The organism is Stenotrophomonas sp. ZAC14D2_NAIMI4_6, assembly GCF_003086875.1.
GTDB lineage: Bacteria > Pseudomonadota > Gammaproteobacteria > Xanthomonadales > Xanthomonadaceae > Stenotrophomonas.
On record NZ_CP025996.1, the window covers coordinates 3706451 to 4167823 of the forward strand.

Here is a 461373-nt window from a genome sequence, read left to right on the forward strand (position 1 = left end):
AGCAAGCTCGACTCTACAAGGGCAAAAGCGTAGTCGAGCACCGTCGTCGGTATGCGACGAAGGCAAAAGCGTAGTCGAGCACCTTCGTCGGCATGCGACGAAGGCAAAAGCGCAGTCGAGCACCATCGACGGTACGCGACGAGGGCCAAAGCGCGGTCGAGCACCGGCATCGGTATGCGGCGAAGGCAAAAGCGCAGTCGAGCACCGGCGTCGGCACGCGACGAAGGCCAAAGCGTAGCCGAGCACCATCGTCGGCACGCGACGAGGGCCAAAGCGTAGTCGAGCACCATTGACGCTACGCGACGAGGGCCAAAGCGCAGTCGTGCGCCGGCATCATGCATCGGGGTCAGATCCCGTTCCCCGGAGAGAGCGATCCGCCCCCAAAGGTGTCAGCCGTAGCCGCCGTGCACGGGGTTGTGGCTGCGCACGGCCATCACCAGGCCGAAGCCGGCCAGCAGCGATACGGCGGACGTGCCGCCGTAGCTGATCAGCGGCATCGGTACGCCCACCACCGGCAGCAGGCCGGAAATCATGCCGCCGTTCACCAGCACATAGACGAAGAAGGCCAGGCCGGTGGCCCCGGCCAGCAGGCGCGAATAGGAATCGCGCGACTGGCTGGCGATCCACAGGCAGCGCCCGATCACCACCAGGTACAGCGCCAGCACGGTGGCCACGCCGATCCAGCCGAATTCTTCGCTCAGCACCGAGAACGCGAAGTCGGTGGTCTGTTCGGGAATGAAGTTCAGGTGCGACTGCGAGCCCTCGCCCCAGCCCTTGCCGTCGAAGCCGCCGGAACCGATCGCGATCTTCGACTGGATGATGTTCCAGCCGGCGCCCAGGGCGTCCATCTCCGGGTCCAGGAACATCATGATGCGGTCCTTCTGGTACGGCCGCAGCAGCCAGAACCAGGCCACCGGCGCCACCGCGGCCACGCCGCCCACGCCCAGCCCCACCCACCACCACGGCAGGCCGGCCAGCAGCAGCACGAACACGCCACTGGCCGCGATCAGCACGCCGGTGCCGAAGTCGGGCTGCAGCATCACCAGGCCGGTAGGCACGCCGATGATCACCAGCGCCATCAGCACGGTGTTGAAGCGTGGCGGCAACGGCATCTTGTGCAGGTACCAGGCCACCATCATCGGCAGGCTGACCTTCAGCAGTTCGGCCGGCTGCAGGTAGAAGAACTTCAGGTCCAGCCACTGCCGCCCGTACTTGCCGGTGCCCAGTACGAACACCGCCAGCAGCGGAATCATCGAGATCGCATAGATCATCGGCGTGGCCGAGCGGATACGCAGGATCGGCACGCGCGAAATGGCCCACAGCGCGGCCAGGCCGACAATGAAGCGGGCGCCCTGCGCCATCACCAGGGTGTCGCCACCGGCGCTCTTCAAGGTGGCCAGGCCAATGGCCATCAAGGCGCCCAGGGCCAGGCACAGCACCCAGTCCAGGGTGCTGAAGAAGCGGCGCAGCATGTCGCCGGCCCAGCGCAGGAACACTCTCATCGCGAAGCCTCGGCGGCAGGGGGGCGCGGCGCGCTGGGGGCGGCGGCCGCCGCTGCAGGCGGCACCGGCGTGGGCTCGGGGGCAGGCGCAGGTGCAGGCACGCCCACCAGCACCGGCCGTTCGGCCAGCAGCGCGGCGGCGGCATCGCCGGCCGGGCGCGCGTTCACGTCTTCGTTGTCGAACGCGGTGGTGCCGATGGCGGTGGTGCCACGCTCGCTGTCCAGCGGCTGCATGCCTTCGGGCATCTTGCCCAGCAGCCAGGCATCGAAGATCTTGCGCGCGATCGGCGCCGCGGCCGAACCACCGTAGCCGCCGCCTTCCACGGCAATGGCCAGGGCGATCACCGGCTGTTCGGCCGGCGCGAAACCCACGAACAGCGCGCGGTGGCGCAGGTGCATGGGCAGGCTCTTGGGGTTTACCGCCGCGGTGCCCTTGCGGCTGATCACCTGCGCGGTACCGGTCTTGCCGGCCATGCTGTACGGCGCGCCGACGGCCATGCGCGCGGCGCTGCCGCCGGGCTGCATGGTGGCCATCATGCCTTCGCGCACGGCCTGCACGTTGTTCGGATTGGGGCTGACCGGTTTGCTCGGCCCGGCTTCGGTGGTCACCCAATCATGGTCGAAGCCGGCGCGCTGCTGCATGACCAGGTGCGGGGTGCGCAGCTGGCCGTCGGCCAACGCGCTGACGCCGCGCGCCAGCTGCAGCGGGGTGACCTTCCAGTCGCCCTGGCCGATGCTGATGTTGACCGTATCACCGGGGTACCAGCGCTCCTTGCGGCTCTTGGCCTTGTAGGCCGGCGACGGCAGGATGCCGCCGATCTCGCCGGTCAGGTCGATGCCGGTCGGCGCGCCGAAGCCGTAGTACTCCATGTAATGGTCGAAGCGCTCGATGCCCAGGTCCAGGGCCAGCTTGTAGTAGTAGGTGTTCACCGACTGCGCGATCGACTTGCGCAGATCGGTCCAGCCATGGCCGCCGCGGTGCGAATCGCCCCAGCCGCGGCTGGTGCCCGGCAGGTAGAACATGCCGGTGGACAGCACCTTGTCTTCCGGCCGGCGCACGCCCGAATCCAGGCCGGCCAGGCCGATCAACGGCTTCAGGGTGGAACCGGGGGCCACGCCGCCCAGCACCAGGCGGTTGAACTGCGGCCGCGACGGGTTCTCGTTCAACGCCTTGAAGTCGGCATGGGAAATGCCGTTGACGAACAGATTCGGGTCGTACGACGGCAGGCTGACCATCGCCAGCACTTCACCGGTGCGCGGGTCCATCGCCACGGCCGAGCCTTCCTGCTCGCCGAAGGCGGCGACCATGGCGCGCTGCAGGTCGGCATCGATGGACAGGCGCAGATCGGCACCGGACTGCGCGGCCACCCGGCCGATGGTGCGGATGGCCCGCCCCTGCACGTTGGTTTCCACCTGCTCGTAGCCGACCTTGCCGCGCAGCTCGTGCTCGTAATAGCGCTCCAGGCCGGACTTGCCGATATGGGTCAGGGCCGCATTGCCCTCGCCCAGCATTTCCAGATCCTTGTCGTCCACCCGGCCGACGTAGCCGATGATGTGCGCGAACAGGTCGCCGTAGGGGTAGCGACGGGTCAGGTAGGGTTCCAGCTCCACGCCGGGGAAACGCCAGCGGTCCACTGCGAACCGCGCCATTTCCTCGTCGGTCATGCGCAGCTTCAGGGTGACCGGCAGGAACTTGCGGCGCGCCTTGCGCGATTTGTTGAACGCTTCCAGCTCTTCCGGGCTGATGCTGATGATCTTCGCCAGCCCTTCCAGGGTGGCGTCCATGTCCTTCACCTTGTCCGGGGTCACGTCCAGGCGGAAGGCCGGCACGTTCTCGGCCAGCAGGCGGCCATTGCGGTCGTAGATCATGCCGCGCCCGGGCACCACCGGCCGCGGTTTGATGCGGTTGGCTTCCGAACGCGTGGCGTAGATGTCGTGGTCCAGCACCTGCAGCTTGAAGTACCAGCCACCCAGGCCGAGCAGACAGACCAGCACGCCCAGGAAGCCCAGCGCCGCGCGGCGGCGGAACTGCTCGGCTTCAGCGTGCGGGTTCTTCACCTGCCGGCGCGGAATCATGGCTCAGCGCCCACGCTTGCCGAAGCGCACCGCGTCCAGCAGCACGAACACCAGCGGCCACAGGCCCATGCCCAGCAGCGGTGCCCACCAGTACGACCACGGCAGGGTCGGTTCGTCCACCACGATGTGGACCAGCGCGCTGACGATGCGGTCGTTGAACAGCAGGCCGCCGATGGCCAGCATCTGCTGCGACATCGGGAAGAAGCGGATGCGGGCGCGGAAGCGCTGCAGGATGAAGGCCAGCATGACCAGGCGCAGGGCCTGTTCGCCCAGCACCCCGCCGTACAGCAGGTCGGCCACCACGCCGCTGGCGAAGGCGATGCCCAGGCCCACGCGTTCGGGGGCTTCGATCACCCAGTAGGCCAGCACCAGCGCCAGCCAGTACGGGCGCAGCGGCTGCAGCAGCGCCGGCAACGGCAGCAGGCCCAGCAGCAGCGCCACCACCAGGCTGGCCGGCAGCACCCACGGGTTGTCGCGCAGGCGGCTCATCGTGCGGGCTCCTGCGTGGTGGGCGCGGTGGGCGTTGCTGCAGTCGGAGCCGTCGGCGGCGGTGCAGACGGAGCCGAAGACGGAGCAGGTGCCGGAGCGGAGGCGCCCGGGGCGGCCGATGTGGCCGCGGCCGGCGCGCTGCCTGCCGGCTGCGGTTCGCTGCCGGCGGGAGCGTCGGCAGCCCCCATCTGAAGGCTCTGCCGCAGCGCCTGCGGAATCCGGATCGCCGCACCCGGGCGCAGGAGCAGTACGTCGCGACCGCGATCCAGCTGCGCTGCCGGCTTCAGTTCGCCCACCAGGAAGGCGTGGGTATCGTCCGGGCGCAGGCCGGTGATGGTGCCGACCGGGAAGCCGGCCGGGAAACGCCCGCCCAGGCCGGAGGTAACGATCTCATCGCCCACTTCCACGCCCGCGCTGAGCGGAATGTCACGCAGTTCCAGGGTATCGCCACGGCCATAGACGATCAGCCGCACGCCGTTGCGGGCCACGGTGACCGGCACGGCATGGTCGGGGTCGGTCAGCAGCAGCACGGTGGAGGTGCCACCGGTGGTGCTGATCACCTGCCCCATCAGGCCACCGGCGTCGATCACCGCCTGGCCCACATGCACGCCTTCGCGGCTGCCGGCATCGAGCACCAGGCGCTGCTTCACCGGGTCCAGGTCGATATCCAGGATCGGCGCCAGCTGCACGTCCAGCCCGCTGCGCTCGGCCACGTTCAGCAGTTCGCGCAGCTGGGCGTTGTCCAGTGCGGCGGTCTGCAGGCGGGTCAGGCGCGCATTGGCCAGCAGCAGCTGGTTGCGCAGTTCGCGGTTCTCGGCCACCAGCTGGCCATGGCTGGCCGCGCTGTCCTTCACCTGGCTGCCCAGCTTGCCGGGCAGGCCGGCCAGCGACCACACCGGCTGCACCAGGCTGTTGGCCTGTTCGCGCAGGCGCGCCAGCCAGCCGGCCTGGTCATCCAGCACGATCAGGGTGATGGCCAGCGCCAGATAGGCCAGCAGCCGCAGCGGGCTGGCGGCATCACCGGAACGGGAGGCGACGGGGGGTCCGGCGTAGGGCGGCACGTCAACGATTCAACTGGCAGAAGGCGGAAGGGAAACATGCGGGCGCCCCGCCGGTGCGGGCCGGCCCATGCGGGCAGGCCGCACCCCGGAGGGGCGCTGCGGGCGGGAGCAGCCGGGACGGCTTATTCCGGCGCAAAGAACTCGTTGCCGTGCATGTCCACCAGCTCCAGCGCACGACCGCCACCGCGGGCCACGCAGGTCAGCGGATCGTCGGCCACCTGCACGTGCAGGCCGGTTTCCTCGGAAATCAGGCGGTCCAGGTCGCGCAGCAGGGCGCCACCACCGGTCAGCACGATGCCGCGCTCGGCCACGTCGGCGCACAGTTCCGGCGGGGTCTGTTCCAGCGCCAGCTTGACCGCGCTGACGATGCCCGACAGCGGCTCGTGCAGGGCTTCCAGCACCTCGTTGGAGCTGATCTTGATCATCTTCGGCACGCCCTCGGCCAGGTTGCGACCGGAGATTTCCATCTCGATCACTTCCGCCTGCGGGTAGGCGCAGCCCAGCTCCACCTTGATGCGTTCGGCGGTGGCTTCACCGATCAGCATGCCGTGGTTGCGGCGCACGTAGTTGGTGATCGACTCGTCGAAGCGGTCGCCGCCGATGCGCACCGAGGCCGAATAGACGATGCCGTTCAGCGAGATCACCGCCACTTCGGTGGTGCCGCCGCCGATATCGATGACCATCGAACCGCGGGCTTCGGTGACCGGCATGCCGGCGCCGATCGCGGCGGCCATCGGCTCTTCGATCAGGAACACATCACGGGCACCGGCTTCCTCGGCCGATTCCTTGATGGCGCGGCGCTCGACCTGGGTGGAACCGGCCGGCACGCAGACCAGCACGCGCGGGCTGGGGCGCAGCACGCGGGACTTGTGCACCTTCTTGATGAAGTGCTTGAGCATCGCCTCGGTGTAGGTGAAGTCGGCGATGACGCCGTCCTTCATCGGGCGGATGGTGGTGATGTGGCCCGGGGTACGGCCCAGCATCTGCTTGGCTTCGGCGCCTACGGCTGCCACCGAGCGGGTGCCACCAATGGCGCGGTCCTGGCGCACGGCCACGACCGACGGCTCGTTCAGCACGATCCCCTGCCCGCGCACGTAGATGAGGGTGTTGGCCGTGCCCAGGTCGATGGACAGGTCGTTGGAGAACATGCCACGGAGTTTCTTGAACATCTGAGGAAGGAGTCCTGAGGGGTGTCGTGCCCGCCGCGGGATGGCGAAAAAATGGGCAGAAATCGAGGCCGACAAGCCTAGCAACCCGCCTGCCGCCGAGCAAGGAAAAAACTAGCTGAACCCGCGTCTTCACAGGCTTTCGGCCTGATCGGGCATCACCCGGTTCTGGCCCTGAGCGGCACCAGCGGGTAACCTTTGCGCCGTCGGGCGCCCATGGGCGCCGTTTGCTTGCCCGCCGAAGCGGGCCGGCCCACCCCAAAATTCACCGCATAGGCTTACATCGATGTCCGCTCTGATCTGTGGTTCTCTTGCCTTCGACACCATCATGGTGTTCCCGGACCAGTTCAAGAATCACATCCTGCCGGACAAGGTGCACATCCTGAACGTGTCCTTCCTGGTCCCGCGCATGCGCCGCGAGTTCGGCGGCTGCGCCGGCAACATCGCCTACAACCTGCACCTGCTGGGCGGCGAGCCGATCCCGATGGGCACCGTGGGTTCGGATTTCGGCCCCTACCGCGAATACTTCGAAGGCCTGGGCATCGACCTGTCGCGCGTGCGCGTGATCGATGAGCTGTTCACCCCGCAGGCGTTCATCACCACCGACCACGACAACAACCAGATCACCGCCTTCCACCCGGGCGCGATGATGCGTTCGTACGAAAACCACGTGCGCGGCGTGCCGGGCGTGACCCTGGGCCTGGTCGGCCCGGACGGCCGCGAGGGCATGATCCAGAACGCGCAGGAATTCCACGAAGACGGCATCCCGTTCATCTTCGACCCGGGCCAGGCCATGCCGCTGTTCAACGGCCCGGAGCTGCGCGCGTTCATCGAGCAGGCCGACTACGTGGTGGTGAACGACTACGAGTCGAACCTGCTGCAGGAACGCACCGGCTGGGACGAGAAGGAGATCGTCAGCCGGGTGAAGGCCTACATCACCACCCGCGGCCCGAAGGGCGCGGTGATCCACACCCCGGAAAAGAGCTACGACATCCCGCCGGCGCACGAGCGCCGCGTGGTCGACCCGACCGGCTGCGGCGACGCCTTCCGCGCCGGCCTGATCTACGGCATCCAGAAGGGCTACGACTGGCTGACCATCGGCCGCATGGGCAACCTGATGGGCGCGCTGAAGGTCGAGCACCCGGGCACCCAGAACCAGCGCTTCACCTTTGACGAGTTCAACGAGCAGTTCAAGCAGCAATTTGGCTACGCGCTGAACGCCTAACCGAACGGCAATGCGCTGGGTCGGTGTCGACCTTGGTCGACACGCGCTTGGTAGGTGTCGACCTTGGTCGACACGCCGGGCATGGCCCGGCACGGTGGAATGATCAGCCCTGCCACGCCGCGTGCAACGCGCGGCAATCGGCGAAATGCCAATCCGCGCGGCCCGGCCACGGGTTGTCCGGCAGGTTGACCAGCACGGTGCGCGCACCGGCGGCGCGGCCACAGTCCAGATCGTAGGCGTGGTCGCCCACCATCACCGCCCCGCCTGCGCTGGCACCCCAGCGCCGCAGATGCTGCTGCACGCCATCGGGCGAGGGCTTGGGCACCGCTTCATCGCGGCCGATGATGGCGCCATCGTCGAACAGATCCCCTACCCCGATCGAATCCAGCGTCAGCTTGGCCAGCGCATGGTCGTTGCGGGTCAGGATGCCAAGCTGGCAGCCGGCCGCGGCCAGCGCACGCAGCAGCGCCACCGCCCCCGGCGCCGGCAGTGCGCCTGCGGCCAGCGCCCGCTCATGGTCCAGCAGCCAGGCGTGCTTCTGCGCCGCCTCCGCCGCCGGCAGGCCGGCCAGGTGCGCCAGGATGTCCGCACTGGGCGGGATGCCCAGCGCGCGCTTGATGCCGTCGAAATCGTGCATGGCCACGGTCAGCGTGCCATCCATGTCGAACACCCAGTGGCGCACGGCCGACAGGGGTGGTGCCGCCGTCGCGCGGGCCGTTACTTCCACCACGACGGCATGCGGCTGCTGTCCACGCCGCCGGTTTCGAACACCGCGGTGCGGGTGCCGCCGGCCTTCACCGGGAACTCGATGCGGATCGACTGGCCCTTCTGCGCCAGCTTCCACAGCGCCTTCTGGTCGGTGATGAACATCGCGATGGCCTCGTCGGTCTTCGGCCGCCACGCAGCCATCGATACTGGCTTGCCGCCGTCCACGGTCACCTTCACCGTGCACTGCGGGCAGCGGAAATCGCCGGCCTGCAGCACCAGGTAGGCGTGCCGTTTCCATTCGGGGTGGTCGCGGAACACCAGCTGCACCGGCTTGGCGCCGCTGCCGTCCACGTCCACGCGTTCCTTGCTGTAGATCGACGCCGAACGCTGCACGCCATTGCTGCCTACCGGAATCTCGTTGTACTGCCACAGCGCCTGCATGCGGCGCAGGTTGCGCGCGGCATCGGCCTTGGCCTTCACCTCATCGAAGCCGGCGGCAATGCGCTCGGCGGCGGCGGTGTCCTTGTACTGGTCCAGCAGCGAGCCGCCGTGGATGCGCGCGCGTTCCCAGTCCTGTGCGGCCACGGCGGTGTCGTACTGCTTGGCCACGTCGTCGGCCTTGGCTTCCTTCTGCGCCTGCGCGGCCGCGGCCGCCGCTTCCTGCGCCTTGCGCTCTTCTTCGGGGTTGCTGCAGGCGGCCAGCGCCAGGGTGCAGGCGGCGATCAGGAACAGACGTTTCATGTGGATGTCCTTCGTGTGTGCGCAGATATGTAGCGTCGAGCCATGCTCGACTTGCTCTTCAAGAGCAGTCGAGCAAGCTCGACTCTACCGAAGCAACGGCAGTCGAGCATGGCTCGACTCTACCGAAGCAACGGCAGTCGAGCATGGCTCGACTCTACGAAAAAGCGCCGGGCGGTGCCCGGCGCTTCTGCTTACTTGGCTTCGGCCTTGGCCAGCATGTCCTGCACCGAGGCGGTGGTGATCGGGTGGTAACCCGGCTTGGCCTTCTCGAAGGCCTGCTTGGCGAACGCCAGGCCCTCGGGCGTCTTCACCAGTTCGGCGTAGATCGGCATGATCAGCTTGCGACGGCCCACGCGCTCGATGAACGCACCGGCCGCTTCGTTGGCCTGGGTGTAGCCGCTGCGGATGGTCAGCGGGTACCAGCGCATGGCGATTTCACCGTTCGCGGTGCCGGTGAAGTGGTAGGCCTTGTCCAGCGCGGCCAGCTTGTCCAGCGGCAGGGTGGTGCCCAGGCCGTCGATGAAGCGCACCCATTCCTGGGTACCCCATTCGGCGGTGACCTGGCTGCCCGGCAGGCTGCCGGCGCCGGAGAAGGCGATGCGCGCGGCATCGACGCTGCTGAAGTTGCGCGACTGCGCCTTGGCGGCGAACGCCGGGATGCCCGGCTCGTCCAGCCATGCCTTCAGTTCGGCTTCGCTCACCGCGGTCGGGTTCTTCGGCAGCAGGTTCTTCTTCAGGTACTCGACGAACTGGTCGGTGTTGGCGCTCTGGAAGGCATGGTCATCGAACCAGCCACGCAGGAACGGATCGAAGGTTTCGCGGCCGAAGCGCTGTTCCAGGAACTCCAGGAACCAGGAACCCTTCACGTAGGCCACCTGGCTCAGGGCTTCGTCGGGGTCACGCTCGTTCAGCGGCGGCAGCGCCAGGGCCTGGTCGGCCGGGCTCATGTCCTTCACTTCGGCCAGCAGGTCGGTCTGGTCGATCTGCTTTTCCATTTCGGCCATTTCCTTGCCGTACAGGGCTTCGGTAATGCGCCCCTGCACGTAGGTGGTGAAGCCTTCGTTCAACCAGATGTCCTTCCAGCTGGCATTGGTGACCAGGTTGCCCGACCAGCTGTGCGCCAGTTCGTGGGCCACCAGCGAAACCAGCGACTTGTCGCCGACGATCACGGTGGGCGTGGCGAAGGTCAGGCGCGGGTTTTCCATGCCGCCGAACGGGAACGACGGCGGCAGCACCAGCATGTCGTAGCGGCCCCAGCGGTATTCGCCGTACAGCTTCTCGGCGGCACCGATCATCTTCTCGGTGTCTTCGAATTCCTTGGCGGCCTTGTTCACCATGGTCGGCTCGGCCCAGACACCGGAGCGGCCGGAAATCGGTTCGAACACCAGGTCACCGGCGGCGATGGCCAGCAGGTAGGACGGAATCGGCTGCGGCATCTTGAAGGTGTAGTCACCGTCACGCGCGGCCTTGGGATCGTTGTCGGCGCTCATCAGCACCATCACGTCCGGGCGCGAGACCACGTGCGCGCTGTAGGTGAAGCGCACGCTGGGGGTGTCCTGCAGCGGCACCCAGGAACGGGCGTGGATGGCCTGCGACTGGCTGAACATGAAGGGCAGCTTCTTGCCCTCGGTCATCGACGGCTCCAGCCACTGCAGGCCCGAGGCGGTCGGGGCGGTGTGGTAGCTCACTTCCACCTTGGCCGGCTGGGCCGGGGCTTCGATGGTCAGCTTGCTGCCGAACACCTTGTCGACCGGGGCCAGCTCGAACTTCAGCGGGCTGCGCGCGCCGTCGGCGGCAATGGCCTCGACCTTGGAAACACTCAGCTCACGGGTATCCAGCACCAGCTGCTGGGCGTCCTTCTGCTTCCATTCCAGGGTGTAGGTAGCGGTGCCGCCAATCTGCTTCTGGTCGAAGTCCAGCTTCAGATCCAGCGCGATGTCCTTGATGACGACCTTGTCCGGCTCGGCATAGGAGCTTTCGTCGTGGCTGCGGTTTTCGGCGTTCACGGGGGCGGCGGGGGCCTTTTCGGCAGTCGGGGCGGCGGCGGGCGCGGCCGCCTCCTGGGAGCAGCCGGCGGCCAGGGCCACGGCCAGCGGAAGGAGCATCAGCGGATTACGCATGAATCGGGACCGTTACGGGGATCAAACCCCAATGGTACCTCCCTCCGGCCCCGCAGGCGTTGCGCGATGCGGGGTAAGGCCGACCGGGGGGCCCGCCCTGCGGCGTTGCTAGGTGCCAACCTTGGTTGGCACGGTGTGTCAGCGCCCGGCGTGGACCCAGTGCCGACCAAGGTCGGCACCTACCAGGGCAGGGCTTACAGCTTGTAACCGGAATGGATCGAAACGATGCCGCCGGTCAGGTTCTTGTAGTGGCAGCGCTCGAAACCGGCCTGCCCCATCATCGCCTTCAGCTCTTCCTGCGGCGGGTGCTTGCGGATGCTCTCGGCCAGGTACTGGTAGCTGTCCGAATCGTTGGCGAACAGCTTGCCCAGCTTCGGCAGGATCCTGAACGAGTGGAAGTCGTAGATCGGCTTGAACCAGTCGGCGGTGACTTCGGAGAACTCCAGCACGCGGGCCTGGCCGCCCACCTTCAGCACGCGGTACATCTCGCGCAGGCCGGCATCCTTGTCGGTCACGTTGCGCAGACCGAAGGCGATGGTGACCAGATCGAAGCTGTTGTCCGGGAACGGCAGGGCTTCGGCGTTGCACTGCACGTAGTCCAGGCCCAGCACCAGGCCGCGGTTGGTCAGGCGGTCACGGCCGACCGACAGCATGCCGGCGTTGATGTCGCCCAGCACCACCGAGCCCTCGGCGCCCACGCGCTCCTTCAGCAGGGCGGCGATATCGCCGGTGCCGCCGGCCAGGTCGAGCACGCGGTCGCCCGGCTTCACCTGCGCGGTGGCTACGTAGTAGCGCTTCCAGGCCCGGTGCACGCCCAGGCTCATCAGGTCGTTCATCAGGTCGTAGTTGCGCGCGACCGAAGTGAACACCTGCCCGACCAGCTTCTGCTTGTCCTTGGCGTCGACGTCGCGGAACCCGAAGTGGGTGGTACCGGATTTGTAGGGGGATTCGCTCATGCCCCCGATTATCGCACCGCTGGGGCCGCTGCGGGGCAACGGCACCGTATCATGGCCGGCCATGACCCACCGGAGCCCCGCATGATCACCACGCCCGACTACCAGGCCCTGCTGCAGACCGCCATTGCCGAAGCCCGCCAGGGCCTGGCCGAAGGCGGCGTGCCGATCGGCGCGGCGCTGTACCACAACGATGGCCGCCTGCTGGGCTGCGGCCACAACCGCCGCGTGCAGGAAGGCGACCCGTCGGTGCACGGCGAAACCGATGCCTTCCGCAAGGCCGGCCGCCAGCGCCGCTACCAGGACACCATCATGGTGACCACCCTGGCTCCGTGCTGGTACTGCTCCGGGCTGGTGCGCCAGTTCAACATCGGCACCGTGGTGGTGGGCGAATCGCGCACCTTCCAGGGCGGCATCGACTGGCTGCGCGAGAACGGCGTGAACGTGATCGACCTGGACAGCCAGGAATGCGTGGATCTGCTGGGCGGTTTCATTGCGCAGCATCCGGACATCTGGAACGAAGACATCGGCGAATAAGCCGCCGCGCAGTGAAGGCGCTGCACGCTTTATGAATTCTTCAGCGCCGGCACCGCCTTGTGCCGGTTGCGTCTGCGGCGTTGTGTGCGCACTGGCGCACAGTCAGCCACGTCAGTTGCACACACGCCACTAACATCGCGTGCACACAAGGGGCCTACGGTGGAATGCACCGGGGCCCGTTGCTCCGGCGGAGCCAGCCGATGAGCGCGCACGCCGCACCTTCCCTGCCCGACCACCCGGCCCTTGCCGGTATTCGTGAACGCCTGCGCCAGCAATTCGCGCTGCACCGCCGTGGCGCGCCGTTCTGGGCTGCCTATCAAGGCCTGCAGCTGGAAGTGATGCGCGAGCACCCACGCGACCAGTTGCAGTTGTGCAATGCCATGGCTGACATGGCCGAAGCACTGGGCGCGGTGGAGCATGCGCAGCTGCTGGATGCGCACACCGGATGCACGCCGCACTGACACTGCATGCACCGGCAACCCACGACACTCGGCATCAGCCCCCACTCCCTTTCACCTTCTGCCCATTGGATCGTCATGCACGCTGAAGTCCCCACCATTCCCCCGGTCATCAATGTCGACGCCGAGCTGGACCACTGGCGCCGCCAGCATGCCGATGGCGCGCTTGCGCACAACTCGTTCGGTTCGTACGTGCCGTGGGTCAAGTTCGCCTGCGATTCGCTGATCACCCAGCCGCGTGCCAGCGATGCGCAGCGCGACGAGATGTTCCAGACCCAGTACGCCCTGCAGATCATGCCGCGCCTGACCGAGGCGCAGGCCCGCGAGTTCGTCGAACGCTGCTGGCAGCACGTCTACCAGAGCAGCCCGGTACGCAGCCAGCAGGCGCCGCGCCTGCGCGCCTGAGCCGCGCTGCTGCACGGCCCGTGCACGGGCCGCTGCCGATCATCCGCGTCATTCCCCTGGAACGACCCCGATGAGCGCACGCAACCTGTTCAACACCCTGGCCAAGAAGGCCTCCGCCGCGGCCGGCTCGCCGTGGACCTTCCTGACGGCGATCAGCATCGTGGTGCTGTGGGGCATCAGCGGCCCGGTGTTCGGTTTCAACGACACCTGGCAGCTGGTCATCAACACCGGCACCACCATCATCACCTTCCTGATGGTGTTCCTGATCCAGCACACGCAGAACTCGGATACCGCGGCGATGCAGATCAAGCTGGACGAGCTGATCCGCGCCACGGCCGATGCCAACAACGAGTTGCTGGATCTGGAAGAGATGGACGAGGAACGGCTGGAGGAGATCCGCGCCGAGTACGAGCGCATGGCCCGCGAGGCGGGTGACGCACTGGCGCGGGTACGCGCATGCCGCGTTCCCCCGCGCGATGATGAAGCCGTGTAACGCCCGCGCCTGCAATCCCGTTTTGGTAGATGCCAACCTTGGTTGGCATGCTTTTCAACGCACGTGCCTGGAACCCCGCTTTGGTAGATGCCAACCTTGGTTGGCATGCTTTTCAAAGCACGTGTCTGGAACCCCGCTTCGGTAGATGCCAACCTTGGTTGGCATGCTTTTCAACGCGCGTGCCTGCAACCCCGCGTTGGTAGATGCCAACCTTGGTTGGCATGCTTTTCAACGCGCGTGCCAACGTTGTGCCAACCAAGGTTGGCACCTACCAGAGCCAAGGCAACCTCGCGCGGCCTGCGCTGGGCCGTGCCGGGGCGCGGCTCAGCTGCGCTCGCGCCAGCCGCCGCCCAGTACCTTGTACAGGGTGATGCGGTTGGCCTGCTGCGCCAGCTGCGCCTGCAGCTGGGTCTGCTGTGCGCTGTAGGCAGTACGGCGCGCATCGAGCAGGGTGACGAAGCTGTCCAGGCCGGCGTCATAGCGTGCCTGCGACAGGCGGTTGGCCAGCTCGGCCGCTTCCACCAGACGCTGCTGCGAGGCCACCTGCTCGTCCAGGCTGACGTTCAGCGCCAGCGCATCGGCGGTTTCGCGGAAGCCGGTCTGGATCGACTTTTCATACTCGGCCAGTGCGATATCGCGCTCGGCATTGGCTACGTCCAGGTTCGCGCGCAGCTTGCCGCCCTGGAAGATCGGCAAGGTGATGGTCGGCAGGAAGCTCCACACCCGGGTGCCACTGTCGAACAATCCAGACAGTTCGCCCGAGCTGCTGCCTACGCTGCCGGTCAGCTGGATGCTGGGGAAGAACGCGGCGCGCGCGGCACCGATGTTGGCATTGGCGGCCAGCAGCTGGTGTTCGGCGGCCATGATGTCCGGACGCTGCAGCAGCACGTCGCTGGGCAGGCCCGCCGGCGGCGGCGCCAGCGCCAGTACCTGCGGTGCGATGCTGTCCGGCAGCAGTGCCGGATCGACCTGGCCGCCGGCCAACAGCGCCAGTGCATTGCGGTCCTGCGCCAGCTGGCCGCGCAGACGCGCCGCGTCGGTGCGTGCTGTTTCCACCAGCGTGCGGGTCTGGCTCAGTTCCAGGCCCGAACTGCCACCGCGCTCGTGGCGTGCTTCGGCCAGGCGCAGCGAATCCTCGTAGGTCTTCAGGGTCGCTTCGGCAATCTTCAGCTGCTGCTGGTCGGCGCCGTAGGTCAGCCATGCGGTGGCGGTCTCGGCCACCAGGCTCAGCTGCGCGTTGCGGCGGTTGGCCGCCACGGCGAAGTACTGCTGCAGCGCCGCTTCGCTCAGGTTGCGCACGCGGCCGAACAGGTCCAGCTCGAACTCGGCCACGCCCAGGTTGGCAGTGAACTGTTCGCTGACCGGCACATCACCGCCGCTGCGCTGCATCTGCCCCTGCGCGGCCAGCGCAGGCACGCGGTCGGCGCGCTGCACGCGGTACTGGCCGCGTGCCTTTTCCACGTTCAGCACGGCCACGCGCAGGTCACGGTTGTTGGCCAGGGCCTGGCCGATCACCTCCTGCAGGCGCGCATCGGTGAAGAAGTCGCGCCAGCCGACAGCGGCCGCATCGGCCACTTCGCCTTCGGTGGCTTCCGCCGGCCACTGCGCGGGAATGCCCGGGGCGACGGCGGTGTTCTTCGGCACCAGGGTGGAACAGCCGCCCAGCACAAGGGCCACGGCGGCAGAAAGAACAAGGGTATGGAATTTCATGGCGACACCTTGGGGTCACGATGGCGGCGCCGGACAGGGCCCGGCGCCGCCGGCAGGGTTACGCCGCGGTCTTGCGCTTGAACACGCGCTGCACGACCACGAAGAACAACGGAATGAAGAACACGCCCAGCACGGTGCCGACCAGCATGCCGCCCAGCACGCCGGTGCCGATGGCACGCTGCGCACCGGAACCGGCGCCGGAGGCGATGGCCAGCGGCAGCACGCCCAGGCCGAACGCCAGCGAGGTCATGATGATCGGGCGCAGACGGTCACGCACGGCGTGCATGGTCGCTTCGATCAGGCCAACGCCCTTCTCCAGGTTCTCCTTGGCGAACTCCACGATCAGGATCGCGTTCTTGCTGGTCAGGCCCACCGTGGTCAGCATCGCCACCTGGAAGTAGATGTCGCGTTCCATGCCACGGAAGGTGTTGGCCAACACGGCACCCAGGATGCCCAGCGGCGCCACCAGCAGCACCGAGGTCGGCACGCTCCAGCTTTCATACAGCGCGGCCAGGCACAGGAACACGATCAACAGCGACAGCGTGTACAGCAGCGGGGTCTGCGAACCGGCCTGGCGTTCCTGGTAGGACAGCGCGGTCCATTCGATCTCGAAGCCCGGCGGCAGGTCCTTGGCGATGCGCTCGATCTCGGCCATGGCATCACCCGAGGCAACGCCGGTGGCCGGCTCACCCTGGATTTCCATCGCCGACACGCCGTTGTAGCGTTCCAGGCGCGGCGAACCGTAATCCCAGCGCTTGGTGGCGAAGGCACTGAACGGCACCATTTCGCCCTGCCCGTTCTTCACCGACCAGACGTTGAAATCGTCCGGGTTCATGCGGAACGGTGCATCGGCCATCACGTACACGCGCTTGACCCGGCCACGATCGATGAAGTCATCGATGTAGCTGCTGCCCCAGGCCGCGGCCAGGGTGTTGTTGATCGAGCTGATCGACAGACCCAGTGCATTGGCCTTTTCCACGTCCACGTCGATGCGCAGCTGCGGCGTATCTTCCTGGCCGTTGGGGCGCACGTTGGCCAGCAGCTTGCTCTGCCCTGCCGCACCCAGCAGCTGGTTGCGCGCGGCCAGCAGGGCGTCGTGGCCCTTGCCGCTGGTGTCCTTCAGGAAGAACGTATAGCCCGAACCAATGCCCAGCTCCGGCATGGCCGGCGGCGGGAAGGCGAAGATGAAGGCGTCCTTGATCTGGCCCAGCGCGCCCATCGCACGCCCGGTGATCGCACCCACGCTCTGGTCGGCATCACGCTCGCTCCAGTCCTTCAGCTTCACGAACGCCATGCCCGCGTTCTGGCCCATGCCGGCGAAGCTGAAGCCCTGCACCGCAAAGATCGACTCGACGGCGTCGGCTTCGTTCTTCAGGAAGTGGTCTTCCAGCTTGGCCATCGCTTCCAGCGTGCGTTCCTGGGTGGCGCCGACCGGGGTCTGCACCAGCGCCATCATGATGCCCTGGTCTTCGTTGGGCAGGAACGAGCTGGGCAGGCGCGCGAACAGCACGCCCATCACCACGGCCAGCGCCAGGAAGATGCCCATGAAGCGCCACGGGCGGTGGATGATGCCCTTCACGCCGCGCTGGTAGGTTTCGCTGGAACGGTCGAAGCCGCGGTTGAAGCCGTTGAAGAACCGGCCGACCAGGCCACGGTGGGCCACATGGTGCTCGCCCTTCTTCAGCGGCTTGAGCATGGTGGCGCACAGCGCCGGGGTCAGCACGATCGCCACCAGCACCGACAGCGCCATGGCCGAAACAATGGTGGCCGAGAACTGGCGATAGATGATGCCGGTGGAGCCACTCATGAAGGCCATCGGCACGAACACCGCCGACAGCACCAGGCCGATGCCCACCAGCGCGCCGGTGATCTGGCTCATCGACTTACGGGTGGCTTCCAGCGGCGACAGGCCCTCTTCGGACATGATGCGTTCGACGTTCTCCACGACCACGATGGCATCGTCCACCAGCAGGCCGATGGCCAGCACCATGGCGAACATGGTCAGCATGTTCACCGAGAAGCCCAGCGCGGCCAGCACGCCGAAGGTACCCAGCAGCACCACCGGCACCGCGATGGTGGGGATGAGGGTGGCGCGGAAGTTCTGCAGGAACAGGTACATCACCACGAACACCAGCACGATCGCTTCGATCAGGGTCTTGATGACGCCCTTGATCGAGACCTTCACGAACGGGGTGGTGTCGTACGGAATGACCGTTTCCAGGCCGGCCGGGAAGCTGGCCTTCATGTCATCCAGTGCCGCGCGCACGCCTTCGGCGGTATCCAGCGCGTTGGCGCCGGTGGCCAGGGTGATGGCGATACCGGTGGACGGGTTGCCGTTGTAGCGGGTGACGAAGTCGTAGCTTTCCGCACCCAGTTCCACGCGGGCGACGTCGCCCAGGCGCAGTTCGCTGCCATCGGTGCCACCGCGCACCAGGATGTTGCGGAACTGTTCCGGGGTCTGCAGGCGGTCCTGCGCGTTGATGGTGGCGTTGAGCTGCTGGCCCTTCACCGACGGTGCACCACCCAGCTGGCCGATGGCCACCTGTGCGTTCTGCGCGGTGATCGCCGCGGTCACTTCATCGACCGACAGCTTGTAGGTGTGCAGCTTGTTCGGGTCCAGCCAGATGCGCATGGCGTACTTGCCGCCGAACACCTGGATGTTGCCCACGCCCGGCACGCGGCTGAGCGTGTCGACGATGTTGGAGCCCACGTAGTCGGCGATGTCGTTGGCATCCATGCTGCCATCGTTGGACACAAAGCCCAGCACCTGCAGGAAGCCGCTGCTGGACTTGGCCACGTTGATGCCCTGCCGCTGTACTTCCTGCGGCAGCAGCGGCATGGCCAGCTGCAGCTTGTTCTGCACCTGCACCTGGGCGATGTCCGGGTTGGTGCCGGCTTCAAAGGTGAGGGTGATGGTGGCCTGGCCGTTGGCCGAGCTGTTGGACGAGAAGTAGATCAGGCCATCCAGGCCCTTCATGTTCTGCTCGATGATCTGCGTGACCGAGTCCTCGACCACCTTGGCCGATGCACCCGGGTAGGTGGCGCTGATCTCGACGGCCGGCGGGGCCACTTCGGGATACATCGACACCGGCAGCTTCATCACCGCCAGCGCACCGGCCAGCATGATGATGATGGCGATCACCCACGCGAAGATGGGTCGATCAATAAAGAAACGTGCCATGGAGTTCTCCGCTTACTTCGCGTCGCCGGCCGGCTGCGCGGCAGGCTGCGGGGCGGCGTCCGGCGTGGCCGGAGCAGCGCCCTTCTCGGTGGCCTGCACGGGCATGCCGGGGCCGATCTTCTGCAGGCCTTCAACAATGACCTTGTCACCCGGCTGCAGGCCGTCCTCGACCAGCCACTTGTCGGCGATCGCGCGGCTGACCTTCACCGGACGCACTTCCACCTTGTTGTCCTTGCCCACCACCATGGCGCTGGTATCGCCCTTGGCGTCGCGGGCGATGCCCTGCATCGGCACCAGTACGGCATCGGCGCGCACGCCGCCGCCGATCACCGCGCGCACGTACATGCCCGGCATCAGCAGGCCATCGGGGTTGTCCACCTTCACCCGCAGCGCGTAGCTGCCGGTGGTCGGGTCCACGCTGACTTCGGAGAACTCCAGCGCGCCCTTGTGCGGGAACTCGCTGCCGTCTTCCAGCAGGATGGTGACCGGCAGGGTCTGGTTGTCCTGCAGGCGGCCGGCGGCCAGTTCGCGGCGCAGCTGCAGCAGCTCGGCCGAGGACTGGGTCAGATCGACGTAGATCGGGCTGAGCTGCTGCACGGTGGCCAGCGCGTCGGCCTGGCCGGCGCTGACCAGCGCGCCCTGGGTGACGCTGGACTTGCCGATGCGGCCGCTGATGGGCGCGGTGATGCGGGCATAGCCCAGGGTGACGTTGGCCGCATCCAGCGAGGCCTTGGCGGCACCGACATCGGCCTCGGCCTGCTTCTGCGCGGCCACGGCGTTTTCCAGGTCCTGCTGGCTGACCGCATCGACCTTGGCCAGTTCGGTAATGCGCTTGGCGCTCAGGCGTGCGGCGTTGGCGGTGGCTTCGGCGCGGGCCAACTGGGCGCGGGCGCTGTTGGCCTGGGCGCGGTAGCTGGCGTCTTCAATCTGGTACAGCGGCTGCCCTTCCTTCACCAGGCCGCCTTCAGCGAACAGGCGCTTGGCGACGATGCCGCTGACCTGCGGGCGCACTTCGGCCACCAGGAAGGCATTGGTACGGCCGGGCAGCTCGCGGGTCAGGCCCACGCTTTCAGACTTCAGGGTTACCACGGTCACCTGGCCGGGGCCTTGCTGGGGCTGTTCGGGTTGGCCACCGCAGGCGGCCACGGTCGCGGCGATGGCCAGCGACAGCAGGAAAGGACGGATTCGGGTCAGGTGCATGGGGCTGGGGGCTCGCGGGTAGAGGGAATTCTCAGGGCGCCCTGATACGACTGCCGGGCACCAGAAACGGGCTGGGTGGTCGCGAGGGGGCTGCCCTCCCCGGGGCATGGGCAGGCGCACATACACGGCGGGGAGCGTGGATGCGAAATATACATACATGCTTGTTTGTTTGTAAAGCGGTACAATTCAGCCAGGTTTCACCGGCATTCGTACCCACTCACCGACCCATGGCGCGCAAGACCAAAGAGGACACCCAGGCCACCCGCGAAGGCATCCTTGATGCGGCCGAGGCCTGTTTCCATGAACACGGGGTGGCCCGCACCACGCTGGAGATGATCGGCGCGCGCGCCGGCTATACCCGCGGCGCGGTGTACTGGCACTTCAAGAACAAGACCGAGGTGCTGGCCGCGATCATCCAGCGGGTGCACCTGCCCTTCATGCAGGAGCTGGAACGCACGTCCAGCGATGAGCGGCAGACGCCGATCCACGACCTGCGCGCGGTGATGATCTACTCGTTCATCGAACTGTCCGAGGACGAGCGCCTGCGCAAGACCATGGAGATCATGCTGCGCAGCGATGCCTCGTCGGAAAGCCGGGCGCTGGCCGAACTGCAGCAGTCCGGTTTCCGCGATGCGCTGGACCGGATGGAACGTGCGCTGCGCCGGGCGCAGGACCTGGGCCAACTGCGCGCCGGTGCCGACCCGAAGATTGCCGCGCGCATGCTGCACGCCACCGTGCTGGGCGTGCTGCACGGGGCGATGGTGGAACCGGAGCTGATGGACCTCAAGCGCGACGGCATGCTGGCGCTGGACATGACCCTGGCCGCCTACGTGAAGGACGGCGTGTTCGTGCCGGGATCGATTCCCGAGCCGCTGCCGTAGGGTCAGACCCCTCTCCGCAGGAGAGGGCTCTGACCCTGCGCAGATATCCGGGGGTCGGAGCCCTCGCGATGCGAGGGATCCGACCCCACGAAAAAGGCCGCCTTTCGGCGGCCTCATGCGTTATGGGTCGGGGGGGCAGAGCCCTCGCTGGCGCGAGGGATCCGACCCCGCCTGGCATTACAGGATGTAGCGGCTCAGGTCCGGGTCCTGCACCAGTTCACCCAGGTGGGCATCGACGTAGGCGCTGTCGATGGCCAGGGTTTCACCGTCGCGGTCCGGCGCTTCGTAGCTGAGCGAATCCAGCAGGCGTTCCAGCACGGTGTGCAGACGCCGCGCACCGATGTTCTCCTGGCGCTCGTTCACCTGGAAGGCGATCTCGGCCAGGCGGTCGATGGCATCGGCGGTGAAGCTGACCTTGACGCCTTCGGTGGCCAGCAGCGCTTCGTACTGCTTGGTCAGCGCGGCCTTGGGCTCGGTCAGGATGCGCACGAAATCGTTCTTGCTGAGCGCGCCCAGTTCCACGCGGATCGGGAAACGACCCTGCAGCTCCGGAATCAGGTCGCTGGGCTTGGCCAGGTGGAACGCACCGGAGGCGATGAACAGGATGTGGTCGGTCTTGATCGTGCCGTACTTGGTGGACACGTTGGAACCTTCCACCAGCGGCAGCAGGTCGCGCTGTACGCCTTCGCGCGACACATCGCCACCACCCACGTTATCGCCACGCTTGGCGACCTTGTCGATCTCGTCGATGAAGACGATGCCGTGCTGTTCGCAGGCTTCGATCGCCGCGGTGCGGATATCGTCTTCGTTGACCAGCTTGCCGGCCTCTTCTTCCACCAGCAGCGGGCGCGCGGCCTTGATGGTCAGCGTGCGCTTGTGTGCCTTGGCGCCACCGCCCAGATTGGCGAACATCGACTTCAACTGCTGGCCCATTTCTTCCATGCCCGGCGGGGTCATGATGTCCATGCTGACGTTGGCAGCCAGATCCAGTTCGATCTCGCGCTCGTCCAGCTCGCCGCTGCGCAGCATCTTGCGGAACTTGATGCGGGTTTCGTTGTCCTGCGCCGACGGTTCGTTGCGTGCGGCTTCCGGATCGAAACCGATACCGCCACTGCGACGCGGCAGCAGCGCATCCAGGATGCGGTCTTCGGCGCGCTCTTCGGCCTGCGTGCGCACGCGCACCTTGGCCTGCTCGCGGTAGAGCTTGACCGCGGTGTCGGCCAGGTCACGGATGATCTGCTCCACGTCCTTGCCGACGTAGCCCACTTCGGTGAAGCGGGTCGCTTCGACCTTCACGAACGGTGCGTTGGCCAGGGTGGCCAGGCGGCGTGCGATCTCGGTCTTGCCCACGCCGGTGGGGCCGATCATCAGGATGTTCTTCGGCATCACTTCGTTGCGCAGCTCGGCAGGCAGCTGCATGCGGCGCCAGCGGTTGCGCAGGGCGATGGCCACCGCGCGCTTGGCGTCGTGCTGGCCCACGATATGCCGGTCCAGTTCCTGCACGATCTCGCGCGGGGTCATGGTGGCAGAGGAAACTTCGATCTTCGACATGGATGTGCTCACGAATGCGTTGTCGATGACGCCGGAACCGAACGGCTCCGGCCGGTAGCGCCGGGCCCTGCCCGGCGGATCGGGGAGCCTTACAGCTCCTCGACCACCACGTTGCGGTTGGTGTAGATGCAGATGTCGCCGGCAATGCCGATGGCTTCGCTGGCAATCGTGCGTGCATCCAGTTCGGTGTGCGCCATCAGCGCGCGGGCGGCCGACAGGGCATAGGAACCGCCGGAACCGATGGCGATGATGCCGTCCTCCGGCTCAATCACATCGCCGGTGCCGCTGATGATCAGCGAGGTTTCCTTGTCGGCCACGGCCAGCAGGGCCTCCAGCTTGCCCAGGCGGCGCTCGGTGCGCCAATCCTTGGCCAGCTCGACGGCGGCACGCTGCAGCTGGCCATGCTTTTCCAGCTTGGCTTCGAACAGTTCGAACAGGGTGAAGGCATCGGCGGCGGCGCCGGCGAAACCGGCCAGCACCTGGCCGTCGCGGCCGAGCCGGCGGACCTTGCGTGCATTGCCCTTCATCACCGTGTGGCCCAGCGTGACCTGGCCATCACCGGCAATGGCCACGTGCTCGCCGCGGCGGACGCAGACGATGGTGGTGGCGTGGAAAACGTTGGGATTCTGACTGGGGTCCATGCGGCCTCCGATAGCTGTTCACCGGACATGGGGACAGCAGCGGGGGTGATCAAGCCTGCGTGGATGGCTGCCGTTCAGCGGCAGCAATGCGCTCACCGGGCATGGCCCGGCGCTACCCCGTCGGTTTGCGCTTGGCGCGCGGGTGGGACGCGTCGTAGACCTTGGCCAGATGCTGGAAATCCAGATGGGTGTAGATCTGGGTGGTGGCGATGTCGGCATGGCCCAGCAGCTCCTGCACGCCGCGCAGATCGCCCGACGATTCCAGGATGTGGCTGGCGAAGCTGTGCCGCAGCATGTGGGGGTGCACATGCTTGAACAGGCCCTGGCGCTGCGCCAGCTGGCGGATGCGTACCTGCACCGCGCGCTGGCTGATCGGCCCGTTGCGGCCGGGAAACACCGGCAAGGCCGGCAGTCCGCCACTTTCACTGCGCCAGGCCAGCAACGCCTCGCGTGCCGGCCGCCCGAACGGCACCCGGCGCTGGCGGTTGCCCTTGCCCATCACGTTCACCAGGCCGCTGGCGAAATCCAGGTCGCGCCAGGTCAGCGCGCAGACTTCGCTCAGGCGCAGGCCCGACGAATAGAACAGTTCCAGCAGCGCGCGGTCGCGGCGGCCCAGCTCGCCTTCCGGTTCCAGCTCGACCAGCTGCACCGCTTCATCGGCATCCAGCACCTGCGGCAAGCGCCGCGGCGCGCGCGGTGCCTTCAGGGTGGCCGCCGGGCTGGCCTCGATGCGGCCATGGCGCAGCAGCCAGGCATAGAAACTGCGGCAGGCCGACAGGCGGCGCTGCAGGCTCTTGGCCGACAGCCCGCGGCGGTGCTCGTCGGCCACGAACTGGCGCACGGCGTCCACGTCCAGCGCCTCTACCGCCACACCGCGCGGTTCGGCCCAGACCGACAGCGCATCCAGGTCGCGGCGGTAGGCGTCGAGCGTGTGCGCCGACATCCGCCGTTCCACCTGCAGGTGCTGCAGGAACTGCTGTACCGCGCTCATCGAGGCAGCGCTCCGTTCAGTCGTGGAATCGCTTCAGGCCCGTGGCCAGTGCATCGCCCATCATGCGCAGGAACAGCGTGCCCATGCCAGGGTAGAAACGATTCGGGTCGTGGCTGCCCACGGCAATCAGGCCGACACCCGGCAGCGGCAGCAGGGCGGTGGTCTGCACTTCCTCGCTGCGCACGCCGTACAGCACGGCGTTCTTGTCGGCCTGCAGGCGGCCGCAGATCGGCTCGCCATCCTTCAGGCAGTCGCGGAACGGGCCCAGCTGCGGGTCATCGGCGGCGATCACCTGCAGCCAGTCGGCCTGTTCCAGCCCGGCCACCGGTGCATGCACCACCAGCCGCACCAGATCGCCGGCGAAGTCTTCCTGCAGCGAGGCGGCCATCGCGCGCAGGGTATCGGCGGCGTTGTCCTGCTTCATCAGGGCCAGGGTCAGCTGGTGGGTACGCACCGCCAGCCGCTCGTTCACCTGGGCGGTGGCACCCAGGTCGGCCAGCCGCCGCGCCAGCTCGCGGTTCTTCTCGCGCAGCACTTCCAGCTGGTAGCTGGCCAGCGACGCGGTGGGGCCGTCGTCGCGTGGCACCACCAGGGTCAGGGCCAGGTCGGGAAACTGCTTGAGGAAGCCGGGATGCCGCCGCAGCCAACTGGCGACTTCGTGGGCCCCGAGCTTGTCGGCGGTCTCAGTCATGCACTCCACTCCCCTTCGAAGACGAATGCGGTCGGGCCGGCCATCACCACCGGCTGGCCTTCACCGGGCCACTGGATGCGCAGTTCACCGCCGGGCAGGCTGATGCGGGCATCGCGCTGCAGGCGGCCGCGCTGCATCAGGGTGACCGCTGCGGCACAGGCACCGCTGCCGCAGGCCAGGGTCTCGCCCACGCCGCGTTCGAACACGCGCAGGCGCGCATGGTCCGGCGCCATCACCTGGGCAAAGCCCACGTTCACCGAATTGGGGAACGAGGCGTGCTGCTGCAGCAGGCCGCCCACGCGCTCCACCGGCGCGGCATCGACCAGGCCCACTTCGATCACCGCATGCGGGTTGCCCATCGACACGGCGGCGAAGCGCACGCTCTCGCCCTGCAGCGGCAGCAGGTATTCCTCACGCGGGTGGGCAAAGCCCACCAGCGGCACCTGCGCCGGTTCGAACGCCGGCACGCCCATGGCCACCGAGAACCGGCCATCGCCCAGCACCTGCACGGCATGGCTGGCCAGCGGGCTGTCGATGACGAACTGCGCGCCCTGCGCACTGCCCTCGCGCACCAGCCAAGCGGCGATGCAGCGCGCGCCATTGCCACACTGCTCGGAATTGGAACCGTCGGCGTTCCAGATGCGGTACGAGGCCACCGAGCCTTCCGCACGCGGCGGCTCGATGGTCAGGATCTGGTCGCAGCCCACGCCGGTATGGCGGTCGGCCAGGCGCGCGGCCAGTTCCGGCGACGGCGGCGGGGTGCCGTCGCGCAGGTCGATCACCACGAAATCGTTGCCTGCGCCGTGCATCTTGCTGAAGCGCAGCGCGTTGTTGCCAGCCTTACTCATTCCCGTCGTCCACCGGCTTGATCGGGTCGGGGGTGGTGGACGGACTGCCGTCGCTGGTCGGCTGGGTGGCCGGCGGCGTGGCCTCGGCATCGGCGGCCGGCTCAACCACTTCTTCCACCGGCACCGGCTTCTGCGGCAGTACCAGCGGGCCCTTGTTGCCGCAGGCGGACAGGAACAGCAGCGAGGCCGCTGCCAACGGAATCAGAATGGCATTGCGATGGGGGATCTTCATGGCCCCGAGTATAGCCATTGGTGGCTGAGCGGTAGGTAGAGTCGACCGTTGGTCGACTATCGCGCGCAGCGCGGGATTTTCACGGCCGTTGCAAGAGCAGTCGACTAACAGTCGACTCTACCCGTGACCACCCGCCACGGGCCGCCCACAGCAGGCCATGTTCAGCCTTCCGGCGGCGGCAGCGGCCGCGTCCACAACCAGATCGCCACCACGGTCATGCTGCCGATGGAAAACCACTTCACCCAGGCAATGGGCACGCACCACAGCATGATGCCGGCGCACACGGCCATGGTGATCGTGGCCATCCACTTGCCGTAGCGGCTGACCGCGCCGTGGGCCTGCCAGTTGGCGATGGCCGGGCCGAAGCGCGGATGCTGCAGCAGCCAGGTGTGCAGGCGCTCGGAACCACGCGAGGCGGCCCAGGCGGAAATCAGGATGAATACGGTGGTGGGCAGGCCCGGCACGAAGATGCCGACGATGCCGGTGCCCAGGCTGACATAGGCCAGCAGCCACCAGGCCCAGCGGAAACGCACCACGCGCGGGGGCGGAGCGGGATCGCGGGCCGGGGGCGGTTCGGGCAGGGTCATGGCGGCAAGAATACCGGCTCAGGGTGCCAGGCAGTGCCCGGCACCCCACCCCGCTTACGGCTGGGCGATGCCCAGCTGCTGCAGCACGAACGCGTACGACTCGGACAGTTCGCGGTAGCGCTGGAAGCGCCCGGACTTGCCGCCGTGGCCGGCTTCCATGTTGGTGCGGAACAGGATCGGCAACGACCCGGTGTTGTCATCGCGCAGCTTGGCCACCCACTTGGCCGGTTCCCAGTACTGCACCTGCGAATCCCACAGGCCGGTACCCACGAACAGCGCCGGGTAGGCCTGCTTCTTTACGTTGTCGTAGGGCGAGTAGGACAGCATGTAGTCGTAGTACGGCTTCTGTTCCGGGTTGCCCCACTCGTCGTACTCGTTGGTGGTCAGCGGAATGGTCGGGTCGAGCATGGTGGTGACCACGTCCACGAACGGCACCTGCGCCACCATCACCCGGTAATCCTGCGGCGCCTGGTTGGCCACTGCGCCCATCAGCAGGCCACCGGCACTGCCACCGGAAGCGGCCACGCGGTCCTTCGCCGCCCAGCCCTGCGCCACCAGCGCGCGGGTCACGTCGATGAAGTCGTTGAAGGTGTTCTGCTTGTGCAGCAGCTTGCCGTTCTCGTACCAGTCGCGGCCCATTTCCTGGCCACCGCGGATGTGCGCGATGGCATACACCACGCCCCGGTCGAGCAGGCTGACTGCCGTCTGGTTGAAGTACGGGTCCATCGACATGCCGTAGCTGCCGTAGGCGTACTGGAACAGCGCGCCCTTGCCATCCTTCTGGTAGCCCTTGCGATACACCAGCGACACCGGCACCTTCACGCCGTCGCGCGCGGTCACCCACACACGGTCGGTTTCATACTTGCTGGCGTCGTAGCCGATCACCGGCTGCACCTTCAGCTGGCGGCGCTCACCGGTGGCGGTATTCAGTTCGAACACCGTGGTCGGGGTCGTCATCGAGGTATAGACGTAGCGCAGCCACGGCGTATCGGCCTCGGTGTTGTCGCCCAGGCCCATCGAGTACGCCGGCTCGTCGGCCTTCACGTAATCGGTGCGACCGTCCTTGAACAGCAGGCGCACGCGCTCCAGGCCTTCGGAACGCTCGGCAATGGCGGTGTAGCTGTCGAACAGCTCGAAGCCTTCGATGAACACCGCTTCGTCGTGGGCGATCCAGTCCTTCCACTGCGCGCGCGAGGTGGCATCGGTGGGCGCGGTGACCAGCTTGAAGTTCTTCGCGCCATCGTTGGTGCGGATCACCCAGCGGCCATCGTAGTGGTCGGCGTCGTATTCCACGTCGCGCTGGCGCGGGGCCAGCACGGTGAAGGTGGTCGGGTCGCTGGCCGGGGCGTAGCGCTCTTCCGAAGACACGGTGCTGTGCACGCCGATGGTGATGAAGCGATCGTCGCGGGTGCGGCCGATGCCCATGTAGAAGCTGTCATCCTCTTCTTCGTAGACCACGGTATCGGCGCTGGCCGGGGTGCCCAGCACGTGCTTCTTCACCCGCACGGTCAGAAGGGTTTCCGGGTCGTTTTCCACGTACAGCACGGTGCGGTTGTCATCGGCCCAGACCAGATCGCCGGAACTGCCGGTGATCACATCGGGCAGCACCTTGCCGGTGCGCAGGTCCTTGAAGCGGATGGTGTACTGGCGGCGGCCCACGTCATCGTCGGCCCAGGCCAGCAGCTGGTTGTCCTGGCTTACGTCCATCGAACCGACGTTGAAGTAGCCCTTGCCGGCGGCCATCGTGTTCACGTCCAGCAGCACTTCTTCCGGCGCTTCCATGCTGCCCTTGCGGCGCGCATGGATGGGATAGTCCTGGCCGGTCTCGAAGCGGCTGTAGTACCAGTAGCCGCGCTCGCGCGCCGGCACGCTGGCATCGTCCTGCTTGATGCGGCCGACGATTTCCTTGTAGAGGGTGTCTTCCAGCGGCTTCAGCGGCGCCAGCAGCTGGTCGGCGTAGGCATTCTCGGCCTGCAGGTAGGCCAGCATGTCCTTGTTTTCGCGCGTGTCGTCGCGCAGCCAGTAATAGTCATCGTTGCGGGTCGCGCCGAACGGCGCCTTGACCTCGTGCGGACGCTTCTGGGCATCCGGCGGAACGGGCGGGGTGGCGGCGGTAGCGGTGCTGGTCATCAGGCTGGCAAGCAACAGGCAGAGGGTGGGTTTCATGAAATAAGGGTCCTGGTGCGGTTACGCAATGGCGTCCGTGGCGTAGGTCGGGTCGGGCTTGCTCGGCTGACCGCAACAGCAGTCGAGCAAACTCGACTCTACCACCGCCGCAGCGTCCCCCCGGCCTGCGGCGTACCATGGGCGCATGAGCACCCTGCCCCACACGCCGGGCTACAGCCGGCGCAGCCATGAAATCGCCCCGTTCCACGTGATGTCCCTGCTGGCCCGCGCACAGGCGCTGGAACAGGCCGGCCACGATGTGATCCACCTGGAGATCGGCGAGCCGGACTTCACCACCGCCGAACCCATCGTGCGCGCCGGCCAGGCCGCACTGGCCGCCGGCCATACCCGCTACACCGCTGCGCGCGGGCTGCCGGCGCTGCGCCAGGCGATCAGCGGTTTCTATGCCCGCCATTACGGGCTGGACATTGATCCCGAGCGCATCCTGGTCACCCCGGGCGGTTCGGGCGCGCTGCTGCTGGCCAGCAGCCTGCTGGTCGATCCGGGCCGGCACTGGCTGCTGGCCGATCCGGGCTATCCGTGCAACCGCCACTTCCTGCGCCTGGTGGAAGGCGGCGCGCAGCTGGTGCCGGTCGGCCCGGACACCGCCTACCAGTTGACTCCGTCGCTGGTGGAACAGCACTGGAACAGCGGCAGCGTCGGCGCGCTGGTGGCCTCGCCGGCCAACCCGACCGGCACCGTGCTGTCGGCCGATGAACTGGCCGCCCTGTCGACGTCGCTGCATGCGCGCGGCGGCCACCTGGTGGTGGACGAGATCTACCACGGCCTCACCTATGGCCTGGATGCGCCCAGCGTGCTGCAGGTGGATGACAGCGCGTTCGTGCTGAACAGCTTCTCCAAGTACTTCGGCATGACCGGCTGGCGCCTGGGTTGGCTGGTGGCGCCGCCGGCCGCGGTACCCGAGCTGGAGAAGCTGGCACAGAACCTGTACATCAGCGCCTCGAGCATCGCCCAGCATGCCGCGCTGGCGTGCTTCAGCGAGGAAGCGATGGCGATCTTCGAGCAGCGCCGGCAGGCGTTCCAGCAGCGCCGTGATTTCCTGCTGCCGGCGCTGCGCGAACTGGGTTTCCGTATCGAGGTGGAACCGCAGGGCGCGTTCTACCTGTACGCCGATGTCAGCGCGTTCACCGACGACGCGCAGGCGTTCTGCGCGCACTTCCTGGAAACCGAGCACGTGGCGTTTACGCCCGGCCTGGACTTCGGCTTCCACCGCGCCAACCAGCACGTGCGGTTGGCGTACACGCAGGAAGTGCCGCGGTTGCAGGAAGCGGTGGCGCGCATCGCGCGCGGGTTGCAGCGGTTCCGGTAGCGCCGGGCCATGCCCGGCGAGCGCACCGCGCACCGGTAGATCCACGCCATGCGTGGATACGTGGCCCCCAACGAAAAACGCCGCCGAGGGCGGCGTTTTTCATTCCATCACTTGCCGCCCAAGCGCTCCCACAGGAAGCTGTAGGCCAGCGCAGACATATGCGCGGCCTGCGCATTGTTGGCTGCACCGCCGTGACCGCCTTCGATGTTCTCGTAGTAGGTCACATCCTTGCCGGCGTCGATCATCTTGGCCGCCATCTTGCGGGCGTGGCCCGGATGCACGCGATCATCGCGGGTGGAGGTGGTGAACAGCACCGGCGGGTAGTTCTTCTTCGCGTCGAACAGGTGGTACGGCGAGAAGGTCTTGATGAACTCCCAGTCGCTGGTGTCCGGGTTGCCGTACTCGGCCATCCACGAGGCACCGGCCAGCAGGTGGCTGTAGCGCTTCATGTCCAGCAGCGGCACCTGCACCACCACCGCACCGAACAGTTCCGGGTACTGGGTGAGCATGTTGCCGGTCAGCAGGCCACCGTTGCTGCCGCCCTGCACACCCAGGTGCTTGGCGCTGGTGATCTTGCGGGTGACCAGGTCCTGGGCAACGGCGGCCATGTCTTCATAGGCCTTGTGACGGTTCTGCTTCAGCGCCGCCTGGTGCCAGCGCGGGCCGTACTCGCCACCGCCGCGGATGTTGGCGACCACGTACACGCCGCCCTTCTCCAGCCACGCGCGGCCCATGCCGCCGGAATAGTTCGGGGTGAGCGAGATCTCGAAACCGCCGTAGCCGTACAGCAGGGTCGGGTTGGAGCCGTCCAGCTTCATCGCCTTGTCGTGCACCACGAAGTACGGCACGCGGGTGCCGTCCTTGCTGGTGGCGAAGTGCTGTTCGATCACCTTGCCGTCGGCATCGAAGAAGGCCGGCATGGTCTTCAGCGTCTCCGGTGCCTTGCCGATCTCGGCCAGGGCCAGGGTGGTCGGGGTCAGGTAATCGGTGGCGGTCAGCCAGACCGCGTCGCTGTCATTGCTGTCGACCGCGCCCACGGCCAGCGTGCCGAACGACGGCGCACCGACGAACTCGCTCTTCTGCCAGCCCTTGGCGCCCGGGGTGAGCACCGACAGACGATTCTTCACGTCATCCAGTACGTTCAGCACCAGATGGTTGCGGGTCCAGGCGGTGCCGGCCAGCGAGGTGGTGGCGGTGGGCGTGAACAGCACTTCGAAATCGCGCTTGCCGGCCTGGAAATCGTCCAGCTTGGTCGCCAGCAGTGAACCGGAGGCGTAGGTCTTGCCACCCACGGTCCAGGCATCGCGCAGTTCCAGGGTCAGCCACTGCTTGTGCAGGCCCTTTTCTGCCGAATTGGGCGCATCGATCTTGCTCAGCGTGCCGTCGTCGGCGCGCAGGTACAGTTCGTTGTTGTAGAAGGCCAGCGTGCGGCTGACCAGGTTGCGCTCGAAGCCGGGGGTGTCATCGTGCATGGCCGCGATGTACATGTCCTCCGGCTTGCCTTCGTAGACCACGCTGGCCGAGGCCATCGGCGTGCCACGCTTCCACAGCTTGGCAATGCGCGGGTAACCGGAGGTGGTCATCGAACCGGCACCGAAATCGGTGTAGACGAACACCGTGTCGCGGTCGATCCAGTTCAGCCCGCCCTTCGATTCGGGGCGGAAGAAGCCGTCCTTGATCCAGGTCTTGCTGGCCAGGTCGAATTCGCGGGTGACATCGGCGTCGGCGCCGCCGCGCGACAGCGCGATCAGGCAGCGGCTGTAATCCGGGCGCAGGCAGTCGGCGCCGTGCCAGACCCAGTTCTCACCTTCGGCCTTGTTCAGCGCGTCCAGGTCCAGCACGGTTTCCCACTGCGGCGAGGCCTTGCGGTACTCGGCCAGGGTGGTGCGGCGCCACAGGCCGCGTTCGTGCTGCTTGTCCTTCCAGAAGTTGTAGTAGTACTCGCCGATCTTCTGCACGCCGGGAATCTTGGCGTCCGAATCGAGCACCTCGCGGATGCTCGTTTCCATCTGCTTGAACGCCGGCGTCTGCGCCAGGCGCGCCTCGGACTTGGCGTTCTGTTCCTTCACCCAGGACAGCGGCTTGTCGCCGGTCACGTCCTCCAGCCAGGCGTAACGGTCGGTGTCTTCAGCGGCCACGGCGGTCCCCACCGAGGCGCCGGTCATCATGCCGGCCAACAGGCAGGCGGAAGCGAATCGCGACATTGCAGCTCCAGGCAGTCATTAGCCGTGGAACGCTAGCACGGTTCGGACGGGCCGCCCCCGTGTCGAAGGTCAGGCTGTGGCCGCCTGCCCCCGCGCGCGCCGCGGCCTGCGGGCCGGACGCCGACGCGCCTGCTGCTGCGGCCCGCGCAGCCGCCGCAGGGCCGCCCGCAGCGGCAACGGACAGCCCAGCAGGGCCCACCACGCCACCAGCGGCATGCCCACCAGCCACAGCGGCGCCCAGCCCAGCCAGGCGTGGTGGCCACGCGCGGCCGGCCACACCAGCACCAGCGCCACGCCCGCCAGGGCCAGCTGCTGCACCAGGCGCAGCACGCGCGGATCGGGGCGCTGCCTGAGGCGTTCAGCTGAGGGGCGATGTGCGGTGCGTGCGTTCATGGTCGGTCTCCCGTGGTCGATGGTGCACAGCGTGGCGGCAACGCTTCTCACTGGCTGCGACACCATTGACGGATCGGCTGCACCCAGTGACCATGCGCGGGCAAGCCTTTTGGAGCCCGCTCCCGCATGTCCCCGATCCGCCCGTTCTGCGCCATGGTGTTGGCCCTGTCACTGGGAGGCGCCGCGCTGGCTGCCGAAGATCCGCCGGCATCGCGCAGCGCGCTGCCTGACCGTACGGCCATTGATCCGGATGCCCCGGTCGACCTGCAGCGCTTCATGGGCACCTGGTATGTGATCGGCCGCGTGCCGAACTTCATCGAACGTGGCCACGTGGCCAGCGTCAACCAGTACGAACTGCGCGACGACCACAAGGTCGCCATCACCTACCGTTACCGCGATGGCTTCGGCCAGCCGCTGCAGGAAGTGCGGGCGCGCGCCAGCGTCGATGCGGACAGTGGCAACCACGCGTGGCGCACCTGGTTCTACCGGGTGGTACCGACCCATTCGCGCGTGCTGGAAGTGGCGCCGGACTATTCGTGGGCGCTGATCGGCTATCCCGGCCGTGAAATGGCCTGGATCTTCGCCCGCCAGCCGGACATGGACAAAGCGCTGTACAAGGAACTGGCCGAGCGCCTGCGTGACGAGTACGGCGTGAACACCGACAAGCTCAAGCGCGTGCCGCAGCACCCCGAACAGGTGGGCAAGCTGGGTTACGAAGTACCGAACGTGCGCTGAGATAGCGTTCGCCGGGCATGGCCCGGCGCTACCGCGATGATCGCGCGGCTACGGTAGCGCCGGGCCATGCCCGGCGGCGTCAGCATGACGCGATCCGTCCATCGAAACCTTGAATCGCCGAAGCGGGACTGGCCTCACATCCAGTCCCTTGGTATATTCCGTTTTACGTAATACGTTTTGCGGAATGATTCGATCCTTCCGTTGCAAACACACCCGTGCCCTGTTCGAAGGTCAGTGCCATCGTCCCTGGCAGTCAATCCGCCGGGTGGCCGAGCGGAAGCTGCAGATGCTGGACTCGGCACAGACGCTGTCGTTTCTGCGCAGTCCGCCTGGCAACCGGCTGGAGGCGCTCACGGGTGACCGCAAAGGGCAGCACAGCCTGCGCATCAACGATCAGTGGCGGCTGTGTTTCATCTGGACCGAAACCGGTCCGGAGGCCGTGGAAATCGTTGACTACCACTGAGGTTCTGGCCATGAAGCCATCCACCAACCGCATGCGGGCCATCCATCCCGGTGAGATCCTTCGCGAAGAGTTCCTCGCGCCGCTGGCCCTGAGCGTGAATGCGCTGGCGAGGGCATTGGATGTTCCCGCCACGCGCCTGCATGCCATCGTGCATGGTGAACGCGCGATCACGGCCGATACGGCGGCCCGCTTGGCACGGCATTTCGGGGGCGATGCGGCATCGTGGCTTGCAATGCAGGCAACCTACGATCTGAAGACGTTGCCGACCCTGGGCGAGATCGAGCGCCGCGTGCAGCCAAGGGCTGCGTAGCAGCGCGGGACATCCGCCGGGCATGGCCCGGCGCTACCCGAACGATGCCGGGCGATGCCCGGCATCGTGCTATTTGCGGGTGTAATGCGCGACCAGGCGGTCGCCGAGCATCTGCAGCAGCTGCACCAGGATCAGCAGCACCACCACGGTGACCAGGGCCACGTCGGTGCGGTTGCGCTGGTAGCCTTCGCGCAGCGCCAGGTCGCCCAGGCCACCGGAACCGATCGCACCGCCCATGGCGGTGAAGCCGACCAGGGCCACCGTGGTGACGGTAGCGGCCGCGATCAGGCCCGGCCGGGCTTCAGGCAGCAGCACCCGGGTGACCAGCTGCCAGGTGGTGGCGCCCATCGACTGCGCCGCCTCGACCACGCCACGGTCCACTTCGCGCAGGGCGGTTTCGACCAGGCGCGCATAGAACGGCGCCGCGCCGATCACCAGCGCCGGCAGCGTGCCGAGCACGCCGATCGACTGGCCCATCAGCCACAGCGACACCGGAATCAGCACCACCATCAGGATGATGAAGGGCACCGAGCGCAGCAGGTTCACCACGATCGCCAGCACGCCGTAAGCCAGCGGCCGGCGCTTCATCTGCGGCGCACCGAACACATACAGCAGCACGCCCATCGGCAGACCGATGGCCAGGGTGAGCGGCAGCGAGCCGGCCATCATCAGCAACGTCTCGATGGTGGCCTTGCCGATATCCACCCATTTGTTGGCATCCAGGTGGCGGAAGAAACCTTCAGCAGTGGCGACGATCATCGGCGCAGTTCCTCAACGTGCACGCCGGCAGCCACGAACGCGGCCTGCGCGGCGGACTGGTCGCCGCCCACCAGGGCGACCACCAGCTGGCCATACGGGGTGTCCTTGATCCGGTCGATGCGGCCGGACAGGATGTTGTAGTCGATGCCGGTTTCGCGGGCCACGCGGCCCAGCAACGGCTCATAGGTGTCACCGCCGAGGAAGGTCAGGCGCACGATGCGCCCGCCCACCACGTCGAAATCGCGGTGCAGCACGCCTTCGTCCACATGTTCGGATTCGCTGACGAAGCGCCGCGTGGTGGCATGCTGCGGGTGCAGGAAGACCTGGGTGACCGGACCGGTTTCCACCAGGTGGCCGCCGTCGAGCACGGCCACGCGATCACAGACGCGACGGATCACATCCATTTCGTGGGTGATCAGCACGATGGTCAGGCCCAGCTCGCGGTTGATCTTCGACAGCAGCGCCAGCACCGACGCGGTGGTCTGCGGATCCAGCGCGCTGGTGGCTTCGTCGCACAGCAGGATCTGCGGGCGGGTGGCCAGCGCGCGGGCAATACCCACGCGCTGCTTCTGCCCACCGGACAACTGCGCCGGGTACTTCGTCGCGTGGTCCTGCAGGCCAACGGTCTGCAACAGCTCGGCCACGCGCGCGTCGATCTCCGCCTTCGGCGTGCCGGCCAGTTCCAGCGGGAAGGCCACGTTGCCGGCCACCGTGCGCGAAGACAGCAGGTTGAAGTGCTGGAAGATCATGCCGATGCGACGGCGCAGCGCGCGCAGGCCATCGGCATCCAGCGCCGTGATGTCTTCACCACCGATCAGCAGCTTGCCACCGCTGGGTTCTTCCAGGCGGTTGATCATGCGGATGAGGGTGGACTTGCCCGCGCCGGAATGGCCGATGATGCCGAACACTTCGCCGGCCTCGATGGTCAGGTCCAGCGGTTGCAGCGCGCTCACTTGGCGGCCGGCAACGGCATAGGATTTGTGCAGGCGCTGGAACTCGATCACGGGCGTGGCTCACCGGCGGGGCGGAAGAAGGGGCGTGCAGCCTACCAGCGCCGGCGGTTCCGCGCCTGCGCCTTGGGCCAGAATGTTATTCCTTTTGGTTCTAAGCCGCGTGTACCGGGGATGACGGCGGGGGTCAGAGCCCCTGCGGGGGTCTGACCCCGGGGTCGGATCCCCGCAGGGGCTCCGACCCCCAACCCGCCACGATTACGGGTGGTCCAGCGGCTTCGGCGGCTGCACCCGGTTCAGGCGTTCCCGGTGCAGCAGGTACAGGCCCGAGGCGACGATGATGGCCGCGCCCACCCAAGTGTAGGCGTCCGGCAGCTGGCCCCAGAACGCCAGGTCCCAGCCGATCACCCAGACCAGGCCGCTGTACTCCAGCGGCGCGATCATCGAGGCCTCGCCCAGCTGGAAGGCCCGGGTCAGGGCAATCTGGCCCAGTGCGCCGGCCAGGCCCATGCCGGCGATCAACGGCGCGTGGGCCAACTGCAGCGGCACCCAGTCGGGCAGCGCCAGCAGGCCGGCGCCGATGGCCATGATGACCAGGAACCAGACCACCATCGACTGCGAGGTATCGGTGCGGGTGAGCAGGCTGACGGTGATGGCGGCGATGGCGTAGGCCGTGGCCGCAGCCAGCACCATCAGGCCGGGGATGGAAATGAAGCCGTCCACGCCCGGCCGCAGCACCACGATCACCCCCAGCAGGCCGACGCCGATGGCCACCCAGCGGCGCGGCCCCACCCGCTCGCCCAGCAACGGCACCGACAGCGCGGCAATCAGCAGCGGGGCGACGAAATAGATGCTGTAGGCGGTGGACAGCGGCAGGTCACGCAGGGCGAACACGAAGCAGCCGATCATTGCCATGCCCAGCCCACCGCGCAACAGATGCAGGCCCCAGCGACGTGGAATGAGCGAGCGCGGGCCGGCGCTGGCCAGCACCCAGACCAGCACGAAGGGCAGCGAGGCCGCACCGCGCAGGAAGGTGACTTCCAGCGAGGGATAACTGGCCGACAGCTGCTTCATGCCGGCGTCCATCAGCGAGAAACAGGCCACCGCCGCGACCATCCAGGCCACCGCGCGCGAAGGGGAGCGTTGCAGGTTCATGGCCCATTATCGCCCGGCAACCGCCGTCTGTAGAGTCGAGCTTGCTCGACTGGCATCCCCGGTAGAGTCAAGCTTGCTCGACTGGCACCCCCGGTAGAGTCGAGCCATGCTCGACTGGCTTTCACGCGGCAGTCGAGCAAGCTCGACTCTACAAACACCGCGGGGCCCACGCGATAGAATGGCCGCCACTGAATTCCGCGGAGCCAAGCCCATGCCTTCCTTCGACGTCGTGTCTGAAGTCGACACCCACGAACTGACCAACGCCATCGACCAGGCCAACCGCGAACTTGCCACCCGCTTCGATTTCAAGGGCGTGGACGCGAAGTTCGAGCGCGATGGCGATGTGATCAACCAGACCGCACCGACCGAATTCCAGCTCAAGCAGATGAACGACATCCTGCGCGCGCGCCTGGCCGCCCGCGGCATCGACGTGCTGAGCCTGGAATTTGGCGATATCGAAACCAACCTGGCCCAGGCCCGGCAGAAGATCACCGTCAAGCAGGGCATCGAGCAGAAGATCGCCAAGAAGATCGCCGCAGCGCTGAAGGAAGCCAAGCTGAAGGTGGAAAGCCAGATCAACGGCGACAAGCTGCGCGTGCAGGGCAAGAAGCGCGACGACCTGCAGGATGCGATTGCGGTGCTGAAGGCCGGCAAGTTCGAACTGCCGCTGCAGTTCAACAACTTCCGCGATTGATTCTTTCGCCGGGCATGGCCCGGCGCTACCCGCGCCTCAGCGGTAGCGCCGGGCCATGCCCGGCGGACTGCGCGACTAATCGCGCAGCAGCTTGTACAGCGTGGTGCGCGAGACGCCCAGCTGACGTGCGGCCAGGCTCAGGTTGCCATCGGCGGCATGTGCCGCACGACGCGCCGCTTCGCGCTGCTGCTCGCGCAGTGGCGCAGCAGCCACCGCTGCAGGCGCCGCCGTACGTGTACGCGGTGCCCGTGGGGCCCGCAGGTGCTGCAGATAGACCGCAGTGCCCTCGCCCAGCCGCACCCGGTGCGCAGGGCCAGGCTGCAGCAGATGGCGCCGCTGCGCCGCGCTGGCGCCAGCAAACACGGTTTCCATCGACAGCAGCGGTAAAGGCCCCCGCCGCGGCAGCCCCAGCAGGCGCCGCGCCACGCGGTTGGCTGCGCGCAGTTGCCCGTCCTCCTGCACCGCCAGCAGCCCCTGCAACGGCGTTGCCAGCCAGCGCGGATCATGCTGCACGGCGAGCAGGTGCACATCGGCCAAGGTCTGGAACAGGCGGTTCTCACTGGCCAGCGCGGCCTGCCGGAAATAGCCCTGCAGCAGCGCCGGATCACGCTCGCCCAGCCCGGTGATGTCGATCGCCCCACAGACCTGGCCGTCCAGATCGTGCAGCGGCTCACTCAGGCAGAACACCGGCGCGAAGCGCTGCAGGTAATGCTCGTTGCCGCGCACCAGGGCGGGCATGTCGTCGGCCAGGCTGACCGCCGGCGCGGTGGTGCCGATCTCCGCTTCACCCAGCTGCCGCCCGACCTGGATCGGCCGCAGCAAGGCGGCATCTTCCAGGCCGTGGGCCTGCTGCGCGATCACCATGCCGTGGCGGTTGGCACAGAACATCGTCCAGCCACGCCCACCGAAGGCCGCCCACAGCTGTTCCAGTTCCGGCTGCACGCAGCGCGCCAGGCGACGGTCGTCGGCATCGCGCAGGCGCCGGCCATCGCCCTGCAGCGGCGGGTAGTACGGTTCCTGCCCGGGCAGCACCCCGGCCGCCCGCGAGCGCTGCCAGGACTGCTGCAGGGGCAACGGCAGCCCGGCCAGCGACGCCATATCGCCCTCGACGAACGCATCGCGCGCCGCCACCAACTGTTGTTGCCCGACTGTCGTGGCCATCATCGCAACAGCGTACACCCACCCGTGCCATGCCCGCGTTATGTGGTCGTTTGCGGGGTCAGAGCCGTTTTCCTCTGGAAAACGGATCCGACCCGACGCTCGTCCCCCGCAACCGGACCCACCCCGCCATCCCACGGATAGCCCGCATTTGACGTTGACGTTGATTCGGCAGGTGCAGGGCGCAGCCCTGCAAACCACCCCACCCTTACGCCGCAATACGCAGGATCGGCTTCAACGTAATGCCCTTGGTGCTGTCCTCGGCCGCCTGGTTGATCTGCTCAAGCGGATAGAACTTCACCAGCTTGTCGAACGGGAACCGGCCCTGCTGGTACAGCGTCACCAGCTGCGGAATGAACACCTGCGGCACGCTGTCACCTTCCACGATGCCGCGGATGCTGCGCCCGCCCAGCAGCAGGTTGTTCACATCGAAACTGGCCGTGGTGCCCAGCTTCGGCGCGCCCACCACGCCCATCATGCCCAGCCCGCCCAGCGCCTCGATGCCGGCCGACAGCACTTCCGGGCGACCGGTGGATTCCAGCGCGTAATCCGCACCACCGCCGGTGATCGCACGCACCGCCTCGATCACATCGGTCTCGCGACTGTTCACCACGTGGGTGGCGCCCAGTTCCAGCGCCAGTTCCAACCGCGACGGCACCACATCAATGGCGATGATGGTGGTCGCGCCGGCCACCTTGGCCGCCATTACCGCACTCAGGCCCACCGCACCGGCGCCATAGCTGGCGAAGCTGCTGCCCGAACGCACCTGCAGCGAATTGAGCACCGCACCGGCACCGGTCTGGATGCCGCACCCCAGCGGGCCCAGCAGTTCCAGCGGCGCATCGTCGGGCACCTTGATGGCATTGATCTCGCGCGCGATGGCAAAGGTGGCGAACGAGGACTGCGCAAAGAAGTGATCGTGCAGCGGCTGCCCCTGCGCATCGGTGATGGCGGTATGGCCGTGGCCATCGTCGCCACCGAAGTTGAGCCCGAAGAAATCCCTGCAGTAGGCGCCATGGCCGCCGCGGCACGGGTTGCAGTGGCCGCAGGCGCCGTAGGTCAGCACCACGTGGTCGCCCACCTTCAGGTCACGCACGTTCGGGCCCACGGCTTCGACGATGCCCGCGCCTTCATGGCCCAGCACCGCCGGCAACGGCACCGGGTAGTACTGGTCGCGCACGATCAGGTCGGTGTGGCACAGACCGGTGGCCACCACCTTCACCAGCACTTCGTCGTCCTGCGGACCGCGCAGGTGCGCCTGCTCGATCACGAACGGTTGTTCTTTGCCGCGCACGACGGCCGCGGTGATGTCACGGCCTGCAGTAGTGTTGCTCATCGCGATGTTCCTCCTGGATCAGATCGGGTAGGCGGGCGCTTCGCCCTTGACGGTCATCCACTGCCACTGGGTGAATTCTTCCCAGTTGGCCGGGCCGCCGATGCTGGTGCCGTTGCCGGACGCACCCACGCCGCCGAAGGGATTGATCACTTCGTCATTCACCGTCTGGTCGTTGATGTGCAGCAGGCCGGTGCGCAGGCGCTCGCCCAGCTTCAGCGCGCGGCCCACGTTGCTGGACACGATGGCCATCGACAGGCCGTACTCGCTGTCGTTGGCCAGCTGCACTGCATGGTCGTCATCGTCGAACGGCACCACCACCGCCACCGGCGCGAAGATTTCTTCGTTGAACGCGGGGTTGTCGGCAGCCACGTTGCCCAGCACGGTGGGGGCGAAGAACAGGTCCTGGTGGGTACCACCGGCTTCCAACGTGGCACCGGCCTGCACCGCATCGGCCACTACGCGCGCGGCATGGTCGCGCTGGGTGGCGTTGATCAGCGGCCCGATGGCCACGTCTTCGCGTGCCGGGTCACCCACCTTCAGCGACTTCGCCTTGGCCACCAGTTTTTCCAGGAAGGCAGCGTGGATTTTCCGATGTACCAGCACGCGGCCGGTGGCCATGCAGATCTGGCCCTGGTGCAGGTACACGCCCCAGGCGGTGTTGGCCACGGCCAGATCCAGATCGGCATCGTCCAGGATGATCAGCGAATTCTTGCCGCCCAGTTCCAGCGACACCTTCTTCAGGTGCTTGCCGGCCGCTTCGCCCACCTTGCGGCCGGCCGCGGTGGAACCGGTGAACTGGATCATCGCCACGTGCGGGTCGCTGGTCAGCGCGGCACCGGCGGCGCCATCACCGGGCAACATGTGCAGCACGCCGGCGGGCAGCCCGGCCTGTTCGAACAGGCGGGCGATGACCGCGCCACCGCAGACCGCCGTGCGCGGATCGGGCTTGAGCACCACCGCATTGCCCAGCGCGATGGCCGGTGCCACCGCGCGCATGGCCAGGTACAGCGGGAAGTTGAACGGCGAAATGACCCCGACCACGCCCAGCGGGCGGCGCCGCGCCAGGTTCAGCCGGCCCGGTTCGGAGGGCAGGATTTCGCCGGTGCTGCGCGAGGGCAGCGCCGCCGCTTCGTGCAGCGCCTTGATGGTCACCTTGGCCTCGAAACCGGCCTTCAGGCGGGTCGAGCCGCTTTCGCGCACCAGCCAGTCCACCAGCGTGTCGATGTTGTCTTCGGCCAAGCGTGCGGCCTGGCGCAGCACCTGCGCGCGCTGTTCGTAGGGCGCGGCGGCCCAGGCGCGCTGTGCCTGCGCGGCCGCCGCGGCCGAACGTGCCACCTGCGCGGCATCGGCCAGGCCCACCTGGCCCAGCGTCTGGCCGGTGGCCGGTTCAAGCACCGGCTGCTGCTGCGCGGCGGCGCGCCACTGGCCATCGAAAAAAGCACCGGACCAGAGATCGGCCGGCAGCCACGGGGAAGATGCAGTCATGTTGGGTCCTCCAGTTACGTAGGGCCATTGCACGCCTTTCACTGCCGGGGCGGCAATCGGCCATTGGCTGTGCGCGGCCAGGTGATTGAATGCACAAGGCTTTCCAGCATCGCCGCTGTCCAGTTCGTGGACAGTGAACAGCGCGGCGGTGACCGCGCGCCTACAATGGCGGCCCCGCCAGCCGATGTGCCCGCCATGACCGATACCGCCCTGCCCACCGACGATCCGATTGCCGCCACCCGCCTGTGGCTGGAGCGCATCGTGATCGGCCTGAACCTGTGCCCCTTCGCCAAGGCCGTGTACGTGAAGGACCAGGTGCGTTTCGTGCTGAGCGATGCCACCACGCCGGAAGCGCTGGTGGAGCAGTTGGCCGAAGAACTGGTGCTGCTGCGCGACACCCCGGCCGAACAGATCGACACCACGCTGATCGTGCATCCGCAGGTGCTGGTGGATTTCCTGGACTACAACGATTTCCTGGACAACGCCGACGCGGCGATCGAGGCACTGGACCTGCAGGGCATCCTGCAGGTGGCCAGCTTCCACCCGGATTACCAGTTCGACGGCGTGGCCGCTGACGATGCCAGCAACTACACCAACCGTGCCCCCTTCCCCACCCTGCACCTGCTGCGCGAAGACAGCGTGGCGCGCGCGGTGGACGCCTTTCCGGACCCGGACGTGATCGTGGAGCGCAACATCCAGACCCTGGACCGCATTGGCGTGGATGGCTGGTACCGCCGCCTGCGCGGGGAAGACCTGTCGTGAGCGCGGCACCGCCGATCGCCACGTGGCCTGCGGTGCCCCTGCAGGGCAAGGTGGTGCTGGTCACCGGCGGTGCCAATGGCATTGGCCGCGGCATCGCCCAGGCGGTGCTGGGCGCCGGCGGCCGCGTGCTGATCGGCGATCTGGACACCGAGGCGGGCCAGGCCTGCCTGGACGAATGGCAGCGCGGCGATGATGCCGCGTTCCAGCGCCTGGACATTGCCGACGAAGGCAGCGTGCGCGACTTCATCGCCGTGGCGCAGCAGCGCTTCGGCCGCATCGATGGCCTGGTGAACAACGCCGGCATTGCCGGCCCGCATGGCACCACCCTGGAAAACATGGCGTGGGACGAATGGCAGCGGCGGCTGTCGTCGCTGCATGGCGCGTTCCTGTGCTGCAAGCACGCGCTGCCGGCACTGACCGCCAGTGGCGCAGGCGCGGTGATCAACATCGCCTCCACCCGCGCCTGGCAGTCCGAAGCGCACAGCGAGGCCTACGCCGCCGCCAAGGGTGGGCTGGTGGCCTTCACGCATGCACTGGCCATCAGCGCCGGCCCGGCGGTGCGGGTGAACAGCATCAGCCCGGGCTGGATCGGCACCAGTGCCTGGCAGGCGCCGTCGCGCCGCCACGCGCCGGACTATTCGGCCAGCGACCACGCCCAACACCCGGTGGGCCGCGTGGGCCAGCCCGAAGATATCGGCGCCCTGGCGGTGTACCTGCTGTCCTCGCTGTCCGGCTTCAGCACCGGCCAGGATTTCATCGTGGACGGCGGCATGACCCGAAAGATGATCTACGCCGAGTAGAGCACCGCTGCCGGTAGGTGCGGACCTTGGTCCGCACGATTGCCAGGCGGCACCGCGGCTCGGTAGGTGCGGACCTTGGTCCGCACAAATGCCAGGCGGCACCGCGGCTCGGTAGGTGCGGACCTTGGTCCGCACAAATGCCAGAAAGTGCCAACCAAGGTTGGCACCTACCACAGCACCACCGCTTCAAGGTTGGCACCTACCGCAACGGCACCGCGTTACGCCATGCCCGAATGCCGCAGCAGCGCGTCGATCTGCGGTGCGCGGCCGCGGAAGGCCTTGAAGTTATCCGCTGCGGCACGGCTGCCGCCGCGCGAAAGAATCTCGTCGCGGAAACGCGCACCGGTTTCAGCCAGCGCTTGCGGCGCTTCTTCGAAGGCCGCATACGCATCGGCACTCAACACTTCGGCCCACTTGTAGCTGTAATAGCCCGCCGCATAGCCACCGGCGAAGATATGGCTGAACTGGTGCGGGAAGCGATTCCACACCGGCGGATGGTTCACCGCCACTTCCGCGCGCACGCGATCCAGCAACGCCAGCACGCTGTCCTGCGCCGGTTCGAACTGGCTGTGCAGCAGCATGTCGAACAGCCCGAATTCAAGCTGGCGCACGGTCGCCATGCCGCTATGGAAGTTACGCGCGGCCAGCATGCGCTCGTACAGCGCGCGCGGCAGCGGCTCGCCACTGTCCACGTGCGCGGTCATCGCCTGCAGGTGGTCCCATTCCCAGCAGAAGTTCTCCATGAACTGGCTGGGCAGCTCGACCGCGTCCCATTCAACGCCGTTGATGCCGGCCACGCCCAGTTCGCCGATGCGGGTCAGCAGCTGGTGCAGGCCATGGCCCATTTCATGGAACAGGGTGGTGACTTCGTTGTGGCTGAAGGTGGCCGGCTTGCCGTCGGCACCGCGGCCGAAGTTGCACACCAGGTAGACCAGCGGCGTCTGCACGCTGCCATCGGCGCGTACGCGGCGGTTGCGGCAGTCGTCCATCCACGCGCCACCGCGCTTGCCTTCGCGCGCGTACAGGTCCAGGTAGAACTGGCCCACCAGCGCGCCCTGCGCATCCACCAGCCGGAAGAAGCGCACGTCGTCATGCCAGACCGGTGCGCTGTCGGGCTGCACGCGCAGGCCGTACAGCTGCTCGATCACCGCGAACAGGCCGGCCAGCACCTTCGGTTCGGTGAAGTACTGCTTCACCTGCTGCTCGGAATAGCTGTAGCGCGCCTGCTTCAGGCGGTCGGCGGCGAAGGCCAGGTCCCAGGCCTGCAGCGGTGCGATGCCCAGCTGTTCGCTGGCGAACTGTTCCAGTTCAGCGCGATCCTGTGCGGCGAACGGCTTGGCACGCACGGCCAGGTCACGCAGGAAGCCCAGCACTTCGGCCGGGTCCTGCGCCATCTTGGTGGCCACCGAGTAGTCGCCGTAGGAGGCGAAGCCCAGCAGCGCCGCCAGCTCGCCACGCAGGGCCAGGATGCGGTCGATGTTGCCGCTGTTGTCCAGCGCGTCGTCGCCGAATTCCGAGGCGCGCTGCGCGCTGGCGCGGTACAGGATCTCGCGCAGGTCGCGGTCTTCGCCCCAGGTCTGCACCGGCAGGTAGCACGGCATCTGCAGGGTCAGCTTCCAGCCCTCGTGGCCGTCCTTCTGCGCGGCCACACGCGCGGCGGCCTTCACGTCGTCGGGCACACCGGCCAGGCGCGCTTCGTCGTCCACCACCAGCGACCAGGCGTCGGTGGCATCGAGCACGTTCTGTGAGAACTTCGCCGACAGTGCCGACAGCTCCTCCTTGATCGCGGCGAAGCGCTGCTGCGCGGCCGGCTCCAGTTCGGCACCGCCCAGGCGGAAATCACGCAGGGTGTTGTCCAGCACCTTGCGTTGGGCCGCATCGAAGTGCGCCGCTTCGGCGCTGGCGGCCAGGGCCTGGTACTGGCGGAACAGCGCCAGGTTCTGGCCCAGCGCACTGGCGAAGCGGGTCACCCGCGGCAGGTTGCTGTTGTAGGCCTCGCGCAGCTCAGGGGTGTTCACCACGCCCTGCAGATGGCTGACCAGGCCCCAGGCGCGCCACAGGCGCTCGGTGGCGTCGTCCAGCGGGGTTACGAAGGTCTGCCAGGTGACCGGCTGCACCTGCTCGGCCGCGCTGACCGCCGCCTCGGCCTGGGCCAGCAGCGCATCCAGCGCCGGTGCCACGTGCTCGGGGCGGATCGCCTCGAAGCGCGGCAGGCCGGAAAAATCGAGCAGGGGGTTGGCTTCGGTCACGGCAGATCTCCAGGGGGACAGGCCCGGCGCGCGGGCATCACCGTCGATATGGCGCTGGCAGCGGCAGCAGACAAGGGGGCGGCGCACCGGGCATTCACACCGGCCTTACGGCACCGCGCCGAAGCTGGCGACGCGGGGGAGACCGCAGCGGTACGTACCGACGAGGCCCCACATGGAAGGTCTGGCTCCAGCCCCAACCGCAGCACCGGGCCGGTCGATGGCCCTGACGGCCAGTGCAAACGAACTGGCCTGGATCGCCGGGTTGTGCGACGCCGGCGACGATGCTCCGCGCCATCTTGCCCAGTTGCAGGCCGTGCAGCAGCAGGGCGGTCGATTGAATGAGACCCAGGAGTGGTATCCGTTCGAGGTGATCGAACGCGGCGCCAGCCATCTGCATCCCGGGCATGAGCGCGAGTTCGTGATCTGCGTGCTGCTATGGCTGCAGGCACTGGCCCAGGGCCGGGCCAGCAGCCTGGACCCGCATCTGCACCTGGATGACCGCGCGATGGATATCGAGGCGCTGCCCGATGCACTGCGCGATGCGGTGCTGGATGCGTTCATGGCGGCGGGGTATTGACCGCCAGAAGCAGTCGAGCATGGCTCGACTCTACAACGGCGTGCCCAGCACGATGTCGGCCCGTTTACAGCGCTTCCAGGCTGCAGCACGCCAGCTCGGGCAGCCCCTGCCCGGCCACGGCGGCGGCCAGCTGTGCATCGGCGCCGTCCACGTCGATGCCCTGCTTCAGGTACCACTCGGGGTTGTAATAGCTGTGCGCGTAGCGCTCGCCGGCATCGCACAGGATGCTGACGATGCTGCCGCTGCGCCCGGCCGCGCGCATCCACTGCGCGGCCTGCAGCACGCCGATGAAATTGGTGCCGGTGGAACCGCCCACGCGACGCCCCAGCTGGCGGCTGACATGGCGCATGGCGGCCAGGCTCAGCGCGTCGGGCACCTTCACCATCGCATCCACGCTGGTGGGAATGAAGCTCGGTTCCACCCGCGGCCGGCCAATGCCTTCCACCCGCGAACCGCCGCTGCAGGTCAGCCCACGCCAGTCCTGTTCACCGGCCACGGCCGCCTGGTAGCCGGCGTAGAACACCGAGACTTCCGGGTCGGCGCACAGGATGCGCGTGTCGTGGCGGCGGTAGCTGACATAACGGCCCAGGGTGGCGGCGGTGCCGCCGGTGCCCGGGCTGCACACGATCCAGTCCGGCACCGGGCTGGGCTCTTCGGCCATCTGCTTGAAGATGGATTCGGCGATGTTGTTGTTCGCACGCCAGTCGGTGGCGCGCTCGGCGTAGGTGAACTGGTCCATGAAGTGGCCGCCGGTTTCGCGGGCCAGGCGTTCGGATTCGCAGTTCAGGTCGCAGGCACGTTCCACCAGGTGGCAGCGCCCGCCATGGAATTCGATGGCCGCGATCTTTTCCGGCGAGGTGCTGGCCGGAATGACCGCCACGAACGGCAGCCCCAGCAGGCGTGCGAAATACGCTTCGGACACCGCGGTGGAGCCACTGGAGGCCTCGATCACCGGCCGCCCTTCACGCAGCCAGCCGTTGGCCAGCGCATACAGGAACAGCGAGCGCGCCAGCCGGTGTTTCAGGCTGCCGGTGGGGTGGCTCGACTCGTCCTTCAGATAGACATCGATCCCCGCAAACCCGGGCAGCGCCAGCGGGATCAGATGGGTATCGGCGGAGCGATTGAAATCGGCTTCGATCTTGCGGATGGCGGCAGCCACCCATTCACGCTGCGACATGGCGGAGAGTCGTTGTCAGGACGGAACGGTGCGATCCGTCCATTGTATGTCGCAATCAGCACGGTGGGCGCCCGTTAGAATGGTCCATCCGGCCGTTCCCGGCCCTGTCTGAAGGACTTCCCCCATGACCCTTGCCGCCCTGCGCGACGTTCCCGGCGTGGCTGCCCAGGCCCCGGCCGAAACCCACGGCTTCGTGTTCAACCACACCATGCTGCGGGTGAAGGACATCACCGCCTCGCTGGACTTCTACACCCGCGTGCTGGGTTACCAGCTGATCGACAAGCGCGATTTCGCCGAAGCCCAGTTCAGCCTGTACTTCCTGGCCTACGTGCCGGCCGGCGTGACCGTGCCGGAAGACGATGCCACCCGCCGGGTGTGGATGGCCGGCCTGCCGGGCGTGCTGGAACTGACCCACAACCACGGCACGGAAAGCCAGGACGGCCCGGTCTACCACGATGGCAACAGCGACCCGCGCGGCTTCGGCCACCTGTGCGTGTCGGTGCCGGCCCTGGAAGCGGCCTGCCAGCGCTTCGAGGATCTGGGCGTACCGTTCCAGAAGCGCCTGACCGACGGTCGCATGAAGAACATCGCATTCATCAAGGACCCGGACGGCTACTGGGTCGAGATCATCGCCAATACCTGATCGACAACCCGATCACGGAAGCGGAGGGGGCGGTCTGGCACTATCGGACCGCAAGCGTCTTGATCCCCTCCGTTCCCCCGTGATGAGGTGCGTATGGAAACGATGGAGCTGCACCGCGGCCGCCTGATCGACCACCTGCAGCTGGTGGTGCGCGACCTGGCCGCCAGCCGCCGCTTCTACCAGGCGGTGTTCGACACGATCGGCATTCCGGTGGCCGGCGAAGGCCCGGACTATTTCTGGGCCGACGAACTGTTCATTTCCACCGCCAGCAGCGGGGCCGCCGCCGGCCAACTGACCGGCCGCCACCATCTGGCGTTCCAGGCCCGTGATGCGGCCACCGTCGATGCCTTCCACCGCGCCGCCCTGGCCGCTGGCGGCACCGACAACGGCGCCCCCGGCGAGCGCCCCTACCACCCCGGCTACTACGGCGCCTTCGTACTCGACCCCGATGGCAACAACATCGAAGTGGTCTACCACGGCCCTGCCCGCTACAGCGCCGACTCGGTGAAAGTCACCTTCTGAACCCAGCGACGAAGGGGATCGCGTCGCTCTACCTCAGTGGGACGGAAGCGAGTTGATCCCCGCCGTCCCTGTCTGCAAGGAGCGTGCAATGAGGATGTGGTTGTCGTGCCTGTTGCTGTGGGCCCTGCTGGGCCAGAACGCCGCTGCGCAATCGCGCTGCACCGAAACGCCACGCGGTCTGCTGACTCCGGCGCGGGTGACCTGCACGCACCAGACCGCGTGGATCGATTCGGGCGTGGTCGGTCAGCGCCGGGTGACCTACCAGTTGCCGCTGGGCACACCGCCGGCACATGGCTGGCCGGTGGTACTGGTCTACCAGGGCTCGTTCTTCCCGCTGCAGAATTTCGATTACCGCAGCAACCAGCCGTTTGGCGGCTATTACGAAGGCAAGCTGATCCAGACCCTGCTCGACCACGGTTATGCGGTGGTGGCACCGGCCGCGCCGGCCGATCTGTTCTGGCAGACCAATGTGCCGGGCCTGAGTGCGGCCTACGAGCTGGGCACCGATTACGATTTCCTCAGCAACGTCTTCGATGCGATTGCCGCTGGCCAGTTCGGACCGCTCGACCCGCTGCGGCGCTATGCCACCGGTATTTCCAGCGGCGGCTACAACACCAGCCGCATGGCGGTTTCATTCCCGGGTGAATTCCGTGCGCTGGCCATCCAGTCCGGCTCGTACGCCACCTGCAGCGGGCCGCTGTGCGATGTACCGGCGGTGCTGCCGTCCGACCATCCGCCCACCTTGTTCCTGCAGGGATTCGTCGACACGGTGGTGCCGTGGTGGACCACCAACCGCTACTTCAACCGCCTGCAGGACCAGGGCCTGGAAACGGCGCTGTACACCGAACCACTGGGCGGGCATGAATGGTTCGCCAGTTCACCGGCGCGCGTACTGGCCTGGTTCGACGCACATCCGTAAGGCGCAGATCGCAGGCTAGACGCCCGTTGCACTTGTCATCGTGCGTACCGGTAGCGCCGGGCCATGCCCGGCGCACCGGAAAATCACAACGTCTGCGTTGTTGCAGCTTTTCCGCTGTACGAATACCTGCTGCGCGCCGGGGCCGACCCCGGCGCGCACACGGCACTCAGTGTGCCGCCATGTAGATGTCCTGCAGCACGGCCTTTTCCAGCTCCAGCTCGCCCAGCAGGTTCTTCACGATATCGCCCAGGCTGAGGATGCCGACCAGCGTGTTGCCCTCGGTCACCATCAGGTGGCGGCGGCGCGAGTACGTCATCAGCGACATGGCCTGCTTCAGCGTGGCGTCCGGCGCAATGCCTTCCAGGCCGGTGGAAGGCAGCGTGGAAATGACCCGGCGGCCGGCCTGCGGGCCGTCATCGGCCAGCACGCGCACGATGTCCTTTTCGGAAATGATGCCCACCGGGGCACCGTCCTTGACCACGACCAACGCGGCGATACGGTTCGCGCTCATCTTGTGCGCGGCGGCACCGATCGTGTCTTCGGCGTCGATGGTGATGACAGCTTCTTTCTTCGATTGCAGGAGTTCGCGGACGTTCATTCTTGTTTCCTGGTGCAGGTCACTGAAGTCAAAAAAGTGTGCTCTTCCGAATCGCCCCCTCCCCGGGAACAGACCTTTCAGCGCACGTCTGGCGCATGCTCCCTGCCGGTGAAAACAATGGGCAGGTGGCGTGCTGCAACGCGATCGAAACCCAATGCTGCAGCAGCAGCGAAGGCCCCGGTCGATTCGATTCTACGACTGCCCTGTGCGGCCACTACCGGCACCGGTGGGACAGTTCGTCGTGGAACCTGTCGACGATTCCGAGAATCGCACCCGCGCTGAAACCGGCGCTGAATACAGCCGCCCGCCAGCACTAAAGTTCGCGCCGCGCCGGCCGACGCACGTGCAGCCGCCCGACCCTGCAAAGTCAGGGGAACGGGCGCCAGCTGCCCAGCACCGCCTCGGTGCTGTACTGCGCCGCCTCATCGCCCGACAGATGGTGCGACCACGGCACGCGTTCCTCCGGCGAGGCACCGGGCCCGGTGCTGCCGAATTCGCCGTAGTAAGTGGTACGTTCGGCATCGGGCTTGTCCCAGTTATGCCAGCCGGCCTGCACGATGTGCGGGCCCAGGTTGGACTGCAGGAACACCGTGCGCGCGAACGGCCGCCACGGCCGGCCCAGGTAGGTGGTGCCGGCGCCTTCGCCACGCAGCAGCGCACGCCGGAACACATAACCGAAGCGCTGGCCTTCCGGCGTGGACGCGGCAGTCACCCAGCCCAGCCGGCCCTTGGACACGATCGTGCAGTCATCGAACAACGCGGTGGCCGCGCCGAAGATGAAGTCCACCGTGCCTTCGATATAGCAGTCCTTGAAGTGCAGCACGCTGCCTTCGTGGGTGTACAGCGTGTCCTGGTTGCCAAGCAGGCGCACGTTGCGGAAGCCACCCCGTGGCGGCGCCGCGTACAGCGCCAGCGCCTGGCCGACATTGCCGGCCGTATTCTCGATGGTCAGGTCTTCGGCGATGAACTCATCGCCATACACATAGACCGTGGCCGAGCCACTGGTGCGCATCGCCTTGCCGGTGGCCGGGTCAACCAGGTCGGCGTAATTGTTCCAGCTGATGATCGAGGCGCCCGCACCCGCGCCGCGCAGTGTCACCCGGCTCTTTTCCTTGGGCACTTTCACTACCCCGCGGTACAGGCCTTCGCGCAGCACGATCACCTGGCGCGTGCGGTTACCATCGGGCACGGCATCGATGGCGGCCTGCACGCTGCGGTAGTCGCCACTGCCATCGGCGGCCACCACCCAGTCACGGGCAGTGGCCGGCACGCTGGCACACAGCAGCAGTACCGCCAAGGGAAGGAAACGACGGCATGGAATACGCATGTTGGCTCCAGCTGGACGTGGCAACGGTCAGAACTTGTAGCGCAGGCCGACCAGGTATTCGCGCCCGGTCTGGGTGTAGGTCAGCGGCAGCTTCCACGCCGTCGTGCCCACCCATTCGTTGCTGGTTTCGTTGGTCAGGTTGATCGCTTCCAGGCTGATTTCCAGCTGGTCGTCGATCTTCCAGCTGATCGAGGCATCCACCGTGTCCACCGCATCCATGCCGTGGAAGCTGAAGCCCTGCACGCTGGCCGGCACCTGCGTGTAGTAGCCGTCGCGATGGGTGTAGGACACGCGCGCGCCCAGCTTCTCGCCTTCGTAGAACAGCGTGCTGTTGTACGCATTCTTCGACAGCCCGGTCAGATCGGTCTTCAGCGATGCCGCACCGGTGGAAGTGAGGTACTGGATCTGCGAATCCACCCAGGTGTAGTTCAACTGCAGGCCCAGGTTGCTCCAGCGCCCGGGCAGGAAGCTGAAAGGCTGCACATAGTTGAACTCGGCGCCCTTCAGGTCACCGCCCGGGGTGTTCAGCGGGCGGGTGAAGGTGAAGTCCTCGTTGGGCGATACGCCGGTGCCGTCGAGCAGACTGGTCGGCAGGCCGCTGGCGGTGAACGGCATCACCGTGCTGGTACCCTGCACGAAGCTTTCGATGTCCTTGTGGAACAGCGCCAGCCCCAGCAGGCCGCCTTCCTGGAAGTACCATTCCACACCCAGGTCCAGCGTGCGTGCGCGGATCGGGTCCAGGTTGGGGTTGCCGCCGTTCACGTAGCGGTGGCCGCTGGACAGGCTGAGGGTGGTGCCCGGCGTGAGCGATGACAGCCCCGGCCGTGCCATCACCTTGGCCGCACCGAAGCGCAGCATCACGTCGGGGCCCAGCTCGGCCACCAGGTTCAGCGAGGGCAGCGTGTCGGTGTAGTCGCGCGAGACATGGGTCAGCACCATCGCACCATCCACGGTGGAATAGCCGGTGGACGACTGGGTGGTCTTCACCCGGCGCACGCCCACGTTGCCCGACACCGGCACGCTGCCGATATCGAAGCCGAACTCACCCATCAGCCAGGCACCGCGGTCGCGCTCTTCCACGCTGCGCCGCGTGGCGTTGCGTTCGTACAGCTGGTAGATGCCCTGCCCGCTGTAGATGCCCAGCAGCTGCGACAGCGCGGCCAGATCCGGCACCGCCCAGGCATCAGGCGCACCGGCCACGCCACCCAGGCGCGCGATGTCCACCATCGCTGCCGGCACGGTGTAGCTGCCATCGGCGAAGGCCGGCACCACCGTCTCGCTCCTTCGGCGGTATTCGCTGGTGTCGAACTGGTAGTCCTTGGCCAGCAGACCGCCCTTCAGGGTGAACGACGGCCCGAAGTTCCAGCTGAAATCCAGCGCGGCGGTGTCGAAGGTATTGGTGGCGTACTGCGGGCGCAGGCGCACTTCGGCCAGGGTCCAGCCCGTGGCGTCGGTGGGATCGATGCCGTAGTTGAAGGTCGGGTGGGTGACGCTGTCGCGGAAATCGTAGCTGTAGCCGGCCACGTTGGCCTTGTCCATGATCAACGTGGTCTGCACCGGGTTGGCGTGCTTGGAACTGGAATGCCCGGCCAGCAGGTTGATCTTGAACGCATCGCTGAAGCGGTGTTCACCGCTCAGCGAGACCTGCTTGAACTCGGTGCTCCATTCGTCGCGGCGCTGTTCCGAGCGCACGCCGGCGCCATCGAACACGCCGTACAGCAGCGCGCCGGAGGTCGGATCGATGTAGCCATCGCGCAGCAGCATGTTCTGCTTCTGCGCCGAATAGGCGAACGAGATCGCCTCGATGTACTTCTCGCTGCGCACGGTGTCGATCTTCGAATACAGCGCGTCCAGCGCGAATTCGGTGTTGTCGGTCGGCTTCCACTGCAGCGCGGCGGTCACGCCCAGGCGCTTCTGGTCGTGTTCCAACAGCGTGTAGCGCGGGAAATACGGGTGCCACACGCCATCGGCCAGGCCGGCGGTGAACGGCGATGCCGGATTGAAGCCGCCATTGCTGCTGGCGCTGTACCAGCGCCCGGTGTTGCTGCCTTCTTCGCGCACCTGGCGCTCGGAATAGGCCACCGACAGCAGGCCACCGAAGCGGCCATCGGCCCAGGTATCGGCAATCAGCGCGGCCGCGCGCGGGCTGGCCTTGTTCGACAGATCGTTGAAGCTGCCCTGCCCGCTGGCAGCGAAGGTAAAGCCGTCGTAGTCGAACGGACGTGCGGTGCGCAGGTCCACCGTGGCGCCCAGCGAACCCTCTTCCACGTCGGCCGAGGCGGTCTTGCGCACGATCAGCTGCGAGAACAGGTCCGAGGCGAACACGTTGAAGTCGAAGCCGCGGCTGCGGTTGGTGCCGCCGGACTGGTCCGAGCCACCCACGGTGGTCAGCGCTTCCAGGCCATTGATACGCACGCGGGTGAAATCCGGGCCCAGCCCGCGCACGGAAATATTGCGGCCTTCGCCGGCGTCGCGGGTGATGGTCACCCCGGGAATGCGCTGCAGCGATTCGGCCAGGTTCAGATCGGGGAAGTTGGCGATGTCCTCGGCGACGATCGCATCGACCATGCCCTTTTCAGAGCGCTTGATGTCCAGCGCCTTTTCCACGCTGGCGCGGTAGCCGGTCACGGTCACCGCATCCAGGTCGGTGGGGTTGGCGCCGCTGTCCTGCGCGGCGGCCGGGCCAGCCAGGGCCAGCAGCACGGCGCTGGCCAGCGCGCTGGCGACGAAGGTAACCGGTGTCTTTTTGCGATTCAGCCTGTGCGTCATGAAAATCCCTTGCAATCACTGCTACTGGCGGTCGTAGGTGCGCATCAGTTGATGACACCGGGGGACAGGCAACGTAACAGTGTCATCCGGCTGAAACATCGTGCGGCGCAACACGGCGCCACACGCAGCCAGGGGATATCAGGCGGTATGTGCGGCCGGCGGCGCCGGCGGTGGCAGCGCGCGCGGCGGGCGGGTGGCCCACCAGCACAGCAGGGAACCGGCGGTCACGCAGGCCACCCCACGCACGAAGCCCATGCCCGGCTGCAGCGACAGCCACAGGCTGCTCCACAGCACCGACAGCACCGGCGCGAAGTAGGAAAAGATCGCCATCAAGGTGACGTTGCCGTGCTGCAGGCCGTGGTTCCAGCAGCCATAGGCGGTGGCGGTCAGCAGGCCGAACACCGCCACCTGGGCCAGCCCACCCCAGTGCAGGTGCAGCGGCGGCGCATCGCCCAGCAGGTACTTCAGCCACAGCACCACCGCGGTGGCGGCCATGAACAGCGGTACCGCATTGCGGGTGCCGCCGATGCGCTTGGTCACCAGCGAATAGGTAGCCCACATGCAGGCCGCGCCCAGTGCCAGCGCATAGGCCAGCGGGTTGCTGCGCAGGTTGCCCCACAGCACCGCCGGCGACCACGCGCCCTCGCCGGTCACCACCATCACCACGCCCAGCAGGCACAGCACCGTGGCCGGCAGCAGCAGCCAGTTGCCGCGCTGCATGCGGGTCAGCACCGTCAGCAGCACGGTCAGGCACGGCCACAGGTAATTGATCATCACCAGTTCCAGCGCCTGCCCACGGTGGTGGGCCAGACCGATGGACAGCGACAACGACGCCTCGGTACCGATGAACAACGCACCGCCCAGCAGCAGGTAGCGGCGCGGCAGCTGCGAAGGCCGCGGCATGCCCAGCATCAACGCGGAAAAGAACGCGGCAGCGGTAAAGATCAGTGCGGCGCCACCGGTGGCACCGAAGATCTCGCTGATCGTGCGCAGCATGCCCAGCGTGGGGCTCCACAGCAGCACGGCACTGGCGCCGATCAGGGTAGGAAGATGGGGGGACGCAGAAGCGCGCAGCGCGCGGAAGCCGTACATGGGGGCGACGACAACAAGGGCAGTTCGGTTGAAAGGCACGCGCCCGCCTGCGCCCGGCCCCGACAACGGGGCAGGCAGGACAGAGGGACAGGTGAGTCCTGGGAAGTACGCTGGTCCGTAGCGACGTCCCCGGAATGCCCCGGCACTGTGCGTTGCAGGGGAAAACGGCGGGAGGCGGGTTACAGCAGCCGACTGGCCGAAGCGGATTGTACGCCTTCGATGTTGCGCCGCAATAGAACCCTGTTCAGGCGCTACGTGGCGCGGTCGCGGCGGAAGCGCGGCAGCCCGCGCAGGCGCTCCACCAGCCACTGCGCCGCGCCCGACAACGGCCACTCCGCACGGTGGATCAGCCACAGCGTATCGCGCACCGGATCGCCACATTCCACCGTGTCGATCAACGCCGGCTGTGCGAACGATTCGCGTGCGTGGCGCGGAATGACAGTGAAGCCCAGGCCGCGCGACACCGGCTCCAGGATCAGCGCGACCTGGTTGGTGAAGCCGTGCACCGGCAGCGTGCCCACCCCGGGGTTGCCCGGGAAGCGCCGCGACAACAGGCGGGTAGCCATCGCTCGTCCATCGGGGTGGTCGATGAAGCCCAGCCGCTGCAGATCCGCCCAGTCTTCGGCCTGCGCACCGGCAGGCACCACCAGTTCCAGCACTTCCTCGGTGAAGGCCGAGGCGGCCACGCGCGGGTCGTCCGGCTTCAGCGTCACCAGGCCCAGTTCGTACTGTTTGTTCACCACCGCCTGCAGCGCTTCCGGGTCGGGCGCGAAGCGGTGGCGGATCACCAGCCCCGGGTGATTGCGCTGGTAGTCCAGCAGGATGGGATACAGCGCCAGGCCCACGCTGCCGGGGCTGATCAGGCTGACCTCACCCTGGTCTGAAACCGTCTGCGACAGGCTCGCCCGCAAGCGCCCCTGCGCGCGCTCCATGTCCTGGATGAAGGCCAGCAAGGCGGTGCCCGCCGGGGTCAGCTCGACCTGCCGCGGCCGGCGGATCAACAGCGGCCCCAGTTCGTCTTCCAGGTGGCGTACGTGCTGGCTCACCGCGGCCTGGGTCAGGCCGAGCTGCTGCGCCGCACGGGTGAAGCCGCCGTGGGCGACCACGGCCGCGAACGAGCGCAGCCACTGCGGATTATGCATAAGCAGGTTTTATCCACGGGATAAGTCGCCATTAGACCACCTATGGGCAGGGGCCACCTACGCTTGTAAGGCCCTCTTTCCCTGCCCTGTTCCGCTCCCCCATGAAAATGAACGCCATCCACTGGCCCGACGGCTACCTGCCGGGCCTGACCGACAACTTTGTCTCCAACGAAGTGATCGTTGCCGGCCTGACCGCGGCAGACATCTGGCCGCTGCTGGCCACCCCGGCGCATTGGCCGACCTACTACGCCAACTCGGCCAACGTGCGCTTCCACGATGACAGCGGGCCGGTGCTGGCAGCCGGCGACCGCTTCCAGTTCGAAACCTTCGGCTTCCCGGTCGAAGCGCGCTGCACCGAATACGTTGCGCCCACCGCCGGCACGCCGGGCCGGGTGGCGTGGCACGGCTGGGCCGGCGACGAAGGCGCCGCCGATCGGCTGGATGTCCACCATGCCTGGCTGGTGGAAGACCTGGACGGTGGCCGCGTGCGCATCCTCACCCAGGAAACCCAGAACGGCGCACCGGCCAAGGCCCTGCAGGCGGCCAAGCCCAACCCGATGATCAACGGCCACCAGGACTGGCTGGACGGTCTGGTCGGCGCTGCCCGCGCCCTTCCGCGGCGCTGATCCATCCCTGCCCGCCCGTTCGCTGCTCCCCCCGCTACCGAGATCTTCATGACCGCTCTGTTCAGTCCCTTCACCCTGAAGGGCATCACGCTCCGCAACCGCATCGCCATTCCGCCCATGTGCCAGTACTCGGCGCACGAGGGCTATCTCAGCCCGTGGCACACCACCCATTACGCCGGCATGGCGCGGGGTGGCGCCGGTCTGGTCATCGTTGAAGCCACCGCCGTTTCCGCTGAAGGCCGCATCACCCCCGGCTGTGCCGGGCTGTGGGAAGACGGCCAGATCGAAGGCATGGCGCAGGTTGCCGCGGCAATCAAGGCCGCTGGCGCCGTGCCGGGCATCCAGATCGGCCACGCCGGGCGCAAGGCCAGCGCCAACCTGCCGTGGGAAGGCGACGACCACATTGCCGAGGGCGACCGCCGCGGCTGGCCGACGCTGGCGCCGTCCGCGCTGGCCTTCGGCGGCGGGCTGGGCAAGGTGCCGCAGGCGATGACGCTGGATGACATTGCGCGCGTGCAGGCCGATTTCGTGGCCGCCGCCCAACGCGCGCTTGCCGCCGGCTTCCAGTGGCTGGAACTGCACTTCGCCCATGGCTATCTGGCGCAGAGCTTCTTCTCGCCGGTGGCCAACCAGCGTACCGATGCCTACGGCGGCAGCGCTGAAAACCGCGGCCGCTTCCTGCGCGAAACCCTGGCCGCCGTGCGCCGCGTGTGGCCCGAACACCTGCCGCTGACCGCGCGCTTCGGCGTCGTGGAATACGACGGCAACGACGAAAGCTTCTACGACGAAGCCGCGCAGCTGGTGCGGAATATGCGCGATGGCGGGCTGGACCTGATCGACGCCAGCATCGGCTTTTCCACCGCCGCCAGTCGCGCACCGTGGGGCCCGGGCTTCTTCGTTCCGGTGGCCGCACGCCTGAAGCGCGATGTGCAGATGCCGGTGGCCGCGAGCTGGTGCATCGACGATCCGCACATGGCCGAAAAGGCCGTGGGTGAGGGCAGCATGGATCTGGTGCTGATCGCCCGTGCGCACCTGGCCAACCCGCACTACCCGTACCAGCTGGCGCTGGCACTGGGCGAACAGAACCCGGCCGGCGTGCTGCCGCCGCCCTACGCCTACTGGCTGTCGCGCTACCGCGGCCCCGGCAAGGGCGCCGCGCAGTAACGGCGCAGCACCGGCGCCGTTGTCAGCCGCTGCCGTGGAACTGCAGCCCCACCCCGGGCAGCGTCTGGATGTAACGCGGTGCGGCGGCGCTGTCGCCGATCTTCGGCCGCAGGCGTGCCAGCAGGATGCGGATGTAGTGCGCATCGCGGTTGTGGGTGGGGCCCCATATGCCGGTCAGGATGACCGGCTGGGTCACCACCCGCCCGGCGTTGCGGGCCAGCAGCAGAAGCAGCGCGTACTCCTTGCGCGACAGCGCAAGGGGGCTGCCCTGGAAGGTGACCACGTGGGTCTGGTCGTCGATGCACAGGCAACCGTCGTCGAAGCGGAACGGCTCATCGCCGCTGCGGCTGGCCGAGCGCAGCAGCACCCGGATTCGCGCCATCAGTTCATCGATGCCGAACGGCTTGGTGACGTAGTCATGTGCACCGCCATCGAGCGCGGCCACTTTCTCGCGCTCACCGGCGCGGGCCGTCAGCATGATCACCGGCGCCGGCGAAAACGCCCGCAACTGGGCCAGCACCGCGTGCCCGTCCATGTCGGGCAGGCCGACATCCAGCACCACGATATCCACGCTGCAGCTGCGGGCCACGTCCAGCCCGCCCTGCCCGTTCTCGGCCAGCAGCACCGTATAGCCCTGCGCACGCAGGCTGATCTGCAGGAAGCGACGGATATGCGGCTCATCATCGATGACCAGCACGTTGATGCCCGATTCCACGGCGGCAATCTGCGTCACATCGGGTTCCTCATGCCGCCGTGGGCCGCAGCATCGGCAGGGTGATGCGGATGACCGTGCCCACGCCATCCGGCCCGGCAAACGCTTCAACCGATCCGCCATGCGCGCCGATCATGCCCTGCGCGATCGTCAGGCCCAGCCCGGTGCCCTTGCGGTTCCTGTCGCCACGCTCGACGCTGTAGAACATGTCGAAGATGCGCTTGCGCTCGTCTTCGGGAATGCCGGGGCCACGATCGCGCACGTCGATCTGCAGGTTGCCGCCAAGCAGGCGAGCGGACACATCCACCGCCGCGCCCGGTGGTGAGAACTTCGCGGCGTTCTCCAGCACATTGAACAGCCCCTGTTCGACCAGCGCCGGATGCACCCAGATGGGCGGCACGTCCGCGGCGATGGCCACATCCAGCGTGACCCCCGGCTGGTACCGGCGCAGACGCCCGGCGGCCGATCCGATCAGCTCATCCACGCCCACCCAGTCCCGGTTCAACGTCAGCCCATCGTGGCCCAGCCGGGTCATGTCCAGCAGGTTCTGGATGTAGCGGTCCAGCCGATCGCCCTCCTCCAGGATGGTGTCCAGCAGGTTCGCCTTGTCCTCGGCCGACAGCGCATCGGGATAGCTCACCAGGCTGCTGGCCGAACCAATCATCGACGCCAGCGGCGAGCGCAGGTCATGCGACACCGACGACAGCAGCGCCGAGCGCAGGCGCTCGGTTTCATTGCTCACCCGCGCGCCCTCCAGATCGGCCACCAGCCGGGTGCGCATGATGGCCTGGGTCACATCGTCGATCATCGCTTCGGCAAGGCGGCGCTGCTCGGGCGCCAGGCGCGCGGTGTCCTCGCCCCAGCGCAGCCCCATCACCCCCACCACGGTGCGGTTGGCCAGCAGCGGAACGAACCACCACGGCGAGGCGGCCAGCGTATCGGTGAAGCGCCCGGCCTGCTGGCGGTGCGCCAATGACCAGTCCGCCGCCGCCCGATCGGTGCCCTGCAGCAGCGTACCGGGCGACTGCTCGGTGCGATCGGCGGACTGGATCCACACCGCAACCCCCAGGCTGCGTTCCATCGCAATGCGCCCCACATGCAGCACCTGGCCCAGGTCGGCCGCGCTGCTCAGGCCGCGCCCCAGCCGTTCCATCATCGTGGCCTGCGCATTGACCGCACGCAGCGCCAGGATCTGCGCGCGCAGCCGGGTGGCCAGGCTGCCACAGACCAGTGCGGCCACCAGGAAGATGACCACCGTGGCCACGCCGCGGTTGGCGCTGATGCTGAAGGTGAAGGTGGGTTCGATGAAGAAGAAGTTGTAGCTGAAGAAGCACAGCGCCGCGGTGCCAACCACGCCCAGCATGCTGGTGCGGGTGGCCACCAGGATCACCGCCACGATGAAGACCATCGACATGTCGTCGATTCCGAGCCACCGCTGCGCCATCCACGCAGCCACGATCGCCCCCAACGTGGCCAGCACGGCGGCGGTCAGATCGTGCCGCAGCAGCGAACGGTCGGGAATGCGCAGGCGGCGGCGCGCACGCGCACGTGCTTCGGGCGAGCTGATGATGACCAGTTCGTAATGCGCACCGCGCTGCAGCAGTTGCTGGGTCAGCGTGCGGTTGATCATGCGGGCCAGCGGCCGCTCGCGGGTGCGGCCCACGATCAGCGTGGATGCACCGCAGCGTTCGGCGTGGTCCAGCAACGCATCGGCCACGTGGGTGCCATGCACCACTTCGGCGTCCGCACCCAGGCTGCGTGCCAGTGCAAAGGCCCGGTCCAGCTCGGCCTGGCGCGTGGCCTCCACCGGCTTGCCCGACTGCACCGTCACCACCGTCCAGGGCGCATCACGGCGCTGGGCGATCCTGCGCCCCGCGCGCACCATGTATTCCGATGCGCCCATGCCATCGATGGCGATCAGCACCCGGTTGCGCAGCGCAATGCCGGGCAGGCCGCGTGCGATCTGCGATTCGCGCAGGTCTTCTTCCACGTGGTCGGCCGCCGTCTGCATGGCCAGTTCGCGCAGCGCCGCCAGGTTGGACGGCGAAAAGAACGCCTGCAAGGCGTGGGTCGCCTGCTCGGGCAGGTAGACCTTGCCCTGGTTCAGGCGTTCAATCAGTTCGCGCGCGGGAAGGTCGACCAGGCGGATGTCGCGCAGGCGGTCGAACACCGCATCGGGCACGGTTTCGCTGACGCGGATGCCGGTGATGCGATGGACGACGTCGTTCAGGCTTTCCAGGTGCTGGATGTTGATCGTGGTGTAGACATCGATGCCCGCATCCAGCAGATCGATCACATCCTGCCAGCGCCGTTCATGGCGGCTGCCCGGTACGTTGCGATGGGCCAGCTCATCGATCAACGCCACCTGCGGGCGGCGCGCCAGGATCGCATCGACATCCAGTTCCTGCAGCTTGCGCCCCTGGTATTCAATGCGCCTGCGCGGAATCAGCTCCAACCCGTCCACCAGCGCGGCGGTTTCGGAGCGGCCGTGGGTTTCGACGATCCCCACCACCAGGTCGATGCCCTGGCGGCGCAGCTCGCGTGCGCGCGACAACATGGCGTAGGTCTTGCCCACGCCCGGTGCGGCGCCCAGGAAGACGGTCAGGTGGCCGCTGTTCTGACGGCGCAGTTCGCCCGCCAGCGCATCGGCCTTGGCATTGCGGTCATCGTTCATGGGCAGGTTCCATCAGGTGTGCGCAGGCCCTTGTGCGTACACAGGGGCGGCTCGATCCGAGCGTGCCGCGCTCAGTTCCGGGTCGGGGCCGGTGCCACCTGGTCCAGCGCCAGGTTCAGCTCCAGCACGTTCACGTGCGGCGCACCATAGAGGCCAAAGCGCATGCCTTCGGTGTGCCTGGCCAGCAAGGCCTGCACATCGGCAGCCTGCATGCCGCGTGCCTTGGCCACGCGCTGCACCTGGATCTGCGCGGCCTGCGGCGAGATATGCGGATCGATGCCGCCACCAGACTGGGTCACCAGATCGCTGGGCACCGCTTCCGGGGCCACGCCGTCGCGCGCCGCCACGGCCGCGCGGGCCTCGTCCACCCGCTTGCGCAGGTCCGGGTTGGTGCGGGCCTGGTTGCTGCCGGCCAGCGCCATCACGTCGTACGACGCGGCCGACGGGCGCGACTGGAAGTAGCGGTCATCGGCAAACGGCTGTGCCACCAGCGCCGAGCCGACCACCTTGCCGTCGCGCTCGATCAGGCTGCCACTGGCGGCCGCGGGGAACATCAGTTTCCCCAGGTTCGTGGCCGCCAGCGAGTAGACGAAACCAAAGCCCAGCAGCGAGGTGATCGCCAGGCCGATGGATGCGCGCCAGACGCCACTGCGGGTGGGAGCGGAGTGCGACGAAGCGTGTTCAATGATGTTGTTCATGGCAGGTCCTCAGGCACCGAACACGGCGGCCAGCGCCATGTCGATCAATTTGATGGCCGGGAACGGCAGCAGCACGCCGCCCAGGCCGTACACCAGTACATTGCGGCGCAGCAGCGCGGTGGCGCTGGCGGCACGGAAGCGCACACCGCGCAGGGCCAGCGGAATCAGGATCGGAATGATGATCGCGTTGAAGATCAGCGCGGCCACCACCGCATTGGTCGGGCTGGACAGGTGCATCACGTTCAGCGCGGCCATCGAGGGAACGGCGGCGAACATCGCCGGCAGGATGGCGAAGTACTTGGACACGTCATTGGCCAGCGAGAACGTGGTCAGCGCGCCGCGGGTGATCAACTGCTGCTTGCCCACTTCCACCACCTGCAGCAGCTTGGCCGGATCCGAATCCAGGTCGACCATGTTGCCGGCTTCCTTGGCTGCCTGCGTGCCCGAATTCATCGCCAGGCCGACGTCGGCCTGCGCCAGCGCCGGCGCATCGTTGGTGCCGTCGCCCACCATCGCCACCAGGCGCCCCGAGGCCTGTTCCTGGCGGATACGGGCCAGCTTGTCTTCCGGGCGTGCCTCGGCGATGTAGTCATCCACGCCCGCTTCGGCAGCGATGGCCGCGGCGGTCAGCGGGTTGTCGCCGGTGATCATCACCGTCTTGATGCCCATCGCACGCAGCTGCGCGAACTTTTCCTTGATGCCGTGCTTGACCACGTCGGACAGTTCGATCACCCCCAGCAGGTGGCGACCATCGGCCACCACCAGTGGCGTCGCACCATTGCGGGCTACCTGCTCCACGCGCGCCGACAGTTCCGGCGACGGTTCCGAGCCCAGCGACTGCGCGTACTTCACCATGGCGTCGATGGCGCCCTTGCGGATGGCACGCACCTGGCCATCGGCCAGATTCAGATCGACACCGGACATGCGGGTGTGCGCACTGAACGGCACGAAGTGCGCGTTGGTCGGCTCTTCGATGGGCGTGTTCGGCTGGCGGGCCAGCTTGACGATCGACTTGCCTTCCGGGGTCGGGTCGGCCAGCGAGGACAGCAGCGCTGCTTCGCGCAGGCGCTGCATGTCCACGCCCGCCAGCGGATGGAACGCCGTGGCCTGGCGATCGCCGTGGGTGATGGTGCCGGTCTTGTCCAGCAGCAGCACGTCCACGTCACCGGCCACTTCCACCGCCTTGCCCGACTTGGCCAGCACGTTGGACGACAGCGCGCGGTTCATGCCGGCGATGCCAATGGCCGGCAGCAGGCCACCGATGGTGGTCGGGATCAGGCAGACCAGCAACGCGACCAGCAGCAGCGGGTCCAGCGAAATGCCCACGAAACCGGCGATGGACGGCAGGGTCAGCACCACGATCAGGAAGGTCAGCGTCATGGTGACCAGCAGCAGGCCCAGCGCGATCTCGTTGGGGGTCTTCTGCCGGTTGGCGCCTTCCACCAGCGAAATCATGCGGTCCAGGAAACTGTTGCCCGGTTCGGCGGTCACCCGCACCACGATCTCGTCGGACAGCACCTTGGTGCCACCGATCACGCCGGAGCGGTCGGTACCGGCCTCACGCAGCACCGGTGCCGATTCGCCGGTCACCGCCGATTCGTTGATGGTGGCCAAACCACGGATGATCTCGCCGTCGGCGGGCACGATCTCGCCCGCCGACACCACCACCAGATCGTCCGGGCGCAGCTCGGCGGCCGGCACCGAGACCGCGCTGGCCGGCATGGCCGCGTCGCTGATCCTGCGTGCTACCAGATCCTTGCGTGCACGGCGCAGCGAGGCGGCCTGGCCGCGACCGCGCGCTTCGGCCACGGCCTCGGCGAAGTTGGCGAACAGCACGGTGACCAGCAGCAGTGCGGTAACCGCCCAGCCGGTACCGGTGGCGGCCTTGCCGGCGATGGTCAGGCCCGCCGTGAGCAGGGTGCCCAGCCACACCACGGCCATCACCGGGTTGCGGAAGGCATGGCCAGGCGACAGCTTGGCGAAGGACGCAATGACAGCGGCCTTGAACCCGGCGGCATCCAGCAGCGCCGGGCGACCGGGGCGATGCCCGGTGTGCATGGAAGTATCAGTCATTGGGAAATCCTCAGAAGGCCTTGAGCGCCAGGTGATCGGCGATGGGGCCCAGTACCAGAACCGGCATGAATTGAAGCAGCGTCAGGATGACGACCACCGCGATCAGGGTGAGTGCGAAGGTGGGCGTTTCCACGTGCAGCGTGCCCGGGCTTTCCGGAACGGCACGCTTGCGCGCCAACATCGCCGAAATGACCAGCGGGATGATCAGTGCCGGGTAGCGACCCAGCGCCAAAACCACCGCACAGGTCAGGTTCCACCAGTAGGTGGCATCGCCCAGACCTTCGAAGCCGGAGCCGTTGTTGGCAAAGGCCGAAGTGAATTCATAGAACACCTGGCTGATGCCGTGGAAGGACGGGTTGGAATTGCCGGTCAGGCTGGGCACGGCCAGGGTGATGGCGGTGAGGGACAGCAGAACCAGCGGCTGCAGCAGCACCAGCACGGCCAGCAGTTTCACTTCCGGCGCTTCGATCTTGCGGCCGAACAGTTCCGGGGTGCGGCCGGTCATCAGGCCGGCCAGGAACACGCTCAGCAACAGATAGACCAGGAACTGCTGCAGGCCGCAGCCGATGCCACCCCAGATGGAGTTGACCAGCATGTTGCCGATCGTGACCAGGCCGGTCAGCGGCGCCAGCGAATCGTGCATGGCGTTGACCGAGCCGTTGGAGGTCTGCGTGGTCAACGCCGCCCACAGCGCCGATGCGTCGGCGCCGAAGCGCACTTCCTTGCCCTCCATCAGTGCAATGTCCGTACTGGTGGACGACAGCGATTCAGACCACAGGGCCACACCGGTGGAAACCAGCGACATGGCCAGCATGGTGCCGACCACCAGCGCGGTGAAGCGGCGGCGCCCGGTGAAGGCGCTGACCATGAAGGCGATGCTGACCGGAATCAGGATAAGGGCCAGGGTTTCCAGCAGGTTGGAAAGCGCGGTCGGGTTTTCCAGCGGCACGGCACTGTTGGGGCCATACCAGCCACCGCCATTGGTACCCAGCTGCTTGGCCGCCACCATCGAGGCCACCGGCCCCAACGGAATCTTCTGCTCGGCCATGCCCGCAGACGCGTCGATGGGCGTGGCCACCGGGCCGCCGTTCAACGTGGACGGCACGCCCTGCCAGGTCAGCAGCAGCGACCACAGCAGGCACAGCGGCAGCATCAGGCGCACGGCCGGGCGGATGACATCGGCCCAGTAGTTGCCCAGGTCGGGTTCGCCATCGCTTGCAACGACCGACGGCGCGCGATCCTTGCCCGTAGCGGCCAGCACATCGCGCCTGCGCCCGCCGAACAGGCCGCGCAGGGTTGCCACCACCAGGGCCAGGCCCATCATCGGGGTGATCACCTGCAGGCCAACGATGCCGGTCATCTGCGCGAAGTAGGACAACTGCGCCTGGCCGGAATAATGCTGCTGGTTGGTGTTGGTCAGGAACGAGACCATGGTGTGCAGCGCCAGGTCCCAGCGCATGTTCGGCGCGTTGTTGGGGTTCAGCGGCAACCAGGCCTGGGTCATGAAGATGGCCAGGGTCAGCACGGCCAGTACCAGGTTGCTGACCAGGAACGCCGTAACGTACTGCTTCCAGCCCATACCCTGGCCAGGCGCAACGCCCAGGATGCGATAGAGCGGCCGTTCGATCAGGCCAAACACGCGGTCACCCCACATGGGGTTGCCACGCATCACCGCCGCCAGATAGCGGCCAATGGGCCAGCCCAGCAACAGGGCCAGCGCAATTACGGAAAGGAACTCGAACATGGGATGTCCCACCTTGTTGTGGTTGGATCGCCGTGCGCGCGGGGGCGCCTGCCAGCGATGCCGGACTCAGTTCAGAACGACGCCTGCAGCGCGGCTTCGACGCGCGAACCCGCCAGATCGGGGAAGATGCGCTTGGCCGCCGAATCGGTGGCGTGCGCGGTCACGCGCAGTTCGAACGGCGCCTTGAAGGCCCAGATGCCGCTCAGTTGGCCGTGCGTGTAGCTGTCGTTGTAGGCGTCTTCCAGCCAGTAATGGCCCACGGCGGCCTCGAAGCGCACGCTGTCGCTGACCGGCAGTCGCGCGCCCAGCTGCGCGTACACGCCGCGCTCGTCGGTGGCCAGTGCATCGGGCGAGTACGCCACCTGCAGCCAGTAGTTCTGCTTCCAGGTCACGGTGCTGTTCAACTCGGTCCAGTTCAGATCCACCGTGGTGGACGGGTACCGGTAGTGGGTCAGGTTGACGTCCAGCGCCCAATCGTCGGACAGGCCACCGGACCAGCCGGCAATGAAATCCAGCTCGCTGCTGGCATGGGTCTCCGGCGCGAATTCGACATTGGAACCCCAGACCGACGCGTACCAGCCCGATTCGGCGCTGGCCTTGAAGCCGGCCTGCGCGGCCGCATCGCCCTGGGTCTGGCTGGAACCGCGCCACACATAATCATTGGCAATGGCGGCCGAGCCGGACACGGTGGCCGCATGGCTGCTGAGCGCGGTGCCGGCGAACAGGACAAGGCCGGCCAGGCTACGGATGGCAATGACCTGGGCGCTGACGCGCTGGCCCGGGAAGAGGTGCAGAGACATGGAATGACAACTCACAGGATGGCTGTTCAGCCGATGCGAAAATTGTCGAATCGATGCCTGTAAAAAGCCCATTCCCGCGTTGATACGCCGCGTAAAATCTTCATAAAATTTCACGCCCCGCTGGCGACGATGCAGCGCGCCGCGCCGGCCGTTACGTTGATTTTATGCAGGGGAGGCAGAACACGGCTGGCGATTTTACGTAGCCCACCGCGACCATGGCATCACCGCACCGCAGGGTGTGAAACCAGAACCGCCATGACCGTGATCGTGATTCGCCACGCAACCCCCAGCAGTGTGCCGCCGAGCCTGCCTGCGCACGTGGGCAACCATCCCGTGGTCTGCAAAGACTGCAGTGGCGTGGAAGAGATTCGCCAGTGTCTGTGCCAGATCGACGCCCAGCCCCGCGACTGGGTGGTGCTGGAACTGGGTGCCGTGGACGAGCAGCAATGGTGCGAACAGGCCGCCGCGCTGGGCCACGCGCTGGACCAGTTGCCGGCGCAGTACATTGAAGTCCAGGCCACCTGCGAACTGGATCTGCAGTCGCGGCTGCGCCTGCAGCATGCACCGGCCGCCGTGGTGGTCGACCATCGCAACGCGCAGGGCGGCTACCCGCTCTCGCTGGGCATCATCCGCCACCGTCTGGCCATGGAGGCCTGAGCCATGTCGATCTTCATCATACGTGGTCCGGAAGCCAGTGGCCGTCTGATCCGCACGGCCGCACCGCTGCCCAGCCCGGTATTGAAAGCGCTGGTGGAACGCGCGATCGATGCCGGCACCACCATCGCCATCCGCGCGTGCGGTTCCGAACAGGAACTGCTGGACGCACTGCGCGTGGCTGACCACAGCCGCGGCGAGATCACCCTGCTCGACCCCGGTGCGTGCGCCGACAGCACCCGCCTGCAGCGCCTGCTGCCGCACCTGCATAACGCCTATGTGGAAGTGCACGACGATGGCGCGCAGCGCGAGACCTGCATTCCCGCCGGTGCGGGGCGCCGGCTGGCGGTGGCCAGTGGTTACGGTGCGCAGAGCTATGCGTTGGGGCTGGAGATAGCGCTGGAACACCTGGGGCTGGCCGAAGACAGCAACCGCTTCCACGTGGGGACCTGAGCCGCGTCTGGCGGATCTGTAGCGTCGAGCCATGCTCGACGAACGGTCGGGAATCGGTGTCGCAATCGGCGCGCCGCCGCGTGCGTGTGCCGCGCATCGGCGTATTGCAACATTTTCGATCTTTCCAACTTTCCTCATTGGCGGGCAAGGCGACCCATGCGAAATATGGGTGGCCACCGAAAACGGGTGGCACGGGCTTGCAATCCCGTGGGTAGTTTCTGCTGGTTACGCTTGCCTGTCGGCGTCGCCCATTCCCTGTGGGTGGCGTCGGCAGGCACTCTGTCCGCGCGCCTATGGCGGGCGGTGCGTGGGGGCCTCGTGCCCGCCGGCTTTTGCAGAAGCTCCCCGGTATTGCAACCACGCACCGTCCGCCACCCTTGCTGTTAAGCGGGGTGGCTTCTTTGCCGCATGCAGAAGGAAGCCGCCATGAGCACCTCGCGATACCCGTACCTGTTCGCCACCCTGGGCGAGGCCGCCAACACCCTGCCCGATGAGCTTGCCCAACCGCTGGAAACCACGCTTGCCGCCCAGCAGACCGATGCGGGCATCACCCTGCTGGGCAGCCTGCAGCGCATCCGCCAGGTAGATGCCGCCGATGGCCAGCCGCTGCAGCGCAAGGGGCGCAGCACCGGCCAGTGCATGGCACTGGCGCGCATCAATCGCGCCAACGCCGGGCTGACGCTGCTGCTGGAACTGCTGCACGCCAGCGAGCGCGTACGCGTGGATGGCGACGAAGCGCAGCAGATCGGCAACGATGTGCGCGAAGGCCTGCTGCTGGCGTGCCGTGGCCTGGCTGAGTATGTGGATTTGCAGGTGCACGCGGCCTGAGGCATGCCGCCGGGCATGGCCCGGCGCTACCGATGGTGGCCGCGTAGTGCTGCTTCTTCTACCTGCGAAGCTATGGCGGGCGGTACGGCCTCGTTGTCGCATACCTGTCCGTCAGGGGCACCACAAGGCATGCGTATCCCAGCCAGTGTCGGCCCCGAAGGCCTGCACCCGCGCGTGGCTGCTCAGTCCACCCTTAAGGTGCGCGTCCACCCTATCTCGCCAGCTCGCTTCATCAGCGGCAGTGGCGACGAGCAACTTTCGAAGAATCAGAAGCAGAAAGAACGCCCGCTTCACAGGAAATCGCGCTTCGCGTTCAGACCAGCCGACCGAGCGCGGACGCGTAGCGCTCACACCCAATTCCTTGTTCCAAAGGCGACCGTGGTGGGCAACCACGTTGCGCGCAACGCTGGTCACATGCAGCCAGTTTTGAAGTACGGGTGCTGCGACACCTGCATCATGTGCGATCAACTTCTGCTCGCGTCCTCGCAGCGCTCCGTAGAATCGCGACAGCGAGCCCAAGGACATGATCTCTGTCGCCATCCAGATGGGGACTTTGGGGAATGCAGGGCTGGTGTATTTGCTCTGATAGTGGCGGATGAAGACCTCTTTGGATCGTTGGATCTCTTTGAAGATTCCTTCAATCCAGTCAGCGTGCTGAGACGCGCTGGTCGCAAAGTGCACAGAATCCAAATGCCCGAATGCTCCATAAGCATGCGAGAAATGGTAGGTGACTGAAGTGCGCACTGCGATCTCGATGTGGCCAATGGCCTCCATCACCAGATCCCGCAGAGCGCGGTCAAATTCGTACAGGCTGACGGCATCGTCAAAGATCGCGCCCGCCTGGAAGCTATCGCTATTGGTCTTCCGCTGAGGGTACAGGTAGCCCATCAGGCGGTAGTAGCCCACTCGCTGCAGATAAAAGTGGGCGCGGTGAGGGTCGCCAATTCCCAAGCCTCTCGCAGACAGTTGATCCAGCTGTTCGTCAATCGAAAGAGGCTGCTTTACGTATTGGGTCATCCTGACGCACAAAAGAACGGCCAAAAAAAAACCCGCCAATTTGAGCATGTCGCGACGGTGCGCGTCAGAGGCGTGGCGGGTGTGTTGGGATCAGCTTAGTGCCTGCGTCCAGGTCGAACAAGTGCCACCATCGGTTGAACCCAGCGGGTGCAATGACGTGGGCAGGCCAAGGCACGCAGCGCCGCCTCGCCCTCACAGGGTTTCAGGGGTGAGCCCAACGTTTAATCATTCATGAATCCGCCACACCAGATGACGGGAAGCCCCTAAGCAAAGGCTAGAGTTCAGGCCGAAACCGTCGCGCCGGAATATCGCTCCCCGCCGGGCATGGCCCGGCGCTACCGATGGTCGCCGGGCCGCCGTGCCCGGCGGCCACAGGCCCTTCCGGCTTATTCCACCGTAACGCTCTTGGCCAGGTTGCGCGGCTTGTCCACGTCGGTGCCGCGTGCCAGCGCGGTGTGGTAGGCCAGCAGCTGCACCGGAATGGTGTGCACCACCGGGCTGAGCACGCCGGCATGGCGTGGGGTGCGGATCACGTGCACGCCTTCGGACTCGTTGAAGTTGCTGTCCTGGTCGGCGAACACGAACAGTTCGCCGCCACGCGCGCGCACTTCCTGCATGTTCGATTTCACCTTTTCCAGCAGGCTGTCGTTGGGCGCGATCACCACCACCGGCATGTCTTCGTCCACCAGCGCCAGCGGGCCGTGCTTCAGCTCACCGGCCGGATAGGCCTCGGCGTGGATATAGGTGATTTCCTTCAGTTTGAGCGCGCCTTCCAGTGCAATCGGGTAATGCAGGCCACGGCCCAGGAACAGCGCGCTGCTCTTGCGCGCGAAGCGCTCGGCCCAGGCGGCGATCTGCGGTTCCATGTTCAGGGCGTGCTGCACGCTGCCCGGCAGGAAACGCAGCTGTTCCAGGTACTCCGCTTCCTGCGCTGCATCCACCCGGCCGTGCAGCTTGCCCAGCACCACGGTCAGCTGGAACAGCGCGGCCAGCTGGGTGGTGAAGGCCTTGGTGGAGGCCACGCCGATCTCGGCACCGGCACGGGTGTAGCAGACCAGTTCGCTGGCGCGCGGAATCGCACTTTCCGGCACGTTGCAGATCGACAGCGTGTGGGTGTGGCCCAGCGACTTGGCGTACTTCAACGCTTCCATCGTATCCAGCGTTTCGCCGGACTGGGAAATGGTCACGATCAGATGCTTGGGATTGGCATACGCGGCGCGGTAGCGGTACTCGCTGGCGATTTCCACACTGCACGGCAGGCCGGCGATGGATTCGATCCAGTAACGCGCGGTCAGGCCCGAGTAGTAGCTGGTACCGCAGGCCAGGATCTGCACGCCTTCAATGCCGGCCAGCACGGCTTCGGCATTCTTGCCGAACAGCTCAGCCGGGAAACCACCGGCGTCGATCGCCGCTTCGATGGTGTCACCCAGCGCGCGCGGCTGCTCGTGGATTTCCTTCTGCATGAAGTGGCGGTACGGGCCCAGTTCCAGCGAGGCCAGCGACACATCGGAAAGATGGGTATCGCGCTGCACCGGCTGGTCGTGTTCGTCGAACACCTGCACGCCATCACGGCGGATATCGGCGGTGTCGCCCTCTTCCAGGAAGATGACCTTGCGCGTGGCCGAGATCACGGCCGATACATCGGACGCGACGAAGTTCTCGCCCTCGCCCAGGCCCACCAGCAGCGGGCAGCCCATGCGCGCGCAGACGAAGTGGTCCGGCTCGGCGCGGCTGACCACGGCCAGGGCGTAGGCGCCGGTCAGTTCCTTCACCGTGCGCTGCAGCGCGCCCAGCAGGCTGTCGCCGCCCTTCAGGTGGTGGTGCATCAGGTGCGCGATCACTTCGGTGTCGGTCTGCGACTCGAAGGTGTAGCCCAGCGCGCGCAGCTTCTCGCGCTGCTCTTCGTGGTTTTCGATGATGCCGTTGTGCACCAGCGCCACGCCGTGGCTGATGTGCGGGTGCGCATTGGCCTCGGTCACCCCGCCATGGGTGGCCCAGCGGGTGTGGCCGATGCCCAGGCTGGCGTTGAAGCCCTCGGCCTCGGCGGCGGTGGCCATTTCCGAAACACGGCCGGTGCGGCGCACGCGGCGCACGTCCGGGCGCTCGCCCTGGTCGATCACCGCAATACCGGAAGAATCGTAGCCGCGGTATTCCAGTCGTTTCAGTCCTTCGATCAGTACCGGCACCACATCGCGATCAGCGATCGCACCTACGATTCCACACATGTCGCGTTTCCTTGAAGACGGTGTCGGCATTCTAGCGTGGGTGTCCGCCCTCCCCCGCCTGTCCGCTTAATGAAAGTGTCCGCTGCAGTGTCCGCGGACACCCGGACACCGATCACGGCCCGCTAAACCACTGATTCATAACACCAAAAAGTTGGCACGCGACGTGCTTGGTATGGGCTACCACCGACAGGCACGCACCCGATGATCCGCGACACCTCTGCCCAGGACCAGATCGTTTCCTCCGCCCCGGCCGGCACCTCCCGCTCGGGCGCCGCCCTGCGCCGTTACCGTTGGCCGGTGCTGGGCGGGCTTGCCCTGCTGGCCGCCATCGGCTGGGCGGTGCATGCCTGGTCCAATGCCAGCCGCTCCTTCGACAGCAGCCGGGTGCGCATTGCCGAAGTGCAGCGCGGCGACCTGGTGCGCGACATCGCCGCCGACGGCCGCGTGATCGCCGCCAACAGCCCCACCCTGTACGCCATCTCGGCCGGCACCGTGGACCTGAAGGTGGTGGCCGGTGACGTGGTGAAGAAGGGCCAGGAGCTGGCGATCATCGACAGCCCGGAACTGCGCAGCAAGCTGGCCCAGGAACAGGCCACCCTGGCCGGCCTGGAAGCCGAAGCCAGCCGCGCCGCGCTGGACGCCACCCTGGCCCGCGCCAAGTCGCGCAAGGAAACCGACCAGGCCAGCATCGAAAGGCAGGCCGCCGACCGCGACCTGCAGCGCTACCAGCGCGGCTACGACGGCGGCGCGGTGCCGCAGATCGATCTGGCCAAGGCGCAGGACAGCCTGAAGAAGGCCGACATCACCCTGGCCAACGCCACCACCGACGCCCGCCTGCAGAGCCAGGGCGCCGACCTGGATGCGCGCAACAAGCGCCTGCTGGCCGACCGCCAGAAGGCCGTGGTGGCCGAAGTGCAGCGCCAGGTGGACGCACTGACCCTGCGCGCCCCGTTCGATGGCCAGGTGGGCCAGGTGCAGGCCACCCAGGCCACCAACCTGGCGGCCAACGCGCCGGTGCTGGGCGTGGTGGACCTGTCCAAGTTCGAAGTGGAGATCAAGGTGCCGGAAAGCTTCGCCCGCGACCTGGCCATCGGCATGCCGGCGCAGCTGACTGGCGGCAACGGCAAGCCGTTCGCCGGCGAGATCAGCGCCGTCTCGCCGGAGGTGGTGAACGGTGAAGTGAACGCCCGCGTGCGCTTTGCCGCCGCACAGCCCGAAGGTTTGCGCCAGAGCCAGCGCATGTCGGTGCGCGTGCTGCTGGATACGCGCCGGAACGTAATGAAGGTCGAGCGTGGCCCGTTCGTGGAACAGGGCAACGGCGTGGCCTATGTAATGGACGGCCGCACTGCGGTGCGCCGACCGGTGGAGCTGGGCGTCAGCAGCCTGGGCGAAGTGGAAATCAAGTCGGGTGTGCAGCCGGGCGACCGCATCGTGGTCTCCGGCAGCGACCTGTTCAAGGACGCCGAACGCGTCTCCGTCAACTGACACATCCTGGAGAGAGGACACCCCATGTACATGCTCGAAATGCGTTCGGTCGCCAAGGTCTTCCGCACCGAACAGGTGGAAACCCACGCACTGCGCTCACTGGAACTGCAGGTGAAGGAAGGCGAATTCATGGCCGTCACCGGCCCGTCCGGCTCCGGCAAGACCACCTTCCTCAACATTGCCGGCCTGCTGGAAACCTTCACCAGCGGCACCTATCTGCTGGACGGCCAGGACGTGAGCACGCTGGGCGATGATGCGCGCAGCCGCCTGCGCAACCAGAAGATCGGCTTCATCTTCCAGGGCTTCAACCTGATTCCCGACCTGAACCTGTTCGACAACGTGGATGTGCCGCTGCGCTACCGCAAGATGAGCGCCAACGAGCGCCGCGAGCGCATTGAAAAGGCGCTGACCCAGGTCGGCCTGGGCTCGCGCATGAAGCACTACCCCAACGAACTGTCCGGCGGCCAGCAGCAGCGCGCGGCGATTGCCCGTGCCCTGGCTGGCAGCCCGCGCCTGCTGCTGGCCGACGAACCGACCGGCAACCTGGACACGCAGATGGCACGCGGGGTGATGGAGCTGCTGGAAGAGATCAACGCCGCCGGCACCACCATCGTCATGGTCACCCATGATCCGGAACTGGCCGCGCGCGCGCAGCGCAACGTACACATTGTCGACGGCCAGGTGACCGACCTGGTGCGTGAGCCGGTGCTGGCCACGCCGCGCCGCATCGTTGCCGTGAACGAGTGAGGGCCTGACCATGTTCGCCTACTACGCCCGCCTGGCGGCGCGCAGCTTCCGCCGCAACAAGGTGCTGACCGCGCTGATGGTGGTGGCCATCGCGCTGGGCATCGGTGCCTCGATGACCACCCTGACCGTCTTCCATGTGCTCTCCGGCGATCCGATTCCGGACAAGAGCGATCGCCTGTTCTACGTGCAGCTGGACCCGGGCCCGCGCGGTGGCTACGTGCCCGGCGAAGAGCCCAATTCGCAGATGACCCGCTTCGACGGCGAGGCGCTGCTGCGCGAAGCCAAGGCCGAACGCCAGGCCTTGATGAGCGCCGGCGGCGGTACCATCGAACCGGACAGCAGCACCCTGCAGCCGTTCACGATCGATACGCGCTGGACCTCGGCCGACTTCTTCCCGATGTTCAACGTGCCCATGCAGTACGGCCGCCCCTGGACCCGCCAGGACGATGAGGGCCGCGCGCGCGTGGTGGTCATCTCCAAGGCGCTGAACGACAAGCTGTACCAGGGCGGCAACAGCGTGGGCAAGGACATCCGCATGGATGGCCAGAGCTTCCGCATCGTGGGCGTGATGAAGGAATGGAATCCCGAACCGCAGTTCTTCGACCTGACCACCGGCAGCTACGGCAAGGATGAGGATCTGCTGCTGCCGGTCACCACCTCCTTCGACATGAAGCTGGGCAGCAGCGGCAACATGAACTGCTTCGGCGAGAACCCGGACGGCAACAGCTATTCGTTGAACGCGCCCTGCACCTGGCTCCAGTACTGGGCCGAAGTGCCGCCGGAAAAGGCCGACGACTACCGCCGCTACCTGGAAAACTACTCCAGCCAGCAGCGTGAGGCCGGCCGCTTCGAGCGCCCGCCGAATGTGCGCCTGCGCAACGTGATGGAGTGGCTGGATTTCAACGGCGCGGTGCCCAGCGATGTGCGCCTGCAGCTGTGGCTGGCGCTGGGCTTCCTGGGCGTGTGCCTGGTCAACACGGTGGGCCTGCTGCTGGCCAAGTTCCTGCGCCGCAGCGGTGAAATCGGCGTGCGCCGTGCGCTGGGCGCCAGCCGCGGCCAGATCTTCCTGCAGTGCCTGGTGGAAGCCGGTGCGGTGGGCGTGGTCGGCGGCGTGCTCGGCATCGGCGTGGCCCTGCTCGGTCTGTTCGCGGTGCGCCAGCAGCCGGTGGACTACGCCAAGCTGGCCCACCTGGACGGCAGCATGCTGCTGCTGGCCATCGGCCTGACCCTGTTTGCCAGCCTTGCAGCCGGCTTCCTGCCCGCCTGGCGCGCGATGCAGGTCACCCCGGCCATCCAGCTCAAGTCGCAGTAAGCACCCGAACGAGGACTCCCATGGACATCCGCCCCATCCTCAGCACCCTGCGCCGGCACAAGACCGCTGCCGCCCTGATCGTGCTGGAAGTCGCCCTGACCTGCGCCATCGTCTGCAATGCGCTGTTCCTGGTCAGCCAGCGCGTGGAAAAGATCAGCATGCCCAGCGGCATTGCCGAGAACGAACTGGTGATGGTGCGCGTGAGCGGCATCGGCAAGCAGACCAACGGCCTGGCCCGCACCCGCGAAGACCTGGCCTCGCTGCGCGCCATTCCCGGCGTCACCAGCGCCACCATCATCAACCAGGTCCCCTTCCGCGGCGGTTCTTCAAGCAGCAGCATCCAGCGCCAGCAGGACCAGGAACAGCCGACCACGGAAGCATCGATGTACACGATGTCCGAAGACGGCATCCGCACCATGGGCATCAACGTGATCGCCGGGCGTGACTTCCAGCCCGACGAATACCGGGACTATGAAGTGGTCAGCAAGGCCGGTTCGCAGGACAAGGCGATCCCGGTGATCTTCACCCAGGCCACCGCCGCGAAGATGGAACCCAACGGCAATGCGCTGGGCAAGACCTACTACATGGGCAAGCAGCCGCTGCATGTGATCGGCATCGTCGATACGCTCACCACCCCCACCGGCTGGGCCAACAACTGGTCCGAATCGATGCTGATGCCGCTGCGCCGTGGCTTCGACGAAGGCGGCACCTACATGCTGCGCACCGCACCGGAGCGCCGCGACGAGGTGCTGAAGGCCGCGGTGGCTGCACTGGAACGCAACGATCCCAACCGCCTGATGCGCGAAAAGATGACCTATGAAGAACAGCGCCAGAAGTACTTCAGCAACGACCGCGCCATGGTCGGCCTGCTGGTGACGGTGTGCGTGGCGCTGCTGGTGGTCACGGCCCTGGGCATCGTCGGCCTGGCCAGCTTCTGGGTGCAGCAGCGCAGCAAGCAGATCGGCATCCGCCGTGCGCTGGGTGCCACCCGCGGGCAGATCCTGCGCTACTTCCAGACCGAGAACTTCCTGCTGGCCACCCTGGGCATCGTGCTGGGCATGCTGGCGGCCTACGCCATCAACCTGGCCCTGATGAACATGTACGAGCTGCCGCGCATGCCGCTGCTGTACCTGCCGCTGGGCGCCCTGCTGCTGTGGGTGCTGGGCCAGATCGCGGTGTTCGGCCCGGCCCGGCGCGCCGCCGCGGTACCGCCGGCGGTGGCCACCCGCGGGGCCTGAGACGTACCCCCGGGCCCTGCGCGGCCACGGGTTTGGCTATGCTTGATGGGTGGCGCCGGTCACGGCTCTCTTGGCGCCACCCATCCCTTCTCCAGAATGCGTCCATGCCTGCGATCCTGATCATCGACGACAACGCCAGCGTAGCTACCGCGTTGGACGTGCTGTTTTCCCTGCATGACATCGACACCCTGCAGGCGCAGAGCCCGGCCGATGGGCTGGCCCTGCTGGAATCGCAGCCGGTGGATCTGGTGATCCAGGACATGAACTTCACCGAAGACACCACCTCCGGTGAGGAAGGCGAAGCACTGTTCGCGCAGATCCGCGCGCGCCACCCCGATCTGCCGGTCATCCTGCTGACCGCCTGGACCCACCTGAGCAGTGCGGTGGACCTGGTGAAGGCCGGTGCCGCCGACTACCTGGCCAAGCCGTGGGATGACCGCAAGCTGCTGACCACGGTGAACAACCTGCTGGAGCTGTCCGAGGCGCGCCGCGAGCTGGACCAGCGCCGCGCCCGCGAACAGCGCCAGCGCACGGCGCTGGAAACCAAGTACGAGCTGTGTGATGCGGTGTTCGCCGATCCAGCCAGCGAGCGCATCATCGCCCTGGCCTGCCAGGTGGCACGCTCGGAACTGCCGGTGCTGATCACCGGCCCCAATGGCGCCGGCAAGGAAAAGATCGCGCAGATCATCCAGGCCAATTCACTGGCGGCCAAGGGCCCGTTCGTGGCGGTGAACTGCGGCGCGCTGCCCTCGGAACTGATCGAAGCCGAACTGTTCGGCGCCGAGGCCGGTGCCTATACCGGTGCCAACAAGGCACGCGAGGGCAAGTTCGAAGCGGCCGACGGTGGCACGCTGTTCCTGGATGAGATCGGCAACCTGTCCCTGGGCGGGCAGATGAAACTGCTGCGCGTACTGGAAACCGGCCGCTTCGAGCGCCTGGGCTCCAACCGCGAGCGACAGGTGAAGGTGCGCGTGGTCAGCGCGACCAATGCGGACCTGCCGGCGATGATCCGCGACGGCAGCTTCCGCGAAGATCTGTATTACCGCTTGAACACCGTGGAGCTGGCACTGCCGCCGCTGGCCGAGCGTCCCGGTGACATCCTGCCGCTGGCCGAGCGCTTCCTGGCCGCCGGCAAGCCGCTGTCCAGCGCCGCCGCGGCCGCGCTGCAGCGCCACCCGTGGCCGGGCAACGTGCGCGAACTGCGCAATGTGATCCAGCGCGCCGAACTGCTGGCCAGTGGCCCGCGCATCGAGGTGACCGATCTGAACCTGCCGCGCGCGCCGGCCGCAGCACGCCCGGCGCCCAGTGCCGGCAATGACCCGGACCGCGCGCGTATTGAAGAGGTGCTGGCACGCAACCACGGGGTGATTGCGCAGGCGGCCGCCGAACTGGGGTTGAGCCGGCAGGCGTTGTATCGCCGCATGGATCGCCACGGCATTCCGCGCGAATGAAGCGGCGCTCGTTCACCTTCCGCCTGTTCCTGCGCCTGCTGCCGGTGCTGGCGCTGGCTGCGGCATTGCCGTGGTTGCTGGCCTACTGGCTGGACCACGGCTGGGCGGTCACCCTGGTGTCCACCGTGCTGCTGCTGGCGCTGATGTGGTGGGCGCTGCGCCGTGCCACCGCACCGGTGCGATCGCTGATGCGGGCATTGGCCGGCACCACCAGCAGCTACCGCGACGGCGAATACAACTTCAGCGTGCATTGGCCAGGCAACGACGAGCTGGGTGACCTGGTGCAGGCCCACCGCGAACTGGGCGATGTGCTGCGCGAACAGCGCCAGGGCCTGGTGCAGCGCGAGCTGCTGCTGGACACCATGGTGCAGAACACGCCGGTGGCCATGCTGCTGATCGCCGCCGGTGGCGATGGCATTGCGCGCGTGGTGTTTTCCAACCTGGCTGCACGCAAGCTGCTGCACGGCGGCTGGAAGCTGGAGGGCCAACGGCTGCAGGATGTGCTGGAGCAGATGCCGGTGGAGCTGCGCGATGCCATCGAGCGCGGCGGCGACAGCCTGTTCGCAGTGCGCCCGGACGTGGACGACGGTACCGAAGTGGACGAGGACGACGAACAGGTCTACCACCTGTCGCGGCGCGCGTTCCATCTGAACGGCCGCCCGCACGATCTGCTGCTGGTGCGGCTGCTGACCGCCGAACTGCGGCGGCAGGAAGTGCAGACCTGGAAGAAGGTGATCCGGGTGATCAGCCATGAGTTGAACAACTCGCTGGCGCCGATCGCCTCGCTGGCCCATTCCGGCGGCGAGCTGGTGAAGCGCGAGCGTTTCGACCGCCTGCCCGAGATCTTCAGCACCATCGAAGACCGCGCACGCCACCTGGAAGGCTTCATCCGCGGCTACGCGCGCTTTGCCAAGCTGCCGCAGCCGCAGCTGCAGACCGTGCACTGGGCGCCGTTCCTGGCGAGCCTGGGCCAGCAGATTCCGTTCACCATGGACCACCCGCCCAGCGAAGACCTGAGCAGCCGCATCGACATCGCCCAGTTCGGCCAGGCGCTGTTGAACCTGCTGAAGAACGCGCATGAAGCCTGCGCCGAAGCCGACCCGCCCAACGACGATGTGCAGGTGCAGCTGACCCGTCTGCCGCAGTGGCTGCGGCTGGATGTGCTGGACCGCGGCAAGGGCATGAACGAGCAGGTGCTGCAGAACGCGCTGATGCCGTTCTATTCCACCAAGCGCAACGGCACCGGGCTGGGCCTGGCGCTGACCCGGGAAATCGTGGAAGCGCACGGCGGGCGGGTGTCATTGCAGAACCGCGGCGAGGGCGGGCTGTGCGTGTCGATCCTGTTGCCGGTGGGGTGAACGGGGGGCCGTATCCACGCATGGCGTGGATCTACCGGGGATAGGACCATGGCCGGCGGCAGTAGATCCACGCCATGCGTGGATAGGCCGATCAAGGTCGGCCGCTACAGCACCCGACGCATCGCGACCCGCAGATGCATCGGAAACGCCAACGCAGCCTCTTCGGCCATCACGGCCTGCAGGCCGGCGCCCCATTCCGCTTCCGGCACCGTGACGAATCCTTCGCTGGCGTAGAAGGCCGCGTTCCACGGCACATCGCTCAACGTGGTCAGTACCGCTGCCGGATAGCCGTCTGCCCTGGCCATCGCCAATGCGTGGCGCAACAGCGCACGTCCATGGCCCCGGCGCGCGTGCGCGGGATCTACATCCATCTGCAGCACATGGAACTCACCTGCCAGTTCACCGGCCAGCAGGTAACCGGCGATTCCGCCGTCGGCCGCATCCACCACCCACACCTGCCGGCGCCGCAGACCTTCGTGTAGCGCAGGCAGATCCAGGCCATGCCCGGCAAACACCTGATAGGCATCATGGCCCTTCAGCAGCTCGCCGGCGCGCTGTTCGATGCCTGGCAGCACGCCGAGCTCATCGGCGTGCGGCACACGTGGCTCAGGACTTCTTGATCGGGCGCTTCCAGCCATCGATGGTTTCCTGTCGTGCGCGCGCCAGGGTCAGCTTGCCATCGGGTGCGGTGCGGGTGATGACCGAGCCCGCCGCAATGGTGGCGCCCTCGCCGATCAGCACCGGCGCCACCAGCGCACTGTTGGAACCGATGAAGGCGTTGTCGCCGATGGTCGTGGTCGACTTGTTCACCCCGTCATAGTTGCAGGTGATGGTGCCGGCGCCGATGTTCACCTTGCTGCCGATCACCGCATCGCCCAGGTAGGTCAGGTGGTTGGCCTTGCTGCCCACGCCCAGGGTGACTTTCTTGGTTTCCACGAAGTTGCCCACGTGCACGCCGTCGGCCAGCACCGTGCCCGGGCGCAGCCGCGCGAACGGGCCGATCTGTGCGGCGCCTTCGCTCACCACGCCTTCCAGATCGCAGTGCGCGCGCACTTCGGTGCCCGGCCCAAGCGTCACGTCCTTCAAGCGGGTGAACGGCCCGATGCTTACGCCATCGGCCAGCACCACGGTGCCTTCCAGGATCACGTCCACGTCGATCTGCACGTCGCTGCCCACGGTCACCTGGCCGCGTACATCCACGCGCGCCGGGTCGAGCACGCGCGCGCCCTGGGTGCACAGGGCGCGCACCGCGCGGCGCTGCCACGCACGTTCCAGCTGCGAAAGCTGCCAGGGATCGTTCGCGCCTTCGGCTTCCTGGGCGTCGGCCACCAGGGCCATCTCCGCCGGGGTGAACTCATGGGCGGCGAAGGCGAACACATCGGTCAGGTAGTACTCGCCCTGCGCGTTGCGGTTGGACAGCTGCGACAGCCAGCGCCGCAGCGCGGTCGATTCGGCGGTGATGATGCCGGTGTTGATGATGCGGATGCGGCGCTGCTCGTCATCGGCATCCTTCTGTTCGACGATGGCGCCGACCTTGCCCTCGGCATCGCGCAGGATGCGGCCGTAGCCGGTCGGGTCGTCCATCTCGGCCACCAGCACCGCCAGGCGGCCCGGCTGCGCCAGCAGGTCACGCAGGGTCTGCGCGCGGATCAGCGGCACATCGCCGTACAGCACCAGCACCTGCGCGGCGTCGGGCACTTCGGGCATGGCCTGGGCCACGGCGTGGCCGGTGCCCAGCTGCTGCGCCTGTTCGGCCCACAGCAGGTCCGGCTGGCCGGCGAAGCGCTGGCGGACCGCATCGCCACCATGACCGTAGACCACGTGGATCGCCGCCGGCTGCAGTTCGCGCGCGGTGGCGATCACATGCGCCAGCATCGGCTGCCCGGCGATCGGCTGCAGCACCTTGGGCAGCACCGACTTCATGCGCTTGCCGGCGCCGGCGGCCAGGATGATCACGTGCAGGGGTTGGGTCATGGGCGGCTATCCGTAGGTCGTTGCCGACGATTCTAGAACGCAGGCCGTTAACATGGGCATCCATTGCCATTGCCGTCCGCCATGAGCCTGTTCCGCCAGGGACGTTCCTACCTTGTTGTCGGCCTGGCCCAGCTGCTGCTGGACTGGCTGCTGTTCGTCGCCTGCACGGCGGCGGGCATGCCGGTGGTGCCGGCCAACGTGGCCGGGCGCGTGGGCGGCATGCTGCTGGGGTTCTGGCTCAACGGGCGCTACACCTTCGCCGATGGCCAGGGCCGCCAGCGGCTGGGGTGGCGCCGGTTCGCGCGCTTCCTGCCGCTGTGGACGCTGGTGACGATCGCCAGCACCCTGCTGGTGGCCGCCGCCGACCATGCGCTGGGCCTGCAGTACGCATGGCTGGCCAAGCCGCTGGTGGAAGGCGGCCTGGCGTGCGTGTCGTTCCTGCTGATGCGGTATGTGGTCTACCGCTGAGGCGGTGCGCGCGATAGTCGACCAACGGTCGACTCTACGCGCCTCGGCCCATTATCCGCACAAACAAAAACGCCGGCACTGGGCCGGCGTTTTCGTGGGTGCTGCGGGTGAACCTCAGTGCTTCAGGTTCTTGCGCAGACGTTCCAGGGCCTGCAGCTGGACCACGGCTTCGGCCAGCTTCTGCTGGGCTTCGGCCACTTCCATCGCTTCACCACGGTTGGCCAGGATGCGCTCGGCTTCTTCCTTGGCCTTGCGGACCGAGGCTTCGTCGATGTCCTGGGCGCGGATGGCCGTGTCGGCCAGCACGGTCACTACCTGCGGCTGCACTTCCAGGATGCCGCCGGAAATGGCGAAATCCAGCTGCTCGCCGTTCGGCGTGGTGACCACGACCTTGCCGGGCTTGAGTCGGGTGATCAGCGGGGCGTGCTTGGGCGCAATGCCCAGCTCGCCCAGCTCACCGGTCGCCACGACCAGGGTCGCTTCGCCACGGAAGATTTCCTGTTCAGCGCTGACGATGTCGCAACGAATGGTGCTCATGATCAGGCCTTCTCAGCCATCTTCTTGGCCTTCTCGACCGCTTCTTCAATGCCGCCGACCATGTAGAACGCCTGCTCCGGCAGGTGGTCGTATTCGCCATCGACGATGGCCTTGAAGCCACGGATGGTGTCCTTCAGCGGCACGTACTTGCCCGGCGAACCGGTGAACACTTCGGCCACGTGGAACGGCTGGCTGAAGAAGCGCTCGATCTTGCGGGCGCGCGACACGGCCTGCTTGTCTTCTTCGGACAGTTCGTCCATGCCCAGGATGGCGATGATGTCCTTCAGTTCCTTGTACTTCTGCAGGGTCTGCTGGACGCGCTGGGCGGTGTCGTAGTGCTCGTGGCCGATGACCAGCGGGTCCATCTGGCGGCTGGTGGAATCCAGCGGATCGACGGCCGGGTAGATACCCAGCGAGGCGATCGAACGCGACAGGGTGACGGTCGAGTCCAGGTGGGCGAAGGTGGTCGCCGGCGACGGGTCGGTCAAGTCATCGGCGGGCACGTAGACGGCCTGGATCGAGGTGATCGAACCGTTCTTGGTCGAGGTGATGCGTTCCTGCAGAACGCCCATTTCCTCGGCCAGGGTCGGCTGGTAACCCACGGCGGACGGCATACGACCCAGCAGTGCCGACACTTCGGTACCGGCCAGGGTGTAGCGGTAGATGTTGTCGACGAACAGCAGGACGTCCTTACCCTTGCCGTTTTCGTCCTTCTCGTCGCGGAAGTACTCGGCCATGGTCAGGCCGGTCAGGGCGACGCGCAGACGGTTGCCCGGCGGCTCGTTCATCTGGCCGTACACCATCGCCACCTTGTCCAGGACGTTGGAGTCCTTCATTTCGTGGTAGAAGTCGTTGCCCTCACGGGTACGCTCACCCACGCCGGCGAACACGGACAGACCGCTGTGCGCCTTGGCGATGTTGTTGATCAGTTCCATCATGTTGACGGTCTTGCCGACGCCGGCGCCGCCGAACAGGCCGACCTTGCCGCCCTTGGCGAACGGGCACATCAGGTCGATGACCTTGATGCCGGTTTCCAGCAGTTCGGTGGCCGGGCTCTGGTCTTCGTACGACGGGGCTGCACGGTGGATTTCCCAGCTGTCGCTGGCGGCCACCGGGCCGGCTTCGTCGATCGGACGGCCCAGCACGTCCATGATGCGGCCCAGGGTGCCAGCGCCGACCGGCACGGAGATGCCGCGGTCGGTGTTGGTGGCCACCAGGTTGCGCTTCAGGCCATCGGTGGAACCGAGGGCGATGGTACGCACCACGCCGTCGCCCAGCTGCTGCTGGACTTCGAGGGTGATTTCGGTGTTGTCGACCTTCAGTGCGTCATACACCTTCGGCACCGACTCACGCGGGAATTCGACGTCGACGACCGCGCCGATGATCTGAACGATCTTGCCCTGACTCATTGCTGCATCCTCTAAATGTGTGCTTTGAACGAACGCGGTCAGACTGCTGCCGCGCCGCCGACGATTTCGGAGATTTCCTGGGTGATCGCTGCCTGGCGCGCCTTGTTGTAGACGAGCTGCAGTTCGCCGATCAGCTTGTTGGCGTTGTCGCTCGCCGCCTTCATCGCGACCATGCGTGCGGCATGTTCGGAGGCGACGTTTTCCAGCAGTGCCTGGTACACCAGCGATTCGATGTAACGCGTCATCACGTGCTCCAGCACGGTCGCGGCATCGGGTTCGTACAGGTAGTCCCAGTCGTGGTGAGCGACCTGCTTTTCAGCCGGCGGCAGCGGCAGCAGCTGATCGAAGCTGGCCTTCTGCGTCATGGTGTTCACGAAGCGGTTGTAGACCAGGTACACGCGGTCGACCTTGCCTTCGGTGAAGGCGTCGAGCATGACCTTGATCACACCGATCAGCGATTCCAGCTTCGGCACGTCGCCGATGTGGGTCACGCTGCCGACCATGTTGACCTTCACGCGGCGGAAGAAGGTCGATGCCTTCTGGCCGATGGTCACCAGGTCCACTTCGGCACCCTTGTCCTGCCATGCCTTGGCTTCGCCCAGCATCTTGCGGAACAGGTTGTTGTTCAGGCCGCCAGCCAGGCCGCGATCGGAGGAGATCACGATGAACCCGACCCGCTTGACCTGCTCACGCTCGACCAGGAACGGATGCTGGTAATCGGTGCTGGCCTGGGCCAGGTGGCCGATCACCTGCTTCATCGCCTGCGCGTACGGACGCGAGGTCTTCATCCGATCCTGCGCCTTGCGGATCTTGGAGGCCGAGACCATTTCCAGGGCGCGCGTCACCTTGCGGGTGTTCTGCACGCTCTTGATCTTGGTTTTGATTTCGCGTCCGCTTGCCATCTCTTGTTTCCCGTGGCGCGGGGCTGCTGCCCCGCGTTGTTCAACCGTTTGTCATCTGGTCCAGCGGAGCATGGCTCCGCTCTACAGGACCGCGATTACCAGCTGCCGGTGGTCTTGAACTCGGCGATGCCCTTCTTGAAGGCACCTTCGATGTCGTTGTCCCAGCCGCCGGTGGCGTTGACCTTGCTGACCAGTTCGCCCTGGGTGTTGGCGAAGTGGGCGTGCAGGCCTTCTTCGAACGCCAGCAGCTTGTTGACCGGCACGTCGTCCAGGTAGCCCTCGTTGACGGCGTAGATCGACAGCGCCTGGTTGGCGATGGACATCGGCGCGTACTGCTTCTGCTTCATCAGCTCGGTCACGCGCTGGCCGCGCTCCAGCTGCTTGCGGGTCGCTTCGTCCAGGTCCGAGGCGAACTGCGCGAACGCAGCCAGTTCACGGTACTGGGCCAGCGAGATACGGATGCCGCCCGACAGCTTCTTGATGATCTTGGTCTGGGCCGAGCCACCGACGCGCGACACCGAGATACCGGCGTTCACGGCCGGGCGGATGCCGGCGTTGAACAGGTCGGTTTCCAGGAAGATCTGGCCGTCGGTGATCGAGATCACGTTGGTCGGAACGAAGGCGGACACGTCGCCGGCCTGGGTTTCGATGATCGGCAGCGCGGTCAGCGAACCGGTCTTGCCGGTGACCTTGCCTTCGGTGAACTTCTCGACGTATTCCTCGGACACGCGGGCAGCGCGTTCCAGCAGGCGCGAGTGCAGGTAGAACACGTCACCCGGGTAGGCTTCACGGCCCGGCGGGCGCTTCAGCAGCAGCGAGATCTGGCGGTAGGCCACGGCCTGCTTGGACAGATCGTCGTACACGATCAGCGCGTCTTCGCCGCGGTCCATGAAGTACTCACCCATGGTGCAGCCCGAGTAGGCGCTGATGTACTGCATGGCAGCCGATTCGGAAGCGGTAGCGGCAACCACGATGGTGTGGGCCAGCGCGCCGTTCTCTTCCAGCTTGCGCACGATGTTGGCGATGGTCGAAGCCTTCTGGCCGATCGCAACGTACACGCACTTGATGCCGGTGCCCTTCTGGTTGATCACCGCATCGATGGCCATGGCGGTCTTGCCGGTCTGGCGGTCGCCGATGATCAGCTCGCGCTGGCCACGGCCGATCGGGATCATCGAGTCGACCGACTTGTAACCGGTCTGCACCGGCTGGTCGACCGACTTGCGCCAGATCACGCCCGGAGCAACGCGCTCCACCGGGGCGGTGACGTCGGTGCCCAGCGGGCCCTTGCCGTCGATCGGTTCGCCCAGGGCGTTCACCACGCGGCCCAGCAGTTCCGGACCGACCGGCACTTCCAGGATGCGACCGGTGGTCTTGGCGACGTCGCCTTCGCGCAGGTTCTCGTAGTCACCCAGGACCACGGCGCCGACCGAGTCGCGCTCCAGGTTCAGGGCCAGGGCGAAGGTGTTGTTCGGCAGTTCGATCATTTCGCCCTGCATCACGTCGGCCAGACCGAAGATGCGCACGATGCCGTCGGACACGCTGGTCACGGTGCCTTCGTTGCGCGATTCCGCGGCCAGCTTGACCTTCTCGATGCGGTTCTTGATCAGTTCGCTGATTTCGGAGGGGTTGAGCGTGGTTGCCATCGTCAAGTCCTAGTGCCGGCAGCGGGGCCGGACGTTAAATGAATTCAGTTAGCGAGCGCGGTCTGCAGACGGGCCAGCTTGCCCTTCAGCGAACCATCGATGACCACGTCGCCGGCATCGATCACGGCGCCGCCGATCAGCGAGGCATCCACCGCGGTGGTCACATCGACCTCGCGGTTGAAGCGCTTGCGCAGCGCGACCTTGATCGCGTCCAGCTCGCCGGCCGACAGTTCGGCGGCCGAGGTCACGGTGGCCTTGACCACCTGTTCGGCTTCGGCGCGCAGGGCGTCGTACATGCCGGCGATTTCCGGCAGCAGCGGCAGACGATGCGATTCGGCCAGGATGGCCAGGAAACGCGAGTAGCTTTCGCCGTGGTTCACCGGCGCCAGCAGGGCGACGGCGTCGTCACGACCCAGCTCCGGGTTGGCGAGCAGGGCCGCCACGCGCGGGTCGGCGGCGACGTGGGCGGAGAACGCGAGGGCGTCCGACCACGGCGCGAACGTGCCTTCGTCGCGCGCGGTCGCGAAGGCGGCGCGGGCGTACGGGCGGGCAAGCGTGAGGGCCTGGCTCATCCTTAGATCTCCGAGGCCAGCTCGTCGAGCAGCGCCTTGTGGGCGTTGGCGTCGATTTCGCGCTTGAGCAGCTTTTCGGCACCGGTCACGGCCAGCGCGGACACCTGCTTGCGCAGATCTTCACGGGCACGGTTGGCGGCGGCGTCGATTTCAGCCTGGGCCAGTTCCTTCTGACGGGTGGCTTCGGTGATCGCTTCGGTACGGGCAGCGTCGACGATTTGGTTGGCGCGCGCGTGGGCCTGGTCGATGATCTCGTTGGCCTTGGTGCGTGCGTCCTTCAGTGCTTCGTTGACCTTTTCCTGCGCCTGGGCCAGATCTTTCTGGCTGCGGTCGGCAGCGGCGAGGCCTTCAGCAATCTTCTGCTGGCGCTCTTCGATCGCGTTCATCAGCGGCGGCCAGATCTTGGTCGCGATGATCCAGATCAGACCAGCGAAGGCGAGCGCCTGCGCAAGAAGGGTGAAATTGATATTCATGGTTAGCTCGATCGCTGGTTTCGGGGTGGATGCGCCGCCGGAGCGGCGCACCCGGACCTTCATCCGAAACCGGGTGCATCAGCACCCGGTCGTCTCAAACCGCTGTATCAGCCGGCCAGAGCCTTGGTGACGGCGCCAGCGAAGGCGGCCGACAGCGGGTTGGCGAAGGCCAGCAGCAGGCCGACGGCGACCGAGATGATGAACGCGGCGTCGATCAGGCCGGCGGTGATGAACATGCGGACCTGCAGGACCGGGATCAGTTCCGGCTGGCGGGCGGCCGACTCCAGGAACTTACCAGCCATGATGGCCAGACCCAGACCGGCGCCCAGCGCGGCCAGGCCGATCATGATGCCGACGGCAAGGGCGGTGGAGCTCTGAATCTGCGCGAAGTTGGTCAGGACGGCGAAGTACATGGTTATCTCCAGGAACTAAGTTGCTAAGGGTGATGAAACGGATGAAGGTTGAAACGCGTTGAAGCTTGGAACTTTAGTGAGCGTCTTCCGACAGGCTCAGGTACACGATCGACAGCATCATGAAGATGAAGGCCTGCAGCGGGATCACCAGCAGGTGGAACAGCATCCAGCCAAGGCCGAACGCACCACCGGCAATGGCACCGAAGAAACCGGCACCACCCAGCACCCAGATCAGCAGGAACACGATTTCGCCGCCGAACATGTTGCCGAACAGTCGCATCGCCAGCGAGATCGGCTTGCTCAGCCACTCGACGATGTTGAGGATCAGGTTGAACGGCATCATCCACTTGCCGAACGGCGCCGTCAGGAATTCCTTGATGAAACCGCCCAGGCCCTTCGCACGCAGGGCGAAGAACAGCATCAGGAAGAACACGCTGAAGGCCATGCCCAGGGTGGCGTTGACGTCAGCGGTCGGCACCGGCTTCCAGTAGTGGATACCGGCCATTTCCAGCGGCTTGGCGATGAAATCGGCCGGGATCATCTTCAGCAGATTCATCAGCAGAATCCAGAAGAAGATGGTGATGGCGATCGGCGTGACCAGCTTGCTCTTGCCGTGGTAGGTGTCCTTGGCCTGGCGGTCGACGAACTCCAGGCAGATTTCCACGAAGGCCTGCCACTTGCCCGGCACGCCGGCGGTGGCCTTGCGGGTGCCCAGCCAGAACGCGACCACGATCACCAGGCCCATCAGGACCGCGGTGAGGAACGTATCGACGTGGATGTGCCAGAACATCCCTTCGCCGTTACCGACCGGGGCGGTCAGGTTCTGCAGGTGATGCTGGATGTAGCTGGTAGGGGTTAGAGCCTCGCCCGCCATGTGTCCGGAACCTTCGTTAATTGAATTTTTTGTCAACGCCTGGCCATGGCCAGGACCTGGAACATCAAACCGACGGCGATACCGGCCAGCAGCGCCAATGCAGGCAGCTTGAAGACCAGGAACCCCACCAGCAGGACGCCGAAAACCACGACCCACTTGGCGACAATCGCGACAATCAGCCGCGCCATCGCCGAACCCGCAGCCACCGCCCCACCACTGAGCGCCATCCGTGCCGCGACCCAGCCACCGGCCGAGATCGCCACCCCGGACGCCAGGGCGCCAAGGGCGTACTTCGGCCCTACCAGGAGGAAGGCCAGAGCCAGCACAGCGACTGCAGCCAGCGGGTAGACCGCGGCGCGCAGCATCAGTCGCCGACCCGCTTCAACGGAGTTCAGCACAGGACGTCCCACGTGGTTACAAGTGAATGGCTGAGGCCGCGAAAACAGGGGGTGCCTCATCGAGCCGCCAAATTATAGCAATGGGACAATTTGCGAGACAACCGCTGCCTGTTCATCCCGGAAGCCGCAAGTTGCGGGAACGGCAGGTTTTTTACGGCCCAGCAGGGGGACAATGGCGTCCGCCGCATGCTGCAGCGCAGCGCATTGAACTTTGGTCGCACGGCCGGGAACTTTCCCGCACGCCTGCAGTCTGACCTTTCGACCTGCCTGCTGCACTTCCTCGTCGATGCTCCGCCCAGCAGGTCCCAGGATGGCCCCGAAGCGCGCTCCGGGGCCATCTTCTTTGCAACGTCATGACCGCGCTGAACCGTCCACGCAACGTGGACCATACGTTCACGTAGGGTGGACGCGCGCGTCCGGCACAGTGGCTTTCATCCCGAATGAACCACCGCAAGGACTCTCTGATGCGCTCCGTACCCACCCTGCTCGCCCTCTCGCTGCTCGCCGCTGGCGCTTCCTTCGCTTCGTCCGCCCAAGCTGCGGAAGGCGATGACCGCTTCGCCCTGCGCCTGGGTGCGATGAACATCGATTCGGACAACACGCTGCGTGGCCAGACCAACGTGGCCGGCCAGGACATCGGCTTCTCCGAGGACTTCAAGCTGGGCGGCAAGGAATGGGAACCGCGCATCGACGGCATGTTCCGCATCAGCGACCGCCAGCGCCTGCTGTTCAACTACTTCAAGTACGACAAGGACCGCCGCGAGACGCTGGGCCAGGACATCACCTTCGGTGACGTCAACGTGCCGGCCGACAGCTTCGTCAAGGCCGAACTGAAGTACCAGGTGGCCAGCCTGGTGTACGACTACTCGGTGGTGGACACCGAGAAGTTCGACCTGGGCCTGCAGCTGGGTGCCGAGTACGCCAAGGTCAGCACCAAGGGCTATGCCGATCTGGGCACCGTGTATGAAGGCCAGTTCCTGGACGAGAAGGCCGACGGTGTGGCGCCGGTGGTCGGTGCGCGACTGAGCTTCACCCCGTCGGAAAAGTGGATGATCACCCTGCAGGGCCAGTACCTGAACACCCGCTGGGGCAGCTTCGACGACTACAAGGGCGACCTGAGCCGCGCCAATGCCATCGTTGATTACCGCTTCACCGACAACTTCGGCGTGTTCGCCGGCTACGACTGGTTCAAGCTGGACGTGGACCAGAAGGGCAGCGACGGCACCATCGGCCTGAAGCAGGAATTCAAGGGCCCGGTGGCCGGCATCAGCGTCAGCTTCTAAGCGTTACCGCGCTCTCTCTCTCCAACGCGGCACCCGGGCAACCAGGCGCCGCGTTTTTTTGTGTTCCCGTGTAGAACGCGTGGCTGATGGTGTGTCGGGCGCGGGCTGTGGAGGGCGCGGCTTTCTGTCCGCCGAAAGCCGAGCCGCGTCGCGGGTGGCAGGCATTCGGGCAAGTTCAAGGAGGAGGCTGGCGCCGCCAGGCGGCGGCCGGGGGACATTTGCCGGAATGCCTGCCACCCGCGGCGCGGCCCCGACCCTCGCCACAGCAGCAACCGAAGCCCCACGCATGCTTCAGGCAACAAAAAACCCGGCTTTCGCCGGGTTTTTGTTTACAGCGCGCGAGCGCGTTACTTCTTCTTCGGCATGTACAGATCGGTGATGGTGCCGTCGTAGATTTCCGAGGCCATTGCCACCGATTCGCTCAGCGTCGGGTGCGCGTGGATGGTGTGGCCGATGTCTTCGGCTTCGGCACCCATTTCGATGGCCAGGCCGATTTCGGCCAGCAGGTCACCGGCATGCACGCCGACGATGGCACCACCGATGATGCGGTGGGTCTCTTCGTCGAAGATCAGTTTGGTGAAGCCTTCGGTACGGCCGATGCCGATCGCGCGGCCGCTGGCGGCCCACGGGAACTTGGCCACGCCAACCTTCAGGCCCTTTGCCTTGGCTTCGGTCTCGGTCACGCCCACCCAGGCAATTTCCGGGTTGGTGTAGGCCACCGACGGGATCACCCGGGCAACCCATTCCTTCTTGTGGCCGGCAGCCACTTCGGCGGCCAGCTTGCCCTCGTGCGTGGCCTTGTGGGCCAGCATCGGGTTGCCGACGATATCGCCGATGGCAAAGATGTGCGGCACGTTGGTGCGCATCTGCCGGTCGACCGGAATGAAGCCGCGATCGGTGACCTGCACGCCGGCCTTTTCAGCATCGATCTTCTTGCCGTTCGGCGAGCGGCCCACGGCCACCAGCACGCGGTCGAAGGTGCCCTGCGCCAATGCCGGCGCCTGGCCTTCCTCGGCGGCCTCGAAGGTGACGGTGATGCCCTTGGCATCGGCGGTGACGCCGGACGCCTTGGTCTTCAGGTGCACTTCAATGCCCTGCTTCTTCAGGCGGTCGGCCAGCGGCTTGACCAGGTCCTTGTCGGCGCCCGGCATCAGCTGGTCCATGAACTCGACCACGGTGACCTTGCTGCCCAGCGCGCCATACACGGTGGCCATTTCCAGGCCGATGATGCCGCCGCCGACAACCAGCAGCGAGCCCGGCACTTCGGCCAGCTCCAGCGCGTCGGTGGAATCCATCACGCGCTTGTCGTCCCACGGGAAGTTCGGCAGCTTCACCGCCTGCGAACCGGCGGCGATGATGCACTTCTGGAAGCGCAGCAGCTGGGTGCTGCCGTCAGCGGCGGTGATTTCCAGCTCGTTGGCGGAAACGAACTTACCCACGCCCTGCACGCTGCGGACCTTGCGCTGCTTGGCCATGCCGGCCAGGCCCTTGGTCAGCTGGTTGACGACCTTTTCCTTGTACTGGCGCAGCTTGTCCAGAGTGATGGTCGGCTTGCCGAACTCGACGCCGAAATCACCGGCATGGGCCACTTCGTCGATGACCGCAGCGGCGTGCAGCAGCGCCTTGGACGGAATGCAGCCCACGTTGAGGCAGACGCCGCCGAGGCTGGCGTAACGCTCCACCAGCACCGTGTCCAGGCCGACGTCGGCGGCGCGGAAGGCGGCGGTGTAGCCGCCCGGGCCCGAGCCCAGCACGACCATTTCGCATTCGATGTCGGCCGGCTTGCCGCTGGACAGCGCCGGCTTCGGTGCCGCCGGCTCGGCCGGGGCGCGGTGCGACGGGGTCACCGGCGGCTTGCTGGCCGGGGCGGCCGCAGCCGGGGCCGGCGCGGCGGCCTTGGCCGGGGCTTGGGCGGCGCCTTCAGCGTCCAGCAGCACGACCACGGCGCCTTCGGACAGCGTGTCGCCCAGCTTGACCTTGATTTCCTTGACCACACCGGCGGCCGACGACGGCACTTCCAGGGTGGCCTTGTCCGATTCCAGGGTCACCAGGCCCTGGTCCTTCTTCACCGTGTCGCCGACGGCGACCAACACTTCGATCACCGGCACATCGCTGTAATCGCCGATGTCGGGAACCTTGACTTCAATCGTGGCCATGGTGGTTTTCCTCGTGCCCGGCCGGGCGGGCCGGCGGGCTGTCACTGCATCTGTTCACGCGGCCGCGCCAGGGGCAGCGGCCGCACGGTGGGGGCGAAGCGCGGCCTTACAGCAGCACGCGGCGCATGTCGGCCAGTACCTGCGACAGGTACGTGGTGAAGCGTGCGGCCAGGGCGCCATCGATGACGCGGTGGTCGTAGCTCAGCGACAGCGGCAGCATCAGCTTCGGCGCGAATTCCTTGCCATTCCAGACCGGCTGGATGGAGGACTTGGACACGCCCAGGATGGCCACTTCCGGTGCATTGACGATCGGGGTGAACGCGGTGCCACCGATGCCGCCCAGCGAGCTGATCGAGAAGCAGCCGCCACTCATGTCGGCCGGGCCCAGCTTGCCGTCGCGCGCCTTCTTGGCCAGTTCGCCGGTTTCCTGCGCGATCTGCACCACGCCCTTCTTGTCCACGTCGCGGATGACCGGCACGACCAGGCCGTTCGGCGTATCGGCGGCAAAGCCGATGTGGAAGTACTTCTTCAGGGTCAGGTTTTCACCGCTGGCATCGAGCGAAGCGTTGAATTCCGGGAACTTCTTCAGTGCCGCGGCGCTGGCCTTGATCAGGAAGGCGAGCATGGTCAGCTTGATGCCGGCCTTCTCGTTTTCCTTGTTCAGCGCCACGCGCAGGCCTTCCAGGTCGGTGATGTCGGCCTGTTCGAACTGGGTGACGTGCGGGATCATGGCCCAGTTGCGGGCCAGGTTCGCGCCGGAGATCTTCTTGATGCGCGACAGCGGCTGCACTTCGGTTTCGCCGAACTTGCTGAAGTCGACCTTCGGCCACGGCAGCAGGTTCAGGCCACCACCGGCGGCCACGGCAGCACCGCCGGCAGCCGGCACGCCACCACTGAGCGCGGCCTTGACGAACTTCTGCACGTCACCCTTGGTGATGCGGCCACCCTTTTCGGTGCCGCTGATCTGCAGCAGGTCCACGCCCAGTTCGCGGGCGAACACACGCACGGCCGGGGTGGCATAGGGCACCTTGGCTGGCAGCACGCCATCGGCGTTGAACTGCACCGGCGGGCTGGACGGCGCGCCCGCAGACGGGGCGGCGGCGGCCGGCGCCGGGGCGCTGACCTGGGCCGGGGCCGGGGCGGCGGCCGGCGCGGCAGCCACCGGGGCCGGGGCAGCAGCGGCGGCACCTTCTGCTTCGATGATGGCAACCACGGCACCCTGCGACAGGGTGTCGCCGACCTTGACCTTCAGTTCCTTGACCACGCCCGCCACCGAGGACGGCACTTCCATGGTGGCCTTGTCGCTTTCCAGCGTGACCAGGCCCTGGTCCTTCTTCACCGTGTCGCCCACGGCGACCAGCACTTCAATGACCGGGATGTCGGTGTAATCGCCGATGTCCGGCACCAGGGCTTCCACCGCACCGCCACTGGCGGCCGGGGCAGCCGCGGCCGGGGCCGGCGCGCTCTGGGTGGCGGCAGCCGGGGCAGCGGCCTTGGCCGGAGCCGGCGCAGCAGCGGCGGGCTTGGCGGCTTCGCCTTCGGCCACTTCGATCAGCGCCACGACCTTGCCCTCGGACAGGTTGTCGCCGACCTTGACCTTGATTTCCTTGACCACACCGGCGACCGAGGACGGGACTTCCATCGTGGCCTTGTCGCTTTCCAGCGTGACCAGGCCCTGGTCCTTCTTGACCGTATCGCCGACGGCGACAAGCACCTCGATTACCGGGATATCGCTGTAGTCACCGATATCGGGGACAAGTGCTTCCTTGATTTCGGCCATGGGGATAACTCCGGCAATCTGGTGTAGGGAAACGTCTATTGTGCGGCCAGCGGGGGCCAGCGCCAACCGTTACAGGTGTTTTCAGTACGCACGCCACCGGGACACGCTGTTGCCACGGGCCTGCGCGGCCTTCCAGTGGGTAGCGTATTGTCCCGTCGATGTCCGCTTCATGTCGCCCGTGCGTCGGCCACCGGCTGCCAGGCCTGACGCAGGCGGGGCAAGGACCAGGCGGCATTGGCCGGGCTGGTGGAAGGCAAGGCCAGCACCGGCGGCGGCGCCACCAGCTGCGGCAGCACCCAGCGCCGGAAGGCCTGCGCGGCGGCGGCACCGTTACAGCCGATCAGCACCAGCGACGGCAGGCCGGCAATCAACGCGGGCAGCGCATTGGGCACTTCGCTGCCACGCACGATGTCCGCATCCAGGCTGCCGCGCCGCTGGCATTGGCCGATCACATCCCACAGCCCCACCCGCGCAGCGGCCAGCGCGTGCAGGCGCTGCGCGTAGGGCAGGTCCGCATCGAAACCGCACAGCGCGCCCAACAGCGGCCAGAAGCGATTGCGCGGATGCGCGTAGTACTGCTGTTCCTGCAGCGATGCCACGCCCGGCATCGAACCCAGCAACAACACGCGACAGTCGTCGTTCACCTGCGCAGGAAAGCCGATGCACAGGTGTTCGACACTCACATCATCTACAACAGCATGAACATCACGCTGCATCAAAAACCCCTTTGAAACAGCGCTTTCGCGCTGCTCGCTGAACAAGGACAACCATTTTTTAACGCGCGTCGGATTCGATTCATGTTGGGGCGACTACGGTGTGCTCGCCCCGCAACCGGGGGCCCAAAACAAGAAACATCAGGAGATTCCCCCATGCGCTCCATCCGTATTCTGAGCCTCGCCCTGCTGACTTCCGCCGCCTTTGCGCCGGCCGCTTTCGCCCAGGACAGCAGCAGCACCGACACCGCCTCGGGCAAGCATTTTGCCGTGGTTGGCGGGGTGACGCTGCTGCAGCCGAAGAACGATCCGATCGAAGGCGTGAAGAAGGTCGATGGTGGCCCGGCGCCGACCGTCAGCTTCAGCTACTACGTCAACGACAACTGGGCCGTTGAACTGTGGGGCGCTGCCGACAAGTTCGACCACCGCGTGAAGGGTCCGGGCAATGCCCGCCTGGGCAGCGTCGAGCAGCAGCCGGTCGCACTGAGCGGCCAGTACCACTTCGGCCAGGCTGACAACGTGTTCCGTCCGTTCGTGGGCGTGGGCTACTTCCAGTCGGCATTCAGCAATGAATCGCTGTCCGATGGCAGCACCTCGGACATCCGCCTGAAGGATGCCAAGGGCGTGATCGGTACCGTCGGCGTGGACATGAACATCAATTCCACCTGGTTCGCCCGTGCCGACGCGCGCTACATGCGCTCGCGCCCGGACGTGAAGATCGATGGCGTGAAGGTGGGTGAAGCCAAGATCGACCCGTGGACCGTGGGCTTCGGTATCGGTGCCCGCTTCTAAGCACGTACCCGCTTCACTGCAGTAACGCGACGGGCCCTGCGGGGCCCGTCGTCGTTTCCGTCACCCGCATTCGGTAGAGTCGAGCTTGCTCGACTGCCCTGTTCGGTAGAGTCGAGCTTGCTCGACTGTTTCTCCAGCAGTCGAGCAAGCTCGACTCTACGCGGGAGTCAGTCGAGCAAGCTCGACTCTACCTGGACACACGGGAGCCCCATGCACGAGGTAGACCTGCTGGTAATCGGCGGCGGCATCAACGGTGCCGGCATCGCCCGTGATGCCAGCGGCCGTGGCCTGCGCGTGCTGCTGTGCGAACAGCACGATCTGGCCGCGCACACTTCCAGCGCCAGCAGCAAGCTGATCCACGGTGGCCTGCGCTACCTGGAACAGGGCGAATTCGCGCTGGTGCGCAAGGCCTTGAGCGAACGCGAGATCGTCCGCCGGCAGGCCCCTTTCCTGGTGCAGCCACTGCGCTTCGTGCTGCCGTGGGAACCGCACCTGCGGCCGCGCTGGATGCTGCGGCTGGGCCTGTGGCTGTACGACCATCTGGGCCAGCGCAGCCCGTCCTTTCCCGCCGCCACCGCAGTGGACCTGCAGGCCGACCCGATCGGCGCCCTGCTGCAACCGCATCTGCACCACGGTTTCAGCTACGCCGACGCACAGGTGGATGATGCGCGCCTGGTGCTGCTCAATGCACTCGATGCCGCCGGCCGCGGCGCACGCATCCTGACCGGCACCCGCTGCCTGCAGGTGCAGCAGCACGGCACGCATTGGCAGGCGCAGCTGCAGACCGCCGCCGAACCGCCCTTCGCCGTGCACGCCCGGGCGGTGGTGAACGCCGCCGGCCCGTGGGCGGGCAGCCTGCTGCAGCAGATGCACGGGGACAGTGGCGCCCCAGCGCTGCGCCTGGTGCAGGGCAGCCACATCGTGCTGCGCCGGCCCTGGCCCAGCCACAGCGCCTGCCTGCTGCAGCAGCCCGATGGCCGCGTGGTGTTCCTGCTGCCCTTTGCCAGCGACCATCTGCTGGTCGGCACCACCGATACCGACTATCGCGGCGACCCGGCACGCTGCATGGTGCTGCCTGAAGAAATCGACTACCTGTGCGCTGCAGCCAGCCGCTACCTGCGCGATGCGGTCACGCCATCGCAGGTGGTCTGGCAGTTCGCCGGCGTGCGCCCTCTGCTGGCCGACCCGGACCCGCGCGCAGCACGCCTGAGCCGCGACTACCGGCTGCAGCTGCAGGACGACGGCGCGCCCGCGCTGCACGTGCTGGGCGGCAAGCTGACCACCTACCGCGTGCTGGCCGAACAGACGCTGGAGCTGCTGCGCGGCGCGCTGCCGCAGATGGGCCCGGCCTGGACCGCGCACGGCCCCGCCCTGCCCGGCAGCGACTGGGGTGACGCCGCAGATGCCACGGCGCAGCTGCAGCAGCGCGCCCCATGGCTGCCCGCCGACCTGGCGCACCGTTGGGCCCACGCCTACGGCAGCCGCAGCGCCGAACTGCTGGGCGATGCGCGTGACCTGCCTGCGCTGGGCGAAGACTTCGATGCCGGCCTGCATGCACGCGAAGTGGCGTTCCTGCGCGAACACGAATGGGCACGCACTGCAGAAGATGTGCTGTGGCGCAGGAGCAAGCTCGGCCTGCGCCTGGATGCAGCGCAGGCAGCGCACCTGCAGACCCGGATGCAGGGCCGGTAGAGTCGAGCTTGCTCGACTTCCCGCTTCGTAGAGTCGAGCTTGCTCGACTGCCTGCTTCGTAGAGTCGAGCTTGCTCGACTGCCGTGGAAAGCAGTCGAGCAAGCTCGACTCTACGGCTCCGCGGCAATCCCACGCCACGCCGTCGATTCGATTCTCAGGCAATCCCGCACACCGCCCCTTCCATCGCGATGCCGTAGGATTTCCCCATCGCCACCGGAGACGCCCCATGACGCCCCGCTACGTGCTGGCCATCGACCAGGGAACCACCAGTTCACGCGCCATCCTGTTCGATCACGCCGGCGATATCGTCGGCAGCGCGCAGCGCGAGTTCGCGCAGATCTTTCCGCAGCCCGGCTGGGTCGAACATGACCCACGCGAGATCCTCACCAGCGTCTATGCCACGCTGACCGAACTGCTCAGCCGCGAACAGATCGATCCGCGCCAGATCGCCGCGCTGGGCATCACCAACCAGCGCGAGACCACCGTGGTGTGGGACCGCGCCACCGGCCAGCCGATCCACAACGCCATTGTCTGGCAGTCGCGGCAAAGCCAGGCCATCTGCGAGCGCCTGCGCGCGGACGGCCACGAGGCGCTGGTGCGCGAGCGCACCGGGCTGCTGATCGACGCCTATTTTTCGGCCACCAAGGTGCGCTGGATCCTGGACCATGTGCCCGGTGCGCAGCAGCGCGCCGAGCGCGGCGAACTGCTGTTCGGCACCATCGACAGCTGGCTGGTGTGGAACCTGAGCGGCGGCCAGGCCCACGTGACCGACTACAGCAACGCCGCACGCACGCTGCTGTTCAACATCCACACGCTGGACTGGGACGATGACCTGCTGGCACTGCTGGACATCCCGCGCGCCATGCTGCCGCAGGTGCGCGATTCCAGTGCGGTGTATGCGCATACGCGGCCGCAGTTCTTCTTCGACCACCCCATTCCCATTGCCGGCATCGCCGGCGACCAGCAGGCAGCGCTGTTCGGCCAGGCCTGCTTCAGCCCGGGCCGGGTGAAGAACACCTATGGCACCGGCTGCTTCATGTTGATGCACACCGGTGACCAGGCCGTGCGTTCACGCAACGGCCTGCTGACCACCATCGCCTGGGGCCTGCACGGCAAGGTGGAATACGCCCTGGAGGGCTCGATCTTCGTGGCCGGTTCGGTGGTGCAGTGGCTGCGCGACGGCCTGCGCATGATCGACCATGCCAGCCAGAGCCAGGCGCTGGCTGCGCAGGTGCCCGACAGTGGCGGCGTGTACCTGGTGCCGGCCTTCGTGGGCCTGGGCGCGCCCTATTGGCGCAGTGACGTGCGCGGGGCGATGTTCGGCCTGTCGCGTGGCACCAGCAAGGCGCATTTCGCACGGGCCGCGCTGGAGGCCATGGCCTACCAGACCCGCGACGTGCTGGATGCCATGCAGTCCGACGCCGGCATCGCGCTGAGCGAGCTGCGCGCCGATGGCGGCGCGATCGCCAATGATTTCCTGGCCGGGTTCCAGGCCGACATCCTGGGCGTGCCGTTGCTGCGGCCGCGGTTGACCGAAACCACCGCGCTGGGCGCGGCCTATCTGGCCGGGCTGGCGGTGGGGTTCTGGGAAAGCCGCGAGCAGATTGCCGCGCAGTGGGGCCTGGACCGGCGCTTCGAGCCGCAGATGGAGGCGGCCCGCCGGGAAAAACTGTACGCCGGCTGGCAGCAGGCCGTGGCCGCAACCCTGGCCTTCCACGTCGATTGAGATAGGTAGCGCCGGGCCATGCCCGGCGAATCCCGGATACGCCGGGCATGGCCCGGCGCTACCCCAACATCAGAACGCCGGCAGCACCGAGCCCTTGTACTTGGTTTCAATGAAGGTCTTCACCTGCGGGCTGGTGAGCGCCTTGGCCAGCTTCTGCACGCGCGCATCGTCCTTGTTGTCCGGGCGCGCCACCAGGAAGTTCACGTACGGCGAATCCTTGCTCTCGATCGCCAGTGCATCCTGGGTCGGGTTCAGGCCGGCATCCAGCGCGTAGTTGGTGTTGATCAGGGCCAGGTCCACCTGGTCCAGCACGCGCGGCAGCATGGCCGAATCCAGCTCACGGAACTTCAACTTCTTCGGGTTGGACACGATGTCGCGCTGGGTGGAAAGCGCGTTGGTCGGGTCCTTCAGCTCGATAACCCCGGCCTTGTGCAGCAGGATCAGCGCGCGGCTGTTGTTGCTGGGATCGTTGGGAATGACCACGTCGGCACCTTCGCGCAGCTCGGCCAGCGACTTCACCTTGCGCGAGTACGCACCGAAGGGCTCGATGTGCACGCCGATCACCTTGGTCAGGTCGGTCTTGCGATCACGGTTGTAGGCATCCAGGTACGGCTCGGTCTGGAAGTAATTGGCGTCCACCTGCTTCTGCACCAGCTGGTCGTTGGGCTGCACGTAGTCATTGAACACACGCACGTCCAGTTCCACGCCTTCCTGCTTCAGGATCGGCTTGACCACCTCCAGGATCTCCGCGTGCGGCACCGCCGTGGCGGCCACCACCAGTTTCTGCGAGGGCTCACCGGACTTGCCGCAGGCGGTCAGGGCCAGCGCAGCGGCGAACAGGGGCAGCAACAGGGTCTTCTTCATGGGTGCAGGGGGTCTCTCGGGGGGAGGGTCAGGATTTTTCGTAGTTGCTCAGGGCCAGGTCAAGCAGCGCCTTGGCCTGCTCGCGCAGCATCACCGGTTCGACGATCTCGGCGTCGGAGCCGTAGTGCAGCACGTCCATCAGCAGTTCGCGCGAGACACTGTAGGGCACTTTCAGTTCGTAGCGGCCGTCGGGCAGGAAACGCCCCTGCTGCTTGGAATGCCAGTGCTCATCGGCCACCCAGCGCGCCGCCTTGGCGCTGAACAGGATGGTCGCCCAGCCCTTGGGCGCGCCGGAGAAGATGCCGTAGCTTGCGCCCAGCTGCTCGTCCAGTTCGGTGTCGGCCACGTCCCTGGCGCCCTCGTCCACCACCCGCGCCTTGTACACGCGATCCACGGCGAAACTGCGCAGGGCTTCGCGGTCATGGTCCCAGGCATCCAGGTACCAGTTGTCGCGGTAGTGGGTCAGGCGCTGCGGTGACACCGTGCGCCGGGTCGGCTCGTCGGTGGAGCGGGCGCGGTATTCAAATGCCAGCTGCTTGCGCTCCAGCACCGCCGACGCCACGGTGCGGAAGCTGGCTTCGTCGAACTTGCGGCCGCGGTGCGGAATGACCCGCACCCGGTCCACCGGCCAACTGGACACGCCGGCCTGGGCCGCCAGCAGGCCCTCGATACGCTGCTGCAGCGGCGCCAGCACCGACGACAGCACGCCGCCGCCGGTGCGCGCCAGCAGGTGCTGCGATGCCAGCAGGGCATGCAGTTCTTCCGAGCTGAGCCACAGGCCCGGCAGCTCGAAACGATCGCTTTCATCGGCCTGGTAGCGGAAGCCGGCCTCGCCATCGCCCTCGATCGGCGCCATCAGCGCATCGCGCAGGAAGGCCAGGTCGCGGTAGACGGTGGCGCGGGAACAGGCAAGCTTGTCCTGCAGCGTCGCCACCGTCACCGGGTAGCGAGCGGACTTGAGCAGACGATGCAGGGCGGTGATGCGTTCGTATCGGTCCATACCCCCGATTATGTCCGAGTCGCGGGCGTTGTGTGGGGGCTTTGGGCTATCGTGGGCGCCCCCCGCCCCATGGACATGCCCGATGCGCCGGTTGCCCGCCCTGCCCCTGCTGGCCTGCCTGCTGCTGGCCAGCTGCGATCGCGCGCCCGCGCCAGCCACGGCGGCCACCCCGGTTCCCGCTGCCGATGCGGCCCAGGCGGTGCTGGCGGCCAGCCAGCGCTTTGCCGCCCTGCGCAGCTTCCACGCCGAGCTGGACGTGCGCGGCGGCCCGCGCCCGGTGCGCAGCGCGATGGACTTCGTGGCACCGGACCGCTTCCGGGTGGAAACCCCGGCCGGGGCGCAGATCATCATCGGCGACACGCTGTTCCTGCAGGCCGAAGGCGCGATCCGCCAGGTGCCGCTGCCGGCGGGCGCGCTGGAACAGTGGCGCAGCCCGCTGCCAGCCGACGCCGACCCGGCGGCCCTGCAGGTGGAAGACCTGGGCCAGCAATCGCTGGACGGCGTGGCCACGCGCCACTACCGGCTGCGCAGCGGCCCCGGCGAACACCTGGATTACTGGGTGGACGACCAGGGCCTGCCGCGGCAGATCATGCGCAGCGGCACCGCCCAGGACGGCCCCTACCAGCTGCGGCTACGCTATTCGCGCTTCAACGACCCTGCGCTGCGCGTCGATCTGCCCTGAATGGGGCAGTGGCGGCAACGCCTGCTGAAGCGCGCGCCGCGATGGGTCGGCCTGTCGTCGACCATCCAGTATCATCACCGGTTGTTAACCGCTTCGGAGAAGCCTTGATGTCCCTGCGTTTGTCCCTGCTGGTCCCCCTGCTGCTGTGCGCGCCGCTGGCCTACGCGCAGGACGCATCCGAGCTGGCGGCGATGACCTCGCCATGGAGTGGCAGCGGCGGCGAGCTGGGCTTCGCGTCGGCACGCGGCAACAGCAGCACCGAAAGCTTCAACGGCAGCCTGCGCCTGCGCTACACCGACGATGACTGGGTGCACACCATGGATCTGTTCGGCCTGCGCTCCAGTTCCAAGGTGACCGAAACCAACGATGACGGCACCACCACGCGCCGCACCAACACCACGGCCAACCGTTACACCGGCAGCGCCGGCAGCGCGCTGCAGCTGGGCGAGCACCGCCAGCTGTCGGCCAAGGTGCGTTTCGAGCGCGATGACTTCGCCACCTACGACCGCCGCAGCTCGCTGGGTCTGGGCTACGGTACCCGCCTGTGGAACACCGAGCGCTTCTACTTCGACGCGCTGATCGGCCCCGGTGTCAGCCGCACCCACAGCACCGAAGACGACCGCACCCGTACCGGCCTGATCGGCCAGGGCCAGTTCGAGCTGAAGTATTCGCTGACCGACAACACCGACCTGATCAACAACCTGCTGGTGGAATCGGGCTCGTACAACACCTTCGGCCAGAACGACTTCGGCGTGTCGGTGAGCATGAACGAGCACCTGGCACTGAAGGCAGGCTGGCAGGCGCGTTACAACAGCGACGTGGCCGACGACAAGCGCAAGACCGATACGCTGACCACGATGAACGTGGTCTACAAGTTCAAATAAGAAACGGTTTTGTAGAGTCGAGCCATGCTCGACTGCTTGGCCAACAGCAGTCGAGCATGGCTCGACGCTACAGAAGAAGCAGTCGAGCAAGCTCGACTCTACGGAAATCGCGTTCGGTCAGACGTTCAGCAGTTCGCCGGCGCCGGCATCGAGCAGCATCTTCGCTACCTGCTGGCCCAGCGTGTCCGGATCGCTGCCCGGCCCGACCGCTTCGGCGCGCACCGCGCGGCCATCGCTGGCACTGCCCACCAAGCCCTGCAGGTGCAGATCATCGCCCTGCCATTGCGCGATGGCCGCCACCGGCACATGGCAACTGCCATGCAGCGCGCGGTTCATCGCCCGCTCGGCTTCCACGCAGGCACGCGTGCCCGCATCGTCCAGGCCGGCAAACAGGGCCATCAGGCGCGCATTGCCGCCATCACACTCCACCGCCACCGCGCCCTGCGCCGGTGCGGGCAGCCACTGCGGCGGCTGCAGGCGCGCCACGATGCGGTGGCCCAGCCCCAAACGCTCCAGCCCAGCCACCGCCAGCACGATGGCGTCGTAGCCGCCGTTGTCCAGCTTGGCCAGTCGCGTGTTCACGTTGCCGCGCAGATCCAGCAGTTGCAGGTCGGGGCGCAGTGCGCGCAACTGGGCCTGGCGGCGCAGCGAGGACGTACCCACGCGGGCACCGATCGGCAGCGCATCCAGCGAGGCATAGAGGTTGGACACGAAGCCATCGGCCGGGTCGTGCCGGGTGAGCATGGCCGGCAGCGCAAAGGGCGCATCCAGTTCCATCGGCACGTCCTTCAACGAATGCACCGCGCAATCGGCCTCACCGCGCAGCATGGCCAGCTCCAGTTCCTTCAGGAACAGGCCCTTGCCACCGATGGCGGCCAGCGAGCGGTCCAGTACCTCATCGCCGCGGGTGCTCATCGGTACCAGTTCCACGTGCAGGCCCGGGTGGGCCTGGCGCAGGCGGTCGGCGACGTGTTCGCTCTGCCAGAGGGCGAGCGGGCTCTTGCGGGTGGCGATGCGGACGGTTTCCATCAGCACATTATCGCGCCTCCGGCGCGGATACGGCCAACGGCGGAGCCCCTCGTGGCGTCGGCTGGTTGGATGTATCGCGCGTGGCCGGGGCGGTGGGGTCAGGCGGGGACGCCGTTAACCCATCCATGGGGGCTTGGCCGCGGCATCCATGCCGCGGACACCCCGCCTGACCCCACCGCCCCGGCCTCTGACAGTTTCCGTGCGCCGCCGCCACGGAAGATCAGAAGAAAAGAGCAAAAGCGGGTCGCTTCGCTCTGAGTCGAGCGTGGCTCGACTCTACATTTCTTTCCCCACCCGACAACAACTCGGCTCTTGCCGGGCGCGCAGGATTGCGCGCGCGAGCAAGGCGCCTACGAGCCCCCATGGATGGGTTAACGGCGTGTCCCGCGCCCCCACCCCGGCCCGACCCAGCACGTAGAAACAACGAGCCATGACCCGCTGTTGCTGTTGCTGTTGCTGTTGCTTCAGATGTTGCTCGTAAGCGGTCGCGGCCGCAGGCCGCGCGGCACCCCTACAGATGCCGTACTTCCTGCTTCAGCGTCGCCACGCAGCGGCGGCTGACTTCCAGCGGCTGCTTGCCATGCCGCAGCACCGCCTGCACCTGCCCGCCCGTGCCACGCCGCAGTTCCACCAGCTCGTGGCGCGCCACCAGGCAGTTGCGATGAATGCGTACGAAGCGGCTGGCGAACTCCTCCTCCAGCGACTTCAGCGATTCCTCGATCAGGTCTTCGCCGCGTGCGTGGTGCACCACCACGTACTTCTCTTCGGCCTGCAGGTAGTGGATGTCGTCCAGCGGAATCAAGCGCAGGCTGCCGCGCAGGCGCGCGCACAGCATGCTGCGGGCCTGGCCACCGTTGTGCTGCGGCTGGCCATCACGACCGGCCAGGAACGTCCGCGCGCGGGCGATCGCCGCGGCCAGCCGCTCGGCGCGTACCGGCTTCATCAGGTAGTCGATGGCGGCCGCTTCGAACGCCGACAGCGCATGTGCATCGTAGGCCGTGCAGAACACCACCGCCGGGCGCGGTTCGAAACTGGCCAGGTGGCGGGCCGCTTCCAGGCCATCCAGCCCCGGCATGGCGATGTCCAGCAGCACCAGGTCCGGTTGCAGTTCCGCACAGGCGTGCAGCGCCTGCTCACCGTTGCCGGCTTCGGCCACTACCTCGATGCCCTCCTGCGCGGCCAGCAGGCTGCGCAGGCGTTCACGGGCCAGCGGTTCGTCATCGGCGATGACCACCCTCACGGTCGCTCCTTCATTGGATCGGCACTGTCACCTGGCAGGCATAGTAGCCTTCGCTCCAGCCTGCCGTCATCCGCGCACCGCGGCCAAAGCGCCAGGCCAGGCGATGACCGATGCTGTGCTGGGCATGGCCCGCGCCACGTGCCAGCGCCAGCCCCGGCGCCTGCGGGTCAGGTGCGGGATTGCGCACGGTGATCTGCAGTTCATCGCCCTGCCGAGCGAGGTGCAGTTCAATCGTGCCACCTTCCGGCAACCGCGAAATGCCGTGCAGCACCGCGTTTTCCACCAGCGGCTGCAGCACCAGGCGCGGCATCGGCAGCTCCCACGGCAGCGGTTCGTCGCGTTGCCAGCGCACCTGCAGGCGATCACCCAACCGCAGCGACTCAATGGACAGGTAGCGCTCGGCCAGTTCACATTCTTCGCGCAGGGTGGCATCGCCCTCGCCCGCGCCCAGCGCCGCACGGAACAGATCGGACAGATCCAGCACCGCGCGCTCGGCCACGGCCGGGTCACGGTGCAGCAGGCTGGCGATCAGGTTCATGCTGTTGAACAGGAAGTGCGGGCGGATGCGCGCCTGCAGCGCATCGGCCTGTGCGCGTGCATTGGCCCGCAGCTGCGCGGCCCAGCGATCACTCACATAGAAATAGCGCAGCGCCAGCGCGGTGATCAGCGCGGTGGTGGCGGCACTGCCCAGGGTGAAGCGCAGGAAGCTGATGCCACGCGTGAAGTTGTCACCCAGGACGGCATACAGCGCATGGATGATGGCCGCGCAGGCCACGGCGATCAGCGCCGCCAGGGCCACGGCGGCGACCGCGCCCAGCGATTCGGGCAGGCGTGACAACGGCCGCCGCAGCGCACACAGGCTGATGCTGACGGCCAGCGCCAGCCACAGGGCGAAGCCGCTGGCCGAAGCCAGCTCGCCCAGCGTCCAGTGCCGGCTGCCATCGGGCGCCAGCGCCAGCACCACCACCACCAGCTCGGCCAGGCCCAGCATGGCCGCCAGCCGCGGCAGGCGGCACAGTTCCGGCATCCATGGGGCGGCGCTGGCAGCGGCCATGGCTCAGGCCACGCCCAGCCGTTGCTGCAGCCAATCGCCCAGCGCGTCGATTTCCTCGGCGCAGACCTGGTGGGCCATCGGGTAGCTGTGCCACTGCGGCTGCAGCCCCAGATCGCGCAGCACCTGCGCGCTGTGCTCGGCCACCGGCAGCGGAATGACCGGATCGCCAGTGCCGTGGGCCATGAACACCGGCACATCCACGGCGCCTTCCACACGGGTGGCGCTCTGCGCGTCGGGCAGGTAGGTGGAAAGCGCGATCAGGCCGGCCAGCGGTGCGGTGCGCGCCAGCGCGGCGCTCAGGATCACCGCCCCACCCTGCGAGAAGCCCGCCAGGAAGATGTGGTCGGCGGCGATGCCGCGCTCGATCTCGCGGGCGATCAGCGCGTCCAGCTGCGCCATCGATTCACGCACGCCGGCCATGTCGGCGCGCGAACGGAAGTCCATGCCGACGATGTCGTACCAACCGCGCATCGGCACACCATTGTTGATGGTGATCGGCCGCACCGGCGCATGCGGGAACACGAAGCGCAGCGCTGGCCAGTGCGGGCGTACCAGTTCCGGCACGATGGGTGCGAAGTCGTGGCCGTCGGCGCCCAGGCCGTGCAGCCAGATGACCGACCACTGCGGCGAAGCGCCGGTTTCCTGTTCCACCGTTTGCAGCATGTTGCGGCTCCTGTACGTTCGAGCCGCATTATGCCGGTGCCACGCGGGGATCAGTACAGCGGCGGCTGTTCGGCAGCCTCGCGGCGCAGCTGCGCGGCGCGCACCAGTACCGGCGGCGGCAGATTCTCTTCGGGAATATCCAGCAGGCCCAGGCGATGCAGGAAGGCACCGGGCGCACGCGAAGAGGTCAGCGCCACCACCGGAATGGCCAGCACCATGCCGATCACCACCGGCGCCATCCAGGCCGCCAGTGACGGCGACACGGCCCACGCCAGCAGGCCCATGAACGCGCCGAACAGGCCCAGCCCGCCGTAGCCGCGTACCAGCGCCCACCAGGAAATGCCGCCGTCGTCGCGCTGCTGCGCATCCCAGCCCGAATCGCGCCCGGACAGCACTTCGGCCACGCCGCGCGACTGCACGTACATCACCACCGGCGCCATCAGGGCGGCCAGCACGGTTTCCACCAGCATCGACACGAACGCACGGATCGCACCACCACAGCCGCGGCGATCCACCGGGTCCAGCAGCATGGCCAGGTAGCCCAGCACCTTGGGCATCAGCAGCACGGCCATGGTGGCGCCGAACAGCCGCACCACCTGCACCTCATCCTGCGCACGCCAGTAGACGCTGGGCGACAGATGCAGCACGGCATTGAAATCGATGCCTTCCTGGAACAGCGGGATGGCGATGCCGATCAGCATCAGCATGCCCCACATCGGCGCGGTGAAGTAATGGCCGATGCCGATCAGCATGTGCACCCGGCTGATCCAGTGCAGGCCACGGCTGCCCACTACCTTGCCGTGCTGCAGGTTGCCCTGGCACCAGCGGCGGTCGCGCACCAGCAGATCGGTCAGGGTGGGCGGGCCTTCCTCATAGCTGCCGCCCAGGTACGGCACCATGTGCGCGGCCCAGCCACCGCGGCGCATCAGCGCGGCTTCCACGAAATCGTGGCTGAGCACGTGGCCGCCGAAGGGCTTGCGCCCCGGCAGCGCCGGCAGCCCGGCGTGGTCGGCGAAGGCGCGGGTGCGGATGATTGCGTTGTGGCCCCAGTAATTGCTCTCGGCACCGTGCCACCAGGCCACGCCGCGGGCGATGACCGGGCCGTACACGCGGCCGCCGAACTGCTGCATGCGGGCGAACAACGTACGACCGCCGATCACCGACGGCAGGGTCTGGATCAGGCCGACGTCGGCGTTGTGTTCCATGCCGGCCACCAGGCGCACGATGCTGTCGCCGGTCATCAGGCTGTCGGCGTCCAGGATCAGCATCTGCGGGTAGGCACCGCCGAAGCGGCGCACCCAATCGGCGATGTTGCCGGCCTTGCGGCCGCTGTTGTCGCTGCGGCGGCGGTAGAACAAGCGCACCTGGCCGTCGGGCACCAGCTCGCGCAGTTCGTTGAACACCACCTCTTCGGCGCGGGCGATGTCCTCGCGGCGGGTGTCGCTGAGCACGAAGAAATCGAAGCGCTGCAACTGGCCGGTGGCCGCCACCGATTCATAGATGGCACGCAGGCCGGCCAGCAGGCGGCGCGGATCTTCGTTGTAGGTGGGCATCAGCAGCGCGGTCCGGCTGTGCACCACCGGCAGCGGCTTGTCCGGGTCGATGCCCAGGCGGTAGCCACGGTCGAACACCGCGGTCAGGAAGCCGGCCACGGCACTGGCGAAGGACAGCGCGATCCAGGCGAACAGGCCGACGAACAGCACCAGCAGGCAGGCTTCCAGCACGCTGATGCCATTGCCCGACAGCACCCGCCACATCATGCGGGTGGCGGCGGCGGTCATCACGGCCGTGCCGCCCAGGATGTACAGGCGGCGCAGGCCGATCAGGCGCGGCGAGGTGCGGTGGCGGCGCACCTTCAGCGCGCCCTCGCCCAGGCTCTGCTCGGGCATGACCAGCGGCGATTCGGCAGGCAGCAGGGCCCAGCCGGCATCCAGTTCCGGGTTGCCCGTGCTCGGAATGTGGGTTTGAACTTCCATGCAGGCCTATTCCGCCCAGGCGCCGCGCCCTGCCATCCCGGCCGGGCTGCATGCACCAAGGTTCCCGGCGCGCCTTCCCGGCGCCCGCACTTGTCCACTCTGCGGGGGCTTCACGCCGCGCAGTCGATGTCTGTCACTACCGGAACCCACACGATCTCCAACGGGGCGGAATCGAAAAAATGCGGCCCAGTCTAGGCGGGCAAATGTAAGCCCAGTGCGAAGGTTTGCGCCGGGAAATGTCCCCATTCAGCGATCAGCAGGCGAGCGCCGGGCTGGATCGTGACAAATGAGAACAACTCTCATGAACAGGCGCTGGGGTGGGCCGGTCGCGCTGGTCAGCCAACGCGATCCCGGCCCCGGCGGGTATCACTCGTCGGCCAGTGCCGGTGTGTTGGCGGCACCACTGGCCGCCGCGCGCGCGCGCTCCATCGCCACCGCCAGTTGCTGGCGGGCGAGCAGTTGTTGTGCCTGCACCACTTCAGGTGTCGGCAGAAGCACCGGTCCCGGTGCGTTTTCCGGTGTAGCAGCTGTGGTCATGCAACCTCCATGGACATTCCGCCAACGCCTGGATGAAGCCGGGGCGCCAGCGGAACTGCGCACCCTATCCTAAAAACAAGGCGGGTGGGTGACGGTGCGACCGCCCGACGCGGCGAATTCCTGAGCAAGGCGTCACATTTTTGACGCGACCCTGTACCACCTGAATGCGCCGCCATTTATCATGAAAACGTTTTCTTACAGGGATGTCCCTACTCAATGAATGCCGTAGACCTCTCCCGCTTCAGTCCGAAGTGGCAGTTCCGCTTTGCCTTCTACCAGCAGCACGGCGCCCCCAAGGAGCCTGGCTTCAAGCAGGCCTGGAAGGCCCTGTCCTTCGGCGACCGGCTGAAGATCAACCTGAACTTCTTCGCCTTCTTCTTCGGCGCCATCTACCTGTTCATCCTGGGCATGTGGCGCAAGGCGATCGTGGTGATCGGCATCAACATCGTGCTGATGGCGCTGGCCTTCGTACTGCCGGAAATCGTCGCCCGCGCCCTGTTCATCGCCACCAATTTCCTGGTGGCCTCCAGCACCAACTACGCCTACTACCTGGAACAGGTGAAGGGCAGCACCAGCTGGAACCCGTTTGAAGGAATGTTCTGAGCGAATCAGACCTGCGCACGGACGCGCGGCAAGGATGCAAACGACGCCCGGCCCCCGCCGGGCGTCTTCATTTCCAGCCTTCAGGCGGCGCGCAGCACCTTCGCCGCCGTGGCATCGGCCTGCAGACGGAAGCGCGACACCGCCACCGCCAGCTGTTCGGCCTGCTCTTCCATGGCCCGCGCAGCGGCCGTGGCTTCTTCCACCAGTGCGGCGTTCTGCTGGGTGGTTTCGTCCATCTGCACCACGGTCTGGTTCACCTGCTCGATGCCGGCGGACTGCTCGCGCGAGGCGGCCGAGATCTCGGCCATGATCTCGTTCACCCGGCCCACCTGGCCCACGATGTCCTGCATGGTGCGGCCGGCACCGTGCACCAGCTGCGCACCGGCGCCCACATGGGCCACCGAGGCATCGATCAGTTCCTTGATTTCCTTGGCTGCTCCCGCCGAGCGCTGTGCCAGCGCGCGCACTTCGCTGGCCACCACCGCGAAACCGCGGCCCTGCTCACCGGCACGCGCCGCTTCCACCGCCGCGTTCAACGCCAGGATGTTGGTCTGGAACGCGATGCCGTCGATGACCGAAATGATTTCGGCAATACGCTGCGACGAGCTTTCGATCTGTTCCATGGTCTGCACCACCTGGCCGACCACCTGCCCGCCTTCGCTGGCCACGCCGGCCGCCGACGCCGCCAGGCTGTTGGCCTGCTGGGCGTGTTCGGCGTTCTGGCGCACGGTGGAGGTCAGCTCTTCCATCGACGCGGCGGTTTCTTCCAGGTTGGCCGCCTGCGTTTCGGTACGGCGCGACAGATCGTTGTTGCCCGATGCAATCTCGCCGGCGGCCAGACGGATGCTGGCGGCCGACTGCTGGATCTGGCCGACGATCTGGGTCAGCTGCTGCACGGTGCTGTTGGCATCGTCGCGCATCACCGCGAACACACCGTGGAAATCACCCTGCATGCGCGTGCTGAGGTCGCCGGCGGCGATTGCGCGCAGCAGCGTGGACAGCGCGGCCAGGTTGTGGTCGCTCACCTGCATCATGGTGTTCAGGGTTTCCACCATGCGGCGGAAATCATGCTCGAAGCGCTGGGCATCGCCGCGCACGGCGAAATCACCGGCAGCGGCAGCGGCGGCCAACTGCTGGATCTGATCGTTGATCGCGCCCAGGTTGTTCTTGGTGGTGGCCATGGCCGCGGTGAACACCGCCTTTTCGCCCGGCAGCGCTTCCATGTCCACGCTCAGGTCGCCCACGGCGTAGCGCTGCATCACTTCCACCAGGCGCTGGGTGACCGCATTGCTGGACGCCACCAGCTGGTTGCTGTCGGCCACCATGCGGCCGTACTCGCCCGGGAATGCCGAAGCATCCATGCGGTAGCTGATCTGCCCGGCATCGTGGCGCTGCGCCATCTCGGCCTGGGCGGCCATGACCGCCTGCAGCTGGCCACGCATGCTCTGCATCGCCTCCAGCAACCGGCCCACTTCATCGTTGCTTCGCGCGGGCATGGCCGAATCCAGCTTGCCGGCGGCCACATCGCCAGCGATGCGCACGGCTTCGGCCAGCGGACGGATCGCCAGGCGGCGCAGCAGCACGTACACGCCGGCACTCAGGGTCAGCGCGGCCACCACGCCCACCAGCAGGGTCAGCCACAGCAGCTGGCGCGCTTCGGCCACGATCACTGCATGCGGCACCACCACGCCCAAGGCAAATCGCTGCGGTGCGTTGCCGATCTTCAGCGGCACGTACAGGCGCACGTTGCCGGCATCGTCCGGCTCGAAGGCTTCCACGGTCTTGTCGGCGGCAATCTGCTGCAGCATGGCGCGGGTGCCGGCATCGCTGCGCGGCTTGCCGATCTCGGCCGGGTTGGCCGCGGCCAGCACCACGCCCTTGGGCGACAGCAGCTCGACCCGGCCGGCGCCCATCGGTGCCAGCGTGGCCAGGTGCTTCTGCAGGGCGGCCAGCGAGAAATCAACGGTGAACACACCCAGGAACGTGCCGTTCTCCACGATCGGCGTGCTCAGCGTGCTCATCAGCACCTGCTGGCCGCCGATGTCGTAGGCGTAGGGTTCGCTGACCTTGGGCAGCTTGTCGCGGCTGGGGCCCACGTACCAGTCGGCAGAGCCACTGGCGCTGTCGGTGTAGTCGGTCATGGGCGACTGGGTCGGCTTGCCGTCCTGCCAGGCCCAGTAGCTCATGTAGCGACCGGTGGCGTCGTGCGCCTCGGTGTTCACGAATTCGGCGTCCTTGCCATCGAAGGCATCGGCTTCCCACATGGTGCTCTTGCCCAGCCATTCCGGGTGCGCGTGCAGCTGCTCGCCGATGATGGCGGCCAGGCTGGCGCGGTCGGGCACATCGCCGCGTGCGCGCTGGGCCAGGACGGCCTCGGCCATGGCGTCGTTGCTGGCAAAGGCAGTGCCCAGGTCGGCGGCGACCTTGCGTGCCTCGGCATTGGCTTCGCTGGCCATGGTCTGGCGCGAGGCGTTGATCAGGCTGCTGCTGGCCTGGCGGTAGATCAGGAAGGCGGTCAGGCCGAAGCACAGCAGTGCGATCAGCGCGGTACCCAGCATCAGCTTGTGGGCAATGCTGCCGGGGCGACGGGCAGCCGTAGAACGGGAAGGCGACATGGAAGGATCCGCAGGTGATTCAGGACAACCGGCACCGGTGGGGGCACCGCGCAGATGCGCGATCCCTCGCGCGGGCCACCTTCCAGAAGAAGGCGCGCACCGGGTTAACGGCCGCGCGCCGCACAGGTTGAGCCGAACCGGGCGCCGAAGCTGAACGCGCTCAGTCTCGTGGGCTGGCCAGGTGCCCGGCGCGCGCGGGGCTTCATGTCCGTCGAGCAAGCTCGGCGCTACGGGGAACCCGGGTGCCCGCCGGCTCGCGCCCGTTCGTAGAGTCGAGCTTGCTCGACTGGCGCGGCGCCGCCGGAATTTATGGCCGTCGAGCAAGCTCGACGCTACGGGGAATGCCGGTGCCGCCGGCGCGCGCCCGTTCGTAGAGTCGAGCTTGCTCGACTGGCGCGGTGCCGCCGGCGTTCATGGCCGTCGAGCAAGCTCGACGCTACGGGGGATGCCGGTGCCGCCGGAGCGCGCCCGTTCGTAGAGTCGAGCTTGCTCGACTGGCGCGGTGCCGCCGACCTTCACGGCCGTCGAGCAAGCTCGACGCTACGGGGAATGCCGGTGCCGCCGGCGCGCGCCCGTTCGTAGAGTCGAGCTTGCTCGACTGACGCGGTGCCGCCGGCGTTCATGGCCGTCGAGCAAGCTCGACGCTACGGGGGATGCCGGTGCCGCCGGAGCGCGCCCGTTCGTAGAGTCGAGCTTGCTCGACTGGCGCGGTGCCGCCGGCGTTCATGGCCGTCGAGCAAGCTCGACGCTACGGGCTACGGCCGGGCCATCGCGCGCGGCAACACTTCAATGCTGCCGGCGGCGTACTGCTGCAGCACTTCATCCGGCCCATGGCGCGGCTGCCAGCCCAGCTGCTGCTGCAGCCGGCGGCTGTCGTATACCCGGTCGATCGACGGCGGTAGCGACCAGCCACGGCGGTCGAACTCAGCCAGCAGCTGCGGCGCGCGGCGCGCCAGCACCTGGCGAGTATCAACGGCCAGCTGCAGGCAATCCTCGCGCTGGAATGGACTGGCCCCGCAGGCGATGTAGCGCTGGAACGCGCCACCTTCGTCCAGCAGCAGCGCCGCATGCGCGCTGGCCACATCGCGCGCGTCGATGCCCCGATGCAGGCGGAACAGCGCCATGCGCTCGGGCGGTTCCGGGAAACAACGGCCCATGCGCAGCACCCGCACGCTGAAGCTTGCCGATGCGGCCTGCTCGGCCAGTGCTTCGGCCTGCAGCTTACTGCGGTGGTAGATGGTGCGCGGCTGCGGGTGGGTGTCTTCGTCGATCCAGCGGCAGCCGCCAGGCACCACCGCGTGGCCATACAGCGCCGTCGTGCTGGTCAGTACGAACCGCCGCACACCCGCCTGCCGCGCCAGCTGCAGCAGCTGCGCGGTCGCGTCCACGTTCACCGTCTGGAACACCGCTTCGTCCACCAGGCCCACATGCGGCGCGTGCAGGGCGGCGGTATGGATCACCGCATCCACGCCGTCCAGGGCGCGCTGCAGTGCCGTGCGGTCAGTCACGTCGGCCACGATGCGCGTGGTGGCGAACGGGCTGCGGTCCAGCCCGATCACCTCGTGCTGCGCCGCCAGCGCACCAAAGATCGCGCGGCCGATGCGGCCGGAGCTTCCGGTCAGCAGAATCTTCATGGAATCCATTCACTCGACAGCGCCCGGAACGTACCGGGATGAAGCGATTCTAGGCAGCCCGTGCGACCACGGCGAGAGCAGCGCATTGCAGTTGTGCGCGCACGCACAGAAAGGCCCCGCCATGTGGCGGGGCCCGGGTTGGCTGGTGGGGGTCAGCCAGAAACGATCAGGCGATCAAGCGGCCTTCATTGCGTGCTTGCGGGTGCGCATCACGGCGTGGCATTCCTGCACGTCCGGCAGCCACTGGGTCACTTCCTGGCGCACGGCCGGCGGCAGGTCGTTTTCCTTCAGCACGTCCTTGAACGCCCCCAGCAGGCGGTCTTCCGACTCTTCCAGCTCGGCTACGTAGCCGTAGTTGGTATCGCCGAAGGCGGCGCGCACCTTGCCGTAGAACTGCTGCATGGAGCCGACCAGGGTGCCGTGCTCGGCCGGCTTGCCGCCGGTGGCCGCCACCGCGCCGCTCAGCGAGGTCACGATGCGCGCCTTGACGCCGGCGATGCGGGTGAACAGTGCCGACAGCTCGGCATCCTTCACCTTGGTGGCCGCTTCTTCATAGAAGGATTTGCCGTCGCGAGCGATTTCGATCAGGTCGTTCAGACGGCTTTCGATGGTGGACTGGGTGCTCATGGCGTGGCTCCTTTTCGGATCTTCGGGAAGGGGCAGCGGTGCATCACCGTTGCCGTGCGCAGCCACAGTGATCGAACGCGTGTGCGGTGCAGGTGAGCAGCGATTGATGCGGAAATCACGCTGTAGAACCGGCGCTGACTGCTTCACGCGGCCTTGCAGCTGCTTCACGTGATTGCAGCAATTGGTGACGCTCTTGCCTCTTCCAATGGGTATGGGCCCAAGCCTAGATTCAGCCTACGCACAGTCTCGTGCTGCCATCTGGAAAAGGCGTTTCCACAATGAACACTCTTGTCACTTCGGCATGCCTGCTCTTCCTTCTACTCGGTGCGACCGGTCCAGCACGAGCGGCAGACGGCAGTACAGATGCTCCACGGATGGATGACTTCACCTTGATCGAAGAATCCAGACCCTACGAATCGTCAGCCAGGGCGGCGCCATCGCAGCTGCGACGCGTTTATCGGCTTGGGACGGGTGAAACTATAGAGCTGGTCCATACCGAACAGACCGATGGCCTGCTGGAGCTGGATGCGATCCAGCAGTCACCTTCGACGCTGGATGCACTGGATCGCTATTGTGCCCGCATAGGCGGAACGGTTTCGAGGGACGGCGTGTCCGTGTTTTCACCGCAGACCCAGACGCTGCTGTCCTGTGTGGGAACCGCGCCGCGGCCAGGCAAGCCCGATCAAACAAAGGCCGAGACCATAGCACCGTCTACGAAGCGGAACTCATGTGGGGCAACAAGCAGCATCGTCATGGATGGCCCCGGCTCTGTGTACCGCGGGGATCCTGGCGGATACGCCGTTCACGCCGACGCGGAGTTTGAAACTGTCAGCAGTCAGGTCGTGTCATGGCTGGCCAGTTTCATCCCGGGTTGCAATGTCGGCGAATCGGTGTCCGTTAACAAATGGCTGTGGGTCTCACGCGGGGTGGTCTGCTCTACCGGTGGGCTGTCTCCCGGAATCCACGAAGGAAACGCAACACTGTCGGTGTGCGGCCATTTTGACCAGAGCTCAATTGCAACTGAGATCTGGGCACTTCATGGCCGTTGAATCGCGCTTCCAAGCAACTCTTGCGCACGCGGTGACAACACGCATCCCTGCGCCTGCAATCGCGCAATGGCCCCCCGCGTGCGGCCCAGAACTCCGGTATTGGCAATGAAGGTGAATGCGCTTCCTTCAAACGCCAGCACGATGTTCTGCGTACTGCGCCAGTTCCGGTAGTCCACTTCGGCAATCGCGCTGTAGGGTTGCGCACGGCGGCGCAGCACGCGGTATTCCACACGGTCCGCGTGCAGGATCAGGCGCGGGTTCAGGCTGTTGTGCGCCAGCGCAAACCATGGCAGCGCGCGTAGTCCCAGGAACGCAGCTTCCAGGGTGACGGTGAGGGACGTGGTGTGCATGGCCCATTATCGCAGCCGCGAGCCTGATCACCAGGCAACCATGGCAGGGCGCAGCGTTCATCCCACGCTGACCCGCACCACGTGACTGATGCCGCGATGGAACATCTTGGCGTACGGACACACGCGTTCGGTATTGCGTACCAGTTCCGCCGCCAGCGTGGCGTCCATGCCCGGCAGGCACACCACGATCTCGGCGGACAGCAGATACAGGCCATCCACCGGGTCGCGGGCAAAGGTCACCCCCACCTCGACGCTGGGCTGGTCCAGCACCAGGCCGGCCCGCGCGGCAACCAGCACCATGGCGCCGTGGAAGCAGCCGGCGTAACCGGCCGCCAGCAACTGTTCGGGATTGGTGCCACCGCCGGGGCCGCCCAGTTCAGGGGGCAGGCGCAGATCGACGGCCAGCGCACCATCATCCGAACGCACCACGCCCGAGGCGCGACCGTGCCCGGCCTGGCCGCCCTGAACCCGCACGCGGCCGGTGTAGAGGGGGCGCACCTCATCGCCGTGATAGCGATCGAGCACACTGGACGGCGGCGGCTTCAGGCCATTCATCGGCAGACCTGGATATCCAGCAGCGTGGACGGCCGCGTCATGCCCGCGGCCCCGCTGCCGGCGTGGACTGCTGCAGCCACTGGGCGAAGTCGATGCGGCCCGTCCACGCCTCGCCCTGCGGCACCAGCGTGCCCTGCTGCAGTACCGCGCCAAAATAAGGCGCGTCCGGGTCGGCCACCACCTCGCGCGTATCCCCGTTGGCCTGCAGGAAACGCTGTGCCAGCGCCGCCATCGATTCGCGCTGCGGCCCGGCAATGTCTACCACGCCGTTCACCGGCGGCTGCAGTGCGATGCGCGCCACCGCATCGGCCACATCGTCGGCGGCAATCGGCTGCACATCGGCACTGGGCAGGCGCAGGGTCGGGCCCTGCCCGGCCGACTGCACGATGCCCGGCAGGAATTCGAAGAACTGGGTGGAGTGGATGATGGTGAACGGCAGGCCCGAATCACGGATCAACTGCTCCTGCGCGATCTTGCCGCGGAAGTAGCCGCTAGCGGCCAGCTGATCGGTGCCCACCACCGACAGCGCCACATGGTGGCGTACGCCCGCGCGCGCGGCCGCAGCCAGGATCGTGTGCCCGGCCGTAACGAAGAACGACAGCACGGCGGCGTCTTCGAACGAAGGCGAGTTGGCTAGGTCCAGCACCACCTCGGTGCCGGCCATGGCCGCGTCCAGGCCCTGTCCGGTCAACACATCGATGCCCGTGGACGGTGCTGCAACCACGGCCTCATGCCCGGCGGCCCGCAAACGGTCCACCACCTTGCTGCCGATGCGGCCGGTGCCGCCAATGACGAGAATCTTCATGTGCTGTCTCCAGGAATGCGGAAGGGGAATAGCCGGTTCGCTGCCATGCTAGGAACACCGCTGGGCCGGCAGTAGATCCGGCGGCGGCCCCACGTTGTTGCCTGCCGTGCACCAATCGCTCAGGCCCATGCCGGCGCATCGGCGGTCGCGGCCACGGCGGCCTGCTGGCGTGCTTCCCAGTGCGAAATGGCGTCCAGGTCCAGCGCGCGCACACGCTGGGTGCTGAAGTCGATGAACGCGCGGATACGCTTGGGCAGTTGCCGACGGCTGAGGTAGCACAGGTAGTGGCCGCGGTCGTGCGGCGCATAGCGGTCCAGGCAGGTCACCACGCTGCCGGCGCGCAGCGCATCGCGCACCTGGTAGCTGGGCAGTTGCGCGATGCCCAGGCCATCGACCACGGCCTGCAGCACGAGCTCGGCATCGTTGAACACCAGCGCCGCGGTGGGCTGCGGGTGCATCTCCTGGCCGTCCACCCGGAACTCCCAGCGTTGCATGCGCCCGGCAGGCAGCCGGCGGCCAATGCAGGCATGGGTGGCCAGCGCGTCCACACTCTGCGGCGCACCATGGGCCTGCACATAGGCCGGCGACACGCAGGCCACCAGTTGCATCGGCACCAGTTGCTTGGCGATGACCTGGCTGTCTTCCAGCACGCCTTCACGGAAGGCGATATCGATGCGATCGCCGGCCAGGTCCGGCGCCTGTTCGTCCAGCAGCAGCTCCACGGTCACCTGCGGATGTTCCCTGCGGAAGGCGGCCAGCAACGGCGCGATCACGCGGCGGCCGAAACCGTGCGTGGCGCTGATGCGCAGATGACCGCGCGGCGGTCCTTCGCGCAGGTCCTGCATTTCATCCAGCGCCTGCAGGATGCACTCCACGCCAGGGCTGCAACCCTCAAGGAACAGCTCACCCTCGCGGGTGAGCGAGGTGGATCGCGTGGTGCGCAGGAACAGGCGCACGCCCAGCTGGGTTTCCAGCTTCTGCACGCTGCGGCTGACCGCCGATCTGCCGATGCCCAGGCGGTCACCGGCGCGGGCGAAGCTGCCCTCGCTGGCCACGGCGATGAACGCCAGCACGCCCGCGTAGCTGGTGGAAAACGAGGCATTGAGCGGATCACGCGCGGCCGTGGCGGCGGTCGCAGGGGACGATGCATTCATGGGGTCGGGGGCTCCACAGCGTTGGGGTGCTGGTGCAGGTGGGCACGCGCCTGCAGCAGGCGCTGGTGGCACGCTGCGGCGCTCAGGCCCAGCAGCGGCACGATGTCGTCCACGTCGGCGCCCAGCACGTCATGCAGCAACAGCACGGCGCGGGTATCGGCAGGAAGCTGCGCCAGCGCGGCAAGGAAGGACTGCCAGATACGTTCGCTGGCAGGGCGCAAGGCATGGGCGTTCGGGGTGTCCATGCCCGGCAGACGTGCGGGCGCCTGCCGCTGTGACAGGCCATTGGTGTTTTTCGTGCAACGCGATGCATCCCCGGCGCGGCCTACCGCCACCGCCGCCGCGTTCGTAGCCTGCGCAGCACGTTCCCCTGCCTACAGGCCCCCTGCCATGACCCATCGTCTGGACTACGCCGCACTGTCCCCCGAACTGTTCAAGAAGCTCGGCACGTTCTCGCATGCCGCCCATCACGCCAGCATCGAACCGGCCATCATCGACCTGGTCAACATCCGCGCATCGCAGCTCAATGGCTGTGGGTTCTGCCTGGACATGCATGTGAAGGAAGCCACCATCCGTGGCGAGCGCCCGCTGCGGCTGCATCACGTCGCGGCATGGCGCGAATCGAACCTGTTCAGCCCGCGCGAGCGCGCCTGCCTGGCATGGACCGATGCCCTGACCCATCTACCTGCCCAGGGCGTGGCCGATGCGCTGTACGACCAGGTTCGCGGGCAGCTGTCCGAACAGGAGCTGGTGGACCTGACCTACGCGGTGATGGCGATCAACGCCTGGAACCGCGCCAACGTGGCATTCGGCACCGTGCCGGGTGTCCTGGACCAGGCCTTCGGCCTGTCCCGGGCCGGACTGGCCTGATCCGGCTGCGCCGCGCTCCGGCACGGCGCCACTTCCTTCCCAGGAGACATCCCATGCGAACCCCTATTGTCCTGGCACTGTGCGGCCTGCTGTCGATGGCCTCGGCACAGGCGGCCCCCGCCACGCCCACCGCCCAGAAGGCCGCGCCGGAACCTGTCGTGCGCGAGGTCATGACCCAACCCCTGCCCGACTACCCCGGCAAGGAGGCGCTGATCCTGACCGTGGAATACCCGCCCGGCGGCGCCGACCCGGTGCACCGGCACGATGCCCACGGCTTCGTCTACGTGCTGCAGGGACGCATCGTGATGGGCGTTGCCGGCGGCCGCGAAGTCACCCTCGGCCCCGGCGAGGCCTTCCATGAAGGTCCGCAGGACCTGCACACCGTGGGCCGCAACGCCAGCAAGACCGAGCCAGCCAGGTTCGTGGTCTTCCTGCTGAAGGACATCGGCACCCCGGCGGTACTGCCGCCGCACTGAGCGCGCCCGTCCAACCAGCCCCCTGCACAGCTCCCCGGGTGTCACAATCCGGGGAACTGTCCCGTCTGCGCTGGCATGGACGACTCGACCGCCCTTTTCACCCAGCTTCGCCCGCGCCTGTTCGGCGTGGCCTACCGCATGCTCGGCTCGGCGCATGAAGCCGAGGACGTGGTACAGGATGTCTGGCTGCGCTGGCATGGTGCCGACAGAGCGCAGATCGACAATGCCGAGGCCTGGCTGGTGGCCACTACCACGCGCCGCGCCATCGATGGCCTGCGCCTGGCCCGGCACCGTCGCGAGCACTACGTGGGCATGTGGCTGCCCGAGCCGCTGCTGACCGACGAATCGACCACCCCGGAACACGTGATGGAAACCGCCAGCGATCTGTCCGTGGCCTTCCTGAACGTGCTTGAGCGGCTGGCACCGGACGCGCGCGCCGCGTTCCTGCTGCACGATGTGTTCGAACAGGACTACGCCGTGGTCGCCCGCACCCTGGACAAGACCGAAGCGGCGTGCCGGCAGATCGTGCACCGTGCACGCCTGCAGCTGCGCCAGGCGCGGCCCCGCTACAACGTGCCGCAGCATGTCCACCAGAAGCTGATGCAACGCTTTGCCGATGCAGTTTCCAGCGGCGATTTCGCCAGCATGAAGGCACTGATGGCCGAGTCGGCCGAACTGATCGGCGACGGCGGCGGCATCGTCACCAGTTTCCCCAAGCCGATGGTGGGGGGCGCGCGGATCGCCCAGCTGCTGTACGCACCGCACCTGCGCCGCAAGGACCAGCTGCGCACGGTGCCGACGATGATCAATGGACGGCTGGGCCTGCTGCGCTACTTCGACGGCGTGCTGGAATCGGCCATGGCCTTCGATACCGATGGCGAGCAGATCATCCAGATCCTGGTGCAGCGCAATCCGCACAAACTGCAGCATCTGGACCGCCAGCTGGCCATCCAGTAGCCGCCACGCAGAAGGCCCCGGCATTGCCGGGGCCTTCGTCTTCGCACTTACTTCTGCTGCAGGAAGGCCAGCAGGTCCTGGTTGACCTTGTCCTTGTGGGTGTCGGTCAGGCCGTGCGGCGCACCCGGGTACACGATCAGCTTGGCGCCCTTGATCAGCTTGGCCGACTGGCGACCGGAGATGTCGATCGGCACGATCTGGTCGTCATCACCGTGGATGACCAGGGTCGGCACATCGAACTTCTTCAGGTCGGCGCGGAAGTCGGTGGCCGAGAATGCAGCGATCGAATCGTAGGTGTTCTTGTGACCACCCTGCATGCCCTGCGCCCACCAGGCGTCGATCAGGCCCTGGGAAACCTTCGCGCCCGGGCGGTTGAAGCCGTAGAACGGGCCCGACGGAATGTCCTTGTACAGCTGCGCGCGGTTTTCCATCTGCGCCTTGCGGATACCGTCGAACACTTCGATCGGCAGACCGTTGGGGTTGTCGGCGGTCTTCAGCATGAACGGCGGCACCGAGCTGATCAGCACGGCCTTCTTCACCCGCCCGGTGCCATGGCGGCCGATGTAGCGCGCCACTTCGCCGCCGCCGGTGGAGAAGCCCACCAGGGTCACGTCGTGCAGGTCCAGGGTGTTGATCACCGTGGCCAGGTCATCGGCGTAATGATCCATGTCGTTGCCATCCCAGGGCTGGCTGGAACGGCCGTGGCCACGACGGTCGTGCGCGATCACGCGGTAACCGTGGTTGGCCAGGAAGATCATCTGCGATTCCCAGCTGTCCGAGTTCAGCGGCCAGCCGTGGCTGAAGGTGACGACCGGGCCGTCCTTCGGGCCCCAATCCTTGTAGTACAGCTGCACGCCATCGGCGGTGGTGATGTAGCTGGCGGTGCGGGCAATGCTGGTGACCGCGGCCGGCTTGGCCGGCTCGGCCGCCTGGGCGGACACGCCGGCCTGCACGGACAGGGCCAGCACGGCGGCGGCCAGGGTACGGGTAGCAAATTTCATGGGGGAACCTCGTCTTGGGTGGTTGGACAGGCGCTACTGTGCGCCCGGAACCGGGCGCATCGGTGACGAATGGTCCGTAAAACTTGATCGACCGTATTGGATCGATGTGCTGCCGTGGCCGCTCAGAAATCCCAGAACACCGGCACCCAGCGGTAGGCCTGGCCATCGCGTGAAACCCGGCCCACCGACGGGAACGGCAGGTGGGTGGCCACCAGCATTTCGCCACTGCCGGCCAACTGGTCCAGCAGGGCAATGCGCACGCGCGCCGATTCTTCCGGATCGTGCTCGAAGCCGTTGTGCCAGTTCGGCTGATCGAAGCCCACTGCAAACACTGCATCGCCGGCGAAGGTCAGCGCCTGGCCAGCCGATGCCACGCGCACCACGCAATGCCCGGGCGTGTGCCCGCCGGTGCGGCGCGCCACCACACCCGGCGCGATCTGCTGCTCGTCCTGGAAGGTGTGCACCAGGCCGCTGTACTCGGCCCAGAACTGCTTGGCCGTGGCCCGCAGTGCATCGGGGAAGCCCTGCGGCATGTTGGTGCGGGCAAAGTCCGGCGACTTCCAGAATTCCACTTCGGCCGCTGCAATGTGGATCTTCAGGTCCGGGCGAAGCTGTTCTTTCACTCCGTCCACCAGCAGGCCGCCGATGTGGTCCATGTGCATGTGGGTGATCACCACATCGGTAATCCCGCCCAGATCGATACCCGCCGCAGCCAGGCGGCGGATCAACTGGCCGGCACGCGGCAACTGCAAGTCCGGGTCCATGCCTAGGCCGGCGTCGATCAGGATGGTGCGATCCCCGCTGTGCACCACCATCACGTTCAACGCCCAATCGAAGGCATCGTGCGGCAGGTACATCTCGTCGAACCATTCGTCGCGGTCCGCTGCAGGCGCGTTGTGGCCCAGCATCTGCGTGGGCAGCGGCAGGACGCCATCGCTGATCACCAGCACTTCGACATCGCCCACGTTCAGGGCGTAGCGCGAGGGCACCAGTTCATCGAGTGCGGGAGCGATGGGGGCGGCAGTATTTTCCAGACTGAACATGAGCGGATCTCCACAGAGTTGGCGGGCGGGCAACAGCAGCGAGCTGGCGCGCAACACGGCAGGTAGCCGTGCGAAACCAGCGTAGAAAACCCATGGATGCGCCAGTAGACCCGTCGGCGGGGACGCCATGTTGCCTGCGCGGAAGCAGTTGCTGCCGAAACACATCCAGCCGATGGGGCCGGCCTGTCGAATGTCGGCCCCGTCGTTCGTCGGAACAGGTAACGCAGCCCGTTTCCCTGCAGGAGCAGCAGCATGCAACCGACCATCACCGCCTTTGCCACCTCCCCCGACCGTGGCCAGGGCCTGGCCCGCGACATGCGCGTGCGCTGGGCACTGGAAGAACTAGGCCAGGCCTACGACGTACGCCTGCTGAGCTTCGCTGAAATGAAGGAACCGGCGCATCGCGCGCGCCATCCGTTCGGGCAGATTCCCACCTATGAAGACGGCGACCTGGTGCTGTTCGAATCCGGCGCGATCATCCTGCACCTGGCCGAACTATATCCCGGCCTGCTGCCGCCCGATGGCAACGCACGCATGCGCGCGATCATGTGGATGTTCGCCGCGTTGAATACGGTGGAGCCGCCGATTGTCGAGCGCTCGCTGGCCTGGGTGTTGGAACGCGAACAACCCTGGTATGCGCAGCGGCTGGTGATGCTGGATGAGCGCGTGCGGCGGCGACTGGGCGAGCTGTCGGCACGGCTGGGCGATGGCCCCTGGCTGGAGGGCAGCTTCAGCGCCGCCGATCTGTTGATGGTGTCGGTGCTGCTGCGCCTGAAGCGCAGCGGCATCGTCGATGAATTCCCGTTGCTGGCCGCCTACGTGGCGCGTGCGACGGCACGACCGGCCTACCAGCGCGCGTTCGCCGCGCAGCTGGCAGTGTTCCAGAACGCCTGATGGCCTGCCGCTCGGCCCGCCTCAGCGCAGTGGATCGGCCGCCACGCCCTCATGGGTGATCTTCACCGGCAGGATGTGGCCCTGCGCATCGAATTGCATGCGCTCGATGGCGGTCACCCGGTGGTCGCGGGCGCTGTCACCGTGGGGGCGACGGTGGTAGACGATGTACCAGCGGTCGGTGCCCGGCACCTGGATCACCGAGTTGTGGCCAGCGCTGGTGGCGATGGCTTCATCCTGCTGCAGGATCTTGCCGACGCGCTTGAACGGCCCCGTCGGCGCATCGGCAATGGCATAGGACACCGAATAATCCGGGCTGCCCCAGCCGCCTTCGGACCACATGAAGTAATAGCGGCCGCCGCGCTTGAACATCAGCGGGCCCTCCACGTATTCCGGAGCCGGGGTGATTTCCTTGAACACCGTGCCATCGGCCAGCGGCAGCACGCCGGTGAAATCGTCCTTCAGGCGCACGATATTGGCGTGCTTCCAGCCGCCGTAGATCATGTACCAGGCGCCATCGTCATCCTTGAACACGAACTGGTCGATGGGCTGGGCGCCATTATGGAACGCGCCCACCAGCGGCTTGCCCAGCAGATCCTTGTAGGGACCTTCCGGGCGGTCAGCCACGGCCACGCCAATGCCACCCAGCTCGCTATCGGTCTTGATGTCGTTGGCAGCGAAGAAGAAGTAGTACTTGCCATTGTTTTCCACCACCGACGGCGCCCACATGGCGCGCGTGGCCCACGGCACCGCCTTGGCGTTCAGGACGTCGGCATGCTTGGTCCAGTGCAGCAGATCGGGCGACGAGAACGCATCGAAGGTGGTCTGCGCTTCGTACACGGCCGAGGTGGTCGGAAAGATCCAGTAGCGGCTGCCGAACACGGCCGCTTCCGGGTCGGCATACCAGCCCTGCAGGATCGGATTACCCGAGGTGGCCGGTGGCGCGGCCTGCGCGCCCGACGCCAGTGCCACCGCCATGCAGGCGGCCATCATCCACTTCCCCAACGCCATGCCGTGCGCTCCCGTGCTGGATGGATGGAGCATATTAGATCGATCCAGTTAAGGAATGCGAAGGCGGTCCCACTCCGCATGCGGGAGTGGGACGCCGGCCTCAGGCCTTCTTGATGACGGTGCGCTTGCCGATGGTGCTGGTCTTGCCCGCCGTCGGCTTGGCCAGCCCGGGAATCAGGAAATCGGTGACCTTATGGCCCTTGGACACCTTGGCCGCCAGCCAGCGCGGCATGCGCCCGCGGCCGGTCCAGGTCAGGCGCTTGTATTCGGGATCGCGGTATTTGGGCGCCACCTTGCCGGACTTGCGGCGGGTGGTCTTGCGGGCCGGCGCGGGCGCGGCGTCTGCATCGTCACCGAACAGCTCTTCGATGGTGTAACCGGCTTCGGCAGCAGCGGCCTTCAGCAGGCGGCGCACGGCGGCGGCCGGGCGACGGGAGGTGATCAGGGCCTTGCGCTGTTCAGCCGCAGCCACCAGGGCGCCCAGCTCGCGCAGGCTGAGCGATTCGATATCGATAGTCATGGGGGGGAAAGGTCTACTGTGGCGGGGTGGGTGTCAAGCTGGGTTTACAGGACACCCGACGCCCGGCGCGCCCTATGGGTGAATGGCGTAGACGAAGAAGGCGTCGTCACGCTGCCACCCCAGGCCTTCATACAGCCGCTGCGCAGGCAGGTTGCTGCGGCCGGTCTGCAGTTCCAGGCGCCCCGCGCCACGCCGACGTGCCTCGTCGGTTGCCGCGATCATCAACGCACGGGCCAAACCCTGGCGACGTGCCGACTGCGCGATATACAGGTCGTACAGAATGAAACTGCGCTGCGCGCTTACTGAATCGAACAGCGGGTACAGCTGGGTAAACCCAACGATTCCGTGTTCTTCGGATTCGATTACCAGCACCAGTGAATCGCCGGCCTGCAACCGCTCGCGCATGAAAGTCGTGGCCAGTTCAAGGTCGGCAGGCTGTTCGTAGAACTGCCGGTAGTCGTTGAAGAGCGCAGCGACCTGCGGGAGGTCGGAAGAGGACGCGATGCGGATGGTGGGTGCCACGGGGAGCCTCCTTGCAGAGGCCTGAGCGTGGCGCTGGGGATGTGAGCGTAGTATTGAAGTCTGGCTGGCGATGAAGGCGTTGGTGGGCCCACCAGGAGCCACATTGCGAATCCAAGCCTTTGAATACACACATCAATATGATATCGCCACCATACTGTTACCGCTAAAGCTACCGCCAAAAGATGTTCTTTGGTTGTTCGTAAAGTCCTCGCTGTACTCCAGCGGATGCGCGTCGCCACGAGATTGCCCTCACAGGTCATAGCAAGATGCTGCCGCACGAACCTGGCCTCCCAGATCTGCGCCGATGTGGGCTTTACACTAGAGACAGGAATCCAAATGACTTTGGGCGCAAGGGCACAAGAGCATATGAACGAGATAGAAGTGGAGGATCTGAAGGCCTGGCTTCCAAACTTCCCAGACGAAATCCTGGGCGACTGGCTGATGCCGTACGCAAAGTCGGAGGGTTGGCCGCCCGCTGACCACATCGATAGCGCTCCAGCCGGTCGCTGGCGATACCTGTTGGGACTTCGCACGATAGCTGAGCTGCGCGAGATCAGTTGGCAGGAAGAGCATCGACACATCTCGATCCACGAGCTCCGCCCTGACTATAGGGATATCTCAGTAGAGATGACTCTTGCCGCAGTTGCGAAGCAAACGAATTTGTACAGTGTTTCGATCCCAGATCTGTCTGACCGCTTCAACAGTATCCTGGCTCACCTACGCAGACATGGCAGCCTACCAGCTCCCCCTGTGCTGCTTTCAGGGCACGATGGCCTCCAGGTGCTAGATGGAAATCATCGCCTTGCTGCCTACTTCTATGCCTACGGGTATTTCAAGCTTCCGCTAGACGAAGAGGCACTTAGCAGCACGACAAGTGCTCAACGTCTTTGGGTGGGAACGAGCGCTTAGGCGCACTTCTGTACTGTCAACGAAATATACGATGGTCTAAGTGCTCAGCGGCATTGAGGGACCGAACTTTGTGGCATCGATGACCCGGAGAGCACGCCTTGCAGCGGTGTGTGTACCTCGAACCGTGTCGTCTAGAATCAACGAAGACAGAAAGCTAATGTCGTCGGGCTCGGTCGCTGCCTCTGCGAGCTTTCTGGCTCAGTATTTCCACGCGAAGGCACGGTTGCTTGCGTTGACAATTCCGTCCGGCTCAATTGCCGCCCAAGCTTCCGCACAGGTGCAGAAGCCGAGTGGCACTGAAAGAACTGCCTCTGCTGCAGCTGCCGACAATCTGTCGCGCGGCACGCTATTCGCGCGCTCGACAGCGGCAGTGAGGCCCCAACTGGACTCAATCGCTGGCGAAAGGTGGTTCTGGCACTCGAATGCAAGAGCATTGTTGCCTGGAAGCTGGCTCTGTTTGGACCGGCCAAGGGAATAGGATCTTTGTGGTCAAGTCTCAGCTGTTGCGACATTCGTTAAGAAAACTGCCCGCGCGCTTCGGAGAGCGGCAGGGCTTATGCCAATGGCACGCGACTGAAACGCGTGTACTGCGGCGGCGCCCCGGTGCTGGCAGGCATCGGGGCGTCGCTCTGTTCAATGGTTGGGCTTCTGACCCCCAAGAACCACGAACCGCAGGTCACTGGACCTCCCGAGTCCAGGCCTGCGGCCGTTGAGTGCGGGTTGGTTGGAACCTCGCCCACGGTAGCTACTGTGGCCTAAGTCTGGTTCCCGCTGCAACTGCGGTAAGGTTCCTTACCGCAGTCGGGCGAATGCGGCAAGGTTCGCGGCGACTGCGGTAATCTTGGTTAACGTAGGAACGACGCGCTTTGGGACGCCGCTTGACAACTATATATGTGCATCAGAGATGTGCAGAAGCAAGTAGATCCGGGAATTGCTAAAAAGACTTCTCAAAGGTTAAGCCCGTTCGCTTGAGCGACCCTGCGGACCTCACTGATGGCAATAATCTCAGGTACACCACCAGGGTTGGCCACCCCTTTGAGTATCACTCCTCGAACATCAAAGTTTGAATCGATTGCTGGCCCTCCGCTCATACCGCCTTGGATTGGACCACCCACTCTCGCCTTTAGAATTTCTTGCCCACCAGGTACTTTTATCTTGAAAAGTTTTGTAACTGGCGTTTCAAAAGCGGAGCCATGCTGCCCCCGCGCGTAGTCCGGATAACCAATACTGATGAGGGTCTCCCCCTGGTGAGGATCTTGGCCAAGTCCATAGCGAGAACGTTCTGCACTGACACGATTCTTGTCATCTCGCACGCGGAGAATGGCGATATCTCTGTCCCAATCAACAGCCAGTACATCACAGGCAACCAAAGAGAGCTTCCGCTCGTTCATCACGTACACAAACGGTAGCAACGTCTTCGTGTCCTCATGCTCTAGGACATGTGCAGCTGTTACCAAGAGTCCGGACGGAGTAGTGAAAGCAGTGCCCTGTTCCTCAGTCGGATCGAACACTGGAACAGCAGCAGCATATGCGACCACGATGTGGACGCCACGGACTTGGCGATTCGGATTACTGATCATCTCTACGCTTGGAACTCTCAATCGAACATTTCCATGAAGCGTGTTGAAGCGATGAGCCATTTCAGCAGCAAGCCAATCGCCTTTGCCGCGGATCATCCTGAGATACGAGATTTTTCCATGAAGCTGGCGAAGAAGCCTGGCGGGAGCGACACCAGGCACCTCTTCCTGAGGAAACATCTTCGCCGCAACAGGATTGAGTCCAAACTTCTCGACAGCGTAAATGGCTGATTCAAGCTTCAAATACCACGACCGCTTCACATTCACACGTTCATTGACGACCAGTCCCGTAACAGCCTTACGACTCCCCTTGGCAGCAATACGGAACTTCTCCACATTTATCGCAAATCCCTCGGACGTGACAATCTCTGATACTGACGCCCCTACAGCAGGCTTACCCTCCTCATCGATCATAGCAATACTGCTAAGCTTCGCTAGAGGCCTATCAAACGAGAATGTCAGGTCATCGGCATAGCGGGTATACGTCCCACCGAGCCGAGCCGCCAGGGCTGAGAGCCTCTTATCCAGCTTCGCGCAAATGATATTTGAAAGAACTGGGGAGGTCGGAGCGCCAGCAGGCATCACTCCATCAAGAGAACACATCTGCGCGAGGATGTTAGCAACTGTCCAGTCAAGTCGAAATGGATGCCCCAAAAAGACACCGCGTATGCGCTGAAAACTGATGGATGGAAAAAAATCTTTTAGATCAAAATTGATCACCAAACCCTTGGATTCATGAGGCAGAGCATTAGTTCTAACGCTCCGACCTTTAGCAAAGCCGTGCACAGCGGGGCCCATTTTATAAACATCATCCAAAACGGGCAGCAACTTGCGCTGGAGTTGCTTCCTTAGTCGCCCCGGCGCAGAAATGAGACGAACTCCACCAGACTTTTTAGGAATAGTGAAATCAGTATAGCCACGAGAGCTATACAGATTTTTCTTGAGTGCAGCACCTGGGACACCAAACAAGGTCCCCAACTTGTCGTAATCATAAGCACAACGCAGGCTGCCGATATCCATATATGACGCACCTCACCGTTTTCACCCTTACAACGTGCGACATCGCGAATAACGTAACGTGCGCACAGCGGCATTAGCTAACCTTGAAATTCCGTCTCAATCAGTAGGCGGAAGTTAAACACCTGGTGAGGTGCGCCATGGGTCCGACGTTACCTTGGTCCCTCAGATTAATCAAGGGCGAACGCCGCTTAGACTCAATCTCCAAGTGCAACACCCACTAACGAGTAGGCTGTCAGCATGTGCAGGCATTACAAGCATTTGAGCGCGAAAGAACGCGCTGTTGTCCAGATCGATATCTAGGATGGCTAGAGCATGCGCCCCATCGCCAGGCGCTTGGGGCGGAGCCCTTCGACCCTGAGCCGCGAGTTGGCCGGCAAGAAGCTGGAGCGTACAGCGCCACCGAGGCCGGCAGAGACTATCGTGTCCGTCGACTACGCTCTGTTCGGCGCCGCCGACTGATCGAGGGCAGCGAGCGCTTTCAGTTCGTCCGTGATCACTTGGTGCTGTATCGCTGGTCGCCCCAGCAGATTGCTGCCAAGCTTCGCGCCATGCACCCAGACGATTCCAGCCAGCGCGTAAGCCACGAGACTATTTGCGCCAGCATCCATGCCCAGCCGCGTGGAGGGCTGAAGAAAGAGCTGGTGGAAGCCCTTCGGCAGAGTAAGCCGACGCGAAGGCTACGCCGCACGACGACAGCCAAGCGGACATGGGTTCCTGAGCAGCTGCGCATTGTGCATCGCCCGGAAGAAGTGCAGAGGCGACTGATTCCGGTTCACTGGGAAGGCGACCTGATCAACGGTGCTTTCAACCACTCCTGCGTTCGGACGCTGGTCGAACGAAAGACGCGCTTTGTGATCCTCTGCAAGATGGACGGCTGCACAGCGGAAGCGGCACTGGAGGGCTTCAGTCGGCAGCTGAAAAAGCTGCCTGAATCCATGCGCACGAGTTTGACTTACGATCGATGCACGGAGCTGACGTGCTACCCAGAGCTGATGGACCGCTTGGACATCGGCGTGTGGTTTGCTGACCCACACGCGTCGTGGCAGCGCGGCAGCAATGAGAACACCAACGGACTGCTTCGGCAGTTCCTGCCCAAGGGCATTGATCTGTCGAGGGCGAGCCAGGAGCACCGAATTCACGTTGCGATGCTCATGAACACGCGTCCGCGACAGACGCTGGACTGGAGAACGCCCGCCGAAATGATGGACAAAGAGATCGCCGAGTTCAGATCACGTGTTGCGCTTGTTTCTTGAGAGCGCCAAGCAACGGAGACCAGTCACGGGCGCAGCTGAAAACATCCCCGAAGTCCTGCTGAAACTCGAACAAGTCGAAGCACAGACTGGAATGAAGAAGATCTACATCTATCGCGAGATGGAAAAGGGAGCGTTCTCTTGCAGGTACAAAATCGGCAGTGGATCTCGCTGGCATCAAAGCGATATTCAGAAATGGATAGCATCAAAACGCCACCACAATTGAAGTTCAGAGTTCGAATCAATATCAGATTTCGATCAAAGGACCTTAAAATAGCAACGAATTGCATTATGCTCATAGCCGGCCATCTTACGACCGCCGGCCCTAACGCAATGTCTTGACTGTTTAGATCAAAGGGGCAGGTATCGCGGCGGCGGGCGGGAAGGGAAGCAAATTGCACAAGTCTCGGGCATAGTCCGTAAGCAACTGAGCCCGTCGAACGATGAAATTTGCGTAGTCGTCGTCGAAAAGGCTTGACGGCACCAGAGCCCTTTCCAGAATCGCAGAATGCTCCTTTGGCATCTTAGCCCTATACACCGATGGCGCTGCCCCCCCTAAGTCACGATTGTCAGCCCTAGACAGGAAGGCGTAGTTTGCCAGCACTCCTTCACTGTAAGAATCCTGCTTAGTCGAACGAAGAAATGCCTTCGGCATCAAGTGATGAAATTCAGCACGATTAGCAGCCTTTAGCGTCTTTGATAGATCTACAGATACACCTGATTTAAACGACAGCGGCCTCTTACTTGCAAGCATCAAGATAAATGTTTTTGTATTAACATTACCCATCCCGAACGCATTCTCGAGGAAGAAATCTTTCTTCACATCTGCAGTGAAGTTCCCAAGATTACTTGAACCATTTTCCCTCAGAAGTCGCATCTCTTCGATGTCAGCATTGAGGCTACGTAGAACACCGGAACTGTAGCGCTTTGTAAAAGCAGAACGCCAGAACCATTGATTGATTTGCTTTCGCTGTGCATCAGTAACACTTGCCTCACTATTTCCAGGCACAGCAAAGAACACAGACAAGGGAACGAGGGCTGTGGTGAATGGGAGGTTGGCGATGCTTTCAGCGGAGAAGTTTGACCGCACGTAGTCAACCGCATAGCGGACGCCGTTCATAACCGTCTGGAAATCTTGACGAACTTTATTTCCGTTAAGTTTCATCAAAGCCTCTGGCGAGGCATCTCCAGTCAACACAGCGGAACAGCATCGCAAAAGTAGATTACTGTCTCCACCCACCCCCTCGAAGCCAAATGGCGCAAGTTCCTCAGCTAGATCCTTAAAAGATTCCTGAAGTTGGAAATCCTCGCTCCACGTCCACGCGGACAAAAGTTGCAAAGTGTCTAGCTCGACACCCTGTCTATTCACTCGCTCAAATATGATTGCAACAGTTGCCTTATCTTCCGTCTTTGAAACCTGAACTGGGATCTGTGTCTGCTGGAAAACCGTATAGACAAGATCGATCCTGCTCACCTTGTCATCTGGCAGGGTGCTGGTGGCCTTTCTGAAAGCACCGGGATCGAAAAGGGTACGAATTGGGAAGTATCGAGTGCCCGCGGCTTCTGCAGGTGAGAGTGCAACAAAAAGTGTGTCCTGAGCGCTATCAACGGCCTCGGTGTCGAAGTAGATGTCAGTCCACGTTGGACTGCTGCCTGGCGGCAGGCTGGTCTGAAAGGTCCCAAAGATCGAGGTTATTCTTTGTTGACCATCGAGCACGTAATCAACAGGATAATCTTCTTTCGGCTCTGGCAATTTGAAAGGCCCAAGATCGCGCTCCACTGTCAGCTTTTCTTTGGTTCGCCAGAACAAGAGGGTGCCGAATGGATACTTCTTGTAGATTGAATCCATCAAGTAGGCGACTCTATCTGCCTCCCACACATACCCGCGCTGAAATGCGGGAACGCGAATCTGGCCCCTAGCTACTTGATCAAGGATTTCCGGAATGCTGATGTGTTCCATGCCATGACTCTCCTTAGGAAGCGAGAACATAGCACCGGACAGTGCTACCAGTGCCAGCTTGGCTATCGCTACGGATGTTCGACTTTGGTCGAATCTTGTTCAATCACGGAAGGCGAGCCGGCTGCGGTCAAGCACTCAATCGGTCACCGAGCGGTCACCGGTGGGTGCTGGCTTGACGGCAAAGGCACTGGGGTTGATCCTAAGTGCCTGATTCGATGGTGGGCCCACCAGGATTCGAACCTGGAACCAAGGGATTATGAGTCCCCTGCTCTAACCGTTGAGCTATAGGCCCTGCGCAGCGCCACAGTGTAGTGGAGCCCGCCCTTACCTCGCTACTCAGTCATCAACGGCAAGCACCTTTGCCACCTGCCGCAGCCGATCTTCAGCAGCCTCCGCGTACCTTTGCATCTGCCGTAGATGCTCGCGGAACAGGGCCACGGCGCTTCCAGCGCCGTCCAACCCCGGCCGATTCTCCCCACCAAATCCCTCAATCAATCCCGCCCCAGACTGCGTCAGCAACGCGAACGTCGCCCGCCGGGCAAAGCCCCAGCGATCCTCAAGCTCGTCCCGCATCACATCCTGCCAGTCCAGCAGCGGCGGGAAGTCGCACGCCACCTGACCGATACCCCGCCCAGCCCCTTCAACGGGCGTTTCTTTCTTGGCCATCTCCACTCTCCTACGATTCGTCGAACCTTTTCCGCCTCCTGTTGAGAGAGGCGACCGGGCGCTTCAACACGGTCGTAGGGCCGCCCGCAGCTTTCCCCCTTTCGGGGTCTTCTATGGCTGCGCGCCACCCGGCCAGAAACCTTCCAGCTCACCGGGATGGCGAGTGATGCGATTTGACCTTGGACAGCCTGCTATTGCGGCATGCCATCTGCCTACGAAGGTGTGTTGAGCACCTGCGGAGGACTGTGGGAAATGAAGCGTAGGCGGCTCAATTGCTAATTGCGACAGGCTCGGGCAACGCGACCTACGCCCGAAACAGCCAATGCATTGAGCGGACTGGAGATCCGACGAATCAGGCGCCACTCGCGTCACGCTCCGCGAGCGCAGCTTCAAACAATCCTCAAGGCAGACACGACATTCCGCGCCGCCATCGGCGGCCTGGGCTAGGCCGCACTGCGCGCGATCGGCGCAGACGCGACACCGAAACAATCCGCCGGGCATGGCCCGGCGCTACCGGGCAAGTTCACCCAAACCGCGCGCCCATCGCCCGCACGCGCTCGGCATTCACCGCAGCCAACGCACGCAGCCCGGCCGATCCCACGCGCGCCTCCCCCGCCACGCGCTCCCAGAACTCCGCCGCCAGCGGCACCGCCCAGCGCAGGTGTTCCAGCTCGCCACTGCCACGCGGCGCCACGGCTTCCAGCGGCGCATCCTGCCGCAGCACGCCCAGCCGCGATGGCGCCAGCGACATCGGCAGCATGTCGTACGCCGGCGCCAAGGGCAGCGCGCCACGATCCACGAAGTGGAAGCCCACGTTGCCCTGGTGCATGTCGCTGTTGCCGATCAGGCGACCGAACGCATGCAGCCGCGCCATGGTCTGCACGGTGCGCGCCGACAACCAGCCCATCGCCTGCAGTTGCGCACCGGCAGATGGCCAGTCCAGCGTTGCTTCGCCGGTGAACGCGGCCGACAGCGCCAGCAGCGAGACGAAGCCACGCCGCCCCAGCAGATCGGCTGTGCGGTCGAACCGCTCCAGTTCCAGGAACGTATGCGTGGGCGTCTGCAGCAGCTCGCTGTGGGCGGCAGTCATGCCGGCGCCGCGCAGGGTCTGCAGGGCCAGGTGTTCGCAGACCAGCAGGTCGGCCCAGCGCTGTGCAGCGTCGCCTCCCTCGGGTTGGGCAAACTTCACGATCACCGCGCGTCGGCCGCCCGCGCTTTCCACGGTGGCGGTGAACTTGGGCTGCTCGCCACCCGGTGATGAGCCCACGTCTTCGCCGGCCAGCGCAGCACGCGCGCGCTCGGGGTACTGGCGCGTGCGGTCGGCGGCGTCCACTCGGTCCGGGGGTGCGTCCAGTGCAGCCAGGGCGGCCTGCACGGCGTCGCCGCCCAGCAGCAGGTCGCCGATTTCGGTGCCACCGCCCTGCACCAGCGCGGTCAGCACGTCATCGCGCTGCCATCGGTTGAGGTCGGTCGGCAGGCCAAGCGCGCGGCCGCGGCCATGGGCGAAGCTGCGGCCCAGGAATCCCTGCGGGCGCAGGTCGTCCAGGTACCACGGCAGACCGGGGAAGAACCCGGCCAGGTCGCCCTCGGGCGCACGCAGCAGGTTTGATCGCGCGCGGCTGGCGTCCACATGGAAGGTGTCGCCACTGAGCGCGACCAGCCGGCCCAGCTCTTCCAGCGTGGCGTCTTCGCGCAGCCGGTACAGCGGCCATTCGCTGCCCACGCGCGAGGGTTGCCGCAGCGCGTAGGCGGTCGCACGGGTCTGGCCCAGCCGCACAACCTGGTCGCCACTGGCGGCAACCAGACGGCTCAGGGTCATGCGGTTCACGCCCAGCCGCTCGGCCAGGACCGCTGCCGACATTGGCTGGCCGGGGGGAAGCTGGGCGATCAGGTCCTGAGGCTGAAGCAGTGGCGGGCGGGCCATGGCAGGGGTTGCTGACGGAATAGTGTTACGTATTTAGCGCAAATGATCAGGCGCCGCAAGCAACCAATTATTCACAATTCTTTGTTTTACAAGGAATTACTCGAAGGCCACGGCAGGCAGATGCTCGAATAATGTTACGTAAACAGTACGAAGAGAGATACGAATCCACAAGTAATCGCGCGGCGCCAACCAAAAAAAACCCCGCCGAAGCGGGGTTTTTTCAACACATTAGCGCAACCCGGAAATCAGTCGATATCCAGGAAGCTGCGCAGCTGTTCCGAACGGCTCGGGTGGCGCAGCTTACGCAAGGCCTTCGCTTCGATCTGGCGGATGCGCTCGCGGGTCACGTCGAACTGCTTGCCGACTTCTTCCAGCGTGTGATCGGTGTTCATGTCGATGCCGAAGCGCATGCGCAGCACCTTGGCTTCCCTCGGGGTGAGGCCGGCCAGCACGTCGCGCACGGTTTCAGACAAGTTGATGTTGGTGGTGTTCTCGATCGGGGACTCCACGTTGGTGTCCTCGATGAAGTCGCCCAGATGGGAATCCTCGTCGTCGCCGATCGGGGTTTCCATCGAGATCGGCTCCTTGGCGATCTTCATCACCTTGCGGATCTTGTCTTCCGGCATGTCCATTTCCTTGGCCAGCTCTTCCGGCGTAGCCTCGCGGCCGTACTGCTGGAGCATCTGGCGGGAAATGCGGTTCAACTTGTTGATCGTCTCGATCATGTGCACCGGAATACGGATGGTGCGTGCCTGGTCGGCAATCGAGCGGGTGATCGCCTGGCGGATCCACCAGGTGGCGTAGGTCGAGAACTTGTAACCGCGGCGGTACTCGAACTTGTCCACGGCCTTCATCAGGCCGATGTTGCCTTCCTGGATCAGGTCGAGGAACTGCAGGCCACGGTTGGTGTACTTCTTGGCAATGGAGATGACCAGGCGCAGGTTGGCCTCGACCATTTCCTTCTTGGCCTTGCGTGCCTTGGCTTCGCCGTAGGCCATGGCACGGCTGATTTCCTTCAGCTCTTCCAGGTCCAGCTGGGTCAGCGTCTCGATGTCGATCGTCGCCTGCTGTTCGGCAATGATCTGGTCCTTCACTTCACGCAGGGCCGAGGACCACTTCTGCTTGCGCTTCAGTGCGTCTTCCACCCATTCCAGGTTGGTCTGGTTGCCTTCCCAGGAACGGATGAAGTCCTTGCGCGGCATGCGGGCCGTGACGGTAGCCAGGTTCAGCACGCGGCGCTCGTGGCCCTTGATGCTGGCCATGGTGTCGCGCAGCTGCTTGGTCAGCACGTCGGTCAGCGGCAGCGGCAGCTTCAGGGTGACGAACACGGCCGACATTTCTTCGCGCAGGCGCGGCAGGTTCTTCTTGTCGTTCTTGCCGGCAGCCTTCTTGAAGGCGTTGAAGGCATCGCTCAGCGCCTGCATGCGCGCAGCGACTTCTTCCGGGTCCGGACCGGTCGGTGCGGCTTCTTCATCGCCACCGTCGACATCATCGTCCTCGTCCTCGTCGCCATCGGCGTCAGCGTCGTCGCTGTCATCGGAGGCGGCGGCAGCCGGCGGCGCCGGCTCTTCGTCGGCCAGGTCGTTGAAGCCGACGATCACTTCGGCCAGGCGCTTCTTGCCTTCCTTGTGCGCTTCGTAATCGTTCAACAGCGATTCGACCGACACCGGGAACTGGCCCAGCGCGGCCTGCACCTGCGAAAGGCCTTCCTCGATGCGCTTGGCAATGGCGATTTCGCCTTCGCGGGTCAGCAGCTCGACGGTGCCCATTTCGCGCATGTACATGCGCACCGGGTCGGTGGTGCGGCCACCTTCGGTGTCCAGCGCGCTCAGCGCTGCGGCGGCTTCTTCGGCCGCGGTGTCGTCGACCTCGCGGTTGCCCGTGTTGCCGTCGTTCAGAAGCAGGGTTTCCACATCCGGCGCAACTTCATGGACATCAATGCCCATGCCGTTGATCATGCCGATGATGTCTTCGATCTGTTCCGGGTCGACCATGTCGTCCGGCAGATGGTCATTGACTTCGGCGTAGGTCAGGTAGCCCTGTTCCAGGCCCTTGCTGATCAGTTGCTTGATTTCGGATTGGGCAGGACGTTCGTTGGCCATGTAGTGCTCGCGCCACCGGCTAGGGAGAAATAGGGAACGTAGCATTATACCAGCCCGGGGCCCGGCCTGCCGGGCGGTGGTCCCGGCGGCCTAGGGCCTGAGGAGGAAGGTCACGGGACCGTCGTTGACCAGGCTGACGACCATATGGGCACCAAATCGGCCCGTTTCCACCCCCGGGGCATGATTTTCACGGCAGATATCGACAAATCGATTGAACCCGCGTTCAGCCTCGTCCGGCGGGGCGGCACTGGTGAAGCTGGGCCGCATGCCCGAACGGGTGTCCGCAGCCAGGGTGAACTGGCTGACCAGCAGCAGGCCGCCGCCGGTGTCGCGCAGCGAGCGGTTCATGCGCCCGGCCTCATCTGCGAATACACGGTAACCAAGCAGGCGTTCGGCCATGCGCTGCAGCTGCGCCTCGGTGTCGCCCGGTTCCATGCCCACCAGGGCCAGCAGGCCCGGGCCGATCTGCCCCACCGCGTCGCCCTCTACGTGGACGGCGGCCTGGCTGACGCGCTGGATCAGGACGAGCATGCGGGGGCTTCCTTTGAACACGGCCGGCCACGATAGCAGCGCCCTTGGCTAAACTGGGGGCGATGAATCCGCAACGCAAAGCCCGGCTGGTCTACCGCGCCACCACCCTGTTCGCCCGCCTGCCCTGGCCGCTGCTGCGGGGGTTCGCGCACGCCCTGGCCTGGGCGTGGATCCGCCTGGACGCCCGCGAAAGCCGGGTGACCCGCCGCAACCTGGAACTGGCCTACCCGGAACTGGACGCGACCACGCGCACCGCCCTGCATCGCCAGGTGCTGCGCTCGACCGCGCTGCAGGCCATCGAAACCCTGCGCCTGTGGAGCCAGAGCCCGGCCGACAACCTGCGCCTGCACCTGAAGGAGCGCCACGGCCAGGCCCTGTACGACGCCGCCCTGGCCAGCGGCAAGGGCGTGATCGTGGCCGCCCCGCACTTCGGCAACTGGGAGCTGTTGAACCAGTGGCTGGCCTCGCGCGGGCAGATCGCCATCGTCTACAAGCCACCGGAAGACGAGGCCGGCGATGCCTTCCTGCAGCTGGTGCGCGGCGGCCAGAACGTGCAGCAGGTGCGTGCCGAAGGCCCGGCGGTGCGCCAGCTGTTCAAGGTGCTGAAGGACGGCGGTGCCACCGGCATCCTGCCCGACCAGCAGCCCAAGGCCGGCGACGGCGTGTTCGTGCCGTTCTTCGGCGTGCAGGCGTTGACCATGACCCTGGTCAACCGGCTGGCCGAGCGCACCGGCGCCACCGTGCTGTACGGCTGGTGCGAACGCATCGGTCCTGACATGGAATTCGCCCTGCACATCGAACCGACCGACCCGGCCGTGGCCGACCCGGACCCGCAGGTGGCCGTGGCCGCCCTCAATGCGGGCATCGAACGCATTGCCCGGCGCGACCCTTCGCAGTACCAGTGGACCTACAAGCGCTACACGCTGCGGCCGCCGGGCAGCGGTGAAGACGATCCCTACGCCACCGAAAAGCACCCGCACTGACGGCCGGACGCCGGCGATCGCGCTATGTTGAATACGACGCCGGCGCCCCCATAGAGACTGCGATGTCCGCCTCCCCCGGTCCTGCCATGCCTGCTTCTTCCCTGTTCGGCGACCCTGCCGCGATCCGCTGCGAACGCGCGGTGGCCGAACTGCGTGCCGGTCGCCCGGTCCTGCTGCACGACGGCCAGGGCCAGCGCCTGGCGGTGATCGCGCTGGACAGCGCCACCGCCAGCAGCTTCGCCGCCTTCGCCAACGCCGCGCAGCAACGCCATTACCTGTTCCTGACCGCCACCCGCGCCCGCGTGCTGGGCGTGGAGGCCGCGCACGGCGCGCGCCTGCCGCTGGCCGGCATCGCCTTCGATGCGCTGCCGTCGCTGGGCTACCTGCGCGAACCCGGCCCGATGCCCGATGGCTGGAGCGCAGGCGATGCCTTCGACGCCGGTGCGGTGGAACTGGCCCGCCTGGGCCTGCTGCTGCCGGCCATGGTGGCGGTGCGCCTGGCCGCCGATGACCGTACCTTCGATGGCGCAGCGGAAGTGGCCCTGTGCGATCTGGCCGAAGGCGCCGCCCATGCGGCCCACGATTACGAACTGGTGGCGCGTTCGCCGGTACCGCTGCGCGATGTGGGCATGACCACCTTCGCCGTGTTCCGCGGCGGCGTGGCCCAGCGCGACCAGGTGGCGATCATCGTCGGCGAACCCGATCTGTCGGCCGTGGTGCCGGTGCGCGTGCATTCCTCGTGCCTGACCGGCGACCTGTTCGGTTCGCTCAAGTGCGACTGTGGCGACCAGCTGCGGCGCGGCCTGCGCAAGCTGAAGGAACTGGGCGGCGGAGTGCTGCTGTACCTGGACCAGGAAGGCCGCGGCACCGGCATTGCCGCCAAGATGCGCGCCTATGGCTACCAGCACGACGGCCTGGACACCATCGATGCCGATGCGCAGCTGGGCTTCGGTGCCGACGAGCGCCGCTATGGCAGCGCGGTGGCCATGCTGCACGGCCTGGGCATCACCCGCGTGGCCCTGCTCAGCAACAACCCGACCAAGGCGCAGCGCCTGCGCAATGCCGGCATTGAAGTGCTGGACTGCATTCCGGTCACCGGCGAGATCACTGCCGAAAACGAGCAGTACCTGCGCACCAAGGCCGACCGCGCCGGCCACCTGCTGGATGTGGATGCGTTGATCCAGGCCGCCCAGTAACGCGGCCGATTTGCTACCGTCAGCGCGGTGCGGCTGCGGCCGCCACCGCCCGCCCTGCTGCCCGACGGATGCCTGCGTGACCGACCTGCCGATTGCCGACCCTGCGCCGCCCCTGGACCACTGGCAGCCGCTGCCCGCGCGCGCGGCAGTACTGGCCGCATTGGAAGGCGCGTTTGGCGGCGTGTTCATTCCCGGCGCTCCGCTGGCCGCGGCCTGCTGGTTCTTCGACGCCCCCGGCGGCTTGTGGAGTGCCGGCGCGGCCCTGCTGGCCGGTGTGCTGTTCGGCGCGTGGATCGGCCACCGCCGCACCCGGCGCACGCGCTGGCGCCTGGACGCACAGGGCCTGGGCCTGCGCCGCGACCTGATGTGGCAGCTGGAAACACGCGTGCCGGTGTCGCGCGTGCAGCACCTGGATCTGCGCCGTGGCCCGCTGGAGCGCCGCGCGGGGTTGGCCACGCTGATCGTGCACACCGCCGGCACCCGCATGAGCGCGGTGACCGTGAACGGCCTGGACCAGGCCGACGCCGAACGGCTGCGCGACACCCTGGCCCACCAGCTGGACCAGGACGCCGACGCCCTGTGAGCCAGCCACCGCCCCTGCCCGCAGCGCTGCCCACCGGCGGCCAGGACCAGCGCCTGCACCCCTGGTCGTGGCTGTTCGTGCTGCTGATGCAGCTGCGCCATTACTTCCTGCCGCTGGTGGCGCTGCTGGTGTTCGGCCAGCGCGGCGACCGCGACCCGATGTGGGCGCAGCTGATTCCGCTGGGTGCCATCGTCGCGCTGGTGCTGGTGTCGGTGCTGCAATACCTCAGCTACCGCTACCAGATCGGCGCCGATGCGATCACCGTGCGCAGCGGCCTGCTCGCGCGCAACCGGCGCGAAATTCCCTTCGCCCGCATCCACAACGTGGAAGTGCGGCAGAACCCGCTGCACCGTCTGTTCGGGGTGGCCGAACTGCGCCTGGAATCGGCCGGCGGCGTACGCCCGGAAGCGGAAATGCGCGTGCTGCGGCTGGACCAGGCGCTGGCGCTGGAACAACTGGTGCGCCAGCGCGGCCAGGCGCCACAGGCCGTGGCCGATGATCAACCGCAGGCGGTCGCACCGGACGATGCGCAGGACCACGTGCTGCTGCGCCTGTCCAGCTGGGACGTGCTGCGCATGGGCCTGCTGTCCAACCGCGGCTGGGCGCTGGCGGTGGCCGCCTTCGGCCTGCTGTTCCAGACCGTGCCACGGCCGGTGATGGACGATGCGATCCAGCGCGGTGGCCGCCAGGCCTTCGGCTTCGTCAGCCACCTGCACCCGGGCACCACCGGTGCGTTGCTGCTGGCCGCCAGCGTGTTGCTGCTGGGCTGGCTGGCGGTGCGCGTGCTGTCGGTGGCGCTGACCCTGCTGCGTTACCACGGCTTCACCCTGAGCGAGCGCGAGCGCCGCCTGACCGTGGCCACCGGCCTGCTCAGCCGCACCCGCAGCAGCGTAGCGCGGCGCCGCATCCAGGCCTGGACCCTGCGCGAAAGCACCCTGCACCGCTGGTTCGGGCTGCGCCAACTGCGCATCGACAGCGCAGCGGGCGGGCCCTCGCGCGACGACGACCGCGCCCTGCGCGAACTGGCGCCGCTGGCGCCGGCAGCAACCTGCGACGGCCTGGTACAGCATCTGTTGCCGCAGCTGCAGTGGCCACCGCCACAGTGGCAGCCGGTGCGCCAGCGCGGCTGGTGGCGGCTGGCGCTGGGCAGCCTGCTGCTGGTGCCGCTGCTGGCGGCCGCGGCGTACTGGCGCTGGGGCACGTTCGGGCTGGCCGTGCTGGCCTGGCTGCCGGTGGCCCTGTTGGCCGCGCACCGGCAGATGGCGCGCATCGGCTGGTACCTGGACGACCACTTCGTGGCCGTGCGCGGCGGCTGGTGGAAGCGCTGGTGGCGCTGGGCTGAACTGGACAAGGTGCAGGCCCTGCGCCTGCGCCGCACGCCGTTGGACAAACTGCTGGGTACCGCCAGTCTGCAACTGGATACGGCCGGCGCACACGGCGATGTGGCGCTGACCCTGAACTACCTGCCGCAGGCGCGCGCGCAGCAGTTGATGGAACAACTGGCCCACGCCCTGGCCCGGCGCAAGCTGCGCTGGTGACGCCAGGCTGGGCGGGGTCGTGGAAACTCGACGGTAGAGTCGACCGTTGGTCGACTATCGCGCGCAGCGCGGGGGTTTCGCGCAATTCATGAAGAGCAGTCGACCAACGGTCGACTCTACCCAGCCGACCGGTGCGGAGTATTCGCGGGGTGCCGACAGGTGCCGCCGACCGCCCCCTGTCAGCGCTGCGCCGGGCCCCAGTAGCCCAGGTCCTTGCGGATCTGCAGATCGCGCAGCCAGGTGCCGAGCGGCTTGCGCCGCAGCGCGCCCATCTCGCCGGCCAGGAAATCCTCGGTGGCGGCGATCACCCGCTCGCTGGAACGGCCATCGCGGTACGGGTGGATCGCATCGGCATAGCGCACGATTTCCGCCGTCAGCGCCGCATCGGGATGCAGCGCGCGCTGCAGCATGGCCGGCAGCTGCTCGGGCGCATCGAAGTCGATCATGTGCGGCTTCGGCACCCGGTTGCGGAAGGTCACCACCGGCTTGTGCTGCACGATGAACTCCGAAACGATCGACGAGGTGTCCGACACCAGCACGTCGGCGGCACGCTGCGCGGCCATCACCTGCTCGGGCTCGATGAAGCGCGCATTGGCACCGGCCAGCGCACGGTACTGCTCGAACAGTTCCGGCGGGCACTTGGGGTGCAGGGTCAGCAGCCAGTAGCGATCCCCGGCGGCGATGTCGGCCGCGATCTGCGCATGCAGGTGCGGGGCCGCACTCAGGCGCTCGGTGAAGGTGGAACCAAACAGCACCACCGGGCGTCCGTCCGCCGGCGCCCGCAGCGCCGCGCTTTCACCGCCATCGTCGCGGAACAGCGGGTCCAGCTTCGGCCAGCCGGTCTCGGCCACCGCGAAATGCCCCTGCTGTTCGGCAATCTGCCGGAACGGTGCGGTGGTGGCCGGGCCCTGGGTGCAGTACAGATCGAACATGCCGCGCACCCGGAAGTGGCCGCGCGCACTGTCGCGCTTTTCCACGTTGAAGCCATGGAACAGCTGTACCTTGGCCCCGGACAGGAAGGTCGGCACCCAGTTGGCCGCGCTGAACACCGCGCGCGGGCGCAGCGCCAGGGCCTGCTTCAGGCCGACCGTGGGCACCCCGGGAAGCTGGCTGCCAGCGGCGCCCCCCTCGAACCAGGCACTGACCTGCTGGCCCGAGGCGTGCAACGCCTGCGCCAACGGGGCGAGAATAGGCAGCGCATAGCGCTCCGTCGCAAACAACAGGTACCCGGCCATCATGTCCTCCACGACCGCTCCCATCGAACGGCCTCGCATCTCGGCGTGCATTATCGCGTTCAACGAGGCCGGCCGCATCGGCGACTGCCTGGCCTCGCTGGCCTTCTGCGATGAGATCGTGGTGGTGGACTCGTATTCGACCGATACCACCGTGGCCATCGCCGAGGCCGCCGGCGCCCGCGTGCTGCAGCGGCCGTTCGACGGCTTCCGCAGCCAGAAGGCCTTCTGCGTGGCGCAGGCGCAGCACGACTGGGTGCTGTGCCTGGACGCCGACGAGCGCATCAGCCCGGAACTGCGCACGGCCATCGAAGCGGCCCGCGAGGGCGGCTTCAGTGGCCACGCGGGCTACCGCTTCGCGCGGCTTTCCGAGTATTTCGGGAAGTTCCTGCGCCACGGCAATGCCTACCCGGACCGGGTGCTGCGCCTGTTCGATCGCCGCCACGGTGGCTGGCGCGGCAAGCGCGAGATCCATGAGGCGGCCAGCGTCGATGGTGCCGTCGGCACCCTGCGTGGCGACCTGATCCATTACCCGTACCGGTCCCTGCAGCAGCAGTTGGCCAAGACCGAAAAGTACGCGCGGATGATGGCCGAGCACGAGTTCGCGCGCGGCAAGCGGGCCACCCTGGGCAAGCTGGTGCTGGCGCCGGCCTGGCGGTTCTGGCGGGGCTTCGTGTTCCGCGGCGGCTTCCGCGATGGCTGGCATGGCCTGGTCTACGCCTACGTGCGCGCCAACTATGTGCGGCAGAAGACCATCATGCTGTGGATGCTGGGCAACGGCCAGGCCGTGGCCGACCCGCCGACCGATTGACCCGCCGGGCGTGGCCCGGCGCTACCGTCCGATGGCCGCCCGGTGCCGCGCGCCTTCCACCATGGAAAGGCCGGCCAGCAGGCCGACGATGGTCACGTAGAAGCTGGCCGTCATCTGGTGGGCGAACATCGACTGGGTCAGCCCGCACAGCACGTAGGCGACTACGATCATGATGCCGGCCGCCGCCGGCCCGCGGAACGTGGCGCGGCCACTGCGCCGGTGCAGGCGCACGAACACCCACAGCGGCATGCCGTACACCGCCAGCAGCAGCAACAGGCCCGGCAGCCCCTGGGTCGCGGTCCACTCGGCCAGGTCGTTATGGGCATGGCCCAGGTGGCAGCGCAGTTCGCCCGGATCGGTGCGGCAGACCGGCAGGCGCTGCATGGCGGTATCGAACTGGCCGATGCCTACCCCGGTGAACGGGTGGTCCTTGAAGGTTTCCCAGGCCACCTGCAGCCGTTCCACGCGGGCGCCGGCCGACGAATCGGCATCGCCCTGCTCCAGCCGCTGCACGTCGCTGTGCAGTTCGGTCAGGCGCAACTGATGGCGCAGTTCGGGTACCGACAGCATCAGCGTGGCGCCCAGCGCCAGCATCACCCCCAGCACCGACAAGCGCGCCACACCGGTACGCCAGCGCAGGCTCAGTGCCAGCACCACCAGCAGCGCCAGCAGCGCGGCAAACACCCCGCGGCTCCCGGTCAGCACGATGGTGCCGCAGCCGGCCGCCATGCCCACGATCACCAGCGACCAGCGCCGTGAGGGGCGGCAGAACACCAGCAGCACCATCAGCATGGCCACGATATCGGCCAGCACGATGGCATTGGTGGACAGCTCGGCGCGGGGCGCGCCCTGCAGCACCTGCACCAGGGCCAGCACGAAGGTGCCCAGCAATCCGGCCAGGGCGCCGCGCCACAGCCAGCGCATGTCCGGCCGCAGTGCACACACCCACAGCACCAGCCAGGGAATGACCAGGAAGCGCGAACGGTTGTCGACATCGCGCAGGCCCTGCTGGAACAACAGGATCGAGAACACGCCCAGCGCCACCACCGCCAGCATCAGCGCAGTCATCACCTTCAGCGTGGTCGGTTCGATGCGCCGGGCCCGCCACAGCAGTTCCGGCGCCAGCAGGGTGCTGACCAGCAGCAGCACGCCATAGCCCAGCAGGTTGCTGGGCAGGGTGAGCACCAGCGCCGGCATGCAGAACAGACCGACCTGGGCCAGCCAATGGGCCACGCCATGGCGCCCCCCGGAGGGAGCCGCCAGCACGGTGCCGGCCCGCGCATCCTTGTTGTCTGGTGAAGCTGCCACGTTCAGAGCGATCACTGCGTTCCTGCGGAATTTCCAGAGGCGTGGCCAGGCCACCCCCGCCCTCATCTTTTACTGTGTTTGCAGCCTGCTGGGCAGTCTGGACAAAGCAGACTGCGAACGCCTACTCATCGTCCTGCATCTGCCGTTCACGTTCGCGCTCGGCGGCATTGGACACACAGCGCCCCTGCACGGCCGATGCCGGCACCAACCACCAACGCCGACGGTTGGCGATACCGGCCAATTCAGCCTGGTTGCGGTCGATGCAGGGCAGCAGGGCGTCTTCCAGCACCAGCAGCCAGCGTCGTTCCGGCGCCAGCTGCTGCCAGCGCACGCCGGCCACCAGCTGTTCATCCCAGTGCACCTTGAAGCCGAACGTCGCTGCCGGGCGGTCGGCCATCAGCAGGTTCTGTTCCTTCCACGCCACCAGGCCCAGCTCGGCCTTCGGGCCGATGCGCTGGCCGGCGGCCTGCATCAGGCCCCGCGCCGAACTGGAGTCGTTCAACAGCGGGTAGCCGACCAGGCTGTACAGCACCCAGATCACGGTGAGCGTGGAGACCAGCGCCATGTGCCAGCGGCGGCGGCCGAACAGCAGCAGGCTCGCCACGGCCCAGCCGCCCATGGCCAGTGCGGCCCAGGCCAACTGGTCCATCACCCCCGGCGCCATGCCGCGCGCCTGCTGCAGGCGCACTTCGAAACCGGGCTCGCCCATCAGCGCGGCCAGGCCGCCGCCCAAGGTGGCCACGGCCAGCAGCAGGGTGAAAGCGCCCAGCAGCCACTGCACGTCGCGCCGGCGCAGCAGCCCGGGCAGCAGCGGCGCCAGCGCCAGGCAGAACATCGGCAGCGACGGCAGGATGTAGACATCGCGCTTGCCGTTGGGGATGGAGAAGAACAGCACGATCAGCGCCCACCAGCCCAGCAGCAGCAGGTACCGCGCATCGCGCCGCTGCAGGCGCCGGCGCCACGCCGGAATGGCCCACGGCACCAGCAGGAACGCCGGGATCCACATCGATGGCATGGTGCCCAGGAAGTACCACCAGGGCTGGTGGTGGTCCCAGGACTGCGCGTAACGCTTGGCCGTCTGCCGGAACAGAATGTCGTTCATGTACGCCTGGTACTCGCCCGACTTCGTGGCCAGCGCGGTCAGCACCATCGGCAGCAGCCACAACGCCACCGCAAGCAGGAACGCCAGCGGCGCCAGCCAGAACCGCACATCGCGCACATGCAGGCGCACCCGCGGCCAGTGCAGCGCCGAGGCGATGGCCGCCGGCACGATCATCAGCAGGGCGATCACCCCCACGCCCTTGGTGATCACCCCGATGCCGGCGAAGAACCAGCCCAGCCACCACCAGCGCCAGGCCGGGCCCAGCAGCAGGTGGCGCAGCAGGCCGTAGTTGGCCAGGGTGATGAACAGCACCACCAGCGGATCGATCTGCGCCTTCTTCGACTGGAAGGTGAACTGCAGCGCGAACAGCAGCGCCCAGCCGGCGTACAGGCCCACGCGCCGCGTCCACAGCCGGCGGCCCAGGTCGACCACGCACCACAGCGTGCCCAGCGCGGCGATCAGCGAGGGCAGCAGGAACGCCACCCGCCAGTTGCCGATCACGCTGTACAGGGTGGCCTGCCACCACATCAGCATGGGCGGCTTGTCCGAATACAGCTCCAGGCCCCGGTGCGGGAACAGCCAGTCGCCGCTTTCCACCATCTGCTTGGCCACCAGGGCAAAGCGCGGTTCGTCCGAAGGCCACGGGTCGCGCAGGCCCAGGCCGGCGCCCAGCACCAGCAGGGCCATCACTACGAACAGCCACGTCTCGCGTGATGCGCGGGTTTTCAGCATGGGAACTCGGCGGTTGAAAAGGTCAGGCTGTTTTTAGCAGACGCGCGTAGAAAAATCCGTCAGCATCATCGCTGCCGGGCAGTCGCTGGCGGGCGATGCCCTCACAATCCAGCCCGAAAGCGTCACCCAGCGGCGCGGCCTGCGCGTCCGGATGCCACTTCAGGAAGGCCCGCACCTGGTCCACGTTCTCGGCCCGCAGGATCGAGCAGGTGGCGTACAGCAGCACGCCGCCGGGGCGCAGCATCGACCAGCAGGCTTCCAGCAGACGGGCCTGCACCCCCACCAGCGCCTCGATGTCCTCGGCCCGGCGGTGGAACATCACGTCCGGCTGGCGGCGGATCACACCGGTGGCCGAGCACGGGGCATCCAACAGGATGGCGTCGAACAGCGTGCCATCCCACCAGGCGGCGGTATCGCTGGCGTCGGCCACCTGGGTCTGCGCGCCCTCGCCTACCCCGGTGCGGGCGTAGGTATCGCGCGCGCGCGCCAGGCGCCGGGCATCGATGTCCAGCGCCAGCAGGCGCAGGCTGGGGTCGCGTTCCAGCAGGTGGGCGGACTTGCCACCCGGCGCCGCGCAGGCGTCGAGCACCCGTGCCCCCGGCGGCGGCGCCAGTGCGTCGGCGGCGCATTGCGCCGACAGGTCCTGCACCGACAGCGCACCGTCGGCAAACCCCGGCAGCTGGTTCACCGGCACCGGCGCGGCCAGGCGCAGGGCATCACTGCACAGGGCGCTGGGTTCGGCGGCAATGCCGGCCTCGGCCAGCGCGGCCAGTGCCTTGTCACGCCCGCCCTGCTGGCGGTTGGCGCGCAGCCACAGCGGCGCCGGCTGCAGGCTGGCATCGAAGATGGCGCCGGCCTGTTCCGGCCAGTCGCGCTCGATGGCCTGGGCCAGCCAGTCCGGGAACGCATCGCGGGCCGGCTGCTGCGGGAAGCCCTCGCGCTGGGCACGGCGCAGGATGGCGTTGACCAGCCCGGCCTGGCGCTCGCGGCCCAGTGCGCGCGCGGCGTCCACCGTGGCCGACAGTGCGGCATGGGCCGGCAGTTCCAGCACGTCCAGCTGGGCAAAGCCCACCATCAGCAGCGTGCGCAGGTCGGCATCGCGTGCCGACAGCGGCTTCTGCATCCAGCCCTGCAGCGCGGCATCGTAGGTGCTGCGACGGCGCAGCACGGCAAAGCACAGGGCTTCCAGCAGGGCGCGGTCGCGGGTGTCGGCCAGCTTGGGCAGCGCCCAGGCCAGCTCGGCCTTCAGCGAACGGCCGCGGGTGAACACCTGGGCCAGCACCCGCGCCGCCAGCATGCGGGTGGCCGCGCCCGGGGCGGCCTTGGCCACCGAAAAATCGTTCTGCTTGCCCACCCGTTACACCCCTGCGCGCAGATCGCGGCGCGCGTTGAGGTAATCGGCGGCGGTGATCGCCTTGCCGCCCTCGCGCTGCAGTACGCGCAGGCGCAGCGCGCCCTGGCCGCAGGCGATGTCGATACCTTCACGGCCTGCCGCCAGCACGGTGCCGGGGGCCTGGCCATGGGCCAGGTCCAGCGCCACCGCGCCGTGGATGCGCACGCGCTCACCGGCCAGCGTGGCCTCGGCAATCGGCCACGGGTTGAAGGCCCGCACGGTACGCGCCAGCACGTCGGCCGGCTGCGCCCAGTCCAGCTTGGCCTCGGCCTTGTCCAGCTTGTGCGCGTAGGTCACGCCCTGTTCCGGCTGCGGCCGCGCCACCGGCTTGATGCCGGCACGCAGCAGGCCCAGACCGTCGGACAGCACCTGTGCGCCCAGTTCGGCCAGCTTGTCGTGCAGCTGGCCGCCGGTATCGGTGGCGGTGATCGGCAGTTCCTGGTGCAGCAGCACCGGGCCGGTATCCAGGCCGGCTTCCATCTGCATCAGGCACACGCCGGTGCTGGCATCGCCGGCCTGGATCGCGCGCTGGATCGGCGCGGCGCCGCGCCAGCGCGGCAGCAGCGAGGCATGCACGTTCCAGCAGCCGTGCGTCGGAATGGTCAGCACCGCCTTGGGCAGGATCAGGCCATAGGCCACCACCACCATCAGGTCCGGCTGCAGATCGCGCAGCTGCTGCTGGGCCGCCTCATCCTTCAGGGTTTCCGGCTGGTACACCGGAATGCCACGGGCCACCGCTTCCAGCTTCACCGGCGACGGTGCCAGGCCGCGGCCGCGGCCGGCCGGGCGGTCCGGCTGGGTGTAGACCGCCACGACTTCATGGTGGCGGGCAGCGGCGCGCAGCGACGACACTGCGAATTCCGGCGTACCGGCAAAGACAATCCTCATGGCGACCCCACTTGCAGGATGATTTCATGCAGAAAAAAGAACGGCGCCCATATCCGGCGCCGTGCGGCCCGCGCGCAGTGCGCAGGCGCGGGCCGGCGCAGCGGCCGGCCCGGCGTGGCGATCACGCCACGTGCTTGCGCTGCTTGGCCAGCTTCTTGCGCACCATCTCGCGCTTCAGCGGCGACAGATAGTCGATGAACAGCTTGCCGTCCAGGTGGTCCATCTCGTGCTGCACGCAGACCGCCAGCAGGCCGTCGGTGGTCAGCTCCTGCGGCTGGCCCTGGCGGTCCAGGAACTTCACGGTGATGGAGTCGGCACGGGTGACGTCGGCGAAGATGCCCGGCACCGACAGGCAGCCTTCCTGGTACACCTGGCCCCCGTCCTTGGCGACGATTTCCGGGTTGATGAACACCCGCGGTTCGTTCTTCTCTTCGCTCACGTCGATGACCATGAAGCGCTTGTGCACGTCCACCTGGCTGGCGGCCAGGCCGATGCCGGGGGCTTCGTACATGGTCTGGAACATGTTGTCGATCAGTTCCTGGAAGGCCGGCGTGGTGACCTCGGTGGCCTCGATCAAGGCCGCCTTGGTGCGCAGGCGAGGGTCGGGGAACTCAAGAATGGGGAGCAGAGCCATGGCAGTTTCCGGGTTGGGGGCCGGGGCAACGCCGGCATACGTCGCAGATTCTATCTGCAACGCTTGCCTTGCGCCCCGGTTTCTGGACTATAGTGCGCCAACCTGTTGGGGAATCAGGGCTTCGCACCTATGTTGCTTCGTTTTCGTACGGTCGTCGCCGCGGCGATGCTGACCGTGGCTGCCTATGCTACCGCCGTTGAAGTGAATGGCGGGCACCCGGACACCTATGTGGTCCGCAAAGGGGACACGCTGTGGGACATTGCAGGCAAATTCCTGCAGAAGCCCTGGCTCTGGCCCGAGATCTGGCAAGCCAATCCGCAGATCGCCAACCCGCACCTGATCTATCCGGGTGACGTGCTCAGCCTGGCCTACCTGGACCGCGTGACGGCCAAGCCCGGCCCGCGCCAGGAAGCGCCCGTGACCGGCGTACCGCTGGCCCAGGTCGAGCCGTTCCTGAAGCAGCTCAGCGTGGTGGACAGCATTGAGGGCCTGCCCTACGTGGTCGGCCTGGAAGACAACCGCCTGCGTGCCACCGGCGGCCAGACCGCCTATGTCCGCCTGGCCGACGCCCAGCCGGGCCAGCGCTGGGCCGTGGTCCGCCCGACCGTGCGCTACGCCCAGCCCAAGCCCACCGAGGACCTGACCGCCAACGGCGACGTGACCCCGGGCAGCGGCAACCTGTGGAAGGCCTTCAACGCGCCCAACCACCGCCGCGGCGTGCTGGGTTACGAACTGGCCCAGGTTGGCCTGGGCACCATCACCCAGGTGGCCGGCGAGAAGACCGAAGCCTCCACCCTGGTGCTGGACAGCAACGCCAACGGCCGCGAAGTGCGAGCCGGCGACCGCCTGGTACCGGTGGAAGCGCAGCCGTACGACCTGCAGTTCTTCCCGCACGTGCCGGCGGCCAGCGTGGAAGGCGTGGACGTGCGCGTGCTGGCGGTCACCGACATGTTCGATGCCGGCGGCCCGCGCGATGTCATCGCCATTTCCGCCGGCAAGGCACAGGGCGTGGACAACGGCACGGTGTTCTCGCTGTGGCGCCAGGGCAGCCATGTGGCCCACCGCATGAAGTACCCGAACTCCTCGCGCATGGACGATTCGCGCAGCACCGGCGCTGGCCGGGTCACCCTGCCGGACGAGTACGCCGCCCATGCCATGGTGTTCCGCACCTTCGACAACGTCAGCTATGCGCTGGTGATGCAGGGCGTGAAGCCGGTGAAGGTCGGCTACAGCGCACTGCACCCGGACGCGAAGTAAGGACGTGCCGGGCACGCCCGGCATCCCCTGACACGCACATGCGACGGCGCCCTAGGGCGCCGTTGCTGTATGTGGCCGATAGTCGGCCGATGGATGAAACCCTCGCGTTGTTGACCCTGGTGCTGGCCGAAGGGCCGCTGGCACCGCGCCGCGCGTTGCTGCGCAGCGCCGGAACGGCCCGTGCCGCACTGGCGCTGGGCGTTGCCGGCTGGCGCGCCCATGGCTGCACGCCCGCCCAGTGCGCCTCGCTGCAGGGCCCGGATGCGCGTTCGCTGGCCACCGCCCAGCACTGGCTGCAGGCGCCCGACCACCAACTGCTAGCCTGCACCGACCCGGCCCTGCCGCCGTTGCTGCAGGATCTGCCGAACCCGCCACTGGCGCTGTTCGTGGCCGGTGACCCCAGCCTGGCCTGGCGGCCTTCGGTGGCGGTGGTCGGCAGCCGCTCGCCCACGCCCGGCGGGCGCGCACTGGCCGCGCGGTTCGCCCGCTGTTTCGCCGAAGCCGGGCTGGCCGTCAGCAGCGGCCTGGCGGCGGGCATCGACGCGGCCGCCCACACCGCGGCGCTGGACGCCGGCGGCTGCACCGTGGCGGTGATCGCCACCGGGCCGGACCTGGCCTATCCGCCCGGCAACGCCCGGCTGCAGGCCCGCATTGCCGCCGAAGGCGTGGTCCTGAGCGAATACCCACCCGGCATGTCGGCCCGGCCCGGGCAGTTCCCGGCGCGCAACCGGCTGGTGGCTGGGCTGGCCCTGGCCACGGTGGTGGTCGAGGCGGCGCAACGCTCCGGGGCGCTGATCACCGCGCGGCTGGCGGCCGAGGCCGGGCGGGAGGTCTGCGCGGTGCCCGGTTCGGTGCTGAACCCGCGCGCGACCGGCTGCCACCGGCTGATCCGCGACGGCGCCGCCCTGGTCGAGCGCCCCGAGGAGGTGCTGGAGCTGCTGGCCCCGGCCCTGCGCCAGCAGCTGCCGGACTTGCAAAGCCGGCTGGCGGCCCCCACTGAACAGGCAGTCTCGACAGCCTTGCCGGCGCACTGGGCCGGTGACCGCAACTACCAGACCTTGTGGCGCGCGCTGGACCACGACCCAATCAGTATGGATTCATTGATCACGCGCTGTGGATTGACGGCGCCGGAGGTGTCCTCCATGCTGCTGGCCATGGAACTGGCGGGAATCGTGGTGTGCGTACACGGCCGCTACTGTCGAACTCCCTAGTTTCTTCACCTCCACAGCGTCGCCCGACGCAGGCCGAGGGGCAATGAAAGAGAGCATCCTGGACGTACTGCTGTACCTGTTTGAACACTATTTCAGCGAAGATGCTGACCTGATCCGTGATCGCGACTCGCTGCAGAATGGCCTGATACAGGCCGGTTTCAGCCCTACCGAGATCAACAAGGCGTTCGACTGGCTCGACGCGTTGGCCGCCCAGCGGCCCAGCGTGGCGCAGGCCCGGGTCGATGGCCCCGTGCGCATCTACCACGGCCCCGAGCTGGACAAACTGGACGTGGAATGTCGCGGTTTCCTGCTTTATCTGGAACAGCACGGCATTCTCGATGCCGACCAGCGCGAGCTGGTGCTGGACCGTGCCATGGCCCTGGACCAGGACGAACTGGACCTGGATGACCTGAAATGGGTGGTGCTGATGGTGCTGTTCAACCAGCCCGGCGCCGAGGCGGCCTACGCCTGGATGGAAACCCAGATGTTCGTGGACGAGCCAGAACCGCTGCACTGACCGTACACTTGGGGGCCGTGCGCATTCAGGAGCGTCCCCCGTGAGTGAGTGGTTCCATGCAGAAGGCAATCGCCAGCAAGGCCCGTTGCCTGCGGAACAGTTGATCGCGCTGTTCCGCAGCAACCAGATCAACCTGGACACCCTGGTGTGGCGCGACGGCTTGCCGCAATGGCAGCCGATGCGCAGCGTGGTCGATGAGCTGGGCCTGATCGTGCCGGCGATGGATGCACCGGCATCGATCGAACCGCCGCCGCCGGCACCGCCAGCACCGCCCGAAGTCCCGCTGCCGCCTACCCTGCCACCGGCCACGCCCTACGCAGCCGCCCCGGCCATGGCCGCACCGCCGCCGAAGAAGGGTCTTTCCGGCTGCGCCATCACCGCCATCATCGGCGGCGGCCTGCTGCTGATCCTGGTGCCGATCTGCGCCATCCTGGCCGCGATCGCACTGCCGGCCTACAACGACTACACGATCAAGGCCAAGGTGGCCGGTGCGATCACCGCACTGCAGCCGCTGAAGGACCAGGTACAGCACTTCGCCGATGACGAGGGCCGCTGCCCCGGCGCCAATGATGCCGGCTTCCCGGGCGCAGGCGATTTCGCCGCGCAGGGCCTGTCGGCCGTGCATATCGGCCGCTTCAACAATGGCCACTGCGGCATTGAAGCCACGTTGTCGGTGCCGGGCAAGACCATCGACGGCGATCTGCTGTGGCAGGAATACGACCGCGACAGCGGCCGTTGGGAATGCAGCGGCGAAAGCGACGACAAGTACCTGCCCGTCGCCTGCCGCGGCTGAACGGCACAGGCCTCCACAACCAAGGACGACCCAACAGGGGACATGCAATGACCGAGTGGTACTACGCAGAAGGACAGCAGCGGCAGGGGCCGCTGCCGGTAGCCGAGATCCGCCAGCGCTTCCAGCGCGGCCAGCTGACCCTGGACACCCTGGTCTGGCGCGAGGGCATGGGCCAATGGGCCGCCCTGCGCCAGGTGGTGGATGAGCTGGGCCTGCAGACCCTGGCCGATGCCAGTACGGCCACCGCCAGTGGCGGTTTCGACCTGCGTAGCGACTACGCGGCCATCGACAACGGCACCGCGCCGCTGCCCGGCACCGGCGTGCTCAGCAGCTCGCCCTATGCCGCCCCCGGCGCGGGCGGTGGCGACTACAGCCAGCCGGTACAGGGCGGCGAAATCGTCTATGCCGGCTTCTGGAAGCGCTTTGCCGCCTACCTGATCGACTACTTCGTGCTGCTGATCCCCAGCTGGATTGTCGGCGCGATCCTGGGCGTGGGCATCGGCGCCGGCATGGGCGCGGCCGGCAGCGGCGGCACGGCGGCCGAAGTGACCGCGCAGCTGGTCAGCGGCCTGGCCGGCCTGGTCATTTCCCTGGCCTACTACGGCTGGTTCCACGCTTCGCGCGGCGGCGCCACCCTGGGCAAGATGGCCATCGGCATCAAGGTGGTACGCGGCAACGGCGAACGCCTGACCCTGGGCCGCAGTATCGGCCGCTACTTCGCCACCATCCTCAGCAGCCTGACCCTGATGATCGGCTACCTGATGGCCGCCTTCACCGACCGCAAGCAGGCCCTGCACGACCTGATCTGCGACACCGTGGTGGTGGACCGCTGGGCCTTCAGCGACCAGCCGCACCTGCAGCGCCACGAGCTGGGCACGGTGACCGTGGTGGTGCTGGTGATCGGCGGCCTGCTGATGCTGGCCGGCTTTGCGGTGATGATCTTCGCCATTGGCATGATCGCCAAGATGGCTGGCTGACCGGCCCTGCCCGGGCGGCCTGCAGGCAACGGTCATCACGCCGTGCTGCTTGACACCGGCGGCCCGGACATGATTCCTCTAATAAGGAAACCTGAACGCCCGGCACACTACCGGGCGTTCAGTTTATGGAATTTCCCGTGGCCGCTTCACTAATGCGGCCGTTTGCTCCACCCTAGCGGCCCCTTCCCCCGGTCCGCCCACAGACCTATCCCGACATGCCCAAGCACCTGCTCATCGTCGAATCGCCGGCCAAGGCCAAGACGATCAACAAATACCTCGGCAAGGATTACACCGTCCTGGCCTCGTATGGGCATGTGCGCGACCTGATTCCGAAGGAAGGCGCGGTCGACCCGGACAACGGGTTCGCCATGCACTACGACGTGATCGACAAGAACGAAAAGCACGTCGATGCCATCGCCAAGGCTGCCAAGGGCGCCGATGACATCCTGCTGGCGACCGACCCGGATCGCGAAGGTGAGGCGATCAGCTGGCATATTGCCGAGATCCTGAAGGAACGCGGGCTGGTCAAGGACAAGCCGATGCAGCGCGTGGTGTTCACCGAGATCACGCCGCGCGCCATCAAGGAAGCGATCAACCAGCCGCGCGCCATCGCCAGTGACCTGGTGGATGCGCAGCAGGCGCGCCGCGCGCTGGATTACCTGGTCGGTTTCAACCTGTCGCCGGTGCTGTGGCGCAAGGTGCAGCGCGGCCTGTCCGCCGGCCGCGTGCAGAGCCCGGCGCTGCGCATGATCGTCGAGCGCGAAGAAGAAATCGAAGCGTTCATCGCCCGCGAATACTGGTCCATCGGCGCCGAGTGCGCGCACCCGTCGCAGCACTTCAACGCCAAGCTGATCAAGCTGGACGGGCAGAAGTTTGAACAGTTCACCGTGACCGACGGCGACACCGCCGAGGCCGCGCGCCTGCGCATCCAGCAGGCCGCGCAGGGTGCGCTGCACGTGACCGACGTGGCCAGCAAGGAGCGCAAGCGCCGCCCGGCCCCGCCGTTCACCACCTCCACCCTGCAGCAGGAAGCCTCGCGCAAGCTCGGCTTCACCACCCGCAAGACCATGCAGGTGGCGCAGAAGCTGTATGAAGGCGTGGCCATTGGCGACGAAGGCACCGTCGGCCTGATTTCCTACATGCGTACCGACTCGGTGAACCTGTCGCAGGATGCGCTGGCCGAGATCCGCGACGTGATCGCCCGGGATTACGGCATCGCCTCGCTGCCCGACCAGCCCAACACCTACCAGACCAAGTCGAAGAACGCCCAGGAAGCGCACGAAGCGGTGCGCCCGACCTCGGCCCTGCGCACGCCGGCCCAGGTGTCGCGTTTCCTGACCGACGACGAGCGCAAGCTGTACGAGCTGATCTGGAAGCGTGCGGTGGCCTGCCAGATGATTCCGGCCACGCTCAACACCGTCAGCGTGGACCTGTCCGCCGGCAGCGAGCACGTGTTCCGCGCCAGCGGCACCACCGTGGTGGTGCCCGGCTTCCTGGCCGTGTACGAGGAAGGCAAGGACAACAAGAGCGCCGAGGACGAGGACGAAGGCCGCAAGCTGCCGGCGATGAAGCCCGGCGACCGTATCCCGCTGGAACGCATCCTGGCCGAACAGCATTTCACCCAGCCGCCGCCGCGCTACACCGAAGCGGCGCTGGTGAAGGCGCTGGAAGAGTACGGCATCGGCCGTCCCTCGACCTACGCCTCGATCATCCAGACCCTGCTGTTCCGCAAGTACGTGGAAATGGAAGGCCGCAGCTTCCGCCCGTCCGACGTCGGCCGTGCGGTGTCAAAGTTCCTGTCCAGCCACTTCACCCAGTACGTGGACTACGACTTCACCGCCAAGCTTGAGGACGAGCTCGACGCCGTCTCGCGCGGCGAGGAAGAATGGATTCCGCTGATGGCCCGCTTCTGGGAGCCCTTCAAGGAACTGGTGGAAGACAAGAAGGAATCGGTCGACCGCGCCGAGGCCAGTGGCGCGCGCGAGCTCGGCACCGACCCCAAGACCGGCAAGCCGGTGAGCGTGCGCCTGGGCCGTTTCGGGCCGTATGCGGCCATCGGCAGCACCGCCGAGGACGCCGAGGAGAAGCCCAAGTTCGCCTCGCTGCGCCCCGGCCAGTCGATGCACACCATTTCCCTGGAAGACGCGCTGGAACTGTTCCTGATGCCGCGCGCGCTGGGTGAGGACAAGGGCGAACCGGTCAGCGTCGGCATCGGCCGCTTCGGGCCGTTCGCCAAGCGCGGCAGCACCTATGCCTCGCTGAAGAAGGAAGACGACCCGTACACCATCGACCTGGCCCGCGCCGTGTTCCTGGTGGAAGAAAAGGAAGAGATCGCGCGCAACCGGATCATCAAGGAATTCGAGGGCAGCGACATCCAGGTGCTGAACGGCCGCTTCGGCCCGTATATCAGCGACGGCAAGATGAACGGCAAGATCCCCAAGGATCGCGAGCCGGCATCGCTGACCCTGGCCGAAGTACAGCAGCTGATGGAAGAAACCGGCAAGCCGGTGCGCAAGGGCTTCGGCGCCAAGAAGGCGGCGGCCAAGAAAGCCCCGGCCAAGAAGGCGGCGGTGAAGAAGCAAGCCGCACCGAAGAAGGCCGCTGCGAAGAAGGCCCCGGCCAAGAAGGCGGCCAAGAAGGCCACCAAGAAAGCAGTGAAAAAAGCCGCAAAGTAGATCCACGCCATGCGTGGATGATGTGCAGAGGGGTGGCAGGTTCCACCCCATCTGCACGCAGCGGGGGGATAATGAACCCCCACGCCGGCCCGGTTGCCGCCATGAAAGAACTCACTCTGGACTCCGCTGTCGCCACCCTGCGTGCCGGCGGCGTGATTGCCTACCCCACCGAAGCGGTCTGGGGGCTGGGCTGCGACCCGGCGCACGAGGCCGCCGTACACATGGTGCTGCGCCTGAAGCAGCGCCCGATCGAGAAAGGCATGATCCTGGTCGCCGCCGATCTGGCCCAGCTGCAGGGCTGGGTACGGCTGGACGCCCTGCCCGACGCACGGCAGCGCGCGGTGCTGGCCAGCTGGCCCGGCGCCAACACGTGGATCCTGCCGGCCGGGGCGCGTGCCCAGCCGTGGATTACCGGTGAACACAGTGGCATTGCCGTGCGCATCAGTGCGCACCCGCTGGTGGCCGCGCTGTGCCAGGCGTGGGGTGGCCCGCTGGTGTCCACCAGCGCCAACCTGGCCGGCGAACCGCCCGCGCGTACCCGCCAGGAGCTGGACCCGCGCCTGTTGCGCCTGCTGGACGGCGTGCTGGACGGCGAAACCGGCGGGCTGGCCCAGCCCACCCCGATCCGGGACGCACTCAGTGGCAACGTGCTGCGCTCCTGAGCCGATGATTGCAGCGGCGCCCGGCTTGGCGCACGCTGCGCACATGCACCTGCTGCGATCCACCCTGTGCCTGGCCCTGCTGCTGCCGCTGAGCGCGCTGGCAGCCGATGACGTGCGCATCTATCGCTGCGTGGGCAGTAACGGCGCTGTCGCTCTGCAGGACAAGCCGTGCAGCAGTGGCCGCCAGGAAGTGCGCGACATGCAGCGCCCCAAGGACCCGCCCGCGCGCGTGGTCAGCACCGACGCCGCGCCGCTGGAGCGCACCGATACCCCCGCGCTGCGTGAGCGCGAAGTACGCCATGTGTACGTGCAGCCGCCGCAGCCGATGTACGAATGCGTGGCCGAGGATGGCAGCCGCTATACCAGCGACAGCAACGAGGGCAACCCGCGCTGGGTGACGGTGTGGGGCAACGTCTGGTATCCGCGCGGCCGGCCCGGCCCCGGCTACAGCCCGCACCCTGGCCCGCGCCCGGCCGCCGGCAACAGCATCGGCCCACCGATCGGCGGCACCGTGCCCGACCGGCGCCCGCCACCAGTCGGCTTCAGCCTGCCGGCCGGCAACGTGCTGGTGCGCGATACCTGCACGCCGTTGCCCGCGCAGGAAGTCTGTTCGCGCCTGCGCGATCGGCGCTGGGAGCTGGACCGCCGCTACAACAGCGCGCTGCAGAGCGAACGCACGGCGATCACCACCGAACAGCGCGGCATTGATGCGCGCCTGGGCCGCGACTGCGGCGGCTGAAACGCCCCGCGCCGGCGCCATGCGGCCAACCAAGGTTGGCCACTACCGGGGGCGCTGCTGCGACAACGACATGCCATGCGGCCAACCAAGGTTGGCCACTACCGGGGGCGCTGCTGCGACAACGACATGCCCTGCGGCCAACCAAGGTTGGCCACTACCGGGGCCCTGCTCTGGTAGGTGCCCACCTTGGTGGGCAGTCGCTGTACGCTGCTCGCATGAAGAAACTGTTCTGGCTGGCCCTGTGCCTGCTGCCCACCGCAGCCGCGGCCGAGGCACAGGTGATCTATCGCTGCACCGGCAGCAGCGACGTTCCAACCGTGCAGCGCGTGCCCTGCGCGGACGGTCTGCGGCAGGAAATCGTGCGTCTTCCCGGCTCCACGCCGGCGGCGCCCACACCGCCAGCCGAGCCACCACCCTCGCCGACGCTGCCCAGCGCACCGCCTGCGGCCGAGCCTGCCACCACAGCCACACCCGCGGCGGAACCGGCGCAGGCCGGCGAAGAACGCATCATCAGCGAAGCGCGCATGGTCGAGCGCCCCGATGACAACCTGATCCTGGACAGCGCGCAGCTGCGCCAGGCAAACGCGCAGGCGCAAGCCGACGGCAATGCGCCGCCGAAGCCGCCGCTGCCGCCCATCTTCCAGTGCACCGATGCCCAGGGCGGCGGTTACCTGCACGAGTACGAGGCCGCACCGGGCCGTTGCGAACTACTGCAGGTGCAGGGGCTGGGCGGGGTCACCCCGGCCAATGCGGCCAGCTGTGAAGTGGTGACCGACCGCTGCAGCGAAGTCAGTGAAGCGCAGCGCTGCGGCAGTTGGCAGCAGCGCTTCCGCAACGCACGCGGTCGCGAGCGCTTCGCCACGCCGGACAACCGCGATTCCGCACGCGGCGAACGCGAGCGGCTGCAGGCCGTGCTGGCGGCGAGTGATTGCGCCGTGCCTGAGTGAGCCGCTGATGGGGTCAGAGCCCTTTCCGTTGGAAAGGGATCCGACCCCGGCGAATCCATCAGAACCCGTAGCGCAGGAAGCCGCCATCCACGGCGATGCATTCGCCGGTGACATAGCTCGATGCCGGCAGGCACAGGAAGCCCACTGCGGCGGCCACTTCCTCCGGTTCGCCAATGCGGCCCATGGGCGTGCGCGCGATCACTTCGTCGTAGTAATCGGGGTCGGACAGCGGCCCGGACGTGCGGCGCGTGCGGATGTACCACGGCGCCACCGCGTTCACCCGGATGCCGTCTTCGGCCCACTCCACCGCCAGGTTGCGGGTCATCTGGTGCATGGCCGCCTTGGTCATGCCATAGACCACGCCACTGCGCACATGGGTAAGGCCGGAAACGCTGCCCACGTTGACGATGGACGACGCCGCATGCCGCGCCAGCAGCGGATGTGCATAGCGCGACAGTTCGAAGGCGGAAAACAGGTTGGTTTCGAAGATGCCGCGCCACTCGTCTTCGGAATACTCGGTGGCCGCCTTGGTGATGTTGCCGCCGGCGTTGTTCACCAGGATGTGCAGGCCATCGCTGTGGTCTTCCACCCAGTCCAGGATCTGCCGGCGGTCTTCGTCGTCGGACACATCGGCCGCCAGCGCATGCACCTGCATCTGCGGGTGCACATCCAGCAGTTCGTCGCGGGCGGTTTCCAGCATGTCGATGTCGCGGCCCACGATCATCAGGTCGGCGCCGAAACCGGCCAGTTCATGGGCGATTGCCAGGCCGATACCGGCGCTGGCGCCGGTGATGAGCGCGGTCTGCCCGTCCAGGCGCCATCGTTGCTGGGTCATGTGTCCTCCGGGCCGCAGCCGCTGTATTTCGATGCGCAAAGGATACGCGTCACAGCACGCGCCTGCCGACGGTGCGACACTGCGCCATCGCCTACCCTGGAGAGCCGCGATGCGTCTGCTGATTCCACTGTGCCTGTCGGCTGCGCTGCTGGCCGGTTGCCAGCGCCCTGCCCCACCCAACCCTGAAAAACCGCCGGAGCCGCAGGCGCTGGCCAAGGCGATCAACCAGCCGCTGGACCGCGCCAAGGGCGTGCAGCAGACGGTAGACGAGGGCGCCGAACGCGAGCGCCAGGCCGAGGCTGACGCGACGCGGTAATGGGTGGGGTCAGAGCCCTTTGCTGCGCAAAGGGATCTGACCCCGGTCTGCTTAGAATCCGCAGAAGCAGTACGCCAGTGCCTTCACCGGGGCGCCGTTGCCCTTCTCGCGGGCGGCGTTTTCGACGAAGCGCAGCTGCGTGTCCACTTCCGGCATCGTGCGTGCCAGCATCATGCGCGCCATGCCCGAATCGGACAGCATCCAGGCGCCAGCGCGGCTGCCAGCGAAACCGCTGACGAACTGCGCGAACGGCGTGGCGGCCTTTTCGATGTAGCGCACGCGATACTTGTCGGCGTTGCCAAGCTTGGCGCGGCCGGCGGCATCGGCCACCGCATCCTTCAGGCCGCCGAACGCATCGACCAGACCGCGTTCCTTGGCCTGGGCACCGCTCCACACGCGGCCACGGGCCACTTCATCGATAGCTTCCACCGGCTTCTTGCGCGCTTCGGCCACACGGCCGGTGAATTCGGCATAGTCCTTGTTGATGACCGACTGGATGACCTGGCCCACGGCCGGGTCCATTTCGCGGGTGACATCGAACGCGCCGGCGAAGCGGGTGGTGCCCACGCCGTCGGTGTGCACGCCGATCTTGTCCAGCGCGCGGCTGAAGTTCGGGATCATGCCGAAGATGCCGATCGACCCGGTGATGGTGGACGGGTCGGCATAGATGCGGTCGGCATTCATGCTGATCCAGTAACCACCCGACGCCGCCAGGTCGCCCATCGACACCACCACCGGCTTGCCGGCGGCCTGCAGGGCCACCACTTCGCGGCGGATCTGCTCGGAGGCGAACACTTCACCGCCGGGCGAATCCACGCGCAGCACCACGGCCTTCACGTGCTCGTCGTCGCGCGCGGCGCGCAGCAGCGCCGAGGTCGATTCGCCACCGATGCGGCCGGCCGGCAGGTCGCCGCCACTGATCTCGCCCGAGGCCACCACCACGGCCACCTGCGGACGGCTGTCCACCGGGTTGCGGCGCGCATCGAGCTGGGTCAGGTAACCGCCGAAGTCGATGCTGCGGAAGCCACCGTCGGCATCTTCATCGGCCACGCCGCGGTCGATCATCAGATCCTCGAATTCTTCGCGGGTCTTCAGCGCGGTCACCAGCTTCTGCTGCAGGGCGAACTTGGCCAGGTCGCCACCGGCGGCGGCCACGCCTTCAGGCAGGGTATCGATGCCGGCCGCCAGCTGCGCCGGGTCCAGGCGGCGTGCCTTGGCGATGTCGCCCAGGTAGCGCTGCCAGACATCGTTCATCCAGAACAGGTCGGCTTCCTTGGACGCCGGCGATGCGGCATCCAGCACGTAGGGTTCGGCGGCCGACTTGTATTCGCCCACCTTGAACAGGTGCACGTCCACGCCCAGCTTGTCCTGCAGGCCGGTGCGGAAATACTGGCGGTAGCGGCCCAGGCCTTCCAGCACGACCGAACCCATCGGGTCCAGGTAGACCTCGTCGGCCTGCGCGGCCAGCAGGTACTGCGACTGCCCCATGCTCTGGCTGAAGGCCACCACCTGCTTGCCCGACGCGCGCAGGTCCTGCAGCGCGGCGGCCACTTCACGCAGCGAGGCGAAGCCGGACGGCTGCAGCTTGTCCAGTTCCAGCACCACGCGTTCGATCTTCTTGTCGTCCTTGGCCGCTTCAATGGCCCGGATCAGGTCGCGCAGCTGCACTTCCTCGGCGCTGTTGTCGCCCACGGCCTTGGCCAGCGCGCGGCTGACCGGATCGGCGCTGAACTGCTCGACCAGCCGGCCTTCCGGCGCGATCACCAGGGTGGTGCGGTCCTGCAGCGATTTGCTGGCACCGGCGCCCATGCCGGCGGCGACGATGAACATCACCACGAACAGCAGCAACAGGCCGAAGAACAGCAGGTTCAGGATCAGCCGGCGGGTGAAATTCATCACGTCCCACAGCCCGATGAAGAAACTGGCGACGGGGTTGCGACGTGCCGGGGGCAGCGGGGGCACGGTTTGGTTCATGGAGCGCTCCGGATGGCTTCTTGCCGTGGTAACAGCATAGCCGGTGCCGTGTGAGGCGGCATCGGACACAAGTCAGGGGATCGCCCGTCACGGTCTGCGGTGACGGGCGCGGGGATCATTCCAGGGCCGACTGGCCAATGCGCAGGCTGCTGCGGCGCAGCCGCCAGCCCATCAGGATGGCCGCAGCGGTCAGGCCGACGATCAGGCCGATCCACATGCCCTGCGGGCCCATGCCCAGGCCCAGGCCGAGCCCGGCGCCGAGCGGCATGCCCAGGCCCCAGTACGCGAACATGGCGATGAACATCGGCACGCGGGTGTCCTTCAGGCCGCGCAGCGCGCCGGCCGACAGCACCTGGATGCCATCGGGGAACTGGAAGGTGGCCGCGTACAACAGCAGCGTGGACGCCAGCCCGGCCACCGCCAGATCGTTGGTATAGACCCCCACGATGGCATCGTGGCCGAACAGCAGCACCGCCGCCGACAGGGTCTGGGTACCCATGATGATGGCGTAGCCGGCCCAGGCCGCGCGGCGCACGCCGAAGCCATCGCCGCGGCCGACCGCATGGCCGACACGCACGGTGGTCGCTTCGGCCACGCCCATCGGGATCATGAAGCACAGCTGCGCCACGTTGATCGCGATCTGGTGCGCGGCTGCCTCATTGGCGCCCAGGCGACCGATCAGCAGGGCGGTGACGATGAACAGACCGCCTTCCATCAGCACGGTGATGCCGATCGGCAGGCCGGTGCGCAGCAGGTCCCAGATCGCCGCCAGGCGCGGGCCTTCGAAGTGCGAGAACAGCTGCAGGTGGGCAAAGCGCTTGGTGAACCACAGGTAGGTGGCGAAGGCGATGGCCTGCAGCCACATCATCACCGCCGAGGCGATGCCCAGCCCTTCGGCGCCCATTTCCGGAAAGCCCAGCTTGCCGTTGGCCAGCACGTAGCCCATCGGCGCCAGCACCAGCAGGCCGCCGAAGCCGAGCAGCATGGTCGGCAGGGTCCAGTGCATGCCTTCGCTGAGATAGCGCATGCAGAAGTACAGGGTGAGCGCGGGCCCGCCCCAGCGCACCGCGTGCAGGAAGGCGGTGGCCCCCGGCACGATGTCCGGCGCGATGCCGAAGGCCGGCAGCAGCGGCGGCACCAGCGTCAGGAAGGCGAACATGATCAGCCCCAGGCCCAGCGCCAGCCACAGGGCCTGGCGGAACAGCGGGCCGATCTCGCGCTCGCGGCCGGCGCCATGCAGCTGCGACACCGAGGCGGTGAGTGAGATCAGGGTGCCGATCGGAATCAGCATGGGCAGCCACAGCAGCGCGGTGCCGATGGTGACCGCCGCCAGCGTGGCGGTGGCGTGGTGGCCGGCAATGACGTTGTCGACGAAGGAGATCAGGCCGGTGGAGACATGGCCCAGCACCAACGGCAGGGCAAGCAGACCGGTCGCGCCGACTTCCTTGCTGAAGCGCGGCGTGGAGGTTGCGGTAGACATGGAAGTACAGAACGCCAACTACGGTTGCGCGCGAAGGGCACAGGCACCGGGTTGCGGGCCGCCATCTTACGGCCAAACGACCCTGCATGGGCGCGAACGTCGGCGGGGTACGGGCGAATGGGTGCGGGCGACGGGGTAGAGTCGACCGTTGGTCGACTGCTCTTGATTCGGGCCGCGCGCCCCCCGCCCATTCCCCATCAGATCCCCGCCGATTCCGAGGCGAATCCCCCGACGCTACTGCCCGGCCTGGCGCTTCAGCCAGCTGTCACGCTCGGCCGCCGGCAGGGCCAGGAACGCGCTGCGCACCGCATCGCGTTCCTGCGGCGGCGTGCGCTGCGCCACCAAGGTCAATTGCGACAATTGTGCAGGGCTGAGCTGGCGCAGCACCGCCAACGCGGCCTCGCGCTGGTCCGGCGGCACGAAGCCGAACAGGCCGTGCAGCTTGGGGAACTGCTGGCCGAGCTGCGGGCCCAGCCGCCAGCCCTCGCGGAAGGCCTGGTCCTGCGCCTGGAACTGTTCGCGCAGCTGCTGTTGCTGGGCGGCCGGCAAGGCGGCAAAGCGCGAGGCGGCCACGCGGATGCGCTCACGCTCACCTTCCGGCAGCGCGCGCCAGGCCGCGTAATCGGCCCGGCGTTGGCGCTGGGCGGCCACATCCAGATGGGCGAAGCCGGCCGGCGATGCAGCATCGACCGCGCTGGCCGGCACCGCCGTGGGTGGTGGCAGGTCCAGGGCATTCGGCGCGGCGGCGGCGCACAGCGGCAGGGCCAGCAGCAGGCCGGCCAGCAGGAACTTATTCATCGGCAGCAGAGGTTTCCAGCGCGGCACCCACCGGCTCGGGGTGGGTCGGTTTGGGTTCGGATTCATCCACCGGCAGCGGACCACCGGCGGCACTCCAGGCATACAGATCGGCGTCGGCCACCAGCGGGTAGTCACGGTCGGCCAGCATCGCGGCATCTTCGGCGGCGTGGCTGTCGACCGCAGCCGATGCCTGCACGTCGGACGGCGGCAGCGATTCCACCGTTACCGGGCCCGCCTCGCCCACCACGCCTTCCGGCAGCGGGGCATCGCTGGCCGTGCGCAGGCCCTGCCAGTGCCTCCAGCCCAACGCGGCCGCCAACAGCATGGCAACGGTGGCCAGCAGGATCAGCGGGCCGCGCCAGCGCGGGCGCGCATTCGGGCGGCGGCGCTTGCCGGCCGCCGGCGTGCGGTCGTCGCGTTCGGGCGCGCGCCAGCCGGGGGTAGGGGGCTGCGTGCTGCTGCCCGGTGCGGCCGGCTGCTGCAACTGCTGCAGGCGCTTGGCCGGCAGGTCGCGGATGCGCAGCTGCACCTGCTCGGCCAGGCCGCGCCAGGCGGCGGCATCGGGCTGGCCGTTGGCATCGCGGGGGCAGGCCGCGGCCAGCAGTTGCTGGTAGCCGTTCTCGTCGGTGTCCAGCACCCGCGTAGCAATGCCTTCGTCCAGGCTGCCGCCCACCCGCAGCAGCAGGGCCAGGCGCGGCACGGGGGCCATGTCGCCCAGTGCGGCCAGCGACGGCGGCCACTGCCCGGCGGACGGCTCACGCAGGGCCTGGCGCTGGCCCAGCAGGGTCCAGAATCGGGTGGGCCACTGCGCCATGGGCAGGTCGCTGGCCACGGCGGCGAAGGCACGCATGACCGCCACCAGGGTCTGCTCGGCACGGGCGGGGTCGCCGCACTGCAGCTCGGCAACCACCAGCGCGCGGCGCTCGACGCCACGCAGGAACGCCGACAGCGCGCCGGCCGCGGTCGAGGAAACAGGGGCGGGCACAGCCGTCATCGGTCACTCCAAAGGTCTGCCAGCATGATAGCGGCAGGCCCTTGGCCGCCGGCAGGGCTTGCGCCCGTGGGCACTTCGTGCTGCAGGTTGTGCACAGCATCAAGACCTGACTTGGGACGACCGGCATGGAGGCGTGAATTCAGCGTGTTTCAGCAATGTTTCACATCGATGTTGTTGATATTCAAGAACTTTTTTATGTGGCTATTTTTTGACCAACGCAACCGTGAGGCCGTCGCCATCGGCTTCCCGGGTCATCGCCGACGGGTAACGCACAAACTTATCCACAGAAGATGTGGATAAGACTGAATCTCTAATAGCCGCCTGTATTTAGGTGACATTTATGAATGCCACGACGCGTCGCGGCAGCGCGGCAACCTGCCATGCGGGCGCGCATGGGCCGTTAAACTGCGTCCATGCCCGTACTGATTCCGACCCTGCAGGTCGCGCTGCCCGTTCCCCTGCCCCGCCTGTTCGACTACCTGGCCCCTGACGGCCAGGCGCCGGCCGATGCGCTGGGCTGCCGGTTGAAGGTGCCCTTCGGCAACCGTGAACTGGTGGGCATGGTGGCTGGCCTGGGCCAGACAGAGGACACGCAGGGGCTGCGCCAGGCGCTGGCCTGGGTGGACCCGCAACCCCTGCTGCAGGGCGAGCTGTGGCACAGCCTGCAATGGCTGGCCCGCTACACCCACGCCCCCTTGGGCGAAGTGGTCAGCACCGCCCTGCCCGGCCCGCTGCGGCACGGCGAGCCGCTGCCCGACACCCATCACTGGGGCTGGCAGCTGACCGACGACGGCCGCACCCAGCGCGACAAACTTCGCGCCGGCAGCCGGCCGCGGCAACTGGCCGAACACCTGGCCGAGGCCGTGGTGGACGAAGACGTGCTGGGCGCCCGCATGCCCGATTGGCGCACGGCGGCCCGCAGCCTGGCCAAGCGCGGCCTGGCCGAGCGGGTGGCGCTGGCCGTGGCCCCGCGCCACGCGCACCCGCTGCCAGGCCCGACATTGAACCCCGACCAGGCCGAGGCCGTGGCTGCGATCACCGCAGCCGATGGCTTCCAGCCGTTCCTGCTGGATGGGGTGACCGGCAGCGGCAAGACCGAGGTCTACCTGCAGGCCATCATCCATTGCCTGGCGCAGGGCCGGCAGGCGCTGGTACTGGTGCCGGAAATCGGCCTGACCCCGCAGACCCTGGCGCGCTTCCGTGGCCGCCTGGGCATTCCGGTGCACGCGCTGCATTCGGGGCTGAACGACAACGAACGCGCACGCGTGTGGGCGGCTGCATCGCGCGGCGAAGCACGGGTGATCGTCGGCACCCGTTCGGCTGTGTTCACGCCGCTGCCGCAGGCCGGTCTGTTGATCGTGGACGAGGAGCACGACGGCAGCTACAAGCAGCAGGACGGCATCCGCTACCACGCGCGCGACTTCGCCCTGGTGCGGGCCAAGGCCCTGGGCATTCCAGTGCTGCTGGGCAGCGCCACGCCGTCACTGGAAACCCTGCACAACACCTACGCCGGCCGCTACGCGCACCTGCGCCTGAAGCAGCGCGCCGGCGATGCACGGCCACCGCGGGTGCGCATCCTGGATGTGCGCAAGCGGCCGCTGCGCGATGGCTTGAGCGACGAAGTGCTGGCCGGCATCGGCGAACACCTGCAGCGCGGCCAGCAGGTGCTGGTGTTCAAGAACCGCCGCGGCTACGCGCCGGTGCTGCTGTGCCACGACTGCGGCTGGACCGCACCGTGCCAACGCTGCGATGCGCCGATGACCGTGCATGGCGGCGGGCGCCGCCTGCAGTGCCATCACTGCGGTGCGCGTCAGCCGGCGCCGCTGGCCTGCCCGGCCTGTGCCAGCCTGGCCCTGCAGCCGCAGGGCATCGGTACCGAGCGACTGGAAGAACATCTGGTCAGCGCCTTCGCCGACTACCCCGTGGTGCGCATCGACCGCGGCACCACCTCACGCCGCGATGCGCTGGAACAGCAGTTGGCGAAACTGGGGGACCAGCCCGGCATCCTGGTCGGCACGCAGATCCTGGCCAAGGGCCACGACCTGCCCAAGCTGACCCTGGTGGTGGTGGTGGGCATCGACGAAGGGCTGTTCTCCGCCGATTTCCGCGCCAGCGAGAAGCTGGCCCAGCAGTTGATCCAGGTGGCTGGGCGCGCCGGCCGCGCGCGCGATCCCGGCGAGGTCTGGCTGCAGACCCATCACCCGGGCCACCCGCTGCTGGAAACCCTGGTGAACGGTGGCTACCACCCCTTCGCGCAGGCCGAACTGAACCAGCGCCAGGCCGCCGGCTTCCCGCCCTTCGCGCACCTGGCACTGATGCGTGCCGAAGCGCAGCAGGTCGAGCATGCCAACGCCTTCCTGCTGGCCGCGCGGCACCTGCTGGGCGAACAGAACGTGGTGGAAGCCTATGGGCCGATGCCGGCGCCGATGCCGCGCCGTGCCGGTTACCAGCGCACGCAGCTGCTGCTGTCGGCGCCGCAGCGGCCGCCCCTGCATGGGGTGCTGGCGCAGCTGGTGCCGCAGCTGTACGCGCTGCCGGAAGCACGTAAGGTGCGCTGGTCGCTGGATGTGGACCCGACGGATCTTTATTGAGGGTTGCGGGGTGCCTCCGCCGGGCATGGCCCGGCGCTACCGCGGTGCCCGCCGGTGTAGGGTCGGAGCCCAATCATCGCGCGCTTACCGCCGTTGGTAGAGTCGAGCTTGCTCGACTGCTGTTGGTCCAGCGCCAAGCGCAGTCGAGCAAGCTCGACTCTACCCCCGCGCGCAGCGGGGGTCGGATCCCACCCGTCGGGTGGGATCCGACCCCGGGCAACGCGCGCTCAGGTCAGCGGCGACATCACGCCGCGCTGGTACGCCGGGCGCTCGCGCAGTCGCGCGTACCACTGCGCCACGTGCGGCAGGTCCGGGCGCTGGATCGGCAGTTCGAACCAGGCGTAGACCAGCGATCCCAGCGGGATGTCGCCCATCGCGAAGCGGTCGCCGGACAGCCACGGCTGCTTGGCCAGGGTGGCATCGGCCATGGCCAGGTATTCGCCGGCACGCACGATGGCCGCGTTGATGCGCGCTTCGTCGCGGTCGGCCGGGGCGGTGCGCATGATGCCCCAGATCAGTTCGGAGTACAGCGGCGCCATGCGCGAGGTGCTCCAGTCCATCCACTTCTCGGCCTGGGCACGTTCCATCGCATCTTCGGCATACAGCGTGCCCAGCGCGTAGCGCGCGCTCAGGTAACGCACGATGGTGTTCGATTCCCACAGCGGCAGGCCGTGGTCTTCGATCACCGGCACCAGGCTGTTGGGGTTCATTGCCAGGTACTCGGCCGACTGCGTGCCGCCGTGGCTGCCGCCCACTTCAATGGATTCATACGGCAGCCCGATTTCCTCGGCACACCACAGCACCTTGCGGACGTTGCTGGAATTGCGGCGGCCCCAGATCTTCAACATGCGTTTGTTCCTTGCCTGCAGCGGTGCGCCACGCTGGCGCGGAGCCGCTACGATACGCCGATCAAACGCACCCTGCTGCGCTACCGGTTCTTCTTCGGCAACGCGCGCACATAGGACGATTTTCCGTCTTTCTTCAGCTCGAACAGACCGATCGCCGCCAGCAGATCGCTGAGCTTTCCGTAACCATAGTTGCGCGGGTCGAACGAAGCCTGGTTGCCGATCTGGCTGCCTACTGGGCCCAGGTGGGACCAACCGTCTTCGCCTTCGGCCGACGACACCGCGCGGCGCAGCATCTTCACCAGGCGGGTATCACTGCGCATTTCGGCGCCGCTCTTGCGCGGGCGGGCTTCATCGCTGGCGATCTGTTCGCTGGCGGCCCGCTCCACGTCGGGCGCGTCGGCATCGGGCACGCTGGCATGGGCTTGGCCCAGGGCTTCCAGATAGGTGAACTTGGAACAGGCGTTGACGAACGGCTCGGGCGTCTTCTTTTCGCCGAAGCCATACACCTTCACCCCGTCGGTCAGCAGGCGCATGACCATGGGCGTGAAGTCGGCATCGCTGGACACGATGGCGAAGCCATCCAGGTTGCGTGCGTACAGCAGGTCCATGGCATCGATCACCATGGCCATGTCCGATGCGTTCTTGCCCTTGCTGTAGGCGAACTGCTGGATGGGGCGGATGGCGTACTCGTGCAGCACGGCCTCCCAGCCCTTCAAGCGCGGGCTCTTCCAGTTGCCGTAGGCGCGGCGCACGTTGGCCACGCCATGGCGGGCCACTTCGGCCAGCACTTCATCAATCTTCGATGCTGGCGCGTTGTCGGCGTCGATCAGCAGGGCAATGCGCTTTTCCGGTTCGGACATGGGTTCCTCGGCGAAGGGGCTGCGGCCTGAACCGAGTATCGCCGATCCCGTTGCGCAGGCATGTGACGTGCGATGATGCCGGGCGACATCCATCCCCTCCGGAGTACGTCGATGAGCCGCGAACCAGTCCCCCACCTGGTCATCATCGGCGGCGGTTTCGCGGGCCTCTGGGCCACCCGTGCCCTGGCGCGCGAACGGATCAGGATCACCCTGGTCGACCGCCGCAACCACCACCTGTTCCAACCCCTGCTGTACCAGGTCGCCACCGCGGGCCTGTCCGCACCCGATATCGCCGCGCCGCTGCGGCATATCCTGGGCCACCAGCGCAACGTGGAAGTGCGCCTGGGCGAAGTGGTGGGCATCGAAAAACAGGCCCGCCAGATCACCCTGGCCGATGGCAGCACGCTGGGCTATGACAGCCTGTTGCTGGCCACCGGCGCCACCCATGCCTACTTCGGCAATGACCAGTGGGCCGCCGATGCGCCGGGCCTGAAGACGCTGGACGATGCGATCGCCCTGCGCCGCAAGCTGCTGCTGGCCTTCGAGCGTGCCGAAGCCGAGCCAGACCCGGAGAAAAAAGCCGCCTGGCTGAGCTTCGCCGTGGTGGGTGGTGGCCCCACCGGTGTGGAACTGGCCGGTACGCTGGCCGAGATCGCCCGCCACACCCTGCGAAACGAGTTCCGCCATATCGATCCGGCCAGCGCCAAGGTGCGGCTGGTGGAAGCCGGCCCGCGCGTGCTGTCCTCGTTCCCGGAAGTGCTTTCGCTGAAGGCACGCCGGCAGCTGGAAAAGCTGGGCGTGGAAGTGCTGACCGGCACCCCGGTCAGTGATATCGACAGCCAGGGGTTCAAGCTGGGCGACCAGTTCGTGCCCGCGCGCACGGTGGTGTGGGCCGCTGGCGTGGCCGCCTCACCGCTGGCAAAGACCCTGGACGTACCGCTGGATCGCGCCGGCCGGGTGCAGGTGCAGCCGGACCTGACCCTGCCCGGCCACCCCGAACTGTTCGTGGCCGGCGATCTGGCCGCCGTCAGCCAGGCCGATGGCCGCCCCGTGCCCGGCGTGGCACCGGCCGCCAAGCAGATGGGCAAGCACGTGGCCGAAACCATCCGCGCGCGCCTGCACGGCAAGACCGAGCCGGGAGCGTTCAAGTACGCCGACTACGGCAACCTGGCCACCATCGGCCGCATGGCCGCGATCGTGCACCTGGGCAAGCTGCAGCTGTCAGGCATCCTGGCCTGGTGGTTCTGGCTGGCCGCGCACGTGTTCTTCCTGATTGGCTTCCGCAACCGCATCGTGGTGCTGTTGAACTGGGCCGTGGCGTATTGGAGCTACCAGCGCAGCGCGCGCATCATCTTCGGTGATGATCAGGACGACCGGCGCCCGAAATAACGTGCAAGAAAGCGGGGTCGGATCCCTTTCCGCAGGAAAGGGCTCTGACCCCATCCACGCATGGCGTGGCTCTACTCTGCCTTCGGCTTGGGATACCACAGCGCGTTGACGATGACCCAGCGCTGGTCGAAACGGCCCATGTGGAAGTAGTCGACGAACCACGGGGTTTCCAACCGCACCGCGGCCGCATTGCCGGTCACATCGAGCACCGTGCAGCGGCGGTCCCACTGCTCCTTCGGCGTCTTCAGTGCGCCCTGCCGAGTCAGCGAAACCAGTTCTTCCTTCGACATCCGGCGCAGGCCCAGGCGTTCGTCGGGCGTATCGCCCAGCACGGCGCGCTTGGCCAGGTCCGGATGCAGCGCGCGGGCGACACGCTGCGGGTCGCCCTCCAGTTGCCCGTCCACGTAGTCATGGCAGGTCGCTTCGATGGCCGCGAGGGTGGCGGGGTCGGCGGTAGGGCTGGTGGCTGCAGCGACAGCGAACAACAGGGCAACGGTGGACATGGGTGTCTCCAGCGCTGGGCGTGTGGCGATGGTGGCATGGTTGGGACGCCCCATCCACGCATGGCGTGGATCTACAGGATCGCGGCCTGCAGCCACGCCAGCTTGCGTTCGCGCGGCTGCTGCTTGAGCTGCCATTCGGCGCGCGAGGCGGCCGCGCGGTCGGGGTACTCGCGCACGGCCAGGATCTGCAGCGGCGGACGCGCCCGGGTATAGCGCGCCCCCTTCCCGGCCTGGTGGGCGGCGAACCGGGCCGCCACGTCGGTGCTGATGCCGGCGTAGTAACTGCCGTCGCGGCATTCAAGCAGGTACAGGAACCACGGGCGGGGGGACGGGGCCATGGGCTCGATTATGCCGTGCTGCACTGCAGCGGATATACTGGCGCCCGAATGCAGGAGAGAGGCGCCGCGCTGGCGCCCGCCGAAGGCGCAGGCTCCCATGATCGCTCAGGCCGGTGGGCTGGAATCCCACCAACCATGCATTCGACACGCCGAGCTGGAGAGAGGTCGCCGGGCACGCCCGCCGCGATCCGCCGAAGGGGCACGCGGTTCATCCCGCTGAACTCTCAGGCAAAAGGACAGCGGGAGCGGCACCGGTCATCGTCATTCCGTCATTGCGCAGGCAGTGGCGGTATACGCGCATGGCCGGCCCCACCGCGCCCGGAGCCTGACCCATGCTGCTGTCCATCATCTACCTGATCGCCATTTCCGCCGAAGCCATGACCGGCGCCCTGTCTGCAGGCCGCCGCCGCATGGATCTGTTCGGCGTGGTCATGATTGCCTGTGTAACCGCCCTCGGCGGTGGTTCGCTGCGCGACATCCTGCTGGGGCATTACCCGCTGGGCTGGGTGAAGCATCCGGAGTACCTGGCCTTCACCGTGTGTGCGGCGCTGATCGCCACCTGGGTGGCGCGCTGGATGCACCACTTCCGCCGCACCTTCCTGGTGCTTGATGGCCTGGGTCTGATCGCGTTCACGCTGATCGGCTGCTCGATCGCGCGCGAGGCCGGCCACGCGATGCCGATCGTGCTGATCGCCGGCATGCTGACCGGCGCCTTCGGTGGCGTGCTGCGCGACATCCTCTGCAACGAAGTGCCGCTGATCTTCCAGAAGGAGCTGTACGCGATCATTTCGCTGCTGACCGGTGCGGTGTATCTGCTGTTGCTGCACTGGGGCGTGGCCGACGCCACCGCGATCCTGTGCTGCCTGGGCGGTGGCTTCGCGCTGCGCCTGCTGGCGATCCATTACCGGTGGGAAATGCCCAAGTTCGTGTACCACGACGAAGTGCATTGAGCAGTTCGTAGAGTCGAGCCATGCTCGACTGCCGTGCTTCGTAGAGTCGAGCTTGCTCGACTGCTGTGCTTCGTAGAGTCGAGCTTGCTCGACTGCTCCCGGCAAAAGCAGTCGAGCAAGCTCGACTCTACGAATCCAGGCCACATCAAGCATCCCCGCACACCCCACGCATCCAAGCCCCGCCAAGCAGCCCCGCACACCCCACACATCCAGGCCCCGCCAGGCATCACCGCACACCGCACACATCCAGGCCCCGCCAGGCATCACCGCATGCGGCGCACACCCGCACGCCCACGCCATGACCTTGGTCATGCGGCAATCGGCAGGCTGATTGGCTACCATGGGCGCCCCGTCGCACGCGCGACGGCATCCAGCCACGCCGCGCTGCGGCCCCGCCAGACAACTCCCCTCCCCCGCTGCCCGCGGCGCACGATGCGCGAGCGGGCGTACATGTCCCTGCGCGTGCGCAGGGCGCAGGATGCCCCATGTCCGCTGTCGAGTCGCCCCGTAGCACCCCGCCCCGTTTCCGTCGCGCGTGGCTGATCGCCGCCTTGCTCGTGGCCGCCGCCGCGCTGGCCTGGTGGGCCTGGCCGCGGACCGATGCGAGCACAGCCGCCAGCAGCCCGGGCAAGACGGTACCGGTGCGCGTGGCGCGGGCCAGCGCCGAGCCGCTGGTACTGCGCCTGAAAGCGGTGGGCACGGTCACTCCGCTGCACAGCGTGGTGGTGCGCAGCCGCGTGGACGGCGAGCTGATGCGCCTGCACTTCCAGGAAGGCCAGCAGGTGAAGGCCGGCGATCTGCTGGCGCAGATCGACCCGCGCCCGTACGAAGTGAAGCTGGCGCAGGCACAGGGCACCCAGCAGCAGAACCTGGCGGAACTGGAAAACGCCGAACGCCAGTTGCAGCGCTATCGCGAACTGCAGCGCCAGCACTTCGTCTCGGCACAGGAACTGAGCGACCAGCAGAGCAAGGTGCGCCAGCTGCAGGGCCGACGCATCAGCGACCAGGCCTCCGTGGACGAAGCGCGCCTGCAGCTGCAGTACACCCGCATCATCGCCCCGGTAAGCGGCCGCGTGGGCCTGCGCCGTCTGGACGTGGGCAACCTGGTGCAGGCCAGCGATGCCGAAGGCCTGGTCACCCTGGCCCAGACCGCGCCGATCAGCGTGCTGTTCACCGTGCCCGAACCGGAACTGCCGGCGCTGCTGGATGCGGTACAGGCACAGCCGGCGCTGGCCGTGGAAGCCTGGAACCGCGAAGAACGCACGCAGCTGGCGCACGGCGCGCTGTCCAGCGTGGACAACCGCATCGACACCGCCACCGGCACGTTGAAGCTGCGCGCGCAGTTCGACAACGCAGACCAGGCCCTGTTCCCGAACCAGTTCGTCAACGTGCGCCTGCAGCTGGGCGAACACCCGGCGCTGCTGATTCCCGATGCCGCCGTGCAGTTCGGCAGCCAGGGCAACTACGTGCACATCGTCGACAAGGACAACAAGGCGCAACGCCGCACCGTGGTGCTGGGCCCGGCCGATGATGGCCGCGTGGCCGTGCGCTCGGGGCTGCAGGCCGGCGACCAGGTGGTGATCGAAGGCATCGACGGCCTGGAAGATGGCACCGCGGTGGAGATCGTGGCCGAACCCGCCGCGCAGGCGAAGGCGGCCAAGGCTGGCGCATGAACCTGTCGCGCCCCTTCATCCTGCGCCCGGTCGCCACCACGCTGCTGATGGTGGCGCTGCTGCTGTCCGGCGTGCTGGCCTACCGGCTGCTGCCGGTGGCCGCGTTGCCGCAGGTGGACTACCCGATCATCCAGATCACCACGCTGTATCCGGGCGCCAGCCCGGAACTGACCACGCGCACCATCACCGCGCCGCTGGAGCGCCAGCTCGGGCAGATTCCCGGCCTGAAACAGCTGTCGTCCACCAGCTCCGGCGGGGCCTCGGTCATCACCCTGCAGTTCGGCCTGGACGTGTCGCTGGGGGTGGCCGAGCAGGACGTGCAGGCGGCCATCAACGCCGCCGGCAGCTTCCTGCCGGACGATCTGCCGGTGCCGCCGGTGTACCGCAAGGTGAACCCGGCCGACACGCCCATCATCACCCTGGCGGTGACCTCGCAGGGCCTGTCGCTGCCGCAGGTGCATGACCTGGTCGACACCCGCATCGCCCAGCGCCTGGCGCAGCTGCCCGGCGTCGGCCTGGTCAGCCTGGCCGGTGGCCAGCGGCCTGCGGTGCGCATCCAGGTGAACCCGGCTGCGCTGGCCGCCAACAACCTGGGCATGGACCACATCCGCACCGCGATCGCCGCAGCCAACGTCAACCTGCCCAAGGGCAGTTTCGATGGCCCGATCCGCGCGGTGATGCTCGATGCCAACGACCAGATGCGCAGCGTCGATGAGTACCGCGCGCTGGTGCTGGCCTGGCGCGAGGGCGCGCCGCTGCGCCTGGGCGACGTGGCGACCATCACCGATGGCGCCGAGAACCGCCAGCTGGCCGCCTGGAGCGGCACCACGCCGGCGGTGCTGGTGAACATCCAGCGCCAGCCCGGTGCGAACGTGATTGCCGTGGTCGAGCAGGTGCGCACGCTGCTGCCGCAGCTGCAGGCCACGCTGCCGGCCGGCGTGCAGATGAACGTGCTGAGCGACCGCACCGAATCGATCCGCGCCTCCGTGCGCGGCGTGCAGAAGGAACTGGTGCTGGCCATCGGTCTGGTGGTGCTGGTCACCTGGGTGTTCCTGCGCAACCTGCCGGCCACGCTCATTCCCAGCGTGGCGGTGCCGCTGTCGCTGATCGGCACCTTCGCGGTGATGCTGCTGGCCGGCTACTCGCTCAACAACCTCACGCTGATGGCGCTGACCATCGCCACCGGCTTCGTGGTGGACGATGCCATCGTGATGCTGGAGAACATCGCCCGCCACCTGGAAGAAGGCGAAAGCCCGCAGGAAGCGGCGCTGAAGGGCGCCGCCGAGATCGGCTTCACCCTGGTGTCGCTGACCGTGTCGCTGATCGCAGTACTGATCCCACTGCTGTTCATGGCCGACCTGGTGGGCGCGCTGTTCCATGAGTTCGCGGTGACGCTGGCGGTGGCGATCGGCATTTCGCTGCTGGTGTCGCTGACGCTGACACCGATGCTGTGTGCGCGGTTCCTGAGGCCGCATGCGAAGGGGTCAGAGTCCCAGGGGGATCTGACCCCGGTGGCTGAGGGGTCGGATCCCCGTGGGGCTCCGACCCCATCCCCGCCGAAGCGCGATGTGTTCGACCGCATCATCGCCATCTACGACCGCCAGCTGCATTGGGTGCTGCAGCGCCAGCCGCTGATGCTGCTGGCCACCGTGGCCACGCTGGCGCTGACCGTGGCGCTGTACTTCGCCGTGCCCAAGGGTTTCTTCCCGGTGCAGGACGCCGGCCTGGTGCAGGGCATCAGCGAAGCGCCTCAGGCGATCTCGTTCCAGGCCATGCGCGAGCGGCAACTGGCACTGGCCGAGGCCATCGAGGCCGATCCAGCGGTGGCCAGCCTGTCTTCGTACATCGGCGTGGACGGCAACAATGCCACGCTCAACACCGGCCGCCTGCTGATCGAACTGAAGCCACACGGCGACCGCGATGCCGCCGACGTGGTGATGGCGCGCCTGCAGCAGCGCGTGGCGAAGATTCCCGGCATCACCCTGTACCTGCAACCGGTGCAGGAACTGGGCATCGAAGACCGCATCAGCCGCACCCAGTACCAGTTCACCCTGACCACGCCGGAACAGCAGACGCTGGAAATCTGGACGCCGCGGCTGCTGCAGGCCCTGCGCCAGCAGCCGGCGCTGCGCGATGTGGCCAGCGACCTGCAGATGCAGGGCCGGCAGGCGCGGGTGAACATCGACCGCGATGCCGCCGCACGCCTGGGCGTAAGCGTGGAAGCGGTGGCCGATGCGCTGTACGACGCCTACGGGCAGCGGCAGATTTCCACCATCTTCACCCAGGCCAGCCAGTACCGCGTGGTGCTGGAGGCCGATCCGGCACGACAGCCCGGCCCCGAGGCGATCAGCGGCCTGCGCGTGCGCAACAGCGCCGGCCAGACCGTACCGCTGGGCGCGGTGGCGCGGGTGGAACTGGGGCCCGCCGCCCTGCTGCGCAACCACGTGGGCCAGTTCCCGGCGGCCACGCTGTCGTTCAACCTGGCGCCGGGCGCCTCGCTGGGCGAAGGCGTTGCCGCGGTGCAGGCCGCACGTGCGGCCATCGCGCTGCCGGCCAGCATCGAACTGCGCCTGCAGGGCGCCGCGGCGGCGTTCAGCAGTTCACTGTCGTCCACGCTGTGGCTGATCCTGGCTGCGGTGGTGGTGATGTACATCGTGCTGGGCGTGCTCTACGAGAGCTTCGTGCACCCGATCACCATCCTGTCCACCCTGCCCTCGGCCACGGTCGGTGCATTGGCCGCGCTGTGGGTGAGCGGCCGCAGCCTGGACCTGATCGCCGTCATCGGCATCGTGCTGCTGATCGGCCTGGTGAAGAAGAACGCGATCATGATGATCGACTTCGCACTGGACGCGCAGCGCACGCGTGGCATGACCCCGCGCGAGGCGATCCACCAGGCCGCGCTGCTGCGTTTCCGTCCGATCCTGATGACCACCTTGGCGGCACTGTTCGGTGCGGTACCGCTGATGCTGGCCACCGGTTCGGGCGCAGAACTGCGGCAGCCGCTGGGGTGGGTGATGGTGGGCGGCCTGCTGGTCAGCCAGGTGCTGACCCTGTTCACCACGCCGGTGATCTACCTGGCCTTCGACCGCCTGCAACGCGGTCGCTCGGCGGCCGCCACCGGCGCTGCCGAGGCGCGCGCATGAGCCCCATCGCGCGCCTGGCCCAGGCCTGCGTGCAACGACCGGTGGCCACGATCCTGCTGGCCGTGGCGCTGGTGCTGGCCGGTCTGCTGGCGCTGCGCTTGCTGCCGGTAGCACCGCTGCCGCAGGTGGATTACCCGGCCATTGAAGTGAGCGCCAGCCTGCCCGGCGCCTCGCCCGAATCGATGGCCGCCACCGTGGCCACGCCACTGGAACGTGCGCTGGGCAGCCTGCCCGGCATCTCGCGCATCGATTCGGCCAGCACCCAGGGGCAGACCTCGGTGGAGCTGAAGTTCGTGCTCGGCCGCGATATCGACGAAGCCGCGCGCGAAGTGCAGGCGGCGATCAACCTGGCGCGCGGGCAGTTGCCCAGTGGCATGCCGGGCATGCCGCAGTACCGCAAGGTGAATCCCTCGCAGGCGCCGATCCTGGCGCTGGCGCTGACCTCGGACACGCTGCCGCCGGGCCAGCTCTACGACCTGGCCTCCACCGTGCTGGCGCAGAAACTGTCCCAGGTACCGGGCGTGGGCGAAGTGCAGGTGGGCGGCAGCGCATTGCCCGCGGTGCGCGTATCGCTGGACCCGAACGCACTGAACCATGCCGGCCTGGCGCTGGAGGACGTGGCCCAGGCCATCGCACGTGCCAATGCCGTGCGCCCGCTGGGCGCGGTGGGCGATGACCGCCAGCAGTGGCAGCTGGAAGCGCCGCTGCAGCTGCGCCAGGCCGCGCAGTACCAGCAACTGGCGCTGAAGGTCAGCGATGACCGCACGCTGCGGCTGGGCGATGTGGCGGTGGTTGCCGATGGGGTGGAAGACCGCTACGCCAGCGGTTTCCACAATGAACGCCCGGCCGTGCTGCTGATCGTCAGCCGCCAGCCCGGCGCCAACATCATCGCCACCGTCGATGCCATCCAGGCGCAGCTGCCGCAACTGCATGCACTGCTGCCCACCAGTGTGGACATGCGCCTGGTGATGGACCGCTCGCCGGTGATCCGCGCCACCCTGCACGAAGCCGAGCTGACCCTGGTGCTGGCCATCGTGCTGGTGGTGCTGGTGGTGCTGGCCTTCCTGGGCCACTGGCGTGCCGCGCTGGTGCCCAGCGTGGCCATTCCGGTGGTGCTGTTCGGTACCCTGGCGCTGATTGCGCTGATGGGGTTCTCGCTCAACACGCTTTCGCTGATGGCGCTGATCGTGGCCGCGGTGCTGGTGGTGGACGATGCCATCGTGGTGCTGGAAAACATCGCCCGCCACCGCGAGCTGGGCGCCGACCGCTGGCAGGCCGCCGTGCGCGGCGCCTCGGAAGTGGGTGCCACCCTGCTGTCGATGAACCTGGCGCTGGCCGTGGTATTCGTCTCCATCCTGTTCCTGGATGACTTCGTGGAACGGCTGTTCCGCGAATTCTCGCTCACCCTGGTGGCGGCAATGGGCGTGTCGGTAGTGGTGGCCCTGAGCCTGGTGCCGATGCTGTGCGCGCGCCTGTTCGTGGACGATGCGCAGCACACCTCGCGCTGGCAGCACGGCAGCAATGCGCTGTTTGAACGCGTGCGCACGGCCTACCTGCGCACCCTGCAGGCCAGCCTGCGGCAGCTGCGCTGGCCCCTGCTGGCGTTCGTGGTGGTCATCGCGCTCAATGCGTGGCTGTTCCAGCAGGTGCCCAAGGGCGTTGTGCCCAAGCAGGACACCGCACAGCTGCGCGGCTTCGCGCGCGGCGATGACGGCCTTTCGTTCCAGGCCATGCAGCCGAAGATCGATGCCTACCGCGCGCTGCTGCTGTCCGACCCGGCCATCGAGGACATCATCGGCTATATCGGTGGCAGCAACGGGGTCAACAACGCCTTCATCATGATCAAGATGAAGCCGCTGGCCGAGCGCAAGGTGTCCAGCCAGGACGTGATCGACCGCCTGCGTGCGCGCCTGCCGCAGCTTCCCGGCGGCAACCTGTACCTGTGGGTAGACCAGGACATCCGCCTGGAAGGCGGTGGCAGCAGCGGCCAGTACGAATTCCAGCTGCTGTCGGCCGACATGGCGCCGCTGCGCGAGTGGGCACCGAAGGTAGCCGCAGTACTGCGCGCCCTGCCCGAGCTGGTGGACGTGGAAGCGCAGGGCGAAGCCGGCATGCGCCAGGTGGTGCTGGATATCGACCGGGAAGCGGCCGCACGCCACGGCGTGGACCTTCGCACCGTGGCCAACATGCTCAACAACTCCTTCAGCCAGCGCCAGGTCGCCACCCTGTATGACAGCCTGAACCAGTACCGGGTGGTGATGGAACTGGATCCGAAGCACACCCAGGACCCGGGCACGCTGGCGCGCCTGCAGGTGATCGACGGCAACGGCCAGCGCATTCCACTTTCCAGCATCGCCAGCTGGCGTTACGGCATGGCACCGGACCGCATCTACCACAGCGAACAGTTCGCCTCGATCTGGATCGAATTCGCGCTGGCACCGGGGGTTGGACTGGAACAGGCCACGCAGGCCATCAACACGGCCATGGCGCAGTTGATGCTGCCGCGTTCGGTGCAGGCCAAGCTGTCCGGCGAAGCGGGCGGCCTGGACAGCCTGCGTTCGCGCCAGTTGTGGCTGGTGCTGGGCGCCACGCTGGCGGTCTACCTGGTGCTGGGCGTGCTGTACGAGAGTTTCCTGCAACCGCTGGTGATCCTGTCCACGCTGCCATCGGCCGGCATCGGTGCGCTGCTGGCGCTGTGGCTGTTCGGCAACGAACTGAACCTGATCGCCTTGCTCGGGCTGTTCCTGCTGGTGGGCGTGGTGATGAAGAACACGATCCTGCTGGTGGACTTCGCGCTTGCGGGCGAGCGGCGCGGTCTGAGCGCGCAGGATGCGGTGATGGAGGCGGCACGACTGCGCCTGCGGCCGATCCTGATGACCTCGCTGGCGGCACTGCTGGGCACGCTGCCGCTGATGCTGACCAATGGCGAGGGCTGGGAACTGCGGCAGCCGCTGGGCATCGCGATCGTGGGCGGGTTGCTGGTCAGCCAGTGGCTGACGCTGTACACGACGCCGGCGATGTATCTGGCGTTGGCGAGGATTCGCGGCGGGCGGTGAACGCGGTCGGGCAAATCATCCACGCATGGCGTGGATCTACCGCGGCCCGCCCGGCTGCGTAGCGTCGAGCTTGCTCGACTGCCTTTCGCGATGGATCAACAACAGTCGAGCATGGCTCGACGCTACAGAAGAGCGATATCACCACCCCGGCGATGTACCTGGCGCTGTCGCACTTACGCAGCGCCAGGCGCATCGCCGGTGCGGACGGGTCGGTCTCCAACTCCGACCGACCCTGATCGCGGCCGCACCCCCGCAGGCGCTGGCCGCCATCCACACACGTGCCGCACTCAAGCGGCTTCGGACACCTTCACTTCACGGCGGGCGCGCACGGCAGCGGCCAAGCGCTCCAGCACCTGCACGGTGGTGTCCCAATCAATACAGCCATCGGTGATGCTCTGGCCGTAGACCAGCGGCTGGCCTTCCACCAGTTCCTGGCGGCCGCCGACCAGGTGGCTTTCCACCATCACGCCGACAATGCGCTGCTCGCCGTCTTCCAACTGGGTGGCGATGTCCTCGATCACCTTCGGCTGGTTGTCCGGATTCTTCAGGCTGTTGGCGTGGCTGGCATCGATCATCAGACGGGTCGGCAGCTTGGCCTTGGCCAGCGCCTGGCAGGCCTCGCCCACGCTGGCCGCATCGTAGTTCGGCTGCTTGCCGCCACGCAGGATCACATGGCAATCCGGGTTGCCGGTGGTGGACACAATGGCCGTGCCGCCCTGCTTGGTGACCGACAGGAAGTGATGCGGATTCGAAGCCGCGCCCACCGCATCGGCGGCAATCTTCACGTTGCCGTCGGTACCGTTCTTGAAGCCCACCGGGCACGACAGCCCCGAGGCCAGTTCGCGGTGCACCTGGCTTTCGGTGGTGCGTGCGCCGATGGCGCCCCAGGCGACCAGATCGGCAATGTACTGCGGCGAGATCACATCGAGGAACTCGACGCCGGCCGGCAGGCCCAGCTTGTTGATGTCGCGCAGCAGGCCGCGGGCGATGCGCAGGCCCTTGTCGATCTTGAAGCTGCCATCCAGGTCCGGGTCGTTGATCAGGCCCTTCCAGCCCACGGTGGTGCGCGGCTTCTCGAAGTACACGCGCATGACGATTTCCAGTTCGCCGGCCAGCGCATCGCGCAGGGGCTTCAGGCGCTGGGCGTACTCGATGGCTGCGTGCGGATCGTGGATCGAGCACGGGCCAACCACCACGGCCAGGCGGTCGTCACGGCCGTGCAGGATCTGGTGCAGGGCCGCGCGCGAGGCGCTGACGGTGTCGGACGCTTCATCGTCGCAGGGCAGCATGGCCAGCAGCTGGGCAGGCGGTGTGAGCGGTTCGATGGTGCGGATACGCAGGTCGTCGGTGTGCGGGGGCATGGCGGGGGGTCTCTACGGAAGGTGGGGGTCCGCAGCGTGGCGACAAGAAAAAAGCCGCCAGGTTCGCTGGCGGCTTTCGGGAATGCGTCTGAAGGTTTCTTCAGGGTGAGCGCAGTCCTTCCTCCGCCGGGGGCTTCGGAAAGTAATACCAATAAAAGTTGGCGTGGGCTGCGTTCATGGGATGTATTGATAACACAGGGTTTTGGCGGGTGCCAACTGTTTCATTCGCAACTGGGGCTGCGGTTCAGCCGCGCTGGCACTATCGCTTGCCGTGTACCTCCAGGTCCAGCAGCAGGCCTTCGTGGATATCCACCCAGCGCTCCACCACGCGGTCCAGCTCCAACCGGGCTTCGTCCAGTTGTTCGGGGTTGAGCAGGGAGCGTGCGGTGTAGAGATCGGACACCAGCCGGCGCAGGGTCGATTCCAGGATGGCCACCGACGGACCCTCCACGCCCGGCAACTGCAATGCCGGGCTGTCGCCAAGGGTTCCGTACAGCGTGACCTGGAGCTTGCTCTGCATGATCGACTTCCCTGCGGGTGGACATGGGCAGTCGCCATGTTTACCCCGAATTGATGACATGCGCATGTGCCGCGATGGTCCGGGCGGGTTGGGGCTGGGTAGAGTCGAGCTTGCTCGACTGACACAGACAGCAGTCGAGCAAGCTCGACTCTACGAAAAGCAGAAGCGGACAGCAGTCGAGCAAGCTCGACTCTACAACTTCGTGAGCGAGCGTTGGGCGCGGGTGCGGATGTACGCATTGGCGCTGCTGGCGTGCTCGCGCTGCCAGCGGTCGCACAGTTCGCGCAGCCAGTGCGGCTGGGTCTTGCCGGCATCGTTCAGCCAGTTGCCTACCGAGTCCTGCACGTAGCGTTCGGGGTCGTTGGCCAGTGCTTCCAGCAACGGCAGCGCGTGCTCTGGCTGTTGCTTGAACACGGCGATGTGCGTGGCCCACACCCCGCGTGGGCGCAGTGCTTCGCAGGCATAGCGGCGCAGGCAGGGCGAGGCCTCCCGGGTCCAGGGCAGCAACAGCTGCAGCGCCTGCAGCGGGGCCGCGACCAGATCGGCACGCACCGCCAGCCATGCCCATTCGCGCACCCCAAAATGCGCGTCGTCGGCCAGCGGGCGCATGGCCTGCAGCTTGTCGGGCAAGGTGAGCGTGTGATCACTGCCAATCAGGTAGCAGGCCCAGCCACGCACGGTGTCCGAGGGATGCGACTGCCATTGCGCGGCTGCGCCCTGCCCGGCTTCGCGCAGCAGCACTGCGGCCAGCGCCATGCGCTGGGTGATGCCCTTGCTGGCGGCATCGTGCATGCGCTGCAGCGCGTATTCGGGAACATCCGCAACGGCACGCAGCAGTGCTGCGAAATCCACCGCAAGGCATTCGGCCAGGTGCGTACTGGCCCTGGCGCCGCTATCCAGCTCACGTTGCCGCGTGGGGCTGATCACCGTGCTCATGGCTGGGACGAACGGCCGCTGTCGGTGTGCTGCCAGGCCTTGGCCAGCAACCGCGAAAGCTGCACCTGCTCCGCGCCATCCAGGCCATCGAACAGACCGCCTATCCATTGCGTGTGCTGGTTGAACAGATCGTCGGCCAGGCGCTTGCCGCGCTCGGTCAGCACGATCTGCAGGCGGCGCCCGTCTTCGGCGTCGCTGCGTCGCTGCAGCAGCCCCTCGCGCTGCAACCCGTCCAACAGACCACTGATGGTGGCGCGGCTGACCCCGGCGCGTTCGGCCAGTTCATGCGGCGGCAACGTGCCGCCGGCGCCGTGCAGCAGAAACAGCACGATGAAACGTCCTTCGCTGAGCCCATGCGGGGCCAGCCGCGTGGCGCAGTCGCGGTCGATCGCGGCCGATACGGAGAGCAGCTGGAAGCACAGGCGCAGCTGGGCCAGGTTGGCGTGGCCGCGGCGGGTGGCTTCTTCTATCAGCGCGATGTGTTTGGCTTCCAGCACTCTGCTCGCCCATGTGATTAGGCGGCTAATTATATTGATGAAAGAGCGGGTGATGCAAGACCTGGCGGTAGAGTCGAGCTTGCTCGACTGAAGCAAACAGCAGTCGAGCAAGCTCGACTCTACGAACAGCGGGAGCAAACAGCAGTCGAGCAAGCTCGACTCTACGAACGGCAGGAGCAGAAGCAGTCGACGCTACCGGGGCAGGTGCAGGCGGGCAATCAGGCCGCCGCCTTCGCGGTCCAGCAGCTGCAGGGAACCGCCGTGGTGGCGGGCGGCATTGGCGGCCACGGCCAGGCCCAGGCCGGTGCCTCCGGTGGCGCGGCTGCGCGAGGTTTCGCTGCGCTGGAAGGGCTGCAGCAGGCGCTGACGATCTGCGGTGGGAATGCCGGGGCCGCGATCCATCACGTCCAGTTGCAGCGTTTGGTCGCACGGCACGGCACGCAGTTCCACCGCGCCCGCGTAGCGGCTGGCATTGTCGATCAGGTTGTCCAGCGCGCGCCGCAGCAGCAGGGCGTCGGCACGGCACGGCAGGATCGCGGGCAGCACTGCCGTCAGGTCGACACCGCGCAGCCGCGCCGCCTGCACGCAGTCGTCCAGCAGCGGCGCGATGTCCATCAGCTGCAGCTGCGATGGCTGCAACTCGCCGCGGGCGTAGTCCAGTACCTGCTCGATCATGGCGTTCATGCGCTCGATGTCGGCCACCATGCGTTCGGCCTGTGCGGGCGGTGCGAAGTCCGCGCGCAGGCGCAGGCCGGTCAGCGGCGTGCGCAGGTCGTGTGCCACGGCGGCCAGCATGCGGGTCATCTGCTGCGCCTGCTCACGCAGGCGGGTGCGCCCTGCATCCAGCGCGATGGCCAGCATCTGCACTTCGCGCGGCCCATCGTCGGGCAGCGGCGTCTGCGCGTGCAGGTCCAGCGTGGCGCTGGCCTCGGCCAGCCGACGCAGCGGACGGCCCAGCCGCACCGCCGCCCAGGCGGCCAGCGGTGCCAGCAGCACGGTGCCGCCGAGCAGGGCCAGCAGTACCTGCCTGCGCCACGCAGCCAGATCGCTGTAGGCGCTGCTGACCACGCGCCAGCGCCCATCGGCCTGCTGCACGGCCAGTTCGAACGGCGGCCAGGGCAGACTGGCCAGCACCTGCTGCGCGGCCCGCAGCACGGCGGCATCGCCATCGCGCCCCTGCTCGCCGCCGGCGGCCACCACATGGACATCCGGCGGCCGGTTGTTGCCCGCCCAGACCAGGCGCACCTGCTGCGCGGGCTGCTGCAGGCCGTCCATTGCCAGCGCCTGCAGGCGCGCATGGCCGGTACCGGATGGGGCCTGCGCGCGCACGTCCACGCGCAGGCCTACGCTGTCGGCCGCACGCTCGCCGCGCAGCACCTGCATGGCTTGGTCCAGCCGCATCTGTGGCGCCGCCGGGCGCGGCAACCAGCCGACCACCGCCATGCTGACTGCAGTGGCCAGCAGCAGGCTGCTGAGCGCCAGCAGGGCGATCCAGCGCGCGGTGCTCCATCGCGGCCTCACAGCCGTTGCACCGTCGCACCGAAGCGATAGCCCTCACCGCGCAGGGTCTGCACCAATCCTTCGGCATCGCCGGCGGCCTGGGCCAGTTTGCGGCGCAGGCGGCTGATGGCCAGATCGACGGCGCGGTCAACGCTGTCGCTGTCATCACCACGGGTCAGCTGCATCAGTTGCTCGCGGTCCAGCACCCGGCCGGGCCGCTCGGCCAGCGCCTGCAGCAAGGAAAATTCGCCGCGGCTGAGCACGACCTCGGCGCCGTCTGGTGCCAGCAGGCGGCGCTGCTCGGGCAGCAGGCGCCAGCCAGCAAAGCGCAGCTCGATGGGGGTCTGTGCGTGCAGTTTTTCCTGCCGGCGCAGCAGTGCGCGCACCCGCGCCAGCAGTTCGCGTGGGTCGAACGGTTTGCCCAGGTAATCATCGGCGCCCATTTCCAGCCCGATCACGCGGTCGGGCGCACTGCCCATGGCCGACAGCATCAGGATCGGAATGGCCCGCGACTGCAGCCGGCGGCACACCGACAGGCCGTCTTCGCCGGGCATCATCCAGTCCAGGATGATGGCGTCGGGGCGCTCGACCTGCAGCATCACGTCCATGGCCGCGGCATCGGCCGCCACGCGCACGCGGTAACCGTGCAGCAGCAGATGGTCGGCGATGGCATCGCGGATGCTGGCATCGTCATCCACGACGAAAAGGGTGGCGGTAGCATTCATGCAGCCAGTATGACGGCGCTGTGTATCGGCCCGGTATCAGCAGCGACATACCGGCAACACGCGCCTGCGGCGAAATGGCCACTCGTTCCCGAGGAATACACCGATGCGCCTGGCCCTGCTCCCACTACTGCTCACCGCCCTGCCTGCCCTGGCCGAGCCCCCTGCCCTGCACAGCCTGCCGATGACGATGCAGGCCAGCCACCCCACCGTGCTGGGCACGCTGGACGGCCGCGACGAGCCGCTGCACCTGGTGGTGGACAGCGCCGCCAGCGCGACCTTGCTGGATGCCGCCGTGGTGCAGCGCTTCGGGCTGCAGGACGCGAACGCGCGCGAACATGATGCGCAGGGCGCCAGTGCCGGCGGCCTGGCCCTGCGCAGCACGCGCCGCGTGGCGATGGCGCTGGGCAGCCTGCAGCTGCAGGTGACCGCACTGCAGGCCGAGCTAGCCGGTCTGTCGCCTACCGGCGGCGCGCCGCTGCACGGCATCATCGGCCAGGACATAACTGCAGCCTTCGATACGCGTTGGGATTTCGCCCAGTCGCGCCTGCTGCTGTGGCCGGCCCGGTCGCTGCCGACTCCCGATGCGTTCTGCCAGGACAACGCCCTGCCCGACCGCAGCGGCGTGCTGAAGGGCTTCGGCTTCGTCACCCTGCGCCTGGGCGATGATGGCGTGGAGGCCATCGGCGTGGTCGACACCGGTGCCGCGCAGACCATCCTCAACAACGCGGCGGCCAGCGCCCTGGGCCTGCACACCGATGGCCGCGATACGCGCGTGCGGGCGCGCAGCAAGGGCAGCGAAGGGCTGGGCGGCAAGCCCACGCCCACGTGGCTGTACACCCTGCCTGCGCTGGCCAGTGCAGGCTGGCAGCACCCCGCGGTGGAGGTGCGCATCAGCGAACTGCCCGTGTTCCGCGCCATCGGCCTGGACCAGCGCCCGGCGGTGATCCTGGGCGCGGACGTGATGCAGGGCGGCCAGGTGGATATCAGCGCAGGTGCCGAGCGGATCTGCCTGCGGCGGCCGCCGCAGGGATGACCGTTGGCGATGACGTCGGCGCCGGGCGGGGGTAGGATCGCCCGGTCCCATCAGGAGTTCCGCGCATGTGCCGTGTTTTCCTGCTGTTGCTGACGCTGCTGCCACTGGCCGGACTGGCCGCGCCCGCTCTGCCGGTTCCAACGCCGGAGCGCATCGACGCCGAAGCCCAGCGCCTGATGCGGGCCGCGCATGCACGCGGCATGGCCGTGGCGGTCATTGATGGCGGCAAGGTGGTGCACGTGGCCGCCTATGGCGAACGCAACGCCGCCGGAGAGCCGCTGCGCACCGACACCGTGATGTATGCGGCATCGCTGACCAAGATGGCCTTCGGCCATCTGGTGGCTCAGTTGGCGCAACAGAAGGTGATCGATCTGGATGCCAGCATTGCCACGGCATTGGACAAGCCGCTGCCGGACTACCCTGCCGAACCACGGAAGTACGCCGACTACACCGTGTTGGCCGACGACCCCCGCTGGCGCCAGCTGACACCGCGTCTGCTGCTGAACCATGCCAGCGGATTTGCCAACTTCGCTTTCCTTGAACCTGACGGCCGCTTGAAGTTCCACTTCGATCCCGGCAGCCGCTATGGCTATTCCGGCGAGGGGTTGATCCTGCTGCAGTTCGCGCTCGAGCGCGGGCGCCCGGGCCTGGACGTGGGCACGCTGATGCAGCAGCGCGTGTTCGATCGCTTCGGCATGCCACGCACCAGCATGATGTGGCGCAATGATTTTGCCGGCAACCTGGCCGATGGCTGGACCCAGCAGGGCAGCGCCGAACCGCACGATGAGCGCAGCCGCGTGCGTGCGGCCGGGTCGATGGACACCACCATCAACGACATGGCCCATTTCGCAGCCGGCTACGTGCGCGGCGAGGGTCTGTCGACGGCGATGCGCAGGGAGCTGGTGCGCCCGCAGCTGCCGATCACCACCGCCAGCCAGTTCCCCACTCTGCAGCCGGAGCTGCCCGCAGCGCAGCAGCGCAGCGATCTGGCGGCCGGCCTGGGCGTGGTGACCTTCCGGGGCCCGCAGGGGCCGGGCTTCTACAAGGGCGGCCACGATGATGCCGTCGGCAATACGCTGGTCTGCCTCGAACAGCGCCAGCGCTGCGTGGTGATCCTGGGCAACGATGTACGTGCCGAAGCCACCTTCCCTGCATTGGTGGCATTCGTACTGGGCGACACCGGCGTGCCCTGGCAGTGGGAGTACGGTGCGTCGAAGGCGTTCGTGAAGTAGATCGGCGCCCGCTGCCTCAACCGGCCTGTTCGAAGAACATCAGGTAGACCAGACGCCCGTTCTCCGCGCAGTCGCCGAAGGCAGGCCCAGCCGTGTGCCAGAACCACGGGCGCAGCAGCACCAGACGGTTGAAACGCATGGGAATAGTCATGGTCGGTTCCCAGGCGCTTTCGTCGTTGCTGTCGCGTTCGATGATGTCGCGGTGCATGGCCGCGCCATCGGCGTAGCCCAGTGCGGCCAGCTCGGCCGGGTTCAGTGCCAGGCGGTCGGTGTTGGTGCGGCGGTGGCGGAAGAATTCAGTGCCCCCCTGGCAATGTTCGGGCGCGCTCAGGTAGAGGATGCCCGACCAGTGCGAATGGTCGGTATGCACCCGCGCCCGACCCACGTCGTTGGCCAGGGTCAGGCGGAATTTCCCATGCGACTGCAGTGGCTGCACCGGCCGCAGCGGCTCGTTCAACAGGCGCGAGGCGGCACCGGCCAGCCCCTGCATTTCCAGGCGCTGCAGCGAATTGCGGCCCGGGAATGCGCCATCCTGCTCGGGGTAATCCAGGCCCAGGCCGGCACGGCGCAGGCCCTGCGCATCGGCCGGGGAAAGAAAGTCGTCGACGACGAGGAACGAAGTAGGCATGCGCGGAGGCTAGTGACGGCAGATTGCGGCGGCAAGGCAGCCTGCAGCATGAAACCGGCCGGCGCGAACCTGCTTGCGCGCGCGCATCCACGCAGGCCGTGGACCCACAAAAAAACCCCGCCTTGCGGCGGGGTTTTTCATTGCATCGGGAAGGCGTGGACTTAGAAGTCCATGCCGCCCATGCCACCCATGCCGCCCATGCCACCGGCGCCGCCCATGGCCGGCTCGTCCTTCTTCGGAGCTTCGGCAACCATGGCTTCGGTGGTGATCATCAGGCCAGCGATCGAAGCAGCGTTCTGCAGCGCCGAACGGGTCACCTTGGTCGGGTCCAGGATGCCGAACTGCAGCATGTCGCCGAACTCGCCGGTGGCGGCGTTGTAGCCGAAGCTGCCGCTGCCTTCCTTCACCTTGTTGATGATGACCGACGGCTCTTCACCGGCGTTGGAGACGATTTCGCGCAGCGGGGCTTCCATCGCGCGCAGGGCGATCTGGATGCCGTGGTTCTGGTCTTCGTTGGCACCCTTCAGGCCAGCCAGCGCGGTGACCGCACGGACCAGGGCCACGCCGCCGCCCGGAACCACGCCTTCTTCAACGGCTGCACGGGTAGCGTGCAGGGCGTCGTCGACGCGATCCTTCTTTTCCTTCATTTCGATTTCGGTCGAAGCACCGACCTTGATCACGGCAACGCCGCCGGCCAGCTTGGCCACGCGTTCCTGCAGCTTCTCGCGATCGTAATCGGAGGAGGTGTCCTGGATCTGGGTCTTGATCTGGCCCACGCGTGCATCAACGTTGGCCTTGTCGCCCACGCCGTCGATGATGGTGGTGTTTTCCTTGGAAACCTGCACCTTCTTGGCGCGACCCAGGTCCTTGATGGTGGCCTTTTCCAGCGACAGGCCCACTTCTTCGGAAATCACGGTGCCGCCGGTCAGCACGGCCATGTCTTCCAGCATCGCCTTGCGACGGTCGCCGAAGCCCGGGGCCTTCACGGCCACGACCTTGACGATGCCACGGATGGTGTTGACCACCAGGGTGGCCAGCGCTTCGCCTTCGACTTCTTCGGCCACGATCAGCAGCGGCTTGCCGGCCTTGGCGACGCCTTCCAGCACCGGCAGCAGGTCACGGACGTTGGAGATCTTCTTGTCGTGCAGCAGGATGAACGGGTCATCCAGGTCAGCGGTCTGCGACTGCTGGTTGTTGATGAAGTACGGGGACAGGTAGCCGCGGTCGAACTGCATGCCCTTGACCACGTCCAGCTCGTTGTCCAGGCCCGAGCCTTCTTCAACGGTGATCACGCCTTCCTTGCCGACTTCCTTCATCGCATCAGCGATGATCTGGCCGATCGACTCGTCCGAGTTGGCCGAGATGGTGCCGACCTGGGCGATGGCCTTGTCGTCAGCGGTGGGCTTGGAGATGTTCTTCAGCTCGGCAACGGCGGCCACGACGGCCTTGTCGATACCACGCTTCAGGTCCATCGGGTTCATGCCGGCGGCAACAGCCTTGGCGCCTTCGCGGATCAGGGCCTGGGCCAGCACGGTGGCGGTGGTGGTGCCGTCGCCGGCGTCGTCGTTGGTGCGCGAAGCGACTTCCTTCACCATCTGCGCGCCCATGTTCTCGAACTTGTCAGCCAGTTCGATTTCCTTGGCGACGGAGACGCCGTCCTTGGTGATGGTCGGGGCGCCGAAGCTCTTTTCCAGCACGACGTTGCGGCCCTTCGGGCCCAGGGTGGCCTTGACGGCATTGGCGAGAACGTTGACGCCGCGCACCATGCGCGAACGGGCGTCTTCACCGAAACGAATATCCTTGGCAGCCATTGCAGTTACCTCATTGGTAGCGCCGGGCCATGCCCGGCGGCTGGGTGTTTGGAATCAGGGGATGCAGCAGGTCGCGGCGGGGCTCAGCCGATGACGGCGAGCACGTCGTCTTCGCGCAGGACCTTGTACTCGACGCCTTCGCTCTTGTACGAGCTGCCGGCGTACTGGCCGTAGATGACCTTGTCGCCGACCTTCAGCGACGGCGCGCGCACGCTGCCGTTGTCCAGCGGCTTGCCCGGGCCGACGGCCACGACTTCACCCTTGGTGGACTTTTCCTTGGCCGAATCCGGAATGACGATGCCACCGGCGGAGATTTCGTCGGCTTCGATCGGCTTGACCACAACGCGGTCGTGCAGCGGCTTGATGCTCATGAGAGACCTCTTAAGTTATTGATTGGTCTGAAAAAGTCTGGCGATGTTAGCACTCACCCAGGGTGACTGCCAGCATTGCGCGTGAAAAAGCCCGACAGGTCGGGAGCAGGACAGAGATGGAGCCCGCCGGGGGCCTTTCAAGGCCATCGCGGCAAAATTTTTCGACGGTGCGCTGCGGCGCAGATCCGGCGAAGTTCCCGGTTTTTTGGTGACGGGCGTCGCAGTGTCAGATATCTGGCGTTCAGTTACGGCAAAGTGTCACGTGATCGGCCTTAGTCTCGCCCGGCATTCCCAATCACAAGGAGTAGTCGATGCGATTGCTGTCCCCGCTCGCCGCCGCCTGCCTGCTGGCGCTGGCCGCCGCGCCGGCCCAGGCCGAGGTCTTCATCAACGAACTGCACTATGACGACAGCACCGCTGCCGGCGACGTGGGCGAGGCCATCGAAGTGGTCGCCACCGCCGGTGAGGACCTGTCCGGCTACCGCCTGTACCTGTACAACGGCAGCAACCCGTCGGCCGCGGCGGTCTACGCCAACAACCCGGTGCCGGCCGGCACCGCGGCCAGCTGCGGCAGCGCCACCATCGCGGTGGTCAGTTACCCGACCAATGGCCTGCAGAACGGGCCGAACGACGGCATCGCCCTGGTCGACGCCAGCGGCAAGGTCGTGCAGTTCCTGAGCTATGAGGGCGCGATCACCGCGGCCGGTGGCCCGGCGGCCGGCATGACCAGCCAGAACATTCCGGTGGCCGAAACCAACAGCACCGCACCGGGCACCTCGCTGCAGCTGACCGGCAGCGGCAGCCAGTACGCGCACTTCACCTGGGCCGAATCGGCCGGCCAGACCTTCGGCCGCTGCAACACCAGCCAGACCTTCACCGGCGGTGGCGGCACCCCGGGCCCGAACACCCCGCCGTCGGTCAGCACCACCACCCCGGCGCAGGGCAGCAGCACCTTCCCGGCCGCGGCCGATCTGGAAGTGGTGTTCAGCGAAACGGTGACCCTGGCCAGCGGCGCCTTCAGCCTGAGCTGCGGCAGTTCGGGCAGCGTGCCGCTGACCTGGCCAACCAGCGGCCGCACCGTGAAGCTGTCCACCAACACCGCCCTGGTGGCCGGCGAAGCCTGCCGCTTCGACATCCGCGCCGCGCGCATCACCGACAGCCAGGGCGCACACCCGGCCGCCGACAGCCGCATCGCCTTCACCGTGGCCAGCACCACCGGCAACCCGGACCCGGGCAACCCCGGCAACCCCGGCAACCCCGGCACCCCGGAGGGCTACTACTCCAAGGTGAACACCAGCAGCCCCAGCCAGCTGCGCTGCTCGCTGCATGAAACCATCAAGGGCCACACCGCCTACCCGTACAGCGGCTCGGGCACCAGCACCTGGACCATCCTGGAAATCGCCGACGAAGATCCGAACAACAGCGGCAAGATCCTGGATGCCTACCGCAACCGCAGCTACACCAAGGTGACCGAACGTGCCGGCAGTGGCAGCGGCCTGAAGTACAACCGCGAACACACCTGGCCGAACTCGCTGGGCTTTGCCAGCACCACCGGCGACAAGGGCCTGCCGTACGCCCCGTACACCGATACCCACATGCTGTACCTGACCGACGCACAGTGGAATGCCGACCGCGGCAACAAGCCCTTCGGCAAGTGCGACAGCAACTGCGGCGAACGCGCCACCGAGGCCAACAACGGCCAGGGCGGCGGCAGCGGCGGCTACCCGGGCAATTCCAACTGGGTGCGCACCCCGGACGGCAACACCGGCACCTTCGAGGTCTGGGGCCAGCGCAAGGGCGACATGGCGCGTGCGGTGATGTACATGGCGATCCGCTATGAGGGCGGCAAGGATGCGGCCACCGGCCAGTCCGAGCCGGACCTGGAACTGACCGACGACCGCAGCAAGATCGTCAAGACCAGCAGCTCGCCGGCCTACATGGGCCTGCTGTCCACCCTGATCGACTGGCACCTGGCCGATCCGCCGAGCGACGCCGAGCGCGCCCGCAATGACGTGATCTACAGCTTCCAGGGCAACCGCAACCCGTTCATCGACCACCCCGAGTGGGCCACCCCGGCCCTGTTCACCTCGGCCAAGCCGGCCACCTGCCAGCTGGCCAACTGATCTGCGTTGAAGAAAGTTGCAAATCCCCTGTCCGGCCCTGACCCGGCCGGACAGGGGCCCTATACTCGGCGGTCATGTCGATCGCCGATCCCGTCCTGCTGCTGTTCACCACCTGTCCCGACGCGGACAGTGCCGAACGCATCGCCCACGCACTGGTGGGCGAACAGCTGGCCGCCTGCGTGACCCGCCTGGACGGCGCGCGTTCGACCTACCGCTGGCAAGGCCAGGTGACCACCGATACCGAACTGCAGCTGCTGGTGAAGACCACGGCCAGCCGGGTCGATGCCGCCATCGCCCGGATCGTCGCCCTGCATCCGTATGAACTCCCGGAGTGCATTGCGGTCGAAAGCCGGGCCGGCTTGCCGGCGTATCTGGACTGGATCCGGGCGCAGACCCGGGAGGACACCGTTTGAAGACTCTGTTTGCGCGTGGCGCCGCCCTGTGCGCCCTGTTGTGGCTTTCCCTGCCGGCCTTCGCCCTGGACGAGAAGGACCTGCTGCCGGTGGACCAGGCGTTCGCGCTGACCGCCACCGCGCCCGAACGGGGGCAGATCCAACTGCAGTTCAAGATCGCCCCCGGCTACTACCTGTACCGCCACCGCACCAGCGTGAAGGCCGACACCGCCTTCAATGCCGGCGCGCTGCAGATGCCGGCCGGTGACAAGCACCACGACGATTTCTTCGGTGAGGTGGAAACCTACCGCCAGCGCCTGGTGGCGACCCTGCCCGGCGCGCCTACCGATGGCGCCGGCACGATCAGCCTGGAAGTGCGCTACCAGGGCTGCGCCGATGCCGGCGTGTGTTATCCGCCGCAGAAGCGCGTGGTGCAGGTCACCCTGCCCGGTGGCGATGCGGCGGCAGCGCCGGCCGCGCGCAGCGGCACCACGCCTGCCTTCAACAACCCGCTGGCCGGGGCCGGCACCGCGCGCGGCCTGCAGCTGCCCGGCGCCAGCACGGCCCAGGCCCTGCCGCTGCCGTCGGAACAGGCGTTCGCCTTCGATGCCATCGCCAGCGACGGCAACACCCTGCTGCTGCGCTTCAGCCCGGCGCCGGGCTATTACCTGTACCGCGACCGCACGTCGCTGAAGCTGGAAGGCAGCAGCGGTGTGCTGGCCGATACCCCGCGCTGGCCGAAGGCGCAGTCGCACCGCGATGAGCACTTCGGCGATGTCTCGGTGTACTTCAACCAGGTGGAAGTGCCGCTGCCGCTGCGCCGCAGTCGCGCCGATGCGGTGGACGGCACCCTGGTAGTCACCTTCCAGGGCTGCCAGACCGACGGCATCTGCTACCCGCCGATGACCCGCCGGGTGAAGCTGGCGATTCCTGCCGGCAAGGTCAACGCCAGTGCGTCGGCCACTGCTGCACGCAGCGAAGTGATCCAGCCGCTGCCCGGCTCTGCGGCCGATGCCGCACGCGAAGGCGGCGACGGCGCGCTGCGCCGCCTGCTGCCGACCGTGCCGAACGATCCGGCGCCGAGCGCGGCAGACACCGCGCCCGGCACGACCGCGTTCGCCGCCGATGCGCGCCCGGACAACGCGCTGCGCACCAAGCCGCCAGGCACCGTGCCGAAGACCGACAGTTCGCTGTTGTGGGTGCTGCTGCTGGCGCTGGGCGGCGGCCTGGTGCTGAACCTGATGCCGTGCGTGCTGCCGATCCTGTCGCTGAAGGTCCTGAGCCTGGCGCAGAGCGGTGAAAGCGCCGAGCGCGCCCGCAGCCATGCCATGTGGTACACGCTGGGCGTGCTGGTGGCCTTCGCGGTGATCGGCGCCTCGATGGTGGGCCTGCGCATGCTGGGCAACGCGGTGGGCATCGGCTTCCAGCTGCAGCACCCGGCCGTGGTGGCCGCGCTGGCCTACGTGATGTTCGCCGTCGGCCTGAGCCTGTCCGGGGTGTTCACCATGGGCGGTGGCGTGGGCAACTTCGGCCAGTCGCTGGCCAGCCGCAGTGGCCCGGCCGGCGACTTCTTCACCGGCGTGCTGGCCTGCGTGGTCGGCAGTGCCTGCGTGGGTCCGTTCTTCGGCCCGGCCGTGGCCTACGCCTTCGTGGCACCGCCGGTGGCGGCCATGCTGGTGTTCCTGTTCCTGGGCCTGGGCCTGGCCCTGCCGTTCCTGCTGATCGGCTTCGTGCCGGCGCTGGCACGGCGCCTGCCCAAGCCCGGCCCGTGGATGGAAACCCTGAAGCACGTGCTGGCCTTCCCGATGTATGCCGCCGCGTTGTGGCTGCTGTGGGTGCTGGGCAAGCAGCGCGGCGTGGATGGCATGGCGTTGGCGCTGGGTGGCCTGCTGCTGCTGACCGGCGGCCTGTGGCTGTTCGAAACCAGCCGCTGGCGCAGCAAGCGCGGTGGCATCCTGCTGGGCGTGCTGCTGGTGCTGACCGCGCTGGTGCCGGTCTGGGGCGTGACCCAGCTGGCACTGCCGGCGCGCGCCGCCCAAGCCAGCACCGACAACGTGGTGGAGTATTCGCCGCAGTTGCTGGACCGCCTGCGCGCCGACAACCGCGTGGTGTTCGTGAACATGACCGCCGACTGGTGCGTGAGCTGCAAGGCCAACGAACGTGCGGTGCTGTCCCGTCCGGAGTTCAAGGACCTGCTCCGCCGCACCAATGCGGTGTACATGCGCGGTGACTACACCAACGTCGATCCGCGGATCACCGATTTCCTGGAAGAGCACAAGGCCGTGGGCGTGCCGCTGTACGTGGTGTACGGCCCCGGCGCGCCGCCCACCGTGCTGCCCACCCTGCTGACCCAGGCAGTGGTGGAAGAAGCCCTGCTGCGCACCGCGCGGTGAAGTGGCAGCGGCCCGCACTGCTGTGGACAGCGGTGCTGGCCGCCGGCCTGGGCCTGTGGGCCGGGCACCGGCTGACACCGGCACCGACGGCGCCGCGCGCGCCTTCCGATGCTGCTGTGGCAAGCGCTCCCACGTTGCGACCCGGTGATGCCCTGCCCGCACTGGTACTGCCCGACCCATCGGGCCAGCCGCTGGACATCCGCCAGCGCTTCGCCGGTCGCCCATTGCTGGTGAATGTCTGGGCCAGCTGGTGCGGCCCCTGCGTGGAAGAAATGCCCGAACTGCAGCGTTTCGCCCAGGCACAGGGGAGCGCCGGTGTGCAGGTGCTGGGGCTGGCGCTGGATACCCCCGAGGGCGTGGCCGATTTCCTGCAGCGGGTGCCGGTGCACTACCCCATCGTGCTGGACACGCCGGGCCCACGCGATGCCAGCGTGCAGTTGGGCAACGCGCAGGGCCTGCTGCCCTACAGCGTGCTGTTCGATGCGGACGGGCGCATGGTCAAGGCCAAGCTGGGCCCGTTCGCGCACGGCGAGATTGCCGGCTGGGTGAAATAGGGGTTTTGCAGGGCTGCGCCCTGCACCTGCCGAAGCAACGTCCACGTCAAAAGCTGGGTATCCGTGGGATGGCGGGGCGGTGTGGGTGCGCAGGACACGCCGCAAGTACGTCCCTGTAGGCTCGTAGGCGCCATCCATGGCGCCTGCGGTCCTGCCCACCCACACCGCTCCGCCTCTGACAGTTGGCCGCGGCTGTGGGTAACGGCGACTGTTCGAACGCTCGGCTGTTGGTAGGTGTCGACCTTGGTCGACACATCTGTCAGATATCCAGAACGATCTGGGGTCGGAGCCCGTTGCGCAGCAACGGGATCCGACCCCGTGCCGTTCCAACAGCGCGCGGAAAACTGTCGAAGGCGGGGTGGGTCCGGTCGAGGGGGCGTGAGCCGCATGGATGCGGCGACCGAGCTTACATGGACGTACTTGCAGCGTCCCCCTCGACCGGACCCACCCCGCCATCCCACGGAATGCCCGCTTTGGCCTTTGACGTGGACGTTGACGTTGCTTCGGCGGGTGCAGGGCGCAGCCCTGCCGGAACACCCTCCTTGACCAGGGCCGGTCGTGACCGGGAGAATTCCGAGATTAATTCTCATTTACTGTTGCGCAGGGATGCCGCGGCAGACCTACGGCCCCCTTCCCGATGTTCAAGAACGTCCTGTTCCAGCTGCACTGGTTCCTCGGCATCACCGCCGGCACCATCCTGGCCATCATGGGCCTGAGTGGCGCGGCGCTGTCGTTCGAGGACGAGCTGCTGCGCGCCGCCAACCCCGGCCTGGCCGGGATTGCCGAACATCACGCCGACGGCCAGCCGCCGCTGAGCCTGGACGAACTGGTGCCGATGCTGCAGGCCGGCAGCGACCGGCCCCTGCAACGCCTGCGCGTGGATGCCACCGGCCAGCGTCCTTCGGTGGCGCGCTTCGAAGGCGGCAAGGAACACTGGGTCTACTTCGACCCGTACAGCGGTGAGCGCTTCAGCACGCTGCGCGGCCAGGCCTTCTTCGACTTCGTCGAAGACCTGCACCGGCACCTGGCCGCGGGCGAGCGCGGCAAGCTGCTGACCGGCAGCTGCGCGATCATCCTGTTGTTCTTCGTGCTTTCCGGTCTCTACCTGCGCTGGCCACGACAGTGGTGGCGCCCTCGCACCTGGCTGGCCGTGGAATGGAAGCGCAGTGGCCGCAGCTTCCTGTGGAGCCTGCACTCGGTGGTCGGCACCTGGGTGCTGCTGGTCTACCTGGTCATCGTGCTGACTGGCCTGTGGTGGTCGTTCGACTGGTACCGCGATGGCGTGACCCGCCTGCTGGGCGATGGCCGCAGTGCCACCCGTGCCCACGTGCAGCCCGGCCCGCTGGACATGACGCGGGTGCAGGAAAGCCTGTACGCCCTGCCCGGCGTGCGCAGCGGCTACATCGACCTGCGCCTGCCCGGCAAACCGGGCCAGCCGATCACCGCCCGGGTGATGGCCGGTGATCCCGCCCTGCGCGGTGGCGGCCATGACCGTGCCCAGGACAGCCTGCAGATCGACCCGGGCACCGGCGCCGTGCTGGAACACCGCCCTTACGGCCAGCTGGATGCGGGCGGCAAGGTCATGACCAGCATGTTCGCGCTGCACTCGGGCAGCTTCTTCGGCCTGCCCGGTCGCGTGATCGTCATGCTGTCCAGCCTGTGCATGACCCTGTTCTTCATCACCGGTTGGATGCTGTACCTGGACCGTCGCCGCAGCCAACGCGCCGCGCGCGCGTTGCGCAAGTCGCTGCCGGACAGCGGCACCAGCCTCGCCCAGGAAGGCACGCCGTGGCGGGTGGTACACGCCAGCCAGAGCGGCCTGGCCGAACAGCTGGCCTGGCGCGCAGCGGCCCAACTGCAGGCGGCCGGGCACCCGGTGCAGGTGCTGCCGCTTGCGCGGCTCAGCCTGCAACAGCTGCAGGACACGCCACAGGTGCTGTTCGTGCTCAGCACCTTCGGCGATGGCGAGCCCCCGGACAACACGCGCCGCGCGGCCCGCCAGCTGCTCGCGCAGTCGGCCGATCTTTCCGGTCTGCGCTATGGCCTGCTGGCACTGGGCGATCGCCAGTACCCGCACTACTGCGCCTTCGGCGTGCAGGTGGATGACTGGTTGGCACGCAACGGCGCGCAGCCGTTGTTCGACCGCATCGACGTGGATGCGGCCGCGGTGGCGTCGCTGCGCCAATGGCAGCTGCAGCTGGGTGCGTTGACCGGCATCCACACGGATGACAGCGTGCTGCCGCCGACCACCGTGCTGCATGACTGGCAGCTGCTGGAGCGTACGCTGTTGAATCCCGGCAGCATGGGCGGGCAGATCTGGCGCATCCGCCTGGCCCCGCCGGCGAACCAGCACTGGAAGGCCGGCGACATCCTGCACATCGCACCGCGCAACGCCGCCGCGCACGCGCGCGCCGTGCTGCAGGCGCACGGGCTGGACCCGCTGCAGCCGACCCGCGTGGATGGACAGACCCGCACCCTGCTGCAACTGGCCAGCGAACGCGTGCTGCCCGATGGCCGGCCGGCCGTGCCGGTGCAGGACGGCTGCCTGTGGCTGTCCGGGCTGCCGCTGCTGCCTGGTCGTGAGTACTCGATCGCCTCCTGTGCCGCCGATGGCGCGGTGGAACTGGTGGTACGCCTGACCCACGACAGCGCCGGCCGTCCCGGTCTGGGCTCCGGCTGGCTGGCCGTGCATGCGGCGCCCGGCGAAAGCATTGCCGCGCGCGTACACCACAACCCCGGTTTCCAGCGCGTGGCCGGAACCCCGATGGTGCTGATCGGCAACGGTACCGGCATCGCCGGCCTGCGCAGCCTGCTGCGCGAAGCCGCTGCCGACGGCGAGCACGGGCACTGGCTGCTGTTCGGCGAGCGCCAGTGTGCGCACGACCTGCTGTTCGCCGACGAGCTTGCGCACTGGCAGGCCGACGGCCATCTTGCACGGGTAGACTTGGCATTCTCGCGCGATGCCGACGGTGGCGGCTACGTGCAGCACCGGCTGCAGGCGGCAACCGGCGAACTGCAAGCGTGGCTGGCACGCGGTGCGGTGATCCACGTCTGCGGTTCGCTGCAGGGCATGGCCGAAGGCGTGGACCAGGTGCTGCGTGCCGCGCTGGGCGACGATGCCGTGGAAACGCTGCTGGAGAACGGGCGCTACCGCCGCGACGTGTACTGAGTCGATCGGCCGGGCATGGCCCGGCGCTTCCCGGTAACGCCGGGCCTTGCCCGGCGAAGGCGATCAAGCGGCCGCGCGTGGGCGCCGCTGCGGCTGCAGGCGGAACGCCGATACCGCTTCGGCCAGGGCCTGTACCTGTGCCTGCATCTGCGCCGTGGAGGCGCCCGCCTCTTCCACCAGAGTGGCATTACGCTGCGTACTCGATTCCATCTGCACGATGGTCTGGTTCACCTGCGCGATGCCGGCGTGCTGTTCCTGCGATGCGCTGCGGATGGCGGCGAGCAGTTCAGCCAGCTGCTGCACGCTGCCGACGATATCGCCCATCGTGGTGCCGGCCTGCTCAGCCAACGCATTGCCCCGGCCAACGCGGGTGACCGAATCTTCGATCAGCGCTTTGATCTGCTTGGCCGCCTCTGCACTGCGCTGGGCCAGCAGGCGCACCTCCGAGGCCACCACTGCGAAGCTGCGGCCCTGCTCGCCAGCACGCGCGGCTTCAACTGCGGCGTTCAGTGCCAGGATGTTGGTCTGGAAGGCGATGCCGTCGATCAACTGGGTGATGTCGCCGATACGGCGCGAGGCTGCGCTGATGCCGTGCATGGTTGCCACCACCTGACCGACTGCCTGGCCGCCGCGCGCCGCCACGGCTGCCGCGCTCTGCACCAGCGCGTCGGCGCGGCCGGCGGCATCGGCGTTGCGGCCAACGGTGTCTGTCAGCTCATGCAGGGAGGCGGCGGTCTCTTCCAGGTTGGCCGCCTGCTGTTCAGTCCGTTGCGATAGATCGTGGTGGCCGGAGACGATTTCGCCAACGCCCAGATCCAGCTGTGCGGTGGCCTGCTGGATGCGGGTGACGATGCGCCCAAGCTGGCCAACGGTGGCATTGGCATCGTCGCGCATGCGTGCGAAAACGCCTTGCAGTTCGCCTTCCATGCGCACGCTCAGGTCGCCGCGCGCCAATGCCGCCAGCAGCGCCTGCAGGTCGGCAAGGTTGGTCTCAAAGGTGGCCAGAAGATGGTTGATGCTGGTGGACAGGGTCCGTACGAAACCCTGCTTGCCTTCCAGTGCAATGCGGCCGTGCAGGTCGCCGTGCGCAGCGGCATCGACCAGTGCCGCCACCTCGGTTTCCAGCAGAGTTTCCAGCGCACGGCTGCGCCATTCCACCGCCACCCCAAGGAAGTGCCCGTCGTCGACAATGGCGTTGGCGATCAGCTGATAGCGCACGCCCGCATGCGCGATCTCGTGCTCCTCGCGGCGGCGTGCGCGGGCCAGGCCGACCATCGCCGGATGCAGGCGCGCGGCATCACTGCCCACCAGGGTGTCGATCTGCAGCGCCAGCAGCTGCAGCAGCGCCGGGTTGGCGTAGGCCACGCGGCCCTCGGCGTCGATCACCATCAAACCGGTCTGTGCACTGTCCAGCGCCTGGCGCACCCGGGTATTGCCACGCGCGACCGAACGCTCGTCTTCGATCCGTGCGCGCAGCCGCTGCTGCATGTGGATCAGCCGCTGTGCCAGCTGGCCGATCTCATCGCTGTCGTTGTGCACGCGCAGCGTGGTATCCAGGCGGTCGTCGGCGATGTCGCTGGCGAAGCGCAGCGTGTCCTGGATCGGGCGGCGTACGGCGCGCAGGACCAGCACCAGGCTGGTGATCAGCACGCCCGCAACCAGCACGAGGGTGAACGCGAACAACGCGCCCATGGTGCGTGCGCCCCGTTGCTGGCGGGACTGTACCTGCGCCAGTGCGGCCCGCTGTGCTTCCTGGAACGTGGCCACTGCCGGCGCCACGGCGGCGGCGGTATCCAGCAGGGACTGCGCTTCCACGTCCAGGCCGACCCGCGCGGCGGTATAGCCCAGCAACGTGGCCTGATAGGCATCCATGGCGCTGCGCAGACGTTCCTGGGCATCGGCCGGCAACCCGACCAAGGCGAGGTCGAAAGGTAGTTTCTCTTCGCTTGCGCGGTCTGCATGGGTGGAGTCGCCATCGAGCAGCAGCAGCGCTTCCTGCCGGCGCATCTTCTGGACATGCAGCTCCAGCGCGGGACGCTGCTGCGCCGCCACCGCCGCCTGCAGCGTATCGGCAGCCTGCTGCAGCTGCGCGGCCAAGCCCGCCTCGCCCCGTCCCATCTCGTCAACACGCGCGAACAGCGCCGTGATGCCGTCGGAGAAGCCGTCCACGGCCTCCGCCAGAGACTGCAGTGCCTTGCGCCGGCCAGCGTCCATGGGTTGCGCACGCAGCGCCTGCAGGTCGCGTTGCAGCGACTGCTGCGTGACCAGCAATTGGCTGCGGTCGGCATCGTCGAAACTGCGTGCATACTGTGTCTGCAGGCGACGCGCCTCGGCCACACGGGTGGCCAGCGCTGCGGCCAGGTCGCTGCCACGCTGGTAGCTGGCCTGCGTGCGTGCGGCCTGTGCGCTGGCGTGGCCGGTCCAGGCATACACCCCAGCGATGGCCACCAGGCCCAGGCCGCAGACCCACAGGGTGGCTTTCAGCTTGTTGGCGACGCTGAGCCGATGCGGCTGCAGCCAGCGCAGCACGCCAGGAAACGCCGAGCGCAGACCATCCAGGCGGGTGCGCAGGGATCGGAGGCGGGGCACCGCGATCAACATGACAGACTCCAGGCAGAAGGACGCACCTGTATCGGCCCGGATCGTCGGGACTTTAGCCCTTGTTTCGGCGGCCATCGCGGCACCGGCGGTCGCGGTCTTTGTACCGGCCACAGACGACGGGGGAATGACACGGCCCTGCCGCTTGACCTCAACCCCGGTTGCGGTTGCACAGTAGGGTTCTGTGCCCCACCCGGTGCCGTGATGACCACGCTCGATGTCCCCCACTACCTGCAACGCCTGCAGCTGCAGGCCACGCCGTCGGCCACCCTTGCTGGGCTGGCCGAGCTGCAGCAGCGCCACAACGCCCACGTACCCTTCGAGACGCTGACCTGCCTGCTGCGCGATGCGGTGCCGATCGATCTGGACAGCGTGCAGCGCAAGCTGCTGCACGCCCAGCGCGGCGGTTACTGCTTCGAGCTCAACGGCGCCTTCCTGGCGCTGCTGCAAGCGCTGGGTTTCGATGCCCACCCGCTGAGCGCGCGCGTGCTGCTGTCGGCCGGCGACGGCGAACTGACCCCGCGTACCCATTTGTTGATCCGGGTACGCCTGGATGACGAGGACTGGCTGGTGGATACCGGCTTTGGCAGCCTGACCCCGACCGTACCGCTGCGCCTGCGCGAGACCGCCGTGCAGGACACGCCGCACGAGCGCTATCGGCTGCAGCGGCTGGACAATGGCGATTTCCTGCTGGCCGCCAGCAGCGGCGATGACTGGCGTTCGCTGTATCGCTTCGACCTGGCCTCACCGGCGGCGGCCGACAACGAAGTGGGCAACTGGTACGTGTGCACGCACCCGCACTCCAGTTTCCCGGGCGAGCTGCGTGCTTCGCTGACCGGCCCGAACTGGCGCCGCACCATCGGCAGCGGCAACTACACCGAGTACCGCCACGGCCAGACGCCGCAGAAGCGGGCGCTGCGCGATGTGGCCGATGTGCGGCAGGTCCTGCAGGATCGCTTCGGGGTGCGGCTTCCCGACGATGCGCGACTGGACCCCGCCATTGCAGGGTGGTTGCAGCGATGGCAGTCCGCTGCCTCGTAACCGGGCGTCAGGCTGCCGGGGCCTGCACGGCAATACGGTTGCCTTCGCTGTCGGCGATCTCCGCCACGTGCCACCCACCGGCCTGGGCGGGGCCGAACCGTAGCGTGGCGCCCGCCTGCAGCGCACGGGCCAGGCTGGCGTCCAGGTCATCGGCACCGATGTAGATGCGCGCCCCCTGCTCCGCGGGCCGATAGTCCGCTCCCTGCACCAGGGCCAGGCTGGCGCCGCCGGCGTCATCGTCGAACGGCAGGTAGGCCATCATGCAGTCATGCACCGGCACCGGGGCATCGATCACCACCTGCAGCCAGCGCTGGTAGAACGCGATGGCACGGGCCAGGTCGGCCACCGGAATCTCGACATGCATGACAGGGTTCATCGCTACGTCAGTTCGCTTCAGATGATGCGCAGGGTAATCGCCTTCAGCACCGCGCGGGTACGGTCGCGGGTCCCCAGCTTGTCCAGGATGGTGGACACGTAATTCTTCACCGTGCCTTCGGCCAGGAACAGGCTGCGCGCGATTTCCTTGTTGCTGTAGCCACCGGCCAGCAGGCGCAGGATCGCGACCTCGCGCTCGCCGAACGTATCGTTGGGCGGTGCCTGGTCATGGAACCGGTAGCGCGCCCGCACCGGCTCGGTACTGACCGGCAGCAGCAGGGTCTCACCTGCGGCGACGCGCTCGATGGCATCGCGCAGATCGGCCGGAGCGGCATCCTTCAACAGAAAGCCCTGCGCACCCGCCTCGCTGGCACGCAGCAGCAGATCGCTTTCATCGAAGGTGGTCAGCAGCAGGCAGGGGGTTGCGTCGCCACGCGCGCGCAGTTGCCGCAAGGCTTCAATCCCGTCCAGGCCCGGCATGCGGATATCGCTCAGCACCACATCGACCGGCTGCACGGCCAAGGCATCCAGCAGCGCCTGGCCGTCTTCTGCTTCCAGCACCACCTGCACCCCCAAGCCCTGCAGCAGCGCCCGCAGACCTGCACGTACCAGCGCCTGATCGTCGGCCAGCGCCACCCGCACCGCCAGAGCCGTCATGCCGGCAACCGCGCGAGCAGGTGCATGCCGCCGCTCTCGGTACGTGCCAGCTGCAGGCGCCCACCAACTTCGGCCAGGCGCTCGCGCATGCCGGCAATGCCGTTGCCTTCGCGGATGCGTTCGGCACGCTGGCCATCATCACGGATATCGATCTGCAACTGCGCATCCTCCTCACTCACCTGCAACCAGACAGTGGCTGCATCGCCATGGCGCGCGGCATTGGTCAGTGCTTCCTGCACCAGCCGCAGCACCGCTTCGGCCACCTGCGGATCGGTCACGCGCAGGCCTTCGGCGATCTGCACCTGCAGGCGCGGACGCGGGAACGGTGCGGCCAGCGCATGCAACGCCGTGGCCAGGTCCAGCCCGCGATCATCACGCATGGACTGCACCACTTGGCGGATGTCAGCCAGCAGCTCGCCGGACAACTGCTCGGCCATGCGCAGCCCCTCCAGCCCCGCCACCCGCTCGTCGGCGGCAAGCGCGCGCAGGTTCAGGCGCATGGCCGTCAGCTTGTGCCCCGCCACGTCGTGCAGTTCCCGGGCCAGGCGCAGCCGTTCGGCATCGCGCGCACTGTCGGCCAACAGCGCGCGCGTGGCCAACAGGTCTGCGTTGACCCGGGCCAGCGCGTCGCGCGCCAGCGCACTGCTGCGCGCGTAGTGGGCGGTAAGTGCGGCGAAGGCCTGGAAGCCGCTGTACAGCAGCACCACCATGAACGGCTGCGAGAACCCGGCGTGCTTCAACACCAGATACATGGCCAGGTTGGCCGGCAGGGCCAGGGCAAGCACCACGCGCGGCGGCCAGTGTTCGCCTAGTTGCGCCACCAGCGCCACCAGCAGAATGGGCGCGGTGCCGGTACGCGGCTCCAGCGCCACCATGGCCACGGCCAGCCCGGTCTGCAGCACCGCCGCCAGCAGGCGCACGCCATGCCGGGTGGGCAGCTGCGAATGCAGCGCGAACAGCAGCAGGAACAGGCCCAGCGCGCACCAGCGCGCGCCGGCACCGGCACCGTGGATGTCCAGGGTCAGACCGACCACGACGATGGTCAGCAGACCCGCCAGGCTGAGGGGACGCAACAGGTGGCGGAAGAATGCAGGCATGGCCGCATGCTGCCGGTCGGCAGGGTATGCCGGCAATGGGGTAGGCGCAGAAAGTGACTTCTGGCACGTCGAATCGATGACCACTGGCCCTGAACCCTGGCCCGGCCCGCGCCCAGACTGCAGACCTACCGCCCCTGGAGCCTACCGCCATGATCCGCACCGCACTGCTCGGCACCACCCTCGCCTGCCTGACCCTGGCCGCCAGCGCATCGGCTGCCGACCTGACCTTGAACGTGCAGGGCATCCGCGCCCAGACCGGCACCGTGCGGGCAGCCCTGGTGAACAGTGCCGACGGTTGGGACGGCAAGGCGGCCCCGCTGAAAGCGGCGCAGGCCAGGCCGAGCGGCGACCACCTGCAGTTCACCTTCAAGGACCTGCCGGCGGGCAGCTACGCCGTGTTGCTGACCCACGACGAGAACGACAACGGCAAGCTGGACACCAACCTGGTCGGCATGCCGGTGGAAGGCTACGGCTTCAGCAACAACCCCAACGTGATGCGCAAGCCGACCTTCGACGAGGCCCGCTTCACGGTGCCGGCCACCGGCACTGCGATCGACATCACCCTGCGCTGACCCCCGCCCGAGAATCGCCATGGACCGTCGTCGCTTCCTCCGTACCCTGCTCAGCAGTGCTGCCGGCCTGGCCGTGGGTGCCACTGCCCTGCGCAGCGCACCGGCCTTCGCCAACGACCCGGCGCAGTTCGCGCAGGGACTGCATGACCACCCCTGGCTGCTTGGATGGCGGGGGGTCAGCAGCGAAACCCTGGGCCCGGCCACGGTCGACCTGCAGGGCCGCCTGCCGGCAGGCCTGGCAGGCACGCTGTACCGCAATGGTCCGGCATGGACCGAGCGCAATGGCCTGCGCTACGACCATTGGTTCGACGGCGACGGCATGGTGCACGGTTGGCGCTTCAATGGCGATGGCAGCCTGACCCATCACGCGCGGATGGTGGCCACGCCCAAGTTCACCCGTGAACAGAAGGCCGGTCGCTTCCTGTACCCGGCCGCAGGCACCAGCGTTCCGGACACCCAGCCGGTACGCAACAACGATGACGCCAACACCGCCAACACCTCGGTGGTGACATTGAACGGGCGGCTGTTCGCGCTGTGCGAGGCCGGTTCGGCCTTCGAAGTACACCCGGACACCCTGGACACGATCGGACCGGTCACCTGGCGCCCCGATCTGGCAGCCATGCCTTTTTCGGCCCACCCCCTGCACGACCGCGACGGCAGTCTGTGGAACTTCGGCTCGATCAGTCTGGTAGGCGGTTCTGCACTGCTGGTGTGGCACCTGGGCAAGGACGGCCAGCTGTGCAGCGCCAACGTGATCCAGACGCCCGAATACGGCTACCTGCACGCGTTCACCATGACCGACCAGCACCTGGTGTTCGTACTGGCCCCGTTCGACTTCAAGCAGAGCGGCGGCAGCTTCTTCGAGCGCATGGCCTTCGCCCCGCAGCGTGCAGCGCGCATTGCCGTGGTGGACAAGAACAGCCCTGACAAGGCGCAGTGGTTCGAGGCGCCGTTCGCAGCCATCTACCACTTCGGTGATGCCTACGCCCGTGACGGCGGCATCGTGGTGCGCGCCGTGCGCCGCGACGACATCAACGAGGCGCGTTCACCCATGAAGGAAGCCATGGCCGGCGATGGCGCGCACGCAGTGAATGGCCATACCACCCTGGTCGAGCTGCACCTGGACCTGCGCCGCACGCAGGCGCGCTGGCAGGACACCGGCATCAGCACGGTAGAGTTCCCGCTGTTCGATGCGCGTACGCCCAGCACCCGCGGCGCCCGTCTGTATGCACCCACCATTGCCGGTGAAGCCACCGCGCCGTACTTCAATGCGGTGGCCGCGTTCGACGTGGACCGTGGCCGGCGCCAACTGTGGCGCTACGGCACCGATATCCTGGCCGAAGAACACGTCTTCGTGCCGCGCCCGGGCAGCCGCAGTGCCGATGATGGCTGGCTGGTCGGCACCCTGCTGGACCCGGTACAGCAGCGCAGCGGCATTGCCGTACTGGATGCGCGCCACGTTGGCGATGGGCCACTGGCGCAGGCCTGGCTGCCATACGCGGTGCCGTTGGGCTTCCACGGGACCTTTGCTGCACGTGGTTGAGCACACCGGACGCACGGCCTTGCTGTCATGCTGGCACTCCGATTCACTGCGGAACTGCCCATGCCCCTGATCGACTACCGTGAAGCGTTGGCACCGCGTGGCCATCTGCGAGTCGCCATCAACCTGGGCAACCCGGTGCTGGCCCAAGGCGACGCATCGGCGCCGCGTGGCCCCTCGGTGGAACTGGCCACGGCGCTGGCGCAACGGCTGGCGGTCGCGCCGCATTTCACTTGCCATGACGCCGCCGCGTCGGTCGTGGCGGCCGCTGCTGCTGATGACTGGGACCTGGCCTTCCTGGCGGTCGATCCAGCGCGCGCCGATCGCATCGCCTTCAGCGCGCCCTATGTGGAAATTGAAGGCACCTACCTGGTGCGGGATGACAGCCCCGCGCAGCAGGTGGCCGATCTTGATCGCCATGGCATGCGCGTCGCGGTGGGCCGCGGCGCCGCCTACGATCTGTTTCTCAGCCGTGCGTTGCAGCATGCACGCATCGAGCGTGCCGACACATCCGCCGCCGCCATTGCCTTGTTCGCCCAGCAGCGCCTGGACGCGGCTGCAGGCGTGCGCCAGCCATTGCAGGCCTGGGCAGCGCAGCATCCCGGCCACCGCGTGCTGGCTGACCGGTTCACTTCCATCGCCCAGGCCGTGGCGGCACCGACCGCGCGCCCGGTAGCGGCGCTGCAGGCGTTGTTTGCCGAAGTGGATGCGATCCGCCAGACATCGCTGCTGGTCGAAGCATTCGACCGCGCCGGGCAGCAAGTCACCCTGCTGCGGTAGGGACCAGTAGAGTCGAGCTTGCTCGACTGCCGTGAGTTGTAGAGTCGAGCCATGCTCGACTGCTTCTGGCGGTCCAGTCGAGCATGGCTCGACTCTACATAGAGCGAAGAGCAGTCGAGCATGGCTCGACTCTACAGACAGCGAAGCTCGACGCTACGTGGCGGTGATGCACGCCAGCAGACGCGCCAATGCAGGATTGCGGTTGCCATCACGCCAGAACAGGACCTGCTGCACCTGCGGGGCATCCTTCAGCCCCACGAATGCAACGCCAGGCACCCCCAGCCGGCGCAGCGACGCCGGCACCAGCGCGATGCCCAACCCTTCCGCCACCAGGCTGACGATGCTCTGCTGCAACTGCACTTCCAGACGTATCCGCGGTTCCAGCCCTGCGGCGCGGAAGCACGCGTCGATCGCTTCGCGCAGCGTCGGCACCACCTCGGCGGGCGCGGTGATCAGGCCTTCATCGGCCAGCGCAGCCACGGCCACCTGACGCCGCCGCGCCAAGCGGTGGTCCTGCGGCACCACCACGCACAACGGCTCCTGCAGCAATGGCTGCATCTGCAGACCGCGCATTGCTGCGGGCGCGAACCCGATGCCTGCATCCAGCTCGCCACTGAGCACCCCGTCCAGCAGCGGGAACGGCAGTGCCTCGCGCAGGCGTAGCTGAACCTGCGGGCAGGCTGCCATGAACCGGCGCGCCAAGGGCGGCACCGAACTGTGGGCGGCGTGCATCATGAAACCGACCTGCAGTTCGCCCTGTTCACCGGCGTCGATCTGCCGCGCCGTGTGGCAGGCCTGCTGCAGTGACGCCAGCACGGCACGCGCATCATCGCGGAAGCGCTGGCCGGCCGGGGTCAGCCGCACATGGCGCGAATCGCGCTCGAACAGTGCCACGCCCAGCGAGCGTTCCAGCGCCGCGATCTGCCGGCTGAGCGGGGGCTGTGTGACGTGCAGGCGCTCGGCCGCACGGCCAAAGTGCAGGGTATCGGCCACGGCCAGGAAATAGCGCAACGGGCGGATGTCGATCATGCACAAAGGGTATCGCCGAATGCCAAAGAAAGCATTGGAAGGTATGGATGGCGCTGCGTAGCCTTGTAGCCCCTCCCCTCTTTCAAGCCGCCATGTGGTCTGTCCTGGCGATCGTGCTTCCCATCTTCGCCCTGGTGTTCGCGGGTTGGGTGGCGCGCCGCAGCGGCGCCCTGGGCCCGCATTCCACCAGTGAACTGAACCGGTTCGTCGTCTACCTTGCCCTGCCTGCGCTGCTGTTCGACGTGGTGGCCCACGCGCACTGGCGCGACCTCTGGCACCCCGGCTTCCTACTCAGCTTCGGCATCGGCACGGCGCTGGTGTTCGCGGCCACGGTGCTGCTGCGCCGACGCGGCGGCCATGCCCTGGCCGATGCCAGCATCGATGGCCTGAATGCCGCTTACGCCAACACCGGTTTCATGGGCTTTCCACTGGCGTCAGCGGTGCTGGGACCGGACGCATTGGCACCAACCCTGGTCGCCACCCTGCTGACGGTCTGCGTACTGTTCGCCGTGGCCATCATCCTGATCGAAGCGGGCCTGCAGCGGGAACAGCGCCTGCACCATCTGTTGTGGAAGGTCAGTCGATCGCTGGCGCGCAACCCGCTGCTGCTGGCACCGGCGCTGGGTATCGTGCCGATGGCAACTGGTCTGGCCGTGCCCGGGCCAGTGGACGCCTTCCTGAAGCTGCTGGGCAGCGCCGCAGCGCCCTGCGCCTTGATCGCACTGGGCCTGTTCCTGGGAGAGCGCCGCAATGTTGCCGCCGGGGCCGCACACAGCGCACTGGGCCTGGGGGCTGCCAAGTTGCTGCTGCAGCCGCTGCTGGTGTGGCTGCTGGCCACCCAGGTGTTTGCGCTGCCCACACCGCTGGTACATGCAGCGGTGTTGCTGGCCGCGCTGCCCACCGGCACCGGGCCATTCATGCTGGCCGAGTTCCATCGGCGCGAGGCCGCGACGACCGCGGCGACGGTGCTGGGGACGACCGTGCTGTCACTGCTGAGCGTGACTGCGTACTTGGCGCTGATCCGGTAGCGCCGCACCTGCTGGGCGCAGGACTTCCGTAGAGTCGAGCTTGCTCGACTGCCGTGCTTTGTAGAGTCGAGCCATGCTCGACTGCTTTTGGCAGTCCAGTCGAGCAAGCTCGACTCTACAAAGCGCGAAGAGCAGTCGAGCAAGCTCGACTCTACAAGAAGCGAAAAGCAGTCGAGCAAGCTCGACTCTACGAAGAGCGAAGTCAGCGGCTCAGGGCTTCCTGCACGGCCAACGCTACGTCGGTGTTGTCGATGTAGCTGCCGTCATTCCAGCCCACGTGCTGGCGGTAGCCGGCATCGACGCCGCGCACGCGCCGGGCCAGGCCTTCGGCGCCGTTGCCCTTGGCCCACAGCGGCACCAGCCCATTGGAATGGTTGCCGGTGGGGCGGAAACTCATGCCCGGCAGCTGCCCGCGGCCGTTGTTGCGTACTGGCTGGAACGCCACCTGCTGCGCATCCGGGCCCATCGGCATGCTGTTGTCGTGGTCGGTGGTGATGATCAGCAGGTTGCGCTCCCAACCGCCATTGCGTTCAATCCAGTCGACCACGGCGGCGACCGCATCGTTGAACTCCACCGTTTCCTCGATCAGGCGGCCAAACTGCGGCTGGTCGGTGCAGGCGCCGTAATGCCATTCGGTGCCGCAGGCGCTGGTATGGGCAGCCCAGTCGGTGGCCCCACCTTCCACCATCAGGAATAGGCCCTTCGGCGAGCGCTGCTGCAGGAACTGCAACGCACCCCGGGTCATGGTGGCCAGGTCGGGCACGCTGTCGATCTTCTTCACCCCGGAAGGTGTAGCCGCATCGCGCCCGACCACGGCCAGCTGCCGCGCCTGCTGCAGCGTGTTGGCGACCTGCGGCACGCCGATCAGCGGGCGATCACTGGGCAGGCGGCCGGCGGCCAAGGCGGCGAATTCATCCTTGCTGCGGATCAGTCGCCACGCACCCGCCGGATTGCCGGCAATCGGCGTGCCCGCTTGCAGCTGCTGCCAATCCTGCTGCGACACCCATTCCCAGGGGTTCTGGCAGCCCTCGGCGGCGACCGCATCCAGGCCGTCCACGCAGGGCCTGCCGTCCACGCTGTAGCCGGGGCCGCCGGTGCCCATCACCAGATCCATGTGGCCCTGCGCAAGCATCTGGTGGGCAATGGCGTGGTAGCTGTTGCGCGATTCGTTCTGCGCCGCGAACGCCGCGGGCGTGGCATGCGCGAACGGCACCGAAGTGACCACGCCGGTGGCCATGCCCAGGCGCTTGGCGCGCAGCGTGTTGAAGTCCACCGGCATGCCGTCGTTGCTGAAGTTGATCGCGCTGTTGTACGTCTTCACCCCGGAAGACAATGCGGTGCCTGCCGCTGCACTGTCGGTGGCCACGGCGGCCAGGTACTGGTATCCCTCGAACGGCAGGTCGGTGGCGGGTACGGCGGTGGCACTCCAGGCGCGCGATGCGTCGTAGCCGATGGTCTGCGCGGCATCGCGGGTGGGCTGGCTGCTGGCATTCAACGGGAACGTGGTCACGCCCAGGCGCTGCGGGAACTGCGCGTAGGGCGCGCCCTCGCGACTGCCGTACTGCCAGTAAGCGGCAGCATCCCAGGTGCCCCAGCCGGCGCCATCGTTGATCATCACGATCACGTTGTGCGGCCGGGTGGTCCCGGCCAGCGGCGCGTCGCCGCGCGCGACGGGCTGGCATGCGGCCAGAGCGGCCACCATGGCCAGCAGCGACGGGCGCAGCCAACGTCGCGAGGGAGATTGGGTCATGAGGGTTCCTGCAGTGCGAGCGGCGGCGATGCCGCCAACAGCAGGTCGTTATACCCGTGCAATGTTGCAGATTGGGTAGCGTCGAGCGTGCTCGACGGCAAGCCAGGTAGAGTCGAGCTTGCTCGACTGCGGGTGAAGGAGAGCAGTCGAGCAAGCTCGACTCTACGAAGAGCGAGGCGCAGGCGCGGCGCTACGATGCGCGCGTGACGATGTCCACGATCAGCCGTTGCAGTTCGGATTCTGCGTCCGCTTGCGGCAGTGCGGCGCCGGCCACGGCCTCGGACAGCGCCTCGGCAGCACCCAGGATCGCCCAGCGCCCAGCCACGGGCACCTTGCCATTGACTACAAACGGACCCAACCACTGCGCGCACTGGTCGACGAAGTCCTGCTGGTAACGATGGCGAACGTCGCGCAGTTCGGGCGAGCCAGCCAACGCGGCAAGAATCGCCTGGATATCGCTGCCCTGCGAGAGCACACAGTCGATGTAGCCCGATGCAATGGCCCGCGCCCGCTCGGCCAGCCGCGCGGGCGCCGCGCCGATGCGCGCCTCGAACACCGCCGTCTGCCGCTGATCGTAGTCGGCATACAGTGCAGCCAGCAGGCCATTGCGGGTGATGAAATGATCGTACGCGACCGGCTTGGTCACGCCCGCCGCTTCGGCCAGCCGCCCCAGGCTGAGTGCATCGGTGCCCTCGCTGCCCACCAATGCCCAGGCCACATCCAGCAACTGGCGGCCGCGCTGTTCACGTGACATCCGGCGGCGGGTGGGTGTGGCGGCGGTGGACATGCAGCGGCTCTGCATCACGGCGTGGGTGTGCCTATGGTACGGCCGATGGCCGCAGCGGTCTGCAGATGTGCCTGGCCCTGGCCGCTGTCTGCATCGAGCAGCAGGTTGGAAGAACGCACCGTGGCACCGCAGTAGTCGAAGATGCCCATATCAATCTGTGTCTTCATGGCCGCCCCATAGCCGCGGCGTTCGATCATCTCCGCGCCGGCGCCCCCCAGGCCGACCAGATGCACCTGCAGGCGCTGCAGTTTCTTTTCCACCTTGCCATCGGCACCGTCGGCATACGCCCAGCGTTGGGTGAACACACGGTCGATCCAACCCTTCAGCAGGGCCGGGAACGACCACCAGTACAGCGGGTAGACCAGCACCAGCGTATCGGCGGCATCCAGTCGTGCGTGCTCGGCAGCGACGTCAGCGGGCACTGCCCCACTCTGCCGGAACAGGGCCATGTCATCGGCGTTGAAACGGGGATCAAATCCCTCGCTGGCAAGATCAGCCACGGTCACGCTGTTGCGGGCGTCAGTGCTCGCAATCGCATCGCTGATGCGTGCGGCCACCGCGTGGGTAAGCGAGTGGGGCTCAGGGTGAGCAACGACGATAAGGCTGTGCATGAAAGACACTCGAACACGGAATAAGTTACCGATAGTAACTAATGCCCATGTTTCCACCAGTGCTCATGGCAGGACGCTGATTTCAGCTGGATTGACACCCCACAGGGCCGATCGTGGCCTTGCGTATCGCCCCGCATCAAATGCGAATGATTCGTGATACGATTGTTAAGGAATACTGAAACCCTCACACACGGACGTCCCAGCCATCGCCAGTGGACCCTCTTACAGGAGCACCTGCGCGATGTCGCACGCCTCACCGAACTGCCGCCGTTCCATTGCCACCCTGACCGCCGCGATCGGTCTGGCGCTGGCCGCCCATGCCCATGCTGATGCCAGCGCCGATGCCTCCTCGGCGCGCCAGCTGGACACCGTGGTGGTCACCGCCACCGGTGCCCAGCAGTGGATCAAGGATGCCCCTGCAAGCATCAGCGTGATCACCCGCGAGGAGATCGAGCGCAAGCCGGTCAGCAGCATCGGCCAGCTGCTGAGCACCGTGCCCGGCGTGACCGGCGGCTATGCGCTGTCCGGTGCGCAGTCGAAGATCCGCCTGCGCGGCCTGCCCGAGCAGTACACGCTGATCCTGATCGACGGCCGCCGCCAGGGCAGCTCGGCCGGCGTGAACTACCGCGATGACCTGGGCCCGCAGGATCTGAACTGGCTGTCGCCGGACATGATCGAACGCATTGAAGTGGTGCGCGGACCGATGTCCTCGCTGTATGGTTCGGACGCGATGGGCGGTGTGATCAACATCATCACCCGCAAGATCGCCGACCACTGGGGCGGCTCGGCCACCTTCAACTACAGCAAGCCCGATTCGGATACGCGCGGCAACACCACGCAGATGGGCGCGCTGTTCAGTGGCCCGCTCACCCAGAACCTGGGCGTGCGCGTGGGTGCCAACGTGACCGACCGCGAATCGGACCGCGGCGCGCGGCAGACGCCCGGCAACAAGGCGGAAAATGCCAACGTGCAGTTCGATTGGCGGGTGAACGACAGCCACAGCGTGGGCGTGGAAGCCTCGCGCGGCACGCAGCGCAACAGCGGCGCCGGTGCGGTCAGCAGCTGGGGCCTGTCCAAGCTGGTGCAGACCGGCTACGTGCTCAGCCATGACGGCAAGTACGGCGATGCCAGCACGTCCAAGACCACGCTGGTGCAGAACGATTACGAAGACAAGGGCAGCACGGTGGGCAACCATTCGAAGGAAACCGTCTTCGATACTGCCTTCACCACCGGCTTCCACTGGGGCTTCGAGCACAGCCTGAACGTGGGCGGGCAATGGAAGCGCGAGGAGCTGGAAAACAGCGACACGATCGGCACCGTGCCGGTGACCTGGACCGGCAGCGGCCGCATCAGCCCCACCAGCGAGGCCGATTCGTGGGCGCTGTTCGCCGAAGACCACATCACGCTGCACGAGCGCTTCGTGCTGACCCTGGGCCTGCGCTGGGACAACACTGAAAACTACGACGACAACCTGAGCCCGCGCATCTACGGCGTGTGGCACCCGGCCGATGCGTGGACTGTGCGTGGTGGCATTTCCAAGGGCTTCCGCGCGCCCAACCTGAAGCAGGGCACCGCCGGCGCGGCCACCCAGTCCGGTGGCAACGGCTGCCGCGCGTTGACCGTGGAAGGCTGGAGCAGCACCTCGGTGAATGCCGATGGCACGCGCGGCTGCTACATGGCCGGCAATCCGAACCTGGAACCGGAAACCAGCACCAACCACGAGCTGGGCCTGGGCTACGACCAGGGCGGCTGGTCGGCGTCGGCCACCTACTTCCTGACCAACTTCGACGACAAGATCGAGCAGGTGCCGCTGAGCCAGATTCCCGGCCAGACCACCAGCTTCGTCAACGGCTACTGGTGGACGGTGGCGCAGAACATCCAGAAGGCGCGCACCCGCGGCGTGGAAGCCAGCGTGACCGTGCCGCTGCATGAGCGCCTGAGCTGGACCACCAATGCCACGCGCATGCTCGAATCGAAGAACCGCACCACCGGCGCCACCCTGCTGGTGGTACCGGAACTGACCGCCAACACCTCGCTGGAGTGGCAGGTGACCGATGCCTGGTCGCTCAATGCCAGTGCGCAGCACATCGGCAAGCAGCTGGTGTCGGCCACCAGCGCAACCTTCGCCAAGGCCTACACCACGTGGGACCTGGTCACCGGCTTCGACGTGAACGAGAACCTGACCCTGCGTGCCGGCGTGCTGAACGTGGGTGATGTGTCCACCATCGACGAAGGCAACAACTACGACGGCGGCGCACGCACCTTCTTCGTCGGCGCCACCGCGCGGTTCTGATCAAACCGTGGGGTCAGAGCCCGTTGCGGGGCAACGGGATCTGACCCTGGGGTCGGATTCCTTCGCGCAGCGAAGGGCTCCGACCCCAGCGCGCGCCCCCATCGACGCATGGCGTGGATCTACCGCGTCCCTCGCATAGACCGCTACGACCGGAACAGGTCGTTCAGAGCGGCGCCGGCAGCGGCCTGCTGCAGCCCATCGAAGCGGCCCTCGCGCACGAGTGAGTCGGTGGCCTGCATCAATCCTCCCCACGCCGCGCGGGCCAGCGCGCCGCCCAGGCTGACCCGGCGCACGCCCAGCGCCGCGATGTCCCGCAACGTAAGCGCCGTCGGCCCACCCACCAGCAGGTTCACCGGCGTGCCGTCCGCGGCGGCCACCACTGCCTGGATCTGTTCGACCGTGGTGATGCCCGGTGCGTACAGCACGTCGGCACCGGCGGCCGCGTAGGCACGCAGGCGCCGCAGCGTATCGTCCAGATCCGGCACGCCCACGAAGAAGTTCTCTGCGCGCCCCACCAGCAGCACATCGGCGGCGGCGCGATCAATGGCCGCACGTGCGGCGCGCAGGCGTTGCACGGCCTCATCCAGCGGGCGCAACGGTGCATCGGCCAGACCGCTGGCGTCTTCGATCGACAGTGCGGCAATGCCGGTGTCCAGCGCTGCGGTCACCGCCTGGCCCACGTCATCGGGGGTTGCGCCGAAACCATCGCCGAAGTCGGCGTTCAAGGGCAGATCAGTGGCCGCAGCCATCAAGCGCAGATGGTCCAGTGTGGCCTGCAGCGAGACCGCGCCGTCGGGCCGGCCTTCGCTCCACGCACAGCCGGCACTGGTGCTGGCCAGGGCCTGGAACCCCTGCCGCTGCAGATAGCGCGCACTGCCCACGTCCCACGGGTTGGGCAGCACGAAGCAACCCTGCGCATGCAGCTGGCGGAAGGCGGCACGCTTGCGCTGGGTCTGGGCGTCTGTAGCGGTCATGGCAGACAGGCGGAGTGGCGACAGCGCCACCCTAGCCCGCTGGCCCACGCAACTCAACGCCACATGGCGTGGCTCTCATGAGGTGATGCTGCCTGCTTATTGGACCGGCGCCAGGCGCTGCGCAACCGTGGCAGCCCCCCTTCAGGAGTCCGGACATGCCCATCGATGCTGGCACGCAGCTGCCCACTGGCGATGATCACGATGCGCAGCGGGCTGACCTGGGCTCACCGGTGCGCCGGCGCCTGCTGGCGTCCGCCGGAGTGGCGGTGGGCGGGCTGGCCAGCGCCAGTGCCGGCGGCGCTGCCAGCGCCGCGCCCAACACCACCGAGCCGGGCCGCCCCGGCTTCCGCCCGATCGTGCCGCCGCCCGCGCAGGGGCACAGCCCCTGGGGCCAGGACACGGTGAGCGAAGCCACACCGCGACCGGCCAGCGTCCGCCCGGGCGAAACGCCACTGCCCGACCGGCCACGCGCCTATACCGAGATCAAGAGCTACCACGCGCATATCTATTTCGACGAAGACAGCTACCAGAAGGCGGCACTGCTGCGGCGCTGGGTGGTCGAGCGCTTTCCGGTGGAACTGGGCAACTGGAACCTGCAGCCGCGCGGCCCGCACGTAACGCCCTCGTTCTACTTCGGTTTCCGCAACGACCTGCTGCCGGTGCTGGTGCCGTGGCTGCAGCTGAACAGCCTGGGCCTGACCATCCTCATCCACCCCAACACCGGCGATGGCCGTGCCGACCATCTGCACTACGCGCTGTGGGTCAACCGGGCGCAGCCGGTGAACGCCTACAACTGGCCCGCGCCACCACCGGGCGGAACCGAAGCGCTGGAAGAAGTCTTTCCCAACGTGGTGCCCACGGTGCCGCTGGAGACCTGAGCGCGGTACATTCATCCCCGCATGGCGCGGATCTACCCCTCCGGGGCCATTGTCGGCGTACGTGCTGCCATCGCCGCCGATGACAACGTTCAGCCAGCCTTGATCCGCCCTGCCACATACGGCCGCAAGGGCCTTGGCGAATTTCAAACAAACGATTGAAACGCCGCAAACTTCGCCGAACTGGACACCATCCTCAGGTTCCGCCAGACTGCCGCCCTTTCCCGTTGATCGGATTCCATGGCGAAGCTGCTGGTCCTGCACGGCCCCAACCTCAACCTGCTCGGCACGCGCGAGCCGGAGGTCTACGGGCACACCACGCTGGCCGACATCGACCAGGCCCTGGCTGCCCAGGCGGGCGCCGCCGGCCACGCCGTGGACAGCCTGCAATCCAACGCCGAGCACGTGCTGGTGGACCGCGTACAGTCCGCACGCGCCGACGGAACCGCTTTCATCCTGATCAACCCGGCCGCCTTCACCCACACCTCGGTCGCCCTGCGCGATGCGCTGGCGGCGGTGGCGGTGCCGTTCATCGAAATCCACCTGTCCAACCCGCATACCCGCGAACCGTTCCGCCAGCACAGCTATTTCAGCGACAAGGCGGTGGGCGTGGTGTGCGGCTTCGGCGCCGACAGCTACCGCTACGCGATGGACGCGGCCCTGCTGCGGCTGTCGGCCACCTGATTGTCGAACCGGGCGCCCATGGCGCCCTCCTCACCTAGATAGAAACCAAAGAGGCCCTCATGGATCTGCGCAAAATCAAGAAGCTGATCGACCTGCTGGAAGAGTCGAACCTGGCTGAAATCGAAATCAAGGAAGGCGAAGAATCCGTGCGCCTGTCGCGCGCCCCGGTGGCCGGCTACGCCGCGCCGGTCGCGGCCCCGGTGTACGCCGCGCCGGCCGCCCCGGCGGCCCCGGCCATGCCGATGCAGTCGCCCACCGAAGCCTCCACCGGCGGCACCGCCAAGCCGGGCCCGGCCCTGCCGGAAGGCCACGTGCTGCGCTCGCCGATGGTCGGCACCTTCTATGCTTCGGCCGCTCCGGACAAGCCGGCCTTCGTCACCGTTGGCCAGCAGGTCAAGGAAGGCGAAACCCTGGCCATCATCGAAGCGATGAAGATGTTCAACCCGATTGAAGCCGACAAGTCCGGCACCATCGTCGCCATCCTGGGCGAGAACGGCCAGCCGGTGGAATTCGACCAGCCGCTGTTCGTGATCGGCTGAGGGGCACGCCATGCTCGACAAAGTCGTCATTGCCAACCGAGGGGAGATCGCGCTGCGCATCCTGCGCGCGTGCCACACCCTGGGCATCCGCACGGTGGCCGTGCATTCCACGGTCGACCGCAACCTCAAGCACGTGGCCATGGCCGACGAGTCGGTCTGCATCGGCCCGGCGCCGTCGCCGCAGAGCTACCTCAACATTCCGGCACTGATCGCCGCCGCTGAAGTCACCGATGCCCAGGCCATCCATCCGGGCTACGGCTTCCTGTCGGAGAATGCCGACTTCGCCGAGCGCGTGGAGGAGTCCGGCTTCATCTTCATCGGCCCCAAGGCCGACACCATCCGCATGATGGGCGACAAGGTCGAAGCCATCCGCGCGATGAAGTCCGCCGGCGTGCCGTGCGTGCCCGGTTCGGGCGGCCCGCTTGGCGAAGACATCGTGGCCAACACCAAGATCGCCCGCGAGATCGGCTACCCGGTCATCATCAAGGCGGCCGGTGGCGGCGGTGGCCGCGGCATGCGCGTGGTGCACGCCGAAGCCTCGCTGAAGACTTCGATCGAAACCACCAAGAGCGAGGCCAAGGCCGCGTTCGGCAATGGCGAGGTCTACATGGAGAAGTTCCTGGAGAATCCGCGCCACGTGGAAATCCAGGTACTGGCCGACGGCCAGGGCAACGCCATCCACCTGGGTGAGCGCGACTGCTCGATGCAGCGCCGCCACCAGAAGGTGGTGGAAGAAGCCCCGGCACCGGGCATCACCGCCGAGCAGCGCGAGCAGATCGGCAAGGTGTGCGTGGAAGCCTGCATCCGCATCGGCTACCGCGGCGCCGGCACGTTCGAGTTCCTGTACGAGGACGGCCGCTTCTACTTCATCGAAATGAACACCCGCATCCAGGTGGAACATCCGGTGACCGAAATGGTGACCGGCATCGACCTGGTGGCCGAGCAGCTGAAGATCGCCGCTGGCCAGAAGCTGTCGATCAAGCAGAGCGACGTGGTGCTGACCGGCCACGCCATCGAATGCCGCATCAACGCCGAAGATGCTGAAACCTTCGTGCCGAGCCCGGGCACCATCACCGGCTTCCATCCGCCGGGCGGCCCCGGCGTACGCGTGGACACCCACATCTATAGTGGCTACCGCGTGCCGTCGAACTACGACTCGATGATCGGCAAGCTGATCGTGCACGGCCCGGACCGCGAAACCGCCATCGCCCGCATGCGGGTGGCGCTGAGCGAAATGGTGGTGGACGGTATCAAGACCAACGTGGCGCTGCAGCAGCGCATCATGCGTGACAAGGGCTTCCAGGCCGGTGGGCAGAACATCCACTACCTGGAAAAGCGCCTGGCCGAACGCAAGAACAAGCCGATCGCATTGACCTGATCGCGCAGCCAACGCTGGACACGAAAAGGGCGGGGATTTCCCCGCCCTTTTCTGTTGCGCGCGGCGACGATGCGCAACGCCGCCGGGCATGGCCCGGCGCTACCGGGCGCGGGTCAGCGCTTGTCGGCCACTTCGGCGGGAATCTGCGAATTGGCCAGCGGGCGCACGCCATTGGGCGAGGTCGGATCGACGATCACCATGGTTTCGGTGGAACCATCGGGCCAGACCACCTGGAAGGTGCTGCCGGCCGGCAACGAAGCGAACGGCACCCCACTCTGCGCGCGGTACACCGCAGCGACCTGGCTGGCACCGGCGCGGCGCACTGCTTCCTGCGCCTTCACCGTGGTCAATTCCACCTTCGACAGGTGCCGGTAGCGATCTTCGTAGGTGTCGATCATCAACAAGCCGACCGCACCGGCCGAGTAAGCCACGAACAACACCACCCAGAACCAGAACTTGGCGCCATGTAGTAAACGACGGTAGTTCATCGCCCTGCTCCCGTACCAATCAATCGCTTGATCCACTCTTTCATCTTCCCCGCACCTTGCCGCGAAACCGCGGCGTCATACACGAAATCCCGGAAATCCTGCGTTCCACCCTGCGAACAGATCCCTCCGTTCGCGCAATAACTGTTCACCAGCACGCTGTCGGCGCCGCACGGCAGCCCCAGCTCGCAGGCGGCAACGCGCCAGGCCAGCTCGCTCAACTGTTCGCCGGCAATCATGCCGGTCATCGCCTTGTCGCCGGCCGCACGCAGGCCCATGGCCGGTGCCAGCGCCATGTAGGCCTCTGGATCGCGCGATGCCTGCACGCGCTGCACCAGCTCGCGGCGGTACTGCTCGCTGTCCTGCAGCGGCTCACCTTCGGCCAGCAGCGATGCTTCCGCCGCCAGGTTGCCTTCCTGCGCCGCGCGCCGGCGCTCGCCGATCACCAGCGCCGGCCCCAGCTTGTCGCCCGGCACGAAGCCACCGCAGCGCTGGGCCACGCGTTCGCGCGCCTGCACCATGGCCGGCGCCGCGCTCAGCCCCAACCCGGCCAGCACGTTGTTGTCCAGGCGGTAGCCGCCCGGGTCCACCGCGTACTGCGCGCAGTAGTCGTAGACCCGGCTCAACATCCAGCGCGCTTCATGGTTGCCGTTGTCGGCCTGCACGCGCAGGCGCTGCGCATAGGCGAACAGATCGGTCTCGCCTTCGATATCCGCGCGGATATCCAGCGGCAGGCCGGACGGCAGCGCGGTGCTGCGCTCGACGCCCGACAGACGCCGGGCCAACGCTTCGGGCACCACCGGCACCAACGCATCGCCCACCGACGAGGCGGACACGTCCATCGGTACCGCCACGCCATCCTGCAGCGCGTGGCCATGGCCGCTGGCCCGGTAACCGGCCACGCCAAGCACCGCCACGGCGGGCAGCACGAGCAACCAGGTTTTCAGGGTGGGAGCGAAGGCCATGAGCGACAGAAGTGGACGCGGGACACAGCAAAGCCGGCATTTTAGCAAGCCCCCGAAGCGCTGTCTGAACCGCTGCGGTTCATCTCAGGGCATACGGAGACGGCCGGATGGTCTAGCATGGCCCCCTTTCCCGCAATTGCCCCCACCGCCATGCCGTTCCTGGAACTGACCCTGCGCTGCACCGAAGCCACCCAGCCCCGCTATGAAAACGCGCTGGAGGACGTAGGCGCGCTGGCCGTCACCCTGCTTGATGCCGAAGCCGACACCAGCAACGAGCAGGCCATCCTCGAACCGGGCGTGGGCGAAACCCCGCTGTGGGACACCCTGGTACTGAGCGCCCTGTTCCCGGCCGACAGCAATGCGCTGTTGCTGCTGGCAGCGCTGGAAGCCTTCGACCCGGACTTGGACTGGAGCGGCGGCAGCTTCCGCGCCGTGGAAGACGAAGACTGGGAACGCGCCTGGCTGGACCAGTTCCAGCCGATGGATTTCGGCAGCCGCACCTGGATCGTGCCGTGGAACCACGACCTGCCGCAGGCCGCGCAGGCCGCCGATGCCGCCGTCGTGCGCCTGGACCCGGGCCTGGCCTTCGGCTCGGGCACCCACCCGACCACCGCGCTGTGCCTGCGCTGGCTGGACCAGCTGGCCGTGGACGGCCAGCTGCAGGGCCAGCGCGTGCTCGACTTCGGCTGTGGCTCGGGCATCCTGGCCCTGGCGGCGCTGAAGCTGGGCGCGGCCGAAGCGATCGGCGTGGACAACGACCCGCAGGCGCTGGTGGCCACCGCCGACAACGCCGAGCGCAATGGCGAGCAGGCGCGCATGCACGTCTATCTGCCGCAGGACGAACCGGTGGCCACCTACCCGATCGTGGTCGCCAACATCCTCGCCTCGGCGCTGGATGCGCTGGCCGAACTGCTGGCCGCACGCGTTGCTGCCGGTGGCCGCATCGCCCTGTCGGGCATCCTGCATGGCCAGGAAGGCGAACTGCTGCAGCGCTATGCCGCGTGGTTCGACGAACTGCAGGCCACCCAGGATGGCGATTGGATGCGCATCACCGGCGTACGCCGCGCCTGATCGTGGTTGAATGAGCGCTGGATCCGAGCCGGTGCCCTGACGATGTCCGAGCCGAACCCGCCGCGTCGCCCGCTGGCCACCTTCCTGCGCACTGCGCCGGGAGCCGACGCAGCACCTGCCGACGCCACCGGTCACGCCGCCCCGCAGCTGCTGCAGGAGGGCGAGGCAGCAGACGACGATCAGGACACCGCGGCCCCGCTCGCGCCGCACGAGGAACCCGTCGCACGCGCCGATGCCGATGCCGATGCCGATCGTGCCGAAAGCGACACGGTGGATGCGACTGTAGCCAGCGAGGCGCCCAGCTTCCTGGGCATGCGTCCGCGCGCGCGACCGTCACCGCGCTGGCACTGGGCGCTGGTTGCAGGCCTGGCCCTGCTGCTGGTGCTGCAGAGTGTGCTGGCCGACCGCGCGCGCCTGGCCGCCGATGCCGGCCATCGACCCTGGATCAGCGCACTGTGCGGCGTGCTTCGCTGCAGCCTGCCGGCCTGGCGCGAACCCACGGCGTTCACCATGACCAGCCGCGAGATCCGCCCCCTGCCGGGGCAGGCAGGCGTGCTGCAGGTGCAGGCCAGCATCCGCAACGACGCACGCTGGGCACAGGCCTGGCCGGACCTTCGCCTGTCGTTGTCCGATGCCGATGGCCGCCTGATCGGCAGCGGGGTGTTCACCCCTGCGCAGTACCTGGGCGAGGCCCCGGCGGCCACGCTGGAGCCCGGGCAGAGCGCGCGGGTCGCGTTCCGCGTGCAGGAGCCGGCGGCCTCTACCGTCGCATTCACCTTCGAGTTCCTCTGACCAAGGTCGAGGCGTCAGGCCGTGGCAGCTCGGGCACGCTCGCGCTAGACTGACGGCCAATCACACGTCCGCCTGCGCGCACCGCGCGCACCGGCCTCCAGATCGGGAACCCCCTTGAACGCTGTCCTCACTCGTCCTGACACCAGTCGTGGCGCTGCCCGGCCACCGCTGCGCGAACACGTAGCCCAGTCCGTGCGCCGCTACCTGCGCGACCTTGATGGCTGCGATGCGGACGATGTGTATGAGATCGTGCTGCGCGAGATGGAGATTCCGCTGTTCGTGGAAGTGCTCAACCACTGCGAAGGCAACCAGAGCCGCGCCGCGGCCATGCTGGGCATCCACCGCGCCACCCTTCGCAAGAAGCTGAAGGAATACGGCATCAGCGCGTAAGCGCACCGGTGTGTAGAGTCGAGCCATGCTCGACTGCTCCTGTGCGAGGCAATCCGCGAAGAGCAGTCGAGCATGGCTCGACTCTACCCAGTAGATCCACGCCATGCGTGGATGAACCCCTCAGCCCCCGCCCGCCTTCCAGTAATACCGCACCACATGGAAGAACACCGGCGCGGCGAAGCACACTGAATCCAGCCGATCGAGCATGCCGCCATGGCCTTCGATCATGTGCCCCCAGTCCTTGATGCCGCGGTCGCGCTTGATGGCCGACATCACCAGGCCGCCCCAGAACCCCATCAGGTTGATCAGCAGGGACAGCCCGAACGCCTGCAGCGGCGTGAACGGGGTGATCCACCACAGCGCCGCACCCAGCGCGCTGGCGCTCAGCACCCCGCCCACGAACCCTTCCACCGTCTTCGACGGCGACAGCTTCGGGGCAATCAGGTGCCGGCCCAGCAGCTTGCCCCAGATGTACTGCAGCACATCGGACGACTGCACCACGATCACCAGGAAGGCAAACAGCAGCACGTTGCGCGCCGGGTCATGGCCGGGCACCTGCAGGTTCAACAGCAGCGGCACGTGCGAAATGCAGAACACGCAGATCATCAGCCCCCACTGCACCTTGGCCGTGCGCTCGAGGTAGTGGGTGGTATCGCCGCCGATGGTCGACAGGATCGGCAGGAACAGGAACGCGTAGACCGGAATCAGCAGGGTGTACATGCCGTACCAGTCGATCCACACCAGGTAGTACTGCCACGGCAGCACGATGTAGAACGCCGCCAGCAATGCGTAGTAATCGCCAGACCGGGTAGGCGCCAGGGTGATGAATTCGCGCAGCGCGAACAGCGAAATGGTCGCGAACAGCACGATCACCCCGGCGCGGCCGAACAACAGCGCGCCACCCACCACGATCGCCATCACCCACCACGCGCGGATGCGCGAGACCAGGTTGGCGATGACCGCGCTGGGCTGGCCGCGCTGGCGCCAGCGCAGGGTCTCGGCCACCACCGTGGCCAGCACCAGTACCGCGCCGATGCCGCCGAACAGCAGACCGGTCTGCTGGCCCACGCTCTGCGTGGCCAGATCGCCGGACACATCGATCAAGAAGCTCATGCGCGGCCCCCGTTCGGTGCCAGGTCAAGCAGCGCCTGCCGGCTGCGCGCCAGGAACGCCGCCTTGTCCTCCTCGGCCTGCAGCCGCAGCGGTGCGCCGAAGGTTGCCGTGCACAGCAACGGCAGCGGCAGGAAGCGGCCCTTGGGCATCACCCGCTTCAGGTTGTCGATCCACACCGGTACGAATTCCAGTTCCGGGCGCTGCCGCGCCAGATGGTAGATGCCACTCTTGAACGGCAGCAGCGGCTCCTCGCCGGTGTTGCGCGTGCCTTCCGGGAACAGGATCAGCGAACAGCCTTCATCCACCGCATCGCGCAGCACCTGCAGGGGGTCCTGCTGGCGGCGCGCCGCCTCGCGTTCCACCAGCACGCCGTTGAACACCGCATCGATCAGGTAGCGGCGCAGGCCATCGCGCTGCCAGTACTCGGCTGCGGCCACCGGCCGCACCTGGCGGCGCAATGCCGGCGGCATCGACGACCAGATCAGCACGAAGTCGCCGTGGCTGGCATGGTTGCCGTAGTACACGCGGTGGTCGCTGGAGGGCGCGCAGCCGATCCACAGCGCGCGCGCACCGGTCAGCACATGGATGGCGCCACTGCAGGCGCGGGCAATCACTCTTGCGAACATCACCTTCCCCTCAGGTCTGCGGCCACAACACGGCCAGCAGCACTGCCACGAACTGCAGCGCGGTGAACAGATACTGGCGCAGCAGCAGGCCGCGCATGCCCGCCCAGCGCGCGTCCCAGCCACGCAGCGGCGCATCGGCCGGCAGCCGGCGCAGCCCGGCCACGTGCAGGGCCTGGTCGACCCGGTGTGCTGCCGCCTCGCCCTGCAGACCTTCCTGCAGCAGCAACTGCAGCAGGCTGGCATCCAACTGCACGCGCACCGCGAAGTACGCCTGCACCAGGCCCAGCGCCGCGCTCAGCAGCACCAGGCCGGCGGCGATCATCGCCAGCCCCGGCTCGATACCCAGCAGCAGCAGGCCCACCAGCATCAGTCCCAGCGACAGCACGGCGGGCCAGCGGCCCTGGCGCAGCAGCAGGTGCATCATCGGCAGGTCCGGGGCCTGGCTCATTCCGTAGTCTCCTGTGCGGCAGCGGCCGCGATCGCCAACAGGTGAACGTCGTGCAGCACGATGGACGGCCGTGCCTGGCGCACCCGCGCCACTGCCTGTGCGGCATCGGCCTCGCGGCCGCTGCACAGCAGCCAGGTCGCCACGCTGGCGGCACTGCGCGAATAACCCAGCGCGCAGCACACCAGCAGCGGCCCCTGCGCGTGCAGGCGCTCGATCGCGGCGGCGGCGGCGCGCAGCTGCGCAGCGCTGGGCACCACCAGGTCCAGCATCGGCACGCCGGCATAGACCGCGCCCGGGGCGCGGCAGGACAGCTCGGCACAGGTATCAACCACGCCCTGCAGCGGCGCCGGCAAGCGGCCGCTGGGCAGGCGCCCCAGCCATACACCGTCGGCCACCTGCACCGGCTGCGGCGCACGCCGTGTCCACAGCCGCGAATTGATCCATGCAGCGGCCAGGTACGGCGCCAGCAGCCAGCGTGCGGCCATGGTCAGCCGGCCATCGGCGCGCTTCTGGAACACCGCCGTGCCCAACCCCGCATACGCCAGCGCCACCAGCAGCAGCGACAGCACCGGCCACAGCAGCCACAGCGCCGTGCCGCGCCACTGCAGCACCGGCAGCAACACCACGGCCGCCCCCAGCAGGTACAGCAGCGCCAGGCGCCAGCGCTTCGGGTCGCGCGCGGTGCGCCATGCGCGCAGCGGTGGCACACCCTGGTCGGGCCACAGCCACACGCACAGCCAGCCCACCAGCAGCCCGGTGGGTACATCGATGAAGTGGTGCTGGAAGGTGGTCAGCACCGAAATGCCGATCAGCAGCGCCCACCCATGCAGCACCCAGCGCCACGCGCCGTGCAGGTACTGGGCGAACTTCACCCACAGCACGATCAGCAGCACGATGTGCAGCGATGGCGCCTGGTTGAACGGCTTGTCGAAACCCAGCAGCACATCGAACAGCCAGCCGAAGACGCCGTCGATCTCCGGCCGCTGGAAACTGAAGCGTAATGGCCACAGCAGGAAGCAGCTCACCGCGATCAGCTGCGCACTGAACAAGCGCAGCGCGTGCCGGTCCAGTTCCAGCCGCTGCCGGCACAGGAACAGCGAAATGGCATAGAACAGATCGATGGACCAGTACGGCACGATGGTCCAGGCCACGAACGGAACGTGGGCTTCCCAGGCGAAGGCGAGCACCGGCACGTCGGTCTGGCGACCGGCCATCCAGTTGGCAAAGCCGTAACTGGCGAAGAAGAACGGCCCCAGCAGCACCAGCCACAACAGGGCGCGCCGCCAGGGGCGCGCCGTAGGGGCCACCGGGGCGGCAGTGACGGCAGACATCAACCGACCCGGCGCGCCAGCGACACGGTGAAGATGCCGAACGCATCGATGCGCTGGGCCACCTTCTGGAACCCGGCCAGGCGCACCAGCTCGTCCATCTCCTGCTGGGTGCGGCGGCGCATCACCCACGCCGCGCCACCGCGGTGGCTGGTGAGCGCACGCGCGATGAACTCGAGCTGCGGATGCCACGGCTGGCCGGTATAGGCCAGGTAACCGCCCACCGGTACGGCCGCGGCAATGCCCTGCAGCGAGCGCAGCACCGCATCGTTGTCGGGGAACAGTTCGTACAAGCCCGACACCACCGCCAGCGTCGGCGCCGGGTCCACCTTCGCCAGCTGCGCCGGGTCGAACGCATCGCCCTGTTCGAAGCGCGCGATATCGGCCGCCCCCAGGCGTTCAATCAAGGCCTGGCCCTGGGTCACGTTCAATTCGCTGAAATCGCGCAGCACGATGCGTTCAGCGCGCTGTTCACCCTGCCCCAGCGCTTCCAGCACGTAGCGCCCATGGCCTGCGGCCACGTCCAGCACGCGTACCGGCGTGCCCTGCCCGCGCAGGCGCTGGGCGGCCTCGCGCAGCAGTTCCTGCAGGTGCTGGCCGCGCACGCGGATACCGCGCCAGCCGATCGCATCCAGATAATTGCGGTCGACCATGCGCCCCAGCGGGCCCTTGCCCCGCGCCTGGTCGCGGTAGATGTAATCGAGCGTGCTGCCCGAATCGAAGCCGGTCTGCAGGCCCAGGGCAATGCCCTCGGACAGCGTGCCGCCGAAACGCAGGCCACCACGCACGAAGCGCCAACGCAGGTCGGCCAGGCTGTTGCGTTCGGGCGGCCACGACAGAATCTCCGATTCTTCGAAGGTCGGACCGTGGCGGTGTGCATCGCGGCGCGACAGTTCGCGCAGTGGTTCGGCGAACCGTGCCTGGATGAAGCTGCGGATGCGTGCCAGCGCCGGCGCGCGGTCGCGCTCGCCCAGGGTGTCGTGGAAGAAGCCCGGCAGGTGCACGCGCTCCTTGATCGGGCTGGACAGGCGTTCGTAGAAGCGGTCCTGCGGGCCCCGGTGCACGACGAAATCCGAACCGGAGACCAGCAGCTGCACCGGCACGCTGATCGCCTGCGCGTCGGCCACGATGCGGTCGGCCGCCTCGTACAGGCCCAGCAGCACGCGCACCGAAATCGGCCGGGTGATCAGCGAATCGGTGCGGTAGCTTTCCACCCGCGCCGGGTCGTGGGTCAGCCACTGCGGCTTCACGTAGCTGTTGACGAAGAAGTTGCCGCGCAGCTTCTGCATCAGCGCCAGCCCCGCCCGCGCGAACGGCACGTACAGCTTCACCTTGAACGCCGGCGAGGCCATCACCAGCGCGCGCAGGCGCGGCGCGTAGTCGTGCACCCAGGTGGCGGCCACCACCGCGCCCACGCTCTGCGCGATCACCACGATGTCTTCCACCGCAATGCCGTGCTCGGCGCCGATATGGGCAATGAAGCTGTCCAGGTCGCGGACCAGCGCCGGGAAACCGGGGGCATCGCCGCGCGCACCGGGCGAACGGCCATTGCCACGCGCATCCCACGCGAAGAAGGCGGTATCGGGCAGGTCCAGCTCATCGACCAGGTGGGTGACCCGGCCGGAATGTTCGTGGCCGCGATGCAGCAGCACCACGGCCTTGCTGGGCGTGGTGCCCGTGGTGCTCGCCCAGTACCGGTAAAACAGCGGTACCTGGTCGAAGCTGTGGAATTCCCGTTCCTGCGCCTGACGCATGCAATCTCCGTATTGTCGTGGTGTTTACTGCGGTGTAACCGCCGATTCCTGCAGGCCCCGGCGCACCCGGTTGAACAGCGTCACCGCGCACAGCAGTGCGGCCACGCCCGCCACCCACGTCACCGTGGCGGCCCCCACCCAGCCGAAGGCCAGCAGCAGGCCCAGCACACCGATCACGAAGGCGCGGTCGCTCTTGCCCATGGGCCCATCGTAGCGCCGGCTGGCGCCGACCATCAGGCCCAGTACGCCGGCGTATTCGCTCACTGCCGCCGCCCAGGCCAGCAGCCACAGCGCCACCGGGTTCACGCCCGGCACGCTGAGCAGGCTCAGGTACAGCGCGGCGTCGGCAATCACATCGCACAATTCGTTCAGATAGGCACCCAGCCGCGACTGCTGGCCGAACTCGCGGGCCAGCATGCCGTCCACGGCGTTGAGCGCCATGCGCAGCAGCATCCACAGCGGCAGCAGCAGGTACAGCAGTGGTTGCGCCGGGGCGCAGCACCACACGGCGGCGGCCACCAGCAGCGAGACCACGGCGGCGGCCACGGTCACCGTGTTGGCGGTGATGCCGAGGCGGTACAGACCGCGCACGGCCGGACGCAACAGGTCCTGGAAACGTCCTTTCAATGCATAGATCGACACGATCTGAACCCGCTGATCCCTGGCAGTTCCGGCATAGCCTACCCCATGGCGTGCCCGGCCCAGCATGCCGATACGGGCGTTTGTACGCACCGGGGGCAGGAAACCGCCCCGCGCAGCGCCCGCCACCGGCCCCCACGAACTACAATATCGGCCCCGCTCCGCTGCCGATTGCCCTGTCCCCATGACTGCTGATCTGTTGCCCGTCCGCCGGGCCCTCCTTTCCGTTTCCGACAAGACCGGCCTGGTCGAGCTGGCCACTGCGCTGGCCGCGCGCGGCGTGGAGCTGCTGTCCACCGGCGGTACCGCCAAGGCCATCCGCGATGCCGGCCTGGCCGTGAAGGACGTGGCCGATGTCACCGGCTTCCCGGAAATGATGGACGGCCGGGTCAAGACCCTGCACCCGATGGTGCATGGCGGCCTGCTGGGCCGTTCGGGCCTGGACGATGCGGTGATGGCCGAGCACGGCATCGGCGCCATCGACCTGCTGGTGCTGAACCTGTATCCGTTCGAAGCGGTCACCGCCAAGGCCGACTGCAGCCTGGCCGACGCGGTGGAAAACATCGATATCGGCGGCCCGGCCATGCTGCGCTCGGCGGCCAAGAACTTCGCCCGCGTGGCGGTGGCCACCGACCCGTCGCAGTACGCCGAACTGCTGGCCTCGCTGGATGCCAACGACGGCCAGCTGAGCGCCGCCACCCGCTTCGCGTTCTCGGTGGCCGCGTTCAACCGCGTGGCCCAGTACGATGCGGCCATCAGCAACTACCTGTCGGCGGTCACCGCCACCGACGCCGCCGTGCCGGTGCGTGCCGAATACCCGGCGCAGATGAATTCCACCTTCGTGAAGGTGATGGACCTGCGCTATGGCGAAAACCCGCACCAGAGCGGCGCGTTCTACCGCGACCTGTACCCGGTGCCGGGCACGCTGGCCACCTTCCAGCAGCTGCAGGGCAAGGAACTGAGCTACAACAACCTGGCCGATGCCGATGCGGCGTGGGAATGCGTGCGCCAGTTCGACGCGCCGGCCTGCGTGATCGTCAAGCACGCCAACCCGTGCGGCGTGGCCGTGGGTGCCGGCAACGGCGATGCCTATGAACTGGCCTACGCCACCGACCCGACCAGCGCCTTCGGCGGCATCATCGCCTTCAACAAGCCGCTGGACGCCGCCACCGCCAAGGTGATCCTGGACCGCCAGTTCGTGGAAGTGCTGATCGCCCCCGACTACGAGCCGGCCGCGCTGGAATACGCGCAGAAGAAGGCCAACGTGCGCGTGCTGCGCATCCCGCACGGTGATGGCCTGAACAACTTCGACAGCAAGCGCGTGGGCTCGGGCCTGCTGCTGCAGTCGTCGGACAACCGCGGCATGACCCGCGACGAACTGAAGGTGGTCAGCAAGCTGGCGCCGACCGACAAGCAGTTCACCGATCTGCTGTTCGCCTGGAAGGTGGCCAAGTTCGTGAAGTCCAACGCGATCGTCTACGCCAAGGACAACCGCACCATTGGCGTGGGCGCCGGGCAGATGAGCCGCGTGTACTCGGCACGCATCGCCGGCATCAAGGCCGCCGACGCCAACCTGGTGGTCGAAGGTTCGGTGATGGCATCCGACGCGTTCTTCCCGTTCCGCGACGGTATCGATGCCGCGGCCGCTGCCGGTATCAAGGCGGTGATCCAGCCGGGTGGTTCGATGCGCGATGCGGAAGTGATCGCCGCCGCCGACGAACATGGCCTGGCCATGGTGTTCACCGGCGTTCGCCACTTCCGCCACTGATACAGGGAGCGACACGGATGTCTGCAGTCTCTTTGAAACCGCTCACCGTGCTCGCCTTCGCCGGCACGGCCCTGCTGGCCGGCTGCACGCCGGCCGCCGATCCCGCGCCGGCCGCTGCCCCTGCAGCGCCGGCCGCCACGACGGCGGCCGCCGAACCGGCTTCCACGCTCAGCCGCACCGCCCGCCTGCAGGCCTTCCTGGCCCAGCGTTACGGCCAGGGCGCCGCGCTGTCGGGTGACTGGCGCGGCAGCTGGAGCCAGGACGGCGAAACACGCCCGGTCAGCTGGCAGGTCTGCGCCGAGCAGCCGGTGGTGAGCGGCGATAGCTGGCAGCAGCTGCTGGCCGTCTGCGGCGCGCTGGTCGAAGCCGGCCACCCGGAACCGGGCACCATCGACTTCTACGTGCTGCGGCCCACCGCCAGCGGCTTCGACGTGGCCGCCGAGCTCACCGGTGGCACCTACGGCAGCAGCGGCCAGCCCGGCACGGTACAGATCGTGCGCGCGGGCAGCGATTTCTACGGCTTCCGCGTGCAAGACGGCTGGTTCGGCCAGGGCTATTCGCTGATCTCTCAATCGCTGGTGCTGCCTGGCCCGAAGGGCCTGGTCGACACCGGCAGCATGCGCAGCCATATCGACAATGGCGCCGCCTACGATTGCGACGACGCCGATGCGGCCGAAGACTGCCGCAGCAAGGTATTCAACATCGACTTCAACCAGCGCTTCGACGACAGCGACCGCAGCGCGCGCGTCTGGCCGCTGCTGGTGGAGGAAACCGGCAGCACCTGCGGTGGCACCGCCGTGCGCCAGCAGCACCGCTTCACCCTGGACCCGAAGACGTGGACCTATTCCTTCCCCGCCGCGCTGCTGCGCGAGGGCTGCGAGTGAGGCACCGCGACCGGCCATGAACAGCCCCCTCGGCGAACTGATCCTCTACCGTACCGACGATGGCCGGACGGAGGTGCATCTGCGCGCTGCGGAAGGGACGGTGTGGATGACCCAGGGCGAGATGGCCGAGCTGTTCGACACGACCAAGCAGAACGTCAGCCTTCACATCCGTAACATCCTGCAGGACAACGAGCTGAGGGCCGAGGGAACCGTCAAGGATTACTTGACAGTTCAAACCGAGGGCACGCGCACGGTCAATCGCTCGGTTCAGCTCTATCGATTGGAGATGATTCTGGCGGTCGGGTTCCGCGTCCGCTCCCCCCGGGGAAGCCAGTTCCGTCGATGGGCCAGCGATACCCTGTCAGAGTATCTGGTCAAGGGTTTCCTTCTGGACGACGAGCGACTCAAGGATGCCGAGCGCGCGGATTACTTCAAGGAACTGCTGAGTCGCATCCGCGATATCCGCAGTTCGGAGAAGCGCTTCTACCAGACCCTACGCGATCTGTTCAAAGCCAGCAGCAGCGACTACGACGGTAGCGCAGCGACCGCCAAAACCTTCTTTGCCACCATCCAGAACAAGCTGGTCTACGCTGTCACCGGCCGCACTGCCGCACAGCTGATCGTGGAACGCGCCGACTCCAACGCCCCTCACATGGGCCTGACCAACTGGACCGGCGACAGACCCCGCAAGTGCGACGCAGTGGTTTCCAAGAATTACCTGCTCCAGCAAGAGCTCGAACAGCTCAACCGTCTGGTCTCCATGTTCCTTGATTTCGCTGAAGATCGCGCCGAGCGACGAATCGAAACCCGTATGGTGGACTGGATCAAGCAGACCGATCGCTTCCTTGATTTCAACGAGCGCGCCATTCTCGATGGCCCCGGCCGTGTGTCCAATCAACAGATGGAAGCGATCATCACAGAGCGCTACGCCGAATTTGACGCTGCACGACGCGCTTCCGCAATGATCGCGTCCGAGCGCGACGCCGTGCTTGATCTTGCGGACCTCACGGCTGAGGCAAGACGCCTGGCTTCGATCAAGAAAAACAGCTGATTGATTCCCCCGATCCCTTTCACTTCTGCCCCCAGGATCCCCCCTCAATGAAAATCCTCGTCATCGGCTCTGGCGGCCGCGAACACGCCCTGGCATGGAAGCTGGCCCAATCCCCCCAGGTCAGTGAAGTGCTCGTGGCGCCCGGCAATGCCGGCACCGCCACCGAGGACAAGTGCCGCAACGTGGCGGTGAAGGTGACCGACATCGACGGCCTGCTGGCGCTGGCCCAGGCCGAAGGCGTGGCGCTGACCGTGGTGGGCCCGGAAGTGCCGCTGGTGGCCGGCGTCGTCGACCGCTTCCGCGCCGCCGGCCTGCGCATCTTCGGGCCGACCGCCGCCGCTGCGCAGCTGGAAGGCAGCAAGGCCTACGCCAAGGATTTCCTGGCCCGCCACAACATTCCCACCGCGTTCTACGCCGTGCACACCGAAGTTGACGCGGCGCTGGCTTACATCCGCGACAAGGGCGCCCCGATCGTGGTCAAGGCCGACGGCCTGGCCGCCGGCAAGGGCGTGATCGTGGCGATGACCCTGGCCGAGGCCGAAGACGCCGTGCGCGACATGCTGTCGGGCAATGCCTTCGGCGATGCCGGTGCGCGCGTGGTGATCGAGGAGTTCCTCGATGGCGAAGAAGCCAGCTTCATTTCCATGGTCGATGGCGTGCATGCGCTGCCGATGGCCACCTCGCAGGACCACAAGCGCGTGGGCGACGGCGATACCGGCCCGAACACCGGCGGCATGGGCGCCTATTCGCCGGCCCCGGTGGTCACCGCGGAAGTGCATGCGCGGGTGATGCGCGAGGTGGTGAACCCGACCGTGCAGGGCATGATTGCCGACGGCATTCCGTTCACCGGCTTCCTGTATGCCGGGCTGATGATCGATGCCAGCGGCGCACCGAAGGTGATCGAGTTCAACGTGCGCTTCGGCGATCCGGAAACCCAGCCGGTGATGCTGCGCCTGCAGTCCGACCTGGTCGACCTGGTGGAAGCGGCCATCGACGGTCGCCTGGACCAGGTGGAGGCGCAGTGGGACCCGCGCCCGTCGCTGGGCGTGGTGCTGGCCGCCAGGCCGTACCCGGAATCGCCGATCACCGGTGATGTGATTTCCGGCCTGGCCGATGTGCCGGCCAGCGCCAAGGTATTCCATGCCGGCACCGCGCTGGACGCGCAGGGCCACGTGCTGAGCGCTGGCGGCCGCGTGCTGTGCGTGGCCGCGCTGGGCGACAGCGTGCGCGACGCGCAGGCCAATGCCTACGCCGGCGTGGCCAAGGTGAGCTGGGCCAACGAGTTCCACCGCACCGACATCGGCTGGCGCGCGATCGCACGCGAGGGGTGAGGTGCGGGGTGCAGCCACGCATGGCGTGGCTCTACCCGGGTTGATCGCAGTAGATCCACGCCATGCATGGATGAACCCTGCAGACACGCAAAGGCCCGGCAATGCCGGGCCTTTGCTTTAGAGGACAGCGTCCAGACCCTTGCGGTCGATCAGGTTCAGAAGCTTCAGCGAGGGCCCGCTCGGCTTCTTTTCGCCCTGCTCCCAGCTGCGGATTGTCGAAACGCTGGTATTGAGCACACCGGCGAATACGGGCTGGCTGAGTTGCAGCGACGCGCGCAGTGCGCGGATCTGGGCACTGCTGTATTCGGGTACGGGCTCCAGACACAGGGCCTCGTACATGCCCATTCGTCGCTTGTCGATGAAGCCGCTGGCATACAGGCCTGCAGCGCCTTCATGCACCGCATCAAGGATTGGGCTCTTTGCACGTCTACGTTCAACACGCTTGGTCATGGCATATCTCCTGCAGATCGCCGCACATCACTGCCCTGTCCAACTGTGCAGGGCTCATCTTCAAGAACTCAGACGCATATAACTCAAGCGCATCCCGTTCCGCCCTGGTGAGGTTCGCGCGCTCGTTCTTTTCATAGCAGAAGAGAAAGAACCAGTAGCGCCCCAACTGGGTCGCCACGATGGTGCGGGCGCTACCGCGCTTTCCGCGGCCCTGCAGCGCGACGCGTTTCTTGATGAGACCCCCACCCAGATCGGCATCAATAAGCCCATGACGCATTTCGCTCACCGCGCGGCACAATGCCGAGTCGGACAATGTTGACTTTCGTGTGCTGCGGTTGAAGCTTCGGGTGCGGAAGACACCTGCCATGATCATACCGTGCCACCGAGTGGTACGGCGTGAAAATCAGCGTCAGCCTCCTGCATACGTGGGGATTGTGAGCACCTGATCGTCGGTATGGCGGCAGGAAGGAACAGAAGCGGCCCGGCAACGCCAGGCCTCGGCTTCAGGGACGGGAGTAAGCAGAATGCGACAACATCAGGAGTATCCGGATGGCTTTGATTGCGTTTGGCTGGGCGTGGACCAGACTGGCGCAGTGGCGGCATTCGTTACCGCAGGCGACGGACACATCCCTACCGCGCTTCTGCACCAAGCCGCAGTGGACATCTTCGATATCGAAATGATGTTGATGGAGCTGCCGGTGGTTGGCAGGGCCGTCATGCACATGAAGGTTCCACGTGACGATGACGGTGTGGCCATGGCTTCGCGCGGCATCCATGTGTACGACTGGAACCGGGGCGGCTACGTGCGCTTTGCCACGCCTACATTGGCCATTCAGCGCACGGCACTCAGCGGGGACCTGCAGGTGCTGGCCGGCCTGGCGACCTTCAACACGATCGACTTCCGGCAACACGCATCGATCCCGGTCTGGGCCCTGACGGAGACGACGGGAAAGCCGATGCCATGAGGCGGGATCAGTAGATCCACGCCATGCGTGGATGAGCCCCACCAAACAAAAAAGGCCCGGCATTGCCGGGCCTTTCGTCTTTGCAACGCTGCACCGCGTTACGCGTTGAACAGCGCCTTCATCTTCTTCAGCGCGTTCGCTTCGACCTGGCGGATGCGCTCGGCGGAAACGCCGTACTCATCGGCCAGTTCCTGCAGCGTCACCTTGCTGTCGGCGTCCAGCCAGCGGCGGCGGATGATGTCGCGCGAACGGGCATCCAGCTCGGCCAGGCCTTCGCGCAGCAGCTGCAGCTGGTTGTCTTCGCTGTCGGCACGCTCGTAGGCCATCGACGGGTCTTCGTCGTTGGCAACCAGGAACGCGGCCGGCGACGGCGGGGCGTGTTCGTTGTCCTCATCGCTGGGCGCATCGAAACCGATATCGCGACCGGACAGGCGCGATTCCATTTCCATCACTTCGCGCTCGGACACGTTCAGGTCCTTGGCCACCGCGCTCACTTCGGCCGCGTTCATCCAGCCCAGGCGCGTCTTCGACTTGCGCAGGTTGAAGAACAGCTTGCGCTGCGCCTTGGTGGTGGCGACCTTCACGATGCGCCAGTTCTTCAGGATGAACTCGTGCATCTCGGCACGGATCCAATGCACGGCGAAGGACACCAGGCGCACGCCCATATCCGGGTCGAAGCGCTTGACCGCCTTCATCAGGCCGATGTTGCCTTCCTGGATGAGGTCGCCCAGCGCAAGGCCGTAGCCGTTGTAACCGCGGGCCACGTGCACCACGAAGCGCAGGTGCGAATGCACCAGCTCACGTGCGGCGTCCAGATCGTCACCGTCGCGGAAACGACGGGCCAGGTCCTGTTCGTCATCGACCGACAGCACCGGGATCTGGTGCACGGCACCGATGTAGGCGTCCAGCGAACCGAGCGCACTGGGAATCGGGAGATTGTTTGCCACAAGGGCAGTAGAGGTGTTCTGGCTCATAGGGCTCATCTTAGCAGTCCGGGTTTTGGACTGCTAAAGCGGTAGGAAGTTCCAGTGTTCCGCAGGCGAAACAATGGGCCGTTCAACATCCCTACCCTATCGCGAATTGATGACAATGGCGAGCACGCCCCAGAACGCATCAAACCATTCCAAAACAATCACTTACGTACAAACCGGTGGATGAATTGTGCTTTTGGGCCGCAAAATCCCACCAACCCGCCCCATTCAGCCCGGCAATGTTGCCGGTCATTCAGGCCCAGGCGGCCCCAGCCCGGTAGTGCCGGACCAGGCCCGGCAACCCAGGCCGCGGCCAAAGCGCTCAGTAATAGCCGGACAGGTTCAGGAAGAAGCCCTTGCTCTCGTAGCGCAGCTCGGTCAGGTCGTCGCTGAACTCGGTGAAGTTGTAGCCGGCACCGATCTTGAAGTTCTGCCCGACCTGCCGGTCCACGCCCAGCAGCCAGCCCTTCTTGTCGCCGCCGTCGCGCACATCCAGCCAGCGGTACTCGGCCAGGCCTTCCCACTGCGACCACAGCCGGTAGCGCAACTGCAGGGCCGAGAAGTTCACCCGGCTGTCCAGCCAGGGACCTTCGCCGCGGCCGGTGCGGTAGTCGCCCCAGCGCGCGGCCAGCTTGGCCGCCACTTCCCAGCGCTCGCCGATCTGCCGCACACCCTCCAGCGAGATGATCTGCGACTTCTGGTCGTACACGTTGCCGCCTTCCTGGCCCAGCGACGCCACGTCGTACAGATAGGTGTATTTGCCGAACGCGGCCCAGCGCGTGTTGTCGTGCGGGCGCCAGGCGAAGCCCAGGTTGGATTCCACCAGCTTGGCATCGGCCAGTGCATTGATCCTGTCCTGGGTATCGGCGTAGTTGGCGCGCAGCGCGATGCGCCAGTCCTCGTTGATCTTGTACAGCAGGCGGTTGGTGGTCACCCACTGCTCGCGCTGTTCGGCGCCCTGGTCGCGGCGGTATTCCAGCTTGCTGGTCCACTGCGTGTTGGCGTCGGTACGGCCACCGCTGACACTGTAGGCGCGGCGATCGACGCGGCCGGTGGTGGCGTCCAGCTTGCCGTCCATCACGCTGAAGCCCAGGTTCCAGCCCTGCGCCGGGTAGAAATCCATGCCGAAGGTGTTGACCAGGCCCGCGGTGTCCTCGCGCCGGTCCTTCAGGTACTGGCTTTCGTTGAACACGTTCACCTGGTTGCTCAGGCGCCAACGCTGGCCCAGCGTCCAGCCCGACTGCAGGCCGGTGTCGTACAGCGGGTCGGTGGTGGTGCGGTCGGTGCTGTAGCTGTAGTTGCCGTAGAAGCTGTGTTCGGGGGTCATCCAGTACTCGGCTTCCAGCTTGGCGCCGTCGCCGCGGCTGCCGCTGCTCACTTCGGCGCCCACGCTGGAACGATCACCGAACAGATAGCGCGTGCCCAGGGTCAACAGGTTGTTGTCCTCGTATGCGCCGCCATCATCATCCACGGTCAGCTGGCCGGTGCCGTACAGCTCCCACTTGGCGCCGAAGCGCTGCCGGTAGCTCAATGCGGCCAGGGTGCCATCCACGTCCACGCCTGCATTCTCTTCGCGCACCCGGCGCAGCTCCGCCCCCAGCTGGCCGTTGTTGCCCAGCCGCCAGTCCAGCGTCAGCTGCGACTGTTCCAGCGCCACGTCGCCGCGTTCGGCGCGGCTCTGGCGGCCATACAGGCTCAGGTTGTCGGTGAAGTAGCCGAGGAACTCGGCGCCGTACTCTTCCAGTGCCACCCCGGTATCCATGCGCGATACCGAGAAGCCGGCATCCACGTCGCGCCACCAGGCGCCGAAGCTCCAGTCCTGCGTGGTCCAGCCCAGCTCACGCAGGTTGGCCCGTGCTTCCACCGCGCGCGCATCGCCCTTGCGCGCCGCGTTCACCGGGTTGCGCTGGATGAAGCTCAGGCCGCCGTTGTCCGAATAGAAGATCGGCGCGGCGGTGGCTTCGCTGCGGGTCTGTTCCAGCTTCAGGTAGGTACCGCGCCCAGCCTGCAGGGTCAGGTCGGCACCCATCAGGCTGTAGTCGTCGCCGCTGCGGTTTTCGTCCACGTAGGTGCCGCCCACCGCCACGTGGTCACCGAACCATTGCTTGCCACGCAGGCCGGCACTGACATCGTCGGTGCTGAAGCCCACCGGCACGTACTCGTAATCGACCAGCAGCACCTGGTCGTAGCCGTCCAGCGGCGTGTCGCGGGTGAGCGTGCGCACGTTCTCGCGGGTGATCTGCGATAGCGCACGGGTCAGCAGGATGCGGCCCTGGATCTCGTTCACTTCGTAATCCACGCCGCGCTGCAGGGTGCTGCGCACCTCGGTACGGCCGGTGGTGCGGTCGCGCACTTCCAGCACCACCTGTTCCGAGCCCGGCAGCAGATCGGTGTGGCGCAGGTAGTACAGGCTGCCGCCGGTGCCCAGGAATTCGCTGTGGCCCAGCGCCGACTGCGCCTCCGAGCCGAATGCTTTCAGGTAGGAACGCGGATCGCCCAATGGCGTGGTCGCGCGCGATCGCCAGCTCAGCGCCGCGCCATACAGCGAGCGCACGTACTGGCCGTATTCGGTGCCGGTGAAGCCGGTGGCGAAGTTGCCCCACAGCGCCTGGTTCTGGTCCCAGTCCACGCGCACGTAAAGCTTGCCCTGGGTATCCACATCGCGGTACGTGGTCGAATCATCGCCGTACACCGGGTAGTACTGGTCCGGGTCCAGGCGACGGAACACATCACGCGCATCGGCATCCAGGAAGCCGCTGAACAGACGCTTCAACTCGCGGTCGTAGGTGTCGGCCTGCGCGGTCACCAGGTACTTCCCGCGCAGCTTGCTCTTCAGGTAGAACGCCAGGCGGCCTTCGCTGAGGAAGCTGTCATCACGGTCCTGGTCGGCCACCAGTGGGTCCAGGTTGCCACTGGCGCTGTTCTTGGACAGGGTTACATCCGCCAGCGCCACCAGGAAGCGGTAGCTGCCGGTCACCTCCACGTCCAGCGTGCGCTGCAGGGGCGGCGCGTCCTGCGCTTCCACTTCCACCTGGTAGCGGTGCTGGCCGATCGGCTCCAGGAATTCGGCGGCGAACTTCTGCTCCAGATCCACCGGGAAGCTCTGCCCGTTGATCAGCACGCGCGCGTTGGGTGCCAGGCCGCGGCCGTAGATGCGCACGCGCGAGCCGTAGATGGCGATGTTCTGCTGGCGCAGCGCGTTCTGTCCATAGATGTCATTGGTCAGCTGCTGGTCGCGTGCCTCCTCGCCGTTCAGCACCTTGCCCAGGGTCTTCTGCACGTTGTCGCGCACCTGCTGGGTGCCCCGTTCGTAGTCGGTGGGCAGCACCAGCTGGAAGCGCTGCGCGCTGGTTTCGTCGAACGCGCCATCGTGGCCGTAGGCGCGGGCGATGTACTGCAGTTCGTCGCCCTCGCGCAGGTTCAGCCCGGCCGGCAGCTGCCCATCCCATTCGGTGTTGCCCACGTAGTCCACCGGCATGGGAATGCGCGCCAGCGGCGTGACCAGATCGGTATCGGAACCGCGATACAGCGTGATCTCGATGCGTTCGATGAACGAGGCGTAGTTGTTGTAGCCATGGAAGCGCAGCGGCTTGGTCAGGCGCCCGTTCTCGAACGGCGCCATGGAACCGGTCTGCACGTTCAGCACCGGCGCCGACAGCGACGGATCTTCGGTGGCCCACACCACCGCGCCGTCAGGCAGCTCGGTCACGAACTGCCCACCCGGTGCGACCGCGCGCGCGTCGGCGGGCGTTGGCACGGTCTGCGGGGTCGGGTCGCCATGCACCTGCAGCAGCAGGTCGTTGCCGCGGCGGCAGCCTTCGGTACCGCACAGGGTCTGCGGCACTTCCGGCGCGGGCGCTGCGGTCTGCGCCCAGGCCGAAGGCAGCAGCAGCGCGGTGGCCAGGGTGATGAGTGCGGTCGTCTTGATCATGGCCCTCTCCTCAGCGGTCCGCGCGGTCAACGGTGGCCGGTGCAGGCAGTACCTGCACCTGCACCCGGTCGGCCCACCCGTCTGGCAACCGCGCCAGCACGGCCTGCTGCAGCACGCGGCCGCGGTCTGCCGCCAACGCTTCCTGGCCCGCCTCTGCACGCACCTGCAGCACCCCACCCTGGCGTGCCTGCAACGCGCTGGCCGCCTGTACCAGTACCGCCTCGTTGCCAGGTGCCAGTTCGGCGCGGCCCGGTACGAACAGTGCAGGACCGAACTCCAGCCGCAGGGCCGGACGACCGCTGTCGAACCGTGCATCGGGCAGCTGCACGCCGAAGTCGAAGCGCACCGGCAGCCCCGGGGTGATCCGCCGCAGCAGCGGGTTGCGCGTGGTGAAGCGCGCGTCGGCCGGCAGCGTGGTCGGGTCCACCTTCAGGATGAAGTTGCGCCCACGTGCCTGGCCGCCGTTGATGCCGACCAGGTGATAGCGGCCGAACGCATCGGTTTCCATCACCAGGCCTTCCACCGATGCCACGCGCACGCCGGGAATGCCGCGCTCACCGTCATCCTGGATACCGTTGCCGTTGCGGTCTTCGAACACGCTGCCCAGGATCAGGCTCTCGTCCAGCAATGGATCGCCCACCACCTCTACATCGGCAGATGCCACGTTGCCGATGCTGGCGTTGACCGCATCCACCGCGGTCACCCGGTTGGTGTGGATGCCCTGGCCCACGCCGGCGCCCACGCGCAGGTAGTACACCAGCGTGGCGCGGCCGCCGGCGGCGATATCCACCTGTTCCACCCGCAGCGGCGAACGCGCGCTCACGAACGCGGCGTTGTCCAGGTCGCGGGCCTCGAAGCCCTCCTGCACGAAGGTGAAGCCGGCCGGCAGCGTATCGACCACGTTCACCCCCAGCGCATCCACTTCGCCCAGGTTTTCCACGGTCACCACGTAGCGCACCAGCTCGCCCACCTTCACCGTGCGCTGCGCTGCCTGCTTGGTCAGGCGCAGCACGGCGCCGCTGGCGGTCACGGTGATGCTCACCCGGCCATCGGCGCACACCGGGGTGGGAATGGAGACGTCGCAGATGTTGTAGGTGAAGGCATCCTGGCCGCTGTAGCCGACGAAGGCGGTGTAGATGCAGACGCCGTCGGTGCAGCCCAGGCGGCCGTAGCGCGGCGCGGCCAGCACGCGCAGCGAACGCGGGTTGATCGGCGCGCCGCTGGTGCTGATGTTGTCCAGCAGCGAGATCGTGACCGGTTCACCATCGGGCGTGGTCACGGTCTCATCCACCACTTCAATCGCGTTGGCCTGTACCTGCACGGTCACGCTGGCGGTGCCGCACTGCACCGGCGCGGCCTGCGTGCAGACGGTGTAGGCGAAGGTGTCGCTGCCGCTGAACGTGGCCGCCGGCGTGTAGCGCACGCTGCCATCGGCCAGTACCTCGGCGGTGCCCGAGGTGGGCGCGGTGCTGATGGTCACCGCCACCGACGCCGGCACCACCGGGCTGCCGGCAACCAGGTCGTTGGCCAGCACCGCCACCACCACCGGGCTGTCCTGCGGCGTCGTAGCGGTATCGTCGGCCGGCTGCACGGTGCTGCCCGCCGGCGGGTTGGCCAGGGTCACGGTGACCGTACCGATGTCGCAGACGCTGGGCTGGCTGACCAGGCAGATCTGGTAGGTGGTGGTGTAGGTGGCACCGGCCACACCGGCGGCCACGTCCACGCTGCCATTGGCCTGGATGGTGATGGCCGTGGTGTTGGTGGGGGTCAGCTGCACCGTGGTCGGGTCCAGCGCGGCGCCGTTGAACGTGTCGTTCACCAGCACGTTCAACACTGCGGTGGCGCCGGTGGCCGGCACATCGGCAATCGCATCATCCACCGCGACCAGGGTGCCACCCGCGGCGCTGACCGTGATGGTCAGCGTAGCGGTATCGCACACGCCGGCATACGGCGCGGGCAGGCACAGCTGGTAGATGAAGGAATCGCTGCCGCTGAAGCCCGTGTTGGGCGTGTAGGTGTAGCTGCCGTTCGCGTTGAGCACCACCGTGCCCTGCGCCGGTGCGGTCACCAGCGAGAACACCGAACCGCCGCCGGCATTGTCATTGCCAGCCACGCTGCCGCTCAGCGCCTGCCCGGCCGGTGTGGTGGCCACATCGTTCACCGCATCCGGACGCACCAGCACCAGCGCCGTGGCCTGCGCGCAGTTGCCCGTGTTGCTGGCTTCGCAGATCTGATAGGTCAGGTTGAGCGCACCGGCCGCGGCACTGCCGGCAATGTTGATGATGCCGTTGGCATCGATGCTGACGCCTGCCGGCGGTGCGATCAGCGACACCGTGACCTGCGCCGGCTGCACCGGCACGCCGTTGATCAGGTCATTGCCCAGCACCGATGGCGTGGATCCGCCCGCGCCAGGCAGGGTGGGCGTGCCACTGAAGTTGTCGCTCACTGCCTGCAGGGTCGTGGCGCTCACGGTCACGCTGACCGACCCGGTGTCGCAGACGTTGAGGTTCGGTGCCGGGAGGCAAACCTGGTAGGTGAAGGTATCGGTGCCGGTAAAGCCCGGGTTCGGGGTGTAGCTGATGGTGTTGTCCCCGTTCACCACGGCGGTGCCGTTCAGCGGCGCGACGATCACCGTGAACACCGGGTTCAACGGCAGCGTGTCGTTGGCAGCAACGTTCAGCACGGTGGTGCCGGTGCCGGCCGACAGCGTGTCATCGGCCGCGTTCGGGCGCACCGCCACCAGTGCAGTGGCCTGTGCGCAGTTGGTCGGCACCGCGTTTTCGCAGACCTGGTAGTTCAGCGTGGTGGCGACCGGAACCAGACCCGCAGCGACGGTGATGACGCCGCTCGGGCTCATGCTGTAGCCGGTGGGCGCCGTGATCAGCGTGGCGGTTACCGGCGTGGTACCCGGCACGATCAGGGCACCGTTGAAGCTGTCATTCAGCAGCACGCTGGTGGTGGTGCCGCCTGTGGCCGGCACAATGGGCGTCGCGCTGAAGTCATCGTTCAGCGCGCTCACGCTGGTCGTGCCCACGTTGACGGTGACGGTGGCGGTGGAGCACACCCCTGCTGCCGGCGCGGGCAGGCAGACCTGGTAGGTGAAGGTGTCAGCGCCGGTGAAGCCCGCCGCAGGCGTGTAGCTGATGGTGTTGTCGGCGTTGACGACTGCGGCACCATTGCCCGGTGCCACCAGCACGGTCAGCGTGGGGTTGGACGGCAGGGTGTCGTTGGCGGTGACATTGAGCACCGTGGTGGTGCCGGCCGTTGCCGTCAGCGTGTCGTTGGCCGCAGCAGGACTGACCGCGACCACCGCGGTGGACTGCGCGCAGTTGGTCGGCACCGCGTTTTCGCAGACCTGGTAGGTCAGCGTTGCCGCAGCCGGCGGCGTGCCCGGTGCCACCGTGATCTGCCCGTTGGCAGCCATCGTGTAGCCCGCAGGCGGGGTGATCAGCGTTGCGGTGACCGCCGTGGTGCCCGGCACGATCGCAGCGCCGTTGAAGGTGTCGTTGAGCAGCACGCTGGCCGTGGTACCGCCGCTGGCCGGTGCGATCGGCGCGGCGGTGAAATCATCGGCGGTGGCGACCAGGGTGGTGGCCGCAACGGTGAGGCTGACCGTGGCGGTGTCGCAGACGCCGGCGGCCGGTGCCGGCAGGCACAGCCGGTAGGTGAAGCTGTCGCTGCCGGTGAAGCCTTCCGAGGGCGAATAGCGGATCGTGCCGTCTGCCAGCACCGTGGCCAGGCCGTTGGTCGGCGCAACCGTCACGGTCACCACCGGGTTCGAAGGCGCGGTGTCGTTGGCCAGCACGTTCAGGATGGTGCTGGTACCGGCGGCGGCCAGCAGGGTGTCGGCCACCGCATCCGGGCTGACCGCCACCAGCGCCGTTGCCTGCGCGCAGTTGGTGGGCACGGCGGTTTCGCAGACCTGGTAGTTCAGCGTGACCGCCGCAGGCGTGGTGCCGGCCGCAACGCTGATGACGCCCGTTGCGCTCATGCTGTAGCCGGCCACCGGCGTCACCAGCGAGGCAGCAACCGGGGTGGTACCAGGCACGATGGCCGCACCGTTGAACGTATCGTTCAACAGCACGCTGGCGGTGCTGCCACCGGTGGCGGGTGCGATGGGCGTGCCGCTGAAGTCATCGGCGAGCGCGCTGATGCCATTGGCACCCACCGTCAGGCTGACCGTGGCGGTATCGCAGACCGCACTGCCCGGCGCCGGCAGGCACAACTGGTAGGTGAAGCTGTCCGCGCCGGTGAAGCCGGGCGTCGGGGTGTAGTTGATGCTGCCATCTGGATTGACCGTGGCAGTCCCGTTGGCCGGTGCCGCCGACACGGTCACCACCGGGTTCAGCGGAGCGGTGTCGTTGGCCAGCACGTTGAGCAAGGTGGTGGTCCCCGCCGTTGCGGCCAGGGTGTCCGCCACGGCATCCGGGCTGACCGCCACGATGGCCGAGGCACCGGCGCAGTTGGTCGGCACCGCGTTTTCGCAGACCTGGTAGTTCAACGTCACTGCGGCTGGCGTGGTACCCGGTGCCACCGTGATCACGCCGGCCGGGTTCATGCTGTAGCCGTTCACCGGCGTCACCAGCGAGGCGCTGACCGGCGTGGTGCCCGGCACGATGGCCGCGCCATTGAAGGTGTCGTTCAGCAGCACGCTGGCGGTCGTGCCACCGGCCGCCGGGGCGATCGGCGCCGCAGTGAAGTCATCGCCCAAGGCGCTGAGCGTGGTGTTGCTGACGGTGACCGTCACCGTCGCCGAATCGCAGACCGTGGCGCCGGGGGCCGGCAGGCAGACCTGGTAGGTGAAGCTGTCGGTGCCGGTGAAGCCCGCCGTCGGGGTGTAGCTGATGCTGCCGTCGGCATTCACCGTGGTGCTGCCATTGGTCGGTGCGACCGACACCGTCACCGTCGGGTTGGCCGGTGCGCGATCGTTGGCCAGCACGTTCAGTACGGTGGTGGCGCCAGCGGCAGCGGGCAGCGCGTCGGCCACCGCCTCCGGGCTGACCGCGACCACGACGGTGGCTGCCGCACAGTTGGTCGGCGCCGCGTTCTCGCAGACCTGGTAGTTCAGCGTGGTTGCCGCCGGCGTGGTGCCCGCCGCAACGCTGATCACCCCGTTGGCCGACATGCTGTAGCCGCTGGGCGGCGCCAGCAGCGACGCCGTCACAGCGGTGGTGCCCGGCACGATGGCCGCGCCATTGAACGTATCGTTGAGCAGCACGCTGGTGGTGCTGCCGCCGGTGGCCGGCGCGATCGGCGCCGCGGTGAAGTCATCGTTAGTCGCCACCAGCGACGTGTTGCTGACCGCAAGCGATACGGTTGCAGTGGCGCAGACCGTTGCCGCCGGCGCGGGCAGGCACAGCTGGTAGGTGAAGCTGTCGGCACCGGTGTAGCCGGCCGTCGGCGTGTAGCTGATGCTGCCGTCGGCATTGACCGTGGTGGTGCCGTTGGTCGGCGCCACCGACACGGTCACCACCGGGTCCTGCGGTGCGGTGTCGTTGGCCAGCACGTTCAGCACGGTCGTGGTACCGGCGGTGGCCGGCAGGGTGTCGGCCACCGCCACCGGGCTGACCGCGACCACGGCCGAGGCCGACGCGCAGTTGCCCGGCACCGCGTTTTCGCAGACCTGGTAGTTGAGCGTCGTTGCCGCCGGCGGCGATCCTGCGGCCACGGTGATCACGCCGTCGGCTGCCATGCTGTAGCCCGGCACCGTGGTCAGCAGCGAAGCGGTTACCGCCGTGGTGCCCGGCACGATGGCCACGCCATTGAAGGTGTCGTTCAACAACACGCTGGTGGTGCTGCCGCCGGCCGCAGGGGCGATCGGGCTGCTGCTGAAATCATCGTTGGCCGCGGTCAACGTCGTGGCCGCCACGGTGACGGTGACCGCCGCGGAATCGCAGACCGCCGCCGCTGGCGCCGGCAGGCAGACCTGGTAGCTGAAGGTATCGGTGCCGGTGAAGCCGGCGCTGGGCGTGTAACTGATGGTGCCGTCGCCATTGACGACGGTCGTGCCGTTGCCCGCAGCCACCGATACGGTCACCAGCGGGTTCAACGGCGCGGCATCGTTGGCCAGCACGTTGAGCACGGTGGTGGCGCCGGCGGCCGCCGGCAGTGCATCGGCCACGGCGTCCGGGCTGACCGCCACCAGCGCGGTGGCTGCGGCACAGTTGCCCGGCACCGCGTTCTCGCAGACCTGGTAGTTCAGGGTCGCCGCAGCCGGCGTGGTTCCCGCAGCAACGGTGATCACGCCGCTGGCCGAGATCGTGTAACCGGCCGGCGCGGCAATCAGCGTGGCGGTGACCGGGGTGGTGCCCGGCACGATAGGCGCACCGCTGAAGGTATCGTTCAGCAGCACGCTGCTGGTGCTGCCACCGGTGGCCGGTGCAATCGGGCTGGCGCTGAAATCATCGTTGCTGGCCACCAGCGAGGTGGCACTGACAGTGACCGTCACTGTGGCCGAATCGCAGACCGTGCCGCCCGGTGCGGGCAGGCACAGCTGGTAGGTGAAGGTATCGGTGCCGGTGAAGCCGGCGGTCGGCGTGTAGCTGATGGTGCCATCGCCATTGGCCACGGCCGTGCCCTGGCTCGGGCCGGCACTGACGGTGACCACCGGGTTCAGCGGCGCGGCGTCATTGGCCAGCACGTTCAATACCGTGGTGGTGCCGGCGGTGGCCGGCAGGCTGTCAGCCACTGCTTCGGGGCTGACCGCCACCAGTGCGGTGGCGGCGGCGCAGTTGGTCGGCACCGCGTTCTCGCACACCTGGTAGCTCAGGGTGGTCGCGGCCGGGCGCGTGCCCGCGGCCACGCTCACCACACCGTCGGCCGACAGGCTGTAGCCGGTCACCGGCGTCACCAGCGATGCGGTGACCGGCGTGGTGCCCGGCACGATCGCACTGCCGCTGAAGGTGTCGTTGAGCAGCACGCTGGTAGTGCTGCCGCCAGCAGCCGGATCGATGGGCGTGGCCAGGAAGCTGTCATTCACCGCGACCAGCGAGGTCGTGCTGACCGTCACCGCCACCGTGGCGGTATCACACACGCTGCCATGGGGCGCCGGCAGGCACAGCTGGTAGGTGAAGGAATCCGGCCCGCTGAAACTGCCGGTGGGGGTGTAGCTGATGCTGCCGTCGGCGTTGACCACGGCGCTGCCATTCACCGGCGCCACGCTGACGGTCACCACCGGCGTGGCCGGTGCCACGTCGTTGGCCAGGACATTCAGTACGGTGGTCGCACCGGCCGCGGCCGGCAGTGCATCGTTCACTGCATCCGGGCTCATCACCACCACCGCCGTGGCGGTGGCACAGTTGGTCGGCGCAGCGGTTTCGCAGACCTGGTAACCCAGCGCGACCGAGCCCGGCAAGGTACCGGCCGCGACGCTGATGACACCATTGGCGGCCATGCTGTAGCCGGACACCAGGGTGGTCAGGCTGGTGGTAACCGGGGTGGTACCCGGCACGATGGCCGCACCGTTGAAGGTGTCGTTGAGCAGTACGCTGGCGGTACTGCCACCGCTCGGCGGGACCGCGCTGGCGCTGAAATCATCATTCACCGCCACCAGTGCAGCGGCCGCCAGGGTCAGCGCCACCTGGGCGGTATCGCAGACAGCGCCGTCCGGTGCCGGCAGGCACACCTGGTAGGTCAACGTATCGGCACCGCTGGCGCCCGCGTTGGCGGTGTACTGCAGGCTGCCGCTGGTCGACAGCACCGCGCTGCCCAGGGTGGGCGGGGTAACCACGGTATACGTGGCACCGGCAGGCACGTTGTCGTTGGCGGCCAGGTCGAAGGTGCCCGGCTGGGTGCCGGTCACGCTGCCGCTGTCATCGACGGCATCGGGCGCAACCACTACCTGCACGGCGGCGGTATCGCAGGTGCTGCCGCCCTGCTCGCACAGCGAGTAGGTGAGCGTGGTGGCACCGGCCGGCGCGTAGCTGGCCACGGTGATGATGCCGTTGGCATCAATGCTGAAACCGGTGGGCGCGGCCACCAGATTGGCCGTGACCTGCAGCGGATTCACCGGCGCGCCGTTGAAGCTGTCGTTGGCAAACACCGTGGGCGTGGTGCCGCCGGCACCGGGCGCGAACACGGGGCTGCGGAAGTTGTCATCCACCGCATCAACGGTGTTGGCCACCACCGTGATCGTGACCGTGCCGGTGGCACAGACGGCCGCATCGGGCGCCGGCAGGCAGACCTGATACTGCGCGGTCTGCGGCCCGGCCGCGGCCGGTGCATAGCTGAAGCTGCCGTTGCCCTGCAGGGTGAACGTGCCCGCGGCCGGCGGCGTGACCAGGCTGTAGGTCGCCGCTGCAGGCGCGTTGTCATTCAGGCTGACATCGCCCACCAGGGGCTGCCCGGCCGAGGTGCTGTAGCTGTCGTCGGTGGCAGCGGGCGCCACCACCAGCGCGACCTGGGCGGTGTCGCAGTTGGCGGTACCGGCCTCGCACAGTTCATAGGTCAGGGTCTGCGCGCCGGCGGCGGCGCCGGCCGGCACGTTGATCACCCCGGCGCTGGTGAAGGTGTAGCCCGGCGGCGGTGCGTTGACCAGGCTCACGCTCACCTGCGCGGCGGTCACCGCCGCGCCGTTGAACAGATCGTTGCCCAGCACGCTGGGCGTGCTGCCGCCGGTCACCGGCGAGATGGCCGGCGCGCCGAAGGCATCGTCCACCGCATCGACCGTGTTGGCGGTGATGACAAAGGTGGCCGTCGCCGTCGAGCACACCGCACTGTTCGGCGCGGGCAGGCAGACCTGGTAGCTGGCGCTGTCAGTGCCACTGCTGCCAGCGGCCGAGGTGTAGGTGAAGCCGCCATCGGCGGCCAGTACCAGCGTGCCCTGGGTGGGGGCGACCAGCACGCTGAACTCCGCACCGGTACCGGTGCTGTCATTGCTGGCCACCGAACCGGTCACGGCCTGGCCCGACTGCACGGGCACGTTGTCGGCCACGGCCGTCGGCGCGACCAGCACCTGCACGCTGGCGATATCGCAGTTGGCCGGGGCTGCCACTTCGCACAACTGGTAGGCCAGCGTCGTGGCACCCGGCGTGGTGCCTGCGGCCACGGTGATCACGCCGCTGCTGGCATCCAGGCTGAAGCCCGCCACCGGCGCCTGCAGCGTGGCGGTAACCGCCCCGGCGGCGACCACCACGCCATTGAGGGTGTCATTGCCGAGCACGCTGGGGGTGCTGCCTCCGGCAAGGCCGGGCACCGGGGTGGCGAACAGATCATCGTTGGCCACCAGTGCATTGGCGCCGAGGGTGACGGTGACGGTCGCGGTATCGCACACTGCAGCATTCGGTGCGGGCAGGCAGACCTGATAACCGAAGGTATCGCTGCCGGTGACTCCGGCATTGGGCGTGTAGGTATAGCTGCCGTCGCTGTTCACGGTCACCACGCCCTTGCTGGCGGCGGTACCGAGGCTGAAGGTGGAGCCGGCCGGGGTGTTGTCGTTGCTGCCGACGTTGGCGGACACCGGCTGCCCCGCACCCGGCGTGGCGATCGCATCGTCCACCGCATCGGGAGCGATGACCAGCTGCACGTTGGCGGTGTCGCACAGCGTCGGCGCCGCGGTCAGGCAGATGCGGTAGCCCAGGGTGACCGGGCCGGCCACGGCGTTGGCCGGCACCGTGACCACGCCAGCGGCGTTGATCAGATACCCCGCCGGTGCGGTGATGAGCGTGGTGGTCAGGTTGGCCGGCACCACCACGGCGCCATTGAAGGTGTCATTGCCCAGCACGCTGGCGGTGGTGCCGCCGCTGGCCGCGGCAATCGGCGCGGCGCTGAAATCATCGTTCACCGCATCGATGGTGTTGGCGGTCAGGTTCACGGTGACCGTTGCGGTGTCACACACCGCCGCATTCGGTGCCGGCAGGCACACCTGGTAGCCGAAGGTATCGGTGCCGGTGGCGCCCGCGTTGGCGGTGTAGGTGAACGCGCCGCTGGCCTGCAGCACCACGCTGCCCTGGCTGGGTGCCGCGCCGGTCTGCACGAAAGTGGAACCAGTAAAGAAGTTGTCGTTGCTGGCAACGTTGCCGTTCACCGCCTGCCCGGCCTGCACGGCCACGCTGTCATCCAGCGCATCGGGGCTGACCAGCAGGCTGACCGTGGCGCTGGCGCAGTTGCTGGGCGAAGCCGCTTCGCAGATCTGGTAGGTCAGGCTGACCGGACCTGCGGCAGCGGTGGCCGGCACGCTGATGGTGCCGTTGGCCGCGATGGCATAGCCGGACGGTGCGTTGGTCAGCGTCGCGACCACGGCGGCATCGGCGAACGCCGCGCCACCCAGGGTGTCGTTGGTGAACACGCGCGGCGTGCTGCCGCCGCCGCCCGGCGGGAATGGCGTGGCACTGTAGTCGTCGTTGGTGGCGACGATGGCGGCCGCCTGCACGGCGATGGTGGGCGTGGTGGCGGTGTTGTCGCCCGGCGTCGGATCGGTGGTACCCGGCGGCGGGGTGATGGTGGCCGCGTTGGCGGAAATCGTCGCCGGGGTGACGGTGGGCGCGGTGCCGTTCACCAGCACCACCAGCACGTCGCCCACGCCCACGTTGACGCCGACGTTCAGGCTGCCGGTGCCCGACGCCGCCGAGCAGGAGGTGGCCGCCGACACCGTTGCGCAGGTCCAGGTGACCCCGCTCAGCTGCGCGGGCACCGAATCGGTAAGGGTGGCGCCCACCGCCTGCGACGGGCCGGTGTTGCGCACTTCAATGCGGTACTGCACCGCCCCACCGGCCGCGACCGGCACCGGCGTGGTGATGGTCTTGACGATGCTCAGCTGCGCGCTGGCGGCCAGTGCATTGCTGTCGCTGCTGCTGTTGTTGCCCGGGGTGGGATCGGACACGTCGGCCGGCGCGGTCACCGTGGCGGTGTTCACCAGCGGGTTGCGGTACGCCTGTGCCTGCGCGCCCGCCATGGCCAGCGTGGCCAGCAGCGCGGTGCCCAGTTGCAGCGCGCGCACGCGCAGGCAGGCGTGGTCTGGCAGGCAGTTCAAGCGACGGGCGCGGGCGGTGTGCATGCTGTCATCCTCGAAAGCACCGCGCAGGCTCTGGCGTTCCCCACCTGCGCGTCACAAGAAGCGTCGTTGCTGCCGGGCCGCGCACAGCGCAGCGGCCCGGGTGGATACGGCTAGTACGCGCCCGGATCGGCGCTGAAGCTGACAGGCACGGTGATCGTGGCCTGCCCCCCGTTGATCAGGTTCACCCCCAGGCTGACGCTGGTGCCGCCGGCCGCACCGCCACTGGCGGCGCTGCAGGTGCTGCCGGCCGAGGCACTGCAGGTCCACGGCGCGCTCAAGGTGGCGCCCGCCGGCAGCGTGTCGCTGACCTGCGCGGCGGTCACCGCATCGGGGCCGGCGTTGCTGACCGTCAGCACATAGCTGGCGCTGCCGCCGGGTGTGTAGGTGGTACTGCCATCGCTCTTGCTGATAGACAGATCGGCCTGGCGCGTGCGGTTGGTGATGCGGCAGACCACGGTGAGCGGCTGCGCCGCCAGCGCCGGCGCGGTGAAGTTGAAGCTCTGGCCGGTGCCGCTGCTGAGCGTGGTGCCGCCCTGGTCCTTGCACTCCCAGCTGCTGGCGTAGCGCGCCAGGACCGTGGCGGTGCCTGCGGTTTCGGCCAGCGTGTAGACCGTGCCCGGTGTCGTAACCACTGCCGTGGTGGCACCGTTGTTACCCACGTTGGCCACGCTGGCCAGCACCGTGGCCCCCTGTGCCACGCTCAGGTTGAACACACCGGTATCGGTGGTCGGCGCCAGCGTCTTCACCAGCTGCACCGTGGCAGCGCAGCTCTGCGAAATGCTTTCCACGGTGAACACCGCCTGGCCGATGCGGATGCCCAGCAAGGCCAGCAGGTTGTCGACCACCCCGCCCAGCACCGCCGTCAGCACCGGTCCCACCAGTGCATTCACCACGGTGCGCAGCGGTGGCAGCAGGGTGGATACCAGCGCGTTGACGATGGTGTTCACCGGCAGTGGCAGGGTAACCAGCGCGTTGACCAGACGCACCACCGGCGTACCGCTGGTGATGGTCACGTCCAGCGAATTGATCAGCGAGGTGACCATGGTGCTGGCGCTGACCGTGCCCGCGGTGAGCGTGCGTGTCTGTGGAAATGCGCCGGGTACCACTACCGACTGCAGGCCGGGCGTAGCCGTGGCGACGGCGCGCACCGACACGGTCAACGGCACATCCACGTCGGCCACTTTCACGGCACCGGCCAACAAGCTGACCGCCACGGTCACGTTCAACGTGGTGGCATTGATGGGGGTCACGCTGGCCGGCGTAAGCACGGCGCTGCGGTTGAAGAACACCGCGTCGCTGATCGTGCCCACATACAGGTTCACCAGGCCCGGCCGCGCCTGCAGGGTGACCGCGTTGCTGGCCAGGCTGACCGCGCTGATGGTGCCTTCGGCGCGCGCCACGTCCGCGTAGACCGACAGATGCACCAGCGAGGCATTGATGCTCGTACCCGACAGCGAGACCAGGCCGCCCACGTTGAGGCCATTGACCGCCGAAATCAGCGGCGCCACGTTCAGGCCCTGCACGATGTCGAAATCCAGCTTGAGGCGGATCGCCGCGCTGTGGAAGCTGGTACCGACCGGGCCGCAGTTGAACACCGGCGGTTCGACCACCTGCGCCCACACACGCACGTTGGCGAGCCCGCCCAGTCCCAACGGTGCCAGCTGCGCAGTAGTCAGGGTGATCGGCGTGGGCGTGGTGACCACGTTGCGGAAGTTGTACAGCTGCACCCCGCCGGTGATCAGGTCCAGCACGTCCAGGTTCACCGTGGCCAGCGAGCCGGGCGGCAGGCTGACCTGCAGCAGATCGGCCAGGCGGATGTTGCCGGTCAGCCCGCCGATGGACGGGCTGAGCAGACCCAGCGCGCTGGCCGCGGCGGTCTTGCCGTCGGCCTGCAGCACCGACACCATCGCCGCCTGCAGCTGGGCCAGGGTGATGTTGGCGTTCAACACCTGGCTGGGATCGCTGACCACCACGCCGCCGTTGAGCTGGGTCAGCAGCGCGTTGAGATTGATGTCGGCGCCGGCCAGGTTGTTCCAGTCCAACGCGGTGAGCTGGACGCTGGTGCCGGGCAGCAGCGTGCTGAACAACAGATTCAACACCGGGCTCTGGGTGGAATCGACCGAAACCAGACGCGGTCCAGCCGAGACACAGGCGCCATTGGCGGTACAGGCATCCTGGGCGCGGGCCGTCGGCACGACCATTATTAATGTGCACAGGATCACACTAAATAGCAGGACATTTACTTTGGTGAGTAACACTGACACCCGCTTCACGACTGAAGCCTTATCCATCGCCCATCCCCTGCGCCGCGGCTGCACGCGCCCAGCACCGCCCGGACATTGCCGGTGATGAGGCATGTGACGCACACTGGCTTCGATGTTTCTGATGTTTTCCGGCGCTGCGTGGCCGGTTGAGCGATTAATTACGTTTGCGCGCGCAGGGGTCAAACAAGACGGCGTGAAGACCGTAGTAAGCAGCACTGTCGCCAGGGAGGAGACGATGGGAAACCCAGGTGCGGCAAGGGCAGACAGTCATTCTGTACAGGCACGTAAAAGAATCGCTGCCCGGTAAGTATCGATAACCACCCATCAACTAGGGACAGGGAAAGGGGGAATACCGATGTTGTCCATGGCTGATCGAATCCGCGGTGCACGCGCGGCGGCTGGACTTTCACAGACACAGCTGGCGCAGGAAACCGGGGTGAAGCGCAGTGCGGTGGCGCAATGGGAGCGGCGCGGCGGCACCCATCCCAGCGTGTCGCATCTGGCCCGGATCGCGGTGGTGACCGAGGTCCGCTTTGAATGGCTGGCCACCGGCCGCGGCTGCGGCAAGCCGGACGATGAGGAACTGGGGGCGGCGCCGCCCAGCGCCGATTACGCGCGCAATGACCTGGAGGGCAACATTCTGTCGCTGGTACGGCGGCTGCCGCCGCGCAAGCGCCAGGTGGCGCACGACATCATCGAGATGCTGGGCGTGTGACGCTGCGGCGTGCCTGCCGGGTTACAGGCGGGCGCGCGGCGGCAGCGACCAGTCGATCGGCGCCTGGCCCTGGCGCTGCAGGTAGTCGTTGGCCATCGAGAAATGGCGGCAGCCCAGGAAACCGCGATGTGCCGACAACGGCGAGGGATGCGGCGCCTTCAGCACGCGGTGGCGGCCGGTGTCGATCACCTTGCCCTTCTTCTGCGCGTACGCGCCCCAGAGCATGAACACCAGGCCGTCGCGTTCGCGGTTCAGCACGTCCACCACGTGGTCGGTGAAGCCTTCCCAGCCACGGCCCTGGTGGGCGCCGGCACTGCCTTCCTCCACCGTCAGCACCGCGTTCAACAGCAGCACGCCGCGCTGCGCCCACGGCAGCAGGCAGCCGTGATCGGGCCGGGCAATGCCCAGGTCGCCTTCGATCTCTTTGTAGATGTTCAGCAGCGAGGGCGGCACCGGCACGCCGGGCTGCACCGAGAAGCTCAGCCCATGGGCCTGGCCCTGGCCGTGGTAGGGGTCCTGGCCCAGCACCACCACCTTTACCTGCTCGAACGGGGTGGCGTCGAACGCGGCGAAGATCTGCGGCCCCGGCGGGAACACCGCCGCGCCGCTGTCCTTGCGCTGGCGCAGGAACGCGGACAGCTCGCGCATCTGCGGCTGCAGCAGGTAATCGCCCACGCGCTGTTTCCAGCTCGGCTCCAGCTGGATCGCCGGGGTTCCCACTACTTCGTCGATCATTTCAATACAGGTCCATCGTTCAAGCGGGCCAGGCGCAGCTGGAACAGCACCTTGGTCACCAGCAGGCGTTCTTCGATCGGCTTGAGCACCAGATCGTTGGCACCGGCCTGCAGCAGGCCGGTCTGGTTGTGCGGATTGCCGTCGCCGGTCATCACCAGCACCGGCAGGCGGCGCTTGCCGTAACCGAAATCCACGCGCACGCGCTGCACCACGTCACGCCCGCTCAGTTCCCCCTTCAGGGTCACGTCGGTCAGCACCAGGTCGATGCGGTGGCGGCTGCGGCCCAGCGATTCGGCGGTGAGCAGGGTGAAGGCTTCTTCGGCACTGACCACGTGCAGCACGTTCAACTGCTGCCGTTCCAGCATGCGCTTGGTGGCCTCGGCCACGACCCGGCTGTCTTCCACGTACAGAATGGTGGCGCCCGGAATGGTCTGCGGCTGCACGTAGCCACGGATGAACGTCGCCAGGGCTTCGTGGCCCAGCGCCTTGTCGAAATAGTCGGTGACGAATTCGGTGAAGCGACGCTGTTCCAGGTGCTGCTGCGCATCGCCAGACACCACGATCACCGGCACGTAGGCCTGGCCGGCGGCCTCGCGCACCTTGCGGGCCAGGTCCAGGCCGTCGCCATCGCGCAGGGTGAGCGAGGTGGTGACCAGATCCACCGGCCCCTGCGCCAGCACCTGCTGCGCCTCTTCAATGCTGTCGCAGCCGATCACCTCGACGCCGGGCAGGTCGCGCTGCAGCACGTCGGCAATCAGCTTGCGGACCAGCTTGGACCCATCGACCACCATCACCCGCGTCGCGGGCCCTTCAATATGCTTCAGCGCTTGCGGTTGCATGCAGGTCTCAGGTGTCGGTGGGGCGGGTCTGGCGCAGGAAGTGGCCGGTGACCAGCCAGGCCCCCAGCCAGCCCAGCAGCAGCGTACCCAGCAGCACCAGGCTGCCGTGCAGCAGGTCCAGCCCGTGCAGTACGAACGGGCTGCCGTAGCTACGCGAAAGGTCGGCCAGCGGTGCGCGCAATGCGGCACCGGCCACGCCGATCAGCGCGAGCGCCACGGCACCGGCGCCCAGGCCATACCACGCGCCCAGGTACAGGAACGGGCGGCGGATGAAGCCATCGCTGGCGCCCAGCAGCTGCAGCACGCCGATTTCCTCGCGGCGGGCCTGGATATCCAGGCGCACGGTGTTGCCTACCACCAGCGCGGCGCCCACGCCCAGCAGCACCGACAGCACCTGCACCAGCCGCGCGCCGAACGCCAGCCAGGCATCCAGTCGCTTGCGCCACAACGCATCGTGCTGCACCAGGTCGGCACCGGGCAGGCTTTCCAGCGCGCGCGCCAGACGCGCGTCATCCTGGCCCTGCGCCGGGGTCACCACCAGCAGCGAGGGCAGCGGGTTGTCGTTGAGGGCGTCGATGGCCTCGCCCAGGCCGGCCTGGCGCAGTTCCTCCAGGCCCTGTTCGGGCGTGCGCACGGCCACGTTGGCCACATCCTGGCGGTCGCGCAGTTCGCCGGCCAGGCGCAGTGCGCCGGGACCGTCCACATCGGCCTTCAGGAACACGTTGATATCGCGCGACTGCTGCACGCTGCCAGCGAACTGCTTCAGGTTGTCCAGCGCGATGGACAGCCCCAGCGGCAGCGCCAGGGCCAGCGCCATGACCATCACGGTCAGCAGGGTGGCCCACGGCTTGCGGCAGGCGCGGCCCAGGCTGAACACCACGCTGTGCACGTGGTGCTGGATCCACACGCCCAGGCGCGAGGGTGCGGCGGCTTCGGCGTTTTCGTTCTTGGCCATCGGTTACTCCGCCAGATCCTGCGGCGAGATGTCATCCACCAGCCGGCCGTGGTCCAGGATCAGTACGCGCTTGCGCATGCGGCGCAGCAGCGGCAGGTCGTGGCTGACCACCAGCACGCTGGTGCCGCGCGAAGGCAGTTCGGCGAACAGGGCCATGATTTCGGCGGCCAGGGTCGGGTCGAGGTTGCCGGTCGGCTCGTCGGCCACCAGCAGCTTGGGTTCGCCGACGATGGCGCGGGCAATGCCGACGCGCTGCTGCTCACCGGCCGACAGCTGCGACGGCAGTGCCTTTTCGCGGTGGCCCAGGCCCATGCGTTCCAGCACCGAGCGCACGCGCTTGCCGATATCGGCGCGGCGCGTGCCGCGCAGGATCAGCGGCAGGGCTACGTTCTCGGCGATGGACCGGTCCATCAGCAGGCGATGGTCCTGGTAGACCGCGCCGACCGCGCGACGGTGGCGCGGCACATCGCCGCCGCGCACCTTCAGCAGGTTGCGATCGTCGAACACCACCGCGCCGCGGCTGGGCCGTTCGTCCAGGTGGATAAGCCGCAGCAGGGTGCTCTTGCCCGCCCCGGAATGGCCGGTGACGAACAGCATTTCGCCGGGGGCCACTTCGAAGCTGACATCGATCAGCGCCTCATGGCCACCGGCGTACTGTTTGCTGACATTGTCAAAGCGCAGGACACTCATGCCCCGATTATGCAGGACCGACGCGACGCCTTGGTAGCGCCAGGCCATGCCTGTGGGTGCCGACCGTGGGTGGTGGGTGCCGACCGTGGGTCGGCACGCCGCTAAAGCCACCCGACCAACGGTCGGGTGCTACCGGTCCTGCTGGGTGGGCGCCGATCAGCTGCCCGACAGCATCCGGCGGATCTTGCGGCCGATGCGGGTCAGGAACGAATCACCGGTATCGGCGGCGGTGCGCACCGGCTTGGCCACCACCTGCACCGGGGTGACCGGGTTGGCGCCGTTGCCCGACGAGGTCTGCACGCCTTCGGCGCCTTCCACCGGACGGCCGTGACGACGACGACGGCGCTTGCGCGGCTTGCGCTCGCCCTCAGCGGCGCCTTCCACTGCACCTTCGGCGCGCGGCGGGCGCGGCGGGCGCGGGGCCTGGGCCACGGCGGCCTCGGCACCCTCGACCGGCGCGGCGGCCGTCTGCTCGCCTTCAACGCGCGGCTTGCGCGGGCCACGCGGGCGACGCTCGCCACTGCGTTCACCGTCACGGCGCTCGCCACGGCCACCGCCGGAGCGGCCACCACTGCGGCCACCGCCACGGCGCTCTTCCTCGGCAGCGCGGGCTTCGCGCGCTTCACGGAAGATCTGGCCGACGCTCTCGTTCTCCTCGCCTTCCTCGCCCGCAGCCGGGGCCGGACGTTCCGGGCGCGGCAGCGGGGTCAGCAGTTCCTTGGTAACCGGCTCGGACGGAATCTTCTGCTCGATGTAAGCCTCGATGTCCGGCAGGCCCATCGCGTAGCGCTCGCAGGCGAAGCTGATGGCATCACCCTCTTCGCCCAGGCGCGCGGTACGGCCGATGCGGTGCACGTAGTCTTCGGCATCGAACGGCAGATCGTAGTTGTAGACGTACTTGATGCCGTCGATGTGCAGGCCGCGGGCGGCCACGTCGGTGGCCACCAGGATTTCCAGCTGGCCCTTCTGGAAGCGGTTGAGCAGGCTCTCACGCTTCTTCTGCGGCACGTCGCCGGACAGCACGCCCACGCGGTAGCCGGCCTTTTCCAGCGAACGCGCCACGCGCTCGACGAACACCTTGGTGTTGACGAAGACCATGGTGCGCGCGCCTTCGCTGCGCGACAGCAGGCCCAGCAGCAGCGGGATCTTCTCGTCGTCGGCCGGGAAGTAGATGCGCTGGCGCACGCGCGCAGCGGTGATGGTCTCGGCTTCGACCACCAGCTTCTGCGGCTCGTTCATGTGTTCGTAGGCCAGCTCCAGCACGCGGTGGCTGAGGGTGGCGCTGAACAGCAGGGTCTGCCGGGTGGTGCGCTCGGGCATGCGGCGCAGCAGGAAGCGGATGTCCTTGATGAAGCCCAGGTCGAACATGCGGTCGGCTTCGTCCAGCACGCAGATTTCGCAGGCGTGCAGCGAAACCACCTTGTGCTGCTTCACGTAGTCGATCAGGCGGCCCGGGGTGGCGATGATCACGTCCACGCCCTGCTGCAGCAGCTCGCGCTGCTTGTCGTAATCCACGCCGCCGTAGACCAGGGCGAAACGCAGGCCCAGGTCGGAACCGAACTTCACCGCATCCTTGTGGATCTGGATGGCCAGTTCGCGGGTCGGCGCCAGGATCAGTGCGCGCGGATCTTCCGGCTTGCGATCGGCCAGCGCCGGGCGCGTCAACAGGCGGTTTACGACAGCGACCAGGAAGGCCAGCGTCTTGCCGGTGCCGGTCTGGGCCTGGCCGGCGACATCGCCACCGGGCAGCGCGACCGGCAGGGTCAGCGCCTGGATGGGGGTGCAGCGGGTGAATCCGGCTCCTTCAAGGCCCGCCTGCAGGGCCGGGTGCAGCTCGAAGGAGGAGAAGGTCAAATCGGTCAGCGGTTTGTCGCTCATGAGTCCGTCTTGGTATGGCCGCCGGCCCGTGGGGCGGCTGGCACTTCATCGTCTAGGGGCACCGTCGCAAACTGCGGCCCCTGCGGCGGGTTGGCAGGCTGGGACCACCGGGTCCGCACGCCGCACAATGCCTCAGTTTACCGCAACCGGGCCGGCAATCCCGCGCAGCCGTCTCAACCCGCCTAGAGACGAACCCTGCACCCCGCTCTTCACCCAGCCACACCGCACTTGAACGCCCCCCGCCGACAGGGGCTGGGCCGGCCGCCAGATGCCCCCATATTCCGGGAAGACAGTGAAATCCGACACATACCGTCGTCGGACACGGTCACGATACGCTGGGTTCCAGCCAGCCTCTGTCCCCGCGCTGCGATAGGGGTACACTGCCGGCCGTGAGCGTCCAGGCATCCCGCCGAACGCACCGTGGCATACCGCCACGAGGCAACGACGAGGGTCGCGCCACCGGGCATGGCCCAGTTCACCCACCTCCGGCCTGGCCGGGTGCAATCCAAGACGAGAAACCAAGATGAGCGACAAGGTTGTACACGTCGGCGATGCCGACTTCGATAGCGCAGTGCTGAATTCCAAGGAACCGGTGCTGGTCGATTTCTGGGCCGAGTGGTGTGGCCCGTGCAAGATGATCGCCCCGGCGCTGGACGAACTGGCCGACGCCTACCAGGGCCGCGCCAAGATCGCCAAGGTCAATGTCGACAACAACCGTGCGCTGGCCGCCAAGTACCACGTGCGTTCCATCCCCTACCTGGTCGTCTTCAAGGACGGCGAAAAGGTGGGCGAGCAGATCGGTGCGGTGGGCAAGGCCCAGCTGGCCGGCCTGCTGGACAAGGCCCTGGCCTGATCCTGCTGTTCCACGGCAGCCGCTGACCGCGGCTGCCGCTGGGCGCCCCGCGCCCGCATGAATGCCATTCCCGGTGACCCTTGCAAGGCGCCGCGGGCCGATGATAGTGTCGGCATATCCGGCCGCGTTCGCGTGCCGCACCCTCTGGACGCAGTTTCTTCCAGACCCATTCCCAACGTTCGCCGCCCCAGCCGGGCGCTCGCACCTTCAAGCGAGGAATAACGCTCTTGTCCGATCACACTTCCGAAACCGGCAGCGCCGATGCGCCCGCCGAAAAGCGCGTGCGCAAGCCCCGCGTGAGCAAGGCCGCCGCTCCGGCAGCCGCCGAAACCAGCGCTGCCCCCGCGCAGCCGACCCTGCCGCTGGCAGCCGCGCCCGAAGCGCCGGCACCGGCCGCAGCCGCCCCCGCGCCGAGCGCGCCCGCCGCTGAAGCCCCCGCCTCCGGCGGCGGTGATGCCGGCGAAGGCCGCGAATCCGGCCAGCCGCGCCAGCAGAACCACCAGGGTGGTCAGGGTGGCGGCCAGAACCAGGGCCAGAACAACAACCCGTACAACCAGAACGGCCAGCAGGGCCAGGGCAACCGCCGCGACCGCTTCCGCAACCGTCGCGACCGTGACCGCAACCGCGGTGGCCGCGATGACGGCATGCCGCAGGACGGCGGCGAGCAGCAGCCCTTCGTGCCGCGCCCGCACGCCAACGTGCCGGAAGGTTTCCCGGTCTATTCGCTGAGCGACCTCAAGCGCATGCCGGCGCAGAAGCTGCTGGAAATCGCCGAGCAGCTGCAGATCTCCGAAGGCGTCGCCCGCGCCCGCAAGCAGGACGTGATCTTCGCCCTGCTGAAGGTGCTGACCCGCCACGGTGACGGCGTCGCCGCCGACGGCGTGCTGGAAATCCTGCCGGACGGCTTCGGCTTCCTGCGCGCGGCCGAAGCCAGCTACCTGGCCGGCCCGGACGATACCTATATCTCGCCCAGCCAGATCCGCCGCTTCAACCTGCGCACCGGCGACCACATCTCCGGCCGCATCCGCTTCCCGAAGGACGGCGAGCGCTACTTCGCACTGAACATCGTCGACACCATCAATGGTGAGCCGATCGAAGCGTCGAAGAACAAGGTGCTGTTCGAGAACCTGACCCCGCTGTTCCCGCGTCGCCGCTTCACCCTGGAGCGCGGCAACGGCTCGTCCGAAGACATCACCGGCCGCATCCTCGACCTGATGGCGCCGCAGGGCAAGGGCCAGCGTTCGCTCATCGTTTCCCAGCCGAAGGCCGGTAAGACGATGATGATGCAGCAGGTGGCCACGGCCATCACCACCAACCACCCGGACGTGCACCTGATCGTGCTGCTGATCGACGAGCGCCCGGAAGAAGTGACCGAAATGCAGCGCACCGTGCGCGGCGAAGTCATCAGCTCGACCTTCGACGAACCGGCCGCACGCCACGTGCAGGTGGCCGAAATGGTGATCGAGCGCGCCAAGCGCCTGGTCGAACACAAGAAGGACGTGGTGATCCTGCTGGACTCGATCACCCGCCTGGCCCGCGCCTACAACAACGTGGTGCCGAGCTCGGGCAAGGTGCTGACCGGTGGTGTGGACGCCAACGCCCTGCACCGCCCGAAGCGCTTCTTCGGTGCTGCGCGCAACGTGGAAGAAGGCGGCAGCCTGACCATCATCGCCACCGCGCTGGTCGACACCGGCTCGAAGATGGACGAGGTGATCTACGAAGAGTTCAAGGGCACCGGCAACAGCGAAGTGCACCTGAGCCGTCGCATCGCTGAAAAGCGTGTGTTCCCGGCCATCGACATCAACCGTTCGGGCACCCGCCGCGAAGACCTGCTGATCGAACCGGAACTGCTGCAGAAGATCTGGATCCTGCGCAAGCTGCTGCATCCGATGGATGAAATGGCCGCGATGGAATTCCTGCTGGACAAGATGAAGAACACCAAGTCCAACGACGAGTTCTTCGGTTCCATGAAGCGATAAGAAAGAAGCCCCGCAGTGCGGGGCTTTTTTTGCTTTCGGGACGGCCCCATCCACGCATGGCGTGGATCTACCGGTAGCGCCGGGCCATGCCCGGCGGCATGGGTTTACGCGCAGACCTCGCGCGGGTCCAGGCCGAGGTCACGGCAGATGCGGTCATGGGCCAGGCCGGCGCAGCGCAGGGTGCCGCCCAGCATTTCACTGAGGATGCTGCTGCCGCGGTAGGCCAGATAGCACCACGGCTCCACCGGCACCTTGCCGCCCTGCGCCTGCATCACCACGCGCGCTTCTTCCCACGCACCGCTGAAGTACAGCGCCAATGCGAACTGGCTCAGGTGACGGCGTTCGCGCAGGGACGTACGCCCGGCCAGTGCGTGTGCCAGCCCGGCGGGTTGCACATCCAGCCAGTCCAGCAGCGCCTTGCGCACCAGATCCGCCAGCCCGGACACCCTGCCCGCGCGCACCACGCCGACGATTTCCAGCGGTGCATTGCACTCGTCCACCCACGTCTCGGCCCATTCCACCACGTGCCAGGCGATCACCGCATGCGCATCGCGGCCACGCGGTGCGTGCTCGCTGATCCAGCGCAGGTACGCCCACATCTGCTCATCGCTGCCGTCCCATTTGCCCATGCTGGCCTTGGCCAGCATGTGCACCGACGGCGCGTGGAAGGGGACCATCGCCATTACCTGTGCGAAGCGCTGGCTGCGCGCATCACGTTCGATGTCACACACCACATCGCAATGCAGCAGCCCATAGAACGCCAACGGCGGCGGATTGATGCGCGCGGCCAGTTCCTTGAACCGCGTCTGCGCGGCCTGGAACTTCAGCGGATACGCGCGCCTGCGCGCAGCGGGAATGTCGTCATAGTAGTCCTCGCCGCGTACGCGCCACGCTTCCCCCAGTTCGGCGAAGGCCAGCAGCAACGCAGCATCGGCGGAGTCGGGTTCGGCGGCGAGCCACTGCGCAGCAATCGCCATGGCGTCCTTCAGCTCACCCAGACAGGCATAGAAGTTCACCTGGTCGCCTTCATGTACCCCGGCCATGGTGGCCGAGGCAGACGCGTAGGCGCCCTCGCGCACCTGCTGCAGCAGGGCCTGCGCTTCGCCGACAAGCCTGACATTCACGGTGGAGGCGTACGGCAGCAGCCGCACGCTCTGGAACAAACGCCGCATGATCGTCCTTGTGTGTGAATCCACGCCATGCGCGGATCGTTTCCTGGCGCGCCAGTGTAACGGCGCACCAGGATCAACGGACGGAACAGCATCCCGTTTTGCCGCGCGGACCGGCGTGCGCCCGCACGGGCGCGCGGCTTACGGGCAGGCCACCGCGCCCTCGGCGTTTGCCGTGTTGGCGGTAAGCTTGACCTGGGTGAATGCCGCCGCAAACGGCTTGTCCGCGGTCACCACGAAAGGAGCCTCCACCGCGCCCAGTGCCACACCCTGCTTGGCGAAGCACGCCAGCGGCACGGTCACCGTCTGCTTCTGGCCCGGCGAGAGTCTGCCCAGCAGCGGGGCGATATCCACCCCGCCCTCGCAGCCACTGCCGCACTGCATGGTCACCTTCACCGGCGAGGCCGGGCGCTTCACCAGCTGCACGTCGAACTGCAACGCGCCGTTGCTGCGCGCCAGGGCGCCCAGGTTGCGCCGCGAGGTGCTGCGTGCGATCAGCTGCGCGGGGGCCAACCAGGTCACTTCCTTGGCATCCTGCTGGGTGTTCACCTGCACGGTGCGCACCTGCACCACCGGCGTGGCGGTCGGCCAGCGCAGGGTGGCATTGAGATCATTGCCCAGCGGCTGGGTCGCGCCTGCGGCCGCCACGTGCAGCGCGAACGGCGGCGTGTCGGCGCGGTTGAAGATCGGCAGCACCGTCACTTCGCCGCAGCTGTCCGGGTCGGCTTCGTCGAGCCGGGCAACCCTGCCGCCCTTGGCGTAGGTGAGGCCATAGCCGAGCGCGAACAGCGACGGCTTCTTCGCATCGGGCTGGTCGATCGGTGCCGGGCAGGGCACGCCCGGCCACGGGAAGCTGAGGCGGCCGCGGAAGTCGTGCGCGGGCTTGCCGCCCTTGCCGGCCACCAGCACGTCGGTCACGCCCTTGCCTTCGGTGCCCGGCAGCCAGGCCGCGACGAAGGCGCTGGACAGGTTGAGCAGGTCATTGGTGTACATCGGGCGACCGGACAGGTAGACCGTCACCACCGGCTTGCCGGTTGCAGCCGCGGCCTTCAGCGCGGCCAGGTCCTGCGGGTAGGCACGGCTGTGGCTCACGGTGTCGGAGCCGAGGATGTCGCCGTTGGTTTCCGCATACGGCGTCTCCCCGATCACCGCCAGCACCACGTCGAAGGCCTTCGGGTCGACGCCCTGGCCATCGGCACTGAAGCTGACCTTGTCCGCGCCAAGTTCGGCGCGCAGCGCGCCCAGCACCGAATCGGCGTTGGGGAAATCGGCGTTCTTGTTCTCGGTACCCTGCCAGGTCAGCGACCAGCCACCGGACTGGTCACCGATGTTGTCGGCGCCCTTGCCGACCACCAGCACGCGCGCATCGCGGCGCAACGGCAGCACCTTGTCGTCGTTCTTCAGCAGCACCAGCGATTCGCGCACCGCACGGCGCGCCAGCTCGCGGTGCTGCACGGCGCTGGCATCACCGGCATAGCGGCTGTCGGACGGCTTGTGCTCGAACAGGCCTGCGCGCAGCTTCACCCGCAGGATGCGCGTCACCGCATCGTCGATGCGCGCCATCGGGATCTCGCCCTTCTGCACCTGCGCGGTGGTGTTGTCGATGAAAGCCTTCCAGTCGTCGGGCACCATCACCATGTCGATGCCAGCGTTGATCGCCTGCGCGCAGCTGTCGTTGCGGCAGCCCGGCACCTGGGCGATGCCGTTCCAGTCGGAGACGACGAAGCCGTCGAAGCCCATCTTGTCCTTCAGCGCGTCGGTCAGCAGCGCCTTGCTGCCGTGCATCTTGCCGTAGTCGACGCCGGCGGCACGATCATTCCAGCTGTTGAACGAGGCCATCACCGTCTGCGCGCCTTCGGCCAGCGCGCCGTAGTAGCCCTGCGCATGCACGTTGATCATCGTCGCCTTGTCGACCAGCGCCTCGCCCTGGTCGCGGCCGCTGTCGGTGGCGCCATCGCCAAGGTAGTGCTTGGCGGTGGTGACCACGTTGCCGTCATCCTTGAACGCGCCCTGCGCGCCCTTGACGTAGGCATGGGCGAAACTGCGGATCACCGCCGGGTCGGACGAATAGCTTTCGTAGGTGCGGCCCCAGCGCGGGTCGTGGGCCACCGCCAGGGTGGGCGCGAACACCCAGCCGATGCCGGTGGCGCGCACCGACCGCGCGGTTGCCTCGCCGATACGCTCGATCAGTTCCGGATCGCCGGCCGCGCCCAGGCCGATGTTGTGCGGGAACAGGGTGGCACCCAGCACGTTGTTGTGGCCATGCACTGCGTCGGTGCCCCAGATCACCGGCACCGGCGTCTTCGCATCGGTGGCCAGCGAGGCAGCGTGGTAGGCGTCAGCCAGCTTCAGCCAGTCCTGCACGGTGGCGTGCTTGTCCATGCCCGGCCACGAGCCGCCGCCGTTGAGCACCGAACCGATGTAGTAGCGGCGCACCTGCTCGGGCGTGATCGTCTTGATCTCGGCCTGGGTCATCTGCCCGATCTTCTGCGCCAGCGTCATCTGCGAAAGGATCTGCTGCACGCGGCTTTCGATCTGCGCATCGGCGGCGATCGCGCTGTGCACGCGCGGCCAGTCCTGCAGGCGTTCGCCGCTGGCCGGTGCGGCACCCACGGGCGCGGCAAGGGCGGCCAGCAGGCAGCTGGCAAGAAGGGTCTGGGTGGGGCGATTCACTGGGCTCTACCTCCGTGGATGAAGTTCCTGGCGTGTTCGGCTGCGGCAACACGTCGGCATGGGCGCCTGCGCACCGCTCCTGACAGCGCTGTCATATAAGGCGTCCCCGCTGCTGTCAATCGTTGTTCGTGTGCAACCGGGCGCGTGTCCAGCAACAGCGGGCTCCGGCGCGCCCACTGCGTGCTGCCGGCCGGCGTGGGTGCTGCAACGCGACACGAAATCGGGAGGTGCCAGCGCCCCTCGTGTCGTGGCAACATCCGCCTGCTTCGGCAACATCGACCGGGCCGGCACGCACTACCATCGCCGCGTGCCCGCCGCCTTCCAGGAGGAACCATCGCACCATGCGCAGTCGAATCGAGGATGTCGCCGCCGTTGCCGGAGTGTCGATCAAGACCGTGTCCCGCGTGCTCAACCATGAGCCGAACGTGCGCGAGCAGACCCGTGAACGCGTGCTGGCGGCGGTGGCGCGGCTGGGCTACAAGCCGAACCTGTCGGCGCGCAGCCTGGCCGGCCAGCGCTCGTATGCACTGGCGCTGGTCTACAACAATCCGTCGCGCAACTACCTGATGGAAATCCAGAGCGGCATGCTGGAAGCGTGTCATGCCCAGCACTACAACCTGATCCTGGGCCCGGTCGGCATCGGCCGCCGCACCCTGCCCGACCTGGCCGCGCTGTTCGAGAACTCGCGCCCGGATGGCGTGGTGCTGATCCCGCCCCTGACCGACGATGAGGTGGTGCTGTCCTATCTGGAAGAGCAGGACATCCCCTTCGCCTGCATCGCGCCACGCCACCCGGAAGGCCGCATCGGCGTGCGCATGGATGAAACCACTGCCGTGGTTGAACTGATCGGCCACCTGGTCGCGCAGGGCCATCGCCGCATCGGCCACATCAAGGGCCCGCGCGCGCACGGTGCCTGCCAGTGGCGCCACGCCGGTTACCGCCAAGCGCTGCGCGACGCAGGCATCGCCTACGACCCGGCACTGGTGGTCAGCGGCCAGTTCTCTTTCGAGTCCGGCGTGGACGCGGCCAACCTCCTGCTTGACCTGGATGATCCGCCGACGGCGATCTTCGCCGCCAACGACGACATGGCCGCCGCGGTGTACCGCGTGGCGGGCGAGCGTGGCCTGCGCGTGCCGCGCGACCTGTCGGTGTGCGGCTTCGACGACACCCCCATCGCGGGCCACATCTACCCGGCGTTGACCACGGTGCGCCAGCCGACCGCGCATATGGGCCGGCTGGCCACCGAGCAGCTGATCGAGCACATCCGCACCGAGACGGCCGGACGCATGATCACGGTCGAACACGCGGTGCTGGACCGCGAATCGACCGCCGCACCGCGCCGACGCTGACGCTCCCCGCCGCAGCGGACCTGCGCGTCCGTTGCCGGTTCCCACACACGTGCATGCACGCGAGCGGCGGCGGCTTTGCCGTGCGCGATGACAAGCCTGCACGCGCACACTGAGCTGCAGGCGTTGTCCGTCCGTCGTCGTTGTCGTGTCCAGAACCTGTCCTATCGGTCATTGATTCACGCCATCCAGAGGACATGCACGACATCCTCCGGGCATTGCGTTTGTCCAGCGCTGTCAATCGCACCAACACCCTCGTCCCCAGCTCGCTGCACCTGCATCCGCGCAGTTCCGTTCTGCACCGCACAACACGATTCCACCGATCCATTGGCAGCGCTGTCATGGCTGGAAAACCGCTGCAAATGCTGCAACCAAAGGCAATTCATCAGCATGAGCGCGTTCATGGCAACGGTTACATCGCGGCCTGCGCGCACGTTGCCGAGGCGCACTTGATGGCAGTTTGTTGACAACGCTGTCAACCGTCGCTCCAATCCGGCCACGTGCAGTAACCCGCCATCGAGAAGACGCCGCAACGACACCACCGAATTCCCTGGGGAGGGAGCTTCCATGAAGACGTACAAGGCAGTACCTCGCAAGAAGATGCTCACTTCCGCGCTGCTGGCAGCGCTCGCTGCACCGGCCTGGGCGCAGGACGCACCTGCCGGCGAAGCTCCCGACCCGGCCACGCTCGATACGGTGCAGGTCACCGGTATCCGCGGCAGCCTGCAGTCTTCCATGAACCTCAAGCGGGACAGCCAGGGCGTGGTCGATGGCATCGTTGCCGAGGACATCGGCAAGTTCCCCGATACCAACCTGGCCGAATCACTGCAGCGCATCAGCGGTGTATCGATCGACCGCACGTCCAGTGGCGAAGGCTCGAAGGTGACCGTGCGCGGCATCGGCCCCGACTACAACCTGGTGCTGTTGAACGGCCGGCAGATGCCGGCGTCCAATCTCGGCAACGGCGGTGGTGGCCTGAACGGGTCGCGCTCGTTCGACTTCGCCAATCTCGCCTCGGAATCGATTTCGGCGGTGGAGGTCTACAAGACCAGCCGCGCCGACAATCCGGCCGGCGGCATCGGTGCCACCATCAACATCAAGACACTGCGCCCGCTCGAATCAGAGCCGGTGATCAGCCTCGGCCTGAAGGCGGTCAACGATTCGTCCAACGACAACCTGCCGCGCACGCTGCAGGGTTCCAACGTGACCGGCGAACTGTCGGGCATCTTCAGCCAGCGCTATGCCGACGACCGCTTCGGCGTGTCGCTCAGTGCCAGCCACCAGGAGCGTGATTCCGGCTTCAACCAGGCCACCGTGGCCGAGGGTTGGGCCACGCTCTACGGCAACAACACCACCGACTGGCGTGCCCTGCCGCAGCCGGGCCAGGGCTACTCGGACCGCATCACCAACCGGCCGGGTCCGAACGATGTGTATGGGCGGCCGCAGAACACCGCGTACAACGTCAACGGCGTGCAGCGCCAGCGCACCAACGCGCAGGCCACCTTCCAGTGGAAGCCGGCCGACAATGTCACGACCACGCTGGACTACACCTATGTCGAGAACAAGGTGCAGCAGCAGCGCAGCGAGCTGTCGGTGTGGTTCAACTACGGCCCGGGCGACAGCACCTGGACCAATGGCCCGGTGGCGGCGCCGATCATCTACAGCGAGGACATGACCAACTCGGACGTGTCGATGGGCGGTGCGCGCCTGGCGACCAAGACCGACATGCACTCGCTCGGCTTCAACGTGGACTGGGAAGTGAACGACGCGCTGGACCTGTCGTTCGACGCACAGAGTTCCCAGGCCGAATCGCAGCCGGACAGCCCCTACGGCTCGGCCGGCGTGCTCGGCGTGGCCGCCTTCGTACGCGGCAAGACCACCGTCGACTACAGCGGTGACCTGCCGATCATCAACATCGCCCTGCCGCCGGGGGGCGTACAGGCGTCCGATGCACTGGTCACCGGCTCGGTGTTCCAGAACAGCTACAACAAATCCAAGGTGCAGCAGTACCAGGGCCGCGGCACGTTCCGCTTCGCCGACTACTCGGCACTGGATTTCGGCATCGGCCACACCCAGGTGGAAAACCGCTCGGCCTCGGCCATCATGCAGCGCAATACCTGGGGCGGCCTGGGTTCGCCGTCCGACTATGCCGATGACATCTGGTATGCGGACAACATGGCCAAGTACTTCAAGGCCTTCTCCGGGCACAGCGATCCGCGCCTGACCGGCCAGTTCCTGGTGTTCGATTTCGACCGCCTGATCGACCGCGCCGCGCAGGTCGGCACCGACGCCGATCCGGCCTGCCCGACCTGCTACTACGCGCCCACCGAGTACTCCGAAGACATCCGTACCACCGAAAAGACCCGCAGCGCCTTCCTGCAGTACCGCACCACCATCGACTGGTCGATGCCGCTGCACGTGGCGGCCGGCGTGCGTTACGAGCAGACCGAAGTGGAATCCAGCGCGATGGTGCGCGTGCCCACGGGCATCAGCTGGGGCTCGGCCAATGAACTGAACATCGTGTACGCACCGGAAAGCAGCTTCGTCGGTGGCCGCGGCAAGTACGACTATGTGCTGCCCAATGTCGACCTGAAGCTGGATCTGAGCGAGACGCTGGCACTGCGCGGCAGCTACAGCCGCACGCTGGGCCGGCCGAGCTGGACGCAGATCCAGAGCGGCCAGTCACTGGCCGACATCGTGCGCACCCAGGGCGGCAGCGGCAACCGCGGCAACCCGGGGCTGGAGCCGCTGATCTCGGACAACTTCGATCTGTCGCTGGAGTGGTACTACGGCGAAGGCAGCTACGCCTCGGCCGGTTTCTTCCGCAAGAACATCAAGAACTTCATCAGCGACACCGTGGTGCGCGAGAACGCCGGCAGTCTGCACACGCCGGTCGGTGGTGCGTACTGGAACGAGGCGCTGGCCTCGTGCGGCGGCACCGACATGCCGTGCATCCGCGATTACATCTTCACCAACCACGCCGGCGACCCGGGCGTGAACTTCACCGGGGTCAATTCGGCCGGCCAGCTGACCGGCACCATCGAAGGCGTGCCGACCGACCCGATTGCCGGCTTCGACATCACCGTGCCGGCCAACCAGCATTCGGACCACCTCGATGGCTGGGAAGTGGCGGTGCAGCACCTGTTCGGCCAGTCCGGTTTCGGCGTGGCCGCCAACTACACCAAGGTGAAGTCCGGGCTGACCTTCAACAATCTCAGCCTGGGTGACCAGTACCCGATGATCGGCCTGAGCGACTCGGCGAACGTGGTTGCGTTCTACGACAAGAACGCCTGGCAGATCCGTGCCGCTTACAACTGGCGCGACAAGTTCCTCAACGGCATCGGTGGCCAGGGCCCGAACCCGAACTACACCGCCGCCTACGGCCAGTTGGATCTGAATATCAGCTACGCGGTGAGCGAGCAACTGAGCCTGAGCCTGGAAGCGATCAACCTGACCGACGAGACCATGCGTACCTATTCGCGCCACACCAACATGCTGCGCTACGCCACCCAGACCGGCCCGCGCTACATGTTCGGCGTGCGTTACAAGTTCTGACCGGCTGCAGTAGTGTGGGGCCGAGCCCAGGCCCGGCTCCACACTGCCCCGGATACCCGCGCATGCTTTCACCGCCCCGCCCCATCGAAGAGATCCACGGCCTGGACCCGGCACAGCTGCACGTGCAGCTGCCTACCTGGACGACGCCGAAGGTGATCCGTGGGCTGGTGGCGCACTGGCCACTGGTGGCCGCAGCGCGCCGCTCCGCGGCCGAAGCGGTGGCCCACCTGGCCGGCTTCGACCATGGGCAGATGCCGGTAACGGCGACCACCGCCGCGCCCGAGACCCGCGGCCGGTTGTTCTACAACGAAGACATGAGCGGCTTCAATTTCCGCCGCGAACAGATTCCGCTGAAGGTAGTGCTGGCCACGTTGCTGAAGTACGCCAGTGATCCCGCGCCGCCGTCCATCTATGTGGCGTCGACCACGCTGGACAGCTTCCTGCCCGGTTTCAGCCAAACCAATCCACTGCACCTCGGCGTGGCCGACCCGCTGGCCAGCATCTGGATCGGCAACCGCTCGCGCATCGCCGCCCACCAGGACGTGCCGGACAACCTGGCCTGCGTGGCGGCCGGCCGCCGCCGCGTCACCCTGTTCGCACCGGAGCAGATCGACAACCTGTACGTGGGGCCGCTGGATTTCACCCCGGCCGGGCAGGCAATCAGCCTGGTCGATTTCCATGCCCCGGACCTGCAGCGCTTCCCGCGCTTCGCCCAAGCGTGGGCGCAGGCCCAGATGGCCGAGCTGGCGCCCGGCGATGCGGTGTTCATTCCGTCGCTGTGGTGGCACCACATGGAAGGGCTGGAAGCGTTCAACGTGCTGGTCAACAGCTGGTGGCGACCGGTGCCGGCGTGGATGGATTCACCGATGAACGCGCTGATGCTGGCCATCCTTGCACTGCGCGACCTGCCGCCGGAACAACGCGCACACTGGCGCACGATGCTCGACCACTATGTGTTCGAGGCGGGCGAACATACGGCCGCGCATGTGCCGCAGGACGCGCGTGGCGTGCTTGCACCGCTGGAGGCGGCCGGTGCCGAACGCGTGCGCGATACGCTGCGGCGCCGCCTGCAACGATGACACCGGGGCACCGGAGTTAACCCCGCCGCGCGCGAATGTGCCCATAATGGCGGTTCCCCCACCGTCTGCGCAGGCTGCGATTGTTCGCGCCGCGCTCCGCTGCCGCATGCCACCGATCTCCAACCGCCTGAACCTGGGCAAGCTGATTCTTGCGCTGGCCCTGCTGAGTACGCTCATTGCGTTGGCCAACACCCTGCTGGCCAGCTACCGCGTGCAGCGCGACCAGCTGGTGGGCAACACCCTGGAGGCCAACCGGGTCTACGCCAGCAAACTGGCCGAGACCACGCAGAACTTCCTGTTGTCGGCGCAGCAGCAGCTGGCCTACGCCGCGACCCGGCTGGGTGAAACCGGCCTGGAACCGGAACAGGCGCAGCGCGAGGCCAGCCGCCTGCAGCTGCAGTCCAGCAGCTTCAATTCCTCGCTTGTGGTGAACGTGGATGGCCTGGTCATCGCGACCTCACCGCAGACCCTGCAGCTGCAGGGTGAAGTGCTCAAGAGCGTGGGCAGCCAGCTGGCCCTGGCACGGCGCCAGCCATTGATCAGCGATCCGTACCAGTCGGCCACCGGCAAACTGCTGATCTCGCTGTCGCACCCCATCTTCGACCGCCAGGGCAACTACCTGGGCTACGTCAGCGGCACCCTGTACCTGCGCCAGCGCAGCGCCCTGCATACCCTGCTGGGCAAGCACTATTACCGCGATGGTTCGTACCTGTACGTGGTGGACCACAACGGCCGCATCATCTACCACAACGATGCGAAGGAAGTGGGCACCTACGCGCTGGACAACCCGGCGGTGAAGGCGCTGATGCGCGGCCGTTCCGGCAGCCAGCAGCTGGTCAACAACCATGGCGTGGCCCAGCTGTCCGGCTACGCGCCGGTGCCGGCCACCGGCTGGGGCATCATCGCCCAGCGCCCCACCGAAGCGACCCTGCAGCCGCTGTCGCGCCTGATGAGCTCGGTCATCTGGAATGCCATTCCGCTGGGCGTGCTGTCGCTGCTGATCACCTGGTGGTTCGCACGGCGCATCTCGCTGCCGCTGTGGCAGCTGGCGCGCAACGTGCAGGAAGGCGAAGACACCGGCAACGCCATCAACCACGTGACCGGCATCCGCGCCTGGTATTTCGAAGTGGCGCAGTTGAAGCAGGCAGTGCTGTACAGCTTCAATGCCCTGCAGGACCGCATCGGCTCGCTGAACCGGGCCAGCCGCACCGACCCTCTGACCGGGCTGCTGAACCGCCGTGGCCTGCAGCACGCACTGGAGCTGCTGCAGGCGCAGGGCGTACCGTTCGCGATCGTGGCGCTGGACATCGACCGCTTCAAGTCGATCAACGACACCCATGGCCATGACGTGGGCGATGCCGCCATCGTGCATATTGCCGAGCAGATGCGCCGGCATTCGCGCGAAACCGACGTGCTGTGCCGCGCGGGCGGCGAGGAATTCCTGCTGCTGTTGCCGGGCGTCGGCACCGATGCCGCACGCCAGGCCGCCGAACGGCTGCGCCGGCACATCGCCGACGAAGCCTTCGCCCCGGTCGGCACGATCACCGTGTCGCTGGGCGTGGCCCACTTCCCCAGCTTCCATGCCGACGTGGAGCAGGCGCTGCGGCTGGCCGACAAGGCCCTGTACCTGGCCAAGGAACAGGGCCGCAACCAGGTGGTGGTGTACCCGCACGCCGATTGAGCGTGCGGGCATGGCGGTCCCGCCTCAGCCCAGTGGGGTCAACAGGCGCGGGCCGTCCTGCGTGCCGACCATGTACACGCCACCTGCGGGCAGCAGATCGGTGCCGGTGGCCTGCGCATCCTCACCGGTAATCCACGGCGCCTTCTGGCGCGGGCCCGGAATATAGGCCGACCAGCGGCCGTAGCGTTCCTCGCGGTTGTCGATGTCGTAATGCACGGGCACGCGCACGGTCCAGAACTCGCTGTCCTTGTACTTGCCGGTGGTGGGCGGGGTGAAGGTCCAGCCCTTTGCGGTCCTGACGCTGGCATCGGCCAGGGTCTTGCGCAGCAGGTCCATGGTGCGCGCCGGGCCCACCGACGTCAGGTTGGTCTGCTCGGCCACGACATCGGCCACGGTACCGTCCCGGGCGACCTTCACCAGCAGCAGCACCATGCCCTGCCCGCGCATGGCCCACGCACGCTGCGGGTATTCCGGTCGTGTCAGGCGCAGGCCCTTCACCTCATCGGTACTGGCCCCCTTGCTGGCATTGGCCGGGCCAAAGTTGGCGTCGGCCACCCGCACCTGCATGCTTTCCTCGGACATGTTGTCAGCCAGCAGGCGCAGCCGCACCGCCGTGCGTGCCGGCACGGCAGTGCCGTCCACCTTCACCGGTTCAAAACGCCACTGGCCCACGGTGCTTTCCACCAGTGCGGCAACGCCCTCGCCTACCTTGTCGCGCTTGTCCAGACGGAAGCCTTCCACCTGTCCTTCGCGGCCGATATCGATGACGCCCGTGAGGGTCAGGCTGGCCTCGGCCTGCTTGCGCACTTCCCGCGCGGTCTGCGCCTGCGCGCTGTCGAAGGTCACTGCGCCGGCACCCACTGCCAGGGCCACGGCCAGGAAAAGAGATGTACGCATCACAGCCACTCCTTGTGCATGAAGGCCACAGGCTACCCCATCACGGCCAGGGCATCCAAGGCTCAGGCCAGCCGGTGCGCCCCCGCATAAGGGGGCGTATCGGGGTAGTCGCCGGCCGCGAAACGCGCCTGCAGCCCCTGCCACCACAGCGGATCGAACAGATGGCGATAGTGCTCGCGCACCGCCGCCAGTTCCTGCGCGGGCAGCCCCATGAATGGGCCGAAGTGCTCGGGGAAAACGTCACGCGGGCCGACATGGAACCAGGGTTCGTCGGCCATGGCCTCTTCCGGTGTGCGCGGCTGCGGCCAGGCGCGGAACACGCACTCGCTGACCAGGCACAGTTCGTCATAGTCGTAGAACACCGCGCGCCCGTGCCGCGATACACCGAAGTTCTTCGGCAGCATGTCGCCCGGAAAGATGTTGTTGCGCGCCATGTCGGTGATCGCCTGCGCGTAGTCCAGCACCGCTGCACGCACGGCGTCGCCGCTCTGTTCGCGCAGGTACAGATTCAACGGACGGAATCGGCGCTGCACGTAGCACAGCGCGATCTCGATCTCATCGCCATCTTCGCGCACGCTCTGCGCGCACTGCTGCAGCAGCTCGTCCAGCAGCGCCGGAGCAAACCGCGCACGCGGGAAACGCAGGTGCCGGTACGGCTGCGCGTCCAGCAGGCGCCCCACCCGGTCCAGGTTGAACACCAGCGCGTATTTCTCTTCCACCTGCTGCCGCGACATGGCCTTGGGCCAGGCGAAACGGTCGCGTATCAGCTTGAACACCAGCGGATAGCTGGGCAGGGTAAACACCGCCATGACCATGCCCGGCGTGCCTTCGGCATGCACCAGTTGCTCGTTGGGATGGTCGCCGAAATGGCGGAAGAACGTGCGGTAGCGCTCGGTCTTGCCCTGCTTGGCGCGGCCCAGCACGGTGTACAGCTCATCGATGGGCTTGCCCGGCAGCAGGCTGCGCAGGAACACCACCGCATCGCCCACCGTGGCCAGGTCGGCCTGGAAGTAGCTGCGCGATACTCCGAACAGGTGGGCGACATCGCGACGGCGGGTCAGCACGGCGTCGGCGCGCAGGCCGCCGGCGTCGTTCACCAGGGCAATCACGCAGGGCGAGAAACGGTGTTCGCCAAATACACGCCCCACCAGGTACGCGCGGCGCTCGCGGTAGAACACCGTATCGAGCAGTTCGATGCTGCGCACCGGCGTATCGCCCCAGTGGGCAAGATCGTCCTGCAGGCGCACCGCGATGGCCGCAGCGCAGCGCAACTGGTGGGCATACGGCACATCGAAGCGATAGTCGGCCAGCACCCGCTGCAGGGCGTCCACTGGCCGGGTGGCCGAGACCGAGTAGGTGTGGCGGGCCACCGGGTGGGTGATCGCATCGGAGGGCTCGATGTCGAAGGCGATGAATTCCACCGCCGGATCCACGCCGCGGGTGCCGAACAAACGCCGTGACAGCGTGTTGTAGAAGGTCTTGTACAGCTCGGCGTCGATCAGCCCCTGCAGCAGGATGGTGAAGTGCGCATGCACCTGCAGCCACAGCGCGCGCTCGCCGACGGCCTCGCCGGCCAACCGCCGCAGGGCATCCATGCGTTCGGCAATGCACAGGTCGTACAGGGCGATGCGCTCGACCGCGTCCTGGCGTGCGCCGGCCCAGTCGCGCTGCTCGAAGCGGCCACGCGCGCGCGCCGTGATGGCGGCAAAGCGCGCGTGGTAATCCTCGAAGCCAGCCGCGATGGCCTGGGCAAGGCGCAGGGGCAGTTCCGGCGGAAAGTCGAGGGCGGCCATGGGTAAACCATACGCCGCCGTGGGGTGGCTTGTGTAGAGTCGAGCTTGCTCGACTGCCTTTCCGTAGAGTCGAGCTTGCTCGACTGCCTTTCCGTAGAGTCGAGCTTGCTCGACTGCCTTTCCGTAGAGTCGAGCTTGCTCGACTGCCTTGGGTAGAAGCAGTCGAGCAAGCTCGACTCTACGAAGGGCCGGAGCAAAGCAGTCGAGCAAGCTCGACTCTACGAAAGGCGGTCAGGCGGGCGGTCAGATCGCCAGTTCGGCTTCCACGTCCTGCACCTTGCGCCGGGCCAGGGCCAGGTTGCTCTTGGTCCGGTCCAGCACGATGTAGAAGAACAGGCCCTTCTTGCGCGCCACCGGACGCATGATGTGATACGCCTTGCCCAGCGAAATCAGGATGTCTTCAATGCTGTCGTTGAGGTTCAGCGAGGCGGCGGTCTTCATCTTGGCGCGGATCACCTCGGTGTTGCCGGCGGCCGCCACCTCCATGTCCATGCCCGCGCCGGCCTCGCCCAGCAGCATGCCGCTCTCGTAATCGACCAGGGCCACGGCCTGCGCGCCGTCGATACCCATCAGTGCATTCAGCGATTCAGTCAGTCCAGCCACGTGCGCTCCCCTTCATCTTGTTGGTTCGAGCCCCTGGTTCCCCTGCGGCCGGGCTCACGTTCCGCCGAGTTCGGCCAGGATCTCCCGGCCACATTCCCTGCTCTGCCACAGCACCTGGCCGATCACGCTGCGCTGGTCGCACGCGGCCATCAGCAGCAGCGGTGCGCGCCCTTCGGCGGTAATGGCCAGCATCAGCACCTTGCCGCCGGCGGCCTCCAGCATCAGCGTCTGCAGCTCTCCCAGCACCAGTTCGCGGCCCACCGCGCCGGCCAGCGCCAGCATGGCGCTGGTCATGGCCGCCAGCCGTTCACCGCGCCCTTCGGCACCGGCACTGACCACCGCAAAGCCATCCACGCTGGCCAGCACCACCGCACGCACGCCCTCCACGCGCTGGCGCAGGTCGTGCAACAGCGGTTGCAGGCGCGCGCGTTGTCGTTCGTCCGGCAGCAGGGCCGGCTGTCCGTCAGCCATGCGCGGCCACCAGGGCGTGCGCTTCCATTTCGCTCATCAGTACATCCATCAGCAGCAGTCCCTGCTCACGATCGCGGGCATCCAGTGGCAGCAGCGGCAGCGGTTGTCCGTCCAGCACGGCGCGTGCCGCCCAGTCGTCCAGTACCGCTGCAGGTGCCAGGTCCAGGTGGGTGACCGCCACCACCAGCGCCAGCGAACCGGCGAAGGGCTGCAGGGCCTGCAGGTAGGTGTCCAGTTCGGTGGCCAGGCCACTGCGGCGCGCGTCCAGCAGCAGCACCGCGCCACGCGCGCCCTGCAGCAGGATCGGCCACAGGAAGTCGAAGCGCTGCTGGCCCGGCGTGCCGTACAGGCGCAGGCGCTCGCCGTTGGGCAGGTCGATGTCGGCGTAGTCCAGGGCCACCGTGGTCGAGGCTTTGTCGGCACCGGCGCGATCACTGTTGGCCACATCGGTATCGATCACCGCCCCGGCCGCGATGCTGCGCACCAGCGTCGATTTGCCGCTGCCCATGCCGCCCAGCACCACCACCTTGTGCTCACGCATGGCGTTCGTTCCCGCGCAGGCTGCGCCACAGACGGGCCAGCAGGCCATGGTCGGGCGTGCCGCTGCGCAGCGGCGTGGCCGTGGATGTGACCGAACCCTGCAACTGGGCGTAGCCGCACAGGTAGGCCGCATGCACGAAGTCACGCACGGCCGCGGCGGGAAGCTCCAGCAGCATCGCGCACTCATCCACCGTGCTGGCGCGCTTGAGCAGCAGCGAGCACAGACGGAAGGCATCGTGATCGTGGCCCAGCACGCGGAAATCCGGCCAGCGCAGCAGCTTCACCGTGGCCCCGCGCAGGCGCTCGTCCAGTGCCTGCCAGTGGCGGCTGCGCTGCGCCCATTGCCACAGCAGCGGGCGCAGCGGCTGGCGCGCCCGCGTACCGGCCAGCGCCTGCAGCTGCGCGGCCGTGAGCGCGTCCAGCTGCAGGTGTTCGAATCCGTCGGCCAGGCGCTCCACCAGCAGCGCGGCCGGCTCCTGCAGCAGCACGGCCTGGTCCTGTTCGATATCCATCAGCAGCAGCGGCTGTCCATCCAGGGCCAGCAGCAACTGGCCCTGGCGCAACGGCAAACGCTCGCGCAGCAGGCGGGTGATGGCATGGGCGCCGTCGGCCAGGCGTACCGGTGTGGACGGCGGTGCGGCCTGCATGCCGCGCAATGCATGGCCGATGGCGCCGTCGTCCAGCACATCGTGGCCACCATCGCCGCGGCGCAGCTGCCCGCCGATGTCTTCTATCCAGCACTGCAGGCGGGGCCGCTGCTGGCGCATGCGCAGTGCCGCATTGCGCAGGGCCGGCGTATCGCGGATCACCAGCAGATCGCAGTCATCCAGATCCTGGCTGCGGCGGATCTGCCCGTCGGGCAATGCCGAGGCCACACGCAGGCGCTGCAGCAGTGCCTGCTCGCCCTGGATATCGGTTCCCACCACCAGCACGCGTGCCATCCGAGTTCCCCGGGCAACCGCCTCCCCGGCGGTTTCGCAGGCCAAGGCTAGGACAAGTGAGACACGGCGGGCCGTGACCCACTGCTCAGATTGCAGCGGGTGGTGAAGGGGCACACAGCGGTTCTGAGACGGCCATCGGGGGCAAGTTTCATGCCGTTTTGACGGCATTGGGGCATGGGGTCGGAGCCCTCTGCTTCGCAGCGGGATCCGACCCCGGGCACCGACCCCTGGCTCCAGCAAAAAGAAACCCGCGCCGAAGCGCGGGTTTCTTCTTCACAACCAGGCGGCGGTGGATCAGCCGCGCAGCTGTTCCAGGGCGGCGTTCAGGGTCGCGCTGGCGCGCATGGCCTGGCTGGCCTTGGCCACGTCCGGACGGTAGTAGCCACCGATATCCACGGCCTTACCCTGCACCGCGATCAGCTCGTCAACGATCTTCTGTTCGTTGTCGCTCAGCGCCTTGGCCAGCGGTGCGAAGCGCGCCTTCAGTGCGGCATCGTCGTTCTGCGCAGCCAGCGCCTGCGCCCAGTACAGGGCGATGTAGAAGTGGCTGCCACGGTTGTCGATGCCACCCAGCTTGCGCGACGGCGACTTGTCGTTGTCCAGGAACTGGCCGTTGGCTTCGTCCAGCGCCTTGGCCAGCACACGGGCGGCGGCGTTGTCGTAACGGTTGCCCAGGTGTTCCAGCGACGCGGCCAGGGCCAGGAATTCACCCAGCGAATCCCAGCGCAGGTAGTCCTCTTCCACGAACTGCTGCACGTGCTTGGGGGCCGAACCACCGGCGCCGGTCTCGAACAGACCACCACCGGCCATCAGCGGCACGATCGACAGCATCTTGGCGCTGGTGCCCAGTTCCATGATCGGGAACAGGTCGGTCAGGTAATCGCGCAACACGTTGCCGGTCACCGAAATGGTGTCCTCGCCCTTGCGGATGCGATCCAGCGAGAACGCGGTCGCTTCCACCGGCGGCAGGATGCGGATGTCCAGGCCGTTGGTGTCGTGGTCCTTCAGGTACTGCTCGACCTTGGCGATGACCTGCGCGTCGTGGGCGCGGGCGGCATCGAGCCAGAACACGGCCGGGGTGCTGCTCAGGCGGGCGCGTTCGACGGCCAGCTTCACCCAGTCCTGGATCGGCGCGTCCTTGGTCTGGCACATGCGCCAGATGTCACCGGCTTCCACGGCGTGTTCGAAGACCACGTTGCCGGCATCGTCGGTGACCTTGACCACGCCGTCGGCGGCGATCTGGAAGGTCTTGTCGTGCGAGCCGTATTCTTCGGCCTTCTGCGCCATCAGGCCGACGTTCGGCACCGAACCCATGGTGGCCGGGTTGAACGCACCGTGGGCCTTGCAGTCGTCGATGACCGCCTGGTACACGCCCGCGTAGCAGCGATCGGGGATGATGGCCTTGGTGTCCTGCAGCTTGCCTTCGGCATTCCACATCTTGCCCGAGTCGCGGATCATCGCCGGCATCGAGGCGTCGACGATCACATCGCTCGGCACGTGCAGGTTGGTGATGCCCTTGTCCGAGTTGACCATGGCCACGCCCGGGCGCTGTGCGTATTCGGCAGCCAGGTCGGCTTCGATCGCGGCGCGGGTGGCTTCCGGCAGCGACGGCAGGCGCGCGGCCAGGTCGCCAATGCCGTTGTTGGCATCGAAACCGGCCTGCTTCAGCACGTCGGCGTGCTTGGCCAGCACGTCCTTGTAGAACTCGTTGACCACCACGCCGAACATGATCGGGTCGGAGACCTTCATCATGGTGGCCTTCAGGTGCAGCGAGAACAGCACGCCCTGCGCCTTGGCATCTTCGATCTGCGCGGCGATGAAGCTGGCCAGCGCCTTGCGGCTCATCACCGCGGCATCGACGATCTCGCCGGCCTTGACCGCGGTCTTTTCCTTCAGCACGACGGCGCTGCCGTCCTTGCCGTGGAAGGTGATCTTCAGCGCACCGGCGTTGGCCAGCGTGGCCGACTTTTCGCTGCCGTAGAAATCACCGGCGGCCATGTGCGAAACGTGCGACTTCGAATCCGACGCCCAGGCGCCCATGCGGTGCGGGTGCTTGCGGGCGTAGTTCTTCACCGACAGCGGCGCGCGGCGGTCGGAGTTGCCTTCGCGCAGCACCGGGTTCACCGCACTGCCCTTGACCTTGTCGTAGCGCGCCTTGTAGTCGCGCTGCTGGTCATCGGCCGGGGTTTCCGGGTAATCCGGCAGCGGATAGCCCTGGTCCTGCAGTTCCTTGATGGCCGCCTTCAGCTGCGGCACCGAGGCGGAGATGTTCGGCAGCTTGATGATGTTGGCGTCCGGGGTGGTCGCCAGCTGGCCCAGCTCGGCCAGGTCGTCGCTGACCTTCTGCGCATCGCTCAGCAGTTCGGGGAACTGCGACAGGATGCGGCCGGACAGCGAGATGTCACGGGTTTCCACCACGATGCCAGCGGTGGCGGTATAGGCGTCGATGATCGGCAGCAGCGACTGGGTCGCCAGGAACGGTGCTTCGTCGGTCAGCGTATAGAGGATCTTGGACATGGGGGACTTGGACTCTGTAGCAGTTCTCAGGGGAAGGCCGGCGCCAGCGCCGGGCCACGTGCAACCGTGTCACTTTCCCTCGTCGCCGTCAGGGTGGGCGCGCGGCGGGGAAACCCCTGCATTGTCGCGTTTTCAGCCGCGCGGGGCAAAGCCATGCCATACGCCAAGGTACTGCGCTGCGGCAACGCAGTGATCCATTGCCGTGGTATCGGTTGCAACCATCGCCGCGCGCCCACGCGTGGCGTGGCCTACACCCTGCGCGGCGGCCGTTCGGGTAGATCCACGCCATGCGTGGATGCGGCCCAGCGTGCAACCGCCCAACAAAAAAGACGCAGCCTCGCGGCTGCGTCCATCGTGAGTCCAACCGGGAGAGAGTCGGCGGGACTTACTTGACCTCGAACTCCTGCGGCGTTCCGGCCGCCTTACCATCAACCATGACTTCGGCGCGGTACTTGCCGGCCGGCCAGCCATTGGCATTCTTGAACGTGATGTTGGTGGTCTCGGCGCCGCTGGTGTTCAGCGTGGCGCTCTGTTCACCGGCCACCTGGCCGTCCTGGAAGGTCAGCTTGGCGCCGACGTTGACGTTGCTGGCCGCGCCATCGGTCTTCACCGAAACGACGACATCATCCTTCGGTGCAAACAGGGCGGCCGTGGCGACGGACTTGTCCGCAGCCGCGCTCTTGCCCACGGTGACCGAGGACACGGCCACCGCGCTTGCCGCGGCCATCGGCGGCGGCGCGCCGGTCATCGGCGCCGGTGCCGGCTCGGCCGGGGCAGTGGCGGCCGGGGCGGCATTGGTATCGGTGGATTCTTCCTTCTTCTTGCAGCCCACCAGGGCAACACTGCCCAGCAGGGCGGCCAGCAGGGCATTCTGAAGCGGCGTGGTCTTGATCATTCGTGGTTTCTCCCAGGCATGTTCGGATAGTGATCGTGGGCCGGTTGCGGGTCCGGCTTACTTCGGCGGCAGCTTCAGGGTCTGGCCCGGGAAGATCTTGTCCGGGTCGTCCAGCACATCGCGGTTGGCCTCGAAGATCTTCTTCCAGGCATTGGCATCGCCCAGGTGCTGCTTGGCGATCTTCGACAGCGAATCTCCCTTCTGCACGGTGTAAGTGCCGCCACTGACAACCTCAGCGGTGCTGTCCACCGATGCGCTCACGCCGGAAAAGTCCGCCTTGGGAACCTGTTGCGCGGTACTGTCGGCGCTGGCGCTTACGCCGGAGAAATCGGCCTTCTTCTCGGTACTCATCCACACACTCCCGTCTGCATGACTACGTGGTATGCACGGTGACATGGCGGTTGTTAAATGGGGATGGTGCAGATGTGAAGCCGCCCCCCGGGGCGGCTGAACAATCGGGGTGGCCGATGGCCGCTGCGCTCGCCAGGCGTGGCCCGTCGCTACCCGTAGGCGCCGGCCATCCCCTGCGGTGGTAGCGCCGGGCCATGCCCGGCGGCGCTTATTGGCGCAGCTCGCGGTAGGTCGCAGCGGGGGCTGCGATGCCGGGACTGGCACGCCAGGGATTGATGTCCAGGCCACCGCGGCGGGTGTAGCGCGCTTCCACTTCCAGCCACTGCGGCTGGCAGCGTGCGGACACCTCGCTGAAGATGCGCTCGACGCACTGCTCGTGGAACTCGGCGTGCTCGCGGTAGCTGACCAGATAGCGCAGCAGGCCGGCACGATCGATCTTCGGGCCGCGGTAGCGCAGGCTGACCGTGGCCCAGTCCGGCTGGCCGGTTACCGGGCAGTTGGATTTCAGCAAGGCCGACACCAGGGTCTCTTCCACGACGTTGCCCGCGTCGGCGGCCAGATAATTGGCCTGCGGCGGGCCATAGCAGTCGATCTCCACCTCCAGCCCGTCGATGGACTCACCCAGCGGCGCTTCGCGCAGTTCCGGCAGGCCGAATTCCACCTGCACCGGCGCACCGGCACAGGCCGACAGGTCCGCAACCAGGCGCTCGCGCAGAGCTTCGGCACTGTCGATACGGGTGCTGTTGAGAGAGTTCAGGTACAGCTTGAACGACTTCGATTCGATCAGCCGCGGCGAGGTGCACGGCACCTGCACGGTGGCCACGGCCACCTGCGGCTTGCCACGCGGGTCGAGCCAGCTCAGTTCGAAGGCGTGCCAGCGGTCATGGCCGACGAACGGCAGCGCGGCATCATCGAGGCCGATTTCCGAACGGGCGCCGGTGCGCGGGATGGGAAACAGCAGGCCGGGATCGTACTGCGACGGGTAACTGACCTCGCGACCGAGGCTGGAGTCCTGGGGGGTGTTCATGGGCGTCATTGTATCGCGCGCAGGGCGGGCCTTCGGCCGGATCGGCCAACGGCGGAGCCCCTCCGTGGTGGTTAAGAGCAGGATCTCGGGGTTGGCCGGGAGGGTGGGTTGGCTGGGGGACGCTGCAAGTACGTCCATGTAAGCTCGGTCGCCGCATCCATGCGGCTCACGCCCCCAGCCAACCCACCCTCCCGGCCACGGACAGTTTCCCGCGCCACCACGGGAAAGATCAGGAAAATCAAATTCAAAAGCAGAAGCCGGTCGTTCAGACGTTCATGACGTCCGCCGTGTCGACCAAGGTCGACACCTACCAGAGCAGGAATGGGGTCAGAGCCCGTTGCGAAACAACGGGATCCGACCCCGTGCCGTTCCGACAGATCGCAGGAAACTGTCGGGGGCGGGGTGGTGTGGGCTTGCAGGACCGCAGGCGCCATGGATGGCGCCTACGAGCCCCCATGGGTGAGGGCGCTTTGCTTGCGAAGCACTGCTTCGCAAGCGCCCGAACGCACAGCCGCCAGCGGCTGGGCCGGACTGGGGGTTCACGGCGTGTCCTGCAAACCCACACCGCCCCGCCCAACCCACAGAAAACCAGCCCAGCTTTTGACGTTGACGTTGATGTTGCCTTTGATTGCAGCGGGTGCAGGGCTGCAAGCCCTGCCGGTAACCCTCACCCCGCCGGGGTGCCGGCGCCGTGCAGGTAATCCAGGCTGACCTGCAGCAACGCGCGCAGGCCCACATCCAGCGCCTTCTCATCCAACAGGAACTTCGGCGAATGGTTCGCCGGCGCCGTCGCCGGGTCGATGCCCACGCTGGTGGAACCGACGAAGAAGAACATGCCCGGCACTTCCTTGGCGTACAGCGAGAAATCCTCCGCGCCCATCTGCAGCGGCGGCTCGTAGACATTGTCCTTGCCCACCACCGCCTGCAGGCTCGGCAGCATCTTCGCGGTCAGCGCCGGGTCGTTCACCGTGGCCGGGTTGCCCTCGGCCTCGTAGATCTCGGTCACCGCCTTGGCCCCGTGCGCCGCGGCCGTGTGCTCGGCCACGTTGCGCAGATCAGCGAAGATCTGCTGGCGCATGCCCTCATCGAAGGTGCGGATGGTGCCGACCATCTCCACTTCGTCGGGAATGATGTTGTAGCGGATACCGCCGTTGATCGCCCCGAAGGTCAGTACCGCCGGCTGCTTGGACAGATTGGTGCGGCGGCTGACGATGGTCTGCGCAGTGCCGACCAGATCGGCGGTGGCCACGATCGGGTCCACCCCGTTCCACGGCGCCGAACCATGCGTCTGTCGACCGATCACCTTGATCCCGAAGCGATCGGACGCCGCCATCAGCGGGCCACCACGCACCGCGATCTGCCCGGCCTGCACGCTGGAGAATACGTGCAGACCAAACACGGCCTCAGGCTTGAAGTCGGCGAACAGGCCTTCCTTCAGCATCAGCGCGGCACCGCCCTCTTCCGGCGGCGGCGCACCTTCTTCGGACGGCTGGAAGATCAGCATCACCTGGCCCGGCAGGTCCTTCTTCATCGCCACCAGTGCCTCGGCCACGCCCAGCAGGGTGGCGGTGTGCGCATCATGGCCACAGGCGTGCATCACCCCCACCGTCTGCCCTCGGTACTGCGCCGTAGCCTTGGAGGCGAACGGCAGGCCGGTCTGTTCGGTTACCGGCAACGCGTCCATGTCCGCGCGCAGGGCGATCTTCGGGCCCGGCTTGCCGCCTTCGATGATCGCCACCACGCCGTGGTGGGCAATGCCGGTCTTCGGCTTCAGGCCCATTGCGCGCAGGCGCTTGGCCACTTCGGCCGAGGTGCGTGCTTCGCGGTTGGACAGCTCCGGGTGCTGATGGAAGTCACGACGCCATTCCACCACCTGCGCCTGCAGGCGCTGCGCGGCAGCGGTCACCTCCGGGCGCTCGGCCACGTCGGCATGGGCAAGGGCCGGCACAGCCAGCAACAGGGCGGACAGCAGCAGGGAACGGCGCATCACGGGCTCCAGGGAAGGGGTCTGCACCTGAATGTAGGGCAAGGCCGCCGCTACGGGAACCTCCTTCGCCGCGCCGGGTCTGAGCGCCCGTCCCATCCGTCATGCAGGAAAAGGCATGGGTCACAGGTATGCTTTGTGCATTGCCAATCGGGGCGCTGCCCCATCCAGCCTTCTTGGAGTCCTTGAATGTCACGTGTTTGGAAGATCGTGCTGCTGGTCGTGGTAGTGCTGGTGCTGGCGTTTGTCGGCGTGCGGGTACTGGGCGGCGGCAAGGACAAGGCGGCAGGCCCGGGCGCCGCCGCGCGCCAGGGTGGCGAAGATCCCGATGCCGGCCCGGTGCCGGTCACCGTGGTCGATGCCATCCGCCAGGATGTGCCGGTGTATGCCAGCGCCCTGGGTACGGTCACGGCCATGAACACCGTCACGGTCAGCCCTCAGGTGGGCGGCCAGCTGATGAGCCTCAACTTCCGCGAAGGCCAGGAAGTAAAGCAGGGCGACCTGTTGGCGCAGATCGACCCCCGCAGCGCGCAGGCCAGCTATGACCAGGCCGTGGCCGCCAAGCGCCAGAACGAGGCGCTGCTGGCCACCGCCCGTTCCAACTTCCAGCGCTCCAACGCGCCGGAATACCGCCAGTTCGTCGCCAAGACCGATCTGGATACACAACGAAACCAGGTGTCACAGTACGAAAGCGCGGTGGCCGCCAACGAGGCCAGCGCGCGCGCCGCGCAGGTGCAGCTGCAGTACACCCGCATCACCGCGCCGATTTCCGGCATTGCCGGTATCCGTGCAGTGGATGCAGGCAACGTGGTGAATGCCGGTACCGCGCTGGTCACCCTCACCCAGATCCACCCGATCCACGTGCTGTTCAACCTGCCCGAGCGCCAGCTGGGCGACGTGCGCCAGGCGCAGACGGCCGGCAAGGTGCCGGTGGCGGCGCTGGACCGCGCCGATTCGCACGTGCTGTCCGGTGACGGTTCGCTGGACGTGGTGGACAACCTGATCAGCGCCGACAGCGGCACCTTCAAGGCCCGCGCGATCTTCGAAAACACCGACAACGGCCTGTGGCCGGGCCAGTTCGTGAACGTGCGCATGCAGCTGCGCACCATTGCCGGGGGCGTGGTCATTCCCACCCAGGCCGTGCTGCGCGGGCCCGATGGCGAGTACGTCTATCTGGTGCAGGGCGACAACACGGTCAAGATGCAGACCGTGCGCAGTGGCGTGGAAGTAGGCGACAGCCACGTGCAGATCACCGAAGGCCTGAAGGGTGGCGAGCGGGTGGTCAGCGAAGGCCAGTTCCGCCTGAAGCCGGGCAGCAAGGTGACCGCGCTGAAGCCGGGCGAAACCCCCGCGGCGCCCACCGAGGCCGAACTGAAGGCCGCCGAACAGAAGAGTGGCGGCCGCGGCCGTCCCGGTGGTGGCCCGCGCTGAGCGCAGGCCACCCTTTCCTTCCGCGCCGGCCTCGATGCCGGCGCAACCATTGAAGCACCAGCAAGGATCCGTCCGTGGGCTTTTCGACGATCTTCATCCGCCGTCCCATTGCTACCTCGCTGTTGATGGCGGGTTTGTTGCTGCTGGGCATCCTGGGTTACCGCAAGCTGCCGGTGTCGGCGCTGCCGGAAATCGATGCCCCCAGCCTGGTGGTCACCACCCAGTACCCGGGTGCCAACGCCACCACCATGGCGTCGCTGGTCACCACCCCGCTGGAACGCCAGTTCGGGCAGATTTCCGGGCTGGAACTGATGACCTCCGATTCGTCGGCCGGGTTGTCCACGATCATCCTGCAGTTCTCGATGGACCGCGACATCGATATCGCCGCGCAGGACGTGCAGGCGGCGATCCGCCAAGCCACCCTGCCCTCGTCGCTGCCCTACCAGCCGGTCTACAACCGGGTAAACCCGGCCGACGCGGCCATCGTCACCCTGAAGCTGACCTCTGACACGCGGCCGCTGCGCGAGGTCAACAACTACGCCGATTCGATCCTCGCCCAGCGCCTGTCGCAGGTGCAGGGCGTGGGCCTGGTGTCGATCGCCGGCAACGTGCGCCCGGCCGTGCGCATCCAGGTCAATCCGGCGCAGCTGTCGAACATGGGCCTGACCATGGAAGAGCTGCGCAGCGCACTCACCCAGGCCAACGTCAACGCGCCCAAGGGCTCGTTGAACGGCAAGACCCAGTCCTACAGCATCGGTACCAACGACCAGCTGGCCAGTGCCGCCGAGTACCGCGACACCATCATCAGCTACAAGAACGGCCGCCCGGTGCGGCTGTCCGACGTGGCCCAGGTGGTGGACGGCGTGGAAAACGACCAGCTGGCCGCCTGGGCCGACGGCAAGCCGGCGGTGCTGCTGGAAGTGCGCCGCCAGCCGGGCGCCAACATCGTGCAGACCGTCGAACGCATCCGCGCCATCCTGCCGCAGCTGCAGGGCGTGCTGCCGGCCGACGTGCACCTGGAAGTCTTCAACGACCGCACCGAAACCATCCGTGCGTCGGTGCATGAAGTGCAGTTCACCCTGATCCTCACCATCGGCCTGGTGGTGGCGGTCATCTTCGTGTTCCTGCGCCGGCTGTGGGCCACCATCATTCCCTCGGTGGCGGTGCCGCTGTCGCTGGCCGGCACATTCGCGGTGATGGCCTTCACCGGCATGTCGCTGGACAACCTTTCGCTGATGGCGCTGGTGGTGGCCACCGGCTTCGTGGTGGACGATGCGATCGTGATGATCGAGAACATCGTGCGCTACATCGAACAGGGCAAGAGTGGCCGCGAAGCGGCCGAGATCGGCGCACGCCAGATCGGCTTCACCGTGCTGTCGCTGACCGTCTCGCTGGTGGCCGTGTTCCTGCCGCTGCTGCTGATGCCGGGCGTCACCGGCCGCCTGTTCCACGAATTCGCCTGGGTGCTCAGCATCGCCGTAGTGCTGTCGATGCTGATCTCGCTGACGCTCACCCCGATGATGTGCGCCTACCTGCTCAAGCCCGACGCGCTGCCCGAGGGTGAAGACGCGCATGAGCGCGCAGCCGCCGCCGGCAAGCAGAACCTGTGGACGCGCACCGTGGGCCTGTACGAACGCAGCCTGGACTGGGTGCTGGACCACCAGCGCGCCACCCTGGTCGTGGCCGCCGCCGCGCTGGTGCTGACCGTGCTGCTGTACGTGCTGATTCCCAAGGGCCTGCTGCCCGAACAGGACACCGGCCTGATCACCGGCGTGGTGCAGGCCGACCAGAACATCGCCTTCCCGCAGATGGAGCAGCGCACCAAGCAGGTGGCCGAAGCCCTGCGCCAGGACCCGGATGTGACCGGCGTGTCGGCCTTCATCGGTGCCGGCAGCATGAACCCCACGCTCAACCAGGGCCAACTGTCGATCGTGCTGAAGGAGCGCGGCCAGCGCGATGGCCTGGACGAGATCCTGCCGCGCCTGCAGAAAGCCGTGGCCGGCATTCCCGGCGTGGCGCTGTACCTGAAGCCGGTGCAGGACGTGACCCTGGATACGCGCGTGGCCGCCACCGAGTACCAGTACTCGCTGTCCGATGTTGATTCGGCCACCGTGGCCACCCAGGCCACGCGCCTGACCGAGGCGCTGCGCCAGCGCCCGGAACTGGCGGACGTGGACAACAATCTGTCCAACCAGGGCCGTGCGCTGGAACTGAACATCGACCGCGACAAGGCCAGCGTGCTGGGCGTGCCGATGCAGACCATCGATGACACGCTCTACGATGCCTTCGGCCAGCGCCAGATCTCCACCATCTTCACCGAACTCAACCAGTACCGCGTGGTGCTGGAAGTGGCCCCTGAATTCCGCACCAGCACCGCGCTGATGGAACAGCTGGCCGTGGCATCCAACGGTGCCGGCGCGCTGACCGGCACCAATGCCACCAGTTTCGGCCAGGTCACCTCGTCCAACTCGTCCACCGCCACCGGCATCGGCGCGCAGAACACCGGCATCACCGTGGGCGCGGGCAACATCATTCCGCTGTCGGCGCTGGCCGAGGGCAAGGTGACCAGCGCGCCGCTGGTGGTCAGCCACCAGCAGCAGCTGCCGGCGGTGACCGTCTCGTTCAACGTGGCGCCGGGCTATTCGCTGTCCGATGCGGTCAAGGCCATTGAAGAGACCAAGGCCAGCCTGGACATGCCGGCCCACCTGCATGCCGAGTTCATCGGCAAGGCCGCCGAGTTCACCGGCAGCCAGACCGACGTGGTGTGGCTGCTGCTGGCCTCGCTGGTGGTGATCTACATCGTGCTGGGCGTGCTGTACGAAAGCTACATCCACCCCATCACCATCATTTCCACCCTGCCGCCGGCCGGCGTGGGCGCGCTGCTCGCGCTGATGGTGTGCGGCCTGAGCCTGTCGGTGGATGGCATCGTCGGCATCGTGCTGCTGATCGGCATCGTGAAGAAGAACGGCATCATGATGGTGGACTTCGCCATCGAAGCCCGCCGTGCCGGCGCCAACGCCCACGAAGCGATCCGCCGCGCCTGCCTGCTGCGCTTCCGCCCGATCATGATGACCACCGCCGCGGCGATGCTGGGCGCATTGCCGCTGGCACTGGGCACCGGCATCGGCTCGGAACTGCGCCGCCCGCTGGGCATCGCCATCGTCGGCGGCCTGCTGCTGTCGCAGCTGGTAACGCTGTACACCACGCCGGTGATCTACCTGTACATGGAACGGTTCTCGGAATGGCTGGCCCGCCGCCGCGAGCAGCGCGCGTTGCGCGACGGTTCGCTGCAGGAGCCGCAGGCATGATCCAGGCCCCGCACCTGCGGGGGGCCGCACGATGAACCTGTCCGGTCCCTTCATCCGCCGCCCGATCGGCACCGCGCTGCTGGCCATCGGCCTGTTCATCATCGGCCTGATCTGCTACCTGAAGCTGGGCGTGTCGGCGCTGCCGAACATCCAGATTCCGGTCATCTTCGTGCACGCCAGCCAGTCCGGCGCCGATGCAGCGACCATGGCCTCCACGGTCACCGCGCCGCTGGAACGCCACCTGGGCCAGCTGCCCGGCATCGACCGCATGCGCTCTTCCAGTTCGGAAGGCAGCTCGCTGGTGTTCATGATCTTCCAGACCGACCGCGATATCGATTCGGCGGCGCTGGACGTGCAGACCGCGATCAACTCGGCGCAGGCCGACCTGCCTTCGGGTATGGGCTCGCCGATGTACCAGAAGGCGAACCCGAACGACGACCCTGTGATCGCCATCGCGCTGACCTCACAGACGCAGTCGGCCGACGAGCTGTACAACGTGGCCGACTCGCTGCTGGCCCAGCGCATCCGCCAGATCGGCGGCGTGGCATCGGTGGATATCGCCGGTGCTTCCACGCCGGCCGTGCGCGTGGACGTCAACCTGCGCCTGATGAACGCCCTGGGCCTGACCGCCGATGACCTGCGCAACGCGGTGCGCGCGGCCAACGTCACCTCGCCCACCGGTTTCCTCAGCGACGGCAACACCACCACTGCGATCATCGCCAACGATTCGGTCGCGCGCGCGGCCGACTTCGCCAATCTGGTGGTGAAGACCCAGGGCGATGGCCGGGTGATCCGCCTGAAGGACATCGCCAACGTCTACGACGGCCAGCAGGATGCCTACCAGGCCGCGTGGTTCGACCACAAACCCGCCGTGGTGATGTACGTGTTCACCCGCGCCGGCGCCAACATCGTGGAAACCGTGGACCGGGTGAAGGCGCAGATTCCCGCGCTGCGCGACTACCTGCAGCCCGGCACCACCATGACCCCGTACTTCGACCGGACGCCGACCATCCGCTCGTCGCTGCATGAAGTACAGATCACGTTGCTGATCAGCCTGGCCATGGTGGTGCTGACCATGGCGCTGTTCCTGCGCCGCCTGGCCCCTACCTTGATCGCTGCGGTTACCGTGCCGCTGTCGCTGGCCGGTGCGGCGCTGGTGATGTACGCGCTGGGCTTCACCCTGAACAACCTGAGCCTGCTGGCGCTGGTGATCGCGATCGGCTTCGTGGTGGACGATGCGATCGTGGTCATCGAGAACATCATGCGCCACCTGGACGAAGGCATGCCGCGCCTTCAGGCGGCCTTCACCGGTGCGCGCGAGATCGGCTTCACCATCGTCTCGATCACCGCCTCGCTGGTGGCGGTGTTCATTCCGCTGCTGTTCGCCAGCGGCATGATGGGCGCCTTCTTCCGCGAGTTCACCGTCACCCTGGTGGCGGCCATCGTGGTGTCGATGATCGTCTCGCTGACGCTCACCCCAGCACTGTGCAGCCGCTTCCTGAGCGCGCACGACCACAACGCCGCACCGTCGCGCTTCGGCCGTTGGCTCGATGCCGGGCACGAGCGCATGCTGCGCATCTACACCGTGTTCCTGGATTTCTCGCTGCGCCACGCGCTGCTGCTCTCGCTCACCCCGCTCATCCTGATCGGCGTCACCATCTTCCTGTTCGGTGCAGTGAAGAAGGGTGCGTTCCCGCCGCAGGACACCGGCCTGATCTGGGGCCGCGCCAATTCCAGCGCCACCGTGTCCTTCGAAGACATGGTCAGCCGCCAGCGCCGCATCACCGACATGCTGATGGCCGACCCGGCGGTGAAGACCGTGGGCGTGCGCCTGGGCAGTGGCCGCCAGGGCTCCAGCGCGCAGTTCAACGTGGAACTGAAATCGCGCAAGGAAGGGCGTCGCGAGACCACCGCCCACGCGCTGGCCCGCCTGAGTGCCAAGGCCGACCGCTACCCCGACCTGCAGCTGCGCCTGCGCGCGATCCAGGATCTGCCCAGCAATGATGGCGGCGGCAACAGCCAGGGTGCGCAGTACCGCATTTCCCTGCAGGGCAACGACCTGGCCGCACTGCAGGAATGGCTGCCCAAGCTGCAGGCCGAGCTGAAGAAGAACCCCAAACTGCGTGACGTGGGCACCGACGTGGACAACGCCGGCCTGCGCCAGAACATCGAAATCGATCGCGCCAAGGCCGCGCGCCTGGGTGTCTCGGTCGGTGCCATCGACGGTGCGCTGTACGGTGCGTTCGGCCAGCGGCAGATTTCCACCATCTATTCGGACATCAACCAGTACAGCGTGGTGGTGAACGCCCTGCCCTCGCAGACCGCCACCCCGGCGGCGCTGGACGAGGTGTACGTGAAGGCCAGCAATGGGCAGATGGTGCCGATCACCGCGGTGGCCAGCCAGGTGCCCGGTCTGGCGCCTTCGCAGATCACCCATGAAAACCAGTACACCACGATGGACCTGAGCTACAACCTGGCTCCCGGGGTGAGCATGGGCGAGGCGAAGGCGATCATCGATGCCACCGTGGCCGGCATGCGCATGCCCGGCGACATCCGCCTGGCCGACGACGCCGGCTTCGGTTTCAACTCAGACCCCAGCGACATGCTGATCCTGGTGTTCGCGGCCATCCTGACCGTGTACCTGGTGCTGGGCATGCTGTACGAGAGCCTGATCCACCCGGTCACGATCCTGTCCACCCTGCCGGCGGCGGGCGTGGGCGCGCTGCTGGCGCTGTTCGGCACCAACACCGAACTGTCGGTGATCTCGATGATCGCGCTGGTGCTGCTGATCGGCATAGTGAAGAAGAACGCGATCATGATGATCGACTTCGCCCTGGTGGCGCAGCGCGAGCACGGCCTGGCCCCGCGCGAGGCCGCACGCGAGGCCAGCATCGTGCGCTTCCGCCCGATCATGATGACCACGATGGTGGCGATCCTGGCGGCGGTGCCGCTGGCGATCGGCCTGGGCGAAGGCTCCGAGCTACGGCGCCCGCTGGGCATCGCGATGATCGGCGGCCTGCTGTTCTCGCAGAGCCTGACCCTGCTGAGCACGCCGGCGCTGTACGTGATCTTCTCGTGCCTGGCCGATCGCTGGCGGGCACGCCGCGCGCGCAAGCGCGAAGCGAAGCTGCTCAAGCGCGCGCAGCGCGCGTGAAGGATCCGCCGGGCATGGCCCGGCGCTACCGGGTGGGTGCGGACCGTTGGTCCGCACGCCCCCTTGGGTTTGACGCGCTGTAACGAAAAGAGAACAATTCGCATCCAGCCATGGTCCTGCGCCCCTGCGGCGCCCCGCTCCCGGTTCCCGGTCAGCCTGCGTGATCCCAGCCACTGCCCCTTCCCCCAACCATGGGTGGATGGCCCGTGGCCGTCCGCCGAGGAACCTGATCGATGCCTTCGTTCCGCACCCCGCGCGTGGCCCTGCTGGCCGCCGCCCTGTCCGCCGCCTGCGTGGCCCATGCAGAAGCCCCGGCCGACACCCGCAGCGCCACCGACCTGGACGCCATCAAGGTGGTCGGCGGACGCACCCACACCGAAGCCGGTGCGCTGGGCGACCGTGCCCTGCGTGACACCCCGTTCGCCATCACCGCCGTTTGCCGCGAACAGCTGGAGCAGCGCCAGGTCGTCTCGCTGGGCGAAGCCTTCCTGTTCGACCCCTCGGTCACCACCCAGGTAAGCGCCTACGCCAGTGGCTGGAGCTCGCCCATCCGCAACCGCGGCATCGATCTGAACTACGACAGCTACCGCGTGAACGGCCTGCAGGTGTCTTCGTGGGGCACCGAATGGCCGCTGGAAGTGATGGAACAGGTAGACCTGCTGAAGGGCCCCGGTGGCTTCCTGTACGGCTTCGGCGCACCCGGCGGCATCGTCAACTACATCACCAAGAAGCCGACCGACACCCCGACGTTCTCCGCGCAGCTGGGCTGGCGCGAACAGGGCATCGTCAGCGGCGGTGTCGATGCCGGCGGGCGCTTCGGCAACGAAGAGATGTTCGGCTACCGCTTCAACGCGTACCAGGAGAAGGGCGAAACCTTCAACGGCGGCCATGTCGACCGCAAGGTCGGCGCACTGTCGCTGGACGCGCGCCTGAGCGATGCGCTCACCTGGACCTTCGACGGCGTGTTCCAGTCGCGCGACCTGAGCGAAGAATCGCCGCAGTACTACTTCATCGGCCTGACCTCGCTGCCGCGGCCGATTGCCGGCGACGTCGACAACAGCGTGCCGGGCACCTACTACGACACCCGTTCCAGCCTGCTGTCGACCGCGTTGAACTGGCAGATCAACAGCGACTGGAAGGCCAGCCTGAGCTACGGCGTCACCACCTCGTGGAACGACGTCAACAAGATCTTCGCCTACATCGACGATCCGAACGGCGACTACAACGTGAACGTGTACGAGCTGGGCGGCAAGAGCGAATGGAAGCTCGCGCAGGCGCTGGTGCAGGGCAGCTTCCGCACCGGTCCGCTGCAGCACCAGCTGGTGGCCGGCGTCAGCCACCAGACCGGGCTGGGCTGGGACCGCCCTTACGAGTGGAACACCATCGGTCGCGCCAACCTGTACCAGCGTTCTGCCATCCGCCACGACGCGGTGGGTTCGCGGGTGCTGACCCGTGGCGATGAAACCGTGCAGCAGGCGGTGTTCGCCAGCGATACCGTCGACTTCGGCGGCGGCTGGTCGGTGCTGGCTGGCTGGCGCTACAACGACTTCGAGACCAAGGGCCGTTACCACACCTACCCGGTCACCCCGACCTATGCGGTCATGTTCAAGCCCAGCGAGGCAGTGACCCTGTACGCCAGCTACATCGAATCGCTGGAAGCCGGCAGCCGCGTGGGCAACACCTACATCAACGCCGGCGATGTGCTGGACCCGACCATCAGCAAGCAGTATGAAATCGGCGCCAAGGTGGAAGCCTCGCGCTGGAATGCGAACGTGGCCGCGTTCCGGCTGGAACGTGGCGCCAACATCGACCAGCAGACCGACACCGGCCTGCGCCTGGTGCAGGATGGCATCACCCTGTACGAAGGCGTGGAAGCCAGCGCCGACCTGCACCTGACCGACGCGCTGACCGTGGGTGGCGGCGTGACCTGGCTGGACCCGACCTACGACAAGCTGTCGCCGGACAGCGCCGCGCAGGAAGGCAACCGCACCGTCGGTGCCGCCCGCTGGAGCGGCGTGCTGCATGCCAGCTACCAGCTGCCGTGGGTGGATGGCCTGGAAACCTACGCCGCCGTGCGTTACTACGGCGATGTCTGGTACGACGCCGACAACACCCTGAAGCTGCCCGATTACACCCTGGTCAATGCCGGCGTGGGCTACCGCCTGATGGCCAGCGGGCACCCGGTCACCCTGCGCGCCAGCGTGGAAAACCTGGGCAACCGAAAGTACTGGTCGAACGCCGGCATCGGCCTGCCGCGCACCTTCGCCGTGAGCGTGCGCTGGGAGATGTGATGCGGTTTCGGTGGGTGCGGACCGTTGGTCCGCACTTCCAACACCCTACACACGCGCGCACCGCCATAATGGGGGCACTCCGCCCCCCGAGCCTGCATGTCCGCGCCCCATTCCCGCCTCAGCCGCCTGTGGGCCCATGAAAAAGCCAGCTACGGCCTGCGCGTCTTCATTGCCCTGACCACCGCGCTGGGCGTGTGCTGGCACATGGACGCACTGCCGGCCCTGCCCGGTGTGTTCCTGGGCATCATCGCCAGCGCCATCGCCGAAACCGATGACAACTGGTGGGGCCGCACCAAGGCGGTGCTGCTGTCGCTGCTGTGCTTCTGCATTGCCGCCGCGTCGGTCATCTGGCTGTTCCCGTGGCCGTGGCTGTTCATCGCCGCGCTGGCGCTGTCCACCTTCGGCCTGACCCTGCTGGGCGCGCTGGGCGAACGCTACGCCTCCATCGCCCAGGCCACGGTCACCCTGGCCATCTACACCATGATCGGGCTGGAGCAGCACGGCGGCGCCGGCGATCTGCCACGCGCCCTGCATGCGGTCAGCCACCTGCTGGCCGGTGCGGTCTGGTATGGCCTGTTGTCCATTGTCTGGACCGCCCTGTTCGCCAACCGGCCGGTACGCGAACGCGTGGCCCGCCTCTACCAGGAACTGGGCCGCTACCTGCAGCTGAAGGCCGCGCTGTTCGAGCCGGTGCGTGAAGCGGACCTGCACCGTCGCCAGCTGGACCTGGCCGAGCAGAACCGCAGGGTGGTGGGCGCACTCAATGAAGCCAAGGCCGCGATCATGGCGCGCTTCGGTCGCTCCGGCCGCCCCGGGGTGAATTCCGGCTTGTACCTGCGCCTGTACTACATGGCCCAGGATTTCCATGAGCGTGCCAGCTCCTCGCACTACCCCTACGGCGCCCTGGTCGATGCGTTCTTCCACAGCGACGTGCTGTACCGCTGCCAGCGCCTGCTGGACCTGCAGGGCCAGGCCTGCGCACGGCTCGGCGAGGCGATCCGACTGCGCCGGCCGTTCGTGTATGGGGAAAGCAACCAGCAGGCCGGGCGCGACCTGGCCGATGCCCTGGCCTACCTGCGCGACCAGCAGCGCCCGCAATGGCAGCGCCTGCTGGGTTCGCTGGACCTGCTGGTGCACAACCTGCGCAGCATCGAACGCCGCCTGCTGGACGCCGAACGCTCCGAAGCCAGCCTGGACAACGTCGATACCCGCCTGCGCGACAGCAACCCACACACCCTGCGCGAGATGGGCGTGCGCATCCGCCAGCAGCTCACGCCCGGTTCGGTGCTGTTCCGCCACGGCCTGCGCATGGCGCTGGCGCTGATCGCCGGCTTCCTGGCCATCCGCCTGTTCAATGCACAGAACGGCTCGTGGGTGCTGCTGACCATCGTCTTCGTGTGCCGCCCCAACTTCGGCGCCACCCGCCAGCGCCTGGCCCAGCGCATCGTCGGCACCTTGGCCGGCCTGGTGCTGACCTGGGCGCTGCTGCAGCTGTTCCCGCAGCTGCACGTGCAGTTGCTGATCGCGCTGCTGTCTGCCCTGCTGTTCTTCTTCACCCGCACCGACCGCTACCTGGTGGCCTCGGCGGCGATCACGGTGATGGCGCTGACCTGCTTCAACCTGATCGGCGATGGCTTCGTGCTGATCGTGCCGCGCATGGTCGACACCCTGCTGGGCTGCGCCATCGCCGCCGCGGCGGCCTTCCTGATCCTGCCCGACTGGCAGGGGCGGCAGCTGCACAAGGTGCTGGCGCGGGTGCTGGACACCGCCGCGCGCTATCTGGAATCGGTGCTGGGCCAGTACCGCAGCGGCATGCGTGATGACCTGGCCTACCGCATTGCCCGCCGCGACATGCACAACGCCGACGCGGCGCTGTCCACGGCCTTGTCGAACATGCTGCGCGAACCCGGCCACGTGCGCCGCAACCTGGATGCCGGCTTCCGTTTCCTGGCACTGTCCAACACCCTGCTGGGCCACCTTTCCGCACTGGGCGCGCACCGCGACCAGGTGGACAGCTTCGCCGCCGACCCGCTGGCCCTGGCCGCCGGCGAACGCGTGCGCAAGGCACTGGAACAGCTGGGCAGCGCGCTGGGCGCGAGGCAGCCGGTCAGCGAAGACGACAACGACGCCGACCGCGCCGTGGCCGCCGAACTGGAACAGACCGACGACAGCATGGCGCCGAAGCTGCAGCTGATCCGCACGCAGATGGCACTGGTGCTGCGCATGCTGCCGAAAATGCGCGCGGCGGCCAACGAAGCGGTGCGTGGCCTGACCTGATCCCGCCTGCATGGGTGGAGGTGGTGACGGTGACGGGGCTGGTTCCGTTGCCGTTGCCGTTGCCGTTGCCGGTGGCGGTGGCGGTGACGGTGCCGATGACGGTGCCGATGACGATGACGGTGGCGGCGACGGCGACGGCGACGGCGACGGCGACGGCGACGGCGACGGCGACGGCGACGGTAGAGTCGAGCTTGCTCGACTGCTCTGCCAACAGCAGTCGAGCAAGCTCGACTCTACGACGGACAGCATCGCGACATCGTTCGGCCCGGGCACCGCGCAGCATCGCGGCATCGTTCGGCCCGGGCATCGCGCAGCATCGCGGCATCGTGCGACCCGGGCATCCCGACAGCATCACAACATCATTCGGTCCGCCATCGCGGCAGCATCGCGCCACCGTGCAGCCCGGTGCCCGGCATCGTTCGCATGGAACGCCACCGATGCGTGTCCCGCCGCCCCGCACCCGCCGTGCAGGCAGGAATGCTAGGCTGCGGCGGTCCAAGGAGGTTCCATGTCCGGCCACAACCAGTTTGCCCTGCTGCGCCAGCGCCGCTTCCTGCCGTTCTTCATCGTGCAGGCGCTCGGTGCCTTCAACGACAACGTCTACCGGCAAGCGATCATCGGCCTGCTGTTCTACCTGGGCGTATCGGAAGAGCAGCGTTCGCTCTACACCACGCTGGCGCCGGCCATCTTCATCCTGCCCTACTTCCTGTTTTCAGCCCTTGCCGGCCAGATCGCCGACAAACTGGAGAAATCGCGCCTGATCGTGATCACCACCACCATGGAGATCGTGATCATGTCGATGGCGGCCGTCGGCTTCCTGACCGAAAGCCTGCCGTTCCTGCTGGTGGCGCTGTTCTGCACCGGCATGCAGTCCACCCTGTTCGGCCCGGTGAAGTACTCGGTGCTGCCAGCCGTGCTGAAGCCCGAAGAGCTGACCGGCGGCAACGGCCTGGTGGAGATGGGCACCTCCATCTCGATCCTGTCGGGCATGATCCTGGGCGGCGCGGTGTTCCTGCTGGCCGGCAGCCAGGGTCCGATCGTGGCGGCCACGGCGGTCATCGCGCTGGCGGTATGCGGCAACATCGCCGCACGCATGATCCCCAAGGTCGATGCCGGCGACCCGGACCTGAAGATCAACTGGAACCCGTTGCCGGAATCGCTGGTCGTGCTGCGCATGGCACGGCAGCAGAAGGCGGTGCGCAACGCGATCCTGGGCGTGTCCTGGTTCTGGTTCGTCGGCACCGTGCTGACCTCGCAGCTGCCCAACTACGCACTGGCCAACCTGGGCGGCGAACCGAAGCTGTACCTGTTCGCGCTGGCTCTGTTCTCGGTCGGCACCGGCGTCGGCTCGCTGCTGTGCGAAAAGCTGTCCGCGCGCACCGTTGAAATCGGCCTGGTGCCGCTGGGCGCCTTCGGCATGACCGCCTTCCTGCTCGATCTGTACTTCGCCCGCCCGGGCGAGGCCTCGGTGCACGGCATGGGCATCCTGGCCTTCCTGCAGCAGGCCGGCAGCGTGCGCATCGTCGTCGATCTTGTCGGTATCGGCCTGTTCACCGGCGTGTTCGTGGTGCCGCTGTTCGCGCTCATCCAGAGCCGCACCCCGAAGGCGCAGATGTCGCGCGTGTTCGCCGCACTGAACATCCAGAATTCCGGCTTCATCGTCGGCGCCGCCCTGATTTCGCTTGCCGCGCGCGAGTGGCTGCACTGGACCATCCCGCAGCTGTTCCTGGCACTGGCCATCGCCAATGCCGTGGTGGCGATCTACATCTTCACCATCGTCCCCGAATTCCTGATGCGCTTCCTCAGCTGGGTGATGGTGCGCACGCTGTACCGGCTGCGCCCGCACGGCATTGAAGCCAACGTGCCCGACGAAGGCGCCGCGCTGCTGGTCTGCAACCATGTCAGCTACATGGATGCATTGATCCTGTCGGCGACGATTCCGCGCCCGGTGCGCTTCGTCATGTACTACCGCATCTTCAACATCCCGGTGATGCGTTGGATCTTCCGCACCGCCAAGGCGATTCCGATTGCCGGCGCACGCGAAGACCCGGCCTTGATGCAGCGCGCGTTCGACGAAGTGGATGCGGCGTTGGCCGAGGGCGAACTGGTCTGCATCTTCCCCGAAGGCGCACTGACCCGCGATGGCGAGATGGCGCCGTTCAAATCGGGCGTGGAAAAGATCCTGGAGCGCAGGCCGGTGCCGGTGGTGCCCATGGCCCTGCGCGGCATGTGGTCGAGCATGTGGAGCCGGCGCGATACCCGCCTGGGCCGCATGCGCGTTCCGCGCCGCTTCCGCGCCACCGTGGAAGTGGTCGCCTCACCCGCCGTGGACGGCCAGCGTACCGATGCGGCCGCGCTGGAAACGCAGGTGCGAAGCCTGCGCGGCTACAACGCCTGACGCATCGGACACGGGGCGCGGCGCGCCCCGCTACCCCGCCTGGACACGCGCCGAGCCCCCCTCCGCGGGCATGTAAACGCATACATGAGGCGCGCGTTGCGGTAGATTACGCACCCACAGGGGGGAGGTTCGGCTTGTCCGCGACAGACCGACCGCCAAGGAATGGAGTCTTGCTTTGAATCAACCGCCACCTATCGAGCGTCCGGTGTACATCCCCAACCATCTGGTCTGGGCGATCGTGACCACGCTGTTCTGCTGCCTGCCGCTGGGGGTGGTGTCGATTGTCTATGCGTCCCAGGTGGACGGCCGCCGCGCGGCCGGTGATCTGCCGGGGGCCTTCAGTGCGTCGCGCAAGGCGGGCTGGTGGGCGGTGGCTTCGGCCGTCGCACTGCCGGTCCTGTTGCTGTTGTGGTTCGGGCTGTTCGGCGGCTTGGCCGCGCTGGGCGCTCTTTCCGACCTTTGATTCACACCACCACCCATCGAGGAGCTTGAACCATGAACACCACCACCCCGCAGGTCCCCAACAATCTGGTCTGGGCCATCCTGTCGACCCTGTTCTGCTGCCTGCCGGCCGGCATCGTGTCGATCGTCTACGCCGCCCAGGTCAACGGCAAGCTGGCCGCTGGCGACATCGCCGGTGCCCGTGAGTCGTCGGAAAAGGCCAAGAAGTGGGCCATCTGGTCGGCCATCGCCGCGGTCGTGGTCGGCATCCTGTACGGCATCCTGATCGCCGTGGTCGGCGTGATGGGCGGCGGCAGCAGCTACTGATGCACCCTGCGGGATCCGGCACCGCGCCGGATCCCGTTGTCGCATGTCCGTCCTTCCCGCACGTTCCCGACTGGCCCGCTGGGCCCCACTGCTGGCCGCTTCCGGCCTGGCCGCGGGTGCCGCCGTGGTGCTGCGCCACGTCAATCCCTATGTCTCGGGCAATCCGCTGCCCGGCTGCCCGCTGTACGCACTGACCGGGCTGTACTGCCCCGGCTGCGGCAGCACGCGCTGCCTGTACTCGCTGGTCCACTTCGACCTGCCCGGCGCGATGGCGATGAATCCGCTGCTGGTCATCAGCCTACCGTTCCTGTTGCTGATGCTGCTCAACAGCGCCGGCATCCGCCCGCGCGTGCTCGATCCGCTGATGCGGGTGCTGGCCAACCCGATGTTCTGGCTGTGGCTGCTGCCCGGCTACGCGCTGCTGCGCAACCTGCCCTGGGCCCCCTTCACCGCCCTGGCCCCGGTCTAGGGTTCCAGCCAACGGCGCAGCCCCTCGTGGTGGGGCGTTGCTTCTCGATCATGGGATTGGCCGGTCGCGATGGGCTGCGCAGGGGACGCTGCAAGTACGTCCATGTAAGCTCGGTCGCCGCATCCATGCGGCTCACGCCCCTGCGCAGCCCACCGCGACCGGCCACGGACAGTTTCCGTGCGCGTCCACCACGGAAAAGAAGAGAAGATCAAAAGCCAAAGCGGGTCGCTGCGCTCCGTATCCACGCATGGCGTGGATCTTATCTCTTGCCGATCTGGCACCTTGGGTGCCGAGAGCCCGGCGTGGGCGACCGTGTGGATCCAGGTCTTGCGACCGTGAAGTAGCTTGGGTCCCCACGCCGGATTCTCCCTGAACCGCCCGAACAGTTGGTTGAGTTGGCGCTCGAACTGATAAGACTGGGCAAGCGGGGGGAGCTCTCGACCCTGTCAGCCTAGCGGAGTTCTGCCATGTTTGGGATCGGGATCGATGTCAGCAAAGCCACGCTGGATGTGGCTGTCCATGAAGAGCAATTTCGCCAATTCAGCAACGACAAGCGTGGCTTTGTCAGTCTGATTCGGTGGCTGAAGAAGTGGCCCATCAAGCAGGTTGTTCTTGAGGCCAGCGGGGGTTACGAGCATGCCGTCCTGGATGCTTTGCACGCTGCCGGTCTGCCCATGGTGCGCATCAACCCAGCTCGGGCACGACGGTTTGCCCAAGGCACCGGCCGGGCTGCAAAAACCGATCGGCTCGATGCCACGGTGCTGGCCGAGATGGCCCATTTGTTGAAACTGACTCGCTATGTGCCACCTGCACCTTGGCAACAGCGTTTGGCTGAATTTGCGCAGTGCCGTAGGCATCTTGTGCAGATGAGGGTCAGTGAAACGCAGCGCTTGCGGCGTTTGGTTGATCCTGCTCTGATCGCAATAAAGCAACGCCATATAGCTCAGTTATCTGAAGACCTGAAGCAATTGGATAGAGCTATCGCTGAGCAGCTTGAAGGACAGCCGGGCTGGAGAGAGATCGGCTCACTCAAGGGCGTCGGACCAATTCTTGTCAGTACCCTTGCCTGCGAGTTGCCCGAGCTCGGCAGCTTGGGGGGCAAAGCCATTGCATCACTGGTGGGGGTGGCCCCAATGAACCGTGAAAGCGGCACCTGGCATGGCCAGCGGCGCATCAGTGGCGGGCGCGCGGTAGTACGCGAAGCCCTTTACATGGCGGCCCTGACGGCCATCCGGTACGAGCCGAAACTCCGCGATTTCTATGCGGGGCTGAAAGCCAAGGGTAAGGCGAGCAAGGTGGCCCTCGTTGCGGTCATGCGCAAAATGCTGGTGATCCTCAATGCCCGCAAGCGGGACGCCGAGGTGGCCCTCGGCAGCCCCTGACAAGACAGTTGCTACTGTGATCTCTCTGTACGTTGTTCATCCGGGACATCTCTGGAAAATGGTGGTTACCACACCTCTCCAGATCCCAAAGAGCCCGGATGAACAACCATAAAAATGCCCGTTTAACGCCGTTTAGTCGAGAACTTCTTGTCCGTCGCATCCTCCACGAGGGCCTGCGGCCGGAGGAGGCAGCACAAGCGTGTGGCGTAAGTGTGCGTACGGCCTACAAGTGGCTGGCCCGATTCCGGGAGTTCGGGGCGTCGGGGCTGGAAAACCGCAGCTCTCGCCCGCACCAGACGCCGCATGCCACGCCTGCGTCGGTCGTCGAGCAGATCAAGGAGCGCCGCCGTAAACGGCACACCTACCTGACCATTTCCAAGGCCTTGGGGATCGGCCACAGCACCATTTCCCGGTTGATGCGTGTTCACGGCCTCAACCGGCTGTGCCGGCTGGATCCGCCCAAAGCGGTCATCCGATACGAATACGATCAGCCCGGAGGACTGCTGCACCTGGATATCAAGAAACTGGGCAACTTCCAGAGGCCTGGGCACAGAACCGATGCCAAACGCCGGGGAAACGCTGCCGGCGGCGGCTGGGGGTACGTCCACGTGGCCATCGACGATCATTCCCGGCTCGCCTACAGCAGCGTTCACCCCAACGAACAGGGAGAAACGGCCTGCCAAGCGCTGCTGAGCGCTCTGGAGTACTACGCCAGCTTGGGAATCACCTTCAAGCGGATCCTGACCGACAACGGCGCCTGCTATCGCTCCACCGCCTTTGCCAAGCTGCTCAAATCCCTTGGAATCAAGCACATCCGGACCAAGCCCTACACACCCCGCACCAACGGCAAGGCGGAGCGCTTCATCCAGACCAGCTTGCGCGAGTGGGCCTACGCTTGCGAGTACGCCTCTTCGGACCAACGCAATTCCGTGCTGACCCAATGGCTGCACCACTACAACTGGCACCGTCCCCATATGGGGATCGGCGGCCAGCCACCTATCTCCAGAGTGCCGCTGAACAACGTAGTGGGTTTACACAAAGCCAAGGGTAAGGCGAGCAAGGTGGCCCTCGTTGCGGTCATGCGCAAAATGCTGGTGATCCTCAATGCCCGCAAGCGGGACGCCGAGGTGGCCCTCGGCAGCCCCTGACAAGACAGTTGCTACTGTGTCGACCAAGGTCGACACCTACCAACAGCCGGGCATTCGAACAATCGCAGTTCCCCACAGCCGCGGGGAACTGTCAGAGGTGGGGCGGTGTGGGTGGACAGGACCGCAGGCGCCATGGGCCCGAGGCATGCCTCGGGCGGGTTGGGCAGGACGCCCAACCCCGGTCTTGCCGGGCGCGCAGGATTGCGCGCGCGAGCAAGGCGCCTACGAGTCCCCATGGACGGGTTTACGGCGTGTCCTGCCCACCCACACCGCCCCGCCATCCCTCAGAAATCCCGCTTTTGACGTTGACGTTGCCGTTGCCGTTAGCGGGTGCAGGGCTGCAAGCCCTGCCCGAACACCTACGTTACCCAGCCGGCAATCACCAGCAGGGCCAGCACCGCCAGCCACAGCAGCAGCATGCGCCACACCAGGCTCATCGCATCGCGCAGGTCCGGCAGCCGCTGCCACACCGGCAACAGCCCCGCTTCGGTGTAATCGTGCGCGTCCTCGCGCAGCTCCGCGTTGACGCTGGCACGCGCCACCGCGCCCAGGAAACCGATGCCGCCGGCCAGCCGTTCGCCATGGGCCTGCCGCCAGGCCTTCCACGCGGTATCGAAGTTGCCCACCAGCGCCATCGAAAACGCCATCAGCTGGGCCACCGGCCATTCAATCCACGACAGCACGCGCTGCGCCAAGGCCAGCGGTTCCACCGGCACCCGCGCCCGCATCGGGCTCTCGGCCATCAGCGCCAACAGGCGGTAGGCCAGCGCCCCGACCGGGCCCAGCAACAGGAACCAGAACAGCACCGCGAACCAGCGCCGCAGTGCATTCAACACGGTCGCTTCCACCAGCGACGGAACATCCTCGCGCAGGCTGCCACCGGCGGCCTGCAGGTGCCGCACCGCCGCCTGGCGGGCACTGGCCTCGTCGGCGTCGATCACCCCTTCAACATCGCGATCCAGATCGCGCGGGCCCCAGCACCAGGCCAGCACCGCCACGCCCAGCAGCAGCGCGGGCAGCCCGAACAGCACCCCGCTCAGCAGCCACACCAGCAGCCCCATCAGCAGCAGCGGCGGCAGCAGTGCCACCAGCACACCCGCCGGCCCCTGCCAGGCCCGCCCGCCATGCGCGTCCAACCAGCCCAGCCAGCGCCGGAAACCCTCGAAACGGCGCAGTGAAGCGGCAGCGGCCGGGGCAACATGGCCCAGGGCCAGCGCCACCAGCACGGCAACCAGGGTGGTGAACATGGCGGGTCTCCCGATGAACAAGCGTTCGGCGCCGCTACCTTACCTGCCGCAGCCGCGCCTTCAGCGACGGATTCCACTGTAACCCGCCGCGTGTTCAGGTGGCGGCAATGCTCAGCCGCGCTGCTGCCGGTACCAGTGTTCGATCAGGCCACGCGAGATCGAGATCGGCGGCGACAGACGGATGCCCTGGCCGTCGTCTTCCACGTCGCGCGCCAGTGCCGCGCCCACTTCATCGACGGTGAACCAGCGCGCATCTTCCAGCTCGCCATCCACGGTGGGCACATCGTCGTGCGCCTGCGCGCGGAAGCCAACCATCAGCGCGCCGGGGAACGGCCACGGCTGCGAGCCCAGGTACTGCGCGGCGATCACCCGCACCTTGCTCTCCTCGTGCACTTCACGGGCCACGGTCTGTTCAAAGGTTTCGCCCGGCTCGACGAACCCGGCCAGCACCGAATAGCGGCGCGGCGCCCAGTTGGCCTGCCGCCCCAGCAGCAGCCGCCCCTGGTTTTCCACGGCCACGATCACCGCCGGGTCCACCCGCGGGTAGTGTTCGGTGGCGCACTGCGGGCAGCGGCCGACGAAGCCGCCGCGGGCGAAGGCCACGGCACTGCCGCAGACACCGCAGAAGCGCGTGCGCGACTGCCAGTACGACATGCCGCGCGCATAGCTGAAGGCCGTGGCATCGGCCACCGTCCACAGCAACGCCGCCTGCCGCAGGTCCAGCCGTCGCGGCGCGGTCACGCTGACCTGCGCGGCATCCACGCCGAACCATGCCTGGCCATCCCGCAACCCCAGGAAGATCGCAGCGCCCGGGCCACCACCCAGTGCGGCACCGGTCAACGCCAGCGGCTGGTCATCCTCATCGGTGAAGGCCGTGCCGTCCTGGTCCAGCACAAGAATGCGCGCATCCGGCCACAGGCGCGCCAGTGCATCGGCATCGGCGCGCAGGGCATCGGCGCGCTCCAGCGGTTCGTCCACGAAGGCGAAACCGGAAAGCGGCGAAGGAGTCGTAAGCATTCCACAAGCCTGCCGCCATTCGCAGCAGGTGGCAAGGTCGGCGTTGCCCGCCGCGCGTGCCGGTGCTTACATGCTGAAGCTGCTGCCGCAGCCGCAGGTGGTCTTCGCGTTCGGGTTGCGGATCACGAACTGCGCACCGGTCAGGCTCTCGGTGTAATCCACCTCGGCGCCCATCAGGTATTGCAGGCTGAGCGGATCGACCAGCAGGGTCACCCCGCTGGTCTGTACCGCCAGATCATCCTCGGCGCGGTTCTCGTCGAACTCGAAACCGTACTGGAAGCCGGAACAGCCACCGCCTTCGATGTACACGCGCAGGGCCAGGTCGGGGTTGCCCTCGTCCTGGATCAGTTCCTTCACCTTGGCCGCAGCGGATTCGGTGAAGTTCAGCGGCCGCTCCAGCGACTGGTAGTCGGGAGCGGCGGCCGGCGTGGCGCCGGGCAGGGAAACTAGCGTGCTCATGGCCCCAGCATGGGGGCGCCGAACGCGGCTTTCAAGCCGTGGCCTCGGCCAGCTTGCGACGCGCGGCATCGCCGCCCTTGCCCTTGCCAGCGGTCTCCTCGCCTTCCGGGGCGGGCAGCGCGGCAACCGGGCTGCTGGCATGGATCAGGCGGCCGTTCAGCTGCGCGCCGGCATTCATTTCCACCACCTGGTAATGCACGTTGCCGTTCACCCGGGCGCTGGGGGTCAGCTCCACCTTCTCGGTGGCATGCACGTCGCCATCCATGCGGCCGCTGATGACCACCACCTGGGCGCGGATCTCCCCTTCGATCACGCCATGCTCGGCCACCGTCAGGGTGGCACCGCTGGCGCCTTCCTGGGCGATCACCTTGCCGTGGATGCGGCCTTCCACATACAGGCCCCCACTGAATTCCACATCGCCACGAATCACCACCTGGTTGCCGATCAGGGCATCCACCACCAGCTGGCCATCACGGCTCGACTTGCTGTTTCCGAACATCTGCCTACTCCCCATTGCTGGCCGGTGCACCGGCCTGTTTCCAGTCAAATACCTGGGTCGTGCCCCCCGCACCCCCACCCAATGTCACCCGCACGCGTTGCGGGGTGAAGTCTGTCGGCAGCATGACGCTGCCGGTGAGCTGCTGGAAGTACCGGAACGAGTAATCCTGCCCCGGTACCTTGTTGCGCTGGTGCAGCTCATCCCAGCTGATCGTGGCCAGCTTGCCGTTCTTCACACCTTCCACCGTGAAGCGCATCTGCCCCTGGCTGATCGCGCCACGGTTGAGGTTCTGGGTCAGCACGGCGGTGTACTGCCAGGTGCCGGCCGATTCCGGGCTGAACTCGATGGAATGGGTGTTCAGGCCCTTGCGCTGGCTGGTGGAACCCACCAGGCGCTCGTAGAACGCCACGTCGGCGCGCAGCCCGGCGATCTCTTCATCGCGCTCGGCCAGCGACGACTGCACCTCGGTGTTGGCCGCGCGGCTGATCCGGTCCGACGCTTCCAGGGTGGCCTGCTTCTGGCGCACCTCGGTCAACTGGGCCTGCAGGGTCTCGGCGCGCTTTTCGGCGGCCTGCAGGCGCTGGCCCTGGGCATCGCGCGGCGCGCCCAGCCAGCAGCCCCCCAGCACGGCCAGCACCAGGCTCAGCAGCCAGATACCGGCCAGTATCAGCAGGCGACGGCGATCGAGCGGCGGTTGTGATGCACCCGGCAGGCGAACCTGCACACGCATGGGAGGGCGGTTGTTCATGGGTAGTCTCCGGGGCATCGCATTGGCAACACCGTCACGGCCCCTGTGGCAAACGACGGGCTAGTGTAAGTCAGGAACGGCGGGATTCCTCTGGGGCGGCCGCCAGCGGCCAGTGGTGTTCAGGCACGCCATCGCCGATAGTGTGGCACCCCGCACAGTTCCGCCGCCGGAGTCCGCCATGACCGAAGCCCACCTGTTCGTGATCGGCATCCTGCTGGCCTGGCTGGCCGGCATCCGCGTCTACCTCACCGTGTTTGGCGTTGGCCTGGCCGGCCTGCTGGGCTGGGTGGACCTGCCCCCGGCCCTGCAGGCCACCGAATCGTGGTGGGTGCTGGGCACCTCGGCGGCGCTGGCCGCGGCCGAATTCGTCGCCGACAAGATCCCCGGCGTCGATTCGATCTGGGACCTGCTGCAGACCCTGGCCCGTGTGCCCGCGGGCGCCTTCCTGGCCGCCGCCACGCTGTCGCCCGACGGCGATCTGGGCACCGGTGCGCTGGTGGCCGGCGCCGGCGTCGCCCTGGCCAGCCATGGCCTGAAGGCCGGCACCCGCGCCCTGTTGAACACCTCGCCGGAACCGGCCAGCAACTGGATTGCCTCGGCCGCCGAAGACACCGTGGTGATCGGCGGTCTCGCCCTTGCCCTGGCCCACCCGTGGATCGCGTTGATCGTGGTGCTGGCCTGCAGCCTGGCCGGTGCCCTGCTGGTGTGGCTGGTGTGGCGCACGCTGTGGAAGGGCGTGCGCTGGCTTGCCCGTGCTGGCGGCAGCGCCGGCAGCGGGCCCGCCCGCGCAGGATGACGGCTGGCCTTGCCGCATAATGGCCGTGAACATCAGGAGCCCCCATGGCCGCAAATGAATTTCCCGCGGGCGCCCGCCAAGGACGCGCTGAAACCCCACCTGCCGACCACTGGCAGCGCTGGGCCACGCCCGACGCCGCGCCTGCCGTGGCGGTGGCCGCTCCGGCGCCCCTGGGCCTGGTGCAGGCCACTACCGAACACGCCGCTGGCAGCGAGCTGCCGGCACCGCCGCCGCTGCCGTTCCCGCCGCCGCAGGGCGAAGCCGGCAACAGCGACGCCGCACCGCCCCCGGCCGATTCGCCGTACCGCGTACTGATCGTCGAAGACGACCGCGCGCAGGCCCTGTTCGCACAGAGCGTGCTGCACGGCGCGGGCATGCAGGCGGTGGTGCTGGGCGACCCGGATGCCGTGCCGCAGGCCATCCGCGAACAGCGCCCCGACCTGATCCTGATGGACCTGCACCTGCCGGGCGTGGATGGCATGCGGCTGACCGCGATGATCCGCCAGCAGCCGGGCATGCAGCTGCTGCCGATCGTATTCCTCAGCGGCGATCCGGACCCGGAGCGCCAGTTCGAAGTGCTGGACTGCGGCGCCGACGATTACCTGAGCAAGCCGATCCGGCCGCGCCACCTGATTGCCGCCGTGGCCAACCGCATCCGCCGCGCCCGTGCGCAGGCCGCCACCCTGCCCGGCGCCAACGGTGCACCAGCCACCAGCAACCCGGAAACCGGCCTGCCCACCCGCCACCACGTGCTGCAGCAGCTGAGCGCCAGCCTGGCCCACCACGGCCATGGCGGCGTGTTCTTCATCGAGATTTCCAGCGCGCTGGGCCTGCGCGAACGCTACGGCTACGCCGCATTCGAACGGCTGATGGTGCAGGCCGGGCAGCGTCTGGCCGAAGCGGGCCATCCGCACCTGCTGGCGCGCCTGAACGACAACAGCTTCCTGCTGCTGGCCCGCGATGCCCACGAAGACCACCTGGAAACCCTGGCCGCCAACCTGCGCGAACAGCTGTCCGCGCGCGCCTTCGTGATCCGCGACGACGAATCGGTGCACCTGCGCGGCGTGGTCGGCTATGCGCCGCTGTCGCCCGGCTTCGACGATGCCACCAGCGCACTGGAAGCGGTGGAACGCACCACCCTGCAGGCACGACTGCTCAGCTCCGGCGTGGCCGGCCACGTGCACCGCCCCACGGTGAACGAGGAAGAGCACCTGGCCCTGCTGGAAGGCCAGCTGGAACTGGCCTACCAGCCGATCGTGGCGGTGGCCGGTGGCGGCAGTGCGCAGTACCAGCTGCTGCTGCGCCTGCGTCAGGAAGACGGCACCGTGCTGACCGCCGGCCAGGTGATTCCCGCTGCCGAAGCGGCCGGGCGCATTGCCGACCTGGACCAGCAGGTGCTGGAACATGCCATGGGCCTGCTGGATCTGTACCGCCACGCCACCCACCCGCTGAACCTGTTCGTCTCGCAGTCGCTGCGTACCCTGCAGCGCGATGCCTTCGCCGATTGGCTGCTGGAATCGCTGCAGCAGCGCGACCTGCCGGGCAGTGCGCTGGTGATCGACGTGCGCCTGCCCGATGCGCTCATCCATACCGTGCCGCTGCAGCAGTTCTGCCAGCGCATGGCCAGCGCCGGCGTGCGCTTCTGCCTGAGCCAGTTCGAACCCGGCAGCGAAGCCGATGCCCTGCTGACCCAGCTGCCGCTGGCCTTCGTGCGCATGGCCGCGCGTTTTTCCAGCAGCCATTCCAACCCGGGCACGCGCGAGGAACTGCGCCGTGCGATCGAACAGGCGCATGCCGCTGGCCTGCAGATCATCGGCCAGCAGATCGAAGACCCGCAGGCCGCGGCGGCCATGTGGGTGGGCGGCGTCGATTACATCCAGGGCAACATGGTGCAATCGGCCGGCAGCGACCTGAACTTCGACTTCCAGAACGCGGTGCTCTGAGTGCCGCTGACGGTCGCGCTGCTGGCGGCGCTGTGCCTGGCCGCCGTGGCTCTGGCAGTGCTGGGCCTGCGCCTGCGGGCGCGCGGCCGGCAACTGGCCGCCAGCCAGCGCGAACGCACCGTGCTGGCCAGCGAACGCGACCAGCTGCGGCGCACCACCGAACGCCAGGGGCAGCTGGAACACCAGCTGCTGCAGGCCAAGCAGGCCGCCGAAGCCGCCGTGCTGGCCAAGGGCGAATTCCTGGCCACCATGAGCCACGAAATCCGCACCCCGCTCAACGGCATCCTGCCGATGCTGGAACTGATCGCGCGTGGGCCGCTGGGCGAGGACCAGCGGCAGATGCTGGCCACCGCATCGGCCAGTTCGCAGCAGCTGCTGCGCATCGTCGATGACATCCTGGATTACTCGCGGCTGGAAGCGCAGGCGCTGGAACTGGAAATCACCACGTTCAATCTGCGCGAACTGCTCGATGGCGTGGTGCAGCTGATGCAGCGCGCCGCCGAATCGAAGGGGCTTTCGGTAAGCCTGCAGCTGGACCCCGCGGTGCGCCTGTCGGTGCGTGGCGATCCGGTGCGGCTGCGCCAGGTGCTCAGCAACCTGCTGGCCAATGCCATCAAGTTCACCGCGCGCGGCCACGTGCAGCTGCGCGTGCAGCGGCTGGGCGAAGGCCCGGCGCAGCACCAGCTGCGGTTTGAAGTGATCGATACCGGCATCGGCATCGACCAGGCCCTGCAGGCGCGTCTGTTCCAGTCCTTCAGCCAGGCCGATGCATCGACCACCCGCCTGTATGGCGGCACCGGCCTGGGCCTGGCCATCTGCAAGCGCATCATCGACCTGATGCACGGCCAGATCGGCGTGCAGTCCACGCCCGGCCATGGCGCCACGTTCTGGTTCGAGATTCCGCTGTTGAAGGTGCCCGGCGACCTGCCGGCATCGGCCCGCGGCCCGGCCGCGCTGCTGCTGTACAGCGCCGACCCGCTGCTGCAGGCGCGGGTGGAACGCATTGCCGTGCACCACGGCCTGCAGGCGCAGGCGCTGTCCGATCTGGAGGCGCTGGTGCAGCGCCTGCGCAGTGCGCCGCGGCCCGGCCAGCCGGCGCCGGCATGGCTGCTGGTGGATGCACGCCAGCGCCGCCAGGGCGAGGCCACGCTGCAACGCGCCCTGGCCGAGCGCGGCGACGACGACGCGATGCAGGTGCTGTGGCTGCAGGATGACGCCGCGCCCGCGCGGCCGCGCCAGCAGCAGCTGCCCGCCGCCTTCACCGACGCCGCCCTGCACACCCTGCTGGGCGCGCCCATGGCCAGTGCGCGGCCCGCCCCGCTGCTGGCGGCCGACGCCGGCGTGCCGCTGCCCACGCTGCCTGCGCTGGGGCTGCAGGTACTGCTGGTGGAAGACAACGCGGTGAACCGCATGGTGGCCGAGCAGCTGCTGAAGGTCTTCCAGTGCCAGGTACGCAATGCGGCCGACGGCGAACAGGCGCTGGCGGCCATGCGCGCCGGTGGCATCGACGTGGTGCTGATGGATTGCCAGATGCCGGTGCTGGACGGCTACAGCGCCACCCGCCACTGGCGGCACGAAGAAGCGCAGACCGGCCAGGCCCGCCTGCCGATCATCGCGATGACCGCCAACGCCATGGCCGGCGATCGCGAGCGCTGCCTGCAGGCGGGCATGGATGATTACCTGTCCAAGCCGATCGACCGCGAAGCCCTGCACGCGCTGCTGCAGCGCTGGGGCGGCACACCCGCACGCGTAGAGTCGAGCTTGCTCGACTGCGATCAACATGACGATCAACAGGGCGATAGTCGAGCAAGCTCGACGCTACCGATCGAGGCGCCAAGCGCATCGCCGCAGCCGGTGCTCGACCGCAGCGTGCTGGAAGAACTGCAGAGCGTGATCGGTCCGGCCGCGCTGCAGATCGTGGCCGTATTCCTGGAAGATGCGCCGCTGCTGGTGCAGCAGTTGCAGCAGGCCGCGCAGGGCGAAGACATCGAGCGCCTGCAGGCGCTGTCGCACAGCCTCAAATCATCCAGCGCCAATGTCGGTGCGCTGTCTCTGTCGGCCGTGGCCACGCGCATCGAGCGAGAAGCCCGCGGCGGCACGCTGCAGCGCCCCGCCGTGGCGGTGGCGCTGCTGGTGGCCGAATTCGCCCGTGCGCGCGTGGCGCTGACCGGCTACCTGGGCCAGCACCGGTAACCGGTAGCGTCGAGCTTGCTCGACTGCCTTGGCCCCTTGGTAGAGTCGAGCAAAAACAGTCGAGCATGGCTCGACTCTACAAACGGTCGGTGGAGCAGTCGAGCAAGCTCGACTCTACAAACCGCGGGTAGAGCAGTCGAGCAAGCTCGACTCTACGCTGCGGGTTCCATCACTCTTCCAGCTTGCTCAGCAGGTACTTCGGCTCGCCGATGCGCTCGATCAGGTCCAGCTGGGTTTCCAGCCAGTCGATGTGCTCTTCTTCCGAATCCAGGATCTTCACGAACAGCTGGCGGCTGACGTAGTCACCGACCGAATCGGCATAGGCCACGGCGTCGCGCAGGGTGACCACGCCGTCGCGTTCCAGCGACAGGTCGCACTGCAGGATCTCGGTCGGGTTTTCGCCGATGCGCAGCTTGCCAAGCGCCTGGAAGTTCGGCAGACCTTCCAGGAACAGGATGCGGTCGGCGAGCATGTCGGCATGCTTCATCTCGTCGATCGATTCCTTGTACTCGTGCTCGGCCAGTTCCTTGATGCCCCAGTTCTTGAGCATCTTGGCGTGCAGGAAGTACTGGTTGATCGCGGTCAGCTCGTTGTAGAGGACCTTGTTGAGGAATTCGATGACCTTGGTGTCGCCCTTCATGGGGATGCTCCTGCACGCTGAAAACGCGGGCACTGTAACCCCTTGCGCGCGAGCGTGAAGGAACGCGAATCGTGCGCATTGGCCAGTGCAGCCAGCAGCGAGTCAGAAGGGGGCGCGGCGTCAACGCCGCGCGAAGGCGGATCAGGCCGCCTGCAGGCCCAGCACGGGCAGCGGCAGGTCGTGCGTGGCCAGCGCCTTGGCCAGCAGGTCGCCGGCCATGTCCAGGCAGGAACCGCAGGTAGCGCCGCAACCGGTACGCATGGTCAGCTCGCCCACCGACGTGACGCCCTGCGAGGCGGCTTCACGGATCTGGTGGTCGGTAACACCATTGCAGATGCAGACGTACACGGGCAGGAACCAGGCTGACAGGCCGGAAGCGGCCTGGTGGCTATTCCAATGCAAACGAGAATGGTTGTCAATCAATGACCTGAACCATTCTCGCTACCGTTCAGGCCACTAGGTGGCCGGACCGTCGCCCTGGGCCTTCTTCGGCCAGTACCCGCGGCTGCGCGGGCGCTTGCGTGGGCGGTCATGGCCGGCGGCCTGGCCGGGCATCCAGGCCTCGGCCGCGCTCTTGGGCATGGAAGTGACCCCCTGCCCCGCCACCCCGCGTGCCAGCGGCGCCAGATGGCGCAGGGCACGGGCGTAGACGCCACGCTTGAACATGACCACGTGTTCCACCGGGTACCAGAAATCGACCCAGCGCCAGTGGTCGAACTCCGGCGAGTCGGTGTGGTCCAGCCGCACGTGCGATTCATCGCCAGTCAGGCGCAGCAGGAACCAGACCTGCTTCTGACCAATGCAGACCTGCCGTTCATTGCGGCGGATGGCCCGCGCCGGCAGTTTGTAGCGCAGCCAGCCCGGTGTCGCGCCCAGCACTTCCACGTGCTCGGGCAGCAGTCCGGTTTCTTCCTGCAGTTCACGATACATGGCTTCGACGGGGGTCTCGTCGGTGTTCATTCCGCCCTGCGGGAACTGCCAGCCATCCCGGCGCACACGTCGTGCCCAGAATACCTGCCCGTCCTGCCGCATCAGCACAATGCCGACGTTCGGTCGATAGCCGTCCGGATCGATCACGATGCGGACTCCTAAGAAAATCTACTGGCTGGGACTATCCCATGACGCCTGTCAGGCCACAAGCACGTTACAAAGGTGTTGACAGGCCCAGTACACATGCGCAGAATAGCGGGCTCACCAAGGCTATGTAGCTCAGCCGGTTAGAGCACAGCACTCATAATGCTGGGGTCGGTGGTTCGAGTCCACCCATAGCCACCACATTGAAGTTGTTTTTCAATGTGAAAAATGTGAGAATAGCAGTTCGCGACATTGCCCCGTCGCCAAGCGGTAAGGCACCTGACTCTGACTCAGGCATTCGGTGGTTCGAATCCATCCGGGGCAGCCAAATTAGAAAAGAAAAGGCCTGATCGAAAGATCAGGCCTTTTCTTTTGCGCGCGCATCACTGGGGGGGCAGCGCCTTTTCCTGCGGAAAAGGATCCGACCCCCAATCCCCAGAACGACAAAAGCCCGGCCGAAGCCGGGCTTTTGCGTTTCCAACCAGCGGGCTCCCGAAGGAGCCCAACCAGGCGCAGTGGATCAGCGCTTGGAGAACTGGGTGGCGCGACGGGCCTTGTGCAGACCGACCTTCTTACGCTCGACTTCACGGGCGTCACGGGTCATGAAGCCAGCCTTGCGCAGCTCGGACTTCAGGGTTTCGTCGTACTCGACCAGTGCACGGGCGATGCCCAGACGGATCGCACCGGCCTGGCCGGTGGTGCCGCCGCCAGCGGCGGTGACCAGGATGTCGAAGCTTTCGGTGTTCTTGGTCAGCTCGAGCGGCTGGCGCACGATCATGCGCGCGGTCTCACGACCGAAGAACTCGTCCAGCGGACGGCCATTGACGGTGATGTTGCCCGAACCCTTGCGCAGGAACACGCGAGCGGTGGAGGACTTGCGGCGGCCAGTGCCGTAGTTTTGAGTGATAGCCATGATTAGATATCCAGAACCTGCGGCTGCTGTGCGGCGTGCGGATGCTCAGTGCCGGCGTAGACCTTGAGCTTGCGGTACATCTGGCGACCCAGCGGGCCCTTCGGCAGCATGCCCTTCACGGCGATCTCGATCACGCGCTCCGGGTGGCGCTCCAGCGCCTGTGCCAGGGATTCGGTCTTCAGGTTGCCGATGTAGCCGGTGAAACGGTGATACATCTTGTCCTGCAGCTTCTTGCCGGTGACGGCAATCTTTTCTGCATTGATGACGACCAGGTAGTCGCCGGTATCAACGTGGGGGGTGTAGACCGGCTTGTGCTTGCCGCGCAGACGGCGGGCCAGCTCGGTGGCGAGACGGCCCAGGGTCTTGCCCTCGGCGTCGACGAGGTACCAGTCGCGCTGGACGGTCTCGTTCTTGGCAGTGAAAGTGCTCATGAAGAACTCTAGGTTAGGTCGGGCTCATTGCGGCGAAAGGCTCGCCGGAACTCTGCCACGCGTTGTGAAAAGGTGAAGCGTAAGAGGCGGGATTGTACGCACCCGGCCTGCCCGGTGCAAGCGCCCCCTGCCCTGGGTTGGCAGGGCCCGGGCGCCGGGCGAGAATCGCAGGTCTCCCTGCCCCACCCGTGCTGCCATGACCGCGCTCCGCCAGACCACCCCGCTGGACCACCTGCTGACCGAGGCGCAGCGCGCCCTGGACACGGTGTTCGGCAACCCGCCGGCCGCCCGCCCCTACCCGGCCGCGGACACCGACGAACCGGGCATGGACCGCGCGCAGCGGCGCCATGCCGCCGGCCTGATGCGCATCAACCACGTGGGCGAGGTCTGCGCGCAGGGCCTGTACTTCGGCCAGGCTGCCGTGGCCCGCGATCCGGCCACCCGCGAACACCTGCTGGAAGCGGCGCAGGAAGAAACCGACCACTTGGCCTGGTGCGCCACCCGCCTGGGCGAGCTGGACAGCCGGCCCAGCCTGTTCAACCCGCTGTGGTACGCCGGCAGCTACACCATCGGCACCCTGGCCGGGTTGCGCGGTGATGGCTGGAACCTGGGCTTCGTGGTGGAAACCGAGCGCCAGGTGGAAGCCCACCTGGACGAGCACCTGGTGGACCTGCCGCCGGGCGACCTGCGCAGCCGCGCGGTCATCCAGGTGATGAAGGAAGACGAAGCCCGGCACGCCGAGCACGCCGAACAGGCCGGCGCCCGCCGCCTGCCGTTCCCGATTCCAGGCGCGATGGCGCTGGCATCGAAGGTGATGAAGACCATCGCCTACCGGCTGTAGGGAACCCGCCGGGGTCGGATCCCTTTCCCAAGGGAAAGGGCTCTGACCCCTGACGGTCCGTGATCCATGATGGGGTCAGAGCTCTTTTCCCGTGGAAAAGGGATCCGACCCCGTCAATCAATTGGGCGACACCAGCTTCAGGCCGATCACGCCGGCCACGATCAGGGCCACGCAGCCCAGCCGCGCCGGCGAGGCGCTGTCGTTGAACAGGAAGATGCCCAGCACCGCCACACCCAGCGCGCCGATACCGGTCCAGATGGCGTAGGCCGTGCCCACCGGAATGCTCTTCATCGCCTGGCTCATCAGGTACAGGCTGATCAGCGCCGAGACGACGGTGGCGGCGGTGGGCAGGGGCTTGCTGAAGCCTTCGGAGTACTTCATTCCAATGGCGAAGCCGATTTCGAACAGGCCGGCCAGCAGCAGATAGATCCAGGGCATGGGTGGGGTCCTTACCTTGTTGAACAAAAACGAAACGGCCCGGTGTCTGCACACCGGGCCGTAGGTCGGTACATCGCCGTGGAACCACTGATTGCGCAGCATTCGGTTCCACGGGGCGGGTCGTCCCGCCTGGGTGGGCGGTGCCATCGGGCACCGCGCACGGGTGTTACTCGGACAGATTGCGGCCGTGGAACAGCTCTTCGATCTCGCGCTTGAGCAGCGCTTCGATCTTCATGCGTTCCTTGAACGACAGGTTCTTGGCCTTTTCCTCGAACAGGTACTGGTCCAGGTCGAAGTCCTTCAGGTGCATCTTCGTGTGGAAGATGTTTTCCTGGTAGACGTTGACGTCGAACATCTCGTAACGCGACTTGATGTTCTTGGCCAGGAAGTTCTGGATCGAGTTGATCTTGTGATCGATGTAGTGCTTCTTGCCCTTCACATCGCGGGTGAAGCCACGGACGCGGTAGTCCATGATCACGATGTCCGATTCCAGGCTCTCGATCAGGTAGTTCAACGCCTTCAGCGGCGAAATGACGCCACAGGTAGCCACGTCGATGTCGGCGCGGAAGGTGGCGATGCCTTCCTGCGGGTGCGTTTCCGGATAGGTGTGCACGGTGATGTGCGACTTGTCCATGTGCGCGACCACGGCATCGGAGATCAGCTCCTTGCCGGCCTGCTTCTTGTCGATCACCGGTTCTTCGGAGATCAGGATGGTCACCGAGGCACCCTGCGGATCGTAGTCCTGGCGGGCCACGTTCAGGATGTTCGCGCCGATGATCTCGGCGACATCGGTCAAGATTTGAGTCAGCCTGTCGGCGTTGTACTCTTCATCGATGTATTCAATGTAACGCTGACGCTCCTCTTCGGTGCGCGCGTAACACACGTCATAGATGTTGAAGCTCAGCGCCTTGGTGAGGTTGTTGAAACCCTGCAACCTCAGGCGAGGCAACGGCTTGACCACGGCGGTCGATTCCTGTGTGAGATGGGAAAGGGGGAATTATGGGGCAAACTGCCCGCCGGGGGAACGTGAAGGGCTCACGCATCTGGCACACTATTTGCCCTTAACAGGTGCGCTGGTTAAGCTCCGCCATCGAACCCGTGAATCCGTTCATGCGCAGAGGGAGCGCCCCTATCGTGTCAACCGTGCGCCTAGCTAGCAGCCCATTGGCCTTGGATATCGCCACCATCGATCGCTTCTTGGCGCACAGCCATCGGCGGCGTTACCCCACCCGTACCGACGTTTTCCGCCCCGGGGACCCGGCGGGAACGCTGTATTACGTCATCAGCGGCTCCGTCTCGATCATGGCCGAGGAGGATGACGACCGCGAACTGGTGCTGGGCTACTTCGGTGCCGGCGAGTTCGTGGGCGAAATGGGCCTGTTCGTGGAATCGGACCGCCGCGAGGTGATCCTGCGCACCCGCACGGCCTGTGAACTGGCCGAGATCAGCTACGAACGCCTGCACCAGCTGTTCCTGGGCCCGCTGTCGGCCGACGCCCCGCGCCTGCTGTACGCGCTGGGCCAGCAGATCTCCAAGCGCCTGCTCGACACCAGCCGCAAGGCCAGCCGCCTGGCCTTCCTGGACGTGACCGACCGCATCGTGCGCACCCTGCACGATCTGGCCCAGGAACCGGAAGCGATGAGCCACCCGCAGGGCAGCCAGCTGCGCGTTTCGCGCCAGGAACTGGCCCGCCTGGTCGGCTGCTCGCGTGAAATGGCCGGCCGCGTACTGAAGAAGCTGCAGACCGACGGGTTGCTTCATGCCCGCGGCAAGACCGTGGTGCTGTACGGCACCCGTTGAGCACGCCCGGTGGGTGCGGACCTTGGTCCGCACACCATCGCACGCCCCGCACATGTGCATCCGCTAGGCTCGGTCCATGGAACTGAGCAGCGAATTCTGGTGGTTCATCCTCATCGGCCTGGGCGCACAGCTGGTCGATGGCGCGCTGGGCATGGCGTTTGGCCTGGTGTCGTCGTCGGTGCTGCTGGCCATGGGCATCCCGCCGGCGCAGGCCAGCGCGGCCATCCATACCGCGGAAGTGTTCACCACCGGCGCGTCCGGTGTGTCGCATCTGGTCGCAGGCAATGTCGATAAACGCCTGTTCTTCCGCCTGGCCCTGCCCGGTGCCCTGGGCGGCGCGGTGGGCGCCTATGTGCTGACCCAGCTGCCGGGCGACATCATCCGCCCGCTCATCTACCTGTACCTGCTGGTGCTGGCCATCCTCATCCTGGCACGTGCGGCCGGGCGCTGGATGCCCAACGGCGAGATCCGCCGGGTTCCGGTGCTGGGCTTCTTCGCCGGCTTGCTGGACGCCAGCGGCGGCGGTGGCTGGGGCCCGGTGGCCACCTCCACCCTGCTGGCCCGCGGCGGCCAGGCGCGCACCACCATCGGCACGGTCAACGCCGCCGAGTTCGTGGTGACGGTGACCATTTCGGCCACCTTCCTGCTGTCGATGGGCCTGCAGCACCTGCAGATCGTCGCCGGCCTGTTGATCGGCGGCATGATGGCCGCGCCGGTGGCGGCGATCCTGGTCAAGCGGGTGAAGGAACGCTGGGTGCTGGTGGCGGTGGGCGTGCTGGTGCTGGGCATCAGCCTGTTCCAGATCGGCCACGCGCTGGGCGGTTATCTGGGGCGCTGACGGCCCGCGCCTGTTCCGGTAGCGCCGGGCCATGCCCGGCGGCTCTTCGTGAAAAGCAGTCGAGCATGGCTCGACTCTACAACAGACGCCGGTCAGGCCTTGTCGCCGCCGCGGTCGACGCAGCCCCAGTTGAGGATGCGGGTACCGGCCGGAAGCACGCTGCGGAAGAAGTCGACCTTGGAGCGCTTCGGGTTCACCACCACCGGCGCCTTGGCGGCCAGCAGCAGCGGCAGGTCGGCGGTGCTGTCCGAATAGGCGATGTCGATGTCGCCATAGCCGCGCTCGCGCAGCATGCGCATCTTCTCTTCGTTGTGGCAGTGTCGGGTCGGGCCGACCCCGCCCAGGCGCGGGCCCACTTCAGTGCCGATCACCGGCACATCCTGGTGGGCCACGAAGGCCAGAATGGCACGGGCCAGCTCCGGCGGTGCGCCGGTGGCCACCACCACCCGGTCGCCCTTGGCGCGGTGCGCGGCGAATACTTCCAGCGCCTGCGGCAGCAGCTTGGCGCGCATCTGCTGCTCGTTGCGGATCACGTAGGCGTCGATCACCCGGTTGAACTCGCGCGCCCGGTGCAGGCCGAAGCTGCCGATCCACACGTAGACCGAAATGCCGGTACGGCGGGTCGGCAGCATCGCCACCAGCGGCCCGGCGATCGGCGTGACCAGCAGCGCGGCCAGCATGCGCAGCGGATTGCGCTTGATCAGCGAGGCGAACAGGTGGGTGCCCGAATCACCGTCGTAGAGAGTGTGGTCGAAGTCGAAAACGACCAGCGGCGCATCCTCGCGCGGCGTTGGATAGTGCGTTGTCATGCCCCGAAGAATAGCTGACGCAGACCCTCACCCGGTTCTTCCACGCGCATGAAGGCCTCGCCCACCAGGAACGCATGGATGCCGGCGTCGCGCATCAGGGCCACGTCCTGCGGGCCCAGGATGCCGCTCTCGGTCACCAGCAGGCGGTCGCGCGGCACCGCCTTCTGCATGTCCAGGGTGGTCTGCAGCGAGACCTCGAAGGTGCGCAGGTTGCGGTTGTTGATGCCGATCATCGGCGCCGGCACCTGCAGCGCGCGCTCCAGCTCGTCAATGTCATGCACTTCCACCAGCACGTCCATGCCCAGCGACAGCGCCAGTTCGGACAGGGTGGCCAGCTGGGTGTCGTCCAGCGCGGCCACGATCAGCAGGATGCAGTCGGCGCCCAGCACGCGGGCCTCGTACACCTGGTAGGCGTCGATCACGAAGTCCTTGCGCAGCACCGGCAGCGTGCAGGCTTCGCGGGCCTGCTGCAGGTAGGCATCGGCGCCCTGGAAGAAGTCCACGTCGGTCAGCACCGACAGGCAGCTGGCGCCGCCGAACTCGTAGCTGACGGCGATATCGGCCGGGCGGAAGTCGGGGCGGATCACGCCCTTGGACGGGCTGGCCTTCTTCACCTCGGCAATCACCGCCGGGTCGCCGTTGGCCACCGCCGCCTGCAGCGCGCGCACGAAGCCGCGCACCGGGGGGGCACTGGCCACGGCCGCCTGCAGCGCCTCCAGCGGGCGCTGGGCGCGGCGCTGGGCCACTTCTTCGGCCTTGCGGGCCAGGATCGTCTGCAGGATGTCGCTCATCGTCGTCGCTTCGGTACTGGGGCGGTGAGGACGGCCATTATCGGCCATCGGGTGGGTCAGGCTGAACCGCGCGCTCAGGCAACCAGCGCGCGGGTGGTGTCAACGTACTGCTGCAGGCGCTGGCGGGCACTGCCGTCGGCGATGGCGGCACGGGCACGGGCCAGGCCGTCGCCGATGTCGCTGGCCACGCCGGCCACGTACAGCGCTGCGCCGGCATTGAGCGCGACGATGTCCAGCGCCGGGCCGGCCTGGTTGTCCAGCACCGCGCGCAGCATCTGGATCGACTGCTCCGGGCTGTCCACGCGCAGGTTGCGGCTGGCCGACATGGCAATGCCGAAGTCTTCGGGGTGGATCTCGTATTCGCGCACCTTGCCGTCGCGCAGCTCGCCCACCAGGGTGCCGGCGCCCAGCGAGATCTCGTCCATGTTGTCGCGGCCCCAGACCACCATGGCGCGCTCGGTGCCCAGCTCGCGCAGCACGCGCGCCTGGATACCCACCAGATCGGGATGGAACACGCCCATCAGCACCGACGGTGCGCTGGCCGGGTTGGTCAGCGGGCCGAGGATGTTGAAGATGGTGCGCACGCCCATCTCGCGGCGGACCGGCGCGACCACCTTCATCGACGGGTGATGGATCGGCGCGAACATGAAGCCGATGCCGGTCTGCTCGATCGCCGCGGCCACCTGTGCCGGCTGCAGTTCGATGGCCGCGCCCAGCGCTTCCACCGCATCGGCGCTGCCGGATTTGGACGACACGCTGCGGTTGCCGTGCTTGGCCACGCGCGCGCCGGCGGCGGCCGCCACGAACATCGCGCAGGTGGAAATGTTGAAGGTGTGAGAACCATCGCCACCGGTGCCGACGATGTCGACCAGGTGGGTGGTATCGGCCACCGGCACCGCCAGCGCGAATTCGCGCATGACCGTGGCGGCCGCAGCGATCTCGTCGATGGTTTCCTTCTTCACCCGCAGGCCGGTGAGGATGGCGGCGGTCATCATCGGCGAAACATCGCCGCGCATGATCTGCCGCATCAGGTCGACCATTTCGTCGAAGAAGATCTCGCGGTGTTCGATGGTGCGTTGCAGGGCTTCCTGGGGGGAGAAGCTCATCGGAATGCTCCTTGGATCAGGCCGCCGGGCGCTGCAGGAAATTGCGCAGCAGGGCGTGGCCGTGTTCGGTGAGGATGGATTCGGGGTGGAACTGCACGCCTTCCACCGGGAACTGGCGATGGCGCAGGCCCATGATCTCTTCGATCGAGCCGTCCTCGTTCTCGGTCCAGGCGGTTACTTCCAGCGCGTCGGGCAGGCTGGTCTTGTCCACCACCAGCGAGTGGTAGCGGGTGGCCTGGTAGCGGTCCGGCAGGCCGGCGAACACGCCCTTGCCTTCATGGCGGATGGGCGAGGTCTTGCCGTGCATGATGTTGCCGGCGCGGATGACCGTGCCGCCGTAGACCTGGCCGATGCTCTGGTGGCCCAGGCACACACCGAGGATCGGCGTGGTCGGGCCCAGCCGCTGGATCAGCTCCAGCGACACGCCTGCTTCATTGGGCGTGCACGGGCCGGGCGAAATGACGATGCGCTCGGGTTTCTGCGCGGCGATCTCGTCCACGCTCATCGCATCGTTGCGCACCACCTTCACTTCGGCACCCAGCGTCTGCAGGTACTGCACGAGGTTGTAGGTGAAGCTGTCGTAGTTGTCGATCATCCACAACATGGTCAGGTTCCGTCGCTTATCAGGAAAATGGCGTACACGTTTTCGGTGTAGGTGATGGGGCCGGCTTCGATGGATTCGCGCGTACCAGGCTCAGGCGCTGCGGCGTAGCCGTGACTGCCGGTTACCGAGATCCGGTCCAGGTTCTGGCCATCCTCGTCCAGCTGGGGCCACTGCCCGGCCTGGATGCCATAGGCGAAATCCGGTGCCACATCGGAAATGCTGTACAGGCCGCGCAGCGACGTTCCATAGGCCTTGGCCAGGCCCTGCGCCGATTCACGGGTCTGGGCCGCCGCTTCAGTCTTCAGCTCGCGGCGCAGTGCGACCTCACCGGAGTAGGTCGGGGCGACGCTGCTGACCTGCACATGCTCATTCGCTTTCAGCGCGGCCAGCACGTCCTGCATCTGCTTCACGCTGGCAAAGCTGGCACGCAGCTGGCGCGAAACGCGGGTACCAATGAACACCTGCCGGCTGTCCTCATAGCGCGTGGCGGGGCCGATGCGCAGGTTGTCCGCGCGCACGCTTCCGTCCACCGCCTTGTGCTGCTTGAACAGCGCCAGCGCGCGCGCCACGTTGTCCTGCACGCGGCGGCGCGCCGCATCGGCGTCCATATCGGTCTCTTCGATGTTCAACTGCAGGCCGAAGCGGTCGGGCATCACCGTGCGGGTGCCCTGCCCCTTCACCAGCAGATGCGGCTGCGAGGGAATGGTGTTGGCCTGCGCCCACGCGGACGGGGCCATCGTGGCCAGCAGCGACGACCACAGCAATGCGCTCAGCAGCTTCATGCGGTACTCCTTGTCTTGGGTGGGAACAGCGGAAGGTGCCGCGGCGCAGGCCACGGCACGGGGAAACTCACAGGCCCTTGGCGGCCTGGGCGACGGCGCGGAACAGCGCACGGCCCTTGTTCATCGTCTCGTCCCATTCCTTGTCCGGGTCCGAGTCGTAGACGATGCCGGCGCCGGCCTGCACGTACAGGCGGCCATCCTTGATGACCGCAGTGCGGATTGCGATCGCGGTATCGGCATCGCCGTGCCAGCCGATGTAGCCGATGCTGCCGGCGTAGACGTTGCGCTTGATCGGTTCCAGTTCGCGGATCACTTCCAGCGCGCGGATCTTCGGCGCGCCGCTGACCGTACCGGCCGGGAAGGTGGCACGCAGCACGTCGGCGTAGCTCAGGCCCGGCTGCAGCTGGCCGGTCACTTCGCTGACGATGTGCATGACGTGGCTGTAGCGCTCGATCACGAACTGCTCGCCTACTTCCACGGTGCCGGCCTTGGACACGCGACCGGCATCATTGCGGCCCAGGTCGATCAGCATCAGGTGCTCGGCGCGCTCCTTCGGATCAGCCAGCAGCTCGGCTTCCAACGCCAGGTCCTGTTCGACGGTGGCGCCGCGCGGGCGGGTGCCGGCGATCGGGCGCACGGTCACTTCGCCATCCTGCAGGCGCACCAGGATTTCCGGCGACGAACCGACCACCTGCAGGTCGCCCACATCCAGGAAATACATGTACGGCGACGGGTTCAGCGCACGCAGCGCGCGGTACACATCCACCGGGCGCGCCTTGAACGGCACGCTCAGGCGCTGGCTCAGCACCACCTGGAAGATGTCACCGGCGCGGATATATTCCTTGCTGCGCTGGACCGCATCGACGAAGCCTTCGCGGGTGAAACCGGAAACGAAATCGGATTCGTCCAGCACATCGCTGTTCAGCGGTGCCGGATAGCCCGCGCCCGGTGCGCGCAGCTTGGCGGTCAGCGCATCCAGGCGCGCCTGCGCCTGCTCGAACGCGCCGTCGACCCGCGGGTCGGCGTGCACGATCAGGTACAGCCGGCCCTTCAGGTTGTCGAACACCGCCAGTTCGTTGGAATCCAGCAGCAGGATGTCCGGCGTGCCCAGCTCATCACGGCCGGCCGGCGGGGCCAGGCGCGGTTCGATGTAGCCGATGCACTCGAAGCCGAACCAGCCGACCAGACCACCGGTGAAGCCCGGCAGGCCGTCCAGCTTGGGCACCGAGTGGGCGCTGCGCAGCGCCTCGACCTCGGCGAAGGGGTCGGCCACCTCGCGGGTATCCACCACCTGGCCATCCTCGCGCACGGTCAGGGTGTGGCCGTGGAAGGCGTACACGCGGCGTGCCGGCAGGCCGATGATCGAGTAACGACCAAAGCGCTCGCCGCCTTCGACGGATTCAAACAGGTAGGTATTGGGGCCGTCGGCGAGCTTCAGATAGACCGAAAGCGGCGTGTCCAGGTCGGACAGCACTTCGCGGACAACGGGGATATGGGTGTGGCCTTCAGCGGCCTGCTGCTGAAACTGAGCGTGCGAGTTCAAGACGACTTTCCTTCCGGGACACAGCGTTATGGGGGCGGACGACGGCAACGGGCCACCATCGCCACCAACGGCGTGCGGAAGAAAGGGTATGCGGGGTCGTCAGGCTGGACACCCGTTGACTGTAACGCAGGTTCGGCGGCAGGGAAACCCTGCGGCCCTAGCCCATGCGTCGCGCATGCTCCTGCGACTCCTGCACCTGCTGCTGGGCCAGACCGGCCTCCACAGACGCGGACCGGCTGGCCGTGACGGCATCCACCTGGGCCGTGCTGACGCTGAGGGGCTGGGCCATGCCCTGGGCTACCTCCACATGGGCATGGCGTCGGTGCGGGGCATTGAGGTCGGCGGTATCGACGGCGAAGGCTCGGGCGCGGTCGTCGCTGAGGACCACATGGGAAATGGTCTCGAGCCCTTCGCGCTTGGCCTGGGCCGCCAGCGCGCCGGCCAGCTGGTCGCTGTGCAGGTCGGGCACGCGGTTGTGGGCCCGGTCCAGGGCGTGGACGCCGGACTGGGCGCCGAGGAACAGCGGATTGGCCACATGGGAGGGATGATCGATGCTGATCGCCTGCGTGCTGGGTCCCGTGGCCCGGCCACCTGCGGCAGGCACGATGCCGGGCTGTTGCTCGATCAGCTTGCGCGCGGCGGCCTCCTGCGTGCTCAGCGCGGAATCCAGGCTGGGGATCACGGTCGGGTCCATGCCATGGCGGGCGGTCGCCTCGCCGAAGGCTGCCCCGATGCCACGGACCACGCGAGCGGACTGGTCCAGGTTGTGCAGCTTCACCGCGACCATTGGCAGGTTTCCGCTGGGCAGATGCGTGGCGGCGGCCGCCTCAAGGCCAGCTTTTGCCCCGCCCACCGTGGCGAGGGCGACCGGTGCGGTCGCGGTAATGCCCTTCACGTGGGATGCCACAAGATCGTAGCCACGTTCGACATGGGCACCGGCCGTGGCAAAGCCGTTCTGCAGCTTGCCCGCCACCCATTGCCCATCGTGGTTGATGGCGGTGGCCACGCGCTCGCCCGTCGCGCGAGCGCCCGCAGCGTCGGCATGGGCCTGCGTGGTCGCGTGCTGCGCACGTTGCTCGCCGAGATCACGAACGGCGTCGCCCTGCCGGGCCAGTTTGTCGGCCACGTTGTCCATGCCCACGCTGCCCGCTACCCACGACAACGCGGACAGCCCACGGGCGCCGGCCTGCGACTGCACGCGATGCACCGTGGCTTCGATGCTGCCGGTCAGTTCACGCCCGGAAGCAATCACCGTGCTTGCCGCGCGCGTCCCCACCTGCAGGCTGGCCGAGCCCATGTTCACCACCTGGCCGATGGCCATGCCTTCGGTCTTCAGCACACGCTCGACGCCATCACCGGTTCTGTCCAGCACATGGGCAGTGGCAGCGCCGGCCCTTTCCACCTGCTCGCCGATCAAGCGACCGTTGCGCATACCATGTGCCGTGGCGTGCAGCACGGTGGACAGCGGGCCCGCCAGTTCCGCCACCTGGCTGGGCGCGGCCACCTGCGGTCGATCAATCAGCGCGCCCTGCGCATCGCGCGTCTTTGGCTCCAGCAGCAGTTCAAGACGCCCCGCCGCAAGCGGAATATCACGCAGCGCCTGCTGACCTGGCTGGGTCGCCAGCTGTTCGATGAACTGTGCAGCGGCGGTCTGCGCGCCCGGCGGCAGACTCTCGCGCAGCTGCTCACCGACAACCTTCTGCATGACCGGGTCCTTCAGCACCATGCCCAGCTCGTTGGCGAGCACACCATAGCCGCGGCGCTGATGCTCGCTCAGGCGGTGCATGCCGTTCTGCACATCGTTCAGCACCTCACCCGTGGTCTGGTAGGTGTGCACGGTCTGCCCGGTGTCGAACGTCGGCAGGCCGTTATCCTTGGCGTAACGCGATGCGGTTGCCGGATGCAGGCCAGCGGCGTTGAAGGTCGTAGCGCGCGCGCCGGTGACGGCGGAAGCGGCGGAGGCCATGCCACCGCCGAGAGAGTGGCCGGCTATTTCGAAGCCGCCGGAGCTTCGACTATTGACCAACGATGCAAGCGTCATCGCTCGATCGTAGTAATCGCTGCGCATTCCGATGCCCTGCATTCCATTGTTCAGGAAGTCCTCGCCTAGAGACTCCCTGTGACCCGCTGGCACCGAGGGATCGATGATCTCGCCGGTTGAACCCTTGTAGACAAGTACAGGCTTTGCATCCTGCCCCAGCACCCTCTTGTCTGGCAGATAGATCTCTGCGCGAAAGCCTGACTGTGTGGGTTGGAGATGACGCTGCAACTCGTCGTCCGTCATGTTGATTCCCGCAGCCCGAAGTGCCGCAGGGTCTGTGCTCGCGCGCGTCCACCCTGCCGGCGGCTCACCGTCGTGCTTGGCTGCCCGATAGACATCGGCTGCCAAGCCGGACATTTCCCGGGAGTGGTAAGTCTCCTTGAGGCGATCTGCCTCTTCTTCGTGACCACTGTCGCGCAACTGCTTGACCAGCATATTCTGCTGTTGAACTTGGCGAGCACGCGACTCGATGTCGGAATCATTCATGGCAAACTCCATTGCGCTTTCGCGGGCTCAACGCAGAGCCAACGTTGCTTATCCAGCATGGGCGCATCTGATAGTGTCACGCCATCACGGCCAAATATTTCAGAGCGACGATGCGCGTCCGACTTCACAATATGATGGCTAGAGCGCTAACAAGCGCGACTCTTGTCACACTTTTACTCATCACTGGATGCGCCGTTTCATCCACACACGGTGCTGATGAGTTCTTTGAAGGACAGCCACTGCAGTTGGCGATCGCGTCCGAGCAGGGCGATGCAGAGACGATACGGCGCCTCATCAAGGACGAAGGGGTCGATCCGGACCACACGTTTTCGTCACGCGACGGGATTCCACTGATTGCATGGCCGCTCCGCGCAAAGAATCTGCAGGGTCTTCAGCTGCTCCTGGAGAATGGTGCAGATCCAAACGCACGCGTCGTCAGAAAGATGAATGGGCAAGAGATCCATTTCAACAACGCTCTGGTGTATGCGGCAAAGATGGACGACCCCCGCTTCCTCGAGGCTTTGCTCAAGCACGGAGGAGATCCGAATACGCGCAACTCCAACCATGAAACGCTGATGTATCAGGCATTCATCAGCGGCAATCAATGGAAGAATATCCAGCTTCTGGTTGAGAACGGGGCTCGCGTCAACGAACCAAACCTAGGCAAGAACGACACCGTTCTTAGCCTCTACACAGGCAGAGGCGGGTTTGATTACGCCTACTGGTTGCTGGAACATGGAGCGGACCCGACAATTTCCCTGCCCCCCATCGAAGGAACCACCCAATCGCCCCGACAGGTGATGGTCGAGGACATCTACTGGGAAATCACCACGCCCGACAACCTGCCGTGGCAGAAGAAGTGCCAGCAATGGTTGGCTGAGCGCAACATCCCGCGCCCTCCAATGCCAGAGCACATCCGCAGGAAGCGCGAGGCCTTCAAGTTCCCGAGCAAGGAAGAAGATATTCCGCTCCTGTAGGGAGATCGGACATGGACTGTCACCTGCTCCGCCTCACCGTTTCACTCCTGATCTTGGCCGCAGCACTCGCGATGCTCCCGGGGTGCTCGCCCCAGTCGATGCATGGCGCTGAGGGCTACTTTGATGGCAAGGCTTTACAGCTGGCGATTGCCGCCGAAGGCGGCGACTCCGATGCCATACGTCACCTTGTCGAAGACGAGGGCGTCGACCCGGACAGAACGTTTTCATCGCGCGACGGAATTCCCCTGATCGCGTGGCCGCTGCGAGCCCGCAGCATCGAGGGACTGAAAGCCCTGCTCGATGTCGGTGCAGACCCCAACGCCCGCGAGTCCAAGCAGATGAACGGGCAGTTGATCAACTTCGACAACGCGATGGTCTACGCTGCGAAGATGGACGACGCGCGCTATCTGGATCTTCTGCTTAAGCATGGCGGAAATCCCGATACGCGCAACGTCAACAATGAGACGCTTCTCTACCAGGCGTTCATCAGCGGAAATCAATGGAAGAATGTCCAGACGCTGGTGAAAAACGGCGCAGATGTAAATGAATCCAATCGCCGCAGCTTGGGCGACGACACCGTCCTGAGCTGGTACACAGGAAGAGGTGGATTCGACTATGCCTACTGGCTGCTGGAGCACGGTGCAGATCCCACCATCTCCCAACCTGTACAGGAAGGATCGGGCAAGACTGCCCGTCAGCTGATGGTCGAAGACATCTACTGGGAAATCACCACGCCCGACAACCTGCCGTGGCAGAAGAAGTGCCAGCAATGGTTGGCTGACCGCAACATCCCACGCCCGCCGATGCCCGAGCACATTCGCAGAAAGCGGGAGGCCTTCAAGTTCCCCAGCCGGGAAGAAGACATCCCGCTGCTGTAGCCCGTAGCTCAAGCCCCGGAAAGCAGCTCGCAGCCAGTCGGCAGGTGCATGCGCACCCGGCCCGGCACGCAGTCGATACGGAAACGGCGGGCCTGCACCGGCTCGCCGTCCAGGTTCAAGGTCAGCGCCTGCGGGGCCTCGATCTGCAACCACGGCAACTGCGCGCGCGTTGCCACGCGCTCCAGCGCGGCTTCCTTGCCACCGGTCAGCATCTGGCCAATCGTGGCGGCCACCTCGCCTTCCAGTTCGGGCACCACGGTCACGTCCAGCAGGCCATCATCGATCAGTGCCTGCGGGCACAGCTGCTGGCCGCCACCGGCCTGGCGGCCGTTGCCGATGCCCAGGGCGATGAAGCCGCCTTCCCATGCGAAATCCGGGCCGGACAGGCGCGCGGTGATCGGCTCGATGCGGCCCAGTTTGGCGATGCCGGTGATGACGTAGGCCAGCCCGCCCAGCATTTTTTTCAGGCCTGCATCGGTTTCCACGGTCACCTGGGTGCCGAAGCCGCCGCTGGCCAGGTTGGCGCACCACCAGGTCCGCCCGTCGGCGTCCACGCGCAGCAGGTCCACAGCGCGCGCGACGGCCTGCCCGATCAATGCAAAGGCCTGCTGGGGTTCGGTGGGAATGCCGGCGGAAGTGGCGAAATCATTGGCCGTGCCCATCGGCACCAGCGCCAGCGAGGGCAGCGCCTCGGCCGGTTCATCGCGGTGGGCCAGGGTTTCGGCCACGGCGCTGAGCGTGCCATCGCCGCCGGCGGCCACGATCACGTCCACGCCATGGTCGATGGCTTCGGCCACGTAACGCTCGGCGTCACCCTCTTCCCAGGTCACCCGCACTTCCAGCTGTACGCCCTGCTGCCGCCAATGGCCGACGGCACTGCGCAGGTCGTCGTCGCCTGCGGATTTGCCGTTGAGGATCAGGCGCCAGCGCGGGGTGGTCATGCAGTGCTTCCGGGAGTGGGGTGGCACAGGCTAGCAACGCCGCGTTTGCCCGCGGTGAATGTCATTCAGGTGTCATGGATGGCCCGGAGAATGGAAGGCCATAGCAGGGATGATGGATGGAGGCAGGATCAGCCTCCCACGCATGCAGCGAAGCCGCGCCGGGGATTGGCGCGGCTTTTTTTTGCAAGGGCAGTGCGAACCAAGGTTCGCACCTACCGGGTTGCGGTTCGCACCCTCCGGGTGGCGGGTCGCACCTACCGGGTTGCGGTTCGCACCCACCGGGTGGCGGGTCGCACCTACCGGGTTGGATTTCGTGCGAACCGAGGTTCGCACCTACCTGAAGCCTCAACCGTTGGCGAAATCGTGCAGGGCCTGGCCCTGCAGCCGGTACACGGTCCATTCGTTCTGCGGCTTTGCGCCGGCGGCGGTGTAGAACGCGATGGCCGGGGTGTTCCAGTCCAGCACCGACCATTCGAAACGACCGCAGCCTTCGGCCACGGCCTGGCGCGCGATGTACTTCAGCAGTGCCTTGCCGGCACCGCCACCGCGCTTTTCCGGGCTGATGTACAGGTCTTCCAGGTAGATGCCCTTGCGGCCCAGCCAGGTGGAATAGTTGTAGAAGTACACCGCATAGCCAATGGCTTCGCCGTCGGCTTCGCAGATCAGCGCGCGGGCGCTGGCATCGGCGCCGAACAGGCTCTCGGCAATGCCGATCTCATCGGTCTGCACCGCGTGCTCGGCCTTCTCGTAGATGGCCAGTTCGCGGATGAAACGCAGGATCAGGCCGGCATCGGCCACGGTGGCCGCGCGGATGTTCAACACGGCCGCCGTGCCCATGGTTCAGCCCCGCGCTGCAGCGACGTTGGCGCGCATCTGCGCGATCACGTCCTGGTAGCTGGTCTTGGCGTTGAAGATGGCCGAACCGGCAACGAAGGTGTCCGCACCGGCAGCGGCGATCGCACCGATGTTGTCGGCCTTCACGCCACCGTCGATCTCCAGGCGGATGTCCTTGCCGCTGGCATCGATCTTCTGGCGCACCACGCGCAGCTTGTCCAGCGCCGAGGGAATGAAGGCCTGGCCGCCGAAGCCCGGGTTGACCGACATCAGCAGCACCAGGTCCAGGTCATCCAGCACCCAGTCCAGGATGTCCACCGGGGTAGCGGGGTTCAGCACGATGCCCGGCTTGCAGCCCAGCGAGCGGATCAGCTGGATGGTGCGGTGCACGTGCCGGCTCGCTTCCGGGTGGAAGCTGATGTAGGTGGCACCGGCCTCGGCGAAATCGGGAATGATGCGGTCCACCGGCTCGACCATCAGGTGCACGTCGATCGGCGCGGTGACGCCGTGCTTGCGCAGCGCCTGGCAGACCATCGGGCCGATGGTCAGGTTCGGCACGTAGTGGTTGTCCATCACATCGAAATGGACCCAGTCCGCACCGGCGGCCAGGACGTTGTCCACTTCCTCGCCCAGGCGGGCGAAATCGGCGGACAGGATGGACGGGGCGATGAGGCAGTTGGACATGGCCGGGGCCTTGGGCACGAGGGGAAAGGGGTTCAGCGCTTGCGCAGGGTCTTGATGCGGTCGTAGGCGGCATTGATGCGCCGCGACTTCTGTTCAGCCTGCTGCTGCAGCTCGGGGGCGGCGCCACCCAGCTTGTCGGGGTGGTACTGGGAAATCAGCTTGCGGTAGGCGCGCTCGATCTCGGCGTCGGTGGCCTCGGAGGTCAGCCCCAGCTCCCGGTACGGGTTTTCCTTGTTCAGGCGGAACCAGTCGCTGTCGAAGGCGTGGCCCAGCAGCAGGCCCACCACCGCCCCGAACAGCGGATTGGGCCGGAACAGCAGGGCCCCGGCGATGAATCCGAGCAGTTTTCCGTACCAGCGCATGGCGTTCCGGGGGTGACCGACGAAATGGACGATCATTTTACGTCACAGCGGGCCCGGACCGCTTTACACTAGGCCGCCCGCTGGTCAGCGGGCCCGCCGGGTCCGTTGGGCAGCCGTATCGACAAAGCCCCAGGAGTGCCCGTGCCGACCACGCTGTTGCAATCCGATCTCCCCGGCCTGCCCTTGCGCCATCGCGGCAAGGTGCGTGATGTGTTCGATATTCCGCGCGAGCGGCTGCCGGCAGGGACCCCGCCGGGCGATTACCTGCTGATGGTGGCCACCGATCGCCTGTCGGCGTTCGACGTGGTGCTGCCCGACCCGATTCCGGGCAAGGGCGAGATGCTCTGCCAGGTGTCCAATTTCTGGTTCGCCAAGACCGCCCACCTGATGCCCAACCACCTGACCGGCATCGATGTGGCCAGCGTGCTGCCCGAGGGCGTGGACCCGGCCCTGTATGCCAAGCGCGCGGTGGTGACCCGCAAGCTGAAGCCGGTGCCGGTGGAAGCGATCGCCCGCGGCTACCTGATCGGCAGCGGCTGGAAGGACTACCAGCGCACCGGCAAGGTGAGCGGCATCGACCTGCCCGACGGCCTGCGCCAGGCCGAGCAGCTGCCCGAACCGATCTTCACCCCCTCGACCAAGGCCGCCGTGGGCGACCATGACGAGAACATCGATTTCGATGCGATGGTCAAGCAGGTGGGTGCGGACCTGGCCGAGCGCGTGCGCGATGCCACCCTGCGCATCTACAAGTTCGCCGCCGATTACGCCCGCGAGCGCGGCATCATCCTGGCCGATACCAAGTTCGAGTTCGGTACCGATGCCGATGGCCGTCTGTACATCATGGACGAGATGCTGACCCCGGATTCGTCGCGTTACTGGCCGGCGGACGAGTACGAAGTGGGCACCAGCCCGCCGAGCTACGACAAGCAGTTCGTGCGCGATTACCTGGAGACGCTGGACTGGGGCAAGACCGCCCCGGGCCCGACCATCCCGGCCGAGATCATCGAGCGCACCCGCGCAAAGTACGCCGAGGCGCTGCAGCGCCTGGCCGGCATCAGCGTCGACTGATGCCCCTGCGCCCCCGGCCCGCGCGGCTGGGGGCGTGGAATGCGGTCGATGAATTGGACCCGGTAGAGTCGACCGTTGGTCGACTGCTCTCCGTTCAGATCGAGAAAATCGCCGCGCTGCGCGCGATAGTCGACCAACGGTCGACTCTACCCCGTCGTTTCCACACAGTCGGCCCCACCCGGTCGCCCCCACCATTCGACGCCCCCCATCACCGCGCGGCGCTGCGGGAGTATGCTGGCCGCATGCAGACCACCACCCAGCTTGCACGCCCCGTCGATCGCTACTTCGCCAGCTATTCCGACGACCACCAGAACCCGATCAACCAGGCCATCCACGTGGTGGCGGTGCCGGCCATCCTGTGGTCGGTGGTGGCCCTGCTGTGGTGCGTGCCGCCGCTGATCACCTGGTTCCAGTACGGCATCTGGGCGGCGTTTGCGATGTTCAGCGCCTGGTGCTTCTACAACAAGCTGTCGCGCCCGCTGGGCATCGGCATGCTCATCCAGTTCTTCGTGTTCGGCTGCCTGTGCCGCCTGCTGGAAGCCGAAATCGGCCTGCATGCGTTGCGCTGGCTGGCGATAGGCGTGTTCGTGGTGGCCTGGATCGCCCAGTTCATCGGCCACAAGTTCGAGGGCCGCAAGCCCAGCTTCCTGACCGATCTGACCTACCTGCTGATCGGCCCGGCATGGGTAATGGCCAAGCTGTACCGCAAGCTGGACTGGCGCTACTGAGCGCCGGGCGGCTTTCCTGAACGGGGCCGCGCGCTCACTGTGGCTGTACGCCGTGCCTGCCACGCTGCCGGCCAGGCCGTGGCTGAACCCATCCGTTGCCGACCCACGTGAACCCTCAGCCCCTGTGGTGCAGGGCCTGCGCCCTTCCGTGCGCGGGCGTAGGGGCCGATTCGGCAAAGCCGCCACACGTACCCGGCAAGGCCGCAAACGCCCCCTATTGCACCGCAAAAAACATGAATACCGCACGTTACATGCTGTTTGTCGCCGTTACATGGGTTTCGGCGACATTTGACTGACTGTTAGACTCACTGACCTGCTCGTGAATCATGGATTCCCTGCATGCTCCCCAGCCTGCCCCTGCTGCTGGCCCTGCCGTTCCTGATGGCAGCGGCCGTTGCCGCCTTCCCCCGTAGTTCGCGCACCACTGCTGCCTGGCTGGCGGCGCTGGCGCCGTTGGGCGGGCTGGCCATTCTTGGCTGGCTGACCCCAGCGGTGATGGATGGCCAGGTGGTGCGCAGCGTGGTGCCCTGGCTGCCGCAGATCGGGCTGGACTTCGCCCTGCGCCTGGATGGGCTGGCCTGGATGTTCGCCGGCATGGTGCTGGGCATCGGCGCGCTGGTGGTGCTGTATGCGCGCTATTACCTGAGCAGCCAGGACAACGCCCACCGCTTCTACTGCTACCTGCTGCTGTTCATGGGCGCCATGCTGGGCATGGTGATCTCCGGCAACCTGCTGTTGCTGATGATCTTCTGGGAAATGACCAGCATCAGCTCGTTCCTGCTGATCGGTTTCTGGTCACACCGGCAGGACGCCCGCGAGGGCGCGCGCATGGCGCTGGTGATCACCGGTGGCGGTGGCCTGGCCCTGCTCGGTGGCGTGCTGCTGATCGGCCGCATCGTCGGCAGCTTCGACCTGGACGTGGTGCTGGCCGCCGGCGAGCAGATCCGCGCCAGTGCGCTGTACCCGTATGCGCTGTTCCTGGTGCTGGCCGGCATCTTCACCAAGAGCGCGCAGTTCCCGTTCCATTTCTGGCTGCCGCACGCGATGGCCGCCCCCACCCCGGTGTCGGCCTACCTGCATTCGGCCACCATGGTGAAGGCCGGCGTGTTCCTGCTGGCGCGCCTGCACCCGGCGCTGGCCGGCAGCGACCTGTTCTTCTACACGGTCAGTGGCATTGGTGCGCTCACCCTGCTGATCGGCGCCTGGAACGCGATCTTCCAGCACGACCTGAAGGGCCTGCTGGCCTATTCGACCATTTCCCACCTGGGCCTGATCACCCTGCTGTTCGGCCTGTCCACGCCGATGGCGGTGGTGGCCGGCGTGTTCCATATCCTGAACCACGCCACGTTCAAAGCGTCGTTGTTCATGGCCGCCGGCATCATCGACCACGAGACCGGCACCCGCGACATGCGCCGCCTGGGCGGCCTGCGCAGGTTGATGCCGTTCACCAGTGCGCTGGCCATCATCGCCTCGCTGGCGATGGCCGGCATTCCGCTGCTCAATGGCTTCCTGTCCAAGGAAATGCTGTTTGCCGAGGCACTCACCGCCGGTGGCCCGGGCACCATGCGCATGGCGGTGTCGATCGCCGCGCTGCTGGCCGGCGTGTTCGGCGTGGCCTACAGCCTGCGCTTCGTGCACGACACCTTCTTCGGCGATGGCCCGCACGACCTGGACCACGTGCCGCATGAGCCGCCGCGCTGGATGAAGGTGCCGGTGGAGATCCTGGTGGTGATCTGCGTGGCGGTGGGCATTGCCCCGGCGCTGACCATCGCCCCGGTGCTGCACGCCGGTGCGGCGGCGATCCTGGGCAGTGCCATGCCCGAGTACAGCCTGTCGGTCTGGCATGGGTTCAACCTGCCGCTGGCGATGAGCGCGGTGGGCGTGGTGGGCGGCGTGGCGCTGTACTTCGGCCTGCGCAGGCTGATCAACCTGCACGGCGTGCAGAACACCGCCACCGGCCGCAACGTCTTCCATGCGCAGCTGGATGCGCTTTCCGCGCTGGCCATGCGCCTGACCAACGGCATTGCCAACGGCAGCCTGCAGCGCATGCTGCTGGGCCTGGTGCTGGTGGCGGTGGTGGTGGGCGCGGCGCCGTTCGTGGCCAACCCGGGCTCGCCCAACTGGACCAAGCCGCAGCCCATTCCGCTGCTGGGCTGGGCGCTGTGGCTGGTGATGATGGGCTGCGCGGTGGCCACCCTGCGCATCTACAAGCAGCGCCTGCTGGCGGTACTGCTGGTGGGCGGCGTGGGCCTGATGGTCGCCCTGACCTTCGTGTTCCTGTCCGCACCGGACCTGGCCCTGACCCAGCTGCTGGTGGAGATGGTGACCCTGGTGCTGATGCTGCTGGGCATGAACTACCTGCCTGCACAATCCGGCCCCGAGCGGCCGCGCTGGCGCAAGCGCCGCGATGCGGTGATCGCCATCATCGCCGGTGCCGGCCTGGGTGCGCTGGCCTACACCGCCATGACCCTGCCGCCGAACACCATGGCCGGCGAAATGCTGGCGCGCTCGCTGCCCGAGGCCTACGGCCAGAATGTGGTGAACGTGATCCTGGTGGACTTCCGCGGCTTCGATACCTTCGGGGAGATCACCGTGTTCGGCATCGCCGCGCTGGTGGTGCACGCCCTGCTGCGGCGTACCCGCATGGCGCCGGAACAGATCATGCCCGGCCCGCCGATCAAGCTGCCGGTGCCGGCCGACCTGGCCCAGATCATGTTCCCGCTCACCCTGACGGTGTCGATCTTCCTGTTCCTGCGCGGCCACAACGCGCCCGGCGGCGGCTTCATCGCCGGCCTGGTGCTGGCGGTGCCGCTGCTGATCCAGTACGTGATCCAGGGCTCGGCGTCGGTGGAATCGCGCTTCGGCTTCGACTACATCCGCTGCATCGGCGCCGGCCTGCTGATCGCCCTGCTCAGCGGCTGCGCCTCGATGCTGTTCGGCGTGCCGTTCCTGACCAGCGGCCATGTCGACCTGCACCTACCGCTGATTGGCGAGGTGCCGCTGGCCAGCGCGATTGGTTTCGATATCGGCGTGTACCTGGTGGTGTTCGGCGGCGCCATGCTGATGCTGTCGATGATGGGCACGATCAAACCCTCGCGCACCCGCAGCGCGCGCAAGGGCGAGATCGATCTGCAACGCCGTTCGGCCCTGACCGGGGAGATGCACTGATGGAACTGGCCCTGGCCACCGCGATCGGCGTACTGACCGCCATCGGCATCTACCTGCTGCTGCGCGCGCGCAGCTTCGATGTGATCCTGGGCATGACCTTCCTGTCCTACGCCACCAACCTGCTGATCTTCGCCGGTGGTCGCGTGGTGCAGGGCAAGGCGCCGGTGCTGCAGGAAGGCATGGACAGCCACCTGGGCAACTACACCGACCCGCTGCCACAGGCGCTGGTGCTGACCGCCATCGTGATCGCCTTTGCGATGACCGCGGTCAGCATCGTGCTGGCCATGCGCAGCCGCAGCGACAACCACAGTGACCATGTGGACGCCCACGAACCGGACGACGACGCACCGCCGCGCCGGGGCGAGGACCAGGCATGAACCATCTGGTGATCCTGCCGATCCTGGTTCCGCTGCTGGGCGCTGCGCTGTCGCTGTTCGTCGAACACCGCCGCTATGGCCCGAAGGTGCAGCGCGCGGTGGCGTGGACTGCACTGGGCGCGCTGGCGCTGGTGGTGGGCCTGCTGTTTGCCGCCACCGCCGGCGGTGATATCCAGGTCTATCTGCTGGGCGACTGGCCGGCGCGGCTGGGCATTGCCCTGGTGGCCGACCGCCTGTCGGCGTGGATGCTGCTGACCACCCTGCTGCTGGCCATTCCCTGCCTGCTGCATGCGTGTTCGGGCTGGGACCGGCGCGCACCGCACTTCCATGCGCTGTTCCAGTTCCAGCTGGTGGGCCTGAACGGTGCGTTCCTGACCGGCGACATCTTCAATCTGTTCGTGTTCTTCGAGGTGATGCTGATCGCCTCCTACGGCCTGCTGCTGAGCGGCGGCCGCGGCCTGCGCATGCGCATCGGCCTGCATTACGTGGTGTTCAACGTCACCGCTTCCACCCTGTTCCTGATTGCCCTGGGCCTGCTGTACGCCTCGCTGGGCTCGCTGAACATGGCCGAGCTGTCGCAGCGCATCGCGCAGGTACCGCCGGCGCAGCTGACCCTGGTGAAGGCCACCATGGGCCTGTTGCTGCTGGTGTTCTGCGCCAAGGCCGCGCTGATGCCGCTGTACCTGTGGCTGCCCGAGGCCTATTCGCGCGCGCCGGCAGCGGTGGCCGCACTGTTTGCGATCATGACCAAGGTCGGCCTGTACGCGGTGCTGCGCATCCAGATGCTGTGGTTCGGTGAGGATGCCGGGGCGATGGCCGGCTACGGCCGCGACTGGCTGCTGTGGGCCGGCGTGGCCACCCTGGTGCTGGGCGGCCTGGGCGCACTGGCCGCCACCCGCCTGCGCGTGCTGATTTCCTACCTGGTGATCGTCTCGGCGGCCACCTTGTTCATTGCCTTCGCGGTGGGCACGCCGCGGGTGCTGTCCGCCGGCCTGTACTACCTGCCGCACAGCAGCTTCGTGGCCGCGGCACTGTTCCTGGTGGCCGATCTGATCCGGCGCCGCCGCGGCGGTGCCAGCGATCGCAAGGAAGTGGTGGCGCCGATGCCGGGCAAGGAAACGCCGGCGGTGCTGTTCCTGATCGGCGCGGTGTCGGTGGCCGGCCTGCCGCCGCTGTCCGGCTTCCTGGCCAAGGCCGCACTGCTGGCCGGCATGCCGGCGCAGTACACCGGCGTGGTGTGGACGGCGGTGCTGGTCAGCAGCCTGCTGGTCATCATGGGCCTGACCCGCGGTGGCATCCGCCTGTTCTGGCGCGTGCCGGCACCCGATCCTGCGCTGCCGCCGCCGCGCAAAGCGCCGCTGCGCCGCGTCGAGCTGTATGCCGCCTGCCTGCTGCTGGCCTATGGCATCGGCATGACCCTGGGCGCTGCCCCGCTGATGCGCCACACCGATGCCATCGCCGCGCAGCTGCTGCAACCGGGCGAGTACGTGCAGCAACTGCGTGCGACCACGCCGGAGATCCGCCAGCCATGAACGCACAGCGCTCGTTGTTCCGCCGCATCATCCCCTCGCCCGCCCTGAGCATCATGGTGGTGGCGTTCTGGGTGCTGATGTCCGACAGCTTCACCCTGGGCCAGATCGTGCTGGGCCTGGTGCTGGGCGTGGTGGTACCGCTGTTCGCCGCGCGCCTGGACCGCGAATTCGCCCGCATCGGCACGCTGCGGCCGGTGCCCAAGCTGCTGTTCGTCACCCTGTGGGACATCCTGGTGTCCAACATCCGGGTGGCGATCCAGGTGCTGGGGCCGGAAAAGAACATCCACCCCGGTTTCATCTGGTTGCCGCTGGACATCGCCAACATCCACGGCATCGCCGCGCTGACCAGCATGATCACCCTGACCCCCGGCACGGTGTCGGCTGCGTTGAGCGACGACCGCCGTTTCCTGCTGGTGCACGTGCTGCACCTGGACGACCCGCAGGAGCTGATCGACACGATCAAGCGCCGTTACGAAGCCCCGTTGATGGAGATCTTCCCATGACTGGATTCCAGATCATCCAGACCACCCTGGTGGTGTGCATGCACGTGGTCGGCCTGGCCATGCTGCTGGCTACCTGGCGCCTGCTGCGCGGGCCCACCGTGCCCGACCGCATCCTGGCGCTGGACACCCTGTCGGTGACCGCCATCGCAGAACTGATGCTGTTCGGCATGTACCTGAACTCGGCCATCTACTTCGAAGCGGCGCTGGTGATCGCCATGCTGGGCTTCGGCAGCACGGTGGTGCTGAGCAAGTTCGTGCTGCGGCGGGACATCGTCGAATGATCACCTTCATCCAGATCGCGCTGTCGGTGCTGCTGCTGTTCGGCTGCTTCTTCATCCTGGTGGGCGCGCTGGGGCTGGTGAAGCTGTCCACCTTCTTCAAGCGCCTGCATGCGCCGACCAAGGCCAGCACGCTGGGCGTGGGCTGCGTGCTGGTGTGTTCGGTGTGCTACCACATCTTCCTGGGCCAGGACCCGCAGCCGCGCGAGCTGCTGATTACCGTGTTCCTGTTCATCACCGCGCCGATCAGCGCGCACCTGATGGCCAAGGCCGCGCTGTCGCTGCTGATGGAAACCCGGCCCAGCCTGCCGGGCAACGAACGCGCCGCCGAAGAGCAGTTGCCGCCGCCGGAACCGGAGCGGGAAGAGGAAACCAGCGCGCGTTGAGGGTGGGTGCGGTAGGTGCCGACCCGTGGTCGGCACGGTTCGATGGTAGGTGCCGACCGTTGGTCGGCACGTGGGTAGAGTCGAGCTTGCTCGACTGAAGCGCGAAGATCAGTCGAGCAAGCTCGACTCTACAAATCGGTGTGCTGTTCATCACCGCGCCAATCAGCGCGCACCTGATGGCCAAGGCCGCGCTGTCGCGGCTGATGGAAACCCCCGCGCGTTGAGGGTGGGTGCGGTAGGTGCCGACCCGTGGTCGGCACGGTTCGATGGTAGGTGCCGACCGTTGGTCGGCACGTGGGTAGAGTCGAGCTTGCTCGACTGAAGCGCGAGGAGCAGTCGAGCAAGCTCGACTCTACGAAACCGCGGCGCTGTGCGTCCGTGCCGGCATTCAATCAGGCACTGGTCAAGGCGATTTCCAGGCCCACCCACGCCACGAACGCGCCCAGCAGGATCGCACCTTCCACGCGGCTGATCTTCAGGTCGCCGCGCAGCATCGGGTACAGCACCAGCGCGAAGGCCAGCAGCGCCGGCAATTCCAGGCGCACGAACGAGGCCGGCAGTGCCAGCGGCTGCAGCAGCCCCATCGCGCCGATCACCAGCAGCAGGTTCACCACGCTGGAACCCAGCACGTGGCCCAGCACCATGTCGCCGTGGCCACGACGCGCGGCGGCGATGGCTGCGGCCACCTCCGGCAGTGCGGTGCCGATTGCCACCGGCAGCAGGCCCACCAGCAACGGGGACCAGCCCAGGGCGGTGCCGAAGTCCGCCGCCGCACCGACCACCAGGCGCGCGCCCCAGTACAGTGTCAGCGCGGCGATCAGCACCCGCAGCACGTTCAACGGCAGACTGGTACGGCTGAGCGCCGACTCGGCGATGACCGCCTGCACCTCAGGGCCTTCCGAGCGCCCACGGCGCAGCAGCACGGCCTGCACGACGACGAAGCCGGCCACCAGAACACCGGCCTCCCAGCGCTGCAGGCGGCCATCCAGGCCGAACACCATCAGCAGCAGCGCCGCGGCCAGCAATGACCACCACAGCACGGTCTGCAGGCGCGCGCGCAGCAGCAACGGCGCGGTAATGGCGGCCACGGCCAGGGTCAGGCCCAGGTTGGCGATGCTGCTGCCCATCGCGTTGCCCAGCGCCAGTTCGGGCTGGCCGACCAGCAACGCGCGCGCGTTGACCGCCAGCTCCGGCAGCGAGGTGGCCACGCCCAACAACAGCAGGCCGGCGCTGAAGGCACTGGCGCCGAAGCGCTGGGCCAGGCCGGCTACGGCCTTGACGATGGAGTCCCCACCCAGGGCCAGCAGCAGCAGGCCAAGCAGGAACCAGGCAATGGCTATGACGATCATCAAGCACTCCCCAGCGGTCGTGGCGCGATTCTACGCGCGGCGCCCCGCTGCCGGGGCGCCGCGGATCAAGGTTCAGCCGCAGCCTTCGGCGTAATCCACCTGCGGCGTCTTGCCCACCCGCCAGCCGCCCACCTTGCCGTCGGCGCCCAGCGCGAAGTCGATCACCGCCCCGCCCTCCTGCGCCGGGCGCACCCGCAGGTGCTGAGCCTTGTCGTCGTATTTGTCCGGCACCACGTCGCCGCGATCCGGGTACAGGGTCTGCAGCTCGCCCAGGGTCATGCCCACCCGGCCACCGCCGGGGGCCACGATGGCGCTGCTGCGCACGTCGTAGCGCACCAGCTTGCGGCCTTCGATCATCAGGCGCGGGTCTTCGGCATCCTGCGGGCGCAGGAAGTAGCAGCCGTCATTGCTGTCATCGGCCGGCAGTGGCTTGCCGGCGGCATCGGTGCCCAGCCCCTGCAGGGGGCTGCCATAGCCGCTGCGCACCTCGGCAATGCCGGCGCCCAGCATCACGCCGCCAAAGCCGTCCAGCCGCGCCGGGCTGTCACTGCGCGGGTCCACCGGCGAAGCCGTGGCCAGGTCGGCATCGGCGGGCACCGAGGCATCCTTGGCCGGGGCAGTGGCGGCAGGTTCGGCCGGTGCGGTCGGTTCTGGGGTGCGGTTGCAGGCGGCCAGCGACAACAGCAGCAGGCCAGCCAGGGGCAGGTGATTCATGGGGGGTTTCCTGGGCACGGTGTGCAGGCACGCTAGCGCAGCGCGCGTGCAGGCGCTGCATTGTCATCGCCGTTTCATGCCGCCCGTTCAGGCTCGGCGTGCACCGACTTGGCTGTCCTTCCATGCAACCGCGCAAGACCGACCTCGCCCGAACCGCGCTGCAGGCCCACCGCGCACCGCTGGACATGCGCCAGCGCCGGCTGCTGATCCTGTGCGATGGCCAGCGCAGCATTGCCGATCTGACCGGCCTGATCGGCCAGGAGGCACCGGCGATGGTGATCCAGCTGATCCAGGGCGGCTATCTGCAGACCGGGCCGGAAGCGACAGTCGTTGCGCCTCCGGCGGTACCAGGCGCGCAGAACCCTGCGCCGGTCCCGGCCGGGGTCGAGCGCCGCCGCTCGTTGGCGGCCGCACGCATCTACCTGCTGGGCATTCTGGAAATGCAGCGCAATGCACAAGCCGCGGCGTTGTTCCGCGACCTGCAGCAGGCGCGCGCGGAAGACCAGGTGCTGGCCGTGCTGCGTGCGGCGCTGGGCGTGCTACCCGGCATGACCTCGGAAGGCTATTGCCAGCGGGTGCGGCAGCGGTTGTTGGAGGCGTTGCCGTTGGAGCATTGCGACGGGTTTGCGGTCACGGCGTAGCAGCGACCGGGTAGAGTCGACCGTTGGTCGACTGCTCTTGCCTGCAAATCCCGCGCTGCGCGCGTTAGTCGACCAACGGTCGACTCTACCCCGCCTGCCCTGCCGGCCCCTACGCCGAACGGAAATTGTTGCGCAAGCCGTTCCAGCACTGCTGGTAATCGCCTTGGCGATGCGCTGCAGCCAGCGCCTGTGCGCTGGGGCGAATCACCGCGCGGGTTTCGAACATGAAGGCCATGGTGTCCTTGATGACATCGGCCTTGGACAGGTCGGCGTTGGACGCCTTGTCGAAGGTCGGCGCATCGGGGCCATGCCCACTCATGCAGTTGTGCAGCGACGCACCGCCGGGCACGAAACCTTCTGCCTTGGCGTCGTAGGCGCCGTGCACCAGGCCCATGAATTCGCTGGCGATGTTGCGGTGGAACCACGGCGGGCGGAACGTGTTCTGCGCCACCAGCCAGCGCGGCGGGAAGATGGCGAAATCCATGTTGCTGGTGCCGGGCGTGTCGCTGGGCGAATGCAGCACCAGGAAGATGGACGGGTCCGGGTGGTCGTAGCTGATCGAGCCGATGGTGTTGAAGCGGCGCAGGTCGTAGCGGTACGGCGCGTAGTTGCCGTGCCAGGCCACCACGTCCAGCGGTGAATGGTCGATGGGCGCGCGCCACAGCCGGCCGTCGAACTTGGCGATCAGCTCGAAGTCGCCGTCGATGTCTTCGAAGGCGGCATGCGGGGTTTCGAAGTCGCGCGGGTTGGCCAGGCCGTTGGCACCGATCGGGCCCAGGTCGGGCAGCTTCAGCAGTGCGCCATGGTTTTCGCACACATAGCCGCGGCTGGGACCGTCGGGCAGCTCGACGCGGAAGCGCACGCCGCGCGGGATCACCGCGATCTGCTGCGGCTCGATCTCGACCACGCCCAGTTCCGTCAGCAGGCGCAGCGCACCCAGCTGCGGCACGATCAGCAGTTCGCCGTCGGCGCTGTAGAAGTAGCGGCCGACCATGTCCCGGTTGGCGGCATACAGGTGGATGCCGACGCCGGCGTGTGCATCGGGCGAACCGTTGCCGCCCATCGTGTACAGGCCTTCGACGAAATCGGTCGGCAGTTCCGGCAGCGGCAGCGGGCTCCAGCGCAGCTGGTTCGGCGATGCCGGCTGCGCGTTGTAATCGCACTGCAGCCGCGATTGCGCGAACGGGGTGAACTCGCCGTGGGTCACCGCCGGGCGGATGCGGTACAGCCAGCTGCGGCGGTTGCTGCCGCGCGGCGCGGTGAACGCGGTACCCGACAGCTGTTCGGCGTAGAGGCCATGGGCCACCTTCTGCGGCGAGTTCTGCCCGACCGGCAGTGCGCCGGGCACGGCCTCGGTGGCGAATTCGTTGCCGAAGCCGGACTGGTAGCCGCGGGCGGTGAGGGCGGTGGACATGGGGAGCTCCTGGTATCTGCGCGGCCGGAACGGGAAGCAGCCGAGCATGGCTCGGCTCTACAGGTGAGCATACGCCGGGCATGGCCCGGCGCTACCGAGGGGGGTGCGTGCGGTGACCTTACAGCACGCCGCGGCGGATCTGGTCGCGCTCGATGCTTTCGAACAGCGCGGTGAAGTTGCCTTCGCCGAAGCCTTCGTTGCCCTTGCGCTGGATGATCTCGAAGAAGATCGGGCCGATGCAGTTCTGGGTGAAGATCTGCAGCAGCTTGCGCTGGTGGGTTTCCGGGTCGGCGTCGATCAGGATCTTGTTCCTGGCCAGGCGCGCCACGTCTTCACCGTGGTTGGGCACGCGCTGGTCGATCACATCGAAATAGGTGTCCGGCGTATCCAGGAAATCCACGCCCTGCGCGCGCATGGCTTCGACGGTTTCATAGATGTTGTCGGTGAAGCAGGCGATGTGCTGGATGCCCTCGCCCTTGTAGGCGTCCAGGTATTCGTTGATCTGGCTCTTCGGATCGGACGATTCGTTCAGCGGAATGCGCACGATGCCGTCCGGTGCGGTCATCGCCTTGGACACCAGGCCGGTCTTCAGGCCCTTGATGTCGAAGTAGCGGATCTCGCGGAAGTTGAACAGGCGCTCGTAGTAATCCGACCACTGCTGCATGTTGCCGAAGTACAGGTTGTGGGTCAGGTGGTCGATGAAGGTCAGGCCGAAGCCGAACGGGTGCAGGTCGGCACCGGGCACGGCTTCGTAGTCGCCATCGAAGATGCTGCCGGCGGCGCCGTAGCGGTCCACCAGGTACAGCATGCAATCGCCGATGCCCTTGATGACCGGTGCGTTGACGGCCTTGCTGTCCGGCTTGAAGGCCACCGCTTCGGCGCCGTTGCCCAGCGCGGTCTGGTAGACCTCAGCGCCCGGCTTCTGGAAGCGGATGGCGAAGCCGCAGGCACAGGGGCCGTGCTTTTCAGCAAAGTCGGCGGCGAACGAGTCGGGGTCTTCGTTGACCAGGAAGTTGACGTCGCCCTGGCGATAGACGGTAATCGGGCGCTGCTTGTGCTTGAGCACCGCGCTGAAGCCCATCTTGCGGAAGTAGTCGTGCAGTTCCTGGCCACGGCCGGCCGGGGCGGCGAATTCGACGAACTCGAAACCATCGATGCCCATCGGGTTTTCGAAGGTGGTGACCTGCATGCCGGGGTTCGGGTGCGAGGCGGTCGGGACGGCGGTATTCATGGCGTGGCTCCGAATCGGTGCCGCATCGGCACAAACCAGGTGCGGGCGGGGTTGGACCCGGCGAGAATGCAGGGTACGGACCCAACCTTTATAGTTACAACTGAAACCACCAGCAAGGTGCACCGCAGCATGAACCCAGCCGATCCCGCCTCTACCCGCGTGCGCGCCTCGCACGTCCTGCTCGACCTGGAACAGTTCCTGCCTTACCGGCTGAGCGTGCTGTCCAACCGGGTCAGCGGCAACATCGCCAAGCTGTACGGCGACCGCTATGGCCTGGCCATTCCCGAGTGGCGGGTGATCACCATCCTGGCGCTGTACCCGGGCTCGTCGGCCAGTGAGGTATCCGACCGCACGGCCATGGACAAGGTGGCCGTCAGCCGGGCCGTGGCGCGGCTGCTGGAGCGCGGCTTCATCAAGCGCGAGACCCATGGCGACGACCGCCGCCGCTCGGTGCTGGCACTGTCGGCGGCCGGCTTCGAGGTGTACGAAACCATTGCCCCGCTGGTGATCGAGATCACCCGCAAGCTGATGTCGGTGCTGAGCGAGGAAGAGGAGCAGCTGCTGGAAAAGCTGATCCTGCGGCTGGCCGGCGATGGCCTGGAGCGGATGGGCGAAGGGGTGTAACCGCGCCTACCCTGGCGTTGTTCCGGGGTCAGAGCCCTTTCCTGCGGAAAGGGATCCGACCCCAAGGCTTCGGTGGGTAGGTGTCGACCTTGGTCGACACGCCGGTGCGGTACCCGGGTCAGAGCCCTTTCCTGCGGAAAGGGATCCGACCCCGAGCGGGTTCAGCTCAGGTGCTTGCGCCGGGCATGGATCCACGGCACGGCCAGGGCGGCAATGGCGCCGCCAGCGAACCCCAGCGAGGCGGCCACGGTGGCCGCTTCCACCGCGCCCGGCAGGGCCAGCGCAGCGGTGACCAGCAGCAGCGAAGGCAGGCCGACGAAGGTGCCCAGGAAGAAGGTCCAGCGCGGCGACCAGGTGTTGAGCTGCAACAAGCTGACCGGCTGCCAGGCGTCGCCGGCGGTGTTTTCGGCAATCTTCGCCACCACCTTGGCCAGGTCCACTTCCGGCACCAGCTTGCCGGGGCGGGCCGCGGCAATGGCGTCGGCCACCGCGTCCACCGGCGGGAAACTGCTTGGCCACGCCGCCGGCGCCGCCACGCCGTAGGCGGTCAGCAACGGCACGCTCAGCCACGGTGCCAACAACGGCCGCAGTTTGCGCCGGCCATGCACACACCAGATCTGCGGCTGGCCATGGGCGGTCACGCTGTACAGCGCCAGTTCGCCCGGCGGCGGATAGCCCAGCATGGTCACCCGCGCGGCCAGGCTGTCCTGGTCCATGGCGCGCAGGAAGCCGGGGCGGCTGCGCCCTTCCTGCATCCAGGCCAGGCCCAGCGCGCCGACCAGCCAGGCTTCGGCCACGTCCTTGCTGCCGGCGCTGGCGCGCTCGTCGCTGGCCAGGTACCACGCCAGCGATTTCGGTTCGGCCACGTCCTGCACGCCCCAACGGCTGTCATCGCCCAGCACGTGGCGCACCGGCAGGCGGGCCGGTGCGGTCTCACCGCGTTCACCGGTCTGCAGGAACGGCAGCACGCCCTGGATGAAACTGGACAGATCGATGGCACGCAGGCCACTGCCCTGCCATTCGGCGGGTAGCAGGCCGGTCAACTGGCCTTCGGCGGCCAGCCGGTCCAGGCGGGCCTTCTGCTCGACCAGTTTCTGCACGGCGCCCTTCAGCACCACGTTGTCGGGCAGCGCGATCTGCGGCAGCCGGTAGCGCGGCGGCGCAAGTTCCAGCGTGTCTTCGCCGGTACCGGCATCGTCCAGCAGGGTTTCCTGCGCGGGCAGGCCTACGCCTTCGGGGCCCGCGCCGTCGGCCGGTGTGCTGGCGGGGTCGGGCGATCGGTCGGCGTGGTCGCTGTGCATGGGCGCTCCTGCGGGTGGGGGCCGCAGTCGAATCGACTGAGGTCCTTGCCGTTAGCGGCCATGGGGGGGATTTCTGTAACCGCTTGGAAGTCGAGCAAGCAGAGCAGCAGAGCAGTCGAGCATGGCTCGACTCTACGGGGGGGGCGGGGTCAGCGCGGGGGCGCCCACTTTTCCAGGAAAGCGATGAAGCGGGCGCGCTGGTAGCCCTTGCCTTCGCCCTTGGGCTTTTCCAGTTCGCCGGTGAACTGCGACTGCAGCAGGGTGCCGTCGGCGTCCAGCACGAACAGGTGCGGGTAGCCCTTCACCTGCGGGTACTGCGACAGGAAGGCGGTGTTCTCGTTGTCTTCGCTGTAGTTCACCTTCATCCAGACGAAGTTCGCATCGCGCAGGCGGCGCACTTCGGCATCGCCCTCGATGAACGTGTCCATCAGGTGGCACCACGAGCACCACTCGCCGCCCACGTCCAGGATGATGCGCTTGTTGCCGCGCTGCGCTTCCACCTTGGCCGTTTCCAGATCGGCCTGCGGGTCGCGGGCCGGGTCGAAGCTGGCGTTGAGGCCGGCGATGGCGGCGATATCGGCCGCCGCCGGGGTGTTGCCCGAGGCCACCGGCACGCTGGGGTCAGCGGCCGGTGGCTCGGTGGGGCGGGTATCCAGGGGCTGGGTGGGTTCGGCCGGTGCCGGCGGCGGTTGCTGGGAACAGGCGCTGATCAGCGCTGCACACATCACGGCCACCACGGCCCTGCCGAACGTTGTACCCATGCCCACTGCCCTCGCGATTACTTGACGCCGTGCATCAGCTTGTTGATCAGCGGCGCGATCAGGAACAGGACCACGCCCGAACCGATCAACGCCCAGAACCCGAAGGTATACCCCTTCAGGGCCGATTCGATCGTCATGCCGCCTTCACCGCTGACCGCACCGGCGAAGATGCCCGACAGGTTGTTGCCGATGCCGGTGGACAGGAACCAGCCACCCATGCCGAAGCCGACTAGGCGCACCGGGGCCAGCTTGGTCACCATCGACAGGCCGATCGGCGACAGGCACAGCTCACCCACCGACTGGATGACGTAGACCATGAACAGGGTCCAGAACGGGATCTTGCCGTCCACGACCATCTGCGACAGGGCGAACATCAGCAGCGCGAACGCGGCGCCGTTGAACAGCAGGCCCAGGCCGAACTTGCGCGGGATGGACGGATTGGCGCGGCCCATGGCCACCCAGATCCAGGCAATGATCGGGGCCAGGGTGATGATGGCCACCGAGTTCACCGACTGGAACCACGCGGTCGGGAAGGTCCAGTCACCGAACTGGCGGTTGACGATGTTTTCGGCCAGGAAGGTGAACGAGCTGCCGGCCTGTTCGAAGAACATCCAGAACATCACGTTGAAGGCGAAGATGATCAGCATGGCGATCACGCGGTCGCGCTGCACCTTGCCCTCGCGGATGCCTTCCACCAGCAGCAGGATGGCCAGGGCGGTGAACATGGCGCCCAGGATCCAGGCCAGCGCGGTGGCGCCGGTGGCCAGCAGGAAGTAGGCCACCGGAATGGCGACCACGGCGCCGGCCAGCACCATCACGATGCGACCGAAGCCTTCGGCACCGGCCGGCGGTGCGCCAATGCCCTTCAGGCCGGCACGGCCGACGTAGAACCACACCAGCGAGATCAGCATGCCCACGCCCGAGGCGATGAACACGACCTTGTACGACGGCATTTCCGAGGTGCCGAACACCTTGCGCGCCAGCCATTCGGTCAGCACCGGGGCGATCATCGCGCCGATGTTGATGCCCATGTAGAAGATGGTGAAGCCGGAGTCGCGGCGTTCGTCCTTCAGGCCGTACAGCTTGCCCACCATGGTGGAGATGTTCGGCTTGAACAGCCCGTTGCCGACGATGATCGTGGCCAGGCCGAGCTTGAAGATGTGCTCCTGCGGCAGCGAGATCATGAACAGGCCGGCGGCCATGATGACCGCGCCGGTCAGGATCGAGCGCTGGTAGCCCAGCACCCGGTCGGCCACGTAGCCACCGAAGATGGCCGCGGCGTAGACCAGCGCCAGGTAGGCGCCGTAGATGCGGCTGGCATCGCCTTCACCGGCGGCATTGCCGCTGTAGAACTGCGAGACGATGTACAGGACCAAGGCCCAGCGGATGCCGTAGAACGCAAAGCGTTCCCAGAATTCGGTCATGAACAGCATCCACAGCGGGCGCGGGTGGCCCAGCGTGGTCTTGAAGTCCGGCAGCGCCGGTTCTGGGGTGTTCGCAGTGGCGTCTAGGCTCATGCGGGTTTCCTGGTTCGGTGGATGGACGGCACATCCGCTGTGCGCTGGAGCAACGCGCGAGGATCACCGACTTGTGGCGTTCACGTCAAATACACGCCGTTTGAGGCAGGTCACGACCTGCTCGCTGAACTTGCATCTGAAACGATCCAGCCGGTCGCGGCAGGTCAAGCTGAATGGGGATCAGGCCTGATCTGCCGGGGGCCCGGCCTGCAGGGTGCTGCGCACCTGGAACAGTTCGGGGAAGAAGGTCAGCTCCAGCGCCTGTCGCAGGAAGCCCACGCCGGACGAGCCACCGGTGCCGCGCTTGAAGCCGATCACCCGCATCACCGTGCGCATGTGGCGGAAGCGCCAGAGCTGGAACGCGGTTTCCAGGTCCACCAGGTCCTCGCACAGCGAATACTCGCGCCAGTAGCGGTCGGTGTCCTGGTAGATGCGTTCGAACACCGGCTGCAGGGCATCGTCGGCCACGTGCGGCTGGGTCCAGTCGTGGCTGTCGTACAGCGCCGGCACGGCGTGGCCGAAGCGGGCCAGGTACTTCAGGAATTCCTCGTACAGGCTGGGCGCTTCCAGCACGGTGCGCAGCTGCGCCTGGCCGGCCGGGTCGTGCTCGAACACCTGCAGCATCTGCGCGTTCTTGTTGCCCAGCAGGAACTCGATGTAGCGGTACTGCAGCGACTGGAAGCCCGAGGACGGGCCCAGCACATCGCGGAAGCCCATGTACTCGGACGGGGTCAGGGTTTCCAGCACCGACCACTGTTCGGTCAGCTGGCGCAGCACCTGCTTGCTGCGGGCCAGCACCTTGCGGCACTGCCAGACCTCGTCGCGCTGCAGGAAGCCGATCGCCGCACGCAGCTCGTGGCCCAGCAGCTTCAGCCACAGCTCCGAGGTCTGGTGCTGGATGATGAACAGCATCTCGTCGTGGTGCGGCGGGTTGGACAGCGGCTGCTGCGCGCTCAGCAGCTGGTCCAGCCGCAGGTAGCCGCCGTAGGTCAGGCGCCCCTGCAGATCGGTGTGGATACCAGCTTCGAGATCGCGTTGGTTGTTGTCGACGGACATGGGCGGGACCAGATCAGGGGCGGCAAGGGTAACGCGTTGCCGCCGCGCTGGCAGCGGCGCCTACCGTACCGGGGCGTGCGGTGGCCCGTGGAGCCAGCCGCGAGCCCCCGGCTGCGCGTGGAACCGTTTGCGCCGTTGCGCCAGCAGTCAGCCAAAGGCGTATTCTGATGCTTTGCAGCAACGACTGAATACGTTGTTGTTATTGGCCCCCCACCCGTCGGCAGGGGTACAACGGGGAATCGCCGTGTTGCGCCGCAGGAAGGCTATTTCGTACGCCTTCCTTAACATGGCGATTCATATCATTTGTAACTTCTCTGTCGAAGGTGCAGTACGCAATGACGGTAGCCGCCGAGTTCAAGATCGAATACCTGCAGTACCTGGACGCGGACGGCACGCTCGTCCGCAACGACCTGCCCGAATCCCTGAAGGATCCGGCTGTCCTGGTGCCGCTGTTCAAGCAGATGCTGTACGTGCGCACGTTCGACAGCAAATCCATCGCGCTGCAGCGCACCGGCAAGCTGGGCACCTATGCCGCCTGCCTGGGCCACGAGGCCGCGCACGTGGGCATTGGCGCCGCGATGAAGCAGGGTGACGTGTTCGCCCCAAGCTACCGCGAGTACGGCGCCATGTTCATGCGTGGCGTGCGCCCGTACGACGTGCTGATGTACTGGGGCGGCGACGAGCGCGGCAACGACTACACCGGCAACGCGGTGAAGGACTTCCCGTTCTGCGTGCCGATTTCCACCCAGTGCCTGCATGCCGCCGGCGCTGCGCTGAAGTTCAAGTTGAACAACGAAGCGCAGATCGCGGTGGCGGTGTGCGGCGATGGCGGCAGTTCCAAGACCGACTTCTACGCTGCACTCAATTCGGCCGGTGCCTACAAGCTGCCGCTGATCCTGTGCATCGTCAACAACGGTTGGGCCATCTCGGTGCCGCGCTCGGCCCAGACCGGTGCCGAAACGCTGGCGCAGAAGGGTCTGGCCGGCGGCCTGCACTGCCTGCAGGTGGACGGCAACGACCTGATTGCGGTGCTGGCCGCGATGGAACAGGCGCGCGAACGCGGCCTGGCCGGCGAAGGCGGCACGGTGCTGGAACTGATGACCTACCGCCTGTCCGACCACACCACCGCCGACGACGCCCGCCGCTACCGCGACGACGCCGAAGTGAAGGACGCCTGGACCCGCGAGCCGATGCTGCGCCTGCGCAAGTACCTGGTCGCCCAGGGCGTGTGGAGCGAAGCAGAAGAAAAGACCTGGGTCGAGCAGTGCGCGGCCAAGGTGGACGAGGAAGTGAACCAGTACCTCAACACCCCGGTGCAGCCGGTCGAGGCCATGTTCGACTACCTGTATGCCGACCCGCCGGCGGACCTGCTGGCCCAGCGCGCGGCTGCCATTGCCCTGGAGCAGCGCCATGGATGAGATCAAGCACGGCGCTTCCGCTTCCCAGGCCAATGCCGCCGACAGCGCCGCTGTCGCCGGTGGAGACATCGCAATGACCGCTACCCCCATCACCCTGATCGAAGCCATCACCCAGGCCCTTGCCTGGGAGCTGGAACACGACCCGTCGGTGCTGGTGCTGGGCGAGGACGTGGGCGTGAACGGCGGCGTGTTCCGCGCCACCGCCGGCCTGCAGCAGCGCTTCGGTTCGCAGCGCATCCTCGACACCCCGCTGGATGAAACCACCATTGCCGGCCTGACCGTCGGCCTGGCCGCACAGGGCATGAAGCCGGTGGCCGAAGCCCAGTTCGACGGCTTCGTCTACCCGATGGTGGACCACATCATCTGCCACGCCGCGCGCCTGCGTACCCGTACCCGTGGCCGCCTGCACTGCCCGATGGTGCTGCGCGTGCCGTGGGGCGGCGGCATCCGCGCGCCGGAACACCACAGCGAAGCCAACGAATCGATCTTCACCAACGTGCCGGGCCTGCGCGTGGTGCTGCCGTCCAGCCCGCAGCGTGCCTATGGCCTGCTGCTGGCCGCCATGCGCGATCCCGATCCGGTGATCTACATGGAACCAAAGCGCATCTACCGCCAGTACAAGGAAGTGGTCGTCAACGACGGCGAAGCGCTGCCGCTGGACGTCTGCTTCGTGCTGCGCGACGGCACCGACGTGACCCTGGTTGCCTGGGGCGCACAGGTGAAGGAAGCGCTGGAAGCGGCCGACAAGCTGGCCGGCGAAGGCATCAGCGCAGAGGTGATCGACGTTGCCACCCTGCGCCCGCTGGACTTTGCCACCATCGCCGAATCGGTGGCCAAGACCGGCCGCTGCGTGGTCGTGCAGGAAGCGCCGAAGACCGCTGGTTTCGGTGCCGAGATTGCCGCCCGCCTGGCCGAAGAATCGCTGTATGACCTGCTGGCCCCGGTCGAGCGCGTTACCGGCTACGACACCCACATTCCGCTGTTCCGCCTGGAAATGAAGTACCTGCCCAGCGTGGACCGGATCGTGACCGCGGCCAAGCGCGCGGTGGCGGCGGGCTGACATGCGGGCCCGCCTGCTGGGGGCTTACCGCAGCCAATATTCCAATCCGCTCCGGTTCCGCACCGGCCAGATCGTCGAAGTGGGTGTACGTGACGAAGAATGGCCGGCGTTTGCCTGGGTACGCAGCAACGATGGGCGCGCCGGTTGGGCGCCCGTCGCCTGGCTGCAGCCGCTGGACGAAGGTCGCGCCGAAGCCCTGCGCGACTACGACGCCCGCGAGCTGGATGTGGAAAGCGGCGAGATGGTGAAGCTGCATCACGAACATGGTGGGTGGTGGTGGTCCGAGCGCGCCAACGGCGCGACGGGCTGGCTGCCGGCCCGCGAACTGGAACTGCTGGAAGAGAACTGCACATGAGCCAGACCAAGAACTTCAACCTGCCCGACCTGGGCGAAGGCCTGCCGGACGCAACCATCGTGGAATGGTTCGTGAAGGAAGGCGATGTGATCAAGCTGGACGAACCGCTGGTGTCGATGGAAACGGCCAAGGCCGTGGTGGAAGTGCCCTCGCCGGTGTCCGGCAAGGTGCTGAAGCTGTCCGGCGCGGCCGGCGACATCATTCCCACCGGTTCGGTGCTGGCCAGCTTCGAGATCGACCCGAACCTGCCGCAGCGCGCCGATGGCCAGGACACCGGCCACAGCCACGGCCATGCCCCGGCACCGGCTGCTGCCGCACCCACCCCGCCGCCCATTCCGACGGCCGCCCCGACGGCAGCCCCGGCCGTGGCCGAAGAAGCCAAGGCCGAGCGCGATGACGCCGGCACCGTGGTCGGCGCCATGCAGAGCTCCAACGCCGTGCATACCGAACAGGCGCTGGCCGTCGGTGGCGTCAAGGCCGTGCCGGCCGTGCGTGCCACCGCGCGCAAGCTGGGCGTGGACCTGTCGCGCGTGCGTGCCACCGGCGCCGATGGCGCGGTGACCATGGCCGACGTGAAGCAGGCCGCTGCCAACGGCACCGCCAAGCTGGGTGCCGCCCCGGCACCGGTGGCTGCCGCTGCGTATGCCGCGCCGGCCCCGGCGCAGGTGTCGGCCCCGGTGCAGAGCGAAGCCCGCACCCCGCTGTCCGCCGCCGGCAAGCCCATGCGTACCCAGCCGCCGGGCGTGGTCGCCAAGGGCCAGCCGGAACCGCTGAAGGGCGTGCGCCGCAACATGGCGCGGGTGATGGCCGACGCGCACAGCAAGGTCGTGCCGACCACGCTGAACGACGACGCCGACATCCACGCCTGGCTGCCGGGCAACGACGTGACCGCGCGCCTGGTGCGTTCGATCGTGGTGGCCGCGCAGAAGGTGCCGGCCATGAACGCCTGGTTCGACGGTGAGGCACTGACCCGCACCCTGCACGCGCAGGTGGACATCGGCATTGCCGTGGACACCGACGACGGCCTGTTCGTGCCGGCCCTGCGCAATGCCGACATGCTCGACGCCCGCGGCATCCGCGAAGGCGTGAACCGTCTGCGCGAGCAGGTGGAATCGCGTTCCATCGCCGCCTCGGAACTGAGTGGCTACACCATCTCGCTGTCCAACTTCGGCATGTTCGCCGGCCGCTACGCCACCCCGGTGGTCGTGCCGCCGTGCGTGGCCATCGTCGGTGCCGGCCGTGCCCGCCACCAGATGACCCCGGTGATGGGCGGCGTGGAAGCGCACAAGGTCATCCCGCTGTCGGTCACCTTCGACCACCGCGCGGCGACCGGCGGCGAAGCGGCCCGCTTCCTGCGCGCGATGATGGACGACCTGGCACTGGCCAGCTGATCGACCCATTGATGGGTGGGTGTTGACTGAAAAACGCCGGGCACTGCCCGGCGTTTTTTGTGGGCGAAATGTGGCGATGAGCTGCCTTGGCATTTGCCTTGGTAGAGTCGAGCTTGCTCGACTGCTGTTCGCGAAAAGCAAAGGCAGTCGAGCAAGCTCGACTCTACGAAAAGCGAAGAGCGAAGAGCAAAGAGCGAAAATCAGAACCCGTTAGACTGCCTTGGCATTTGCCTTGGTAGAGTCGAGCTTGCTCGACTGCTGTTCGCGAAAGGCAAAGGCAGTCGAGCAAGCTCGACTCTACGAAAGGCGAAAGGCGAAGAGCGAAAATCAGAACCCGTTGTGCAACGCATTTCGGATTGGTTGCATGGAATCCCAGGCCAAGCTCCGTAACATCGAGGCTCTTGCCCTGCGCAATATCCCATGCCGAATTCAACCGCGATCATTGACGCGTTCCTGGCCCAGGGCGCCCTGCTGTTTCGCGAGCGGCCATTCGGTCCATTGCCATCCCTGGACGAACCACTGGACCAGCTCCCGATTCCGACGCTGATCTATCTGCGCTGGTTGGCCTCCTGGGATGCCTTCATCGATCATTCCATTGGGTCGACAATCGCTCACTCGGACTCCCCTCTGGAACTCGCCACAGACCTGCGGGCGACGTTTCATGAGGCGATCCCTGGCCATGCGCTCCGCGAGGGTGCTCTGAACTTTACGGTCGAGTACTTCAGCCCGCAGGCGATCTACCTCTCTGATTTTTCCTCGATTTTTCTGTATGCCCCCCTGCCATCGCAGGACAACGCGTGGGTTGGGGAGAACGAGATGTGGACGCTTCTGGATGCCCGATTCGCTTCCTGGAAGGGCGGAGAATCATCATTGCAGAAGCCCAATCCGTCCGATTCAGAGTTCCAAAGGAATTCCGAAGAATCCACCAACGTCATTGCGCAGATGACGCCCGAGGCGTGGATCTCACGCCTCGAGATGGTCTCTTCCGCTGTGCAGGATCACGAAGGCAGCGTCGCCTACGCAAACCATTTCTACGTACCGATGGTTGGCAATCCCACCGATGACGTGGTCGCGGCTGTTTTCCGTGAGTTTCTCAGGCATCCACCGCACGACCGTTCACTGCTCTGCGCAGCGGAGAATTTCCTGGGGGAGGTTCCATTCCTGCAGTATGCGGCCACCTACGCGATCACCGTGTCGCAGCTGCTGGATGTCGCCCCTCGATTCGCCCTCGACCTTCTTGACTATCCGGGGTGTGCGCTGAAGAAACGGCAGATACGGCAGCTTCTTGGAGAGATCCGGCGCAAGAACCCACAGCGGGATGTCATTCATGAACTTGGCGAACTTGCCATTGAATGGAACGCCGACGGCGATGAGCCCTTCGCCAGCGTAGTAGCAGAACGGCGGTAGGAGCCGGCCGCCGCCGGCTCCCCCTCCGGTCAATCGCGCGCGACCAGGCCCTCGGCACGGCTGTACACGCGCAGGCGGTGGCCATCGGGGTCGACACCCACGAAGGTGTGGCCGAATTCCAGGGTCACCGGTGTCTGGGTGATCTGCACCCCGAGTGCGCGCCACGCGTCATGCAGCTGCTGCACTTCACTTGGATTGGCGACCACCATCGCCAGTTCGGCGGCGCCGGGCTGCGCGGACACCTGCGGCTGCACATCGTCCCGCTGCCACAGGCCCAGCGCGGCGCCGTCGCCGAGCAGGAACAGCGCGAAGCCAGGCGACTGCTCGACAGGCGCCGTGCCGAGAACGCCACGGTAGAAGCTGACGCTGGTGGCGACATCGCGCACATACTGCAGCAGAGTGGTGGGCTTGAACATGGAGAAGCTCCGTTGTTGGGAGCGTTCATCGTGGTCCAACCCTGCTGACAGTTCCTGTCAGTAGCGCCGAGCTTGCTGGACGGTTATGTACCGTGCCGCTGCCTTGTAGAGTCGAGCTTGCTCGACTGCTCTGCGCAAAGATCAGGAACAGTCGAGCAAGCTCGACTCTACGAAGACGAAAGATCCAGCCAGTCCGGCGCGATGCCCTGCGCCTTCTGCCAACGCCGCAGCAGGGTGGCGCGTGGCACCGGATAGCCTGCTCCAGATACGCATGGCTGGCAGATGCGGTCCAGGCGGAAGTGGCGGAAGTCCTCGCGCTCCTCGCACCATGCCGCCAGCACCACCACTTCATCGAAGTACCCCAGTGCGAAAGGCCACACGATGCGCTCAGTGCGTTGGCCGCGAGCATCCTGATAGCTGAACTGCAGCCGCTGCTGCGCCCCCACCGCCTCGCGCACCGCTTGCAGCCGCGCCGGCGGGACGTTGGCGCTCGTGCGCGATGGTCCCACACGTAGTCCGTTGTCACGCAGCGCTTCGCGGCGTGCGGCCGGCAGCACGTAGGCAATGCGTGCCAGAGCATCGCGTGCCGCCTCGGCCAATGCCGGTTCGGTGCGCGCGGCTACCCAGCGCAGCCCGAGCACCAGCGCATCGATCTCGGCGGGAGGCAGGGTCAGGGGCGGCAGGACATCGCCGGGAACCAGCTGGTAGCCGACACCCGCCTCCCCGCGCAGGTCGGCGCCCTGCGCACGCAGGGTTTCAATATCGCGATAGAGCGTACGCAGGCTGATGCCCAATGCGTCGGCCAGTACCCGCCCAGATACCGGGCGCCGATATCGGCGCAGCCGTTGCAGCAGTTGGGTCAGGCGCAGCGCACGCGACATCAGCCCACCAGATCCCGCGATGGCACGATGTGCTCGCCCGGTGCCGGGGCCAGTGCGGCATCCACCAGTGCTTTGGCAATACGCTCGGCCGGGTTGATCCGCCAGGCCCGGGGCAGCACCGGGTCCAGCGCGCCCAGCACCTTCAGCGCGAACGCTTCGCCACGGCGCACCTGCTGGCGATGGCCGCCAATCAAGCCGGGCCGCACCAGGGTGAGCGAGGCGAACTCCAGCGCCCGCAGGTCGCGCTCCAGCTCGCCTTTCACCCGGCTGTAGAACACTGCCGAACGCGGGTTGGCCCCGGCCGCGGAATTCAGCACGAAGGCGCGGGCGCCCTGGGTGCGGGCCGCATGGGCGAAGGCCAGCGGGTAGTCGTGGTCGATCCGGTAGAACGCCTCGCGGCTGCCGGCCTGGGCCATGGTGCTGCCCAGGGCGCAGATGACCGCGTCCACCTGCGCCCAGTCCGGCGCCTCGGGCACTGCGTCAAAGGACAGCACGGGCGCGTGCAGCTTGGCATCACGCCAGTCCAGCGGCCGTCGCGTGGGTGCCACCACGGCACGGCAGCGCGGGTCGTCCAGCAGCATCGGCAGCGCCAGACCACCGACCAGCCCGGTCGCCCCCAGCAACATCACACGCATACCCACCCCCACTGCTGCATTCTGTGGCCCCATGCTATCCGTTCAAGCCGTGCGCGGCCGCGCCGATATGCTGGAACCAGCCCCTGCCACCCCCGGGATTCGCTCCATGACGGACCAGCCAGACCACCGCCCTGCCCCCGGCACCGCCCTTGGGCCGCCGGCGCGCGTCCGCGCGGTGGTGGACGATGGCCGGGCCGACCGGGTGGTGCTGCAGGGCGGCGGCGGCGTGGCCCTGCAGCAGCTGTTCGCCGGCGCCGATGCGCCCGAGCCGCTGCTGGCCGCCTTCGCCAACGGCATGGCCACCCTGCCCGGCGAGCTGGGCGACATGGGCGACCGCCTGCAGTCGGCCCAGGCCAGCGCCGATTGGCCGCGCTATGGCCGGGCCATGCGCCAGCTGATCGACAAGTACATCCGCACCATCGAACAGCACTCCCCCGATGGCCAGCCCGAAAGCCTGCGCCTGTCCGAACAGTTGCGGCTGCTGCTGGGCGGTGCGGTGGTGGCCCTGCTGCAGCACGACCCCGACCTGCGCGAGCAGGCCCAGGCGCTGGCAACGCGCCTGCGCCAGTGGCAGCCCGGCGTGGCACTGGAACCCATCGAACAGGGCGTGCGCGAACTCGGCCACCAGGTGGGGGTGCGCGCGGAAAGCTGGCAGGAACAGCAAGCCCTGCTGCTGGAACTGTTCGCCCTGCTGCTGGAAAACGTAAGCGAGCTGCTGGACGACCGCAGCTGGCTGCAGGGCCAGATCACCGCCGTGCAGCAGCTGCTGACCGGCCCGTTGGACACCGAAGCGGTGGAACGCACCCGCGCCGAACTGCGCGAAGTGATCTACAAGCAGGGGCTGCTGCGCCAGGGCATCGATGAATCCAAGGCTGCCATGCGCGGGCTGATGGGCGAGTTCATCGAACGCATGGATGGCATGGCCACCAGCACGGGCGAATACCACGACCGTATCGGCAGCTATGCGCTGCAGCTGCGCGAAGCACGCAGCATCGCCGATCTGAACCAGCTGCTGCAGGAAGTGATGCATGACACGGGCAAGGTTCAGCAGCAGGCGGCGCAGGCACGCGACCATCTGGCCAGCGCGCGCGCCGAAGTGGAACGCGCCGAACAGCGCATCACCGAGCTGGAACAGGAACTGCGCGAGGCCGGAGACCTGGCCCGCATCGATCCGCTGACCCAGGCCCTGAACCGCCGCGGCCTGGACGAACTGCTGCAGCGCGAGCTGGCCCGTGCGGCACGCAACAACACGCCGCTGGGGCTGGCGGTGATCGATCTGGACGACTTCCACCAGACCAACGAGGCCCACGGGCACGCCGGTGGCGATGCGCTGCTGCAGCACCTGGTGTCGGTGTGCCGGCTGCTGCTGCGGGCCACCGATGGCGTGGCCCGCCTGGGCGGCGATGAATTCGTGCTGGTGCTGCCCGATGCACAGGGCGCAGACAGCATGGCCACGGTCCAGCGTCTGCAGCGTTCACTGGCCCATCGTGTGCTGACCGTGCGCGACCAGCGCGTGCCGGTGCATTTCAGCGCTGGCTTGGCGCAGTGGCAACCCGGCGACGATGCACAGAGCCTGCTGCGGCGTGCCGATGATGCGCTGTACGAGGCCAAGCGCCACGGAAAGAACCGCGTGCAGGCGGGATGATGCGATCCGCCGGGCCGATTCGCACGGAAAACCTGCCTTGGCAACGGCGCCGACCAAGGTCGGCCACCGCCAGATCAGCGGGAAGAAGACCTGCTTTGGTAGATGCCAACCTTGGTTGGCATGCAGGGGTTCACGGGGCCGACCAAGGTCGGCCACTACCAGAGCAGCTGGAAGAAGACCTGCTTTGGTAGATGCCAACCTTGGTTGGCATGCAGGGGTTCACGGGGCCGACCAAGGTCGGCCACTACCAGAGCAGCAGCGTCTTGCGGAAAACCCTGCTTTGGTAGATGCCAACCTTGGTTGGCATGAGCAGCCGCTGCTACCGCCCGCGCAGCTTCTGGAAGCCAGTCACGGCGGCCAGCACGATGGCGCCGGCCACGATACCCACCACCATGTTCGCCGCCGCGCTGATCAGCCAGCCCCACTGCCCTTCCCCGCCCATCGCCTGCACCGCGTGGTGCAGCGCCGGGATGTTGTGCACCAGGATGCCGCCGCCCACCAGGAACATGGCGATGGTGCCGGCCACCGACAGGAACTTCATCAGCCACGGCGCCGAGCGCACCAGGCCCCGGCCGAACGCGGCCACCGCCCCGCCCTTGCGCGACAGGTACAGGCCCACGTCGTCCAGCTTCACGATGCCGGCCACCAGGCCGTAGACGAACACCGTCATCGCCAGCGCCACCACGGTCAGGGTCAGCACCTGCTGGGTGAACGAGGCCACGGCCACCACGCCCAGGGTCAGCACGATGATCTCGGCGGACAGGATGAAGTCGGTGCGGACCGCGCCCTTCACCTTGTCCTTTTCCCACGCCACCATGTCCACCTGTTCATCAGCCAGCGCCTTGCGGCGTTCGGCCTGGTGCTCGGCGTCCTCGTCGGCGGAATGCAGGAAGCGGTGCGCCAGCTTTTCCACGCCTTCAAAGCACAGGAAGGCGCCGCCGATCATCATCAGCGGCACGATCAGCGGCACGTTCCAGCCACGGCTGTGCAGCCAAGCTTCCAGCGCGCTGATCGCCAGCGCCGCCGGCACCAGGATCACCTTGTTCACCAGCGAGCCCTTGGCCACGGCCCACACCACCGGCAGTTCGCGGTTGGCGTTCACGCCGGTCACCTGCTGCGCGTTCAGGGCCAGATCGTCGCCCAGTACGCCGGCGGTCTTCTTCGCGGCAACCTTGGTGAGGATCGAGACGTCGTCCAGCAGGGTGGCGATATCGTCGAGCAGGGCAAACAGACTGGCACCGGCCATGGCACTTCCAGAGAGGGAATGGACGGATTCTGACCGATCAGGGGCAACGGCGGTAGCGGGTTCACCGCGCGCCTACCGCACTGCGGGGACACTGGGCGCGTTGCCAAATCCGCCGGGCATGGCCCGGCGCTACCCGCACAGGGTGTCCGCCGGGCGTGGCCCGGCGCTACCAACAGGGTGCCGTCGCTTTCAAGGAGTGTCGTTTGAGCAAGCCGTCCACCGCCCCGGGCAATCCCCCGCTGGTCAAGGGTATGAACCGGCGCAGCCAGATCCTGCGCCTGCTGATGCGCTATCGCCATTCCGGCGTGTTTTCCGGCATGAACCTGGATGCGGCGGGCAGCCATACCGACGTGCCGCCCGACGGCAATCCCGAACAGTTCGTCAGCGACCTGGAAGCGCTGGGGCCCACGTTCGTGAAGCTGGGGCAGATGCTGTCCACCCGCCCGGACATGGTGCCGGTGGAATTCGCCACCGCGCTGGAGCGCATGCAGGAAAAGGTGGCCGCCATTCCGGTGCAGCGCATCCACGCCATCGTGGAGCAGGAACTGGGCGCGCCGGTGAACAAGCTGTTCGCCTCGTTCGACCCGGAACCACTGGGCTGCGCCTCCATTGCGCAGGTGCATCGCGCCGTGCTGCGCGACGGGCGCCAGGTGGCGGTGAAGGTGCAGAAGCCAGAAGTGGCCGCGCAACTGCGCTCGGACCTGGAAGCGCTGCGCAGCTTCGCCCTGGCCGCCGACCACCTGACCCAGGTGGGCCGCCGTGTGCGCCTGCGCGACTGGTTGAACGAGTTCGCCAAGACCCTGATGCAGGAACTGGATTACCACGCCGAGGCCGAGAACCTGGCGCGCTTCGGTCGTCACCTGAAGCCGTTCCGTCGCCTGTGGGTGCCGCAGCCGCTGTGGGATTTCAGCAGCCAGCGCGTGCTGACCATGGAACTGGCCACTGGCGTGCGCGTGGACGCGATTCCCGGTGTGCGCCGCACCGAACAGGCGATGGACCCGCTGGCCGCCGCGCTGATCCGCGGCTACCTGGACCAGATCTTCGTGCATGGCGAAATCCACGCCGATCCGCACCCGGGCAACCTGCGCGTCACCCCGGACGGGCGCCTGGCCATCTTCGACCTGGGCATGGTGGCGCACATGCCACCGCGGCTGCGCGAGCGCCTGCTGAAGATCCTGTTCGCCGCCGTCGATGGCCGCGGCGAAGAAGTGGCCGACGATCTGATCAGCATCAGCACGCGGCTGGAAGCCTTCGACGAGGAGCGCTACCTGCGCGAAACCGGCCAGTTGATCGCGCGCTACGCGGCCAACGGCAATTTCTCCGAAGGCCGCGTGGTGCTGGACATGGTGCGCATCGCCACCTCATGCGGGTTGCGCACACCGCCGGAACTGAGCCTGCTGGGCAAGGCGCTGCTGAACCTGGAAACGGTGTGCCGCCTGCTGGCGCCGGATCTGGATACCCGACGCATCGTCGAACGCCAGCTCCAGCACGTGATGCGTGCGCGCCTGAAGAAGTCGCTTTCGGCTGCCAACCTGGCCAGCGAAGCGATGGAGCTGCAGCAGCTGCTGCGCGACGGGCCGCGCAAGTTGTCGGACATCATGGCGCTGCTCGCCGAGAACCGCCTGCAGATGAAGGTGACCGGGCTGGAAGAATCGCGGCTGATGGAAAACCTGCAGAAGATCGCCAACCGCGTGGCGGCGGGCATCATCAGTGCGGCACTGATCATGGCCGCGTCTCTGATGATGAAGCTGGAGACTGGCTGGCATGTGTTCGGCTACCCCGCCATCGCGCTGCTGTTGATGCTGATCGGCGTGGTATTGGGCTTGGGCATCGTTACCAGCGCACTGCTGTTTGATCGCCGTGCACGCGCACGCGAAGAACGCGGGCATCGCTGAAGCAGGCAGTGCGTGCACCGTCTTAATGAAATCGCGTAGCTGTTTTCACGCTGGTTTTACCAATACGGCGCGATTTCACATCATGTAACGAACAAACATTTCAGTCAGGTTCGCGCAGGCATGATCGGGTCATCGACCTGTCATGTGTGTGTGCTTGCGGCAGCGTCGGTCGAATGGACACGCGTCGGTACGACGTCCATCACCACCACCCCGTCACTGCCGAAGCTGCCTATGCTCTGGATTCTGCTGCTGTCGCTGTTGCTGCTGGCCTGGTTGTTCCTCGCGTCCGATAAGTGGGTGTGGTGGAAGGCTGCCTTGTTCTCGCTGCTGCTGCTGTCGCTCAGTGCCTGGTGGCTGATCGACAAGCTCTCCGGCGATGGCCTGAATGCGGCCACCCTGTACCACCTGGGTGCCGACATGGAAGGCGCCGGCGTAGCCGACTTCAAGGGCTATATCGCTGGCTTCGTGGTGCTGGCACTGGTGTCGCTGCTGCCGCTGTTCGCCACCCGGGTGAAGCGCTGGCGCCGCCCCGGCCGTGGCGCAGCCTGGTTCGCAGGCTTTGCCGTGGTGTGGATGGCCACGATATTCATCAGCCCGCTGGCGCGCGATGGCCAGCGTCTGTACCAGCAGCTGCGCCCGGTCGACTTCGCGCGCATCGCCCCCGAGTACCAGGTGCCCACGCAGCCGCTGCAGCGCCCGCGCAACGTGGTGTGGATCTACGGCGAGAGCCTGGAACGCACCTACCTGGATGAGAACGTGTTCCCGGGGCTGATGCCCAACATCAATCGCCTTGCCAGCCAGTCGCTGGATGTGCGCGGCCTCGCTTCGGCCGAAGGCAGCGGCTGGACCATTGCCGGCCTGGTGTCGTCGATGTGCGGCGTGCCGCTGACCACCTCGCCCGGTGATGAGAACAGCATGGACCGCATGGGCAGCTTCCTGCCCAAGGCCGTGTGCCTGGGCGATTACCTGAAGCAGCAGGGCTACACCAACCACTACCTGGGCGGTGCCAACGGCCGCTTCGCTGGCAAGGGCCAGTTCCTGGCCAGCCACGGCTTCGACGAAGTACACGATCTGGACTGGTTCAAGCAGCAGAAGAAGATCGGCCGCGTGCATTACTCGCCGTGGGGCGTGCATGACGACGTGCTGCTGGATACCGCCTACCAGCGGTTCGAACAGCTCTCGCGCAAGGGCGAGCCGTTCATGCTGACCACGCTGACCATGGATACCCACCACCCGGCCGGGCACCTGCCGGTGGCCTGCAAGGGCCAGCGCTACCAGAGCCAGTACGGCAACATCAACATGCTCAATGCGCTCAAGTGCAGCGACCGGTTGATCTCGCAGCTGGTGCAGCGCATCCAGGCCAGCCCATACGGCAAGGACACGCTGATCGTGATCGCCTCCGATCACCTGGCCATGCCCAACGACCTGAGCCACATCCTGACCCGGCAGAAGCGCGAGAACCTGCTGCTGTTCCTGGGCGATGGCATTGCTCCGCGCCAGCTGGCCACCGAGGCCGGCACCACGCTGGATTCGGGCGCCACCCTGCTCAGCCTGCTGGACCCGAACCTGAAGACCATGGGCTTTGGCCGTTCGCTGATCGACACCGAGCGCGCGCCCAGCGCCAGCGTGGCCACCCGCCGCGATGGCGGCCGCGATTACCCGCAGTACCTGGCCTTCGCCCGTTCGCTGTGGCTGGGCGAGCCGACCCGCGAACTGAAGATCGATGGCGATGACCAGGTGGTGGTGGGCCTGCAGCAGGTGCAGCCGCCGGTGCTGCTGGAGTACGACAAGGATTGGGCGCTGAAGTCGGTGTACCTGGAAAACACCTCGCGCCAGTTCGACGATGCTGACCCGGACAATACGCTGGCCTACGTGGACCGCTGCACGGCATTCGAGGACGGTTCGGCCGACGGCGACTGGTGCGCGCTGCTGGTGAACCGCGACAACGGCATCAAGCTGTACCGCGACGACGATCTGCGCGGTGGCATTGCCGTGGACGCGCCGCTGGAAGCCTTCCAGGGGCCGCGCCCCAGCGTGCGCCAGGCGCACATGATCACCCAGAAGGGCCGCCGCACCCGCGCCGGCCAGTACATGCTGCAGCTGGTGGCCAGCACGCGCCCGGACCGTGGCTTCTGGATCGAAGCGGTGTCGTCGCAGCGCAAGGTGGTGCTGGCCCAGCAGTGGGTGCAGCCGGATGCCGACGGCAAGATCAACGTCTCGTTCGGTCTGGACCACGAAGTGGACGATCTGGAAATCCGCGCGTGGTTGAACCATGCCGAGAAGCTGGCCGTGGATACCTTCGCCCTGGTGCCCTCGCGCGGCAGACCGCGGGGGTAAAGGGGGGTGCGGCAGGGCTGCGCCCTGCACCTGCTCAATGCAACGGCAACGGCAACGGCAACGGCAGAAGCGTGCATTACGTGGGATGGTGGGGCGGTGTCGACCTTGGTCGACACATCTGTCAGATATCGAGTTGCTTCTGGGGTCAGATCCGTTTTCCTACGGAAAACGGATCTGACCCCAAGCGCATTCCCCACAGATCGCGGCCAACTGTCGAAGGCGGGGTGGGTCCGGTTGCGGCGTCCCCCGCAACCGGACCCACCCCGCCAACCCTCAGCCCACCCGCCTTTGACGTTGCTTCAGTCGAGCATGGCTCGACTCTACAGCGGGTGCAGGGCTGCAAGCCCTGCAGACAAAAGCTCCCTTACTCCGCTGGGGTGTCGCGTACCAGGTGGATGTCGGTCGGGGTGGACAGCGGAATATCCCGTTCGGCCAGGATCTGCAGCAGGCTGAAATATAGATCGCTGCGCGTGCCGTACACCTGCCGCGGGCTGGCCACGTAAGCGAAGCTGTTGAACGTGATCTGGCCACCGGCAATGCTGTCGATATACACCGACGGCGCCGGCTGCTGCAGCACCGACGTGTGCGCACCATAGGCATCCAGCAGCGCCTGCCGCAGCCCCGCCACATCGGTACTGGTGGGCACCGCGAACTGGATCTGGATCCGGCCCTGGTTGTTGCCCATCGTCATGTTGCGGATCGTCTTGGTGATCAACTCCGAATTCGGCACGATCAGCGTGGACTTGTCACCCACCTGGATCTCGGTCGAACGCACGTTGATGCGGCGGATGTCACCTTCCTGGTCCCCCAGCTTCACCCAGTCGCCAATCTTCACCGGCCGCTCGGCCAGCAGGATCAGACCGGAAACGAAGTTCTGGATGATCGCCTGCAGGCCGAAACCGATACCCACCGACAGCGCGCTGACCAGCAGCGCCAGGTTCTTCAGGTTCAGGCCCATCGCGGTCAGCGCCCACAGGCCCACCAGGATGATGCCCACGTAGCCGGCAATCGTGCTGATCGAGTTGCGCGCGCCCAGGTCCAGCTCGGTCTTGGGCAGGTAGGTGTCGGTCAGCCAGCGCTGCATCAGCTGGGTCAGGCCGATGCCCACCAGCAGCACCAGCACACCGGTGACGATGCGGCCCGGCTGCAGCGTCAGGTCCTTGTTGATCACGATGCCGTTGGCCAGCGAGCCGATGCGCTCGACGATCGTGCCGATGTTGCCGAACGGCGCTGCCAGCGCCAGCAGTGCGATCAGCACCACCAGGGTACGCAGCATCGCCGACAGCAGCACGCCGGCCTGCTCCAGCCGCGACACGCTCAGGCCGGTGCTGAGCAGGATGGTCTGGCCCACCTTGCTGTCGGCGTTCAGCAGCCAGGTGCAGAAGTCATCGACGAACTTGAACAGCAGCATGGCGGCCATCACCACGATGGTGCCGCCGATCAGTTGCTGGTTCACGAACTTGGCGAAGTTCACGTAGCCCAGCAGGGTGGCGATGATCGCCGCCACCACCGCTGCGTTGCCGGCCACGCGGGCCAGCACCAGCCAGCTGCCACGCCGCACCGGGGTCGCCACGGTCTGGCCGTCGGCCTGCGCTTCCAGCTTGGCTTCGGCCTCGGCGGTCTGCCGGCGGTGCAGGCGCGCCAGGGTCACAAGCATGGCCATGATCAGGCCCAGGTAGGTCAGCGCGATCACACCATCCAGCGCCACCGTGGTGACATCGCTGGTGCGCGTGGCGCGGTCGATGGCCACCAGCACCGTGCTCAGCCAGGCCAGCGCTGCCGCGCCCCAGGCGTACTTGCGCAGCTTCAGCGCCGCGGTGTCATCCAGGTTCAACAGGCGCCACGAGGGCCGCGTGGGCACCAGCAGGCAGGCACTGAGCGCGGCAATGAAAGCGGCGGCGAAGGTGGCCTGCTGCACGCCTTCGGCCACGGTCTGCAGGCGCGGGGCGATGGCGCCGATGGCATTCAACGAAGCGATGAACACCACCACCGCGTAGCCCGGCAACAGGGTGCCCACCAGCAGCAACCACATGGCCAGGCCGGAACGGCGCAGGCGCCCGTCCGGGGCGCGCTCGGACGCGGCGAAACGCCGGCCCAGCGAGCGCAGCCACAGGCGCAGCGGGAACATCATCACCAGCGCGGCCAGCAGGCCCAGCAGCGGCGTGCTCCAGCCTTCCTTGCGCAGCGCAGCAGCCAAGGCATCGCGGCCCTGCTCGGCCAACGGCATCACCCGGGCAACGTCGATCGGTAGCTGCTTGGCGACCTTGCGCCACAGCGAGGGCGACAACGGCGAATCCACCTTCTGGCCCAGCTCCTCGGTGCGCTGGGCGGTGCGCTGCTTGTCGATATCGGTGGCCAACTGGCCGGCGCGCACGGCGCTGGCCTTGGCCTGGGCGATGGACGCGGCAAGCGCATCGCGCTGGCGGGTCAGGTTACGGCGCTGTGCCGCCAGTTCGGGCAGCTCGGTGCTGCCGTCGGGCGCCGGGCCAAGCTGGCTCAGCTGCTCGTTCAACTGATCCAGCTGCGGCTGCAGACTCTTGTCCAGCGCCTCGGCATCGCGGCGCGCCTGCGAAGCGGTTTCGGACAGCATCGCCAGCGTTTCGATGGCGTCGGCGGCGTCGCGCTTGCGCTCCACATCCTTCAGGCTGGCCTCGATGCTGGCCAGCTGCTGCTTCGGCGTGGGATCGTCATCCTGGGCCAGCACCGGCGCGGCCAGCAGCAGCGCACCACACAACAGCAGCGCCAGCGACGGGCCACGTTTCAGGATCGTTCGGAAGAAGGAAAGCAAGCCAGCCACACCGGTTCACGCGGACCACCGCGCCTGCGCGCGACTATACGGCACAGGGGGTAACGCCCGCGTAGAGTCGAGAAAAGCAGTCGAGCAAGCTCGACTCTACCGCCCCTTCGTAGAGTCGAGCTTGCTCGACTGGCGCAATCATCGCCCCACGCCGGCCGCCCGCGCGTTCAGTACTTCAACCGCAACTCTTCCACCTGCGGCTGCTGCGCGGCGTACCAGTCCTGGAATTCTTCCTCGGTAATCTCATCCGGCGCGTACACCGCGATCGGGTGCCAGGGGTGGTCGGTGGGCAGCGGCTGTCGTGGGCCCGCGCGCAGGCTGTAGCTCACGCCCTGGTAGTCCACCAGATCATCGACCTGCGGCCACTGCTCGCGCGCGAACGCGGTTTCACTCTTCAACAGAATCACCTGGTACATCGGCACCTCCACTGCCTTGGAATCGGAAAAACCCGGCGCTGGCCGCAGCATACCGCCGCCACCGGCACCGCACCTGCACCGCCACGGCGACGCAATGTTCTGGACACCACCCTCGCCCGGGCTTCACCCGGCCATGGCAGCGGCGTGGGCAAGGTGGGGAACCGACCGCAACCCCGCATGATCATGACCGACCTGCCGACGCTGAAGACCGTCACCGACCTCAAGCTGCCCCGCTACCTGGGCACCTGGTACGAGATCGCCCGCCTGCCAATGCGCCACGAGCCGGACGGCTGCACCGACGTGTCGGCGCACTACCGCCTGCTGGACAACGGCAACGTGGGGGTGACCAACCGCTGCCGCATGGACGGCGAAGTGGAAGAGGCCACCGGTGAAGCCAGCGCCGTGGACAACGACAGCGCGCGCCTGGAAGTCAGCTTCCTGCCCAAGGGCCTGCGCTGGCTGCCGTTCGCCAAGGGCGACTACTGGGTCATCCAGGTCGCCCCGGACTACAGCGTGGCCCTGGTCGGCAGCCCCGACCGCAGCTACCTGTGGCTGTTGTCCCGCCAGCCGCAGCTCGATGCCACCGTGCGCGACCATTATCTGGCCACCGCGCAGCAGCAGGGCTTCGATCTGTCCGAACTGATCCACACCCCGCACACCGGCCACCCCACCGCCTGAGCCCCTGCCCCCATGGACCTGAAAAGTGGCTACCCGTGGTGGGCGGTGCGCAACGGGCTGATGCATGCGTTCCCGCCGCTGCAGCAGGACCTGCAGTGCGACGTGCTGGTGGTGGGCGGCGGTGTGACCGGTGCGCTGATCGCCGATGAACTGTGCGGCCATGGCCACGATGTGGCCATGATCGAACAGCGCGACATCGGCTGGGGCAGCACCTCGGCCAGCACCGCGCTGCTGCAGTACGAGATCGATACCCATCTGCTGGAACTGGCCAAGCAGTACGGTGCGGACGCGGCCACCGTGGCCTACCGGGCCTGCGCCGAGGCCCTGCCGGCGCTGCGCGATGCCGCCCGCGGCCTGCGTGGCGTGGATTTCCAGCGCATGGACAGCCTGTACCTGGCCAGCCGCAGCCGCGACGTGCCGCGCCTGATGGCCGAGGGCGATGCACGCCGCCGCGCCGGCCTGGATGCCCGCTGGCAGACCCCACAGCGCCTGCGCGAACACTTCGGCGTGGATGCCGGCGGCGCCCTGCTGACCCGGCAGGCCGCGCGCGTGGACCCCTACGCGCTGACCTATGGGCTGCTGCAGCGGCTGCAGCGGCGCGGCTGCGGTGTGTACGACCGCACCGTGCTGGAGGCCCTGCAGCCCGGCCCACGCGGCGTGACCGCACGCACCGCCGCCGGCGCGGTCATCAAGGCGCGTCATGTGGTGCTGGCCATGGGCTACGCCACCCAGCACTGGCTGAAGCCACGTGTGGCCCGCAACCGCAGCAGCTACGCCTTCATCACCGACCCCATCGATGCGCAGGTGCTGGGTCCCCTGCAGCAGACCATGGTGTGGGAAAGCGCGCGGCCGTACCTGTACCTGCGTGCCACCGACGAAGGGCGCCTGCTGGTGGGCGGGCTGGACGATGCCATCGACGTGCCTGCGCGCCGCGACCGTCGCGTGCAGGGCAAGGCCAGGCAGCTGATGAAGCAGCTGCTGCACTGGTTCCCGCAGTTGCAGCCGACCCCGGCGTTCTCGTGGGCGGGCACGTTCGCCGAGACCGCCGACGGCCTGCCGTTCTTCGGCCCGCACGCGCAGTGGGGGCCACGGGTGCACTTCGCCATGGCCTACGGTGGTAACGGCATTACGTATTCGATGATCGGCGCCGGGTTGCTGCGCGCCGGGCTGGAGCGGCGGCGGCACCCGCTGCAGGGCCTGTTCGGGTTTGAACGGCGGGCGTGACGCCCGCCTTGCGTAGAGTCGAGCTTGCTCGACTGGTTCTGCCAACGGCAGTCGAGCATGGCTCGACTCTACAAGGGCGGCAGAGCGGCAGTCGAGCAAGCTCGACTCTACCGGCCGGCTACAGGCATCATTCAAGCAACGCCTGCTAGCGTCGGCCTGTACCGCCGCGTGTTGCGCGGCCCCTTGCGTTGGAGCGTCGTGATGATCCGCCCCCTGTCCCTGCTGCTGTGCCTGGCCGCCCTACCGGGCGCCGCGCTTGCCCAGTCCGCCGCCGGTGCCACCGCGCCGCAGGCCTCGGGCCTGGACCTGTCGGTGCCGCAGGCGCCGATGCGCTACCTGAACGACCCGTCCCTGCCGCAGGACCCGCCCGGCACCTACTACGGTGACAAGAGCGGCCCGCGCGTGCATGACGATGCAAAGATCGCCAACGTGCAGGACGACAAGCTGAAGGTCTCCGGCAGCTTCACCACCGGCATCGGCTATTCGAAGAACACCGGCAACAGCCACTACAACGCCGCCACCCTGAACCTGAGCAAGAACTACACCACCGATGAAGGCAAGACCCGCGGGGTCAACGTCAACATCCATGTGAGCGAAGGCAAGGGCCCGGGGTACTTCGGGCCCTATGGCGGCGGTTACTACGGTGGTGGCCCGGGGTATTGGGATTACCCGCCGCCGTACGGCTGGTAAGCCGAAGACCCGGTAGGTGTCGACCTTGGTCGACACGCTCTGCCGACCAAGGTCGGCAGCTACCAAAGCCGATTGCCCGGTAGGTGTCGACCTGGGTCGACACGCTCTGCCGACCAAGATCGGCAGCTACCAAAGCCGATTGCCCGGTAGGTGTCGACCTGGGTCGACACGCTCTACCGACCAAGGTCGGCAGCTACCAAAGCCGATTGCCCGGTAGGTGTCGACCCGGGTCGACACGCTCTGCCGACCAAGGTCGGCAGCTACCAACGCCCGGTCAATCCAGCCAGCCGTCGCGCTCGCTGTGCAGGATGCGGCCCTCGTAGCCGCTCAGGCGCACCTCCACCTTCTGGTTGCGGGCATTGCGCGCTTCCAGCGACCAGGTCGCGCCATCACGTTCCAGCGAATGGATCTCGCGCAGGCCCTGCGCCTGCGCCTTGGCCAGCACCTGTTCGGTGCCCAGCAGCGCGCGGCCGTTGTGCTCATCGAAGATCTCACCGGTCTTGGGGTCCACGTAGACCTCGCTGAAACGGCCATCGGCGCGGCTGACGTCGGCCTCCCACAGGCCGTCATCGCGCTCGATCTCGTGAATCTGGGTGTAGCCGGCCTTGCGCAGGGTCTGTTCCACCTGGGCGATGCCCAGCGGGGCGGCCTGGGCGGCGGGGGCCAGGGCGAGTGCGGCCACGGTGGCCAGGGCGAGGGACTTCAGCATGGGGGTTCTCCTGTTGGGGCCGGACCAGCCCGGCAACACCAGCTTGCCCACTCCGCCTAACAGGCCCTTAGCCGCGCCTGTTAGTCGATGGTTAGCCAGCGCTGGCACACTCGCGCCAATTCCCGCTCTCCATCCATCGCATCACGCCGTGAACGTCTTCCCTGCCCTGTCCCTGCTGCTGGCCCTGGCCAGCGCCCCCGTGGCCGCCGGGCCCAGCCAGGACCCGGAACAGCAGGTGGCGCGCCGCGCGGTGCAGCAGGGCCGCTATGTGCCGCTGGAGAGCGTGGTGCGTGATGCACTGAAACGCCACGCCGGCCAACTGCTGGAAGTGGAGCTGGACGACGGCGTGTACGAAGTCGAGATCCTGCGTGCCGACGGCGTGGTGGTGGAGCTGGACTATGATGCGCGCACCGGCAAGCTGCTGAAGACGGAGCTGGACGACTGATGCGCATCCTGCTGGCCGAGGACGACGAGGCCCTGGCACTTCGCCTGCAGCCACTGCTGGAACAGGCCGGCTACGTAGTCCAGGTGGTGGCCGATGGCCGCCAGGCCGAAGAAATCGGACAGGTGGACGACATCCAGGCCGCCATCGTCGATCTGGGCCTGCCCGGCCTGGACGGCCTGAGCGTGATCGAACGGTGGCGCAGCAACGCCCGCACGTTCCCAGTACTGGTGCTGACCGCGCGCGGGCGCTGGCACGACAAGCTGGCCGGTTTCGATGCCGGTGCCGACGACTACCTGACCAAACCCTTCCAGGCCGACGAACTGGTCCTGCGCCTGCGGGCACTGATCCGCCGCAGTCACGGCCACGCCAGCCCGCGCCTGCAATGCGGCCCCCTGCAGCTGGACGTGAACGCCGGGCGCTTCGAGCTGGACGGTGAGGCGCTGGCGCTGAGCCCGCAGGAATTCCGCCTGCTGAGCTGCTTCATCCACCACAGCGGCCAGGTGATCGGCCGCGACCGCCTGGGCGAACACGTGTTCGATGGCGGGCTGGACCCCGATTCCAACGCGCTGGACGTGCTGCTGGGCCGGGTGCGGCGCAAGCTGGGGGTGGATCTGATCCAGACCGTGCGCGGCCAGGGCTGGCGGCTGGCCCCGCCGTGAGCGGGCAGCCTTCGCTGCGGCGCCGCCTGCTGCTGGCCGGCGGCGTGGGCCTGCTGCTGGTGTCGGTGCTGGCCAGCGCGCTGCTGGGCGAGCTGTACCAGCGCAGCGCGCGCGATCGGCTGGACCAGGAACTGCAGCAGGACATGCTGACCCTGCTGGCGCAGGCAGAAATCGGCGCCGATGGCCAACTGCACCTGCGCCAGGAACCCAACGATGCGCGCTTCCAGCGGGTGTTTTCCGGCGCCTACTGGCAGGTGGCCGATGAAGCCGGCACGGTGCTGCTGCAGTCGCGCTCGCTGTGGGACGAAACGCTGCCGGTTACCGGCAACGGCCCGGCAACACGCGACCTGCCCGGGCCGTTGCAGCAGTCGCTGCGCGCACGCGTGCAGCAGGTGCGCCTGCCGCGCGCCAGTGGCCCGTACCTGGCCGTGGTGGCCACCGATCGCAGTGCGCTGGACGCCGACGTGGCGACCTTCCGCCAGCGCACGGCCATCGCACTGGCCATCCTGGTGGCGGCGTGGCTGGCGGTGCTGGCCAGCCAGGTGCACTTCGGCCTGCGCCCGCTGCAGCGGCTGGGCGCGCAACTGGAGCGCGTGCGCCGCGGCGAGGCGCAGCAGATCGATAGCACCGGCCTGGGTGCGGAGATCGCGCCGCTGGGCGAAGAACTGAACACCCTGCTGGACCACCAGCAGCGCATGGTGGCGCGCGCACGCACCAGCGCGCAGGATCTGGCGCACGCACTGAAGACGCCGCTGAGCGTGCTGGCGGCCGAAGCGGACGGCGACGGCCACGACTGGCGCCGTACCCTGCGCGAACAGGGCACACGCATGCAGGCCAGCGTGGACCGCTACCTGGCCGCGGGCATCAGTGCCGACCACCGCCAACGCACCGAGGTGGAACCGGTGGCGCAGGCGCTATGCGGCCTGATGGCGCGCGTACACGGCGAACGTGGGGTGACCTTCGTTGCAGAGGCGATGGCACCGGCACTGCGCTTCGCAGGTGCGGGCGAAGACCTGGAAGAAATGCTGGGCAACCTGCTGGACAACGCGGGCAAGTGGGCCACGCAGCAGGTGCGCGTTACCGCAGTGGCCGAAGACGGGCAGCTGCGCATCGACGTACGCGACGACGGCCCGGGCTTGGCCGCCGAGGCGCTGGCGCGGGTGACCGAGCGCGGCGTGCGCCTGGATGAGCGCGCCGGCAGCAGCGGCCTGGGGCTGGCGATCGTGGGCGATATTGCCGCCAGTTATGGCGGGCGTTTGGCGCTGCAGAACGCACAGCCGGGGCTGCGGGCAACGTTGTGGTTGCCGGTGGGGTGACCTGCCGCTGCGCTCGCCCCGCCCACGCCCGGTAGGTGTCGACCTTGGTCGACACACCATGCCGACCGAGGTCGGCATCTACCAAAGCAATCCAACGGTCCCGGCCACGCCATGCCGACCAAGGTCGGCATCTACCAAAGCAGCGCAACGGCCCCGCCACGATCGGTAGGTGTCGACCTTGGTCGACACACCATGCCGACCAAGGTCGGCATCTACCAAAGCAGCGCAACGGCCCCGCCACGACCGGTAGGTGTCGACCTTGGTCGACACGCCATGCCGACCAAGGTCGGCATCTACCAAAGCAATCCAACGGTCCCGGCCACGCCATGCCGACCAAGGTCGGCATCTACCAAGGCAATGCAACGGTCCCGCCAACGCAGGCAACCGCGTCCGCCGTCAGCGGTGGTGCATCCACCAGCAATCAATGGCGTCCAGCACGATGTGGATCATCAGCCCGATGCCCACCAGCCGGGTTTTCTTCGGCACGCACAGGCCGGCATACACCGCAATGGCCGGTGCAGTGTGCAGCGGGTGGAAACCGATGCTGCAGCGATTGGGCGCGTAGATCGGGTCGGCCAGCAGATGGTCCAGATCGATGATCCAGCCCAGCAGCATCAACAACCACGCCGAGGCGAAGCGCTTGCGCCAGAACAGCCATGCCAGCAGGGCTGGCACGGCGGCATGCAGGAACAGATGGAAGATCGCGCGCGCGCTCATCAGGGCAGGTAGCGCCGGGCCAGGCCCGGCGTTCCCGTGAACATCAGACCAGCGGTTCGTCGGACAGGTAGGTGTAGCCGGTCAGGCCCGCTTCCAGCGCTTCGGACAGTTCCTGCGCACGCTCCGGCGACAGATCGGCCGCCGCCACGCGCTGGGCGTAGGCCGCACGCAGGTCGTCCAGCTTGTAGCCCACGTAGTCCAGCATCACGTCGGTGGTATCACCGCGGCGCTGCTGGGTGATCGCGTAGCCATCGGCATCGGCCACCACTTCCACCGCGTCGGTATCGCCGAACAGGTTGTGGATGTCGCCCAGGATTTCCTGGTAGGCACCGACCATGAAGAAACCGATGCGGTAGCTTTCGCCGTGCTTGATCGCGTGCAGCGGCAGCGACGTGTCCAGGCTCTCGTTCTCGACATAGGTCTTGACCATGCCGTCCGAATCGCAGGTCATGTCGGCGATGATGCCGCGGCGGTCCGGGGTCTCGTTCAGGCGTTCGATCGGCACGATCGGGAACACCTGGTCGATCGCCCACGCATCGGGAATCGATTCGAACACACTGAAGTTGACGAAATACTTGTCGACCAGGCGCTCGTTCAGTTCATCCAGCGCCGGGCGGTGGCTCTTTTCGTCGTAGCTCAGACGCGCACGTACGCCGTGGGCGATGGCGTAGAACAGATCGTCGATGCGCGCACGCTGCGGCAGGTCGATCTGGCCCAGCGCGTAGCTGGCCAGGCCTTCGGCGTGGAAATGCTGCGCTTCCTGGAACAGTTCCACCGCCGGGCGCGTATCCAGTTCCTCGTGGATCTCGCGCAGGTGGCGGATCGAGGCCGGCTCATCGTCGTGCTGGTCGGGCACGCGGCCTTCCTGCGCCTGCTCCACTTCAGAGACGTTGGCGATCAGCACCGCGTGGTGCGCGGTCATCGCGCGGCCGCACTCGGTGACGATGCGCGGCGGGGCCAGGCCATGTTCTTCGCAGGCATTGGCCAGCGGCTGCACGATGTTGCTGGCGTACGAATTGAGCCCGTAATTGATCGAGCAGAAGCTGCGCGAACGGGTGCCTTCGTAATCCACGCCCAGGCCGCCGCCCACGTCCACATGGGTGATCTTCGCGCCCAGCTGTGACAGCTCGACGAAATAGCGGGTGGCTTCGCGCATGCCGTTGGCGATGTCGCGCACGTTGGAAATCTGCGAGCCCATGTGGAAGTGCAGCAGGCTCAGGCAGTCGGCGTACTCGGTATCGCGCAGCGACTTCCACAGGTCCAGCAGCTGGCGCGGGGACAGGCCGAACTTGGCCTTGTCGCCACCGCTGTTCTGCCACTTGCCGGCGCCCAGCGAGGCCAGGCGCATGCGCACGCCGAGGCCCGGCTTCACGTCCAGCGCCTTGGATTCTTCCAGCACCAGCTTCAGCTCGGAGGGCTTCTCGATGACGATGAAGGTCTGCAGGCCCAGCTTGCGGCCGATCAGGGCCAGGCGGATGTATTCGCGGTCCTTGTAGCCATTGCAGACGATCAGGCCACCCGGGCGCGACAGCGCCAGCACGGCCATCAGCTCGGGCTTGCTGCCCGCTTCCAGGCCGAAGCCTTCACCGTGGTGGCTGGCCAGGGTGCCGGCCACGCCGCGGTGCTGGTTCACCTTGATCGGGTACACGGCGGTGTAGCCGCCGGTGTAGTCCCAGTCCTGCTGGGCCTGGGCGAAGGCCGCCTGCAGCTTGCCCAGGCGCTGGCCCAGGATGTCCGGGAAGCGCACCAGCAGCGGCAGCTTGGCGCCGCCTTCACGCGCGGCGTCCACCACCTTGGGCAGCGATACCACCGGGCCGTCCGCCCCGGTCGGTCTCACCACCATGTGCCCGGCCTGATCCACATCGAAGTAACCATCCGCCCAATGCGGGATCGAGTAGGTCTTGCGGGCTTGGTCGAGGGACCAATCGGTCATTGCAGTCGGCCTTGTTGGCAATAAAAGGGGGGGCATGATAACGCCTATATGCCCACAGGTTCGTTATCATGCGCGCCCGCGCCCGTGGCAGGTCTGAACCTGAACGGGCCGATCCGTCCGGAAGCGAGGCACCCCGCCGTCAGCCCGGCTCCATCCCCTCCGAACAGGACCGTATCTCCATGACTGACAGCAGCAACTGGTACATCGAACACTTCGAACGCACTGGCTCGGCCATCGGCTACCGCATCACCGGCAAGCTGGACGAAGTGCAGTCGCCGTTCCAGAAGATCGAAATCTTCCAGACCACCGACTGGGGCAACCTGATGACCATCGACGGGGCCATCATGCTGACCAGCAAGGACAACTTCTTCTACCACGAGATGATCAGCCACCCGGTGCTGTTCACCCACGCCGCGCCCAAGCGCGTGGTCATCATCGGTGGCGGCGACTGCGGCACCCTGCGCGAAGTGCTCAAGCACCGCGGCGTGGAGAGCGTGACCCAGTGCGATATCGACGAGCAGGTCACCGTGATGGCGCGCAAGCACTTCCCGGAACTGTGCGATTCCAACGATGACGCCCGCGCCGAACTGCTGTTCGACGACGGCGTGGCCTACATGGCCAACTGCCCGGCCGGCAGCGTGGACGTGGTGATCGTCGATTCCACCGACCCGGTGGGCCCGGGCGAAGGTCTGTTCAACAAGGCCTTCTACGAAAGCTGCTTCAAGGCCCTGAAGGACGACGGCATCCTGGTGCAGCAGTCCGAATCGCCGCTGATGCAGCTGGAGCTGATCAACGAAATGCGCACGGAAATGGGCAAGGCCGGCTTCGGCTCGTTCAAGACCCTGCCGTTCCCGCAGCCGTGCTACCCCACCGGCTGGTGGAGCGTGACCATGGCCCGCAAGGGCGAGAGCGGCTTCGACTTCCGCCAGGCCGATTCGGCCGCCAAGACCTTCAACACCCTGTACTACACCGCCGCGCTGCACACCGGCGTGCTGGTGACCCCGCCGTTCGTGCAGGCTGCACTGAAGGGTTGATCCAAACAAAAACCCGCGCTGGCGACAGCGCGGGTTTTTTGCTGTCTGTAGAGTCGAGCCATGCTCGACTGCTCTTCTGCGGGGCTACCGCGATCTGATCGAAATGCAGTCGAGCATGGCTCGACGCTACAAAAGCGTGATCAGATCGCCCAGATACCGGCAATCACGGCCACCACCAGGCCCCACTTGATCACCTGGTAGGCCACCACGCTGCGTTCGCGCAGTGCCTTGGCCTTCAGGCGCACCTTGTACAGGCCACCGAAGGCCTTGTTCACGCCACCGGTCGGGTCACCGGGCAGGTTCGGCGATGCACCGCCGGCAAGCAGCGTGGCCGCCACGGCGCGGTTGAACAGGCCCGGCAGGCCGAAGCGCAGCGGGCGGGCGATATCGCAGAACAGAATCACGCGGTCCTGGTCGGTCTCGTTGTGCGCATGGTGGATATAGGTCTCGTCGAACATCATCCACTCGCCATCGCGCCAGCTCTTCTTCACCCCGTCCACCACGATGTAGCAGCCATCGTCGTTGGGCGTGCTCAGGCCCAGGTGCAGGCGCAGCGAACCGGCGAACGGGTCGCGGTGCGGGCGCAGTTCACTGCCCGGCGGCAGCTGCGCGAACATCGCCGCACGCACATCGGGAATCGATTCGATCAGCGCCACGGTCTTCGGGCACATGGCCTTGGCCGACGGGTGCGACGGGCCGTACCACTTCAGGTAGAAGCGCTTCCAGCCGCGGCGGAAGAACGAATTGAAGCCGGCATCGTTGTAGCTGCTGGAGGCGGCGATCTTCTGCGCATCGCGCAGCGCCAGCGCCTCATCGCGGATCACCTGCCAGTTCTGGCGCAGCGGTTCCAGCTGCGGCAGCTCCTTGCCCGGGTCCAGGAACGGCGTGGTCGGCACCTTCGAGAACAGGTACATGATCACGTTGATCGGGGCCATGAAGCTGGAATGGTCCAGCAACTGGCGCGACCAGCGCGCGCGGACCTTGCCGCGGAAATGGATGTACAGCACGCAGGCCACGAACAGCGCTGCCAGGACAATCTTGATGATCAAAACACTTTCCTCCAGCGGGTGCCGGACAGGGAAACGAACGATGCGGCCGCGCGGCCTGCACCAGGTTGGGGACGCGGCAGGGGACGGTGACGTGCCGGGTGGGAGCGGCCGCCGATGTCGCGGATTAACAGCTTATGGTCGGCAGCCGGTGGGCCGTGGTCAAGTTGCCCGTGCGTCCGGTTCAGCATCACGTGGCTGAACGGCTGGCCTACACTTCCCGCATGCCTGCCGTTGCGCCCCCCGATTACCCCGCCCTGAGTGCCCGCTACGCGGATTTCTTCCCCGGCCAGCCGACTGCCACACCGCGCAGTGAAGCCTTCCGCTGGGCCGGTGGCACGCTGCGCCTGGACCGCCACGGCCCGCGCCAGGCGCCGCTGACGGTGGTGCTGGTACATGGCGCCGGCGGCTATGGCCGCATGTTCGCGCCGCTGGCCGCCGCACTGGCCGACGCCGGCCATGAAGTGTTGGCGCCGGATCTGCCCGGCTATGGCTTGAGCCCGGCGCACTGGGCACAGGTGGACTACGCGGCCTGGAAGCGCGCCCTGCTGGCGCTGATCGACGCCGAGCACACCCAGCGCGCGCGCCCGATCGTACTGCTGGGCGCCAGCATCGGCGGCTATCTGGCGTATCTGGTGGCGGCCGAATCGCGGTGGGTGCGCGGTATTGCCGCCACCACTCTGGCCGACCCGCGCGACCCGGTGGTGCAGGCCGCGCTGGTGCGGCAGCCGTGGATGCGCGCCCTGCTGCCGACGCTGCGACCGCTGAGCCGGCTGACCCGTGGGCTGCGGGTGCCGGTGCGCTGGTTCACCCATATGCAGCGCATGTCACGCGATCCCGCCCTGACGGCCCTGGTCTGCGCCGATCCGCTGGGCGGCGGCAACCGGGTGCCGGTCGGCCTGCTGGCCTCGCTGTTCGGCACCGCCCCGGCACTGGAACCCGAACAATTCCAGCGCTGCCGCGTGCTGATGCTGCACCCGGCCTGCGACGACTGGACCCCCGTGGCCATCAGCGACCGCTTCTACCAGCGACTGGCCGCGCCCAAGCAGCGCGTGCTGTTGGACGGCTGCGGCCACTTCCCGGTGGAACAACCGGGGCTGGACCAGCTGCGCGATGCGCTGTTGCCGTTCCTGCAACGTATTGATAGGTAAAGGCATATTGGATAACTGAGACAGAATTGTCCGAGCCTGCGCGACGAACTGTTCCAGCCACGACCCCGACATTTCTACGACAAACCGTGGAATAGCGAACTCGGCGGTACTAAAATTGCACTTAACGAAAGTTTAGCTAATCCCCCCAGTCGTACCGGTTCGCTTGACGCTCAGCGCCGCCCACCGGGTCGTCCGAGACCCCGCACATGACTCTCTCTGCCTCCCCCTCCCCGTCCTGCGGCGATGACGCCGTGGCCCCGCTGCTACTCAAGCGCGGCGATCGTTTCCTGGCCCCGGATGTCTATCGCACCTGCATGGACGGCCGCCCGGCCGTGGTGAAGGACTATTCCCGCTACCGTGGCACGCCGTTTTCGCTGATCGCGCGCCTGATGGTGCGCCGCGAAGCGCGCATGCTGCAGCGCCTGGGTGGCTGGAAGCACGCCCCGGCCCTGCTGGGCACCTTGGGCGGCCTGGCGCTGGGCATGGAATTCATTCCCGGCCAGACCCTGAGCACCGCCCAGGCCGTGGGCAACGACGTATTCGAACAGCTGCAGCACGCCCTCAGCCGCCTGCACGCCGCCGGCATCACCCACAACGACCTGCACGGCACGAATGTAGTTGTGAGCGCCGGCGTGCCGGTGCTGCTGGACTTCACCTCGGCCTGGCGCGTACCGCGCTGGCTGCGCCGCAACCCGCTCAGCCGCCAGCTCAGCCGCAGCGACATGAAGAACCTGCTGAAGATGCGCCAGCGCGTGACCGGCCAGGCCCCGAGCGCCGCCCAGGCTGCGCTGGTGGCCGACCCGGGCTGGGTGTCCGCCGTGCGCCAGAGCTGGAAGCGGTTCTATAAGTGGGCCAAGCAGCGTTAAGCGCTTTGGCAGCCGGGTGGGTGCATGGCCTGGCGGCATTGAATGCCTGACGGGCATGGAATCCCTGATGGGCATGGAATGCCTGACGGGATGGAGCGCCTGGCGGGGTAGAGTCGACTGTTAGTCGACTGCTCTTCCCGTCCGTGACCGAAATGCCCGCGCTGCGCGCGTTAGTCGACTAACAGTCGACTCTACCCCCGTCCCGTTCCGACATCCCGTCCCATTTCGACATCCCATCGCATTCCGACATCCCGTCGCGTTACGACACCCCGTCGCGTTCCGGCATCCCGTCGCGTTCCAGCATCCCGTCGCGTTCCAGCATCCCGTCGCGTTCCAGCATCCCGTCCCGGTCCGACACCCCGTCGCGTTCCGGCACCCTGTCGCGTTCCGGCATTCCGGCATCCCGTCGCTCCCGCCACATCCGTCCAAGCCCTGTCATCACACCGGGCTAGGATGGGCCATGACCCTGCGCCTCCTGTTCTGTTCCTTCGCTGCACTGTCCCTGGTGGCCTGCAGCACGTCGCCCGCCCACCGCCAGGCCGCTGCACCGTCGTCGCCGCGCCTGCTGCTGGTCTCCATCGACGGCCTGCGTGCCGATGCGCTGGATCGCGGCCTGACCCCCAACATCCAGCGGATGATCGACGGCGGCGTGCGCGCACGCTGGATGACGCCTTCCTACCCGTCACTTACATTCCCCAACCACTACACGCTGGTCACGGGTCTGCGCCCCGGCCACCACGGCATCATCCACAACAGCATGCAGGACCCGCAGCTGGGTGGGTTCGAAATCAGCAACCCGGCCGCCGTCACCGATGCGCGCTGGTGGGGCGGCGAACCCATCTGGGTGAGCGCCGAGAAGGCCGGCGTGCGCACGGCCACCTGGTCGTGGCCCGGCAGCGAGGCCGCCATCGAAGGCATCCGCCCCAGCCAGTGGCAGGTGTACGACCGCAACATCGCGCTGGAAGACCGCGTACATACCGTGCTGGGCTGGCTGGCGCAGACCGGCCCGCAGGCACCGCGGCTGGCAACGCTGTACATGGAAAACGTCGACAAGGCCGGCCACATGCATGGCCCGGATTCTGCCGAGTACCGGCAGGCGATCCAGCGTGCCGATGCCATCATCGGCCAGGTGTTGGACGGCTTGGATGCACAAGGCCTGGCCGCAGGCACCAACATCGTGCTGGTGTCCGACCACGGCATGGCCGCGCTGCCGGAAGGCCAGGTGCTCAATACCGAACGCATGGTCGACCCGGCCGTTGCCGTGGCCACCAGCGTGGGCCAGCCTGTGGGGTTCCAGGCCACGCCTGGGCGCGAGCGCGAAGCCGAGCAGGCCCTGTTGGGCCGACACGACCATTACCAGTGCTGGAAGCGCGCCGAGCTGCCGCCGCGCTGGCAGTATGGCCAGCACCCGCGCACGCCGTCCATCGTCTGCGAGATGGACGAAGGCTGGGATGCGCTGACACCCGACATGCTGGCGCGCCATGCGCACGCCTACCGCGGCACGCACGGCTACAACAACACCCTGCCCTCCATGCGCGCGGTGTTCGTGGCTACGGGGCCTTCGTTTGCGGCGGGCAGAACCGTTGAAGGCTTCGACAACGTGGACGTCTACCCACTGCTGGCGCGGCTGTTGAACGTGCCGGCGGCCGCCAACGATGGCAACCCGGACACGTTTGACGCGGTGCTGCGCCCGAATTGAAAGCGCGCCACCGCTGTAGGCGCCGCGCACCCGCCGCGCGGTCGGTCTACCGGAGTGGCAGTCGTCACCCTTCATTCCGCCGGGTTGATCGCACCGGGAGGGCAGTTCGTCGCACACGGGTGTTCGCGCCAGCCAATCCCGGCTAGGGTCATCGCCTTCCACGCACAGGACTGCACCGAACCATGCGCCGCTGGCTCCTACTCGCCCTGGCTACCCTGCCCTTCACCGCCGGCGCCATCGTCATCCGCAGCGATGTGGATGACAGCGCCTACCGCGTACCGGCCTCCGAATTCCCGGCCCTGGCCGACCTGCCCGGCGAGGGCCACGGCGTCCTGATCGCGCCGCGCTGGGTAGTGACCGCCGCACACGCCGCGCCCATGGAAGGCATGGACGCCGAAGTGCAGATCAACGGTCACCCGTACCGTGTCGAGCGCGTGGTCGTGCATCCCGGTTACCGGCGCATGCCCGATGCGCTTGGTCAGGCGGCGCTGGCGTCAGGCAACCCAGGCCCCATCCATGCCTTCCTCGCCGCCTCCGATGACATCGCCCTGATCCAGCTGGCCGCACCGGTCAGCGACGTTGCGCCGGTTCGCCTCTATCGCGGCCAGGACGAAGCGGGAAAGATCGCTACCCTGGTCGGCAAGGGGGCCACCGGCACCGGCATGACCGGGCTGGCGCCGGGTGGATCGCACCGCGGGGTACTGCGCCGCGCGGAAAACGCGGTGACCGGCGGCAATGATCGTTATTTCTGGTATCGATTCGACGGCCCCGGCGGCGGCCTGCCGCTGGAAGGCGTGATCGGCAGCGGTGACAGCGGCGGGCCATTGATGATCCGCGACGCTCAGGGCTGGCAGCTGATCGGCCTGGGTTCGTGGATCACCGCAGTGCCGGAGCATGCGCTTGAAGCCGGCTATTACGGGCAAGTGGTGCACAACGTGCGCATTTCGCGCTATGCCGACTGGATCGACCGCGTGATGCGCACCGCCCCGTAGAGTCGACTGTCAGTCGACTATCGCGCGCAGCGCGGGCATTTCGGTCACGGACGGGAAGAGCAGTCGACTAACTGTGATCTCTCTGTACGTTGTTCATCCGGGACATCTCTGGAAAATGGTGGTTACCACACCTCTCCAGATCCCAAAGAGCCCGGATGAACAACCATAAAAATGCCCGTTTAAAGGCTGACCCAATGGCTGCACCACTACAACTGGCACCGTCCCCATATGGGGATCGGCGGCCAGCCACCTATCTCCAGAGTGCCGCTGAACAACGTAGTGGGTTTACACAACTAACAGTCGACTCTACCCCGTCGCGTTCCCGCACCCCGTCGCGGTTCGACACCCCGCCGCCCACACGCCCCCCACTTACAGCGCGTCAGCGTCCAGTTCACCCGTACGAATACGCACCACGCTGCCCAAGTCGTACACAAACACCTTACCGTCGCCGATCTTGCCGGTGCCCGCCGCCTTCACGATCGATTCCACCACGGCCTCCACCTGGTCGTCGGTCACCGCCACTTCCAGCTTCACCTTCGGCAGGAAATCGACCACGTACTCGGCGCCGCGGTACAGCTCGGTATGGCCCTTCTGCCGACCAAAGCCCTTCACCTCGGTTACCGTAATGCCGGTCACCCCGCGCTCGGCCAGCGCTTCGCGCACGTCGTCGAGCTTGAACGGCTTGATTACCGCCATGACCATCTTCATCGCCAATCTCCTGTATTCCGGCGTGGAGGATAGCGCCTGAACGCGCCCGGTGCGAAACCGCCCACGCCTGTGCGGGCGACCGGCCCGGCAGTATCCTTGTGGCCTGCACGGCCCGCCCGCACCCCGGAGTACCCCCATGATCGACCTGAACCAACTGGATGACCTTGCCCGCCGCCTGAGCGACCTGGTGCCGCCGGGCCTGCGCGAATCGCGCGAGGAACTGCAGGCCACCTTCAAGAGCGCGCTGCAGGCCGGCCTGGCCAAGCTGGACCTCGTCACCCGCGAGGAGTTTGAAGTGCAGCGTGCGGTGCTGTTGAAGACCCGCGAAAAGCTGGATGCGCTGGAAGCCACGGTGCGCGAACTGGAAGGGCGCGGCAGCGCGGAGTAAACGAGGCGGCGGTGCAATGCCGCCGTTACTTTGGGCCATAGCTACCGCCCGTAGCGGCGCGGTCGATGTCGCATTTGCCACAGTCAGATGCCTCATAGTGGAAAGTCCGACACATAACGTCCAATCCTTGCAGAAGCGCTGGCCTGCAAGGCTCTCGACGCCGTTCCACGCTGTGCCACAATGCCGAAAGCGACCAGGGCTTTGGCGTCTTTGACCCCATCCCCTTGGCATCTCCAACAACATCTGGCAACTCTGGTAGGGCCACCGAAAACGGGTGGTCGGGCGTCGAAAACCCGGTTTGCTGTTGTTGTTTACGCTTGTCAGCCGGCACCACCGCGCGTGGTGCCGGCTGGCAATCCGTCTGCCGGCTATGGCGGGCGGTGCGTGGGGGTCTTGTACCCGCCGGCCTCAACAGCAACCGGTTTTCGAGCCACGCATCGTCCGCCACCTTTATCGGTGGCGGCTTCTGCCTGCATGCACGGAGCCAGCCATGACCACGCCACACTCCCCGCCACCGCGCCCCATCCAGGAAGCGCCCTCACCCACCCCGGCGCGTGACCCCAACAGCCTGATCGCCGCGCTGCACAGCATCGGCGCCGGTGCTGCCGCCGACGGCCAACCCTGGCCCGAACGCCATCCGCTGCGCAGCCGGCAGATCGCCCTGGCCGACGCCGACTGCGCCCTGACCGGCCAGCGCATCGTGCAGGAACTGCTGCTGGCCGCCGAGCGCACACGCCAGAACGGCGAGCCCGATCAGTACGTGGGCGACCGCGTGATGGAGGGCCTGGTAATGGCCGATGTCGCGCTGACAGCATTCATCCACGAACGCCTGCGGCCACGGGAGTAAGCGCATGAAGAGGAACGTGTTTACCGCAGTTGCGGCCTGCATCGCGCTGTTCGGCACCGTGTGGGCCGCCTGGCCCGCGCCGGCCAGCGAACAGGTGTGGTCGTACCAGAAGCTGCAGCCGGTGGATTACCGCCAACTGCACAGCAATGCGCTCGCCTTCGTTACGGTGAAGAGGCGACAGGGGTTTGAGCTGCGCGCGCGCGATGATGGTGCGGGCCCGGTGTCATTCGAGATCCTGTGCAGAGGCGTGCAGGTGCTGGACGTGGAGAACACGGCCGCGCGCGTGGTGATCCGCATGCCCGGTGATGCGCAGCTGCGCGCGCCGGATATCGAGAACCTGCGCGCCAGTTTCGTGCGTTGGATGACCATCTATCAGAACGACAGCTGGCTGCTGATGGAGCGCGCGGGGCCGTCATGGATCGAGCGGCGGATGGAGCCGGGTGGGGCGGTGGCTGAGAGTGAGCGTTGTCTGGTTGGGAGGCATTTGGAGGCTGGTTAGGTGCGTGCCAGTCAATGCCCATGACCAGTCACACCATGTCGGCCAGCCCTCTCGGCGAGCAGAAAGCCCGCCAATTTGAGCACCTTGCCAACCAGCGGCGCAGAGGCTTGGCGGGGTGATGGGGACAGTTGCATCGCCCGCCATGCTGTCGCAATCGGCCAACATTCCGGCCGCAGCTCGGCACCAAGCCCGAAGGGGACATGCCTCACCCACAGCCTACCCACGTGGTAACGGGGCCGGCTCCAGAGGCGTCACTGCCGGAGTGAGCCTGTCAAACGACGTGACCAGCGTCGCGGCAGGAGTTCAGCACTCGTGCATACTCAGCCCAACAACCAAGCAGTCCGTTTCGCTGAACGGAAACGCCTGAACACACAAGAGAGCTGCCATGCGGCACGCCACACCACCTCCCGTTCCCCAGCGACTGCGCGAGATGCTCAAGGACTACCCGGAGCATATTCAAAAATTGCAGGCCGCGTTGAACCACGTAGCCGAAAATCCGTCTACGGGCATACCCGTAATCGAGCAGGCAATCTGGGCGCTGGAGGATGCGCTCGAGAGGTTTGCTCTGGACGCAGGCAAGGAAACCGAAGTGGCCGAAGCCAGCGGCGATCCTCTGGCTGTTGAACAGGCCGCGGCGCGAGAATCATTGATGTTCCTTGCTGCATCAAAGACTGTGTGGGTGGGAGACAGAGAGCTTTCAGAATACTTCCGGGCATCAGGGAAATTCCCTTTATGAGCTATTGACGGTCAACTGGATCCCGCGGTCCACGCAAACACCTTCCAAGAGAAGGTGCTTCCCCGGAGCCGTCTACATGACTTGCCTTCCCATGAAAGCCCCACGGCTATCATTCCAGGAACGCAGCCCGGCTCAGGAAAAGGAAGCCGGCGCCTTGCCCGCGGCATTTGTCGCCTCGGAGACACCCCAGCAAACCAATCGCATCGAATCCATTCATTGCCATTTGATCCTAACGGTCGCCAAAGCCCACCAAGCGCGCCGTCTGACGAGACCAACTTTCCAGGAGATGCTGTGCGCCGGACTCGCCACCATCCCTCAAAGAAGAAAGAACTGCATCCAATTTACGCTGAACCAGATCGGAGATTGGCGAATTCAAAAGTCGCTTCAGCGTGGCATCTGCCGCAGCGAAATCGCCAAGCCGGATGGCGGATATGTATCTTATCCACTCCGAGTAGTCGCTGGTGAAGTCAAGGCCGTCGACATAGACCAACAGATCTGCCGCCGTCCTCACCACCTCAAGGTTACTGGCGTGCGCCTTATGCATCCCGCAGAAGAAATCTTTATCCACTTCCGCGCTTGCAATTCGCTGACCTAGAGACATGTGCAGGAAGGACAAATCATCATAGGTCGGAACTACAAAGGTCCATATGTAGGTGGAGGATGGAGCAGGATCCAGCGCGAAGCCTGAGATGACATCCGGCGTATGAAATGCGATCAAGAAGTTGCCAACGACGCGCAGACCACTGCTCTTCGCCTGGCGCTTCATCCTCCAAAGTGCTATGGATTTCATGCCAAGGCACTCACCTTTCCAGAATACGGTAAAGAATAGTTCCTCGATGCAGATGCTTGTAGTAGTTGCGAGTTTCCGCTGCAGTCAGACCAGCGGCTCCCGACTTCACTATCACATCGGCACAGGTGTGTAGGCCTCCGTTCGGTTTGGGCGAGGCATGCGATCTGTCTCAAGGCTCTGTAGGAAAAGGGGACTAGCCACCCCACTGGCATGGTGCAATGAGACAGAGCGATCGGTACCCGTACCGTCGACACCCAGAATCCCCCTATCCCCTGCACCCGCAATCCCTGATGGTTTCCCACCCAGCGCTTCCCCCACCATCAAGCGCTCCCCCGCAGGAAACCACACATGAGCCTGGCACTGGTCCACAGCCGCGCCCGCGCCGGGGTCGATGCGCCGCTGGTGCGGGTGGAAGTGCATCTGTCTGGCGGCCTACCGGTCACCCAGATTGTCGGCCTGGCCGAGGCCAGCGTGCGCGAGTCGCGCGAGCGCGTGCGTGCGGCCCTGCTCTGCGCACGGTTCGACTTTCCGCAGCGGCGCATCACCTTGAACCTGGCCCCGGCCGATCTGCCCAAGGAAGGCGGCCGCTACGATCTGGCGATCGCCCTGGGCATCCTGGCCGCCAGCGGTCAGGTCGATCCGCAAGCGCTGCTGCAGTACGAGTTCCTTGGCGAACTGGGCCTGACCGGTGAGCTGCGTCCGGTCAGCGGCGCGCTGCCTGCCGCGATTGCCGCCGCCGAGGTGGGCCGCATCCTGGTGGTGCCGCCCGGCAACGCCGCCGAGGCCGCGCTGGCCGAGCACGCCGATGTGCGCGTGGCCCGCACCCTGCTGGAATGCTGTGCGGGCCTGAGCAACCCGCGCCTGCTGCCACCGGTGCAGCGCGTGGACACCACGCCGCTGCCGCTGCCCGATCTGGCCGATGTGCGTGGGCAGGCGCATGCACGGCGGGCGTTGGAAGTGGCAGCCGCTGGCGGTCATCATCTGCTGCTGATCGGCAGCCCCGGCTGCGGCAAGACCCTGCTGGCCTCGCGCCTGCCCAGCCTGCTGCCCGATACCGACGAGGCCGAGGCGCTGCAGTTGGCTGCCATTGCCTCGGTCAGTGGCGAAGGCCTGGACCCCCGACGTTGGCGGCAGCGGCCGTTTCGAGCCCCGCACCACAGCGCCAGCGCCGCCGCGCTGGTCGGTGGCGGCAATCCACCCTGCCCCGGCGAGATTTCCTTGGCCCATCACGGCGTGCTGTTCCTGGACGAACTGCCCGAGTGGAACCGCAGCGCTTTGGAAACCCTACGCGAACCGCTGGAGTCGGGCCATATCCGCATCGCACGTGCGGCGCGCAGCGTGCAGTACCCCGCGCGATTCCAGCTAGTGGCCGCGATGAACCCCTGCCCGTGCGGCTGGGCCGGCGACCGCAGCAATCGCTGCCTGTGCAGCGATGAACGCATCACCCGCTATCGCGCGCGGGTGTCGGGCCCGCTGCTGGATCGCATCGACCTGCATATCAGCGTGTCACGGCTGGATGCGGTGGAACTTCGCGAGAGCACGCCACTGGGCGAACCCAGCGCCACGGTACGCGCACGGGTGGAAGCAGCACATGCCCGGCAACGTGCACGTGGCGGGCTGAACGCCCATCTGCCGCCCGGCACGCTGCGCACCTGCACGCGGCTCAGCGAAGCCGACCAGGATCTGCTGGAACAGGCGATCGAACGGCTGCAGCTATCAGCGCGGGCGATGCACCGCATTCTGCGCGTCGCCAGGACGATTGCGGATTTGGAGGCGCGCGTGGAGATTGGAACGACCCATCTTGCGGAAGCGATTGGGTATCGGCAGTTGGATCGAGGCTGCACGTCGATTTCCCCGGGATCACGGAACGAATCTGAATCTCCCAAATAGTGACTTCTATCACCTTGGCGGCACTCGACCTTCATCAATTTGGACTGCATGATCATGATGGCATCGATACGTGCGGAGTCGTGCTGCGCTGAAAGGCGCACGCCATTGGAGTTTCGGCGACTGACCGGCCGTCGATTGAACGGAAAAGCCCAGACTACAAGGATGAATAATGAGATTCGGTTCGCGCCTACTGCTATGCGTTTCACTTTCATTGGCAACTGCGGCAGCATCCAGTCAGGAGCGCAAATCTGAATATCTTGAATCGGAGAATGCGATCGATTCAGCACCAGTGAAGACCTATGCACGCGAAGCAGGGATCGGGCTTGAAGAGGCTCGCCTGGCATTGGCGAGGGAGGAACTGGCCGCGTCTCGGATCAGTGAGTTGAGGACCGAGTTTGCAGATCGACTCGCCGGGCTTTTCTGGGCGCGTTCGCCCACCCAGCGTATTGTTGTTCGACTCACTGGCAATCGCCAGGTCGCGGACCGGAACATTCAAACGGATGCTGGCGTTGTGCCGGTCACGTTTGTCACAGGCGCAGCATTTACCGCAGCCGCGCTGGAGGCCAGCCTGCAAGCCGCCGGCCCCAAACTTCGGAAGGCCATTCCTGAGCTCAGCGGTGCATGGGTTGATGAAACCACTGGCACGATCGTGCTGGATGTTGCCGCTCCTGAAGCGTCAACGCGATCTTTCGATGCGGAGCGTGGAGCCATCGAAAAGGCAATGGGATTCCCGGTAGAGTTCCGGTTCTCGCCCCGTCCCACCGACCTAGGCACTCCGCCATCGAATGCAAGACCTGCCCTTCCGGCTGAGCAGGCAAAGCAGGCGCTGCCAAACGTTGGTGGTGGGAGGCAGCTATCTGGCGGAGCCGGACAGTTCTGCACGGCAGGCTTTGCAGTGAAGGATAGTATCTCGGGCGTCAAGGGCGTTCTGACTGCGGGCCATTGCTTCAACGATGCCACCTACACGAACTATCCGGTACCGCCCGCTATTCTGCCCACCGTGATCCTGCCCACAACAATGGTCATGGAAGCCTGGGGGGGCACCGTGGACTTTCAGTGGCACTCCTTCCCGCCCGGACAACCCGTCACTTCCGCTTACTGCACTTCGTTCAACAGCTGCTCCAATGTGGTCATTTACGGTGGTTCTCCTTCAGTGGGCGGCACCGTGTGTCACATGGGGCGTACTACTGGAAGAAGCTGCGGCAAAGTGACCACGCTTTCCTATGTGTTTCAGGGGCCGTGTTCGAACTCCGATCAAGCGACATGCCCATCGGGCACGTGGATCCGTATCGAGGGACCTGATCTGGCATGCGACTACGGCGATAGTGGGGGTCCGGTGTTCAATGGATACAACGCCTACGGCTTGGCCAAAGCGGCGCTGAGTGACGGCCCGCTTGCGGGTTCCTGCGCAATGATGGTGGTCATGCCGATAGGAAGAATTGCGCCTTACGGGCTGCGCTTGCTTTAGTAGCGCGGGATCGCGCAGGTCTACTGCCGCGAGCGCTTTGCCCATTGACCGGAAGGGCCCGTCCTCGCAAGACGGGCCATCCCTGAAGTGCACCGCAGCATCGGAACTGGGCGCCACATCAGCGACGATCTGGCGCCCATTGCCAGTGTGACCGGCACCGGCTCAGGCCAACCGCGCGCACCTCATGGCATTCCACAGGAGTATGTGCGCTGAATCAAAGGCGCCCGCCACCCCACTCAGCCCGCCTGGCCCAAGCGCACCTTCAACTGCTGGATTTCCTGCGCGCTCACGCCAATCGACTTCAGATAGCCCTCGGCGCCGCCGTACTGGCTGTGCAACGCGGCCAGGAACTGCTCCATGTTCTGCGGCGCCGTGCCGGACATGCCGGCCATCTTGCGTGCGATCTCCGGGTGCTGCTCCAGCATCGCCTTGATCTGCGCGTTCATCGCGCTGTCCTTCGGCTGCCCTTCCAGGTAGTGCGCGGAAATGGCGTAGTTGTGCACGATCTGCGCCTTCGGCACACCGGCCAGGTCCAGCAGCAGGCCGGCGATGATGCCGGTACGGTCCTTGCCCGCCGTGCAGTGGAACAGCACGGTGCCGTCCTGCTGCGCGGCAATGCGCTGGAACACCTGCTTGAACTGCGGCTGGCTGTGGCCCAGCCACTGCACATACGCTTCACCCAGCGAATCGGGGAAGGTGGTCATCATCTTCTGCAGATCCATCTTCTCGGTGCCCATCAGCGAAATGCGCTGGTAGGCGAAGCGCGCGTCATCGGCCAGCAGGTCCGGCGACTGGCTCTGTTCGTCGGCGGTACGCAGGTCGATGTCCAGCGTCACCCCGGCGGCAGCCAGCGCGTCGCGGTCGGCGGCGGTCAGGCGGCCCAGATCGGCGGTACGCACAAAGGCCGTGGCCGGAATCGGGCCGTTGCGGCCCTGCAGGCCGGCAAAGCTGCGTACGTTCCATGCGCCCTGCAGCGGAATGACGCGCTGCGCGTCGTCAGCGGTGGGCGCCACATTGGCGGTGGCTGCCGCGGCGCTGGCGGTCGCGGGGCGCGAGGCATCGGCGGCGAAGGCGGGCGCGGCCAGCGGCAGGGCCAGCATCAGGGCCAGGGTCAGTTCGGTGCTGCGGTTCATGTCGGTCTCCAGTGAATTCAGAAGTTGACGGCCACGTCCAGGCCGAAGGTGCGCGGATCGTTGAAGATGCCGGTCTGGCCCAGCGCGGGGCTGTTGAGCTTGTAGAACAGGTGTTCTTCATCCAGCAGGTTGCGCGCCCACAGCGAGAACGACATGGTGGTGCCGGTGTCGTTCAGCGGCACATCCACCAACGCCACGCGTGCGTTCACCACGAACGAGCTGTCGGTCAGCATCTGGTCGTATTCGCTGGTGTAGAAACCGTCGGACCAGTTCCCGTCCAGATGGAACTTCAGTGCGGCGAAGTTGGCGAACGGCACCAAGTAATCCAGCGACAGGCTGCCGGCATTCTCCGGTGCCAGCAGCGGCTGCACGGTAACTGCCACGCCAGCGCCGAACGGGTCGACCGCCGTCTGCGCGTCGATCTTCGTGTAGGCGTAGTTCAAGCCGACCGTCAGGTTCTCGATCGGCATCACGCTGAATTCCAGCTCGGCGCCGCGTGACTTGCCATCGCTCAGCGCGTTGGTTGTCACCATGGTGGTGCGGGTTTCGCCGCTGTTGGGATCGAACGGCAGCGAGAAATCCATCTGCTTGTGCGCGATCTTAGAATCGAACAGCGCCAGGTTCAGGCGTGCGCGGTTATCCCAGAACTGCGATTTGAAACCCAGTTCGTAGGCAGTCACTTCTTCCGGCGCGAAGGCGGTGTAGGTGGTGGACCGCGAGTTGGCGCCGCCTGCCTTGAAGCCGGTGCTGTATTTGGCATAGACCATGGCCTGCTCGCCGATGTCATAGGCGATGTTGACCATCGGGTCGAAGCGGCTCCAGGAATCGTTGAATGCCAGCTGGGTGGCGGCGCCATTGACGATGTACAGGCTGCCCTTCTTGTCGTCGCGCGTGTAGCGGCCACCGGCGGTCAGGTGCAGGCGCTCCAGCGCAGCGGGCGTCCAGGTGGCCTGGCCGAACACACCCAGGCTGTCGGTCCACGCTTTGCTGGCGCGGTCGATACGCACCTTGGAAAGGTCCAGCGGATTGGTGGCCGGGTTCACCGTGTAGCTGTTGCCACCCGGGCCCCACACCAGCATGTTCGGGGTCTGCGCGTTGTCACCGGCGGTCTCGTGGTAATAGAACGCGCCGCCCAGGAACTGCACCTGCGAGGTGTTGCCGATCAGCTGGAATTCCTGGCTGTACTGGTGCTGGTAGACCTGCGCCAGGCTGTAGCGACCGAAGGCCGTGCCGGCACCGCCGTATGCGGAAATCGCATCGACCAGGCCCATGTCGAACTGGCCCTGGGTCAGTTCGCGGTACGAGCTGATCGATTTCAGTTCCAGCGCATCACTCAGCGTCCATGACAGGTTGAGCAGGTGGCCACTGGTGCGGCCCACGTTGTCTTCCTGCGGTCCGCCCAGGATCGCGCTGTCACGCCGGTCCTGGCTGGCACCGGCAATCTGCAGCGGGCTGAGGTACGCGCCCGGCACCAGCACCTGGGTGTGGTACGGCGTGGTGGCGTCGTAAGAACGGTCGAAAGCATACAGCGCGGAGAAATCATCGCTGGGCTGCCACAGCGCACTCAGGCGCGCACCGCGCTTGTCGTAGCTGTTGAAATCGCGCTCACCGCGCATCGGGTTATCGGTGGTGCCGCCACGGCGGGCCTGCACGGCATCGATCTTGAAGCTGACGTCGCCCACCTTGGGCAGGTCCAGGTGCAGCGCGCTGTTATAGCCGCTGAAATTGGACACGCCCGCACTGACGCTGCCGCCGAACTCGCCGATGGGCGCCTTGGTCACGATACTGACCGCACCGCCTTCGGTATTGCGCCCGAACAGCGTGCCCTGGGGGCCCTTCAGCACTTCGATGCGCTCCACGTCGTACAGCATGCTGCCCAGGCCCTGCGCGCGGCCCATGAACACGCCGTCCACGTAGATACCCACGCCGGCATCGCGCGCCGGCTGGTTCGCATCCCCGGAGGCGCCGATGCCACGAATGCCGATGTTCAGCGCCGAACTGCGCGTGGCAAACGGGGTGACCCGCAGCGAGGGAATGGAGCCATCGGACAGGCTGCCCAGCGAAATCGCGCTGCGATCCTTCAGCGCCTCGGCATCGACCACCGACACCGAGATGGGCGTTTCCTGCAGGTTGGTAGCGCGCTTCTGCGCGGTCACCACCACCTGGTCCAGGGCCACCACATCGTGGTTGACGCCGGCGCTGGCCGCCGCGTTGGCTTCGGTGGTGGGAAGGTCTTCGGCCTGGGCCACGCCGGCGAGCGTGGCGGCAATAGCGAGGGTCAACAACTGACGGGGCAACGTGGGGTAGCGCATCGATGTCGGTCGCGGAAGGGAGGAGGCGGCCGCAGTCTGGGTGCGTGAAATGACAGGTGAATGACCGTTCATTCACACATTCGATAACGTAAGATCGGGCCATTGGACGCTTTCAGATCACGCAATGACGCCGACCGACACCCCGCTTGCCAGCGCTGACGACACCGCCACCGCCCATGCCTACGCCCAGCGCCGGAAGATCCTGGATGCGGCGCAACGCTGCTTCATCACCCGCGGTTTCCACGCCGGTTCGATCAGCGAGATCGCTGCCGCAGCGGAGATCAGCCAAGGGCTGATGTACCGCTATTTCGACAACAAGCGTGCGCTGATCCTGGCGCTGATCGAGCGACAACTTGCCCACGACCAGGCGTCGATCCGGCACATGCCCGCCTCGGCCGACCTGGCCGACGGGCTGCTGGCCTGCTACCAGCACTGGGCACGCGGCGAGGTGCTGGACACCCATGCCAATGCCATCGCCAGCGTTGCGCTTTATTCGGAAATCAACGCCGAAGCGCACCGCGACCCCGTAGTGGCCGAGGTGCTGCGCCGGCACGACAAGCAGACCACCGAAGCCATCCATGCCTGGCTGCGCGAGCATGATCGCGCCCGTGGCGTGGCGGTTGAGGAAGACGCGATCGAGCAGCGTACGCTGCTGCTGCGCCTGCTGGTGGAAGGCCTGGCGATGCGCGCCGTGCGCGACCCGGATCTGCAGCCGGACGCCCTGCATGCACTGTTGAGCCGTGCCGTTGCGCGGGTGATGGGGGATGGTTCGGGCGAGCGGAATGATGCTCTTCGGCAGCCGGAATAGGCGTCAGGCCCAGGGCGTTTTCCCGCAAGCGGCCGCGGCCGGCTAGCGCGCTTCCTGCTGCCGCCGCTCGATGCCTTCCATCAGTTCCTCGAACGAGTCTTCAATCAGCATCAGCTCATCGTCTTCCAGCAGGTGAAGATAGATGTGCCCGTAATCCTCATCGCGCAGTGAAAGCACGTAGCAGTTCCCGAAATTGTCTTCGGCGAATGGCACGTACTCGGCCAGATGGGGAAACCCTTGGATGTAATCCCGGTGCAGGTTTTCGATGCAGGTGCGGCCATCACCCACGGCAATCAAGGAAGCCACGCCGGTAGGGTCTGTATCCTCGTCTTCGCCCCGCAGGTAGCCACCGTTGGCGCTGCGGTAGAAGGCGAGCATGGCCGGGGGAAGCTTGTTGCCGAAGTAGGCATTGAAACGCGCGAGGGTCGCGTCATCCACCAGCGGCGAGGAGTCGATGAGTTTCAACATGCGTGTACGTTGGGCGCTTCCGATTCTGCGAGCATCCTGCCATGCGCGGGGCGCCTTGGCACGCTTACGGCGTGCACGCCACCTCCCACTGTCCATAGGCTTTCAGGCCAAGCGACTGCGCAAGCCGGTTGGAGGCGACGTTGTCATGCTGGCAGCGGTACTGCGCATCGTAACCACGCGTGCCGGCGTATTCGATCATGGTCTGCACCAGGGCGGCTGCCAGCCCCTTGCCGCGTGCACGGGGCATGGTCAGCACCCCCATGTCCGCGATTTCCTCCCCACCCCAAGGGTAAAGGCTGGAGACCGCCAGAAGCTCGGATTCAATGAACGCCCCGAAGGTCGCCCAGTGCCCCAGCTCGACTGACGCATCATCCTGGTCGGCCACCGGGGTCTGTGCCATGAATCCTTCAAAAAGCGCAGCATCGTCAGGTATGAGCTGGCGCACCTCGATCGCGCTGCTGTCGCGCGCGACAGGCACTCCCTGTTCGCCAACGTGGTAGATGACATCCGGCGCGTGCATCTCGATGCCAGCGCTCTGCAGCGCCTTGCGCAGCCCTTGCAACGATACCGCCGGGCCACCCGGTGCAAACCGCAGCGCAGAGGCAACGCGCTCGGATACGGCAGCGCGCGTAGCGCCGTCGGTGGTCACCAGGATCATGGCCCGCCGCTGCTCGGCAAGCTGCGGGTTGATGGCCAGCCGGAATGCATCCACCGTCGGAACGGGAATTCCCGCGTCGAACAGGCCATTCCAGTACTGGGCAACGTTGCAGGTCGGTTTGGACATCCTACGTCTCACATCCGTGTGCAAGGGTTGTTCGGTATTTGAATCAACCGGCCACACCCAGCGCGCCACCACCCGCACCCCGGCGCACTGCCACCACGTACCGGCAGAACTTGCCCAGGAAGATGCCGGCAAAGCCACCCGAGATCAGCAGGTACGCGGCAGTGAACCCGGCATGGCCCGCCAGTGCCGGCGACACCGCGAATGCCACCTCAAACCCATACTTCACCAGGAAGGTGACCAGCAGCAGCGGCAGCAGGCTGTAGTCCGGGCTGCGGCGCAGCTTGCCGGTGGCCGGGTTCAGCGCCAGCGTCGCGCGGCGCAGCAGCAGCCAGCCGTTGGCCGCGCCGGCAGCGATGCCGACCAGCCATTCACCCCAGGCCTGCAGCGAGCCACCGTAGCGATGGCTGATGGACCATGCGCCCCAGACTAGGAACAGGGCCGGCACGATCGCCAGCCGCACCAGCGAACTTTCCCCCGGCTTCATGGCGGCGATGCCGCGGTACACCAGGAAGGCCAGCAGGGCCCAGACCCAGAGCGGGGTGTGCGAGAGGATCTGCATGATCATTGCGGGGCATTCCTTGTCGGCAGGTTGAGGGCGTGCTGCGGTTATCTGACGCCTCGATTATGGTCCTGCACGAAACCGCCACAAGTGACAGGTGTCAGCCGCTTACCCTGACCGGGCGTTGCGCCGGTACTGCTGCACCCAGTCCAGCGAAGGCGCGATGCCGCCGAAGGGAAACAAGTGCGGGCTGACCGGGCCAAGCTCGTCGCCCAGTCCGGCCAGCAGCTTGTCCACGAACCGGTCCGGCCCGGCCGAGCCCAGCAGGCGGCCCAGGGAAATGCCGTAGCGGGCCAGCATGGCCGTGCTCGCGCCGACCCCGCACATGGCCGCATAGCGCACCAGCCGCGTCACGCTGGCCGGCCCGGGAATGCCCACCAGCACCGGGTGCGCCACGCCGCGTGCGCGCAGTGCATTCAACCAGGCCAGCACTATTTCGGCATCGAAGGCGAACTGGGTGATGATCCACGGCGCCATGCCGTGCGCTTCAATGCGCTGGCACTTGTTTTCCAGCACCTGCCAGCGCTGCGCGGCGGTCATGACCGGGTGGGTTTCCGGGTGCCCGCCCACGGCCACCACCTTGATGCCGGCGCGTTCCAGCAGACCGGTTTCGATGATCGCCGTGCTGTCGGCGAAGGGCCCGGCCGGCGCCGCCAGATCGCCGGCAATCACCAGGCAGCGCTCCACGCCGGCCTCGCCCACGGCCCGCTGGATGAAACGTTCCAGCGCGGCCTGCGTGCCGATGCGGCGTGCCGACAGGTGCGGCATCGGCTGGAAGCCCAGCTCGCGTATGGCCCGTGCCGCCGCCAGCCGCGCCTCGTCATCTTCGCTGGCCAGGTAGGGAATGGAGATGGTGGTGCCCGGCGCGATGCGTGCGGCCTCGGCGCGCAGGGCCTGCACGGCCTTGGCGCTCACTTCCCACGAACACGCATCCAGGAAGGCCCGCGCCCGCGCCCCGCTTTCCATGGACATCAGCCAACCCCGTGCGCGCGCGCGACCGCCGAACTGCCGCGTGCCAGATCCACGAAGGCCCGCAGATAATCGATGGCGGTATCCGATTCGCGCGCGCCCAGGTAGATCTGCTTGGGAATGCCCTTCGCGCCCAGGCGCACCGGCACCACGTCCATGCGCGCGGCGTACTCTTCCACCAGCCAGCGCGGCATGGCCGCCACGCCGCGGCCGCTGGCCACCATCTGCATCATGATGTCGGTGGTTTCAATCGCCTTGTGGCGGCGCGGGGTCACCCCCGCCGGCAGCAGGAACTGGTTGTAGATGTCCAGCCGCTCGAACGGCACCGGGTAGCTGATCAGCACTTCCTGGGTCAGCTGGCGCGGCTTTACATGGTCCACCTTGGCCAGCGGATGGTTGCTGGCCACCACCAGCACCTGCTCGTAATCGAACACCGGTACGAAGGTCAGGCCCGGCTTCAGCAGCGGGTCGGGGGTCACCAGCAGGTCGATCTCGTAACCGAACAGGGCGCCGATGCCGCCGAACTGGAACTTCTGCTTCACGTCCACATCTACGTCGGGCCAGGCGGCCAGATAGGGCGACACGATCTTCAGCAGCCACTGGTAGCAGGGGTGGCATTCCATGCCGATGCGCAGCGAGCCGCGCTCGCCCTGGGCGAACTGGCCCAGCCGCTCTTCGGCCAGGTCCAGCTGGGGCAGCACGCGGTTGGCCACGGCCAACAGGTACTGGCCGGCCTGGGTCAGGCGCAGGTTGCGGCCCTCGCGCAGCCAGACATCGGTGCCCAGCTGTTGTTCCAGCTTCTTCATGCTGTGGCTCAGCGCCGACTGGGTCAGGTTCAGCACGCCGGCGGCGGCGGTGAGCGAGCCCTGCAGTTCAACCTGCTGGACGATGCTGAGGTGGATACGTTCCAGCATGTCTATGAGCCCCGCTCATGGATGTGTGAAGTAAAACCATTTTACGTCATGGAACGCCCTGACTAGCATCGGGTCATGCTTTCTCCCCACCGCCCCCTCCGAATCGTCGCCGTATCCGGCGGCCTGCAGCGCCCCTCGCGGGCGGCCACCCTGTGCAAACACCTGCTGGACCTGCTGGGCGACCATCTGCCCAGCCAGCCGCAGCTGATTGAACTGGGCGAACTGGCCCCGCAATTGGCTGGCGCGCTGTGGCGTTCGCAGTTGCCCGACAGCGCCGAACAGGCACTGGCTGCGGTTGAACAGGCCGATGTGCTGGTAGTCGCCACGCCGGTCTACCGCGGCTCGTACACCGGTCTGTTCAAGCACTTCTTCGATTTCATCCAGCAGGACGCGCTGGTCGACACCCCCATCCTGCTGGCCGCCACCGGCGGCAGCGAGCGCCACGCGCTGATGATCGACCACCAGTTGCGGCCGCTTTTCAGCTTCTTCCAGGCCCGCACCCTGCCGCTGGGGGTGTACGCCACCGACAAGGACTTCGCCGACGGCCGCGTACACGACCCGGCCCTGCTGCAGCGCGCCGAACTGGCCGTGCAGCGCGCCCTGCCGCTGCTGGCGCTGTCCCACCGCCCCTTGCCGCAGCCCGCCGCCACCCTTGCAACCCTCTGAACCGGAATGCCGCCCATGAGCACAGACACCTTTACCTTCAGCATCACGCGCATCCCGTTCAACGAGGATTACCAGCCGGCCGACGGCACCCGCATCACCACCAACTTCGCCAACCTGGCACGCGGCGCGGCGCGGCAGCAGAACCTGCGCAACACGCTGAGCATGATCAACAACCGCTGCAACGACCTGGCGCACTGGGACAACCCCAACGCCGATCGCTACGTGGTGGAGCTGGACATCATTTCGGTGGAAATGCACATCGACGGCAGCGATGGCAGCGACCCGTTCCCGCTGATCGAAGTGCTGCGCCCCACCCTGGTGGATACGCACACCGGCGCGCGCACCGAAGGCATCGTCGGCAACAATTTCTCCTCGTACGTGCGTGACTACGATTTCAGCGTAGTGCTGCCGGCCAGCAACGAGGGCAAGGACAGCTTTGCCATTCCCGAAGACTTCGGCGATCTGCACGGCAAGCTGTTCAAGCACTTCCTGCAGTCCGACGCCTACCGCGCGCAGTTCAGCAAGGCGCCGGTCATCTGCATCAGCGTTTCCAGCAGCAAGACCTACCACCGCACCGAGAACCACCACCCCATCCTGGGCGTGGAATACCGCCAGGGTGAGTTCTCGCCCACCGACCAGTACTTCGACAAGATGGGCCTGCAGGTGCGCTACTTCATGCCGCCGGGCAGCGTTGCGCCGCTGGCGTTCTATTTCCAGGGCGACCTGCTGGGCGATTACTCGAACCTGGAACTGATCGGCACCATCAGCGTGATGGAGGCCTTCCAGAAGATCTACCGCCCGGAGATCTACAACGCCAATTCGGTGGCCGGCAAGGTCTACCAGCCCAGCCTGAAGCACCAGGACTATTCATCCACCCGCATCGTCTACGACCGCGAAGAGCGCAGCCAACTGGCCGTGAAGCAGGGCCGCTTCACCGAAGAACACTTCATCAAGCCCTACCGCAGCGTGCTTGAGCAGTGGGCTGCGCGCTGACCGCTGTTCACTCGATTTCCCTCCCCAGGACACAAGACCCCGATACCGATGAAGAAACTACTGCCGACCTCTACCGCCGGAAGCCTGCCCAAGCCGTCGTGGCTTGCCGAGCCTGAAAAGCTCTGGTCGCCCTGGAAACTGCAGGATGACGCGCTGACCGAGGGCAAGCAGGACGCGCTGCGCCTGTCCCTGCAGGAACAGCAGCACGCCGGCATCGATATCGTGAGCGACGGCGAGCAGACCCGGCAGCACTTCGTCACCACCTTCATCGAACACCTGGACGGCGTAGATTTCGACAAGCGCGAAACCGTGCGCATCCGCAACCGCTACGACGCCAGCGTGCCCACCGTGGTGGGCGCGGTCAGCCGGCCGAAGGCGGTGTTCGTGGAAGATGCGAAGTTCCTGCGCCGGCAGACCGCACAACCGATCAAGTGGGCCCTGCCCGGCCCGATGACCATGATCGACACGCTGTACGACGCGCACTACAAGAGCCGCGAAAAGCTGGCCTGGGAATTCGCGAAGATCCTCAACGAGGAAGCGAAGGAACTGGAAGCGGCCGGCGTGGACATCATCCAGTTCGACGAACCGGCCTTCAACGTGTTCTTCGACGAGGTGAACGACTGGGGCGTGGCCACGTTGGAGCGTGCCATCGAGGGCCTGAAGTGCCAGACCGCCGTGCACATCTGCTACGGCTACGGCATCAAGGCCAACACCGATTGGAAGCAGACGCTGGGTTCGGAATGGCGGCAGTACGAAGAGTCGTTCCCCAAACTGCAGAAATCCAGCATCGATCTGATCTCGCTGGAATGCCACAACTCGCATGTTCCGATCGACCTGATTGAACTGGTGCGCGGCAAGAAGGTGATGGTGGGCGCGATCGATGTGGCGTCCAGCACGGTGGAAACGCCGGAAGAAGTGGCCAACACCCTGCGCAAGGCGCTGCAGTTCGTGGATGCCGACAAGCTGTACCCCTGCACCAACTGCGGCATGGCGCCGCTGCCGCGTGAGGTGGCGCGCGGCAAGCTGCGGGCGCTGAGTGCGGGCGCGCAGATCGTGCGCGAGGAGCTTGCGGGAATTCGTTGAGGGCGAATCCAGCGGGTGCGACCGCGTGTCGCACCCCTTTCCCGTCTGCCGGTCCAGCGTCCAGCCTTGGCCTACAATGCCGGCGTGCGCGCCGTTCCCTTCCACCGCAGCCTGACCCTGATGGCGGCCATCGCCATGCTGCTCATCGTGGCTGCGCCACTGCTGAGCCGGTGGATCGCCCACAGTCCAGAAGCACCGCACGCGCACACCCTGCACGCGGCTGAACAGGGCGGCCCGGCGCCACATGAACACCCCAGCAGCGCGCACCACCACCACGGCAGCGAAAGCACTGTGGCCATGACCGCGCATGCCGACACTACGGCAGGCAAGAGCGACCCCCACGCCAACCATGACATGGGCGTGGACTGCGACTACTGCCTGATTGCCGCGCGCATGGTCAGCCTGCTGGTAGCGCTGCTGATCGCACTGATCGGCTGGCGACCGCCGCAGTTCGCACGCACCTGGGCGCTGCAGTGGGGCGCCAGCATCGCCGCCGGACACCTGGGCGCCCGCGGGCCCCCGCAGCGGGCCTGATCATCCGCGCCTGACGCGCGGCATACCTGCCAATGCTCCCAACGCCTGCGCCTGTCTGCGCGGGCGTAGCGGCGTTTCCTGACTTCTGCACTACCGGTCTGCTGGCCGGTGGTGCCGCGTGCTGTGACCATGACCCCGAACCCTACCCGCACTCCCCTGTCGCTCAGCCTGGCCATTGCGCTGGGCTGCCTGTGCCTGTTGCCATCCACCGCTTCCGCGCAGGACGGTACCGCACTCACCCTGGGCACCGTCCAGGCCACGGCCACCGACGCCTGGGACCGCAGCGCCCGCGCGGTCTTCAGCTCGGTCGACGTCATCGGCGGCGACGTGCTGCAGTCGCAGCGCGTTGAACACAGCTGGGAGCTGCTGATGAACGCCCCCGGCGTGCAGGTGACCCAGTTCAAGATGGGTACCGATGCGGGGCGTTTCTCATTCCGCGGCTTCAATGGCGAAGGCCGCATCAATGCGGTGAAGCTGCTGATCGACGGCATTCCCAGCAACGACAACGCCGGGGGCATGCCCTACCTGGATGCAGTCTGGCCGCTGGATATCACCGCCATGGAGATCGTGCGCGGCACCAACGACGCGCGCTACGGCCTGAATGCCATCGCCGGCGACGTCAACGTGGTCACCCGCCAAGGCGGCAACGACGGCCAACTGAGCATGACCGCAGGCAGCTTCGGTACGCAGGACCTGCAGCTGGCGAAAGGCTTCGAGCGTGGGCCATGGTCGCAGAACTACTTCATCGGCTGGCGCCAGTCGGCGGGCGAGCGCGACCATGCCGATGCCACCCAGCGCAGCTTCGCCGGCAAGTGGTTCTACACCGACCCTGACGGCACCTGGCGCGGCGGCCTGACCACCCGCTACTACAGGAACGCGGCCTTGGAAGCGGGCTACCTGAGCTACCCGCAACTGCAGGCAGACCCCACCCAGTCCCCCGACTACGCCAGGGATGACCGCAGCGAACGCGAGACTCGGCAGACCGCACTGCATGTGGACGGACGCATCGGCAGCGACTGGCACTGGACGGCCAAGGCCTACCAGAATGACTACCGCAACCAGCGCTGGGTCACCTTCACCGAAGGCGGTGCGCAGCAGGAACGCTTCAACGATGAACGCCAGCGCGGGCTGATGTTCAATGCCAGCTGGCGGCCGGCTACCGCGTTGGCCGAACTGGTGGTCGATGCCGGTGTGGATGGGCAGTGGCAGGACAACATCGCCCAGCGCTTCCGCACCGTGCAACGCCAGCGCCAGGCCACCCTGCGTGACTGGGATTTCAACCTGGATACGCGCGGTGCCTACGTGCAGGCGGTGATCCGACCGATCGACCGGCTGAAGCTGGTACCGGCCTACCGCGTGGATCGCATCTACGGTGACTTCACCGATGTGTCATCGGGCAGCACGGCACCGGTGTACCACTACGGGCTGATCAAGCAGCCCAAGTTCAGTGCCTCCTATTCCATCACCGACGCCGTGGTGGCCTATGCCAACTGGGGGCGCACTTTCCAGATCGGCAGTGGCAATGGTGCCTACCGCACGCAGGCGCAGGATCTAGCGCCGTCGATCAACGAGGGCTGGGAAGCCGGGCTGAAATGGTCCCCGGCGGCGGGCCTGCAGACGCGCGTTGCCGTCTGGGAACAGACCGCGTCGGATGAGGTGGCCACGATCCTGGGCGTGAACGGTACGGTCGGCAGCAACGAGGTGGGCAACGTGGGCAAGACCCGGCGACGTGGCTGGGACCTGCAGGCTAACTGGCAACCCGATGCACGCTGGCGCGCATGGGCATCGTATTCGCGGCAGAAGGCTACGATCGAGGTCCCCGATCCGAGCGCACCGGCCACGCGGGGTCGGCAGATCGAGAACGTGCCGAACTGGCTGGCCAGCGCAGGTGTGGAGTTCAGCCCCGTGCCGGACTGGACCTTCAGTGCCTGGGGCAATGGCCAGGGCGACTACTACGTGGAACGCACCAACACCCTGGGCCGCTACGGCGGCTATACCCTGCTCAATGTGAGTGCCGCCTACCGGCTGAACCCGCGCAACCAGCTGATGCTGCAGCTGAAGAACGCGACCGATCGCGCCTATCTGTACGCGTGGTATGACAGCGGATCGTCGGGCTATTCGCCCGGCGATGGCCGCGCGCTCTACCTGACCTGGACCCGGGAGCTCTGAGATGCAATCCAGCAGCACAGCGCCTGTCGTCGAGCCCCTGCGCTTCTACCGCGCCGTATGGCGATGGCATTTCTATGCCGGGCTGTTCGTCCTGCCCTTCATCGCGTGGCTGGCGTTGACCGGTGCCGTCTACCTTTATCAGAAGCCCATCGACCGCTGGGTACATGCAGGTCTGAAGGTGGTGGAACCCACCGGTACAGCCGCCATGCTACCCAGCGCGAACATCGCCGCCGTGCAGGCCGCAACCGCAGGCGATGTCTTCCGCTACACCATGCCAGAGCGCGCCGACGGCAGCGTGGAAATCGGCGTGATCGAAAAGGATGGGCGCCGACAGGTCTACTACGTGGACCCCGGCACCTCGCGCGTGCTCGGTCACCTGCCGGAGAAAGGTACGTTTTCCGGCGTCGTGCGGCGCCTGCACAGCCTGGACTTGTTGGGCCGCTACGCCAGCGCGCTGATCGAGATCGCCGCAGGCTGGGCGATCCTGCTGGTGGTCACCGGCGTATATCTGTGGTGGCCACGTGGCCAGAAGGGCGGCGTGATCACGGTGCGCGGGCGGCCGGGCCAGCGCCTGTTCTGGCGCGACCTGCATGCGGTCACCGGCGTCTGGGTAGGGCTGGTGCTGCTGTTCCTGGCGGTGACCGGCATGCAGTGGTCGGTGGTCTGGGGCAACCAGGTCAATGCCTGGGCCAACGGACACGACTACGGCTATCCCTCTGGCGTGCGCGTGGATGTGCCGATGTCGCACCAGCGCCTGGCTGACACCACAACCCCTACCTGGTCGATGCAGCAGGCCCAACTGCCTCTGTCTGCACGTGCGCCCGCCCAGCACGCTGCGCCGTCCAACCATGAAGGTCATGAAGGCCATGAGGGACATGGCGGAAGCATGCGGGGGGATCTGGCACCGCAGGCCGGCGCCATCGGCATCGATGCCGCCGTGCAGATCTTCGCTTGCCTGGGTCTGGCACCGGGCTACAGCATCAGCCTGCCGCGTGGAGCCATGGGCGTATATACCGCCTCGGTCTATCCCGAGACGCTGGACCAGCAGCGCGTGGTGCACCTGGACCAGTACAGCGGCAAGGTACTGCTGGACATGACCTACGCCGACTACGGCCTGCTTGGAAGAAGCCTGGAATGGGGCATCAACGTGCACCTGGGGCAGGAATACGGCACGGCCAACCGCCTGTTCCTGCTCGCCGCCTGCGTGGCCATCTTCGTGCTGTGTGCCAGCGGCGCGGTGATGTGGTGGAAGCGCCGGCCGCAGGGTGGCTTGGGTGTTCCGCCCCTGCCCCGGCAGGGCCGCAGCGTGGCCGTCGTGTTCGCGCTGCTGTGCATCGGCGGGCTGCTGTTCCCCTTGGTGGGCGCAACGCTGCTGCTGGTCGGCGTGCTCGATGCGCTGGCCACGCGCGGTTGGCGCACGTCACCAGCGCGTTGAGACGTTGGTTCGATGGACGACGGGGCGGCGCACGTTCTACGGCGCACCGCCCCTTTCTGCTGGACACTAGAAGCTCATGCTCACTTCGGCGCCCACAATGCGCGGGCTATCAATCGGCCCGTAGTAATTACCGTCGCGCCCGAAGGCCAGGTTGTCGAAGATCAACCCGTTCACACGCCGCTTGTTGGTCAGGTTCTGCACGAACAGGCGGCCGGTCCATGGGCCCTGTTCGTAGCCCACCTGCAGCCCGATGATGGCCACGGCCGGCTGGTAGGCACGGTTGCGCTCATCCAGCGCGCTGGAACCGGTAAACGCCGATTCCACCCGCCCGAAGACGCCGGACGGGTGCTGGTAGCGTGCCGCCAGATAACCCGTGTAATGCGGCGTCAGCTTCACCCGGTTGCCGGCCAGGTTTTCGTCTACCGTGGCCCAGAGCTTGGTGTACTTCGCATCCACATAGCCCACGTTGGCGGTCAGGGTGAAGCCCGGCGCCAGCTCATAGGCGCCTTCCAGTTCGGCACCGCGCGAGCGGATCGATGCATCCGAGCCCACGTAATCCGACGAGACCGGGCGCCCGTTGGCATCGGTCGCCACCTGGATTTCCTGCCAGTTGTCCGAGGTGATGTGGAACAGCGCGCCGCCGATATGGCCGCGGCCGCCGCCGACGTTCATCTTGAATCCCAGCTCGTGGCTCCACATCATTTCCGATTCGTAGCGCAGCACCTTGTCATTCACTACATCGCTCTGCGCGGCGGCCAGATTGAAACCGCCGGGGATATAGCCCTTGGCCGAGGCCGCGTAGAACGAGAGGTTGTCGCTGGCGTCGTAGCGCAGTGACACGCGCGGCAGGGTGGCATGGAAGGTGTGTTCCAGCGCGGCGTCGCGGTACAGCACCAGCCCACCTTCGGCCAGGTCCAGCGAACCGGCACGCTGTTCGGTGGAACGGCGCGCCTGCTCGTGGCGCAGGCCCAGGCTGGCGGTCAGCTTCGGCACGGCGGGGAAGGAATAGCTGGCCGTTGCGAACACGCTGTAGTCCTGGCCCTTGGCGGTCTGCCGGGGGGCCAGGTTGTAGCTGTTCAAGCCGCGGGTGATCGGCCCGACGAAGGTGCCCAGGATCGAATCCTTGTCGGTGCGGTAGGTGGACACACCGGCCATCCAGGTCAACGCCAGGTCATCTGGCGAGCTGAAGCGCGCCTCGGCATTCCAGGCGTCCTGCTTGTCGTAGGTGCGCCCGGCCAGTGCCGGGCTCTCGGTCATGTCGAAGTCGTAGCCCGCCGAAACGTCCTCGTGGGTGCGGTAGGACGCGGCCACATCGAACGTACCGGCTTCCAACTGCCACTGCGCACTCAGGCCGGCCACCGTCTCATCTTTCTCGGTGCGCTTGGGCGCATCGTTGATATAGGTGAAGTCACCGGCCTGGCGCCCGCCGTTGAGGCGCGTGCCGTAGGTGCGGTTGTACAGGCCCACATCCAGCGGCAGGTATTCGTACTCGAACATGCCCGGCGCGCGCGTGCGCAGGTGGTAGGCCAAGGCATTCACGGTAACGAAATCGCTGGGCTGCCAGCGCAGCTTGCCCTGCAGGTACTGCTCGCGCACCTTGCCTTCGGTGCCATTGAAGGGCGTAAGGTTGCGCAGGAAGCTGTCCTCGTCCGACGCCATGAAGGCCACCGAACCGGAGAGGTTGCCGCGCTTGCCCAGCGGCCCGGACACGAAGCCATCCAGGCTGTTGCCATTGCCGTTGCTGAACCACGTGCTGCGCAGGTTCACCTCGCCTTCCATGGCATCGGTAGGGCCCTTGGTCTTGACCAGCACCAGACCCGATTCACTGTTGGCACCGTACAGCGTGCCCTGCGGGCCGCGCAGCACCTCCACCGATTCCACCTGGTTCAGCACCGCGTTGCTGAGTTCCTTGAACGGAATGCCATCGATGTAGACCGACGCGCGGTTGACCAGGAACGGGTTGGATTCGATGCCGCGGATGGAGATGTACATGTCGCTGAGCTGGCCCATCGCGTTGAATTTCACGTTGGGGGCCAGCTTGTCCAGATCGCGGAATTTGACCACGCCGGCCTCTTTCAGTGCCTCGCGGTTGAGCACGGTGACCGACAGATCGCTCTTCAGGTACGGGGTATCGCGCTTGGAGCCCGTTACCCGCACCCCGTCCAGCGTGGTGGGGCTGACGGCATCCTGAGCGAGCGCGGGCAACGATGGGGCAAGCAGAAGGGCCGCGATCGCAGCGGCCAAGGGAGTGGGGGAACGCACGGGAACCTCTTGAACGGAGACAGCGGCCGCAGGGGCCATCAATGTTATGATGTAACAATTCCATAACAGCGCTACTCCGTATGCCTGCGCACCGCTCCATTTCCGGCAGCAAGGTGACGATGGCCCAGCAACTGGCGGCCACCACGCCGGTGCTCGGGTCGAACGGTGCAGGCAACCTGGCCTTCATCCATCACCACTTCCCCGCCAGCGCCGGCGCGATGGGCCACCCCACGCAACTGCGGCTGGCGCTGGTGATCAAGGGCGGCGGCCGGCTGCAGCAGATCTGTCCACGGCGCGCCGCGCTGGACGCGCACTGGCACATCGGCCAGTTCAACGTGGTGCTGCCCGGGCAGACCGGTACTTACAGCAGCCCGGAGGTGGAAGTGCTGGGGCTGGCAATCGATTGGCCTGCGCTGGGCGCAACGGCAGTCAGCCTACCGACCCTGGCGCCGCTGACCGGCGCGCTGCACCGCGACGCCACGGTGAGCGCGCTGCTGCATGCGCTATGGGCGGCATCGCGTTCGGGCGTACTGTCCGATGAACTGCTGCACGCCTGCGGCAACGCGGTGCTGGATCGGCTGGTGCAGATGGCGCAGCAGCCCGCCGCGCTTTCTGCGGGTGCGCGGGTATTGTCGGCGGCGCAGATGAAGCGGCTGACCGAGTACATCGATGCGGCGCGCGACGTGCGCCTGACCGTGCCGATGATGGCCGATGCGATTGGGGTAGATGACACGCGATTGAGCCGTGGGCTGCAGGCGGCGGCGGGGATGTCGCCGTATCAGTTCCTGGTGCACCGGCGCATGCATTGGGCGCGGGGTGAGCTGGAGCGTGGGGTGAGTGTGATGCGGGTGGCGCAGTCGGTGGGGTATGCGAATGCGAGCAAATTTTCGGCGGCGTACCGGCGGGTTATGGGGTGTGCGCCGTCGGCTTCGATGGGGTGATGGTGGGCTTGGGCGGCTGTTGTTGCTTGTTGAAGGGCGAAGTTGACCGATGGGGCTAGTTGTGGGGCTTGTTCGCAGGCAGCGGTGATCTGATCGAGGAGGACGGCCAAGCGTTCGGCAGAGAGCTGGGAGTGGGTGGTCCAGACGCGGTGCTGGATTTCGTTCAACCACTTCAGGCAATTGAGTTGGATTGCGGATGGGAGGTCGGGATCGGACCAGATGCTTCTGCCGGCGATTGTGAGTTCGAGCCAGAGTTGGGTGCAGAAGTGTGGTGCTTGCGACTCGGTCAGGGTGAGGAGTTCTTCGGGCATATGGGCTCATACACCTCTCGACAACGGCATGGCTGCTATCGGCCAGAAGCGGACGTTTGAAACCCGTTAATCAAGCCGCGTCGCAAAGCGGCGCAGGCTTGAATGAACTGCTAGGCATAAGCATGCAGTTCCTAACCATGGGCATTCTGAAGCAGCACCTTGCGGCCGCGTTCCGTTGGCATGACCTCAGAGTGTAGCGAACCGTCATAGCCATTGCCGGAGATACCAGCCGATATCCTACGACGCTTCTCGACTAGCCCCCAACCTTCGAACTGGTTAAGCAGAGCGAGCATTTCAGAGTGTTTGCAGTTGAAATGGGAGCTGCACCTTTCGGTCGTGGGCACATACTGACTTGCGCTTCGCTGACCGGCATCCTTGGCGGTCATATAGGAATCGGCCCATTCAATGATCTGCCTAAGAACTCGCTCCTCCAAGCGACTCAGAATCGGAGTTCCCGATAAATCAGGAGGCTGCAACTTTCGCCTGCGGATTGCCATAAATCTTCCTGGCACCTAAACGTTGAATTCAGCCGACCCGCGCGATGCGGCCCGGTCACATCCGAGACGGTGAATGGGTCTCGACTTGAATGAATTGCTAGGCCCCTTAAACAAGCCTCTCAAGGGGAATGTCTTCATACCCACCTACAGAGCCGATAGATCCGGAGTTTCCTGGACTGCCGTAGCTTCCGGCACTCCCGTAGTTGCCATAACTTCCATAGTTGACCGAGCGATGGGGAGAGGCTCAGTTGTACATGAGGCGATCACTGTAGATGATCTCGCCAAGATACCTGCCGTACATGTCTATGAAAATTCCGTGCTGCTCCAGAAAATGCCCGATGTTTGGGCCATTCGGAGAGTGCAGCTTGCCATTGACCAAATTTGCGATGTGCTGGCCATCGCTATTGAAAAGAAAATTCATACCCCCCCCCTGATGCGTAAACACCTAAGAAACGAGCTCGTGGGACCGGTTATGCGGCTTACCAAAAAGCACCGAATTGCGCGATTTACCTTTATACAGCTCGATATTACGGCCGCTGGCTCCAGCGGACAAGTCAGCACAAGACAGGACCGAGCAAAGGACTCAATGGCCACCGTTAGGTAGCTCCGGTAGAACTGCGGATGTTCACTTTGGGTCGCGTGACACCCTGCGGTCCAAAGCTGACTTCGCATCACGAAGCAACACCAAACCCACGGCGCCGAACGGACCTAGTCCGCAGCCATCTCGATGGGATCCTGATCCCCGCGAACAATTGTCAGCGACCGTGAGCTCTAGCTATAGTTGTCTGGAGAAGCGCTGCGCTCAGAATTCCTTCAAGGCGCGCACATACTCGCGCATCCGATTTCCCTAGGGCGGACGAGAGCTAAAGGTGGCTTTCGGCTAGATGCGGACTTTCAGGGCCCAACTAAGCCGAGCGGCGAACCGCGTTCGGCGCGAACGAGCTGTCATGAAGCTGCTCAACGTCTTGGGTAAACGTGGTAACGATGAATTCCAGTTCGCTCAACTACTACCGAATCACCCGCTTTTAGCTCATGCATGGCGAAGAACTCACCAACCCACGCTCGTCGGCGAAAGATCTTCTTGTCACCCGCAATGTCGGTGAACACCGCCATGCCTACACCTGACTGGACCTCCAACAGTTGTGACGCCCGATCCGTTTCCGAGCTACCACCGACAGCAGCAGCGGGGAAGAGATCCATTATGGTCGCCAAGTACAAATGATGATTGTCAATGTTGCCCTGAGTGAGCTTGATTACTCCACAGCGCATACACCCCCCCTATAGTTAGCTACCTTATAGTCAGTGCTAGGAAACTGGCTGTACCGCCAACCCGCCACTCACTTTCAACACCATCCGCCGCAATTTTAAGCACCATGACCTCGTCTAACAAGTCGAAGTCTCATTAGGCTCACTGATCCGACGCCAACTTCGCTCAAAGTTCGCTTTCGATCGACACCAGAATCCCACCCTTGGTTGAACGACTCTACAGGGCTTTGAGGTTGTCTGATGACTGAGCCGACCTGGCAACGGGCTGCTGAATCGCTGCAATCTCGTCATCCGAGAACCAATCGGAGCCCCTAATTCGTTCTAGCGCAGCCGTGGGATCAGAGGACCAGAGAACGAGGGCCAGCGATTCCTGAGCCCGACTGCACGTGACATAGAGGAGGCGCAATGTCCGGTCAATGGTCGTTTCTTTACCTTTCTCCACATTATCCAAGTCAGATTTACTGAGCCGGACACCCCCGAAAATCTTGTCGTACGAAATCTGATTGCCGCCCGCCACCTTGTCATCCATGACAACCATGACGTGAAGGAACTCAGATCCTTTAACCACCTGGTGAGTGGCAAGAACTGAATTTCCCGCGAGGTATGTGCGGTACTTCTGCAGTTGATTCCACGGGGTGGCGAAGAGCGCACACCAACCCCGACGCATGCGGTCCTTTTTTGACTCCTCCTCGCCTCTGCCCGGAACTGGTGGCGCAGGGGACTTGTCGGCAAAGGCCTCTGATAGGCGATCGTCAACCTCAAAAAGGTTTGCGCTCAAGACGGGCGTGAGAACCTCTTCAACTGTAGCTCCAGGACTCTCAATCGCAGCAACGAAGGCGGAAATGGCTTGGAGCATTTCATCGCACCGCCGCGCGCGCTCGACCCCATCCTCTGGCATGCTTTCGAGACGACCGAAGGAGCTAAAGACTTCGGTGGCCTTGACCTCATCTATGACACCATCGGCACCAACACAGGTCTCCAATTGCGCGAGCTCGTTCAAGAGGACCTGCACAGCGGTCGGCCCCTTGTTCTCACCACTCCCCGTTGGCGCAGCCGAGTTTGGGTCGATAAGAACCATCGCACTGTACGCGTCGAGAAACGAACCACGGGTCGCGACGAGCTTGTGCTCCAGAGCTAGTAGTTGAAACCGATCCTGGCCCCAGGAATCAGCCCCTGTCACCTGCCGCATTTGGTCCGCGCACCAACGCTCGCCAGCGACCTTTGCCTCCGGCGAGAGCGAAGTGTCGCCGACAAATATTCTGACCAGCCCACCGGCCTTCTCAGTCCGCGGGTGCTGTTGGGCGCCGTTTGCAGGCTGCGTCCGGCCGTCAAGCTCCGATTCCCATATTTTGTTGATGAGCGCGACGATTCGACGTTGACTGCGATGATTCATTTGCAGCTCAGGAGTCGCCCAGCTTTCCGGAACTAGGCTAGGAAGATCCGAGTGACCATCGGTGTAGATGCGCTGCCGATGGTCGCCCAGTAATCCGAGGGTAATCCCAGCACCCCTCGGCTCTGCGAAGCTCATCAAGGCGTCCAGCATGCCTCTCATGGTGTCTTGGGACTCGTCGATGAGCACTATGGGGTGGCGGTCTCTCAGAACGGTCCGTAGCGTCGGTCTGTTCCGCAACAGCCAAGCTGTTGCATCCAGCACGTGCTTGTGCGCGAGCGCCCCTGCACCATGCGTGTCTCGATCCGGGTTGTAAATGAACAGCTCGGTCAGCTTGAATGCCTCGATATCTGCCTTGATTTCGTCCAGGTCCCGTTGTTTCGCTGGGGTGATTCCCCTCGGCTTGGCGGCCGCTTCTGTCGTTTCCTTTTCGAGCTGGGCTTGCTTTACAGCGATAAGAGCCTCTCGGATGTCATCGTTGAATCCTCTGATGAGTTCCCAGCAGAACGCGTGGATTGTGGAGACGCCCACTAGGTCATTCTCTCCAAGGCGACCATTAATAACGGCGACAGCATTCTTCGTGTATGTGACCACTCTTATAGAGCGACCATACATTCGCAGTCGTCGAGCGAGCTGCCCGCCCTCTTCGTGCTGCACAATGCCCGTCAATCGACGCAGAACTTCAACCAAAGTACGCGTCTTCCCCGACCCCGCACCGGCAAACAAGAAGTAGCTGCGCGGCGGCTCCTCAGTGAGATAGCCGCAGATTGCCTCGACAACCCCGGCATCGCGGTCGTTGTTGGCACAGCTAGGGACCGCATTCATGCCAATGGCTCCTTACTTGGCTCAAGCTGTGTCTGTAACCAAGCCAAGGCATCCGCGATGTACTTCGGACAGGCCACTGGCTCATCAGAGGACATCTTCTCGAAGATGCTTGCAGCAAACTCACCTTTGTTGAGCGAGGCGTGCATTACCTTGTGGAGCGCTGCGACCATCTCACCAACGTTCCCAGCGCCGGCCGCTGCTTTTGCCACAGAACCAAGCGCACCGGTTGGCGGCTCAACCTCCAAGCCATCATCGTCCAGCTTCTCGTCCATGAGGCGCTTGAACCAATGCATGTTCGTAAGAACGAGAGAGTCTTCAAATGAGCTTGGCCAGCTGCCTTCAGCTTCAGCAACAGGCAGCTGCCAGGCAAATCGCACGAGGCAGTCTGTGATCTCACTCCATACCAATTGAGAATCGGTCGGGTTCCTGAAGTCATCGAGCTTCTGGAGCTTGGGGTGCCAGCCACGGAGTGTAGGGTTGCCGCAGTGGAGTCCAGGTTGCCCAGTGTTTGCAACTGCGACCAGCTTCTTGGTTGGCTCTCCGTTCTTCCTAGGCTTGCCGTCCTGCTCCTCGCAAGGGTCGACGTCGGTGATGATCACGGTCGGAATCCTGAGCTTCTCGACTAATGGCCTAAGTCGGTGAGCATGGCTTCCTCCGATGTCCAGAAAGGATATATAACGACTGTTAAGCTCCTTGAAATCCCGCTCAATGAAGAATGGAACGAGCATGCGCTCCGCGACGCCTTCCACAAAGACGGCCGCATTGGCGAATAAGAGGTCGGTGTGTTGGACGCGAAAGTACCGCTCTGCGAATTGACGAGTCTTTTTGTCATCGCCAAAAACGTGACCAAGATTGACCACTTCGGTTGCTGGCATTGGGCTCGCCGTGCTCCTGCCGATACGCCTGACATACCGAAGACGGTCAAAATCTTCGGCGTGCGCGAGATGACTCGAGTGGGTACTGATGAGCAGCTGGCTCTTGAGCGCCGAAGCGTCTTTCCCAGTCGGGCTTATGAGTTTATGCGCCTTGTCGGGAAAGATGCGCTGTACCTGGACGTGTAGATGCGCTTCAGGCTCTTCAATCATCACAAGGTGAACCGGCGCAGGAGACCCCTTTTCTGGCTTTAACCGGGCCGCCTTGAACGAGACAAGCTGGTAGCTGAGGGACTGAAGGTTTTGGTAGCCGAGTCCGATAGAGTGCTCAGGAAGAAGTTCTTCGAGCGAGTCCTTCTCCATGCTGTACTGGACCGCCGTGCCATGATCTAGCAGATCAGCCGTCTGAATGCGCGTGCGAAAGCGAATTTCTTGAGGATCATGCAAGCCTGGATAGCCGAGCTCCTTCACCTCCTCAACCGAATCGGCGATAGCTTCGTGAATCTTCTCGTCAAGGTCTCTCTGCGCCTCCGCCACCGCTTTGATGAGGTCGGCTCGGTGACCATGCCCAGTGCTGGCAACGTTCAAGTGCTGACGCGCAAATTTGAGGAGCTGGTTGGAGAACATTCCGACGCGATGTGGGCCGGAGGTGGACCGAGACTCAGCTTCTTCGCTGCCCAGCCCGCGCTGAGCGGCAACAAAGTCCACCCGCATCACCTTGGAGAGATGCCTCCGATCGATCTGACTGGCGTTTGCAGCAAGCGTCTGACTGACGTAGGTCCTGAAGCCAGCTATCGGATTATTATCTGCATCGAGCTTGTACGCGCGAACCTGCCCAAGTTTCGAAGGCTCACGGAGCCAGAAGTCCAGAAGGTCTATGGGCCATGCCAACGAGTCAGCGCCCATTTCCATCACGGGTTCGCGAGCCGTGCGATATGCCCAGGCAAGTTGCTTTAGCTCCTCAACGGTCGACGCCGGTTCCAGGCGTAACCGGATGCCGACGGCACCGCCCTTCCAACTGAACTTTGAAAGGAATGGTGCCACGTAGTGGTACATGCCGGCCTCCGCATCGAACCAGAGATCCAACGTTGGCATGGTCGAAAGAAGGGTCTGGAGTTGTTGCCTCCAGTTCTCCTCGTCCCCTGACACGGTCAGGGGATCTTCCGCCAGGGCATCCCATCCTTTTCCAAGAGCTCGCAGTTTTGGCCATTGCGAGAGGCTGATGTCAAATGAACCGAAAGGGGACCCGTCCGCAAGGAAGTGGCGAAGAGCTGCAAGTACGGAAGTCTTCCCGCTATTGTTCGCTCCGACCAGAATAGTGGTCTTCTTGTCGACGTCCACTTGAACCTTTCCCAGGCGCCGAAACTGGCAAAGCTCCAGAAATCGAAGTGTGATTTCTCCGGAGACCGGAATGGCTGGACCCGCATCTGTCATTGAGGCACCTTTTGACTGGACCATGGCAAGGCGCCACCACTAAGCGGCTACGGACGCCCAAGAAAGTGACTTCATGTTACCAATACTGCCGGGCATATTTATCTGTTAGCGCCCATAGCTACATTTCTGTTTGACCAGACCACTAAGAGCCAGCCAGAGGCCTGTGGCTGGGAGGCTGAAGAGCAATAGCGAATGTCTGGAATCATTGCGAAGCAGACTCTCCCGCGTCTCCTGAGGCTATCCGTTTCAGGCCACGTCCGAGCAGCGAATCACGAACCAACAAGAAGCCTACGGCGCCGAACGAAGCCAATCCGCAGCCATTTCGATGGCATCCTGATCCCCGCTCACAATGCTTTCCGGCACGATCCCCTTGGGGTACTCAGCACCGTCCCGGTCAGCCATTGCCGCAGTCGTCAGCAACAGCGCGCCGCCATCGGGAAGCGGGAAGATGGTGTTGGCCGTCGCAAGCCCTGCGGTTGGCCGTCCGAAGAACCGGGTTCCGGGTCGCGCCCTGAATGCAACGGCCACGGCCTCACCGGAACTCGCGGTCCTCGGCCCCACCAGCACCGCGACGCGGCTGTTGGACAGATCAGCCTGGCATTCCGGGCTGGCGCGTGAGCGCCATGTCCTGGTCTTTCCCTGCCGATCGCGGAAGCCGCCTGCATCGCGATCGCCCAGCAGGGAGTGCAGCCCATTGAGCATGGGCCACATGTTGCCACCGTTGTCCTGGCGGAGATCAACGATCCAGCCCTTGGTTGAGGTCGGTGCCAAGGTGGCGATACGTTTGCAGAGTTCCGCAGTGAACGCACCCCTGTCGTCCTTGCCTATACCGCGCAGCCCCGGCACCAGTATGTAGCCGATGCCCTCAATGGAACGGGATTCCATCGGTCGGCTGCGAACTGCCTGCGCGCGATGTGTCGAGGCCTCGTTCGGTGTTTGAAGCAGGCTATGGCGGTCAGCAAGCGCATCCAGCACCCTGCGCAACCCTGCATATGCCTCCTGCGCGGGAAGCTGCTTCTGATCGTCCGTGAGTAGCGCCGCCTCTTCGGCAGGCCAGTCTACGTTGCCCGCGTTCAATGCCTTCGCGCGAATGAGTGGCAGCGCGTGTGCCAGCATGGCGTGAGCGGATACGCCGGTCGCCTCCACCGCCGCCGACGTCAGCGTGAGCTGCTCGGCCTGGAGGGTGCCTGCACTGCCCAAGGTGACCCCGAACTTGATGCTGGTGCTGGCTTCCGGAACATACAGCAGCAGTTCGCGCTCACCTGGCCCCTCACCGGCACGCACAGGCTCACCGCCGGAGCTGGCAAAGGCGAGCCGTCCCTTCGGGCCATCAGCACGAAGCCAGAGCGCGCCGGCGCCGGCCCCGTCATCCACGCGCAGCCGCCCGGCAAGCCGCACGTTCCTGCCCCTGAACGAACTGGCATCCAGGGATGTGATCGCACCAACGAAACTCGCCTCGCCGGTGGATTCGGCAGACAGCTCAATCGCAGCGCCGTCCTTATCCAGGACGTCGCCAGCGCCATCGACCACCGACTGTACGCTGGTCCCCTTCCACGCGGTTTCGCCCTGCGCGGAAGCACTGAAGATCACTGCCAGAAACAGAAAAGCCATGCGTGGCATCGGCACCATCCATGTACACGAGAGCGATGATCCTATGATGCTGGGGTTGTACCGGCAAGCGAGCCGGCTGCGTCATTGATTCGTAACGAAACAGCATTGCCCTGGACGATGGTCCTGCCTTCAGCCAGCAAAGCCCGAGCTGAATCTGCCCGACAGGGACGAGAAGAAGCAAAGCGCCAAGATGACGCCGTTCAGAACCAGCGATGCCTCGTAGAACAGCGATGCCGGGCGCGAAATGACATGGGGCGCATCGATGACCGTGAGTGCGCTCCATCCCACCGTGAATACCAGAAACAACCAAGGGGCGAACGGCACAAAGAATGCAATCGCGATGAGAGAGGCCAGGTAGCCAATAACCAGCAGGATACGCAGGAACCCACATATGGGATGCGCCTTGCTGTACGCAACCACTCGATTCTTGATTCTGAGCCGTTCTTCCTGCAACAGCTTCGGTAGCGTTCTGGCACCAATTTCATCAAACACGATGCCGCCCACTGTGGCAACCAGAGTCAGCAGGACGAGCACGCGGAATGTGAGTTCGGTCATTGGGGCTGAATCAGCTGCGGCCTGGTTCGGGAGCGTCTCCAAACTGCATTGCAGCGCTTGCTTGACGGACGAGTTGGACCCTAGGTAGGAACTATCGAGAGAGCGATGGCCCGTCTTGCCCCTGAACCTGTCGCTCCGGCTGTTGTTCGATTCGCGTAGATTGAGATTGACTTAACCCATCAACCCGAAGAAGCGACTCAGCTTCAGGTGCGCGAAGCGCATCCAACGTACTCATTCCGGCGCGACGATGGGAGGGATCATTCATTGTGCCTTCCACTACGAACACCCGCTCGCCGCGAGCCATGCTTTCTGTTGGGTTGTTCAGCGCGACATGGTCAACCCGAGAAAGACCCTCTTCCTTAGCGAGCACTAGAAGACTCGCTGACATTCGCTGACTCGACTCGTCCCATGGTTTTCCATGTTCTGCATCCAGGCGTTCCACACCCTCTTTGATCTGCAGATACAGAGCTCTATCCGCGGACCCAAGTTCCTTCACAGAAGCAATTCCCTGTTGGCGTGAACCGATTCCCTCGGTGACAGTGCCAGCTCCTTCCGCGACTTCACCACGTCCGATGTCAGGCTCCGGCTCCGGTCTGCGACGCTGCCTTGGCGCCACGTGTTGATCATAGTGCGCACCGTAGTAAAGCTCATAGTTCGCATGAGGGCCCACAGATGGCACCTCGGTCTTGAACACCTGCGCGATCTGATCGAGCGCTTCGTTTCGATTGATCCGCCCAGCCTGCAGCTCCGCGGCGATGGCCCCGTACTGCCGAGGTCGATCTCCGGTGCCCGACACACCAATGTCGGCGCCGCCGGCTGCGACAATCTCCTGCTGAACTTGCACATTGCTGAGAGTTGCAGCAGCCTCGCCCCGCAACAGGGTATTCACGTAGGCCTGCTTGGAAGTTGGATCGAGATGCTCGGAAAAGTTATGGTGTCCGACTTCATGAGAAAGAGAGCGGGCAATTCTGTTGCCCTGTCCAATTGCATCCTCATCAATGACAATCTTCTCACCAGGCACCAAGTAGGTACCGCCACCAGATCGCCCCCAAACGACTTCCAAACCGTCGCGTTCGACCTGCGCGAGACCTTCTCTAAGGGTCGCTGATCTGGCCAGTAGCGACACCAACGAGGGATCAGCGAGAGGAGATGCCGGGCGGGATGCGGCTTCAGGGCGACCGTCTTCCTGCTGCTGCGGCAGTCCAAATTCTTCACTACGATTCATGCTGCGATTCCTTCGCCATGGAAGAAAGTGGTTCAGCGCCTGCTGACCGACACATAGGTCACCGTCTTATGGTCGGACGCGAGACCAAGAACTACCTTCGCACCACTCACATTTGCTGACCAATAGGGTCGCGAATCGGGCGCATCAGGGCGGGCCGGATACATTGTGAAGCCATCCCACAGGGGGCCATCCAGGACAATGCTCGGCAGCGCGACGTCGAACGTGAGGTTCGCATGGCCAGGTTCATCAGTTGCGCTTCGCAGTGAGATGTTCCGGATTTCGAGCGCGCCCAGCGCTCCACGCTCTGCTGTTCGCTCATCCCTTAGACCCTCACGCCTCACATCTCCCAGCTTCGTTTGAAGCTGCTTGCCCAACGCCTCGAAATCGTCAAGGCGTGTGGCAGACAACCGCTCGATGTCGTGCTTGAATCGATCCATTCCCAATTCACTCCTTGATTCGACACATTGCCATTGATTCGGATGATCCGTTGAGGCCGGAGTCATGCCGGTTGAGCAGGCTGCCAATGCCACGACCGATGAAGCCACGAAGTAGCAGCGACCCGCTGCGGTCCAGATGTGATTCATAGTTCCGCCCGTTAATTAACAGAGCACTTCTCGAGCCATGTATCCATGAAAGTGCGTCGGGCACAAGTCCAACGTCTCCCGAATCTAGCACGGCATTTGCATGCCCCAGATGATGTCTGTGGGTTCAAATACCCGCTGTGACTTGGCTCGCACTTCGTGCCTCCCCGGCAACACTGCTGAAAGTTGGTGTCGTCGATAGACCGATCATTGCGAGGCAGCGCCTAGATCGTTAGGCGCTTGCGAGACAATGTCGCGAATGCCACAGCAAGAACGTTCAAATCGTGAAGCGCTCCAGTTTCCCGATGAACCGCTGAAAGCCTTGCGCCCCAAACGCCTCACCGTGCAATCGCACTATGCAACAATTCTGAAAACGTCTCTGGCATTGGCGGGTTTGGCCCGCAGCCCTTGGCATTCCACATGACGGCAGGTAATCGTGGTTACGCCACCGCTCCTTGGTGGCCGGGCCTCGAAAACCCGCCGTTGTGATGATGTTTACGCTTACCAGCCGGCACTGCTTCGCGCGGTGCCGGCTGGTAATCCGTCTGCCGACTATGGCGGGCGGTGCGTGGGGGCTTCGTGCCCGCCGGGGATCATCACACGCCGGTTTTCGAGCCACGCATCGTCCGCCACCTTTATCGGTGGCGGCTTCTGCCTGCTTGCACGGAGCCTGCCATGACCACACCGCACTGCCCTCCCCCGCGCCCCATCCAGGAAGCGGCCGAACCCGCCCCGGACCCCACCAGCCTGCTGGCCATCCTGCGCAGCGTGGACGGCGGCGTTGCCGCTGACGGCCAGCCATGGCCGGAGCGCCACCCGCTGCGCAGCCGGCAGATCGCCCTGTGCGACGCCGACTGCGCCTTGGCCGGGCAACGCGTGGTGCAGCAACTGCTGTTGGCCGCCGAGCGCGCACGCCAGAACGGAGATCCTGACCAATACGTGGGCGACCGCGTGATGGAAGGTCTGGCGATGGCAGCGCTGGCGTTGAACAGCTTCATCCAGGACCGGGTGCGGCCGCAATGAGGGCGCGCCTGCTTGCTGCGGTGGCCGCGTGCGGCGTGGTGGCGGCCACGGTGTGGTGGCAGTGGCCCGCCCCACCCGAGGACCAGGTGCACGCCTACACCACCTTGCAGGACTTCGATTACTCGCTGCTGGAAGGCGATGCACGTGGCCTGGCCGCGGCAAAGGGCCGGCAGGGGTTCGACTTCCATACCGAGGATGGTGGCGCTGCGGCTTTCCAGGTGCGCTGCAAGGGCGTGGTGGTGATGGATGTGCAGAACGCCCCGCCGCTGGTGCTGATTCGCATGCCTGCCGATGCGCTGTGGCGGGCGCCGGATATCGCGCAGCTGCATCGGCGTTTCCAACGATGGCTGGGGATTGCGCCGGGTGAGGTGGTGGGGGCTGGCGAGCCGTCGTGGGTGCAGGCGCGGATTCTGCGTATGCAGCGAGGGATGCCGGATGATGCGCGGTGTGTGTTTGGGGTGGATGTCGGGGCTTCGGGGTCAGAGCCCTTTTCTGCGAAAAGGGATCTGACCCCGGGTGGCGCCCCGGCTGGCGAGGGCGGCCAGGCGACGGCTGACCAGGCCGTATAGGTCCTGCAGTTCGGCGGCGCGTTCGGCGGTCATGTTGCTGCCGAACAGCACGCGGCCCAGGGCGCTGGCGTGGCTGTCGTGGGGGTGGCGCTGGCGGGCGCGGTAGACCTGCTGGAACACCAGCCAGGCCAGGCGCAGGCCGCCGCCCGGCAAGGGCCGCACCAGGCGTTCGTAGGCCTGCCAGAACTGGTATTCGGTCTGCAGATCGACCTGCGGGGCCGCATAGGGCACCGGGCGCGGGCGTCCGTGGGCGCGCGGGCGGGTGGGCAGGAACACGGGGTCGGGCTGGGCCATGGGGACAGCATGCGCCGGCAACATTGTGGGAACCTTGCGTGGGTGCGGCCGATCGCGTGAGGGGTCGGATCCCTTTGCGGAGCAAAGGGCTCTGACCCCGGACGACCCCAGTTGCGAAGAGCATCCACGCGTGGCGTGGATCTACTGCCGGCCCCGCAATCTGGTAGATGCCAACCTTGGTTGGCATGATTTTTCGGTGCCGGGAACATTGCGCGTGGGGTCAGAGCCCTTCCTGCGGAGGGATCTGACCCCGTCCGGTCAGAACGCGATGGCGGTGCTGAACATCACCTGCCGGGGGGCGCTGCGCTGCAGGGTCAGGTAATCGCCCGAGAACGACGAGCCGGCGATGGTGGCGGTGCCGATATTGTTGCGGTTGAACAGGTTGCTGATATCCACGCGCAGTTCCAGACCGGGCAGCACGCTGCCCTGCCCCAGCGTGTAGGCGGCATAGGTGTTCACCTGCCAGAACGTTGGCACGCGGATATCGTTCTGGTACGTGAAAGGCTGGCGCAGGTACGAGGTGCTGGTGGCACCCACGCGCCAGTCACCAAAGTGCGCGGACAGATCGCTTACCAGCGAGACCTGCGGGTAACCGGGCTGCGCGTTGCCCTTGATCGGGTACACGGTATCGCCCACTACGAAATCGCTGTCGTAGTACGAACGGGCCACGGCCACACCCTGGTAGAACTGCAGGTGGTCGCCCAGATCGGCGGTGATGCCCAGGTCCGCGCCGATCACATGCATCTTCGGCATCAGCCGCACGGTGTTGATCTGCGCGAACTGGGTGCCGACGGCCGCAGACAGCAGCCGGTTGCGGATATCGCTGTAGAACACATCGCCGGTGAGCGTGAGCCGGTCGAAGCGATGGGTGGCGCCCACGGTCAGGTTCCAGTTCTTTTCCGGCCGCAGGCTGCCGGCAATGCGGTCGAATTCTTCCTGATCGGTCACGGTCCATGCCGAAGCGGTGTAACCGATGTTGCCGCGCTGGGCCACGCGGTAGCCGTTCATGCCGCTGGCCAGATCGATGAACGCGTCGGTGGATGCGCTGGGGCTCCAGAACAGCGAGACATGCGGCAGGAAGTTGCTCTTGGCGCGCAGCGCGCCATATACCGGCCGGTCCGCCGCATCGCTGAGTCCACCGCCTTCGGTGCGGAAATCCACGGCCTTGAATCCCACGCCCAGCTTCAGGGTGTCGCGCAGCGCGATGTCATCGTGCAGGTAGAGCTGCCGCGAGCGCGTGACCCAGCGCGAGGCGTTGTCGGTCTGGAACGCGGGGCCGTAGACATCGAACGGGCCGGTCGCCTTCAGCGGTGCGCCCTGCCCCAGCAGCGGCTGCTGGTACCAGTCTGTGCGGGCCGCGGCCTTGCTCTGTTCCTGCCAGATGCCGGCGGTGAACGTGTGCGCGCCGGCTTCAAGCTGCAGATTGGCCATGCCGCCCAGACGGTTTACTCGCGGGGTCTGCACCTGTTCGGAGAACGGCGCGCCATTGGGCGAAGGCACGGTGGGGTCGGCCAGGGTGGCCTGGGTATGGCTGTTGGCGTTGTACAGCTGCACGTTGCCACTGAGCGTAGGCGTGATCTGGAAACGGTGGTTGATGGACGCAATGCGGTCGCGGGTGATCTGGCCGGTGTCATAGGGGATCAGTTCGGACAGTTCGCCGCAGGTATAGGCGCCGCAGGATGCTTCCGCGTTTTCCGGCGAGGCCACGTGGTACGCCCAGGCGTAATCGGGGTAGGAGCTGTCGGCCTTCCAGCCCAGCTTGCGGATCATGTCGAAGGAAATGTTGTTGTAGCCCCAGACCTTGGCCCTGCTGTCTGACACGAACAGGGTGACGTCACCCCAGGCGACGTCCTGCTGTGCCTTCAGATTGCCGCGCAGGAAATCCTGCGTGCCGGCGCCCTGGTACTTGTCGGCCGACACACGCTGCAGGTCCACCATCAGCTTGGGGCCGTGTTCGCCCAGTTGCCCGCTCTGCGCGGAAACCGTGGTAACGAAGGTGCGGTTGCTGCCCACGCCCTGCTTCAGCCGCAGGCTGGGGCTGTCCTGCAGATCGCGCAGGCGGTATTCCAGGCTGCCGCCGTTGGCGCTGCTGGAAAACACGTGCACCGGCGCACCACCTGGGCTGACGGTGATGGCGCCGATGCCATCGGGCACGCCTACGTTCACCACACTGGTGCCGGTAAGCGAGAGGAAGCCGCTGTCGTTCAGTGGCACGCCTTCGAAGGTGATGCCCATTTCATTCATGCGGAAGCCGCGCACGAACAGGCTGGTGGCGGAAATATCCAGGCCCAGGCCGTCGGTGGCGGTGTAGCTGGCACCGGGCACCTGCTTGAGCATGGCCAGGCCATTGTTTCCGGTGACCATGGCATCGAGGTCGGTGGCGTTGATGATGTAGCGGTTGGGGCCGACCACCTGCGTGGGTGCAGTGGCGGCGCCGCGGGGCGTGGCGATCACCTGCAGAGCATTGAGGGTGACCGGGGTGTCGTGGGTGGTGTCGTGGGCTTCGATGGCATGGGCCGACGAAGCAATGGACAGGGCGATGGCCAGCGCAAGGCGCTGCGTGGGTGGCGTGTTCATGGGCGAATCCAGCTGCGTTGGGAAAATGGCGCAGGCGCACGCCCAGCACGGTGCGGCGCGACGGGCGGCGACCTGGCTGGCGGTGCGGTTGCGTTGGGGGGTTCAGTCGCTGTGCGCGCCTGTCAGCTGCAGAGAAGGACGATCATCTGCGGCGGGGTTCAAGGGCGTGATTTCGACGTGCGAAATTCTTGCATCGGTGGCCCGCGGTTGCCATCGCGCCGTGGTACAGCGGCGATGGCGATGGGTATGGCGGCGCTATACGCGGGGATAGCGGCGTGGTTGGGGGTTACTCATCCACGCATGGCGTGGATCTACTGCCGGCCCCGCGATCTGGTAGATGCCAACCTTGGTTGGCATGCTTTTAGGTACCGGGAACATTGCCCGTGGGCCATGTGCCAACCAAGGTTGGCACCTACCAGAGCCGGGGCGCGTGGTTACTGCAGCACGAAGCGCTCGATCGCGCGGGCCACGCCTTCGTCCGTGTTCGGTGTGGTTTCAAAGCGCGCCACCGCCTTCACTGCGTCGATGGCGTTGCCCATGGCCACGCTGGTGCCGGCGAACTGCAGCATGGTCAGGTCGTTTTCCTGATCGCCAATAGCCATTACGTTGGCGCGGTCGATGCCCAGGTGTTCGGCCAGGCGCTGCAGGCTGGGCCCCTTGCCGGCGCGGTGGTCGAATACTTCCAGGAAGAACGGCGCGCTCTTCAACACGGCGAAGCGTTCGGTCAGTTCGGCCGGCAGGCGGGTGATGGCTGCATCCAGCACGTCGGGTTCGTCGATCATCATCAGTTTGATGAAGGACATTGACGGCTCCATGTCCTGCACGCGGCGGTACGACAGCGGCACGTGGGACAGGTGCGAATCGATGACGGTGTAGCGGCTGATGTCCTGGTTGGTGGTGTACAGGCGGTGGCCGTCCAGTGCCTGGAAGTGCACGCCCAGCTGCCGCGAAACCTGTTCGCAGTACACGAAGTCATCGAAGCTGAGCGGGAATTCCACCACTGTTTCGCGCGTGCCGATGCGCTGGACCAGGCCGCCGTTGCAGGCAATGCAGTAATCGTCATTGCCGGTGATGCCCAGTTCCTGCAGGAACGGTGCCAGCCCGGACACCGGGCGGCCGCTGGTCAGCACGATATGCACGCCCAGCGCGCGCGCCTGCGCAATGGCCTGCTTGGCGCGCGCGGTCAGCTTGTGCGCCGGGTCCAGCAGGGTGCCATCCATATCGATGGCGACCAGTTGGATGGTCGATTGCCTGCGGCCCATGTCCATCAGTTTCATTTCCAGCGCGGGGCCCTCCATTTTAGGCCAGGCCGACGGCGGCTGCCGTTCTCATGTGCGGTTCAGCCGCGCGCAGCCGTTGGCGGCCATACTCGGCAAGCCTGTGCGCCCCACCGCAGGACGGCCCCCTGACCGCCCTACCCTGGAGATCCAGACGCATGACCTACCGCGCCCCCGAGGCCACCGACACCGCCCCGCTGGCACAGCAGATTGAAGACCTGATTGACGGCCTGCCCGGCCAGCACATCCGCGTGGGCACCCTGCTGCAGGCCCTGGGCGATGAGGGGCTGATGTTGATCGTGATCCTGCTGTCGGCAATTTTCCTGATCCCGGTGTCCATTCCCGGCCTGAGCACGGTGTTTGGTGCGTCCATCCTGTTGATTGGCCTGAGCCGCGTGCGCGACCGGCCGCTGTGGGTGCCGCAGCGCCTGGCCGAGCGCGAGGTGGCCACCGACAAGCTGCGCGCCAATCTGGGCCGGGCACTGAAGTGGGTGCACCGCATGGAACGCCTGTCGCAGCCGATGCGGCTGGCGGTAATGGTGCGCTCGAAGAAGATGATGCGCTTGAACAACCTGGCGCTGGTGGTGGCCACGCTGCTGCTGATGGCCCCGGCCGGGCCGATTCCCTTCAGCAATACGCTGCCCGCGCTGGCGCTGATGTCGTTTGCCATCGGCTTCATCCAGCGCGATGGCGCTGCGGTGGCGGCGGGCTATGCCTTCGTGGTGGCCACGATGGTGTACTTCGGCATACTGCTGGGCGGCGTAGGGTTTGCCGCCGAATCGGTGTTCAGCGGATTGCGCGGAAGCACCGCCGAACTGTAGAGCCAAGCCATGCTTGGCTGCGCTTCGCTTTTGTAGAGTCGAGCTTGCTCGACTGCTCTTCGCCTTTCGTAGAGTCGAGCTTGCTCGACTGCTGTTGGCAGAAGCAGTCGAGCAAGCTCGACTCTACAAAGGCCAGAGCCAGAGCCACGGCCACGGCCAGAGCCAAAGCCAAAGCCAAAGCCAAGGCCAAGGCCAAGGCCAAGGCCAAGGCCAGAGCCAATGCCAGAGCCACGGCCAAAGCAGTCGAGCATGGCTCGACTCTACAATTCCGCTACTTCGCCGAGACCCGCCAGACGACGTCGCCTACGTCGTCAGCCACCAGCAGCGCGCCGTCGGCGTCCATCGCCATGCCCACCGGGGCGCCCATCAGGGTCTTTTCATCCTTCGATGCAAACCCGGTCACCACCGATTGCGGGCGGCCCGTCGGCTTGCCGTCCTTGAACGGTACGTACACCACTTCGTAACCGCTCAGCGGTGAACGATCCCAGCTGCCGTGTTCGCCGATGAAGGCGCCGCCGTGGTACTTCGCGGGCAGCGACTGGCCGGTGTAGAACAGCAGGCCCAGCGGCGCCACGTGCGAGCCGATGGCGTAGTCGGGCTTGAACGCCTTGGCCACCAGATCGGGCCGCTGCGGTTGCACGCGTTCGTCCACGTGCTGGCCGTAGTAGCTGTAGGGCCAGCCGTAGAAGCCATCTTCCTTCACCGAGGTGAGGTAATCGGGTACCAGGTCAGCACCGATCTCATCGCGCTCGTTGGCCACCGCCCACAGCGCGCCGGTGCTCGGTTCCCAGTCCAGGCCGGTGGGGTTGCGGATGCCCGATGCGTAGATGCGGCTGCCACGGGTGGCAACGTCCACTTCCAGCACCACGGCGCGGCGGTATTCCACGGCCAGGCCATTTTCGGTGATGTTGCTGTTGGAACCCACGCCCACGTACAGCTTGCTGCCATCGCGGCTGGCCAGCAGTTCCTTGGTCCAGTGGTGGTTGATGGTGCTGGGCAGATCGGTGAACTCACGGCCCTTGTCGGCCATGCGGGTGGCACCGGGCACGTACTGGTACTGCATGATGTTGCCGGTGTTGGCCACGTACAGCATGTTGCCGATCAGCTGGATGCCGAACGGCGAATGCAGGCCTTCGATGTAGACGTGCTGGGTCCAGGTATCGGTGCCCGGCGTGCGCCGCAGCAGGGTGACCCGGTTGCCGCCCTTGCCGGCCTTGCCCGAGCGCGCCTTCACCTTGCCGGCAATCCACTGCTTGGGCGTGGTGACCGGTTCTTCGCCCGGGCCATTGCCCTCCACCACCAGCACATCGCCATTGGGCAGGGTCAGCAGGCGACGCGGGTGCTGCAGGTTGGCGGCAATGCGCTCGATCTTCAGGCCTTCGGCCACGGCCGGCGCCTGGCCTTCGGCCCAGCCCACGCCCTTGGGCACCTGCATGGGCGGCATGAGGAAGTTGGCCGGCTTGGGCAGCGGCGGCTGCGGACCAGACTGGTCGGCCGGGTGGTATTCGGCCTTGCCGGCGCAGGCGGCGAGCATGACCGCCAGGGAAAGGATGCCCAGCGTGGGCAGGATGCGCTCAGCCATGACGACCTCCCTGCAGCACCGGGGCCTGCAGTGACAGCAGGATGTAGCCGATCGCGATCAGGGCCACGGTCAGCGCGGACAGTACGGTGCCCGGCACGGCCACCGCATAGGCGTCGCGGCTGTGCACGAAGGCGTTCCAGATGGCCAACACGATGGCCAGCAGGTTCAGTACGAAATCCACACGGTCCACGCCGGTGGCGGTGCCGTTGCGGCGCCACACCGCGAACAGGTTGATCAGGCGCGGAATGATGGCGATCAGCAGGCCGAAGGTGATCAGCCAGGCGGCGGACTTGCCCCACATCACCTCGGCGGTGTTGAGGTAGAGGATGTCGAAGACCAGCGCGGCGACGAAGAAGCCGAACGGTATGGGATTCAGCAGGCTGAAAAGCGTGGTGCCTGGGCCGCGATGGGCCTGGGCGACGGGGTTGACCATGGTCGTGCTCCGAAGGGGGAAGGACTGCACGGGCCGTAGTAGCACAAGCGGCCGGGAGGCAACGCGATGATGGCGGCTGGGGCCACGGCCGGGCTTGGATGGATGTGCCGGGACAGGCCCGGCGGACACCGGTAGATCCACGCCATGCGTGGATGGGCCGAGCCGGGTGGTGCGTGGCTGCTTTGCCTTGGAATGCCGGGCGCTGTGTCGCTGCTTGGCTTTGAATGCCGGGCGCTGCGTGACCGCTTTGCATTGGTAGAGTCGAGCTTGCTCGACTGCCGTAGCAAAGAGCAGTCGAGCAAGCTCGACTCTACGATCGCGCCTGATCAGGGAACATGGACCCGACGCAGGGTGTAGGAGTAGCGGACGGTTCGTGCCAACCAAGGTTGGCACCTACCAGGCTAATGGGCGCCCGATGGGGGCGCGATCAATCGAACGTGAGGCTGGCGCGGCGGGCGGTGCGCAGCGGAATGAACAGGGCGGCGGCGAACACCACCAGAAACGGTGCGGACAGGATCGCGGCGTCCTTGCTGCCAAACGCGATCAGGTTCAACTGCAGATCGCCAATCCATTCCAGCCGCGTGAACACCAGTATCAGGCCACCGAAGGTGGGGCACGGCAGGCCACCGTGGCCGGCCATCAGCAGCGTGGGCGACAGCAGCGCAGCCAGGAAGGCGAAGCCCGCCCGATACAGCCACGGGTTGCCCTGCCAGCGCGGCGCACGCCGCCACATCAGCACCAGCAGGGCCAGTGGCAGCAGCGGTGCCAGCAGCACCAGCGCCAGGATCATGGCCATGCGGTTTCACCCGCGGCGCGGTGTTCTGCCATAAGACCCTGCATGCGCTTCTCCTGTAGTCGTCCTTGAAGGGTGCATTGTTGCGGTTGTGGACGGAGTGTGCCAGCCAAGGTTGGCACCTACCAGGGCATGCCGTAACGATTCGTTGCGCGGGCGATGACGCTGGCGAAAGGTGCGCAGCGCTACACTCGCACCAGTGCTTGATGGAGGATCACGCATGCGCCTGCTGCATCTCACCCTGCCGGTCTCGAACGTCGAAACCGTTGCCGGCTATTTCCGCGATGTGCTGCAGCAGCGTGTGGTCGGCCACCATGTTCACATCGGCTGGAGCACGATCGACCTGCAACCGGCGGGTACCCACGCCACCGGTGGCGTGCACCTGGCCTTCAACGTGCCCGACAACCGCTTCGCCGAAGCGATGGCGTGGCTGCGCGAACGTACGCCGCTGCAGCGCAATCCAGAGGGCGTCGATTACTTCGCACTGGAAAGCAACTGGCAGTCGCAGTCGGTGTATTTCACCGGGCCCGACGGCCTGATCCTGGAACTGATCGGGCGCAAGCGCTTGCCGGCCGATACGCATACCGGTGCCTTCCACGGCAGTGAACTGCAGTGCCTGAGCGAGGTAGGCCTGCCCAGCGATGATGTGGATGCGGTACGCGCCGACGTCAGTGCGCGCTTCGGCCTTCAACCGATCAGTCCGCCGTCGGCGCAGTTCGCGCCGATGGGCGACGACGAGGGCCTGCTGATCGTGGTGGCCGCCGACCGCCGCTGGTTCCCCGAACAGATAGACCTGCCCAATGCGCAGGGCCTGGGGCTGCAGATCGGTGGGGTGGCCGGCAGGGGCGAGCTGCACGACGACGCGCGCGGATGGCGCGTGCACACCGCCTGATCTACCAGCTACCCGAGGCGCCACCGCCGCCGCTGCGCCCACCCCCACCGCTCCAGTCGCTGGACGAGGACGAGCTGGACGACGAGCTGCCCCAGCCACCGCGGCGGTCGTCGTCATCGTCGTCGCTGCGTGTGCCGGTGCCCACCAGCATGGCCACGGCCCAGCCCATGTAGCCCACGGCGCCGAACACCAGCAGCAGCGCTTCGGTATCCAGCCGGTCCGGCTGCAGCAGTGCCCACACCAGGCCACCGCCCATCACAGTGCCAAGCAGCAGCACACGCAGGGCGAAACCACGCCGGCTTTCCTGCCAGCGGTCGCGACCCAGGGTCAGCGGGAACCACAGCACCACTGCGGCGATGCCTGCCAGGAAGTACAGGGCCACATGCACGAACAGTCCAGGGAACACCCCGCGCGTGGCGAGCACGACCACGCTGATACCGATGCTGGCGACCAGCAGGCCCCACAGCGTGCGCCGCAGCGACGTGCTGCGCCGCCACCGGTGCCCGCAAACCCACGCCAGTGGTACGGCCATTGCCAGCAAGAACAGCATCGGCACGATCTGCCGCGGCGCCCACGCCGCGGTCGCCAGCCCGGCCAGCGCGATCAGCGCCAGCCAGTGCAGCGGGCGGTACCACCACCGTCGCACCGGCACGGCTGCCCCGCGCCCCTGCCAGCGGCCCAGCGCGAACCCGGCCATCAACGCCAGCAGCAGGATCGTATCCATGCCCTGCCAGTCCAGATCCAGCAGATGGTTGCTGCGTGGCGGTGGCAACGGCTCGCCGTCCACCAGCCCTGCCAGCAACGCGCTGCCGTCCAGCACGCCCTGGTCCAGATCGCCCTCGCGGAAGCGCGGCAGGATGGCTTCTTCGATGATGCGCTTGGCGTAGGCATCGGGAATGGCGCCTTCCAGCCCATAGCCGGGCTGGATACGCACGTGCCGGTCCTGCACGGCCACCAGCAGCAGCACGCCGTCATCCACGCCCTTGCGACCCAGCTGCCACTGGTCGAACACCCGTTGCGCGTAAGCCTCGATGCTTTCCTGGCCTGTACTGCCCACCAGCAGCACCTGCAGTTGCGCGCCGCCCTTGCGGGCCTGCAGCGCGCGCGCCTGCTCTTCCAACGTGGCACGTGTGGCCGGGCGCAGTGCACCGGCCGGGTCGACCACCGGGCCATCCAGCGGCGGCACCTGCACCTGCGCCCAGGCCAGCACGGGCCATAGCAGCAGGAGCAGCAGCGCCGGCCACGACGCAAGGCGGCCCAGCGCCTGCTTCACCGATGCCGCTCGCTGTCGATCTGCGCATGCAGCGCGCGCAGCTGGGCGACGTTGTCTTCGAACAACTGCATGTCCGCATCGACCAGCGCGGGCCAGTCGGGCGCATACCCCAACAGCTGCGCCACCTGCTGCTGGGGTGCGCGATCAAAGCCTTCGCCCAGCACCTGCAGGTAACGCACGCGGAAGCCTTCCGGGTCCTGCTGGTCCAGCGCGTACAACTGCACGGCCAGCAGCCCGGCGTAGAGGTAGTTGACCAGGTAGTTCGGGTCTTCATACATCAAGCGCTTGCCGATCCAGGCGTTGCGCAGTTCCGGGTAGCGCTGCGGCTGTTGGCCATAGCGCGCCAGCACCTGCCCGGTAAGCTGGTCCAGATCATCGGCGGTGCCCAGGGTATTGTTGGCCACGCCCTGGTAGATCGATCGCTCCAGCTGCGCCTCTTCTGCCGACGTGAACACCTGCAGCACCATGTCGTCCAGCAGCGACTTGAGGTAGTACGCCTTGGCACGCGGGTCCTGCGCCTGCTGGTACAGGCGTTCGCGGAAGCGCAGTTCGTTGTAGATCGCAAACGCTTCGGTCAGCCACGCGCTGCCATTGAGCTGCAGCGGCGATGCATGGTTCCGCTGCATCCACTGCCCGTGCAGGCTGTGCCCGGCTTCGTGGACGATCTCCACGTCACTTTCCAGATCACCACTACGCTGGCCCACGAACAACAGCGCGGGTGCATCGGGTGCAAACACCGGGAATGCATCCTGGCTGCGCTGGCCGCGCGCGGTGTCCAGATCCATGCGCTGGCTGGCAGGGTCCAGCAGCGCGCGCAGCTCTTCCACGTAGGCCGGACCCAAGTGCTGCATGGCATCGGCGGCGGTATCGCGCAGCTGTTGCAGGGTCAGCACGGGCGGCACGTAGCCGGCATCGGGCACCGTGGTATCCCAGGGCTGCGGGTTCGACACGCCGTTGTTTTCTGCGTGCCGCAGCAGCTGCTGCTGGTAGGCATCACGCTGCGGGGCATGGCGTTCCACCGCGGCCAGCGTGGTCTGCACGGTGGCAGCGTCCAGCCCCATGTGGCGATAGCCACGCTCGGTAGCCGAGGCGTGGTCCTGAAGCTGCGAGGCGCTGTCGTTCACCTGCACCAGCCCCAGCAGCACCGACGCCATCGGATCGCGCCGCGACTGCAGGCCCTGCCAGTATCCCTTCCAACCTGCCTCGCGCAGCGCGCGGTCGGGCTGCTGGGCCAGCGCCAGCCGATCGGCGCCGGTGTCCCATTGGCGCCCGTCGTGCTGCAGTTGCGGATAGACGGCCGTGCGCATGATCTGTCGGCGCAGCCGCGCGAAGCTGTCCATGGCCGGGCCGGCCAACGCATCCACCGCGTCATCCAGCGCGGCGTTACTGGGCAGCGCGGCCTCCTGCTGCGCACGCTCGCGCAGGAACGGGTAGGCGTTGGCCCAGCCGGCATCGGCCGGCGCCGCATGCAGGGCCGCCCTGCCGGCGCGGGCAATGCTGCCGCACAAGCCCATTACCTGGTCCAACGCCTGCGCCGGGCGACGATCGCGGGCATCGCGGCCGGCCTGCAGGTGCAGGTAGGCATAGTGGCGCAGGCATTGCGCCTGCAGCTGCTCGGCCTGCCGGAAGCGCACGGCGGGATCGCCCCCGGTCGCCGCCTGCAGCGCCGCCGTCTTCTCGGCCAGAACCGAGCGCGCGGTCTGCTCGGCGCCGGCGCTGGCGAAATACGCGCGGTCATCGGCGTGCACGGTCTGCGCGCTGGCGGTTCCAGTGGCAAGCAACAGCGCGGCGACGTGGGCGAAGGTTTGCATCCTGCGGGTGTTCATGGCATGTCCTTGTAGCGTCGAGCTTGCTCGACTGCCTTTCGCATTACGCCAACAGCAGTCGAGCAAGCTCGACTCTACCGGGGCCGCGAGGCCGGCGTTGTTCAGATCGATTCATCAGCCCGGCTCACCAGCGTCCAGCACGGGGTGCGGGCGAAGGTGTAGACCTGCTGGTCGCTGGTATCGGGGGTGCGCATCAGCACCTGCATCTGGCCATCGGCCTGCGCAGTGATGGTCATTTCGCGGCCACGGCCGGCCAGCGTGGCCGGATCCGGCATCACCGGCCATTCCACCTCGGCCAGCGGCAGCTGCTTTTCCACGGTCTTCGGCTCGGGCTCGGCACCGGCATCGACGTAGCTGTCGCGCAGCGGATCGGCGGTGGCTGTTTCCTGCAGCGCAATCTGATTGCCGAAGTGCTTCAGGAAGGTATCGAATTGCTCGTGCGGGCAGGCCGGTGCGGCGGGCGTAGCGGGTGCGGCTGCGGCGGCCTGCGCAGCAGGGGCCGGCGCTTCTGCCGGCTGCGGCTGCGAAGCCTGCGGGGCCTGGGTGCAGGCGGCCAGGGCAAGGCTGAAGACAGGGGCCAGCAGCACAAGGGAACGACGGCAGCGCATGGGATCATCCTGATTCCGGTTCGGTCGCACCATCCTACCCTGCGCCGTACAATCGCGTTTTTCCCGAGCCCGGCCCTGCCATGCGCGCCCTGTTTCTGTTGATTGGCCTGTTGCTGCCCGCGCTGTGGCCGGCCGTTGCGCTGGCCGTGGAAGCGCGGCCCGGCGATCTGCTGTTCGTCAGCGCCGGCCAGACCGGCCTGAGCGCCGCCATTGATGATGCCACCGCGCGCGAAGGCGGCACCCGCTTCGACCACGTGGCCCTGGTGGCCGATGGGCCGGGTGAACTGCAGGTGCTGCACGCCGATGAAAAGGGCTCGCGGCAGCAGACGCTGGCGGAATTCCGCCAGGATGCGCGGGACAAGCAGCGGCAGATCGTGGTGTACCGCCTGCGCGCGGCGCCGCCGCAGGTGCTGGCCGATGCCATCGCCACGGCGCGCACCCTGTTGGGCAAGCCGTACAACACGGCCTATGTGTTGAACGAGGACAGCTACTACTGTTCGGATTTCATTGAGCGCGCGTTCCGCACCCACCATGTGTTCGCGCTGCAGCCGATGAACTTCCGCAATCCGCAGACCGGCAAGATTTCCCAGCACTGGGTGGATCTGTATGCCGGCATGGGCATGGCGGTGCCGCAGGATCTTCCCGGCACCAACCCCAACGACATGGCGGCCACCCCCGCGCTGCAGCGGGTGGGCCTGCTGTAAACACGCCTGTTGTAATCACGCTTGCCATAACAGACGAAGCCCCGCACCAGGCGGGGCTTCATCGTTCACGCGTGGGCTGCACGCGGGTCATTCTTCTTCGTCATGGCCGCCCTGCTGCTGGTTGCGCTGGTTGCGCTGCTGCTGTTCCTGCTGCTGTTGCTGCTGCTGGTCGCGGCCACGCCCCTGCTGCTGATCCTGCTGGTTCTGCTGGCCCTGCTGCTTCTGGTTCGGGTTCTGGTTCTGCTGTGCCATGTCCGATCTCCAAATGCCACGCGCGGAATGCGGTGGACGTGCGCATGGTCTGCAGCCGAAGGTTAACCACGCGTTGCAGCGCGGCTACGGGCGCGTGCACGACGGTGAATGAACACGCGCGGGCCCTTGTGCCGCAAGCGCATGAAGGGTTCATGCGGGTTGCGCATGTGCTTATGCCGGCCCTCGTGCCGCGCCCATTAAGGCGGCCGGGCGCTTGCTGGCTGCGCGGGGCCGCCCGACAATCGATGCCCTTCTCTACACCGAGTGAACGATGGACCGTTCCGCCCCGCTGTTCCGCCGGGTAAACGCACGGGCACGCAACAGCCGCCACGGCGAGCACGGCGGCGAGTACCGCAACGAGCGCCATCGCAAGGGCACGCTGGCCAGCGAGGCCACGCGCGGTTCGATGCATGGCGGGCACCGCCACGGGCGCGACTACACACCGCTGTTCCGCTTCCTGCTGTCCAAGGTGGGCCAGCCCTGGGTGCAGGTGCATTCGGAAGCCTGCGCGCGGCTGGATACGCCCGAACCCATCACCTGGATCGTGGCCACCGACAATGCCCCGCGCCGCGACCAGGTGCGCGTGGGCGAGGCCTCGTACTTCAGCGGGCTGTACGTGGATGAGGCCGGTCTGCTGCAGCGGGTGGCGCCGGCGCTGACGGCGAAGGACATGGTGCCGTCGTGCACCTGCTGCACGCATACCTTCAACGGCGTGCGCTTCGGCGAGGACGACGCCGGCTGACCGCCTACGCCTTTGGTCCGATTTGCAGCCGCCCCCGGCCGCGCCTATCGTCGGGCAGACACTTGGCGGAGACACGCATGGCCCCCGACAGCACAGCACGGCCTTCCTACGACCAGGCCCTGGCCGACTTCGATCTGGCGCAGTGGGAAGCGCGCTTGCAGGGCGATCTGCAGACCGGTGTGAATGCCTGCGTGGAATGCTGCGACCGCCACTGCGGGCGCAATGCCACCGCGCTGCGCTGGGTGGATGCGCAGGGGCACCTGCACACCTACACCTTCGAACACCTGCGCGAAGCCGCTGCGCGCGCCGCGAACGTACTGGCCGATGCTGGCATTGCCCGTGGCGATGTGGTGGCCGGCCTGCTGCCGCGCACGCCCGATCTGCTGGCGGTGATCCTGGGCACCTGGCGGTTGGGCGCAATCTACCAGCCGCTGTTCACCGCGTTCGGGCCCAAGGCCATTGAAACGCGGCTGGCCACCGGGCGCACTGGGCTGGTGGTGACCGACCTGGCCAACCGCAGCAAGCTGGACGGGGTGAGCGGCTGCCCTACCGTAGCCACCATCGCCGGCACCGGGCTGCGCGTGGCCGACGGCGATATCGACTGGCGGGCGCGCACGTACCAGGCACCGGCCGAGCGGGCCCCGGTGATGCTGCGCGGTGACGAACTGATGGCCCTGCTGTCCACGTCGGGCACCACCGGCAGCCCCAAGGGCGTGCCGGTGCCGCTGCGCGCCTTGCTGGCCTTTGCCAGTTACATGGAACTGGCGGTGGATCTGCGCGCCGACGATGTGTTCTGGAACATTGCGGATCCCGGTTGGGCCTATGGTCTGTACTACGGGGTCACCGGCCCGCTGCTGCTGGGCCATGCCACCACCTTCAGCGAAGCCGGCTTCAGCGTGGCCGGGCTGAACCAGATCATCCAGCAGTTGGGAGTAACCAACCTGGCGGGCTCGCCCACCGCCTACCGGCAGATCATCGGTGCCGGCCCTGCGGCCAGCGCCGGCATCAAGGGGCAGCTGCGGGTGGTCAGCAGCGCGGGCGAGCCGCTGAATCCGGAAATCGCCCGCTGGTTCCGCGAACACCTGGGCACCACGGTGCTGGACCACTACGGGCAGACCGAAACCGGCATGGTGGTGAACAACCACCACGCGCTGGCCCACGCGGTGCGGCCCGGGTCGTCCGGCTTTGCCATGCCCGGCTACCGGGTGGCGGTGCTGGATGAGCACGACAACGTACTGCCGCCGCGCACGCCGGGCATCCTGGCGGTGGATGTGCAGCAGTCGCCCATTCTCTGGTTCACCGGCTACTACGGCGCCGAGACGCCCGCGCTGCGCGATGGCTGGTACCGCACGGGCGATTCGGTGGAGTGGGAGGATGATGGTTCGATCAGTTTCATCGGCCGCTCTGATGATCTGATCACCTCGTCGGGCTACCGCATCGGGCCGTTCGACGTGGAGAGCGTGCTGATGGAACACGCCGCGGTGGCCGAGGCCGCGGTGATCGGCGTGCCCGATCCGGAGCGCACCGAAATCGTGAAAGCCTTCGTGATCCTGCGCGATGGCCACACTGGCGATGACGCGCTGGCCACAGAACTGCAGCAGCACGTGCGTTCGCGCCTGTCTGCCCACGCCTACCCGCGCCAGGTGGAGTTCGTGGCGCAGGTACCGAAGACACCCAGTGGCAAGGTGCAGCGCTTCCTGCTGCGCAAGGCAGAGATCGAGAAGCAAGCGGCGGAGTCGTAGAGTCGAGCTTGCTCGACTGCTCTGGCGCAGCCGCGCGGTCGTAGAGTCGAGCTTGCTCGACTGCTCTGGCGCAGCCGCGCGGTCGTAGAGTCGAGCTTGCTCGACTGCTGTGGCTTGGTCGCGCAAAGCAGTCGAGCAAGCTCGACTCTACAAGGGCAGGATCGCAAAGCAGTCGAGCAAGCTCGACTCTACGGGGGGTTGTTGGGGTCAGAGCCCCGCCTGCGGCAGGGATCTGACCCCGGGCTTGCTACGGCATCACCGGCGGCACGTAGGTCAGGGTCATGCCCAGCAGCCACAGCAGGCCCAGCACCAGCGGGATGTGCACCAGCAGCTGGATGAAGGTGAAGCCCACGATATCGCGCGCCTTCAGCCCCAGCACGCCCAGCAGCGGCAGCATCCAGAACGGGTTGATCAGGTTCGGCAGCGCTTCGGCGGCGTTGTAGACCTGCACCGCCCAGCCCAGGTGCGCCTTCAGTTCGTTGGCCGCCTGCATGACATACGGCGCCTCGATGATCCACTTGCCGCCACCGGAGGGCACGAAGAAGCCCAGCACCGCCGAGTACACGCCCATCACCAGGGCGAAGGTATCGGTGCTGGCCACGTGCACGAACAGGCTGGACAGGCGATGCGCCAGCGTCTGCCCATCACCGCCGGCGGCATGGGTGAGGATCATCGCGATGCCGCCGTACAGCGGGAACTGGATCAGCACGCCGGTGGTGCTGGGCACCGCCTTGGCCACCGCGTTGAGGAAGCTGCGCGGCCGCCAGTGCAGCAGCAGGCCCAGCGAAATGAACAGGAAGTTGTAGGTGTTGAGGTTGGCGATGGCGGTGACCACCGGCTTGCTGGCGAATTCGTTGAACAGCCAGCCGAAGGCCAGCAGCGAAAGCAGCACGGTCAGCAGCGGGCTGTACTCCAGCCATTCACCGGGGCGCGTGCGCTGCTGCGGCGGTTCCGGCTCGGCCTGCGCGGCGCCGGGGAAATCTTCGGCGGTACGTGCACTGCCGGCAGCCGGTGCGGTCAGCCAGGCGATCAGCAGCGAAACCAGGATGAGCACCGCCGTCAGCGCGATCGACTGCCACAGGAAGATGGTTTCGGTGAACGGCAGCACGCCGGTGATTTCCACCAGCCCCGGCGGCATGCTGGCCGGGTTGGCCTGCAGCTGCGCCGCCGACGAGCTGAGGCCCATCGCCCACACCGCGCCCAGGCCCAGGTAGGCCGACGCACCTGCGGCGCGGTAATCCATGCGCAGTTCGCTGCGGCGGGCCAGCGCACGCACCAGCAGGCCGCCGAACACCAGCGAGAAGCCCCAGCTGAGCAGCGAGGCCAGCATGCTGACCAGGCCCACGTACACCACCGCACCACGGCCGGTGCGCGGCACCCGGGCCAGGAAATCGATGAAGCGGGCGACGACCGGGGCAGTGGCCACCGCATAGCCGCCGATGACCACGAAGGCCATCTGCATGGTGAAGGGGATCAGGCTCCAGAAGCCATCGCCGAAGGCGCTGGCGGTGGCCTGCGGGGTCGAGCCGAAGCCCAGTGCCGCCAGCGCGACGATGACCACGCCCAGCACCGCGAACACGTACGCATCGGGGAACCACTTTTCCGCCCAGGCGGCCGAGCGCAGCGCTGCGCGCGCCATCCAGCCGTCCTGTACTGCTGCCGTCGAGGCCATCGCCTACCCTCCCAGGTTCGATGGCCCGATTCTGGGCGGTGGGGTGCGGGCTGTCAGCCACCTATTGGTCGTAGAGTCGAGCTTGCTCGACTGCCCTGGGTTGGCCGCGAAGAGCAGTCGAGCAAGCTCGACTCTACCGGGATGCGGGGGGTCTGGTCGTAGAGTCGAGCTTGCTCGACTGCCCTCGATTGACCGCGAAGAGCAGTCGAGCAAGCTCGACTCTACGAAAGCCGGCGCCGTGCGCCATCCGCGCAAACCCACACCGTTAGCGCCGGGCCATGCCCGGCGGGCGGCATCAACGCAGCGCCAGATCGGCGGCGATACCCGCAAACAAGGCCGCGCCCACCCAGTTGTTGTGCAGGAAGGCCTTGAAGCACGGCCCGCGCTCGCGGTTGCGGCAGATCCAGAATTCATACACCACCAGCACCGCGGCCACCGCCACGCCGGCCAGGTAGTACCCGCCCAGGCCGCCGCGCACGCCCACCAGCGCCATCGTGGCCAGGAACAGTGCATACAGCACGCCCTGGATGACCAGGTCCAGTTCGCCGAACAGGATCGCGGTGGAATGCGAGCCCATTTTCAGGTCGTCCTCGCGGTCGACCATGGCGTACCAGGTGTCATAGGCGGTGGACCACAGGATGTTGCCGGCGTACAGCAGCCACGCCAGCGTGGGCACTTCGCCCTGCACCGCGGCGAAGGCCATGGGGATGCCCCAGCCGAAAGACATGCCCAGGTACACCTGCGGCAAATGGGTGTAGCGCTTCAGGTAGGGGTAGCTGGCGGCCAGGAACACGCCGATGAAGCTCAGGCCGATGGTCAGGCCGTTCAGGGTCAGTACCAGCGCGAACGCCACCAGCATCAGCACCGCGAACAGCACCAGCGCCGCGCGGCCGCTGATCGCCCCGGTGGCCAGCGGACGGGCTTTGGTGCGTTCCACGTGCGGGTCGAGCCAGCGGTCGGCGTAGTCGTTGATGACACACCCGGCCGAGCGGGTCAGCCACACGCCGGCGGTGAACACGAACAGGGTCCACAGCGGCGGCAGGCCACCAGCGGCCAGCCACAACGCCCACCAGGTGGGCCACAGCAGCAGCAGCGTGCCGATCGGGCGATCAGCGCGCATCAGGGACCAGTAATGACGCCAGCGCGGCGTCGGCGCCGGATGCGGCGCGGAAAGGGGGGTATCAGCCATCGCACTAGGATACTCCTGTGCCCTGCGGCCGACTTTGCAGCCGGGGGGAGATTTGTGCGGCGAAACTGGATAGAATGCCCCTCCCGCACCGTCTTCATGGCGCTGCGATGCCCGCCCCGGCACTGGCCGACGGTGTGGCGGTTCTACAACGCGCCCGTAGCTCAGCCGGATAGAGTAGTGGCTTCCGAAGCCATTGGTCGGGGGTTCGAATCCCTCCGGGCGCGCCATCTTCGTGTCGGCTACGGCCTGCCAAGCAGCGGGCAGATTCGTCCTCCGCATGTCTCCCGTCTCAGTTCATGCGTCCGGCAGGGCGCAGAATGTGGCTCTGCACTCCTGCTCCCTTCGCATTGAGTAGACTCGCTGCCATGGGTATCGCCTTGCCAGCACAGGAAAGCCTCGGCGTCGGCCTCTATTCCTACGCCGATGCCGCGCGCTTCATTGGCGGCAGCTCGTCGGAGCTGCGCCGGTGGCTGAAGGGCTACCAGGGCCGGAAGCACGGAAATCCTGAGGTCCACCCTCCCCTGTGGAAGTCGCAATGGGCCGATTCAGAGATCGACGGCATTGGCTTCCGCGATCTGATCGAACTGCGCTTCGTCCGCACGTTCGTCGCCTGTGGCGTGCCACTCAACCTGGTGCGGCGAACCATTGTCGAACTGAACGAACGGCTCGGTAAGGAGTATCCCTTCACCAGCACCAGCTTCAAGACCGACGGGCGCCGCATTTTCATGGAACTGGTGGGCGACAGCGGCGATGCCGCACTGGTGGATGTGGTGAAGCGCCAGGACGTGATGCGCAAAGTCATCGCACCGTCACTGCGTGAGGGCATTGAGCTGGGCATCGATGATCGTGCCGAACGATGGTTCCCACTGAAGGGCTCCCGCGCGGTGGTGTTTGATCCCCAGCGCAGTTTTGGTCAGCCCATCCTTTCCGAATCGGGCGTTCCCACCGTCGCCATTGTCGAGGCAATGCAGGCCGAAGGTGGCGACGAGCGTCGCGTGGCACGACTGTATGACCTGCCTCTGGCTGCAGTGAAGAAAGCACTGCAGTTCGAGAATCGAGCCGCGCCTTGAAGGCGCAGATCGATGAGAATCTTCCGCCCGCGCTGGCCCGGGCCATCGACGCCATTGCAGGTGCGGACGAGCACGAAGTCTTCCACGTAAGGCAGTTCGTGAAACCTGGCACGACCGACCTGGAGCTGTTCGACGCGGCCACCCAGCGCGGCATCCGCGTACACGTCACCCAGGATCATCACCATCGCAAGCCTGCAGAACGCGAGGCCATCGCACGCCTCGGTCTGACCGTGTTCGTGCTGGCCAAGGGATGGAGCACGTTCAACCACTACGAGCGCGCAGCGCGGCTTCTGGAGTGGTGGCCGAAGATGATGCAGCAGGCCGAACTCGTGCAACCCGGCGCGATGTTCCGCGTACCGCACGCCAGGGCCTCCGGGGGGCGCCTGACGCAGATCAAGGTGTCGCGGTAACCGCCTGCAGCGTCACCCCGCGTCATCGCTGAAACCATGCTGCGCACGCAGCGCCGGGTCGGTCTCGATCATGAACATATGGAACAGGTGTTTGTGGTCCCGCGACCAACTTCCCTGCAACGGCCGCCACGATGCCGCATCCACGCGCGGCAGTTTCCGTTCCAGGTAGTAGATGCGGCTGTCGTCGCGGGAGAATCCATCGTTCAGCAGCCGCCAGCGTGCGCGATCCACGCCGGGCAGCGGCTTCCCGTCGCAGTAGACATGGGTGTCGTCCAGCGCGAACAGCGGGTCAAGCGCTGAAAGCTGCAGCCGGTCACCCCGCAGGCACTGCTTCATGCGCCGGCCGCCGTACCAGGCGCCGTTGTCATCGGCGCCGTAGACACCGCCCAGACTGCGGAAGGTGGCGCAGTCGGCTTCTGCCAGCGCTTTCAGCGATGTTTCGTACTCGAAGTACACATGGCGGTTGTCCAGCCAGTAATCGCCGCACTGGCGGAAACTGTCGCGGTCGATGGCGGGCAGCCGAGTCCAAGCGTGGTAGACGGCGTGCGCGTCACGCGCGATGAAGTAGTGGGCGGGAATGAACTCGAAGGTGGCCGCATCGGCCTTGCGCAGCAAGCGGCCCTGGTGGAAGACCTGGCCTTGGTCGATTCGCCAGTATTCGATGCCGTAGGGGCCTACGAATCGTTGGTCAGGAAGGTCGCTGATCTTCTGCCATGCCATGGGGGTGAGGGGTCCTGCGCCAGGGAGTGGTCAAGTGTAGTGTCAGGGGGCTGGGTACGGGCTCTGCCGCACTCATTGCCAGACAAAGAACTCGCACACCGCTCCGTTCGCGTTGCAGAGGAACAGCCAGCGGGTCGAAACGGACGCGTAGCGCCGGGCCTCGTAGCCTTCGTCCAACAGTTTTCTGGCTGCCCGTCTGTCGCGATCACTCTCGGGCATCGGACCGTCTGCCGCCGACAACCTGGCTGAGAAGGCCCGGTATTCCTTTGGATCAAAACGAAATCGTCCGTAGCCCGATGATGTCTCTACTGCAGTGAACACGTTCAGGTCATGCGCGGACGGTGGCAGCACATCAGGCAACCAGCCTTTCTCAAACAAATTATTGGCTCTGGCTTCTTCAACGCTATCGTAATGCTCAGAGCGGTACGTGCAGCCACAAAGCGTTGCAGCGAGTAATGCAGACAGTCCCGCCGCTCGTACAACAGTGCTGGCCAGCCTACCTTCGCGCCTCACGTACCAACGCCCTGGCTTGTGCGGGAACCAAATACACGGTGGTACCAATAGGTGTCACTGCGCCGAAACCAGGACGAGAACGCTTCCGAATCGAACGCCCTGAGCTGTGCCATCGCAATGCCATACCGTTGGAAGAAGGCAAGGATGTCACACAGCGCGTCAGCGTCGACCCGGCGCCGGTCGACCTTGATGTAGATGATGCGGCCCCGTCCCACCACTTCAACGACGCATGCCATCTGATCCAACCACGCAAAGAAATGCGCCTCGTCGCATGGAGAGAAGAACACCACGCTATCGGCCTGCAGTTCCACCACTGTGTCTTCCATGACCTTCCTCCGTTTCCTGCGGACTGCTGGCTCGGCTGTCTGAACTTCTGCGTGCAGAGTAGCGCAGGCGCCGGCAGCAACACCGGGCATGGCCCGGCGTTGGGTTCAAAGCAGTCGAGCAAGCTCGACTCTACAATTGCTGGCTCGGCTGCCTGAACTTCTGCGTGCAGAGCAGAGCAGTCGAGCATGGCTCGACTCTACAAAAGACCGCGCGGACGCCGGGCGTGGCCCGACGTGGCCGTTGGTGTACCGGTCAGTAGGTGCCGTCGAAGGCGAAGATCGGCTTGCGCTGCTTCCAGGTGCCGGCGGTGAAGTCGGGGAATTCCAGGGTCTGGAAGCCGTTGGCGATGGACTGCTCGCTCAGCGGGGTGATCGCGCTCCAGGTCACTGCGTCATAGATGTCGATCGGCATCGGCGCCTTGGCTTTCAGCGCTTCCACGAAGGCGTGGATGACGAACCAGTCCATGCCACCGTGGCCGGCGCTGGCGGCAGTATCGGCATTCTGCTTCCATAGCGGGTGTTCGTACTGGTCCTGGTACTTCTTGAACTCTTCCCACTGGTGCGGCGGGCTGCGGCCTTCGATGTGGATCGAATGGTTCACATCCATCCACAGGCCCTTGGTGCCCTGCACGCGGAAACCCATCGAATACGGGCGCGGCAGCGAGGTGTCGTGCTGCAGCAGGATGGTTTCGCCGTTCTCGCAGGCCAGCGTGGTAGTCACGATGTCACCCAGCTTGAATTTCACCTTCGTGCTGGGATGGGTGTTGCCACCACTCTTGGCCACGGTGTAGTCGTGCAGGCCGCGGGCCTTGGTCGCGAACGCGTTGATGTGGGTGAAGCGGTTGCCGCGGTTGATGCCGGTATACATGGCGCACGGGCCGATGCCGTGACTGGGGTAGAGCTCGCCATTGCGCTGCACCGAATGTTCGGTGCGCCAGCGTGCTTCGCTCCAGCCCTTGGGGCCGAACTCCACGCCGCTGTCGTAGGGCTGGTTGGGATCGCCGGAATTGAACTTCACCCCGCGCAGGTCGTGCTGGTAGCCGGCCTGCAGGTGCACCAGTTCGCCGAACAGGCCCTGCCGCACCATCTGCAGCGCGGCCATCACGTCGCGGCGGTAGCAGACGTTTTCCAGCAACATGTACGGGGTGCCGGTGCTCAGCTGGGTCTTCAGCACATCCCAGTGGTCCTGCAGGGTGATGCCGGCCACCACTTCGCAGCCCACGGCCACGCCGGCCTGCATGGCGGCAATCGCCATCGGCGCGTGGTATTCCCAGGGCGTGGCGATGATCACGCCATCGATGCCCTTCTGTTCCAGCAGGCGCTTCCACGCGTTGCTGTCGCGGTCCTGGCCGTAGGTCTTCGGCGCGGGCTTGCCGGCCTTGGCCACCATGTCCATGGCGCGGCCCAGCATGATCGGTTCGATGTCGCACAAGGCGACGACCTCCACGTCATCGCGGCGCACCAGCTCTTTCAGCAGCACCAGGCCACGCATGCCGGTGCCGATCAGGGCCAGGCGCACCTTGCGCCCGCGTGCCCAGGCGGGGGTCTGCGGCAGCAGGCTGCTGGCGGCGATGGCGGCACCGGCCGCAATGAATTCCCTACGTTGCATGGCTCTTACTCTCCTCTTGAAGGCGCGCCAGCCGCAGCCGGCGCGCCGGGTCACACGATCGGTTTACTGGAACTTGTAGCCCACGGTGACACTGTAGCCGCGGCCGAAGATGGTGGCGTAATCGCTGGAATCGCCCAGGAAGCTGTTCGGGTCGTAGAACGGCAGGCGGTCGAACAGGTTCTTGACGGTGAAGCTGAGGTTCCAGGCATCGTCCGGGCGCCAGGTCACGCTCAGGTTGGCGGTCCACCACGACGGTGCGCCGTCACACTTGCTCTTTTCCAGGGCCAGGAAGCCGGCGGTGCAGGTCTGCGCATTGTTGTCCACTTCGTCCACCCGGTCGCGTGCCCACTTGGTGCCGCCCACGTAGTTCACGAACATGCTGGTGGTCACCTGCTTGTAGGTCCAGTCGGCATTGAGCGTGGCACGCAGGCGCGGGTTGTTGTAGTAGCCCACCACATCGCCGTAGTACCAGCCGCTCTCTTCATCCATGTAGTAGCGGTTGCGGTTGGCGATGGTCGCGGCCAGGCCGATGTTCAGCCCACCCCATTCGCCCAGCGAGAAGCGGCTGCGCGCATCCACGTCGAAGCCGTCGACCAGGGTCTTGCCGCGGTTCTTGTACTGGCCCACCACGCTGGCCACGTTGCCTACGCTGTAGCCGGGCAGCACGCCAGGGCAGGCCACGCCGCTGGCCGGGTCGGCACACATCGCGGCCAGCTGGGCCACGTTGGCGCGGTCAGCGTCGGTGATCGGCGAGCGGGTGGAAGCGATGATGTCGGTGTCCTTGGTGAAATCCGGCGCGACGATTTCGTTGTCGCGGTAGATGAACCAGTAGTCGGCCGACACCGACAGCCAGCTGGCCGGCTCGTAGACGAAGCCCAGGGTGGCGATCTTCGCCTTTTCCGGCTTCAGGTCCTGGTTGGGCTGGGTCATGCGGGCCACGGTGCGGCTGCAATCCACGTTCAGCAGGCCCTTGCCCAGGTCGACATCGCCGGGGCGCTGCGATTTCAGCAGTAGGTTGGCGATCGCGTTGGTTTCGTCGCAGCGCACATCGTCACGGTAGCCGCCCAGCTGGGCGAACACGCCGCCACTGCCCGATTCGGCCAGGCTGGGTGCGCGGAAGCCGGTGGAATAGGTACCGCGCAGCATCAGCTGGTCGAACGCCTGGTACTTGAAACCGATCTTCGGCGCCACGTTGGCCTTGAAGTTCGGGTACTTGTCCACGCGCAGCGCGGCGTCCAGTTCCAACTTGTCGGTGATCGGCGCCACCGTTTCGGCGAACAGCGCATAGGTATTGCGCGCGCCATCGAACCACGAGCCGCCTTGCTGGGTGATCAGGCCGGCAGCGGCATCCGGGTTGCCGGGGGTGTAGAAGGTTTCGCGGCTGGCGTTGAAGCCGAACGCCGCGCGCATTTCACCGGCCGGCAGCTGCGCCAGCGGGCCTTCGATCTTGCCGTCCAGGGTATGCAGGCGCGTCCACGATTGGATGTCGAAGGTCGGGAAAGCTTCGCGGATGAGTGCCGCGTTGGCCTCGCTGATTTCACCGAACTTGTAGGCAGGGTGGTCGGAAATGATCACCCGGCCGGTGCCCGGGTCCACCGAGTACGGGCCGAAGGCTTTCTCGAAGCCCTTCAGGTTCACGTTGATGGTCTGGTAGGTGACCGAGTGCGTACCGGCGGTGGCGAACGCGGTTTCCCAGTTCCAGTCACCCACGTTGCCACGCGCGCCGGTCAGTACGCGGTAGCTCTGGTCGGTGTTGCGCTGGCCGAAGTAGTTCGGGCCGGCGTCCTGCAGCAGGTAGTTCAGACCCACCACGCCGCCCATCAGCGCCTTCAGTTCCGGGCTGGCGTGGTTGTATTCGTTGTTCGGGCCCAGGTAGGGGTACAGGAACTGGTTCACGGTGGTGCCGGTATCGCGCGAGAACCAGCTGCTGGGGTTGCCGGTGGTGGTGCCGTAGGCGCGCGGGGTGCCACCGTTGGCGCGCAGGTCGATATCGGTATAGGTGGCTTCGGCGAAGATTTCAGTGTTGTCGCCGACCAGGAAGGTGCCGTTGAGGTAGGCGGTGTTGCGCTCGGATTTGGCGCCGGCATCGATCTCGTTGTTCATCCAGGTTTCCCAGACGCAGCTGGGGCCCGCTGCCTGCCCCTGCAGCACGTTCTGGCAGCCCGGTGCAGCTTCCTGCACGCGGCGGCCGGTCACCGGATCGAAGGCGAAATAGGTACCCGGGTTGAACTGACCCGGCTTGCTGCCCACGCCCAGGCGCAGGTTGGTCAGGTAGTTGGGGTTGTTGACGTAGAACTGGTCCGGCCGCTTGTCATAGAAATCGGCCAGCGGAATCGCATCGCGGCGGTACATGTTCACTGCGCCGTACACATTGAAGCGGTTTTCGGTCAGGTCGCCGAAGCCGGCGGTGATGCTGGCCTGGCGTTCGCCATAAGAGTCGATGCGCGAGGAGGTGTCGTTGCTGAAGGTGATCTCCGCGCCCTGGAAATTGCGCTTGGTGATCACGTTGATGACGCCGGCCACCGCGTCGGTGCCGTACACCGCCGAGGCGCCGTCGGTCAGCACTTCCATGCGTTCGATGGCGGCGGCGGGAATGGCGTCGATGTTGACGAACTGGGTCTGGAAGCCCGCCGGCGCGCCGTAGTACGACAGGCGACGGCCGTTCAGCAGTACCAGCGTGCCCTGCGCGCCCAGGCCACGCAGGTTCGCCTGCGATGCGCCATCGGAGCCGGTGAACAGCGAGCGCGAATCCTGCTGCGCCGGGCGAGCGGCGGGCAGGTTGTCCAGCACCTGCAGCAGGGTGCGCGCGCCCATGTTCTGGATGTCCTGCTTGCTGATCACCTGCACCGGCGAGGCGGTCTCCACGTCGGTGCGGCGGATGTTGGAGCCGGTGACTTCGATGCGGGCCAGGTCCGTGGCGGCGTCTTTGCTGTCCTGGGCGGCAGCAGGCAGGGCGATGGACAGCAGCACGCCGGCAATGGCCAGCGACAACGGGGCGAGCGAACGACAGGGCGGACGAGCATGGCGGGCGGGCAACATCGGGGTTCTCTCCTGGCAGGGGTGCGCGGCGGGTGGGCGGCGCGAAAGCGATTGGCGGGCAAAACGCTCCCGGGCCACGGCTCGGAAGCCGTAGTCGGAATGGGCGGGGGAGGAGCGGTGTTACGTGGGGGTCATGGGGCGACGATGCTGGCCGAGTCGCCCTCCTGGCCGATCAGCACGGCGTTGGCCCAGTTCGCACAGACCTGGGTGGGTTGGCTGCCCTGCGCACCCAGCGTGCGCAGGCTCAGGGTGGAAAGACCACGGATATCCAGTTCCGGCTTGACCACGCCGGGCGCCTTCACCAGGCCGCTGTCATACAGCAGGTGGTTGTCACCCCAGACCTGGAACTGCAGGCCACCGGCGCTGCGGCAGGCATCGTCGATGCCCAGGTCGGCGCGCAGCAGCTGCCAGCCACCCTGCAGGCGCAGGTCGATACGGCTGTTGGCAGCCACGCCCAGGCCACGGCGGAACTGCAGGCCGTTCATGCGCATGCCCGCGTCGCCACGGAAGGCGTGGTCGGCGCGCACCTGCTGGGCCAGCGCGGCCGGCACCGGCAGTTCCGAGAGAAAGCGCTGCTGGGCCGGCCGTTCTGGTGTCGGGTGTTCAAGGATATGGAAGGTGGACAGGGCGATTGGGCCCACATCGCGCGGCTGCAATGCATCGAAGGCGCGGGCGCTGCCCTGTGCAGCGGTGACCATCGGATCGGTGCTGCTGGCGCCGTCGCCTTCCGGGTTCTGCACGCTCAGCACGCGGAAGCGCAGCAGGCGGCCGGCGTGGGCGGGGAAGTCGATGCGCTGCACGCCTTCCTTCAGCTGCAGGCGGCCACGGGCAATCGGCTCACCCCACTCGCCGTTGCTGTCGCCCAGGTAGACCTCGTAGTCGCGCACCTGGCCGTGCTTCCAGTTCTTGTCGTTGCGAGGCGCGATATCGATGCCATCGATCATCTTCCGCTCGCCGAAGCCGATCACCCACTCGTGGGCACCGGTGCGCACGGCCTGGTTGCGCACGCTGCGGAACCAGGTACCCGGATCATCATCGAAGGCATTTTCCAGTGCATGGCCGGGTTCTTCGGCCGGACGGTTGACCACCAGCAGGCTGTCGGCCGGCAGTTCGCGGCCCAGCACCGGTGCCGCCGGGAAGGCATCGTCGGCGGGCGCCGCCGCTACGGCGAAGTCCAGCTGCAGCTGCAGCGGCTGGCGGATGTCCTGCGCGGCGGTGCGCACGTGCACGGTGCCACGGCGCTCGTTGGCATCGAAGTACCAGCCTTCGGCTGCACCCTTGAACGCAGCCGCATCGGCCAGCGCGGGCAGCGTGCGGCCCGCAGCCTGCACCGCGCGCGGCGCCTGTCGGCTGAGCACGCGCAGGCCGTAGCGGCGCTGTGCCAGCTGGCCGTTGTACTGGCCCTGCACTGCATCGATCTGCACCTGCACCGGGCCACTGCCCTGCGCCGGCGCCTGCACGCGCACCAGCTGCGTGCTCGATTCACCCTGCTGGTAGCGGCGGGTGGTGCCATCGTCTTCGTACAGCGTGTACTGCGCATCGCCCTGCGGATACAGGTCGAAGGTCACTTCATCGAGCGGCTTCTCGCCGTCGAACAGCATGGACGGGTACATCGGCAGGATCGCGCCGGCACGCACGAACACCGGCAGCGTGGCCAGGTCCACCTGGCGGTCAAGCTGGCGGCCCTCGGCACCGGCCTGCACGCGGCGGCCATCCCAGTAGTCGATCCAGCCGCCGGCCGGCAGGTGGATGTCACGACGCCAGCCACGGCTGGCGGCCTGGCTGCGGTACACCGGCGCCACCAGCAGATCGCGGCCGAGCAGGAACTGGTACTTGTAGGTTTCATCCTGCGCGTGCGGATCGCGCGGGTTGTCCCACATCAGGCCGCGTACCGGCGGTGCGCCGGTCTGCGCAGCCTCGTGCACCAGCCCGTACATGTACGGGGTCAGGCGCATTTTCAGCTTCAGGTAGTCGCGGTTGATGCTGCGGTACGGTTCGTCATACCACCACGGGTGCTTGCGGGCGTTGGACGACCAGCCGCTCATGCCCATCAGCACCGGGGTGAACGCTTTCCACTGCAGGTCGCGGGTGAAGGTTTCGGCGCTGCCACCGAAGATCGCATCGACGTCGCCGCTGGCGTAGGCCATGCCGGACAGCCCCGACCCCACCAGGGTCGGCACGTGCCAGCGGATGTAGTCCCAACTGCTGCTCTGGTCGCCGGTCCAGGCCACCGCATAGCGCTGGATGCCAGCCCAACCCATCACCGTCCACAGGAACGGGCGCGAATCGGAATTGTCGAGGATGCCGTTGAAGGCCTGGCGGTTGGCGTCCATCGCGAACTGGTAGCCCTTGCCGGTCCAGGCCACGTCCAGCTTCTGCACGCGGCTGCCGGCCTTGCCCACTTCCCAGGCGATCTTGTCCACGCCGTTCTCGGTCCACAGACCGGTGCGGAAACCGTAGCCGGCAAGCCCCTTCACCGTTTCCGGCAACTGCTTGTAGCCGCAGCCGTAGCCATCGTTGGGCAGGATCCAGCCGCCGGGCATGTCATGGTCGCGGTACTGCTTCGCTACGCTGTCGATCACATCCGGCGTGGTGCCGGTGGGGCCGTCGCTCCAGCCTTCGGGCACGGTGCCGGGCTTCTTGCTGTTGTCGCCATCGTTGTAGCAATCGGCATCGCCGTAGGACAGCGCCCAGCGCGCCACCAGGTTCGGGCGGCCGGTCAGCTGGGTGTAGCGCTCGATCAGCCGGGGCAGATCGGCGCCGACGAAGTAGTAGGCATCGAAACGGTCTTCGCGATGCAACAGCGTGGCCTGGTCGGCCTGGCGCAGGTCGTAGCTGCCATCGCTCCAGGTGTTGCGCAGCATGCCCCAGCCGCGGCTGCTCAACAGCATCGGCGCCGGGCTGGGGCGGTCGCCCTCTTCCCAGCCACCGGAATAGGACACTTCCAGCTCGCGGCCCTTGAACTGGTAGCGGCCGTTCTGCTGGCCGCCCCCGTAATAGCCTTCATCGGCCTGCGATGACAGCACCTGCACGCTCTGCGTGGCATCCAGGTCCAGCGGCTGCAGTTCCTGCCAGAGCGCGGTGGGCTGGCCGTTGTCCAGCCGTTCCAGGCGCAGGCGCAGCGGTTGGCGCTGCACATGCAGTACCAGTGCATCGGTGCGCACACGGATTTCCTGCGCGTCTTCTTCCAGCTGCGCCTGCACGTTCGCCTTGGGCTGCGGCAGCACGATCGGCGCGGCCTTGTCGCCGGCGCCGGTGAGCGTGCCCTTGCGGCCGGCCTGCACGCGGATGATGTCGGCGGCCGGCAGTTCAATGCGCAGGCGGGTGCCGTTGTCGGTCTGCAGGTCCCACGCGCGCAGGCCCTCGCGGCCGTCGCTGGCGGTGATCGAACGCAGGTTGCCCACGGGTTCGGCGCGGGCCGATGTCGCTGCCAGCATCAAGGCCGGCAGCAGCGCCAGCAGCAGCGGCGAGCGACGAACGCAGTTCTCCACACAGACTCCCAACCCGTTCACCGGGCGTTTCGAAAGCGGTTGGGCCGACTCTAGGGCAGCGATTCGAAAGATGTCAATAAATTGAAAGCAAAAAGGAAGATTTATTTCCACGAAACGAAAGATGATGCGACGCAATACTTTGTGTAAGCGCTTGCAGGCGCCTATTAAGCGTTGTGCGATACGGCATTCCGCCGTTTCTTTCGCCTGCATGCCACGTACTGGCAGGGCAAACCCGTCTCGCCATTTTCTTTTCTTTTGCTTTCGATATTTGACATTTCGAAAGAAAACGCAGATGGTGCGCTGGCCCAACTGGAACCTCTGAATGGACGTCACCCTGCTTTCCGATGTGTCCGCCTGGCAGCGCCTTGGCGGAGCCGACACCGCTGCCGAGATCGCCCAGCAGCCGGCGCTGTGGGAAACCCTGGCGCAGGACCTGTCGCGTGCCCGCGACCGCCTGCAGGCCTTCCTTGGCGACAGCCTCAACGATCCGAACCAGCGCGTGCTGTTCACCGGCGCCGGCAGCTCCGGCTTCATTGCCGAAATGGTGGCCGATGCGATCAATGCGCAGTGGCCGGCCGAGGTGCGCGTGGTACACACCACCAGCCTGCTGACCCACCCGGCGCTGTACCTGCAGCGCGACCGCCCCACCCTGCTGGTGTCGTTCGGGCGCAGCGGTTCCAGCCCGGAAAGCGTGGCCGCGGTGGACCGCGTGCGCAGCGACGTGGCGCAGGCGCGCTTCCTGGACATCACCTGCAATGCCGATGGCGAACTGGCCCGGCGTGGCGCCGGTCGTGCCGATACCTGCACCCTGCTGATGCCCTCGGCCAGCTGCGACCGCGCGTTTGCGATGACCAGCAGCCTGACCTGCATGCTGCTGGCCGCGCTGACCGTGTTTGACCGCGCGCCGTGGGATGCCCGCGTCGCGCGCCTGAAGCAGATTGCCGCGCTGGGCCGCGAAGGCCTGGCCGCCTGGGATGCACCGGTGGCGGCACTGGCGCAGCGCCCCTTCAACCGGGTGATTTACCTGGCCAGTGGCCCGTTGGAAGCACTGGCCCGCGAAAGCGCGCTGAAGGTGCTGGAGCTGACCGCCGGCCGCGTGCTGGCGCTGGCCAACACGCCGCTGGGTTTCCGCCATGGCCCGAAGTCGACGCTCGACGCACAGACCCTGGTGGTGGTGCTGCGCAGCGGCCAGGCGCTGGCCCGCCGCTACGAACAGGATCTGCTGGAAGAGCTGCGCCGCGACGGCGTGGCCGGCCAGGTGCTGGCCATCGGCCCGCACGCCGATATCGGTGCCGATGATGACTACACCCTCAGCGTGCCAGCCCTGGATGATCCGTGGCTGGCGCCGGTGTGGCTGGGTTTTGCCCAGCTGTACGCACTGCAGCGCTCGGCCGCGCTGGGCCTGACCCCGGACAACCCGTTCCCCGACGGCACCGTCAACCGCGTCGTGCAGGGCGTCACCATCCACCATGGCTGAGCTGATCGCCCACGCCTGCTACGGCATCGATATCGGCGGCACCAAGATTGAACTGGTGGCCTGCGATACGGCCTTGCAGGTCAGCTGGCGCCGCCGCGTGGCCACGCCGCAGGGCGACTATGCCGGTTTCCTGCAGGCGGTGGCGGCCCTGGTGGCCGAGGCCGATGCCGCGCTCGGCAGCCCCGCCGCAGCCATCGGCATTGCCCTGCCCGGCGTGCGTGACCGGCGCAGTGGCCGGCAACTGAGTGCGAACGTGCCGGCACTGACCGGGCAGACCGTGGCTGCCGATCTGCAGGCGCGCCTGCAGCGCCCGCTGCATTTCGGCAACGACCTGCAGTGTTTCGCACTTTCGGAAGCACACGGCGGCGCTGCCGAAGGCTACCCCAGCATGTTCGGCGCAATCCTCGGCACCGGTGCCGGCGGTGGTTTCTGCCTGCACGGTCGCCTGCTGTCCGGCTTCAACGGCCTGGCGGGCGAATGGGGCCACTGGAGCGTGCCCGGCCACCTGCTGCAGCGCCACGGCCTGCCGCTGATCGCCTGCGCCTGTGGCCTGCAGGGCTGCGTGGAGCGCTACGTGTCCGGCAGCGGCCTGGCGATGATCGAGCGCCACCTGGGCGGTAGCGCTGCCGATGCCAGCGCCGTGATCGCCAACGCCGAAGCAGGCGATGCGCGTGCACGGCAGGCGCTGGATATCCACCGCGACCTGCTGGGCCACAGCCTGGCCGCCCTGGTGCTGGCGCTGGACCCGCACGTGATCGTGCTCGGCGGTGGCCTGTCGCAGTACGCGCCGCTGTACCAGCAGCTGCCCGCCGCCGTCGCCGCGCATCTGTTCAACGGCGTGCAGGTGCCGCCCATCGTGCCGCCACGCTTCGGCGATGCCGGTGGCGCACGCGGCGCCGCCCTGCTGGCCTGCCATCCCTCGCTTTCCTGATCGACCGGAGCCTGACCATGTCCCCGCTGCAGACCCTGCTTGCTTCCCACCGTGCCGGTGCCAACGTTGGCCTGTACAGCGTCTGCTGCAGCAACGAACAGGTGCTGCGCGCGGCCATGCACGTGGCGCTGGCGCCTGGCACGGTGCTGCTGATCGAAGCCACCTCCAACCAGGTGGACCAGTTCGGCGGCTACACCGGCATGACGCCGCCGCAGTACCGCGACTACGTGGGCGCGCTGGCCGATGAAGAAGGCTTCCCGCGCGAGCGCTTGATACTGGGCGGTGATCACCTGGGGCCCAATGCCTGGCAGAAGCGCCCGGCCGCCGAAGCGATGACCCATGCACGCGTGCTGATCGAAGCCTACGTGGCCGCCGGTTTCCACAAGATCCACCTGGACTGCAGCATGTCCTGCGCCGACGACCCGGTGCCGCTGCCCGATGCCATCGTGGCCGCGCGTTCGGCCGAGCTGGCCGAGATCGCCGAACGCACCGCCGCCGAGCACGGCCTGCCGCCACCGGTCTACGTGATCGGTACCGAAGTGCCGATTCCCGGTGGCGAAGCCTCGCTGGCCGAAGGCCTGCAGGTGACCACGCCGGCCGCCGCCGCACAGACGCTGGCCATCCACCAGCACGCCTTCGATACGCCGCAGCTGCGCGATGCCTGGCAGCGGGTGATCGCCATGGTGGTGCAGCCGGGCGTGGACTTCGACCACAGCAGCGTGCACGAATACGACCCGGCCGCGGCCAGCGCACTGGCCGACTTCCTGGAACAGCAGCCGCGCATCGTCTTCGAAGCACATTCCACCGATTACCAGCGCGAAAGCGGCCTGCACGCGCTGGTGCGCGATCACTTCGCCATCCTCAAGGTGGGCCCGGCGGCGACCTTCGCCTATCGCGAAGCGCTGTTCGCACTGGCCGCGATCGAGGCCGAGCTGCTGCCGGCGGCACAGTGCTCGCGCCTGCCGCAGGTGCTGGACGCGGTGATGGTGGCGCAGCCGAAGTACTGGCAGTCGTACTACCAGGGTGACGAGGCCACGCTGCGCCTGCTGCGCGCGTTCTCCTTCAGCGACCGCTGCCGCTACTACTGGGGCGAACCGGCGCTGGTGCAGGCCGTGCAGACCCTGTTTGCCAACCTGGAACAGCACGCGCCGCCGCTGGTGCTGCTCAGCCAGTACCTGCCCGAGCAGTACCGCGCGGTGCGCGACGGCACGCTGGCCAACACGCCGGCCGCGCTGGTGCAGCACCGGGTCGGCCAGTGCCTGGGCGAATACGCGCGTGCGTGCAGCGGCAACCAAGCCGGCTCCCGCAAGCAGAACGCAAGTTCTGCTGCCAGCGTTCTTGCGAACGGCTAATCTCTACCTTTCACACGAAACCGAGAGATGGCCATGCGCAACACCCGCTCCCGTCGCCAACAGATCCTGCAGCGCCTGATCGAACACGGCACCGTGCAGGTGGCTGATCTGGTGGAGCGCTATGGCGTTTCGGCGGTGACCATCCGCGCCGACCTGACCCACTTCGAGGCGCAGGGCCTGGCCAACCGCACCCACGGCGGTGCCACCCTGGTGCGCACACCGCCGCAGGAACAGGACATCCATGAAAAGGATGCGCTGAACCTGCCGCTGAAGGAATCGATCGGCGCGCGCGCCGCGCGGCTGGTGCAGGGCGGTGACAACATCATCATCGACTCCGGCTCCACCACCATGACCCTGGCCCGTCACCTGCGCGGCCACCGCGATGTAACGGTGATGACCAACGGCCTGAACATCGCCTGGGAACTGGCCAACGCGCCGGGCATCAACGTGCTGCTGACCGGCGGCCTGCTGCGCCAGCAGTCGCTGTCGCTGCAAGGTAGCCAGGCCGAGGCCAGCCTCAACTCCTACAGCTTCGACACCCTGTTCCTGGGCGTGGATGGCCTGGACCTGCAGTTCGGCCTGACCACCCACGACGAAGCCGAAGCGCGCCTCAACCACCGCATGGTGGAACGCGCGCGGCGCATCGTGGTGCTCACCGATGCGTCCAAGTTCGGTCGCGTCAGCCTGCACCGCATCGCCCGCCTGGACCAGATCCACGCCGTCATCACCGACCCCGGCATCGACGAGGCCACCCGCGAGGGGCTGCAGCGGCTAGGCATCGAAGTGATCATCGCCGAGACACCGCCATGAACCCGACACGCTCCCTGTACGGCCGCATCCTGACCCCGCTAGGCTGGCGGCGCGGCCATGTCCACTTCGATTCACACGTGCGCCAGCTGCAGGTGGATGACCACAGCGGTGCGGATGATCTGCAGCTGCCGGTGATCCTGCCCGGCTTCATCGACCTGCACGTGCACGGTGCGGCGGGCGTGGATCTGATGCAGGGCGACGACGTGGCGCGCACCATCGCCCGCACCCATACCCGGTTCGGCACCACCACCCTGCTGGCCACCACCATGACCGCCGGGCTGGACGAGATCGAACACGCCCTGCGTGGCGTCGCCGCGGCCCAGGCCGCGCCGCAGGCCGATGCCGCCCGCATTGCCGGCGTGCATCTTGAAGGGCCCTTCATCAGCCCGCAGCGCTTGGGCGCGCAGCCCAACCGCACCATCGAGGCCACCCTGGCGCTGGTGCAGCAGCTGCATGCGCTCGCGCCGATCCGGGTGATGACGCTGGCACCGGAAATCGGCGAGCACACCGCGCTGATTCCCGCGCTGGCCGCCATGGGCATCCGCGTGCAGCTGGGCCACAGTGCCGGCACCTACGAAGAAGGCGTGGCCGCACTGCAGGCCGGCGCCTCGGGGTTCACCCATCTGTTCAACGGCATGACCGGCGTGGACCACTACCGCCCCGGCATAGCCGCCGCCGCGCTGGCGCATGCGCAATACGCGGAAATCATTCCTGATCTGCAGCACATCCACCCCGGCGTGATCCGCCTGGCCGCGCGCGCGATTCCGCGCCTGTACGCGGTGACCGATGCGACCGCTGCCACCGGCATGCCCGATGGCGAGTACGCGCTGGGCGAACAGCGCGTACACAAGTGCGGCGGCTGCGTGCGCCTGGCCAGCGGTTCGCTGGCCGGCAGCGCGCTGACCATGGACCAGGCCCTGCGCAACCTGGTGCAGGTGGGCCTGGACCTGGCCGACGCCGCACAGCGCGTATCCACCTTCCCGGCCGATTACCTGGGCCTGCACGATCGCGGCCGCATTGCGCCCGACACGCTGGCCGACCTGGTGGTGCTCGACGCCAGCCTGCGCCTGCAGCAGGTGGTGGTGGGTGGGCACGTGGTTGAGCTCAACGCTGCACCAGCCTGACGCACCACGCCTTTGTAGAGTCGAGCCATGCTCGACTGATCGTGCGCGATACAGGAACGAAGCGCAGTCGAGCATGGCTCGACTCTACAGAAGCAATCCGCACCGAAACGCCGCACAGGAAACCTGTCGATGACTGCACGTACCGCTCCGCGCTGGCCCGTTCGCTATCTGCTGTTCATTGGCGGCCTGGGGGGCCTGCTGTACGGCATCGACATCGGCATCATTGCCGGCGCCCTGCCCTACCTGGAAGCCACCGCCAGCCAGGCCTGGCACCTGAGCAGCCAGCAGCTCGGCTTCGTGGTGGCGGCGGTGCTGCTGGGCAGCGTGCTGTCTTCGCTGTTCGCCGGGCTGGTGGCCGACCTGATCGGCCGCCGTGGCGCCATGCTGCTGGCCGGTGTGTTGTTCACCGCCTCGATTCCGATCATGGCACTCGCTTCGGGCTACACGCCGCTGCTGCTGGGGCGCCTGTTGCAGGGCATCAGCGGCGGCCTGATCGGCGTGGTGGTGCCGCTGTACCTGGCCGAAGTACTCAGCCCGGAACGGCGCGGCCGTGGCGCGGCCATGTTCCAGTTGCTGCTGACCATTGGCCTGGTGCTGGCCGCGTTGATCGGTCTGTACCAGGCCCATGCGGTGGATGCGGCCACCGAAGCGGCGCGGCGCCTGCCCGACGCACAGCAGGCGCAGGCACTGTTCGCGGCCAAGGACCATGCCTGGCGCACCATTTTCTGGAGCTGCCTGACCCCGGGCATCGTGTTCTGCGTGGGTCTGTTCTGGCTGTCTGAATCGCCGCGCTGGCTGGTAAGGCGTGGGCGCGTGGACGACGCGCGGCGCAGCCTGCAGCGTGTACTGGCGCCCGACCAGGTGGAGGCCACGCTGGCGCAGATCCAGGCACCGGATACCCGCAGTGCCGACGGCAAGCGCGAGCCGTTGCTCAGCCGCCGCTACGTGAAGCCCTTCCTGCTGGCCTGCGTGGTGCTGGCCTGCACCCAAGCCACCGGCATCAACTCGGTGCTCGCCTATGCGGTGAACATCCTCAACCAGGCCGGCCTGTCCGGTTCGGTGGCCAACGGTGCCGACGTGGCCATCAAGCTGCTCAATGCGCTGATGACCGTGGCTGCGCTGCTGCTGGTCGATCGCAAGGGCCGCAAGTTCCTGCTGATGCTGGGCAGTGGTGGCATCTGCGTGGCCCTGCTGGCGGCCGCCACGCTGTTCTTCCAGGCCGAGCGCGGCCGTGCCGATGTGCAGCCGCAGTTGCACGCAGCGGTACAGGGCGATGGCCTGCGCCTGGTACTGGATGACGCACAGTGGCAGCAATTGGGCGC

Annotated in this window: 398 protein-coding genes, 4 tRNA genes, 3 pseudogenes and 2 riboswitches (1 of these 407 running past the window's edge); of the genes and pseudogenes, 178 read left to right on the plus strand and 227 right to left on the minus strand. The window is 66.7% G+C overall.

Annotated elements, in window-relative coordinates; all coding sequences use genetic code 11:
* Positions 1-389: 389 nt before the first annotated feature.
* From rodA to C1933_RS16860, 5 genes are all read right to left on the minus strand, one after another.
* A complete protein-coding gene (gene rodA, locus C1933_RS16840; RefSeq protein ID WP_108754183.1) occupies positions 390-1502 on the minus strand; it encodes a rod shape-determining protein RodA in 1113 nt (370 codons plus the stop codon).
* Entirely contained in the window at positions 1499-3577 is a 2079-nt protein-coding gene (mrdA, locus tag C1933_RS16845) for a penicillin-binding protein 2 (protein WP_108754184.1), read from the minus strand. Before mrdA ends, rodA begins: the two co-directional genes overlap by 4 nt.
* A gap of 3 nt (positions 3578-3580) precedes the next feature.
* The gene (mreD, locus tag C1933_RS16850) at positions 3581-4066 is read right to left on the minus strand and encodes a rod shape-determining protein MreD (protein WP_005419400.1); all 486 of its coding nucleotides are present in this window, start codon (positions 4064-4066) and stop codon (positions 3581-3583) included.
* Entirely contained in the window at positions 4063-5127 is a 1065-nt protein-coding gene (mreC, locus tag C1933_RS16855; protein WP_108754185.1) for a rod shape-determining protein MreC, read from the minus strand. Before mreC ends, mreD begins: the two co-directional genes overlap by 4 nt.
* 122 nt (positions 5128-5249) lie before the next feature.
* On the minus strand, positions 5250-6296 hold the full coding sequence (locus C1933_RS16860) for a rod shape-determining protein (protein WP_005419402.1): 1047 nt from the start codon (positions 6294-6296) through the stop codon (positions 5250-5252).
* A 283-nt stretch (positions 6297-6579) separates the two neighbouring features.
* On the opposite strand from C1933_RS16860, the gene C1933_RS16865 reads away from it, so the two are divergent.
* Positions 6580-7518, plus strand: coding sequence for a carbohydrate kinase family protein (locus tag C1933_RS16865; RefSeq protein ID WP_108750497.1), 939 nt, complete (start codon positions 6580-6582; stop codon positions 7516-7518).
* A 103-nt stretch (positions 7519-7621) separates the two neighbouring features.
* Here the strand turns inward: C1933_RS16865 and C1933_RS16870 are convergent, their stop codons facing one another.
* From C1933_RS16870 to ubiE, 4 genes are all read right to left on the minus strand, one after another.
* Complete coding sequence (locus C1933_RS16870; protein WP_267896391.1) at positions 7622-8248, minus strand: HAD-IA family hydrolase; 627 nt, start codon at positions 8246-8248, stop codon at positions 7622-7624.
* Entirely contained in the window at positions 8236-8967 is a 732-nt protein-coding gene (locus C1933_RS16875; RefSeq protein WP_108754186.1) for a hypothetical protein, read from the minus strand. The genes C1933_RS16870 and C1933_RS16875 overlap by 13 nt, the downstream gene beginning before the upstream one ends.
* A gap of 191 nt (positions 8968-9158) precedes the next feature.
* The gene (locus C1933_RS16880; protein ID WP_108754187.1) at positions 9159-11087 is read right to left on the minus strand and encodes a M1 family metallopeptidase; all 1929 of its coding nucleotides are present in this window, start codon (positions 11085-11087) and stop codon (positions 9159-9161) included.
* A 194-nt stretch (positions 11088-11281) separates the two neighbouring features.
* Entirely contained in the window at positions 11282-12043 is a 762-nt protein-coding gene (gene ubiE / locus C1933_RS16885; protein ID WP_108750494.1) for a bifunctional demethylmenaquinone methyltransferase/2-methoxy-6-polyprenyl-1,4-benzoquinol methylase UbiE, read from the minus strand.
* Between the two features lie 81 nt (positions 12044-12124).
* On the opposite strand from ubiE, the gene C1933_RS16890 reads away from it, so the two are divergent.
* The 4 genes from C1933_RS16890 (at position 12125) to C1933_RS16905 (ending at position 13933) form a co-directional block, all read left to right on the plus strand.
* On the plus strand, positions 12125-12577 hold the full coding sequence (locus C1933_RS16890; protein ID WP_108750493.1) for a nucleoside deaminase: 453 nt from the start codon (positions 12125-12127) through the stop codon (positions 12575-12577).
* A gap of 200 nt (positions 12578-12777) precedes the next feature.
* Positions 12778-13038: a hypothetical protein gene (locus C1933_RS16895; protein ID WP_108754188.1), complete on the plus strand. Its 261-nt coding sequence runs from the start codon at positions 12778-12780 to the stop codon at positions 13036-13038.
* Between the two features lie 75 nt (positions 13039-13113).
* Entirely contained in the window at positions 13114-13440 is a 327-nt protein-coding gene (locus tag C1933_RS16900) for a hypothetical protein (protein WP_108750491.1), read from the plus strand.
* A gap of 70 nt (positions 13441-13510) precedes the next feature.
* Positions 13511-13933, plus strand: a complete 423-nt coding sequence (locus C1933_RS16905) for a low affinity iron permease family protein (protein ID WP_108754189.1) — start codon at positions 13511-13513, stop codon at positions 13931-13933.
* A gap of 324 nt (positions 13934-14257) precedes the next feature.
* On the opposite strand, the gene smeF is transcribed toward C1933_RS16905, so the two are convergent.
* From smeF to smeD, 3 genes are read right to left on the minus strand one after another with little or no spacing between them, the layout of a single operon-like run.
* On the minus strand, positions 14258-15643 hold the full coding sequence (gene smeF / locus C1933_RS16910; RefSeq protein WP_108754190.1) for a multidrug efflux RND transporter outer membrane subunit SmeF: 1386 nt from the start codon (positions 15641-15643) through the stop codon (positions 14258-14260).
* 58 nt (positions 15644-15701) lie between these two features.
* The gene (gene smeE / locus C1933_RS16915) at positions 15702-18824 is read right to left on the minus strand and encodes a multidrug efflux RND transporter permease subunit SmeE (RefSeq protein ID WP_108754191.1); all 3123 of its coding nucleotides are present in this window, start codon (positions 18822-18824) and stop codon (positions 15702-15704) included.
* Positions 18825-18836: 12 nt separating this feature from the next.
* Positions 18837-20024, minus strand: a complete 1188-nt coding sequence (gene smeD, locus C1933_RS16920; protein ID WP_108754192.1) for a multidrug efflux RND transporter periplasmic adaptor subunit SmeD — start codon at positions 20022-20024, stop codon at positions 18837-18839.
* A 227-nt stretch (positions 20025-20251) separates the two neighbouring features.
* Between smeD and C1933_RS16925 the strand changes: the two genes are divergently transcribed.
* Positions 20252-20905, plus strand: coding sequence for a TetR family transcriptional regulator (locus tag C1933_RS16925; protein ID WP_108754193.1), 654 nt, complete (start codon positions 20252-20254; stop codon positions 20903-20905).
* Between the two features lie 177 nt (positions 20906-21082).
* Here the strand turns inward: C1933_RS16925 and hslU are convergent, their stop codons facing one another.
* The 8 genes from hslU to C1933_RS16965 all read right to left on the minus strand — a co-directional run bounded on the left by hslU (position 21083) and on the right by C1933_RS16965 (position 28612).
* Positions 21083-22456: an ATP-dependent protease ATPase subunit HslU gene (gene hslU, locus C1933_RS16930; protein ID WP_108750485.1), complete on the minus strand. Its 1374-nt coding sequence runs from the start codon at positions 22454-22456 to the stop codon at positions 21083-21085.
* A gap of 89 nt (positions 22457-22545) precedes the next feature.
* A complete protein-coding gene (gene hslV / locus C1933_RS16935) occupies positions 22546-23097 on the minus strand; it encodes an ATP-dependent protease subunit HslV (RefSeq protein WP_005411093.1) in 552 nt (183 codons plus the stop codon).
* Between the two features lie 112 nt (positions 23098-23209).
* On the minus strand, positions 23210-24088 hold the full coding sequence (gene xerC, locus C1933_RS16940) for a tyrosine recombinase XerC (RefSeq protein WP_108754194.1): 879 nt from the start codon (positions 24086-24088) through the stop codon (positions 23210-23212).
* Positions 24089-24104: 16 nt separating this feature from the next.
* A complete protein-coding gene (locus C1933_RS16945) occupies positions 24105-24779 on the minus strand; it encodes a DUF484 family protein (RefSeq protein ID WP_108754195.1) in 675 nt (224 codons plus the stop codon).
* Entirely contained in the window at positions 24776-25627 is an 852-nt protein-coding gene (gene dapF / locus C1933_RS16950) for a diaminopimelate epimerase (RefSeq protein ID WP_108750482.1), read from the minus strand. Before dapF ends, C1933_RS16945 begins: the two co-directional genes overlap by 4 nt.
* The gene (locus tag C1933_RS16955) at positions 25620-25859 is read right to left on the minus strand and encodes a lipoprotein (protein ID WP_108750481.1); all 240 of its coding nucleotides are present in this window, start codon (positions 25857-25859) and stop codon (positions 25620-25622) included. Before C1933_RS16955 ends, dapF begins: the two co-directional genes overlap by 8 nt.
* Before the next feature lie 161 nt (positions 25860-26020).
* Positions 26021-26446: a YbaN family protein gene (locus tag C1933_RS16960; protein WP_108754196.1), complete on the minus strand. Its 426-nt coding sequence runs from the start codon at positions 26444-26446 to the stop codon at positions 26021-26023.
* A 54-nt stretch (positions 26447-26500) separates the two neighbouring features.
* Positions 26501-28612, minus strand: a complete 2112-nt coding sequence (locus C1933_RS16965; protein WP_108754197.1) for a S9 family peptidase — start codon at positions 28610-28612, stop codon at positions 26501-26503.
* Between the two features lie 145 nt (positions 28613-28757).
* On the opposite strand from C1933_RS16965, the gene C1933_RS16970 reads away from it, so the two are divergent.
* Positions 28758-29942 (plus strand): pyridoxal phosphate-dependent aminotransferase, encoded by a 1185-nt coding sequence (locus C1933_RS16970; protein WP_108754198.1) that lies wholly within the window; start codon positions 28758-28760, stop codon positions 29940-29942.
* Positions 29943-30049: 107 nt separating this feature from the next.
* Here the strand turns inward: C1933_RS16970 and C1933_RS16975 are convergent, their stop codons facing one another.
* Together C1933_RS16975 and C1933_RS16980 are read right to left on the minus strand one after the other, a co-directional pair.
* Positions 30050-32146, minus strand: coding sequence for a prolyl oligopeptidase family serine peptidase (locus C1933_RS16975; RefSeq protein WP_108754199.1), 2097 nt, complete (start codon positions 32144-32146; stop codon positions 30050-30052).
* A gap of 69 nt (positions 32147-32215) precedes the next feature.
* The gene (locus C1933_RS16980; protein WP_108754200.1) at positions 32216-32539 is read right to left on the minus strand and encodes a hypothetical protein; all 324 of its coding nucleotides are present in this window, start codon (positions 32537-32539) and stop codon (positions 32216-32218) included.
* Positions 32540-32665: 126 nt separating this feature from the next.
* Between C1933_RS16980 and C1933_RS16985 the strand changes: the two genes are divergently transcribed.
* From C1933_RS16985 to C1933_RS16995, 3 genes are all read left to right on the plus strand, one after another.
* A complete protein-coding gene (locus C1933_RS16985; protein WP_108754201.1) occupies positions 32666-33274 on the plus strand; it encodes a lipocalin family protein in 609 nt (202 codons plus the stop codon).
* Between the two features lie 184 nt (positions 33275-33458).
* The gene (locus tag C1933_RS16990; RefSeq protein ID WP_108754202.1) at positions 33459-33737 is read left to right on the plus strand and encodes a type II toxin-antitoxin system RelE/ParE family toxin; all 279 of its coding nucleotides are present in this window, start codon (positions 33459-33461) and stop codon (positions 33735-33737) included.
* Positions 33738-33747: 10 nt separating this feature from the next.
* Positions 33748-34047, plus strand: coding sequence for a HigA family addiction module antitoxin (locus C1933_RS16995; RefSeq protein WP_108754203.1), 300 nt, complete (start codon positions 33748-33750; stop codon positions 34045-34047).
* A 69-nt stretch (positions 34048-34116) separates the two neighbouring features.
* On the opposite strand, the gene C1933_RS17000 is transcribed toward C1933_RS16995, so the two are convergent.
* The 3 genes from C1933_RS17000 to C1933_RS17010 all read right to left on the minus strand — a co-directional run bounded on the left by C1933_RS17000 (position 34117) and on the right by C1933_RS17010 (position 36911).
* Positions 34117-34806 (minus strand): methionine ABC transporter permease, encoded by a 690-nt coding sequence (locus C1933_RS17000; RefSeq protein WP_108750474.1) that lies wholly within the window; start codon positions 34804-34806, stop codon positions 34117-34119.
* Complete coding sequence (locus tag C1933_RS17005; RefSeq protein WP_108754204.1) at positions 34803-35810, minus strand: methionine ABC transporter ATP-binding protein; 1008 nt, start codon at positions 35808-35810, stop codon at positions 34803-34805. Before C1933_RS17005 ends, C1933_RS17000 begins: the two co-directional genes overlap by 4 nt.
* Positions 35811-36014: 204 nt before the next feature.
* Positions 36015-36911 carry a DMT family transporter gene (locus C1933_RS17010; RefSeq protein ID WP_108750472.1) on the minus strand — a complete coding sequence of 299 codons (897 nt, stop codon included), beginning with the start codon at positions 36909-36911 and terminating at the stop codon, positions 36015-36017.
* Positions 36912-37122: 211 nt separating this feature from the next.
* On the opposite strand from C1933_RS17010, the gene C1933_RS17015 reads away from it, so the two are divergent.
* On the plus strand, positions 37123-37605 hold the full coding sequence (locus C1933_RS17015) for a YajQ family cyclic di-GMP-binding protein (RefSeq protein WP_010481366.1): 483 nt from the start codon (positions 37123-37125) through the stop codon (positions 37603-37605).
* 75 nt (positions 37606-37680) lie between these two features.
* Here C1933_RS17015 and C1933_RS17020 read toward each other — a convergent pair whose 3' ends face one another.
* The 3 genes from C1933_RS17020 to C1933_RS17030 all read right to left on the minus strand — a co-directional run bounded on the left by C1933_RS17020 (position 37681) and on the right by C1933_RS17030 (position 41584).
* Positions 37681-38766: a helix-turn-helix domain-containing protein gene (locus C1933_RS17020; protein WP_234414559.1), complete on the minus strand. Its 1086-nt coding sequence runs from the start codon at positions 38764-38766 to the stop codon at positions 37681-37683.
* Positions 38767-38971: 205 nt separating this feature from the next.
* Positions 38972-40099 (minus strand): NAD(P)-dependent alcohol dehydrogenase, encoded by a 1128-nt coding sequence (locus C1933_RS17025; protein ID WP_108754206.1) that lies wholly within the window; start codon positions 40097-40099, stop codon positions 38972-38974.
* 18 nt (positions 40100-40117) lie between these two features.
* Positions 40118-41584, minus strand: coding sequence for a benzaldehyde dehydrogenase (locus C1933_RS17030; RefSeq protein WP_108754207.1), 1467 nt, complete (start codon positions 41582-41584; stop codon positions 40118-40120).
* 195 nt (positions 41585-41779) lie between these two features.
* On the opposite strand from C1933_RS17030, the gene C1933_RS17035 reads away from it, so the two are divergent.
* Positions 41780-42346, plus strand: coding sequence for a DUF1415 domain-containing protein (locus C1933_RS17035; RefSeq protein ID WP_108754208.1), 567 nt, complete (start codon positions 41780-41782; stop codon positions 42344-42346).
* Entirely contained in the window at positions 42343-43146 is an 804-nt protein-coding gene (locus C1933_RS17040) for an SDR family oxidoreductase (protein ID WP_108754209.1), read from the plus strand. Before C1933_RS17035 ends, C1933_RS17040 begins: the two co-directional genes overlap by 4 nt.
* Before the next feature lie 218 nt (positions 43147-43364).
* Here the strand turns inward: C1933_RS17040 and C1933_RS17045 are convergent, their stop codons facing one another.
* Positions 43365-45395, minus strand: coding sequence for a M3 family metallopeptidase (locus tag C1933_RS17045; protein ID WP_108754210.1), 2031 nt, complete (start codon positions 45393-45395; stop codon positions 43365-43367).
* A 217-nt stretch (positions 45396-45612) separates the two neighbouring features.
* Here C1933_RS17045 and C1933_RS17050 point away from each other — a divergent pair, with 217 nt between their 5' ends.
* Positions 45613-45972 carry a hypothetical protein gene (locus tag C1933_RS17050; protein WP_234414560.1) on the plus strand — a complete coding sequence of 120 codons (360 nt, stop codon included), beginning with the start codon at positions 45613-45615 and terminating at the stop codon, positions 45970-45972.
* Positions 45973-46036: 64 nt separating this feature from the next.
* Here the strand turns inward: C1933_RS17050 and C1933_RS17055 are convergent, their stop codons facing one another.
* Positions 46037-47149, minus strand: coding sequence for a PLP-dependent cysteine synthase family protein (locus C1933_RS17055; protein WP_108754212.1), 1113 nt, complete (start codon positions 47147-47149; stop codon positions 46037-46039).
* Between the two features lie 124 nt (positions 47150-47273).
* Between C1933_RS17055 and gloA the strand changes: the two genes are divergently transcribed.
* The 3 genes from gloA to C1933_RS17070 all read left to right on the plus strand — a co-directional run bounded on the left by gloA (position 47274) and on the right by C1933_RS17070 (position 49233).
* On the plus strand, positions 47274-47792 hold the full coding sequence (gloA, locus tag C1933_RS17060; RefSeq protein ID WP_108754213.1) for a lactoylglutathione lyase: 519 nt from the start codon (positions 47274-47276) through the stop codon (positions 47790-47792).
* A 93-nt stretch (positions 47793-47885) separates the two neighbouring features.
* Positions 47886-48314 carry a VOC family protein gene (locus C1933_RS17065; protein ID WP_108754214.1) on the plus strand — a complete coding sequence of 143 codons (429 nt, stop codon included), beginning with the start codon at positions 47886-47888 and terminating at the stop codon, positions 48312-48314.
* A gap of 88 nt (positions 48315-48402) precedes the next feature.
* Positions 48403-49233, plus strand: a complete 831-nt coding sequence (locus C1933_RS17070) for a prolyl oligopeptidase family serine peptidase (protein WP_108754215.1) — start codon at positions 48403-48405, stop codon at positions 49231-49233.
* A gap of 166 nt (positions 49234-49399) precedes the next feature.
* On the opposite strand, the gene C1933_RS17075 is transcribed toward C1933_RS17070, so the two are convergent.
* From C1933_RS17075 to C1933_RS17095, 5 genes are all read right to left on the minus strand, one after another.
* A complete protein-coding gene (locus C1933_RS17075; protein ID WP_108750461.1) occupies positions 49400-49831 on the minus strand; it encodes a CBS domain-containing protein in 432 nt (143 codons plus the stop codon).
* A 367-nt stretch (positions 49832-50198) separates the two neighbouring features.
* Positions 50199-51158 carry a pectinesterase family protein gene (locus C1933_RS17080; protein WP_108754216.1) on the minus strand — a complete coding sequence of 320 codons (960 nt, stop codon included), beginning with the start codon at positions 51156-51158 and terminating at the stop codon, positions 50199-50201.
* Positions 51159-51185: 27 nt separating this feature from the next.
* A complete protein-coding gene (locus C1933_RS17085) occupies positions 51186-53927 on the minus strand; it encodes a TonB-dependent receptor (protein WP_108754217.1) in 2742 nt (913 codons plus the stop codon).
* Positions 53928-54065: 138 nt separating this feature from the next.
* Positions 54066-55019 (minus strand): aromatic amino acid DMT transporter YddG, encoded by a 954-nt coding sequence (gene yddG / locus C1933_RS17090; protein ID WP_108754218.1) that lies wholly within the window; start codon positions 55017-55019, stop codon positions 54066-54068.
* Positions 55020-55270: 251 nt separating this feature from the next.
* Complete coding sequence (locus C1933_RS17095; protein WP_108754219.1) at positions 55271-56161, minus strand: LysR family transcriptional regulator; 891 nt, start codon at positions 56159-56161, stop codon at positions 55271-55273.
* Between the two features lie 101 nt (positions 56162-56262).
* On the opposite strand from C1933_RS17095, the gene C1933_RS17100 reads away from it, so the two are divergent.
* Both C1933_RS17100 and C1933_RS17105 read left to right on the plus strand, forming a co-directional pair.
* Positions 56263-56787 carry an SRPBCC domain-containing protein gene (locus C1933_RS17100; RefSeq protein WP_199911380.1) on the plus strand — a complete coding sequence of 175 codons (525 nt, stop codon included), beginning with the start codon at positions 56263-56265 and terminating at the stop codon, positions 56785-56787.
* 48 nt (positions 56788-56835) lie between these two features.
* Complete coding sequence (locus C1933_RS17105; protein WP_108754221.1) at positions 56836-57951, plus strand: NADH:flavin oxidoreductase/NADH oxidase; 1116 nt, start codon at positions 56836-56838, stop codon at positions 57949-57951.
* A 22-nt stretch (positions 57952-57973) separates the two neighbouring features.
* On the opposite strand, the gene C1933_RS17110 is transcribed toward C1933_RS17105, so the two are convergent.
* The 6 genes from C1933_RS17110 to C1933_RS17135 all read right to left on the minus strand — a co-directional run bounded on the left by C1933_RS17110 (position 57974) and on the right by C1933_RS17135 (position 66652).
* Positions 57974-58684 (minus strand): response regulator transcription factor, encoded by a 711-nt coding sequence (locus C1933_RS17110; RefSeq protein ID WP_234412688.1) that lies wholly within the window; start codon positions 58682-58684, stop codon positions 57974-57976.
* A gap of 10 nt (positions 58685-58694) precedes the next feature.
* Positions 58695-61337 carry a sensor histidine kinase KdpD gene (locus tag C1933_RS17115; protein WP_108754223.1) on the minus strand — a complete coding sequence of 881 codons (2643 nt, stop codon included), beginning with the start codon at positions 61335-61337 and terminating at the stop codon, positions 58695-58697.
* Between the two features lie 71 nt (positions 61338-61408).
* Positions 61409-62035 carry a potassium-transporting ATPase subunit KdpC gene (gene kdpC / locus C1933_RS17120; protein ID WP_108754224.1) on the minus strand — a complete coding sequence of 209 codons (627 nt, stop codon included), beginning with the start codon at positions 62033-62035 and terminating at the stop codon, positions 61409-61411.
* A gap of 9 nt (positions 62036-62044) precedes the next feature.
* Positions 62045-64093 carry a potassium-transporting ATPase subunit KdpB gene (gene kdpB / locus C1933_RS17125; RefSeq protein ID WP_234414743.1) on the minus strand — a complete coding sequence of 683 codons (2049 nt, stop codon included), beginning with the start codon at positions 64091-64093 and terminating at the stop codon, positions 62045-62047.
* A gap of 25 nt (positions 64094-64118) precedes the next feature.
* Complete coding sequence (gene kdpA, locus C1933_RS17130; RefSeq protein WP_108754226.1) at positions 64119-65852, minus strand: potassium-transporting ATPase subunit KdpA; 1734 nt, start codon at positions 65850-65852, stop codon at positions 64119-64121.
* A gap of 71 nt (positions 65853-65923) precedes the next feature.
* Positions 65924-66652 carry a TorF family putative porin gene (locus C1933_RS17135; protein ID WP_108754227.1) on the minus strand — a complete coding sequence of 243 codons (729 nt, stop codon included), beginning with the start codon at positions 66650-66652 and terminating at the stop codon, positions 65924-65926.
* Between the two features lie 255 nt (positions 66653-66907).
* Between C1933_RS17135 and C1933_RS17140 the strand changes: the two genes are divergently transcribed.
* From C1933_RS17140 to C1933_RS17150, 3 genes are all read left to right on the plus strand, one after another.
* Positions 66908-67309, plus strand: coding sequence for a hypothetical protein (locus C1933_RS17140; RefSeq protein ID WP_108754228.1), 402 nt, complete (start codon positions 66908-66910; stop codon positions 67307-67309).
* A gap of 3 nt (positions 67310-67312) precedes the next feature.
* Positions 67313-67759, plus strand: a complete 447-nt coding sequence (locus C1933_RS17145; protein WP_108754229.1) for a 3-dehydroquinate dehydratase — start codon at positions 67313-67315, stop codon at positions 67757-67759.
* Between the two features lie 426 nt (positions 67760-68185).
* Complete coding sequence (locus C1933_RS17150) at positions 68186-68587, plus strand: hypothetical protein (protein ID WP_108754880.1); 402 nt, start codon at positions 68186-68188, stop codon at positions 68585-68587.
* Positions 68588-68698: 111 nt separating this feature from the next.
* Here the strand turns inward: C1933_RS17150 and C1933_RS17155 are convergent, their stop codons facing one another.
* Positions 68699-69652 carry an Abi family protein gene (locus tag C1933_RS17155; protein WP_234414561.1) on the minus strand — a complete coding sequence of 318 codons (954 nt, stop codon included), beginning with the start codon at positions 69650-69652 and terminating at the stop codon, positions 68699-68701.
* A 338-nt stretch (positions 69653-69990) separates the two neighbouring features.
* A complete protein-coding gene (gene glmS / locus C1933_RS17160; protein ID WP_108754230.1) occupies positions 69991-71829 on the minus strand; it encodes a glutamine--fructose-6-phosphate transaminase (isomerizing) in 1839 nt (612 codons plus the stop codon).
* A gap of 201 nt (positions 71830-72030) precedes the next feature.
* Here glmS and C1933_RS17165 point away from each other — a divergent pair, with 201 nt between their 5' ends.
* From C1933_RS17165 to C1933_RS17190, 6 genes are all read left to right on the plus strand, one after another.
* Complete coding sequence (locus tag C1933_RS17165; RefSeq protein ID WP_108754231.1) at positions 72031-73314, plus strand: efflux RND transporter periplasmic adaptor subunit; 1284 nt, start codon at positions 72031-72033, stop codon at positions 73312-73314.
* 24 nt (positions 73315-73338) lie between these two features.
* A complete protein-coding gene (locus tag C1933_RS17170; RefSeq protein ID WP_108754232.1) occupies positions 73339-74061 on the plus strand; it encodes an ABC transporter ATP-binding protein in 723 nt (240 codons plus the stop codon).
* Between the two features lie 10 nt (positions 74062-74071).
* Positions 74072-75373 (plus strand): ABC transporter permease, encoded by a 1302-nt coding sequence (locus C1933_RS17175; protein WP_108750377.1) that lies wholly within the window; start codon positions 74072-74074, stop codon positions 75371-75373.
* 20 nt (positions 75374-75393) lie between these two features.
* Complete coding sequence (locus C1933_RS17180; protein WP_108754233.1) at positions 75394-76611, plus strand: FtsX-like permease family protein; 1218 nt, start codon at positions 75394-75396, stop codon at positions 76609-76611.
* Positions 76612-76715: 104 nt separating this feature from the next.
* Positions 76716-78062 carry a sigma-54 dependent transcriptional regulator gene (locus tag C1933_RS17185; RefSeq protein WP_108754234.1) on the plus strand — a complete coding sequence of 449 codons (1347 nt, stop codon included), beginning with the start codon at positions 76716-76718 and terminating at the stop codon, positions 78060-78062.
* Positions 78059-79420, plus strand: coding sequence for an ATP-binding protein (locus tag C1933_RS17190; protein WP_108750373.1), 1362 nt, complete (start codon positions 78059-78061; stop codon positions 79418-79420). Before C1933_RS17185 ends, C1933_RS17190 begins: the two co-directional genes overlap by 4 nt.
* A 104-nt stretch (positions 79421-79524) precedes the next feature.
* Here C1933_RS17190 and C1933_RS17195 read toward each other — a convergent pair whose 3' ends face one another.
* Positions 79525-80058 carry a GNAT family N-acetyltransferase gene (locus C1933_RS17195; protein WP_108754235.1) on the minus strand — a complete coding sequence of 178 codons (534 nt, stop codon included), beginning with the start codon at positions 80056-80058 and terminating at the stop codon, positions 79525-79527.
* Positions 80027-81394 (minus strand): bifunctional UDP-N-acetylglucosamine diphosphorylase/glucosamine-1-phosphate N-acetyltransferase GlmU, encoded by a 1368-nt coding sequence (glmU, locus tag C1933_RS17200; protein ID WP_108754236.1) that lies wholly within the window; start codon positions 81392-81394, stop codon positions 80027-80029. Before glmU ends, C1933_RS17195 begins: the two co-directional genes overlap by 32 nt.
* Positions 81395-81475: 81 nt before the next feature.
* On the opposite strand from glmU, the gene C1933_RS17205 reads away from it, so the two are divergent.
* The gene (locus C1933_RS17205; RefSeq protein ID WP_108754237.1) at positions 81476-81862 is read left to right on the plus strand and encodes a GtrA family protein; all 387 of its coding nucleotides are present in this window, start codon (positions 81476-81478) and stop codon (positions 81860-81862) included.
* 114 nt (positions 81863-81976) lie between these two features.
* Here C1933_RS17205 and C1933_RS17210 read toward each other — a convergent pair whose 3' ends face one another.
* The 9 genes from C1933_RS17210 to C1933_RS17250 form a co-directional block, all read right to left on the minus strand.
* Positions 81977-82399: a F0F1 ATP synthase subunit epsilon gene (locus C1933_RS17210; protein WP_005419509.1), complete on the minus strand. Its 423-nt coding sequence runs from the start codon at positions 82397-82399 to the stop codon at positions 81977-81979.
* 2 nt (positions 82400-82401) lie between these two features.
* Positions 82402-83808: a F0F1 ATP synthase subunit beta gene (gene atpD / locus C1933_RS17215; protein WP_032129045.1), complete on the minus strand. Its 1407-nt coding sequence runs from the start codon at positions 83806-83808 to the stop codon at positions 82402-82404.
* Between the two features lie 38 nt (positions 83809-83846).
* Positions 83847-84710: a F0F1 ATP synthase subunit gamma gene (atpG, locus tag C1933_RS17220; RefSeq protein ID WP_049435859.1), complete on the minus strand. Its 864-nt coding sequence runs from the start codon at positions 84708-84710 to the stop codon at positions 83847-83849.
* A 95-nt stretch (positions 84711-84805) separates the two neighbouring features.
* On the minus strand, positions 84806-86353 hold the full coding sequence (gene atpA / locus C1933_RS17225; RefSeq protein WP_108754238.1) for a F0F1 ATP synthase subunit alpha: 1548 nt from the start codon (positions 86351-86353) through the stop codon (positions 84806-84808).
* A 44-nt stretch (positions 86354-86397) separates the two neighbouring features.
* On the minus strand, positions 86398-86925 hold the full coding sequence (locus tag C1933_RS17230) for a F0F1 ATP synthase subunit delta (RefSeq protein WP_108754239.1): 528 nt from the start codon (positions 86923-86925) through the stop codon (positions 86398-86400).
* A gap of 2 nt (positions 86926-86927) precedes the next feature.
* Positions 86928-87398 (minus strand): F0F1 ATP synthase subunit B, encoded by a 471-nt coding sequence (locus C1933_RS17235; protein ID WP_108750366.1) that lies wholly within the window; start codon positions 87396-87398, stop codon positions 86928-86930.
* A gap of 107 nt (positions 87399-87505) precedes the next feature.
* Entirely contained in the window at positions 87506-87811 is a 306-nt protein-coding gene (gene atpE, locus C1933_RS17240; protein WP_005411133.1) for a F0F1 ATP synthase subunit C, read from the minus strand.
* A 73-nt stretch (positions 87812-87884) separates the two neighbouring features.
* Positions 87885-88685: a F0F1 ATP synthase subunit A gene (atpB, locus tag C1933_RS17245; protein WP_108750365.1), complete on the minus strand. Its 801-nt coding sequence runs from the start codon at positions 88683-88685 to the stop codon at positions 87885-87887.
* A 32-nt stretch (positions 88686-88717) separates the two neighbouring features.
* Positions 88718-89050 carry a hypothetical protein gene (locus tag C1933_RS17250; protein WP_057496518.1) on the minus strand — a complete coding sequence of 111 codons (333 nt, stop codon included), beginning with the start codon at positions 89048-89050 and terminating at the stop codon, positions 88718-88720.
* A gap of 497 nt (positions 89051-89547) precedes the next feature.
* On the opposite strand from C1933_RS17250, the gene C1933_RS17255 reads away from it, so the two are divergent.
* Complete coding sequence (locus C1933_RS17255; protein WP_108754240.1) at positions 89548-90366, plus strand: hypothetical protein; 819 nt, start codon at positions 89548-89550, stop codon at positions 90364-90366.
* Positions 90367-90713: 347 nt separating this feature from the next.
* Here C1933_RS17255 and lpdA read toward each other — a convergent pair whose 3' ends face one another.
* The 3 genes from lpdA to C1933_RS17270 all read right to left on the minus strand — a co-directional run bounded on the left by lpdA (position 90714) and on the right by C1933_RS17270 (position 95018).
* A complete protein-coding gene (gene lpdA / locus C1933_RS17260; protein ID WP_108754241.1) occupies positions 90714-92522 on the minus strand; it encodes a dihydrolipoyl dehydrogenase in 1809 nt (602 codons plus the stop codon).
* Positions 92523-92628: 106 nt separating this feature from the next.
* The gene (gene aceF, locus C1933_RS17265; protein ID WP_108754242.1) at positions 92629-94302 is read right to left on the minus strand and encodes a dihydrolipoyllysine-residue acetyltransferase; all 1674 of its coding nucleotides are present in this window, start codon (positions 94300-94302) and stop codon (positions 92629-92631) included.
* A gap of 167 nt (positions 94303-94469) precedes the next feature.
* The gene (locus C1933_RS17270; RefSeq protein WP_199911382.1) at positions 94470-95018 is read right to left on the minus strand and encodes a DNA-deoxyinosine glycosylase; all 549 of its coding nucleotides are present in this window, start codon (positions 95016-95018) and stop codon (positions 94470-94472) included.
* 153 nt (positions 95019-95171) lie between these two features.
* Here C1933_RS17270 and C1933_RS17275 point away from each other — a divergent pair, with 153 nt between their 5' ends.
* From C1933_RS17275 to glpK, 3 genes are all read left to right on the plus strand, one after another.
* Positions 95172-95807: an OmpW family outer membrane protein gene (locus tag C1933_RS17275; RefSeq protein WP_108754244.1), complete on the plus strand. Its 636-nt coding sequence runs from the start codon at positions 95172-95174 to the stop codon at positions 95805-95807.
* A gap of 210 nt (positions 95808-96017) precedes the next feature.
* Positions 96018-97499 (plus strand): glycerol-3-phosphate dehydrogenase, encoded by a 1482-nt coding sequence (gene glpD, locus C1933_RS17280; RefSeq protein ID WP_108754245.1) that lies wholly within the window; start codon positions 96018-96020, stop codon positions 97497-97499.
* A 226-nt stretch (positions 97500-97725) separates the two neighbouring features.
* The gene (glpK, locus tag C1933_RS17285) at positions 97726-99225 is read left to right on the plus strand and encodes a glycerol kinase GlpK (protein WP_108754246.1); all 1500 of its coding nucleotides are present in this window, start codon (positions 97726-97728) and stop codon (positions 99223-99225) included.
* 69 nt (positions 99226-99294) lie between these two features.
* Here the strand turns inward: glpK and C1933_RS17290 are convergent, their stop codons facing one another.
* The gene (locus C1933_RS17290; protein WP_108754247.1) at positions 99295-100089 is read right to left on the minus strand and encodes a MetQ/NlpA family ABC transporter substrate-binding protein; all 795 of its coding nucleotides are present in this window, start codon (positions 100087-100089) and stop codon (positions 99295-99297) included.
* A 28-nt stretch (positions 100090-100117) separates the two neighbouring features.
* On the minus strand, positions 100118-101089 hold the full coding sequence (locus C1933_RS17295) for a YafY family protein (RefSeq protein ID WP_108750356.1): 972 nt from the start codon (positions 101087-101089) through the stop codon (positions 100118-100120).
* Between the two features lie 82 nt (positions 101090-101171).
* On the opposite strand from C1933_RS17295, the gene C1933_RS17300 reads away from it, so the two are divergent.
* Both C1933_RS17300 and C1933_RS17305 read left to right on the plus strand, forming a co-directional pair.
* Positions 101172-101771, plus strand: a complete 600-nt coding sequence (locus tag C1933_RS17300) for a hypothetical protein (protein ID WP_108754248.1) — start codon at positions 101172-101174, stop codon at positions 101769-101771.
* 107 nt (positions 101772-101878) lie between these two features.
* Positions 101879-102655: a DUF481 domain-containing protein gene (locus C1933_RS17305; RefSeq protein ID WP_108754249.1), complete on the plus strand. Its 777-nt coding sequence runs from the start codon at positions 101879-101881 to the stop codon at positions 102653-102655.
* Positions 102656-102772: 117 nt separating this feature from the next.
* On the opposite strand, the gene hemC is transcribed toward C1933_RS17305, so the two are convergent.
* From hemC to C1933_RS20270, 6 genes are all read right to left on the minus strand, one after another.
* On the minus strand, positions 102773-103684 hold the full coding sequence (gene hemC, locus C1933_RS17310) for a hydroxymethylbilane synthase (RefSeq protein WP_108754250.1): 912 nt from the start codon (positions 103682-103684) through the stop codon (positions 102773-102775).
* 511 nt (positions 103685-104195) lie between these two features.
* Positions 104196-104924 carry a LytTR family DNA-binding domain-containing protein gene (locus C1933_RS17315; protein WP_108750352.1) on the minus strand — a complete coding sequence of 243 codons (729 nt, stop codon included), beginning with the start codon at positions 104922-104924 and terminating at the stop codon, positions 104196-104198.
* A gap of 10 nt (positions 104925-104934) precedes the next feature.
* Positions 104935-105978, minus strand: a complete 1044-nt coding sequence (locus C1933_RS17320) for a sensor histidine kinase (RefSeq protein ID WP_199911383.1) — start codon at positions 105976-105978, stop codon at positions 104935-104937.
* A gap of 3 nt (positions 105979-105981) precedes the next feature.
* Positions 105982-106641, minus strand: a complete 660-nt coding sequence (locus C1933_RS17325; RefSeq protein WP_108750351.1) for an alpha/beta hydrolase — start codon at positions 106639-106641, stop codon at positions 105982-105984.
* 50 nt (positions 106642-106691) lie between these two features.
* On the minus strand, positions 106692-108617 hold the full coding sequence (gene mdoH / locus C1933_RS17330; RefSeq protein WP_108754251.1) for a glucans biosynthesis glucosyltransferase MdoH: 1926 nt from the start codon (positions 108615-108617) through the stop codon (positions 106692-106694).
* A gap of 366 nt (positions 108618-108983) precedes the next feature.
* A complete protein-coding gene (locus C1933_RS20270) occupies positions 108984-109154 on the minus strand; it encodes a hypothetical protein (protein ID WP_199911384.1) in 171 nt (56 codons plus the stop codon).
* Positions 109155-109370: 216 nt separating this feature from the next.
* Between C1933_RS20270 and C1933_RS17340 the strand changes: the two genes are divergently transcribed.
* Complete coding sequence (locus C1933_RS17340; RefSeq protein ID WP_108750349.1) at positions 109371-109757, plus strand: DUF2628 domain-containing protein; 387 nt, start codon at positions 109371-109373, stop codon at positions 109755-109757.
* Between the two features lie 80 nt (positions 109758-109837).
* On the opposite strand, the gene C1933_RS20490 is transcribed toward C1933_RS17340, so the two are convergent.
* The 3 genes from C1933_RS20490 to C1933_RS17355 all read right to left on the minus strand — a co-directional run bounded on the left by C1933_RS20490 (position 109838) and on the right by C1933_RS17355 (position 114633).
* Positions 109838-112372, minus strand: coding sequence for a methyl-accepting chemotaxis protein (locus C1933_RS20490; protein WP_108754252.1), 2535 nt, complete (start codon positions 112370-112372; stop codon positions 109838-109840).
* A gap of 755 nt (positions 112373-113127) precedes the next feature.
* Positions 113128-114006 carry an NAD(P)-dependent oxidoreductase gene (locus C1933_RS17350; RefSeq protein ID WP_108754883.1) on the minus strand — a complete coding sequence of 293 codons (879 nt, stop codon included), beginning with the start codon at positions 114004-114006 and terminating at the stop codon, positions 113128-113130.
* A 174-nt stretch (positions 114007-114180) separates the two neighbouring features.
* A complete protein-coding gene (locus C1933_RS17355; protein WP_108754253.1) occupies positions 114181-114633 on the minus strand; it encodes a PA2169 family four-helix-bundle protein in 453 nt (150 codons plus the stop codon).
* Between the two features lie 374 nt (positions 114634-115007).
* Here C1933_RS17355 and C1933_RS20155 point away from each other — a divergent pair, with 374 nt between their 5' ends.
* A complete protein-coding gene (locus C1933_RS20155) occupies positions 115008-115682 on the plus strand; it encodes a hypothetical protein (RefSeq protein WP_159094013.1) in 675 nt (224 codons plus the stop codon).
* Here C1933_RS20155 and C1933_RS17360 read toward each other — a convergent pair.
* The 5 genes from C1933_RS17360 to C1933_RS17380 all read right to left on the minus strand — a co-directional run bounded on the left by C1933_RS17360 (position 115670) and on the right by C1933_RS17380 (position 118791).
* A complete protein-coding gene (locus C1933_RS17360) occupies positions 115670-116032 on the minus strand; it encodes a hypothetical protein (RefSeq protein WP_108754254.1) in 363 nt (120 codons plus the stop codon). The genes C1933_RS20155 and C1933_RS17360 overlap by 13 nt on opposite strands.
* A 57-nt stretch (positions 116033-116089) precedes the next feature.
* Positions 116090-116587, minus strand: a complete 498-nt coding sequence (locus C1933_RS17365; RefSeq protein WP_108754255.1) for an Ohr family peroxiredoxin — start codon at positions 116585-116587, stop codon at positions 116090-116092.
* 37 nt (positions 116588-116624) lie between these two features.
* Positions 116625-117392 (minus strand): SDR family oxidoreductase, encoded by a 768-nt coding sequence (locus tag C1933_RS17370; RefSeq protein WP_108754256.1) that lies wholly within the window; start codon positions 117390-117392, stop codon positions 116625-116627.
* Between the two features lie 119 nt (positions 117393-117511).
* Positions 117512-118546: a LysR family transcriptional regulator gene (locus C1933_RS17375; RefSeq protein ID WP_108754257.1), complete on the minus strand. Its 1035-nt coding sequence runs from the start codon at positions 118544-118546 to the stop codon at positions 117512-117514.
* Entirely contained in the window at positions 118543-118791 is a 249-nt protein-coding gene (locus C1933_RS17380) for a sigma-70 region 4 domain-containing protein (protein WP_108754258.1), read from the minus strand. Before C1933_RS17380 ends, C1933_RS17375 begins: the two co-directional genes overlap by 4 nt.
* Positions 118792-118936: 145 nt before the next feature.
* Between C1933_RS17380 and C1933_RS17385 the strand changes: the two genes are divergently transcribed.
* The 3 genes from C1933_RS17385 to C1933_RS17395 all read left to right on the plus strand — a co-directional run bounded on the left by C1933_RS17385 (position 118937) and on the right by C1933_RS17395 (position 120849).
* Complete coding sequence (locus tag C1933_RS17385; protein ID WP_108750340.1) at positions 118937-119416, plus strand: carboxymuconolactone decarboxylase family protein; 480 nt, start codon at positions 118937-118939, stop codon at positions 119414-119416.
* Positions 119417-119469: 53 nt separating this feature from the next.
* Entirely contained in the window at positions 119470-119892 is a 423-nt protein-coding gene (locus C1933_RS17390) for a cupin domain-containing protein (protein ID WP_108754259.1), read from the plus strand.
* A gap of 75 nt (positions 119893-119967) precedes the next feature.
* A complete protein-coding gene (locus C1933_RS17395; protein ID WP_108754260.1) occupies positions 119968-120849 on the plus strand; it encodes an RNA polymerase sigma-70 factor in 882 nt (293 codons plus the stop codon).
* 47 nt (positions 120850-120896) lie between these two features.
* Here C1933_RS17395 and C1933_RS17400 read toward each other — a convergent pair whose 3' ends face one another.
* On the minus strand, positions 120897-121850 hold the full coding sequence (locus C1933_RS17400) for an alpha/beta hydrolase (protein WP_108754261.1): 954 nt from the start codon (positions 121848-121850) through the stop codon (positions 120897-120899).
* 122 nt (positions 121851-121972) lie between these two features.
* Positions 121973-122893: an MBL fold metallo-hydrolase gene (locus C1933_RS17405; RefSeq protein WP_108754262.1), complete on the minus strand. Its 921-nt coding sequence runs from the start codon at positions 122891-122893 to the stop codon at positions 121973-121975.
* A 252-nt stretch (positions 122894-123145) separates the two neighbouring features.
* Between C1933_RS17405 and C1933_RS17410 the strand changes: the two genes are divergently transcribed.
* Positions 123146-123787 (plus strand): glutathione S-transferase family protein, encoded by a 642-nt coding sequence (locus tag C1933_RS17410; RefSeq protein ID WP_108754263.1) that lies wholly within the window; start codon positions 123146-123148, stop codon positions 123785-123787.
* 21 nt (positions 123788-123808) lie between these two features.
* Here C1933_RS17410 and C1933_RS17415 read toward each other — a convergent pair whose 3' ends face one another.
* The 3 genes from C1933_RS17415 to C1933_RS17425 all read right to left on the minus strand — a co-directional run bounded on the left by C1933_RS17415 (position 123809) and on the right by C1933_RS17425 (position 125837).
* Positions 123809-124795: a glycoside hydrolase family 43 protein gene (locus C1933_RS17415; protein ID WP_108754264.1), complete on the minus strand. Its 987-nt coding sequence runs from the start codon at positions 124793-124795 to the stop codon at positions 123809-123811.
* 100 nt (positions 124796-124895) lie between these two features.
* Positions 124896-125315, minus strand: a complete 420-nt coding sequence (locus tag C1933_RS17420; RefSeq protein WP_108754265.1) for an H-NS histone family protein — start codon at positions 125313-125315, stop codon at positions 124896-124898.
* A gap of 72 nt (positions 125316-125387) precedes the next feature.
* On the minus strand, positions 125388-125837 hold the full coding sequence (locus C1933_RS17425; RefSeq protein ID WP_108754266.1) for a GNAT family N-acetyltransferase: 450 nt from the start codon (positions 125835-125837) through the stop codon (positions 125388-125390).
* A gap of 366 nt (positions 125838-126203) precedes the next feature.
* On the opposite strand from C1933_RS17425, the gene C1933_RS17430 reads away from it, so the two are divergent.
* A complete protein-coding gene (locus tag C1933_RS17430) occupies positions 126204-126746 on the plus strand; it encodes a hypothetical protein (protein ID WP_108754267.1) in 543 nt (180 codons plus the stop codon).
* A 947-nt stretch (positions 126747-127693) separates the two neighbouring features.
* On the opposite strand, the gene C1933_RS17435 is transcribed toward C1933_RS17430, so the two are convergent.
* Positions 127694-129343 carry a reverse transcriptase domain-containing protein gene (locus tag C1933_RS17435; protein ID WP_108754268.1) on the minus strand — a complete coding sequence of 550 codons (1650 nt, stop codon included), beginning with the start codon at positions 129341-129343 and terminating at the stop codon, positions 127694-127696.
* Between the two features lie 312 nt (positions 129344-129655).
* Between C1933_RS17435 and C1933_RS17440 the strand changes: the two are divergent.
* Together C1933_RS17440 and C1933_RS20160 are read left to right on the plus strand one after the other, a co-directional pair.
* Positions 129656-130596 (plus strand): annotated as a pseudogene (locus C1933_RS17440) (IS30 family transposase).
* Positions 130577-130819: an AlpA family phage regulatory protein gene (locus C1933_RS20160; protein ID WP_159094014.1), complete on the plus strand. Its 243-nt coding sequence runs from the start codon at positions 130577-130579 to the stop codon at positions 130817-130819. Before C1933_RS17440 ends, C1933_RS20160 begins: the two are co-directional and overlap by 20 nt.
* Before the next feature lie 120 nt (positions 130820-130939).
* On the opposite strand, the gene C1933_RS17450 is transcribed toward C1933_RS20160, so the two are convergent.
* The 6 genes from C1933_RS17450 to dtd all read right to left on the minus strand — a co-directional run bounded on the left by C1933_RS17450 (position 130940) and on the right by dtd (position 137776).
* Positions 130940-132553, minus strand: a complete 1614-nt coding sequence (locus tag C1933_RS17450) for a DUF262 domain-containing protein (RefSeq protein WP_108754884.1) — start codon at positions 132551-132553, stop codon at positions 130940-130942.
* A gap of 216 nt (positions 132554-132769) precedes the next feature.
* A tRNA-Ile gene (locus tag C1933_RS17455) sits at positions 132770-132845 on the minus strand.
* Between the two features lie 44 nt (positions 132846-132889).
* On the minus strand, positions 132890-133219 hold the full coding sequence (locus C1933_RS17460; protein WP_108754885.1) for a hypothetical protein: 330 nt from the start codon (positions 133217-133219) through the stop codon (positions 132890-132892).
* Positions 133220-133742: 523 nt separating this feature from the next.
* Positions 133743-135143 (minus strand): type II toxin-antitoxin system HipA family toxin YjjJ, encoded by a 1401-nt coding sequence (gene yjjJ, locus C1933_RS17465; RefSeq protein ID WP_108754270.1) that lies wholly within the window; start codon positions 135141-135143, stop codon positions 133743-133745.
* 245 nt (positions 135144-135388) lie between these two features.
* A complete protein-coding gene (gene rpoD, locus C1933_RS17470) occupies positions 135389-137245 on the minus strand; it encodes an RNA polymerase sigma factor RpoD (RefSeq protein WP_108754271.1) in 1857 nt (618 codons plus the stop codon).
* Positions 137246-137335: 90 nt separating this feature from the next.
* On the minus strand, positions 137336-137776 hold the full coding sequence (dtd, locus tag C1933_RS17475; RefSeq protein WP_108754272.1) for a D-aminoacyl-tRNA deacylase: 441 nt from the start codon (positions 137774-137776) through the stop codon (positions 137336-137338).
* Between the two features lie 62 nt (positions 137777-137838).
* Here dtd and C1933_RS17480 point away from each other — a divergent pair, with 62 nt between their 5' ends.
* The 4 genes from C1933_RS17480 to C1933_RS17495 all read left to right on the plus strand — a co-directional run bounded on the left by C1933_RS17480 (position 137839) and on the right by C1933_RS17495 (position 142076).
* Positions 137839-138759 (plus strand): lauroyl acyltransferase, encoded by a 921-nt coding sequence (locus tag C1933_RS17480; protein WP_108754273.1) that lies wholly within the window; start codon positions 137839-137841, stop codon positions 138757-138759.
* 62 nt (positions 138760-138821) lie between these two features.
* The gene (gene ribA, locus C1933_RS17485) at positions 138822-139955 is read left to right on the plus strand and encodes a GTP cyclohydrolase II RibA (protein ID WP_108754274.1); all 1134 of its coding nucleotides are present in this window, start codon (positions 138822-138824) and stop codon (positions 139953-139955) included.
* Positions 139956-140031: 76 nt separating this feature from the next.
* A complete protein-coding gene (locus C1933_RS17490; protein WP_108754275.1) occupies positions 140032-140538 on the plus strand; it encodes a PH domain-containing protein in 507 nt (168 codons plus the stop codon).
* The gene (locus C1933_RS17495; protein WP_108754276.1) at positions 140535-142076 is read left to right on the plus strand and encodes a PH domain-containing protein; all 1542 of its coding nucleotides are present in this window, start codon (positions 140535-140537) and stop codon (positions 142074-142076) included. The genes C1933_RS17490 and C1933_RS17495 overlap by 4 nt, the downstream gene beginning before the upstream one ends.
* A 179-nt stretch (positions 142077-142255) precedes the next feature.
* Here C1933_RS17495 and C1933_RS17500 read toward each other — a convergent pair whose 3' ends face one another.
* A complete protein-coding gene (locus C1933_RS17500; RefSeq protein ID WP_108754277.1) occupies positions 142256-143314 on the minus strand; it encodes a CDP-glycerol glycerophosphotransferase family protein in 1059 nt (352 codons plus the stop codon).
* Here C1933_RS17500 and C1933_RS17505 point away from each other — a divergent pair.
* Entirely contained in the window at positions 143313-144119 is an 807-nt protein-coding gene (locus tag C1933_RS17505) for a glycosyltransferase family 2 protein (protein WP_108754278.1), read from the plus strand. The genes C1933_RS17500 and C1933_RS17505 overlap by 2 nt on opposite strands.
* Before the next feature lie 21 nt (positions 144120-144140).
* Here the strand turns inward: C1933_RS17505 and C1933_RS17510 are convergent, their stop codons facing one another.
* The 5 genes from C1933_RS17510 to def all read right to left on the minus strand — a co-directional run bounded on the left by C1933_RS17510 (position 144141) and on the right by def (position 150176).
* A complete protein-coding gene (locus C1933_RS17510; protein WP_234414745.1) occupies positions 144141-145316 on the minus strand; it encodes an O-antigen ligase family protein in 1176 nt (391 codons plus the stop codon).
* A gap of 232 nt (positions 145317-145548) precedes the next feature.
* Complete coding sequence (locus tag C1933_RS17515) at positions 145549-147261, minus strand: glycosyltransferase family 39 protein (RefSeq protein ID WP_108754280.1); 1713 nt, start codon at positions 147259-147261, stop codon at positions 145549-145551.
* Positions 147262-147283: 22 nt separating this feature from the next.
* The gene (gene rsmB / locus C1933_RS17520) at positions 147284-148615 is read right to left on the minus strand and encodes a 16S rRNA (cytosine(967)-C(5))-methyltransferase RsmB (protein WP_108750321.1); all 1332 of its coding nucleotides are present in this window, start codon (positions 148613-148615) and stop codon (positions 147284-147286) included.
* A gap of 3 nt (positions 148616-148618) precedes the next feature.
* Positions 148619-149542, minus strand: coding sequence for a methionyl-tRNA formyltransferase (gene fmt / locus C1933_RS17525; RefSeq protein WP_108754281.1), 924 nt, complete (start codon positions 149540-149542; stop codon positions 148619-148621).
* A 121-nt stretch (positions 149543-149663) separates the two neighbouring features.
* Positions 149664-150176, minus strand: coding sequence for a peptide deformylase (gene def / locus C1933_RS17530; protein WP_108754282.1), 513 nt, complete (start codon positions 150174-150176; stop codon positions 149664-149666).
* Between the two features lie 129 nt (positions 150177-150305).
* Between def and C1933_RS17535 the strand changes: the two genes are divergently transcribed.
* The 9 genes from C1933_RS17535 (at position 150306) to C1933_RS17575 (ending at position 159954) form a co-directional block, all read left to right on the plus strand.
* On the plus strand, positions 150306-151433 hold the full coding sequence (locus C1933_RS17535) for a LysM peptidoglycan-binding domain-containing protein (RefSeq protein WP_108754283.1): 1128 nt from the start codon (positions 150306-150308) through the stop codon (positions 151431-151433).
* A gap of 89 nt (positions 151434-151522) precedes the next feature.
* Positions 151523-152644, plus strand: coding sequence for a DNA-processing protein DprA (dprA, locus tag C1933_RS17540; protein WP_234414562.1), 1122 nt, complete (start codon positions 151523-151525; stop codon positions 152642-152644).
* Positions 152645-152687: 43 nt separating this feature from the next.
* Positions 152688-153161 carry a DUF494 family protein gene (locus C1933_RS17545; RefSeq protein WP_108750316.1) on the plus strand — a complete coding sequence of 158 codons (474 nt, stop codon included), beginning with the start codon at positions 152688-152690 and terminating at the stop codon, positions 153159-153161.
* Positions 153162-153201: 40 nt separating this feature from the next.
* On the plus strand, positions 153202-153954 hold the full coding sequence (locus C1933_RS17550; protein WP_108754285.1) for a pilin: 753 nt from the start codon (positions 153202-153204) through the stop codon (positions 153952-153954).
* A gap of 47 nt (positions 153955-154001) precedes the next feature.
* The gene (locus C1933_RS17555; RefSeq protein ID WP_108750314.1) at positions 154002-154931 is read left to right on the plus strand and encodes an RDD family protein; all 930 of its coding nucleotides are present in this window, start codon (positions 154002-154004) and stop codon (positions 154929-154931) included.
* Positions 154932-155146: 215 nt separating this feature from the next.
* The gene (locus C1933_RS17560; protein ID WP_108754286.1) at positions 155147-157606 is read left to right on the plus strand and encodes a DNA topoisomerase I; all 2460 of its coding nucleotides are present in this window, start codon (positions 155147-155149) and stop codon (positions 157604-157606) included.
* Positions 157607-157677: 71 nt separating this feature from the next.
* Complete coding sequence (locus tag C1933_RS17565) at positions 157678-158268, plus strand: Sua5/YciO/YrdC/YwlC family protein (RefSeq protein ID WP_108754287.1); 591 nt, start codon at positions 157678-157680, stop codon at positions 158266-158268.
* Positions 158269-158311: 43 nt separating this feature from the next.
* Positions 158312-159007, plus strand: a complete 696-nt coding sequence (locus tag C1933_RS17570) for a hypothetical protein (RefSeq protein WP_108754288.1) — start codon at positions 158312-158314, stop codon at positions 159005-159007.
* Between the two features lie 215 nt (positions 159008-159222).
* Positions 159223-159954, plus strand: a complete 732-nt coding sequence (locus tag C1933_RS17575; RefSeq protein WP_108754289.1) for a hypothetical protein — start codon at positions 159223-159225, stop codon at positions 159952-159954.
* A gap of 58 nt (positions 159955-160012) precedes the next feature.
* Here C1933_RS17575 and C1933_RS17580 read toward each other — a convergent pair whose 3' ends face one another.
* Positions 160013-160789, minus strand: a complete 777-nt coding sequence (locus C1933_RS17580) for an SDR family oxidoreductase (RefSeq protein WP_108754290.1) — start codon at positions 160787-160789, stop codon at positions 160013-160015.
* 109 nt (positions 160790-160898) lie between these two features.
* On the opposite strand from C1933_RS17580, the gene C1933_RS17585 reads away from it, so the two are divergent.
* Positions 160899-161105, plus strand: a complete 207-nt coding sequence (locus C1933_RS17585; protein WP_108750309.1) for a hypothetical protein — start codon at positions 160899-160901, stop codon at positions 161103-161105.
* A gap of 51 nt (positions 161106-161156) precedes the next feature.
* Here C1933_RS17585 and sppA read toward each other — a convergent pair whose 3' ends face one another.
* The 4 genes from sppA to C1933_RS17605 all read right to left on the minus strand — a co-directional run bounded on the left by sppA (position 161157) and on the right by C1933_RS17605 (position 166351).
* Positions 161157-163079, minus strand: a complete 1923-nt coding sequence (gene sppA / locus C1933_RS17590; protein ID WP_108754291.1) for a signal peptide peptidase SppA — start codon at positions 163077-163079, stop codon at positions 161157-161159.
* Positions 163080-163194: 115 nt separating this feature from the next.
* Positions 163195-164559: an MATE family efflux transporter gene (locus C1933_RS17595; RefSeq protein ID WP_108750307.1), complete on the minus strand. Its 1365-nt coding sequence runs from the start codon at positions 164557-164559 to the stop codon at positions 163195-163197.
* A gap of 234 nt (positions 164560-164793) precedes the next feature.
* A complete protein-coding gene (locus tag C1933_RS17600) occupies positions 164794-165357 on the minus strand; it encodes a DUF3106 domain-containing protein (RefSeq protein WP_108754292.1) in 564 nt (187 codons plus the stop codon).
* A complete protein-coding gene (locus C1933_RS17605) occupies positions 165350-166351 on the minus strand; it encodes a hypothetical protein (protein ID WP_108754293.1) in 1002 nt (333 codons plus the stop codon). The genes C1933_RS17600 and C1933_RS17605 overlap by 8 nt, the downstream gene beginning before the upstream one ends.
* Positions 166352-166764: 413 nt before the next feature.
* Between C1933_RS17605 and C1933_RS17610 the strand changes: the two genes are divergently transcribed.
* Positions 166765-168942, plus strand: a complete 2178-nt coding sequence (locus tag C1933_RS17610; protein ID WP_108754294.1) for a primosomal protein N' — start codon at positions 166765-166767, stop codon at positions 168940-168942.
* 227 nt (positions 168943-169169) lie between these two features.
* Here the strand turns inward: C1933_RS17610 and C1933_RS17615 are convergent, their stop codons facing one another.
* Both C1933_RS17615 and C1933_RS17620 read right to left on the minus strand, forming a co-directional pair.
* Complete coding sequence (locus tag C1933_RS17615) at positions 169170-169790, minus strand: glutathione S-transferase (protein WP_108750303.1); 621 nt, start codon at positions 169788-169790, stop codon at positions 169170-169172.
* 80 nt (positions 169791-169870) lie between these two features.
* Positions 169871-170650 (minus strand): NYN domain-containing protein, encoded by a 780-nt coding sequence (locus C1933_RS17620; RefSeq protein WP_108754295.1) that lies wholly within the window; start codon positions 170648-170650, stop codon positions 169871-169873.
* A 111-nt stretch (positions 170651-170761) separates the two neighbouring features.
* Here C1933_RS17620 and C1933_RS17625 point away from each other — a divergent pair, with 111 nt between their 5' ends.
* Complete coding sequence (locus C1933_RS17625) at positions 170762-172039, plus strand: NAD(P)/FAD-dependent oxidoreductase (RefSeq protein WP_108754296.1); 1278 nt, start codon at positions 170762-170764, stop codon at positions 172037-172039.
* A 71-nt stretch (positions 172040-172110) separates the two neighbouring features.
* On the opposite strand, the gene C1933_RS17630 is transcribed toward C1933_RS17625, so the two are convergent.
* A complete protein-coding gene (locus C1933_RS17630; protein WP_108754297.1) occupies positions 172111-172542 on the minus strand; it encodes a nuclear transport factor 2 family protein in 432 nt (143 codons plus the stop codon).
* A 71-nt stretch (positions 172543-172613) separates the two neighbouring features.
* A complete protein-coding gene (locus C1933_RS17635) occupies positions 172614-172880 on the minus strand; it encodes a GIY-YIG nuclease family protein (protein ID WP_108754298.1) in 267 nt (88 codons plus the stop codon).
* Between the two features lie 41 nt (positions 172881-172921).
* Positions 172922-173011, plus strand: a riboswitch (glycine riboswitch).
* Positions 173012-173024: 13 nt separating this feature from the next.
* Positions 173025-173128: riboswitch (glycine riboswitch) on the plus strand.
* Between the two features lie 84 nt (positions 173129-173212).
* Here C1933_RS17635 and C1933_RS17640 point away from each other — a divergent pair.
* The 4 genes from C1933_RS17640 (at position 173213) to C1933_RS17655 (ending at position 181702) form a co-directional block, all read left to right on the plus strand.
* Positions 173213-173830: a trimeric intracellular cation channel family protein gene (locus C1933_RS17640; protein WP_108750299.1), complete on the plus strand. Its 618-nt coding sequence runs from the start codon at positions 173213-173215 to the stop codon at positions 173828-173830.
* Positions 173831-174315: 485 nt separating this feature from the next.
* Positions 174316-175503 (plus strand): MdtA/MuxA family multidrug efflux RND transporter periplasmic adaptor subunit, encoded by a 1188-nt coding sequence (locus tag C1933_RS17645; protein WP_108754299.1) that lies wholly within the window; start codon positions 174316-174318, stop codon positions 175501-175503.
* Entirely contained in the window at positions 175500-178646 is a 3147-nt protein-coding gene (locus tag C1933_RS17650; RefSeq protein ID WP_108754300.1) for a multidrug efflux RND transporter permease subunit, read from the plus strand. The genes C1933_RS17645 and C1933_RS17650 overlap by 4 nt, the downstream gene beginning before the upstream one ends.
* Positions 178643-181702: an efflux RND transporter permease subunit gene (locus C1933_RS17655; protein ID WP_108754301.1), complete on the plus strand. Its 3060-nt coding sequence runs from the start codon at positions 178643-178645 to the stop codon at positions 181700-181702. Before C1933_RS17650 ends, C1933_RS17655 begins: the two co-directional genes overlap by 4 nt.
* Positions 181703-181989: 287 nt before the next feature.
* Here the strand turns inward: C1933_RS17655 and C1933_RS17665 are convergent, their stop codons facing one another.
* The 6 genes from C1933_RS17665 to C1933_RS17690 all read right to left on the minus strand — a co-directional run bounded on the left by C1933_RS17665 (position 181990) and on the right by C1933_RS17690 (position 187241).
* Complete coding sequence (locus C1933_RS17665) at positions 181990-183063, minus strand: 3-deoxy-7-phosphoheptulonate synthase (RefSeq protein ID WP_108754303.1); 1074 nt, start codon at positions 183061-183063, stop codon at positions 181990-181992.
* A gap of 259 nt (positions 183064-183322) precedes the next feature.
* Positions 183323-183583 carry a hypothetical protein gene (locus C1933_RS17670; protein WP_108754304.1) on the minus strand — a complete coding sequence of 87 codons (261 nt, stop codon included), beginning with the start codon at positions 183581-183583 and terminating at the stop codon, positions 183323-183325.
* A 192-nt stretch (positions 183584-183775) separates the two neighbouring features.
* Positions 183776-184519, minus strand: a complete 744-nt coding sequence (locus C1933_RS17675; RefSeq protein ID WP_108754305.1) for a DNA alkylation repair protein — start codon at positions 184517-184519, stop codon at positions 183776-183778.
* On the minus strand, positions 184516-185016 hold the full coding sequence (locus C1933_RS17680; RefSeq protein WP_108754306.1) for a MarR family transcriptional regulator: 501 nt from the start codon (positions 185014-185016) through the stop codon (positions 184516-184518). Before C1933_RS17680 ends, C1933_RS17675 begins: the two co-directional genes overlap by 4 nt.
* Positions 185017-185208: 192 nt before the next feature.
* Complete coding sequence (locus tag C1933_RS17685) at positions 185209-186501, minus strand: HAMP domain-containing sensor histidine kinase (RefSeq protein WP_108754886.1); 1293 nt, start codon at positions 186499-186501, stop codon at positions 185209-185211.
* A gap of 32 nt (positions 186502-186533) precedes the next feature.
* Positions 186534-187241 carry a response regulator transcription factor gene (locus C1933_RS17690; protein WP_108754307.1) on the minus strand — a complete coding sequence of 236 codons (708 nt, stop codon included), beginning with the start codon at positions 187239-187241 and terminating at the stop codon, positions 186534-186536.
* Positions 187242-187344: 103 nt separating this feature from the next.
* On the opposite strand from C1933_RS17690, the gene C1933_RS17695 reads away from it, so the two are divergent.
* Both C1933_RS17695 and C1933_RS17700 read left to right on the plus strand, forming a co-directional pair.
* Positions 187345-188274, plus strand: a complete 930-nt coding sequence (locus tag C1933_RS17695) for a pepsin/retropepsin-like aspartic protease family protein (RefSeq protein WP_108754308.1) — start codon at positions 187345-187347, stop codon at positions 188272-188274.
* A 65-nt stretch (positions 188275-188339) separates the two neighbouring features.
* Complete coding sequence (locus C1933_RS17700) at positions 188340-189506, plus strand: serine hydrolase domain-containing protein (RefSeq protein WP_108754309.1); 1167 nt, start codon at positions 188340-188342, stop codon at positions 189504-189506.
* A gap of 16 nt (positions 189507-189522) precedes the next feature.
* Here the strand turns inward: C1933_RS17700 and C1933_RS17705 are convergent, their stop codons facing one another.
* The 3 genes from C1933_RS17705 to C1933_RS17715 form a co-directional block, all read right to left on the minus strand.
* Positions 189523-190134, minus strand: a complete 612-nt coding sequence (locus C1933_RS17705; RefSeq protein ID WP_108750287.1) for a DUF6445 family protein — start codon at positions 190132-190134, stop codon at positions 189523-189525.
* Between the two features lie 161 nt (positions 190135-190295).
* On the minus strand, positions 190296-191945 hold the full coding sequence (gene groL, locus C1933_RS17710; protein ID WP_108750286.1) for a chaperonin GroEL: 1650 nt from the start codon (positions 191943-191945) through the stop codon (positions 190296-190298).
* A gap of 83 nt (positions 191946-192028) precedes the next feature.
* Positions 192029-192316, minus strand: coding sequence for a co-chaperone GroES (locus C1933_RS17715; RefSeq protein WP_006396661.1), 288 nt, complete (start codon positions 192314-192316; stop codon positions 192029-192031).
* A gap of 311 nt (positions 192317-192627) precedes the next feature.
* Here C1933_RS17715 and C1933_RS17720 point away from each other — a divergent pair, with 311 nt between their 5' ends.
* From C1933_RS17720 to C1933_RS17740, 5 genes are all read left to right on the plus strand, one after another.
* The gene (locus C1933_RS17720) at positions 192628-194439 is read left to right on the plus strand and encodes an endonuclease (RefSeq protein ID WP_108754310.1); all 1812 of its coding nucleotides are present in this window, start codon (positions 192628-192630) and stop codon (positions 194437-194439) included.
* 74 nt (positions 194440-194513) lie between these two features.
* Entirely contained in the window at positions 194514-194852 is a 339-nt protein-coding gene (gene cutA / locus C1933_RS17725; protein ID WP_108754311.1) for a divalent-cation tolerance protein CutA, read from the plus strand.
* Positions 194849-197224, plus strand: coding sequence for a protein-disulfide reductase DsbD domain-containing protein (locus C1933_RS17730; protein ID WP_108754312.1), 2376 nt, complete (start codon positions 194849-194851; stop codon positions 197222-197224). Before cutA ends, C1933_RS17730 begins: the two co-directional genes overlap by 4 nt.
* Entirely contained in the window at positions 197221-197778 is a 558-nt protein-coding gene (locus C1933_RS17735; protein ID WP_108754313.1) for a TlpA disulfide reductase family protein, read from the plus strand. Before C1933_RS17730 ends, C1933_RS17735 begins: the two co-directional genes overlap by 4 nt.
* 637 nt (positions 197779-198415) lie before the next feature.
* Positions 198416-200947: a sulfite reductase flavoprotein subunit alpha gene (locus tag C1933_RS17740; RefSeq protein ID WP_108754314.1), complete on the plus strand. Its 2532-nt coding sequence runs from the start codon at positions 198416-198418 to the stop codon at positions 200945-200947.
* 63 nt (positions 200948-201010) lie between these two features.
* On the opposite strand, the gene C1933_RS17745 is transcribed toward C1933_RS17740, so the two are convergent.
* Positions 201011-203548 (minus strand): methyl-accepting chemotaxis protein, encoded by a 2538-nt coding sequence (locus C1933_RS17745; protein ID WP_108754315.1) that lies wholly within the window; start codon positions 203546-203548, stop codon positions 201011-201013.
* 201 nt (positions 203549-203749) lie between these two features.
* On the opposite strand from C1933_RS17745, the gene C1933_RS17750 reads away from it, so the two are divergent.
* Positions 203750-204586, plus strand: coding sequence for an arylamine N-acetyltransferase (locus C1933_RS17750; RefSeq protein ID WP_108754316.1), 837 nt, complete (start codon positions 203750-203752; stop codon positions 204584-204586).
* A 7-nt stretch (positions 204587-204593) separates the two neighbouring features.
* On the opposite strand, the gene C1933_RS17755 is transcribed toward C1933_RS17750, so the two are convergent.
* From C1933_RS17755 to C1933_RS17765, 3 genes are read right to left on the minus strand one after another with little or no spacing between them, the layout of a single operon-like run.
* On the minus strand, positions 204594-204962 hold the full coding sequence (locus C1933_RS17755; RefSeq protein WP_108754317.1) for a VOC family protein: 369 nt from the start codon (positions 204960-204962) through the stop codon (positions 204594-204596).
* A 17-nt stretch (positions 204963-204979) separates the two neighbouring features.
* Positions 204980-205618, minus strand: a complete 639-nt coding sequence (locus tag C1933_RS17760) for a response regulator transcription factor (protein ID WP_108754318.1) — start codon at positions 205616-205618, stop codon at positions 204980-204982.
* A complete protein-coding gene (locus C1933_RS17765; protein WP_108754319.1) occupies positions 205615-206715 on the minus strand; it encodes a histidine kinase in 1101 nt (366 codons plus the stop codon). The genes C1933_RS17760 and C1933_RS17765 overlap by 4 nt, the downstream gene beginning before the upstream one ends.
* Before the next feature lie 149 nt (positions 206716-206864).
* Between C1933_RS17765 and C1933_RS17770 the strand changes: the two genes are divergently transcribed.
* The 3 genes from C1933_RS17770 to C1933_RS17780 are packed head-to-tail and all read left to right on the plus strand — an operon-like array spanning position 206865 to position 209607.
* Positions 206865-207287: a DUF2141 domain-containing protein gene (locus tag C1933_RS17770; RefSeq protein ID WP_108754320.1), complete on the plus strand. Its 423-nt coding sequence runs from the start codon at positions 206865-206867 to the stop codon at positions 207285-207287.
* Between the two features lie 19 nt (positions 207288-207306).
* Positions 207307-208830: a carotenoid oxygenase family protein gene (locus tag C1933_RS17775; RefSeq protein ID WP_108754321.1), complete on the plus strand. Its 1524-nt coding sequence runs from the start codon at positions 207307-207309 to the stop codon at positions 208828-208830.
* Positions 208831-208890: 60 nt separating this feature from the next.
* Positions 208891-209607, plus strand: a complete 717-nt coding sequence (locus C1933_RS17780; RefSeq protein WP_108754887.1) for a transporter substrate-binding domain-containing protein — start codon at positions 208891-208893, stop codon at positions 209605-209607.
* A 153-nt stretch (positions 209608-209760) separates the two neighbouring features.
* On the opposite strand, the gene C1933_RS17785 is transcribed toward C1933_RS17780, so the two are convergent.
* Positions 209761-210636: a LysR substrate-binding domain-containing protein gene (locus C1933_RS17785; protein ID WP_108754322.1), complete on the minus strand. Its 876-nt coding sequence runs from the start codon at positions 210634-210636 to the stop codon at positions 209761-209763.
* 92 nt (positions 210637-210728) lie between these two features.
* Here C1933_RS17785 and C1933_RS17790 point away from each other — a divergent pair, with 92 nt between their 5' ends.
* Positions 210729-211664, plus strand: a complete 936-nt coding sequence (locus C1933_RS17790) for an AEC family transporter (protein WP_108754323.1) — start codon at positions 210729-210731, stop codon at positions 211662-211664.
* A gap of 202 nt (positions 211665-211866) precedes the next feature.
* Here C1933_RS17790 and C1933_RS17795 read toward each other — a convergent pair whose 3' ends face one another.
* The 3 genes from C1933_RS17795 to C1933_RS17805 form a co-directional block, all read right to left on the minus strand.
* Positions 211867-213414: an alkaline phosphatase gene (locus tag C1933_RS17795; protein ID WP_108754324.1), complete on the minus strand. Its 1548-nt coding sequence runs from the start codon at positions 213412-213414 to the stop codon at positions 211867-211869.
* A gap of 190 nt (positions 213415-213604) precedes the next feature.
* Positions 213605-214168, minus strand: a complete 564-nt coding sequence (locus C1933_RS17800) for a TetR/AcrR family transcriptional regulator (RefSeq protein WP_108754325.1) — start codon at positions 214166-214168, stop codon at positions 213605-213607.
* Between the two features lie 47 nt (positions 214169-214215).
* Entirely contained in the window at positions 214216-214812 is a 597-nt protein-coding gene (locus C1933_RS17805) for an NAD(P)H-dependent oxidoreductase (RefSeq protein ID WP_108754326.1), read from the minus strand.
* A gap of 241 nt (positions 214813-215053) precedes the next feature.
* On the opposite strand from C1933_RS17805, the gene C1933_RS17810 reads away from it, so the two are divergent.
* Positions 215054-217105: a TonB-dependent receptor gene (locus C1933_RS17810; RefSeq protein ID WP_108754327.1), complete on the plus strand. Its 2052-nt coding sequence runs from the start codon at positions 215054-215056 to the stop codon at positions 217103-217105.
* 143 nt (positions 217106-217248) lie between these two features.
* On the opposite strand, the gene C1933_RS17815 is transcribed toward C1933_RS17810, so the two are convergent.
* On the minus strand, positions 217249-218079 hold the full coding sequence (locus C1933_RS17815; protein WP_108754328.1) for an isocitrate lyase/phosphoenolpyruvate mutase family protein: 831 nt from the start codon (positions 218077-218079) through the stop codon (positions 217249-217251).
* Positions 218080-218234: 155 nt separating this feature from the next.
* Here C1933_RS17815 and C1933_RS17820 point away from each other — a divergent pair, with 155 nt between their 5' ends.
* The 4 genes from C1933_RS17820 (at position 218235) to accC (ending at position 221555) form a co-directional block, all read left to right on the plus strand.
* Positions 218235-218957, plus strand: a complete 723-nt coding sequence (locus C1933_RS17820; protein ID WP_108754329.1) for a DOPA 4,5-dioxygenase family protein — start codon at positions 218235-218237, stop codon at positions 218955-218957.
* Positions 218958-219194: 237 nt separating this feature from the next.
* Positions 219195-219638: a type II 3-dehydroquinate dehydratase gene (aroQ, locus tag C1933_RS17825; RefSeq protein ID WP_108754330.1), complete on the plus strand. Its 444-nt coding sequence runs from the start codon at positions 219195-219197 to the stop codon at positions 219636-219638.
* Between the two features lie 59 nt (positions 219639-219697).
* Positions 219698-220177 carry an acetyl-CoA carboxylase biotin carboxyl carrier protein gene (accB, locus tag C1933_RS17830; RefSeq protein ID WP_108754331.1) on the plus strand — a complete coding sequence of 160 codons (480 nt, stop codon included), beginning with the start codon at positions 219698-219700 and terminating at the stop codon, positions 220175-220177.
* 10 nt (positions 220178-220187) lie between these two features.
* On the plus strand, positions 220188-221555 hold the full coding sequence (gene accC, locus C1933_RS17835; RefSeq protein ID WP_010481079.1) for an acetyl-CoA carboxylase biotin carboxylase subunit: 1368 nt from the start codon (positions 220188-220190) through the stop codon (positions 221553-221555).
* Between the two features lie 113 nt (positions 221556-221668).
* On the opposite strand, the gene C1933_RS17840 is transcribed toward accC, so the two are convergent.
* Both C1933_RS17840 and C1933_RS17845 read right to left on the minus strand, forming a co-directional pair.
* The gene (locus C1933_RS17840; protein WP_108754332.1) at positions 221669-222043 is read right to left on the minus strand and encodes a hypothetical protein; all 375 of its coding nucleotides are present in this window, start codon (positions 222041-222043) and stop codon (positions 221669-221671) included.
* Positions 222040-223005 (minus strand): hypothetical protein, encoded by a 966-nt coding sequence (locus tag C1933_RS17845; protein ID WP_108754333.1) that lies wholly within the window; start codon positions 223003-223005, stop codon positions 222040-222042. Before C1933_RS17845 ends, C1933_RS17840 begins: the two co-directional genes overlap by 4 nt.
* Positions 223006-223155: 150 nt before the next feature.
* On the opposite strand from C1933_RS17845, the gene prmA reads away from it, so the two are divergent.
* The 3 genes from prmA (at position 223156) to fis (ending at position 225258) form a co-directional block, all read left to right on the plus strand.
* A complete protein-coding gene (prmA, locus tag C1933_RS17850) occupies positions 223156-224076 on the plus strand; it encodes a 50S ribosomal protein L11 methyltransferase (protein ID WP_108754334.1) in 921 nt (306 codons plus the stop codon).
* A gap of 42 nt (positions 224077-224118) precedes the next feature.
* On the plus strand, positions 224119-224868 hold the full coding sequence (locus C1933_RS17855; RefSeq protein ID WP_108754335.1) for a DUF3426 domain-containing protein: 750 nt from the start codon (positions 224119-224121) through the stop codon (positions 224866-224868).
* Positions 224869-224982: 114 nt separating this feature from the next.
* Complete coding sequence (gene fis, locus C1933_RS17860) at positions 224983-225258, plus strand: DNA-binding transcriptional regulator Fis (protein WP_108751030.1); 276 nt, start codon at positions 224983-224985, stop codon at positions 225256-225258.
* A gap of 120 nt (positions 225259-225378) precedes the next feature.
* On the opposite strand, the gene C1933_RS17865 is transcribed toward fis, so the two are convergent.
* The 6 genes from C1933_RS17865 to C1933_RS17890 are packed head-to-tail and all read right to left on the minus strand — an operon-like array spanning position 225379 to position 231169.
* Entirely contained in the window at positions 225379-226371 is a 993-nt protein-coding gene (locus C1933_RS17865) for a phosphatidate cytidylyltransferase (RefSeq protein WP_108754336.1), read from the minus strand.
* Positions 226368-226997 (minus strand): lysophospholipid acyltransferase family protein, encoded by a 630-nt coding sequence (locus tag C1933_RS17870; protein ID WP_108754337.1) that lies wholly within the window; start codon positions 226995-226997, stop codon positions 226368-226370. Before C1933_RS17870 ends, C1933_RS17865 begins: the two co-directional genes overlap by 4 nt.
* A gap of 10 nt (positions 226998-227007) precedes the next feature.
* Positions 227008-227445 carry a hypothetical protein gene (locus C1933_RS17875; RefSeq protein ID WP_108754338.1) on the minus strand — a complete coding sequence of 146 codons (438 nt, stop codon included), beginning with the start codon at positions 227443-227445 and terminating at the stop codon, positions 227008-227010.
* A complete protein-coding gene (locus C1933_RS17880) occupies positions 227442-228752 on the minus strand; it encodes a phosphatase PAP2/dual specificity phosphatase family protein (protein ID WP_199911455.1) in 1311 nt (436 codons plus the stop codon). The genes C1933_RS17875 and C1933_RS17880 overlap by 4 nt, the downstream gene beginning before the upstream one ends.
* 23 nt (positions 228753-228775) lie before the next feature.
* Positions 228776-230527: a bifunctional alpha/beta hydrolase/class I SAM-dependent methyltransferase gene (locus C1933_RS17885; protein WP_108754340.1), complete on the minus strand. Its 1752-nt coding sequence runs from the start codon at positions 230525-230527 to the stop codon at positions 228776-228778.
* Between the two features lie 24 nt (positions 230528-230551).
* On the minus strand, positions 230552-231169 hold the full coding sequence (locus tag C1933_RS17890; RefSeq protein ID WP_108754341.1) for a CDP-alcohol phosphatidyltransferase family protein: 618 nt from the start codon (positions 231167-231169) through the stop codon (positions 230552-230554).
* A gap of 181 nt (positions 231170-231350) precedes the next feature.
* Here C1933_RS17890 and purH point away from each other — a divergent pair, with 181 nt between their 5' ends.
* Genes purH through purD form a run of 4 tightly spaced genes read left to right on the plus strand, consistent with a single transcriptional unit; the run spans position 231351 to position 236200 of the window.
* Positions 231351-232934 (plus strand): bifunctional phosphoribosylaminoimidazolecarboxamide formyltransferase/IMP cyclohydrolase, encoded by a 1584-nt coding sequence (gene purH / locus C1933_RS17895; protein ID WP_108754342.1) that lies wholly within the window; start codon positions 231351-231353, stop codon positions 232932-232934.
* Positions 232935-232951: 17 nt separating this feature from the next.
* Positions 232952-233818, plus strand: a complete 867-nt coding sequence (locus C1933_RS17900) for a hypothetical protein (protein WP_108754343.1) — start codon at positions 232952-232954, stop codon at positions 233816-233818.
* Positions 233819-233834: 16 nt separating this feature from the next.
* Positions 233835-234869: a virulence RhuM family protein gene (locus C1933_RS17905; RefSeq protein ID WP_108754344.1), complete on the plus strand. Its 1035-nt coding sequence runs from the start codon at positions 233835-233837 to the stop codon at positions 234867-234869.
* A gap of 47 nt (positions 234870-234916) precedes the next feature.
* Entirely contained in the window at positions 234917-236200 is a 1284-nt protein-coding gene (purD, locus tag C1933_RS17910) for a phosphoribosylamine--glycine ligase (protein WP_108754345.1), read from the plus strand.
* Positions 236201-236317: 117 nt separating this feature from the next.
* Here the strand turns inward: purD and C1933_RS17915 are convergent, their stop codons facing one another.
* Both C1933_RS17915 and C1933_RS17920 read right to left on the minus strand, forming a co-directional pair.
* Complete coding sequence (locus tag C1933_RS17915) at positions 236318-236650, minus strand: DNA-binding transcriptional regulator (RefSeq protein WP_108754346.1); 333 nt, start codon at positions 236648-236650, stop codon at positions 236318-236320.
* Positions 236634-237017 carry a type II toxin-antitoxin system RelE/ParE family toxin gene (locus C1933_RS17920; protein WP_234414566.1) on the minus strand — a complete coding sequence of 128 codons (384 nt, stop codon included), beginning with the start codon at positions 237015-237017 and terminating at the stop codon, positions 236634-236636. The genes C1933_RS17915 and C1933_RS17920 overlap by 17 nt, the downstream gene beginning before the upstream one ends.
* Positions 237018-237174: 157 nt before the next feature.
* Here C1933_RS17920 and C1933_RS17925 point away from each other — a divergent pair, with 157 nt between their 5' ends.
* On the plus strand, positions 237175-237615 hold the full coding sequence (locus C1933_RS17925) for a hypothetical protein (RefSeq protein WP_108754348.1): 441 nt from the start codon (positions 237175-237177) through the stop codon (positions 237613-237615).
* A gap of 98 nt (positions 237616-237713) precedes the next feature.
* Here C1933_RS17925 and rpoH read toward each other — a convergent pair whose 3' ends face one another.
* The 4 genes from rpoH to C1933_RS17945 all read right to left on the minus strand — a co-directional run bounded on the left by rpoH (position 237714) and on the right by C1933_RS17945 (position 255606).
* Positions 237714-238589: an RNA polymerase sigma factor RpoH gene (rpoH, locus tag C1933_RS17930; RefSeq protein WP_108751041.1), complete on the minus strand. Its 876-nt coding sequence runs from the start codon at positions 238587-238589 to the stop codon at positions 237714-237716.
* Positions 238590-238908: 319 nt separating this feature from the next.
* Positions 238909-242517, minus strand: a complete 3609-nt coding sequence (locus C1933_RS17935) for a hypothetical protein (RefSeq protein WP_108754349.1) — start codon at positions 242515-242517, stop codon at positions 238909-238911.
* Between the two features lie 10 nt (positions 242518-242527).
* Positions 242528-253510 carry an Ig-like domain-containing protein gene (locus C1933_RS17940; RefSeq protein WP_108754350.1) on the minus strand — a complete coding sequence of 3661 codons (10983 nt, stop codon included), beginning with the start codon at positions 253508-253510 and terminating at the stop codon, positions 242528-242530.
* A 110-nt stretch (positions 253511-253620) separates the two neighbouring features.
* Positions 253621-255606 (minus strand): DUF11 domain-containing protein, encoded by a 1986-nt coding sequence (locus C1933_RS17945; protein ID WP_199911385.1) that lies wholly within the window; start codon positions 255604-255606, stop codon positions 253621-253623.
* A gap of 532 nt (positions 255607-256138) precedes the next feature.
* Here C1933_RS17945 and C1933_RS17950 point away from each other — a divergent pair.
* On the plus strand, positions 256139-256489 hold the full coding sequence (locus tag C1933_RS17950) for a helix-turn-helix transcriptional regulator (RefSeq protein ID WP_234414567.1): 351 nt from the start codon (positions 256139-256141) through the stop codon (positions 256487-256489).
* 21 nt (positions 256490-256510) lie between these two features.
* Here C1933_RS17950 and ung read toward each other — a convergent pair whose 3' ends face one another.
* The 5 genes from ung to rhlB all read right to left on the minus strand — a co-directional run bounded on the left by ung (position 256511) and on the right by rhlB (position 261586).
* A complete protein-coding gene (gene ung, locus C1933_RS17955; protein WP_108754353.1) occupies positions 256511-257224 on the minus strand; it encodes a uracil-DNA glycosylase in 714 nt (237 codons plus the stop codon).
* On the minus strand, positions 257221-258063 hold the full coding sequence (locus C1933_RS17960; protein ID WP_108754354.1) for a response regulator: 843 nt from the start codon (positions 258061-258063) through the stop codon (positions 257221-257223). The genes ung and C1933_RS17960 overlap by 4 nt, the downstream gene beginning before the upstream one ends.
* A gap of 7 nt (positions 258064-258070) precedes the next feature.
* Positions 258071-259018, minus strand: coding sequence for a permease-like cell division protein FtsX (gene ftsX / locus C1933_RS17965; protein WP_108754355.1), 948 nt, complete (start codon positions 259016-259018; stop codon positions 258071-258073).
* A gap of 3 nt (positions 259019-259021) precedes the next feature.
* The gene (gene ftsE, locus C1933_RS17970; protein WP_108751049.1) at positions 259022-259708 is read right to left on the minus strand and encodes a cell division ATP-binding protein FtsE; all 687 of its coding nucleotides are present in this window, start codon (positions 259706-259708) and stop codon (positions 259022-259024) included.
* A gap of 156 nt (positions 259709-259864) precedes the next feature.
* Positions 259865-261586, minus strand: coding sequence for an ATP-dependent RNA helicase RhlB (gene rhlB, locus C1933_RS17975; RefSeq protein ID WP_108754356.1), 1722 nt, complete (start codon positions 261584-261586; stop codon positions 259865-259867).
* Between the two features lie 523 nt (positions 261587-262109).
* Here rhlB and trxA point away from each other — a divergent pair.
* Together trxA and rho are read left to right on the plus strand one after the other, a co-directional pair.
* Positions 262110-262439, plus strand: coding sequence for a thioredoxin (gene trxA, locus C1933_RS17985; RefSeq protein WP_025878607.1), 330 nt, complete (start codon positions 262110-262112; stop codon positions 262437-262439).
* A gap of 227 nt (positions 262440-262666) precedes the next feature.
* Positions 262667-264418 carry a transcription termination factor Rho gene (rho, locus tag C1933_RS17990; RefSeq protein ID WP_108754357.1) on the plus strand — a complete coding sequence of 584 codons (1752 nt, stop codon included), beginning with the start codon at positions 262667-262669 and terminating at the stop codon, positions 264416-264418.
* A 104-nt stretch (positions 264419-264522) separates the two neighbouring features.
* On the opposite strand, the gene C1933_RS17995 is transcribed toward rho, so the two are convergent.
* Both C1933_RS17995 and C1933_RS18000 read right to left on the minus strand, forming a co-directional pair.
* On the minus strand, positions 264523-265590 hold the full coding sequence (locus C1933_RS17995; protein WP_108754358.1) for a hypothetical protein: 1068 nt from the start codon (positions 265588-265590) through the stop codon (positions 264523-264525).
* Between the two features lie 138 nt (positions 265591-265728).
* Complete coding sequence (locus C1933_RS18000) at positions 265729-268260, minus strand: glycoside hydrolase family 3 protein (protein WP_108754359.1); 2532 nt, start codon at positions 268258-268260, stop codon at positions 265729-265731.
* A 341-nt stretch (positions 268261-268601) separates the two neighbouring features.
* On the opposite strand from C1933_RS18000, the gene C1933_RS18005 reads away from it, so the two are divergent.
* Positions 268602-269609: a LacI family DNA-binding transcriptional regulator gene (locus C1933_RS18005; protein WP_108754360.1), complete on the plus strand. Its 1008-nt coding sequence runs from the start codon at positions 268602-268604 to the stop codon at positions 269607-269609.
* Between the two features lie 176 nt (positions 269610-269785).
* Here the strand turns inward: C1933_RS18005 and C1933_RS20165 are convergent, their stop codons facing one another.
* Positions 269786-270175 carry a hypothetical protein gene (locus tag C1933_RS20165; protein ID WP_159094015.1) on the minus strand — a complete coding sequence of 130 codons (390 nt, stop codon included), beginning with the start codon at positions 270173-270175 and terminating at the stop codon, positions 269786-269788.
* On the opposite strand from C1933_RS20165, the gene C1933_RS18010 reads away from it, so the two are divergent.
* The 3 genes from C1933_RS18010 to C1933_RS18020 all read left to right on the plus strand — a co-directional run bounded on the left by C1933_RS18010 (position 270174) and on the right by C1933_RS18020 (position 275921).
* Positions 270174-273161 (plus strand): TonB-dependent receptor, encoded by a 2988-nt coding sequence (locus tag C1933_RS18010; RefSeq protein ID WP_108754361.1) that lies wholly within the window; start codon positions 270174-270176, stop codon positions 273159-273161. The genes C1933_RS20165 and C1933_RS18010 overlap by 2 nt on opposite strands.
* A gap of 62 nt (positions 273162-273223) precedes the next feature.
* Positions 273224-274240 carry a cupin-like domain-containing protein gene (locus tag C1933_RS18015; protein ID WP_108754362.1) on the plus strand — a complete coding sequence of 339 codons (1017 nt, stop codon included), beginning with the start codon at positions 273224-273226 and terminating at the stop codon, positions 274238-274240.
* A gap of 106 nt (positions 274241-274346) precedes the next feature.
* On the plus strand, positions 274347-275921 hold the full coding sequence (locus tag C1933_RS18020) for a sensor domain-containing diguanylate cyclase (RefSeq protein WP_108754363.1): 1575 nt from the start codon (positions 274347-274349) through the stop codon (positions 275919-275921).
* Positions 275922-275945: 24 nt separating this feature from the next.
* Here C1933_RS18020 and C1933_RS18025 read toward each other — a convergent pair whose 3' ends face one another.
* The 11 genes from C1933_RS18025 to C1933_RS18075 all read right to left on the minus strand — a co-directional run bounded on the left by C1933_RS18025 (position 275946) and on the right by C1933_RS18075 (position 287943).
* A complete protein-coding gene (locus C1933_RS18025; protein WP_234412192.1) occupies positions 275946-276818 on the minus strand; it encodes an energy transducer TonB in 873 nt (290 codons plus the stop codon).
* A gap of 62 nt (positions 276819-276880) precedes the next feature.
* Positions 276881-278611, minus strand: a complete 1731-nt coding sequence (aceK, locus tag C1933_RS18030) for a bifunctional isocitrate dehydrogenase kinase/phosphatase (protein ID WP_108754365.1) — start codon at positions 278609-278611, stop codon at positions 276881-276883.
* A gap of 243 nt (positions 278612-278854) precedes the next feature.
* A complete protein-coding gene (locus C1933_RS18035; RefSeq protein WP_108751060.1) occupies positions 278855-279214 on the minus strand; it encodes a hypothetical protein in 360 nt (119 codons plus the stop codon).
* A gap of 54 nt (positions 279215-279268) precedes the next feature.
* Positions 279269-279685 (minus strand): roadblock/LC7 domain-containing protein, encoded by a 417-nt coding sequence (locus tag C1933_RS18040; protein WP_108751061.1) that lies wholly within the window; start codon positions 279683-279685, stop codon positions 279269-279271.
* Positions 279678-280226, minus strand: a complete 549-nt coding sequence (locus C1933_RS18045; RefSeq protein ID WP_108754366.1) for an ATP/GTP-binding protein — start codon at positions 280224-280226, stop codon at positions 279678-279680. The genes C1933_RS18040 and C1933_RS18045 overlap by 8 nt, the downstream gene beginning before the upstream one ends.
* Positions 280219-281166, minus strand: coding sequence for a hypothetical protein (locus tag C1933_RS18050; protein WP_108754367.1), 948 nt, complete (start codon positions 281164-281166; stop codon positions 280219-280221). Before C1933_RS18050 ends, C1933_RS18045 begins: the two co-directional genes overlap by 8 nt.
* A gap of 294 nt (positions 281167-281460) precedes the next feature.
* Positions 281461-283683, minus strand: coding sequence for an NADP-dependent isocitrate dehydrogenase (locus C1933_RS18055; RefSeq protein WP_108754368.1), 2223 nt, complete (start codon positions 283681-283683; stop codon positions 281461-281463).
* Between the two features lie 385 nt (positions 283684-284068).
* On the minus strand, positions 284069-284578 hold the full coding sequence (locus C1933_RS18060) for a hypothetical protein (RefSeq protein WP_108751065.1): 510 nt from the start codon (positions 284576-284578) through the stop codon (positions 284069-284071).
* A 57-nt stretch (positions 284579-284635) separates the two neighbouring features.
* Positions 284636-284929: a LysM peptidoglycan-binding domain-containing protein gene (locus tag C1933_RS18065; protein ID WP_108754369.1), complete on the minus strand. Its 294-nt coding sequence runs from the start codon at positions 284927-284929 to the stop codon at positions 284636-284638.
* 208 nt (positions 284930-285137) lie between these two features.
* Positions 285138-285956, minus strand: a complete 819-nt coding sequence (queF, locus tag C1933_RS18070; RefSeq protein WP_108754370.1) for an NADPH-dependent 7-cyano-7-deazaguanine reductase QueF — start codon at positions 285954-285956, stop codon at positions 285138-285140.
* A 667-nt stretch (positions 285957-286623) separates the two neighbouring features.
* Complete coding sequence (locus C1933_RS18075) at positions 286624-287943, minus strand: M20 family metallopeptidase (RefSeq protein WP_108754371.1); 1320 nt, start codon at positions 287941-287943, stop codon at positions 286624-286626.
* A 186-nt stretch (positions 287944-288129) separates the two neighbouring features.
* Between C1933_RS18075 and C1933_RS18080 the strand changes: the two genes are divergently transcribed.
* The 11 genes from C1933_RS18080 to C1933_RS18135 all read left to right on the plus strand — a co-directional run bounded on the left by C1933_RS18080 (position 288130) and on the right by C1933_RS18135 (position 306566).
* Complete coding sequence (locus tag C1933_RS18080; RefSeq protein ID WP_108754372.1) at positions 288130-289371, plus strand: efflux RND transporter periplasmic adaptor subunit; 1242 nt, start codon at positions 288130-288132, stop codon at positions 289369-289371.
* 74 nt (positions 289372-289445) lie between these two features.
* A complete protein-coding gene (locus C1933_RS18085) occupies positions 289446-292679 on the plus strand; it encodes an efflux RND transporter permease subunit (RefSeq protein WP_108754373.1) in 3234 nt (1077 codons plus the stop codon).
* 31 nt (positions 292680-292710) lie between these two features.
* On the plus strand, positions 292711-295833 hold the full coding sequence (locus C1933_RS18090) for an efflux RND transporter permease subunit (RefSeq protein WP_108754374.1): 3123 nt from the start codon (positions 292711-292713) through the stop codon (positions 295831-295833).
* A 233-nt stretch (positions 295834-296066) separates the two neighbouring features.
* Positions 296067-298124 carry a TonB-dependent receptor gene (locus C1933_RS18095; RefSeq protein WP_108754375.1) on the plus strand — a complete coding sequence of 686 codons (2058 nt, stop codon included), beginning with the start codon at positions 296067-296069 and terminating at the stop codon, positions 298122-298124.
* A 96-nt stretch (positions 298125-298220) separates the two neighbouring features.
* Positions 298221-300401: a YccS family putative transporter gene (yccS, locus tag C1933_RS18100; protein ID WP_108751073.1), complete on the plus strand. Its 2181-nt coding sequence runs from the start codon at positions 298221-298223 to the stop codon at positions 300399-300401.
* A 508-nt stretch (positions 300402-300909) separates the two neighbouring features.
* Positions 300910-302799: an MFS transporter gene (locus tag C1933_RS18110; RefSeq protein WP_108754377.1), complete on the plus strand. Its 1890-nt coding sequence runs from the start codon at positions 300910-300912 to the stop codon at positions 302797-302799.
* A gap of 175 nt (positions 302800-302974) precedes the next feature.
* On the plus strand, positions 302975-303262 hold the full coding sequence (locus C1933_RS18115) for a CD225/dispanin family protein (RefSeq protein ID WP_108751075.1): 288 nt from the start codon (positions 302975-302977) through the stop codon (positions 303260-303262).
* Positions 303263-303294: 32 nt separating this feature from the next.
* Positions 303295-303567, plus strand: a complete 273-nt coding sequence (locus tag C1933_RS18120) for a CD225/dispanin family protein (protein WP_108751076.1) — start codon at positions 303295-303297, stop codon at positions 303565-303567.
* Positions 303568-303610: 43 nt separating this feature from the next.
* Entirely contained in the window at positions 303611-304036 is a 426-nt protein-coding gene (locus tag C1933_RS18125) for a DUF2752 domain-containing protein (protein ID WP_108754378.1), read from the plus strand.
* 467 nt (positions 304037-304503) lie between these two features.
* On the plus strand, positions 304504-305418 hold the full coding sequence (locus tag C1933_RS18130; protein ID WP_108754379.1) for an IS110 family transposase: 915 nt from the start codon (positions 304504-304506) through the stop codon (positions 305416-305418).
* 98 nt (positions 305419-305516) lie between these two features.
* The gene (locus C1933_RS18135) at positions 305517-306566 is read left to right on the plus strand and encodes an IS481 family transposase (protein ID WP_234414569.1); all 1050 of its coding nucleotides are present in this window, start codon (positions 305517-305519) and stop codon (positions 306564-306566) included.
* 359 nt (positions 306567-306925) lie between these two features.
* Here C1933_RS18135 and ampE read toward each other — a convergent pair whose 3' ends face one another.
* The 5 genes from ampE to C1933_RS18160 all read right to left on the minus strand — a co-directional run bounded on the left by ampE (position 306926) and on the right by C1933_RS18160 (position 310536).
* On the minus strand, positions 306926-307813 hold the full coding sequence (ampE, locus tag C1933_RS18140; protein WP_108754380.1) for a regulatory signaling modulator protein AmpE: 888 nt from the start codon (positions 307811-307813) through the stop codon (positions 306926-306928).
* 111 nt (positions 307814-307924) lie between these two features.
* Complete coding sequence (nudC, locus tag C1933_RS18145; RefSeq protein WP_108754381.1) at positions 307925-308830, minus strand: NAD(+) diphosphatase; 906 nt, start codon at positions 308828-308830, stop codon at positions 307925-307927.
* A gap of 66 nt (positions 308831-308896) precedes the next feature.
* On the minus strand, positions 308897-309289 hold the full coding sequence (gene erpA, locus C1933_RS18150) for an iron-sulfur cluster insertion protein ErpA (protein WP_108747525.1): 393 nt from the start codon (positions 309287-309289) through the stop codon (positions 308897-308899).
* 31 nt (positions 309290-309320) lie between these two features.
* A complete protein-coding gene (locus C1933_RS18155) occupies positions 309321-309788 on the minus strand; it encodes a polymer-forming cytoskeletal protein (RefSeq protein WP_108754382.1) in 468 nt (155 codons plus the stop codon).
* 4 nt (positions 309789-309792) lie between these two features.
* Positions 309793-310536, minus strand: a complete 744-nt coding sequence (locus C1933_RS18160; protein WP_108754383.1) for a DUF6776 family protein — start codon at positions 310534-310536, stop codon at positions 309793-309795.
* Positions 310537-310714: 178 nt separating this feature from the next.
* Here C1933_RS18160 and C1933_RS18165 point away from each other — a divergent pair, with 178 nt between their 5' ends.
* Genes C1933_RS18165 through C1933_RS18175 form a run of 3 tightly spaced genes read left to right on the plus strand, consistent with a single transcriptional unit; the run spans position 310715 to position 315468 of the window.
* A complete protein-coding gene (locus tag C1933_RS18165; protein ID WP_108751082.1) occupies positions 310715-311332 on the plus strand; it encodes a DUF4126 domain-containing protein in 618 nt (205 codons plus the stop codon).
* 44 nt (positions 311333-311376) lie between these two features.
* Positions 311377-313275 (plus strand): EAL domain-containing protein, encoded by a 1899-nt coding sequence (locus C1933_RS18170; RefSeq protein ID WP_108754384.1) that lies wholly within the window; start codon positions 311377-311379, stop codon positions 313273-313275.
* Positions 313276-315468, plus strand: coding sequence for a hybrid sensor histidine kinase/response regulator (locus C1933_RS18175; protein ID WP_108754385.1), 2193 nt, complete (start codon positions 313276-313278; stop codon positions 315466-315468).
* A gap of 169 nt (positions 315469-315637) precedes the next feature.
* Here C1933_RS18175 and bfr read toward each other — a convergent pair whose 3' ends face one another.
* The 3 genes from bfr to C1933_RS18190 all read right to left on the minus strand — a co-directional run bounded on the left by bfr (position 315638) and on the right by C1933_RS18190 (position 317185).
* Complete coding sequence (gene bfr / locus C1933_RS18180) at positions 315638-316108, minus strand: bacterioferritin (protein WP_108754386.1); 471 nt, start codon at positions 316106-316108, stop codon at positions 315638-315640.
* A 141-nt stretch (positions 316109-316249) separates the two neighbouring features.
* On the minus strand, positions 316250-316456 hold the full coding sequence (locus C1933_RS18185; protein ID WP_057497541.1) for a (2Fe-2S)-binding protein: 207 nt from the start codon (positions 316454-316456) through the stop codon (positions 316250-316252).
* 108 nt (positions 316457-316564) lie between these two features.
* Positions 316565-317185, minus strand: coding sequence for an RNA pyrophosphohydrolase (locus C1933_RS18190; protein ID WP_108751086.1), 621 nt, complete (start codon positions 317183-317185; stop codon positions 316565-316567).
* Positions 317186-317306: 121 nt separating this feature from the next.
* On the opposite strand from C1933_RS18190, the gene C1933_RS18195 reads away from it, so the two are divergent.
* Together C1933_RS18195 and C1933_RS18200 are read left to right on the plus strand one after the other, a co-directional pair.
* A tRNA-Met gene (locus tag C1933_RS18195) sits at positions 317307-317383 on the plus strand.
* Between the two features lie 52 nt (positions 317384-317435).
* Positions 317436-317510: transfer RNA gene (locus C1933_RS18200), tRNA-Gln, on the plus strand.
* Between the two features lie 192 nt (positions 317511-317702).
* On the opposite strand, the gene rpsI is transcribed toward C1933_RS18200, so the two are convergent.
* On the minus strand, positions 317703-318095 hold the full coding sequence (rpsI, locus tag C1933_RS18205) for a 30S ribosomal protein S9 (protein WP_005411311.1): 393 nt from the start codon (positions 318093-318095) through the stop codon (positions 317703-317705).
* A gap of 2 nt (positions 318096-318097) precedes the next feature.
* Positions 318098-318526, minus strand: a complete 429-nt coding sequence (gene rplM, locus C1933_RS18210; protein WP_005414692.1) for a 50S ribosomal protein L13 — start codon at positions 318524-318526, stop codon at positions 318098-318100.
* Positions 318527-318722: 196 nt separating this feature from the next.
* Here rplM and coq7 point away from each other — a divergent pair, with 196 nt between their 5' ends.
* Entirely contained in the window at positions 318723-319367 is a 645-nt protein-coding gene (gene coq7, locus C1933_RS18215) for a 2-polyprenyl-3-methyl-6-methoxy-1,4-benzoquinone monooxygenase (RefSeq protein ID WP_108754387.1), read from the plus strand.
* 117 nt (positions 319368-319484) lie between these two features.
* On the opposite strand, the gene sugE is transcribed toward coq7, so the two are convergent.
* On the minus strand, positions 319485-319805 hold the full coding sequence (sugE, locus tag C1933_RS18220) for a quaternary ammonium compound efflux SMR transporter SugE (RefSeq protein WP_108751088.1): 321 nt from the start codon (positions 319803-319805) through the stop codon (positions 319485-319487).
* A gap of 166 nt (positions 319806-319971) precedes the next feature.
* Positions 319972-320766 (minus strand): adenosylmethionine decarboxylase, encoded by a 795-nt coding sequence (speD, locus tag C1933_RS18225; protein WP_006473908.1) that lies wholly within the window; start codon positions 320764-320766, stop codon positions 319972-319974.
* 149 nt (positions 320767-320915) lie between these two features.
* On the opposite strand from speD, the gene crp reads away from it, so the two are divergent.
* Together crp and C1933_RS18235 are read left to right on the plus strand one after the other, a co-directional pair.
* A complete protein-coding gene (crp, locus tag C1933_RS18230; protein WP_010482649.1) occupies positions 320916-321605 on the plus strand; it encodes a cAMP-activated global transcriptional regulator CRP in 690 nt (229 codons plus the stop codon).
* Between the two features lie 76 nt (positions 321606-321681).
* Positions 321682-322443: a sulfite exporter TauE/SafE family protein gene (locus tag C1933_RS18235; RefSeq protein ID WP_108754388.1), complete on the plus strand. Its 762-nt coding sequence runs from the start codon at positions 321682-321684 to the stop codon at positions 322441-322443.
* Positions 322444-322535: 92 nt separating this feature from the next.
* Here C1933_RS18235 and C1933_RS18240 read toward each other — a convergent pair whose 3' ends face one another.
* From C1933_RS18240 to C1933_RS18270, 7 genes are all read right to left on the minus strand, one after another.
* The gene (locus C1933_RS18240) at positions 322536-323252 is read right to left on the minus strand and encodes a haloacid dehalogenase-like hydrolase (protein ID WP_108754389.1); all 717 of its coding nucleotides are present in this window, start codon (positions 323250-323252) and stop codon (positions 322536-322538) included.
* Positions 323249-324043 (minus strand): indole-3-glycerol phosphate synthase TrpC, encoded by a 795-nt coding sequence (gene trpC / locus C1933_RS18245; RefSeq protein WP_108754390.1) that lies wholly within the window; start codon positions 324041-324043, stop codon positions 323249-323251. The genes C1933_RS18240 and trpC overlap by 4 nt, the downstream gene beginning before the upstream one ends.
* Before the next feature lie 74 nt (positions 324044-324117).
* Positions 324118-325149: an anthranilate phosphoribosyltransferase gene (trpD, locus tag C1933_RS18250; protein ID WP_108754391.1), complete on the minus strand. Its 1032-nt coding sequence runs from the start codon at positions 325147-325149 to the stop codon at positions 324118-324120.
* Between the two features lie 16 nt (positions 325150-325165).
* Positions 325166-325753 carry an aminodeoxychorismate/anthranilate synthase component II gene (locus tag C1933_RS18255; RefSeq protein WP_108754392.1) on the minus strand — a complete coding sequence of 196 codons (588 nt, stop codon included), beginning with the start codon at positions 325751-325753 and terminating at the stop codon, positions 325166-325168.
* Positions 325754-325755: 2 nt separating this feature from the next.
* Complete coding sequence (locus C1933_RS18260; protein ID WP_108754393.1) at positions 325756-326535, minus strand: SIMPL domain-containing protein; 780 nt, start codon at positions 326533-326535, stop codon at positions 325756-325758.
* Positions 326536-326602: 67 nt separating this feature from the next.
* The gene (gene trpE, locus C1933_RS18265; protein WP_057494325.1) at positions 326603-328078 is read right to left on the minus strand and encodes an anthranilate synthase component I; all 1476 of its coding nucleotides are present in this window, start codon (positions 328076-328078) and stop codon (positions 326603-326605) included.
* Between the two features lie 157 nt (positions 328079-328235).
* On the minus strand, positions 328236-330605 hold the full coding sequence (locus C1933_RS18270; protein WP_234414571.1) for an XVIPCD domain-containing protein: 2370 nt from the start codon (positions 330603-330605) through the stop codon (positions 328236-328238).
* Positions 330606-330850: 245 nt separating this feature from the next.
* On the opposite strand from C1933_RS18270, the gene C1933_RS18275 reads away from it, so the two are divergent.
* Together C1933_RS18275 and C1933_RS18280 are read left to right on the plus strand one after the other, a co-directional pair.
* Positions 330851-331582, plus strand: coding sequence for an ankyrin repeat domain-containing protein (locus C1933_RS18275; RefSeq protein ID WP_234414572.1), 732 nt, complete (start codon positions 330851-330853; stop codon positions 331580-331582).
* A gap of 11 nt (positions 331583-331593) precedes the next feature.
* Positions 331594-332460 (plus strand): ankyrin repeat domain-containing protein, encoded by an 867-nt coding sequence (locus tag C1933_RS18280; RefSeq protein ID WP_108754395.1) that lies wholly within the window; start codon positions 331594-331596, stop codon positions 332458-332460.
* Positions 332461-332468: 8 nt separating this feature from the next.
* Here C1933_RS18280 and yegS read toward each other — a convergent pair whose 3' ends face one another.
* The 4 genes from yegS to C1933_RS18300 all read right to left on the minus strand — a co-directional run bounded on the left by yegS (position 332469) and on the right by C1933_RS18300 (position 335281).
* Positions 332469-333401 (minus strand): lipid kinase YegS, encoded by a 933-nt coding sequence (yegS, locus tag C1933_RS18285; protein ID WP_108754396.1) that lies wholly within the window; start codon positions 333399-333401, stop codon positions 332469-332471.
* Between the two features lie 345 nt (positions 333402-333746).
* The gene (locus C1933_RS18290) at positions 333747-334238 is read right to left on the minus strand and encodes a GNAT family N-acetyltransferase (protein WP_108754397.1); all 492 of its coding nucleotides are present in this window, start codon (positions 334236-334238) and stop codon (positions 333747-333749) included.
* 3 nt (positions 334239-334241) lie between these two features.
* The gene (gene rpe / locus C1933_RS18295) at positions 334242-334919 is read right to left on the minus strand and encodes a ribulose-phosphate 3-epimerase (protein ID WP_108751097.1); all 678 of its coding nucleotides are present in this window, start codon (positions 334917-334919) and stop codon (positions 334242-334244) included.
* Positions 334920-334951: 32 nt separating this feature from the next.
* Positions 334952-335281, minus strand: a complete 330-nt coding sequence (locus C1933_RS18300) for a DnaJ domain-containing protein (RefSeq protein WP_107232903.1) — start codon at positions 335279-335281, stop codon at positions 334952-334954.
* Positions 335282-335422: 141 nt separating this feature from the next.
* Here C1933_RS18300 and C1933_RS18305 point away from each other — a divergent pair, with 141 nt between their 5' ends.
* From C1933_RS18305 to C1933_RS18340, 8 genes are all read left to right on the plus strand, one after another.
* Positions 335423-336349, plus strand: coding sequence for a phosphoribosylaminoimidazolesuccinocarboxamide synthase (locus C1933_RS18305; protein WP_029379835.1), 927 nt, complete (start codon positions 335423-335425; stop codon positions 336347-336349).
* A gap of 242 nt (positions 336350-336591) precedes the next feature.
* A complete protein-coding gene (locus tag C1933_RS18310; RefSeq protein ID WP_108754398.1) occupies positions 336592-337077 on the plus strand; it encodes an Mpo1-like protein in 486 nt (161 codons plus the stop codon).
* Between the two features lie 339 nt (positions 337078-337416).
* Positions 337417-340245 (plus strand): monovalent cation/H+ antiporter subunit A, encoded by a 2829-nt coding sequence (locus tag C1933_RS18315; protein ID WP_108754399.1) that lies wholly within the window; start codon positions 337417-337419, stop codon positions 340243-340245.
* On the plus strand, positions 340245-340622 hold the full coding sequence (locus C1933_RS18320; RefSeq protein ID WP_108754400.1) for a Na+/H+ antiporter subunit C: 378 nt from the start codon (positions 340245-340247) through the stop codon (positions 340620-340622). The genes C1933_RS18315 and C1933_RS18320 overlap by 1 nt, the downstream gene beginning before the upstream one ends.
* A complete protein-coding gene (locus C1933_RS18325) occupies positions 340619-342154 on the plus strand; it encodes a monovalent cation/H+ antiporter subunit D (RefSeq protein WP_108754401.1) in 1536 nt (511 codons plus the stop codon). The genes C1933_RS18320 and C1933_RS18325 overlap by 4 nt, the downstream gene beginning before the upstream one ends.
* Positions 342151-342657: a Na+/H+ antiporter subunit E gene (locus tag C1933_RS18330; protein ID WP_108751103.1), complete on the plus strand. Its 507-nt coding sequence runs from the start codon at positions 342151-342153 to the stop codon at positions 342655-342657. The genes C1933_RS18325 and C1933_RS18330 overlap by 4 nt, the downstream gene beginning before the upstream one ends.
* On the plus strand, positions 342654-342938 hold the full coding sequence (locus tag C1933_RS18335) for a K+/H+ antiporter subunit F (RefSeq protein ID WP_006399171.1): 285 nt from the start codon (positions 342654-342656) through the stop codon (positions 342936-342938). The genes C1933_RS18330 and C1933_RS18335 overlap by 4 nt, the downstream gene beginning before the upstream one ends.
* Positions 342935-343321 (plus strand): Na+/H+ antiporter subunit G, encoded by a 387-nt coding sequence (locus C1933_RS18340; RefSeq protein WP_108754402.1) that lies wholly within the window; start codon positions 342935-342937, stop codon positions 343319-343321. Before C1933_RS18335 ends, C1933_RS18340 begins: the two co-directional genes overlap by 4 nt.
* A 392-nt stretch (positions 343322-343713) precedes the next feature.
* Here C1933_RS18340 and C1933_RS18345 read toward each other — a convergent pair whose 3' ends face one another.
* Both C1933_RS18345 and C1933_RS18350 read right to left on the minus strand, forming a co-directional pair.
* Positions 343714-344670: a sodium:calcium antiporter gene (locus C1933_RS18345; RefSeq protein WP_108754403.1), complete on the minus strand. Its 957-nt coding sequence runs from the start codon at positions 344668-344670 to the stop codon at positions 343714-343716.
* A 72-nt stretch (positions 344671-344742) separates the two neighbouring features.
* A complete protein-coding gene (locus tag C1933_RS18350) occupies positions 344743-345384 on the minus strand; it encodes a hypothetical protein (protein WP_108754404.1) in 642 nt (213 codons plus the stop codon).
* A gap of 122 nt (positions 345385-345506) precedes the next feature.
* Here C1933_RS18350 and C1933_RS18355 point away from each other — a divergent pair, with 122 nt between their 5' ends.
* Positions 345507-346025 (plus strand): hypothetical protein, encoded by a 519-nt coding sequence (locus C1933_RS18355; protein WP_108754405.1) that lies wholly within the window; start codon positions 345507-345509, stop codon positions 346023-346025.
* 109 nt (positions 346026-346134) lie between these two features.
* Here the strand turns inward: C1933_RS18355 and hmgA are convergent, their stop codons facing one another.
* Both hmgA and hppD read right to left on the minus strand, forming a co-directional pair.
* Positions 346135-347439 carry a homogentisate 1,2-dioxygenase gene (hmgA, locus tag C1933_RS18360; protein ID WP_108754406.1) on the minus strand — a complete coding sequence of 435 codons (1305 nt, stop codon included), beginning with the start codon at positions 347437-347439 and terminating at the stop codon, positions 346135-346137.
* 118 nt (positions 347440-347557) lie between these two features.
* Entirely contained in the window at positions 347558-348670 is a 1113-nt protein-coding gene (gene hppD, locus C1933_RS18365) for a 4-hydroxyphenylpyruvate dioxygenase (protein ID WP_199911386.1), read from the minus strand.
* A 129-nt stretch (positions 348671-348799) separates the two neighbouring features.
* Between hppD and C1933_RS18370 the strand changes: the two genes are divergently transcribed.
* Positions 348800-349294 (plus strand): MarR family transcriptional regulator, encoded by a 495-nt coding sequence (locus C1933_RS18370; RefSeq protein WP_108754407.1) that lies wholly within the window; start codon positions 348800-348802, stop codon positions 349292-349294.
* 161 nt (positions 349295-349455) lie between these two features.
* Here the strand turns inward: C1933_RS18370 and C1933_RS18375 are convergent, their stop codons facing one another.
* From C1933_RS18375 to C1933_RS18390, 4 genes are all read right to left on the minus strand, one after another.
* On the minus strand, positions 349456-350595 hold the full coding sequence (locus tag C1933_RS18375; RefSeq protein ID WP_108754408.1) for a hypothetical protein: 1140 nt from the start codon (positions 350593-350595) through the stop codon (positions 349456-349458).
* Between the two features lie 149 nt (positions 350596-350744).
* The gene (locus C1933_RS18380; RefSeq protein WP_108754409.1) at positions 350745-351356 is read right to left on the minus strand and encodes a thioredoxin family protein; all 612 of its coding nucleotides are present in this window, start codon (positions 351354-351356) and stop codon (positions 350745-350747) included.
* Between the two features lie 17 nt (positions 351357-351373).
* Positions 351374-352873: an oligopeptide:H+ symporter gene (locus C1933_RS18385; protein ID WP_108754410.1), complete on the minus strand. Its 1500-nt coding sequence runs from the start codon at positions 352871-352873 to the stop codon at positions 351374-351376.
* A gap of 180 nt (positions 352874-353053) precedes the next feature.
* Positions 353054-353929: a tryptophan 2,3-dioxygenase family protein gene (locus tag C1933_RS18390; protein WP_108754411.1), complete on the minus strand. Its 876-nt coding sequence runs from the start codon at positions 353927-353929 to the stop codon at positions 353054-353056.
* Between the two features lie 335 nt (positions 353930-354264).
* Here C1933_RS18390 and pdhA point away from each other — a divergent pair, with 335 nt between their 5' ends.
* The 5 genes from pdhA (at position 354265) to C1933_RS18415 (ending at position 359560) form a co-directional block, all read left to right on the plus strand.
* On the plus strand, positions 354265-355347 hold the full coding sequence (gene pdhA / locus C1933_RS18395) for a pyruvate dehydrogenase (acetyl-transferring) E1 component subunit alpha (protein WP_108754412.1): 1083 nt from the start codon (positions 354265-354267) through the stop codon (positions 355345-355347).
* The gene (locus C1933_RS18400) at positions 355340-356407 is read left to right on the plus strand and encodes an alpha-ketoacid dehydrogenase subunit beta (protein ID WP_108751115.1); all 1068 of its coding nucleotides are present in this window, start codon (positions 355340-355342) and stop codon (positions 356405-356407) included. The genes pdhA and C1933_RS18400 overlap by 8 nt, the downstream gene beginning before the upstream one ends.
* Position 356408: 1 nt before the next feature.
* Positions 356409-356762: an SH3 domain-containing protein gene (locus C1933_RS18405; protein ID WP_108751116.1), complete on the plus strand. Its 354-nt coding sequence runs from the start codon at positions 356409-356411 to the stop codon at positions 356760-356762.
* Entirely contained in the window at positions 356759-358153 is a 1395-nt protein-coding gene (locus C1933_RS18410; RefSeq protein WP_108754413.1) for a dihydrolipoamide acetyltransferase family protein, read from the plus strand. Before C1933_RS18405 ends, C1933_RS18410 begins: the two co-directional genes overlap by 4 nt.
* A gap of 420 nt (positions 358154-358573) precedes the next feature.
* Positions 358574-359560 carry a hypothetical protein gene (locus tag C1933_RS18415; protein WP_108754414.1) on the plus strand — a complete coding sequence of 329 codons (987 nt, stop codon included), beginning with the start codon at positions 358574-358576 and terminating at the stop codon, positions 359558-359560.
* 29 nt (positions 359561-359589) lie between these two features.
* Here C1933_RS18415 and C1933_RS18420 read toward each other — a convergent pair whose 3' ends face one another.
* The 3 genes from C1933_RS18420 to C1933_RS18430 all read right to left on the minus strand — a co-directional run bounded on the left by C1933_RS18420 (position 359590) and on the right by C1933_RS18430 (position 361492).
* The gene (locus tag C1933_RS18420) at positions 359590-359976 is read right to left on the minus strand and encodes a VOC family protein (RefSeq protein WP_108754415.1); all 387 of its coding nucleotides are present in this window, start codon (positions 359974-359976) and stop codon (positions 359590-359592) included.
* A 167-nt stretch (positions 359977-360143) separates the two neighbouring features.
* A complete protein-coding gene (locus tag C1933_RS18425; protein ID WP_108754416.1) occupies positions 360144-360857 on the minus strand; it encodes a YafY family protein in 714 nt (237 codons plus the stop codon).
* Positions 360857-361492 (minus strand): NAD-dependent epimerase/dehydratase family protein, encoded by a 636-nt coding sequence (locus C1933_RS18430; protein WP_108754417.1) that lies wholly within the window; start codon positions 361490-361492, stop codon positions 360857-360859. The genes C1933_RS18425 and C1933_RS18430 overlap by 1 nt, the downstream gene beginning before the upstream one ends.
* Positions 361493-361598: 106 nt before the next feature.
* On the opposite strand from C1933_RS18430, the gene C1933_RS18435 reads away from it, so the two are divergent.
* Positions 361599-363137 carry a GGDEF domain-containing protein gene (locus tag C1933_RS18435; RefSeq protein ID WP_108751120.1) on the plus strand — a complete coding sequence of 513 codons (1539 nt, stop codon included), beginning with the start codon at positions 361599-361601 and terminating at the stop codon, positions 363135-363137.
* Positions 363138-363456: 319 nt separating this feature from the next.
* Here C1933_RS18435 and C1933_RS18440 read toward each other — a convergent pair whose 3' ends face one another.
* Entirely contained in the window at positions 363457-364383 is a 927-nt protein-coding gene (locus C1933_RS18440) for a DUF808 domain-containing protein (protein WP_108754418.1), read from the minus strand.
* Between the two features lie 251 nt (positions 364384-364634).
* Here C1933_RS18440 and C1933_RS18445 point away from each other — a divergent pair, with 251 nt between their 5' ends.
* A complete protein-coding gene (locus C1933_RS18445) occupies positions 364635-366278 on the plus strand; it encodes an AarF/UbiB family protein (RefSeq protein WP_234412399.1) in 1644 nt (547 codons plus the stop codon).
* A 231-nt stretch (positions 366279-366509) separates the two neighbouring features.
* Entirely contained in the window at positions 366510-368615 is a 2106-nt protein-coding gene (locus C1933_RS18450; RefSeq protein ID WP_108754420.1) for a phosphoglycerol transferase I, read from the plus strand.
* A 364-nt stretch (positions 368616-368979) separates the two neighbouring features.
* Here C1933_RS18450 and C1933_RS18455 read toward each other — a convergent pair whose 3' ends face one another.
* Positions 368980-371412, minus strand: coding sequence for a DUF3772 domain-containing protein (locus tag C1933_RS18455; protein ID WP_199911387.1), 2433 nt, complete (start codon positions 371410-371412; stop codon positions 368980-368982).
* A 167-nt stretch (positions 371413-371579) separates the two neighbouring features.
* Entirely contained in the window at positions 371580-371828 is a 249-nt protein-coding gene (locus C1933_RS18460) for a hypothetical protein (RefSeq protein ID WP_108751125.1), read from the minus strand.
* A 183-nt stretch (positions 371829-372011) separates the two neighbouring features.
* On the opposite strand from C1933_RS18460, the gene C1933_RS18465 reads away from it, so the two are divergent.
* The 3 genes from C1933_RS18465 (at position 372012) to C1933_RS18475 (ending at position 374420) form a co-directional block, all read left to right on the plus strand.
* The gene (locus tag C1933_RS18465) at positions 372012-372506 is read left to right on the plus strand and encodes a lipocalin family protein (RefSeq protein ID WP_108754890.1); all 495 of its coding nucleotides are present in this window, start codon (positions 372012-372014) and stop codon (positions 372504-372506) included.
* A gap of 12 nt (positions 372507-372518) precedes the next feature.
* On the plus strand, positions 372519-373730 hold the full coding sequence (locus C1933_RS18470) for an FAD-dependent oxidoreductase (protein ID WP_108754422.1): 1212 nt from the start codon (positions 372519-372521) through the stop codon (positions 373728-373730).
* Between the two features lie 201 nt (positions 373731-373931).
* On the plus strand, positions 373932-374420 hold the full coding sequence (locus tag C1933_RS18475; RefSeq protein WP_108754423.1) for a hypothetical protein: 489 nt from the start codon (positions 373932-373934) through the stop codon (positions 374418-374420).
* 274 nt (positions 374421-374694) lie between these two features.
* On the opposite strand, the gene C1933_RS18480 is transcribed toward C1933_RS18475, so the two are convergent.
* Complete coding sequence (locus C1933_RS18480) at positions 374695-375129, minus strand: PepSY domain-containing protein (protein WP_108754424.1); 435 nt, start codon at positions 375127-375129, stop codon at positions 374695-374697.
* Between the two features lie 148 nt (positions 375130-375277).
* Here C1933_RS18480 and C1933_RS18485 point away from each other — a divergent pair, with 148 nt between their 5' ends.
* From C1933_RS18485 to C1933_RS18495, 3 genes are read left to right on the plus strand one after another with little or no spacing between them, the layout of a single operon-like run.
* Positions 375278-375574 carry a PepSY domain-containing protein gene (locus C1933_RS18485; protein ID WP_234412201.1) on the plus strand — a complete coding sequence of 99 codons (297 nt, stop codon included), beginning with the start codon at positions 375278-375280 and terminating at the stop codon, positions 375572-375574.
* Positions 375574-376233, plus strand: coding sequence for a response regulator transcription factor (locus C1933_RS18490; protein WP_108754425.1), 660 nt, complete (start codon positions 375574-375576; stop codon positions 376231-376233). Before C1933_RS18485 ends, C1933_RS18490 begins: the two co-directional genes overlap by 1 nt.
* Positions 376230-377549: a sensor histidine kinase gene (locus tag C1933_RS18495; RefSeq protein WP_108754426.1), complete on the plus strand. Its 1320-nt coding sequence runs from the start codon at positions 376230-376232 to the stop codon at positions 377547-377549. Before C1933_RS18490 ends, C1933_RS18495 begins: the two co-directional genes overlap by 4 nt.
* 396 nt (positions 377550-377945) lie before the next feature.
* Here C1933_RS18495 and C1933_RS18500 read toward each other — a convergent pair whose 3' ends face one another.
* Complete coding sequence (locus C1933_RS18500; protein ID WP_012512348.1) at positions 377946-378266, minus strand: DUF6122 family protein; 321 nt, start codon at positions 378264-378266, stop codon at positions 377946-377948.
* Between the two features lie 43 nt (positions 378267-378309).
* Positions 378310-380199, minus strand: a complete 1890-nt coding sequence (gene speA, locus C1933_RS18505) for an arginine decarboxylase (RefSeq protein ID WP_108754427.1) — start codon at positions 380197-380199, stop codon at positions 378310-378312.
* Between the two features lie 179 nt (positions 380200-380378).
* On the opposite strand from speA, the gene speE reads away from it, so the two are divergent.
* Complete coding sequence (speE, locus tag C1933_RS18510) at positions 380379-381233, plus strand: polyamine aminopropyltransferase (RefSeq protein ID WP_108754428.1); 855 nt, start codon at positions 380379-380381, stop codon at positions 381231-381233.
* A 140-nt stretch (positions 381234-381373) separates the two neighbouring features.
* On the opposite strand, the gene C1933_RS18515 is transcribed toward speE, so the two are convergent.
* Positions 381374-382279, minus strand: coding sequence for an aspartyl/asparaginyl beta-hydroxylase domain-containing protein (locus C1933_RS18515; protein WP_199911456.1), 906 nt, complete (start codon positions 382277-382279; stop codon positions 381374-381376).
* 194 nt (positions 382280-382473) lie between these two features.
* Between C1933_RS18515 and C1933_RS18520 the strand changes: the two genes are divergently transcribed.
* Positions 382474-383430 (plus strand): alpha/beta hydrolase, encoded by a 957-nt coding sequence (locus C1933_RS18520; RefSeq protein WP_159094016.1) that lies wholly within the window; start codon positions 382474-382476, stop codon positions 383428-383430.
* Positions 383431-383636: 206 nt separating this feature from the next.
* Complete coding sequence (locus tag C1933_RS18525; RefSeq protein WP_108754430.1) at positions 383637-384296, plus strand: RIO1 family regulatory kinase/ATPase; 660 nt, start codon at positions 383637-383639, stop codon at positions 384294-384296.
* Positions 384297-384555: 259 nt separating this feature from the next.
* Here the strand turns inward: C1933_RS18525 and C1933_RS20445 are convergent, their stop codons facing one another.
* A complete protein-coding gene (locus C1933_RS20445; RefSeq protein ID WP_267896392.1) occupies positions 384556-384690 on the minus strand; it encodes a hypothetical protein in 135 nt (44 codons plus the stop codon).
* A gap of 66 nt (positions 384691-384756) precedes the next feature.
* Here C1933_RS20445 and C1933_RS18535 point away from each other — a divergent pair, with 66 nt between their 5' ends.
* From C1933_RS18535 to C1933_RS18545, 3 genes and pseudogenes are all read left to right on the plus strand, one after another.
* On the plus strand, positions 384757-385995 hold the full coding sequence (locus C1933_RS18535) for an ectonucleotide pyrophosphatase/phosphodiesterase (protein ID WP_108754431.1): 1239 nt from the start codon (positions 384757-384759) through the stop codon (positions 385993-385995).
* 182 nt (positions 385996-386177) lie between these two features.
* Positions 386178-386987 carry a trypsin-like serine protease gene (locus tag C1933_RS18540; protein WP_108754432.1) on the plus strand — a complete coding sequence of 270 codons (810 nt, stop codon included), beginning with the start codon at positions 386178-386180 and terminating at the stop codon, positions 386985-386987.
* A 186-nt stretch (positions 386988-387173) separates the two neighbouring features.
* Positions 387174-387284 (plus strand): annotated as a pseudogene (locus C1933_RS18545) (integrase core domain-containing protein); the annotation flags it as partial.
* A gap of 72 nt (positions 387285-387356) precedes the next feature.
* Here C1933_RS18545 and C1933_RS18550 read toward each other — a convergent pair.
* Positions 387357-387695, minus strand: coding sequence for a P-II family nitrogen regulator (locus C1933_RS18550; protein ID WP_108751139.1), 339 nt, complete (start codon positions 387693-387695; stop codon positions 387357-387359).
* Between the two features lie 136 nt (positions 387696-387831).
* Between C1933_RS18550 and C1933_RS18555 the strand changes: the two genes are divergently transcribed.
* From C1933_RS18555 to C1933_RS18570, 4 genes are all read left to right on the plus strand, one after another.
* A complete protein-coding gene (locus C1933_RS18555) occupies positions 387832-388083 on the plus strand; it encodes an accessory factor UbiK family protein (RefSeq protein WP_108754433.1) in 252 nt (83 codons plus the stop codon).
* A gap of 490 nt (positions 388084-388573) precedes the next feature.
* Positions 388574-388930 carry a hypothetical protein gene (locus tag C1933_RS18560; protein WP_108754434.1) on the plus strand — a complete coding sequence of 119 codons (357 nt, stop codon included), beginning with the start codon at positions 388574-388576 and terminating at the stop codon, positions 388928-388930.
* 4 nt (positions 388931-388934) lie between these two features.
* Positions 388935-389429 carry a cold-shock protein gene (locus C1933_RS18565; protein ID WP_108754435.1) on the plus strand — a complete coding sequence of 165 codons (495 nt, stop codon included), beginning with the start codon at positions 388935-388937 and terminating at the stop codon, positions 389427-389429.
* 430 nt (positions 389430-389859) lie between these two features.
* Positions 389860-390165: a hypothetical protein gene (locus tag C1933_RS18570; protein ID WP_108754436.1), complete on the plus strand. Its 306-nt coding sequence runs from the start codon at positions 389860-389862 to the stop codon at positions 390163-390165.
* A 229-nt stretch (positions 390166-390394) separates the two neighbouring features.
* Here the strand turns inward: C1933_RS18570 and C1933_RS18575 are convergent, their stop codons facing one another.
* Positions 390395-390955, minus strand: a complete 561-nt coding sequence (locus tag C1933_RS18575) for a hypothetical protein (RefSeq protein ID WP_159094017.1) — start codon at positions 390953-390955, stop codon at positions 390395-390397.
* 348 nt (positions 390956-391303) lie between these two features.
* Between C1933_RS18575 and C1933_RS18580 the strand changes: the two genes are divergently transcribed.
* Entirely contained in the window at positions 391304-392845 is a 1542-nt protein-coding gene (locus C1933_RS18580) for a YifB family Mg chelatase-like AAA ATPase (RefSeq protein ID WP_108754438.1), read from the plus strand.
* 169 nt (positions 392846-393014) lie between these two features.
* Positions 393015-394313 carry a S1 family peptidase gene (locus C1933_RS20170; RefSeq protein ID WP_159094018.1) on the plus strand — a complete coding sequence of 433 codons (1299 nt, stop codon included), beginning with the start codon at positions 393015-393017 and terminating at the stop codon, positions 394311-394313.
* A 236-nt stretch (positions 394314-394549) separates the two neighbouring features.
* Here the strand turns inward: C1933_RS20170 and C1933_RS18585 are convergent, their stop codons facing one another.
* Both C1933_RS18585 and C1933_RS18590 read right to left on the minus strand, forming a co-directional pair.
* Positions 394550-395446 (minus strand): tyrosine-protein phosphatase, encoded by an 897-nt coding sequence (locus C1933_RS18585; RefSeq protein ID WP_108754439.1) that lies wholly within the window; start codon positions 395444-395446, stop codon positions 394550-394552.
* 17 nt (positions 395447-395463) lie between these two features.
* Positions 395464-397731: a TonB-dependent receptor gene (locus tag C1933_RS18590; protein ID WP_234414575.1), complete on the minus strand. Its 2268-nt coding sequence runs from the start codon at positions 397729-397731 to the stop codon at positions 395464-395466.
* Positions 397732-397882: 151 nt separating this feature from the next.
* Here C1933_RS18590 and C1933_RS18595 point away from each other — a divergent pair, with 151 nt between their 5' ends.
* The gene (locus tag C1933_RS18595) at positions 397883-398566 is read left to right on the plus strand and encodes a TetR/AcrR family transcriptional regulator (protein WP_108754441.1); all 684 of its coding nucleotides are present in this window, start codon (positions 397883-397885) and stop codon (positions 398564-398566) included.
* A 42-nt stretch (positions 398567-398608) separates the two neighbouring features.
* On the opposite strand, the gene C1933_RS18600 is transcribed toward C1933_RS18595, so the two are convergent.
* The 5 genes from C1933_RS18600 to C1933_RS18620 form a co-directional block, all read right to left on the minus strand.
* The gene (locus C1933_RS18600; protein WP_159094019.1) at positions 398609-399034 is read right to left on the minus strand and encodes an SMI1/KNR4 family protein; all 426 of its coding nucleotides are present in this window, start codon (positions 399032-399034) and stop codon (positions 398609-398611) included.
* 64 nt (positions 399035-399098) lie between these two features.
* On the minus strand, positions 399099-399818 hold the full coding sequence (locus C1933_RS18605) for a GNAT family N-acetyltransferase (protein ID WP_108754443.1): 720 nt from the start codon (positions 399816-399818) through the stop codon (positions 399099-399101).
* A 43-nt stretch (positions 399819-399861) separates the two neighbouring features.
* Complete coding sequence (locus C1933_RS18610; RefSeq protein WP_108754444.1) at positions 399862-400383, minus strand: DUF6622 family protein; 522 nt, start codon at positions 400381-400383, stop codon at positions 399862-399864.
* Between the two features lie 102 nt (positions 400384-400485).
* Positions 400486-401349 carry a methylenetetrahydrofolate reductase gene (locus C1933_RS18615; protein ID WP_108754445.1) on the minus strand — a complete coding sequence of 288 codons (864 nt, stop codon included), beginning with the start codon at positions 401347-401349 and terminating at the stop codon, positions 400486-400488.
* Positions 401349-402260 carry a LysR family transcriptional regulator gene (locus tag C1933_RS18620; RefSeq protein ID WP_108754446.1) on the minus strand — a complete coding sequence of 304 codons (912 nt, stop codon included), beginning with the start codon at positions 402258-402260 and terminating at the stop codon, positions 401349-401351. Before C1933_RS18620 ends, C1933_RS18615 begins: the two co-directional genes overlap by 1 nt.
* Positions 402261-402335: 75 nt before the next feature.
* On the opposite strand from C1933_RS18620, the gene msuE reads away from it, so the two are divergent.
* The 6 genes from msuE to C1933_RS18650 all read left to right on the plus strand — a co-directional run bounded on the left by msuE (position 402336) and on the right by C1933_RS18650 (position 409140).
* Entirely contained in the window at positions 402336-402926 is a 591-nt protein-coding gene (gene msuE / locus C1933_RS18625) for an FMN reductase (protein ID WP_108754447.1), read from the plus strand.
* A gap of 15 nt (positions 402927-402941) precedes the next feature.
* The gene (locus C1933_RS18630) at positions 402942-403919 is read left to right on the plus strand and encodes a DUF1852 domain-containing protein (protein WP_108754448.1); all 978 of its coding nucleotides are present in this window, start codon (positions 402942-402944) and stop codon (positions 403917-403919) included.
* 48 nt (positions 403920-403967) lie between these two features.
* A complete protein-coding gene (locus tag C1933_RS18635) occupies positions 403968-405002 on the plus strand; it encodes a methionine synthase (protein ID WP_108751186.1) in 1035 nt (344 codons plus the stop codon).
* Between the two features lie 84 nt (positions 405003-405086).
* The gene (locus C1933_RS18640) at positions 405087-405536 is read left to right on the plus strand and encodes a DUF2946 family protein (RefSeq protein ID WP_234414577.1); all 450 of its coding nucleotides are present in this window, start codon (positions 405087-405089) and stop codon (positions 405534-405536) included.
* A gap of 129 nt (positions 405537-405665) precedes the next feature.
* Positions 405666-407705 carry a TonB-dependent receptor gene (locus C1933_RS18645; RefSeq protein ID WP_108754893.1) on the plus strand — a complete coding sequence of 680 codons (2040 nt, stop codon included), beginning with the start codon at positions 405666-405668 and terminating at the stop codon, positions 407703-407705.
* Position 407706: 1 nt separating this feature from the next.
* A complete protein-coding gene (locus tag C1933_RS18650) occupies positions 407707-409140 on the plus strand; it encodes a PepSY domain-containing protein (RefSeq protein WP_108754449.1) in 1434 nt (477 codons plus the stop codon).
* Between the two features lie 66 nt (positions 409141-409206).
* Here the strand turns inward: C1933_RS18650 and C1933_RS18655 are convergent, their stop codons facing one another.
* Positions 409207-411345, minus strand: a complete 2139-nt coding sequence (locus C1933_RS18655) for a TonB-dependent receptor (RefSeq protein WP_108754450.1) — start codon at positions 411343-411345, stop codon at positions 409207-409209.
* Between the two features lie 176 nt (positions 411346-411521).
* Here C1933_RS18655 and C1933_RS18660 point away from each other — a divergent pair, with 176 nt between their 5' ends.
* A complete protein-coding gene (locus tag C1933_RS18660; protein WP_159094020.1) occupies positions 411522-412343 on the plus strand; it encodes a helix-turn-helix transcriptional regulator in 822 nt (273 codons plus the stop codon).
* 2291 nt (positions 412344-414634) lie between these two features.
* Here C1933_RS18660 and C1933_RS18670 read toward each other — a convergent pair.
* The 6 genes from C1933_RS18670 to C1933_RS18700 form a co-directional block, all read right to left on the minus strand.
* Positions 414635-416632, minus strand: coding sequence for a UvrD-helicase domain-containing protein (locus C1933_RS18670; protein ID WP_108754453.1), 1998 nt, complete (start codon positions 416630-416632; stop codon positions 414635-414637).
* The gene (locus tag C1933_RS18675; RefSeq protein ID WP_325051505.1) at positions 416629-418962 is read right to left on the minus strand and encodes an AAA family ATPase; all 2334 of its coding nucleotides are present in this window, start codon (positions 418960-418962) and stop codon (positions 416629-416631) included. Before C1933_RS18675 ends, C1933_RS18670 begins: the two co-directional genes overlap by 4 nt.
* 264 nt (positions 418963-419226) lie before the next feature.
* Positions 419227-420549 (minus strand): S41 family peptidase, encoded by a 1323-nt coding sequence (locus C1933_RS18680; RefSeq protein ID WP_234414581.1) that lies wholly within the window; start codon positions 420547-420549, stop codon positions 419227-419229.
* Positions 420550-420678: 129 nt separating this feature from the next.
* Positions 420679-421104 (minus strand): hypothetical protein, encoded by a 426-nt coding sequence (locus C1933_RS18685; RefSeq protein ID WP_108754456.1) that lies wholly within the window; start codon positions 421102-421104, stop codon positions 420679-420681.
* Positions 421105-421195: 91 nt separating this feature from the next.
* On the minus strand, positions 421196-422329 hold the full coding sequence (locus C1933_RS20280; RefSeq protein WP_234414582.1) for an XVIPCD domain-containing protein: 1134 nt from the start codon (positions 422327-422329) through the stop codon (positions 421196-421198).
* 32 nt (positions 422330-422361) lie between these two features.
* Positions 422362-422766, minus strand: coding sequence for a hypothetical protein (locus tag C1933_RS18700; RefSeq protein ID WP_108754459.1), 405 nt, complete (start codon positions 422764-422766; stop codon positions 422362-422364).
* A gap of 819 nt (positions 422767-423585) precedes the next feature.
* On the opposite strand from C1933_RS18700, the gene C1933_RS18705 reads away from it, so the two are divergent.
* Positions 423586-423933: a hypothetical protein gene (locus tag C1933_RS18705; protein WP_108754460.1), complete on the plus strand. Its 348-nt coding sequence runs from the start codon at positions 423586-423588 to the stop codon at positions 423931-423933.
* A complete protein-coding gene (locus tag C1933_RS18710; RefSeq protein WP_199911389.1) occupies positions 423930-424502 on the plus strand; it encodes a cold-shock protein in 573 nt (190 codons plus the stop codon). The genes C1933_RS18705 and C1933_RS18710 overlap by 4 nt, the downstream gene beginning before the upstream one ends.
* On the opposite strand, the gene C1933_RS18715 is transcribed toward C1933_RS18710, so the two are convergent.
* From C1933_RS18715 to yidA, 3 genes are all read right to left on the minus strand, one after another.
* On the minus strand, positions 424413-424796 hold the full coding sequence (locus tag C1933_RS18715; protein WP_343125592.1) for a hypothetical protein: 384 nt from the start codon (positions 424794-424796) through the stop codon (positions 424413-424415). The genes C1933_RS18710 and C1933_RS18715 overlap by 90 nt on opposite strands.
* A 258-nt stretch (positions 424797-425054) precedes the next feature.
* Positions 425055-427373 carry a TonB-dependent receptor gene (locus C1933_RS18725; protein WP_108754463.1) on the minus strand — a complete coding sequence of 773 codons (2319 nt, stop codon included), beginning with the start codon at positions 427371-427373 and terminating at the stop codon, positions 425055-425057.
* Between the two features lie 434 nt (positions 427374-427807).
* Positions 427808-428641 carry a sugar-phosphatase gene (gene yidA / locus C1933_RS18730; protein WP_108754894.1) on the minus strand — a complete coding sequence of 278 codons (834 nt, stop codon included), beginning with the start codon at positions 428639-428641 and terminating at the stop codon, positions 427808-427810.
* Positions 428642-428808: 167 nt separating this feature from the next.
* Between yidA and C1933_RS18735 the strand changes: the two genes are divergently transcribed.
* Complete coding sequence (locus tag C1933_RS18735; protein ID WP_108754464.1) at positions 428809-429471, plus strand: exopolysaccharide biosynthesis protein; 663 nt, start codon at positions 428809-428811, stop codon at positions 429469-429471.
* A gap of 271 nt (positions 429472-429742) precedes the next feature.
* Here the strand turns inward: C1933_RS18735 and C1933_RS18740 are convergent, their stop codons facing one another.
* From C1933_RS18740 to C1933_RS18750, 3 genes are all read right to left on the minus strand, one after another.
* On the minus strand, positions 429743-431053 hold the full coding sequence (locus C1933_RS18740; protein WP_108754465.1) for a sorbosone dehydrogenase family protein: 1311 nt from the start codon (positions 431051-431053) through the stop codon (positions 429743-429745).
* On the minus strand, positions 431046-431486 hold the full coding sequence (locus tag C1933_RS18745; RefSeq protein ID WP_108754466.1) for a DUF2231 domain-containing protein: 441 nt from the start codon (positions 431484-431486) through the stop codon (positions 431046-431048). Before C1933_RS18745 ends, C1933_RS18740 begins: the two co-directional genes overlap by 8 nt.
* Before the next feature lie 427 nt (positions 431487-431913).
* Positions 431914-432282 (minus strand): hypothetical protein, encoded by a 369-nt coding sequence (locus C1933_RS18750; RefSeq protein ID WP_108754467.1) that lies wholly within the window; start codon positions 432280-432282, stop codon positions 431914-431916.
* Positions 432283-432499: 217 nt separating this feature from the next.
* Between C1933_RS18750 and C1933_RS18755 the strand changes: the two genes are divergently transcribed.
* Positions 432500-433171 carry a hypothetical protein gene (locus C1933_RS18755; RefSeq protein WP_108754468.1) on the plus strand — a complete coding sequence of 224 codons (672 nt, stop codon included), beginning with the start codon at positions 432500-432502 and terminating at the stop codon, positions 433169-433171.
* A 748-nt stretch (positions 433172-433919) separates the two neighbouring features.
* Here the strand turns inward: C1933_RS18755 and C1933_RS20410 are convergent.
* The 3 genes and pseudogenes from C1933_RS20410 to C1933_RS18770 form a co-directional block, all read right to left on the minus strand.
* A pseudogene (locus C1933_RS20410) lies at positions 433920-434405 on the minus strand (TPM domain-containing protein); the annotation flags it as partial.
* Between the two features lie 35 nt (positions 434406-434440).
* Complete coding sequence (locus tag C1933_RS18765) at positions 434441-436270, minus strand: M3 family metallopeptidase (protein WP_234414584.1); 1830 nt, start codon at positions 436268-436270, stop codon at positions 434441-434443.
* Between the two features lie 101 nt (positions 436271-436371).
* Positions 436372-436878: a hypothetical protein gene (locus C1933_RS18770; protein WP_108754471.1), complete on the minus strand. Its 507-nt coding sequence runs from the start codon at positions 436876-436878 to the stop codon at positions 436372-436374.
* 80 nt (positions 436879-436958) lie between these two features.
* On the opposite strand from C1933_RS18770, the gene C1933_RS18775 reads away from it, so the two are divergent.
* Positions 436959-437582, plus strand: coding sequence for a YiiX/YebB-like N1pC/P60 family cysteine hydrolase (locus C1933_RS18775; protein WP_108754472.1), 624 nt, complete (start codon positions 436959-436961; stop codon positions 437580-437582).
* Between the two features lie 87 nt (positions 437583-437669).
* Here C1933_RS18775 and C1933_RS20285 read toward each other — a convergent pair whose 3' ends face one another.
* Complete coding sequence (locus tag C1933_RS20285) at positions 437670-437834, minus strand: hypothetical protein (RefSeq protein ID WP_180886923.1); 165 nt, start codon at positions 437832-437834, stop codon at positions 437670-437672.
* 271 nt (positions 437835-438105) lie between these two features.
* On the opposite strand from C1933_RS20285, the gene C1933_RS18780 reads away from it, so the two are divergent.
* Both C1933_RS18780 and C1933_RS18785 read left to right on the plus strand, forming a co-directional pair.
* Entirely contained in the window at positions 438106-438576 is a 471-nt protein-coding gene (locus C1933_RS18780) for a hypothetical protein (protein ID WP_108754473.1), read from the plus strand.
* Positions 438577-438653: 77 nt separating this feature from the next.
* Positions 438654-440318, plus strand: a complete 1665-nt coding sequence (locus C1933_RS18785; protein ID WP_108754474.1) for an AMP-binding protein — start codon at positions 438654-438656, stop codon at positions 440316-440318.
* Between the two features lie 247 nt (positions 440319-440565).
* On the opposite strand, the gene C1933_RS18790 is transcribed toward C1933_RS18785, so the two are convergent.
* Together C1933_RS18790 and ubiA are read right to left on the minus strand one after the other, a co-directional pair.
* Positions 440566-441990 carry a TIGR00366 family protein gene (locus C1933_RS18790; protein ID WP_199911390.1) on the minus strand — a complete coding sequence of 475 codons (1425 nt, stop codon included), beginning with the start codon at positions 441988-441990 and terminating at the stop codon, positions 440566-440568.
* Positions 441991-442285: 295 nt separating this feature from the next.
* Complete coding sequence (gene ubiA, locus C1933_RS18795) at positions 442286-443179, minus strand: 4-hydroxybenzoate octaprenyltransferase (RefSeq protein WP_108754476.1); 894 nt, start codon at positions 443177-443179, stop codon at positions 442286-442288.
* A gap of 150 nt (positions 443180-443329) precedes the next feature.
* Between ubiA and C1933_RS18800 the strand changes: the two genes are divergently transcribed.
* The 3 genes from C1933_RS18800 (at position 443330) to C1933_RS18810 (ending at position 444659) form a co-directional block, all read left to right on the plus strand.
* Positions 443330-443406: transfer RNA gene (locus C1933_RS18800), tRNA-Arg, on the plus strand.
* 138 nt (positions 443407-443544) lie between these two features.
* On the plus strand, positions 443545-444249 hold the full coding sequence (locus C1933_RS18805) for a DUF433 domain-containing protein (protein WP_108754477.1): 705 nt from the start codon (positions 443545-443547) through the stop codon (positions 444247-444249).
* On the plus strand, positions 444246-444659 hold the full coding sequence (locus C1933_RS18810) for a DUF5615 family PIN-like protein (protein WP_108754478.1): 414 nt from the start codon (positions 444246-444248) through the stop codon (positions 444657-444659). The genes C1933_RS18805 and C1933_RS18810 overlap by 4 nt, the downstream gene beginning before the upstream one ends.
* A 12-nt stretch (positions 444660-444671) precedes the next feature.
* On the opposite strand, the gene C1933_RS18815 is transcribed toward C1933_RS18810, so the two are convergent.
* The 6 genes from C1933_RS18815 to C1933_RS18835 all read right to left on the minus strand — a co-directional run bounded on the left by C1933_RS18815 (position 444672) and on the right by C1933_RS18835 (position 454357).
* Complete coding sequence (locus tag C1933_RS18815) at positions 444672-445379, minus strand: DKNYY domain-containing protein (RefSeq protein ID WP_108754479.1); 708 nt, start codon at positions 445377-445379, stop codon at positions 444672-444674.
* A 72-nt stretch (positions 445380-445451) separates the two neighbouring features.
* On the minus strand, positions 445452-445757 hold the full coding sequence (locus C1933_RS20175; protein WP_234414585.1) for a hypothetical protein: 306 nt from the start codon (positions 445755-445757) through the stop codon (positions 445452-445454).
* Between the two features lie 131 nt (positions 445758-445888).
* Entirely contained in the window at positions 445889-446218 is a 330-nt protein-coding gene (locus C1933_RS18820) for a hypothetical protein (protein WP_108754480.1), read from the minus strand.
* Between the two features lie 253 nt (positions 446219-446471).
* The gene (locus C1933_RS18825; protein ID WP_108754481.1) at positions 446472-447827 is read right to left on the minus strand and encodes a Gfo/Idh/MocA family oxidoreductase; all 1356 of its coding nucleotides are present in this window, start codon (positions 447825-447827) and stop codon (positions 446472-446474) included.
* A 63-nt stretch (positions 447828-447890) separates the two neighbouring features.
* On the minus strand, positions 447891-450866 hold the full coding sequence (locus C1933_RS18830) for a TonB-dependent receptor (protein WP_108754482.1): 2976 nt from the start codon (positions 450864-450866) through the stop codon (positions 447891-447893).
* A 131-nt stretch (positions 450867-450997) separates the two neighbouring features.
* Complete coding sequence (locus C1933_RS18835) at positions 450998-454357, minus strand: TIM-barrel domain-containing protein (protein ID WP_108754483.1); 3360 nt, start codon at positions 454355-454357, stop codon at positions 450998-451000.
* Positions 454358-454679: 322 nt separating this feature from the next.
* Between C1933_RS18835 and C1933_RS18840 the strand changes: the two genes are divergently transcribed.
* From C1933_RS18840 to C1933_RS18865, 6 genes are all read left to right on the plus strand, one after another.
* The gene (locus C1933_RS18840) at positions 454680-455834 is read left to right on the plus strand and encodes an SIS domain-containing protein (RefSeq protein WP_108754484.1); all 1155 of its coding nucleotides are present in this window, start codon (positions 454680-454682) and stop codon (positions 455832-455834) included.
* The gene (locus tag C1933_RS18845) at positions 455827-456765 is read left to right on the plus strand and encodes an ROK family protein (RefSeq protein WP_108754485.1); all 939 of its coding nucleotides are present in this window, start codon (positions 455827-455829) and stop codon (positions 456763-456765) included. The genes C1933_RS18840 and C1933_RS18845 overlap by 8 nt, the downstream gene beginning before the upstream one ends.
* Positions 456766-456782: 17 nt before the next feature.
* Positions 456783-458117 (plus strand): D-tagatose-bisphosphate aldolase, class II, non-catalytic subunit, encoded by a 1335-nt coding sequence (locus C1933_RS18850; protein ID WP_108754486.1) that lies wholly within the window; start codon positions 456783-456785, stop codon positions 458115-458117.
* Positions 458118-458150: 33 nt separating this feature from the next.
* Entirely contained in the window at positions 458151-458927 is a 777-nt protein-coding gene (locus C1933_RS18855) for a DeoR family transcriptional regulator (RefSeq protein ID WP_108751658.1), read from the plus strand.
* The gene (nagA, locus tag C1933_RS18860; protein ID WP_108754487.1) at positions 458924-460051 is read left to right on the plus strand and encodes an N-acetylglucosamine-6-phosphate deacetylase; all 1128 of its coding nucleotides are present in this window, start codon (positions 458924-458926) and stop codon (positions 460049-460051) included. The genes C1933_RS18855 and nagA overlap by 4 nt, the downstream gene beginning before the upstream one ends.
* Before the next feature lie 129 nt (positions 460052-460180).
* Positions 460181-461373: the 5' portion of an MFS transporter gene (locus C1933_RS18865; protein ID WP_108754488.1), read on the plus strand. The gene runs 583 nt beyond the window's last position; the window shows 1193 of its 1776 coding nt (coding positions 1-1193); its start codon is at positions 460181-460183; its stop codon lies off the right edge, out of view.

Excerpts from the sequence above, each read along its gene's own strand:
- rodA (WP_108754183.1), bottom strand. The coding sequence starts at position 1,502 with ATGAGAGTGTTCCTGCGCTGGGCCGGCGACATGCTGCGCCGCTTCTTC.
- mrdA (WP_108754184.1), bottom strand. The coding sequence starts at position 3,577 with ATGATTCCGCGCCGGCAGGTGAAGAACCCGCACGCTGAAGCCGAGCAG.
- mreD (WP_005419400.1), bottom strand. The coding sequence starts at position 4,066 with ATGAGCCGCCTGCGCGACAACCCGTGGGTGCTGCCGGCCAGCCTGGTG.
- C1933_RS16860 (WP_005419402.1), bottom strand. The coding sequence starts at position 6,296 with ATGTTCAAGAAACTCCGTGGCATGTTCTCCAACGACCTGTCCATCGAC.
- C1933_RS16865 (WP_108750497.1), top strand. The coding sequence starts at position 6,580 with ATGTCCGCTCTGATCTGTGGTTCTCTTGCCTTCGACACCATCATGGTG.
- C1933_RS16875 (WP_108754186.1), bottom strand. The coding sequence starts at position 8,967 with ATGAAACGTCTGTTCCTGATCGCCGCCTGCACCCTGGCGCTGGCCGCC.
- C1933_RS16880 (WP_108754187.1), bottom strand. The coding sequence starts at position 11,087 with ATGCGTAATCCGCTGATGCTCCTTCCGCTGGCCGTGGCCCTGGCCGCC.
- ubiE (WP_108750494.1), bottom strand. The coding sequence starts at position 12,043 with ATGAGCGAATCCCCCTACAAATCCGGTACCACCCACTTCGGGTTCCGC.
- C1933_RS16890 (WP_108750493.1), top strand. The coding sequence starts at position 12,125 with ATGATCACCACGCCCGACTACCAGGCCCTGCTGCAGACCGCCATTGCC.
- C1933_RS16895 (WP_108754188.1), top strand. The coding sequence starts at position 12,778 with ATGAGCGCGCACGCCGCACCTTCCCTGCCCGACCACCCGGCCCTTGCC.
- C1933_RS16900 (WP_108750491.1), top strand. The coding sequence starts at position 13,114 with ATGCACGCTGAAGTCCCCACCATTCCCCCGGTCATCAATGTCGACGCC.
- C1933_RS16905 (WP_108754189.1), top strand. The coding sequence starts at position 13,511 with ATGAGCGCACGCAACCTGTTCAACACCCTGGCCAAGAAGGCCTCCGCC.
- smeF (WP_108754190.1), bottom strand. The coding sequence starts at position 15,643 with ATGAAATTCCATACCCTTGTTCTTTCTGCCGCCGTGGCCCTTGTGCTG.
- smeE (WP_108754191.1), bottom strand. The coding sequence starts at position 18,824 with ATGGCACGTTTCTTTATTGATCGACCCATCTTCGCGTGGGTGATCGCC.
- smeD (WP_108754192.1), bottom strand. The coding sequence starts at position 20,024 with ATGCACCTGACCCGAATCCGTCCTTTCCTGCTGTCGCTGGCCATCGCC.
- C1933_RS16925 (WP_108754193.1), top strand. The coding sequence starts at position 20,252 with ATGGCGCGCAAGACCAAAGAGGACACCCAGGCCACCCGCGAAGGCATC.
- hslU (WP_108750485.1), bottom strand. The coding sequence starts at position 22,456 with ATGTCGAAGATCGAAGTTTCCTCTGCCACCATGACCCCGCGCGAGATC.
- hslV (WP_005411093.1), bottom strand. The coding sequence starts at position 23,097 with ATGGACCCCAGTCAGAATCCCAACGTTTTCCACGCCACCACCATCGTC.
- xerC (WP_108754194.1), bottom strand. The coding sequence starts at position 24,088 with ATGAGCGCGGTACAGCAGTTCCTGCAGCACCTGCAGGTGGAACGGCGG.
- C1933_RS16945 (WP_108754195.1), bottom strand. The coding sequence starts at position 24,779 with ATGACTGAGACCGCCGACAAGCTCGGGGCCCACGAAGTCGCCAGTTGG.
- dapF (WP_108750482.1), bottom strand. The coding sequence starts at position 25,627 with ATGAGTAAGGCTGGCAACAACGCGCTGCGCTTCAGCAAGATGCACGGC.
- C1933_RS16955 (WP_108750481.1), bottom strand. The coding sequence starts at position 25,859 with ATGAAGATCCCCCATCGCAATGCCATTCTGATTCCGTTGGCAGCGGCC.
- C1933_RS16960 (WP_108754196.1), bottom strand. The coding sequence starts at position 26,446 with ATGACCCTGCCCGAACCGCCCCCGGCCCGCGATCCCGCTCCGCCCCCG.
- C1933_RS16965 (WP_108754197.1), bottom strand. The coding sequence starts at position 28,612 with ATGAAACCCACCCTCTGCCTGTTGCTTGCCAGCCTGATGACCAGCACC.
- C1933_RS16970 (WP_108754198.1), top strand. The coding sequence starts at position 28,758 with ATGAGCACCCTGCCCCACACGCCGGGCTACAGCCGGCGCAGCCATGAA.
- C1933_RS16975 (WP_108754199.1), bottom strand. The coding sequence starts at position 32,146 with ATGTCGCGATTCGCTTCCGCCTGCCTGTTGGCCGGCATGATGACCGGC.
- C1933_RS16980 (WP_108754200.1), bottom strand. The coding sequence starts at position 32,539 with ATGAACGCACGCACCGCACATCGCCCCTCAGCTGAACGCCTCAGGCAG.
- C1933_RS16985 (WP_108754201.1), top strand. The coding sequence starts at position 32,666 with ATGTCCCCGATCCGCCCGTTCTGCGCCATGGTGTTGGCCCTGTCACTG.
- C1933_RS16990 (WP_108754202.1), top strand. The coding sequence starts at position 33,459 with ATGATTCGATCCTTCCGTTGCAAACACACCCGTGCCCTGTTCGAAGGT.
- C1933_RS16995 (WP_108754203.1), top strand. The coding sequence starts at position 33,748 with ATGAAGCCATCCACCAACCGCATGCGGGCCATCCATCCCGGTGAGATC.
- C1933_RS17000 (WP_108750474.1), bottom strand. The coding sequence starts at position 34,806 with ATGATCGTCGCCACTGCTGAAGGTTTCTTCCGCCACCTGGATGCCAAC.
- C1933_RS17010 (WP_108750472.1), bottom strand. The coding sequence starts at position 36,911 with ATGAACCTGCAACGCTCCCCTTCGCGCGCGGTGGCCTGGATGGTCGCG.
- C1933_RS17015 (WP_010481366.1), top strand. The coding sequence starts at position 37,123 with ATGCCTTCCTTCGACGTCGTGTCTGAAGTCGACACCCACGAACTGACC.
- C1933_RS17020 (WP_234414559.1), bottom strand. The coding sequence starts at position 38,766 with ATGGCCACGACAGTCGGGCAACAACAGTTGGTGGCGGCGCGCGATGCG.
- C1933_RS17025 (WP_108754206.1), bottom strand. The coding sequence starts at position 40,099 with ATGAGCAACACTACTGCAGGCCGTGACATCACCGCGGCCGTCGTGCGC.
- C1933_RS17030 (WP_108754207.1), bottom strand. The coding sequence starts at position 41,584 with ATGACTGCATCTTCCCCGTGGCTGCCGGCCGATCTCTGGTCCGGTGCT.
- C1933_RS17035 (WP_108754208.1), top strand. The coding sequence starts at position 41,780 with ATGACCGATACCGCCCTGCCCACCGACGATCCGATTGCCGCCACCCGC.
- C1933_RS17050 (WP_234414560.1), top strand. The coding sequence starts at position 45,613 with ATGGCCCTGACGGCCAGTGCAAACGAACTGGCCTGGATCGCCGGGTTG.
- C1933_RS17055 (WP_108754212.1), bottom strand. The coding sequence starts at position 47,149 with ATGTCGCAGCGTGAATGGGTGGCTGCCGCCATCCGCAAGATCGAAGCC.
- gloA (WP_108754213.1), top strand. The coding sequence starts at position 47,274 with ATGACCCTTGCCGCCCTGCGCGACGTTCCCGGCGTGGCTGCCCAGGCC.
- C1933_RS17065 (WP_108754214.1), top strand. The coding sequence starts at position 47,886 with ATGGAAACGATGGAGCTGCACCGCGGCCGCCTGATCGACCACCTGCAG.
- C1933_RS17070 (WP_108754215.1), top strand. The coding sequence starts at position 48,403 with ATGAGGATGTGGTTGTCGTGCCTGTTGCTGTGGGCCCTGCTGGGCCAG.
- C1933_RS17075 (WP_108750461.1), bottom strand. The coding sequence starts at position 49,831 with ATGAACGTCCGCGAACTCCTGCAATCGAAGAAAGAAGCTGTCATCACC.
- C1933_RS17080 (WP_108754216.1), bottom strand. The coding sequence starts at position 51,158 with ATGCGTATTCCATGCCGTCGTTTCCTTCCCTTGGCGGTACTGCTGCTG.
- C1933_RS17085 (WP_108754217.1), bottom strand. The coding sequence starts at position 53,927 with ATGACGCACAGGCTGAATCGCAAAAAGACACCGGTTACCTTCGTCGCC.
- yddG (WP_108754218.1), bottom strand. The coding sequence starts at position 55,019 with ATGTACGGCTTCCGCGCGCTGCGCGCTTCTGCGTCCCCCCATCTTCCT.
- C1933_RS17095 (WP_108754219.1), bottom strand. The coding sequence starts at position 56,161 with ATGCATAATCCGCAGTGGCTGCGCTCGTTCGCGGCCGTGGTCGCCCAC.
- C1933_RS17100 (WP_199911380.1), top strand. The coding sequence starts at position 56,263 with ATGAAAATGAACGCCATCCACTGGCCCGACGGCTACCTGCCGGGCCTG.
- C1933_RS17105 (WP_108754221.1), top strand. The coding sequence starts at position 56,836 with ATGACCGCTCTGTTCAGTCCCTTCACCCTGAAGGGCATCACGCTCCGC.
- C1933_RS17115 (WP_108754223.1), bottom strand. The coding sequence starts at position 61,337 with ATGAACGATGACCGCAATGCCAAGGCCGATGCGCTGGCGGGCGAACTG.
- kdpC (WP_108754224.1), bottom strand. The coding sequence starts at position 62,035 with ATGAACAACATCATTGAACACGCTTCGTCGCACTCCGCTCCCACCCGC.
- kdpB (WP_234414743.1), bottom strand. The coding sequence starts at position 64,093 with ATGCACACCGGGCATCGCCCCGGTCGCCCGGCGCTGCTGGATGCCGCC.
- kdpA (WP_108754226.1), bottom strand. The coding sequence starts at position 65,852 with ATGTTCGAGTTCCTTTCCGTAATTGCGCTGGCCCTGTTGCTGGGCTGG.
- C1933_RS17135 (WP_108754227.1), bottom strand. The coding sequence starts at position 66,652 with ATGTCTCTGCACCTCTTCCCGGGCCAGCGCGTCAGCGCCCAGGTCATT.
- C1933_RS17140 (WP_108754228.1), top strand. The coding sequence starts at position 66,908 with ATGACCGTGATCGTGATTCGCCACGCAACCCCCAGCAGTGTGCCGCCG.
- C1933_RS17145 (WP_108754229.1), top strand. The coding sequence starts at position 67,313 with ATGTCGATCTTCATCATACGTGGTCCGGAAGCCAGTGGCCGTCTGATC.
- C1933_RS17150 (WP_108754880.1), top strand. The coding sequence starts at position 68,186 with ATGAGCACCTCGCGATACCCGTACCTGTTCGCCACCCTGGGCGAGGCC.
- C1933_RS17155 (WP_234414561.1), bottom strand. The coding sequence starts at position 69,652 with ATGCTCAAATTGGCGGGTTTTTTTTTGGCCGTTCTTTTGTGCGTCAGG.
- glmS (WP_108754230.1), bottom strand. The coding sequence starts at position 71,829 with ATGTGTGGAATCGTAGGTGCGATCGCTGATCGCGATGTGGTGCCGGTA.
- C1933_RS17165 (WP_108754231.1), top strand. The coding sequence starts at position 72,031 with ATGATCCGCGACACCTCTGCCCAGGACCAGATCGTTTCCTCCGCCCCG.
- C1933_RS17170 (WP_108754232.1), top strand. The coding sequence starts at position 73,339 with ATGTACATGCTCGAAATGCGTTCGGTCGCCAAGGTCTTCCGCACCGAA.
- C1933_RS17175 (WP_108750377.1), top strand. The coding sequence starts at position 74,072 with ATGTTCGCCTACTACGCCCGCCTGGCGGCGCGCAGCTTCCGCCGCAAC.
- C1933_RS17180 (WP_108754233.1), top strand. The coding sequence starts at position 75,394 with ATGGACATCCGCCCCATCCTCAGCACCCTGCGCCGGCACAAGACCGCT.
- C1933_RS17185 (WP_108754234.1), top strand. The coding sequence starts at position 76,716 with ATGCCTGCGATCCTGATCATCGACGACAACGCCAGCGTAGCTACCGCG.
- C1933_RS17190 (WP_108750373.1), top strand. The coding sequence starts at position 78,059 with ATGAAGCGGCGCTCGTTCACCTTCCGCCTGTTCCTGCGCCTGCTGCCG.
- C1933_RS17195 (WP_108754235.1), bottom strand. The coding sequence starts at position 80,058 with ATGGCTGGAAGCGCCCGATCAAGAAGTCCTGAGCCACGTGTGCCGCAC.
- glmU (WP_108754236.1), bottom strand. The coding sequence starts at position 81,394 with ATGACCCAACCCCTGCACGTGATCATCCTGGCCGCCGGCGCCGGCAAG.
- C1933_RS17205 (WP_108754237.1), top strand. The coding sequence starts at position 81,476 with ATGAGCCTGTTCCGCCAGGGACGTTCCTACCTTGTTGTCGGCCTGGCC.
- C1933_RS17210 (WP_005419509.1), bottom strand. The coding sequence starts at position 82,399 with ATGAGCACCATTCGTTGCGACATCGTCAGCGCTGAACAGGAAATCTTC.
- atpD (WP_032129045.1), bottom strand. The coding sequence starts at position 83,808 with ATGAGTCAGGGCAAGATCGTTCAGATCATCGGCGCGGTCGTCGACGTC.
- atpG (WP_049435859.1), bottom strand. The coding sequence starts at position 84,710 with ATGGCAAGCGGACGCGAAATCAAAACCAAGATCAAGAGCGTGCAGAAC.
- atpA (WP_108754238.1), bottom strand. The coding sequence starts at position 86,353 with ATGGCAACCACGCTCAACCCCTCCGAAATCAGCGAACTGATCAAGAAC.
- C1933_RS17230 (WP_108754239.1), bottom strand. The coding sequence starts at position 86,925 with ATGAGCCAGGCCCTCACGCTTGCCCGCCCGTACGCCCGCGCCGCCTTC.
- C1933_RS17235 (WP_108750366.1), bottom strand. The coding sequence starts at position 87,398 with ATGAATATCAATTTCACCCTTCTTGCGCAGGCGCTCGCCTTCGCTGGT.
- atpE (WP_005411133.1), bottom strand. The coding sequence starts at position 87,811 with ATGTACTTCGCCGTCCTGACCAACTTCGCGCAGATTCAGAGCTCCACC.
- atpB (WP_108750365.1), bottom strand. The coding sequence starts at position 88,685 with ATGGCGGGCGAGGCTCTAACCCCTACCAGCTACATCCAGCATCACCTG.
- C1933_RS17250 (WP_057496518.1), bottom strand. The coding sequence starts at position 89,050 with ATGCTGCGCGCCGCGGTCTACCCGCTGGCTGCAGTCGCTGTGCTGGCT.
- C1933_RS17255 (WP_108754240.1), top strand. The coding sequence starts at position 89,548 with ATGCGCTCCGTACCCACCCTGCTCGCCCTCTCGCTGCTCGCCGCTGGC.
- lpdA (WP_108754241.1), bottom strand. The coding sequence starts at position 92,522 with ATGGCCACGATTGAAGTCAAGGTTCCCGACATCGGCGATTACAGCGAT.
- aceF (WP_108754242.1), bottom strand. The coding sequence starts at position 94,302 with ATGGCCGAAATCAAGGAAGCACTTGTCCCCGATATCGGTGACTACAGC.
- C1933_RS17270 (WP_199911382.1), bottom strand. The coding sequence starts at position 95,018 with ATGCAGCGTGATGTTCATGCTGTTGTAGATGATGTGAGTGTCGAACAC.
- C1933_RS17275 (WP_108754244.1), top strand. The coding sequence starts at position 95,172 with ATGCGCTCCATCCGTATTCTGAGCCTCGCCCTGCTGACTTCCGCCGCC.
- glpD (WP_108754245.1), top strand. The coding sequence starts at position 96,018 with ATGCACGAGGTAGACCTGCTGGTAATCGGCGGCGGCATCAACGGTGCC.
- glpK (WP_108754246.1), top strand. The coding sequence starts at position 97,726 with ATGACGCCCCGCTACGTGCTGGCCATCGACCAGGGAACCACCAGTTCA.
- C1933_RS17290 (WP_108754247.1), bottom strand. The coding sequence starts at position 100,089 with ATGAAGAAGACCCTGTTGCTGCCCCTGTTCGCCGCTGCGCTGGCCCTG.
- C1933_RS17295 (WP_108750356.1), bottom strand. The coding sequence starts at position 101,089 with ATGGACCGATACGAACGCATCACCGCCCTGCATCGTCTGCTCAAGTCC.
- C1933_RS17300 (WP_108754248.1), top strand. The coding sequence starts at position 101,172 with ATGCGCCGGTTGCCCGCCCTGCCCCTGCTGGCCTGCCTGCTGCTGGCC.
- C1933_RS17305 (WP_108754249.1), top strand. The coding sequence starts at position 101,879 with ATGTCCCTGCGTTTGTCCCTGCTGGTCCCCCTGCTGCTGTGCGCGCCG.
- hemC (WP_108754250.1), bottom strand. The coding sequence starts at position 103,684 with ATGGAAACCGTCCGCATCGCCACCCGCAAGAGCCCGCTCGCCCTCTGG.
- C1933_RS17320 (WP_199911383.1), bottom strand. The coding sequence starts at position 105,978 with ATGGCCGCTGCCAGCGCCGCCCCATGGATGCCGGAACTGTGCCGCCTG.
- C1933_RS17325 (WP_108750351.1), bottom strand. The coding sequence starts at position 106,641 with ATGCTGCAAACGGTGGAACAGGAAACCGGCGCTTCGCCGCAGTGGTCG.
- mdoH (WP_108754251.1), bottom strand. The coding sequence starts at position 108,617 with ATGGAAGTTCAAACCCACATTCCGAGCACGGGCAACCCGGAACTGGAT.
- C1933_RS20270 (WP_199911384.1), bottom strand. The coding sequence starts at position 109,154 with ATGACCACAGCTGCTACACCGGAAAACGCACCGGGACCGGTGCTTCTG.
- C1933_RS17340 (WP_108750349.1), top strand. The coding sequence starts at position 109,371 with ATGAATGCCGTAGACCTCTCCCGCTTCAGTCCGAAGTGGCAGTTCCGC.
- C1933_RS20490 (WP_108754252.1), bottom strand. The coding sequence starts at position 112,372 with ATGTCGCCTTCCCGTTCTACGGCTGCCCGTCGCCCCGGCAGCATTGCC.
- C1933_RS17350 (WP_108754883.1), bottom strand. The coding sequence starts at position 114,006 with ATGAAGATTCTGCTGACCGGAAGCTCCGGCCGCATCGGCCGCGCGATC.
- C1933_RS17355 (WP_108754253.1), bottom strand. The coding sequence starts at position 114,633 with ATGAGCACCCAGTCCACCATCGAAAGCCGTCTGAACGACCTGATCGAA.
- C1933_RS20155 (WP_159094013.1), top strand. The coding sequence starts at position 115,008 with ATGGATGACTTCACCTTGATCGAAGAATCCAGACCCTACGAATCGTCA.
- C1933_RS17360 (WP_108754254.1), bottom strand. The coding sequence starts at position 116,032 with ATGCACACCACGTCCCTCACCGTCACCCTGGAAGCTGCGTTCCTGGGA.
- C1933_RS17365 (WP_108754255.1), bottom strand. The coding sequence starts at position 116,587 with ATGAATGGCCTGAAGCCGCCGCCGTCCAGTGTGCTCGATCGCTATCAC.
- C1933_RS17370 (WP_108754256.1), bottom strand. The coding sequence starts at position 117,392 with ATGAAGATTCTCGTCATTGGCGGCACCGGCCGCATCGGCAGCAAGGTG.
- C1933_RS17375 (WP_108754257.1), bottom strand. The coding sequence starts at position 118,546 with ATGAATGCATCGTCCCCTGCGACCGCCGCCACGGCCGCGCGTGATCCG.
- C1933_RS17380 (WP_108754258.1), bottom strand. The coding sequence starts at position 118,791 with ATGGACACCCCGAACGCCCATGCCTTGCGCCCTGCCAGCGAACGTATC.
- C1933_RS17385 (WP_108750340.1), top strand. The coding sequence starts at position 118,937 with ATGACCCATCGTCTGGACTACGCCGCACTGTCCCCCGAACTGTTCAAG.
- C1933_RS17390 (WP_108754259.1), top strand. The coding sequence starts at position 119,470 with ATGCGAACCCCTATTGTCCTGGCACTGTGCGGCCTGCTGTCGATGGCC.
- C1933_RS17395 (WP_108754260.1), top strand. The coding sequence starts at position 119,968 with ATGGACGACTCGACCGCCCTTTTCACCCAGCTTCGCCCGCGCCTGTTC.
- C1933_RS17400 (WP_108754261.1), bottom strand. The coding sequence starts at position 121,850 with ATGAAATTTGCTACCCGTACCCTGGCCGCCGCCGTGCTGGCCCTGTCC.
- C1933_RS17405 (WP_108754262.1), bottom strand. The coding sequence starts at position 122,893 with ATGTTCAGTCTGGAAAATACTGCCGCCCCCATCGCTCCCGCACTCGAT.
- C1933_RS17410 (WP_108754263.1), top strand. The coding sequence starts at position 123,146 with ATGCAACCGACCATCACCGCCTTTGCCACCTCCCCCGACCGTGGCCAG.
- C1933_RS17415 (WP_108754264.1), bottom strand. The coding sequence starts at position 124,795 with ATGGCGTTGGGGAAGTGGATGATGGCCGCCTGCATGGCGGTGGCACTG.
- C1933_RS17420 (WP_108754265.1), bottom strand. The coding sequence starts at position 125,315 with ATGACTATCGATATCGAATCGCTCAGCCTGCGCGAGCTGGGCGCCCTG.
- C1933_RS17430 (WP_108754267.1), top strand. The coding sequence starts at position 126,204 with ATGAACGAGATAGAAGTGGAGGATCTGAAGGCCTGGCTTCCAAACTTC.
- C1933_RS17435 (WP_108754268.1), bottom strand. The coding sequence starts at position 129,343 with ATGGATATCGGCAGCCTGCGTTGTGCTTATGATTACGACAAGTTGGGG.
- C1933_RS17450 (WP_108754884.1), bottom strand. The coding sequence starts at position 132,553 with ATGGAACACATCAGCATTCCGGAAATCCTTGATCAAGTAGCTAGGGGC.
- C1933_RS17460 (WP_108754885.1), bottom strand. The coding sequence starts at position 133,219 with ATGGCCAAGAAAGAAACGCCCGTTGAAGGGGCTGGGCGGGGTATCGGT.
- yjjJ (WP_108754270.1), bottom strand. The coding sequence starts at position 135,143 with ATGGCCCGCCCGCCACTGCTTCAGCCTCAGGACCTGATCGCCCAGCTT.
- rpoD (WP_108754271.1), bottom strand. The coding sequence starts at position 137,245 with ATGGCCAACGAACGTCCTGCCCAATCCGAAATCAAGCAACTGATCAGC.
- dtd (WP_108754272.1), bottom strand. The coding sequence starts at position 137,776 with ATGCTCGTCCTGATCCAGCGCGTCAGCCAGGCCGCCGTCCACGTAGAG.
- C1933_RS17480 (WP_108754273.1), top strand. The coding sequence starts at position 137,839 with ATGAATCCGCAACGCAAAGCCCGGCTGGTCTACCGCGCCACCACCCTG.
- ribA (WP_108754274.1), top strand. The coding sequence starts at position 138,822 with ATGTCCGCCTCCCCCGGTCCTGCCATGCCTGCTTCTTCCCTGTTCGGC.
- C1933_RS17505 (WP_108754278.1), top strand. The coding sequence starts at position 143,313 with ATGTCCTCCACGACCGCTCCCATCGAACGGCCTCGCATCTCGGCGTGC.
- C1933_RS17500 (WP_108754277.1), bottom strand. The coding sequence starts at position 143,314 with ATGATGGCCGGGTACCTGTTGTTTGCGACGGAGCGCTATGCGCTGCCT.
- C1933_RS17510 (WP_234414745.1), bottom strand. The coding sequence starts at position 145,316 with ATGCCGGCGCTGGTGCTCACCCTGCCCAGCAACCTGCTGGGCTATGGC.
- C1933_RS17515 (WP_108754280.1), bottom strand. The coding sequence starts at position 147,261 with ATGCTGAAAACCCGCGCATCACGCGAGACGTGGCTGTTCGTAGTGATG.
- fmt (WP_108754281.1), bottom strand. The coding sequence starts at position 149,542 with ATGAGGATTGTCTTTGCCGGTACGCCGGAATTCGCAGTGTCGTCGCTG.
- def (WP_108754282.1), bottom strand. The coding sequence starts at position 150,176 with ATGGCTCTGCTCCCCATTCTTGAGTTCCCCGACCCTCGCCTGCGCACC.
- C1933_RS17535 (WP_108754283.1), top strand. The coding sequence starts at position 150,306 with ATGTTGCTTCGTTTTCGTACGGTCGTCGCCGCGGCGATGCTGACCGTG.
- dprA (WP_234414562.1), top strand. The coding sequence starts at position 151,523 with ATGGATGAAACCCTCGCGTTGTTGACCCTGGTGCTGGCCGAAGGGCCG.
- C1933_RS17545 (WP_108750316.1), top strand. The coding sequence starts at position 152,688 with ATGAAAGAGAGCATCCTGGACGTACTGCTGTACCTGTTTGAACACTAT.
- C1933_RS17555 (WP_108750314.1), top strand. The coding sequence starts at position 154,002 with ATGACCGAGTGGTACTACGCAGAAGGACAGCAGCGGCAGGGGCCGCTG.
- C1933_RS17560 (WP_108754286.1), top strand. The coding sequence starts at position 155,147 with ATGCCCAAGCACCTGCTCATCGTCGAATCGCCGGCCAAGGCCAAGACG.
- C1933_RS17565 (WP_108754287.1), top strand. The coding sequence starts at position 157,678 with ATGAACCCCCACGCCGGCCCGGTTGCCGCCATGAAAGAACTCACTCTG.
- C1933_RS17570 (WP_108754288.1), top strand. The coding sequence starts at position 158,312 with ATGCACCTGCTGCGATCCACCCTGTGCCTGGCCCTGCTGCTGCCGCTG.
- C1933_RS17575 (WP_108754289.1), top strand. The coding sequence starts at position 159,223 with ATGAAGAAACTGTTCTGGCTGGCCCTGTGCCTGCTGCCCACCGCAGCC.
- C1933_RS17580 (WP_108754290.1), bottom strand. The coding sequence starts at position 160,789 with ATGACCCAGCAACGATGGCGCCTGGACGGGCAGACCGCGCTCATCACC.
- C1933_RS17585 (WP_108750309.1), top strand. The coding sequence starts at position 160,899 with ATGCGTCTGCTGATTCCACTGTGCCTGTCGGCTGCGCTGCTGGCCGGT.
- sppA (WP_108754291.1), bottom strand. The coding sequence starts at position 163,079 with ATGAACCAAACCGTGCCCCCGCTGCCCCCGGCACGTCGCAACCCCGTC.
- C1933_RS17595 (WP_108750307.1), bottom strand. The coding sequence starts at position 164,559 with ATGTCTACCGCAACCTCCACGCCGCGCTTCAGCAAGGAAGTCGGCGCG.
- C1933_RS17600 (WP_108754292.1), bottom strand. The coding sequence starts at position 165,357 with ATGAATAAGTTCCTGCTGGCCGGCCTGCTGCTGGCCCTGCCGCTGTGC.
- C1933_RS17605 (WP_108754293.1), bottom strand. The coding sequence starts at position 166,351 with ATGACGGCTGTGCCCGCCCCTGTTTCCTCGACCGCGGCCGGCGCGCTG.
- C1933_RS17610 (WP_108754294.1), top strand. The coding sequence starts at position 166,765 with ATGCCCGTACTGATTCCGACCCTGCAGGTCGCGCTGCCCGTTCCCCTG.
- C1933_RS17615 (WP_108750303.1), bottom strand. The coding sequence starts at position 169,790 with ATGTTGAAGATCTGGGGCCGCCGCAATTCCAGCAACGTCCGCAAGGTG.
- C1933_RS17620 (WP_108754295.1), bottom strand. The coding sequence starts at position 170,650 with ATGTCCGAACCGGAAAAGCGCATTGCCCTGCTGATCGACGCCGACAAC.
- C1933_RS17625 (WP_108754296.1), top strand. The coding sequence starts at position 170,762 with ATGAGCCGCGAACCAGTCCCCCACCTGGTCATCATCGGCGGCGGTTTC.
- C1933_RS17630 (WP_108754297.1), bottom strand. The coding sequence starts at position 172,542 with ATGTCCACCGTTGCCCTGTTGTTCGCTGTCGCTGCAGCCACCAGCCCT.
- C1933_RS17635 (WP_108754298.1), bottom strand. The coding sequence starts at position 172,880 with ATGGCCCCGTCCCCCCGCCCGTGGTTCCTGTACCTGCTTGAATGCCGC.
- C1933_RS17640 (WP_108750299.1), top strand. The coding sequence starts at position 173,213 with ATGCTGCTGTCCATCATCTACCTGATCGCCATTTCCGCCGAAGCCATG.
- C1933_RS17645 (WP_108754299.1), top strand. The coding sequence starts at position 174,316 with ATGTCCGCTGTCGAGTCGCCCCGTAGCACCCCGCCCCGTTTCCGTCGC.
- C1933_RS17650 (WP_108754300.1), top strand. The coding sequence starts at position 175,500 with ATGAACCTGTCGCGCCCCTTCATCCTGCGCCCGGTCGCCACCACGCTG.
- C1933_RS17655 (WP_108754301.1), top strand. The coding sequence starts at position 178,643 with ATGAGCCCCATCGCGCGCCTGGCCCAGGCCTGCGTGCAACGACCGGTG.
- C1933_RS17665 (WP_108754303.1), bottom strand. The coding sequence starts at position 183,063 with ATGCCCCCGCACACCGACGACCTGCGTATCCGCACCATCGAACCGCTC.
- C1933_RS17670 (WP_108754304.1), bottom strand. The coding sequence starts at position 183,583 with ATGCAGAGCAAGCTCCAGGTCACGCTGTACGGAACCCTTGGCGACAGC.
- C1933_RS17675 (WP_108754305.1), bottom strand. The coding sequence starts at position 184,519 with ATGAGCACGGTGATCAGCCCCACGCGGCAACGTGAGCTGGATAGCGGC.
- C1933_RS17690 (WP_108754307.1), bottom strand. The coding sequence starts at position 187,241 with ATGAATGCTACCGCCACCCTTTTCGTCGTGGATGACGATGCCAGCATC.
- C1933_RS17695 (WP_108754308.1), top strand. The coding sequence starts at position 187,345 with ATGCGCCTGGCCCTGCTCCCACTACTGCTCACCGCCCTGCCTGCCCTG.
- C1933_RS17700 (WP_108754309.1), top strand. The coding sequence starts at position 188,340 with ATGTGCCGTGTTTTCCTGCTGTTGCTGACGCTGCTGCCACTGGCCGGA.
- C1933_RS17705 (WP_108750287.1), bottom strand. The coding sequence starts at position 190,134 with ATGCCTACTTCGTTCCTCGTCGTCGACGACTTTCTTTCCCCGGCCGAT.
- groL (WP_108750286.1), bottom strand. The coding sequence starts at position 191,945 with ATGGCTGCCAAGGATATTCGTTTCGGTGAAGACGCCCGTTCGCGCATG.
- C1933_RS17715 (WP_006396661.1), bottom strand. The coding sequence starts at position 192,316 with ATGAGCATCAAGCCGCTGCACGACCGCGTTGTGGTCAAGCCGATCGAA.
- C1933_RS17720 (WP_108754310.1), top strand. The coding sequence starts at position 192,628 with ATGCGATTGCTGTCCCCGCTCGCCGCCGCCTGCCTGCTGGCGCTGGCC.
- cutA (WP_108754311.1), top strand. The coding sequence starts at position 194,514 with ATGTCGATCGCCGATCCCGTCCTGCTGCTGTTCACCACCTGTCCCGAC.
- C1933_RS17740 (WP_108754314.1), top strand. The coding sequence starts at position 198,416 with ATGTTCAAGAACGTCCTGTTCCAGCTGCACTGGTTCCTCGGCATCACC.
- C1933_RS17745 (WP_108754315.1), bottom strand. The coding sequence starts at position 203,548 with ATGTTGATCGCGGTGCCCCGCCTCCGATCCCTGCGCACCCGCCTGGAT.
- C1933_RS17750 (WP_108754316.1), top strand. The coding sequence starts at position 203,750 with ATGACCACGCTCGATGTCCCCCACTACCTGCAACGCCTGCAGCTGCAG.
- C1933_RS17755 (WP_108754317.1), bottom strand. The coding sequence starts at position 204,962 with ATGAACCCTGTCATGCATGTCGAGATTCCGGTGGCCGACCTGGCCCGT.
- C1933_RS17760 (WP_108754318.1), bottom strand. The coding sequence starts at position 205,618 with ATGACGGCTCTGGCGGTGCGGGTGGCGCTGGCCGACGATCAGGCGCTG.
- C1933_RS17765 (WP_108754319.1), bottom strand. The coding sequence starts at position 206,715 with ATGCCTGCATTCTTCCGCCACCTGTTGCGTCCCCTCAGCCTGGCGGGT.
- C1933_RS17770 (WP_108754320.1), top strand. The coding sequence starts at position 206,865 with ATGATCCGCACCGCACTGCTCGGCACCACCCTCGCCTGCCTGACCCTG.
- C1933_RS17775 (WP_108754321.1), top strand. The coding sequence starts at position 207,307 with ATGGACCGTCGTCGCTTCCTCCGTACCCTGCTCAGCAGTGCTGCCGGC.
- C1933_RS17780 (WP_108754887.1), top strand. The coding sequence starts at position 208,891 with ATGCCCCTGATCGACTACCGTGAAGCGTTGGCACCGCGTGGCCATCTG.
- C1933_RS17785 (WP_108754322.1), bottom strand. The coding sequence starts at position 210,636 with ATGATCGACATCCGCCCGTTGCGCTATTTCCTGGCCGTGGCCGATACC.
- C1933_RS17790 (WP_108754323.1), top strand. The coding sequence starts at position 210,729 with ATGTGGTCTGTCCTGGCGATCGTGCTTCCCATCTTCGCCCTGGTGTTC.
- C1933_RS17795 (WP_108754324.1), bottom strand. The coding sequence starts at position 213,414 with ATGACCCAATCTCCCTCGCGACGTTGGCTGCGCCCGTCGCTGCTGGCC.
- C1933_RS17800 (WP_108754325.1), bottom strand. The coding sequence starts at position 214,168 with ATGTCACGTGAACAGCGCGGCCGCCAGTTGCTGGATGTGGCCTGGGCA.
- C1933_RS17805 (WP_108754326.1), bottom strand. The coding sequence starts at position 214,812 with ATGCACAGCCTTATCGTCGTTGCTCACCCTGAGCCCCACTCGCTTACC.
- C1933_RS17810 (WP_108754327.1), top strand. The coding sequence starts at position 215,054 with ATGTCGCACGCCTCACCGAACTGCCGCCGTTCCATTGCCACCCTGACC.
- C1933_RS17815 (WP_108754328.1), bottom strand. The coding sequence starts at position 218,079 with ATGACCGCTACAGACGCCCAGACCCAGCGCAAGCGTGCCGCCTTCCGC.
- C1933_RS17820 (WP_108754329.1), top strand. The coding sequence starts at position 218,235 with ATGCCCATCGATGCTGGCACGCAGCTGCCCACTGGCGATGATCACGAT.
- aroQ (WP_108754330.1), top strand. The coding sequence starts at position 219,195 with ATGGCGAAGCTGCTGGTCCTGCACGGCCCCAACCTCAACCTGCTCGGC.
- accB (WP_108754331.1), top strand. The coding sequence starts at position 219,698 with ATGGATCTGCGCAAAATCAAGAAGCTGATCGACCTGCTGGAAGAGTCG.
- accC (WP_010481079.1), top strand. The coding sequence starts at position 220,188 with ATGCTCGACAAAGTCGTCATTGCCAACCGAGGGGAGATCGCGCTGCGC.
- C1933_RS17840 (WP_108754332.1), bottom strand. The coding sequence starts at position 222,043 with ATGAACTACCGTCGTTTACTACATGGCGCCAAGTTCTGGTTCTGGGTG.
- C1933_RS17845 (WP_108754333.1), bottom strand. The coding sequence starts at position 223,005 with ATGGCCTTCGCTCCCACCCTGAAAACCTGGTTGCTCGTGCTGCCCGCC.
- prmA (WP_108754334.1), top strand. The coding sequence starts at position 223,156 with ATGCCGTTCCTGGAACTGACCCTGCGCTGCACCGAAGCCACCCAGCCC.
- C1933_RS17855 (WP_108754335.1), top strand. The coding sequence starts at position 224,119 with ATGTCCGAGCCGAACCCGCCGCGTCGCCCGCTGGCCACCTTCCTGCGC.
- C1933_RS17865 (WP_108754336.1), bottom strand. The coding sequence starts at position 226,371 with ATGAGCTTCTTGATCGATGTGTCCGGCGATCTGGCCACGCAGAGCGTG.
- C1933_RS17870 (WP_108754337.1), bottom strand. The coding sequence starts at position 226,997 with ATGTTCGCAAGAGTGATTGCCCGCGCCTGCAGTGGCGCCATCCATGTG.
- C1933_RS17875 (WP_108754338.1), bottom strand. The coding sequence starts at position 227,445 with ATGAGCCAGGCCCCGGACCTGCCGATGATGCACCTGCTGCTGCGCCAG.
- C1933_RS17885 (WP_108754340.1), bottom strand. The coding sequence starts at position 230,527 with ATGCGTCAGGCGCAGGAACGGGAATTCCACAGCTTCGACCAGGTACCG.
- purH (WP_108754342.1), top strand. The coding sequence starts at position 231,351 with ATGACTGCTGATCTGTTGCCCGTCCGCCGGGCCCTCCTTTCCGTTTCC.
- C1933_RS17900 (WP_108754343.1), top strand. The coding sequence starts at position 232,952 with ATGTCTGCAGTCTCTTTGAAACCGCTCACCGTGCTCGCCTTCGCCGGC.
- C1933_RS17905 (WP_108754344.1), top strand. The coding sequence starts at position 233,835 with ATGAACAGCCCCCTCGGCGAACTGATCCTCTACCGTACCGACGATGGC.
- purD (WP_108754345.1), top strand. The coding sequence starts at position 234,917 with ATGAAAATCCTCGTCATCGGCTCTGGCGGCCGCGAACACGCCCTGGCA.
- C1933_RS17915 (WP_108754346.1), bottom strand. The coding sequence starts at position 236,650 with ATGACCAAGCGTGTTGAACGTAGACGTGCAAAGAGCCCAATCCTTGAT.
- C1933_RS17920 (WP_234414566.1), bottom strand. The coding sequence starts at position 237,017 with ATGGCAGGTGTCTTCCGCACCCGAAGCTTCAACCGCAGCACACGAAAG.
- C1933_RS17925 (WP_108754348.1), top strand. The coding sequence starts at position 237,175 with ATGCGACAACATCAGGAGTATCCGGATGGCTTTGATTGCGTTTGGCTG.
- rpoH (WP_108751041.1), bottom strand. The coding sequence starts at position 238,589 with ATGAGCCAGAACACCTCTACTGCCCTTGTGGCAAACAATCTCCCGATT.
- C1933_RS17935 (WP_108754349.1), bottom strand. The coding sequence starts at position 242,517 with ATGATCAAGACGACCGCACTCATCACCCTGGCCACCGCGCTGCTGCTG.
- C1933_RS17940 (WP_108754350.1), bottom strand. The coding sequence starts at position 253,510 with ATGCACACCGCCCGCGCCCGTCGCTTGAACTGCCTGCCAGACCACGCC.
- C1933_RS17950 (WP_234414567.1), top strand. The coding sequence starts at position 256,139 with ATGGCTGATCGAATCCGCGGTGCACGCGCGGCGGCTGGACTTTCACAG.
- ung (WP_108754353.1), bottom strand. The coding sequence starts at position 257,224 with ATGATCGACGAAGTAGTGGGAACCCCGGCGATCCAGCTGGAGCCGAGC.
- C1933_RS17960 (WP_108754354.1), bottom strand. The coding sequence starts at position 258,063 with ATGCAACCGCAAGCGCTGAAGCATATTGAAGGGCCCGCGACGCGGGTG.
- ftsX (WP_108754355.1), bottom strand. The coding sequence starts at position 259,018 with ATGGCCAAGAACGAAAACGCCGAAGCCGCCGCACCCTCGCGCCTGGGC.
- ftsE (WP_108751049.1), bottom strand. The coding sequence starts at position 259,708 with ATGAGTGTCCTGCGCTTTGACAATGTCAGCAAACAGTACGCCGGTGGC.
- rhlB (WP_108754356.1), bottom strand. The coding sequence starts at position 261,586 with ATGAGCGACAAACCGCTGACCGATTTGACCTTCTCCTCCTTCGAGCTG.
- trxA (WP_025878607.1), top strand. The coding sequence starts at position 262,110 with ATGAGCGACAAGGTTGTACACGTCGGCGATGCCGACTTCGATAGCGCA.
- C1933_RS17995 (WP_108754358.1), bottom strand. The coding sequence starts at position 265,590 with ATGCGGCGTTTGTTCCAGAGCGTGCGGCTGCTGCCGTACGCCTCCACC.
- C1933_RS18005 (WP_108754360.1), top strand. The coding sequence starts at position 268,602 with ATGCGCAGTCGAATCGAGGATGTCGCCGCCGTTGCCGGAGTGTCGATC.
- C1933_RS18010 (WP_108754361.1), top strand. The coding sequence starts at position 270,174 with ATGAAGACGTACAAGGCAGTACCTCGCAAGAAGATGCTCACTTCCGCG.
- C1933_RS20165 (WP_159094015.1), bottom strand. The coding sequence starts at position 270,175 with ATGGAAGCTCCCTCCCCAGGGAATTCGGTGGTGTCGTTGCGGCGTCTT.
- C1933_RS18015 (WP_108754362.1), top strand. The coding sequence starts at position 273,224 with ATGCTTTCACCGCCCCGCCCCATCGAAGAGATCCACGGCCTGGACCCG.
- C1933_RS18020 (WP_108754363.1), top strand. The coding sequence starts at position 274,347 with ATGCCACCGATCTCCAACCGCCTGAACCTGGGCAAGCTGATTCTTGCG.
- C1933_RS18025 (WP_234412192.1), bottom strand. The coding sequence starts at position 276,818 with ATGCGTACATCTCTTTTCCTGGCCGTGGCCCTGGCAGTGGGTGCCGGC.
- aceK (WP_108754365.1), bottom strand. The coding sequence starts at position 278,611 with ATGGCCGCCCTCGACTTTCCGCCGGAACTGCCCCTGCGCCTTGCCCAG.
- C1933_RS18040 (WP_108751061.1), bottom strand. The coding sequence starts at position 279,685 with ATGGCTGACGGACAGCCGGCCCTGCTGCCGGACGAACGACAACGCGCG.
- C1933_RS18045 (WP_108754366.1), bottom strand. The coding sequence starts at position 280,226 with ATGCGTGAGCACAAGGTGGTGGTGCTGGGCGGCATGGGCAGCGGCAAA.
- C1933_RS18050 (WP_108754367.1), bottom strand. The coding sequence starts at position 281,166 with ATGGCACGCGTGCTGGTGGTGGGAACCGATATCCAGGGCGAGCAGGCA.
- C1933_RS18055 (WP_108754368.1), bottom strand. The coding sequence starts at position 283,683 with ATGTCCAAGATCCTCTATACGCTGACCGACGAAGCACCGTTCCTGGCG.
- C1933_RS18060 (WP_108751065.1), bottom strand. The coding sequence starts at position 284,578 with ATGATCAAGACCACGCCGCTTCAGAATGCCCTGCTGGCCGCCCTGCTG.
- C1933_RS18065 (WP_108754369.1), bottom strand. The coding sequence starts at position 284,929 with ATGAGTACCGAGAAGAAGGCCGATTTCTCCGGCGTAAGCGCCAGCGCC.
- queF (WP_108754370.1), bottom strand. The coding sequence starts at position 285,956 with ATGAACACCCCCCAGGACTCCAGCCTCGGTCGCGAGGTCAGTTACCCG.
- C1933_RS18075 (WP_108754371.1), bottom strand. The coding sequence starts at position 287,943 with ATGCGCCGTTCCCTGCTGCTGTCCGCCCTGTTGCTGGCTGTGCCGGCC.
- C1933_RS18080 (WP_108754372.1), top strand. The coding sequence starts at position 288,130 with ATGTCACGTGTTTGGAAGATCGTGCTGCTGGTCGTGGTAGTGCTGGTG.
- C1933_RS18090 (WP_108754374.1), top strand. The coding sequence starts at position 292,711 with ATGAACCTGTCCGGTCCCTTCATCCGCCGCCCGATCGGCACCGCGCTG.
- C1933_RS18095 (WP_108754375.1), top strand. The coding sequence starts at position 296,067 with ATGCCTTCGTTCCGCACCCCGCGCGTGGCCCTGCTGGCCGCCGCCCTG.
- yccS (WP_108751073.1), top strand. The coding sequence starts at position 298,221 with ATGTCCGCGCCCCATTCCCGCCTCAGCCGCCTGTGGGCCCATGAAAAA.
- C1933_RS18110 (WP_108754377.1), top strand. The coding sequence starts at position 300,910 with ATGTCCGGCCACAACCAGTTTGCCCTGCTGCGCCAGCGCCGCTTCCTG.
- C1933_RS18120 (WP_108751076.1), top strand. The coding sequence starts at position 303,295 with ATGAACACCACCACCCCGCAGGTCCCCAACAATCTGGTCTGGGCCATC.
- C1933_RS18125 (WP_108754378.1), top strand. The coding sequence starts at position 303,611 with ATGTCCGTCCTTCCCGCACGTTCCCGACTGGCCCGCTGGGCCCCACTG.
- C1933_RS18130 (WP_108754379.1), top strand. The coding sequence starts at position 304,504 with ATGTTTGGGATCGGGATCGATGTCAGCAAAGCCACGCTGGATGTGGCT.
- C1933_RS18135 (WP_234414569.1), top strand. The coding sequence starts at position 305,517 with ATGAACAACCATAAAAATGCCCGTTTAACGCCGTTTAGTCGAGAACTT.
- ampE (WP_108754380.1), bottom strand. The coding sequence starts at position 307,813 with ATGTTCACCACCCTGGTTGCCGTGCTGGTGGCGCTGGCCCTGGGCCAT.
- nudC (WP_108754381.1), bottom strand. The coding sequence starts at position 308,830 with ATGCTTACGACTCCTTCGCCGCTTTCCGGTTTCGCCTTCGTGGACGAA.
- erpA (WP_108747525.1), bottom strand. The coding sequence starts at position 309,289 with ATGAGCACGCTAGTTTCCCTGCCCGGCGCCACGCCGGCCGCCGCTCCC.
- C1933_RS18155 (WP_108754382.1), bottom strand. The coding sequence starts at position 309,788 with ATGTTCGGAAACAGCAAGTCGAGCCGTGATGGCCAGCTGGTGGTGGAT.
- C1933_RS18160 (WP_108754383.1), bottom strand. The coding sequence starts at position 310,536 with ATGAACAACCGCCCTCCCATGCGTGTGCAGGTTCGCCTGCCGGGTGCA.
- C1933_RS18165 (WP_108751082.1), top strand. The coding sequence starts at position 310,715 with ATGACCGAAGCCCACCTGTTCGTGATCGGCATCCTGCTGGCCTGGCTG.
- C1933_RS18170 (WP_108754384.1), top strand. The coding sequence starts at position 311,377 with ATGGCCGCAAATGAATTTCCCGCGGGCGCCCGCCAAGGACGCGCTGAA.
- bfr (WP_108754386.1), bottom strand. The coding sequence starts at position 316,108 with ATGAAGGGCGACACCAAGGTCATCGAATTCCTCAACAAGGTCCTCTAC.
- rpsI (WP_005411311.1), bottom strand. The coding sequence starts at position 318,095 with ATGGCTATCACTCAAAACTACGGCACTGGCCGCCGCAAGTCCTCCACC.
- rplM (WP_005414692.1), bottom strand. The coding sequence starts at position 318,526 with ATGAGCACTTTCACTGCCAAGAACGAGACCGTCCAGCGCGACTGGTAC.
- coq7 (WP_108754387.1), top strand. The coding sequence starts at position 318,723 with ATGACCGCGCTCCGCCAGACCACCCCGCTGGACCACCTGCTGACCGAG.
- sugE (WP_108751088.1), bottom strand. The coding sequence starts at position 319,805 with ATGCCCTGGATCTATCTGCTGCTGGCCGGCCTGTTCGAAATCGGCTTC.
- crp (WP_010482649.1), top strand. The coding sequence starts at position 320,916 with ATGCGCAGAGGGAGCGCCCCTATCGTGTCAACCGTGCGCCTAGCTAGC.
- C1933_RS18235 (WP_108754388.1), top strand. The coding sequence starts at position 321,682 with ATGGAACTGAGCAGCGAATTCTGGTGGTTCATCCTCATCGGCCTGGGC.
- C1933_RS18240 (WP_108754389.1), bottom strand. The coding sequence starts at position 323,252 with ATGACAACGCACTATCCAACGCCGCGCGAGGATGCGCCGCTGGTCGTT.
- trpC (WP_108754390.1), bottom strand. The coding sequence starts at position 324,043 with ATGAGCGACATCCTGCAGACGATCCTGGCCCGCAAGGCCGAAGAAGTG.
- trpD (WP_108754391.1), bottom strand. The coding sequence starts at position 325,149 with ATGAGCTTCTCCCCCCAGGAAGCCCTGCAACGCACCATCGAACACCGC.
- C1933_RS18255 (WP_108754392.1), bottom strand. The coding sequence starts at position 325,753 with ATGTTGTGGATGATCGACAACTACGACAGCTTCACCTACAACCTCGTG.
- C1933_RS18260 (WP_108754393.1), bottom strand. The coding sequence starts at position 326,535 with ATGAAGCTGCTGAGCGCATTGCTGTGGTCGTCGCTGCTGGCCACGATG.
- C1933_RS18270 (WP_234414571.1), bottom strand. The coding sequence starts at position 330,605 with ATGAATGATTCCGACATCGAGTCGCGTGCTCGCCAAGTTCAACAGCAG.
- C1933_RS18280 (WP_108754395.1), top strand. The coding sequence starts at position 331,594 with ATGGACTGTCACCTGCTCCGCCTCACCGTTTCACTCCTGATCTTGGCC.
- yegS (WP_108754396.1), bottom strand. The coding sequence starts at position 333,401 with ATGACCACCCCGCGCTGGCGCCTGATCCTCAACGGCAAATCCGCAGGC.
- C1933_RS18290 (WP_108754397.1), bottom strand. The coding sequence starts at position 334,238 with ATGGGCACGGCGGCCGTGTTGAACATCCGCGCGGCCACCGTGGCCGAT.
- rpe (WP_108751097.1), bottom strand. The coding sequence starts at position 334,919 with ATGTCCAACTGCCTCATCGCCCCGTCCATCCTGTCCGCCGATTTCGCC.
- C1933_RS18300 (WP_107232903.1), bottom strand. The coding sequence starts at position 335,281 with ATGCGCTGGTACGGAAAACTGCTCGGATTCATCGCCGGGGCCCTGCTG.
- C1933_RS18310 (WP_108754398.1), top strand. The coding sequence starts at position 336,592 with ATGCAGACCACCACCCAGCTTGCACGCCCCGTCGATCGCTACTTCGCC.
- C1933_RS18315 (WP_108754399.1), top strand. The coding sequence starts at position 337,417 with ATGCTCCCCAGCCTGCCCCTGCTGCTGGCCCTGCCGTTCCTGATGGCA.
- C1933_RS18320 (WP_108754400.1), top strand. The coding sequence starts at position 340,245 with ATGGAACTGGCCCTGGCCACCGCGATCGGCGTACTGACCGCCATCGGC.
- C1933_RS18325 (WP_108754401.1), top strand. The coding sequence starts at position 340,619 with ATGAACCATCTGGTGATCCTGCCGATCCTGGTTCCGCTGCTGGGCGCT.
- C1933_RS18330 (WP_108751103.1), top strand. The coding sequence starts at position 342,151 with ATGAACGCACAGCGCTCGTTGTTCCGCCGCATCATCCCCTCGCCCGCC.
- C1933_RS18335 (WP_006399171.1), top strand. The coding sequence starts at position 342,654 with ATGACTGGATTCCAGATCATCCAGACCACCCTGGTGGTGTGCATGCAC.
- C1933_RS18340 (WP_108754402.1), top strand. The coding sequence starts at position 342,935 with ATGATCACCTTCATCCAGATCGCGCTGTCGGTGCTGCTGCTGTTCGGC.
- C1933_RS18345 (WP_108754403.1), bottom strand. The coding sequence starts at position 344,670 with ATGATCGTCATAGCCATTGCCTGGTTCCTGCTTGGCCTGCTGCTGCTG.
- C1933_RS18350 (WP_108754404.1), bottom strand. The coding sequence starts at position 345,384 with ATGAATCACCTGCCCCTGGCTGGCCTGCTGCTGTTGTCGCTGGCCGCC.
- C1933_RS18355 (WP_108754405.1), top strand. The coding sequence starts at position 345,507 with ATGCAACCGCGCAAGACCGACCTCGCCCGAACCGCGCTGCAGGCCCAC.
- hmgA (WP_108754406.1), bottom strand. The coding sequence starts at position 347,439 with ATGTCCACCGCCCTCACCGCCCGCGGCTACCAGTCCGGCTTCGGCAAC.
- hppD (WP_199911386.1), bottom strand. The coding sequence starts at position 348,670 with ATGAATACCGCCGTCCCGACCGCCTCGCACCCGAACCCCGGCATGCAG.
- C1933_RS18370 (WP_108754407.1), top strand. The coding sequence starts at position 348,800 with ATGAACCCAGCCGATCCCGCCTCTACCCGCGTGCGCGCCTCGCACGTC.
- C1933_RS18375 (WP_108754408.1), bottom strand. The coding sequence starts at position 350,595 with ATGCACAGCGACCACGCCGACCGATCGCCCGACCCCGCCAGCACACCG.
- C1933_RS18380 (WP_108754409.1), bottom strand. The coding sequence starts at position 351,356 with ATGGGTACAACGTTCGGCAGGGCCGTGGTGGCCGTGATGTGTGCAGCG.
- C1933_RS18385 (WP_108754410.1), bottom strand. The coding sequence starts at position 352,873 with ATGAGCCTAGACGCCACTGCGAACACCCCAGAACCGGCGCTGCCGGAC.
- C1933_RS18390 (WP_108754411.1), bottom strand. The coding sequence starts at position 353,929 with ATGTCCGTCGACAACAACCAACGCGATCTCGAAGCTGGTATCCACACC.
- pdhA (WP_108754412.1), top strand. The coding sequence starts at position 354,265 with ATGACGGTAGCCGCCGAGTTCAAGATCGAATACCTGCAGTACCTGGAC.
- C1933_RS18400 (WP_108751115.1), top strand. The coding sequence starts at position 355,340 with ATGGATGAGATCAAGCACGGCGCTTCCGCTTCCCAGGCCAATGCCGCC.
- C1933_RS18405 (WP_108751116.1), top strand. The coding sequence starts at position 356,409 with ATGCGGGCCCGCCTGCTGGGGGCTTACCGCAGCCAATATTCCAATCCG.
- C1933_RS18410 (WP_108754413.1), top strand. The coding sequence starts at position 356,759 with ATGAGCCAGACCAAGAACTTCAACCTGCCCGACCTGGGCGAAGGCCTG.
- C1933_RS18415 (WP_108754414.1), top strand. The coding sequence starts at position 358,574 with ATGCCGAATTCAACCGCGATCATTGACGCGTTCCTGGCCCAGGGCGCC.
- C1933_RS18420 (WP_108754415.1), bottom strand. The coding sequence starts at position 359,976 with ATGTTCAAGCCCACCACTCTGCTGCAGTATGTGCGCGATGTCGCCACC.
- C1933_RS18425 (WP_108754416.1), bottom strand. The coding sequence starts at position 360,857 with ATGTCGCGTGCGCTGCGCCTGACCCAACTGCTGCAACGGCTGCGCCGA.
- C1933_RS18430 (WP_108754417.1), bottom strand. The coding sequence starts at position 361,492 with ATGCGTGTGATGTTGCTGGGGGCGACCGGGCTGGTCGGTGGTCTGGCG.
- C1933_RS18435 (WP_108751120.1), top strand. The coding sequence starts at position 361,599 with ATGACGGACCAGCCAGACCACCGCCCTGCCCCCGGCACCGCCCTTGGG.
- C1933_RS18440 (WP_108754418.1), bottom strand. The coding sequence starts at position 364,383 with ATGGCCGGTGCCAGTCTGTTTGCCCTGCTCGACGATATCGCCACCCTG.
- C1933_RS18445 (WP_234412399.1), top strand. The coding sequence starts at position 364,635 with ATGAACCGGCGCAGCCAGATCCTGCGCCTGCTGATGCGCTATCGCCAT.
- C1933_RS18450 (WP_108754420.1), top strand. The coding sequence starts at position 366,510 with ATGCTCTGGATTCTGCTGCTGTCGCTGTTGCTGCTGGCCTGGTTGTTC.
- C1933_RS18460 (WP_108751125.1), bottom strand. The coding sequence starts at position 371,828 with ATGTACCAGGTGATTCTGTTGAAGAGTGAAACCGCGTTCGCGCGCGAG.
- C1933_RS18465 (WP_108754890.1), top strand. The coding sequence starts at position 372,012 with ATGACCGACCTGCCGACGCTGAAGACCGTCACCGACCTCAAGCTGCCC.
- C1933_RS18470 (WP_108754422.1), top strand. The coding sequence starts at position 372,519 with ATGGACCTGAAAAGTGGCTACCCGTGGTGGGCGGTGCGCAACGGGCTG.
- C1933_RS18475 (WP_108754423.1), top strand. The coding sequence starts at position 373,932 with ATGATCCGCCCCCTGTCCCTGCTGCTGTGCCTGGCCGCCCTACCGGGC.
- C1933_RS18480 (WP_108754424.1), bottom strand. The coding sequence starts at position 375,129 with ATGCTGAAGTCCCTCGCCCTGGCCACCGTGGCCGCACTCGCCCTGGCC.
- C1933_RS18490 (WP_108754425.1), top strand. The coding sequence starts at position 375,574 with ATGCGCATCCTGCTGGCCGAGGACGACGAGGCCCTGGCACTTCGCCTG.
- C1933_RS18500 (WP_012512348.1), bottom strand. The coding sequence starts at position 378,266 with ATGAGCGCGCGCGCGATCTTCCATCTGTTCCTGCATGCCGCCGTGCCA.
- speA (WP_108754427.1), bottom strand. The coding sequence starts at position 380,199 with ATGACCGATTGGTCCCTCGACCAAGCCCGCAAGACCTACTCGATCCCG.
- speE (WP_108754428.1), top strand. The coding sequence starts at position 380,379 with ATGACTGACAGCAGCAACTGGTACATCGAACACTTCGAACGCACTGGC.
- C1933_RS18525 (WP_108754430.1), top strand. The coding sequence starts at position 383,637 with ATGACTCTCTCTGCCTCCCCCTCCCCGTCCTGCGGCGATGACGCCGTG.
- C1933_RS20445 (WP_267896392.1), bottom strand. The coding sequence starts at position 384,690 with ATGCCGGAACGCGACAGGGTGCCGGAACGCGACGGGGTGTCGGACCGG.
- C1933_RS18535 (WP_108754431.1), top strand. The coding sequence starts at position 384,757 with ATGACCCTGCGCCTCCTGTTCTGTTCCTTCGCTGCACTGTCCCTGGTG.
- C1933_RS18540 (WP_108754432.1), top strand. The coding sequence starts at position 386,178 with ATGCGCCGCTGGCTCCTACTCGCCCTGGCTACCCTGCCCTTCACCGCC.
- C1933_RS18550 (WP_108751139.1), bottom strand. The coding sequence starts at position 387,695 with ATGAAGATGGTCATGGCGGTAATCAAGCCGTTCAAGCTCGACGACGTG.
- C1933_RS18555 (WP_108754433.1), top strand. The coding sequence starts at position 387,832 with ATGATCGACCTGAACCAACTGGATGACCTTGCCCGCCGCCTGAGCGAC.
- C1933_RS18560 (WP_108754434.1), top strand. The coding sequence starts at position 388,574 with ATGACCACGCCACACTCCCCGCCACCGCGCCCCATCCAGGAAGCGCCC.
- C1933_RS18565 (WP_108754435.1), top strand. The coding sequence starts at position 388,935 with ATGAAGAGGAACGTGTTTACCGCAGTTGCGGCCTGCATCGCGCTGTTC.
- C1933_RS18570 (WP_108754436.1), top strand. The coding sequence starts at position 389,860 with ATGCTCAAGGACTACCCGGAGCATATTCAAAAATTGCAGGCCGCGTTG.
- C1933_RS18575 (WP_159094017.1), bottom strand. The coding sequence starts at position 390,955 with ATGAAATCCATAGCACTTTGGAGGATGAAGCGCCAGGCGAAGAGCAGT.
- C1933_RS18580 (WP_108754438.1), top strand. The coding sequence starts at position 391,304 with ATGAGCCTGGCACTGGTCCACAGCCGCGCCCGCGCCGGGGTCGATGCG.
- C1933_RS20170 (WP_159094018.1), top strand. The coding sequence starts at position 393,015 with ATGAGATTCGGTTCGCGCCTACTGCTATGCGTTTCACTTTCATTGGCA.
- C1933_RS18585 (WP_108754439.1), bottom strand. The coding sequence starts at position 395,446 with ATGAACCGCAGCACCGAACTGACCCTGGCCCTGATGCTGGCCCTGCCG.
- C1933_RS18595 (WP_108754441.1), top strand. The coding sequence starts at position 397,883 with ATGACGCCGACCGACACCCCGCTTGCCAGCGCTGACGACACCGCCACC.
- C1933_RS18600 (WP_159094019.1), bottom strand. The coding sequence starts at position 399,034 with ATGTTGAAACTCATCGACTCCTCGCCGCTGGTGGATGACGCGACCCTC.
- C1933_RS18605 (WP_108754443.1), bottom strand. The coding sequence starts at position 399,818 with ATGTCCAAACCGACCTGCAACGTTGCCCAGTACTGGAATGGCCTGTTC.
- C1933_RS18610 (WP_108754444.1), bottom strand. The coding sequence starts at position 400,383 with ATGATCATGCAGATCCTCTCGCACACCCCGCTCTGGGTCTGGGCCCTG.
- C1933_RS18615 (WP_108754445.1), bottom strand. The coding sequence starts at position 401,349 with ATGTCCATGGAAAGCGGGGCGCGGGCGCGGGCCTTCCTGGATGCGTGT.
- C1933_RS18620 (WP_108754446.1), bottom strand. The coding sequence starts at position 402,260 with ATGCTGGAACGTATCCACCTCAGCATCGTCCAGCAGGTTGAACTGCAG.
- msuE (WP_108754447.1), top strand. The coding sequence starts at position 402,336 with ATGCTTTCTCCCCACCGCCCCCTCCGAATCGTCGCCGTATCCGGCGGC.
- C1933_RS18630 (WP_108754448.1), top strand. The coding sequence starts at position 402,942 with ATGAGCACAGACACCTTTACCTTCAGCATCACGCGCATCCCGTTCAAC.
- C1933_RS18635 (WP_108751186.1), top strand. The coding sequence starts at position 403,968 with ATGAAGAAACTACTGCCGACCTCTACCGCCGGAAGCCTGCCCAAGCCG.
- C1933_RS18645 (WP_108754893.1), top strand. The coding sequence starts at position 405,666 with ATGACCCCGAACCCTACCCGCACTCCCCTGTCGCTCAGCCTGGCCATT.
- C1933_RS18650 (WP_108754449.1), top strand. The coding sequence starts at position 407,707 with ATGCAATCCAGCAGCACAGCGCCTGTCGTCGAGCCCCTGCGCTTCTAC.
- C1933_RS18660 (WP_159094020.1), top strand. The coding sequence starts at position 411,522 with ATGGCCCAGCAACTGGCGGCCACCACGCCGGTGCTCGGGTCGAACGGT.
- C1933_RS18670 (WP_108754453.1), bottom strand. The coding sequence starts at position 416,632 with ATGAATGCGGTCCCTAGCTGTGCCAACAACGACCGCGATGCCGGGGTT.
- C1933_RS18675 (WP_325051505.1), bottom strand. The coding sequence starts at position 418,962 with ATGGTCCAGTCAAAAGGTGCCTCAATGACAGATGCGGGTCCAGCCATT.
- C1933_RS18680 (WP_234414581.1), bottom strand. The coding sequence starts at position 420,549 with ATGGCTTTTCTGTTTCTGGCAGTGATCTTCAGTGCTTCCGCGCAGGGC.
- C1933_RS18685 (WP_108754456.1), bottom strand. The coding sequence starts at position 421,104 with ATGACCGAACTCACATTCCGCGTGCTCGTCCTGCTGACTCTGGTTGCC.
- C1933_RS20280 (WP_234414582.1), bottom strand. The coding sequence starts at position 422,329 with ATGAATCGTAGTGAAGAATTTGGACTGCCGCAGCAGCAGGAAGACGGT.
- C1933_RS18700 (WP_108754459.1), bottom strand. The coding sequence starts at position 422,766 with ATGGATCGATTCAAGCACGACATCGAGCGGTTGTCTGCCACACGCCTT.
- C1933_RS18705 (WP_108754460.1), top strand. The coding sequence starts at position 423,586 with ATGACCACACCGCACTGCCCTCCCCCGCGCCCCATCCAGGAAGCGGCC.
- C1933_RS18710 (WP_199911389.1), top strand. The coding sequence starts at position 423,930 with ATGAGGGCGCGCCTGCTTGCTGCGGTGGCCGCGTGCGGCGTGGTGGCG.
- C1933_RS18715 (WP_343125592.1), bottom strand. The coding sequence starts at position 424,796 with ATGGCCCAGCCCGACCCCGTGTTCCTGCCCACCCGCCCGCGCGCCCAC.
- C1933_RS18725 (WP_108754463.1), bottom strand. The coding sequence starts at position 427,373 with ATGAACACGCCACCCACGCAGCGCCTTGCGCTGGCCATCGCCCTGTCC.
- yidA (WP_108754894.1), bottom strand. The coding sequence starts at position 428,641 with ATGGACATGGGCCGCAGGCAATCGACCATCCAACTGGTCGCCATCGAT.
- C1933_RS18735 (WP_108754464.1), top strand. The coding sequence starts at position 428,809 with ATGACCTACCGCGCCCCCGAGGCCACCGACACCGCCCCGCTGGCACAG.
- C1933_RS18740 (WP_108754465.1), bottom strand. The coding sequence starts at position 431,053 with ATGGCTGAGCGCATCCTGCCCACGCTGGGCATCCTTTCCCTGGCGGTC.
- C1933_RS18745 (WP_108754466.1), bottom strand. The coding sequence starts at position 431,486 with ATGGTCAACCCCGTCGCCCAGGCCCATCGCGGCCCAGGCACCACGCTT.
- C1933_RS18750 (WP_108754467.1), bottom strand. The coding sequence starts at position 432,282 with ATGGCCATGATCCTGGCGCTGGTGCTGCTGGCACCGCTGCTGCCACTG.
- C1933_RS18755 (WP_108754468.1), top strand. The coding sequence starts at position 432,500 with ATGCGCCTGCTGCATCTCACCCTGCCGGTCTCGAACGTCGAAACCGTT.
- C1933_RS18765 (WP_234414584.1), bottom strand. The coding sequence starts at position 436,270 with ATGAACACCCGCAGGATGCAAACCTTCGCCCACGTCGCCGCGCTGTTG.
- C1933_RS18770 (WP_108754471.1), bottom strand. The coding sequence starts at position 436,878 with ATGCGCTGCCGTCGTTCCCTTGTGCTGCTGGCCCCTGTCTTCAGCCTT.
- C1933_RS18775 (WP_108754472.1), top strand. The coding sequence starts at position 436,959 with ATGCGCGCCCTGTTTCTGTTGATTGGCCTGTTGCTGCCCGCGCTGTGG.
- C1933_RS20285 (WP_180886923.1), bottom strand. The coding sequence starts at position 437,834 with ATGGCACAGCAGAACCAGAACCCGAACCAGAAGCAGCAGGGCCAGCAG.
- C1933_RS18780 (WP_108754473.1), top strand. The coding sequence starts at position 438,106 with ATGGACCGTTCCGCCCCGCTGTTCCGCCGGGTAAACGCACGGGCACGC.
- C1933_RS18785 (WP_108754474.1), top strand. The coding sequence starts at position 438,654 with ATGGCCCCCGACAGCACAGCACGGCCTTCCTACGACCAGGCCCTGGCC.
- C1933_RS18790 (WP_199911390.1), bottom strand. The coding sequence starts at position 441,990 with ATGGCCTCGACGGCAGCAGTACAGGACGGCTGGATGGCGCGCGCAGCG.
- ubiA (WP_108754476.1), bottom strand. The coding sequence starts at position 443,179 with ATGGCTGATACCCCCCTTTCCGCGCCGCATCCGGCGCCGACGCCGCGC.
- C1933_RS18805 (WP_108754477.1), top strand. The coding sequence starts at position 443,545 with ATGGGTATCGCCTTGCCAGCACAGGAAAGCCTCGGCGTCGGCCTCTAT.
- C1933_RS18815 (WP_108754479.1), bottom strand. The coding sequence starts at position 445,379 with ATGGCATGGCAGAAGATCAGCGACCTTCCTGACCAACGATTCGTAGGC.
- C1933_RS18820 (WP_108754480.1), bottom strand. The coding sequence starts at position 446,218 with ATGGAAGACACAGTGGTGGAACTGCAGGCCGATAGCGTGGTGTTCTTC.
- C1933_RS18825 (WP_108754481.1), bottom strand. The coding sequence starts at position 447,827 with ATGCAACGTAGGGAATTCATTGCGGCCGGTGCCGCCATCGCCGCCAGC.
- C1933_RS18830 (WP_108754482.1), bottom strand. The coding sequence starts at position 450,866 with ATGTTGCCCGCCCGCCATGCTCGTCCGCCCTGTCGTTCGCTCGCCCCG.
- C1933_RS18840 (WP_108754484.1), top strand. The coding sequence starts at position 454,680 with ATGGACGTCACCCTGCTTTCCGATGTGTCCGCCTGGCAGCGCCTTGGC.
- C1933_RS18845 (WP_108754485.1), top strand. The coding sequence starts at position 455,827 with ATGGCTGAGCTGATCGCCCACGCCTGCTACGGCATCGATATCGGCGGC.
- C1933_RS18850 (WP_108754486.1), top strand. The coding sequence starts at position 456,783 with ATGTCCCCGCTGCAGACCCTGCTTGCTTCCCACCGTGCCGGTGCCAAC.
- C1933_RS18855 (WP_108751658.1), top strand. The coding sequence starts at position 458,151 with ATGCGCAACACCCGCTCCCGTCGCCAACAGATCCTGCAGCGCCTGATC.
- nagA (WP_108754487.1), top strand. The coding sequence starts at position 458,924 with ATGAACCCGACACGCTCCCTGTACGGCCGCATCCTGACCCCGCTAGGC.